Annotated in this window: 456 protein-coding genes, 5 tRNA genes, 9 pseudogenes and 3 riboswitches (1 of these 473 cut by a window edge); of the genes and pseudogenes, 220 read left to right on the plus strand and 250 right to left on the minus strand. The window is 68.2% G+C overall.

The window, feature by feature from the left end; all coding sequences use genetic code 11:
- Nucleotides 1-305: 305 nt before the first annotated feature.
- Nucleotides 306-692, plus strand: a complete 387-nt coding sequence (locus OHA25_RS01425) for a hypothetical protein (RefSeq protein WP_305915021.1) — start codon at nucleotides 306-308, stop codon at nucleotides 690-692.
- Nucleotides 677-1,540, plus strand: coding sequence for a hypothetical protein (locus OHA25_RS01430; RefSeq protein ID WP_327585828.1), 864 nt, complete (start codon nucleotides 677-679; stop codon nucleotides 1,538-1,540). Before OHA25_RS01425 ends, OHA25_RS01430 begins: the two co-directional genes overlap by 16 nt.
- Here the strand turns inward: OHA25_RS01430 and OHA25_RS01435 are convergent.
- The gene (locus tag OHA25_RS01435) at nucleotides 1,436-1,819 is read right to left on the minus strand and encodes a thiol-disulfide oxidoreductase DCC family protein (RefSeq protein ID WP_327585829.1); all 384 of its coding nucleotides are present in this window, start codon (nucleotides 1,817-1,819) and stop codon (nucleotides 1,436-1,438) included. The two genes, OHA25_RS01430 and OHA25_RS01435, sit on opposite strands and share 105 nt — an antisense overlap.
- 736 nt (nucleotides 1,820-2,555) lie before the next feature.
- Here OHA25_RS01435 and OHA25_RS61065 point away from each other — a divergent pair.
- Together OHA25_RS61065 and OHA25_RS01445 are read left to right on the plus strand one after the other, a co-directional pair.
- Nucleotides 2,556-2,924: a hypothetical protein gene (locus OHA25_RS61065; RefSeq protein WP_442942040.1), complete on the plus strand. Its 369-nt coding sequence runs from the start codon at nucleotides 2,556-2,558 to the stop codon at nucleotides 2,922-2,924.
- A 403-nt stretch (nucleotides 2,925-3,327) separates the two neighbouring features.
- Nucleotides 3,328-4,611 carry an MATE family efflux transporter gene (locus OHA25_RS01445; protein ID WP_327591226.1) on the plus strand — a complete coding sequence of 428 codons (1,284 nt, stop codon included), beginning with the start codon at nucleotides 3,328-3,330 and terminating at the stop codon, nucleotides 4,609-4,611.
- A 507-nt stretch (nucleotides 4,612-5,118) separates the two neighbouring features.
- Here OHA25_RS01445 and OHA25_RS01450 read toward each other — a convergent pair.
- From OHA25_RS01450 to OHA25_RS01485, 8 genes are all read right to left on the minus strand, one after another.
- Nucleotides 5,119-6,354 (minus strand): iron-containing alcohol dehydrogenase, encoded by a 1,236-nt coding sequence (locus OHA25_RS01450; protein WP_327585830.1) that lies wholly within the window; start codon nucleotides 6,352-6,354, stop codon nucleotides 5,119-5,121.
- A gap of 51 nt (nucleotides 6,355-6,405) precedes the next feature.
- Nucleotides 6,406-6,846 (minus strand): Ldh family oxidoreductase, encoded by a 441-nt coding sequence (locus tag OHA25_RS01455; protein WP_327585831.1) that lies wholly within the window; start codon nucleotides 6,844-6,846, stop codon nucleotides 6,406-6,408.
- Nucleotides 6,843-8,300, minus strand: a complete 1,458-nt coding sequence (locus tag OHA25_RS01460) for an NAD-dependent succinate-semialdehyde dehydrogenase (protein WP_327591227.1) — start codon at nucleotides 8,298-8,300, stop codon at nucleotides 6,843-6,845. Before OHA25_RS01460 ends, OHA25_RS01455 begins: the two co-directional genes overlap by 4 nt.
- Nucleotides 8,301-8,575: 275 nt before the next feature.
- Nucleotides 8,576-9,652 (minus strand): ABC transporter ATP-binding protein, encoded by a 1,077-nt coding sequence (locus tag OHA25_RS01465; protein WP_327585832.1) that lies wholly within the window; start codon nucleotides 9,650-9,652, stop codon nucleotides 8,576-8,578.
- The gene (locus OHA25_RS01470; RefSeq protein WP_327585833.1) at nucleotides 9,652-10,719 is read right to left on the minus strand and encodes an ABC transporter ATP-binding protein; all 1,068 of its coding nucleotides are present in this window, start codon (nucleotides 10,717-10,719) and stop codon (nucleotides 9,652-9,654) included. The genes OHA25_RS01465 and OHA25_RS01470 overlap by 1 nt, the downstream gene beginning before the upstream one ends.
- The gene (locus tag OHA25_RS01475; protein ID WP_327585834.1) at nucleotides 10,719-11,630 is read right to left on the minus strand and encodes a carbohydrate ABC transporter permease; all 912 of its coding nucleotides are present in this window, start codon (nucleotides 11,628-11,630) and stop codon (nucleotides 10,719-10,721) included. The genes OHA25_RS01470 and OHA25_RS01475 overlap by 1 nt, the downstream gene beginning before the upstream one ends.
- Nucleotides 11,630-12,580: a carbohydrate ABC transporter permease gene (locus OHA25_RS01480; RefSeq protein WP_327585835.1), complete on the minus strand. Its 951-nt coding sequence runs from the start codon at nucleotides 12,578-12,580 to the stop codon at nucleotides 11,630-11,632. The genes OHA25_RS01475 and OHA25_RS01480 overlap by 1 nt, the downstream gene beginning before the upstream one ends.
- A complete protein-coding gene (locus tag OHA25_RS01485) occupies nucleotides 12,577-13,965 on the minus strand; it encodes an extracellular solute-binding protein (RefSeq protein ID WP_327585836.1) in 1,389 nt (462 codons plus the stop codon). Before OHA25_RS01485 ends, OHA25_RS01480 begins: the two co-directional genes overlap by 4 nt.
- Nucleotides 13,966-14,375: 410 nt before the next feature.
- Between OHA25_RS01485 and OHA25_RS01490 the strand changes: the two genes are divergently transcribed.
- From OHA25_RS01490 to OHA25_RS01510, 5 genes are all read left to right on the plus strand, one after another.
- A complete protein-coding gene (locus tag OHA25_RS01490) occupies nucleotides 14,376-15,119 on the plus strand; it encodes a GntR family transcriptional regulator (protein WP_327585837.1) in 744 nt (247 codons plus the stop codon).
- A gap of 87 nt (nucleotides 15,120-15,206) precedes the next feature.
- Complete coding sequence (locus tag OHA25_RS01495) at nucleotides 15,207-15,776, plus strand: DJ-1/PfpI family protein (protein ID WP_138666282.1); 570 nt, start codon at nucleotides 15,207-15,209, stop codon at nucleotides 15,774-15,776.
- 19 nt (nucleotides 15,777-15,795) lie between these two features.
- The gene (locus OHA25_RS01500) at nucleotides 15,796-16,617 is read left to right on the plus strand and encodes an alpha/beta fold hydrolase (RefSeq protein WP_327585838.1); all 822 of its coding nucleotides are present in this window, start codon (nucleotides 15,796-15,798) and stop codon (nucleotides 16,615-16,617) included.
- Between the two features lie 52 nt (nucleotides 16,618-16,669).
- Complete coding sequence (locus OHA25_RS01505; RefSeq protein WP_327585839.1) at nucleotides 16,670-17,356, plus strand: hypothetical protein; 687 nt, start codon at nucleotides 16,670-16,672, stop codon at nucleotides 17,354-17,356.
- Between the two features lie 33 nt (nucleotides 17,357-17,389).
- Nucleotides 17,390-17,719: a hypothetical protein gene (locus OHA25_RS01510; RefSeq protein ID WP_327585840.1), complete on the plus strand. Its 330-nt coding sequence runs from the start codon at nucleotides 17,390-17,392 to the stop codon at nucleotides 17,717-17,719.
- A 93-nt stretch (nucleotides 17,720-17,812) separates the two neighbouring features.
- On the opposite strand, the gene OHA25_RS01515 is transcribed toward OHA25_RS01510, so the two are convergent.
- Together OHA25_RS01515 and rlmB are read right to left on the minus strand one after the other, a co-directional pair.
- Nucleotides 17,813-17,885 (minus strand) — tRNA-Thr (locus OHA25_RS01515).
- 20 nt (nucleotides 17,886-17,905) lie between these two features.
- On the minus strand, nucleotides 17,906-18,868 hold the full coding sequence (gene rlmB, locus OHA25_RS01520; protein ID WP_327585841.1) for a 23S rRNA (guanosine(2251)-2'-O)-methyltransferase RlmB: 963 nt from the start codon (nucleotides 18,866-18,868) through the stop codon (nucleotides 17,906-17,908).
- Between the two features lie 366 nt (nucleotides 18,869-19,234).
- Here rlmB and OHA25_RS01525 point away from each other — a divergent pair, with 366 nt between their 5' ends.
- From OHA25_RS01525 to OHA25_RS01535, 3 genes are all read left to right on the plus strand, one after another.
- A complete protein-coding gene (locus tag OHA25_RS01525) occupies nucleotides 19,235-19,798 on the plus strand; it encodes an RNA polymerase sigma factor (RefSeq protein WP_327585842.1) in 564 nt (187 codons plus the stop codon).
- A 39-nt stretch (nucleotides 19,799-19,837) separates the two neighbouring features.
- On the plus strand, nucleotides 19,838-20,116 hold the full coding sequence (locus tag OHA25_RS01530; protein WP_327585843.1) for a hypothetical protein: 279 nt from the start codon (nucleotides 19,838-19,840) through the stop codon (nucleotides 20,114-20,116).
- 128 nt (nucleotides 20,117-20,244) lie between these two features.
- Nucleotides 20,245-21,153, plus strand: coding sequence for an LLM class flavin-dependent oxidoreductase (locus OHA25_RS01535; RefSeq protein ID WP_327585844.1), 909 nt, complete (start codon nucleotides 20,245-20,247; stop codon nucleotides 21,151-21,153).
- Here OHA25_RS01535 and cysS read toward each other — a convergent pair.
- Nucleotides 21,150-22,541 carry a cysteine--tRNA ligase gene (cysS, locus tag OHA25_RS01540; RefSeq protein ID WP_327585845.1) on the minus strand — a complete coding sequence of 464 codons (1,392 nt, stop codon included), beginning with the start codon at nucleotides 22,539-22,541 and terminating at the stop codon, nucleotides 21,150-21,152. The two genes, OHA25_RS01535 and cysS, sit on opposite strands and share 4 nt — an antisense overlap.
- A gap of 43 nt (nucleotides 22,542-22,584) precedes the next feature.
- Nucleotides 22,585-22,971, minus strand: a complete 387-nt coding sequence (locus tag OHA25_RS01545) for a PPOX class F420-dependent oxidoreductase (RefSeq protein ID WP_327585846.1) — start codon at nucleotides 22,969-22,971, stop codon at nucleotides 22,585-22,587.
- Nucleotides 22,972-23,029: 58 nt separating this feature from the next.
- On the opposite strand from OHA25_RS01545, the gene OHA25_RS01550 reads away from it, so the two are divergent.
- A complete protein-coding gene (locus tag OHA25_RS01550; protein WP_327585847.1) occupies nucleotides 23,030-24,277 on the plus strand; it encodes a hypothetical protein in 1,248 nt (415 codons plus the stop codon).
- A 52-nt stretch (nucleotides 24,278-24,329) separates the two neighbouring features.
- On the opposite strand, the gene OHA25_RS01555 is transcribed toward OHA25_RS01550, so the two are convergent.
- The 4 genes from OHA25_RS01555 to OHA25_RS01570 all read right to left on the minus strand — a co-directional run bounded on the left by OHA25_RS01555 (nucleotide 24,330) and on the right by OHA25_RS01570 (nucleotide 26,141).
- On the minus strand, nucleotides 24,330-24,599 hold the full coding sequence (locus tag OHA25_RS01555) for a GlsB/YeaQ/YmgE family stress response membrane protein (protein ID WP_305915008.1): 270 nt from the start codon (nucleotides 24,597-24,599) through the stop codon (nucleotides 24,330-24,332).
- A 96-nt stretch (nucleotides 24,600-24,695) separates the two neighbouring features.
- A complete protein-coding gene (locus OHA25_RS01560; RefSeq protein WP_305915007.1) occupies nucleotides 24,696-24,983 on the minus strand; it encodes a GlsB/YeaQ/YmgE family stress response membrane protein in 288 nt (95 codons plus the stop codon).
- A gap of 184 nt (nucleotides 24,984-25,167) precedes the next feature.
- Complete coding sequence (gene ispF / locus OHA25_RS01565; RefSeq protein WP_305915006.1) at nucleotides 25,168-25,641, minus strand: 2-C-methyl-D-erythritol 2,4-cyclodiphosphate synthase; 474 nt, start codon at nucleotides 25,639-25,641, stop codon at nucleotides 25,168-25,170.
- A gap of 17 nt (nucleotides 25,642-25,658) precedes the next feature.
- Nucleotides 25,659-26,141, minus strand: a complete 483-nt coding sequence (locus tag OHA25_RS01570) for a CarD family transcriptional regulator (protein WP_043624891.1) — start codon at nucleotides 26,139-26,141, stop codon at nucleotides 25,659-25,661.
- Between the two features lie 240 nt (nucleotides 26,142-26,381).
- Between OHA25_RS01570 and OHA25_RS01575 the strand changes: the two genes are divergently transcribed.
- A complete protein-coding gene (locus tag OHA25_RS01575) occupies nucleotides 26,382-26,960 on the plus strand; it encodes a copper chaperone PCu(A)C (RefSeq protein WP_327585848.1) in 579 nt (192 codons plus the stop codon).
- A 55-nt stretch (nucleotides 26,961-27,015) separates the two neighbouring features.
- Here OHA25_RS01575 and OHA25_RS01580 read toward each other — a convergent pair whose 3' ends face one another.
- Nucleotides 27,016-27,708 (minus strand): response regulator transcription factor, encoded by a 693-nt coding sequence (locus tag OHA25_RS01580; RefSeq protein WP_327585849.1) that lies wholly within the window; start codon nucleotides 27,706-27,708, stop codon nucleotides 27,016-27,018.
- A gap of 63 nt (nucleotides 27,709-27,771) precedes the next feature.
- Nucleotides 27,772-28,956, minus strand: a complete 1,185-nt coding sequence (locus OHA25_RS01585) for a sensor histidine kinase (protein ID WP_327585850.1) — start codon at nucleotides 28,954-28,956, stop codon at nucleotides 27,772-27,774.
- Between the two features lie 125 nt (nucleotides 28,957-29,081).
- On the opposite strand from OHA25_RS01585, the gene phoU reads away from it, so the two are divergent.
- Nucleotides 29,082-29,726, plus strand: coding sequence for a phosphate signaling complex protein PhoU (phoU, locus tag OHA25_RS01590; RefSeq protein ID WP_327585851.1), 645 nt, complete (start codon nucleotides 29,082-29,084; stop codon nucleotides 29,724-29,726).
- Nucleotides 29,727-29,802: 76 nt separating this feature from the next.
- Nucleotides 29,803-30,609, plus strand: a complete 807-nt coding sequence (locus OHA25_RS01595) for an alpha/beta fold hydrolase (protein WP_327585852.1) — start codon at nucleotides 29,803-29,805, stop codon at nucleotides 30,607-30,609.
- A 57-nt stretch (nucleotides 30,610-30,666) separates the two neighbouring features.
- Here OHA25_RS01595 and OHA25_RS01600 read toward each other — a convergent pair whose 3' ends face one another.
- The 3 genes from OHA25_RS01600 to mshA are packed head-to-tail and all read right to left on the minus strand — an operon-like array spanning nucleotide 30,667 to nucleotide 33,163.
- Nucleotides 30,667-31,410 (minus strand): phosphoglyceromutase, encoded by a 744-nt coding sequence (locus OHA25_RS01600; protein WP_327585853.1) that lies wholly within the window; start codon nucleotides 31,408-31,410, stop codon nucleotides 30,667-30,669.
- A 23-nt stretch (nucleotides 31,411-31,433) separates the two neighbouring features.
- Nucleotides 31,434-31,913 carry a YbjN domain-containing protein gene (locus OHA25_RS01605; RefSeq protein WP_327585854.1) on the minus strand — a complete coding sequence of 160 codons (480 nt, stop codon included), beginning with the start codon at nucleotides 31,911-31,913 and terminating at the stop codon, nucleotides 31,434-31,436.
- Between the two features lie 11 nt (nucleotides 31,914-31,924).
- A complete protein-coding gene (gene mshA / locus OHA25_RS01610) occupies nucleotides 31,925-33,163 on the minus strand; it encodes a D-inositol-3-phosphate glycosyltransferase (RefSeq protein ID WP_371825735.1) in 1,239 nt (412 codons plus the stop codon).
- A 173-nt stretch (nucleotides 33,164-33,336) separates the two neighbouring features.
- Between mshA and OHA25_RS01615 the strand changes: the two genes are divergently transcribed.
- Together OHA25_RS01615 and OHA25_RS01620 are read left to right on the plus strand one after the other, a co-directional pair.
- Nucleotides 33,337-34,077: an SDR family NAD(P)-dependent oxidoreductase gene (locus OHA25_RS01615; protein ID WP_327585855.1), complete on the plus strand. Its 741-nt coding sequence runs from the start codon at nucleotides 33,337-33,339 to the stop codon at nucleotides 34,075-34,077.
- Complete coding sequence (locus OHA25_RS01620; protein ID WP_327585856.1) at nucleotides 34,074-34,868, plus strand: class I SAM-dependent methyltransferase; 795 nt, start codon at nucleotides 34,074-34,076, stop codon at nucleotides 34,866-34,868. Before OHA25_RS01615 ends, OHA25_RS01620 begins: the two co-directional genes overlap by 4 nt.
- Here OHA25_RS01620 and OHA25_RS01625 read toward each other — a convergent pair.
- Complete coding sequence (locus tag OHA25_RS01625; protein ID WP_327585857.1) at nucleotides 34,865-35,368, minus strand: O-acetyl-ADP-ribose deacetylase; 504 nt, start codon at nucleotides 35,366-35,368, stop codon at nucleotides 34,865-34,867. The genes OHA25_RS01620 and OHA25_RS01625 overlap by 4 nt on opposite strands.
- Before the next feature lie 54 nt (nucleotides 35,369-35,422).
- Between OHA25_RS01625 and OHA25_RS01630 the strand changes: the two genes are divergently transcribed.
- The 6 genes from OHA25_RS01630 to OHA25_RS01655 all read left to right on the plus strand — a co-directional run bounded on the left by OHA25_RS01630 (nucleotide 35,423) and on the right by OHA25_RS01655 (nucleotide 38,907).
- Nucleotides 35,423-35,779: a BlaI/MecI/CopY family transcriptional regulator gene (locus OHA25_RS01630; RefSeq protein WP_305914994.1), complete on the plus strand. Its 357-nt coding sequence runs from the start codon at nucleotides 35,423-35,425 to the stop codon at nucleotides 35,777-35,779.
- Entirely contained in the window at nucleotides 35,776-36,681 is a 906-nt protein-coding gene (locus OHA25_RS01635) for a M56 family metallopeptidase (protein WP_305914993.1), read from the plus strand. The genes OHA25_RS01630 and OHA25_RS01635 overlap by 4 nt, the downstream gene beginning before the upstream one ends.
- Nucleotides 36,682-36,742: 61 nt before the next feature.
- On the plus strand, nucleotides 36,743-37,237 hold the full coding sequence (locus OHA25_RS01640) for a helix-turn-helix domain-containing protein (protein WP_327585858.1): 495 nt from the start codon (nucleotides 36,743-36,745) through the stop codon (nucleotides 37,235-37,237).
- Nucleotides 37,238-37,240: 3 nt separating this feature from the next.
- On the plus strand, nucleotides 37,241-37,672 hold the full coding sequence (locus tag OHA25_RS01645) for a hypothetical protein (protein ID WP_327585859.1): 432 nt from the start codon (nucleotides 37,241-37,243) through the stop codon (nucleotides 37,670-37,672).
- A gap of 121 nt (nucleotides 37,673-37,793) precedes the next feature.
- Complete coding sequence (locus OHA25_RS01650) at nucleotides 37,794-38,156, plus strand: DUF2516 family protein (protein WP_327585860.1); 363 nt, start codon at nucleotides 37,794-37,796, stop codon at nucleotides 38,154-38,156.
- 16 nt (nucleotides 38,157-38,172) lie between these two features.
- Nucleotides 38,173-38,907, plus strand: coding sequence for an alanyl-tRNA editing protein (locus tag OHA25_RS01655; RefSeq protein WP_327585861.1), 735 nt, complete (start codon nucleotides 38,173-38,175; stop codon nucleotides 38,905-38,907).
- 35 nt (nucleotides 38,908-38,942) lie between these two features.
- On the opposite strand, the gene OHA25_RS01660 is transcribed toward OHA25_RS01655, so the two are convergent.
- Complete coding sequence (locus OHA25_RS01660; RefSeq protein WP_327585862.1) at nucleotides 38,943-39,851, minus strand: GntR family transcriptional regulator; 909 nt, start codon at nucleotides 39,849-39,851, stop codon at nucleotides 38,943-38,945.
- Nucleotides 39,852-39,957: 106 nt separating this feature from the next.
- On the opposite strand from OHA25_RS01660, the gene OHA25_RS01665 reads away from it, so the two are divergent.
- Both OHA25_RS01665 and OHA25_RS01670 read left to right on the plus strand, forming a co-directional pair.
- Nucleotides 39,958-41,046, plus strand: a complete 1,089-nt coding sequence (locus OHA25_RS01665; protein ID WP_327585863.1) for an FAD-dependent monooxygenase — start codon at nucleotides 39,958-39,960, stop codon at nucleotides 41,044-41,046.
- 19 nt (nucleotides 41,047-41,065) lie between these two features.
- The gene (locus OHA25_RS01670; RefSeq protein ID WP_327585864.1) at nucleotides 41,066-42,673 is read left to right on the plus strand and encodes a DUF2207 domain-containing protein; all 1,608 of its coding nucleotides are present in this window, start codon (nucleotides 41,066-41,068) and stop codon (nucleotides 42,671-42,673) included.
- Nucleotides 42,674-42,687: 14 nt separating this feature from the next.
- Here OHA25_RS01670 and OHA25_RS01675 read toward each other — a convergent pair whose 3' ends face one another.
- Entirely contained in the window at nucleotides 42,688-43,596 is a 909-nt protein-coding gene (locus tag OHA25_RS01675) for an asparaginase (protein WP_327585865.1), read from the minus strand.
- 60 nt (nucleotides 43,597-43,656) lie between these two features.
- On the opposite strand from OHA25_RS01675, the gene dtd reads away from it, so the two are divergent.
- Nucleotides 43,657-44,082, plus strand: a complete 426-nt coding sequence (gene dtd, locus OHA25_RS01680; protein ID WP_327585866.1) for a D-aminoacyl-tRNA deacylase — start codon at nucleotides 43,657-43,659, stop codon at nucleotides 44,080-44,082.
- A 26-nt stretch (nucleotides 44,083-44,108) separates the two neighbouring features.
- Here the strand turns inward: dtd and ygfZ are convergent, their stop codons facing one another.
- The 4 genes from ygfZ to OHA25_RS01700 form a co-directional block, all read right to left on the minus strand.
- Nucleotides 44,109-45,047 (minus strand): CAF17-like 4Fe-4S cluster assembly/insertion protein YgfZ, encoded by a 939-nt coding sequence (gene ygfZ / locus OHA25_RS01685; RefSeq protein ID WP_327585867.1) that lies wholly within the window; start codon nucleotides 45,045-45,047, stop codon nucleotides 44,109-44,111.
- A 42-nt stretch (nucleotides 45,048-45,089) separates the two neighbouring features.
- Nucleotides 45,090-45,503, minus strand: coding sequence for a Fur family transcriptional regulator (locus OHA25_RS01690; RefSeq protein ID WP_327585868.1), 414 nt, complete (start codon nucleotides 45,501-45,503; stop codon nucleotides 45,090-45,092).
- Nucleotides 45,504-45,839: 336 nt separating this feature from the next.
- Nucleotides 45,840-46,136, minus strand: a complete 297-nt coding sequence (locus OHA25_RS01695; protein WP_327585869.1) for a DUF2470 domain-containing protein — start codon at nucleotides 46,134-46,136, stop codon at nucleotides 45,840-45,842.
- Entirely contained in the window at nucleotides 46,133-46,621 is a 489-nt protein-coding gene (locus tag OHA25_RS01700) for an FABP family protein (protein WP_327585870.1), read from the minus strand. Before OHA25_RS01700 ends, OHA25_RS01695 begins: the two co-directional genes overlap by 4 nt.
- A 104-nt stretch (nucleotides 46,622-46,725) precedes the next feature.
- Between OHA25_RS01700 and OHA25_RS01705 the strand changes: the two genes are divergently transcribed.
- The gene (locus OHA25_RS01705) at nucleotides 46,726-47,088 is read left to right on the plus strand and encodes a DsrE family protein (protein ID WP_305914979.1); all 363 of its coding nucleotides are present in this window, start codon (nucleotides 46,726-46,728) and stop codon (nucleotides 47,086-47,088) included.
- Nucleotides 47,089-47,097: 9 nt separating this feature from the next.
- Here the strand turns inward: OHA25_RS01705 and OHA25_RS01710 are convergent, their stop codons facing one another.
- The 6 genes from OHA25_RS01710 to OHA25_RS01735 all read right to left on the minus strand — a co-directional run bounded on the left by OHA25_RS01710 (nucleotide 47,098) and on the right by OHA25_RS01735 (nucleotide 56,808).
- Nucleotides 47,098-48,588 (minus strand): amidohydrolase, encoded by a 1,491-nt coding sequence (locus tag OHA25_RS01710; protein WP_327585871.1) that lies wholly within the window; start codon nucleotides 48,586-48,588, stop codon nucleotides 47,098-47,100.
- A 160-nt stretch (nucleotides 48,589-48,748) separates the two neighbouring features.
- Entirely contained in the window at nucleotides 48,749-49,537 is a 789-nt protein-coding gene (locus tag OHA25_RS01715) for an ArsR/SmtB family transcription factor (protein WP_327585872.1), read from the minus strand.
- Between the two features lie 235 nt (nucleotides 49,538-49,772).
- Nucleotides 49,773-50,486, minus strand: a complete 714-nt coding sequence (locus tag OHA25_RS01720; RefSeq protein WP_305914958.1) for a type 1 glutamine amidotransferase — start codon at nucleotides 50,484-50,486, stop codon at nucleotides 49,773-49,775.
- Complete coding sequence (locus OHA25_RS01725) at nucleotides 50,476-51,705, minus strand: Mur ligase family protein (RefSeq protein WP_305914957.1); 1,230 nt, start codon at nucleotides 51,703-51,705, stop codon at nucleotides 50,476-50,478. Before OHA25_RS01725 ends, OHA25_RS01720 begins: the two co-directional genes overlap by 11 nt.
- Before the next feature lie 115 nt (nucleotides 51,706-51,820).
- Entirely contained in the window at nucleotides 51,821-54,790 is a 2,970-nt protein-coding gene (locus tag OHA25_RS01730; protein WP_327585873.1) for an ATP-binding protein, read from the minus strand.
- Nucleotides 54,791-54,867: 77 nt separating this feature from the next.
- Nucleotides 54,868-56,808, minus strand: coding sequence for a hypothetical protein (locus OHA25_RS01735; protein WP_327585874.1), 1,941 nt, complete (start codon nucleotides 56,806-56,808; stop codon nucleotides 54,868-54,870).
- Nucleotides 56,809-56,978: 170 nt separating this feature from the next.
- Here OHA25_RS01735 and OHA25_RS01740 point away from each other — a divergent pair, with 170 nt between their 5' ends.
- Together OHA25_RS01740 and OHA25_RS01745 are read left to right on the plus strand one after the other, a co-directional pair.
- On the plus strand, nucleotides 56,979-57,638 hold the full coding sequence (locus OHA25_RS01740) for a hypothetical protein (RefSeq protein ID WP_327585875.1): 660 nt from the start codon (nucleotides 56,979-56,981) through the stop codon (nucleotides 57,636-57,638).
- Nucleotides 57,638-58,294, plus strand: a complete 657-nt coding sequence (locus OHA25_RS01745) for a hypothetical protein (RefSeq protein WP_327585876.1) — start codon at nucleotides 57,638-57,640, stop codon at nucleotides 58,292-58,294. The genes OHA25_RS01740 and OHA25_RS01745 overlap by 1 nt, the downstream gene beginning before the upstream one ends.
- Before the next feature lie 289 nt (nucleotides 58,295-58,583).
- On the opposite strand, the gene OHA25_RS01750 is transcribed toward OHA25_RS01745, so the two are convergent.
- Complete coding sequence (locus tag OHA25_RS01750) at nucleotides 58,584-58,736, minus strand: hypothetical protein (protein WP_327585877.1); 153 nt, start codon at nucleotides 58,734-58,736, stop codon at nucleotides 58,584-58,586.
- A 585-nt stretch (nucleotides 58,737-59,321) separates the two neighbouring features.
- On the opposite strand from OHA25_RS01750, the gene OHA25_RS01755 reads away from it, so the two are divergent.
- Nucleotides 59,322-59,954, plus strand: a complete 633-nt coding sequence (locus tag OHA25_RS01755; RefSeq protein ID WP_327585878.1) for a hypothetical protein — start codon at nucleotides 59,322-59,324, stop codon at nucleotides 59,952-59,954.
- Here the strand turns inward: OHA25_RS01755 and OHA25_RS01760 are convergent.
- Nucleotides 59,944-61,263, minus strand: coding sequence for a hypothetical protein (locus OHA25_RS01760; protein WP_327585879.1), 1,320 nt, complete (start codon nucleotides 61,261-61,263; stop codon nucleotides 59,944-59,946). The two genes, OHA25_RS01755 and OHA25_RS01760, sit on opposite strands and share 11 nt — an antisense overlap.
- A 148-nt stretch (nucleotides 61,264-61,411) precedes the next feature.
- Between OHA25_RS01760 and OHA25_RS01765 the strand changes: the two genes are divergently transcribed.
- A complete protein-coding gene (locus OHA25_RS01765) occupies nucleotides 61,412-61,960 on the plus strand; it encodes a helix-turn-helix domain-containing protein (protein WP_327585880.1) in 549 nt (182 codons plus the stop codon).
- Here OHA25_RS01765 and OHA25_RS01770 read toward each other — a convergent pair.
- From OHA25_RS01770 to OHA25_RS01815, 10 genes are all read right to left on the minus strand, one after another.
- Nucleotides 61,942-62,784, minus strand: coding sequence for a methylated-DNA--[protein]-cysteine S-methyltransferase (locus tag OHA25_RS01770; RefSeq protein WP_327585881.1), 843 nt, complete (start codon nucleotides 62,782-62,784; stop codon nucleotides 61,942-61,944). The two genes, OHA25_RS01765 and OHA25_RS01770, sit on opposite strands and share 19 nt — an antisense overlap.
- Nucleotides 62,781-63,332: an RNA polymerase sigma factor gene (locus tag OHA25_RS01775; RefSeq protein ID WP_327585882.1), complete on the minus strand. Its 552-nt coding sequence runs from the start codon at nucleotides 63,330-63,332 to the stop codon at nucleotides 62,781-62,783. Before OHA25_RS01775 ends, OHA25_RS01770 begins: the two co-directional genes overlap by 4 nt.
- A gap of 88 nt (nucleotides 63,333-63,420) precedes the next feature.
- The gene (locus OHA25_RS01780; protein ID WP_327585883.1) at nucleotides 63,421-63,720 is read right to left on the minus strand and encodes a DUF1416 domain-containing protein; all 300 of its coding nucleotides are present in this window, start codon (nucleotides 63,718-63,720) and stop codon (nucleotides 63,421-63,423) included.
- A complete protein-coding gene (locus tag OHA25_RS01785; RefSeq protein WP_327585884.1) occupies nucleotides 63,720-64,559 on the minus strand; it encodes a sulfurtransferase in 840 nt (279 codons plus the stop codon). Before OHA25_RS01785 ends, OHA25_RS01780 begins: the two co-directional genes overlap by 1 nt.
- Nucleotides 64,556-64,969, minus strand: a complete 414-nt coding sequence (locus OHA25_RS01790) for a DUF4395 domain-containing protein (RefSeq protein WP_327585885.1) — start codon at nucleotides 64,967-64,969, stop codon at nucleotides 64,556-64,558. The genes OHA25_RS01785 and OHA25_RS01790 overlap by 4 nt, the downstream gene beginning before the upstream one ends.
- A gap of 222 nt (nucleotides 64,970-65,191) precedes the next feature.
- Nucleotides 65,192-65,611 carry a thioredoxin family protein gene (locus OHA25_RS01795; protein WP_327585886.1) on the minus strand — a complete coding sequence of 140 codons (420 nt, stop codon included), beginning with the start codon at nucleotides 65,609-65,611 and terminating at the stop codon, nucleotides 65,192-65,194.
- Nucleotides 65,612-65,638: 27 nt separating this feature from the next.
- The gene (locus OHA25_RS01800; RefSeq protein ID WP_327591228.1) at nucleotides 65,639-66,454 is read right to left on the minus strand and encodes an anti-sigma factor family protein; all 816 of its coding nucleotides are present in this window, start codon (nucleotides 66,452-66,454) and stop codon (nucleotides 65,639-65,641) included.
- A complete protein-coding gene (locus OHA25_RS01805) occupies nucleotides 66,454-66,966 on the minus strand; it encodes a sigma-70 family RNA polymerase sigma factor (protein WP_327585887.1) in 513 nt (170 codons plus the stop codon). The genes OHA25_RS01800 and OHA25_RS01805 overlap by 1 nt, the downstream gene beginning before the upstream one ends.
- 37 nt (nucleotides 66,967-67,003) lie before the next feature.
- Nucleotides 67,004-67,669, minus strand: coding sequence for an LmeA family phospholipid-binding protein (locus OHA25_RS01810; RefSeq protein WP_327585888.1), 666 nt, complete (start codon nucleotides 67,667-67,669; stop codon nucleotides 67,004-67,006).
- Between the two features lie 62 nt (nucleotides 67,670-67,731).
- Nucleotides 67,732-67,983 (minus strand): MoaD/ThiS family protein, encoded by a 252-nt coding sequence (locus OHA25_RS01815; RefSeq protein ID WP_327585889.1) that lies wholly within the window; start codon nucleotides 67,981-67,983, stop codon nucleotides 67,732-67,734.
- 175 nt (nucleotides 67,984-68,158) lie between these two features.
- Between OHA25_RS01815 and OHA25_RS01820 the strand changes: the two genes are divergently transcribed.
- The 3 genes from OHA25_RS01820 (at nucleotide 68,159) to OHA25_RS01830 (ending at nucleotide 72,863) form a co-directional block, all read left to right on the plus strand.
- Nucleotides 68,159-68,851 (plus strand): response regulator transcription factor, encoded by a 693-nt coding sequence (locus OHA25_RS01820; protein WP_305914939.1) that lies wholly within the window; start codon nucleotides 68,159-68,161, stop codon nucleotides 68,849-68,851.
- Nucleotides 68,852-68,956: 105 nt separating this feature from the next.
- Nucleotides 68,957-72,397 carry a tetratricopeptide repeat protein gene (locus OHA25_RS01825; RefSeq protein WP_327585890.1) on the plus strand — a complete coding sequence of 1,147 codons (3,441 nt, stop codon included), beginning with the start codon at nucleotides 68,957-68,959 and terminating at the stop codon, nucleotides 72,395-72,397.
- A 103-nt stretch (nucleotides 72,398-72,500) separates the two neighbouring features.
- Nucleotides 72,501-72,863, plus strand: coding sequence for a hypothetical protein (locus OHA25_RS01830; protein WP_327585891.1), 363 nt, complete (start codon nucleotides 72,501-72,503; stop codon nucleotides 72,861-72,863).
- On the opposite strand, the gene OHA25_RS01835 is transcribed toward OHA25_RS01830, so the two are convergent.
- The gene (locus OHA25_RS01835) at nucleotides 72,841-73,371 is read right to left on the minus strand and encodes an SET domain-containing protein (protein WP_327585892.1); all 531 of its coding nucleotides are present in this window, start codon (nucleotides 73,369-73,371) and stop codon (nucleotides 72,841-72,843) included. The genes OHA25_RS01830 and OHA25_RS01835 overlap by 23 nt on opposite strands.
- Nucleotides 73,372-73,431: 60 nt before the next feature.
- Here OHA25_RS01835 and OHA25_RS01840 point away from each other — a divergent pair, with 60 nt between their 5' ends.
- Nucleotides 73,432-74,040 carry a dienelactone hydrolase family protein gene (locus OHA25_RS01840; protein WP_327585893.1) on the plus strand — a complete coding sequence of 203 codons (609 nt, stop codon included), beginning with the start codon at nucleotides 73,432-73,434 and terminating at the stop codon, nucleotides 74,038-74,040.
- 77 nt (nucleotides 74,041-74,117) lie between these two features.
- On the opposite strand, the gene OHA25_RS01845 is transcribed toward OHA25_RS01840, so the two are convergent.
- The 5 genes from OHA25_RS01845 to OHA25_RS01865 form a co-directional block, all read right to left on the minus strand.
- A complete protein-coding gene (locus OHA25_RS01845; protein WP_327585894.1) occupies nucleotides 74,118-74,978 on the minus strand; it encodes a PHP domain-containing protein in 861 nt (286 codons plus the stop codon).
- Nucleotides 74,979-74,985: 7 nt separating this feature from the next.
- Nucleotides 74,986-75,681, minus strand: a complete 696-nt coding sequence (locus OHA25_RS01850; RefSeq protein ID WP_327585895.1) for an anti-sigma factor family protein — start codon at nucleotides 75,679-75,681, stop codon at nucleotides 74,986-74,988.
- Between the two features lie 40 nt (nucleotides 75,682-75,721).
- The gene (locus OHA25_RS01855) at nucleotides 75,722-76,246 is read right to left on the minus strand and encodes a sigma-70 family RNA polymerase sigma factor (RefSeq protein ID WP_442942042.1); all 525 of its coding nucleotides are present in this window, start codon (nucleotides 76,244-76,246) and stop codon (nucleotides 75,722-75,724) included.
- 198 nt (nucleotides 76,247-76,444) lie between these two features.
- On the minus strand, nucleotides 76,445-78,001 hold the full coding sequence (locus OHA25_RS01860; RefSeq protein WP_327585896.1) for an FAD-dependent monooxygenase: 1,557 nt from the start codon (nucleotides 77,999-78,001) through the stop codon (nucleotides 76,445-76,447).
- 124 nt (nucleotides 78,002-78,125) lie between these two features.
- The gene (locus OHA25_RS01865) at nucleotides 78,126-78,986 is read right to left on the minus strand and encodes an SDR family oxidoreductase (RefSeq protein WP_327585897.1); all 861 of its coding nucleotides are present in this window, start codon (nucleotides 78,984-78,986) and stop codon (nucleotides 78,126-78,128) included.
- Nucleotides 78,987-79,187: 201 nt separating this feature from the next.
- Between OHA25_RS01865 and OHA25_RS01870 the strand changes: the two genes are divergently transcribed.
- Nucleotides 79,188-79,796 carry a hypothetical protein gene (locus OHA25_RS01870; protein WP_327585898.1) on the plus strand — a complete coding sequence of 203 codons (609 nt, stop codon included), beginning with the start codon at nucleotides 79,188-79,190 and terminating at the stop codon, nucleotides 79,794-79,796.
- A gap of 71 nt (nucleotides 79,797-79,867) precedes the next feature.
- Here OHA25_RS01870 and OHA25_RS01875 read toward each other — a convergent pair whose 3' ends face one another.
- Together OHA25_RS01875 and OHA25_RS01880 are read right to left on the minus strand one after the other, a co-directional pair.
- Nucleotides 79,868-81,367, minus strand: a complete 1,500-nt coding sequence (locus tag OHA25_RS01875) for a M20/M25/M40 family metallo-hydrolase (protein ID WP_327585899.1) — start codon at nucleotides 81,365-81,367, stop codon at nucleotides 79,868-79,870.
- A 120-nt stretch (nucleotides 81,368-81,487) separates the two neighbouring features.
- Complete coding sequence (locus OHA25_RS01880; RefSeq protein ID WP_327585900.1) at nucleotides 81,488-82,441, minus strand: DNA polymerase domain-containing protein; 954 nt, start codon at nucleotides 82,439-82,441, stop codon at nucleotides 81,488-81,490.
- Nucleotides 82,442-82,476: 35 nt separating this feature from the next.
- Between OHA25_RS01880 and OHA25_RS01885 the strand changes: the two genes are divergently transcribed.
- Both OHA25_RS01885 and OHA25_RS01890 read left to right on the plus strand, forming a co-directional pair.
- Nucleotides 82,477-83,085 (plus strand): histidine phosphatase family protein, encoded by a 609-nt coding sequence (locus OHA25_RS01885; RefSeq protein ID WP_327585901.1) that lies wholly within the window; start codon nucleotides 82,477-82,479, stop codon nucleotides 83,083-83,085.
- A 17-nt stretch (nucleotides 83,086-83,102) separates the two neighbouring features.
- A riboswitch (TPP riboswitch) is annotated at nucleotides 83,103-83,198 on the plus strand.
- Nucleotides 83,186-83,860 carry a TenA family protein gene (locus tag OHA25_RS01890; RefSeq protein ID WP_327585902.1) on the plus strand — a complete coding sequence of 225 codons (675 nt, stop codon included), beginning with the start codon at nucleotides 83,186-83,188 and terminating at the stop codon, nucleotides 83,858-83,860. (Overlaps the previous riboswitch by 13 nt.)
- A gap of 3 nt (nucleotides 83,861-83,863) precedes the next feature.
- On the opposite strand, the gene OHA25_RS01895 is transcribed toward OHA25_RS01890, so the two are convergent.
- The gene (locus OHA25_RS01895; RefSeq protein ID WP_327585903.1) at nucleotides 83,864-84,496 is read right to left on the minus strand and encodes a maleylpyruvate isomerase family mycothiol-dependent enzyme; all 633 of its coding nucleotides are present in this window, start codon (nucleotides 84,494-84,496) and stop codon (nucleotides 83,864-83,866) included.
- A gap of 63 nt (nucleotides 84,497-84,559) precedes the next feature.
- Here OHA25_RS01895 and OHA25_RS01900 point away from each other — a divergent pair, with 63 nt between their 5' ends.
- Entirely contained in the window at nucleotides 84,560-84,985 is a 426-nt protein-coding gene (locus tag OHA25_RS01900; RefSeq protein ID WP_327585904.1) for a MarR family winged helix-turn-helix transcriptional regulator, read from the plus strand.
- Here the strand turns inward: OHA25_RS01900 and OHA25_RS01905 are convergent.
- From OHA25_RS01905 to OHA25_RS01915, 3 genes are all read right to left on the minus strand, one after another.
- Entirely contained in the window at nucleotides 84,969-87,086 is a 2,118-nt protein-coding gene (locus OHA25_RS01905; RefSeq protein WP_327585905.1) for a carbon starvation CstA family protein, read from the minus strand. The two genes, OHA25_RS01900 and OHA25_RS01905, sit on opposite strands and share 17 nt — an antisense overlap.
- Nucleotides 87,087-87,089: 3 nt before the next feature.
- On the minus strand, nucleotides 87,090-87,428 hold the full coding sequence (locus OHA25_RS01910; protein ID WP_327585906.1) for a hypothetical protein: 339 nt from the start codon (nucleotides 87,426-87,428) through the stop codon (nucleotides 87,090-87,092).
- 146 nt (nucleotides 87,429-87,574) lie between these two features.
- Nucleotides 87,575-91,357 carry a S8 family serine peptidase gene (locus tag OHA25_RS01915; protein ID WP_327585907.1) on the minus strand — a complete coding sequence of 1,261 codons (3,783 nt, stop codon included), beginning with the start codon at nucleotides 91,355-91,357 and terminating at the stop codon, nucleotides 87,575-87,577.
- Between the two features lie 57 nt (nucleotides 91,358-91,414).
- Between OHA25_RS01915 and OHA25_RS01920 the strand changes: the two genes are divergently transcribed.
- Both OHA25_RS01920 and OHA25_RS01925 read left to right on the plus strand, forming a co-directional pair.
- Nucleotides 91,415-94,240 (plus strand): ATP-binding protein, encoded by a 2,826-nt coding sequence (locus OHA25_RS01920; RefSeq protein WP_327585908.1) that lies wholly within the window; start codon nucleotides 91,415-91,417, stop codon nucleotides 94,238-94,240.
- Nucleotides 94,241-94,250: 10 nt separating this feature from the next.
- Nucleotides 94,251-94,379, plus strand: coding sequence for a hypothetical protein (locus OHA25_RS01925; RefSeq protein WP_327585909.1), 129 nt, complete (start codon nucleotides 94,251-94,253; stop codon nucleotides 94,377-94,379).
- 78 nt (nucleotides 94,380-94,457) lie between these two features.
- Here the strand turns inward: OHA25_RS01925 and OHA25_RS01930 are convergent, their stop codons facing one another.
- The 7 genes from OHA25_RS01930 to OHA25_RS01960 all read right to left on the minus strand — a co-directional run bounded on the left by OHA25_RS01930 (nucleotide 94,458) and on the right by OHA25_RS01960 (nucleotide 102,964).
- Nucleotides 94,458-95,006, minus strand: coding sequence for a GNAT family N-acetyltransferase (locus OHA25_RS01930; RefSeq protein WP_327585910.1), 549 nt, complete (start codon nucleotides 95,004-95,006; stop codon nucleotides 94,458-94,460).
- An 87-nt stretch (nucleotides 95,007-95,093) separates the two neighbouring features.
- Nucleotides 95,094-95,549, minus strand: coding sequence for an NUDIX hydrolase (locus OHA25_RS01935; protein ID WP_327585911.1), 456 nt, complete (start codon nucleotides 95,547-95,549; stop codon nucleotides 95,094-95,096).
- Between the two features lie 189 nt (nucleotides 95,550-95,738).
- On the minus strand, nucleotides 95,739-96,272 hold the full coding sequence (locus tag OHA25_RS01940; protein ID WP_327585912.1) for an AAA family ATPase: 534 nt from the start codon (nucleotides 96,270-96,272) through the stop codon (nucleotides 95,739-95,741).
- An 84-nt stretch (nucleotides 96,273-96,356) separates the two neighbouring features.
- Nucleotides 96,357-96,719, minus strand: coding sequence for a VOC family protein (locus OHA25_RS01945; RefSeq protein ID WP_327585913.1), 363 nt, complete (start codon nucleotides 96,717-96,719; stop codon nucleotides 96,357-96,359).
- Nucleotides 96,720-96,806: 87 nt separating this feature from the next.
- On the minus strand, nucleotides 96,807-97,334 hold the full coding sequence (locus tag OHA25_RS01950) for a GNAT family N-acetyltransferase (protein ID WP_327585914.1): 528 nt from the start codon (nucleotides 97,332-97,334) through the stop codon (nucleotides 96,807-96,809).
- A gap of 879 nt (nucleotides 97,335-98,213) precedes the next feature.
- Entirely contained in the window at nucleotides 98,214-99,836 is a 1,623-nt protein-coding gene (locus OHA25_RS01955; RefSeq protein ID WP_327585915.1) for an alginate lyase family protein, read from the minus strand.
- A gap of 317 nt (nucleotides 99,837-100,153) precedes the next feature.
- The gene (locus OHA25_RS01960) at nucleotides 100,154-102,964 is read right to left on the minus strand and encodes an AfsR/SARP family transcriptional regulator (RefSeq protein WP_327585916.1); all 2,811 of its coding nucleotides are present in this window, start codon (nucleotides 102,962-102,964) and stop codon (nucleotides 100,154-100,156) included.
- A 350-nt stretch (nucleotides 102,965-103,314) separates the two neighbouring features.
- Between OHA25_RS01960 and OHA25_RS01965 the strand changes: the two genes are divergently transcribed.
- The gene (locus OHA25_RS01965) at nucleotides 103,315-104,430 is read left to right on the plus strand and encodes a DUF418 domain-containing protein (RefSeq protein WP_327585917.1); all 1,116 of its coding nucleotides are present in this window, start codon (nucleotides 103,315-103,317) and stop codon (nucleotides 104,428-104,430) included.
- 56 nt (nucleotides 104,431-104,486) lie between these two features.
- Here OHA25_RS01965 and OHA25_RS01970 read toward each other — a convergent pair whose 3' ends face one another.
- From OHA25_RS01970 to OHA25_RS01985, 4 genes are all read right to left on the minus strand, one after another.
- Nucleotides 104,487-104,885 (minus strand): DUF5713 family protein, encoded by a 399-nt coding sequence (locus tag OHA25_RS01970; RefSeq protein ID WP_327585918.1) that lies wholly within the window; start codon nucleotides 104,883-104,885, stop codon nucleotides 104,487-104,489.
- A gap of 1,200 nt (nucleotides 104,886-106,085) precedes the next feature.
- Nucleotides 106,086-106,388 (minus strand): inositol monophosphatase family protein, encoded by a 303-nt coding sequence (locus OHA25_RS01975; RefSeq protein ID WP_327585919.1) that lies wholly within the window; start codon nucleotides 106,386-106,388, stop codon nucleotides 106,086-106,088.
- Between the two features lie 13 nt (nucleotides 106,389-106,401).
- A complete protein-coding gene (locus OHA25_RS01980) occupies nucleotides 106,402-106,734 on the minus strand; it encodes a helix-turn-helix domain-containing protein (protein WP_327585920.1) in 333 nt (110 codons plus the stop codon).
- A gap of 4 nt (nucleotides 106,735-106,738) precedes the next feature.
- Nucleotides 106,739-107,113 (minus strand): type II toxin-antitoxin system RelE/ParE family toxin, encoded by a 375-nt coding sequence (locus OHA25_RS01985; protein WP_327585921.1) that lies wholly within the window; start codon nucleotides 107,111-107,113, stop codon nucleotides 106,739-106,741.
- Nucleotides 107,114-108,314: 1,201 nt separating this feature from the next.
- Here OHA25_RS01985 and OHA25_RS01990 point away from each other — a divergent pair.
- The 4 genes from OHA25_RS01990 to OHA25_RS02005 all read left to right on the plus strand — a co-directional run bounded on the left by OHA25_RS01990 (nucleotide 108,315) and on the right by OHA25_RS02005 (nucleotide 109,487).
- On the plus strand, nucleotides 108,315-108,575 hold the full coding sequence (locus tag OHA25_RS01990; RefSeq protein ID WP_327585922.1) for a CopG family transcriptional regulator: 261 nt from the start codon (nucleotides 108,315-108,317) through the stop codon (nucleotides 108,573-108,575).
- Nucleotides 108,572-108,781: a hypothetical protein gene (locus tag OHA25_RS01995; RefSeq protein ID WP_327585923.1), complete on the plus strand. Its 210-nt coding sequence runs from the start codon at nucleotides 108,572-108,574 to the stop codon at nucleotides 108,779-108,781. The genes OHA25_RS01990 and OHA25_RS01995 overlap by 4 nt, the downstream gene beginning before the upstream one ends.
- Before the next feature lie 77 nt (nucleotides 108,782-108,858).
- Nucleotides 108,859-109,146, plus strand: coding sequence for a hypothetical protein (locus OHA25_RS02000; RefSeq protein ID WP_327585924.1), 288 nt, complete (start codon nucleotides 108,859-108,861; stop codon nucleotides 109,144-109,146).
- Nucleotides 109,143-109,487: a type II toxin-antitoxin system PemK/MazF family toxin gene (locus tag OHA25_RS02005; RefSeq protein ID WP_327585925.1), complete on the plus strand. Its 345-nt coding sequence runs from the start codon at nucleotides 109,143-109,145 to the stop codon at nucleotides 109,485-109,487. The genes OHA25_RS02000 and OHA25_RS02005 overlap by 4 nt, the downstream gene beginning before the upstream one ends.
- A 473-nt stretch (nucleotides 109,488-109,960) precedes the next feature.
- Here the strand turns inward: OHA25_RS02005 and OHA25_RS02010 are convergent, their stop codons facing one another.
- Both OHA25_RS02010 and OHA25_RS02015 read right to left on the minus strand, forming a co-directional pair.
- Nucleotides 109,961-110,329 carry a DUF5615 family PIN-like protein gene (locus OHA25_RS02010; RefSeq protein WP_188195486.1) on the minus strand — a complete coding sequence of 123 codons (369 nt, stop codon included), beginning with the start codon at nucleotides 110,327-110,329 and terminating at the stop codon, nucleotides 109,961-109,963.
- Nucleotides 110,326-110,556 (minus strand): DUF433 domain-containing protein, encoded by a 231-nt coding sequence (locus tag OHA25_RS02015; protein WP_103961631.1) that lies wholly within the window; start codon nucleotides 110,554-110,556, stop codon nucleotides 110,326-110,328. The genes OHA25_RS02010 and OHA25_RS02015 overlap by 4 nt, the downstream gene beginning before the upstream one ends.
- 649 nt (nucleotides 110,557-111,205) lie before the next feature.
- On the opposite strand from OHA25_RS02015, the gene OHA25_RS02020 reads away from it, so the two are divergent.
- Nucleotides 111,206-111,544, plus strand: coding sequence for a hypothetical protein (locus tag OHA25_RS02020; protein WP_327585926.1), 339 nt, complete (start codon nucleotides 111,206-111,208; stop codon nucleotides 111,542-111,544).
- Between the two features lie 756 nt (nucleotides 111,545-112,300).
- On the opposite strand, the gene OHA25_RS02030 is transcribed toward OHA25_RS02020, so the two are convergent.
- Together OHA25_RS02030 and OHA25_RS02035 are read right to left on the minus strand one after the other, a co-directional pair.
- Nucleotides 112,301-113,125 carry an inositol monophosphatase family protein gene (locus tag OHA25_RS02030; protein WP_327585927.1) on the minus strand — a complete coding sequence of 275 codons (825 nt, stop codon included), beginning with the start codon at nucleotides 113,123-113,125 and terminating at the stop codon, nucleotides 112,301-112,303.
- Entirely contained in the window at nucleotides 113,122-113,994 is an 873-nt protein-coding gene (locus tag OHA25_RS02035) for a DUF5919 domain-containing protein (protein ID WP_327585928.1), read from the minus strand. Before OHA25_RS02035 ends, OHA25_RS02030 begins: the two co-directional genes overlap by 4 nt.
- A 318-nt stretch (nucleotides 113,995-114,312) precedes the next feature.
- On the opposite strand from OHA25_RS02035, the gene OHA25_RS02040 reads away from it, so the two are divergent.
- From OHA25_RS02040 to OHA25_RS02080, 9 genes are all read left to right on the plus strand, one after another.
- Nucleotides 114,313-114,603: a hypothetical protein gene (locus tag OHA25_RS02040; RefSeq protein WP_305914892.1), complete on the plus strand. Its 291-nt coding sequence runs from the start codon at nucleotides 114,313-114,315 to the stop codon at nucleotides 114,601-114,603.
- Between the two features lie 185 nt (nucleotides 114,604-114,788).
- Entirely contained in the window at nucleotides 114,789-115,520 is a 732-nt protein-coding gene (locus tag OHA25_RS02045) for a GntR family transcriptional regulator (RefSeq protein ID WP_327590907.1), read from the plus strand.
- 506 nt (nucleotides 115,521-116,026) lie between these two features.
- On the plus strand, nucleotides 116,027-116,440 hold the full coding sequence (locus OHA25_RS02050; protein WP_327585929.1) for a plasmid replication, integration and excision activator: 414 nt from the start codon (nucleotides 116,027-116,029) through the stop codon (nucleotides 116,438-116,440).
- Complete coding sequence (locus OHA25_RS02055; RefSeq protein WP_327585930.1) at nucleotides 116,440-116,715, plus strand: hypothetical protein; 276 nt, start codon at nucleotides 116,440-116,442, stop codon at nucleotides 116,713-116,715. The genes OHA25_RS02050 and OHA25_RS02055 overlap by 1 nt, the downstream gene beginning before the upstream one ends.
- Nucleotides 116,712-117,014 (plus strand): hypothetical protein, encoded by a 303-nt coding sequence (locus OHA25_RS02060; protein ID WP_327585931.1) that lies wholly within the window; start codon nucleotides 116,712-116,714, stop codon nucleotides 117,012-117,014. The genes OHA25_RS02055 and OHA25_RS02060 overlap by 4 nt, the downstream gene beginning before the upstream one ends.
- Nucleotides 117,015-117,102: 88 nt before the next feature.
- Nucleotides 117,103-118,512 (plus strand): FtsK/SpoIIIE domain-containing protein, encoded by a 1,410-nt coding sequence (locus tag OHA25_RS02065; RefSeq protein ID WP_327585932.1) that lies wholly within the window; start codon nucleotides 117,103-117,105, stop codon nucleotides 118,510-118,512.
- Nucleotides 118,513-118,690: 178 nt separating this feature from the next.
- Complete coding sequence (locus tag OHA25_RS02070; RefSeq protein ID WP_327590908.1) at nucleotides 118,691-120,220, plus strand: replication initiator; 1,530 nt, start codon at nucleotides 118,691-118,693, stop codon at nucleotides 120,218-120,220.
- Between the two features lie 12 nt (nucleotides 120,221-120,232).
- The gene (locus OHA25_RS02075; protein ID WP_225271124.1) at nucleotides 120,233-120,439 is read left to right on the plus strand and encodes a helix-turn-helix domain-containing protein; all 207 of its coding nucleotides are present in this window, start codon (nucleotides 120,233-120,235) and stop codon (nucleotides 120,437-120,439) included.
- The gene (locus tag OHA25_RS02080; protein ID WP_327585933.1) at nucleotides 120,439-121,782 is read left to right on the plus strand and encodes a tyrosine-type recombinase/integrase; all 1,344 of its coding nucleotides are present in this window, start codon (nucleotides 120,439-120,441) and stop codon (nucleotides 121,780-121,782) included. The genes OHA25_RS02075 and OHA25_RS02080 overlap by 1 nt, the downstream gene beginning before the upstream one ends.
- A 106-nt stretch (nucleotides 121,783-121,888) precedes the next feature.
- Here the strand turns inward: OHA25_RS02080 and OHA25_RS02085 are convergent.
- Nucleotides 121,889-121,959 (minus strand) — tRNA-Gly (locus OHA25_RS02085).
- Between the two features lie 99 nt (nucleotides 121,960-122,058).
- Here OHA25_RS02085 and dcd point away from each other — a divergent pair.
- The 3 genes from dcd (at nucleotide 122,059) to OHA25_RS02100 (ending at nucleotide 124,529) form a co-directional block, all read left to right on the plus strand.
- Nucleotides 122,059-122,634: a dCTP deaminase gene (gene dcd / locus OHA25_RS02090; RefSeq protein WP_327585934.1), complete on the plus strand. Its 576-nt coding sequence runs from the start codon at nucleotides 122,059-122,061 to the stop codon at nucleotides 122,632-122,634.
- 249 nt (nucleotides 122,635-122,883) lie between these two features.
- The gene (locus OHA25_RS02095) at nucleotides 122,884-123,501 is read left to right on the plus strand and encodes a DUF47 domain-containing protein (protein ID WP_127939425.1); all 618 of its coding nucleotides are present in this window, start codon (nucleotides 122,884-122,886) and stop codon (nucleotides 123,499-123,501) included.
- Between the two features lie 5 nt (nucleotides 123,502-123,506).
- Nucleotides 123,507-124,529, plus strand: a complete 1,023-nt coding sequence (locus OHA25_RS02100) for an inorganic phosphate transporter (RefSeq protein WP_327585935.1) — start codon at nucleotides 123,507-123,509, stop codon at nucleotides 124,527-124,529.
- A 3-nt stretch (nucleotides 124,530-124,532) separates the two neighbouring features.
- On the opposite strand, the gene mshD is transcribed toward OHA25_RS02100, so the two are convergent.
- Nucleotides 124,533-125,435 carry a mycothiol synthase gene (mshD, locus tag OHA25_RS02105; protein ID WP_327585936.1) on the minus strand — a complete coding sequence of 301 codons (903 nt, stop codon included), beginning with the start codon at nucleotides 125,433-125,435 and terminating at the stop codon, nucleotides 124,533-124,535.
- A gap of 107 nt (nucleotides 125,436-125,542) precedes the next feature.
- On the opposite strand from mshD, the gene OHA25_RS02110 reads away from it, so the two are divergent.
- The 4 genes from OHA25_RS02110 (at nucleotide 125,543) to OHA25_RS02125 (ending at nucleotide 129,349) form a co-directional block, all read left to right on the plus strand.
- Entirely contained in the window at nucleotides 125,543-127,339 is a 1,797-nt protein-coding gene (locus OHA25_RS02110) for a bifunctional metallophosphatase/5'-nucleotidase (protein ID WP_327585937.1), read from the plus strand.
- A gap of 191 nt (nucleotides 127,340-127,530) precedes the next feature.
- A complete protein-coding gene (locus OHA25_RS02115) occupies nucleotides 127,531-127,923 on the plus strand; it encodes a hypothetical protein (protein ID WP_327585938.1) in 393 nt (130 codons plus the stop codon).
- 30 nt (nucleotides 127,924-127,953) lie between these two features.
- Complete coding sequence (locus OHA25_RS02120; RefSeq protein WP_327585939.1) at nucleotides 127,954-128,151, plus strand: hypothetical protein; 198 nt, start codon at nucleotides 127,954-127,956, stop codon at nucleotides 128,149-128,151.
- Nucleotides 128,152-128,302: 151 nt separating this feature from the next.
- A complete protein-coding gene (locus OHA25_RS02125; RefSeq protein ID WP_327585940.1) occupies nucleotides 128,303-129,349 on the plus strand; it encodes a S66 family peptidase in 1,047 nt (348 codons plus the stop codon).
- Nucleotides 129,350-129,366: 17 nt separating this feature from the next.
- Here the strand turns inward: OHA25_RS02125 and OHA25_RS02130 are convergent, their stop codons facing one another.
- Nucleotides 129,367-130,740 (minus strand): sensor histidine kinase, encoded by a 1,374-nt coding sequence (locus OHA25_RS02130; protein ID WP_327585941.1) that lies wholly within the window; start codon nucleotides 130,738-130,740, stop codon nucleotides 129,367-129,369.
- Between the two features lie 246 nt (nucleotides 130,741-130,986).
- Between OHA25_RS02130 and OHA25_RS02135 the strand changes: the two genes are divergently transcribed.
- Nucleotides 130,987-131,970, plus strand: a complete 984-nt coding sequence (locus OHA25_RS02135; protein WP_327585942.1) for an NAD-dependent epimerase/dehydratase family protein — start codon at nucleotides 130,987-130,989, stop codon at nucleotides 131,968-131,970.
- Between the two features lie 93 nt (nucleotides 131,971-132,063).
- Here OHA25_RS02135 and OHA25_RS02140 read toward each other — a convergent pair whose 3' ends face one another.
- Nucleotides 132,064-133,488 carry an MFS transporter gene (locus OHA25_RS02140; protein WP_327585943.1) on the minus strand — a complete coding sequence of 475 codons (1,425 nt, stop codon included), beginning with the start codon at nucleotides 133,486-133,488 and terminating at the stop codon, nucleotides 132,064-132,066.
- A 144-nt stretch (nucleotides 133,489-133,632) separates the two neighbouring features.
- Here OHA25_RS02140 and OHA25_RS02145 point away from each other — a divergent pair, with 144 nt between their 5' ends.
- A complete protein-coding gene (locus OHA25_RS02145; protein WP_327585944.1) occupies nucleotides 133,633-135,042 on the plus strand; it encodes a purine-cytosine permease family protein in 1,410 nt (469 codons plus the stop codon).
- 45 nt (nucleotides 135,043-135,087) lie between these two features.
- Nucleotides 135,088-135,549: a hypothetical protein gene (locus tag OHA25_RS02150; protein WP_327585945.1), complete on the plus strand. Its 462-nt coding sequence runs from the start codon at nucleotides 135,088-135,090 to the stop codon at nucleotides 135,547-135,549.
- Between the two features lie 49 nt (nucleotides 135,550-135,598).
- On the opposite strand, the gene OHA25_RS02155 is transcribed toward OHA25_RS02150, so the two are convergent.
- A complete protein-coding gene (locus OHA25_RS02155) occupies nucleotides 135,599-137,386 on the minus strand; it encodes an alkyl/aryl-sulfatase (RefSeq protein WP_327585946.1) in 1,788 nt (595 codons plus the stop codon).
- A gap of 84 nt (nucleotides 137,387-137,470) precedes the next feature.
- On the opposite strand from OHA25_RS02155, the gene OHA25_RS02160 reads away from it, so the two are divergent.
- Both OHA25_RS02160 and OHA25_RS02165 read left to right on the plus strand, forming a co-directional pair.
- Nucleotides 137,471-138,145: an HAD family hydrolase gene (locus OHA25_RS02160; protein ID WP_327585947.1), complete on the plus strand. Its 675-nt coding sequence runs from the start codon at nucleotides 137,471-137,473 to the stop codon at nucleotides 138,143-138,145.
- 33 nt (nucleotides 138,146-138,178) lie between these two features.
- Entirely contained in the window at nucleotides 138,179-139,117 is a 939-nt protein-coding gene (locus tag OHA25_RS02165) for a ribose-phosphate diphosphokinase (RefSeq protein WP_327585948.1), read from the plus strand.
- A gap of 56 nt (nucleotides 139,118-139,173) precedes the next feature.
- On the opposite strand, the gene OHA25_RS02170 is transcribed toward OHA25_RS02165, so the two are convergent.
- Entirely contained in the window at nucleotides 139,174-139,950 is a 777-nt protein-coding gene (locus OHA25_RS02170; RefSeq protein ID WP_327590909.1) for an SDR family oxidoreductase, read from the minus strand.
- A 1-nt stretch (nucleotide 139,951) separates the two neighbouring features.
- Here OHA25_RS02170 and OHA25_RS02175 point away from each other — a divergent pair, with 1 nt between their 5' ends.
- Nucleotides 139,952-140,686: a nucleotidyltransferase domain-containing protein gene (locus tag OHA25_RS02175; protein WP_327585949.1), complete on the plus strand. Its 735-nt coding sequence runs from the start codon at nucleotides 139,952-139,954 to the stop codon at nucleotides 140,684-140,686.
- Here the strand turns inward: OHA25_RS02175 and OHA25_RS02180 are convergent.
- Nucleotides 140,661-141,215: a TetR/AcrR family transcriptional regulator gene (locus OHA25_RS02180; RefSeq protein WP_327585950.1), complete on the minus strand. Its 555-nt coding sequence runs from the start codon at nucleotides 141,213-141,215 to the stop codon at nucleotides 140,661-140,663. The two genes, OHA25_RS02175 and OHA25_RS02180, sit on opposite strands and share 26 nt — an antisense overlap.
- Before the next feature lie 72 nt (nucleotides 141,216-141,287).
- Between OHA25_RS02180 and OHA25_RS02185 the strand changes: the two are divergent.
- The 3 genes and pseudogenes from OHA25_RS02185 to OHA25_RS02195 all read left to right on the plus strand — a co-directional run.
- Nucleotides 141,288-141,413: pseudogene (locus tag OHA25_RS02185) on the plus strand (FMN-dependent NADH-azoreductase); the annotation flags it as partial.
- Between the two features lie 85 nt (nucleotides 141,414-141,498).
- Nucleotides 141,499-141,705: a hypothetical protein gene (locus OHA25_RS02190; protein ID WP_327591236.1), complete on the plus strand. Its 207-nt coding sequence runs from the start codon at nucleotides 141,499-141,501 to the stop codon at nucleotides 141,703-141,705.
- A gap of 114 nt (nucleotides 141,706-141,819) precedes the next feature.
- Nucleotides 141,820-142,461 (plus strand): maleylpyruvate isomerase N-terminal domain-containing protein, encoded by a 642-nt coding sequence (locus OHA25_RS02195; protein WP_327585951.1) that lies wholly within the window; start codon nucleotides 141,820-141,822, stop codon nucleotides 142,459-142,461.
- Here OHA25_RS02195 and OHA25_RS02200 read toward each other — a convergent pair.
- Nucleotides 142,458-143,024 (minus strand): TetR/AcrR family transcriptional regulator, encoded by a 567-nt coding sequence (locus tag OHA25_RS02200; RefSeq protein ID WP_327585952.1) that lies wholly within the window; start codon nucleotides 143,022-143,024, stop codon nucleotides 142,458-142,460. The two genes, OHA25_RS02195 and OHA25_RS02200, sit on opposite strands and share 4 nt — an antisense overlap.
- A 60-nt stretch (nucleotides 143,025-143,084) precedes the next feature.
- On the opposite strand from OHA25_RS02200, the gene OHA25_RS02205 reads away from it, so the two are divergent.
- Together OHA25_RS02205 and OHA25_RS02210 are read left to right on the plus strand one after the other, a co-directional pair.
- Complete coding sequence (locus tag OHA25_RS02205; RefSeq protein WP_327585953.1) at nucleotides 143,085-144,260, plus strand: FAD-dependent monooxygenase; 1,176 nt, start codon at nucleotides 143,085-143,087, stop codon at nucleotides 144,258-144,260.
- A gap of 61 nt (nucleotides 144,261-144,321) precedes the next feature.
- On the plus strand, nucleotides 144,322-145,146 hold the full coding sequence (locus tag OHA25_RS02210) for an NAD(P)H-binding protein (protein ID WP_327585954.1): 825 nt from the start codon (nucleotides 144,322-144,324) through the stop codon (nucleotides 145,144-145,146).
- On the opposite strand, the gene OHA25_RS02215 is transcribed toward OHA25_RS02210, so the two are convergent.
- The gene (locus tag OHA25_RS02215; RefSeq protein ID WP_327585955.1) at nucleotides 145,107-146,174 is read right to left on the minus strand and encodes an alpha/beta hydrolase family protein; all 1,068 of its coding nucleotides are present in this window, start codon (nucleotides 146,172-146,174) and stop codon (nucleotides 145,107-145,109) included. The genes OHA25_RS02210 and OHA25_RS02215 overlap by 40 nt on opposite strands.
- 109 nt (nucleotides 146,175-146,283) lie before the next feature.
- Here OHA25_RS02215 and OHA25_RS02220 point away from each other — a divergent pair, with 109 nt between their 5' ends.
- Nucleotides 146,284-147,411, plus strand: a complete 1,128-nt coding sequence (locus tag OHA25_RS02220; protein WP_327585956.1) for a sensor histidine kinase — start codon at nucleotides 146,284-146,286, stop codon at nucleotides 147,409-147,411.
- Entirely contained in the window at nucleotides 147,408-148,055 is a 648-nt protein-coding gene (locus tag OHA25_RS02225) for a response regulator transcription factor (RefSeq protein ID WP_327585957.1), read from the plus strand. The genes OHA25_RS02220 and OHA25_RS02225 overlap by 4 nt, the downstream gene beginning before the upstream one ends.
- Nucleotides 148,056-148,059: 4 nt before the next feature.
- Here OHA25_RS02225 and OHA25_RS02230 read toward each other — a convergent pair whose 3' ends face one another.
- A complete protein-coding gene (locus OHA25_RS02230; protein WP_327585958.1) occupies nucleotides 148,060-149,028 on the minus strand; it encodes an antibiotic biosynthesis monooxygenase in 969 nt (322 codons plus the stop codon).
- 111 nt (nucleotides 149,029-149,139) lie between these two features.
- On the opposite strand from OHA25_RS02230, the gene OHA25_RS02235 reads away from it, so the two are divergent.
- Complete coding sequence (locus OHA25_RS02235) at nucleotides 149,140-149,706, plus strand: nucleoside deaminase (RefSeq protein ID WP_327585959.1); 567 nt, start codon at nucleotides 149,140-149,142, stop codon at nucleotides 149,704-149,706.
- Here OHA25_RS02235 and OHA25_RS02240 read toward each other — a convergent pair.
- Genes OHA25_RS02240 through OHA25_RS02260 form a run of 5 tightly spaced genes read right to left on the minus strand, consistent with a single transcriptional unit; the run spans nucleotide 149,700 to nucleotide 155,374 of the window.
- Nucleotides 149,700-150,707, minus strand: a complete 1,008-nt coding sequence (locus OHA25_RS02240) for an ABC transporter ATP-binding protein (protein WP_327585960.1) — start codon at nucleotides 150,705-150,707, stop codon at nucleotides 149,700-149,702. The two genes, OHA25_RS02235 and OHA25_RS02240, sit on opposite strands and share 7 nt — an antisense overlap.
- Nucleotides 150,704-151,669 carry an ABC transporter ATP-binding protein gene (locus OHA25_RS02245; protein WP_327585961.1) on the minus strand — a complete coding sequence of 322 codons (966 nt, stop codon included), beginning with the start codon at nucleotides 151,667-151,669 and terminating at the stop codon, nucleotides 150,704-150,706. The genes OHA25_RS02240 and OHA25_RS02245 overlap by 4 nt, the downstream gene beginning before the upstream one ends.
- The gene (locus OHA25_RS02250) at nucleotides 151,666-152,547 is read right to left on the minus strand and encodes an ABC transporter permease (RefSeq protein WP_327585962.1); all 882 of its coding nucleotides are present in this window, start codon (nucleotides 152,545-152,547) and stop codon (nucleotides 151,666-151,668) included. The genes OHA25_RS02245 and OHA25_RS02250 overlap by 4 nt, the downstream gene beginning before the upstream one ends.
- Complete coding sequence (locus OHA25_RS02255; RefSeq protein ID WP_327585963.1) at nucleotides 152,544-153,599, minus strand: ABC transporter permease; 1,056 nt, start codon at nucleotides 153,597-153,599, stop codon at nucleotides 152,544-152,546. Before OHA25_RS02255 ends, OHA25_RS02250 begins: the two co-directional genes overlap by 4 nt.
- A complete protein-coding gene (locus OHA25_RS02260) occupies nucleotides 153,596-155,374 on the minus strand; it encodes an ABC transporter substrate-binding protein (protein WP_327585964.1) in 1,779 nt (592 codons plus the stop codon). Before OHA25_RS02260 ends, OHA25_RS02255 begins: the two co-directional genes overlap by 4 nt.
- A gap of 183 nt (nucleotides 155,375-155,557) precedes the next feature.
- On the opposite strand from OHA25_RS02260, the gene OHA25_RS02265 reads away from it, so the two are divergent.
- A complete protein-coding gene (locus tag OHA25_RS02265; protein ID WP_327585965.1) occupies nucleotides 155,558-155,914 on the plus strand; it encodes a ribosomal maturation YjgA family protein in 357 nt (118 codons plus the stop codon).
- On the opposite strand, the gene wrbA is transcribed toward OHA25_RS02265, so the two are convergent.
- The gene (gene wrbA, locus OHA25_RS02270) at nucleotides 155,889-156,491 is read right to left on the minus strand and encodes an NAD(P)H:quinone oxidoreductase (protein ID WP_327585966.1); all 603 of its coding nucleotides are present in this window, start codon (nucleotides 156,489-156,491) and stop codon (nucleotides 155,889-155,891) included. The two genes, OHA25_RS02265 and wrbA, sit on opposite strands and share 26 nt — an antisense overlap.
- Nucleotides 156,492-156,578: 87 nt before the next feature.
- Between wrbA and OHA25_RS02275 the strand changes: the two genes are divergently transcribed.
- The gene (locus tag OHA25_RS02275; RefSeq protein ID WP_327585967.1) at nucleotides 156,579-157,022 is read left to right on the plus strand and encodes a MarR family winged helix-turn-helix transcriptional regulator; all 444 of its coding nucleotides are present in this window, start codon (nucleotides 156,579-156,581) and stop codon (nucleotides 157,020-157,022) included.
- 50 nt (nucleotides 157,023-157,072) lie between these two features.
- On the opposite strand, the gene OHA25_RS02280 is transcribed toward OHA25_RS02275, so the two are convergent.
- Nucleotides 157,073-157,339: a heavy-metal-associated domain-containing protein gene (locus OHA25_RS02280; RefSeq protein ID WP_327585968.1), complete on the minus strand. Its 267-nt coding sequence runs from the start codon at nucleotides 157,337-157,339 to the stop codon at nucleotides 157,073-157,075.
- A gap of 87 nt (nucleotides 157,340-157,426) precedes the next feature.
- Between OHA25_RS02280 and OHA25_RS02285 the strand changes: the two genes are divergently transcribed.
- From OHA25_RS02285 to OHA25_RS02300, 4 genes are all read left to right on the plus strand, one after another.
- A complete protein-coding gene (locus OHA25_RS02285) occupies nucleotides 157,427-157,972 on the plus strand; it encodes a type 1 glutamine amidotransferase domain-containing protein (protein ID WP_327585969.1) in 546 nt (181 codons plus the stop codon).
- A 142-nt stretch (nucleotides 157,973-158,114) separates the two neighbouring features.
- Nucleotides 158,115-159,647 (plus strand): amino acid permease, encoded by a 1,533-nt coding sequence (locus OHA25_RS02290; protein ID WP_327585970.1) that lies wholly within the window; start codon nucleotides 158,115-158,117, stop codon nucleotides 159,645-159,647.
- Nucleotides 159,648-159,704: 57 nt separating this feature from the next.
- On the plus strand, nucleotides 159,705-159,932 hold the full coding sequence (locus OHA25_RS02295; RefSeq protein ID WP_327585971.1) for a FitA-like ribbon-helix-helix domain-containing protein: 228 nt from the start codon (nucleotides 159,705-159,707) through the stop codon (nucleotides 159,930-159,932).
- 105 nt (nucleotides 159,933-160,037) lie between these two features.
- Nucleotides 160,038-160,208, plus strand: coding sequence for a hypothetical protein (locus tag OHA25_RS02300; RefSeq protein ID WP_327585972.1), 171 nt, complete (start codon nucleotides 160,038-160,040; stop codon nucleotides 160,206-160,208).
- 9 nt (nucleotides 160,209-160,217) lie between these two features.
- Here the strand turns inward: OHA25_RS02300 and lipB are convergent, their stop codons facing one another.
- A complete protein-coding gene (gene lipB / locus OHA25_RS02305; RefSeq protein ID WP_327585973.1) occupies nucleotides 160,218-160,853 on the minus strand; it encodes a lipoyl(octanoyl) transferase LipB in 636 nt (211 codons plus the stop codon).
- A 128-nt stretch (nucleotides 160,854-160,981) separates the two neighbouring features.
- On the opposite strand from lipB, the gene OHA25_RS02310 reads away from it, so the two are divergent.
- Together OHA25_RS02310 and OHA25_RS02315 are read left to right on the plus strand one after the other, a co-directional pair.
- Nucleotides 160,982-161,533, plus strand: a complete 552-nt coding sequence (locus tag OHA25_RS02310) for an RNA polymerase sigma factor (protein ID WP_327585974.1) — start codon at nucleotides 160,982-160,984, stop codon at nucleotides 161,531-161,533.
- The gene (locus OHA25_RS02315) at nucleotides 161,530-162,150 is read left to right on the plus strand and encodes a hypothetical protein (RefSeq protein ID WP_327585975.1); all 621 of its coding nucleotides are present in this window, start codon (nucleotides 161,530-161,532) and stop codon (nucleotides 162,148-162,150) included. The genes OHA25_RS02310 and OHA25_RS02315 overlap by 4 nt, the downstream gene beginning before the upstream one ends.
- An 88-nt stretch (nucleotides 162,151-162,238) precedes the next feature.
- Here the strand turns inward: OHA25_RS02315 and OHA25_RS02320 are convergent, their stop codons facing one another.
- The 4 genes from OHA25_RS02320 to OHA25_RS02335 all read right to left on the minus strand — a co-directional run bounded on the left by OHA25_RS02320 (nucleotide 162,239) and on the right by OHA25_RS02335 (nucleotide 164,915).
- Nucleotides 162,239-163,108, minus strand: a complete 870-nt coding sequence (locus OHA25_RS02320; protein ID WP_327585976.1) for an alpha/beta fold hydrolase — start codon at nucleotides 163,106-163,108, stop codon at nucleotides 162,239-162,241.
- Nucleotides 163,109-163,209: 101 nt separating this feature from the next.
- Nucleotides 163,210-163,401: a PspC domain-containing protein gene (locus OHA25_RS02325; RefSeq protein ID WP_327585977.1), complete on the minus strand. Its 192-nt coding sequence runs from the start codon at nucleotides 163,399-163,401 to the stop codon at nucleotides 163,210-163,212.
- A 63-nt stretch (nucleotides 163,402-163,464) separates the two neighbouring features.
- Nucleotides 163,465-163,983 (minus strand): HAD domain-containing protein, encoded by a 519-nt coding sequence (locus tag OHA25_RS02330; RefSeq protein WP_327585978.1) that lies wholly within the window; start codon nucleotides 163,981-163,983, stop codon nucleotides 163,465-163,467.
- Complete coding sequence (locus OHA25_RS02335; RefSeq protein ID WP_327585979.1) at nucleotides 163,980-164,915, minus strand: AraC family transcriptional regulator; 936 nt, start codon at nucleotides 164,913-164,915, stop codon at nucleotides 163,980-163,982. Before OHA25_RS02335 ends, OHA25_RS02330 begins: the two co-directional genes overlap by 4 nt.
- Nucleotides 164,916-164,988: 73 nt before the next feature.
- Here OHA25_RS02335 and OHA25_RS02340 point away from each other — a divergent pair, with 73 nt between their 5' ends.
- Nucleotides 164,989-165,798, plus strand: a complete 810-nt coding sequence (locus OHA25_RS02340) for an NmrA family NAD(P)-binding protein (RefSeq protein WP_327585980.1) — start codon at nucleotides 164,989-164,991, stop codon at nucleotides 165,796-165,798.
- Between the two features lie 80 nt (nucleotides 165,799-165,878).
- Nucleotides 165,879-166,709, plus strand: a complete 831-nt coding sequence (locus tag OHA25_RS02345; protein ID WP_327585981.1) for an undecaprenyl-diphosphate phosphatase — start codon at nucleotides 165,879-165,881, stop codon at nucleotides 166,707-166,709.
- Here OHA25_RS02345 and OHA25_RS02350 read toward each other — a convergent pair.
- Together OHA25_RS02350 and OHA25_RS02355 are read right to left on the minus strand one after the other, a co-directional pair.
- Nucleotides 166,640-167,353: a hypothetical protein gene (locus tag OHA25_RS02350; RefSeq protein ID WP_327585982.1), complete on the minus strand. Its 714-nt coding sequence runs from the start codon at nucleotides 167,351-167,353 to the stop codon at nucleotides 166,640-166,642. The genes OHA25_RS02345 and OHA25_RS02350 overlap by 70 nt on opposite strands.
- Before the next feature lie 146 nt (nucleotides 167,354-167,499).
- Nucleotides 167,500-168,465 (minus strand): hypothetical protein, encoded by a 966-nt coding sequence (locus tag OHA25_RS02355; protein WP_327585983.1) that lies wholly within the window; start codon nucleotides 168,463-168,465, stop codon nucleotides 167,500-167,502.
- Between the two features lie 73 nt (nucleotides 168,466-168,538).
- Between OHA25_RS02355 and OHA25_RS02360 the strand changes: the two genes are divergently transcribed.
- The gene (locus OHA25_RS02360; RefSeq protein WP_327585984.1) at nucleotides 168,539-169,150 is read left to right on the plus strand and encodes a TetR/AcrR family transcriptional regulator; all 612 of its coding nucleotides are present in this window, start codon (nucleotides 168,539-168,541) and stop codon (nucleotides 169,148-169,150) included.
- On the opposite strand, the gene OHA25_RS02365 is transcribed toward OHA25_RS02360, so the two are convergent.
- Nucleotides 169,102-170,250 (minus strand): MFS transporter, encoded by a 1,149-nt coding sequence (locus OHA25_RS02365; protein ID WP_327585985.1) that lies wholly within the window; start codon nucleotides 170,248-170,250, stop codon nucleotides 169,102-169,104. The two genes, OHA25_RS02360 and OHA25_RS02365, sit on opposite strands and share 49 nt — an antisense overlap.
- Nucleotides 170,251-170,336: 86 nt before the next feature.
- On the opposite strand from OHA25_RS02365, the gene OHA25_RS02370 reads away from it, so the two are divergent.
- From OHA25_RS02370 to OHA25_RS02380, 3 genes are read left to right on the plus strand one after another with little or no spacing between them, the layout of a single operon-like run.
- Complete coding sequence (locus OHA25_RS02370) at nucleotides 170,337-170,660, plus strand: ArsR/SmtB family transcription factor (protein ID WP_327585986.1); 324 nt, start codon at nucleotides 170,337-170,339, stop codon at nucleotides 170,658-170,660.
- Complete coding sequence (gene hrpB, locus OHA25_RS02375) at nucleotides 170,647-173,037, plus strand: ATP-dependent helicase HrpB (protein ID WP_327585987.1); 2,391 nt, start codon at nucleotides 170,647-170,649, stop codon at nucleotides 173,035-173,037. The genes OHA25_RS02370 and hrpB overlap by 14 nt, the downstream gene beginning before the upstream one ends.
- A 46-nt stretch (nucleotides 173,038-173,083) precedes the next feature.
- Nucleotides 173,084-174,520 (plus strand): amidase, encoded by a 1,437-nt coding sequence (locus tag OHA25_RS02380; protein ID WP_327585988.1) that lies wholly within the window; start codon nucleotides 173,084-173,086, stop codon nucleotides 174,518-174,520.
- A gap of 19 nt (nucleotides 174,521-174,539) precedes the next feature.
- Here OHA25_RS02380 and OHA25_RS02385 read toward each other — a convergent pair whose 3' ends face one another.
- From OHA25_RS02385 to deoC, 3 genes are all read right to left on the minus strand, one after another.
- Nucleotides 174,540-175,385, minus strand: a complete 846-nt coding sequence (locus tag OHA25_RS02385) for an aldehyde dehydrogenase family protein (RefSeq protein ID WP_327585989.1) — start codon at nucleotides 175,383-175,385, stop codon at nucleotides 174,540-174,542.
- 162 nt (nucleotides 175,386-175,547) lie between these two features.
- A complete protein-coding gene (locus OHA25_RS02390; protein ID WP_442942043.1) occupies nucleotides 175,548-176,975 on the minus strand; it encodes an aldehyde dehydrogenase family protein in 1,428 nt (475 codons plus the stop codon).
- On the minus strand, nucleotides 176,975-177,916 hold the full coding sequence (gene deoC / locus OHA25_RS02395; protein WP_327590911.1) for a deoxyribose-phosphate aldolase: 942 nt from the start codon (nucleotides 177,914-177,916) through the stop codon (nucleotides 176,975-176,977). The genes OHA25_RS02390 and deoC overlap by 1 nt, the downstream gene beginning before the upstream one ends.
- A 179-nt stretch (nucleotides 177,917-178,095) precedes the next feature.
- Between deoC and OHA25_RS02400 the strand changes: the two genes are divergently transcribed.
- Together OHA25_RS02400 and OHA25_RS02405 are read left to right on the plus strand one after the other, a co-directional pair.
- Nucleotides 178,096-178,242, plus strand: a complete 147-nt coding sequence (locus OHA25_RS02400; protein WP_327585990.1) for a hypothetical protein — start codon at nucleotides 178,096-178,098, stop codon at nucleotides 178,240-178,242.
- Nucleotides 178,243-178,353: 111 nt separating this feature from the next.
- A complete protein-coding gene (locus tag OHA25_RS02405) occupies nucleotides 178,354-181,203 on the plus strand; it encodes a helix-turn-helix transcriptional regulator (RefSeq protein ID WP_327585991.1) in 2,850 nt (949 codons plus the stop codon).
- A 6-nt stretch (nucleotides 181,204-181,209) separates the two neighbouring features.
- On the opposite strand, the gene OHA25_RS02410 is transcribed toward OHA25_RS02405, so the two are convergent.
- The 16 genes from OHA25_RS02410 to OHA25_RS02485 all read right to left on the minus strand — a co-directional run bounded on the left by OHA25_RS02410 (nucleotide 181,210) and on the right by OHA25_RS02485 (nucleotide 196,039).
- Nucleotides 181,210-181,776: a TMEM165/GDT1 family protein gene (locus tag OHA25_RS02410; protein WP_327585992.1), complete on the minus strand. Its 567-nt coding sequence runs from the start codon at nucleotides 181,774-181,776 to the stop codon at nucleotides 181,210-181,212.
- A 227-nt stretch (nucleotides 181,777-182,003) separates the two neighbouring features.
- Nucleotides 182,004-183,041 (minus strand): UDP-N-acetylmuramate dehydrogenase, encoded by a 1,038-nt coding sequence (locus tag OHA25_RS02415; protein WP_327585993.1) that lies wholly within the window; start codon nucleotides 183,039-183,041, stop codon nucleotides 182,004-182,006.
- Nucleotides 183,042-183,052: 11 nt separating this feature from the next.
- Nucleotides 183,053-184,096, minus strand: a complete 1,044-nt coding sequence (locus OHA25_RS02420; protein WP_327585994.1) for a hypothetical protein — start codon at nucleotides 184,094-184,096, stop codon at nucleotides 183,053-183,055.
- 43 nt (nucleotides 184,097-184,139) lie between these two features.
- The gene (locus OHA25_RS02425; RefSeq protein WP_305914821.1) at nucleotides 184,140-184,568 is read right to left on the minus strand and encodes a MaoC family dehydratase; all 429 of its coding nucleotides are present in this window, start codon (nucleotides 184,566-184,568) and stop codon (nucleotides 184,140-184,142) included.
- Nucleotides 184,568-185,017, minus strand: a complete 450-nt coding sequence (locus OHA25_RS02430; RefSeq protein WP_327585995.1) for a MaoC family dehydratase N-terminal domain-containing protein — start codon at nucleotides 185,015-185,017, stop codon at nucleotides 184,568-184,570. The genes OHA25_RS02425 and OHA25_RS02430 overlap by 1 nt, the downstream gene beginning before the upstream one ends.
- A gap of 222 nt (nucleotides 185,018-185,239) precedes the next feature.
- The gene (rpmG, locus tag OHA25_RS02435) at nucleotides 185,240-185,404 is read right to left on the minus strand and encodes a 50S ribosomal protein L33 (RefSeq protein WP_101786011.1); all 165 of its coding nucleotides are present in this window, start codon (nucleotides 185,402-185,404) and stop codon (nucleotides 185,240-185,242) included.
- 71 nt (nucleotides 185,405-185,475) lie between these two features.
- Nucleotides 185,476-185,549, minus strand: a tRNA-Met gene (locus tag OHA25_RS02440).
- Nucleotides 185,550-185,722: 173 nt separating this feature from the next.
- Nucleotides 185,723-186,778: a hypothetical protein gene (locus OHA25_RS02445; RefSeq protein WP_327585996.1), complete on the minus strand. Its 1,056-nt coding sequence runs from the start codon at nucleotides 186,776-186,778 to the stop codon at nucleotides 185,723-185,725.
- Nucleotides 186,779-186,964: 186 nt separating this feature from the next.
- Nucleotides 186,965-189,082, minus strand: a complete 2,118-nt coding sequence (locus OHA25_RS02450) for a hypothetical protein (RefSeq protein ID WP_327585997.1) — start codon at nucleotides 189,080-189,082, stop codon at nucleotides 186,965-186,967.
- Between the two features lie 110 nt (nucleotides 189,083-189,192).
- On the minus strand, nucleotides 189,193-189,927 hold the full coding sequence (locus tag OHA25_RS02455) for an SDR family NAD(P)-dependent oxidoreductase (protein ID WP_327585998.1): 735 nt from the start codon (nucleotides 189,925-189,927) through the stop codon (nucleotides 189,193-189,195).
- Nucleotides 189,924-190,880 (minus strand): fumarylacetoacetate hydrolase family protein, encoded by a 957-nt coding sequence (locus tag OHA25_RS02460; protein WP_327585999.1) that lies wholly within the window; start codon nucleotides 190,878-190,880, stop codon nucleotides 189,924-189,926. The genes OHA25_RS02455 and OHA25_RS02460 overlap by 4 nt, the downstream gene beginning before the upstream one ends.
- A 56-nt stretch (nucleotides 190,881-190,936) precedes the next feature.
- Nucleotides 190,937-191,875 carry a VOC family protein gene (locus OHA25_RS02465; protein WP_327586000.1) on the minus strand — a complete coding sequence of 313 codons (939 nt, stop codon included), beginning with the start codon at nucleotides 191,873-191,875 and terminating at the stop codon, nucleotides 190,937-190,939.
- 15 nt (nucleotides 191,876-191,890) lie between these two features.
- Nucleotides 191,891-192,895 carry an amidohydrolase family protein gene (locus OHA25_RS02470; protein ID WP_327586001.1) on the minus strand — a complete coding sequence of 335 codons (1,005 nt, stop codon included), beginning with the start codon at nucleotides 192,893-192,895 and terminating at the stop codon, nucleotides 191,891-191,893.
- Nucleotides 192,892-194,019: an FAD-dependent oxidoreductase gene (locus OHA25_RS02475; RefSeq protein WP_327586002.1), complete on the minus strand. Its 1,128-nt coding sequence runs from the start codon at nucleotides 194,017-194,019 to the stop codon at nucleotides 192,892-192,894. The genes OHA25_RS02470 and OHA25_RS02475 overlap by 4 nt, the downstream gene beginning before the upstream one ends.
- 62 nt (nucleotides 194,020-194,081) lie before the next feature.
- Entirely contained in the window at nucleotides 194,082-195,041 is a 960-nt protein-coding gene (locus tag OHA25_RS02480) for a cyclase family protein (protein WP_327586003.1), read from the minus strand.
- Nucleotides 195,038-196,039, minus strand: a complete 1,002-nt coding sequence (locus tag OHA25_RS02485; RefSeq protein ID WP_327586004.1) for a fumarylacetoacetate hydrolase family protein — start codon at nucleotides 196,037-196,039, stop codon at nucleotides 195,038-195,040. The genes OHA25_RS02480 and OHA25_RS02485 overlap by 4 nt, the downstream gene beginning before the upstream one ends.
- Before the next feature lie 133 nt (nucleotides 196,040-196,172).
- On the opposite strand from OHA25_RS02485, the gene OHA25_RS02490 reads away from it, so the two are divergent.
- Nucleotides 196,173-197,126, plus strand: coding sequence for a LysR family transcriptional regulator (locus tag OHA25_RS02490; RefSeq protein WP_327586005.1), 954 nt, complete (start codon nucleotides 196,173-196,175; stop codon nucleotides 197,124-197,126).
- Between the two features lie 332 nt (nucleotides 197,127-197,458).
- Nucleotides 197,459-198,772, plus strand: coding sequence for an MFS transporter (locus OHA25_RS02495; RefSeq protein ID WP_327586006.1), 1,314 nt, complete (start codon nucleotides 197,459-197,461; stop codon nucleotides 198,770-198,772).
- Nucleotides 198,773-199,074: 302 nt separating this feature from the next.
- Here the strand turns inward: OHA25_RS02495 and OHA25_RS02500 are convergent, their stop codons facing one another.
- The 4 genes from OHA25_RS02500 to OHA25_RS02515 form a co-directional block, all read right to left on the minus strand.
- The gene (locus tag OHA25_RS02500; RefSeq protein WP_327586007.1) at nucleotides 199,075-199,464 is read right to left on the minus strand and encodes a hypothetical protein; all 390 of its coding nucleotides are present in this window, start codon (nucleotides 199,462-199,464) and stop codon (nucleotides 199,075-199,077) included.
- 40 nt (nucleotides 199,465-199,504) lie between these two features.
- On the minus strand, nucleotides 199,505-200,059 hold the full coding sequence (locus OHA25_RS02505; protein WP_327586008.1) for a hypothetical protein: 555 nt from the start codon (nucleotides 200,057-200,059) through the stop codon (nucleotides 199,505-199,507).
- 105 nt (nucleotides 200,060-200,164) lie between these two features.
- Complete coding sequence (locus tag OHA25_RS02510; RefSeq protein ID WP_327586009.1) at nucleotides 200,165-200,305, minus strand: hypothetical protein; 141 nt, start codon at nucleotides 200,303-200,305, stop codon at nucleotides 200,165-200,167.
- Nucleotides 200,306-200,738: 433 nt separating this feature from the next.
- Nucleotides 200,739-201,233: a TolB family protein gene (locus OHA25_RS02515; RefSeq protein ID WP_327586010.1), complete on the minus strand. Its 495-nt coding sequence runs from the start codon at nucleotides 201,231-201,233 to the stop codon at nucleotides 200,739-200,741.
- A gap of 126 nt (nucleotides 201,234-201,359) precedes the next feature.
- Between OHA25_RS02515 and OHA25_RS02520 the strand changes: the two genes are divergently transcribed.
- Together OHA25_RS02520 and OHA25_RS02525 are read left to right on the plus strand one after the other, a co-directional pair.
- On the plus strand, nucleotides 201,360-201,686 hold the full coding sequence (locus OHA25_RS02520) for a DUF6355 family natural product biosynthesis protein (RefSeq protein WP_327586011.1): 327 nt from the start codon (nucleotides 201,360-201,362) through the stop codon (nucleotides 201,684-201,686).
- Between the two features lie 343 nt (nucleotides 201,687-202,029).
- Nucleotides 202,030-202,203 (plus strand): hypothetical protein, encoded by a 174-nt coding sequence (locus OHA25_RS02525; RefSeq protein ID WP_327586012.1) that lies wholly within the window; start codon nucleotides 202,030-202,032, stop codon nucleotides 202,201-202,203.
- A 13-nt stretch (nucleotides 202,204-202,216) separates the two neighbouring features.
- Here OHA25_RS02525 and OHA25_RS02530 read toward each other — a convergent pair whose 3' ends face one another.
- Nucleotides 202,217-204,367 (minus strand): phage tail protein, encoded by a 2,151-nt coding sequence (locus tag OHA25_RS02530; RefSeq protein ID WP_327586013.1) that lies wholly within the window; start codon nucleotides 204,365-204,367, stop codon nucleotides 202,217-202,219.
- 111 nt (nucleotides 204,368-204,478) lie between these two features.
- On the opposite strand from OHA25_RS02530, the gene OHA25_RS02535 reads away from it, so the two are divergent.
- Nucleotides 204,479-204,799, plus strand: a complete 321-nt coding sequence (locus OHA25_RS02535) for a hypothetical protein (protein ID WP_327586014.1) — start codon at nucleotides 204,479-204,481, stop codon at nucleotides 204,797-204,799.
- A gap of 79 nt (nucleotides 204,800-204,878) precedes the next feature.
- On the opposite strand, the gene OHA25_RS02540 is transcribed toward OHA25_RS02535, so the two are convergent.
- The 4 genes from OHA25_RS02540 to OHA25_RS02555 all read right to left on the minus strand — a co-directional run bounded on the left by OHA25_RS02540 (nucleotide 204,879) and on the right by OHA25_RS02555 (nucleotide 208,244).
- Nucleotides 204,879-205,109 carry a hypothetical protein gene (locus tag OHA25_RS02540; RefSeq protein ID WP_327586015.1) on the minus strand — a complete coding sequence of 77 codons (231 nt, stop codon included), beginning with the start codon at nucleotides 205,107-205,109 and terminating at the stop codon, nucleotides 204,879-204,881.
- A 5-nt stretch (nucleotides 205,110-205,114) separates the two neighbouring features.
- Complete coding sequence (locus tag OHA25_RS02545; RefSeq protein ID WP_327586016.1) at nucleotides 205,115-205,552, minus strand: hypothetical protein; 438 nt, start codon at nucleotides 205,550-205,552, stop codon at nucleotides 205,115-205,117.
- A gap of 1,026 nt (nucleotides 205,553-206,578) precedes the next feature.
- A complete protein-coding gene (locus tag OHA25_RS02550) occupies nucleotides 206,579-206,971 on the minus strand; it encodes a nuclear transport factor 2 family protein (RefSeq protein ID WP_327586017.1) in 393 nt (130 codons plus the stop codon).
- Nucleotides 206,972-207,494: 523 nt separating this feature from the next.
- Nucleotides 207,495-208,244: an SDR family oxidoreductase gene (locus OHA25_RS02555; protein ID WP_327586018.1), complete on the minus strand. Its 750-nt coding sequence runs from the start codon at nucleotides 208,242-208,244 to the stop codon at nucleotides 207,495-207,497.
- 146 nt (nucleotides 208,245-208,390) lie between these two features.
- On the opposite strand from OHA25_RS02555, the gene OHA25_RS02560 reads away from it, so the two are divergent.
- Entirely contained in the window at nucleotides 208,391-209,233 is an 843-nt protein-coding gene (locus tag OHA25_RS02560; protein ID WP_327586019.1) for a helix-turn-helix transcriptional regulator, read from the plus strand.
- 1 nt (nucleotide 209,234) lies between these two features.
- Here OHA25_RS02560 and OHA25_RS02565 read toward each other — a convergent pair whose 3' ends face one another.
- Nucleotides 209,235-209,576 carry a hypothetical protein gene (locus tag OHA25_RS02565; protein ID WP_327586020.1) on the minus strand — a complete coding sequence of 114 codons (342 nt, stop codon included), beginning with the start codon at nucleotides 209,574-209,576 and terminating at the stop codon, nucleotides 209,235-209,237.
- Nucleotides 209,573-210,130: a hypothetical protein gene (locus OHA25_RS02570; protein ID WP_327586021.1), complete on the minus strand. Its 558-nt coding sequence runs from the start codon at nucleotides 210,128-210,130 to the stop codon at nucleotides 209,573-209,575. The genes OHA25_RS02565 and OHA25_RS02570 overlap by 4 nt, the downstream gene beginning before the upstream one ends.
- A 20-nt stretch (nucleotides 210,131-210,150) precedes the next feature.
- On the opposite strand from OHA25_RS02570, the gene OHA25_RS02575 reads away from it, so the two are divergent.
- Nucleotides 210,151-211,710 carry a hypothetical protein gene (locus tag OHA25_RS02575; protein ID WP_327586022.1) on the plus strand — a complete coding sequence of 520 codons (1,560 nt, stop codon included), beginning with the start codon at nucleotides 210,151-210,153 and terminating at the stop codon, nucleotides 211,708-211,710.
- Here OHA25_RS02575 and OHA25_RS02580 read toward each other — a convergent pair.
- The 4 genes from OHA25_RS02580 to OHA25_RS02595 all read right to left on the minus strand — a co-directional run bounded on the left by OHA25_RS02580 (nucleotide 211,684) and on the right by OHA25_RS02595 (nucleotide 213,682).
- Nucleotides 211,684-211,756 (minus strand) — tRNA-Thr (locus OHA25_RS02580). The two genes, OHA25_RS02575 and OHA25_RS02580, sit on opposite strands and share 27 nt — an antisense overlap.
- A 39-nt stretch (nucleotides 211,757-211,795) precedes the next feature.
- The gene (locus tag OHA25_RS02585; RefSeq protein WP_305914662.1) at nucleotides 211,796-212,026 is read right to left on the minus strand and encodes a transposase; all 231 of its coding nucleotides are present in this window, start codon (nucleotides 212,024-212,026) and stop codon (nucleotides 211,796-211,798) included.
- A gap of 78 nt (nucleotides 212,027-212,104) precedes the next feature.
- The gene (locus OHA25_RS02590) at nucleotides 212,105-212,629 is read right to left on the minus strand and encodes a C40 family peptidase (protein WP_327586023.1); all 525 of its coding nucleotides are present in this window, start codon (nucleotides 212,627-212,629) and stop codon (nucleotides 212,105-212,107) included.
- A 45-nt stretch (nucleotides 212,630-212,674) separates the two neighbouring features.
- Nucleotides 212,675-213,682: a GH25 family lysozyme gene (locus OHA25_RS02595; protein WP_327586024.1), complete on the minus strand. Its 1,008-nt coding sequence runs from the start codon at nucleotides 213,680-213,682 to the stop codon at nucleotides 212,675-212,677.
- A gap of 283 nt (nucleotides 213,683-213,965) precedes the next feature.
- Here OHA25_RS02595 and OHA25_RS02600 point away from each other — a divergent pair, with 283 nt between their 5' ends.
- On the plus strand, nucleotides 213,966-214,910 hold the full coding sequence (locus OHA25_RS02600) for an ATP-binding cassette domain-containing protein (protein WP_327586025.1): 945 nt from the start codon (nucleotides 213,966-213,968) through the stop codon (nucleotides 214,908-214,910).
- Nucleotides 214,891-215,637, plus strand: coding sequence for an ABC transporter permease (locus tag OHA25_RS02605; RefSeq protein ID WP_327586026.1), 747 nt, complete (start codon nucleotides 214,891-214,893; stop codon nucleotides 215,635-215,637). The genes OHA25_RS02600 and OHA25_RS02605 overlap by 20 nt, the downstream gene beginning before the upstream one ends.
- On the opposite strand, the gene OHA25_RS02610 is transcribed toward OHA25_RS02605, so the two are convergent.
- Both OHA25_RS02610 and OHA25_RS02615 read right to left on the minus strand, forming a co-directional pair.
- Entirely contained in the window at nucleotides 215,638-216,081 is a 444-nt protein-coding gene (locus OHA25_RS02610) for a hypothetical protein (protein ID WP_327590912.1), read from the minus strand. It lies immediately after the preceding gene.
- A complete protein-coding gene (locus OHA25_RS02615; protein WP_327586027.1) occupies nucleotides 216,078-216,512 on the minus strand; it encodes a hypothetical protein in 435 nt (144 codons plus the stop codon). Before OHA25_RS02615 ends, OHA25_RS02610 begins: the two co-directional genes overlap by 4 nt.
- A gap of 48 nt (nucleotides 216,513-216,560) precedes the next feature.
- Between OHA25_RS02615 and OHA25_RS02620 the strand changes: the two genes are divergently transcribed.
- Complete coding sequence (locus tag OHA25_RS02620) at nucleotides 216,561-217,076, plus strand: NUDIX hydrolase (RefSeq protein WP_327586028.1); 516 nt, start codon at nucleotides 216,561-216,563, stop codon at nucleotides 217,074-217,076.
- Here the strand turns inward: OHA25_RS02620 and OHA25_RS02625 are convergent.
- On the minus strand, nucleotides 217,053-217,727 hold the full coding sequence (locus OHA25_RS02625; protein WP_327586029.1) for a flavin reductase family protein: 675 nt from the start codon (nucleotides 217,725-217,727) through the stop codon (nucleotides 217,053-217,055). The two genes, OHA25_RS02620 and OHA25_RS02625, sit on opposite strands and share 24 nt — an antisense overlap.
- 52 nt (nucleotides 217,728-217,779) lie before the next feature.
- Nucleotides 217,780-218,391, minus strand: a complete 612-nt coding sequence (locus OHA25_RS02630; RefSeq protein ID WP_327586030.1) for a GNAT family N-acetyltransferase — start codon at nucleotides 218,389-218,391, stop codon at nucleotides 217,780-217,782.
- 8 nt (nucleotides 218,392-218,399) lie between these two features.
- Nucleotides 218,400-218,490: riboswitch (SAM riboswitch) on the minus strand.
- A gap of 135 nt (nucleotides 218,491-218,625) precedes the next feature.
- On the opposite strand from OHA25_RS02630, the gene OHA25_RS02635 reads away from it, so the two are divergent.
- Complete coding sequence (locus OHA25_RS02635; protein ID WP_327586031.1) at nucleotides 218,626-219,240, plus strand: maleylpyruvate isomerase N-terminal domain-containing protein; 615 nt, start codon at nucleotides 218,626-218,628, stop codon at nucleotides 219,238-219,240.
- A gap of 24 nt (nucleotides 219,241-219,264) precedes the next feature.
- Here the strand turns inward: OHA25_RS02635 and OHA25_RS02640 are convergent, their stop codons facing one another.
- The 7 genes from OHA25_RS02640 to OHA25_RS02670 all read right to left on the minus strand — a co-directional run bounded on the left by OHA25_RS02640 (nucleotide 219,265) and on the right by OHA25_RS02670 (nucleotide 226,438).
- Nucleotides 219,265-219,624 carry a nuclear transport factor 2 family protein gene (locus OHA25_RS02640; protein WP_327586032.1) on the minus strand — a complete coding sequence of 120 codons (360 nt, stop codon included), beginning with the start codon at nucleotides 219,622-219,624 and terminating at the stop codon, nucleotides 219,265-219,267.
- 147 nt (nucleotides 219,625-219,771) lie between these two features.
- Nucleotides 219,772-221,337, minus strand: coding sequence for an alpha/beta fold hydrolase (locus OHA25_RS02645; protein WP_327586033.1), 1,566 nt, complete (start codon nucleotides 221,335-221,337; stop codon nucleotides 219,772-219,774).
- Between the two features lie 185 nt (nucleotides 221,338-221,522).
- A complete protein-coding gene (locus OHA25_RS02650) occupies nucleotides 221,523-223,274 on the minus strand; it encodes an NAD+ synthase (protein WP_327586034.1) in 1,752 nt (583 codons plus the stop codon).
- Between the two features lie 54 nt (nucleotides 223,275-223,328).
- Nucleotides 223,329-223,751, minus strand: coding sequence for a hypothetical protein (locus OHA25_RS02655; RefSeq protein ID WP_327586035.1), 423 nt, complete (start codon nucleotides 223,749-223,751; stop codon nucleotides 223,329-223,331).
- 15 nt (nucleotides 223,752-223,766) lie between these two features.
- A complete protein-coding gene (locus OHA25_RS02660; RefSeq protein ID WP_327586036.1) occupies nucleotides 223,767-224,528 on the minus strand; it encodes an FHA domain-containing protein in 762 nt (253 codons plus the stop codon).
- Between the two features lie 201 nt (nucleotides 224,529-224,729).
- Nucleotides 224,730-225,590 (minus strand): fumarylacetoacetate hydrolase family protein, encoded by an 861-nt coding sequence (locus OHA25_RS02665; RefSeq protein WP_327586037.1) that lies wholly within the window; start codon nucleotides 225,588-225,590, stop codon nucleotides 224,730-224,732.
- On the minus strand, nucleotides 225,587-226,438 hold the full coding sequence (locus tag OHA25_RS02670; protein WP_305914646.1) for a dioxygenase family protein: 852 nt from the start codon (nucleotides 226,436-226,438) through the stop codon (nucleotides 225,587-225,589). Before OHA25_RS02670 ends, OHA25_RS02665 begins: the two co-directional genes overlap by 4 nt.
- Before the next feature lie 189 nt (nucleotides 226,439-226,627).
- On the opposite strand from OHA25_RS02670, the gene OHA25_RS02675 reads away from it, so the two are divergent.
- On the plus strand, nucleotides 226,628-227,308 hold the full coding sequence (locus tag OHA25_RS02675) for a FadR/GntR family transcriptional regulator (protein WP_327586038.1): 681 nt from the start codon (nucleotides 226,628-226,630) through the stop codon (nucleotides 227,306-227,308).
- Between the two features lie 191 nt (nucleotides 227,309-227,499).
- Nucleotides 227,500-227,850 carry an ArsR/SmtB family transcription factor gene (locus OHA25_RS02680; protein WP_327586039.1) on the plus strand — a complete coding sequence of 117 codons (351 nt, stop codon included), beginning with the start codon at nucleotides 227,500-227,502 and terminating at the stop codon, nucleotides 227,848-227,850.
- A gap of 38 nt (nucleotides 227,851-227,888) precedes the next feature.
- Here the strand turns inward: OHA25_RS02680 and crcB are convergent, their stop codons facing one another.
- From crcB to OHA25_RS02700, 4 genes are all read right to left on the minus strand, one after another.
- Nucleotides 227,889-228,251, minus strand: coding sequence for a fluoride efflux transporter CrcB (gene crcB / locus OHA25_RS02685; RefSeq protein WP_327586040.1), 363 nt, complete (start codon nucleotides 228,249-228,251; stop codon nucleotides 227,889-227,891).
- Nucleotides 228,248-228,604: a DUF190 domain-containing protein gene (locus OHA25_RS02690; RefSeq protein WP_327586041.1), complete on the minus strand. Its 357-nt coding sequence runs from the start codon at nucleotides 228,602-228,604 to the stop codon at nucleotides 228,248-228,250. Before OHA25_RS02690 ends, crcB begins: the two co-directional genes overlap by 4 nt.
- Complete coding sequence (locus OHA25_RS02695; protein ID WP_327586042.1) at nucleotides 228,601-229,077, minus strand: FluC/FEX family fluoride channel; 477 nt, start codon at nucleotides 229,075-229,077, stop codon at nucleotides 228,601-228,603. Before OHA25_RS02695 ends, OHA25_RS02690 begins: the two co-directional genes overlap by 4 nt.
- A 224-nt stretch (nucleotides 229,078-229,301) precedes the next feature.
- Nucleotides 229,302-230,456: an RNA-guided endonuclease InsQ/TnpB family protein gene (locus tag OHA25_RS02700; RefSeq protein WP_327586043.1), complete on the minus strand. Its 1,155-nt coding sequence runs from the start codon at nucleotides 230,454-230,456 to the stop codon at nucleotides 229,302-229,304.
- Between the two features lie 181 nt (nucleotides 230,457-230,637).
- Here OHA25_RS02700 and tnpA point away from each other — a divergent pair, with 181 nt between their 5' ends.
- Nucleotides 230,638-231,069, plus strand: a complete 432-nt coding sequence (gene tnpA / locus OHA25_RS02705) for an IS200/IS605 family transposase (protein ID WP_327586044.1) — start codon at nucleotides 230,638-230,640, stop codon at nucleotides 231,067-231,069.
- Between the two features lie 134 nt (nucleotides 231,070-231,203).
- Here tnpA and OHA25_RS02710 read toward each other — a convergent pair whose 3' ends face one another.
- The 4 genes from OHA25_RS02710 to OHA25_RS02725 are packed head-to-tail and all read right to left on the minus strand — an operon-like array spanning nucleotide 231,204 to nucleotide 233,701.
- The gene (locus OHA25_RS02710; RefSeq protein ID WP_327586045.1) at nucleotides 231,204-231,857 is read right to left on the minus strand and encodes an arsenate reductase ArsC; all 654 of its coding nucleotides are present in this window, start codon (nucleotides 231,855-231,857) and stop codon (nucleotides 231,204-231,206) included.
- A 6-nt stretch (nucleotides 231,858-231,863) separates the two neighbouring features.
- On the minus strand, nucleotides 231,864-232,559 hold the full coding sequence (locus tag OHA25_RS02715) for an arsenate reductase/protein-tyrosine-phosphatase family protein (RefSeq protein ID WP_327586046.1): 696 nt from the start codon (nucleotides 232,557-232,559) through the stop codon (nucleotides 231,864-231,866).
- A 33-nt stretch (nucleotides 232,560-232,592) separates the two neighbouring features.
- The gene (locus OHA25_RS02720) at nucleotides 232,593-233,318 is read right to left on the minus strand and encodes an MIP/aquaporin family protein (RefSeq protein WP_327586047.1); all 726 of its coding nucleotides are present in this window, start codon (nucleotides 233,316-233,318) and stop codon (nucleotides 232,593-232,595) included.
- Nucleotides 233,315-233,701: an ArsR/SmtB family transcription factor gene (locus tag OHA25_RS02725; protein ID WP_327586048.1), complete on the minus strand. Its 387-nt coding sequence runs from the start codon at nucleotides 233,699-233,701 to the stop codon at nucleotides 233,315-233,317. Before OHA25_RS02725 ends, OHA25_RS02720 begins: the two co-directional genes overlap by 4 nt.
- 132 nt (nucleotides 233,702-233,833) lie before the next feature.
- On the opposite strand from OHA25_RS02725, the gene OHA25_RS02730 reads away from it, so the two are divergent.
- The 4 genes from OHA25_RS02730 to helR all read left to right on the plus strand — a co-directional run bounded on the left by OHA25_RS02730 (nucleotide 233,834) and on the right by helR (nucleotide 238,979).
- Nucleotides 233,834-234,148, plus strand: coding sequence for an SCO4225 family membrane protein (locus OHA25_RS02730; RefSeq protein ID WP_327586049.1), 315 nt, complete (start codon nucleotides 233,834-233,836; stop codon nucleotides 234,146-234,148).
- Between the two features lie 19 nt (nucleotides 234,149-234,167).
- On the plus strand, nucleotides 234,168-234,962 hold the full coding sequence (locus OHA25_RS02735) for a class I SAM-dependent methyltransferase (RefSeq protein WP_327586050.1): 795 nt from the start codon (nucleotides 234,168-234,170) through the stop codon (nucleotides 234,960-234,962).
- Between the two features lie 376 nt (nucleotides 234,963-235,338).
- Nucleotides 235,339-236,478: an MFS transporter gene (locus tag OHA25_RS02740; RefSeq protein ID WP_327586051.1), complete on the plus strand. Its 1,140-nt coding sequence runs from the start codon at nucleotides 235,339-235,341 to the stop codon at nucleotides 236,476-236,478.
- A 353-nt stretch (nucleotides 236,479-236,831) separates the two neighbouring features.
- Complete coding sequence (helR, locus tag OHA25_RS02745; protein ID WP_327586052.1) at nucleotides 236,832-238,979, plus strand: RNA polymerase recycling motor ATPase HelR; 2,148 nt, start codon at nucleotides 236,832-236,834, stop codon at nucleotides 238,977-238,979.
- Nucleotides 238,980-239,052: 73 nt separating this feature from the next.
- On the opposite strand, the gene OHA25_RS02750 is transcribed toward helR, so the two are convergent.
- Together OHA25_RS02750 and OHA25_RS02755 are read right to left on the minus strand one after the other, a co-directional pair.
- Nucleotides 239,053-239,796 carry an SDR family oxidoreductase gene (locus tag OHA25_RS02750; protein ID WP_327586053.1) on the minus strand — a complete coding sequence of 248 codons (744 nt, stop codon included), beginning with the start codon at nucleotides 239,794-239,796 and terminating at the stop codon, nucleotides 239,053-239,055.
- Nucleotides 239,797-239,961: 165 nt separating this feature from the next.
- Nucleotides 239,962-240,504, minus strand: coding sequence for an aldo/keto reductase (locus OHA25_RS02755; RefSeq protein ID WP_327586054.1), 543 nt, complete (start codon nucleotides 240,502-240,504; stop codon nucleotides 239,962-239,964).
- On the opposite strand from OHA25_RS02755, the gene OHA25_RS02760 reads away from it, so the two are divergent.
- Nucleotides 240,503-241,120 (plus strand): TetR family transcriptional regulator, encoded by a 618-nt coding sequence (locus OHA25_RS02760; RefSeq protein WP_327586055.1) that lies wholly within the window; start codon nucleotides 240,503-240,505, stop codon nucleotides 241,118-241,120. The genes OHA25_RS02755 and OHA25_RS02760 overlap by 2 nt on opposite strands.
- An 80-nt stretch (nucleotides 241,121-241,200) precedes the next feature.
- Here the strand turns inward: OHA25_RS02760 and OHA25_RS02765 are convergent, their stop codons facing one another.
- From OHA25_RS02765 to OHA25_RS02775, 3 genes are read right to left on the minus strand one after another with little or no spacing between them, the layout of a single operon-like run.
- A complete protein-coding gene (locus tag OHA25_RS02765; RefSeq protein ID WP_327586056.1) occupies nucleotides 241,201-242,982 on the minus strand; it encodes an ABC transporter permease in 1,782 nt (593 codons plus the stop codon).
- 14 nt (nucleotides 242,983-242,996) lie between these two features.
- Nucleotides 242,997-243,737 carry an ABC transporter ATP-binding protein gene (locus OHA25_RS02770; protein WP_327586057.1) on the minus strand — a complete coding sequence of 247 codons (741 nt, stop codon included), beginning with the start codon at nucleotides 243,735-243,737 and terminating at the stop codon, nucleotides 242,997-242,999.
- Nucleotides 243,734-244,246: a PadR family transcriptional regulator gene (locus OHA25_RS02775; protein WP_327590913.1), complete on the minus strand. Its 513-nt coding sequence runs from the start codon at nucleotides 244,244-244,246 to the stop codon at nucleotides 243,734-243,736. The genes OHA25_RS02770 and OHA25_RS02775 overlap by 4 nt, the downstream gene beginning before the upstream one ends.
- 275 nt (nucleotides 244,247-244,521) lie before the next feature.
- Between OHA25_RS02775 and OHA25_RS02780 the strand changes: the two genes are divergently transcribed.
- A complete protein-coding gene (locus tag OHA25_RS02780) occupies nucleotides 244,522-245,106 on the plus strand; it encodes a sugar O-acetyltransferase (RefSeq protein WP_327590914.1) in 585 nt (194 codons plus the stop codon).
- Nucleotides 245,103-245,678, plus strand: a complete 576-nt coding sequence (locus OHA25_RS02785) for a TetR/AcrR family transcriptional regulator (protein ID WP_327586058.1) — start codon at nucleotides 245,103-245,105, stop codon at nucleotides 245,676-245,678. The genes OHA25_RS02780 and OHA25_RS02785 overlap by 4 nt, the downstream gene beginning before the upstream one ends.
- Before the next feature lie 96 nt (nucleotides 245,679-245,774).
- Here the strand turns inward: OHA25_RS02785 and OHA25_RS02790 are convergent, their stop codons facing one another.
- Both OHA25_RS02790 and OHA25_RS02795 read right to left on the minus strand, forming a co-directional pair.
- Nucleotides 245,775-246,950 carry a hypothetical protein gene (locus tag OHA25_RS02790; protein WP_327586059.1) on the minus strand — a complete coding sequence of 392 codons (1,176 nt, stop codon included), beginning with the start codon at nucleotides 246,948-246,950 and terminating at the stop codon, nucleotides 245,775-245,777.
- Nucleotides 246,947-247,432 (minus strand): SigE family RNA polymerase sigma factor, encoded by a 486-nt coding sequence (locus tag OHA25_RS02795; protein WP_327586060.1) that lies wholly within the window; start codon nucleotides 247,430-247,432, stop codon nucleotides 246,947-246,949. Before OHA25_RS02795 ends, OHA25_RS02790 begins: the two co-directional genes overlap by 4 nt.
- 226 nt (nucleotides 247,433-247,658) lie before the next feature.
- Here OHA25_RS02795 and OHA25_RS02800 point away from each other — a divergent pair, with 226 nt between their 5' ends.
- Nucleotides 247,659-248,348, plus strand: coding sequence for a DUF899 domain-containing protein (locus OHA25_RS02800; protein WP_327586061.1), 690 nt, complete (start codon nucleotides 247,659-247,661; stop codon nucleotides 248,346-248,348).
- A gap of 81 nt (nucleotides 248,349-248,429) precedes the next feature.
- Here OHA25_RS02800 and OHA25_RS02805 read toward each other — a convergent pair whose 3' ends face one another.
- The 4 genes from OHA25_RS02805 to OHA25_RS02820 form a co-directional block, all read right to left on the minus strand.
- Nucleotides 248,430-250,322 (minus strand): CocE/NonD family hydrolase, encoded by a 1,893-nt coding sequence (locus OHA25_RS02805; RefSeq protein ID WP_327586062.1) that lies wholly within the window; start codon nucleotides 250,320-250,322, stop codon nucleotides 248,430-248,432.
- Between the two features lie 282 nt (nucleotides 250,323-250,604).
- Complete coding sequence (locus OHA25_RS02810) at nucleotides 250,605-251,012, minus strand: hypothetical protein (RefSeq protein ID WP_327586063.1); 408 nt, start codon at nucleotides 251,010-251,012, stop codon at nucleotides 250,605-250,607.
- 79 nt (nucleotides 251,013-251,091) lie between these two features.
- Nucleotides 251,092-252,321 (minus strand): serine hydrolase domain-containing protein, encoded by a 1,230-nt coding sequence (locus OHA25_RS02815; RefSeq protein ID WP_327590915.1) that lies wholly within the window; start codon nucleotides 252,319-252,321, stop codon nucleotides 251,092-251,094.
- A gap of 259 nt (nucleotides 252,322-252,580) precedes the next feature.
- Nucleotides 252,581-255,289, minus strand: coding sequence for a helix-turn-helix transcriptional regulator (locus OHA25_RS02820; RefSeq protein WP_327586064.1), 2,709 nt, complete (start codon nucleotides 255,287-255,289; stop codon nucleotides 252,581-252,583).
- An 80-nt stretch (nucleotides 255,290-255,369) separates the two neighbouring features.
- On the opposite strand from OHA25_RS02820, the gene OHA25_RS02825 reads away from it, so the two are divergent.
- Together OHA25_RS02825 and OHA25_RS02830 are read left to right on the plus strand one after the other, a co-directional pair.
- A complete protein-coding gene (locus tag OHA25_RS02825) occupies nucleotides 255,370-256,170 on the plus strand; it encodes an alpha/beta fold hydrolase (protein WP_327586065.1) in 801 nt (266 codons plus the stop codon).
- Between the two features lie 190 nt (nucleotides 256,171-256,360).
- Entirely contained in the window at nucleotides 256,361-256,858 is a 498-nt protein-coding gene (locus OHA25_RS02830) for an ABC transporter permease (protein WP_442942161.1), read from the plus strand.
- Here OHA25_RS02830 and OHA25_RS02835 read toward each other — a convergent pair.
- Nucleotides 256,833-257,240 carry a hypothetical protein gene (locus tag OHA25_RS02835; RefSeq protein ID WP_327586067.1) on the minus strand — a complete coding sequence of 136 codons (408 nt, stop codon included), beginning with the start codon at nucleotides 257,238-257,240 and terminating at the stop codon, nucleotides 256,833-256,835. The genes OHA25_RS02830 and OHA25_RS02835 overlap by 26 nt on opposite strands.
- A 200-nt stretch (nucleotides 257,241-257,440) precedes the next feature.
- Nucleotides 257,441-257,944, minus strand: a complete 504-nt coding sequence (locus tag OHA25_RS02840; protein WP_327586068.1) for a hypothetical protein — start codon at nucleotides 257,942-257,944, stop codon at nucleotides 257,441-257,443.
- Nucleotides 257,945-257,952: 8 nt separating this feature from the next.
- On the opposite strand from OHA25_RS02840, the gene OHA25_RS02845 reads away from it, so the two are divergent.
- A complete protein-coding gene (locus OHA25_RS02845) occupies nucleotides 257,953-258,078 on the plus strand; it encodes a hypothetical protein (RefSeq protein ID WP_327586069.1) in 126 nt (41 codons plus the stop codon).
- Between the two features lie 109 nt (nucleotides 258,079-258,187).
- Nucleotides 258,188-258,628, plus strand: coding sequence for a hypothetical protein (locus OHA25_RS02850; RefSeq protein ID WP_327586070.1), 441 nt, complete (start codon nucleotides 258,188-258,190; stop codon nucleotides 258,626-258,628).
- A gap of 175 nt (nucleotides 258,629-258,803) precedes the next feature.
- Here the strand turns inward: OHA25_RS02850 and OHA25_RS02855 are convergent, their stop codons facing one another.
- The 3 genes from OHA25_RS02855 to OHA25_RS02865 form a co-directional block, all read right to left on the minus strand.
- Complete coding sequence (locus tag OHA25_RS02855; RefSeq protein WP_327586071.1) at nucleotides 258,804-259,283, minus strand: hypothetical protein; 480 nt, start codon at nucleotides 259,281-259,283, stop codon at nucleotides 258,804-258,806.
- Nucleotides 259,284-259,353: 70 nt separating this feature from the next.
- Nucleotides 259,354-260,670 carry a serine hydrolase domain-containing protein gene (locus OHA25_RS02860; RefSeq protein ID WP_327586072.1) on the minus strand — a complete coding sequence of 439 codons (1,317 nt, stop codon included), beginning with the start codon at nucleotides 260,668-260,670 and terminating at the stop codon, nucleotides 259,354-259,356.
- 76 nt (nucleotides 260,671-260,746) lie between these two features.
- Nucleotides 260,747-261,154 (minus strand): hypothetical protein, encoded by a 408-nt coding sequence (locus OHA25_RS02865; protein WP_327586073.1) that lies wholly within the window; start codon nucleotides 261,152-261,154, stop codon nucleotides 260,747-260,749.
- A 225-nt stretch (nucleotides 261,155-261,379) separates the two neighbouring features.
- Between OHA25_RS02865 and OHA25_RS02870 the strand changes: the two genes are divergently transcribed.
- Nucleotides 261,380-261,535 carry a hypothetical protein gene (locus tag OHA25_RS02870; protein ID WP_327586074.1) on the plus strand — a complete coding sequence of 52 codons (156 nt, stop codon included), beginning with the start codon at nucleotides 261,380-261,382 and terminating at the stop codon, nucleotides 261,533-261,535.
- An 83-nt stretch (nucleotides 261,536-261,618) separates the two neighbouring features.
- Here the strand turns inward: OHA25_RS02870 and OHA25_RS02875 are convergent, their stop codons facing one another.
- Nucleotides 261,619-262,047, minus strand: coding sequence for a hypothetical protein (locus OHA25_RS02875; protein ID WP_327586075.1), 429 nt, complete (start codon nucleotides 262,045-262,047; stop codon nucleotides 261,619-261,621).
- Between the two features lie 98 nt (nucleotides 262,048-262,145).
- Here OHA25_RS02875 and OHA25_RS02880 point away from each other — a divergent pair, with 98 nt between their 5' ends.
- Nucleotides 262,146-262,523: a MerR family transcriptional regulator gene (locus OHA25_RS02880; protein ID WP_327586076.1), complete on the plus strand. Its 378-nt coding sequence runs from the start codon at nucleotides 262,146-262,148 to the stop codon at nucleotides 262,521-262,523.
- Nucleotides 262,524-262,565: 42 nt separating this feature from the next.
- Here the strand turns inward: OHA25_RS02880 and OHA25_RS02885 are convergent, their stop codons facing one another.
- Together OHA25_RS02885 and OHA25_RS02890 are read right to left on the minus strand one after the other, a co-directional pair.
- On the minus strand, nucleotides 262,566-263,270 hold the full coding sequence (locus OHA25_RS02885) for a GNAT family N-acetyltransferase (protein ID WP_327586077.1): 705 nt from the start codon (nucleotides 263,268-263,270) through the stop codon (nucleotides 262,566-262,568).
- A gap of 85 nt (nucleotides 263,271-263,355) precedes the next feature.
- Complete coding sequence (locus OHA25_RS02890; RefSeq protein WP_327590916.1) at nucleotides 263,356-263,973, minus strand: acyl-CoA-like ligand-binding transcription factor; 618 nt, start codon at nucleotides 263,971-263,973, stop codon at nucleotides 263,356-263,358.
- Nucleotides 263,974-264,137: 164 nt separating this feature from the next.
- Between OHA25_RS02890 and OHA25_RS61070 the strand changes: the two genes are divergently transcribed.
- Nucleotides 264,138-264,281 (plus strand): hypothetical protein, encoded by a 144-nt coding sequence (locus tag OHA25_RS61070; RefSeq protein ID WP_442942045.1) that lies wholly within the window; start codon nucleotides 264,138-264,140, stop codon nucleotides 264,279-264,281.
- Nucleotides 264,282-264,326: 45 nt separating this feature from the next.
- Nucleotides 264,327-265,526 carry a cytochrome P450 gene (locus tag OHA25_RS02900; RefSeq protein ID WP_327586078.1) on the plus strand — a complete coding sequence of 400 codons (1,200 nt, stop codon included), beginning with the start codon at nucleotides 264,327-264,329 and terminating at the stop codon, nucleotides 265,524-265,526.
- A gap of 176 nt (nucleotides 265,527-265,702) precedes the next feature.
- Here the strand turns inward: OHA25_RS02900 and OHA25_RS02905 are convergent, their stop codons facing one another.
- Both OHA25_RS02905 and OHA25_RS02910 read right to left on the minus strand, forming a co-directional pair.
- Nucleotides 265,703-267,082, minus strand: coding sequence for a glycoside hydrolase family 6 protein (locus OHA25_RS02905; RefSeq protein WP_327586079.1), 1,380 nt, complete (start codon nucleotides 267,080-267,082; stop codon nucleotides 265,703-265,705).
- Nucleotides 267,083-267,111: 29 nt separating this feature from the next.
- Nucleotides 267,112-269,301, minus strand: a complete 2,190-nt coding sequence (locus OHA25_RS02910) for a glycoside hydrolase family 9 protein (protein ID WP_327586080.1) — start codon at nucleotides 269,299-269,301, stop codon at nucleotides 267,112-267,114.
- Nucleotides 269,302-269,594: 293 nt separating this feature from the next.
- Here OHA25_RS02910 and OHA25_RS02915 point away from each other — a divergent pair, with 293 nt between their 5' ends.
- The 9 genes from OHA25_RS02915 to OHA25_RS02955 all read left to right on the plus strand — a co-directional run bounded on the left by OHA25_RS02915 (nucleotide 269,595) and on the right by OHA25_RS02955 (nucleotide 279,687).
- Nucleotides 269,595-270,878, plus strand: a complete 1,284-nt coding sequence (locus tag OHA25_RS02915; protein ID WP_327586081.1) for an ABC transporter substrate-binding protein — start codon at nucleotides 269,595-269,597, stop codon at nucleotides 270,876-270,878.
- A complete protein-coding gene (locus tag OHA25_RS02920; RefSeq protein WP_327586082.1) occupies nucleotides 270,865-271,803 on the plus strand; it encodes a carbohydrate ABC transporter permease in 939 nt (312 codons plus the stop codon). Before OHA25_RS02915 ends, OHA25_RS02920 begins: the two co-directional genes overlap by 14 nt.
- 2 nt (nucleotides 271,804-271,805) lie before the next feature.
- Complete coding sequence (locus OHA25_RS02925) at nucleotides 271,806-272,627, plus strand: carbohydrate ABC transporter permease (protein ID WP_305914595.1); 822 nt, start codon at nucleotides 271,806-271,808, stop codon at nucleotides 272,625-272,627.
- Nucleotides 272,624-273,958, plus strand: a complete 1,335-nt coding sequence (locus tag OHA25_RS02930; RefSeq protein ID WP_327586083.1) for a GH1 family beta-glucosidase — start codon at nucleotides 272,624-272,626, stop codon at nucleotides 273,956-273,958. The genes OHA25_RS02925 and OHA25_RS02930 overlap by 4 nt, the downstream gene beginning before the upstream one ends.
- A complete protein-coding gene (locus tag OHA25_RS02935; RefSeq protein ID WP_327586084.1) occupies nucleotides 273,955-274,947 on the plus strand; it encodes a LacI family DNA-binding transcriptional regulator in 993 nt (330 codons plus the stop codon). The genes OHA25_RS02930 and OHA25_RS02935 overlap by 4 nt, the downstream gene beginning before the upstream one ends.
- The gene (locus OHA25_RS02940) at nucleotides 274,944-275,906 is read left to right on the plus strand and encodes an aldo/keto reductase family protein (protein ID WP_327586085.1); all 963 of its coding nucleotides are present in this window, start codon (nucleotides 274,944-274,946) and stop codon (nucleotides 275,904-275,906) included. The genes OHA25_RS02935 and OHA25_RS02940 overlap by 4 nt, the downstream gene beginning before the upstream one ends.
- A gap of 82 nt (nucleotides 275,907-275,988) precedes the next feature.
- On the plus strand, nucleotides 275,989-276,990 hold the full coding sequence (locus tag OHA25_RS02945) for a LacI family DNA-binding transcriptional regulator (protein ID WP_305914591.1): 1,002 nt from the start codon (nucleotides 275,989-275,991) through the stop codon (nucleotides 276,988-276,990).
- An 858-nt stretch (nucleotides 276,991-277,848) separates the two neighbouring features.
- Nucleotides 277,849-278,340: a hypothetical protein gene (locus OHA25_RS02950; RefSeq protein ID WP_327586086.1), complete on the plus strand. Its 492-nt coding sequence runs from the start codon at nucleotides 277,849-277,851 to the stop codon at nucleotides 278,338-278,340.
- A gap of 138 nt (nucleotides 278,341-278,478) precedes the next feature.
- Nucleotides 278,479-279,687: a DUF6461 domain-containing protein gene (locus OHA25_RS02955; protein ID WP_327586087.1), complete on the plus strand. Its 1,209-nt coding sequence runs from the start codon at nucleotides 278,479-278,481 to the stop codon at nucleotides 279,685-279,687.
- Between the two features lie 266 nt (nucleotides 279,688-279,953).
- Here the strand turns inward: OHA25_RS02955 and OHA25_RS02960 are convergent, their stop codons facing one another.
- The 5 genes from OHA25_RS02960 to OHA25_RS02980 form a co-directional block, all read right to left on the minus strand.
- On the minus strand, nucleotides 279,954-280,610 hold the full coding sequence (locus OHA25_RS02960; RefSeq protein WP_327586088.1) for a response regulator transcription factor: 657 nt from the start codon (nucleotides 280,608-280,610) through the stop codon (nucleotides 279,954-279,956).
- Nucleotides 280,607-281,731 (minus strand): sensor histidine kinase, encoded by a 1,125-nt coding sequence (locus tag OHA25_RS02965; RefSeq protein ID WP_327586089.1) that lies wholly within the window; start codon nucleotides 281,729-281,731, stop codon nucleotides 280,607-280,609. The genes OHA25_RS02960 and OHA25_RS02965 overlap by 4 nt, the downstream gene beginning before the upstream one ends.
- A gap of 22 nt (nucleotides 281,732-281,753) precedes the next feature.
- Nucleotides 281,754-282,449, minus strand: coding sequence for a hypothetical protein (locus OHA25_RS02970; protein ID WP_327586090.1), 696 nt, complete (start codon nucleotides 282,447-282,449; stop codon nucleotides 281,754-281,756).
- Between the two features lie 219 nt (nucleotides 282,450-282,668).
- The gene (locus tag OHA25_RS02975; protein WP_327586091.1) at nucleotides 282,669-282,989 is read right to left on the minus strand and encodes a DMT family transporter; all 321 of its coding nucleotides are present in this window, start codon (nucleotides 282,987-282,989) and stop codon (nucleotides 282,669-282,671) included.
- Between the two features lie 26 nt (nucleotides 282,990-283,015).
- Nucleotides 283,016-283,360: a DMT family transporter gene (locus OHA25_RS02980; protein ID WP_327586092.1), complete on the minus strand. Its 345-nt coding sequence runs from the start codon at nucleotides 283,358-283,360 to the stop codon at nucleotides 283,016-283,018.
- Between the two features lie 104 nt (nucleotides 283,361-283,464).
- Between OHA25_RS02980 and OHA25_RS02985 the strand changes: the two genes are divergently transcribed.
- Nucleotides 283,465-283,926 carry a MarR family winged helix-turn-helix transcriptional regulator gene (locus OHA25_RS02985; protein ID WP_327586093.1) on the plus strand — a complete coding sequence of 154 codons (462 nt, stop codon included), beginning with the start codon at nucleotides 283,465-283,467 and terminating at the stop codon, nucleotides 283,924-283,926.
- A 93-nt stretch (nucleotides 283,927-284,019) separates the two neighbouring features.
- Here the strand turns inward: OHA25_RS02985 and OHA25_RS02990 are convergent, their stop codons facing one another.
- Nucleotides 284,020-285,795 carry a hypothetical protein gene (locus tag OHA25_RS02990; protein WP_327586094.1) on the minus strand — a complete coding sequence of 592 codons (1,776 nt, stop codon included), beginning with the start codon at nucleotides 285,793-285,795 and terminating at the stop codon, nucleotides 284,020-284,022.
- A 321-nt stretch (nucleotides 285,796-286,116) separates the two neighbouring features.
- Between OHA25_RS02990 and OHA25_RS02995 the strand changes: the two genes are divergently transcribed.
- The 3 genes and pseudogenes from OHA25_RS02995 to OHA25_RS03005 form a co-directional block, all read left to right on the plus strand.
- Entirely contained in the window at nucleotides 286,117-286,650 is a 534-nt protein-coding gene (locus OHA25_RS02995) for a hypothetical protein (protein ID WP_327586095.1), read from the plus strand.
- A gap of 336 nt (nucleotides 286,651-286,986) precedes the next feature.
- Nucleotides 286,987-287,562 carry a GNAT family N-acetyltransferase gene (locus OHA25_RS03000; protein WP_327586096.1) on the plus strand — a complete coding sequence of 192 codons (576 nt, stop codon included), beginning with the start codon at nucleotides 286,987-286,989 and terminating at the stop codon, nucleotides 287,560-287,562.
- 236 nt (nucleotides 287,563-287,798) lie between these two features.
- Nucleotides 287,799-287,975 (plus strand): annotated as a pseudogene (locus tag OHA25_RS03005) (helix-turn-helix domain-containing protein); the annotation flags it as partial.
- A 54-nt stretch (nucleotides 287,976-288,029) separates the two neighbouring features.
- Here OHA25_RS03005 and OHA25_RS03010 read toward each other — a convergent pair.
- Nucleotides 288,030-288,614 carry a TetR/AcrR family transcriptional regulator gene (locus OHA25_RS03010; RefSeq protein WP_327586097.1) on the minus strand — a complete coding sequence of 195 codons (585 nt, stop codon included), beginning with the start codon at nucleotides 288,612-288,614 and terminating at the stop codon, nucleotides 288,030-288,032.
- A gap of 183 nt (nucleotides 288,615-288,797) precedes the next feature.
- On the opposite strand from OHA25_RS03010, the gene OHA25_RS03015 reads away from it, so the two are divergent.
- The 6 genes from OHA25_RS03015 (at nucleotide 288,798) to OHA25_RS03040 (ending at nucleotide 293,878) form a co-directional block, all read left to right on the plus strand.
- Nucleotides 288,798-289,709, plus strand: coding sequence for an alpha/beta hydrolase (locus tag OHA25_RS03015; RefSeq protein ID WP_327586098.1), 912 nt, complete (start codon nucleotides 288,798-288,800; stop codon nucleotides 289,707-289,709).
- Nucleotides 289,710-289,768: 59 nt separating this feature from the next.
- Nucleotides 289,769-290,605 carry an alpha/beta fold hydrolase gene (locus tag OHA25_RS03020; RefSeq protein WP_327586099.1) on the plus strand — a complete coding sequence of 279 codons (837 nt, stop codon included), beginning with the start codon at nucleotides 289,769-289,771 and terminating at the stop codon, nucleotides 290,603-290,605.
- Nucleotides 290,606-290,720: 115 nt separating this feature from the next.
- Nucleotides 290,721-291,722, plus strand: coding sequence for an NADP-dependent oxidoreductase (locus OHA25_RS03025; protein WP_327586100.1), 1,002 nt, complete (start codon nucleotides 290,721-290,723; stop codon nucleotides 291,720-291,722).
- Between the two features lie 65 nt (nucleotides 291,723-291,787).
- Nucleotides 291,788-292,630, plus strand: coding sequence for an alpha/beta fold hydrolase (locus OHA25_RS03030; RefSeq protein ID WP_327586101.1), 843 nt, complete (start codon nucleotides 291,788-291,790; stop codon nucleotides 292,628-292,630).
- 78 nt (nucleotides 292,631-292,708) lie between these two features.
- Nucleotides 292,709-293,407 carry an SDR family oxidoreductase gene (locus OHA25_RS03035; protein ID WP_327586102.1) on the plus strand — a complete coding sequence of 233 codons (699 nt, stop codon included), beginning with the start codon at nucleotides 292,709-292,711 and terminating at the stop codon, nucleotides 293,405-293,407.
- A gap of 144 nt (nucleotides 293,408-293,551) precedes the next feature.
- Nucleotides 293,552-293,878, plus strand: a complete 327-nt coding sequence (locus tag OHA25_RS03040; protein ID WP_327586103.1) for a hypothetical protein — start codon at nucleotides 293,552-293,554, stop codon at nucleotides 293,876-293,878.
- Between the two features lie 17 nt (nucleotides 293,879-293,895).
- On the opposite strand, the gene OHA25_RS03045 is transcribed toward OHA25_RS03040, so the two are convergent.
- From OHA25_RS03045 to OHA25_RS03075, 7 genes are all read right to left on the minus strand, one after another.
- Entirely contained in the window at nucleotides 293,896-294,255 is a 360-nt protein-coding gene (locus tag OHA25_RS03045; RefSeq protein ID WP_327586104.1) for a hypothetical protein, read from the minus strand.
- A gap of 327 nt (nucleotides 294,256-294,582) precedes the next feature.
- Nucleotides 294,583-295,509, minus strand: a complete 927-nt coding sequence (locus OHA25_RS03050; protein ID WP_327586105.1) for a serine hydrolase — start codon at nucleotides 295,507-295,509, stop codon at nucleotides 294,583-294,585.
- Between the two features lie 44 nt (nucleotides 295,510-295,553).
- Nucleotides 295,554-295,859, minus strand: a complete 306-nt coding sequence (locus OHA25_RS03055; RefSeq protein ID WP_138714085.1) for a winged helix-turn-helix domain-containing protein — start codon at nucleotides 295,857-295,859, stop codon at nucleotides 295,554-295,556.
- A complete protein-coding gene (locus tag OHA25_RS03060; RefSeq protein ID WP_327586106.1) occupies nucleotides 295,856-296,299 on the minus strand; it encodes a hypothetical protein in 444 nt (147 codons plus the stop codon). The genes OHA25_RS03055 and OHA25_RS03060 overlap by 4 nt, the downstream gene beginning before the upstream one ends.
- Nucleotides 296,300-296,526: 227 nt before the next feature.
- Complete coding sequence (locus tag OHA25_RS03065) at nucleotides 296,527-297,468, minus strand: recombinase family protein (protein ID WP_327586107.1); 942 nt, start codon at nucleotides 297,466-297,468, stop codon at nucleotides 296,527-296,529.
- A 124-nt stretch (nucleotides 297,469-297,592) separates the two neighbouring features.
- The gene (locus OHA25_RS03070; RefSeq protein ID WP_327590917.1) at nucleotides 297,593-297,820 is read right to left on the minus strand and encodes a VOC family protein; all 228 of its coding nucleotides are present in this window, start codon (nucleotides 297,818-297,820) and stop codon (nucleotides 297,593-297,595) included.
- Nucleotides 297,727-298,008: a VOC family protein gene (locus OHA25_RS03075; RefSeq protein ID WP_327586108.1), complete on the minus strand. Its 282-nt coding sequence runs from the start codon at nucleotides 298,006-298,008 to the stop codon at nucleotides 297,727-297,729. The genes OHA25_RS03070 and OHA25_RS03075 overlap by 94 nt, the downstream gene beginning before the upstream one ends.
- A 216-nt stretch (nucleotides 298,009-298,224) precedes the next feature.
- Here OHA25_RS03075 and OHA25_RS03080 point away from each other — a divergent pair, with 216 nt between their 5' ends.
- Both OHA25_RS03080 and OHA25_RS03085 read left to right on the plus strand, forming a co-directional pair.
- Nucleotides 298,225-299,094 (plus strand): helix-turn-helix transcriptional regulator, encoded by an 870-nt coding sequence (locus tag OHA25_RS03080; RefSeq protein ID WP_327586109.1) that lies wholly within the window; start codon nucleotides 298,225-298,227, stop codon nucleotides 299,092-299,094.
- A 26-nt stretch (nucleotides 299,095-299,120) separates the two neighbouring features.
- Nucleotides 299,121-299,873 (plus strand): SDR family NAD(P)-dependent oxidoreductase, encoded by a 753-nt coding sequence (locus tag OHA25_RS03085; protein ID WP_327586110.1) that lies wholly within the window; start codon nucleotides 299,121-299,123, stop codon nucleotides 299,871-299,873.
- 31 nt (nucleotides 299,874-299,904) lie between these two features.
- On the opposite strand, the gene OHA25_RS03090 is transcribed toward OHA25_RS03085, so the two are convergent.
- A complete protein-coding gene (locus tag OHA25_RS03090) occupies nucleotides 299,905-300,126 on the minus strand; it encodes a Tn3 family transposase (RefSeq protein ID WP_327586111.1) in 222 nt (73 codons plus the stop codon).
- 343 nt (nucleotides 300,127-300,469) lie between these two features.
- The gene (locus tag OHA25_RS03095) at nucleotides 300,470-301,255 is read right to left on the minus strand and encodes a helix-turn-helix domain-containing protein (RefSeq protein ID WP_327586112.1); all 786 of its coding nucleotides are present in this window, start codon (nucleotides 301,253-301,255) and stop codon (nucleotides 300,470-300,472) included.
- An 88-nt stretch (nucleotides 301,256-301,343) separates the two neighbouring features.
- On the opposite strand from OHA25_RS03095, the gene OHA25_RS03100 reads away from it, so the two are divergent.
- The 8 genes from OHA25_RS03100 (at nucleotide 301,344) to OHA25_RS03135 (ending at nucleotide 306,397) form a co-directional block, all read left to right on the plus strand.
- Nucleotides 301,344-301,748, plus strand: a complete 405-nt coding sequence (locus OHA25_RS03100; protein WP_327586113.1) for a nuclear transport factor 2 family protein — start codon at nucleotides 301,344-301,346, stop codon at nucleotides 301,746-301,748.
- Nucleotides 301,749-302,154: 406 nt separating this feature from the next.
- On the plus strand, nucleotides 302,155-302,478 hold the full coding sequence (locus tag OHA25_RS03105) for a hypothetical protein (RefSeq protein WP_327586114.1): 324 nt from the start codon (nucleotides 302,155-302,157) through the stop codon (nucleotides 302,476-302,478).
- Nucleotides 302,479-302,510: 32 nt separating this feature from the next.
- Complete coding sequence (locus OHA25_RS03110) at nucleotides 302,511-302,864, plus strand: cupin domain-containing protein (RefSeq protein ID WP_327586115.1); 354 nt, start codon at nucleotides 302,511-302,513, stop codon at nucleotides 302,862-302,864.
- Complete coding sequence (locus tag OHA25_RS03115; protein WP_327586116.1) at nucleotides 302,861-303,232, plus strand: antibiotic biosynthesis monooxygenase family protein; 372 nt, start codon at nucleotides 302,861-302,863, stop codon at nucleotides 303,230-303,232. Before OHA25_RS03110 ends, OHA25_RS03115 begins: the two co-directional genes overlap by 4 nt.
- A gap of 51 nt (nucleotides 303,233-303,283) precedes the next feature.
- Nucleotides 303,284-304,615 carry a ferredoxin reductase family protein gene (locus tag OHA25_RS03120; protein WP_327586117.1) on the plus strand — a complete coding sequence of 444 codons (1,332 nt, stop codon included), beginning with the start codon at nucleotides 303,284-303,286 and terminating at the stop codon, nucleotides 304,613-304,615.
- A 13-nt stretch (nucleotides 304,616-304,628) separates the two neighbouring features.
- Nucleotides 304,629-305,084 carry a MarR family winged helix-turn-helix transcriptional regulator gene (locus OHA25_RS03125; protein ID WP_327586118.1) on the plus strand — a complete coding sequence of 152 codons (456 nt, stop codon included), beginning with the start codon at nucleotides 304,629-304,631 and terminating at the stop codon, nucleotides 305,082-305,084.
- Between the two features lie 177 nt (nucleotides 305,085-305,261).
- Nucleotides 305,262-305,531, plus strand: coding sequence for a hypothetical protein (locus tag OHA25_RS03130; RefSeq protein WP_442942046.1), 270 nt, complete (start codon nucleotides 305,262-305,264; stop codon nucleotides 305,529-305,531).
- Between the two features lie 266 nt (nucleotides 305,532-305,797).
- Nucleotides 305,798-306,397 carry a GNAT family N-acetyltransferase gene (locus OHA25_RS03135; RefSeq protein WP_327586119.1) on the plus strand — a complete coding sequence of 200 codons (600 nt, stop codon included), beginning with the start codon at nucleotides 305,798-305,800 and terminating at the stop codon, nucleotides 306,395-306,397.
- Nucleotides 306,398-306,791: 394 nt separating this feature from the next.
- Here the strand turns inward: OHA25_RS03135 and OHA25_RS03145 are convergent, their stop codons facing one another.
- A complete protein-coding gene (locus tag OHA25_RS03145; RefSeq protein ID WP_327586120.1) occupies nucleotides 306,792-307,844 on the minus strand; it encodes a helix-turn-helix transcriptional regulator in 1,053 nt (350 codons plus the stop codon).
- Between OHA25_RS03145 and OHA25_RS03150 the strand changes: the two genes are divergently transcribed.
- Nucleotides 307,774-308,712 carry an SDR family NAD(P)-dependent oxidoreductase gene (locus OHA25_RS03150; RefSeq protein ID WP_327586121.1) on the plus strand — a complete coding sequence of 313 codons (939 nt, stop codon included), beginning with the start codon at nucleotides 307,774-307,776 and terminating at the stop codon, nucleotides 308,710-308,712. The genes OHA25_RS03145 and OHA25_RS03150 overlap by 71 nt on opposite strands.
- A 109-nt stretch (nucleotides 308,713-308,821) precedes the next feature.
- Here OHA25_RS03150 and OHA25_RS03155 read toward each other — a convergent pair whose 3' ends face one another.
- Nucleotides 308,822-309,676 (minus strand): helix-turn-helix transcriptional regulator, encoded by an 855-nt coding sequence (locus tag OHA25_RS03155; RefSeq protein ID WP_327586122.1) that lies wholly within the window; start codon nucleotides 309,674-309,676, stop codon nucleotides 308,822-308,824.
- A 177-nt stretch (nucleotides 309,677-309,853) separates the two neighbouring features.
- Here OHA25_RS03155 and OHA25_RS03160 point away from each other — a divergent pair, with 177 nt between their 5' ends.
- Nucleotides 309,854-310,741, plus strand: coding sequence for an NAD-dependent epimerase/dehydratase family protein (locus tag OHA25_RS03160; protein WP_327586123.1), 888 nt, complete (start codon nucleotides 309,854-309,856; stop codon nucleotides 310,739-310,741).
- On the opposite strand, the gene OHA25_RS03165 is transcribed toward OHA25_RS03160, so the two are convergent.
- The gene (locus OHA25_RS03165) at nucleotides 310,718-310,900 is read right to left on the minus strand and encodes a hypothetical protein (RefSeq protein WP_327586124.1); all 183 of its coding nucleotides are present in this window, start codon (nucleotides 310,898-310,900) and stop codon (nucleotides 310,718-310,720) included. The genes OHA25_RS03160 and OHA25_RS03165 overlap by 24 nt on opposite strands.
- Here OHA25_RS03165 and OHA25_RS03170 point away from each other — a divergent pair.
- Genes OHA25_RS03170 through OHA25_RS03180 form a run of 3 tightly spaced genes read left to right on the plus strand, consistent with a single transcriptional unit; the run spans nucleotide 310,899 to nucleotide 312,268 of the window.
- A complete protein-coding gene (locus tag OHA25_RS03170) occupies nucleotides 310,899-311,099 on the plus strand; it encodes an ATP-binding protein (protein WP_327586125.1) in 201 nt (66 codons plus the stop codon). The genes OHA25_RS03165 and OHA25_RS03170 overlap by 2 nt on opposite strands.
- A complete protein-coding gene (locus OHA25_RS03175; RefSeq protein WP_327586126.1) occupies nucleotides 311,096-311,884 on the plus strand; it encodes an XRE family transcriptional regulator in 789 nt (262 codons plus the stop codon). The genes OHA25_RS03170 and OHA25_RS03175 overlap by 4 nt, the downstream gene beginning before the upstream one ends.
- 27 nt (nucleotides 311,885-311,911) lie before the next feature.
- Nucleotides 311,912-312,268, plus strand: a complete 357-nt coding sequence (locus OHA25_RS03180) for a hypothetical protein (RefSeq protein ID WP_327586127.1) — start codon at nucleotides 311,912-311,914, stop codon at nucleotides 312,266-312,268.
- A 213-nt stretch (nucleotides 312,269-312,481) separates the two neighbouring features.
- Here OHA25_RS03180 and OHA25_RS03185 read toward each other — a convergent pair whose 3' ends face one another.
- From OHA25_RS03185 to OHA25_RS03195, 3 genes are all read right to left on the minus strand, one after another.
- The gene (locus tag OHA25_RS03185; RefSeq protein WP_327586128.1) at nucleotides 312,482-312,889 is read right to left on the minus strand and encodes an ATP-binding protein; all 408 of its coding nucleotides are present in this window, start codon (nucleotides 312,887-312,889) and stop codon (nucleotides 312,482-312,484) included.
- Nucleotides 312,890-315,135: 2,246 nt separating this feature from the next.
- Entirely contained in the window at nucleotides 315,136-315,774 is a 639-nt protein-coding gene (locus OHA25_RS03190; RefSeq protein WP_327586129.1) for a DUF6461 domain-containing protein, read from the minus strand.
- A gap of 194 nt (nucleotides 315,775-315,968) precedes the next feature.
- A complete protein-coding gene (locus tag OHA25_RS03195; protein ID WP_327586130.1) occupies nucleotides 315,969-316,580 on the minus strand; it encodes an SMI1/KNR4 family protein in 612 nt (203 codons plus the stop codon).
- A 515-nt stretch (nucleotides 316,581-317,095) separates the two neighbouring features.
- Here OHA25_RS03195 and OHA25_RS03200 point away from each other — a divergent pair.
- Entirely contained in the window at nucleotides 317,096-317,545 is a 450-nt protein-coding gene (locus tag OHA25_RS03200; RefSeq protein WP_327586131.1) for a hypothetical protein, read from the plus strand.
- A gap of 174 nt (nucleotides 317,546-317,719) precedes the next feature.
- Here OHA25_RS03200 and OHA25_RS03205 read toward each other — a convergent pair whose 3' ends face one another.
- Nucleotides 317,720-318,055, minus strand: a complete 336-nt coding sequence (locus OHA25_RS03205; RefSeq protein ID WP_327586132.1) for an SDR family oxidoreductase — start codon at nucleotides 318,053-318,055, stop codon at nucleotides 317,720-317,722.
- Between OHA25_RS03205 and OHA25_RS03210 the strand changes: the two genes are divergently transcribed.
- Together OHA25_RS03210 and OHA25_RS61075 are read left to right on the plus strand one after the other, a co-directional pair.
- Nucleotides 317,973-318,536, plus strand: coding sequence for a CAP domain-containing protein (locus tag OHA25_RS03210; protein ID WP_327586133.1), 564 nt, complete (start codon nucleotides 317,973-317,975; stop codon nucleotides 318,534-318,536). The genes OHA25_RS03205 and OHA25_RS03210 overlap by 83 nt on opposite strands.
- Before the next feature lie 182 nt (nucleotides 318,537-318,718).
- Entirely contained in the window at nucleotides 318,719-319,231 is a 513-nt protein-coding gene (locus tag OHA25_RS61075) for an MFS transporter (RefSeq protein ID WP_442942047.1), read from the plus strand.
- 108 nt (nucleotides 319,232-319,339) lie between these two features.
- On the opposite strand, the gene OHA25_RS03215 is transcribed toward OHA25_RS61075, so the two are convergent.
- Nucleotides 319,340-319,903, minus strand: coding sequence for a C40 family peptidase (locus OHA25_RS03215; RefSeq protein WP_327586134.1), 564 nt, complete (start codon nucleotides 319,901-319,903; stop codon nucleotides 319,340-319,342).
- A 2-nt stretch (nucleotides 319,904-319,905) separates the two neighbouring features.
- Nucleotides 319,906-320,045, minus strand: a riboswitch (cyclic di-AMP (ydaO/yuaA leader).
- 51 nt (nucleotides 320,046-320,096) lie between these two features.
- Between OHA25_RS03215 and OHA25_RS03220 the strand changes: the two genes are divergently transcribed.
- Nucleotides 320,097-320,579 (plus strand): hypothetical protein, encoded by a 483-nt coding sequence (locus tag OHA25_RS03220; RefSeq protein WP_327586135.1) that lies wholly within the window; start codon nucleotides 320,097-320,099, stop codon nucleotides 320,577-320,579.
- Here OHA25_RS03220 and OHA25_RS03225 read toward each other — a convergent pair.
- From OHA25_RS03225 to OHA25_RS03235, 3 genes are all read right to left on the minus strand, one after another.
- A complete protein-coding gene (locus OHA25_RS03225) occupies nucleotides 320,559-321,440 on the minus strand; it encodes a bile acid:sodium symporter family protein (protein WP_327586136.1) in 882 nt (293 codons plus the stop codon). The two genes, OHA25_RS03220 and OHA25_RS03225, sit on opposite strands and share 21 nt — an antisense overlap.
- A gap of 163 nt (nucleotides 321,441-321,603) precedes the next feature.
- On the minus strand, nucleotides 321,604-321,843 hold the full coding sequence (locus OHA25_RS03230) for a hypothetical protein (RefSeq protein ID WP_327586137.1): 240 nt from the start codon (nucleotides 321,841-321,843) through the stop codon (nucleotides 321,604-321,606).
- Nucleotides 321,844-322,025: 182 nt separating this feature from the next.
- Nucleotides 322,026-322,580 carry an ArsR/SmtB family transcription factor gene (locus OHA25_RS03235; protein ID WP_305914551.1) on the minus strand — a complete coding sequence of 185 codons (555 nt, stop codon included), beginning with the start codon at nucleotides 322,578-322,580 and terminating at the stop codon, nucleotides 322,026-322,028.
- A 94-nt stretch (nucleotides 322,581-322,674) separates the two neighbouring features.
- Between OHA25_RS03235 and OHA25_RS03240 the strand changes: the two genes are divergently transcribed.
- Nucleotides 322,675-323,931 carry a hypothetical protein gene (locus OHA25_RS03240; protein ID WP_327586138.1) on the plus strand — a complete coding sequence of 419 codons (1,257 nt, stop codon included), beginning with the start codon at nucleotides 322,675-322,677 and terminating at the stop codon, nucleotides 323,929-323,931.
- Nucleotides 323,932-323,995: 64 nt separating this feature from the next.
- Here OHA25_RS03240 and OHA25_RS61080 read toward each other — a convergent pair whose 3' ends face one another.
- Complete coding sequence (locus OHA25_RS61080) at nucleotides 323,996-324,154, minus strand: hypothetical protein (RefSeq protein WP_442942162.1); 159 nt, start codon at nucleotides 324,152-324,154, stop codon at nucleotides 323,996-323,998.
- A gap of 164 nt (nucleotides 324,155-324,318) precedes the next feature.
- Here OHA25_RS61080 and OHA25_RS03245 point away from each other — a divergent pair, with 164 nt between their 5' ends.
- Genes OHA25_RS03245 through OHA25_RS03255 form a run of 3 tightly spaced genes read left to right on the plus strand, consistent with a single transcriptional unit; the run spans nucleotide 324,319 to nucleotide 325,639 of the window.
- On the plus strand, nucleotides 324,319-324,696 hold the full coding sequence (locus OHA25_RS03245) for a hypothetical protein (protein ID WP_327586139.1): 378 nt from the start codon (nucleotides 324,319-324,321) through the stop codon (nucleotides 324,694-324,696).
- On the plus strand, nucleotides 324,680-325,273 hold the full coding sequence (locus tag OHA25_RS03250; protein WP_327586140.1) for a hypothetical protein: 594 nt from the start codon (nucleotides 324,680-324,682) through the stop codon (nucleotides 325,271-325,273). Before OHA25_RS03245 ends, OHA25_RS03250 begins: the two co-directional genes overlap by 17 nt.
- Complete coding sequence (locus OHA25_RS03255; RefSeq protein WP_327586141.1) at nucleotides 325,274-325,639, plus strand: hypothetical protein; 366 nt, start codon at nucleotides 325,274-325,276, stop codon at nucleotides 325,637-325,639.
- A gap of 854 nt (nucleotides 325,640-326,493) precedes the next feature.
- Here OHA25_RS03255 and OHA25_RS03260 read toward each other — a convergent pair.
- The gene (locus OHA25_RS03260) at nucleotides 326,494-327,105 is read right to left on the minus strand and encodes a TetR/AcrR family transcriptional regulator (protein WP_327586142.1); all 612 of its coding nucleotides are present in this window, start codon (nucleotides 327,103-327,105) and stop codon (nucleotides 326,494-326,496) included.
- 143 nt (nucleotides 327,106-327,248) lie between these two features.
- Here OHA25_RS03260 and OHA25_RS03265 point away from each other — a divergent pair, with 143 nt between their 5' ends.
- The 3 genes from OHA25_RS03265 to OHA25_RS03275 all read left to right on the plus strand — a co-directional run bounded on the left by OHA25_RS03265 (nucleotide 327,249) and on the right by OHA25_RS03275 (nucleotide 329,268).
- On the plus strand, nucleotides 327,249-327,983 hold the full coding sequence (locus OHA25_RS03265; RefSeq protein WP_327586143.1) for an SDR family NAD(P)-dependent oxidoreductase: 735 nt from the start codon (nucleotides 327,249-327,251) through the stop codon (nucleotides 327,981-327,983).
- A 33-nt stretch (nucleotides 327,984-328,016) separates the two neighbouring features.
- Nucleotides 328,017-328,640, plus strand: coding sequence for an NADPH-dependent F420 reductase (locus tag OHA25_RS03270; protein ID WP_327586144.1), 624 nt, complete (start codon nucleotides 328,017-328,019; stop codon nucleotides 328,638-328,640).
- Between the two features lie 136 nt (nucleotides 328,641-328,776).
- Complete coding sequence (locus tag OHA25_RS03275; RefSeq protein WP_327586145.1) at nucleotides 328,777-329,268, plus strand: LLM class flavin-dependent oxidoreductase; 492 nt, start codon at nucleotides 328,777-328,779, stop codon at nucleotides 329,266-329,268.
- 251 nt (nucleotides 329,269-329,519) lie between these two features.
- On the opposite strand, the pseudogene OHA25_RS61085 reads toward OHA25_RS03275, so the two are convergent.
- The 9 genes and pseudogenes from OHA25_RS61085 to OHA25_RS03320 form a co-directional block, all read right to left on the minus strand.
- Nucleotides 329,520-329,780: pseudogene (locus tag OHA25_RS61085) on the minus strand (IS256 family transposase); the annotation flags it as partial.
- A 320-nt stretch (nucleotides 329,781-330,100) separates the two neighbouring features.
- Nucleotides 330,101-333,637: a glycoside hydrolase family 32 protein gene (locus OHA25_RS03285; RefSeq protein WP_327586147.1), complete on the minus strand. Its 3,537-nt coding sequence runs from the start codon at nucleotides 333,635-333,637 to the stop codon at nucleotides 330,101-330,103.
- A gap of 32 nt (nucleotides 333,638-333,669) precedes the next feature.
- Nucleotides 333,670-335,181 carry a glycoside hydrolase family 32 protein gene (locus OHA25_RS03290; protein ID WP_327586148.1) on the minus strand — a complete coding sequence of 504 codons (1,512 nt, stop codon included), beginning with the start codon at nucleotides 335,179-335,181 and terminating at the stop codon, nucleotides 333,670-333,672.
- Nucleotides 335,178-336,221 (minus strand): ATP-binding cassette domain-containing protein, encoded by a 1,044-nt coding sequence (locus tag OHA25_RS03295; RefSeq protein ID WP_327586149.1) that lies wholly within the window; start codon nucleotides 336,219-336,221, stop codon nucleotides 335,178-335,180. The genes OHA25_RS03290 and OHA25_RS03295 overlap by 4 nt, the downstream gene beginning before the upstream one ends.
- Entirely contained in the window at nucleotides 336,218-337,186 is a 969-nt protein-coding gene (locus OHA25_RS03300) for an ABC transporter ATP-binding protein (protein ID WP_327586150.1), read from the minus strand. Before OHA25_RS03300 ends, OHA25_RS03295 begins: the two co-directional genes overlap by 4 nt.
- Nucleotides 337,187-337,189: 3 nt before the next feature.
- Nucleotides 337,190-338,125, minus strand: coding sequence for an ABC transporter permease (locus OHA25_RS03305; protein ID WP_327586151.1), 936 nt, complete (start codon nucleotides 338,123-338,125; stop codon nucleotides 337,190-337,192).
- Between the two features lie 14 nt (nucleotides 338,126-338,139).
- Nucleotides 338,140-339,117, minus strand: coding sequence for an ABC transporter permease (locus OHA25_RS03310; RefSeq protein ID WP_327586152.1), 978 nt, complete (start codon nucleotides 339,115-339,117; stop codon nucleotides 338,140-338,142).
- Between the two features lie 85 nt (nucleotides 339,118-339,202).
- Complete coding sequence (locus tag OHA25_RS03315) at nucleotides 339,203-340,891, minus strand: ABC transporter substrate-binding protein (RefSeq protein ID WP_327586153.1); 1,689 nt, start codon at nucleotides 340,889-340,891, stop codon at nucleotides 339,203-339,205.
- Nucleotides 340,892-340,963: 72 nt separating this feature from the next.
- Nucleotides 340,964-341,986 carry a LacI family DNA-binding transcriptional regulator gene (locus OHA25_RS03320; protein ID WP_327586154.1) on the minus strand — a complete coding sequence of 341 codons (1,023 nt, stop codon included), beginning with the start codon at nucleotides 341,984-341,986 and terminating at the stop codon, nucleotides 340,964-340,966.
- Nucleotides 341,987-342,241: 255 nt separating this feature from the next.
- Here OHA25_RS03320 and OHA25_RS03325 point away from each other — a divergent pair, with 255 nt between their 5' ends.
- The 4 genes from OHA25_RS03325 to OHA25_RS03340 are packed head-to-tail and all read left to right on the plus strand — an operon-like array spanning nucleotide 342,242 to nucleotide 346,221.
- Entirely contained in the window at nucleotides 342,242-343,519 is a 1,278-nt protein-coding gene (locus tag OHA25_RS03325) for an ABC transporter substrate-binding protein (RefSeq protein WP_327586155.1), read from the plus strand.
- Entirely contained in the window at nucleotides 343,516-344,505 is a 990-nt protein-coding gene (locus OHA25_RS03330; RefSeq protein ID WP_327586156.1) for a carbohydrate ABC transporter permease, read from the plus strand. The genes OHA25_RS03325 and OHA25_RS03330 overlap by 4 nt, the downstream gene beginning before the upstream one ends.
- A gap of 5 nt (nucleotides 344,506-344,510) precedes the next feature.
- A complete protein-coding gene (locus OHA25_RS03335; protein WP_327586157.1) occupies nucleotides 344,511-345,329 on the plus strand; it encodes a carbohydrate ABC transporter permease in 819 nt (272 codons plus the stop codon).
- Nucleotides 345,330-345,348: 19 nt separating this feature from the next.
- The gene (locus OHA25_RS03340; RefSeq protein ID WP_327586158.1) at nucleotides 345,349-346,221 is read left to right on the plus strand and encodes a nucleoside hydrolase; all 873 of its coding nucleotides are present in this window, start codon (nucleotides 345,349-345,351) and stop codon (nucleotides 346,219-346,221) included.
- 17 nt (nucleotides 346,222-346,238) lie between these two features.
- Here the strand turns inward: OHA25_RS03340 and OHA25_RS03345 are convergent, their stop codons facing one another.
- The gene (locus OHA25_RS03345) at nucleotides 346,239-347,258 is read right to left on the minus strand and encodes a LacI family DNA-binding transcriptional regulator (RefSeq protein ID WP_327590918.1); all 1,020 of its coding nucleotides are present in this window, start codon (nucleotides 347,256-347,258) and stop codon (nucleotides 346,239-346,241) included.
- Between the two features lie 156 nt (nucleotides 347,259-347,414).
- On the opposite strand from OHA25_RS03345, the gene OHA25_RS03350 reads away from it, so the two are divergent.
- The 4 genes from OHA25_RS03350 to OHA25_RS03370 all read left to right on the plus strand — a co-directional run bounded on the left by OHA25_RS03350 (nucleotide 347,415) and on the right by OHA25_RS03370 (nucleotide 349,540).
- Nucleotides 347,415-347,609 (plus strand): hypothetical protein, encoded by a 195-nt coding sequence (locus tag OHA25_RS03350; RefSeq protein ID WP_327591237.1) that lies wholly within the window; start codon nucleotides 347,415-347,417, stop codon nucleotides 347,607-347,609.
- A 316-nt stretch (nucleotides 347,610-347,925) separates the two neighbouring features.
- On the plus strand, nucleotides 347,926-348,096 hold the full coding sequence (locus tag OHA25_RS03360) for a hypothetical protein (protein ID WP_327586159.1): 171 nt from the start codon (nucleotides 347,926-347,928) through the stop codon (nucleotides 348,094-348,096).
- A 186-nt stretch (nucleotides 348,097-348,282) separates the two neighbouring features.
- The gene (locus OHA25_RS03365; protein WP_327586160.1) at nucleotides 348,283-348,795 is read left to right on the plus strand and encodes a DUF6461 domain-containing protein; all 513 of its coding nucleotides are present in this window, start codon (nucleotides 348,283-348,285) and stop codon (nucleotides 348,793-348,795) included.
- Nucleotides 348,796-349,081: 286 nt separating this feature from the next.
- On the plus strand, nucleotides 349,082-349,540 hold the full coding sequence (locus tag OHA25_RS03370; protein ID WP_327586161.1) for a hypothetical protein: 459 nt from the start codon (nucleotides 349,082-349,084) through the stop codon (nucleotides 349,538-349,540).
- Nucleotides 349,541-350,316: 776 nt separating this feature from the next.
- Here OHA25_RS03370 and OHA25_RS03380 read toward each other — a convergent pair.
- Nucleotides 350,317-354,075 (minus strand): WD40 repeat domain-containing protein, encoded by a 3,759-nt coding sequence (locus OHA25_RS03380; protein ID WP_327586162.1) that lies wholly within the window; start codon nucleotides 354,073-354,075, stop codon nucleotides 350,317-350,319.
- Nucleotides 354,076-354,602: 527 nt separating this feature from the next.
- Between OHA25_RS03380 and OHA25_RS03385 the strand changes: the two genes are divergently transcribed.
- Complete coding sequence (locus OHA25_RS03385; RefSeq protein WP_327586163.1) at nucleotides 354,603-355,640, plus strand: RNA-binding protein; 1,038 nt, start codon at nucleotides 354,603-354,605, stop codon at nucleotides 355,638-355,640.
- Between the two features lie 115 nt (nucleotides 355,641-355,755).
- On the opposite strand, the gene OHA25_RS03390 is transcribed toward OHA25_RS03385, so the two are convergent.
- The 3 genes and pseudogenes from OHA25_RS03390 to OHA25_RS03400 form a co-directional block, all read right to left on the minus strand.
- Nucleotides 355,756-356,658, minus strand: a complete 903-nt coding sequence (locus OHA25_RS03390) for an IS3 family transposase (protein WP_327581748.1) — start codon at nucleotides 356,656-356,658, stop codon at nucleotides 355,756-355,758.
- 5 nt (nucleotides 356,659-356,663) lie between these two features.
- Complete coding sequence (locus OHA25_RS03395) at nucleotides 356,664-357,035, minus strand: transposase (protein WP_327586164.1); 372 nt, start codon at nucleotides 357,033-357,035, stop codon at nucleotides 356,664-356,666.
- A 20-nt stretch (nucleotides 357,036-357,055) separates the two neighbouring features.
- Nucleotides 357,056-357,163 (minus strand): annotated as a pseudogene (locus OHA25_RS03400) (IS5/IS1182 family transposase); the annotation flags it as partial.
- Nucleotides 357,164-357,883: 720 nt separating this feature from the next.
- On the opposite strand from OHA25_RS03400, the gene OHA25_RS03405 reads away from it, so the two are divergent.
- From OHA25_RS03405 to OHA25_RS03415, 3 genes are all read left to right on the plus strand, one after another.
- Nucleotides 357,884-358,900: a hypothetical protein gene (locus OHA25_RS03405; RefSeq protein ID WP_327586165.1), complete on the plus strand. Its 1,017-nt coding sequence runs from the start codon at nucleotides 357,884-357,886 to the stop codon at nucleotides 358,898-358,900.
- A gap of 229 nt (nucleotides 358,901-359,129) precedes the next feature.
- Nucleotides 359,130-359,486 (plus strand): cytochrome P450, encoded by a 357-nt coding sequence (locus tag OHA25_RS61090; RefSeq protein WP_442942163.1) that lies wholly within the window; start codon nucleotides 359,130-359,132, stop codon nucleotides 359,484-359,486.
- Between the two features lie 166 nt (nucleotides 359,487-359,652).
- Nucleotides 359,653-361,422: a hypothetical protein gene (locus OHA25_RS03415; RefSeq protein ID WP_327586167.1), complete on the plus strand. Its 1,770-nt coding sequence runs from the start codon at nucleotides 359,653-359,655 to the stop codon at nucleotides 361,420-361,422.
- Nucleotides 361,423-361,930: 508 nt separating this feature from the next.
- On the opposite strand, the gene OHA25_RS03420 is transcribed toward OHA25_RS03415, so the two are convergent.
- On the minus strand, nucleotides 361,931-362,269 hold the full coding sequence (locus tag OHA25_RS03420) for a hypothetical protein (RefSeq protein WP_327586168.1): 339 nt from the start codon (nucleotides 362,267-362,269) through the stop codon (nucleotides 361,931-361,933).
- Nucleotides 362,270-362,552: 283 nt separating this feature from the next.
- Entirely contained in the window at nucleotides 362,553-363,167 is a 615-nt protein-coding gene (locus OHA25_RS03425; protein ID WP_327586169.1) for a DUF6461 domain-containing protein, read from the minus strand.
- Nucleotides 363,168-363,843: 676 nt separating this feature from the next.
- Between OHA25_RS03425 and OHA25_RS03430 the strand changes: the two genes are divergently transcribed.
- The 6 genes from OHA25_RS03430 (at nucleotide 363,844) to OHA25_RS03455 (ending at nucleotide 369,957) form a co-directional block, all read left to right on the plus strand.
- Nucleotides 363,844-364,047: a helix-turn-helix transcriptional regulator gene (locus OHA25_RS03430; RefSeq protein ID WP_327586170.1), complete on the plus strand. Its 204-nt coding sequence runs from the start codon at nucleotides 363,844-363,846 to the stop codon at nucleotides 364,045-364,047.
- A gap of 264 nt (nucleotides 364,048-364,311) precedes the next feature.
- A complete protein-coding gene (locus OHA25_RS03435; protein WP_327586171.1) occupies nucleotides 364,312-365,409 on the plus strand; it encodes a tyrosine-type recombinase/integrase in 1,098 nt (365 codons plus the stop codon).
- Between the two features lie 873 nt (nucleotides 365,410-366,282).
- Entirely contained in the window at nucleotides 366,283-366,717 is a 435-nt protein-coding gene (locus tag OHA25_RS03440) for a VOC family protein (RefSeq protein WP_138667703.1), read from the plus strand.
- A 957-nt stretch (nucleotides 366,718-367,674) separates the two neighbouring features.
- Entirely contained in the window at nucleotides 367,675-368,547 is an 873-nt protein-coding gene (locus tag OHA25_RS03445) for a WD40 repeat domain-containing protein (protein ID WP_327586172.1), read from the plus strand.
- A 270-nt stretch (nucleotides 368,548-368,817) separates the two neighbouring features.
- On the plus strand, nucleotides 368,818-369,201 hold the full coding sequence (locus OHA25_RS03450) for an NUDIX hydrolase (protein ID WP_327586173.1): 384 nt from the start codon (nucleotides 368,818-368,820) through the stop codon (nucleotides 369,199-369,201).
- Nucleotides 369,202-369,681: 480 nt separating this feature from the next.
- Nucleotides 369,682-369,957, plus strand: coding sequence for a hypothetical protein (locus OHA25_RS03455; protein ID WP_327586174.1), 276 nt, complete (start codon nucleotides 369,682-369,684; stop codon nucleotides 369,955-369,957).
- A 640-nt stretch (nucleotides 369,958-370,597) separates the two neighbouring features.
- On the opposite strand, the gene OHA25_RS03460 is transcribed toward OHA25_RS03455, so the two are convergent.
- From OHA25_RS03460 to OHA25_RS03485, 6 genes are all read right to left on the minus strand, one after another.
- Complete coding sequence (locus OHA25_RS03460) at nucleotides 370,598-371,560, minus strand: hypothetical protein (RefSeq protein ID WP_327586175.1); 963 nt, start codon at nucleotides 371,558-371,560, stop codon at nucleotides 370,598-370,600.
- A 3-nt stretch (nucleotides 371,561-371,563) separates the two neighbouring features.
- A complete protein-coding gene (locus OHA25_RS03465; RefSeq protein ID WP_327586176.1) occupies nucleotides 371,564-372,466 on the minus strand; it encodes a carbohydrate ABC transporter permease in 903 nt (300 codons plus the stop codon).
- Complete coding sequence (locus OHA25_RS03470; RefSeq protein ID WP_327586177.1) at nucleotides 372,463-373,605, minus strand: carbohydrate ABC transporter permease; 1,143 nt, start codon at nucleotides 373,603-373,605, stop codon at nucleotides 372,463-372,465. The genes OHA25_RS03465 and OHA25_RS03470 overlap by 4 nt, the downstream gene beginning before the upstream one ends.
- 63 nt (nucleotides 373,606-373,668) lie before the next feature.
- The gene (locus OHA25_RS03475; protein WP_327586178.1) at nucleotides 373,669-374,979 is read right to left on the minus strand and encodes an ABC transporter substrate-binding protein; all 1,311 of its coding nucleotides are present in this window, start codon (nucleotides 374,977-374,979) and stop codon (nucleotides 373,669-373,671) included.
- A gap of 47 nt (nucleotides 374,980-375,026) precedes the next feature.
- On the minus strand, nucleotides 375,027-376,070 hold the full coding sequence (locus OHA25_RS03480; RefSeq protein WP_327586179.1) for a LacI family DNA-binding transcriptional regulator: 1,044 nt from the start codon (nucleotides 376,068-376,070) through the stop codon (nucleotides 375,027-375,029).
- 398 nt (nucleotides 376,071-376,468) lie between these two features.
- The gene (locus OHA25_RS03485; protein ID WP_327586180.1) at nucleotides 376,469-379,027 is read right to left on the minus strand and encodes a GH32 C-terminal domain-containing protein; all 2,559 of its coding nucleotides are present in this window, start codon (nucleotides 379,025-379,027) and stop codon (nucleotides 376,469-376,471) included.
- A 490-nt stretch (nucleotides 379,028-379,517) separates the two neighbouring features.
- Between OHA25_RS03485 and OHA25_RS03490 the strand changes: the two genes are divergently transcribed.
- The 13 genes and pseudogenes from OHA25_RS03490 (at nucleotide 379,518) to OHA25_RS03550 (ending at nucleotide 396,435) form a co-directional block, all read left to right on the plus strand.
- Nucleotides 379,518-380,525 carry a LacI family DNA-binding transcriptional regulator gene (locus tag OHA25_RS03490; protein ID WP_327586181.1) on the plus strand — a complete coding sequence of 336 codons (1,008 nt, stop codon included), beginning with the start codon at nucleotides 379,518-379,520 and terminating at the stop codon, nucleotides 380,523-380,525.
- Nucleotides 380,526-380,923: 398 nt separating this feature from the next.
- Nucleotides 380,924-382,222 carry an extracellular solute-binding protein gene (locus OHA25_RS03495; protein ID WP_327586182.1) on the plus strand — a complete coding sequence of 433 codons (1,299 nt, stop codon included), beginning with the start codon at nucleotides 380,924-380,926 and terminating at the stop codon, nucleotides 382,220-382,222.
- Nucleotides 382,223-382,264: 42 nt separating this feature from the next.
- Nucleotides 382,265-383,242 carry a carbohydrate ABC transporter permease gene (locus OHA25_RS03500; protein ID WP_327586183.1) on the plus strand — a complete coding sequence of 326 codons (978 nt, stop codon included), beginning with the start codon at nucleotides 382,265-382,267 and terminating at the stop codon, nucleotides 383,240-383,242.
- Between the two features lie 6 nt (nucleotides 383,243-383,248).
- Entirely contained in the window at nucleotides 383,249-384,136 is an 888-nt protein-coding gene (locus OHA25_RS03505; RefSeq protein ID WP_327586184.1) for a carbohydrate ABC transporter permease, read from the plus strand.
- A 211-nt stretch (nucleotides 384,137-384,347) separates the two neighbouring features.
- Nucleotides 384,348-386,597, plus strand: a complete 2,250-nt coding sequence (locus OHA25_RS03510) for a glycoside hydrolase family 3 N-terminal domain-containing protein (protein WP_327586185.1) — start codon at nucleotides 384,348-384,350, stop codon at nucleotides 386,595-386,597.
- A gap of 87 nt (nucleotides 386,598-386,684) precedes the next feature.
- Nucleotides 386,685-386,843, plus strand: a pseudogene (locus OHA25_RS03515) (hypothetical protein); the annotation flags it as partial.
- 29 nt (nucleotides 386,844-386,872) lie between these two features.
- Nucleotides 386,873-388,141 (plus strand): glycoside hydrolase family 32 protein, encoded by a 1,269-nt coding sequence (locus OHA25_RS03520; RefSeq protein WP_327590919.1) that lies wholly within the window; start codon nucleotides 386,873-386,875, stop codon nucleotides 388,139-388,141.
- A 165-nt stretch (nucleotides 388,142-388,306) separates the two neighbouring features.
- On the plus strand, nucleotides 388,307-391,240 hold the full coding sequence (locus tag OHA25_RS03525) for a discoidin domain-containing protein (RefSeq protein WP_327586186.1): 2,934 nt from the start codon (nucleotides 388,307-388,309) through the stop codon (nucleotides 391,238-391,240).
- Nucleotides 391,241-392,293: 1,053 nt separating this feature from the next.
- The gene (locus tag OHA25_RS03530) at nucleotides 392,294-393,505 is read left to right on the plus strand and encodes an ISAs1 family transposase (protein WP_327586187.1); all 1,212 of its coding nucleotides are present in this window, start codon (nucleotides 392,294-392,296) and stop codon (nucleotides 393,503-393,505) included.
- A gap of 150 nt (nucleotides 393,506-393,655) precedes the next feature.
- A complete protein-coding gene (locus OHA25_RS03535; protein ID WP_327586188.1) occupies nucleotides 393,656-393,997 on the plus strand; it encodes a hypothetical protein in 342 nt (113 codons plus the stop codon).
- 54 nt (nucleotides 393,998-394,051) lie between these two features.
- A complete protein-coding gene (locus OHA25_RS03540) occupies nucleotides 394,052-394,423 on the plus strand; it encodes a hypothetical protein (RefSeq protein ID WP_327586189.1) in 372 nt (123 codons plus the stop codon).
- A gap of 891 nt (nucleotides 394,424-395,314) precedes the next feature.
- Nucleotides 395,315-395,734, plus strand: a complete 420-nt coding sequence (locus OHA25_RS03545) for a hypothetical protein (protein WP_327586190.1) — start codon at nucleotides 395,315-395,317, stop codon at nucleotides 395,732-395,734.
- Nucleotides 395,735-395,904: 170 nt separating this feature from the next.
- On the plus strand, nucleotides 395,905-396,435 hold the full coding sequence (locus tag OHA25_RS03550) for an HIT family protein (protein WP_327586191.1): 531 nt from the start codon (nucleotides 395,905-395,907) through the stop codon (nucleotides 396,433-396,435).
- Nucleotides 396,436-397,259: 824 nt separating this feature from the next.
- On the opposite strand, the gene OHA25_RS03555 is transcribed toward OHA25_RS03550, so the two are convergent.
- The 6 genes from OHA25_RS03555 to OHA25_RS03580 form a co-directional block, all read right to left on the minus strand.
- Nucleotides 397,260-398,519 (minus strand): MFS transporter, encoded by a 1,260-nt coding sequence (locus OHA25_RS03555; protein WP_327586192.1) that lies wholly within the window; start codon nucleotides 398,517-398,519, stop codon nucleotides 397,260-397,262.
- 708 nt (nucleotides 398,520-399,227) lie between these two features.
- Entirely contained in the window at nucleotides 399,228-399,392 is a 165-nt protein-coding gene (locus tag OHA25_RS03560; protein ID WP_327586193.1) for an alpha/beta fold hydrolase, read from the minus strand.
- A gap of 312 nt (nucleotides 399,393-399,704) precedes the next feature.
- On the minus strand, nucleotides 399,705-401,339 hold the full coding sequence (locus OHA25_RS03565; RefSeq protein WP_327586194.1) for an amidohydrolase: 1,635 nt from the start codon (nucleotides 401,337-401,339) through the stop codon (nucleotides 399,705-399,707).
- A gap of 271 nt (nucleotides 401,340-401,610) precedes the next feature.
- Nucleotides 401,611-402,768, minus strand: coding sequence for an iron-containing alcohol dehydrogenase (locus OHA25_RS03570; RefSeq protein WP_327586195.1), 1,158 nt, complete (start codon nucleotides 402,766-402,768; stop codon nucleotides 401,611-401,613).
- Between the two features lie 319 nt (nucleotides 402,769-403,087).
- Nucleotides 403,088-403,474 (minus strand): hypothetical protein, encoded by a 387-nt coding sequence (locus OHA25_RS03575; protein WP_327586196.1) that lies wholly within the window; start codon nucleotides 403,472-403,474, stop codon nucleotides 403,088-403,090.
- Nucleotides 403,475-403,590: 116 nt separating this feature from the next.
- Nucleotides 403,591-404,448, minus strand: a complete 858-nt coding sequence (locus OHA25_RS03580) for a hypothetical protein (protein WP_327586197.1) — start codon at nucleotides 404,446-404,448, stop codon at nucleotides 403,591-403,593.
- Nucleotides 404,449-405,124: 676 nt separating this feature from the next.
- Between OHA25_RS03580 and OHA25_RS03585 the strand changes: the two genes are divergently transcribed.
- Together OHA25_RS03585 and OHA25_RS03590 are read left to right on the plus strand one after the other, a co-directional pair.
- Nucleotides 405,125-405,706: a TetR/AcrR family transcriptional regulator C-terminal domain-containing protein gene (locus tag OHA25_RS03585; protein ID WP_327586198.1), complete on the plus strand. Its 582-nt coding sequence runs from the start codon at nucleotides 405,125-405,127 to the stop codon at nucleotides 405,704-405,706.
- A 47-nt stretch (nucleotides 405,707-405,753) separates the two neighbouring features.
- Entirely contained in the window at nucleotides 405,754-407,133 is a 1,380-nt protein-coding gene (locus OHA25_RS03590; RefSeq protein ID WP_327586199.1) for an amidase, read from the plus strand.
- 206 nt (nucleotides 407,134-407,339) lie between these two features.
- Here the strand turns inward: OHA25_RS03590 and OHA25_RS03595 are convergent, their stop codons facing one another.
- Nucleotides 407,340-408,536: an FAD-dependent monooxygenase gene (locus OHA25_RS03595; RefSeq protein ID WP_327586200.1), complete on the minus strand. Its 1,197-nt coding sequence runs from the start codon at nucleotides 408,534-408,536 to the stop codon at nucleotides 407,340-407,342.
- Between the two features lie 224 nt (nucleotides 408,537-408,760).
- On the opposite strand from OHA25_RS03595, the gene OHA25_RS03600 reads away from it, so the two are divergent.
- On the plus strand, nucleotides 408,761-409,525 hold the full coding sequence (locus OHA25_RS03600; RefSeq protein WP_327586201.1) for an IclR family transcriptional regulator: 765 nt from the start codon (nucleotides 408,761-408,763) through the stop codon (nucleotides 409,523-409,525).
- A gap of 418 nt (nucleotides 409,526-409,943) precedes the next feature.
- On the opposite strand, the gene OHA25_RS03605 is transcribed toward OHA25_RS03600, so the two are convergent.
- A complete protein-coding gene (locus OHA25_RS03605) occupies nucleotides 409,944-410,075 on the minus strand; it encodes a transposase (protein WP_327591238.1) in 132 nt (43 codons plus the stop codon).
- A gap of 43 nt (nucleotides 410,076-410,118) precedes the next feature.
- On the opposite strand from OHA25_RS03605, the pseudogene OHA25_RS03610 reads away from it, so the two are divergent.
- Nucleotides 410,119-411,811, plus strand: a pseudogene (locus OHA25_RS03610) (ISAzo13 family transposase); the annotation flags it as partial.
- Here OHA25_RS03610 and OHA25_RS03615 read toward each other — a convergent pair.
- Nucleotides 411,811-411,897, minus strand: a pseudogene (locus OHA25_RS03615) (transposase); the annotation flags it as partial. The pseudogenes OHA25_RS03610 and OHA25_RS03615 sit on opposite strands and share 1 nt — an antisense overlap.
- Here OHA25_RS03615 and OHA25_RS03620 point away from each other — a divergent pair.
- Nucleotides 411,897-412,360: pseudogene (locus tag OHA25_RS03620) on the plus strand (transposase); the annotation flags it as partial. The pseudogenes OHA25_RS03615 and OHA25_RS03620 sit on opposite strands and share 1 nt — an antisense overlap.
- 278 nt (nucleotides 412,361-412,638) lie before the next feature.
- Here the strand turns inward: OHA25_RS03620 and OHA25_RS03625 are convergent.
- Together OHA25_RS03625 and OHA25_RS03630 are read right to left on the minus strand one after the other, a co-directional pair.
- The gene (locus OHA25_RS03625; RefSeq protein WP_327586202.1) at nucleotides 412,639-413,271 is read right to left on the minus strand and encodes a 2'-5' RNA ligase family protein; all 633 of its coding nucleotides are present in this window, start codon (nucleotides 413,269-413,271) and stop codon (nucleotides 412,639-412,641) included.
- Nucleotides 413,268-414,524, minus strand: coding sequence for a helix-turn-helix domain-containing protein (locus OHA25_RS03630; RefSeq protein WP_327586203.1), 1,257 nt, complete (start codon nucleotides 414,522-414,524; stop codon nucleotides 413,268-413,270). Before OHA25_RS03630 ends, OHA25_RS03625 begins: the two co-directional genes overlap by 4 nt.
- A 131-nt stretch (nucleotides 414,525-414,655) precedes the next feature.
- Between OHA25_RS03630 and OHA25_RS03635 the strand changes: the two genes are divergently transcribed.
- From OHA25_RS03635 to OHA25_RS03660, 6 genes are all read left to right on the plus strand, one after another.
- Nucleotides 414,656-414,976 carry a hypothetical protein gene (locus OHA25_RS03635; protein ID WP_327586204.1) on the plus strand — a complete coding sequence of 107 codons (321 nt, stop codon included), beginning with the start codon at nucleotides 414,656-414,658 and terminating at the stop codon, nucleotides 414,974-414,976.
- A 101-nt stretch (nucleotides 414,977-415,077) separates the two neighbouring features.
- On the plus strand, nucleotides 415,078-415,290 hold the full coding sequence (locus OHA25_RS03640) for a hypothetical protein (RefSeq protein ID WP_327586205.1): 213 nt from the start codon (nucleotides 415,078-415,080) through the stop codon (nucleotides 415,288-415,290).
- Between the two features lie 41 nt (nucleotides 415,291-415,331).
- A complete protein-coding gene (locus tag OHA25_RS03645; protein WP_327586206.1) occupies nucleotides 415,332-415,814 on the plus strand; it encodes a glycine-rich domain-containing protein in 483 nt (160 codons plus the stop codon).
- Complete coding sequence (locus tag OHA25_RS03650) at nucleotides 415,811-416,710, plus strand: phosphotransferase family protein (protein WP_327586207.1); 900 nt, start codon at nucleotides 415,811-415,813, stop codon at nucleotides 416,708-416,710. Before OHA25_RS03645 ends, OHA25_RS03650 begins: the two co-directional genes overlap by 4 nt.
- A 189-nt stretch (nucleotides 416,711-416,899) precedes the next feature.
- Nucleotides 416,900-417,172, plus strand: coding sequence for a hypothetical protein (locus OHA25_RS03655; RefSeq protein WP_327586208.1), 273 nt, complete (start codon nucleotides 416,900-416,902; stop codon nucleotides 417,170-417,172).
- A gap of 448 nt (nucleotides 417,173-417,620) precedes the next feature.
- Complete coding sequence (locus OHA25_RS03660) at nucleotides 417,621-418,304, plus strand: GntR family transcriptional regulator (protein ID WP_327586209.1); 684 nt, start codon at nucleotides 417,621-417,623, stop codon at nucleotides 418,302-418,304.
- A 212-nt stretch (nucleotides 418,305-418,516) separates the two neighbouring features.
- Here the strand turns inward: OHA25_RS03660 and OHA25_RS03665 are convergent.
- Nucleotides 418,517-418,598: transfer RNA gene (locus OHA25_RS03665), tRNA-Tyr, on the minus strand.
- A 320-nt stretch (nucleotides 418,599-418,918) separates the two neighbouring features.
- On the opposite strand from OHA25_RS03665, the gene OHA25_RS03670 reads away from it, so the two are divergent.
- Both OHA25_RS03670 and OHA25_RS03675 read left to right on the plus strand, forming a co-directional pair.
- Nucleotides 418,919-419,410, plus strand: coding sequence for a YajQ family cyclic di-GMP-binding protein (locus OHA25_RS03670; protein ID WP_442942053.1), 492 nt, complete (start codon nucleotides 418,919-418,921; stop codon nucleotides 419,408-419,410).
- Nucleotides 419,411-419,615: 205 nt separating this feature from the next.
- Nucleotides 419,616-420,086 carry an NUDIX hydrolase gene (locus OHA25_RS03675; RefSeq protein ID WP_327586211.1) on the plus strand — a complete coding sequence of 157 codons (471 nt, stop codon included), beginning with the start codon at nucleotides 419,616-419,618 and terminating at the stop codon, nucleotides 420,084-420,086.
- Nucleotides 420,087-420,104: 18 nt separating this feature from the next.
- Here OHA25_RS03675 and OHA25_RS03680 read toward each other — a convergent pair whose 3' ends face one another.
- The 8 genes and pseudogenes from OHA25_RS03680 to OHA25_RS03715 form a co-directional block, all read right to left on the minus strand.
- Complete coding sequence (locus OHA25_RS03680; protein WP_327586212.1) at nucleotides 420,105-421,595, minus strand: hypothetical protein; 1,491 nt, start codon at nucleotides 421,593-421,595, stop codon at nucleotides 420,105-420,107.
- A gap of 8 nt (nucleotides 421,596-421,603) precedes the next feature.
- Nucleotides 421,604-422,455: a zinc metalloprotease HtpX gene (gene htpX / locus OHA25_RS03685; protein ID WP_327586213.1), complete on the minus strand. Its 852-nt coding sequence runs from the start codon at nucleotides 422,453-422,455 to the stop codon at nucleotides 421,604-421,606.
- Between the two features lie 104 nt (nucleotides 422,456-422,559).
- Complete coding sequence (locus OHA25_RS03690) at nucleotides 422,560-424,068, minus strand: NADH-quinone oxidoreductase subunit N (RefSeq protein ID WP_327586214.1); 1,509 nt, start codon at nucleotides 424,066-424,068, stop codon at nucleotides 422,560-422,562.
- Nucleotides 424,065-425,690: a complex I subunit 4 family protein gene (locus tag OHA25_RS03695; protein WP_442942164.1), complete on the minus strand. Its 1,626-nt coding sequence runs from the start codon at nucleotides 425,688-425,690 to the stop codon at nucleotides 424,065-424,067. Before OHA25_RS03695 ends, OHA25_RS03690 begins: the two co-directional genes overlap by 4 nt.
- A 124-nt stretch (nucleotides 425,691-425,814) precedes the next feature.
- Nucleotides 425,815-427,797 carry an NADH-quinone oxidoreductase subunit 5 family protein gene (locus tag OHA25_RS03700; RefSeq protein ID WP_327586216.1) on the minus strand — a complete coding sequence of 661 codons (1,983 nt, stop codon included), beginning with the start codon at nucleotides 427,795-427,797 and terminating at the stop codon, nucleotides 425,815-425,817.
- Nucleotides 427,798-428,102: 305 nt separating this feature from the next.
- Nucleotides 428,103-428,405, minus strand: a pseudogene (nuoK, locus tag OHA25_RS03705) (NADH-quinone oxidoreductase subunit NuoK); the annotation flags it as partial.
- Nucleotides 428,405-429,031 carry an NADH-quinone oxidoreductase subunit J family protein gene (locus OHA25_RS03710; protein ID WP_327586217.1) on the minus strand — a complete coding sequence of 209 codons (627 nt, stop codon included), beginning with the start codon at nucleotides 429,029-429,031 and terminating at the stop codon, nucleotides 428,405-428,407. The pseudogene nuoK and the gene OHA25_RS03710, both read right to left, overlap by 1 nt.
- Complete coding sequence (locus OHA25_RS03715) at nucleotides 429,028-430,254, minus strand: 4Fe-4S binding protein (protein ID WP_327586218.1); 1,227 nt, start codon at nucleotides 430,252-430,254, stop codon at nucleotides 429,028-429,030. The genes OHA25_RS03710 and OHA25_RS03715 overlap by 4 nt, the downstream gene beginning before the upstream one ends.
- Nucleotides 430,255-430,463: 209 nt before the next feature.
- Here OHA25_RS03715 and OHA25_RS03720 point away from each other — a divergent pair, with 209 nt between their 5' ends.
- A complete protein-coding gene (locus tag OHA25_RS03720; RefSeq protein WP_327586219.1) occupies nucleotides 430,464-431,687 on the plus strand; it encodes a serine/threonine-protein kinase in 1,224 nt (407 codons plus the stop codon).
- A 31-nt stretch (nucleotides 431,688-431,718) separates the two neighbouring features.
- Here the strand turns inward: OHA25_RS03720 and OHA25_RS03725 are convergent, their stop codons facing one another.
- The 5 genes from OHA25_RS03725 to OHA25_RS03745 form a co-directional block, all read right to left on the minus strand.
- The gene (locus tag OHA25_RS03725; protein WP_327586220.1) at nucleotides 431,719-432,657 is read right to left on the minus strand and encodes a hypothetical protein; all 939 of its coding nucleotides are present in this window, start codon (nucleotides 432,655-432,657) and stop codon (nucleotides 431,719-431,721) included.
- 70 nt (nucleotides 432,658-432,727) lie between these two features.
- The gene (gene nuoH / locus OHA25_RS03730; RefSeq protein WP_327586221.1) at nucleotides 432,728-433,669 is read right to left on the minus strand and encodes an NADH-quinone oxidoreductase subunit NuoH; all 942 of its coding nucleotides are present in this window, start codon (nucleotides 433,667-433,669) and stop codon (nucleotides 432,728-432,730) included.
- 116 nt (nucleotides 433,670-433,785) lie between these two features.
- Nucleotides 433,786-434,331, minus strand: coding sequence for an NADH-quinone oxidoreductase subunit C (locus OHA25_RS03735; RefSeq protein WP_305914520.1), 546 nt, complete (start codon nucleotides 434,329-434,331; stop codon nucleotides 433,786-433,788).
- A complete protein-coding gene (locus OHA25_RS03740) occupies nucleotides 434,328-434,888 on the minus strand; it encodes an NADH-quinone oxidoreductase subunit B (protein WP_327586222.1) in 561 nt (186 codons plus the stop codon). Before OHA25_RS03740 ends, OHA25_RS03735 begins: the two co-directional genes overlap by 4 nt.
- A 45-nt stretch (nucleotides 434,889-434,933) precedes the next feature.
- Nucleotides 434,934-435,305 carry an NADH-quinone oxidoreductase subunit A gene (locus OHA25_RS03745; protein WP_305914519.1) on the minus strand — a complete coding sequence of 124 codons (372 nt, stop codon included), beginning with the start codon at nucleotides 435,303-435,305 and terminating at the stop codon, nucleotides 434,934-434,936.
- 271 nt (nucleotides 435,306-435,576) lie between these two features.
- Between OHA25_RS03745 and OHA25_RS03750 the strand changes: the two genes are divergently transcribed.
- The 6 genes from OHA25_RS03750 to OHA25_RS03770 all read left to right on the plus strand — a co-directional run bounded on the left by OHA25_RS03750 (nucleotide 435,577) and on the right by OHA25_RS03770 (nucleotide 442,161).
- Complete coding sequence (locus OHA25_RS03750; RefSeq protein WP_327586223.1) at nucleotides 435,577-437,022, plus strand: polysaccharide deacetylase family protein; 1,446 nt, start codon at nucleotides 435,577-435,579, stop codon at nucleotides 437,020-437,022.
- Nucleotides 437,023-437,055: 33 nt separating this feature from the next.
- Entirely contained in the window at nucleotides 437,056-437,148 is a 93-nt protein-coding gene (locus OHA25_RS61095; protein ID WP_367804195.1) for a putative leader peptide, read from the plus strand.
- A 121-nt stretch (nucleotides 437,149-437,269) separates the two neighbouring features.
- Nucleotides 437,270-439,114, plus strand: coding sequence for a 2-oxoacid:acceptor oxidoreductase subunit alpha (locus OHA25_RS03755; RefSeq protein ID WP_327586224.1), 1,845 nt, complete (start codon nucleotides 437,270-437,272; stop codon nucleotides 439,112-439,114).
- Entirely contained in the window at nucleotides 439,107-440,153 is a 1,047-nt protein-coding gene (locus OHA25_RS03760) for a 2-oxoacid:ferredoxin oxidoreductase subunit beta (protein ID WP_327586225.1), read from the plus strand. The genes OHA25_RS03755 and OHA25_RS03760 overlap by 8 nt, the downstream gene beginning before the upstream one ends.
- Nucleotides 440,154-440,543: 390 nt before the next feature.
- Nucleotides 440,544-441,446: an NAD-dependent epimerase/dehydratase family protein gene (locus OHA25_RS03765; protein ID WP_327586226.1), complete on the plus strand. Its 903-nt coding sequence runs from the start codon at nucleotides 440,544-440,546 to the stop codon at nucleotides 441,444-441,446.
- 58 nt (nucleotides 441,447-441,504) lie between these two features.
- A complete protein-coding gene (locus OHA25_RS03770; RefSeq protein WP_327586227.1) occupies nucleotides 441,505-442,161 on the plus strand; it encodes a class I SAM-dependent methyltransferase in 657 nt (218 codons plus the stop codon).
- On the opposite strand, the gene OHA25_RS03775 is transcribed toward OHA25_RS03770, so the two are convergent.
- Nucleotides 442,158-442,757, minus strand: partial view of a hypothetical protein gene (locus OHA25_RS03775; RefSeq protein ID WP_327586228.1) — the 3' portion only. 126 nt of this gene lie beyond the right edge of the window; only the last 600 of its 726 coding nucleotides appear in the window; its start codon lies beyond the right edge, outside the window — the gene reads right to left on this strand; the stop codon is at nucleotides 442,158-442,160. The two genes, OHA25_RS03770 and OHA25_RS03775, sit on opposite strands and share 4 nt — an antisense overlap.

The raw sequence follows: 442,757 nt of genomic DNA on the forward strand, positions 1-442,757 counted from the left end.
CCCGTCCGCACCCCGAACGACAAGGGCTGAGTGCCCCAGGGCCGACGCTAGACGGAAAGTACTTTGACGCTCAGCGAAGGGTCGTGTACCGAGCGGCGCCGGCGCAGCCGTGGAATGCGCTTTTTTGGGATTAATGTTCTTTGATTGCGGTTTGTCCGCTTGCGGAGGGGATAGCTCATAGGCCCCTCTATGGCGACATATCCAGATTGGCGGCAATCAGGACTTTCGTTCTGCTAGCTTTACCGCGCATGGGGGCAACACTTTCAAGGGGAAGTAAGACGGGGCGGTTAATCACGGCGGGAACTGTGCTCGTCGCGCTCGGCTACGGAACGGTTGCAGGCGACGACGATCTGTTCCCATTTGGGCCGATGGTCCAATACGCCTTCAGTGTTCCGCCTGATGGGGAGATCAAATCGCTCTTCATGGAGGCGGAGACCGCGGCGGGCGCGAGGTTCGAGATTCCCATCGAGCCGTCATACGTCGGGATCCGCCGCGCCGAACTAGAGGGCCAGCTGACCCGATATATCAACAATCCGGCGCTACTCCAGGAAATGGCCGAGGCGTATGCCCGGCTCCACCCGAAGGCTCCGCGTCTGACGAAACTTCATGTCATCACCAAGGTCATCAAGCTGAGGGACCGGCGCCCGGCGTGGACCCGCAACGTTGTGAGGGTGTCATGGTCGGTGCGCTGACGCGTTGGTGGTTTCCCCCGATCCCCCTACGGCGGATCGGCATCCTCCGGGTCATCGTCTATCTGTTCCTGCCCCTGGACATGCTGTTGTTCACCGGGAGCGTGTGGGGGCACACGCAGGCCACGTCCGTCTATCAGCCGGTCCTCCTGGCACGTCTGCTCCACTTACCGGGGGCGACCGAGGCGCTGGTCTACCCCTTGTTCGCGATCGTCGTCGTCGCGGCACTGATCGCGGCGACCGGCCGGCTGCCCCGCGCGGCGGGGTACGTGGCAGCGCTCGGCTATCTGCAGTGGGCCATGCTCGCCATGTCGTACGGCAAGGTCGACCACGACCACCTCGCCCTGATCGTGGCCCTCTTCGTGCTGCCCACGGTGGGCCGGGCCGGCGAGGAGGCGGCGGGGTGGGCGGTGCGCTGCGTGCAGATCGCGGTCGTGGCCACCTACTTCCTGTCCGCGTACGCGAAGATCCGCCATGGCGGATGGGAGTGGCCGAACGGCGCCACCTTCCAATGGGCGATCGCCCGCCGCGGCACGTTCTTCGGTCACTTCGTGGCGGACATCCCAGGCGCGCTCCTCATCGGCCAGTGGCTCGTCCTGCTTGCCGAGACGGTCTCGCCGGTCGTGTTGTTCGTGCGTGGCCGCGCGCTGTACACGGGTGTGGCCTTCTTCCTCGGCTTCCACCTGATGACGTGGGCGGTGATCACGATTCACTTCCTGCCGCACGTGATCTGCCTGGCCGCGTTCCTACCGCTGGAGCGTCTGCCCATCCCCGGGAAGCGCGCACGCCGGGGTGCCGCCGGGCAGGCGGCTTCGATTGTTCGCGGTGAGCCGGTAGAGCCCGTGCCCTAGCCAGCGCATCGGCGGCAGCCGCAGGACCAGTCCCAGCGGGCTCCACGGCAACCCGGCGTCGATCAGCAGCTTGGCTACTGCCTGGGCTCCGCCGTACACGCCGCTTTCGGAGATCCACAGCAGCTCGTACTGGGCGCGCTCACGCGTCACGCCGAGGCTGGCGAGGTCGGCGAACTGCCAGGCCGTGATCCGCGCCCGGGTCCGCATACGCCGCTGGATGAACCGGACGCACATCGTACAGAATCCACAGTCTCCGTCGAAGACGAGTACGGGTCCCATGGGACAGACTGTACGCGCTACCGCCTCACCGTCATCAACGGCCGAGCGCACGCAGGTGGCGGGCCGTCAGCGAGCCCGGTGCGTGGACGAGATCGCGTGGCCTGCCCTGGAAGACCACCGACCTCGAGGGTCCGCCCGAGCTCATCGCGTACTCGCGGCGGCTGGCCGAACGCATCGCGGCCGTCGCGTTCGGCTTCCTGTCCCTTTGGCATCCTCGCGGTCCGTCTTCGTTCGCCGGAGAGTTCCACGCAATTCGGTGGGCCAGGGCTGAGGAACGAAGCCCTGGCCCACCGGTCGCCCCCGACCATGTATGGCGACCGGCCACGATGTGGCGATCGTAAGGACTGCATCCGTGCGGCGGCGTGGCAACCCGGGTCCGTGCGTTCGGTAAGAGCGGCGTAGCAGGCGTGCGGCGCCCCGCCCGGCGTCCCGCCGCCGTCCGGGACCGGCCCCCAGACTGCGCGCCCGGACGGCGGACGGGCGGAGGGCCGGGGGTACGTCGGCGCGCCGCGCCGCCGCCTTGACACCTAAGAGATCAATTCGGCGATGTAGAGGACCTTGCCGGGTTGGGCCACGCGATGACTCCCAGGGTTGCCGCGTACTCGCGAGCTTCACGGCGGACGCTGATCGGGGCGGTTGCCAGGATGTCACGGACCAGCCGGAGCGCCGCGGGGCGGCCGGTGATCTCCTCGGGTGCGATCTCGCCTGCGGCGCGCAGGATGTGCAGTGCACTTTCGTGCTGGTTCCACATGAGAAAGGCGCGGGAGGTGTCGAGCAGCAGCGTGGCCTTGCGTTCATTGATCGGGAGTTTGTCCAGCTCGATCTGGCGGCCGTAGTCGATGGCGGTGCCCGCGTCTGGTTTCTGGTGACCGAGTATGAGATGGAGGGGATTTCCTACTCGACGGTCTGTGACTACGTGTCTTGGCGGCGACCGGAGATCAAGGTTGAGGCGGGCGGGGCGCCACCACGGGAAGTACCGATCGATCAAGAGCACAAGCCTGGAGTCGAAGCGGAGGCCGACTTCGGGGATGTGGTCATCGACCTGGCCGGGGAGCTGACAGCCTGCTACATGTTCGTGTTCCGTCAGCGTTGGTTCGCCGCGTGAACCGCAAGTACATGACTACACAGAATCACAAATCTTGAGCTCACGTACGTTAAATCTTCGAAGTCGTGCTACTACACTCTCGGTCTTCCGTGACACCCCCCGAGCTCTCTGCAAGCCATCTACCTGCGGATCCTCTCAGCCCAGCCGCCATGTGTGACTACAAACTGCGGAACCCGGGCGAATCTACGCCATCCAACGAGAGTGCGCGACGGGGATGCTCCCGGACCTGGCCTGAACTAGCCAGGCCCCCTCTGGACATTCGTCGATGAATGTCGCTATCGTCCCGCAGGGTCAATTCGTGCCCCGATCCCGTTGCGTTCCGGAGGTCCGCATGTTTTCCTTGGCCGCTCATGAAAGAAGGGGGGTGTGGCGAACCATCTCCGGCCTCGCTGTTCCTCTATTTATGGCTGGGTCCCTCAATTTCGCTGCCCAGCTCGGAATTATCGTGATTCTGGGGCGTATGGGGGGAGAGGCCATTTATGTACGTTCCCTGTATCAGCCTGTGAGCCTCACCGTCCTTGCCCTGAGTGTGGGCTTCGCGGTCTGCAACCAGGTCGCCGCAGCGATCAGCAAGGGGGCCGGGCGCCCCCGGGACGTCATGTCGAACGCCGCCAGCCTGGCCAGGGTTTGGCTCGGGCTCGGCGCGGTCCTCTACCTGGTCCTCGCGGTCGCGGCTCCCTCCCTGACCGGTCTCCTTCATGTGGACGCCGGGCTGCGGGACACGTTTGCCTCCTTCCTGCGCTGGACCAGCGCGGCCAGTCTGCTGGCCGTCGGGGAGGAGATGTGCGCGTCCAGCCTGCGTGGCTATGGGTATGTGCGACAGGCCACCGTCCTGGTCATCTGTACGGCGATCGTGAGGATCGGCCTCGTGGCCGGCCTCGGGCTCGGTGTCGACATCGGGGTCGCGGCGGTGCCCATCGCCGAGGCGACAGCGGGTCTGACCGGCCTGACCATGGGCCTGGTGCTGCTGCGCCGCACCGAGCTGTGGCATCCGTCGGCCGCCCGGATCTGGCGGCGTGAGGTGTTCACCGACCTGCGCCGCATCGGTGTGCCCATCGCCATGTCCTTTCTCGTGCTCTCCGCGTACAACCTCGCGGTCATCGGCGTCCTCGGGAACTACGGGGAGAACGCGGTGGCCGGGTTCACGGTCGCTTCCACCCTGCAGGGCGTCGTGCTGCTGCCGGGCATGGTCCTGGGTACAGCCACAGCGATCACCATCAACCAGCAACGCGGCGCGGGCGAATGGCGGCGAATACGTGAATCGATGCGCGGTGGCATCGAGGTCACCGTCGTGACCTACGTGGTGATCGCGACGCTGGTGTGGTCACTGCATGACCCGCTGGCGCGGCTGATAGGCGGCGACGCCGGGGTGGCCGCAGCCGCGGGCAGTTACCTGGGCGCCGTGGCGCTCACCTACGCCGTCCAGGGACCCGTGCTCGCCTCGCTGACCGTCATGGAGGAGACCGGCGGCGGATTCCGGGCCATCGTGCTCAACGCCATCTACTTCGGCCTAATCGTCGCGGTCGGCGCGGCGGCGGCACACGCCGTCGGCAGCGCGGACGGCTTCTACGCCGCGGTGGCATACTGCAACCTGATCGGCGTGACGGTGCCGCTCATCGCCATACGACACATACGAAAACTGTCGGCCAGGGGCAGCGCCGCTCAATCAGCCGCCGCGACTGGCTGAATCAAACGGGAGCCGGACGAGGACGGGGCACGGGACGGTGTTCCGCCGCAGCCGCGCCGCGTCGACAACCAGGCCACTCCCTGCTCGTGGCCGTCGTCACCGATCATCCCCGAGTCGACCTGGGCTCTTCGTCTGAACCACCCCATGGCACACGTTAACAATCAGTAACTACTGAGTGTGACAGGTGATGCTGATCTGCAGACCAGTCACGCTTCTAACCTCGCGGGTGGGGCCAAACTCATCCGCGATCAAGGTTCCACGATCAACAAGTGGGGCCAAATCCCGTTGATGACCATGCATCAACGATCAACACCTGGTGCCTGATCCCGCACGAGCGGTGGGGCCGCTTCTCGCGCCCCCGGCTTTGATGGAGACCTTGGTCCCCGCAATCGTTGGACAGGTGGTTCCATAGGATCAGTCAGCGTTCTGCACCTTCATGCCGCGTAGCCGACAATTCCGATACCCAGGGTGGGGCAGGAAACTCGTCGTCATGTGAAAGGCCCGTCACTATCTCTGCTCCGGAGTCAGGACGTGTCGGGTCCGGTCCCCGATCCAGGCCGCTTCGAGGATCGCGGTCAGGCTGGCGGTGTCGGTCGGGCCTGGATGGTTCTGGATCAAGCGGGTGACGCCACTGGCCATCTCCGCGAAGCGCGAGAGGTCGGCGCGTGCCACGCCGATGTCCGCCAAGGTAGTAGGGATGCCGATGTCGGCAAGGAGCCCGTCGAGCCAGGTGAGGAACGTATCTGCAGCCTCGGCATCCGAGGCGTCGGTCACGTCGAGCCCGCACACCCCGGCGAGGATGGCCAACCGGTCGCCGATGGCATCCCTGGCCGCGTCCAGCGCGTAGGGCAGCAGCAGCCCGACGCCCAGGCCGTGCGGTGTGTGGGTGGCTGCGCCGATGGGGTACTGGAGAGCGTGCGGAGCCGCGTTGCCTGCGTGGGAAAATGCGAGCCCGGCTAGCATGGACCCATAGGACATGTCCGCGCGCGCGTCCCTGTCGCCTCCGTCCCTGACGACATGGGGCAAGCTGCGGGCGATCCGCTCCGCGGCCAGGAGCGCGTAGTGATCGGTGATCGGGTTGCGGCCGAGGAAGACCTGCTCCACCGGGTCGCGCGGTCCGTGGGCCCGGGGTCGCGCGGTGTAGCTCTCCACCGCGTGACAAAACGCGTCGATGCCGGAGTGGGCAGTGACGGTCGCAGGGCAGGTGTAGGTGAGCTCGGGGTCGACGATGGCGAAGTCGGGCACGATGTGGACGCTGGAGACCCCCACCTTCAGCTCGCGGTCCGGGTCGGTCAACACCGAGACGGGCGTGAGCTCGGAGCCGGTGCCTGACGTCGTCGGGACCGCGACGAGAGGCATCGTCGGCCCCGGCACCTTCGACTCCCCGTAGAAGTCGCGCGGCGTCCCACCGTGGCACCGGATGACGCCGACGATTTTGGCGAGGTCGATCACCGTGCCACCCCCGATGGCGAGGATTACGTCGGCGTCCACCTCTGCGGCGACCGAGACGGCCAGGGCGACATCAGTGAGTGGCACGTCCGGAGTCGCGTCGGCGAACACCCCGACGGCTTCGACCTTCTCCCGCACGGCGGCCACGATCTCGGCCACGCCCGGCTGCCCCAGAAGAACCCGGTCGGTCACGATGAGGACTCGCGAGCCACACTCGGCCACCACTCGTGGGATGTTCTGCGCGACCCCTTCGCCCACTATCAGCTGGCGTGGTCCGCGGACGGTCTCAAGCATGTCAGTGCCTCTCTGGAACGTCGGCGGTGATTTGCTGGGCGGACGTCCAGGTCACCTGCGAGACCGGGACGGCGTCGGCAAGGTTGGCTGCCGGGTGGCGCAGGCGCGCGCGCCGGGCTCCCAGACTCGGTCGTGCCCGGGCGCCCTCGGGTCCATCGCGATGAAGACGTCGCCCTTGGTGGGCTGGTCAGTCGGGTCGAGGGTCCCGCGGACATCGTCGCCAAGGGCGGTACGAGTCAAGGTCGCGACCAGCACCTCGATCATGAGCCCGAGGGCGTAGCCTTTGGGACCGCCGAAAGGGCTGATCGCCCCATCCACCGCCGCGGCCGCGTCTGTGGCGCGCACACCGGCGGAGTCGACGGCGTCCCCTGGTGCCAGCGGATCCGTGCCGACCATGGCCCGGGTCCCGCCCCACGGGTGGAGGCCGGTCAGGTCATGTGCGCACAGGGCGCGGTGATCCTCGGCGGGCACCCGGAGCAGCGGGCCGGTCACGGTAGGTCGATCGCCGCGTAGGTGACGTCGAGGTACTCAAGGATGCCCTCGTGCGACCCCTCCTTGCCGATCCCGGACTGCTTCACGCCTCCGAACGGAGCTGACGGGTCCGAGATCAGACCACGGTTGATGCCGAGCATCCCCGTCTCTAGCCCCTCGGCGAACCGGAGCGCCCGCTGGAGGTCACGGGTGAAGACGTATCCGGCCAGGCCGTGCTCGGTGTCGTTGGCCTTCGCCATCACCTCGTCGTCGGACGTGAACGAGATGATCGGGGCCACCGGGCCGAAGATTTCCGCCTCCAGCATCCGCGCGTCTTCGGGCACGTCGACGAGGACCGTAGGCGGGTAGAAGTGGCCCGGCCCATCCGGACGCTCGCCGCCCACCAAGACACGGGCTCCGCGATTGACCGCGTCGGCGACGAGCTCGTCGATCTTGGTGACCGAGGCCTCGTCGATCAACGCCCCGACGTCCACGCCGTCGTCGAGACCATGGCCCACCGAGAGCGCGCCCATCCGCTTGGCGAAGCGCGCCGTGAACTCCTCGCGCACCGGCTCCTCGACGTAGATTCGGTTGGCCGCGATGCAGGACTCCCCGATGTTGCGCATCTTGGCCACCATGGCACCGTCGAGCGCGACGTCCAGGTCCGCGTCGGCACACACGATCAAGGCCGCGTTGCCGCCCAGTTCCATGGAGGTGCGCAGCACGTTGTCCGCCGCCTGTCGTAGCAGCACGCGCCCGACCTCGGTCGACCCGGTGAACGAAAGCTTGCGGGTCCGACGGTCGGCCAGCAGTGCTGAGACCACCTCGCCGGCACGCTTGGTTGTCACGACGTTGACGACGCCCGGGGGAACGCCGACCTCCTCCATGATGCGGGCCAGGAACAGCATGGTGAGTGGCGTCTGGGCTGCTGGCTTGGTGATCGTCGTGCAGCCCGCCGCCAGCGCAGGAGCGATCTTGCGGGCACCCATGGCCAACGGAAAGTTCCAGGGCGTCACGAAGACGCACGGTCCGACCGGCCTCGGCACGGTGAGGATGCGATATCCACCAGCGGGAGCGGTGTTGTAGCGCCCCTCGACGCGCACCGCCTCCTCGGCGAACCAACGGAAGAACTCGGCGCCGTAGGCCACCTCTCCCCGAGCCTCGGCGAGCGGCTTGCCCATCTCGAGCGTTATCAGCCGGGCGACCTCCTCGGATCGCTCGGTCAGTGCCCGGTACGTCGCGGTCAACAACTCTGACCGTTTTCGCGGCGGGGTCGCCGCCCACTCCGCCATTGCGTTGCTCGCCACGTCCAGAGCGGCGAGCCCGTCAACGACGTCGGCGTCCGCCACCTCGGCGATGGTCTTGCCGGTGGCCGGGTCCTCGACGACAAAAGTGGCTCCGCTGGCGGCGTCGCGCCAGGCGTCGCCAATCCGGAGCCGCCGGTGCTCGGGGGCCAGGACGTTCATCGGACTCATTGCGTCGCCTCCTGTGATGTTCTTGGTGATGTCCAGCGTGACCTCAGCGATCGCGCCACGCGCGTTGACGAACGGGTCACCCGACCTCGTCGGGGTCGAGGTTGCCGAGCGGGTCAATGTGACCTTGGCCCTGGCTGCAGGGCGACGCCCCGCGCCACCGATCGCCTTCTCGGGCCATGGCTGCTTCAGCGTCGTCAGGCCGTGCTCACCAGTGACGGTCCGCCGAGGCTCGATTGCCACGTGCGGGCGCATATTGACGTCGCCGCCCCGCGCGATTACCTCCCGGCCTCGGACAGCGCCAGCCCGGTGCGCGCATCGAACAGGTGCGCACGGTCCAGGTCGACCGTGACAAGCAGCCGCTCGCCCGGCGTACCGGTAACGGTGGTTCGTGCCTTGACCTTGAGGATCTCCGTCCCCACTCGGACGTCGACCACCGTTCGGTCACCGAGCGGCTCAAGGCCGTAGAGCTCACCCGACAACGACGCGTCCCCACGCTGCTCGACGGACAGGTCCTCCGCGCGCAGGCCCAGCAGCAGCGGACGACCGTCCTCAGCCGTGGACCAGCGGGGCCGCGGCAGCGTCCAGCCTTCCGCCCCGACCAGACGATCTCCCTCGGCGTGGCAGGCGAGCAGGCTGATCGGCGGGCTCCCGACGAATCCCGCGACCCACTGGTTGGCTGGACGCTCGTACACCTCGGTCGGCGTTCCGACCTGTTGCACCTTCCCCTCCTTGAGTACCGCGACCTGGTCGGCCATGGACAGGGCCTCGACCTGGTCGTTGGTCACGTAGACGAAAGTTGCTCCGAGGCTCCGGTGGATGCGGGTGAGCTCGGTGCGCATCTCGACGCGGAGCTTGAGGTCGAGGTTCGTCAGCGGCTCGTCCATGAGAAACGCGCGTGGGCGACGGACCAGTGCCCGGGCCAGGGCGACACGCTGCATCTCACCGCCCGACAACTGCGCCGGACGACGCTGCAGCAGACGTTCGATGTGCAGCAGGCTCGACATCTGCTCGACGGCAGCGGCGATCTCGCTCGAAGAACAGCGGCGTGCCCGCAGCGGCGAAGCGATGTTCTCGTACGCCGTGTGTCGCGGGTAGAGGGCGTAGTTCTGGAAGACCATGGCCAGGTCGCGTGCGGCCGGGGCATCACCGGTCGCGTCCCTCCCGTCCAGATGCACCGACCCGGCGTCAAGCTTCTCAAGGCCGGCGATCGCTCGCAGGGTCGTCGTCTTGCCTGCCCCGGAGGGTCCGAGCACGACGAAGAACGATCCGTCCGGTACGTCCAGGGTCACCCCGTCCAGGGCCTGGACTTTACCGAAGGACTTGCACAGCCCGTGCACTGCCACCGTTCCCATCAGGCCACCAGCTCTTCCGTGCTCACGTCGTAGACCGCCGGAGTCCCGCCGGTGTGCCGCAGCCCGACCGGTGCGTCAGCGGCGAAACGGACAGTCGGTGGCATCCGAACCCGTACGTCGCGCTGGCCGCCGTGGTCAACCACGTAGATGATTTCGTCGCCCAGCCACTCCGCCGAGACCACGCGGGCCGGGACCGAACGTTCCGCCCCTGGTTCTGTGACTTCCAGCGCCTCCGGCCGGACGCCTGCGACCAGACGACGGTCGCGCGGCAGGCCTGGCGGTGGCGTGAGGGCCAGTCCGCCCCGACTGCGCAGCTTCCCGTCGGCCACCTCCACCTCAATCAGGTTCATCGGCGGGGAGCCGATGAACGCGGCGCAGAAAAGGCTCGCCGGACGGTCGTAGACTTCCAGCGGCGTGCCGATCTGCTCGACGCGGCCCTTGTTGAGGATGGCGATTCTGTGACCGAGCGACATCGCCTCGACTTGGTCGTGGGTGACGTAGACCATCGTCGTCCCCAGCTCCCCCTGCAGGTGCTTGATCTCCGTGCGCATGTCCGCCCTCAGCTCCGCGTCCAGATTGGTGAGAGGTTCGTCCATGAGGAATGCGCGCGGTCGTCGCACCAGGGCGCGAGCAAGCGCGACGCGCTGCTGCTCCCCGCCGGACAGCCGGCGCGGTCGCCGGTCCAGGAGCGGACCGAGCCGCATCAGCCGGGCGGCCTCGTCGACCCGCTCGCGCACCTCCGCCTTGGGCAGTCCCTCGGCCCGCAGTGGGAACGCCAGGTTGTCGCGGGTTCTCAGATGCGGGTAGAGAGCGTAGAACTGGAACACCATGGCGATGTCGCGCTCGGCGGGCGGCAGGTCGTTGACCAGCGTGTTGCCGATGCGGATGTCGCCCGTCGTCTGCCTCTCCAGGCCGGCCATGGCCCGCAGCGTGGTCGTCTTGCCGCAACCTGAAGGGCCGAGCATCACGAACAGCTCGCCGTCGCCGATGGACAGGTCCACGTGATCAACTGCGACCGTCCCGTCCGGGTAGCGCTTGTGCAGGGCGGTCACCTCGATGCCCGCCATCAGCGTCGCACCGCCCCGAGCGTCACACCGGCGACGAGGTGCTTGCGCACCAGGTAGGCGAAGACGAGCACCGGTAGGGCGAACACTACGGAGGCTGCGGCCACGAGACCCCAGTCCACAGTGGTTCCACCTATGAGGCCGGCGATGGCAGGTGGGGCCGTCCGCACGTTGTCGCTGGAGGTAAGGAAGATGGCGAACACGAACTCGTTCCACGAGAAGATGAGTGCGAAGACCGCCGTCGCGGCGATGCCGGGCAGGAGCAGGGGAAGGGTGAATCGCCAGAACGCCTGCAAGCGGGTGTAGCCGTCGAGCATGGCGGCATCCTCGTACTCTGCGGGCACCTCGTCGACGAACCCCTTCATCATCCAGATCGTGAACGGGACGTTGAACGCGGCGTAGATGAGGATCAGGCCGAGCTTGGTGTCGATGAGTCCGACTTGGCGGTACATGAGGAAGATCGGGATCACGACCACCACGGGCGGCATGAAGCGGGTGGACAGGATGAAGAACAGTTGGTCCTTCTTTGCCTTCACGGCGAAGCGTGAGTAGGCCCAGGCCGCCGGGACCCCCAGCACGGTGGCCAGCGCCGTGGAGACCCCGGCGACCACGACGGAGTTGAGGAACGAGACGGACAAGGTCGAACGACCGCCGCCGGAGGCGACGAACACGTCCTTGAAATGGTCCATAGTGACCTTGAAGTCGAAGAACTTGGCCGGGATGGCGTAGACGTCCCGGTTCTCCTTGATGGACGTCTCGATCATCCACAGCACCGGAAAGAGCATCACGACGGCCAGCACGGTCAGCAGCGCGACCTCCAGCACGGAGCGGCCCCTGCCGCCGAAGCGGCGCGCGGGGGGCGTGTGATCCCGGGCAGGACCTGTGGACACGGCCTCGTCGACGGAGAGGGCCATCAGTCCTCCTTGAGCTTGTTCAAGTAGCGCAGGTAGAGCTGCGTCAGGACGATGACGACGAGGACCATGAGGATCCCGTACGCCGAGGCGGTTCCGGTGTTGAAGCCCAGGAACGCGACCTTGTAGACGTGGAACGACAACGTCTCGGTGGAGACCCCCGGACCTCCGCTGGTGAGGATGTAGACGAGGTCGAACAGCCGGAAGGCCTCGATGGCCCTGAACAACACGGCGATGAGGAGCAGCGGCCACACCAGCGGAAGAGTGATGGTGCGGAACTTGAACCACTCGGACGCCCGATCGATCGAGGCGGCCTCGTACAAGTACTTGGGAACCGCGGTAAGGCCCGCGAGTGCGATGAGCATGATGAACGGCGTCCATTGCCAGGTGTCGACCAGGATCAGGGAAATCAGTGCCGTTCGCTGCCGGGTGAGCCACTCCACCTGCCCCAGGCCGAGCGAGCCGAGCACGCTGTTGATCACGCCGAATTGCGCGTCGAGCATGAATCGCCAGAACAGCCCGACCACGACCGGCGACAACATCATCGGAACCAGGAACAGGGTGGTCAGCAGTCCTCGCCCGTGCGTGCGCCGTGAGATCAGGTAGGCGATGGCGAAACCGAGCACGGTCTGCAGGGTGACCGCGCCGACCACGTAGATCAACGTCGTCAAGGCCCTCAGGTGGACCTGCGGCGAGGTCAGGATGGCGGTGTAGTTCTCGAACCAGACGAACTCGGCGGGCCCCCCGCGAGTGGCCGAGTAGTCGGTGAAAGACAGGTACAACGCCCACAGCAACGGGAACACCGACATTGCGAGCAACAGCAGCAACGCGGGGGAGATGAAGGCCACGGCGAGCCGGCGGTCGCCCAAGCGGCGGGACCGGCCCGGTGCGGGCGGCGTCGCGGACGCCACCTGCCCCGGGTGGTCGGTCGTCAGAGGGGCGGAGTAACTCACAGTCCGCCGCCGCCCTTGCGGCTGCTGGCGTTGAGCACGCCCTGCTGCTCCTTGGCGATGTCGTCGAGCGCATCCTTCGGCGTCTTCGCGCCGTTGAGAGCCGCGTTCACGTTGGTGTTCTCAATGTCGACGAGGCGCGCGTACTCGGGCACGTTCCACATGTCCCGCATCCGCGGAACCGAGTCGGTGTACACCTGGTTGAACGGCTGGGCATTGAGGAACTCGGGCGACTCCAGGGCGTCCGTACGCGATGGCACGCCACCAGCCGCGGCCCACTTCTTCTGGATGTCAGCCTGCTCGAACCACTTCATGAAGTTCAGGGCCTCCGCCTGGTTCGCTTCGGGCGAGTAGGCCGACACGTGCATCCCCATGCCGCCGAGAGGCACCAGGTTCGTCTTCTGGCTCGGCAGGGTGGCAAAACCCAGCTTGTCGAGAATCTGCTCCCGCGTGGTGCCGAGCGTCGACTGCTTCGGGTCGAGCAGGCCGCCGCTCGCGGCGATCCAGTTGAACGCGATGCAGGCCTTGCCCTGGGCGACCGCAGCGTTCACCTCGTCGATGAACCAGTTGCCGGAGCCCTTGGCGGTCAGCGGCTTCATCTTGTTGACCAGGACGTCCATCGCCTCCTGGCCCGCGGTGTCGTTGAGGACGCCGTCGATCTTGCGCGTCTTGGGGTCCCAGAGGTTGCCGCCGTAGACGCCGTTGACCGTGTTGTAGGTTACGGCCGCGGCGTCGGAGCCGTTGGCCTGGTGGAAAGCCAGCCCGCTGACGCCAGGGTGGTCCGCCTGGCACTTCTCGGCGACTGAGATCATCTCGTCCCAGGTCTGCGGTGGCTTGTCGCCGATCAGGTCCTTGCGGTAGATCATCGTCCAGGTGTCGCCGAGCAGCGGCAGTCCGTACAGGCTGGCGTTTTCGTCGCGCTTCCCGGTCTCCGCCTGGGGGAACTGGCCGTAGGCCGCCAGGAGGTACGGGTTGTAGGCCTTGACGTCGATGTTCTTCTTGACGAAGTCGGTGATGTCGAGGATGTTGCCGTTCGTCACGGCCTCGCCGATGTGTTGCGAGTCCAGGATCGGGATGTCGAAGTCGGTCTTGTGCGCGGCGAACTGGGTGAACATCGCGTCGTGCCAGTTCGCGTTCGGCACGGTCTTGACCTTGATGGTCACGTTCGACCGCTCCTTGGTGTACTCCGCGTTCGCGAAGGCTTCCAGCGCGTGGGCGGGGGGCCAGTCGAACCAGATGAAGCTGAGGGTCAGCGGATCCTTGGTGAGCTCCGGGATGGTCGCCGGTGCCTTGGGGGCGCTGTCGTCCTGGCCGCCGCAAGCCGCCACGGTCGTGGCCACTAACATGGCCGCCGTCGCCAGCTGCACCTTTCGACCGGGAACGGACATTCGCTTTGGATACCGCATCTTCTTGCCTGCTTTCTGGGTGGGGACTTCTGGAGCCTTGCTGCGTGCTTCGCCGAGCAGTTGCTGGGTTGTTCAGGCGTGTTGCCGGCAGTCGCAGGGGCTGACCCGCAGACCGGCGTCACGAGTACGCCGCGACGTAATGGGGCTTCAAGCAGTCGAGAAGTCCTTCGGTCCTGGTGCGGCCCGTTGGCGAACCGAGTAGGACGTCGAGCATGCTCATGGGAGCTCCAACTGATCGAAGCGGAGCGATGGCGGGCGGTTCCCCGATGGGTGAAGGATGGCTGGCATCCGTCACCTTTCCTATACGATCCGAGTGGGAGCGTCAACATCCCGCAGTGTTGCGACCGATGTCAACAGGTTCCCGAAGACGCAAGAAAGGACCTCACGTCACGATGGACGACGAAGCGATGATCGCGCGGCGCCGTGGGGCCATGACGGGCGGAATGCCGCCGGGAAGATCTCGCGGCCGGCTTGCCGACGAGGTGTACGACACGCTGCTCGGACAGATGATGTCGCTACGGATCGAGCCTGGCTCCCGCGTCACGATCGACGTCCTGGCGCGAGAGCTGGGGGTCTCACAGACGCCGATCCGAGACGCTCTGAACCGCATGGAGGCCGAGGGCCTGGTCGTGCGTGTGCCCCATGCTGGCTATCGCATTCCCCCCCAAATCACCCGTCACCGATTCGAGGACATGCTTGAGGTCCGCCTGCTCCTCGAGCCGGCAGCGGCGCGCAAATCCGCCGAACGCGCATCTTTGAAGCAGGTGGCCGGTCTGCGACGAATGCTGGAGGAGATGGCGGAGCTGGAGGGGGGCGACGGGCCCATGGCCTATGGCGCCTTCGGGCTACGCGACGCCGCTTTTCACGATCTCGTCGCCCTGAGCGCGGAGAACCAGGTCATCCGCGAAGCGCTCGCTCGCCTGCACACGCACGTGCACCTGTTCCGGCTTCTCCACGACACCCAGGTCACTCACTTGGCCATGGCCGAGCACGAAGAAGTTCTGGCCGCGATCGCCGCGCGTGACCCCGACGCCGCCGCCTACGCCATGCGTCGGCACATCCTGCTGTCCGGCGAGCGGTTCCGACGATTGTTCGACCAGGCCAAGGGCGCGGACGGAATGGCGGTAGAGGCTTGACGGGCGGGCTGGGCCGAGGAATGCTAACTCAATCCGATCGGATCGGATTGGATCCACCTCACCCGCCCTAGATGCGAGGAGAAGCAGGTGCCCAGAGCGCTGCTCCTGACCGGCGACGCCGCCGAGGAGCTCGACACCATGTATCCCTACTATCGCGTGCAGGAGGGCGGCTGGGACGTTGACGTCTCGTCACGGACGATGCGTGACGTTCAGCTGGTCATCCACGAGTTCGACCCCAACTCCGACGCCTACGTGGAGAAGAACGGCCGAAAGTTGCCGGTCGATGTGCCCTGGGCCGAGGTCGACGTCGAGCGCTATGACGCCCTCATCATCCCTGGGGGACGTGCCCCCGAGTGGATCCGGGTCGACGCCGACGTCAGGCGCATCACCGAGCACTTCTTCGCGCGCAACCTCCCGATCGCGCTGGTGTGCCACGGCGCGCAGGTGCCAGCTGTTTACGGGCTACTGAAGGGGCGAAAGACGGCGTGCTTCCCCCCCATCACCGGTGACATGGAGAACGCGGGCGCGACGGTCATCGACGCTCCCGACGTCGTGGACGGCAACCTCGTCTCCTGCCGGGGGTGGCCCGACATGCCGCAATTCGGCAGGGCGATGATGGAGGTCTTCTCGAAGTCCATCAACTCCGCATCGGCATGAGAACACCTGGCCTGTCCCGGTGACGGCACTTCGGACCGTCACAGTCGACGGCTCCCCCGTCCACGTCCTGGAGAGTGGCACCGGGCCCGCGGTGCTGATGCTGCACGGCTCCGGACCCGGTACGACCGGATCCGGCGCCTGGGCAACGACGGCACAGGCGCTGGGCACGTCCTGGCACCTGGTGGCTCCTGACCAGGCAGGGTTCGGCCGTACACCGATCCCGGCCGGCTCCAGGGGTGGGCTCCGGCTGTGGACGGAGCAGGCCGCGGGCCTGATGGATGCTCTCGGTGTCGAGCACTACGCCGTGGTGGGCCACTCCATGGGCGGTGCCGTGGCGCTGGCGTTGGCGGCCGCGCGTCCCCAGCAGGTCACCCGTGTCGTGGCGGTCTCGACGATGGGCGCCCCCGGGGCGCCGCTGTCCGCCGAGCTCGACGCGGTCTGGGCCGCCCCCGCCGACCCGCTCGGGGCACGAGACATGTTGAGTCGCCTCGTCCTCGACCAAGCGCTCGTGACCGAGTCGGCCGTCGCTGCCCGTGCAGCCGCGATGCGAGCGGGGGCGGCCGCATTCGCGTCGTTGTTCCCTCCACCTAGGGCACGTTGGGCCGACGACCTCACCCTCTCGGCGCAAACGCTGGCAGGGGTCCGCGCGCCCGTGCTGCTCGTCCACGGCGCCGAGGACCGAATCACCCCGCTCGGGACGGCAGCCCTGCCCCTGCTCGAACACCTGGCCGATGTCCGTCTGTACGTGCTCGGCCGATGCGGGCACGTGCCGGCGCTCGAACACCCGCACGACTTCAGGCGACTCCTGTCGTGCTTCCTCGGCCGGGAACGAGGTCCCTAATTGCTGCGGCAGGTCCGCAGCCCGTGCTCAAGCAGATCAGCATGAAGCAGGCGTGATCCGACTCGCCTTCACCGCGATGCGACTGGGCGAGGCGCTCGGGCTGCAGCGCAGTTATGTGAAGCTCGGCATGGTCCGCATCGATTGGCAACTGCAGAACGTCGGCAAGCTGTGGTTCATGCTGCCGCCCAAGGACGACTCGAACCGGGACTGCGATATCCCTCCGTTCCTGCAGGATCTCCTGGGCCGGCAGATCAAGGCGCACCCTGACCAGCGCTGCCCCTGCAAGCCGATGCGGATCAAGGACCAGCAGGAGCAGCCATGCCAGGGCGGCGGGTTCGTGTTCCTCGGGCCGAAGGGCGCACACATCCGGGACTCCAACTATGCGCAGCAGTTCTTCAACCCCGCGGCGGACGGCCGGTACACGGGCCCGAAAGGCGAACGTTCCCCTAAGGCCAAACCGGTGCTGGTCGACGTCAGCGGGGTATGGCCGGGTGAACCGGTGCCGGCGTGGCCGCGTGCCGTGCCGGGCGAGCCGTTCGAGCGGCCGGCCTGGCGGGGCTACCAGCGGCGTCCCATCGTGCTAGGGGTGAACGCGGCCTCGTCGAAGGAGAAGCTAGTGGCGTTCGCGGTGGAGCGAGGGCTGAGCCGGGCGGTGGCGGAGGACATGACGCGCAAGGAGATCCTTGATCAGTTCGTGCGACCGCACCGCCAGACCGACTATGGGCCGCTGGCGTCATGACTACCTGTCAAGGAGTGGCTGACACCGCACGGGATGCGGCACGGACACTCGACGTTGCTGGACGGGCTGGGGACACCCGTTCGTCTGAGGGACGACCGGATCGGGCACGCGTCCCCGGGGATGAAGCGGGGCGACATGCGCCGCCGGTACACACACATCGCGAAGGAGTGGCGAACTCAGCTTCGGAGAGACCTTCAGGAGGTGTGGGAGCAGGCGCTCGCCGAGCGGGCCTGGTTCGATCTTCACTCGCCGGTCGCGATGCTCGACGATCTTTTGAAGCCGTTCCGCGAGGCGAAGCGGGACCCGATCCCGCCGTTCTCCGCCGACGCCGACGTGCTCGAGTTGGTGTCGGCGGAGGCCTGAAAATCCAAGATCGATCGCACTCTCATCGCACTCGATCAAGAAAGCCCGGCCCGAGTTGATCTCGGACCGGGCGTTTTCCCTGTTCAAACCTAGAGCCGACGAGGGGAATCGAACCCCTGACCTTCTGTTTACAAGACAGATGCTCTGCCGATTGAGCTACGTCGGCGCGGCCTATCAGTGTAGACGCTAGAGACGCCTGTGACGAGCGACTTCGTACAGTGCCACGCCCGCCGCGACACCCGCGTTGAGTGACTCCGCCGCTGCGCGCATCGGGATGCGGGCCAGGACGTCACACTGCTCGCGGACCAGCCGGGACAGGCCCTTGCCCTCCGAGCCCACGATGATCACCGCCGGCTCGGTCAGTAGCTGGACGTCGCCGATGTCGGTTTCGCCGGCGCCGTCGAGGCCGATGACGAACAGGCCCGCGTCGCGATATTCCCGCAGGGCCGCCGTCAGGTTGGCGGCGCGGGCGACGCGGAGGTTGGCCAGGGTGCCGGCGGAGGTCTTCCATGCGCCTCCCGTTACGCCGGCTGAGCGGCGCGAGGGGATGAGGAGGCCGTGGGCGCCGAAGGCGGTGGCGGAGCGGGCGATGGCGCCCAGGTTGCGGGGGTCGGTGACGGAGTCCAGGGCGACGATCAAGGGGGTCTCGGCTGCGTCTTGCGCGAGCTCCACCAACTCCGACGGGTGCGCGTAGTCGTAGGCCGGAATTTGAAGGGCGATTCCCTGGTGTACGCCACCCTCCGTCAGGCGGTCGAGCTTTTCGCGGGTGGTCTCGAGCAGGGCGATGCCGCGTTCTGTCGCGATCTTGATGGAGTCGCGTACGCGGTCGTCGCCCTCGATGCGCTGGGCGACGTAGAGGGCGTTGGAGGGCACCCCCGCCTGCAGGGCCTCGAGCACGGGGTTGCGGCCGCCGATGTATTCAGGAGCGTCTTCCGAGCGGCGCTGCCTCGTCGGAGCCGCGCGGCGTGCGCCGCCCTGCTCCTCGCGGGCGATGCGCTCGGCGCGGGCCTTGTCCTTGTACCAATGGCGCATTTCGGCAGGCGGGGTCGCACCCTTGCCCTGGAGCCCACGGCGCCCCTGCCCTCCGGTGCCTTTGGACGGGCCCTTTTTCTTTGCGGGCCTGCCCGAAGCCCTACCCCCTGCTGCCATGCAATCAAGGGTACTCGGGCCACCGGGCACCTCATCCCACGCGAGCCGGTCCATATCCCACGCGAGCCGGTCCATATCCCACGCGAGCCGGTCCATACCCCACGCCGACCGGTCCGTGCACCGTCCCGATCAGCCGGGACTCCGCCACCCGGAACACCGCCACCTGGAACACCGCCATCCGGAACTCGGCCGCGGCGAGGTGAATCCTTCCAGGGCTGGAGTTCCTCTCATACTCGTCCCGGCAATCCCGCCGGCGACAACGGACATGGAGGTTGGTTGTCGTGGTCGTAGGTATCGCCGTCGCCGTCGCTGCCGTGCTCATCGGCACGTGTAGTGTCGTCGTGCTCCGCCGGAGGAGGCGTGATCGTGGCTGAGACGACGTGGTCGGACGAGCGGCTGGTCGCCGCCGCGCGCAGAGGAGACGTCGAGTCGATCGAAGCGCTGGTGGCGGGCGCGCACCCGCACGTGCAGCGGTTCGCGCGATCGTTGTGCGCCACGCCCGAGGACGCCGAGGACGCCGCGCAGGAGGCGCTGATCGTCCTGTATCGCAAGATCGGAACCTTGCGGGCTTCTGGAGCGCTTGTTTCGTGGATGTTCAGGATCATTCGCAATGAATGCATTCGGCGGGCCCGGCTCATGATGCGCCCCCCTAAGCCGCCGTTCACCGAAGCCACCGCAGTGCCGTCGGCTGAGGACGAGGTGTTCGAGCGGCTGGAGGCCGCGCGGGTGGCGGCGGCGATCGCTGCGCTGCCCGCCGACCAGCGGCAGGTGCTGATCATGCGGGATGTGCAAGGGCTCAGCGGGCGGATGGTCGCCGAGCGGCTGGGGCTCAGCATCGCGGCGATGAAGTCGCGGTTGCATCGTGCCCGTGCGGCGGTGCAGCGCACGTTGTCCGATCCGGCTCCGGGGGATCTCGATGCCGCCTTCTGATCTCGCTGTCGACGGGTCCGGCGGCTCCTGGAGGTCTCGATGACTGACGGCCGGAGCTTCGCGAGTTCGTCGCTGCCCCGGCATCTGGTGCGCGGTGCGGTCGGCTTCGGGGCGTTGATCGGCTCGGTGGCGCTCATCCCAGTGGTCGGGCCGGTCGGCCTGCTGCTCGCCCCCTTGGGGGTGCTCGCCTTTCGTGGGTGCCCGACCTGCTGGGCGATCGGGCTGGCACAGACGATCTCACGGGGGCGAATACAGCGGTCGTGCTCGGACGGCGGATGCGAGGTGAAAGTGGCCGAACGTCGCCGGCGGAGGGTCTGAAGGTCATCTGGCACGTCGGCCGAGCACCCCTGGCACGCGGCACGCGGCACCGGTGGGGACGAATTGACCTCAAGTCTGCTTGGGGTCCTAGCGTGGAGTCATCCCGGTCCCGCCCACCATCGGAAGGGATGACGATGCGGATCACCACCAGCCTGCCTGAGACCGATTCCGGCCTCCCCGCCATCGCGATGGCTCGCCACCTGGAAACCCTCGGGTACGACGCCGTCGGGATGCCGGATCTGCTCATCGGCGACGGCACGCCAGGATTCGACCCCGCCCTCGTCCTGGCTGCCGTCGCGGCCGCGACCAGCCGGATCAAGCTGGAATTCGGGGTGCTCACCCTGCCGCTCCGCCCCACGGCCTGGGTCGCGGCGCAGATCCAGACACTCCAGCATCTGTCCGGTGGCCGTGTCGTGCTCGGCGTCGGCATCGGCGGCTTCCCCGGCTCGCCGTTCTGGCGCGCGGCCGGCGGGGCGCCACGAGGAGAGCGCGGCCGCCGTACCGATGCCGCGCTGGAGCTCCTGCCGCGCCTCATTCGGGGCGAACCGGCCGAGGTGCTGGCAGGCGAGAAGGTCGTCCTGGCCCCGGCCGCCCCGGTCCCACCCATCCTGGTCGGCGGGAACTCCGAGGCCGCGATGCGCCGCGCCGTGCTGTACGGGGACGGCTGGGCGCCCTCACTCATCGACCCGCGGACCTTGGCGGGGAAGGCGGCGCGGTTGCGGGAAATCGCCGAGGAGCTCGAGCGGCCGGTCCCCTCGATCTCCGTGGGCGGTCACGCCTTCCTCGCGAACGACTCCGCGGCCGCCGTGGAGTCCTTCGTCCGCTCCCTGGTCGACGTGCACCGGATGTCGCCCGATGAGGCGGCGAGCGTCCCGGTGACCGGCGCTCCCGCGCAGGTGGCCGAGCGCCTGGCCGCGTACGCCGACGCTGGAGCCGACGCGGTCGGGCTCGGCCTCGACGGTGGCGATTGGCCCCGGCAGGCCGAACTGCTCGCCGAGGCCAGAGCCCTGGCAGCGCAGGGTGAGAGCGCGGGTTAGCGGGACAGCTCCCAGCGGGCCCCGTGCGGTGTGTCCTCCACCGTGATGCCCGCCGCCGCCAACTGGTCCCTGATCGCGTCCGCCGCCTCGTAGTCCTTGCGCGCGCGGGCCGCCTTCCGCTGCTCCAGCGCCACCGCCACCAGCGCGTCCACCACCGGCGCCAGGTCCGACCCGGCTCCACGCCACTGCGGCGAGCGCGGGTCGAGGCCGAGGACGTCCAGCATGTTCTGTGTCTCGGCCAGCAGCCGGGCCACGGCCTCCTTGTCGCCCCGCGACAGCGCCACGTTGCCCTCGCGCACCACCTCGTGCACGACCGCGAGCGCCTGGGGCGTGCCCAGGTCGTCGTTGAGCGCGTCCACGAACGCCTGCGGCAACGGCGCGTGCGCGTCCACGTCGTGGATCACCTCGGCGGCACGGGTCACGAAACCCTCGATGCGCTGGTATGCGGCCGCGGCCTCCAGCAGCGCCTCCTCCGAGTAATCGATCGAGGAGCGATAATGCGGCGCCGCCAGGTAGTAGCGAAGCTCCACGGGGCGCACTTTCTGCACCATCTCGGGAATCAGCAGCGAATTGCCGAGCGACTTGCTCATCTTCTCGGCGCCGATCTTGAGCATGCCGTTGTGCATCCAGTAGCGCGCGAACCCGTCGCCGGCCGCTTGGGACTGGGCGATCTCGTTTTCGTGGTGCGGGAAGATCAGGTCGATCCCGCCCCCGTGGATGTCGAATGTCGGCCCGAGGTATTTCGTCGCCATGGCCGAGCACTCCAGGTGCCAGCCAGGGCGCCCGGGACCCCAGGGGGTCGGCCAGGTCGGCTCGCCCGGCTTCTCGCCCTTCCACAGGGCGAAGTCGCGCGGGTCGCGCTTGCACGACTCGTCGTCGGTGTCGGCCGCGGCCCGCATGTTGTCCAGTTTCTGGTTGGAGAGCGAGCCGTAGCGGTCGGCGTAGGACTGCACGCCGAAGTAGACGTCACCGCCTGAGGCGTAGGCGTGGCCGCGGTCGATGAGCCGCTGCATCAGCGTGATCATCTCGGGCACGTGTCCCGTGGCGCGCGGCTCGACGGTCGGCGGCAGGCAGCCCAGCGTGTCGTACGCCCACGTGAAGGCCCGCTGGTTGCGCTCGGCCACCACGAACCAGGGCACGCTCTCCTGGGCCGCCACTCTGATGATCTTGTCGTCGATGTCCGTGACGTTCCGGCAGAACGTCACGTCATAGCCGGAACGCGTCATCCAGCGCCGGAGCACGTCGAAATTCACACCTGAGCGGATGTGCCCGATGTGCGGAGGAGCCTGCACGGTCGCACCACACAGGTAAATCGACGCCCGGCCGGCTTCGACCGGAACGAATTCACGGATGGCGCGCGTGCTGGTGTCGTAGATGTGCAGGCTCACGAAGGAAAGGCTAACGCCTCCTCGGCGTTATCACGTCGATAAATCAGCCCCGCACCGTGACCCTGTCCGGCCGGATCCGGACAATCAACCGCTCCGTGCCCGGCTTGTCCTCCCATGACAGTCCCCGGTACTTCTGCGAGAGCTCCTCGATGAGGGCACCCTCGGGGTCGGGAGTCATGGCCACCGGACCGCGCACCTCCACATACCTGTACGGGTCGTCCGGGTCGATGACCAGCAGGCTCGCCCGCGGATCGCGCTCGAAGTTACGCGGCTTCCTGCGTCCCTTGACGGTCGAGAAGATCACGTCGTCCCCGTCCGTCCGCACCCACACGACCGTCGACTGCGGCCCCCCGTCGGGGTTGATGCTCGTCACGGTCGCGTAGTTCGGAGCGTCCAGGAGTTTGCGTGCTTCTTCGGGCAGCGGGGCCATGTCTCTCCCTTGATCGGTCTTGAGCCCATTCTTCTGTAGGCTCGAAGGCGCCATGGACGTGACTCCCCCCTCTACGCTCCGTCGCCTGGGCATCGCCCTGGCGGGGCTCGCAGTCGCCGCCCTGACCGGGGCCGCTTGCGCGCTCTCCTTCGACGACCTGCGCACACTCGCCGTCACCGGCGAGGCCAGGCAGGATCTCGCCTTCCTCTATCCGGCGGCGTTCGACGCGCTCCTCGTGGTCGCGCTGATCGGCGTGTTGCTGCTGCGCTCCGCCCGGCTGCTGGTACGGGTGCAGGCGGCGATCGTGCTGACCCTGCTCATCGTGGCCGCGGCGGCGGCGGACGTCGCCACGGCGGTGAGGTTCGTGTTCGACGTGCGGCAGGCGGCCGTGGGCGTGGCCCTGGCTCCCTGGGTCATGCTGTCCGTCGCCCTGTGGTTGTGGCTGTTGATGATCAAGCACGTGCAGGCGCATCTGGGCGTTGGAGAGGACGAGGAGGACGACGGCACGGGGCAATCGGACATCGTGCCCTTCCACCGCGGCCGACCGGCCGAGACGCCGCCCCCGCTGGTCACCGAGGCCCCTGCGCCCGTGATGGAGCCCACCCCGCTTGTCGGCCCCACCGCAGCCCCGGAAACCCCGCCGGCGCCCGCCCAGGAACGCACGGCGGTCTCGGCTGAGGAGCGGCCGCCGGTCTCGGCGCGGGTGACCGAATGGCCCGCCCAGGAGCAGGTCCACGAGCCGGTCCCTGAGCCCGCCCAGGAGCAGGTCCGCGAGCCCGGCCCTGAGCCCGCCCAGGAGCCCGTCCCTGAGCCCGCTCAGGAGCAGGCCCACGAGCCCGTCCAGGAGCCGGCTCACGTGCCTGTCCAGGGCCAGGAGCCGTCCTGGGCGACCGCCGAGCCCGTCCAGGACGGCGATGAGGAGCCCGCCCCAGAACCCGAGACCCGCCCGGTCCGCTGGGGTGACCGCGTCAAGCCGGCCGATGTCCTCGTCCACCCGCGCCCGGACGACAGGGACGCCGACACGCAGCCGCACCTGGTCTTTGAGGACGGGGAGGTTCCCGACCCGGGGCACGGCCCGGAACTCGCCGAATCCGACGAGCTCCAGACGGCGAGCCAGGTCGGCGAGCTCCAGACGGCGGATCAGGCCGACGATCAGGTCGACGATCAGCAGGCGGTCGACGAAACCGACGCCGGCGAGCGGCGCGAGGACGAGTTAGAGGACACCGCGCGGCATCCGGTGATCCACGACGACACCCCGGCCCCTTCAGGCCGCCTAAGGAGCAGTCCGCGCCCGCCAGAGGACTGACGGAGAAGGCCCGCCCGGAAGCACATCTTCAGGGCGGGCCGATGTATCTCGCCTAGGCGCTGGTCCCCCGTCGGAGCCCGGCGACCAGGCCGACGCCGACCACCGCCAGCACCACCTGCATCACCAGTTCGATCCAGTCGATGCCCGGCGTCGTCTGCACGCCCAGCACCTGTGCGAGCAGCGTGCCCACGAGGGCGGCCACGATGCCGACGACGATGGTGAGGATCCACCCGATGGCCTGCCTGCCGGGAAGCAGCAGGCGACCGATTGCGCCAATCACGGCGCCAATCACAATGGCGCCAAGGATGGACTGGATTGTCATGACATGAAACCTCCCCGTGAGAGTGAGCGGTTCACTCTCACGGGGATGGGCTACCCGATCTACGGCGATTATGCGCCGCCTTTGCGTACGAGCAGGTTAGGTGGGTGTTCCACGGGTTCGTCCGGTGCGCCCCATGCCCATTCGGGTCACGAGGAGCACACCGACGACCGCCAGCGCGAGCTGGAGTATGTGCTCGATCCAGTCGATCCCGCGCGTATCGGCCAAGCCGAACGCGTGCGCTATCAGCGTGCCGATCAGCGCGGCCACGATGCCGACGATCAGAGTCAGGCCGATCGACATGCCTTGCTTGCCGGGCACTATCAGCCGGGCAAGCGCACCGACGATGGCACCGATGACCAGTGCGGAAACTATCGCGCCGATCATGTGTTGCTCCCCCCGAAGACGTTCACATGTCGTGGGAAGACCTACCCGCCCAACAGGACAAACAACCCAAAGGGGAAGGCGGCGGTCCGTACCGCGCCAGTGACGAACCGCCGCCTTCGCATGAGGCGGGCTAGGCGACGACCCGCCAGGACACCCTCACGTATCCCACCAGGAAGACGCCCCGCTAGGCGGAAAGGTTGACCACCAACGCGGTCGCGATGGCCGCGATGCCCTCTCCACGCCCGGTCAGCCCGAGTCCGTCGGTCGTGGTGGCGGAGACGCTCACGGGCGCCCCCACGGCGGCGCTGAGCGCCTTCTCGGCCTCCGCACGGCGCGGCGCCAGCTTGGGCCGGTTGCCGATCACTTGGATGGCCACGTTGCCGATCTCGTAGCCCGCTGCGCGTACGTGGCGGGCGGTCTCCTCGAGCAGCGCAGCGCCCGAGGCGCCGGCCCAGCGCGGGTCGGCGGTGCCGAACAGCAGGCCTAGATCGCCCAGCCCGGCGGCGGACAGCAGCGCATCGCACGCGGCGTGCGCGGCGGCGTCGCCATCAGAATGGCCGGCCAGCCCGATCTCACCGGGCCAGTGCAGGCCGGCAAGGTTGAGCTCTCGCTCCGAAGCGCCTGAACTGAACGGGTGGACGTCGACTCCGACGCCCACCCGTGGAAGTTTCGCGCTCAGGAGTTGAGAACCTCGTCAAGCAGGGCCTCAGCCTTGTCCTCATTGGTCTTCTCGGCCAGGGCAAGCTCACTGACCAGGATCTGCCGCGCCTTGGCGAGCATACGCTTCTCGCCCGCGGAAAGACCGCGCTCGCGATCCCTCCGCCACAGGTCCCGAACCACCTCGGCGACCTTGTTCACATCACCCGACGCGAGCTTCTCCAGATTGGCCTTGTAACGACGAGACCAGTTGGTCGGCTCTTCCGTGTGCGGCATCCTGAGGACGTCGAAAACCCGCTCAAGGCCTTCCTGGCCGACAACATCGCGCACACCGACGAGTTCTGCGTTTTCAGCTGGCACCTGGACGGTAAGGTCGCCCTTGTCGACCTTGAGCACCAAGTAGGTCTTTTCCTCACCCTTGATGGATCGCTTGGTGATTGCTTCGATCCGAGCAGCCCCATGGTGGGGGTAGACGACAGTGTCGCCGACCTGGAAAGTCATGTGACAAGTACCCCTTCCGCTGTACTCCAGAGTACCACGCATCCACAGGCTCCCGGAACAGTGAAATCCTCATAACTGCAGGTCAAGGCCGCATATTAGGGCTTGACAAACGGTCAAGACTATGAATCTCCATTCCGGACATAGCGAATGACCTGCGGGGGCGTGGATATGACCATGGATTCGGGCGGATATGGTGGGCGCTGCCCTACACGCACGCGCAAGACCAAGGAGAACCCGCCCGTGACCAGCCGTCGCTGGATTGCCGTAGCCGCCGCGTTCTTGGCAGCCCCCGTGCTCGCCGGCTGCGGGGCCGGATTCAACGCCACCACTAACGTGCCCTACGCCCCCAACGAGGCACAGGCCTTGATCGAGAAGGGCGCTTACGGCACTCGCGGCATTCAGATCCCGCAGGCGTTCATCCTCGGCCCGGACGCGGGCGCCCAGCTTCCCTGGCGCGGCTCCGCCCCGATCTACCTCAACATCCTCAACACGGCCGGCACCCCCGACACCCTGCAGGCCGTCTCCGCGGGGAGCATGGGCACGGTGAAGGTCACGGCCCCGATCCAGCTGCCGAGCAACCAGCTCGTCAACACCGGCAAGCCGAGCCCGCAGCTCATGCTCGAAGCGATCCCCAGGAGCCTCAGGGGCGGCGAGAGCATCAAGCTGGACCTCCAGTTCGCCAACGCCGGCACGGTGTCCATGAACGTCCCTGTGGTCACGCGTAGCCGCGAATTCGCGGCCTACCCCCCGGCCCCGGGCGCCACCCCGGCCCCCACGCCCAGCCCGACGCCGTCAGCGCACGCCGAAGAATCTCACTAAACATGACAAAACCTTTGTTCCGGTACGGCAAACGCGTACCGGAACAAAGGTTTGATCATTCCTCGATCGCGTCGAACTTGTAGCCCAGGCCGCGCACGGTCAGGATGCAACGCGGGTTGGACGGGTCGGACTCGATCTTGGCGCGCAGCCGCTTGACGTGAACGTCCAGCGTCTTGGTGTCCCCCACATAGTCGGCGCCCCAGACGCGGTCGATGAGCTGGCCGCGGGTGAGCACCCGTCCGGCGTTGCGCAGCAGGACCTCCAGCAGCTCGAACTCCTTCAGCGGCAGCTGCACCTGCTCCCCGCGCACGGCCACGACGTGCCGGTCGACGTCCATGCGGACGGGGCCGACGGCCAGCACCGCGGTCTCCAGCTCCTCCGGCATGTCGCCCTGGCGGCGGAGCACCGCGCGGATACGGGCGACCAGCTCGCGCGAGGAGAACGGCTTGGTGACGTAGTCGTCGGCGCCCAGCTCAAGACCCACGACCTTGTCGATCTCGCTGTCCTTGGCCGTCAGCATGATGACCGGCACCTTGGAGCGCTGCCGGAGGGAACGGCACACCTCCGTGCCGGGCAAACCCGGCAGCATCAGGTCGAGCAGCACCAGATCCGCGCCGTTGCGGTCGAACGTGTCGAGCGCCTCGGGCCCGGTCGCCGCGACCGATACCTCGAAGCCCTCCTTGCGCAGCATGTAGGACAGGGCGTCGGAGAAGGACTCCTCATCTTCGACGACTAGTACTCGGGTCATGATGCCTCCTTCGTCAGCATCAAGACCCAATGGGTGCTGTGTTCATTGGTTCCTTCGCTTCGCTCAGTCACGAGCTGTCTCCAGGGGAATCGAGGGTGGTACGGCCACCGCCGTGCCGCCGAAGGCAGGCAGGCGGAGCGTGAAGGTGGAGCCGGACCCTTCCTTGCTCCATACGGACACCTCGCCGGCATGCGCCGCGGCGACGTGCTTGACGATAGCGAGACCGAGCCCCGTGCCGCCGGTGGCCCGGGATCTGGCCGCGTCGACGCGGAAGAAGCGCTCGAAGATGCGTTCCAGCGCCTCCTCGGGGATGCCGATGCCCTGATCGCTGACGCTGATCTCCACGGACTCGTTCGCCGGCCGGACGCTGACCACGACTCTCGTGTGCTCGGGGCTGTAGGCGACGGCGTTGTCGATGAGGTTGCGCAGCGCGGTGACGAGAAGCTCGTCGTCGCCCCAGATGCGCAGCCCCTCGGTGCCGCCGGAGACGAGCGTGATGTCCTTGGCGACCGCTTTGGTGTTGCAGTGGTCGATGGCGTCGTGAACGGCCTCGTCGATCGAGACCTGACCTGGGGTGGGGATGGGCTCGGCCCCCTGGATCCTGCTGAGCGTGATCAGGTCCTGGACGAGGTAGTTGAGCCGGGCCGCCTCGTGCTGCATGCGCCCGGCGAAGCGGGTGACCGCCTCGGGGTCGTCGGCGGCGTCCTGGATGGTCTCGGCCAGCAGGCTCAGCGCGCCGACCGGGGTCTTGAGCTCGTGGCTGACGTTGGCGACGAAGTCGCGGCGCACCGCCTCGACCCGGCGCCGCTCGGTCTGGTCCTCGGCGAGCACCAGGACCTGGCCGTAGGTGCCGAGTGGCGCCACGCGTACCGCGAAGTTGGTGGTTTCCTGGCCGAATTTGTGCCCTGCGACGTCGATCTCGCTCTCGCGGATCTCGCCGTCCCGGCGTACCTGGCGGGCCAGCGCGAGTAGTTCGGCGGCCATCAACCGATCGCCCTTGACCAGGCCGAACGCCCGCGCCGCCGAGCTGGCGCGCAACACGCGGTCGTGCGCGTCGAGCACCACGGCGGACGAGGGGAGCACCGCGAGCACGGAGGCCACGCCCTGCGGCAGCGCCGCGCCGGTCTCCACGCTCTCGATTTCGGTGGTACGGCTTGGAGCCTCGATCTGGTTTCGATAGAACAAGACCGCCAGGGCGCCCACGACAAACCCGGCCAGGGCTACGAAGCTCATGGCCAACTCACTCATGTCTCCGATGGTAGGTGGCCTTTCCCCAGGGACAGACCCCCTCATCAGGGGATGAACGTCCCTTTCCCGGAAAGTTCATTTACCTGTAGAGGTTCGTTCATCGAGCGACACATACGGTGAACCCCATGCGCGACGTCTATCATGAAGAGCTGGATGGGCTGACGGACAAGCTGGTCGAGATGACCAGGCTCGTCCGCTCGGCCATCTCCCGCGCCACCACGGCCCTCCTCGACCCCGACCTGCCGCTCGCCGAGAGCGTCATTTCGCGGGACGACGAGGTGAACGCGACGTTCGCGGAGATCGAGTCGACGATCTTCGATCTGATGGCTCGCCAGCAACCGGTCGCGGTCGACCTGCGCACCATGATCACCGCGCTGCGCATGGGCACCGACCTGGAGCGCATGGGCGACCTGGCCGTGCACGTCGCCAAGGTGGCCCGGCTGCGCCACCCGGAATCGGCGGTCCCCCTGGAGATGCGCTCCACGATCCTGGAGATGGGCCAGATCGCGGAGAACATCGTCACCAAGGCCGGCAGCTGCGTGGCCTCGCGCGACGTCGAGTCGGCGCTGGAGCTGCCGCAGGACGACGACGCGATGGACCGGCTGCACAGCAAGTTGTTCCGGCTCCTGCTGGCGAAGGACTGGCAGCACGGCGTGGAACCGGCGATCGACATCACGCTGATCGGGCGCTATTACGAGCGCTACGCCGACCACGCGGTACGGGTCGCGCAGGACGTCGTCTACCTGGTGACCGGCACCCGGCCGACCTGATTTCGCGAGTCGCGACGATTTGGGCCGGTGCCGGGAGTCCTACCTTCGACGACCCCGAAGGGAAGGACGACCGGCCATGGCCACCACGCACACCCTCGACGTACCCGGCGCGCATCTCCACTACGAGGTGCGCGGCACGGGCCCGCTGCTCTTCGTCATCGGATCGCCGATGGACGCCGCGGCGTTCACACCGTTCGCCGACGCGCTCGCGGGCGACCACACCGTGGTCACCCTCGACCCGCGGGGCATCTCGGGCAGCACGCTCGACGACCCCGAGCAGGACTCCACACCCGAACTGCGGGCCGACGACGTCGCCGCGATCATGGACGCGCTCGGGGCCGAGACCGCCGACGTGTTCGGCAGCAGCGGCGGCGCGGTGACCGGGCTCGCGCTGGTCCAGCGGCATCCGCGGCGGGTGCGCACGCTGATCGCGCACGAGCCTCCCGTCCTGGAGCTGCTGCCGGATGCCGCCGAGCGGCGGGCCGGGGTGGAGGACATCATCGCGACCTACCAGCGGGAGGGCGTCGGGGCCGCCTGGGTCAAGTTCATGATCTCTGCGGGCTACGACCTGGAGGCAGAGGGCGCGCCCGACGGCCCGCAGGAGCCGACGCCGCAGGACCTGGCCAACAGCGCCCATTTCTTCCTCCACGAGCTGCGCGGCACCACCCGGTACGTGCCGGACGCGGCCGCCTTGACGGCAGGTCCGGCCCGCGTCGTGGTCGGCATCGGGGTGGAGTCCGGCCATCTGGTCACGTACCGGACGTCGGTCGCGCTGGCCGAGCTGCTCGGCACGCCGGCCGTGGAGTTCCCAGGCGAGCACGGCGGGTTCCTGGAGCGGCCCGTGGAGTGCGCGGACGTGCTGCGGAAGGTGCTGGCGGGCTGAGCCACGGCTTCGGCGGCGGCCCGGTCCGCGGGCACGCCGCCGACGCCGTGACTACCGTCAACGGCCCTGGTTGGCCACGGCCTCGATGGCGGCCTTGGCGGCCTCCGGGTCCAGGTATTCGCCACCGCGCCGCAGCGGCCGGAACTCGGCGTCCAGCTCGTAGAGCAGCGGGATCCCCGTCGGGATGTTGAGCCCGGCGATGTCCTCGTCGCTGATGTCGTCCAGGTGCTTGACCAGGGCGCGCAGCGAGTTGCCGTGCGCCGCCACCAGGACGGTCCGCCCGGCCGCCAGGTCCGGCACGATCTCGTCGTACCAGTACGGCAACATGCGGTCGACCACGTCCTTCAGGCACTCCGTCCGCGGCCTGAGCTCCGGCGGCAGGAGGGCGTAGCGGGGGTCTCCGGCCTGGGAGTATTCGTCGTCGTCGGCGATCGGGGGCGGCGGCACGTCATACGAGCGGCGCCACAGCATGAACTGCTCGTCCCCGAACTCCTCGCGGGTCTGCGCCTTGTTCTTGCCCTGCAGCGCACCGTAGTGGCGCTCGTTGAGCCGCCAGCTGCGCTTGACCGGCAGCCAGAGCAGGTCGGCCTCCGCCTGCGCCAGCTGGGCCGTCTGGATCGCCCTGGTCAGGAGGCTGGTGTGGACGATGTCCGGGCGCAGCCCCGCTTCCAGGAGGAGCTTGCCGCCGCGGCGGGCCTCGTCCTCGCCCTTGGCCGAGAGGCTCACGTCCACCCAACCGGTGAACAGCCCCTTAGCGTTCCAGTCACTCTCGCCGTGCCGTAGCAGCACCAAAGTCGCCATGGGCCCAATCCTACGGATTCGGCTCAGCGGTCGGGGTCGGCGAAGCGGGCGAACGCCTGCAGGTTGGCCAGCGACTCGCCCCGCTTGGCCCGCCACGCCCACTCCCGCCTGATGGAGGAGGCGAAACCCAGCTCCAGGGCCCGGTCGAACCAGTCGTCGGAGTACGTCAGCACGCAGCCGAGCAGCCGGTCCACCTCCTCCTCGGTGACGGCCGACAGCGGCACCCGGCCCACGAGGTAGACGTCACCCACGGGGTCGAGCGAGAAGTGCACCCCGTACATGGAGCCGTTCTTCTCCAGCAGCCAGCGGTAGAACTCGGCGTGGTTCTCGTCGGGCTGGCGGCAGAAGAACGCCTCCACGTGGAGCACCCGCTCCCCCACGATCAGCCAGGTCATGGTGGCGAGCTTGTGCTGGCCCGGGAGTTTGACGAGGAACGCCCCCGGCCGCGGCTCGTCATAGGAGACGTCCGCGGCCTTGAGCGCGGCTTCGACGACATCGCGCATAGAAGTGCACGCTACAGATTGACGGCCACAGGCGTCTTGTGCAGGTTCGCGATGGCGCCCGCGTACACCTCCACCAGCCGCGACGCGGTGGCCTGCCAGCCGAAGGCGGCGGCGTGGGTGCGCGCGCCGCGCGAGAGCTGGTCGCGCCAGTGCGGGGCGGTGACGAAGCTGCGGAGCGCCTGAGCCCATTCGGCGGGGTCGTGGCCGTCCACGAGCAGGCCCGAGACGCCGTCCCTGACGGCGGTGCGCAGGCCGCCGACGGCGGCCGCGGCCACGGGTGTGCCGCAGGCCTGGGACTCCAGCGCGACGAGGCCGAACGACTCGCTGTAGGAGGGCACGACGGTGACGGAGGCCGCCCGGTACCAGTCGGCCAGCTCGTGCTGGGCGGCCGGGGGCACGAGGCGTACGACGTCGGAGATGCCCAGCTCGGTGGCCAGCTCGGTGAGGATGGACGGCCGGGCCAGGCCGTTGCCCGACGGGCCGCCCACGCAGGCGATCACCAGGCGCTCCCGCAGCGACGGGTCCTCGATGAGCATCCTGGAGGCGGCGCGCAGCAGCACGTCGGGGGCCTTGAGCGGCTGGATGCGGCCCACGAACAGCAGCACGTGCGCGCCCAGCGGCAGGCCGAGCCGGTCCCTGGCGGCGGCCTGCGAGCCGGGGCGGAAGACGGTGAGGTTGACGCCGGGGTTGACGACGGCGACGCGATCCTCGGCGGCCCCGTACAGGTCGATCAGCTCCTGGGCCTCGTCGGCGGTGTTGGCCACGAGGCGGTCGGCGATCTCCACGACCTGTTCCTCGCCGACCACGCGGGCCTGCGGCTCCGGCTTGTCGTCGGCGGCGAGCAGGAGGTTCTTGACCTTGGCCATGGTGTGCATGGTGTGCACGAGCGGCACGCCCCAGCGTTCCTTGGCCAGCCAGCCGACCTGGCCGGACAGCCAGTAGTGGGAGTGGATGACGTCGTAGCGGCCGGGGTCGTACATGGCCTCGGTGCGCAGCACCTCCGACAGGAAGGCGCACAGCTGCCCGGGCAGGTCGGCGCGGTCCATCTCCTCGTACGGCCCGGCGGTCAGGTGCCTGACGAGGACGCCGGGGGCGAGCTCGGCCACGGGTGGCAGGTCGCGCGCGGTCGCCCGGGTGAAGATCTCCACTTCCACGCCCAGCTGCGCCAGCAGCTTGGCGGATTCGACGATGTACACGTTCATGCCCCCGGCGTCGCCCGTTCCGGGCTGGTCCAGGGGCGATGTGTGCATGCTGATGGTCGCGACCCGGCTGACCCGTCGCCTCACTCGACACCACCTCCAAGAGCGTTATAACCATGGAAATTTTTCCGACATTCCCGACAGACGGTCACAGTGGGGTGGCGAGAGGTGAGAGACGCCCGGCCGCGAGGGCGAGCCGGGCGGGGGCTGGCAGGATGAGGTCCATGCGGAAAACGGCTGTGGTGACCGGGGCGAGCAGTGGAATCGGTGAGGCGACGGCCCGCCGGCTCGCCGCCGAGGGTTATGAGGTGGTGGCGGGCGCGCGGCGGCGCGAGCGGCTGGACAAGCTGGCCGGGGAAGAGCCGCTGATCAGGGCGGTGACGCTCGACGTGACCTCGCAGGAGTCGGTGGACGCGCTGGCGGCCTCGCTCGATCGCTGCGACGTGCTGGTCAACAACGCCGGCGGCGCGCTCGGGCTGGAGCCGGTCGCGGGCGGGCGGCTGGAGGACTGGCAGCAGATGTACGACGTCAACGTGCTCGGCTCGCTGCGCATGGCCAAGGCCTTCGTGCCCAAGCTCATCGAGTCGGGCGACGGCGTGCTGGTGATGCTGACCTCGACGGCGGGTCTGGTGTCGTACGAGGGCGGGGGCGGCTATTGCGCGGCCAAGCACGCCCAGACGTCGATGACCGAGACGCTGCGCCTGGAGCTGGTCGGGCAGCCGGTGCGGATCGTGGAGATCGCGCCGGGCATGGTGAAGAGCGAGGGCTTCGCGGTCACCAGGTTCCGCGGGGACGAGGCGGCCGCGGCGCGCGTCTACCAGGGCGTGCCGGACCCGCTGAGCTCGGACGACGTGGCCGACGCCATCGCGTGGTGCGTGACCAGGCCGTCCCACGTGAACATCGACCGCCTGATCATCCGTCCCCGCGCCCAGGCGGCCCAGCACCGGGTGCACCGCGTCACGTGAGCAAGCCCGTCGGCGCCGTCACCAGGGGGACGACCGCCCACAACCGGCTGCGGCGCTGCGATCGCTGGATCGCGGCGGTGCACGGGCGGCGGCTGCGGGCGGTCGATCGGCCGCTGGTGGTGGACCTGGGCTACGGGGCCTCGCATGCCACGACGCTGGAGCTGTTCACCCGGCTGCGCCGGGTCTCGCCCGGGGTCGAGGTGGTGGGGATCGAGATCGACCCGGCCAGGGTGGCGCTGGCGAAGCCGTACGAGCGGGAGGGGCTGAGCTTCCGGCTCGGCGGCTTCGAGCTGCCCGTGTCCCGGCCACCGGTTCTGGTCCGGGCGTTCAACGTGCTACGCCAGTATTCCGAGGTGGAGGCCTGGCGCTACTGGGACGTGCTGCGCGGCCGGCTGGCCCCGTACGGCGTGCTGGTCGAGGGGACGTCGTCGGAGAACGGGCGGCGGGCGGTGTGGGTGGGACTGTCGTCCCGGGGGCCCGAGACGATCACGTTCTCGGCCCGGTTCGACGCCTTCGAACGGCCCTCCGACCTGGCGGACCGGCTGCCGAAGACGCTCATTCACCGGAACGTCCCCGGTGAGCGGATCCACACGTTCCTGCGCGACTTCGACCGCGCGTGGGCCGTCAGCGCGCCGTATGGCGCGCATGGGGCGCGGCAGCGGTGGCTGGCCGCCGTGCAGGTGCTGGCCGGCTCCTGGCCGGTGCCCGCGCGGCCGCCGCTGGGCGGTGCGGCCAGGTGGCGGCTCGGCGAGCTGACGCTGCCCTGGTCGGCGGTGGACCCTCGCGGCTAGAGCCGCGAGGCGAACACGTCGTACGCCGAGCGATCGAACAGCACGAACCTGACATCCTCGACCGACGTGTCCGCCTGCCGCACCGCGTCCAGCGCGATGCGGGCCGCGTCATCCATGGGCCAGCCATAGAGGCCGGTCGAGATCGCGGGAAAAGCCACCGACCTGGCCCCTAGCTCGTCGGCCACGCGCAGCGACTCGACGTAGCAGGAGGCCAGCAACTCCGACCGGTCCTCCGACTTGGCGTGGACCGGCCCGACCGTGTGGATCACCCACCGTGCCGGGAGCCGCCCAGCCGTGGTCGCCACGGCCCGCCCCGTCGGCAATCCCTTGCCGTAGTGGGAGGCGCGCAGCTTCCTGCACTCCTCAAGGATCTCCGGGCCGCCGCGGCGGTGGATGGCGCCGTCCACGCCCCCGCCGCCCATGAGCGAGGAGTTCGCGGCGTTGACGATGGCGTCCACCCGCTGCTCGGTGATGTCCCCCTGGACCAGCGTGATATCCATCTCACCAGCATCCCGGATGCCAGCTCGACAGGTTGTAGAGCTACCCTGAAGGGCGTGAAGGGTCTTGGCGAACTCGAGCGCAGCATCATGGACATCCTCTGGGCGGAGCACACGGCGTTGACCGCCCGCGAGGTCGGCAGGCTCATTGCCGACCGCGACCTTGCCCCCACGACGGTCATGACCGTGCTCGACCGCCTCACCCGCAAGGGATTCCTGGAGCGGACGCGCGACGGCCGCGCATGGAGATATCAGCCGGCGGAAAGCCGTGACGCATACGTCGCCGAGCTTATGCTGGAAGCCTTGGACCTGACGGGCGACCGCTCGGCCGCCCTCACCCGCTTCGCCCAGGCCGTGTCAGGACCGGAGGCGGAGATCCTGCGCAGAGCCCTCACGGAGCTGGAGGAAGAGTGATCACGGCAGCGGCGCTGGCAGCGCTCGCCACGGCGTGCGCGGTCGGCTCCTGGCGTTTCACGACGGCCCGGTGGACCTCACGCGCGCCCCGGCTGGCCATCATTCTCTGGCAGTCCCTGGGCGTGGCCTGGGGCCTGGCCACGACCGGCGCCATGCTGGCGTACGCGGTCCAGCCCTATGGCCTGGGCGTGTTGCCCGGGCTCATCGCGTTCGCGCGCGGCGAAAGGCCGCTCGCTCCCTGGGACGCGCTGCACGTGCTGGCCATGATCGCGGGCATCACCGCGCTCGCGGTGCTGGTCGCCGTGCTGCTCACGGCCGGGGTGCAGGCGCTGCGGGCGCGGCGGCGGCACCGCATGCTGCTCGCGTTGATCGCCCACGACGACCCCGCCATGCCGGGGGTGCGGGTGCTCGACCACCCGAGCGCGGCGGCCTACTGCGTGCCGGGGCTGCGTTCGCAGGTCGTGGTCAGCGAAGGCGCGCGCAAGCTGCTGTCGCAGGACGAGCTGGCGGCCGTGCTGGCGCACGAGGTCGCGCACGTACGGGAGCGCCACGACCTGGTGCTGCTGCCGTTCGCCGCGCTGCGCAGGGCGCTGCCCTGGTCGAAGGTCGTGGCCGACGCGCAGGCACAGGTGGAGCTGCTCATCGAGATGGCCGCCGACGACCGCGCCCGGCGCTACTGCTCGCCGCGCCGGCTGGCCACGGCGCTGCTCAGGTTCGGCACGGCCGGGGCCATGCCGACCCCGCACGGCATGCTGGGCCTGCACGCCCACAACGTCATGGCGCGAGTGGACCGCCTGGTCAAGCCGGGTCCCGAGCTGGCCGTGTCGGTGCGTTACGGGTACATCACGCTCTCTGTGATATTGGTCACCGCTGCTCCCTTCCTGTGGATTATCCAGCTCTGACTGCTTGCTCCCGTTAACCATTGTGTTTGCAATTGCAAGCACCGCGAGGCAGACTAGAGCCATGGCACTACCCAAAGTCGGCTCGATCGGTGAATACATCCGCGAGCAGCGGCAGCAGGCGAAGATCTCCCTGCGCCAGCTCGCCGAGGCGGCTGGGGTCTCCAATCCCTACCTCAGCCAGATCGAGCGCGGGCTGCGCAAGCCGAGCGCGGAGATCCTCAACCAGATCGCCAAGGGTCTGCGCATCTCCTCGCAGGCGCTCTACGTGCAGGCGGGCCTCATCGAGGACCGCGAACCGCCGAGCGACGTGATCTCTGCCATCAGGGCCGACACCAATCTCACCGAGCGGCAACGCCAGGTGCTGATCGACATTTACGAGTCATTCCGCAAAGAGAAGCGCGCCGAGGATGAGCAAACCTCCCAGAACGCTCACCCTCGGCACGTCTCCGGATCGGACGACGATGAGCCGCTGCCCGAGGAGTTTCTCGCCGCACTTGAGCCCTATGCGGCGACCTCACGCAACGGCAACGCCACCCAGGAAACCAAGGAAGGTTAACCCATGACGCTCGCCACCGAGGTCAAGAAGCTCACCGAGTCCAAGCCGTTCTACGCGGTCGCCGGCGCCGGCGACTACGCCGTGGAGAAGCTGCGCGAGCTGCCCGAGCAGCTGCGCAAGCTCCAGTCCCGCCGCTATGACCTGGTCTCGGAGCTGCCCGAGCGCACCCGCGCGTACGCCGACAAGGCCGAGGGCTTCGCCAGGGACCTGCCCGAGAAGGCCCGCGAATACGCCGACCAGCTGGGCCACAGGGCCACCGAGGTCTACGAGGACTTCGCCACGCGCGGCCGCAAGGTCGTCAGCAAGGCGTCCGGCGAGGCCGCGCTCGAGCTGGAAGAGCTGTCGGAGGCCGCCGAGCCGGCCGTCGCCGAGCCGGCCAAGAAGACGCGCTCGACGACCCGCACCCCTCGCACGACTCGCACGACGAAGGCCTGATATGACGGCAAGGCCCGCATCCCCGGTGGAAGCGGGCCTTTTCGCTTCGGGGTGCCCGGTTGACCGGGCCGCCTATTAGGCTGGGGCCGATTTCATCGCGGCGTTGGGCGGAGCCAACAACATGAATCTGATCAACGGAGTCTTCAACCTTCTCTTCCTGGTGCTCGCCGCCGTCATCTTCGGCATGTCGGTCTATGCACTGGTACACGCGCTGCGGGTGCCGAAGAACGCGTTCATCTCGGCAGGCAAGCTGAAGAAGGAGCTCTGGCTGCTCATCACGGCGCTGGCGACGCTGTTCTCCGGCGCGGGTGCCTGGAGTTACCTCAATGCCTTCCTGATCGTCGGCACCGTCCAGTTCATCGGCATCGGCCTCGGGCTGTTCTCGATCCTGGCCGTCATCGCCGCCACCGTCTACATCGTCGACGTCAAGCCCGCCGTCAAGGGCATGGGCCGGGGCAACAGCGGCCCCTACGGCCCGTGGTGATGGCTAGGCTTTCGGCATGACCTACGACCTCCACGGACGTACGCACCGGCTGGAACTGGCGGACCAGACCCTCCGGGACTTCGAGGCCGTCGTGCTGGATGCCACCCCCGAGGGCATCGTGCTCAACAAGTCGGCGTTCTATCCGGGAGGCGGCGGCCAGCCGGCCGACCACGGCGTGCTGATCTGGCAGGGCGTGGAGACGCGCGTCGTCGGAGTGCGCAAAGGGGACGATCTCTGCCTGATCCCGGCTGAGGGCGACCCGATCCCGCCCGTGGGCACCGTGGTGACGGGGGCGGTGGCCGACGCGCGCCGCTCGGCCCTGATGCGCACGCACTCCGGACTGCACGTGTTGTGCGGGGTGGTGTTCAGGGACTACGGCTGTCTGGTCACGGGCGGCAACATGGACGAGCTCAGCGCCCGGATGGACTTCAACCTGCCCGAGGTGCCTGCGGGCTTCAAGGAGGGCGTGGAGGACGCCTGCAACGCCGAGATCGTCGCCGACCGGCGCATCGACGTGAAGGTGCTGCCCCGCGCGGAGGCGTTCGCCATCCCCGACATCATCCGCACGGCCACCAACCTGGTGCCGGAGACCGTCCAGGACGTGCGCATCGTCGACATCGTCGGCCTCGACACCCAGGCGGATGGCGGCACCCACGTGGCCTCGACCAAGCAGATCGGCCACATCAAGGTGGCCAAGATCGAGAGCAAGGGGCGCGGCTTCCGGCGCTTGCGCATCCAGATCTCCGACTAGCGCCGTCGCTTGCGTTCCTCCGCCACGAACAGCGGCTAACCGATCACCTTGGCGAAGCCGTCGAGGAGCCGGCCGAGGCCGAACTCGAAGAGCCGGTCGAGGTCGAGGTCGAAATCGCCCAGCTCGGCCATGAGCTCGGCGAAGGCGGGGTAGCCGCCTGACTGGCTGATCGCGCGCATCCGGTCGTCCTGCCCGCTCAGCCACTCCTCGTCGGTGAGGCCAGTGGCGGCCCGTGCCCGGCGCTCCAGCTCGAGGTTGGCGCCGATGCCCTGGACGTGGCTGTAGAGCAGGATGTGCAGGTTCATCTTCGTCGTGGCGTCCAGGTGGGTGCCCGCCAGCGCCGCCATGACCCACTCGGTGTGCTTGATCAGACCTGCTGAGGGCAGCGGCCGGAACAGCGAGGTGATCCCGGCCATCCACGGGTGCGCCCGGTAGGCGGCCCACTGCAGGCGCGCGGTCGTCTCGAACGCGGCCCGCCAGCCGGGCGGCCGCTCGGCGGGCAGCGGGAAGTCTTCGATCGCGGCGTCGACCATCAGCAGGATCAGGTCGTCCTTGCTGCCGACATGGCGGTAGAGGGACATGGTGGCCATGCCCAGCCGGTCGGCGATCGCCCGCATGGTCACGTCTGGGAGCCCTTCGGCGTCGGCGAGCTCGATGGCCGCCCGTACGATGCGCTCCCGCATCCCGTCAGATCCAGAAATTTCCGGACGCCGGGCCGCCCGCCCCTCGCGCCGCTCCGCCACGACCGTCCCCACCCGGGGCTCGGCGACCACGACGCCCTCCTGGGCCAGCACCGCCAGCGCCTTGGCGGCGGTGGCCAGCGCGACCCCCCAGTCCCTGGCGAGCTGCCTGGTGGACGGCACCCGGTCCCCGGGCCGGAGCCTGCCATCCGCGACGCGCCGTTTGATGTCGCCCGCGATCCGCGCGTAGGGCGGAGTGTCCATCTGACCTCCTGTACTAGTACAGATCTTCCCAGCATACCGTTGCTAACTGCTGTATGTACGACGTACATTCAGTTCTGCGTACAACGTCAACAAGAGGAGTCAGATCGTGAAGGTGCTCATTTCCGGTGCGAGCGTCGGCGGTCCCGTCCTGGCCTACTGGCTGCGGCGGCAGGGTGCCGAGGTGACGGTCGTCGAGCGTGCCCCGGCGCCGCGCAAGGGCGGCCAGGCCATCGACATCAGGGGCGCCGCGCTCACCGTGGCCGACCGTATGGGCATCCTGGAGCAGGCCAGAGCGCTCCGTACGACCATGCGCGGCATGTCCATGGTGGACGGCGACGGCAACGAGATCATGCGCAGCACCGAGGGGACGATCAGCGGCGGCGCCTTCGACAGCCCCGATATCGAGATCCTGCGCGACGACCTGACCGCCCTCGTCATCTCGGCCGCCGACGCCGGCTACGTGTACGGCGACTCGATCGCCACCCTCGCCCAGGACGCCCACGGCGTGGACGTGACGTTCGAGAGCGGCAGGCAGGCTCGCTACGACTACGTGGTCGGCGCCGACGGACTGCACTCCACCGTGCGGCGGCTGGCGTTCGGCCCGGAGGAGCGGTTCCTGGAGCACCTCGGGATGTACGTCTCGATCTTCACCGCGCCGAACTTCCTCGGCCTGGACCACTGGCAGACCTGGTTCCGCGAGGGCGACGTCGGCGGCGCGGTCTTCAGCGACCGGGACGCCGGCGTGATGCGGGTCAACCTGGGGTTCGGCGCGGGCCCGATCGACTACGACCACCGTGACGTGGAGCAGCAGAAGCGGCTGATCCAGGAGCACTGCTCCGGGATGCGCTGGGAGGTTCCGAAGCTGCTTGCGGCCATGTGGGCGGCCGACGACTTCTACTTCGACGCCATGGCCCAGGTGAAGATGGACCGCTGGTCGGCCGGCCGGGTGACGCTGGTCGGCGACGCGGGCTACTGCGCCACGCCGCTGTCCGGGCAGGGCACGAGTCTGGCCATGGTCGGGGCGTACGTGCTGGCGCAGGAGCTCGGCTCGGACCCGGCCACCGCGTTCGACCGCTACGAGCAGCGGATGCGGCCTTTCGTCGCGCGGAATCAGGCGCTCGCCGTCGAGAACCCCGGCCAGGGGGCCGCGCCGGAGAGCGTTCAACTGGCCGCGAACGGCATCGTCTTGGACTGAACCGATACGATTTGCCGCCATGACGGGTATCAGACTCACGATGGCCGCCCTCGGGGCCACCGCTCTGACGTTGACCGCCGCCCCCGCCATGGCAACGGCGGCCGGGATCACGACCGACGTGACGATGACCCTGGGCAAGGACGGCACGCTGCACGTGGTCGAGAAGATCAGCGGCGGCTCGGGCGGGCTGAAGCGCACGTTCCTCTCCAGGACGCGGTACGACGACAGCTACGACCGCCTCTACCAGATCTCGAACGTCAAGGGCGGCACGCTCGCCGGCGACGTGCTCACCGTGACCGGCCAGACCGTCGAGTACGACGTCAAGGGCGCGGTGACGAGCTCAGGCGGCGTCGAGGAGCTGCGCTGGTTCGCGGTGAACGGCTGGAACCAGCAGGTCGACAAGGCCACGGTCAAGGTCGGCGGCCCGGGCCTGGTCCAGAACCTGTCCTGCTTCGCCGGCGAGCTGACCTCGGCCATCGGGTGCACGGCCGCGTCCATGGACCACGCCGCCACCCAGGCCGACTTCGAGCAGGAGAACATCGCGCCCGGCCAGGCCCTGACCGTCGTCGTGGGATACCCGAAGGGCTCCAGCGGCGGGGCCCCCATCCTGGAGAAACGTTTCTCGCTAGCCGCCGCGTTCACCCTGGACACCGTCACCGGGGGCGCCCTGGCGGGCCTGCTGGTGCTGCTGCTCGGCGGCGTCGGCCTGCTCTACTGGACGCGCGGCCGCGACGCCCGGGTCGTCGGCCACGAGCAGGGCACCGTCAATCCCGTGCAGAACGGGCACTTCTCACCGCCCGACGGAGTGCGTCCCGGCCAGATCGGCACGCTCGTGGACGAGCAGGCCGATGTGGTCGACGTGACCGCCACGATCGTGGACCTCGCCGTCCGCGGTTACCTGCGGATCGACGAGCAGCCCCGCCAGACCTACGACGCGCCCGACTGGTTGCTGGTCAGGCTGCCGACCGCACCCGTCAACGCGCTCCTGCCGTACGAGCGGGCGCTCTACGACGCCATCTTCGACGGCCGGGACATGGTGCTGTTGTCGCAGCTGTCCGGCTCGTTCGCGGCCCATCTGGGCAAGGTCCGCGACGCCCTGTACGCCGACGTGGTCAAGCAGGGCTGGTTCGCCCGCCGCCCGGACACCGAGCGCACCAGGTGGACCACGATCGGCGTGGTGCTGATCGGCGTGGGCCTGCTGGCCACCGTGGCGCTGGCGTGGTTCACCACGTACGGGCTGCTGGGCCTGGCCGTGATCATCGCGGGCGGTGCGCTGGCGGTCGGCGGCCAATACATGCCGGCCAAGACCGCCAAGGGCTCCGCGGCGATGGCGCACACCATGAAGTTCCGTGAATACCTGTTCTCCGGCGAGCTGGGCACCGTGCCCGAGCAGCACCGGGTGGAGCTTTTCTCCCGCTACCTGCCCTATGCGGTGATCTTCGACGGGGTGGAGCACTGGTCGCGCGTGGTGGCCTCGGTCACCGGCAACGGCAGCCAGGCCGACAACCTCTACTGGTATCACGGGCCCGCGGAGTGGGACCTGTCCAAGTTCGCCGGCTCGATGCGGACGTTCACCACGACCACGTCGGGGGCGATCTCCGCGACCCGTCAGTTCCGCACCCTCTAACGGATCCGCACGCTCTAGCGGAGCCGTACCTCGCCGACCGGGTGGCCCCCGCCGAGCACCGGCGGAGCGGCCAGCTCGGCCAGCTCAGGGGCGTCCAGCCCCAGCGAGCGCAGCGCCGCCACCGTGACGGGCACGCGGGCGCGCGCCGAACCGTCCTCGATCTTCACGGTGCCCGCCCGCCCGTCCTCGAACACGAACGCGTCGAACGCCTCCGCCCCGGCCTTCAGCATGAGCCCGGGCAGCGCACGCATGAGCTTGGCCTCGGGGCGGCCGGTGCCGGACGTCCACTCCGGGTAGGCGCGCATGGCGTCGAAGATCTTGCGCTCGTACGAGTCGGGCGACGACATGGGGAACGCCCGGAACGCCTTCGTCACGCCCAGCATCGACACGAAGAACAGCGGCGCCCCGCACCCGTCCACCCCCGAGGCCGCCACCCGCTCCCCGGTCAGATCCTCGACGGTCTCCCTGATCGCCCGCTGCAGCGGGTGCATGGGCTCCAGATAGCTCTCGAGCGGCCAGTCGTTGAGCACGCAGGTGGCGAGCATGGCGGAGTGCTTGCCGGAGCAGTTCATGAAGACGCGGCCGCGTTCGGTGACCGTACGGTCGAACGGGTAGTCCTCGGGGCACCGCAGCGCCGACTCCTCCAGCCCCGCCCCCGCCAGGATCTTCCTGGCGCCGTCCACGTGGAACGGCTCACCCGAGTGCGAGGCGCAGGCCAGCGCGAGCAGCTCGTCCTCCAGCCGCAGCCCGCTGCGGAGCATGCCGAGCGCCTGGAGCGGCTTCATCGACGACCGTGGCGAGGCAGGCACGTGCACCGCACCTCGCGCCTCGACCGGGCGGCCTTCCGCGTCCACGGTCAGCATGCGAGCCTGATGCGTGGACTCCACGAACCCGGACCGGACAACTTCCACGATCAACGACATTTCCCCATCCCTTCCGGCATGAGTCTACGGAGGGTTTCACCTGGGCCAGAATGGGATCCCATGCGAGCAGTGGTGCAGCGAGTGAGTGCAGCGTCCGTCGAGGTCGAAGGCCGGACCGTCGGGGCGATAACCGAGCCCGGCCTGCTCGTCCTGGTGGGCGTCACGCACACGGACACGCGGGCCGAGGCCGCCAAGCTCGCCGCCAAACTCTGGGGTCTGCGCATCCTGCACGGCGAGAAGTCCTGCTCGGACGTGTCCGCGCCGCTCCTGGTGATCAGTCAGTTCACCCTATACGGGGATGCACGCAAGGGCCGGCGGCCCACCTGGCAGGCGGCCGCCCCTGGGCCGGTCGCCGAGCCGCTGGTGGACGCCGTCGTGGACGAGCTGCGCGGCCTGGGCGCGCAGGTGGAGACGGGCGTCTTCGGCGCGGACATGAAGGTGTCCCTCGTCAACGACGGCCCGATCACCCTCGTCGTCGATATTTAGCGGATGCGAACGTCGCAGCGGCGGTTTTAGCGGATGCGACGTCGCAGCGACGGGTCGATGGAGACGTTGCGACCCGCGTCCGGCGGCACGACGACCTCCTGGGCCGCCGCGACCCCGCCGGCCAGCAGCGGCGCGTCCACCGGCACCGTACGCTTGATCACCGCCAGCGCGATGGGCCCGAGCTCGTGGTGCCGGGCGGCCGACCCGACCACGCCGACCTCCTGGCTCTCGAAGATCACCGGTGCGCCGTGCGGGGGCAACGTGTCGACACTGCCGTCGAGGTGCAGGAACACCAGGCGGCGCGGCGGATGCCCCAGATTGTGCACCCGGGCCACCGTCTCCTGGCCCCGGTAGCAGCCCTTGCTGAGGTGCACGGCCGCGCCGATCCAGCCCACCTCGTGCGGGAGGGTCTTGTGGTCGGTCTCGAACCCCATCCGCGGGTGGTGCGCCTCGATCCGCAGCGCCTCGTACGCCCACAGCCCCGCCAGCGGCTTGCCCAGGTGGTCGGCCAGCTCCGCGCGCGGCACCAGGAAGTCCTCCGTGGCCGTGGACAGCACGGCCAGGTCATCGGCCCGCGACACCTCGACGCGGAGCATGAACCGCATCCGGTCGAGATAGTCGATCAGACTCTGCGCGGTGCCCGGCTCGACGTGGGCCAGCACGCTCTCGCCGTCGTCCACCAGCGTCAGGTGGTGTTGCACGCGGCCCTGCAGGTCGAGGTCCAGCGTCTGCGTCCACTCGCCCGGTTTCAGGGTGTCGAGCTTCTGCGAGGTCAGGTCGTTGAGCCATTTCAGCCGGTCGGCGCCCGAGATCCGGACCACCTCGCGGTTGCTGCGGTCGACGACCGCCTCGCCCTTGGCCAGCACGCGCTGCTCGGCGTACAGATCGCCGTAGTGCGCGGCTACGTCGGAATCCGGCGCGTCTGCCGCTACGGCGCCGGGGAGATCGAGCAGAGGGCTACGCATGCACTCCAGGCTATCCGCAGCGGCGGCGGCGCCCGACAACGGCTACCGGCAGTTTCGGCAGCGCCCGAAAACGGTCAGATGATGAACGTCGGCCGCGAACCCCAACTCATCGTCGAGGCCCTGGACCAGCCCTTCGGCCAGTTCCGGCCGCACCTCGAACACCTCGTCGCACCCCCGGCACACCAGGTGCACGTGATCGGCCTCGGCCGCCAGATGGTAGGTCGGCGCCCCGTGGCCGAGATGCGTGTGGGTCACCAGACCCAGCTCTTCCAGCAGCTCCAGCGTGCGGTAGACGGTCGAGATGTTGACCCCGCGCGCCGTCTCCCGGACCTTGACGCAGATCTCCTCGGGCGTGGCGTGCTCCAGCTCCTTGACCGCCTCGAGGACGAGCTGGCGCTGTGGTGTGACCCGGTAGCCCTTCGCGCGAAGTTCCTCGTGCCACTGCGTCTCGGTCATGCCCCCGAGTCTAGGCGCAACGGTCCGCTGCCTGCGGTGGACCGCTGAACGCGGTCCACCGTACGACGCGGGGATATTCACTTGCCCCGTCCGCGGACGACCGCATAGCTTCGTGAGTACGCAGAAAGGAGGTGGTCCGAATAATGGTTTCTCATAGTCGGGCTAGCGAGGTGGTTGTCCGCTAACGTCGCGGACAACTTTGTCTCGTCTCGTTGACGTTGGCGAATTCGAGGCAACCACCGGGGCCCCTGGCAGCCGGAGGGCGGGACTCTGATCCCGACCATGGTCCATCCGGCCCGCCTGCACCGCAGGCGGAGTGATGCCTGGGGCCCTTCTTCAATGTTCACCTCTGACCGGCAGGCCGAGCCTGCCGCATGCCTCGCGATAGAGCATCACCACGGCCTTGCGCACCTGGGCGCGCTCGGTGAGCGTCTCGCCCCAGGGCACCCGGACCCGCTCCCCGCCGTCGATCGTGAACTCGATCGCCTCGGCGTCGACGTCGCTCGTCAGCGCCGTGGTCGCGCCGGGCCGCCCGCCGAGGCCCCGCACGATGATCAGGGAGTCGGCGGCGTGGTCGTCGTTCATGTGGCGCTTGATCGCCTCGACGGCGTCAGCGGTGAAGGGAGTGCTCATGCCACCTTCTTCAACTCGGCCGACATGTGGTCCGTCAGGGGGTGCCCGACGGCGGCCATCTCATAGGCCCACATGAGATTGCCGTTGACCAGCCCGTACAGCCGGTGTCCCGCCGTGTACTCCTTGGCCGTGGCGGTGCGCGCGACGACGTCCGTACGCAGCTCGATCTTGTGGAAGATCACCTCGCCGATGTAGATCTCGACGATCCCGGTCGGGTGCGCCAGCACCACCTCGATCTGCCGGTCCGGCTGCGGCCGCCAGTATCCCGATTCCGTGGCCAGCGGCCTGACTCGGTTGCCGTCCTGGTCGAGCAGCCAGGTGCGGCTCACGTAGGTCAGGAACGGCTTGCCGTTGTGGCCGAACTCGATCTCCTGCCCGAAGTTGAAGCTCTCGATCGTCGGGTAGCCGCCCACACCCGCGCCTTCCCAACGGCCGAGCAGGAAGGCGATCGGCTCCAGATCAGGGTGCACCTCAGGTTCTTCCATGTTCCCCAAGCGTAGTGGCGCTTCGTGCCCGTACGGCAAAGCATCACGGCCTTGAGCTCTGCTTCGATCCGCATGCTCGCTCAGTGCGCGTTAGGGTGACGGATATGGCACGATCACTGGTGATCAAGGTGACCGCCGGGGCGGATGCCCCGGAGCGCTGCAACCAGGCGTTCACGGTCGCCGCCGCCGCACTCGCGAGCGGTGTCCCCGTTTCCCTGTGGCTGACCGGCGAGTCGTCGTGGTTCGCGCTGCCGGGGCGGGCCAAGGAGTTCAGCCTGCCGCACGCAGCTCCGCTCACGGACCTGCTCGACGCCATCCTGGCCGGCGGCCGGGTGACGCTCTGCACGCAGTGCGCGGCCCGCAGGAACATCACGGTGGACGACCTCATCGACGGGGTCCGCATCGCCGGCGCACCGGCGTTCGTGGAGGAAGTGACCGCCGAGGGGGCCCAGGCCCTGGTCTACTGACGGCCCGGGTCAGATCCCCTTCCGCCAGGTCCAGCGGCCGCCGAGCATGGTGCCGGCGACGGGCATCTGGCGGAGGATGGCGGCCGAGGCAGTGTAGGGGTCGGCGTCGACCACGACGAGGTCAGCGGGATCTCCCTCCGCGAGCCTCGCCCTGCCCGTGCGGGTGGAGGCCGCCAGGGCCTGCGCCACCGGGATCTCCTGCTCCGCGTGCCACCGCTCCCGATCGTCCCGGCTCCGGTGTACGGCCGCCGCGAGCGAGATCCACGGGTCCAGCGGAGCGACCGGGGCATCGGAGCCCAGGGCCAGAGCAGCGCCCGCCGCCTGCAAGGCGCCGAACGCGAACGCCCGATCCGTCCGCCCTGCCCACACCTGGTCGGCCACGTCGCGGTCGTCCATCGCGTGCTCCGGCTGGACGCTCGCGACCACACCGAGCGCGGCGAACCGATCCAGGTCCGATCGGTCGAGCAGCTGCGCGTGCTCGATGCTGCCACGCGCGCCGACCTGCTCGAACGCGTCGAGCGCGAGCGTGTTGGCATGGTCACCGATCGCATGCACGGCCGGCCGCAGTCCGTGCGACCAGGCCTTGCTCATCAGCTTCACGAGGTCGTCCGGTGGGACGAGGAGCATGCCGTACGGGTGCTCGCCCTTCTCCAGCCCCGGATAAGGGTGGTGGCAGTAGGCCGTTCGCGTGTTGAGCGACCCGTCCGTGATCACCTTGAACGGCCCCATCTCGACCAGCCCGTCGGTGCCGGGGATCACGTCACCGGTGCGCAGCCCTCGGCTGATCGCCTCATCCAGGCGCCCCGGCCAGACGCCACAGGCCACCCGCAACATCCGGTTACCGTCGCGCACCCGGCGTACCCACGCGTCCAGAGACCAGGGCGCCTCCAGCTCGACGACGCCGACGACGCCACGCGCGGCCGCCGCGGCGGCGGCTTCCCTCGCCCACCCGTCGAGCAGCGGCGCGGGCAGGTCGGCGAGTTCCTCGCCGATCGGTTGCCACTCCGTTTCCCGCAGGATGCCGGTCGGATGATCGGCATGGCTGTACCGCCGGGCTGCGGCGGAGTTCACCCAGCAGCAGTGCAGGTCTCCGCTGACCAGAACCACGGCGATGTCCGCCGGGGTCACGGCGTCCAACAGGTCACGATGGGGCGTGTCCGGCCACAACGCGTCCCGGAACCCGTAGCCCACCAGCGGAAGACCTTCCTCTGGCGGTTTGGCGCGCAGTCGTTCCGCCACCAGCCGGACGGCCTGCGCTGCCGACGACGCTCCGGACAGGTCCAGGCGTTGCCTGGCCAGGGTCCACTGGTCGAAGTGGACGTGGTGATCCCAAAGGCCGGGCAGTATCATCCGGCCGTCGACGTTCACCACCTCCCAGCCCGGCTCGGCGGGGATGCTCTGGCCGATGCGCGCCACCCGCCCGCCCGAGAGCAACACGTCGCCGAACGTGTCGTCCCGGCCGAGCCGGGCCGCGCGGACCAGCGTTGAGCCGTCGTTCATGCACCCTCCTCCGGTGTCCAGACCATGCGCATCGCGCGAGCGAGCGCCGCGTTGCGGCCGTCCAGCGTGTCAACGGCGGAATTGTCCTGGCTGAGCTTTGCCTTGGCCACCCTACGGGTCGCCCGAAGGCGGGACGCCGCCGCCCTCAGGAGCATGCTTCTTACTCTTGCGGCAAGGTCTCTCCTGTCTCCAGCAGCGTCTTGAGGCTGGACAGGATCGCCGGCCAGCCCTCGCTGATCGACTCTCTGACGGCGCTTCCGGGTTCGAAGCCGCCGTGCACGATTGTCAGCTTGACAATCCGGCCCTGCGGTTGGATGTCAAACGTCACCGTGGACCGCGGCTCCGCGGCCCACTTGGCGACATCGTCGGCGTCGAAGCCGAAGACCTTGGCGAAGTCCGGCGTGAAGGAGTGCCAGGTGTAGGCCAGGCGGCGGCCGGGCTCGGCCTCCAGCACGACCTGCTCGGGGTCCTCGATCGTGACGCCGCCCTGCCTATAGGTCACCGTCGAGCCGACCTTCCAGTCGGACTCCAGGACGGCTCCCCAGTAGCGCTCGGTGAAGGCCGGGTCGGTCAGCGCCTGCCAGAGGCGTTCGGGCGTGGTGTTGATGTACGTCGTGTAGACGAAGTCGGTGCCATCCACGTGCGTGCCCTCCAATGCGGTCTTGAGATCGGCCAGCGCGCCGGCCCGCTGGCGGTCGTACTGGTTGATCCAGCGTTCGGCGATGGCGTTGATCGGCACGGCGTTCAGGTAGTGCAGCTTCTCCCGCCCGCGCCACACCGTGGTCACCAGGTTGGCCGCCTCGAGCACGGCCAGATGCTTGCTGACCGACTGCCTGGCCATGTCCAGGCCGGAGCACAGCTCGCGCAGGGTCTGCCCGTTGCGGGCGTTCAGGCTGTCCAGCAACCTGCGGCGACTAGGGTCGGCCAGCGCCTTGAAAACCTCGTCCATCTACCGCCATCCCAACATGCAGCCGTTTGACTGCATAATCACAATAGGCAGCCAAACAGCTGCATGTCAATCATGCACAGCGGAACGTAGGTCGAGGGGTTGGCTTGCTGGACGTGGCGGTGTATCTCGCGGCGATCTTGAGCATGTCCCGCTGAGGAACCTCGGACCGACGGACGATCATGCGCGGTTGGCGGGCTCGGGCCATGGCACATAGGTCATGACCCGAGCGCGAAGGTCAGTCCTGCAGGACGGTTGCCAGGCGTTCCTGGCGGAGGGCCTCGTAGCGGGAGTCGTCGAGCGGGGCCAGCTGCCCGGCCCGCCACGACAGCAGCAGGTCAGCCAGCGCGGGGTTGCGGGCCAGCGCCGGCCCGTGCAGGTATGTGCCGACCACGTGGCCCGCGTAGCAACCCTCGAAGCCGTCACCGTTCCCGACGCCCTTGATCGTCCTGGACAGCGGCCTGACGCCGGGACCCAGGTGGGTGACACCCATGTGGTTTTCGAATCCGGTCAGCGTCGGCAGGTTGAGCGTGGCGTCCACCTCGGCGACCAGCTCGCCCACCGCCCGGGCGGGGCCGCGGGAGCTGGCGATGTCGAGAAGGCTGATCCCGTCCACGGGCTGGCCTTCTTCGCCGCCGAACGTGCTTCCCATGATCTGGTAACCGGCGCACACCGCCAGCAGGGCGGCCCCGGAGGCGACGGCGCGGTGGAGGCCGCCGTCCTTGCGCAGGCGCTGGGCGGCCAGGATCTGGGGCCGGTCCTCGCCGCCGCCGATCAGGTAGATGTCGCCGCTCTCCGGGACCGGGTCCGCCGACCGTACGTGAATCGTCTCCGTCTGGATTCCCCGGCGCTGCGCCCGCTGCTCCAGGACGAGGACGTTGCCCTGGTCCCCGTACGTGCTCAGCAGGTCGGGATAGATCCAGACGATGCGCAGGACGCTGTCAGACGGCACGACCGAACTCCGATCGGATCTGCTGGAAGGCGGTGTAGTTGGCGATCACGTCGACCCGGCCGGGCGGCTGCATGGCCAGCGCCTCCGAGAACGTGTTGCACAGGGTGAACGGCACGTCCGCCACGTCGAGCCGGAGGGCCAGGTCGAGGCGGCGTTGGCCGGTGACGAAGACGGGACGGCCGCGCAGGATGCGGTAGTCGACGTCCCACAACCAGGACGTGTCGCGGCCGTCAGGGCCTTGCGCGTTGACCGAGAGGATGATCGGCAGCTGCGGGTCGGCGACGTCGAACGCCTCCAGCCAGCCTGCCGGGTTTTTCGCCAGCAGCAGCCGGGCGTGGCGCCCTTCGCGCTCGACCGTCGTGTAGCGGCCGGCCACCGAGGTGACCTCGCGCAGCCGGGGCAGCGCTCGCTCCACCGGCACCCCGAACGCCTCCGCGACCGCCAGCGCCATCACCGCGTTGGAGCGGTTGGCCAGGCCGGGAAGCTGGATGTCCAGCTGCCACCGCTGCCCGCGCGGGTCGACGGCCACCTCGTCGTCCAGCGCCCACTGCGGCTCCGGCCGGTGGAACGTGCACTCGCGGCAGGCCCAGAAGGCGTCCTTGCGGTCGAGCGGGCCGCCGCACTCGGGGCAGCACCAGGAGTCTTCCTTCCACCGCTGCCCGCCGGCGACCCAGGTGACCTTGGCGGCCGTGGAGGCGCCCCAGGTGACGAGCGGGTCGTCGCAGTTGGCGATGACGTGGGTGGGCTTGCCCGACAGCGCCCTGCGCCACTTCTGGGCCAGCAGCCAGATCTCGGCTGCGCGGTCCATCTGGTCGCGGCTGAGGTTCATGAGACAGACGACGCCTGCGCCAGTCGTGTCGAGGACCTCGGGCAGGTATTTCTCGTCCACCTCCAGCACGCCGTAGGGGGCGGCCTTGTGCTGGGACAGCGCTGAGACGTGGCCGGCCGGCATGTTGGCGCCGAACGCGTTGGTCGCCACCTCGCCGAGCTCGAGCAGCGCCGAGGTGATCAGCCTGGTGGTGGTGGTCTTGCCGTTGGTGGCGCTGACCAGGGCCAGCTTGCGATCGTGGGCCAGCTTGCGCAGGAGGTCGGGCTCGAGCAACAGGCCGACCCGCCCGCCGATCACCGAGCCGTCGCCGCGCCCGGTCATCCTGGACAGCGTGGCGGCACTGCGTCCCAGGGCGCTGGCGAGCTGAGCCCGCAGAGGAAGCTGGGTCATGCCCATGGATCCTAGTCGGCGTTGGCCACAACTCTGGAGACGCGCGCGTAAACACGGTCTCGTTTGGCAGCCCCGGGTCGAACGCTCGCACCGGTGCGGGCGGGGCACCAACCCGTTACGGCAGCGTCGGGGAGGGCTCAGCGAAGGTGATCTCGGGGACGCCGCCGTGGTCGAACGGCAGGACGAAGCGCCGCGGCCAGGACAGCACGCCTTCCAGCCACCCGGCCCCCATGGTCTGCCCCACGTGCCGGATCCGGGTCGACGACTCGATGCCGATCGCGACGGTCGTGATGTCCCGCTGCACGCTCTCGTTCTCGTCGTCCCCCAAGATGACCCGCCAGGCCAGCGCCCGGTTGCGATCCACCTCCATCGACAGCGGGTGGTGCCGCAGCGCCTTGGCCCGATGGCCGAGCAGCTCCGTGTGCACCCGATCCACAGGGGCGGAGCCGTTGCCGTTGGGCGAGCGGAAGAGCGTGTACTCCATGGGCGGGGCGGGGTCACGCAGGTTCGGGGCGGGCCGGTCGTACGGGAAGAGCCTGTCCACCTCGTGCAGCCACCGCACCTGGGGGATGACCCACGACGCCCCAGGACGTTCGCCCCCGCCGTCGAGGCCCGCGAGCAGGCGTGTGGCCGTCTCCGCGGCCTTCTCGGTGAGCAGTGCGGGGTTGAACCAGGTGCGCAACGACCAGGCGCGGCGCTGCACCGCACGCTCGATCAGGGTGGCCAGGAGGCATTCGCGCCGCCGCGCCGGCAGGTCGGACCAGGCGGCGGACAGGGCGCGGGGCACTCCGGGGAGCGGCCGGTTGCTGACGTAGGCGAGGACGACGGTGTCGCACCAGATGCGCAGCCACGCCCAGTCCGGGGCGTCGGCGAGCACGTCCGCCTCGCGCAGCTCGACGAGCGTGCACGCCTGCCCGGTGTGGCACTGCGCGCCGCACGCCGCCGACCTGCGGCCCCGGATGGGCGGCGGAGGGCCGGGCAGGACCTTCTCCCTGGACTCGCCGAGCGGTACGCGGACCCGCAGGGGCCGGTCCATCCCGTCGGCGAAGACCGCGGCCGAGCCCGGCTGGAGCGAGACCACGTGCCGGGACTGCTCCTCGCTCAGGTTCATGGCGGCGCCGACGAGCTTCCTGTCGTCCTCGGCGGGCAGCCGGTGCACGACCTTGAGCGCGGTGTTCTTGACGACGTCGGAGACGAGCTTGGTGGGGATCTGCTCGGCCACGACGATGCCCTCGCCGTACGCCCTGATCTCGGCGAGCAGCCCGGCCAGCAGCTCCACGGCATGCGTGGAGGCCCGCCCGTGGCCGCGGTCGCGCAGCAGCCGGTGGGCCTCCTCGATCACGATGACGTGGCGCAGCTCGTGGGTCTTCTCCTTACGCGCCCGCATCCGCAGGTGCTCGACGATCCGGATGATCAGCGTGCCCATGAGGAACGCCTTGTCCTCGTCGTTGGCCACGTCCTCGATGGCCAGGACGACGTCGCGTTCGAGCAGGCCGCCGATGTCGGCGGGGTGGCCGCCCTCGAAGAAGCGCCCGGCCGAGCCGACTCTCAAGGACCGCAGCCGGAGCGAGATGAAGCCCTCGACGTCGGCCTGGACCTCGCGGCCGTACCCGATCTCCTTGATCACGTCCATGGCGTGCTGCTGGAGCTGTTCGAGGGTGGGGACGCTGGGCGGGACGTTGGAGCCGGGGATCGCGCCGCCGGTGACGACGTCCCAGCCGGTGGCCTCGTAGACGCGCTGCAGAGCCAGCGACATGATCTGCGGGAACGGCTCCTCGGCGTCGAAGGCGGCCATGAACAATGCCCTCACCATGTCGATGTGGGCCTGGACCGGGTAGCCCGGCTCGGGTTCGAGCGGGTTGATGCTGAACGGCACGCCGTCCGGCGCCGACGGGTTGATCACGGTGACCGGCTCTTCGACGCGGCCGGCCATGGCGGCGTACTCGGACTTGGCCGGCTCGATGGCCAGCCACGGGATGCGTGCCCTGCTGAGCTGCTCCAGCAGGTGCCTGACCGTCTGCGACTTGCCCGAGCCGGTCGCCCCGGTGACGAACGCGTGCCTGTTGAGGGTGGCCAGCGGCACCCGGAACGTCCCGACGCCCCGGTCCTGCCCGTCGAGGATCTCCCCCAGCTCCAGCTCGCCGCCCTCGGCCTCGGAGGTCACGTCGAAGAAGCCCGAGTCGAGGACGCGTACGCCGGGCACCTCCCGCCTGGGCAGCCCGGCCAGCGCCGCGAGCGCTCCCGCGGTGGCGGCGAACGGGGCGGCGGCGCCGTCGGCGGGATCCTGCATGGTGATCGCGAGAGCCTCCGACAGCGAGTAGACCGCGCCGTGCGAGCTCCGCAGCCGGTAGGGGTGGTGGCTCATCTCCACCGAGCCGACCAGCACGGGCGCGATCTGCCGCAGCTCGTCGGCGGTGGCCCCGCCGGCCAGCACCCGTACGTTCCAGAGCCCCGCCTCCCTGAACGCGTCCAGCTCCTGCATGCGCCGCTCGGCCCGCTCGGCGTCGAAACGGGAGCGCTCGGAGGCGTCTCCGTACTGCCTGAGCACGTTGAGCTGGGTACGCAGGTGCGCCACCTCGGCGTCCAGCAGGTCCGTCGGCTCGGCCACCACCAGCCACGCGAACGGCCGGGACATGAGCGTGACCAGCGTCGCCTCGAAGAGCGTCGGTCGCGTCAGCTCGTCGGGGTCGCCCTTCTCCCGGCTGCCCAGCGGCGGCGCCTGGCGCCCCGGGCACGGCGTCCACACCAGGTCGGCGAGGTCGGCCAGGTATTCGTCCGACAGCTGCACGCCCCGGGCCCCACCGGGGAACAGCAGCGGCTGCGGCCCGCTCGGGTTGCCTGGCGTGTCGGTGGCCCGGCGCGGCTGGCGCGGCGGCGACAGCGGGCCCGCGTTGGTGATGAGCTCGAGCGGCGCCCCGGAACCCCGTGACAGCCAGCCGATGACGAACGGCCGGTCGCGCTGTGCCGCCGACAACACGGCGGGCAGCACGGTGACGAAATCCCACTCCGCCGACGAGCTTCGCGAGGGCGCGGCGATGGACTGGATCCGGTACCAGGGCCCGCTCAGCGAGACGCTCGGCTGCATATTTCAATCCCCCACAGACGGTTTCTTTGTCAAACTCCGCCAACCGTCAGCTCGCCACGTCGTCATTGACCATGTCATTACCTGTCCTTTCGCCAGTCCAGGCGTGGCGGTGGTGGCCCGAGGTTCGGCGGTGGCTCCCCGTCGCCGTCCCGCGCGTCGGGGTCGAGCGCCAGCACCGCCTCGCGTACGTCCTCGAGCTCGCCCAGCGTGGTCTTGGGGAAGGTGAGGATGGCGGGGTTGGCGTCGGCGAGGCGTACGCGCCTGCCCTGGGCCGTGGCGTCCGTGACGATCACCGAAGTGGTGGGCAGCTGCTGAAGCTGGTGCGGCTCGACGAGGAACTCGCGCGAGCGCTGCAGCACCCGTTCCTTCTCCGCGATCTTGTCGGCGCTCCTGCCCCACTCGGTGGACGCCGTGATGTCCTCGGCGAGGTCGGCGCTGCCCTCCTCGCGCTCCTCCCTGGCATCGTCCACCTGCGAGATCGTCGAGGTGTAGCCGCCGTCGAGGCCCGGCAGCGAGTCGCTGATCGTCTCGGTGAGCTGGGCCAGCTCCAGCCGGTGCTCGGTCCCGACGTGCTCGCTGGCGACCCGCGCGTCCTCGGCGTTGCCCAGCCGCATGAACGCCACCGCCGCGTGCCCCCGGCCCAGACGCTCCCGGACAGTAGGGGTGAGCGACCGATAGGTCAGGACAAGTCCGGTACGGGAGGTCTCACAGGCATCCATCAGCCGATCGAGCACGTCGCCCCTGAGCTTGTCCGCGCCCGCCACGATGATCGTGTGATACCAGGGCCGGTCGGAGGCCGGCGACTGGCGCAGGATGTGGGTGAGCGCGGTGGCCACGTACGTGCCGAGCACACGGTTGCCGAACACGCCCGCCTGCCGGTCCATGCTTACCACCCGCAGCCGCGCGGGCGGCAGGCGTACGGCCTGCGTACCGAGCGTTTCCAGCTTGCGCAGCTGGGACTCCAGCGCCCAGGCCCGCTCGATCACCACCCGGTCGCTCACCCCGCGCCCGAACAACGTCCCGATGCGCTCGAGCTGCGTCGCGGTGATCAGCCCGAACCGCAGGTCGTCCCGCGGGTCGCCCACCTGCGCCAGCGCCCGCAGCGCGGCCGTGACCTGGCTGATCGTGGCGTTGTCCCCGAGGACCTCCAGGACCCGCTCGAGGATGGCGTTGTCGAAGCTGAGGTCGCGGGTCGTGCGGTGCTCCTCGCTCACGCTCACCACATGCGCCAGCACGTCCGCGAACGCCTCAGGCTTCAGCGTGGCGCCCAGATCGAGCCGGGGTAAGTCGACCGGCAGCACCCAGACCAGCGGATCGTCACCGCCCTTGCGGGCCAGCTCGATCAGGTCCTTGGCGATCGCCCCCTCGGACAGGTCCAGCACGGTCAGGTGCCCGCCGCTGTAGAGCCGCGTGGCGCCGAGCAGGGTGACCAGCGCCGACCAGCCGGGCAACGTGCCGCCGGCCACGTCGATGCGGTCGATCTCGTGCGGTACGGCCACCGCGTACCACGTGAGCTGCTTGTCGTAACGCTCCTTGGACTCCTGCCACTCGCGGTAACGCTTGGCGTGCTCCTCCTGGGCGCGGAACAGCTCTTTGTCACGTTCCTGGCGCTGGCGCTGGTCCCTGGCCTGCTGCTCCAGCACCCGGTATTTGACCGCCCGATCGCCCTGCAGCAGCGCATAACTGCAGATCCCCGCCACCCCACCGGCCGCGGCCAGCGCGACGAGCGCGAACGGCCAGGCGAGGTAGCCGGCGACGGCCACGGCCAGGATGAGCACGCTCAGCGCCAGCATGAACAGCCGGAAGATCCGTACCGGCCGGTTGAGCAGATCCTCCTGGAGCCGCTCGCGGCGCATCAGCTCGATCTCGGCGGGGTCGGGCTCGGCGGTGGCCGGCTCGTCGGCCGGTGAGGGGCGTTTGGGCGGGGGTCCCGGGTCGGCGTGCAGCAAGATGTACTGCCAGCCCAGGTAGATGCGGTCCGCCTGCAGCTGGGCATGATCGGGATGCACGTCTGTCACGTGACCCTCCGGCCGCGATATGTCGTTAGGTGTAGGGGCCAGCCCTTATCCGCTCCGTGACAGCGTATGAGCTTCAAGCCCTGAAGCGGCAGGGTTATCGGCAATTTCGACCAGCCCGATGGGAGCATTGCGGCAGATGGGACAAGCGATACCTACTACCATCCTTTGCCATGACGGAACCCTCCGGCGGCAGCACTGACAAGCCAAGACGCCCGGTAGTGGTGCCCGCACTGGCTCTGGTGGCGTTCACGGCCGTCGGCATCACCGCTCTGCTGGGCGGACTCAACGAACGACCCGATCCCCCACCAAAGGCGCTCAATCCAGGGCAGACGCTCGACCAGGGGCAGTTCGACACCCAGGTCGTAGAGTCGAAGGTCATCGTGGAAAAGGCGGAGAACCAGTTCGCCGAGGACAAGCGCTACCTCGACGTGGTGTTCAAAGTGACGAACAAGACCGACCAGACCGTCAGCGTGGGCGCCGTGCCCCACGACAAGAGCCGCGGCTTCTTTTTCGGCAGCACGTTGCTGAAGATGACCCCGCAGATCAAGACCGAGTTCGGCCCCGACTTGTTCGTCCTGTCCAAGGGCGTCACCTCCCGCCAGCTGCATCCGGGCATTCAGTCCACGGTGGTCGCCCGCTACGAGCTCGACGCGGCCACGCAACCGCCGAAGCAGGTGAGCTATGACATGGGCGCCATGGAGCACCACGAGAACCCGCTCACCGGCGTCAGCAATTGGTTCCTGGTCAGCGAGCCGGAGCTGCTCACCAACAAGCTAGAGAACAAGGTGGTCGCCAAGATCACCCTGTCCGTCGAGCCTCAGGGGGCGTGATGACGGCCACCCAGCAGCGCGCCGCGGCCCCGCGCCGCAACCACAACCGCAGACAGGGCGCTCGTCGCGGCGGCTCGGGCTCCCGCGTCGTGCACATCGTCGCGGGCCTGATCCTGGTCGCCGGGGCGGTGGCCATCCAGTCGCTGGCGCTGTCGGCGGAGGACATGGGCATGCCGCTCACTTACACCGGCGTCAAGGGCCAGGACGTGGACGCGGGGCGGTTCTCCGTGCGCGTGCAGAAGGTCACCTCGGCCAAGGCGCTCAAGGTCGAGAACAAGAACGTCCCGACCGAGCAGATGTTCCTGGTGGTGGAGGCCGCGGCCACGGTGCCCGCCGAACCCGTGCACCTGGGCATGCCGAGCCTGCTCGCGGCCGACGGCAAGGTGTACGCCGCGAGCGACAAGATCGACAAATCCAAGACTCTCGCCAACCCGTGGATCCAGCCGGGCTGGTGGACCACGGGCCGATTCGTGTTCGAGGTGCCGGCCTCGGCTCTGCCGGGCGCGCAGGCCGTGTTCCAGCTCCCGGTCTCCGGCCTCTACAGCGAGCCGCTGCCTCCGGAGGCGCAGATCGACCTCGGCATCGACGACGCCACCGCCAAACAGCTCACGACCGCGCCCGCAGCCGTCTTCGACCTGGACGAGAAGAAGAAGTAAGGCCATGACCAGGAACGACCCGAGCCGCGACTGGTTCGCCCCACCTCCCGGCCAGCCCGACCAACCGCCCGAGCCCGACCAACCGCCGCAGCCCGACCGACCGGCCGACTCCGGCCGGCACCACCAGCAGGCACCGCCGCCGTACGGCCGGTCGGCGCACTCTGGGCAGCAACCGAGCCACGGGCAGCCTCCCCCAGCGGGGCCGCCATCCCAGCACGACGACCATGGGCATTCGCCGCAATACGGCCAGCCCTCGCAGCATGGGCAACACCCGGAGTACGGGCAACCTTCACAGCAGGGGCGGCCACCCCAATACGGCCAGCCACCGCAATACGGGCAACCCGCCCAGCACGGCCAGCCACCGCAGCATGCACGGCCACCGCAGTACGGCCAGCCACCAGAGCATGCACGGGAGCCCCAGTACGGCCAGCCACCGCAGCACGGACAGCCGTCACAGTACGGCCAGCCACCGCAGCACGGGCAGCCGTCACAGTACGGCCAGCCGCCACAGCAAGGGGAGCCTCCGCAGCACGGGCAGCCCCAGTACGGCCAGCCACCGCAGCACGGACAGCCGGCCCAGTACGGCCAGCCACCGCAGCACGGGCAGCCGTCACAGTACGGCCAGCCGCCACAGCAAGGGGAGCCTCCGCAGCACGGGCAGGCCCAGTACGGCCAGCCACCGCAGCACGGACAGCCGGCCCAGTACGGCCAGCCTCCGCAGCACGGACAGCGGCCGCAGGGTGGCAGCCCTTCACACCCTCAGCCGCGCCACGGCCAACACCGGCAGCAGCCGGCTCCCGGCCCCAGGATGCCGCCGCGCCGCGGCCCGGATGCCTTCCCGGACCAGCAGGTGTGGCCCCCGGCGTCGCAGTCCGAGCCCGTCGGCGGCGCCACGCAGCCCTTGCCCGTCGTCCCCGGTGGACCCGGGAATCCGTTCGCCGCCCCCGGCGGGCCCGCGAATCCACCCTCCGCCCCCGGCGGGACGGCGCACCCCTCAGCCGCGCCTGGCGGAGGCGCGCCCCCAACTGTGCCGTCCCCCGCGTTCACGCCGCCGCAGCCGCCGGAAGCCCCCTCTCCGGCCGCGGAGGAGCCCACGCCGCGCAAGCCGCGCACCCTGCTCCTCGGCGTGAGCGCGCTCGTGGCCTTCGTGCTGGCCTTGGGCATACCGACCGGCGACCATTATCTCTTCTTCAAGAGCGGCCAGCCCGACGACATCGTGCACGAGGTCCCCAAGGGTCAGGAGAAGGCCTTCGAGCACGTGTCATGGAAGACCTCGATCGAGCCCATGGTGCCCGCGCCGAGCAACACCACGCCCGACAAGCAGTGGCTCAAGATCACCATCACCAGGAAGGCCCTCGACGACACCGGCAAGGTGCTCACCGCCAAGCCGGAGCTGTTCCTGCGGGACAAGCAGGAGCGCACCTGGCAGGTGGAGGTCATGGAGGACAACACCCCGGTGGGTGAGGACGGTGTGGTCGGCAAGCCGTACTCGTTCACAGCAGGGGCCGTCGTACCCAAAACGGTGGCCGGCGAGGTGGAGCTGCACCTGAGACCGAACACCACCTACCGCTCCGACACCCCCACGGACAAGCTCCTGGAGATCAAGCCGGAGGAAGAGGAGAAGGCCAAGCACAAGGACGTGCTGGTGTTCAAGCGGTGATGTCCTCGCCCTGCAGCCGCGCCCTGGTGGCCGCGATGTCGAACGTCGCGGCCAGCACGGAGTAGGCCAGGACGGTCACCACCAGATCCTTGACGAACTCGACGGGCCGGCTGACCACGAGCCACATGTACGGCACGTCGGAGCCGATGAGCGTGTTGACCACCCGCTCCAGGTAGTCCGCGCCCACGTGCAGCCCGACATACAGCAGGCACATGAGCCCGAACAGCGTGATGCCGCCCTTGACGGTGATCCTGAAGGCGTTGACCACGGGCACCCAGCGCTCCTGGAAACCGCCGATCAGCCGGTCCGTGGCCCGCTGGGTGAGGTCGTGGCTGCCCTCCAGCCGGTCCATGCCCCGCTCCAGCCGGGTGCCGCGCAGCGCCCTGCGGGTGTCGTCAACCGTGCCCCCGAAGACCAGCACCGCGATCGCCAGCCAGGTGAGCGGCACGGCCAACGCCTCGATGACGTGCGGCCAGACCTCGCCCACCCATTTCCAGAAGGCTTCCCAGCCGGGCACGTTCTCCTTGGCGTGCTCCCACGCCTCGCTCGCGCCTCCCACGACCGCCCGATGGGAGGCCCAGTCCTCGCGTGCCTTGGTGACGGTGAAGATGGCGTTCAGGCCGCAGAACACGAACGCGAACTCCGAGAACGCGGCGGCGATGCCGGAGAACCTGCCCTTGCTCTTCTCGACGAGGTGGCCGAAGAGCATGCGCATGCAGAAGGTCACGATCATGGCGCCGAGCGAGACCCGCCAGTCGAGGCCGACCAGACCCATCCCGTACGTGACCTCTTCGTTGGTCCCGTTGGCCAGGTTGTTGAGGATGGGTGTGTAGAAGTTGTCGTCCAGGTTGTGGAACTGGTCCATCGACAGGAAGTCGGAAGCGTCCTTGAGGTAGAGCTCCCAGGCCAGGTAGACGAGCGCGAAGGAAGGGGCGATCCGGTTGAGCGACACCCAGAACGGCTCGTCCTCCTGCCCATCCTGCTGACGCGCCCGCGTCTCCCAGAGCACCCGGCGCAGCGACAGGAACATGCCCGTGATGACGGTCATGGAGATCAGGATCACCACGGTCATCAGCGCCAGGGTCACGATCAGGCGGACTTGCCTGGCGCTCCCGTGCGAGATCTCCGTGGCCGCGTAGAGGAGCGCCCAGCGGGTCAGCTCGCCCGCGGAGAACCACAGGATCAGTGGCAGCGCGCACTTCCCCGCGAGGCGTAGTGCGTGCAGGGGCAGCGAGTACGGCGAGGGCATCCGCTGAGCCGGCGTGGGCCCTGGTTGGGGCGGCGCCATCACACCTGTCGAACCGGACATCTGTGGAATCGTATCGGTCTGTCCCTCGCGTCGCAGCCGCAACCCGAGAAAGCCGTATCGACCATCCACGTCCCTGAGCAGTGACAAAAGAATTATCGGGAGGAGAATGCCCGCGACGCGGCGCGCCGTCTGTTGCACCATGACGGGTATGGAGCCGCTGCCCGCCTTAGACGCCGACCCTCGCGTGGTGGGAGACCGGCTGCGGCGGCTGCGGCAGGAGCGCGGGGTCTCGCTGTCCGAGCTCGCCAAGCGGGCCGGCATCGGCAAGGCCACCCTGTCCGGGGTCGAGACGGGCACGCTCAGCCCGACCCTGGAGACGCTCTGGGCGATCACGGCGCAGCTCGGCGTGCCGATCGGAGCCATTCTCGAACCGCCGCCCGAGCCGCAGATCATGCGGGGCACGGCGATGGAGGCCGAGCTGCTCGAGGTGTTCGAGGACGACCGGGTCACGTACGAGCTCTACCGCGTACGCGTCCCGCCCGGCCTCACGCAGACCTCACCCGCGCACCACGAGGGCGTGACCGAGCACGTGACGGTCTTCAGCGGCACGCTGAGCGCCGGCCCGATCAAGGAGCCGCTGACGGCCGGGCCCGGGGATCACATCTCGTGGCGCTCGGACGTGCCGCACGGCTACCGCGCGCACGGCCCCGACATCGTCCGCGCCACGCTCCTGATGCGTTACCCCGCCAAACCCTGAGACTCCGCCAACCCCTGGGCGGGACGGCAGGTGCGGCAGGGGCGGTAGCCGGCGGCCCTGGCCTGGGCGAGGGTGCGGAAGCCGTGCCGGTGTGCGGGCGTGATGCGCCTGGCGTTGTGGCAGGTCGGGAAGCAGACGACGCCCGTGGTGTCGCTGGCCAGGTAGAACACCCGCTCCCCGGCCAGGCGCCGCAGCCGCTCCAGATCGACGCCCTCGGCCAGCAGCAGCCGCTCCTTGGCCGCCGCACCGAAGACGTAGTCGCCTGCCGCGCCGTCCGACCTGGTGACCCTGTGGCACGGGACCAGCAGCGGCACCGGGTTGGTCGCCAGGGCCGTGCCCACCGCGCGCACGGCCCTGGGCCGGCCGATTCGTGCGGCGATCCACGCATAGGGGCGTACCTCGCCCCGGGGGATCGTGCGCGCCGCCTCCAGCACGTCGCGCTGGAAGTCGCTCACCCCGCGCAGATCCAGCCGCACCCCGGAGGCACGGCCGGTACGCAACGCGGGCAGCAGGCCGGCGGGCGGCCTGGCGCGAGCTCCGGCAGGCAGCAGCGGCCGGGCGGAGCTCGCGAACCGGGCTCTGTATGCCTCCGCGAAGCCAGGGCCCGCGTGCACGTAGGCGACACCCTGATCGGTGAACGCGACGCTCAGCTCGCCCAGGGGACCGGGCACGCGCATCCAGCGGGCGGCGATCCTGCCGAGCAGCCCGTCCGGCGCATCGACGGCCAGCGCCGCCAGCCCGGCCAGCAAGCGGTCCTCGGTCGACGGGCCTGCGGGCAAGGGGTCCTCGGTCGACGGGCCTGCGGGCATGTGGTCCTCGGTCATTGGGCACCTCCCATGGCGCGCAGCCGCCGCAGCCCTCGCGACACGTGCGACTTGACCGTGCCCTGCGGGATCTTGAGCACGGTGGCGATCTCGCTGACGGGCAGGTCGACGACGTGCCTGAGCACTACCGCGGCCCGCTGCTCCTCGGGCAACTGACGCAGCAACTCGGCCAGCTCGTCGCCGGTCTCGCGCCGCACCGCGGCCGCCTCGACGTCCTGGCCGGGATCGACGGCCTCCACCGGCTCGTCGCGCAGGTCGGGCGGCGGCGTACGGGCCTTGGTCCGAGCCCAGTTACGCCAGAGGTTCATCAGCACCGTCATCAGCCACGGCCGCGGCTGCAGCGCGGCGAGGCGGTCGCGGTCGTAACCGGCCAGCGCCCGGTACGCCCGCAGGAACGCCTCCGCCGTCAGGTCCTCGGCGCAGGCCCACCGCCCGCTCAACCGCAATGCGGTCGAGAAGACGAGGGTGCGGTAAGCGGCGTACATCTCGGCGAACCCCTCGTCGAGGTCGTCGAGGAGCGCCTTGCACACCGGATCTATCGAGCTCACGTAACGTACAACACCGCCCGGCCCCGATCGGTTGCACGCGAAAGGGCCCGCGTCCGAAAAACGCGGGCCCTCACGACGCCTGTGGCGGTCAGACGGCGACGGCGAGCTGGGCGACCTCACCCAGCTTGGCCTCCACCTGGATGTCCCTGGTGACGCCGCCGCCCGCGATGATGCGGACGGTCCAGTCGCCGGGAGCGGCGAAGAAGCGGAAGACGCCGTCCTCGGACACGACGACCTCGCCGGTGAACTCGCCCGAGTGGTCGAGCAGCCGCGCGTAGGCGGTGCCCGCGCCGGTCACCACGCCCTGGATCACGGCCTGGTTGGACAGATCGATCCCGGCCGGCAGCGCAATGGTCTGCTCCGGCGCTCCGCAACCCTGTGCAGTCATTAGCGGGCCTCCCCCAGCTCGATCGGCACGCCCACGAGCGAGCCGTATTCGGTCCACGAACCGTCGTAGTTCTTGACGTTGTCCTGCTCGAGCAGCTCGTGCAGCACGAACCACGTGTGCGCCGAGCGCTCGCCGATGCGGCAGTAGGCGATGGTGTCCTTGCCGAAGTCGACCCCGGCCTCCTGGTAGAGGGTGCGCAGGTCGTCGTCGGACTTGAACGTCCCGTCGTCGTTGGCCGCCTTGGACCACGGGATGTTGCGGGCGGTCGGCACGTGGCCCGCGCGCTGCGCCTGCTCCTGCGGCAGGTGAGCGGGGGCGAGCAGCTTGCCGGTGAACTCGTCGGGCGAGCGCACGTCGACCAGGTTGAGCTTGCCGATGGCGCCGACCACGTCGTCGCGGAAGGCGCGGATCGCCGGGTCCTGCTCCTGGGCGGCATACTGCGTCTTGGGCCGCTGCGGCACGTCCTTGACCAGCTCGCGGGAGTCGAGCTCCCACTTCTTGCGGCCGCCGTCGAGCAGCTTCACGTTCTCGTGGCCGTAGAGCTTGAAGTACCAGTACGCATAAGAGGCGAACCAGTTGTTGTTGCCGCCGTAAAGCACGACGGTGTCATCGTTGGAGATGCCGCGGTCCGACAGCAGGGCCTCGAAACCGGTCTTGTCCACGAAATCGCGGCGGACCGGGTCCTGCAGGTCCTGCCGCCAGTCAACCTTCACGGCGCCACGGATGTGGCCCTTGTCGTAGGCGCTGACGTCCTCATCGACCTCGACGAGAACGACGCCGGGCGTGTCGAGGTTGGCCTCGACCCAGTCAGCGTCCACCAGGGCGGCGGAGCGGCTCATTTGGGTACCTCCATGTTGGCAGCGGGCAGTAGTCGGCGAATGAGCAGGTACATCTCGCAGCCAAGGCAGAATCCGAAGGCTGCGTTGAGGAAGGCGGCGAGGAGAGCCGCGGCCGTGGCCACGAGGGCCAGCGGCATGATCCCGGCGACATATCCGGCCAGGCCCGCGACCGCGAAGACCAGCCCCACCCCCTGCGCGAACCGCGGCGGGCGGGCGTCCTCGGTCTCCTTCGGAGCACTCTTGACGAGCGCCTTGAAGAGCATCGTGTACGGCGAGCGCCCCGCGGCTCCGAGCGCGAAGACCGCCACCTGAGCGGCGAGCAGCCAGGCACTCTGGGTCACCAGGACGAAGACGAGGACCACGGTTGTGATGGCCGCGCCGAAGCGCAGCGCTCTAGGATCGGCACGCATCGTGGGATGCTCCTGAAGGGGTCGATTTGGGGCGGATCCAGTCCGCGCGAGATCGTCCTCAGGCAGCGCGACAGAGCGAGGTGGTCACGCGGCAGAAATCAACCGCGCGCCGCTTCGTGAGCAGCTCTGTCGTTGGGTTCATGCGGATGACACTACTCGGCGTCTCGTCATCTGTCACATCTGGTCCGATTGATGAGACAACTCGTGAGACAACCGTTGCCGTCACGAGGCTGGTACGGCCGCCGCGAGCGCCGCCAGCACGTCGGCCTTGCGCGGCTGGCCGGAGGCCCTTTTCACGATATTCCCTGCGGCGTCGAGCACCAGGACGGTCGGCGTGCGCATGACGTCCAGCCGGCGCACCAGGTCCAGCCGCGACTCGGCGTCGATCTCGATGTGACTCACCCCGGGCACGAGCTCACTGACGTCGGCGAGGATCCGCCTGGTCGCCCGGCACGGCTGGCAGAACGCGGTCGAGAACTGCACCAGCGTCGCCCGCTCCCCCAACCCGGCTCCGAGATCGCCCGCGGACAACCGATCCTGCGCGGAGCCCGTGTCACGCACGCGTCCGTTGCGGCGCAGGAACACCACCCCGATCACCGTTCCGAGCGCCAGCGTCACCAGCGCAACCCACAAACCCGTCACGCATGGTGCAACCGCCCGCGGCCGCGGTTACTTCCCGGCGACCTTGACTCTGACGAGCAACGTGCCCGCCTGGTCGACGACGTCGAACCTGGCGATGTTCTTCATGGCCAGCGTGGTCGTGCTCTTGAACGGGGCATTGTCCGCGTAGGCCTCGCGGCTGATGGTCCAGCTGTCCGTGAAGTCCTCGCGCCCGTCCTTGCCCACGACGCGCACGCGGCAGGTGGTGTCGACCGGCACACCGACGACCTGGATGCCGAGCTCCGTGCCGCCGCCGCTGAGCGGCCAGGCCATCACGATGGCGGAGTACGCCTTGGCCTCGTTCTCGCCGGTGAACTCACGGCCGGCGACCGCCCTGCTGGGTGTCGCGGGAGCCTTGCTGGCCGTGGGTCCGGGGCTGGCCTCCCGCCGGGCGTCGGGCGCCTGGTCGCCTTCCGAGGCCATGAAGGAGTCAGCCTTCTCCATCGGCGATGGAGTGACCGAGGGGGCCTCGGCCGCCGACGTCTGCTGCTGGGGGGCAGTCTCCTGAATGACCGTCCAGACCGTGCCGCCGAGCCCGAGCAGCGCAACGGAGGCCGCGGCCACCAGCAGCAGGCGGCCGCGCCTACTCCGCTTGGCACGGTCGTTGAGCAGCCGGTCGAGCACCTGGCGCGGGGGGCTGGCCACCAGCTCGACGTCGCGTTCTGACACTTTTCCCAGGAACGAGGCCACGCCGTCCAGCTCCAGCAGCTCGGCGCCGCACGCCTCACAGGTCGCCAGGTGGGTGTCGATCTCCAGCGCCTCGTCAGGCTCGAGCGCGCCCAGAGCGTGCGCGCCCAGGGCCAGGCGTACCTCCTCACACGTCATCACGGCGCCAGCCCCCGCTCCTCGAGCGCGAGCTTGAGCGCGCGTAGCGCGTAGTAGGTGCGCGACTTGACCGTCCCCGGCGGAATGCCCAGCGTCGCCGACGCCTCCTTCACCGATCTCCCCCGGTAGTAGACCTCCAACAGCACGTCGCGGTGCTCCGGCCGCAGCGCGGCCAGCGCCTCGGCCACCGCCCACGACTCGACCGCGCGCTCCAGATCGTCCTCGGCGGGCAGAACCGCCAGCGCCTCGTCACTGGTCTCCGGCGGCCTGGCCTTCTTGGCGCGAGCCTGGTCGACGACGAGGTTGCGGGCCACCGTGAACAGCCACGCGCGGATCGGCCGGTCGGAGAGCGCGTCGGGGTGTCGCCAGGCCCGGAGCAGCGTCTCCTGGACGACATCCTCCGCCCGTCCCGAGTCGCCGGTCAGTCGCAGCACGTATCCGTAGAGTGGCCCCGCGTGCTCGTCGAAGAGGGTCCTCACGAGTTCCTCGTCGGCGGTGCCCGCTGAGTTCACACCCCCATCACGTACGCCCGGGCGCCCCGGTTCAACCTCATCCACGAATCGGCACGTCAGACGCTTCGGCCGAGAACTCCAATCCTTCGGCCACGCTCTTCACCCCGGTCACCTTCACGTCGAAGGGCAGCTCCCCCTTGAACGGGATCGTGTAGGAAACGAACTGCGCGAGCTGGCTGGGCACGCCCTCGATCTTCTCGGCCTGGAGCCTGATGCCCCCGTTGGCCACCTCGACCCGCATCTCCGCGTTGAACTGCACTTTCCTCACCCCTACCGTCACCTCGCCCGACGCCGTGAGTCTCTGTCCGTTGCCGCCGATCTTGACGCCGCGGGGGGCGTATTTGTCGATCGTGGCCCTGGTGAGGGTCCCGCTGATGGTCACGCGACCGGCCCGGGCGGTGGCTCTGTTCTGGAGGACGTCGGCCAGGGGTGCTGTGACGTCGTAGGCCGCGCCCCGCAGGTTTTTGACCGGCACGCCGCCGTAGGAGAACGTGCCGAGATTGAACCGTACCTCCGGATAGCGCCCCGCGACGGCCTGAGTGAGAAAGGGGATGCCCTCAATGGTCACGGTAGGCGTTCCGGACAGGTCGGCGGCGGCGGCGATCCGGTTGGCCAGGTCGCGTTCCACTCCGGCCGCGGCGACCCTGTCCACGGCGACAAGGAGAATGACCAGCACGATCAGGAAAACGATCAGCTTGCGCATGGAGCTCCCTGTCTAGGAGGGGGTCAAGAGCCTATCGACTCCTTCCCCGGGAAGACGTCCGATCACCCGCCGGCGAACGGCGGGAGCACTTCCACGGTCGCGCCGTCACCGAGGATGATCTCGTCGTGGGGGCGTTTGCCGACCGGGGAACCGTCCACGAGGAACGAGCAGCGCCGCATCACGCGTGCCAGATCTGCACGATTTTGTGTGATTTTGGTCATTAGTTCGCCAAGCGTGACCGCTTCGTACGCTTCCTCCGCGACACCCGCCGCTTCCTTGGCTGCGGCCCAATACCGTATTTTTCCTGTGGCCATGCGATCCTCACCATCTTCCCTGGTCCATTGTGCGTCGCCCTTAACGATGTTGTTTCAGGAGACGCGCTGTTCACCTGCTGGACGCGCAATGGACGCGACGTACTCGTGGGATATCCTCACCTACAGGACCTGGGCGACGTAGCCCCCGGGTCCTTGCGCGTTTGAGGAGGCCGTAATGAGCAACCTGCTCCTGCTGACCAACGCCCTCGAGCCATCAGCCGAGGTGCTGCCGGCGCTCGGGTTGCTGCTCCACTCGGTCCGCGTCGCTCCAGCGGAAGCATCCGCACTGATCGACGCACCCCCCGCCGACGCCGTCCTCGTTGACGCGCGCAAGGAGCTCGTGCAGGCCAAGAGCCTGTGCCGGTTGATCCGCACGACCGGTATCGACTGCCCGCTGCTGGTGATCGTGACCGAGGGCGGGCTGGCCGGGTTGACCGCCGAGTGGGGCGCCGACGACGTGCTGCTCGACAGCGCGGGGCCGGCCGAGGTCGAGGCGCGGCTGCGGATGGCGACCGGCCGCATCTCGCAGGCCGCCGCGGAGGACGTGCCCGACGAGATCCGCAGCGGCGACCTGGCGATCGACGAGGCCACCTACACGGCCAGGCTGCGCGGACGGGTGCTCGACCTGACGTTCAAGGAGTTCGAGCTGCTGAAATACCTCGCCCAGCACCCGGGCAGGGTCTTCACTCGCGCCCAGCTGCTGCAGGAGGTCTGGGGCTACGACTACTTCGGCGGCACCAGGACGGTCGACGTGCACGTGCGGCGCCTGCGCGCCAAGCTCGGCACCGAATACGAGTCCCTGATCGGAACGGTCCGCAACGTCGGCTACCGCTTCGTCCCCGACCGCTCCGACACCGCCAACGTCTGATCTCTGATCTGGCAGGGTCCGAGCCGATGTGACACATTGGGTGTTCGGTTCGTTTGGCATCTGTCAGGTCGAGGACACCGCCGTCCGCAGGGGGATGGTGTCGGGGTGGATTCGTTCAGGTCACTGGTGGATGAGGGCGCCCGCCCGCGCGTTTTCCGGCGTAACGAGACCATTTGCTCCCCATTGCGGCCGGCCAGCCGTGTTTACGTCATCGACTACGGCTACGCCCGCGAGTACACCCCGGCCGGCGAGCGCGAGGCCATCCACGACCTGCGCGGCGACGGCGACCTCATCGGCGAGCTGGCCTTCTGGAGCCCGAGCGATCGGGTCAGGGTGGACGCGCTGACCGAGCTGCGGGCCTGGCCCATCGACCTGCGGCGGCTGCGCGAGCACGCTTCGGCCAGCCCAGCTGTGGCCATGGCCCTGGTGCAGGAGCTGTTCGCCAGAAACATGGCCGCCCGCAGGCACGAGGCGCTCGCCCGCGCTCCCGTCGCCGCCCGCCTGGCCGTGTGGCTGCTGCACCTCGACGAGCGGTACGGACTGGCTGCGGAGTCCGCGCCGCCGCTGTCCATGGAGACCCTGGCCGACCTGGTAGGCAGCTCTCCTGACGTGGTGCAGCGCCAGCTCCAGCAGTGGGTCCAGCGCGGCCTGCTGGTACGCCCCGGCTACCGGCGCCTGCGCATCGAGGACCCGCCCGCGCTGCGTGCCGCCGCGGGCGACTGGGAGCAACTGTCTGCGCCCTGGACGGGCCGGATGACGCCGTTCCTCACCCGCCCCGGCGCGCCGGCGGACCCGCTGCCGATCGGCGAGCTGCCCAAACCCCGCCAGTTGCCTGCGGACGTGCCGGACTTCACCGGGCGGCAGCAGAGCCTCGACCTGCTCACCGCCTGGCTGGACCGCCCCCGCAGGACCAACACCATGGTCGTGCAGGGCTTACCGGGTGTGGGCAAGACCGCGCTGGTGACGCACTGGGGCCATGTGCACGCCGACCGGTTCCCCGACGGCCAGATCGTGATCGACCTGCGGGGCCAATCGCCGAGCCAGCCCCCGATGAACACCGTCGAGGCGCTCGGCCAGATCCTGCGCTCGCTGGGCGTCGGCGAGCCCGCCTCCGACGAGGCCGAGCTGATGCTCCTTTACCGCAGCAGGATCGCCGGGCGCAGGCTGCTGCTCATCCTCGACAACGCCGCCGACCCCGGCCAGGTGCGGCCGCTGCTGCCCGGCAGCAAGGACTGCGTGGTGCTGGTGACCAGCCGGACGCGGATGGCCCCGCTGCGGGCCACCGGCCACGCCGACCTCATGGACGTGCCGGTGCTCGATCCGGGCAACGCGGTGGCGCTGCTGGTGGCGGTGCTCGGGGAGGGCTCGCGGCGAGCCGCCGACCGGGACGCGCTGGCCGAGCTGGCCAGGGTGTGCTCGTACCATCCGTTCGCGTTGCGGATCTCGGCGGCCAAGCTGGCCGAGAACCCCGGGCTCAGCGTGCGGTCGCGGGTTCAGGAGCTGCGCAGGCCCGATCGGCTGCTGGTGGGCGATCCCGAGGAGGCGTTCAGGTCGGCGCTGGACCTGGCGTACGAGTCGCTGAGCCCGGCGCAGCGGCGGGCGTTCCGGCACGTGGGGCTGCTGCCCGGGCGGGACTTCACGCCTGAGGTGCTGGCCGCGGCCCTGGGCGTGCCGGTGAGCGAGGCCGTGGTCGCGGTGGAGGGGCTGCACCGCGCCTACCTGGTCGAGCCGCTGCCTGGGCCGCGTTACCGGGTGCACGACCTGGTCAAGCGGCTGGCCAGGGAGCTGGGCAGGCACGCGGAGGCCGGCGTGCGCGAGGCCAGGGCACGGCTGCTCGACCACTATCTGGCGGTCGCGACCGACGCCGGGACACCGCGGGAGTGGTTCGAGGCCGAGCGGCGCTCGCTGGTGTCGGCGGTGCGGCTGGCCGAGGAGAGCGGCGCGCACGGGATGGCCTGGCGCCTGGCGGAGGCGGTGTTCGAGCCGTTCAGGCGGCTGCGCTTCTACGAGAACAACCTGGAGATCCAGCAGGCCGGGCTGACCTCGGCCATGCAGGTCGGCAACCGGCGGGCGATCGCGCTCATGCGCGGCAACCTGGGCTCCATCCACCGGGACATCGGGCCGTCGACGCTGGCGGCCAGGTTCATCGGCGAGGCGCTGGCGGACTATACCGAACTCGGCGACAGCGTGGGGCGCGCCCGCGCGCTCAACGATCTGGCCGAGGTCCACGGCATCGCCGGCAACAGCGAGGAGGCGCTCAACTGCGCGGGCGAGGCGCTGGAGCTCTACCGGGAGATCGGCGACCTGACCGGAGTGGCCGGCTGCCTGCACACGCTCTCCCGGCTGCACCTGTCCCAGGAACGGTACGAGCTGGCGCTGCACTACGCCGGCCAGGCCCTGGACGTACGCGAGGAGCTCGGCGACCGCAGGGGCACCGCGCAGAGCCTGATCATCCTGGCCCGGGTCCAGCAGAACCTGGGCCAGCCCAACGCGGCCCTGGAGGAGGGCCTGGAGGCGCTGTCGATCTGCCACGAGCTGGGCGACGAGCACGCCGAGGCCGAGACCCTGCTCTGCCTGGCCGAGATCTACGACCTGCTGCGGCTGCAGCACGACGCGCAGCGCGACGCCGAGCGGGCGCTGGCCGGCTACACCGCCACCGGTGACCAGCACGGCTGCGGCCGGGCCCTGTGTGCGCTCGGGCGCATCGCACGCAACGGCTCCCGGTACGACGAGGCCCTCGCCTACTACGAGCAGGCCCTGGCCGTGCAGGTCGAGCTCCACCACGAGCAGGGCAAGGCCGAGACACTCGGCGACATCGGCCTGGTGCACTGGCGGCTGTCGGACTACCTGCGTGCCGACGACTACCTGAACCAGGCGCTGACGATCAGCCGGGTGATCCACGACGAGCCCGTCGAGGCCCGCATGCTCAACAGGCTCGCCAGGGTGCGGCGCCGGCAGGGGATGCTGCAGGTGGCGTTCGTGTACGCGCTGGAGGCCCTCGACATCGTGCAGGGCATGGGCAACCGGCGGGCCGAGGCGGACGTGCAGGAGACGCTGGCGTACACGTACCTGTCGCTCGGGATGCACAAGCCCGCCCTGCGGGCGGCGAAGGCGTCGCTGGCGATCAGAGAGGAGCTGCGCGACAACCGGGCCAGCGCGTTGTTGTCGATCGCGCAGGCGCTGCACACGGCTGGCCGGCCGGCCGCGGCGCTCGCGCCGGCCAGGGAGACGGTCGAGCTGCAGAACGAGACCGGCACCAGGGACCGGTGGGCGGCGGCGCTCACGACGCTGGCCATGGTGCTGCTGGACCTGGACCGTGGCGACGAGGCGCTGGTCTACGCGCGGCAGGCCAGAGACGTGCACCTGGAGTGCGGGACCAGGCGGGACCTCGGGTGCGCGCTGCGGGCGCTCGGGCTGATCTCGGCCAGGATGGGCAACCGGGGCGCGGCCGTCACCTATTTGGCCGAGGCGGTGCGCACGCTCGAAGAGGTGGGCGACATCGTCGAGGTGCAGCGGGCGACGGAAGAGCTGCGGGAATTGGCATGAAACGCCGCTAAAAGTCGTGAATTTTCGGGTGTAAGGTCGCAGATCTTCTCCGGATCCTCCCGTTAGCTGGTGCTACCAGCTCATCCACTCGGAGGTGATCCGGATGCTCAGGAGTCAAGTACGGCGAGATCTGAAGTGGCTCAAGCGACAGGCTCGCAAGGACAGACGGATCACCGTCGCGCTGCTCGTCGGCGTGGTGGCCTTCTGGACCCGGCAACTGCCCCTCGACGAGGCGCCCGGCGACATTCTGCGCGGGCTGTCGTACGGGTTGGTCGCCGCCTCGGCGCTCACCTGGCTGGCGTCCGCGCTCCTCGCGGCCAGGACCGTCCGGACCCCGGAGGAGCCTGTGGCGGGGCTTCGCTGGGTGTCCAGGATCCAGCGGAGCAAGGAGTGGGCGTTCTGGTCGGCCGGCGCCTACGTGGCCTGGCACGTGCTGCAGTTCGTCACGGCTCTGGTGCTCGGCTGACCTCGATGAGTGCGAGCAGGGCCGGCGTCCAGTGCTCGCCATATCGCCGCTGGAGATCGGCGCGCCGCCAGTCGGCACCGGTGATCAGGCCCCGGCAGAGCGCCGTGCCACACCGGCACGCCATGGCGAACTCGGGTGCGGCGGTGCTGGTGGCGTAGTCGTTCGTGACCTCCTCGCCCGGGCGGAGGTCGCGGCGCGCGGCCAGGGTGTACGGGCCGGTCCACCACAGGTTCGGGTCGCAGCTGTGGTTGCTCTTGCCGATCGGCCGGCCCGGCGGCAGGACCAGATGGAGGTCGCCGTGCGCCGCGATGGTGTCGACATACGGGACCGCGGGGTCGGCGAACAGGTCTTGCAGCTCGCGCCACGTGACCAACCGCCCGCCGAGTCGCGACACGACGGTCCCGGCCGGGATCGCGGCGGTGGCGAACAGGCCGTCGCCGGCGATGGGTGAGGACCTGACCTCGAGATGCGGGTGCGCCCAGCAGTCGGGCTCCGGTTCCACGCGCATGAGGCCAGGGTAGATCTGGGCTTACGGGGGTAGCCGCACGGCAGTGGGGAGGTGTGTCACGTGGCCGGCGATCTGATCATTCCTGATGCCGCTCAGGGGGTCGTGGTGTTCGTGCACGGCAGCGGGAGCAGCCGGTTCAGCCCGCGCAACCGTTACGTGGCCGGCGCGCTCAATCAGGCGGGACTGGGCACGCTGCTGTTCGACCTGCTCACGCCGGAGGAGGAGTCCGATCGGGCGAACGTGTTCGACATCGGGCTGCTGGCCGAGCGGTTGCTGGAGCGGACGAGCTGGGTGCGGGAGCAGCCGGAGGCGGCGGGGCTGCCGGTCGGGTATTTCGGCGCGAGCACCGGGGCCGCCGCGGCGCTGTGGGCGGCCGCCGAGCCGGACAATTCGATCGCCGCGATCGTCTCGCGGGGCGGGCGTCCCGACCTGGCCGGGCCGCGGCTGGCCGCCGTACGGGCGCCGACGCTGCTCATCGTGGGCGGCAGGGACCCGGTGGTGGTGGAGCTGAACGAGGAGGCGCAGCGGCGCCTGCGGGCCGAGAGCCGGCTGACCATCGTGCCCGGCGCCACCCACCTGTTCGAGGAGCCGGGGGCACTGGAGGCGGTGGCCGGGCACGCCCGCGACTGGTTCAGCACCCATTTCGCCGCGCCTCAGAAGCCGGAGTGAACCTCAAGCCGGTCTAACCCTCAGAAGCCCAGCTGAGCCTCAGAAGCCCGGCTGAGCCTCAGAAGCCCGGCTGAGCCTCAGAAGCCCGAGTGAGGTGACGTGACGGGCGTCGCGCCCGTCGCCTCGGCCACCAGGCGTTCGTAGACCTCCGGCGCCGTCGTCTCGCAGCCCAGCCGGTGGCCGGTCAGCTCGCCGTGGTCGTCGCTCGACCCGGTCACCGCCAGCCCCAGCTCCCCCGCCAGTCTCCGTACGTGGGCCCGGGCGGGCGCTTCGTGGTCCTGATGATCAGCCTCGATCCCGAACAGCCCGGCCCTCGCCAACTCGGCGATCCACGCGTCGGGCACGACCGTGCCGCGCTTGGCCGCCTTCGGATGGGCCAGCACCGGGACCCCGCCTGCGGCGCGTACCAGGCGAACCGCCCTCTCGGGGTCCAGCGCGTAACGGGAGACGTACGCGCGGCCGCCCGTCCCGATCCATTCCGGCGTGAACGCCAGCTCCGGCGCGGCGATCACGCCGGCGGCGACCATGGCCTGGGCGATGTGCGGCCGCCCCACCGGGCTGCCCGCGGCCAGCGCGGACACCTGCTCCCAGGTGACCGGCGCCCCCAGCTCCACCAGGCGCTCCACTGTCTCCTGCCCGCGCAGCTCGCGGGCCTCCCTGATGCGTACGCACTCGGCCGCCAAGTCCGGATCCAGCGGGTCGAACAGGTATGCGAGCAGGTGGATGCTCTGCCCGGCGCGCCGGCACGACAGCTCCATGCCCGGCACGAACGTCAGCCCGGCAGGCAGCGCCTCGATCGCCGCGCGGTGCCCGGCCACGGTGTCGTGGTCGGTCAGCGCGAGCACGTCGAGGCCCCGCTCGCGGGCCCGGCGCACCACGTCGGCCGGGGGCTGCGTGCCGTCCGAGTCGCTGCTGTGGCTGTGGAGGTCGATGCGCATAGGGGCATTACACCGCGATCGTGGCCAGCGTCCGGCCGTCGAAGGTCTCGATCGTGAAGTGGTTGAGGTCGTCCTGCGGGAGGCTGGTGCCGCCGTGCAACACCAGGGGGTCGGGGGAGCCGGGCACGCCGTACCCCTTGCCGGGGACGCCCCAGCTGGCCACGACCTCGGAGCGGCCGTCGTCGCCGACCGCGAGCAGGCGGCACTGCAGCGGGCCCTTGACGCCCTTGAGCTCCAGCGCGACGTGGGTGCCCCAGCCCTTGTCCTCCAGGCCGACGACGGCGGTGGTGCCGGTGGCTCGGTCAGTGGCGGAGTAGGTGCTGCCGGTCATGAGCAGCTCACGGGCCGGGCCATGGATGCTGTCGGGGTTGGGGCCGCCGACGACCGAGTTGACGGCCAGGAAGACGCCGGCCGCGATCAGGACACACGCGGCGGCGGCCATGATCGTGCGATGGAAGCGGCGGCGCCGGCGTTCCGCGGCGGCGCGGCGTACCAGAAGGGACTCGACTTGCGGATCCGGCGGACTCGGCAGCAGGTCGTCCGGGTGCACGGCCCTGATCAGCTGCCCCATCTCGGCGAACGCCCCCACCTCGCCGGCGCAGGTGGCGCAGCCGGCCAGATGGCGTTCGAACGCGGCCCGCTCGTGCTCGTCGAGCAGGCCGAGCGCGTACGCGGCCACGTCTTCGTGATGCACCTCGCTCACGGTCGCACCACCCCCCTTTCCTCATGGTGACGCGCCTCCGTCACGGCAACATCACCCCCCTTTCCTCCAATGCGACGCGCAAGGCACGCATGGCGTAGTACACGCGGGACTTCACCGTGCCCACGGGCACGCCGATCGCCTCCGCCGCCTCCTGCATCGAGCGGTCGAGCAGGAAAGTCTCCGTGAGGACCTGCCGATGGGCCGGGGACAACGAGAGCATCGCGTCGGTCACGACGATCTCGCGTAACAAGCGCTCGTCCTCGGCGGCCACGGGCTGGACCCGTTCGGGGATCTCTTCGACGGTGTCCAGGGGGCGCGTCCCGGTTCGGCGGCGGTCGTCGATGACGACGCGGCGCGCGACGGTCGCCAGCCAGGGCATGAGCGAGCCCGAGTCGGTACGGAGGTCGTGGAGGTTGCGCCAGGCGCGGACCAGGGTCTCCTGCACGACGTCCTCGGCCCAGCGCCGATCGCCCCCCGTCAGCCGGATGGCGAAGGCCATCAGGGAGGCGCCGTATTCGCGGTAGAGGGCTCGGACCATGGCTTCATCGGTTACGCGGCGATTCACGGCGGGACGGGCTCCTCGCACTGCCGATATCGTGAAATATCGCGCCGATATGGGGATTCTTACTGTAGCCAGCGGCGAGGGCGGCGACCATGTACTTTGCCCCTCTGGTCGCAGAGTTAGATTCAAACGATAAATCGGGCCACGGCGCCTACGGTCGCGGCCACACTGGGCCGCGACCGTACCCGTATGTCGATCGCGCTATTTCCCGCTGGACGTTCCGGCGACCAGCGGCGGCCTGCCGAACCAACCGGAGAGCGCTTCTCGCAGCGCGGGCGCGGCGGTGTCGGCGGGTTCGTCGATGGTCGCGGCCCAGGCGATGTGGGCGTCCGGGCGGATCAGCAGGGCGTCGGCCGGCCGATGATCGGTTTTGGCGGTGTGGATGTCGACGCGGTGCTGCCAGTCTCGGGCGGCCTCGCGGAGGTCGGGGCGGTCGGCGAGGTCGAGGAGGATGGGCCGTGCGCTGTGCAGGAGTTCCGCGACGCTGGTCATGCCCTGGTCGGTGTGCAGGGTGAGGTCGGGGGCGAAGGTACCGGCCAGCGGGTGGTGGGAGCCGGGCATCGGGTAGCGGATGTCGGTGCCGGCGACCAGGGCTCCCATGCGGCGCAGCGGTTGTTCGTCGGCGAGCAGTTCCTGGAAGACCTCCCGCAGCGCTTCGGCGGCCGCATCGTGCCCGCGCCGCAGTGCCACCTGGGCTCGGGTGTGCAGCATGGTGCGGGCGCCGGCGAGGTGGCGTTCGTCGTGGTAGGTGTCCAGCAAGCCGGGCGGCGCCCAGCCGTGGAGGTCGGCGGCCAGCTTCCAGGCCAGGTTGACCGCATCCAGCATGCCGGCGTTGATGGCCACACCGGTGGCGGGAAACAGGTGCGCCGCATCCCCGGCCAGCAGGATCCGCCCGTGGCGGTAGCGTTCGGCCTGCCGGGCCTTGAAGGTGAACCGCGACAGCCGGATCGCCTCTCCCACCGGCAGGTTCACGCCGAGCACGCGGCGCAGGCTGTCCTGGAGTTCGGTCACGGTCATCGGGGTGTCGTCATCGTATTCGGTGCTCTCGTCTTCGATGGTGTAAAGCGAGACCACCTGGGAGTCGGGCGAGGCGCCGACGCCGAAGAGACCCTGATCCGTCCGGGTGAAACCCGCGCGGATCGTGCCGAAGCCGGGGACGTCGAGATCGCCGTTGCCGCTTATGGTCACCGTCTCGGGCAGGCTGACCTGGGCCAGCCGGTTGACCTCCGGATAGGTGGTGCCGGGAAACGCAATGCCGGCCCAGTCACGGACCCGGCTGCGCGCGCCGTCGCAGCCCACGAGGTAGCGGGCGCTGATCCGGTACGGCCCGTCCGGGCCGCGCACGTCCACGCTCACCGCGGCATCGTCCTGGCTCACCCCGACCACCTGGTGGCCGCGGCGGAGGTCAACGCCGAGTTCGCCGGCGCGTTCGTCGAGCAGCTGCTCAAGCCGTGGTTGCGGGAGCGGCAGGGCGTGCAGCGGGGGATCCGCCAGCTGGGTGAAGTCCAGATGCACACCGCCGAACGGGAACCGGGGAGCCGGGGCAGGGCCGGTGCAGGCTGCTTCGAAGCGCTCCAGCAAGCCTCGATAGCGCAGCAGCTCCAGGATCTGCCCGCCGAGACCACCCGCCTTCGGGGTGGCGCGGCGCTGCGGCTGCCGCTCCAGCACCAGCGGCCGCACTCCGGCCAGGCGCAGTTCAGCGGCCAGCATCAGGCCGGCCGGACCGGCACCCACAATGATCACATCGGCGTCCGTCATAATCCGCTCCTCTCGCGGGTTTTCGTCGTGTCCGCGCACGGCCCGGTCGCCGGCAACGTTTGCATGGGTTTGAGCAAGGCCGACTTGGGTGTCGGATGAGGAATGACCGATGCGCATATAAGCGTCAACCGGCGGTGCCGGGGGCGGGGACGGCGTGTTCGGCGGCGCGGCTGACCTGCTCCCAGGCGGCCCAGGTCTCCATCCGCCGACGGGAGATGTCGAAGGCCAGGTCGTAGACCATGCTGCCGAGCAGCAGCCGCAGCGGCGGGTCTTCGCTGTCGACCAGCTTCAGCAGTGCCTCGGCGGCCAGACGCGGCTCACTGTCGATCGAGCCCTCGGCCCACTGCTTCTCCAGTTCGGCGCGCAACGGACCGTACTCCTCCAACGGCGACGTCATCGTCATGCTGGTGTAGAGATCGGTCCAGTAGCCGCCGGGCTGGACGATGCTGAGCTTAACGCCGAACGACGCGGCCTCCATCGCCAGGGCCTCGCTCATGCCCTCCAGTGCGAACTTGCTCGCGCTGTACATGCCGGTGCTCGGGAAGCCGCCCAGGGCGGCGATGCTGGAGACCTGCACGATGTGACCGGATGCCTGGGCACGCAGGTGCGGCAGGACGGCCTGGCAGACCCACATCGCCCCGAAGAGATTGACCTCCAGCTGGGCGCGTGCCTGGGCCTCGGTGAACTCCTCGACCATGCCCGAGGACATGGTCCCGGCATTGTTCACCACGATGTCGAGCCGGCCGAAGTGCTCGACGGCGGTGTTCACGGCGGCGAACACCGCGTCGCGGTCGGTCACGTCCAAGGGAAGGGCAAGGAGCCGATCCCCGTACCGCTCGTCGAAGTCCTGTCGCGTGACGGTGCGGGCGGCGGCGACCACTTGATCGCCGCGCTCCAGCGCGGCGAGAGCGAACGCACGGCCCAGGCCACGGCTGGCTCCCGTGATGAACCAGGTGCGGGAAGGGGCGGTATTCGGGGTGCGCATCTGTAGAACTCCGATCGGTTGCGAACTTAACTTGAGACGATCCGTCTCGTCTCGAGTGGTGACGTTATCGGTTCCTCTTCGCCGCGTCAAGACGGACCGTCTCGTCTAGTTTTTTCGTCCGGCCACCACATCCCGGCTTGACCTTGACGCGACGTCAACGTGTGCAATGGGGAGCGATCGGCGCCATGAGAGAGGAACGGGATGGTCAGAGCCGCGATACGGATCCTGGGATTCGAGCTCAAAGGACTGGTCAGCATAGGCCTGTGGATCGTTCGCCGCCGGCACGGCGTGCCCGCGGGCGCGACCGTCGTGTCGTACGCGAAGGAACAGACGTTCACGTTGTGGCTGATGTTGTTCGCCATGGCGGTCGAGACCGTGGTCATCGACCTGCTGCTGGTCGCGACCGAAGTGCCGGAATGGATCAGGTTCACGGTGCTGATCGCCGACGTGTACGGGCTGCTGTTCGGGGTCATGCTGGCCGCGGGATGCGTCACCCGGCCGCACGTCGTCACGGCCGGCGAGCTGCGCATCCGCTACGCCGCGTACTTCGACGTGCGCGTGCCCCGCGACCTCATCGCCTCGGTGCGCTCGAGCCGCAACGACAACGAGGGCAGCATGGTCTCGGTCAAGAACGGGCACCTGAGGGTGGCGGTCGGGTCCCGGACCAACGTGACGATCGAGCTGACGGAGCCGGTCGCGTTCGTCCGCCCGCTCGGCCGCCGTGCGGAGGCCACCACGATCAGCTTCTTCGCCGACCAGCCGGAGCCGGTGGTGGCCGCCCTGCGATCCGATCGCCCCGTGCGTTCGTAGCCGGCGGGGCCGGGCAGGCGGTGGATGGCCTGCCCGGCGAGGTGTGACGTGCCCTCAGCGGGCGGGTGTGGTCAGCTGGCTGATTCCGCCGACAAAGCGGCGGCCGCGGCGGCCGTCCTCGGTGGGATGGAGCGGAGGTTGAAGGCGTAACGGGCGACGGAGTCGGCGATGGCGTCGGAGTCCACGTCCAGGGCGGTCGCGTTCACGTTGGTGATCGTGTCGCACGCCTGGTGGTAGCACGCGTCGTACGCGACGCCGGCCGTGCCGCCGAACAACGCCGCCTCCTCGGCCGTCTTGAGGCCTTCGGCGCCGGTGAAGATGCCGCCGGCCGGGATGCCGATCTGGATGAACGGCCCGTAGTCGGAGCGGCCGTCGAAGTCGGTGCCGACGGTGGGCAGGTTGCGGGAGCCGTAGAACGCCGCGAGCTGCTTCTCGATCTCGGCCGATCCGGGCGGACCCGCCGGGGAACCCACGTTGTCGGAGTTGTCCCCGTCATACAACTTGTAGGCGTAGTTCGGGGAGGCCACCATGTCGAAGTTGAGGTAGAGCTTGATGCGGTCCCGCTCCGCCTGGGACAGCGACCCGACGTACTGGTCGGAGCCCAGCAGCCCGATCTCCTCGGCTGCCCAGAAGGCGAAACGGACCTTGTTCTTGATCGGGTAGCGCCCCATCTCCTCGGCGACCTCCAGGATCGCCGCGGTGCCCGAGCCGTTGTCGTTGATGCCGGGTCCCTCGGGCACGCTGTCGAGGTGGGCGCCGACCATGACGACGTTGCGCGGGTCGCCGAAGCGGCTCTCGGCGATCACGTTCTCGTCGGTGCCGAGCACGAGGTTGGCGTCGACCTTGAGCCGTACGGTCGCGCCGGCCGTGCTTGCGAGCTCGTTGCCCACGGCGAAGTCGGCGAACACCATAGGAATCCCGGCCCGCCACTCGCCGATGTCCAGCGCGAACGCGTCGGTACGCCCCGGCTGGCCCTCGTTGAACACGATGATGCCGGTCGCGCCGGCCGCGGCCGCGTTCTGGACCTTGTTGACGAACGCGCACGTGCCACGCTGGATGAGCGCGATGCGACCCGCCACGAACCCGGCGAAGTCGGCCGCCTCACAGCCGCTGGTCGAGCTCGGTGTGGGGGTGGGCGGCAGCGTCAGGTCCACACCCTGGACCTGCGCGGTCACGTCACCGGATGGGGAGGGCTGGAAGGAGAAGAAGTCCTCGTTGGGGACGTAGGTCTTGGCGCTGGGCGCGGTCAGGTTCAGCGTGGGCGGCGTGTTCTCGCTCCAGCTCTCGACGAAGTTGATCGGGTTCAGCGTGACCTTGTATCCGGCCTTGCGTAGCTTGTCCGCCACGTAGTCGCGGGAGGCGTCGTAGCCGCTGGTGCCGGCCGCGCGGTTGCCGCCGTTGGCGGTGGCGATGTTCTGCAGGGCCTGGAGATGCTTGTGCACGTTCGTGCCCTTGACCTGCTTGACGAGCAGGCTGGCGAACGCGTCGTCCAGCCCGCCGGCGTTGGCGGGAGCCGCCAGGGCGAGCGGCAAGGCGAGGGCGGTGATGAGTGCGATGACGATTCTGCGCATGCGGGGTGCTCCCTGTGGACAGAAAGGCGAGTAATGTCCCCCCGAGCTTCGCCCGAACGCGAGATTATCCCGGCTTCGCACCGCCGGGAATGCCTACCAATAAACCAAAATCAGGGACTATTACTCCGCATCCCGGCGACGGAGCTCGGCGCGGCGCTTGCCCTCGTGCATCGCCTGCACCCGGGCGATCGGGATCGTGTGCCCCTCCTCGATCAGATCGGCGGGCAGCCGCTGCGGCGCAGGCATGGCCTCCGCCCACGGGTCGGCGTCCTTGAGCAGCCCGGCCGCGGTGTGCACGGTGAAGTCGCCCGGCGCCACCCGGTCGAGGTCCGACCAGGGCACCGGGAAGGACACCGGCACGCCGGGACGCACCCGCGGGCTGTAGGCGGCCACGACGGTGGCGCCGCCCGCCCTGGTGGAGTCGATGAACACCTTGCCCGCGCGATCCTCGCGGATGAACGCCGTCGTGGCCAGCGCCGGATCCACCCGCTCGGCACGGGCCCCCAGTGCGCGGGTGGCCGCGGCCAGGTCGTCCACGGCGGTCCCCGGCACTACGGGCACGAACACGTGCACGCCCTTGGCCCCGCTGGTCTTCACCGCGCCCGCCAGCCCGCAGTCCTCCAGCGCCTGGCGGACCAGGAACGCGGCCCGCACGGCCAGCTGGAAGGACTCGCTGCCCTCGGGCGGGTCGAGGTCGAGCACCATGTGCGTGGGCTGGTCGCCGGCGAACAGCGACGGGTGATACTCGACCGCCCGCTGGTTGGCGAACCACACCAGCGTCCGGCGGTCGTCGCACACGGCATACGTCACCTGCCGGCGCGACGCCTCTGCCCAGACGGAGAACCGCTTCACCCATGCGGGGGCGTATTTGGGCAGGTTCTTCTGCATGAAGGGCTCCTGCCCCGGGCGCACCCGGATGACGGAGAGCGCGCGGTCGCGCAGGACCGGGATGATCCGGTCGGCAACTGCGTCGAGGTAGTCGACCAGGTCACGCTTGGTCGCGCCCGCCCCGTCGAACAGCGGCTGGTCGAGGTTGCTCAGGGCCACCCCGTCACGCGTCTCATCGCTGCTCACCCGCCTCACCATATCGGGGAAGAATGGGCCAGACCATGACCCGTTACCTGTATCTCGCGCGCCATGGCGAAGCCACACCGAACGGCCACGCCCTGACCGACGATGGCCGCCGCCAGGCCGCGCTGCTCGGCTCGCGCCTGCGGGAGGTCCCCTTCGCCGCCATCCACCACGGCCCGCTCCCCCGGACGACACAGACCGCCCGGCTGATCGGCGAGCACCTTCCCGGCGTCCCCCTGCGCGCCTGCGAGGCTGCCGGCGACTACATCCCGTACGTGCCGCGCGAGGAGGAGCTCGCCCCGGAGTACGCCGACCGCCTCCTCGGCTTCCTGGCCCAGTTCCCCGCGGACGAACGCGAGCGCGGCCCGGCCCTCGCCGCCGAGGCCGTGCGTGCGTTCACGGGTCCGGTGACGGAGGGAACCCGGCACGAGCTGGTGGTCACGCACAACTTCCTCATCGGCTGGCTCGTCCGCGCCGCGCTCGACGCACCGGAATGGCGCTGGCTCGGCATCAACCAGTGCAATGCCGCCCTGACCGTCATCAGGTACGCACCCGATCGCCCGTCCTCGGTGCTCGTCTTCAACGACATGCGCCACCTGCCCGCCGAGCTCCGCTGGACCGGCTTCCCGCCCGAGCTGCGCGAGTGACCCCTTGTTACAGTGGGCCCGTTGACGCGGGGTGCCCGGACGTCCGGGCTGAGATCACACCCGTCGAACCTGATCTAGTTCGCACTAGCGGAGGGACGTCATGTTCTGCGATGACATGTGGCTGCGCACGGCCGAGTTGATGAAGGCCATCCACGACCACCCCTTCAACGTCGCACTCGGCGACGGCACGCTCGACCGCGACCGGTTCGCGTTCTACATCGTGCAGGACGGCCGCTATCTGGAGGCGTTCTCCAAGGCGCTGGCCACGGCGTCGGCGCGGGCCACCGACCCGGCGGACGCGGCGTTCTTCGCCCAGAGCGCGCACACCGCGCTGGCGGCCGAGCGCCTGCTGCACGCCGGCTACGTCCAGGAGCTGGACGCCGACGCGGCCGGCATCGCCACGTCGCCGACCTGCCTGGCGTACGCGTCGTTCCTGCAGGCCACGGCGCTCGCCGCGCCGTACCCTGTGCTGGCCGCGGCGGTGCTGCCGTGCTTCTGGATCTACCAGGACGTCGGCACGGCGCTGCTGGGGCGCACCGGTGAGGTGCCGGACCATCCCTACCGGAAGTGGATCGACACCTATTCGGACCCGGGGTTCGCGGCCTCCGTCGAGCAGGCCAAGACCATCGCCGACCGGCTGGCCGCCACCACGGACCAGGCGACCAGACAGGCCATGACCGAGGCCTATTGCACGGCGGCGGCGTACGAGTGGATGTTCTGGGACAGCGCCTGGCGGCGCGAGACCTGGCCGACGGCGGAGTGGCTCGCCCGCTGACCGCTACGGCAAGCGCGCTGTCAGCGCCGCCGTGCCCGCCCCGGTGAGGCCCGGCAGCGCGGCCGTACGCCCGCTCAGCAGCAGGAGCAGCGCCTGGATGGGTCCCTCCACCACCTCGCCGGCCCCGACCGCCCAGTCCACGTCGGTGGCCACGAGCCGGAGCCCGCGCAGCCGCCGCTGCGGGTAGAAGGGGAAGCCGCGCTCCCAGACGTGGGTGGCGCAGGTTCGCGCCGGACCGAGCGGCATGGCGCGCTCGATGCCGAGCGGCACCGTGATGTCCTGGCCGTGGACGAGCGCGTCGAACAGCGGGTCGAGCGGCTTGGTCGAGGGCGCCCGGCGGCGCGAGCCGGCCGACTCGCGCACCTGCGCGACGATCTCGCCGATCGGCAGCCTGGCGTGCCGCACCGCCGAGTCGTGGACCATGCGGTCGAAGTTGCCGCGCGCCCTGACGAACTCGACCAGCGCCGACGCGAGCTTTATCCGAGTGGCGAGCGCCAGGTGGGCGGCCACGTCGCGCACCTGCCACCCAGCACACAGCGACGGCCGCTCCCAGTCCTGCTCCGGCAGCGAGTCGAGCAGGTCGGCCAGGCCGCGCCGCTCGATCTCGAGGGCAGCCCAGATCTCTTCCTGGTTCATCGCACACCCCAATTGCTAAGGTGGCCTTAATATAAGGCACCCTTAGCAGTTTGGAGAAGACCCGTGGCCGCCACTCATCCGCCGCACGTCGTGGCCCTGCTGTACGAGGCGTACCTGCGCCTGCAGAACATCGTGCAGGAGGCCGGCCACGCGTACGACGCGAACATCCGGCCCGCGCACTCGGCGGTGTTCTTCCACATGGAGCACCAGGGCATCCGCTTGAGCAGGCTCGCCGAGAAGGCCCAGATGACCCCTCAGGCCATGGGGGCGCTGGTGGACGACCTGGAGCGGCTGGGCTACCTGCGCCGGATGCCCGACCCGGCCGACCGCCGCGCCAAGCTGATCGTCTTCACCGAGCGGGGCGACCACGCGCTGAAGATCGGCTACGCCGCCATCGACGAGGTGGAGCGCCGGGTGGCGGTGTTGCTCGGCGAGGACGGCCTCGCCGAGCTGCACGCCACGCTGAGCCGCATCATCCAGGAGTTTTAGCCATCAGCTCGCGTTCCTCGCGGGTGGGGATGAGCCCGGACGGCGCCAGGAGCTTCGACTCCTCGAACGGCGCCTCCGTCGTCGGCAGCGGCTCCCGCGTCCTGATCGCCTTCACCCACACGCGGGCCGCGTCCAGGATCACGATGATGATCATGACGGCGAACAACGCGGCCAGGATGCCGTCCACGGTGGAGTTGATCACGATCTGCTGCATCGCGCCCATGGACTTGGCGGGCGCGAGCACCTGTCCCTGGTCGAGCGCCGCCTGATAGCGGTCCCGCTGGGCGAAGAAGCCGAGCCCGGGGTCGGGCGAGAACACCTTCTGGTAGCTGGCCGTCAGCGTCACGGCGACGTCCCAGGCCAGCGGCACCGCCGTCACCCAGGCCCATTTGAGCCGCCCGCTCTTGATCAGCAGGGTCGTGGCCACGGTGAGCGCGACCGCCGCGAGCAACTGGTTGGCGATGCCGAAGAGCGGGAACAGCTGGTTGATACCGCCGAGCGGGTCGTTGACGCCCTGGTAGAGGAAGTAACCCCAGGCCGCCACGACCACCGCGCTGGAGGCCACCAGCCCCGGCCACCAGCTCACCCGCGCCATCGGCTTCCACAGGTTGCCGATCGTGTCCTGCAGCATGAACCGCCCCACCCGGGTGCCGGCGTCCACGGTGGTGAGGATGAACAGCGCCTCGAACATGATCGCGAAGTGGTACCAGAACGCCTGCAGCGCCGCTCCCCCGAGGAACCCGGAGAAGATCTGCGAGATGCCCACGGCCAGCGTGGGCGCGCCGCCCGTCCGGGCGATCAGCGTCTCCTCCTGTACGGCCGCCGCCGCGGCCTGCAGTTCCTCGGGCGTGATCACGAAGCCCATGTTCGTGACCGCCTGGGCGGCGGTCTCCACGGTGGCCCCGACGACGCCGGCCGGGGAGTTCATGGCGAAGTAGAGCCCGGGGGTCAGCACACAGGCCGCGGTGATCGCCATGATGGCGACGAACGACTCCATGAGCATGGAGCCGTACCCGATCATCCGGACCTGGGTCTCCTTCTGGATCATCTTGGGCGTCGTGCCGGAGGAGATCAGCGAGTGGAACCCCGACAACGCCCCACAGGCGATGATGATGAACACGAACGGGAACAACGAACCCGCGAAGACCGGCCCCTTGCCGTTGAAGGCGAAGTCGGTGAACGCGGTGGTCTGCATCGGCGGCATCGTGATGGCGATGCCGATCGCGATCAGCACGATCGTGCCGATCTTCATGAACGTGGACAGGTAGTCACGTGGCGCCAGCAACATCCACACCGGCAGCACGGCGGCGACGAAGCCGTACGCGATCAGCCACAAGGCCAGCGCCGACGGGCTCAGCGTGAAGAACGGCGCCCAGCTGGACTCCTGCACCCAGCCGCCCGCCACGATCGACAGCAGCAGCAGCCCGACCCCGATCACCGTGGTCTCGACGACCCGGCCGGGCCGGATCACCCGCAGGTAGAAGCCCATGAACAGGGCGATGGGGATGGTCATCGCGATGGAGAAGACGCCCCACGGCGACTGCGCGAGCGCGTTGACCACGACCAGCGCCAGCACGGCCAGAAGGATGATCATGATGGCGAAGACCGCGACGAGCGCCGCCGCCCCGCCGACGGGACCGATCTCCTCGCGGGCCATCTGGCCGAGGCTGCGGCCGTTGCGGCGCATGGAGAAGAACAGGATCACCATGTCCTGCACGGCCCCGGCGAAGATCACACCCGCGATGATCCAGATGGTCCCGGGCAGATAACCCATCTGAGCGGCCAGCACGGGCCCGACCAGCGGCCCCGCCCCGGCGATGGCGGCGAAGTGGTGCCCGAACAGGATCCGCCGGTCCGTCGGCTGGTAGTCGATGCCGTTGTCGAGCCGCTCGGCCGGAGTGGCCCTGCGGTCGTCGGCCCGCAGCACCTTGCGGACGATGAAGCGGGCGTAGAACCGGTAGGCGATGGCGTACGAGCCGAGCGCGGCGCAGAGCAGCCACACCGCGTTGACGTTCTCGCCTCTGGACAGGGCGAGCACCGCCCACCCAGTGGCGCCCACGACGGCGACCACCGTCCAGATGATGATCGAGCGCAACTTCACCGGTTACCTCCCGTGCTGAGAGCCATATAGAGGGCGCCCGAGGCAGCTACGCAGCCCGGCGTCCGGCGGCAGATCGGTGGTGAAGCGCCGCCAGTGCCAGAGCGGACGGCAGTCGATCGTGACCGGAAGCTCGGCCAGATGCACCCAGGCGGTCGGATGGGCGTACACCAGATCGGTTTCGAGGCTGCGCGCCCGCTTGGGCAGCCGGGAGCGGCGCAACGGCCTGACGGAGAATTCGCCGGCGTCCGCGCAGCACAGGCCGGTCACGTGCCAGTCGAAGAACACCACTTCGTCGTCGTGCAGCGCTTCACGAGCGGCCAGCGTGAGCGTGATACGGGACATCTGTGGCTCCTGAGTATCAGGCAGCTCAGAATTTTAACGTCGGCCTTACCCGCTGTAGTCGCCTTTGAAACGGGTATTGGGCTGGCTTTGACAGCACGCAGACGCCCCCGGCCCGGACGAGCGGGCCGGGGGCGCCGGTTTTCACGTCAGGGCGTCTTCCAGGGTTCGAAGTACGCCACCGTGCCGAAGTCCATGTCCAGCATGTCCGGCGGGAACCCGCCGGTCGCGGTCGACCCGGTCACAAAGATCCGCACCCCGGCCTCGGCATCCGCGTCCACAGCGAGGGCGGACGGGCTGTCCGCCGCCCCTATCGCGCCGTCGTAGTTTCCCGTCCAGACCGGCGTGCCGGTCGCCGCGTCGTAGGCCATGGTCACGTAGTCGGTGCCCACGGCCATCTCGTTGCCGACGTGGCCGGTGATGACGACCTTGCCACCGTCCGGGGTCACGGCCACGTCCCAGGCGGTGTCCTCGTTGCCGGCCTTGCCGTTGTGGCGCTGCGTCCAGGATCTCTGGCCGGTCGCGGCGTCGTAGGCGATGGTGGTGAAGTCCGATCCCGTGCCCACGCCCTCGGTGTTGCCGGTGACGTACACCTTGCCGGACACCACGGTGATGTCCTGCGCGTTGTCACTGCCGTGTGCCGGGCCGTCGTAGCGGTCGGCCCACACCTCCTTTCCTGTGGCGATGTCGTAGGCGATGGTCGTCATGTCGGTCTGTGTGCCGGGGTCGACGCTGCTCCCCGTGATGAAGACGCTCGTACCGGACACGGCCATGGCGGAGGGGACGTCGCCCCCATGCGCGGGGCCGTCGTGCCGGGCCGTCCAGAGCTGCCGGCCGGTGCTCGCGTCGTAGGCGACGGTGCCCCAGTCGGACAGACCGGTGCTTTCCTCGCCGCTGCTCTGGCCGCTGACGAAGACCTTGGACCCGTCCGGGGTCACCGCGATCACCCCCGCGGTGTCGACGTGCGGACCCGCGGCGTCGTAGTGCGCCAGCCACTGGCGCTGACCGGTGTTCACGTCGTACGCGACCGTGAAGTAGTCCGAATCGGCGGACTCGCCCAGAGTGGTCATGCCGGCCACGTAAATGCTCTTGCCGTCCGGGCTGACCGCGGCCGCGTTGCCGCTGTCGCCGGCGGAGGAGGCGTCGGCGGTGCCGGTGTGCCGGGCGACCCAGACCTCATCGCCCGTCGCAGTGTCGTAGGCGATCGTGACGGCGTCGTTGCCGGTCTCCGTGCCGGTGCTGTCACCGATGACGAAGAGCTTGCCGCCGTCGGGGCTCACCTCCAGCGCGTGCGCCTCCTCCCAGATCCCCGCCGCCGTGTACGTCTTGCTCCACAGCTCTTCGCCGGTGCCCGCGTCGTAGGCGACGGTGGCGATCACCGGCTTGAGCTGACCGGGTGACTGCCCGTAGCTCATCCCGGTCACGTAGACCCGCTTGCCCTTCGGGTCGAGGGCGATGAGCTCGGCGGAGTCCCGGCCCATGGCGACGCCGTACGTGGCCGCCCACGTCTCCGGCACCGGGCGCACCAGGACTGGGACGCGTACGGTGTGGCGATCGTCCTTCCAGGTGAGCTGCCCGCTCTGGTAGGCGCCCATGGGCGCGGCGGCCCGCGTGAACTCGACCGTGAACGACTTGGTCTCGCCCGGCCGCAGGGTGAGCTTGCCCGGCGTGACCTTGGCCGTGATCCCGTCCAGCCCGCTGACGGAGGCGGTGTAGGTGGTGGTTGAGCGGCCGACGTTGGTGACCTCGCGGGTCACCTTTGCCGGGCCGTTCATCCTGCTGACGGTGATCGAGGGGGTGTTCAGGTCGCCCGGGGCGAGCGAGTGCCCCGTGCCGGCGAGCGTGTCGCAGTTCTCCTTCTTGACGCCCTTGGTGGTCCCGCACAGGAAGGCGATCCAGTCGTTGATGTCGCTGTCGTAGACCAGCCCGGGATCGGCGGCGCTGTTCGGAGCGACGTGGCCGGCGCCCTGTGCGAACGGGTGGGCGCCGGCGAGCACGTCCCGCGCGCTCGTCATCAGGGCCGACTTGATGGCCATCGGCGACCAGTCCCGATGCCGGTCCTTCAGCAGCGCGGCCAGCCCGGCGACGTGCGGGGACGCCATCGACGTGCCGCTGGAGAGGCCGAACTCGTGCCCGCCGCGACCGGGCGGCGCCACCGCCGCCAGGATGTCCTGGCCGGGCGCGGTCACGTCGGGCTTCAGCACGGCGCCGTTGCCCGCGGTCAGCGGCCCGCGCGAGGAGAAGGCGGCGACGTACGGCGCCGGGGCGTCAGCGATGATCTTCGCCTGCTCGATCGTCGCCGTCGCGTCGCCGGCGGCCGCGTAGTCCTTCACGGCCTGGCGGTCCTTGACGGCGAGGTGCACGGTGGGCACGAGGTGCAGGTCGGTGTCGACGGTGTTCTCGTCGACGTTCGTCATGATCATGCCGATGCCGCCCGCCTCGGCGACCGCGGCGCTCTTGTTGACCCGGGGCGTCTGGCCACGGTCACAGATGACGATCTTGCCCTTCACCTTGGCGGGGTCGAGCACCGCCTTGCCATTGTTGTCCTTGGCGGCCCAGCACTGCGTCGCCTTCACCGGGTCGGCGCCGGCCACCCCCACGGCGGTGGCGTCCACGAGCGGCGCGGGACCGGCCTTCGTCCCGGTCACCGACGTACCGCTGTACGCGGTGCCGTTGCCGAGCGTGACCGTCCCCTGCGCGACCCGGTTGTGCGTGCCGGCGGCGACCGTGGTGATCCACGGCGACGGGTGCGCCACGGTGGACGCGGTCGGGCCGTCGTTGCCGCCTGCCGCCGCGACGAAGACGCCGGCCTCGGCCGCGGCCAGGAACGCCACCTCCACCGGGTCGAGGAAGTCGCTGCTCGTTCCGGAGACGGAGTAGTTGATGACGTCCACGCCGTCCGCCACGGCCTGGTCGATGGCGGCGACCAGGTCGGAGTTGTTGCCGTACGCGGTGCTCCCGTCCTGCTCGGACCAGAGCGCCTTGTAGGCGGCGATCCTGGCCCGCGGTGCGATGCCGCTGACCGTGCCGAACGCACTGGCCGCCCCGGTCACGGGCACGCCGTGGTTGCCGGCCGCCGTCGCGGCCACATGCGTCCCGTGCCCGTTGTAGTCACGCGGCGACAGGAACTCCCACGGCAGGGCCTCCTTGATGGCCTCGTCCCCGCCGAACCCGGCGTTGTAGTGCCGGGCCGCCACCAGCTTCCCGTTGCATGCGCCGGCACTCCACGAGTCGTCCGCGCCCGACTCACACGTGCCGCGGAAGCCCCGGAGGCGGTGGTACTTCTTGCCGTCGACGTCGGGGTCGGCGAAGCTCTTGCCGCCCGGCCAGATGCCGCTGTCGATGACGCCGATGACCAGGTCCTCGCCTGCGTCCTTGGTGCCGCCGAGCTGGTCCCACAGGCCGCCTCGGGCGTCGAGGCCCAGGAAAGCCGGCGTCGAGTCGGTCGCGGCCGACACCTTCTTGTCCTCGGTCACGGCCACGACGTCGGGCATCGCCCGCAGCCGCACGGCCTGGGACTTGGTCAGCTGGGCCGCGAAGCCCTCGTAGGAGTAGACGTACTCGTAGAGCTTCTTGCCGCCGCCCACCTTCTTCAACGCCGCGTCGTGCCGGCCCTTGACGTGTTCGACGTACTTGCTCACCGCGGCGGACTGGGGATCGATCTTCTCGCCCCGCTTCGGCTTGGTCGCCGTCAGCCCGCCTACCTCGCCGTCGTAGGTCACAACGGGGTCCAGGGCCATTTGAACTATGTAAGTTTTCTGTTCCTCGGCACCGCTCTCCGCGGCTGCCGGGGCTCCTATTCCGGTCGCCATTAGTCCGGTCAGGGCTAACGCCGCCGACCATCGTCTACCAGGAGATTTACCCACAACCATGTCGCCCCTTCGCACATGCCGCGGATCACGCGGTTGATCATCGAGGCTAGGGGGGAGCATTTAGGGCGGCATCCGTACCCCATACGGATTTTTGAGGACATCCGATAACGTGACGACGTGCTCATCGGCCGCCGAACGGAGCTCGCGCTCCTCCATACGGTCATCGCCGCTCCGCCGTCGCTCACCCTGATCGAGGGGGAGGCGGGCATCGGCAAGAGCCGCCTGGTCGAAGAGCTGTTATCGGGCCTGGAGGGAAAGCGCCGGCTCGTCGGCCAGTGCGAGCAGCTCCAGGAGCCGCTGCCGCTGTCGCCGCTGCTCGACTCCTTCCGCCTGGCCGGGGACGAGCTGGCCGGATCCGGTCCGCTCAATCCGGTGACCGGCGCGCTGGCGCCGCTGCTGCCGGAACTCGCCGAGCACCTGCCGCCGCCCCTTCCCGCGCTGCCCGACCAGCGGGCCGAGCGGCACCGGGTGTTCCGTGCGGCCGTGGCCCTGCTGGAGCACCTGAGCCCACTGGTCCTCGTCCTAGAGGACGTGCACTGGGCCGACGGCGGCACCCATGACTTCCTCGCCTTCCTGGCCTCCCACCAGCCGCGCGACCTCTCGGTGATCCTCACTGCCCGTACCGACCACGGCCGGCTCCCGCTTCGCGGGGCGCTCGCCCGGGCCACGTCGCGGTTCGTCAGCCTCAGCCCGCTCGGCCCGCCCGAGGTGGAGCAGCTCGCCGCGAACATCCTGCAGGCCGAGCTCCCCCGTACCTTCGCGGCCTCCCTGTACGAGAAGACCGGCGGCATCCCGTTCGTCGTGGAGGAGGTTCTCCGCACGCTCCTGGAGCGTCTGCCCGCCGGCGAGATCCCCGGCCGCCCCGACATGCTGGCCGACCTGGCGGTCCCCACCGTGCTGCGGGACGTCGTGCTGCAGCGCCTGTCCACCCTCGACGACGCCGCGCAGGAGATCCTCGGGGCCGCCGCCGTCCTCGGCACCACACCAGACGAGCGCATCCTCGCCGACGTCACCGGCCGCGACGCCGCGCGCATCGCACGTTCGCTCGCCGCGGCGCAGGCGGTGGGGCTGCTGCACGAGGAGGACGGGCAATGCCGGTTCCGGCACGCGCTGGCCCGGCAGATCGTGTACGAGAACGTGCCGGTGTCCACCCGGCGCTGGCTGCATCTCAAGACCGCGCGGGCCCTGGAGTCGGGACCGGGTCCACGGCCGGTGGCCAGGCTCGCCCACCATTTCCGGCAGGCCGGCCACACGGCCGAGTTCGTCGACAACGCCGAGGCGGCGGCCGGCACCGCGCTCTCCCACGGAGACGACGCCACCGCCGCACGGTTCCTGCTCCAGGCGCTGGAGGTCGGCGAGCTGTCCCGCGAGGTCCGGGTACGGCTGGCCGTCAAGCTGGGCCGGGCCGCGGTGGACGGGCTGGCGCACGCGGAGGCCGTGCCGATACTCGAACGCCTGCTGACGACTGAGCCGCTGCCGGCCCCCTTGCGCGGGGAGCTGCGTTTCGCCCTCGGCCGCCTGCTGCGCCAGCAGGGCGAGGCCCGGGCGGGTTACCTGCGGATCGAGGAGGCGGTACGCGATCTCGGCGACCGGCCGCGGCTGCTGAGCCGGGCGCTGGCGGTGCTCGCCGCGCCGGAGACCGTCGTGGACCGGCACGTCACCGAGCACGCCGCCCGCTGCGACCAGGCCGAGGAGGCCGCCCGCCGCAGCGGCGACCCCGACGCCGCCATCGCGGTACGCATCGCGCGTGCCTCGCTCCTGCTGGAGCAGGGCGATCCGGCGAGCTGGCGGCTGATCGACGACCTGCTGCATGACGGGCGCCTGCGTGCCGCGCCGCGGGAACACGCCCGCGCCTGCATCAACTGGGCCCAGGCCGCTCTGCACATCGGCCGGCTCCAGCGTGCCGAGGACCTGCTGGCCGAGGGACGCCACGTCGCCGACCAGGCCGGATACCTGCGGGTGGCGGAGGTCGTCGAGCTCGTCACGGCCGCCGTGGACCGCGCCGCCGGACGATGGGACGGCCTGGCCGACCGGCTGCGCCGCCTCGGCGGGGCGACGGCCACCTTCGCCGCCGCCTCCCTGGACTCGCGGCTGCTGCAGGGCGTGCTGCTCGCCGCGACCGGTCCAGCCGAGGAAGCCGTCTCCTGCCTGGGGCAGGTGATCGCGGTCGCCGAGCGGGTGGGTGCGGTGTGGCCGCTCATCCCCGCTCGGACGGCGCTGTCGCGGCTGCTGCTGACGTTGAACGACGCGGCGGGGGCCGCCGCGCAGGCGTCCGCGGCGCTTGTCCAGGTCCGTGCCAAGGGGGCGTGGGTGTGGGGCGCGGAAACCACGTTGTGCCTGGTGGACGCCCTGGAAGCGTTGGGCGGGCTGGGCGGTGCCACTGAGGTCGTGGGTGAGCTGGCCGCCGGGATCGCCGGGGCCGACGCGCCTTCGGCCCAGGCCGCCCTGATGACCGCCCAGGCCGTGCTGGCCCGATCACGCGGGGCGGCGGACGAGGCCGATCGCCTGCTGGACGCGGCGCGTACCACGCTGGAGGACGCCGGGCTGCGGTACGAGGAGGCCCTGGCCGCCGAGCGACAGGGCCGCTGGCGATGCGAGCGCGGGGCATCCGCCGGCGGCCACCTGCTGGAGGACGCGCTGCGCTCGTACGGCTCGATGCGCGCCGACCGGGACATCGCCCGCGTCACCCGGATCATGCGACAGAACGGCGTCTCCATCCCGTACCCGTGGCGAGGCGGCCGTCCCTCCCACGGACGCACGCTCTCGTCCCGCGAACGCGAGGTGGCCCTGCTGGCCGCCGGAGGCAAGACGAACCAGGAGATCGCCACCGAGCTGTTCCTGTCCAGGCGCACCGTAGAGAGCCACATCTCCAGCGCTCTGCGCAAGCTCGGCTACCTGTCACGCAAAGAACTCGCGGCACTACAGCTCACTGCCGACGATTAGGCTGGCCGTCATGGCCGACCCGGCCCACGCGGTGAGCAACCTGATCGCCTTCATGCACATCGACGACCTCATCGCGGCAGGTATCCCGGGCCTGGAGCCCGACAGCGCGTCCGTGCGCGCGAGAGTTGAGAACTCCTAGACGCTTGAGCGCCGGCTACGCGACCGGCACCCTGCGGGTGATCTGCCGGTACGCGTTCGAGGAGATGGCCACTGGGCCTCAGGTGAGAGGGACCTTGGGCTCATCGTCCCAGCCGGGCGGAGTGACGGTCCCGGACAGCCAGTCGCGACGCAGGATCGCATAGCCCACCGCGTCGTGCCGCGTGCCGTCCGGGGCCGGCCAGGCCTCCCGATAGTGCGCCTCCTTCGCGTACCCGCTCTTACGGAAGACCGCCCGCATCGCGTGATTGTCCTGACGAGTCGTGCCCTCGATCCGCAGCACGTCGGGCAGCTCGGTGAACAGGTAGCCGGTCAGCCAGGCCACCGCCGCCGCGCCGAGGCCGCGTCCGCGCCACGCTTGGCGTACCCGTAGGTCGAACATGGGGGTGTCGTCGGCGAGGTCCTGCAGCTTGACCAGCCCCGCCCGCTCGCCGTTCGCGAGCACCCAGAACGTGCGCGTCTCGCCGTCGTCGTAGCGGCCCTCGGCGGCGAACCGCAGCACGGTCTCGCGGTCCTGCCTGCCCGCGTGGTACGGCCACTCCTCACCGGCCAGGAAGTCGGCAAGCGCTTCTCCGTCGCCGGCGGAGATCCTCGAAAAGTCGATATGCATCCGTCGAGGATGATCGTCGGCCTTCGACCCCGTCAATCGGATTTCCCGGTCCCGGCTCGTCCGCCCACCGCCGGTTAGCGGAGAATCTCACGCGTACGACGGTTCATGATCGAAGAGGCGGGAGAGAAGCGTCCCTTGACCCGATTGCAGCACGTGGCCGTGCTCGAGCGGGATCCAGAAGCACTCGAACCGGATTGGCTCCCCCAGTCCGTCGTTCTCTTCCTGGCTGGCCCAGCGGTCGGGGGTTTCCTGGTGGAGGGCCAGCTGGAAGACGTGGCAGCGGTGGATCTCGGGACGGTACGGCGTGATGTCGTACTCGTACGTGCCGAGCTTCCTGACCACGGTGAAGTCACGCAGCCCCGTCTCCTCCCGCGCCTCCCGGAGCGCGGCTTGCTCAGGCTCCTCCCCGGGCTTGACGGTGCCGGCGGGCACCTGGATGCCGACCTCCTCGAAGCCGTAGTCCACGTGCCGGAAGACCAGGAGTCGCCCGTCCCGGACGATGTAGCAGAGCGCCTTGTCGCGAATCGCCTTGCTGATGGGCATGTTCGTCTCCTCGGCGAGAATGCGGCAGACGCGATCATAACGATCCCAGCCATGACGGCACTCGCATGAACCAACCACGGGCACCCTCGTCGTTGGCCCCGCCACGCGTGGTGGGGCCCGGATCGGCATTGACCTCGGCCTTCACCATGGAGGCAGATCGATTCCGGGAACGGAACCCGACATGTCATCTCAGCCCTGCAGAATGGTGAGCTCTCCCTCGTCAACGGGCTCCTCGAATCCAGCAAAATACTTGTTGAGGAGATCCTCGGACACGGTCACCGAGTTGGCCCCGTGCAGCTTGTTGCGCGCGGCGAGCCGCTGGCGCAGCGTTTCAGGGCTCGCCTTGAGATAGATGAGCTCCCACTGACATCCATGGCTCTCGATAAGGGCCTTGTAGCGGTCACGAGTCGACCGGCTCCAAAAGCTGTAGTCCAAGACCACCGGTCGGCCGGCTTCCATGAGCTCCACGAGCTGATTCCTCAAGATTTTCTCAACAGCAGTCTTGTGGCGCTCATATTCAGCCGGTTCGAACTCCGCCGCATCTCGACCGAACCGCATCCAGATCACTTCATCAATCGACAGCCGGACGTAGCCGCGCCGTTCCAGCGCCTGAGCGTAAGTCGACTTGCCTGACCCAGCGATCCCACACATCATCACGACGGACCGCGCCGACGGACCCTTTGAAAATTGTCCGTCTTCAACCCCATCAGCAATATGGCTCACGGCTGCGACCTTATCGCCACACTCGCGATCAAACCCCGCAGGCACGGGCACACCGACACCGGTGAGCGGCCACTAATCGCCCGGTCAGCCCTCGGAGACCGGCTCCTCCCAGTAGACCTCCACCACGTATCCATCCGGGTCGAGGCACTTGAAACTGTCAAGCCCGGGCTCCGACCACCGCTCCACGATCGGAACACCATCACGCTCAAGGAGAGCCAGGCGCCCGGCGACATCGGGCGTCGTGAACCCGAAGTGCGCGAAGTCGGGCAGCTTGCGGGGATCGGGGTCAGGGTGGAGGGCGAGATCGAACCCCTCCCCATCCCGGATGATCAAGGTTCCGTCCTCATACCTGCTCGCCGGGCCCGCATCGAAGCCGAAGTAGGTCTCGTAGAACCTGCGGGAGCGCTCGATGTCGCGTACGGCGAGAGCCAGATGATTCAGCCGCATGGCCCCAGACGGTAACCGGCGAGCGTCCACCACGTCGATGCAATTTCGAACTTGCGGAAGCCGGACCTGTCACGGTGCGGAACGGAGCTAAGGGTGCAGGCCGGAGCGGGCGGGCGATGGTGACGAAGACGACTCCCCCGGCCTGGTCCCTGCCGAGTGATCCCGATCGCCAGGCGAAGAGGCGCGGCGCACCATGAAGACGTCCACCGCGTCCTCGCTCTCGACCGTGAACCCGTGCCGCTCGTACAACCGGCGGGCCGAACTGCCCTGCAGCACGTTCAGCCGAACCACGGCGTCTTCGCGATCACACCGTTCCAACAACCTGCTCAGCACGGCAGAACCGATGCCTCTGCCCTGCGAACCCGGGTCCAGGTAGAAGTGCTCCAGCCAGTAGGCGGTTTTCGTCGGCCGCAGCGCCACACAGCCGGCCGGGGCGCCATCCACCTCGATCATCCACGTGTGCGCCGGCGTGAACCCGTCCCGCAACCGCTGCCGCACACGCTGCTCGTCGTACCGCCCGAGCCGCTCGAGATCCGGCTTCATCACCACGGCCCGCAACTCGGCTACCCCCTCGACGTCCGCCATCAAAGCCGGTCGAAGCTCCCAATCGGTCATGATCGTGATGTTATCGCCCTCGCTTCTGCCAGCCCCGGGAGGCTCCTATCAGGCGAACCGAGCAGTTGATCGTTTGTCAGACAGGGCGCGCCGGTCAGCCCGCGACGGGGCGTCTCCATGGCGAAGGAAGGGAGCTCCACGAGATGAAGAACCGACTCACGGCTTCTCATGCTCCTAGCGGGTGGAACGTGGGATGGAATGTCGGCCGTCCGGCCTCCACAACTCGCCTGCCTGACACCCTCTTGATTCAAGAAAGGGACGAGAGCACCTGTCGCCGGTCAAAGAATCCGATGACCGACGGCGCTTTCTGCGGCGCGCTGAAGGCGATAGCGCACGTTGCTTCGGCGATCGGGGCTTGGGATCACGCTCTAGGCATGCGATCATCAAGCTCGTGACATCTACCAGAACGGGCCATGCCGCGTAGGCGCCCTTCTGAGGTCCGTACGCGACGACCAGCGTGCGGGACCCACAGAGCTTTGATCCATCATGTCCCCGGACTCGGCCGCCGCCCTATGGCGGCGGTGATCGCTCTTGAGCACACCCGGATGTGGCCGGGCGCGGTGACGGCGGCCTTGGCGGCATGGCAGGAGGCGGCCCTTGTTGGGACCGCGGACCGCCTCCTCTGTCGGTGCGAGTGCGATGAGTGCAGCGGAGATGCGCCCCGCTGGCGACTTCACCAGGCTCTCGTCGCCTTACCGGCGTGGGCCAGACCACATCTGTTCGCCTTGGTCCTGCCCGTCGACCGGTATTACCTACGTCGAACCTCACCAGCTCTGCCCGCGTCGCCTGATTCTGATTGGGCGTGGTGGCAGCGACGGCGCCTGTGGAGATCGGAGCCCGGCCCCATCGCGCTCTGGTCCTCGTCCGGGCCGGAATCTCTCAGAAGTGTGGTGCCCAGCCGGGACTGATCGCGGTGCCCGGGCCGAACTGGTTGCCGCCCTTGCCGTTCCAGACGGTCAGGGCTCCGGTCTCGCTGTGCACGGCGCCTATGTCGGTCCTGCCGTCCTGGTTGACGTCGCCCAGCGACATCAACGTGCCCTCGTACGGGCTCCAGCCGCCCCCCAGCTCGATGGCACTGGTGAAGTTGTTGGCGCCCTGGCCGTTCCAGACATGCAACGTGTGGCTGTCCTTCTTGACCGCCGCCAGGTCGCCGATGCCGTCACCGTTGAAGTCGCCCGCGATCGGCCGGGAGAAGGCGGCCCAGCCAGGGCCGATCGCGTCGCCCGGGCCGAACTGGTTGCCGCCCTTACCGTTCCAGACGGTCAGCGTCCCGGTGGCGGCTGAGAAGAGGTCGCCCACGCCGTCGGCGTTGAAGTCCGGGGTGGCCGACGCAGTCATCCCGGCGCCGTGCGGGTTCTGTGCGTGGGTGAGGGTCTCCCAGCCCAGGAAGTGTGACACCCTGGCGGGGCGGTTCTGCTCGACCCACTGCTTGGCGTAGGGCATGTCGTCGTAGCCGAGCCGGTGGTGCAGCGCGTTGTAGCCGACCTCGAAGTGGTCCCCGAGGTCCTTGGTGACCTTGCCGCCGCACAGCCACGACGGCACCGTCCCGCCCAGTTGCAGGCGAGCGTGGAAGTCCATGGCGAATCGCAGCCGGTGCTTGGCCACGGCGTACAGGTCCACGCCCTGGTGGCGGGCCGTCTCGGCGACGTGGGAGATGGCCGCGAGACCCCATCCGGTGTGCCAGAAGTCCCGGCAGGTCTCCTGGGTCAGGCCGTCCACGAACGTGGTCTGCCCCTTCCAGTATTTGATGATCTCGGCTTTGGTGTCGTACTGGCTGTTCGGCGGTGCCTTGGGGTAGGAGCCGTCCGTCTTGAGGTAGATGTAGGCGGGCAGCCTGCCGCGCCAGGTCGTGATCGCCCGGTCGAAGGAGGCGCGGTCGTCCAGGTGCACGGCGATGCCGATGGCGGCATCGGTCATGATCAGTTCCCAGTTGCCGTTGTTGTTGGGCCTTCCGGCGATCAGGGTCGGGAGGTACACGGTGCGTAGCTTGCCGGCGAACCGGCCGGCCTGAGTCCAGCCGGTGTAGGTGTGCTTGATGAGCTCGGCGGCGCGGGAGAAGTTGGCGCCAGCCCAGCCGGTCTGCAGTGGCGCGTTGTCCCCGGTGTGTTTGGTGATCACGGCGGACCAGGCGTCCATGATCTGGATCGCCTTCTTGGCGTAGCGGGAGTCCTTGGTGAGGTACCACTGCAGGGCGTGCGTGTAGGCCGCCATGGCGTCTTTGCGTTCGTCCGAGCAGCCGTTGTCGGGATTCGACGACGGGCCGCAATTCACCTCGGCGCGGGGCTTGACCGTATACGACAGCGAGGCAAAGGAATGGCTTCGCAGGGCGTTCCAGGCGGACTTCCACGGCTCGTTGCCGAGGTTGGCTCTGACGAAGTCGAGCTGAGCGCGGCTGACCAGGACGCCTGGATGCTTGAACACGGCCGCCTGGGCAGGTTGTTGCGGCACGGCTAAGGCGGCGGCCACGAGCATGGTGACCGCAAGAGGACGAGCGAGACGCACGGGCTTCCTTCCAAGATCCGGACGCCCATTTCGCCAGCCGCCGGCTCAGCTGTCAAGGAATTCGTGCCGTGGACATAGGCCGATATACCCGCCGCATACCGCACCTACGGTTGGACCCCATGCATGCCGATCCAAGCGCGTTCGCATGGCGGTTGCGGTGGGAGAGCGGCGAGGTCAGCGTGACGGAGACCAGGAAGATCTCCTGGATCGTACAGACCGCTGTCTCACTGCTCGTGCGCTCCAGCCGCCACGGCGCTGGACAAGATCAAGACGCAGAGGCTCGTGATGGCGTTGCTTCTCACAGGGGGCTTCGGCGCTCACAGCTGGTTCTTGATGGGTTCCGGCGTGTCCGGGACGGGCTGCGCGAGGTAGGCCGCCACCTCGACGGGGGTCAGGAGGCGGGCCTCGCGAAGCAGGTCGAGCGACTCTCGCCAGGAGGTCCACGCCTCCTCCCGTCGTCCCAGGTCGTGCAGGGTGTGGCCGAGCCACCAGCAGGACACGGCGGTGTAGAGCGTCAAGCCGACCTCACGCTGGAGCTTGATGGCGTGGCGGTATTCCTCTACGGCCTCGACGAGCATGCCGTTGGCCCGGTAGGCGTCGGCGAGGGTGTCGCGGGCGATGCCGAGGCTCCCGGTGTCGTCCAGTTCCTCCGTCATGGCCAGGACGTGCCGTGCTTCCTCGACGGCTTCCCCGAATCTCCCCTGACGGTAGTAGACGTGCACCTGGTTGTTGCGGACGTAGGACTCGTGGTCCCTGCGGCCGGTACGCTCGATGATGGCGAGCGCACGCTCCAGCGCGGCCAGGGCGTCGTCATAGCGGCCCATCATGGCGTAGGTGGTCCCGAGGTCGTTGTACATCCCCGCCTTCCGGTCCGGCAGCCCGGCCCGGTCCCAGCAGGCCAGCCCCTCCTCCAGCTGGTTCAGGGACTCCCCGAAGCGTCCGAGTTGCTGGTGGACGGAGCCGAGCCCCTGGTGCAGGCGCGCCTTGGCGGCCCAGTCCTCCAACTCGGCGGCACTTCGCAAGGCCTTCTCGCTCATCTCGACAAGCTCGGAGAACCAACCCCGCCGGTCGAACAGCCACTGGGTGACGTTCGCGAGAACGGCCGCCGTCTGATCGGTGGAGTCGCTGGCCGCCTGGCGGACCGCGGCCAGCAGGTTGTCCCGTTCACGCTCGACCCACTCGTTCGCGGCCTCCGCGGTGGTGATCTCCTCCCCAGGCTGTTCGGCGGGGAAGTGGCCGAAGTCCGCGGCGCGGCCACTCTCCATGCTTTCAGCCTGAATCGCCGTGGCCAGGTAGTGGTGCAGAACGCGGCGGACCGCGCTTGCCCCCTCCTCCGCGGCAACCTCCTGTTCCCGGGCGTAGAGGCGGACCAGGTCGTGGAACTGGTACCGGTCAGGCCCTGCGGGTTCGAGGAGCCGGGCGTCCAGGAGGCGTTCCAGGGCGGCCTCTGCGCGGTGTTCCGGCCAGCCGGCCAGGGCGGCGGTGGCGGCGGGGGTGTGTGTGGGCAGTTCAAGCAGGCCGAGCAGGGCCAGTAGGTGAGCGGCGTCCCGCCAGGCCGGCTCCTCGCGTAGGTGCTGGTGGCTGACCGCGATACCGGCGCGCACGGCCAGGTCGGCGTACTCCAGCAGATCCAGGCGCCGGGTGGCGTCGGCGAGCCGTATCGCCAGATCGGAAATCGCTCGGTCGGGGCGGGCCGCCAGCCGGGCGCCCGCGATCCGGAGCGCGAGCGGGAAGCCGCCGCAGAGCCGTACGATCTCCGCCGTCGCCTCCGGCTCGGCACGTACCCGGTCGGCACCGACGACGCGGGTGAGCAGCGCGGCCGCGTCGGAGTCGTCGAGCGTGCCGAGGTGCAGGTGATGGGCGTTGTCCAGGACGGCGAGCGGGTCGCGGCTGGTGATGAGGACCCGGCAGCCCGCCCCACCTGGGATGAGAGGGCGGACCTGACGTACGTCTCGGGCGTTGTCGAGGATCACCAGCAGGTTGCACGTCGCGGTGAGCGATCGGTAGCGGGCGGCGGCCTCACTGGGGTCGGCGGGTATGGCAGTGCCGTCGAGGCCCAGCGAGCGCAGCAAGTGGCGCAGCGCTTCGATCGACGTCAGTGGGGCAAGCCCGGCGGTGGAGCCGTGCAGGTTGACGTAGACAACGCCGTCGGTGAAGCGGCCGCTGACGGCATGCGCTACGTGTACGGCGAGCGCTGACTTGCCGATGCCGCCGGGACCGTCGATCACCGTGATCACGGAACCGCCGCCCGTGACGAGGGCGGCTCGCAGCCGCTCCATCTCCGTGGCCCGGGCGGTGAACGCCTGCGTGTCTCCGGGAAGCTCGGCGGGCACGACCGGCTCGGCCAGCGTGACGTCCTGCGCCGGGGCACTGAGGTCGAGCACCGGGTCGCGGATGAGGATGGCCTGGTGGAGGCGGCGCAGCTCGTTGCTGGGTTCGATGCCCAACTCCTCCACCATGACCCGGCGGGTGTCCTGGTAGACGGCCAGCGCCTCGGAAGATCGCGCGTCGCGGTACAGGGCGAGCATGAGCTGGGCGGCGGGCCGCTCGCGCAGCGGGTGAGCCTTGACGTGCGCGGCGAGTTCGGCGGCCACGGCGCGGTGGTCCCCGGCGGCTAGCCGTAAATCGACGTGCTCTTCCAGAACGGCGAGCCGTTCCTCCTCCAACCGGCCGGCCTCGATCCTCGCCCATGACGCGTCCACCTCGGCCAGCGCCGGCCCTCGCCACAGCCCGAGCGCCTGGCGGAACAGCGCGTCGGCGGTCGCTGTCGCGTCCTGGGCGCGGGCGGCGCGCGCCCGCAGGGCCAGCTTGGTGAACAGGTGCGCATCGACGCGGTCCCGGTTGAGGGTGAGCCGGTAAGCGCCGGGGACCGTCTCGATGATGTCCTCACCGCCGTGGGGAACAAGCGTCTCTCGGAGCTTGGAGATCACGATGTGGAGCTGCTTCGCCGCGGTCGCCGCCGAACTGCCCGCCCACACGTCGGAGATGATGCGGTCGGCGTGGACGGCCTGGCCTGTGTCCAGAGCGAGCCTGGCGAGCACCCCGATCCGCCGCTGCCCGGCCAGCTTGACCACATGGTCATCCGTCGTGATCTGCCACGGACCGAGGAACCTGATCTCCAGACCCATGCGGAGCGCTCCCATTCGTCACCGGATCTAGAAGCGTAACGATGTCTTGATACGTCGAAGGCATGTTTTCGGGCCATTTTCACCTGGCTCGTCGACGTCTGAAACGTTCACCCGCCGCTTGGCTTCGCGGTGTTCTTGTCCTGAATCGTCCGAAGGGTATGCCTGAACCAGACACCGCTGTACCCGCGCGCCTTCCGAGATCAGGGGCTACCAGCGTGGATCCTCAGCGATCGTTTAGGGCCAGGTGCCCGCCCTCGCCGATGAACCGGCCGAAAGTATGATCTTGGGTGCTGCGGACCCTGCTTTCGACCGGTGCCGTCCCCCTGGGTGGCCCTGCAGGATGGGGCGCCATGCCACGCGAAGATCTCCCCCAGGAATCGCCTCCCAAGGGCCCGGCCAGCCATCCTGGCCACCGTCTCCCGAACGACGGGCCCGCAGCCACCTCACCCGATCGGCCTCAGACCGCCGAGCATGCGTCCAGCCAGCCCCAGACCGCTGCGCTCTCCCCGGGTCGGCACCGGATCATCGCGCTCGACGTGCTGCGCGGGTTCGCGCTGTGCGAGATCCTGCTCGCCAACATCCAGCTCATGGCCACCGGCAGGTCCTCCGTCGTGGCGCAGCCCATGGGCGACTGGGACCCCTGGCTCGGACTGCCGATCTTCTCCCTGCTGTTCGGCATCGGCTTCGCGCTGCTGCTGGACTCCGCCGCGAGCCGCGTCCTCCGCCCACGCCTGGTCCTGCTGCGCAGGCTCGGGGCGCTGCTCGCGATCGGCCTCGTCCACATGCTGCTATGGCCGGGCGAGATCCTGACCAACTACGCCGTCGTCGGCATACTGGTACTGCTGCCCTCCACCTGGCTGCCGCGGTGGGCCCTGGCCGGCCTCGCCGCCGCACTCATCCCGGCGGCGCTGATCTTCGGCGGGGGCGGGCCCCTGCTGATCGCCGGGCTATTCCTGCTGGGCTCGGCACTGGTCCGCTACGGAGTGATCGAGAAGATCGAGCGGTCCACCCGAGGGCCGCTCCTGCTGGGCCTGGTCTTCGCGGCGGGACTGGCCTCTGCCCTGTGGGTACAGGCCAGCATGCGGGCCGTGGGGGCCACGACGTACCTGTCTTCCACGTCCAGCCTTGCCGATCTGCTGCTCGTCGGTGTGTACGTGTGCGGCCTGCTGGTCCTGCTCAGAACGCCGCTGCGACCAGCGCTGCACTTCGTCTTCGCGCCACTGGGCCGGATGGCACTGACCAGTTATCTGACCGCCACACTCCTCGTTCTGGTGGCCAGTCGCATCCTCGGCCTGCCGATCGACCAATCCTTGACTGCGGCGTACTGGACTGCGGGAGCCATCCTGGCGGCCCAGTGGCTGTTCTCCGCCCTCTGGCTGCGTCGCTACCGCCAGGGCCCCATCGAGTGGCTCTGGCGCTGGGCGACCTGGGCGCACCGCTCATCCCTGCGCATCCCCACGAGCTGAGCCCATCACCTTGACAACCGGAGACACAGGAGGCGGGGCCGTGAGCAGTCGGCGCGTCACCAATCGCGGGTCGCGACCAACTCTTCCACGTCCGCGTCGGCGAACCCGTAGGCCGACGCCACAAACCAGAAGTCCTCAGCGATCACCTCGCGCGCCACGGTCTCGATCTCGCTGCCGGCCGCCTCGAACTCGGCCTCCAACTCGTTGAACTTCTCCGTCGCCGCATGAGTGAGGGCGTACAGCGCCGCGAGGTCCGACGGCCGTTCGGCCTCGATGCGCTCGCACAGGCGCAGCAGAATCTCTCTGCCCTTGTCAACAACGTGGTCGGGGTAATAGCCGTCCTCGTACATGCCCTTGAGGAACGCGTGGCCGGCTATCTGCTGGTTGGTGGGCGGCACGCTGATCTCCTGTTCGCCGTGATCCGGTGAGCCGATGCTGCACCACGTCACCGACATCGAAGGCTTGCTCGTCGCTCCGGCGGACGATGGCGGCGTGGAGTGCGCTGGCCGATGGCCACGCGGTTGCCGCACGCCTATCTATTGGGCCATTACAGGGCAGGAGGACGATCCGCCTGGCCTGCTCGTTCCCGCCGGACAATCGCCAATCGAACCCGCGCTGTCAGCTTGGGAACTGCAACGATTACTCGACGTCGCGGCTCTGAGCTGGGAGGGAGATCGGTCTCAAGTGACCGTGATTGACCCCTCGTCATCGGGGTTAACGGCCCGGCAATGGCCCGACAAATAGAGCCCTGACCTTGGAGGCTCGTAATGGGTACGCTGATCGTCATGGGAGACGGTGAGGCATTTCTGCGGCTGGAGGATGTAGCGTCGGCGTTAGAGACGACTCTCACCGCCCTGAGGGGTGTGGGGACCGACCCGATGTACCGCGTGGGTGGCACAGGTGCCGCTCTACTGCAAGGTGTTCATCTTCCTGTCGGGGATGTTGACCTCTTAGTGGCTCGGCGGAAGGACGTGGACGCGTTCGCTGCCGCCCTTTCGTCTTTCCCCTGCCTGTATACGGCATCTTGGCTCCCCGAGAGTTCGCAGTATTTCGCTAGGTACGAGGTGAACGGGGTCCATGTAGAGATCAGCACGGTTGAGCAGGAGACCGACTCCGATGGGATGGAGTGCATTGGCCGTGGCCCGTGGCAACACTACGTCTTGATCAGGTGTGGCTCGCATCGCGTTCCTGTCGTGCGCCTGGAACTGCGGTTGGCCACAGAACTCTTGCGTGATCGGCCCGATCGATACGAACCTCTCCTCGACCACATGGCGGCGCACGGGTTCGATGCAGATCTTCTGCATAGGGCTATGACTGCTCGCGGTCTTTCGATGGAACGCCAGCGCTTGGTCAACGACCGCCTGGCCCATTCCCCTCCCCGCTCCCGATAGCTGCCAGGGACGGGCGACTCGCGCCCGTGATTCTGGTCAAGGGTGGCGCTTGCGCCATCGCGTATCGCTGCCTGCCACCACGGTGCTCGGTGGGGTGGCAATCCCGGTCGGAGCTGTCGGTTGGTACGGCGGGGCCGGCGTGTGGTGCCGGCCCGGTATCCCGTCGCAGTCCGGGACCGGCCCCAGGCCGCATGCCCGGACGGAGGGCCCGGCGTGCGGCGGCAGCGCCGCGCCGCCTCGATACCTACAAGAACAACTCGATACTTACAAGAACATCTCGGCAGAACAAGGCGGAGACAGCTCGCTGTGTCTCGTTGCCTTGCGGGCTTCTGCGATGAGTTCAACGAGGTCGGCCACGCGCTTGGGGCGGGCGGCGATGGTCGCGTGGGCGGTCATGCTGTGCGGGCTGCCGCCGATGTCGACCACGGTGGCTCCGGCCTCGCGGACGACGCCGGCGGCGGTGTCACATGGGTTGTTGCTGAGCATGATGTTGGCGTCGATCCTGCCGTCCGCTACCCAGGCCAGATCAAGTGCGGCTGAGCCGAACATCCGTATGCGTTGCGTCACGGCACCCCCTTCCTCACGCGGCGGTGACGGCCCGAAACTCCACCGGCGCGGAGACGTCACCGTGCATCACCACCTCGATCTCCAACGCCGCCGCCAATCGCACCATCAGTGGAATCGTCGGCATGTGCGCTCCACCCTCCAGGCGGGAGACTTGCGGCTGCGTCATGCCCGCCCGCTCGGCCAGCTCCATCTGGGACAGGCCCAGCTCGATCCGGCGGCGGTAGACAGCCGCGCCGAGTTCCTGCCCCAGGCGTGCCTCCTCCACCATCGCGGCGTACTCGGGACTCACCTCCTCACCGGCAAGCCGCTTGGCCTTGATCGTCTTCCACTTGCTATGCCCGGCCATCCCTTCAGCTCCTTCCCTCGTAGATCCGATGCGCGACGCCGTGCTCCAAGCCACCGGCCATGCACTCGGCCATCGCCTTGCGGGCGCGCTCCACATCGCGCGGCTGCCTGTCCCGCGTCTTGTAGAAGGCGGTCAGCAACACCACCCGGCGACCTTCCGCCAGCCAGTAGGTGAGGCGCACCGAGTGGTGTGCGATATCGAAACGCAACTCCCACAACCCGTCACCCAAGTCGCGAGCATGACCGTACGGCATCCGATCGCCGAACTCAGCGAGCCGTTCGACGGCGGCCTCGACAGCAGCATGATCCCGGTCGGACAGAGTGTCCAGCCAAGCCTCCACCGCTGGCTCCAGCTCGATGTCGAACAACTCTTCACTCATGCAACACAGTATATATGCCAAGCTTTGCATAGCCCGATTTGTGCAAGGCGCGGCAACCATACGAGATGTGGGCAATCTGATGTCGGGGACCAGGTAGACGTCAAGGGCGTGCTCTCGCCGGCGGCTCGTCGACTGCCACGACTGGGAGCGGTCCATCTGCTTGCAAGGTCCCCAAACGATCTCCAGGGTCGTTCACGTGTTCGCCGCGCTGGTTGCCAGACCTTCGGCTATTCAGGCCCCTCATCTCAGTTCCTGGTCGTCCGTTCGGGTGGCTCCCAAGGTGGCTCCCAGAAAGCCTGGTGGATCACTTGCTTGCAAAGACGCACGCCGATCTTGCTCGATCTGTGGAGACGCAGCTCACAGCGCTGATCGCGTTACCCGTGACCCCTCGCTATTCCTCCTCGTTTCCCGCCCCATCGGGCGCGCGACGGGCACGACGGCAGGAACGCGTGGCCGGCTATCTGCTGGTTGGTGGGTGGCACGCTGATCTCCAGTTCGCCATGATCCGGTGTGCCGATACTGCACCACGTCACCGACATCGAAGGCTTGCTCGTCGCTCCGGCGGACGATGGCGGCGTGGAGTGCGCTGGCCGATGGCCACACGGTTGCCGCACGCCTATCTAATGGGCCACTACAGGGCACGAGGACGATCCGCCTGGCCTGCTCGTTCCCGCCGGATAATCGCCAGGCCACGCGCAGATCAACAAGCCTAGACAAGATTAAAGCCCAGGCACCGAATCCCCCGGTCCACCTGGGCTTTCGCACTGAGACCGGGTGACATGAGAGCGGGTGACCGAACCCGGGCTGTCAGCTTGGGAACTGCATCGATCAGGGCCCGATGAATCGCTGCCGGGCAGAGTGCCGACCCTGAGTGACCGTGGTCGACCCCATCGTCACCCGTCGCAATGGCCCGCTAATAGCCCGCGATCGCCCCCCGTAACAGGGTGTTTCTCGCGTGACCTTGGTGCTGGAACTAATCCGCCCACCGGGAGCCCCGTGGCCGTCATGCCACAGAAGCAGCTCCTTCATCCCAGCCCGCGCAGAGGATTCGTACGGTCGCTGTCCCGGAAGCAAAGCCAGTGACCCTCGTTTGTAAGGGGAGCGCTTAGCTCTTGCCGGTGCGCAACCCAACCGACGGAGACCCTAGATGCTAACAAGGCGGTCGCGGCGCGGCGGGTGGATCCGAGGGAGGATAGAGGGCATGAGCGGGCCTACTGGCAAGTATTCGATCACCATGCCGCGCGACATCGCCGAGGCCGCCCGGTCCCGGAGCGGCCCTTCCGGCTTGTCCGCCTACGTCGCCGCCGCTGCCGCGCGCCAGATCGAGCGCGACAACCTTAACGAACTCATCCAGGTCGCCGAGGCTGAGCACGGCCCCCTCACCGACGACGAGGTCCAGGCACTGCGCGACCAACTCCACCAGGCCCGGCGGGGACAGGCCAATGGTGGACCGGCCGCATGACCCGTTCTCCCGCTGCTCCCGGCGGCACCCTTGTCCTCGACGGCGAGGGACTGGCCAAGGCCGTCCTGCGCGACCGGTCGGTCACCGCATGGCTCGCTCTCGCCCGTGCTGACGACCTTCGCGTCGTCACCTCTGCCGCCACCCTCGTCGAGGTGGTTCACCCCCACGTCAACCGGCCGGCCTCGGTTGATAGTCGATCCGGATGATCGGGGCGTGTAGCGATTGCTGAAGGGCGAGTCACTACCCTTCCTCCTCGTTCAACATTTGTTGTACCCTGGGTATCATGGGCACTCCAAGCACGGTGGGCTTCCGACCCACCGACGACGACAGCCGGATCATCGACTCACTTCGCCGCGAAGGCGAGTCCAACTCCGACGTGCTGCGCCGGGGACTGCGCGCACTGGAGCGCGTGGAGTGGGAGCGGCAGGCCCGTGCCGACATGGCGCGCCTGGCCGATGGGGGCGAGGACCTGTCACAGCTCCCCGACGAGTGGGAATACACCGAGGACGGCGACATCCGGATCGTCGACACCGGCATCGTGGTTCCCGCTCGCCGTGAGGCCGGACGGTGATCCGCGGCGGCGTCTATCCAGTTGATCTCGGCGACGCCAAGCGCGGCCACGAGCAGCGCGGCAGACGCCTCGGCATCGTCGTCAGCATCTCGCAGGACCACTGGTCCACCGTGACGATCGTGCCCACGTCGACCAGTGCTCAACCGGCCAGCTTCAGGCCCAGGCTGACCATTCAGGGGCGCGAGACGTGCGCGCTGACCGACCAAATCCGCACCATCGACACCCAGTATGTCCTCGGCGGGCTGTACGACCACCTCGACTCTGTAGCCATGGGACAGGTCGAGTACGCGCTTGTTCGCTATCTCGGCCTGGACGCGAACCTCACCCTGTGGGGCAGTTGAGCACCTTGCCTGTAGTGCCCGACTTCCCGGTGTCGGAAGACGGAGGAAGCGGAAGCCGGACCTGTCACGATGCGAACCGGAGCCGAAGATGCAAGTCCGAGCGGGTGGGCGATGATGACGAGGACGACCCACCCGACTTGGTTCCTGCCGAATGATCCCGAGGAGTCCTCTGCCAGGTGAACCGCACAGTTGATCGTTTTGTCAGACGGACCCAACGGCGGCTAGTGACATGCAGAGATCACGGGCTCCTGGGAAAGATCAAGGCCGAAGCCCGAATCCACCGGTCTACCTGGGCTTTCGTAGTGAGAGCGGGTGACGGGAATCGAACCCGTGCTGTCAGCTTGGGAATTGCAGGGATCTTGGCTTGTGGACGCGCTGACCTGCGACTGAGGCCGGCCGTGAGTGACCGTGGTTGACCCCTCGTCACCGCGCTTAATGGCACGCTAATGGCACGGCGGTCAAATGCTCTTTGTTCAACGGAGCGGGAGCGCTCGCACTCTGATGCCTGCGGGGGCAAAGGCCACGATCGCACCCGTAGACAGGTGAGGGTCGAGGACATCAAGGTGGTTAAGGATGATATTCACCAGCTCAGGCGGTCGAAGCTCAAGGATCTCCCGCACAAGCATGACCGAGGGCTTGGTGGTACGGGCCTGAGCCAAAAGCGCGCCGAAGTCTGTATCCGCCGAGACGATGACCCGGTCGTCCGCCATGGCAAGGGCCATGATCGTGGAGTCCGGCGCACTCGTCGCTTGGAGATCGCGCACGTGCACCGCATCGTGACCGGCCTTCGCCAGCAGTTCAGCGACGCGCGGTGAGAGGTTCTCATCAATCAGGAAGTTCACGCCGGCTCTCGGAGGCGGTAGAAGTGGACGTTCGTGGAGGCCGCTGCGTATTCCAGCCCCTGCTTGATGTCCTCGCGTTCGAGGTCGGGGTAGTCCGACAAGATCTCATCGAAGGTCCATCCAGCCGCGACGAGCCGTACCACCGTCTCCACGGTGATCCGCAGCCCTCGGATGGTCGGTTTGCCTTCGAGCTTGTCGGGCTCGACAGTGATCCGATCGAAGTTCATGGTGTCTCCCCTCCATCTCGATACTGCCAGCTCGCACCTGTGCTAGCGACCGCGATACCACGGCGACATGAAGAGAGATGAGGAAGATCAAGGAAACCGGCCAGTGCCAGAGGCCTGGCTGAGCTTTCTGTGGAGCGGGTGACGGGAATCGAACCCGCGCTGTCAGCTTGGGAACCGGCTACTGATCTTGGTGTCCTGAACGGGGAGAACGGGGGTCCTGGTCAGACCGCGACGAGTGGCCGTGAGTGGCCCTGAATGACCTTGACCTGCCGTTCGTTCTGGCACGCATCTGGCACGAGGATCAGCTCTCCGACCTGGGATTGAAACGCACTGCGCGCACCCCGCCCGCCTCGGCCCCATTAGGACCCGCCGATCTTGAGCACTTCCCCCTCCCTGAGCTGGAGATCCACTCCAGAGGCGATTGTTGACTCGGCACTACAGACCCTCGGGCGACGCGTGCGTGTAGCGGTTGAGCGTGGTCGAGGTCGACGAAGCGGGTATCCGGCCTGGCCTTGCCCGAATCACTGCCATACCCGCGATATACCGCCCCTCGCTAGCGTTGGCCGTGTCAACGACCCGCATGTGGCGGGCGTTTCTTGCTGCCCAACCGGCAGCATCCAAAATCGCCGCGATATCCCCAAGGAGAACGATGGATTCCCGTGCCTTCATCCGAGCCGCAGCTGTGGCGGCAGCTGTGCTCACCATGACTGTCGCCACACCGGCCGCCGCCGCTCCGGCGGCCAACGCCGCGCCCTCCTGCGTCAATGTCCAGCATGGGAGGACCTTCTACGAGGAGACCGCCTTCGGAAAGTACTATCACCACTGGGTGAAGATCACGAACAACTGCGCCAGCAAGAAGAAGCTCAAGGTGGACTGGAGGGGGGCCTTTATGCCCGACTCGAAGTGCACCACGATCAACAAGGGCAAGAGCGCAGAATTCACCAAGAACGGCAAGTGGAACGCCTACGCCGGGTGGTACGGCTGCTGAGCTGACCCGTAGGGCATTCAGCTCCTCACCGGGTTCTGGCGGAGAACGCCAGCCCAGCCCGGTAGAAGACCACACCGAAGCTCCCGGCCGACGGCCTGCCAGCCAGCAGATCGCCGACCGGGAGCTTCGCTGTGTTCCGCGTCCTGGGCTGAAGGCGTGGCACGGCATCGCGAGCCGCTACGACAAGATGCCCGAGAGCGATCTTGCTGGCCTCCACCTGCGAGGAGCAGTGATCTGGATGCGCAGCCTCCAATGATCACGACTCAACACAGGCCCTAGCGGACCTCCTGCGGTGCTGACCCAGGCAGCACTGATGCCCCGCTTTCGATGCATGATCGTTCTTGCTAGGGCACAGAGTATGGGCAGCAGTCAAATCCCGAAAGGGCGCACAGACGATCCGCTGTCTCGCTGTCTACCTACGACGACACGACCGAGTCAGCAGCCACATGCTTGGCTTCGCGACCTGAGGACACCGCTATCCGGTGAGCCGGTGCTGAGGAACGAAGCACCGGATCGTCGATCGCCCCCAGCCACTACCTGAGGCCAGCCCACGCGTGGCGATCGTAGGGCTGCATTCGTGCGGCGGCGTGACGCTGGGGTCGGTGAGCTTGCTCAGTACGGCGGGCGCCACGATCGGCGTGGCGGTCCGTGCTGCTGCCGCCCGGGACCGGCCCCCAGGCCGCATGCCCGGGCGGCGGGCAAGCGACGGGCCGCTGTACGGCGGCGCGGCGCGCCGCCGCTTGATACCTACAAGAACTATTCGGCAATGTTCCGATCGAGCACCACGGCCTTGCGGGCCTCGGCGATGAGTTCCACGAGGTCTGCCACGAGTTTGGGGCTTGCTGCGATGGTCGCGTGAGCGTTCATGCTGTGCGGGCTGCCGTCGAGATCGACCACAGTCGCTCCGGCTTCTCGGGCGATGGCGACTCCTGCTGCGGTGTCCCACGGGTTGTTGCTGAGCATGATGTTGGCATCGATCCTGCCGTCTGCCACCCAGGCGAGATCGATCGCGGCTGAGCCGAACATCCGGATGCGCTGGACACGAGCAGCGAGTTCTTGGGTCAGGGCAAGCCGTGGCCGGTTTCGCTCGTCGGCGTTCTCCCCCACGGCATAGTCACCGATCGCCACGATCGCGGTCTGCAACTCGCGGGCGTCACTTACCTGGATGGCAGATCCGTTGGCGGTAGCGCCAACATTCTCGGCCGCCGAGTAGCGAAGGTTGAGGAACGGCAGGTCGATCACTCCGAGTGCGGGCGTGTCCTTGTCGATCAGCCCGAGGGAGACACCGCAGAGCGGGATGCCGTGCAGGAAGTTGGCCGTTCCGTCCACGGGGTCCAGCGCCCACATCAGGCTGTCGCCCGGGTGGCTAACGCCTTCCTCCTCGCCGAGGAAGCCGATCTCAGGTGTCTCGCGGGCCAGGAACTCCCGTACGGCATGTTCTACGGCGTAGTCCACCTCCGTCGCCATGTCCCGATCGCCTTTGGCGGTGACAACGCCGGGAGCCTTGGTGCGGATGATCTCGCTGGCGATCGACACGGCCCGCTCAGCGATGGGGAGAAGAGTCCTGGCGTCGATGGTCATACGGGTTTGCTCCGCTCCCACATATCCCTGAACACCTGGTCGAAGATGGGGAACAGCCCCTCTGCGGCGGTGTTGTCCTTGATCACAAAGGTTGGTGAATCGACTCCGCGTGCCTGCGGCAAGTACGGCTGGACCACGCACAACGCCCGGTCCACGATGATCAGATTGAATCGGATCGTCTCGTCGTAGACGTGAAGTTCAAGGCGTTGGGCGGACGTGGTGTCGAGCCGAGCGCGCAGCCTGGTCAGCATGCTGATGTTGAGCGCCGTGAGGGTCGTCAGGGTGCTGTCGGTGTAGCCCTCTTCTGCTTCGCGGGCGCGGATGGCCTGTCCCTTCGGGTCGAGGAATAGACAGCGGATGAGCGTACCGGAGTCCAGCAGACGCCTGAGCTGATGATCGGGGTAGCTCTGGCAGAGGATGTTGAGCGACAGGCCTGCTGCGCTGATTTCCTTCGCGTCGTCGAACATCGTGGATGCCGGATATGCGGAGGAGAAGGCCGAGCGGCTGCTGAATACCGCCGTTACGTCGGCCATCTGCGGCATGGAGCAGGTTGCGGCGTCGAGGCCGCCGCTTCTGGCTGGCTCCGGCTCTATCCGCTGCGCCGGAATCGCCGGGGCGGTTGTGGAGAACAATTCGCTCGCCGACCTGCCCGGGAACATCGCTTCCAAGACGCGGCAGTGGCCCGAGTACGGCAAGCCCTTGAGTTCCCCGTTCAGCCATCGGTGGAGCTGTGCCCGGCTCGGCCAACCGCCCTGCAACGACGGGTCCACCTTCTTGGCCGCCTTGTCGTACTCCTTACAGAACGTGCTGTAGGTCTGCCAGTGGCGTTGCGTCAGGAGAGTCTTCAACAGGATCGGCTGGTCAGTCATGATCCGCGCCTCGGACTGGGGTGCCATATGAGCCCAGGTTAGCGACAGAGACGGTCTCGGACGAGACAAAGAGGAGACGAAAAGAGACGAGTCGATTACAGACGGTACTCGGGAGCGATCGAGACGTGGCAGGTCCTCCGGCAATCCTCGTTGCATGACTGCGCCGTGTAACTCCTGCTCAGGGCGAGGCTGGAAGTACGTCAGCCTCCGCCGGGCCGTGGTGGTGGCCGAGAACAACTCAGGCGACGCCGCTCCTGATGACCGACACCGCGATGACTGCTGGCGGTGCAGCGGGACCGGACGGGCGGGTGCGTTGCTGTGAACGTCTACGTCGGCTGCTTTGCGCCTCACGTTGGTCCGCTTCGGCCAGACTGCATGCGCCTGGTCTGGCGGGAGGTGGTCCGCGAGCAGGGTCCGCCGCGCGTGATCGAGTTCACCTGCGAGTGCGAGGACATCATCTACGAACGGTGTCGCGAGGGTGGCCTTGTCTACATCCGTCGGACTACGCGTCTCGATGGAGTGGTGCAGCAGATTCACGAGACGTATCGCTGGCGATCCAAGGAGGCACAGGACGCCTGGATTGCCCTCCTCAATGGCGAGGCTCGATAGGCGGGCGCGGCGGTTGGCGAGTACAGGGGTGCCATTCCGTCGCGTCTTGGTGCTGGTGGAGGGGCTGTCTGTAGCGCAGTCAGATGGTTCCTCCACCAGTTCGTACGCTTCCTGTAGTTGAGGGGGAGACAGGCCGTCCAACTCGAACTAGGCTTTACGACAAGTCGAGTTGTTGGGTGGTCGTCATGTCGTCTGAAGAGTTCGCGCCCCCGAAGTACGCCCAGATCGTGCAGACGATCAGGCAAAAGATCGCGGACGGGACCTATCCGCCCGGCTCTCTGCTGCCCTCCGAGACGCAGCTTGTTCGAGACTTCAAGGTGAGCCGCCCAACGGTCGTCCGCGCACTCCAGGTTCTCCAGCTCCGCGGCGTCATCGAGCGGGAACATGGCAAGGGCTCCTTCGTGAAGGCGGCTCCGCCGGGCGCGTCCAGCCAGAACCCCCGTCCGGGCCGCGCCGTCCTGGACCGTGTGGAAGCCGACGAGAACAGCACGGTCATCGACGCCGGATCATTGGCAGCCAGTGCGGCAATCGCCAAGCTGTTGGACGTGCCGGAGGGGTCCACGGTCGTACGGCGCCGCGTCCTCTTCCGTGATGATGAGCGACCCACGGATCTGTTCACCGTGTGGTGTCCGGTTCAACGGGCCGAGGGGACGCAGCTCGGCGACGCGCAGCCCCTTAGTGCCGGCATCAGGGAACATCTGCGAGCGAGCAAGGGCCTCAAGCTCCAACACGTCGTCGAACGACTGAGCGCAAGGCACCCTTCAACCGACGAGGCCAAGCTCATGGAGATTCGCAAGAGCGCGCCCGTTCTCGGTGTTCTGGCGAGCGTGTTCAATGGCGGAGGACGGCCCGTACTCGTCGTGGATCTGGTGCTCCCCGGGGACCTTCACGAGCTAGAGGACTCTTACTCGCTCTAGTCAGAGCCCATTTCTGCGGCGCTCCTGCTCGCTGCACTCAGCCCGAATAAGGGCGATTCTCCATCTTTGGGATTTTTCTTCCTGATTCGTCAGCCTACGTCTAGCCAGTTGTCGGGCGCGGGCTTTGATCTTGACGATATCTACCCCACGACCGCCAGGCGGCGGCCTCATGGCTTCATCGTCGGGCTCACTCTTGAGCGACATGTCGCGGGCATGATTGAGGTCGTACCGTAATTTCGAGATCTCGCACTCCTTGCACGGTCCCATATCGGTGCGACTGCCACATGGTCCCCGCACGAGCTTTGGAGATCACGTGGAGTTGATCGTCATCTAAACCGATCCATCCGCTATGCCGCAATGGCTTATGGATGGATTTGTCATGGCCCCCTAAAAGATCTTGAAGAAATCCCGCTAACTCGTGTTGTCAAGTCCCTGACCTGCGGGTACTTTCATGACAACTCGACAAGACGAGTTAGCGACAAGACGACAAGCTAGGAGCAAGCCTCATGGCACTGCAAGGTCCCATCGCCGTCACGTTCGACATGGTCTTCCCGCACGGCTGCTACATCGTGGGCGACGTCGAGCCCGTCAAGGACTTCGATGCCTCGACCAACGGGCGCTTCGTCCAGACCCGCGACAAGCAGAGCGGAGAGCTCGTCTGGCAGGTCAGCGTCATGGATGCCGACCCGACGCTCAAGGCGGCTCAGAAGACCGTCTCCGTCAAGCTGCTCAGCCCGACTCAGCCGGTTCCTCCGGCTCCTATGGCCGGGCTGCCGTTCACGCCGGTCGAGTTCGACCAGATGACCGCCACCCCGTACGTCAACCAGGCCGGAAGGCTGGCGTACTCGATCAAGGTTCGCGAGATGCGCGCTCCTCGTCCGGCTGGTAGGGCGACGACCGCTACCAAGGACGCAGCGTGATGGGGCGGCGGAAGGCCCGTCCGGTCAGCACGATCGCGCTCAAGGTCGGTCAGGGCGCTGACGCACGGAACCATCCGCACCCGCAGCGGTCGCCGGTCCTGGGGCTCGTCTTCGGCGGTACGCAGGTGCTCGTCACCACGTCGGCCAACGATCACGTCACCCTCGACGACGTCGAGTTCGCTCGGACTCTGGCGCGAGAGGCCGCCATGTTCGCCAGAGCGGTGGAGCGCATGTTCCACGGCCTCCCGAACGGTCTGGGGGTGGCGGGTCGATGACGCTCAGCCCGTACACCTACGTCACCGTCTCCCTACGTCCCGGTCAGCCGTCGCGGTTCAGCATCGCCTTCTGCTCGGCGGAGCTGCGGGCGCGTGCCTGGCTCGGGGAGAACGGCAAGCCCTGCTTCGACCTCGACACCCAGGACGCCTCGGTGACCGTCTCGACGTCGGGACCGGTGACCGATAACGACCTGACCGTTGCTCGCGAGATCTTCAACGCCGCCGCTCGCTATCTGGCTGACTGCGAGCGGCTGCACTCCGGCGAGTCAGGCAAGGCCACCGACGGCGAGGCGGCCTGATGCTCAGCGGGGCCGCAGGAAGCGGCAACTTCCGGCGGCCCCTCGGTCTTCCGCACACACGCGACATGCATGGAAGGACTTCACCCTAATGTTCAAGAGGATGCCCGGCGACGAGCCGCACCGCATCGTCTCGACCACCCCTGACACAGCGGTGGTCTTCAAACCGGCCGTGGTGCAGACCCCGGCCATCATCACTCTGGTCATCTTCATCGCCCGGTTCGTAGCCGGCCTCTTCCGTCTTGTCTGGCGGCATCCCGTCGTGCTGGCGGCGATCGCCGTTCCTGCTGGGCTCTGCCTCGTGTACGGCTGGCGCGTCGCGCTGCTGCTCGTCGTTCCCGCTCTCGTGGCCATGGGCGCCTGGGCGATCCTCGACAGGCCGACGTTCGCGCGGTGGATCGGCTGGCGGCTGGTCGCCTTCGCACGCTGGTTCTGGATCTATCGGCGGCACTGGCAACCGGTCATGACCGTCTCCGGGCTGGCTCGGCACATACGCGGACGGGAGTACGTTCCGCGGCTGGTCAAGGTCACCTCCGACTCCTGGGCCGATCGGCTCACCGTCCGCATGCTCGACGGCCAAGCGGTCAAGGACTGGTCCGACAGGATCGAGAACCTGTCCCACGGCTTCGGGTCGGAGAGTTGTCGGGTCGCGGTGGCCAGGGCCGGTCAGCTCGTGCTGACCTTCCCACGTCACGATCCGCTGGCCACGCCGATTGCAGCGCTACCGATCCCGGATACCCCGACTGTCGGGGCGGTCGAGATCGGCAGGCAAGAGGACGGCTCGCCGTGGCTCCTCCGACTGCACGGGACTCATGTCCTCGTCGCCGGGGCCACGGGGGCGGGCAAGGGCTCGATCATCTGGTCAGCGATTCGTGGCCTCATACCTGCCATGCATGCGGGCCTGGTCGAGATCTGGGCGCTCCACCCGAAGCTGATGGAGCTGTCGTACGGCAGGGCTCTCTTCGGCGGCCGGTACGCGGCCGATCCCGCTGACTGCGCTGACCTGCTCGACGAGGCCGTGAGCGTCATGCAGAAGCGTGCCGCTCGCTTCGCTGGAGTTCAACGATCACACATACCCACTCTCGACGACCCGTTCGTCCTGGTCGTGGTCGATGAGGTGGCGTTCCTTACCGCCTACCAGTCCGACAGGCAGCTCAGGCAGCGCATCTCGGCTGCTCTGGCCACGCTGACCACTCAGGGACGCGCGGTCGGTGTCGGTGTCCTGGCGGCTCTCCAGGACCCTCGCAAGGAGGTCATGAACATCCGCAACCTCTTCCCGGACAAGATCGCTCTGCGGCTCGATGAGTCGGAGCAGGTGGACATGGTGCTCGGTGACGGGGCAAGGGATCGCGGCGCGCTGGCCGACCGCATCTCCCCTCGTCCAGAACGGGGCGCGGGCGTCGGATACGTCCGGCTGGAGACCAGTCCCGATCCGATCCGCGTACGGGCCGCGTACGTCTCCGACGACGACATCCGCGCGATGGTCGGTGAGGTCCGATGACACGGGCTCACTTCCTCGACGGCCTCCGCTGCGCTTCGTGCCGTGCTTTGAATGTTCTCTGGCTCGACGCGATGCGCGGCCTGGTCGAGTGCTCCGAGTGCGGACAGATCGCGCTCACGTTCCCCGAGGTTGGAGAGGAGGTCCGTTGAACGACCGCAAGACTCCGCGAGCCATCCGCATGGCTCAACCGCTCGCCCGCGACGTGGCCGAGGAGATCGCCAAGCTTCACGGCGTCTGCATCCGTCCCGTGGCGCTCAAGCGGCTCGACATGACGACCGGCAAGTCAGAGATCGTCGATGTCCCGTGCGGCTCACCGCTGGAGAGCAAGTGTCCTCCGTGCGCCGAGCGCAACCGGCGGCTCCGGATGGCGCAGTGCCGGGAGGGATGGCACCTCGATGAGGAGCCGATCATCACGCCCGACGAGGCGACCGATGGGCAGCGCTGGCTTGTCGAGTTCCGGGCCGACATGCAGGCCAAGCGCGACGAGGAGGAAAGGGCCGGCGGCGACACCTCCGACTTGGACGCCGTGCTCACCGGGCTCGACATCGAGATCAACGAGGCCGGGATGCGCGGCAACGTGCTCGGTCGTACAGGGTCCAAGCGCGTCCGCTCCACCAAGCGCCGCCAGGACGCGCCTGACCTGCCGAAGCGGAAGATGGCCAGCACGACTCTGGGGCGGACCTTCGAGGCGTCAGACGGCAGGACCTACCGGCCTTCTCTGTTCGTCACGCTCACCCTGCCGAGCTACGGCAAGGTCATGAACGGCTCCCCCGTCGATCCGGACACGTACGACTACGTTCGGGCGGCCCGTGACGCGCTGCACTTCTCCAAGCTCGTGGATCGGTTCGTGCAGAACCTTCGCCGGGTCGCTGGCTATGACGTGCAGTACTTCGCCACGGTGGAACCTCAGAAGCGGCTCGCTCCGCATCTGCACATGGCCGTCCGGGGCACCCTGCCGCGCGCCGAGATGAAGCAGATCGCGGCGGCGACCTATCACCAGGTCTGGTGGCCTCAGGCGGATGAAGTCCGTTTCGAGGGTGACCACCTGCCCATCTGGAACGACGGCTACGTGGACCCAGAGACGGGCGAGGTCCTACGCACCTGGGACGAAGCACTCGACCAGCTCGACGACGAGCCCATGCACGTGATCCGCTTCGGCGATCAGGTGGACGTCAAGGGCGTGCTCGCCGGGTCGCCGGACGCCGATCAGTGCATCCGGTACCTGTCCAAGTACCTGACGAAGAGCCTCGGCGAGACCCTGGACGATCAGGCTCAGCGGGAGCACGCGGCCGGCTTCGTCGATGCCCTCCGCTACGAGCCGTGCTCACCGACCTGCCCGAACTGGCTCCGGTACGGCGTTCAGCCCAAGAACGCCAAGCCGGGGATGGTTCCCGGCCGCTGCCGGTCCAAGGCTCACAAGCCCGAACACCTCGGCTACGCCGGTCGCCGGGTCCTCGTCTCCCGGAAGTGGAGCAACAAGACGCTCGCCGAACACAAGCAGGACCGCCGCACCTGGGTCCTGGAAGCGCTCGGCCAGGCCGACGAACCCACCGACCCACACCGCTACGTCTGGCAACCGGTCAGGCCGGGCGATCCCGAGGTCGCTCCGATCGGCGTCCGGCTCCTCAGGTCCATCGCCGAACGGCAGCGATGGCGCGCCCACCTGAGACGCCTCGAAGAACTTTCGGCAACTCCGCAGGCAGCCTGAGAGGAGGAGATCTTGGACCAACTGTTCACCGTCCCGGAAGCGGCCGAACTGCTCAGCACCTCGGTTCGCTTCGTCCGCCGACTGATCGCCGAACGCCGGATCGAGTTCGTCAAGGTCGGGCGGCACGTCCGCATCCGAGAGTCCGCACTGATCGCCTTCGTCGTCGCCGGGACCGTCGCGCCCATGACGACCTTCGACGCAACGGGGAGGGCCGCCTGATGGCCAACAAGGACAACCACCGCCGTTTCGGCAACATCCGCAAGCTGCCCTCGGGACGCTTCCAGATCCGCTATCCCGGACCGGACGGGCGGATCAGGACCGGTGAGGACACCTACGAGCGCAAGGGCTACGCCGACCGGGCGCTGACCCTGATCGAGGGAAAGATCCTCGCCGGGACGTGGACCGACCCCGAGCGGGCCAAGGTCAAGCTCGCAGAGTATTCGGCAACCTGGATCGACCAGCGTGCCGGGCTTCGGCCAAGGACGATCGATCTCTATCGGTGGCTGCTCAAGAAGCACATCACGCCGTATCTCGGCAACGTCTCGCTCGGCAAGCTCTCCACGGCGATGATTCGGCAGTGGCGGGCGGATCTGCTCGGCAAGGGCGTCTCCGTCAGCATGGCGGCCAAGGCGTACCGCCTCCTCCGTGCCGTGCTCATGACGGCGGCCGAGGACGACCGGATCATCTCCCGCAACCCGTGCCGGATCCGCGGGGCCGGCGACGAGCACGCCGAAGAGCGACCGGTCCTCTCCGTGGGGCAGGTCTTCGAGCTGGCGGACAAGGTCGGGCGCCGCCCGGTGGGCAGCATTCGAGGACTCAAGAGAGGTGAGGGGCATCGCATCCGATTCCAGCGGCATGGCGAGATGCGGACCTACCCGGAGGTCTTCCCAACGCGAGCCGAAGCCGAGCGGGCGCTGTGGCGGATGATCGACACCGGTCAGGCCGACTGCACGCACGATCGGCGGTACAGGGCCTTCGTGCTCCTGGCCACATTCGCGAGCCTGCGTTGGGGCGAGATCACCGCCCTGACCCGAGCGGACCTCGACCTCAACGCGGGTACGGTCCGCGTGCGTCTGGCCTACGTGGAACGCTCCACTGGCGAGCTGGTCCTTGGTCCGCCCAAGTCCAAGGCCGGGAAGCGTATCGTCGGCATCCCGCAAGCGATCATCCCGGCTCTGCGGGAGCACCTGCGGCTCTACGTGAAGCCCGAAGCCGGATCTCTGGTCTTCACCGGAGTTAAGGGCGGCCCCATGCGCCGGAGCGGGTTCAACAAGCTGTCCGGCTGGATGGAGGCCGTCCGGGTGATCGGCGTCCCGGGGCTGCACTTCCATGATCTCCGTCACACGGGGAACATGATCGCGGCGGACTCGGGCGCTGGACTCAAGGACCTCATGGCGCGGATGGGTCACGACAACGTCCGGGCCGCGATGATCTACCAGCACGCGGCAAGAGGGGCCGACAAACTGATCACCGAAGCCATCGACAAGCACCTGATCGGGCACGAACGGGCACGCGACGACGACAACGACGACCCGCCCAGCCTGCTGGTTCCCGCCGGGTGATCACAAGCCCTAATGGCACGCTAATGGCACGCAGAGATCAACAGCCCTAGGAAACACCAAAGCCCAGGCACCGAATCCATCGGTCTACCTGGGCTTTCTCTATGAGAGCGGGTGACGGGAATCGAACCCGCGCTGTCAGCTTGGGAAGCTGATGTTCTGCCATTGAACTACACCCGCGCACGACCCGAAGTCGCGCCCTCCACTGTAGCGGAAACTTGCCCCACAACAGCAATCCCGAGCCCGCGCAGTTTCCACCCGGACGGTAAGTTGCTCTCCGTGCTGCTATCTGACCGCGACATCCTTGCCGAGATCAACACCGGCCGGCTCATGCTCGACCCCTTCGATCGGGAGATGATCCAGCCCTCCAGCATCGATGTGCGGCTTGACCGGTTCTTTCGGGTGTTCGAGAACCACCGGTACCCGCACATCGACCCGTCGATCGAGCAGCCGGATCTCACGCGTATGGTGGAGCCCCCCGGGGACGAGCCGTTCATCTTGCATCCGGGCGAGTTCGTGCTGGCCTCCACGTACGAGATGATCACGCTGCCCGATGATCTGGCGTCGCGGCTGGAGGGGAAGAGTTCGCTGGGGCGGCTCGGGTTGTTGACGCACTCGACGGCCGGGTTCATTGATCCGGGGTTCAGCGGGCATGTGACGCTGGAGCTGTCGAACGTGGCGACGTTGCCGATCAAGCTGTGGCCGGGGATGAAGATCGGGCAGCTGTGCGTGTTCAAGCTCAGCTCGCCGGCCGAGCATCCTTACGGGTCCGCCAAGTACGGGTCGCGCTACCAGGGCCAGCGGGGGCCGACGCCGTCCCGGTCGTTCCGGAACTTCCACCGCACGAAGATATGAACAAGATGAACGGAAGGTGAACAAAAAGAGAACATTGAGGTGATCGGAGGGCTCGTCTCAAGCCTTCGGCGGGGTCGTACGTACTGGTGGGAAGGCGTGCGAGCAGCAAAAGCCCCTAGAAGTACCCGCAATCCCGGTGTTGCGCAACATACGGCGGGTAGCCATTAGGCGAAGGAGAGATGAAGTTCGCATTTCGCCTGGTAGGCCGTACTCTCTTCACGGACCATCCCCGCACAGCTGGAGAACGACGTGCGCCTGCGTCTCACGCCACGTGAGGACAGCTACTACGACCTGTTCGCCGACTCGGCGAACAACCTGGTCACCGCATCGCGCTTGCTGGTGGAGATCATCAGTGAGGGCTCGGACAGGGAAGCCCTGGCCGAGAAGATGCGCGCTTGCGAGCACGCCGGTGACGAACGCACTCATGCGATCATGAACCGGCTCAATGAGAGTTTCATCACTCCGTTCGACCGCGAGGACATCTACCGCCTCGCATCCAACCTCGACGACGTGATGGACGCCATGGAGGCCGCCTCCGACCTCATCGTCCTCTACCAGCTCGATCATCTGCCCAAAGACGTGGTCAGGCAGGTCGAGGTCCTGGAGCGGGCCGCGGAGCTGACGGCCGAGGCCATGCCGCGGCTGCGGTCGATGAAAAACCTCAACGAATACTGGATCGAGGTCAACCGCCTGGAGAACCAGGGCGACCAGGTCTACAGGAGACTGCTGGCCAAACTGTTCAGCGGCGAGTACGACGCCCTCACGGTCATGAAGATGAAGGAGGTCGTCGACGCCCTCGAGGAGGCGGCCGACGCCTTCGAGCACGTGGCCAACACCGTCGAGTCCATCGCGGTCAAAGAAAGCTAGGCCCAGTGGACCTCTCGCTCGCCCTCGTCATCGGCGTGGTCGTCGTCGCTCTGGTCTTCGACTACACCAACGGGTTCCACGACGCGGCGAACGCCATCGCGACCTCCGTCTCGACCCGCGCACTCACCCCCAGGGCCGCGTTGTTCATGGCCGCGGCCATGAACTTCATCGGCGCCCACCTGGGCACCCAGGTCGCCTCGACGGTCGGCAAGGGCATCATCGACGCGCCGAACGGTTCACATGGTCTGGTCATCGTGGCCGCGGCGCTCATCGGTGCGATCACGTGGAACCTGATCACCTGGTATTTCGGCCTGCCCTCTTCCTCCAGTCATGCGCTCATCGGTGGCCTGGTGGGCTCGGCCCTGGCTTCGGCCAAAATCGCGGACTGGGGCAAGGCCGTGCACTGGGACGGCGTCCTCGAGAAGGTCGTCATCCCGATGATCCTCTCGCCGCTGGTCGGGTTCACCCTCGCCGCCGGAATCATGATCGCCATCTATTGGATCTTCCGCAACAGCCAGCCGGGCAAGACCAACCGCGGCTTCCGCTACTCGCAGACCGTCTCGGCCGCCGCCATGGCGCTCGGGCACGGCCTGCAGGATGCGCAGAAGACCATGGGTGTGATCTTCCTGTCCCTCACCGTCGGCGGCTTCGCCGCGCCGGACGATCCCATCCCGCAGTGGGTCATCCTGGCCGCCGCGGGTGCGATCTCCCTCGGCACGTACGCGGGCGGCTGGCGCATCATGCGCACCCTGGGGCGGCGCATCATCGCGCTCGACCCGCCGCAGGGGTTCGCGGCCGAGTCGGCGGCGGCGACTGTCCTGTACGCGGCCGCCATCGGGTTCGGCGCGCCGATCTCGACCACGCACACGATCACTTCGGCGATCATGGGCGTGGGCGCGACCAAGCGGCTCAGTGCCGTGCGGTGGGGCGTGGCGGGCAACATCATCACCGCCTGGATCCTGACCATTCCGGCCGCCGCCGCGGTGGCCGCCGTCTCCTATTTCCTCCTCCACGCGATCGTGGAATAACCGCTACGCGACCGCGTACATCACGTCCACGTCCCAGCGGGCGAAGCCCAGGGACTCGTACATCCTGATCGCCCAGGTGTTGGCCTCGTCCACGTACAGCATCGCCTGGGCGAGGCCGCGGGCGCGCAGGTGGCTCAGGCCGGCCAAGGTGAGCGCTTTGCCCAGGCCGGTGCCCTGCTGCGAGGGGTCGACCCCGACCACATAGACCTCGCCGAGCGGCTCGTGGCCGTGCTCGGACGAGCCGTGGATCTTCGTCCAGTGGAAGCCGGCCAGCTTGTCGCCGCGGAAGGCCAGGAAGAAGCCCTCCGGGTCGAACCACGGCTCCCGCTCGCGCCGCAGCAGGTCGTCCATCGTCCACGCGCCCTGCTCGGGGTGATGGGCGAAGGCCGCGGCGTTGACCTTGAGCCAGGCCTCCTCGTCCTGTCCGGGGACGAACGTCCGCAGCCGCACCCCCTCCGGGAGCACGAACGCATCCAAAGGGGCGAACAGGGAGCGGCGCATCTGCCAGAGCGAGCGCGCGCGTTCGAGGCCGAATTGCGCCGCCAGCGCGCCGGCGCCCGCGTGGTCGCCGTGTGCCCACAGGCGCACCTGGCCGCCGGTCAGGTCGAGCACGGATCGCAGCAGGAGGGCGCCGTGGCCCTGGTGACGGTGTGCCGGGTGGATGACCAGCTCGGCGCTCGGGCCCTCGACCTCGTCCGTCGGATCGACGTGGGCATAGCCCGCCAAAGCGTCCCCGTACAGCAGGAGCGAGCGCGCCTGGGGGTCGCCGCCGTACCTCAGGTGGAGCATCACGTGCTCGTTGAGCGGGCGGACGCCGTCGGCCTCCGTCGCCGCCTCCACGAGGCCGAGCACCTCGGCGATCTCCGAATCGTCCAGCCGTTCCCTGATCTTCACATGCGCGCTCACACGAGAACTCTAGGCGTACGACTGGCAAATAACGCCATGAGATCTCCCGACAAATCGTTATCTTTGCGACATTGGCCGCATAGCTTCCGGCCCTAACGTCTAAGCACATGACGTCTCGTTCCTTACTCCGGCTGGCGCTCGCCGGAGTCGTCACGTCGGGAGCGGTCCTGCTCGCCACCCTCCCGGCGGACGCAACCAAGGCCCCCCCGAGTACGGTTCCCGTACGGCTGCTCGCGCTCAACGACTTCCACGGTCACCTCGAGCCTCCCACCGGGTCCTCCGGCCGCATGGTGGACGAGCACGGCCAGACCGTCAACGCCGGCGGCGCGGCCTACGTGGCCACGCACATGAAGGCCCTGGCCGACCAGAACACCATCGCCGTGGCCCAGGGTGACCTCATCGGCGCGACGCCGCTGATCTCCGCGGCGTACCACGACGAGCCGTCCATCGAGTTCATGGACAAGCTGGGGCTCAAGGTCGCCGCGGTGGGCAACCACGAGTTCGACGAGGGGTACGCCGAGCTGCGCCGCATCATGGACGGTGGCTGCCACCCGACCGACGGCTGCTCGCCGGTCGGCGAGTGGAAGGGCGCTCAGTTCGATTACGTCGGCGCGAACGTCCTGTTCAAGAACCCCAGCGAGAAAACCGACGCGCTCGCCACGCTCACCGCGCTCGGCGCCAAGCAGCCGGAGGTCAAGCAGTTGCTGGCCGACTGGGGCGTGCCCGCGTTGCCGCCGGTCAGCGTCAAGTGGATGAACGGCGTGCCGATCGGCTTCATCGGACTCGTCACGCAGACCACCCCGAGCATCGTCACAACCGAGGGCATCAAGGACCTCAAGTTCGTGGACGAGGTCAAGGCCGCGAACGTCGCCTCCAAGCTCCTCAAGCTGGTGGGCGTCAAGGCGCAGGTCGTGCTCGTGCACGAGGGCGACCAGGTGACCACCGGCCAGTCGCCGGACGCGTGCAGCGCCATCCCTGGCGCCGGCAACCGCATCGCCACGCAGGTGGACGCCGAGGTCGACCTCGTGCTCAGCGGGCACTCGCACCAGGCGTACCTGTGCAAGGTCAAGGACCCGGCGGGCAACGATCGCGTCTACTCGCAGGGTGGCTCGTTCGGCCGCGTCATCACGCAGGTGGACATGAACGTCAATGTCCGGACCCGTGACATCGTGCGGGCCTCGGTCGTGGCGGACAACCACGTGGTCACGCGGACGGTTGCCCCCGATCCTGAAATTTCCTCTTTCGTGCAGACGTGGAAGAACCGCGTCGCTCCGGTGGCCAACAAGCCGGTCGGCACGATCACCACCGACGTCGCCACCGTGGCCGCCCCCTCCGGCGAGACCCCGCTCGGCGACCTCATCGCCGACGCCCAGCTGGCCGCCACCAAGACCGGCGGCAACGCGCAGATCGCCCTGATGAACCCGGGCGGTGTACGGGAGCCGCTGACGTACGCGACCTCGCCGGCGAACGAGGGCGACGGCGTGGTGACGTACGGTGAGGCGTTCGCCACGCAGCCGTTCAACAATCTCATGCAGGTCGTGACCCTGACGGGTGCCCAGCTGAAGACGCTGCTCGAGCAGCAGTTCACCGGCGGGCCCAACAACCAGGCGTTCACCAAGATCCTCCAGCCCTCGGCCAACTTCACCTACACCTACAGCCGGAGCGCCGCATGGGGCTCCAAGGTGTCGAACATGAAGATCGACGGAGTGCCGGTGACGGACGCGCAGACCATCCGGGTCGCGGCGAACAACTTCCTGGTGGGCGGCGGTGACGCGTTCGTCGCCTTCCGGGACGGTACGGAGCTGTGGAGCGGGCCGCTGGACATCGACGCCTTCGTCGACTACCTCGGCGCCAACAACCCCACCGCGCCGCCCGCCACCAACCGCATCACCGTGGTCGACTGACCCCCTCGCTTCTCGACCTTCGATGGGGCCGCCGCGACGGTGCATGAGCCACCGTCGCGGCGTACAAGGCGGCAGAGGCCCTGATGTGACGGGCCTCGGCCTGGTTGGCGCATTGGCGTTATATGCGTTGCGACCGCTCGCGATGTCTCGGCAGCATCTTGGCTACGTGGTGCCGCAAAGAGGAGCGGATCGTGAATGAGGTCGTGCTCGATGCAATCCGCCACAACAACTGGGCGACAAAACAGCTGGTGAGCTTCTGCCGGGATCAGGATCTGTCTGCGCGACAGCTCGACGTTCGTGGCGTCGGCGCTTTTGGCGGCATCCTTTCCACCCTGCGCCACATCGGCGTGTCGGACGGGAGCTACGTGCGGCGCCTGGCTGAGATCGACCTCGACTGGGTTGACGGCGATGAGGACGCCTACCTTCACAAGCTCTTCGTCTGGGCGTCAGAGGCTGAACAGCTCTGGGAGGAGGTGCTGGTCCAGTCGATCGACGGGGAACGCGTGATCGTCGTGGACAACGGAACTCGTGACGGGCCTGGGCCACCGGGCGGATCTGGGACCGGAACTGACTCCCGGGGGTAAGCCGGCTTCCTCTACCACCATCATCGAGTCATGGGCGTCTGGGTCTACATACGCGGCTGGGTGGAGTTCTACGGACAGCGGGAAAAGGCCGAACGCATCATCCGCCAAGGAGAAACCCAAGGCTGGACCTTCCCTGCGGGGGGGCTGGCTGGACGCCGCCTGCAAGTCCGCGATGGTGAGCTCATCGTCAGCCAAGCTCCGCCGCGCTACGACTATCTCGGCCAATAGTCGTCAGCCCGTGCCGTGCGTCCGGCGACGGCCAGCACGTGTTCCATGGAGGGGTATCGTCCGAGGACGGAAGAGAGCACGTGCGTGGCCGCACGGAACAGTGTGATGCTTGTGTCCGCGCGGGCGCAGGGAATCAGTAAAGATACTTTTCATGCATAGCCCCTCCTACCCCGGCAAGCCGAAGCCCGGTGACCGGGTGGCCGTCGTGTCGCCGTCCGCCGGGCTGCCGGAGATCTTCCCGATGCCGTACGAGCTGGGGTTGCGGCGGCTGCGCGACGACTTCGGCCTGGTCCCCGTGGAGTATCCGACGACCCGCAGGATGGGGTCGTCGGCGGCCGACCGCGCCAGGGACCTCCATGCCGCCTTCGCCGACCCGGACATCGCCGCCGTGCTCAGCAGCATCGGCGGCGACGACCAGATCACCGTGCTGGCCCACCTCGACCGCGACCTGCTGAAGGCCCATCCGAAGCCGTTCTTCGGCTACAGCGACGCCACCAACATGCTGGCCTTCCTCTGGGATCTCGGGATCGTCGGATACCACGGCGGCGCGGTCATGACCGAGTTCGGCCGGGCGGGGGCGATGCATCCGCTCACCGCGGAGTCGCTGCATGCCGCGCTGTTCACCACCGGTCCGTACGAGTTGCGGGCGGCCACTGCCTACACCGACGTGGACCGGCCGTGGGACGAGCCCGAGACGTTCGCGAGCGAGCCGCCGATGACGCCGTGCCCGGACGGCTGGACCTGGCACAACGCGGACCGGGTCGTCGAGGGTGTGAGCTGGGGCGGATGCCTGGAGATCGTGTCGTGGCTGCTGATGGCCGGCCGCGCGATCCGACCGGCTGACGAGCATGAGGGCGGGGTGCTGTTCTTCGAGACCTCGGAGGAGATGCCGAGCGCCACGGAGGTTTACCGGATCCTGCGCTGCATGGGTGAGCGTGGGCTGCTGCGGCGCTTCGGCGGCGTCATGGTCGGGCGTGCCCGGGGCTGGTCGCTCGAGCGCCGCACCACTCCTGAGGAGCGGATCGTGTACGCGCGTGACCAGCGGGAGGCGGTGCTGCGTGCGTTCGCCGAGTACAACGACGACGCGCTGATCGTCTTCGACGTCGACTTCGGGCACACCGACCCGAAGCTGGTGATCCCGTACGGTGGCCGGATCCGCCTCGACGGCCCCGCCCGCGCGATCACGGTCTCCTACTGAGCCGTCGCCTCCGGAATCTACGGCCCGCCCTCGTACAGCGGGAGCACGACCACGAAGCGGGCCCCCGGTTCGTGCTCGGCGATGGTCAGCGTGCCGCCGTGGGCGGTGGCGATTTCGCGGGACAGGGGGAGGCCGAGGCCGCTGCCGCCCTTGTCCTTGACCCGGGCGCTCTCCAGGCGGGTGAATCGTTCGAAGACCCGCTCCCTGTCCTCCGGCGGGATGCCCTCGCCGTCGTCCGTCACCGTGACGATCACCTTGTCGTCCTCGACCGTGACCGAGAGGTCGATTCTGGTGGCGGCGTGCCGGGTGGCGTTGTCGAGGAGGTTCGTCAGGAGGCGGTCGAGCTGCACGGGTGAGCCGTGGACGGGCGCCGGGTGGCAGGGGGCCAGGACGATGGGGACTCTGGGCGGTTCGCGGCGGCGCACTTGCTCGGCTGCCACGTGGCACATGTCCACCACGCGGCGGTGCATGACCGCGCCCGCGTCCAGCTTGGCCAGCATCAGCAGCTCGTCGATGATGGAGGTGAGGCGTTCGGCGGCGGCCAGGGCGCGGGCGCCGGTGGTCGCCCAGTCCGTTTCCTCCGGATAGGCGTTGGCGAACTCGAGCTGGGTGCGCAGGGCCGAGATGGGGCTGCGGAGCTCGTGCGAGGCGTCGGCGACGAAGCGGCGCTGGGTTTCCGCGGAGCGTTCGAGGCGGTCGAGCGTGTGGTTCGTCGTGGCGGCGAGGTTGGTGATCTCGTCACCGGTGTCGGGTACGGGGACGCGCCTACTGAGGTCCAGACCGGTGATCTCCGCCATCTCGGCGCGGATACGCTCGACCGGGCGCAGGGCGAACCCGACCACCGCCCACGTCGTGCCGGCGACCATCAGGAGGACCAGCGGGGTGCCGAGGAAGACCAGAAGGTAGAGCCAGGTCAGGGACCGGTTGACCTCGTTGAGCGAGACGGCGCCGTAAACGGTGAGGAGGCCCTGGGGTGTGCGCACGGGCATGGCCATGACGAGGTATTCCCCCTCCTCCTCGCCCAGGGCCGGTGGCAACGGCTGCTCGGTGACGTAGATCTTTCCGGGTTGGACGGCCCGCGTGGCCCCCAGGATCGGCGGGTCGCTACGGAGGTCGGGAGTGGCGGCCAGCACCTTGCCCTTCTGGGAGACCACCTGCAAGAGGTGCACCTTCGACGCCGGCTCGAGCTGGGCCGGGAGCTGACCGTCGCGAGCGTCGTTGGCGACCCTGCGCACGGCCAACTCCTCCCGGGCATAGACCAGGCCGTGCAGGCTGCTCGGCACGGTGGCGAGGGTGATGGTGGACGTGGCGGTGAAGACCAGCGCCGCGACCAAAGTCGCGATCATGGTCAGGCGCGCCCGGATCGAACGCGGAAAGAGCCTCGTCGCCATCCATCCCCCGTACTCACTGTCTGTGACACTTACCCAGGTGTGGCCCACACAACATCAAGCCACTTGATCTGGTGCTATATAGATCGAGATTGGGTAAACGGAGGACCAAGAGGGGCGATTCGCCACGCTCTGTGCATGCGGTCGGCCCAGAATCGGTCTGAGCACCTCGGGTTTTCGCTTGTGGCGATTCCGCTGATGGCGTGGACCTCTGGTTGCGCGGAGGCGCCTGGGCCAGAGTGAGGTGCCATGAAGGTTCTGGTGCTGGGTGGCACGGAGTTCGTTGGGCGCGCTGTCGTCGAAGAGGCGCTGGGCCTGGGATGGGACGTGACGGTGTTCAACCGGGGCAGCCACGAGCCGCCTGCGGGGGTGACGGCGTTACGCGGTGACCGGACGGCGGCCGGCGGGCTGGCAGCCCTGGAACACGGCGAATGGGACGTCGTGGTCGACACCTGGTCGTGGGCGGCCTCCGCGGTCAGGGACGCCGCGTCGCTGCTGGCCGAGCGCGCGGGTCACTACGTCTACGTGTCCAGCAGGTCGGTCTACGCCGAGCCCTTGCCTTTCGGCGCGGACGAGAGCGCGCCGGTCGTGGCGGCCTCCGCCGACGATGACGACGCCTCCGACTACGCCAGGAACAAGGCGGGGGCGGAGCTGGCGGCGGTCGCGGCGTTTGGAGAGCGGGCACTGCTGGCCAGGGCGGGGCTGATCATCGGGCCTTACGAGAACGTCGGGCGGCTGCCGTGGTGGCTGAGCAGGGTCGCCCGTGGCGGGCCGGTGCTCGCGCCCGGGCCCGCCGACCTCGGTTTGCAATACGTCGACGCGCGTGACCTGGCCGTGTGGTGCCTGCGGGCGGCCGAGCGCGGGATCGGCGGGGCGTTCAACGTGGTGAGCCCTCCGGGGTTCGTGACGATGCGGGAGCTGCTCGAGACCTGCGTGAAGGTGACCGGGGCCGAAGCCGAGCTGCGGTGGGTCGAGGCTGAGGCGATCCTGGCGGCTGGGGTGACGCCGTGGATCCAGCTGCCGATCTGGCTGGTGGGCGAGGACTACGACTACATGCACGGAGGTGACGTGTCCAAGGCCGTGGCGGCGGGGCTGCGCCTGCGGCCCGTGGCGGAGACGGTGGCCGATACGTGGGCGTGGTTGCTGAGCCTCGGCGGTGTGGCTCCGATGCGGCCGGATCGGCCGCTGAAGGGGATCGATCCGGCGGTGGAGGCGAGGCTCCTGGCCGGCTGAACGTGCCGGGCCGGCCCGGCCGAACGAGCCGAACGAGCCGGGCCGGGCGGTGGAGGCGAGCTCCTGTGCTGCTGAACAAGCCGGGCGGGGCGGTCAGCGCTGGTCCCGTGGAGCGGAGCGGTAGGTGCGGATGAGGTCGTAGACGGCGGCGGCGAGGGCGATGGCGACGAAGAGCAGCACCACCAGTAGGCCGTGACGGAAGGCCGTCGGCCAGCCGTCGGCCAGTGAGCCGAAGAACGTCGAGCCCGCCGCCGCGATCCCGATGGCCGACCCCAGCCGCTGACCCGTCTGCAGCACCCCGGCCGCGCTTCCACCGCCTTCGGGTAGCACCTCGGACAGGGCGATCGCCTGGTTGGGCGAGATCACCAGGCCGCTGCCCACCCCCGCGGCCAGGAGCGGCAACGCGGTCGCCAGCCCGACCCCCTGGCCGGGCACCAGCGCGGTCGCGGCCATCGTGGCGCAGAGCCCGACGATCACCGTGGTGAGGCCGACGGCCACCACCCGCCGTCCGGCCCGCGACACGAGCCGCCCGCCGACCACAGACGCCGAGGCCGAGCCGAGGGCGAACGGCGTGATCGACAACCCGGCCATCAGCGGGCTGTAGTGGAGGCCGCTCTGCAGGTACAGCGTGAAGGTGAAGAAGATGCCGGTGAAGCCGGCGAAGTAGAACAGGGCGATGGCCGAGCCCAGGCTGTAGGAGCGCTTGCGGAAGAGGAACAGGTTCACCAGCGGCTCGCGGGGATGGACCCGCTCCCACGCCACGAACCCGGCCAGCACGGTGAACGCGGCGGGGATGAGCAGCCACTTGGTCCCGCCCTCCCATTGATGCCGCTGGATGAACGGCAGCAACAGGCCCGCGATGCCGACGCCGAGCAGCAGCACGCCCACCGGATCCATGCTCTCGCGCCGCCGGCCATCCCGGGACACCGCCGTGGGGCGCGGGGCCGGGAGCACGCGGTAGGCCAGAGGCAGGAGGGCGATGCCGATCGGCAGGTTCACCAGGAACACCCACCGCCATCCGTAATCGGGCCCGAAGGCGCTGACCAGGGCACCGCCGATCAGCGGCCCCGCGGTCGTGGACAGGCCGATGGTGGCGCCGAGCACGCCGAACGCCCGCGCCCGCTCATACCCCTGGAACATCTGCTGGATCAGCCCCGAGACCTGCGGGTTCAGCATGCCGGCCGCCATGCCCTGCACCAGCCTGGCCGTGATCAGCAGCGGCATGTTGCCGGCGAACCCACATGCCGCGCTGGCGAGCGTGAACAACGCCACTCCGAACATGAAGATCGCCCGCCGGCTCCTGGCATCGCCCAGCCTCCCGGCCGGAATCAGCAGCAGCCCGAACGTGAGCGCGTACCCGGACAGCGTCCACTGCAGCCCGTCCTCCGTCGCCCCCAGCCCTTCCCTGATGGATGGCAGCGCCACGTTCACGATGCTCACGTCGAGACCGCTCATGAAGGCCGCCACCAGGCACACGGCCAGAGCGTGCCGGCGCGAGTCGAATCCGGACGCCCCCATGACGGCTCCCTCTCCGCCCGGCAGGAGTCGGTACGGCCGCCGCGGCCCGACGATGATTCCCCGCAAGCTATGAAATATCGCCCCTGGCTACCCATGAATGCCTCAGGGATGGGCTTCTCCGTGGAAGGCAGGTAACGTCCGATCATGGACACGCTGACCGTCGAGCAAAACGGCATCAACGCGGTTCCCGAGGCGGAGCGGCGCGGCCGCCCCAGTGACCTGTTCTGGCCGTGGGCCGGCTCCAACCTGTCCCTGTTCGGCGTCGCGTTCGGCGTGTACATCGTGGGCCTCGGCCTCGGCGTCGTGCCCGCCGTCATCACCGGCGCCCTCGGGTACGCGCTGTCGTTCCTGCTGGTCGGCCTGGTCGCGGTCGGCGGCGCGCGGTCGGGCGTGCCGACGATGACGCTGGGGCGGGCCCCGTTCGGCTACCAGGGCAACAAGCTGCCCACGGTGTTCTCCTACATCTCGAACGTCGGCTGGGAAATCGTCCTGGTCACGCTGGCGGCTCAGAGCGGCGCGGCCATCCTGGCGCGGCTCGCGCCCGGCCTGCCCGGCACGACGGCCACCGCAATCTGCTTCGCCGTCGCTGCCGTGGTGGTGATCGCCGTCGGCGTGTATGGCCACGCCATGATCATGGTGGTGCAGCGGTATCTGACGTACGCGTTCATCGTGCTGACCGTCATCTACATGATCCTCATGATGCCCCGGCTCGGTGCGTCGCTGGAGACCACGGCCGGGCCCGGCGGCTGGGTGGGCGGGATCATCTTCGCGATGACCCTGCTGGGCCTGGGCTGGGTCAACTGCGGCGCCGACTATTCGCGTTACCTGCCCACGAGCTCCCCTCCGAGATCGGTTGCGCTGTGGACGGCGCTCGGGGGCGCGCTGCCGCCGATGGTGCTGCTCGTGTTCGGGGTGCTGCTCGCGGGCGGCGATCCGCAACTGGCCGGGGCGGCGGGCGGCGACCCGGTGGGGGCGCTGGCGGGGGCGCTGCCGACGTGGTTCCTGCTGCCGTACCTGCTGACCGCCATCGGCGGTTTCCTGGCGGGGGCGATCATGGACATTTATTCGTCCGGGCTGTCGATGCTGGCGCTCGGGGTGCCGATCAGGCGGCACTACGCGGTGCTGATCGACGGGCTGCTCATGGTGCTCGGCGGCTACTACCTGCTGTTCGTCTCCAGCAGCTTCCTCGCCACCTTCCAGGCGTTCCTGGCGATCGTCGGCGTGGTGATGGCGGCCTGGGTCGCGATCTTCCTGGTGGACATGTGGCGGCTGCGGGCCGGCGGCCGGGCCTACGACGAGCGGCTGCTACGGGCCGGAGCGCCGGCCGTCAACTGGCCCGGCGTGTTGTCGCTGGTGGTGGCGTCGGCGGTGGGGCTCGGCCTCATCACGTCCGCCGACCAGAACATCGCGAACGTCGTGGGCTTCCTGATGAGTGAGGACCTGGAGAAGAGCACGTTCGGGGCGGCGAACATCGGCGTGGTCATCGCGCTCGTGCTGGCGGGGGTGCTGTACTACCTGATCACCGCTGTCCAGCGACCTCGCCGCACCGCCTGACGCATCTGGCGGTGGCAGTCCACCACCAGTTACGCTTAGTGACTGATGATGGACATTCCGTTGCGAATGCTGCTGTGGACGGTGCATGCCACCGCCTACGGGCTGCTGGTGGTCGCCGTGCTCGGCCTGCTGCGCGAGGATCGCGTGGCCGTGGCCGTCGGCGGCATGCTGCTCGGTCTGGCCTACGCCGCCGGTTTCGCGATCGAGGGCAAGCGGGTGTGGCTGGGCTCGGTGACCGCGGGCTGGGCGGTGCTGGCCGTGGCGGCGCCGCCGTTCGTGTGGCTGGCGTTCCCGTTGCTCTTCTCCTACCTGCATGTGCTGCCCCTGTGGGGGGCGATGTTCGGGGTGGGCGCGCTGACGTCGGCGGCGGTCCTGGCGGCGGCCTGGCACGCGGGCGGGCTGACGGTGCCGCTGGTGCTGGGCCCCGGCGTCGCGGCCATGGTGGTCACCCTATTGGCCCTGGCCTGCCGGGCGCTGGGTGCGGCGGCCGGACGGCGCTCCGACTGAGGCCGCCGCAAGCGCCGCCCGATAGCCCTCCAGCAGCGCCGACGGGCCCTCACGCCGTGACGATGGCGAAGTCGGTCACCGGCCGGTCCAGCACCGCCACCAGCCGCCGCAGCGCCGAGGTGTCGCCCTCCCGTTCCACGCCTTCGACGCCCTTGCCCGACAGCAGGCCGAGCAGCTGCGCCTTCGTCAGCCGCAACGTCAGGTCCGCGGCCTCGTCACGCGGCTCGGCCTGGTGGATCAGCGCCCCGTTGGACAACGTCGTACGGTGCCGCTCCCCCAGATCGGTCAGGTGCCAGTCGATGGCCAGGCGCTCGTGCCAGGCCCGCGGGCCGTCCACGCGGATGGCCAGCGAGTCGAAGATCTGCTCCACGCTCAGCGCGGCGCACAGATCGGCCGGGACGGTGTCGGCGGTGGCAGGCACGATGCCGTCCGCCAGCTCCAGCGCGCCCATGAGGTAGAAGTTGCGCCACGTGGCGTTCTCCGCGCCGCGGCCGAGCCTGGTGTAGACCTCGGCGAGCAGGTCGCGGGCCTCCTTGTTGCCCTCGTCGGCGAAGACGGCGTGGTTGAGCAGCTGGGCGGCGAAGCGCAGGTCGTTCTCGGCCAGGTAACGCCGGGCGAACTCGACCACGGCCGCGCCGCCGCCCAGGCACTCGACGTAGCGGATCGCGCTCTCCCGCGGCGGGTGCTCCCACAGGTGCGCGGGGTTGCCGTCGAACCAGCCCACGTACCGCTGGTAGACGGCCTTGACGTTGTGGCTGGCCGAGCCGTGGTAGCCGTGGGTGTACCAGGAGCGCTCGAGCTCGGGCGGCAGCTGCACGGCCTCGGCGATCTCGGCCGCCGTCAGGCCCTTGTTGAGCAGGCGCAGGGTCTGGTCGTGCAGGTAGGCGTACATGTCGCGCTGCCTGGACAGGAAACGGGCGATGTCGTCGCGGCCCCACGTCGGCCAGTGGTGTGCGGCGAAGGCGACGTCGGCCTGGCCGGCGAACAGGGACAGTGTCTCGTTGAGGCCCCGCGCCCAGGCCCGGGCATCGTGGTACGGGCCGCCGCGCAGGGACAGCAGGTTGTGCTGGTTGTGGGTGGCGTTCTCGGCCAGGCACAACGCGTGGCGGTCGGGCAGGAGGATCGTCATCTCGGCGCCCGAGCCGAGCTGGAAGACCATCCGTACGCCGTCGATCGTCTCTTCCTGTCCGGTGCGGGTGATGCCGACCGTGGGCGGGATGAAGGACAGGCTGCCCGTCGAGACGGTCATGCCGAGGCCGCAGCCGATCTGGCCTTCGGGCGAGCGGGGCAGGGCGGGGCCGTACATGTAGACGGCGCGGCGGGTGAGCGCCGGGCCCGCGTACACGGTGTCCGACACCGCCTGTTCGAGGAACCCGGCAGCGGCCAGGATGGGCACCCCGCCGCGGGTGACGCCGCGGACGCCGCCGAAGTGGTCGGCGTGGGGATGCGTGTAGATCACGGCGGTGACGGGCCGGGGACCGCGGTGGGCCCGGTACAGCTTCAGCGCGGCGGCGGCGCACTCGGTGGAGATCAACGGGTCGACGACGATGACGCCGCTCTCGCCCTCGACCAGCGTCATGTTGGACAGGTCCAGGCCGCGTACCTGGTAGATGCCGTCGGTGACCTCATACAGACCTTGTCTGGCACACAACTGGGCCTGCCGCCACAGGCTGGGATGGGCCGTCCTCGGGCACTCCCCCTGGAGGAAGTCGTAGGAGTCGCCGTCCCAGATGACCCTGCCGTCCACAGTCTTGATCACGGCGGGGCTGAGCTTGGCGATGAATCCCCGGTCCGCGTCCGCAAAGTCGCCCTTGTCGTGAAATGGAAGATCTGCCATGCCTAGCCGCATGCCCGATATTCAGCCCGGGGTAGCTCAATGAACGCCCCTAAGAGGATGAATCTCGGGCAATAAGGACATGCGATGATGTTGGACCTGTCGATCCCCACGGGAGATGCCATGGAAGCGTGCGTGTTCGACCTCGACGGCGTGCTGGTCGATTCCGAGCCGGTATGGGAGGAGGTGCGACGGGCGTTCGTCGCCGAGCACGGCGGCACGTGGCAGCCGGACACCCAGTCCAGGCTCATGGGCATGAGCACCGGCGAGTGGGCCGCGTACCTGGCCGAGCTGGGGGTGCGGATGACGCCGGACGAGATCGCGCGCGGCGTGGTGGATCAGATGGCCGCGCGCTACCGCGACGAGGTGCCGCTGCTGCCCGGTGCGGTGGAGGCGGTGCGGCGCACCTCCGGGCACGTCACGCTGGGGCTGGCCAGCTCGTCGCCGCGCCGGCTGATCGACGTGGTGCTGGCCGCGGCCGAGCTGAAGGAGTGTTTCGCGGCCACGGTGTCCACCGAGGAGGTCGCGCGCGGCAAGCCGGCGCCGGACGGATATCTGGAGGCGGCGCGGCGGATGAAGGTCGACCCGCGCGGGTGCGTGGCGGTCGAGGATTCGAGCAACGGCCTGCGGTCGGCGCACGCCGCCGGGATGCGGGTGATCGCCGTGCCGCACCCGGCGTACCCGCCCGCGCCGGACGCGCTCGCGCTGGCCTGGCGGGTGTTGCCTGGACTCGACGCGCTCACCCCCGACCTGCTCTCGTGAACCTGTACACCTGGTCGCTATGCTCTGGGAACCGTGCGAGACATCACCGTGTTCAGCGGCACCGCCCACCCCGAACTGGCCGAAGAGATCTGTGCCCACCTGGGCACTCCCCTGCACCCCGTCCAGGTCAGTCGCTTCGCCAACGACGTACTGGAAGTGCAGTTGCAGGCCAACTGCCGCGAGCGTGACGTCTTCCTCATCCAGCCCCTGGTGCCGCCCGTCCAGGAGCACCTGGTCGAACTGCTGCTCATGCTGGACGCCGCGCGCGGCGCGTCCGCGGCCAGGACCACCGTCGTGCTCCCGCACTACGCCTATGCCAGATCGGACAAGAAAGACGCGCCACGCATCTCCATCGGCGCGCGGCTGGTCGCCGACCTGATGGTGGCCGCGGGCGCCAACCGGGTGCTGGCGATGACGCTGCACTCGCCGCAGGTGCACGGCTTCTTCAGCGTCCCGGTCGACCACCTGCACGCACTGCGGGAGCTGGCCGCGCACTTCCGTCAGTACGACCTGTCGAACACGGTCGTCGTCTCCCCGGACCTCGGCAACGCCAAGGAGGCCGCCCACTTCGCCCGCCTGCTCGGCACCGGCGTCGCGATGGGCGCCAAACAACGCTTCAGCGACGACCGCGTGGTGATCAGCTCGGTCATCGGCGACGTGGCGGGCAAGGACGTCATCGTCCTGGACGACGAGATCGCCAAGGGCAGCACGGTCATCGAGCTGCTCGACCGGCTGCGCGAGCGCGGCGTGCGCTCGGTGCGCGTGGCCTGCACGCACGGGTTGTTCTCCAGCGGGGCGGTGGAGCGGCTGAGCGCGCTGCCGGAGATCGAGGAGATCGTCTGCACGAACACCGTGCCGCCGCCCAAGCCCAGCGACAAGCTCACGGTCCTGTCGATCGCGCCCGCCCTGGCCGAGGCCATGCGCCGCATCCACGACGGCGAGTCGGTGAGCGCCCTGTTCAGCACCCCCTGACGAGCCGGGCGGTCAGCCGGCGGAGGGGGTGACGGGCATGGGCGTCTGCTCTCCGTTCAGGCCCAGCCGCCGTTGCTCATCAGCAATTGGCCGTTGATCCACTCCCCCTGCGGCGAGCAGAGGAAGTCGACGAGGTGCGCGGTGTCTTCCGGGGTGCCGAGGCGGCCGCGCGCTATGCGTCCGACGAGGGTCTCGCGCAGCTCGTCCGATATCCAACCGGTGTCCACCGGGCCGGGATTGATGACGTTCGCGTTGATGCCGAGGTGAGCGAGCTCAGAGGCGGCCGCCAGGGTGATGCGGTCCAGCGCGCCCTTGCTCGCCCCGTACGGCAGGTTGCCGACCGTGTGGTCGCTGGTGAGGGCGATGATCCGGCCGGACCCCTTGGCGCCCTGGAAACGCCTGCCGAACTCCCGGATCAGCAGCCACGTGGCACGCGCGTTCACGGCGAAGTGCCGGTCGAAGCTCTCCACGGTGGTGTCGAGCAGGCCGGAGTCGACCGATTCGCAGTGGCACATCACCAGGGCGGTGACCTGGCCCAATTGCCGCTCCACCTCGTCGAAGACGCGTGCGGGGGTCTCGACGTCGATGAGATCCGCCTCGATGGCGGCGGTGGCCGCGCCACGCTCGGCGAGATCCTTCGTGATCGCCTCCGTCGCCGTCGGCTCGGGCCCCCAGGTCATGCGTTCGTCGTAGGCATGCCAGTAAGTGAAGGCGATGTCCCAGCCCGAAGCCGCCAGTTGGCGGGCGATTCCCGCGCCGATGCCAATGGTGCGTCCCACACCAGTGATCAACGCGACCTTTTCACCTCGGCGTGTATCGATCATAGTTGCCATCATGCACGCAGCGACCGACCGCCTGCTAAGGCATTTCCTCGAGGCAGTGGAGCCGGCCGTTCCCCTTGTCGCGTTATGGGCGCACGGCTCACTGGCGACCGACGACTACCAGCCTGGCCGCAGCGACCTGGACCTCATCGCCGTCGTCGCCGAGCCCATCACGATGGCGCAGTGGCGGCGGCTCAAGGCCCTGCACCGGGCCATCGACCTGCCGCTGGCGGACAAGCTGCACTGCTCGTACATGGCCAGGCAGGAGCTGGCGGACCTGTCGGCCGAGCACGTGACATGGGCGCACGCGCAGATCTTCCGGCGTCCGGTCACCGCCGTCACCCGGCGCGAACTGCACACCACGCCCCTGGAGCTGCACGGGCCGCCGCCCACCGGCCTGCTGCCGCCGGTCTCGGACGCGGAGCTGGCCGAGTACGTCCGGGCGGACCTGCGGGACTTCTGGCTGGACAGGACGGGGGGACGGCGCCGGTGGCTGCACGACATCTGGGTGGACCTGGGCATGGTCACGGTCGCTAGGGCCGTGGTCACACTGCGGGACGGGCGGCTGATCAGCAAGCGGGAGGCCCTGGAGGTGCTGCACGAGCTGGGCGCGCCCGCGATCGTGGTGGCCGATGTGCGCGCCCGCAGGTACGGCACGACGGCACCGCCGCTGAGCCGGTTCAGGAGGGCCAAGCTGGCCCGCGCGTTCATCAGGTCCACGGTCACGAGGGTTCTAGAATCGCCGTGAGCCTGGTCAGCGCCTCGCTGATCTGGGCGGGGGTCAGACCGAGCACCGAGCGCTGATAGCTGTACACCTCGGGGGCCAGAGGCGCGAGCAGGACGTCGACCAGCGCGTCGGGGCCGGGCGTGCCGGCGGCGACCAGGAGCACCCGCACGTGTGCCCGCCAGAAACCGTACGCGCCGGTCTCGAAGCGCGTGCGGCCCACTTCCGAGCCGAGCACCAGGTGCGCGTGGTCCTCCAGCAGCCGCACCATGGCAGCGTAGAAGGCGGCTAGCCGCTCGGCGGCCGGCGCGCCCGGGCCCAGCGGCGGCTCGCCGCGCAGCAGCCGTTCCTGCAGCTCCCGTTCGTGCTCGTCGAGCAGCGCAACGGCGATCGAGGCCCGGTCCGGGTAGCGGCGATAAAGCGTGCCCCGGCCCACCCCCGCCCTCCTGGCGATGTCGTCCATTGTCACGTCGTGCGGCGCCTTCTCGACGAAGAGCTGGGCTGCCGCTTCGAGGATCCGGGCGCGGTTGCGCGCGGCGTCGGCTCTCTCCATGTCGCCCATTGTAGGTGGACACGTCGTCCGGTTATCGTGAACCGGACATCGTGTCCAGTTATTGGAGAGATCATGTTGCTGCATCTGGACGCCAGCGCACGCCGCGCGGCGTCGTTCTCGCGCAGGTTGTCGAGCGTCTACGCCGAGACCTGGCGAGCCGCCAATCCGCAGGCCGGGTACGTCTACCGCGACCTGGCCGCACAACCCGTGCCGCACATCGGCGAGGCTTGGACGGAGTTGTGCGACTACATCCTTGAGCACGAGATAACCGAAATTTCGCGTTATGAGGAGGCGGTCCGCACCCCCCGCCCACCGGCGGGCGTGGGCCGTCGTGATGTCGCTCGCAGGCCGCTCGTTCGTGGTGACCGGCGCGCGCGGCGGCGCGTACGGCCCGGGCACGCCCCGCGAGCCGTACGACCACCAGGAGCGCTACCTGCGCGGCCGGCACGAGGAGTCCCTGGAGGCGGCGCTGAAGGAGGCGGCCCGATGAACTGGCTGATCCTGATGCCGGCCGTCTCAGTGGGCAGGATGACGGCGCTCGCGCTCATCGTCGGAGGGATAGTGTTGGCCCGAGTTACCACCTGAATCAGCGGAAGGGCGACATATGGGGGAGAGCAGGCAGTCCTATCTGGTCGCCGCAGGGTCGGCCGTGTCGCTCCTGCGCGACCCGGCCGTGGCCGGGGCGTGGGACAAGCCGAGCGCGCTCACAGAATTCAGCGTCGGCGGACTGGCCGGACACCTGGCCCACCAGATCGTGAGGGTTCGCGACGCGCTGGCGGCCGACAACGGAGCCGCCCAGGAGCCGATCGGACTCATCGAGCACTTTTCCAGGTCACCATGGGTGCAGGCGGGCCTCGACCACGAGAGCAACGTCTTCGTCCGGCGGGGCGGGGAGGCGGCCGCCGCCGACGGGCCGGTCGCGCTGGTGGAGCGCACGCAGGCACTGCTCGACCTGCTGACCGCCGCGCTGCCCGCCGAGCCCGCCGACCGGGTCGTGCACCTGCCGTGGGCGAACTGGTCGCTCACGCTGGACGACTTCCTGCTGACCAGGTTGGTCGAGCTGGTCGTGCACTCCGACGACCTGGCCGCCAGCGTGGGCGTCGAGACGCCTGCCCTGCCTGAGTCGGTCATCGATCCGGCGGTCGAGCTGCTGGCCCGGCTGGCCGTGCACCGGCACGGGGCCACGGCCGTCATCCGCACGCTGAGCCGTGCCGAACGCGCGCCGGCCACCATCAGCGCCTTCTAGGAGACGACCATGCGCAGGGCCGCGACGACCTCGCGGCCCGACAGCGCGCTGTCCGGGTCGAGCAGCCACTGGGACAGGAACCCGGTCAGCATGGCCTGGTAGAACGTTCCGGTCAGCCGCTCACGCTCAGGATCGCTCCCTGGCTCGATGCCGTCGAACAACTCGGTCAGCCCAAGCCGCGCCTCCTTGATGCCGCGGACGAGCTGTTCGCGCACCTCTGGTATGTGATCGATCTGCCCCAGCAACTCGAACTGGGTGACCCACAGCGGCCGCAGCCGCGAGAACGACTCCACCACCCGATCCCACGCCGCCTCGAACCGCTCAAGCGGCGTGGCGTCCTGCTTGACGTCGGCCGACAGAGTCGCACCCAGGTCGTCGCCCCACTCCCGCATCACCTCGAACAGCGCCTCGTTCATCAGCGCGTCCTTCGACCTGAAGTGGTAGCCAATGCCCGCCAGGCTCACGCCGGAAGCGTTGGCGATGTCCCGCGCCGTCGTGCGTGAGTAGCCCTTCTCGATGAGGCACCGCTTCGCCCCTGCCAGGAGATCTTCTCTGTTTCCCATACCCAGAGAATAGCACAGTCGTCCTAGACAAGCGTCTGAGACGGATGTAACGTCATCGGCATGACGAACATTCTGATCTCCGGTGCCAGCATCGCCGGCACGACGACGGCCTACTGGCTGCACAGGCACGGCTTCACCGTCACCGTGGTGGAGCGGGCGCCCGCCATCCGCGAAGGCGGCTACAAGATCGACATCCGGGGCGCGGCGCTCCAGGTGATCGAGCGCATGGGGCTCATGGACGCGGTCCGCGCCAGGAGCACGGACATGCGGGTCGCCACCCACTACGACGCCAAGGGCAGGCCGGTCGCGACCATGGACGCCGCCCTGTTCGGCGGCCGCATGGGCGACGACATCGAGATCATGCGCGGCGACCTCAACGAACTGCTGTACGAGCTGACGCGCGACAAGGTGGAGTACGTCTTCGACGACTCGATCACCGGCATCGCCGACGACGGCACGGTGACCTTCGAACGCGCGCAGCCGCGTGCGTTCGACCTGGTCATCGGGGCGGACGGCGCCCATTCCAACGTCAGGAGGCTGGCCTTCGGCGAGGAGGAGCGCTTCGCCCGCCACCTCGGCCACTACATCTCGATCTGCACGGTGCCCAACACGCTGGGCCTGGACCGCGAGGAGGCCGTGCACGCGGCGCCGGGCCGGACCGCGAACGTCTACAGCACCCGCCAGGACACGGGCGCCAAAGCGTTATTCATGTGGTCGTCGCCACCGCTGGCCTACGACCACAGGAGCGTGACCGAGCAGAAGGAGCTGCTGGCGCGAGCCATGGAGGGGACCGGCTGGGAGGTTCCCGGGCTGCTCGAGTCCGTGCGGGACGCCAAGGACTTCTACTTCGACTCGGTCGGCCAGATCCAGATGGACCGCTGGTCGAAGGGCCGGGCCATGCTGGTGGGTGACGCGGCGTACTGCGCCTCGCCGGCCTCGGGGCAGGGCACGAGTCTGGCGCTCGTGGGGGCGTACGTGCTGGCCGGCGAGCTGGCCACAGGCCGCGGCGCGGACGGCTACGAGCGGGAGCTGCGCGGCTTCGTCGCGGCCAACCAGGCGCTCGCCGAGGCCAACCTCAAGGGCATGGTGATCCCGTCACGCCTTGCCCTCTGGATCCAGATCAAGATGATCAAGCTGCTGCCCCACCTGCCGGGACGCGACCGCATGGTCGAGCGGATCGCGGGGCCGATCCACCGGGCCGCGAACGCCATCTCACTCAAGAACTATATGGAATGAAGCGTTCCGTTCTGCTATAGTAAGAGCAGAACGTTCCGTTCCGAACAGAAAGAGGTTCGTCATGACTTTCCTCGTCACCGGAGCCACCGGGACCGTCGGCCGTCTCGTCGTCGAGGAGCTCCTCGCTGCCGGGCAGCAGGTGCGGGCCCTGACCAGGAATCCCGCCAAGGCAGACCTGCCCGAGGGCGTCGAGGTGGTCGCGGGCGACCTGGCCAGGCTCGACACGCTGGCCGGCGTCTTCGACGGGGTCGAGGGCGCGCACTTCATCAACTTCGCGGGTGACGACTACCAGCCGCTGCCGGACGGCGCCGGTTTGGTGAAGCTGGTCGCCGCGGCAGGCGTGCGGCGGGTCACGGTGCTCGGCGGGCGCGCGGACGGCGAGCTGGAGCAGGCGCTGGCCGGCACCGACATCGAGTGGACGTTGCTGCACCCCGTCGAGTTCATGTCCAACACGCTGCGCTGGTGGGCGCACACGATCAGGACGGAAGGCGTCATCAAGGAGCCGTTCGGCGACCGGCTGAGCGCGCTGGTGCACGAGCGCGACATCGCCGCCGTGGCCGCGACGGTGCTGGTCCAGGGGGGACACGACGGCAAGACGTACACGCTGACCGGCCCCGAGGCGATCACCCTCAGGGAGAAGATCGCGATCCTGGGCGCGGCGATCGGCAGAGACGTGCGGTTCGTGGAGCTGACCGTGGACGAGGCGCGGGCCAAGTGGCGCGGTGACGGCATGGGCGAGGAGACCATCGAGTTCCTCGTCAACGCGCTCGGCAACACGCCGGAGGTCGGCTACACCGTGGTCCCGACCGTGCGAGAGGTCACCGGCCGGGACGCGCGCGGCTTCGCTCAGTGGGCCGCGGAGAACGCCGACGCCTTCCGCGTGTGATCGATGACCTCGGGATAGGCCTCGACCGGCGTGTTCTTACCGCGTAGGTGCCGGTCGAGGAAGGCGGCGAGATGGGCGCGGGTGATGCGCAACGCCCGCGCGCCGTCGAGCTCTTGGGCGGGGATGCCGAGCGGCGGTCTGAGCACGGCGTAGTCGACGAAGGCGGAGTGGTCGGTCCCCGCCACCGTGATCCAGCGCTTCGGCCCGGTCATTCCGGCCCAGGACTTCTTCCACGACTGATCGCTCCCGTCCGGCGTGCGCTGCGGCGGGGCCCCGATGAGCAGGAACGGGCGGTCCAGTCGTTCGACGATCGGCTGGAAGGAGCCGTCCAGGTTGGCGCCTGCCTTGATCCGCGGGTCGGCCGCCATGGCATGGGCGGCGCTGTTGCCGCCCATCGAGTGGCCCACCATGGCGATCCTCGACCGGTCGATCGCCTTGCCCCAGCGGCCCTTGGCCAGCTCGTCCAGCACGAACCGCACGTCCACCACCCGGCTCGCGGCCACCTTCGCGCCATCCTGGCCCTTCACGCACGCCAGGCAGGTGGTGGTCCGCCCGTCGGGGAACGTGGTGGCCACCGACTCGTACGTGTGCTCCACGGCCGCGACCAGGTATCCCCTGCTGGCGAGGTCCTCGCCCAGCGAGGTGAGGCTCGCCCGCGGGAAGCTGAACCCGGGCGACATGACGACGAGCGGCAGGCGGCCTCCGCGTACGGGGGCCTCGCGTCTGGCGTGCGTCTCGACCTGGATGAGGGCGCCCGGGGGCACGTTCTCGTAGGGCTTGAGTATGGCGGCCGACTCCTGCGGGGTGACGTAGGGCGCCCGTTCCCCGGTGGCCTTGCGGGCGGGGTACCAGAGCGTGACCAGGAGCTCGCGCTCGCCGGCGTTCGGGTTCCATGGGTCGCGGCGGCTGGAGTCGATCAGGTGCAGGCTCGTCGTGCCGACGGGCTTCGGGCCGGTCGGCTCCGGCAGGGTGAGGTCGGCCGGCAGGGTCGTATGCGCGGCAAGAACGATCAAAGACAGAGCGATCATGGGTTCTACGATCGCGGCGGGAAGGCGCCGGCCGTCCGCCCCGATCGTCGGTCGGCTCTTACTACTTTCGTCGTAAAGCCCTTTCCGGTCGGACCCATACGCTGGGCCCATGCGGTTCGTTCTTCTCGGCGCGGGTGTGTTCGCTCTCTCGCTGCCCGTCCTGCACGGGCAGGCCGGGGTGCCGTCGAGTCTCCCCCTCCCGGTGCTGGCGGCCGTCGCCACGGCGGCGGGGCTGGCCGCCTGGTGGGCGCGGCGGTCCTGGTGGCCGCTGGCCGCCGTGGGCGCCGTCACGTACGCGTGGCTGGTGATGTGGCCGCCGCTGCTGATCGCCTCCTACTACGCCGGCCGCTCGTTGAGCGGGAGGCGCCACATCGCCGCCTACCTCGGCGGCTGCCTCGGGGTGTGCGGGATCTCCGCGCTGGTCGGCGAGTGGCAGGACGGTCTGCGGGAGATCCTGACCGCGGGCTTGGGCAACGCGCTGTTCATGGCGCTGGCCGTGATCGGGCTGCCGTTCGCGCTCGGCCTCTGGGTACGCGCCCGCGTCGAGGTCCAGCGGCGCGCGGAACGCGAGCAGGTCATGCGGGCCGAACAGGCCAGGGCACAGGAGCGGGCCAGGATCGCCAGGGAAATGCACGACGTCGTCGCGCACCGGGTCTCGTTGATCGTGCTGCACGCCGGTGCCCTGGAGGTGCGGGCGGCCGACGAGGAGACCGTGCGGACGGCCGCCATGATCGGTGGGATCGGGCGGGAGGCGCTGGCCAACCTGCGTGACGTGCTCGGCGTGCTGCGCTCGTCCGCGACGGACACCGAGCCGCCGCCCACGCTCGCGGACCTCGACCGGCTGCTCGACCAGTCCAGAGCGCTCGGCATCGCGGTGACCAGGCACGACGAGGGCGAGGAGCGGGCCATGGAGCCGACGGTGGAGCGGACCGCGTACCGGGTGGTCCAGGAGGCGCTCACCAACGTGCACAAGCATGCCGGGGACGCTCGCACGGACGTGCGCATCCGCTACGGCGCCGGCGAGCTGGAGGTGGAGGTGCGCAACCAGGCGTCGCAGTCGCCGCGCCAGGAGCTTCCAGGCGCGGGCTGGGGGCTCGTGGGGCTGCGCGAGCGGGTCGAGCTGCTCGGCGGCACGTTGCGCACCAGCGCCCAGGACGGCGGCGGCTTCCTGGTCAGCGCGAGGATCCCGGCGAGCGGGGCGGCGCTCCCGGTGACCGGCGACCGGCGGCCGGCATGATCAGGGTGCTCGTGGTCGACGACGAGGAGCTCGTACGGTCGGGGCTGCGGCTGATCCTGGAGGCGGCCGGCGATATCGCGGTCGTCGGCGAGGCCCGCGACGGGGCGGAAGCGGTGTCGGCGGCGGACCGGCTGCGGCCCGAGGTCGTGCTGATGGACGTGCGCATGCCGGGCATGGACGGCCTGACCGCCGCCGCGCGCCTGCTGTCCCGCCCCGGCGCGCCCAAGCTGGTGATGCTGACGACGTTCGACCTGGACGAGTACGTGCACGAGGCGCTCCGCCTGGGCGCGGTCGGGTTCCTGCTCAAGGACACCCCGCCGAGGGAACTGGCCGCCGCCGTCCGCACGGTCGCCGGCGGCCAGGCCATGCTCTCCCCCTCGGTCACCAAACGCCTGATCGCCTCGTACGCGGACCGCGCGCCCTCCCGCGCCGAGACCGCCCGCAAACACCTGGCCACGCTCACCGGCCGCGAGGAGGACGTGATCAGGGCGCTGGCCCGAGGCCTGTCCAACGCCGAGATCGGCCGCACGCTGCACCTGACGGAGGCCACGGTGAAGGCGCACGTCAGCCGCGTGCTGGCCAAGCTGGGCCTGGCCAACCGCGTCCAGGCGGCCATCCTGGTCCATGACGCCGACCTGGGCTGACCGTCTACATCGTGATCAGGCCGAAGACGGCGATGCACAGCGCCATGCACGCCACCATCACCAACGCGCCCGCGATGTTCGTGAAGACCGAGCCGCCTCCGCTGGGCGACAGCCAGGACGTGAAGGTTCTGTTGACGAGCGGCATCATCAGCCACGTGAGGATGGAGACGCTCAAGCCGTTGCTGATGAACATGGCGAGGTATCCGGGCAGGCGCACCGCCTCGAACGCGCGGCCCACCGTCAGATTCAGGATCATCACCGTGGGATAGAGGCCCAGCAGCACGGACATGGCCTGCTTCCAGTTGGGCGGGGGTTCTCGCGCCGTCTCGCCGTTGAACCGGAACCAGCCGCTGAACGCCGACTTGACCGTACGCACGTCGAAGTCGGCGAAGTAGTGGCGCCCCTCGTCCAGGAGTTTCCTGCGGGTGTCTGACTCGAGCCAGGCGTCGAGGTGCTCCCGGGTGTCGTAGCGGAACATGACGACCCAGTGCTCCTGGACACCCGGCACGGGTTCGAACGCTTCGAACCCCAGGAATCCGGGGAACTTCTCCTGCGTCTTGCGCACCTTGTCCTGCCAGCGCTGGAAATCACGCTCACGCCCCGGCCGCACGTTGTGGGAGATCACTGCCGTGACCGCCTCCCTCGTCGGCGGCTCCCCTGCCAGGATCTCCAGTTCCGAGGGCTTCTCCAGCAGCGGGCGAACCTCCTCGAGCAGTCTTCTTCGCGTTTCCGAATCCAGCCACCCGGTCAATTCGGCGGTGCTCGAGAAGCGGAACACGACCACCCAGACATCCTGCTCACCAGGAATTGGCGGATAAACGTCCGAGCCCTGACAACCAGGAAAGGAGCGCATGGTGTCATTTATCTTCTGCTGCCAGCGCCGATAGTCCGCCTCGCGGCCTTCGCGGACTTTCGAGGAGATCACCACGGTGGCGACGCCGCCTCCAGGTCCGCGGTGCGCATAAGGCTTCACCTGGGCAAGTGTAGTCCAGGGCGTCCAGGGAAGAAATGCGGCAATGAATCCACCATAACGGTTGATCAGGGTCGAAATTTCAGTTGTATTTTACCTGCCGGAGGTCATCAAATGACACCCAAGGATTTCATGGCCGAAGCCGTACGGCTCGCCACCGAGTCAGTGACTCATGGTTGGGGCGGCCCGTTCGGCGCGGTCATCGTCAGGGACGGCGAAATTGTGGCCCGCGGCCAGAATCGTGTCCTCCTCACCGGCGATCCGACCGCGCACGGCGAAGTCGAGGCGATCCGCAAGGCCATTCAGGTCCTCAATCCGCAGGCACCCTCCGTCCCGGAGGAACACCAGAACGAGTCGACACTCGAGCTCGTGCCACGCCCCGCGGGGTCACCTGACCCGCTGCCCGAGCGGGCCAGGATGCTCATGGGCTGTTCGCTCTACACGAGCGGCTATCCCTGCCCCATGTGCATGAGCGCCATCTACTGGTCAAGGATCGACGCCGTGCACTTCAGCGCGGACCTGGAGGCGACCCGGAAGATCGGCTTCGACGACGCCTTCCAGTACGAAGACTTCACGAAACCCTACGATCAGCGCAAGATCGAGCTGGATCAAATACATCCCGAGCTCGGCGCCCAAGCGTACGCGACCTGGGCGAACAAGCCCGACCATCACCCCTACTGAACGACAGCGTCCGCGTAGTAGCAGGCTGCCTGCGCCTCGGACACCGCGGGCAGGATGGCCAGCGGCTCCGCCCGGCACTTGGCGTCCACCTCAGCCTCGGCCGCTCGCCCGGAGGCGAGCACCTGACAGCGGGCGTGGAAGCGGCAGCCGCCGGGGATCCGCGTCGGGTCCGGCGGCTCGCCGGTCAGCACGACCCGCTCGGGAGACTCGGGCAACACCGACATCAGCGCCTGCGTGTACGGATGCCGCGGCGCGGTCAGCACCTGCTCGACAGGCCCGGATTCGACGATCCTGCCCAGGTACATCACGGCCACCCGGTCCGCGATGTTCCAGGCCAGCCCCAGGTCGTGGGTGACGACCAGCGCCGACAACCCCAGATCCTCCCGCAGCTTGAGCAGCAGGGCCAGGATCTCGCCACGCACAGAGGCGTCGAGCGAGGCCACCGGCTCGTCGGCCACCAGCACCTTCGGGTTCAGCGCCAGCGCGCCCGCGATCACCACGCGTTGCCGCTGCCCGCCGGACAGCTCGTGCGGGTAGCGCAGGAAGAACCGGTCAGGCGGCCGCAGCCCCGCCCTGGACAGCGCCGTGGCCACGACCTCCCGCTCGTCCGGCAGGCCGTGGATGCGCGGGCCCTCGGCGACGGCCTCGTACACCGTGTGACGGGGGTTGAGCGACCCCGTCGGGTCCTGCAGGACGAGTTGCACCTGCCGGCGGTAGGCCTTGAGCGCCTTGGAGGAGTAATCCAGCGCGGCGCCGCCGTAGCGGACCTCGCCGGAGGTAGGGCGTTCGAGGCCGAGCAAGGTGCGCGCCAGCGTGGTCTTGCCGCAGCCGGACTCGCCGACCAGCGCCACGATCTCGCCCTCGCCGATCGCGAGGTTCACGCCGTCCACGGCACGGGCGCGGCGGCCGCGGGAGGCGAAATCGACGTGCAGGTCACGGGCTTCCAGCAAGGTCGGCCGCGTCGTCGAGACCGCCTCGGCGGCGGTCTGCGTCTCTGTCATGAGGCCTCCTGTACGTGCACGCAGGCCGCGGTACGGCCCTTGCCGGCCGCCCAGAGCTCCACGTCCATGGTCGCGCACTCCTCCAGCGCGACCGGGCAGCGCGGGTGGAACGAGCAGCCGGTCGGCAGCTGCATCGGGTCGGGCGGGTCGCCGCCGAGCCCCTTGGGCGCCAGCCGCGACGCCGGGTCCCCGACCGTCGGGAACGCCGCGGCGAGGGCCCGGCTGTAGGGGTGCTTGGCGTCGTGGAAGACCTCGTGCGAGGGGCCGTGTTCGACGACGCGGCCCGCGTACATGACCGCGAGCTGGTCGCACACGTCGGCGAGCACCGACAGGTCGTGCGAGATCATGATCAGTGAGATGTCGTGCTGGGCCACCAGGTCCTTGATCAGCGTGAGGACCTGGGCCTGGACCATCACGTCGAGCGCGGTGGTCGGCTCGTCGGCGATGATCAGCCGGGGCGAGCAGGCCAGCGCCATCGCGATCATCACGCGCTGCCGCTGCCCGCCTGACAGCTCGTGCGGGTAGCTGCGGGCCCGCCAGGCCGGCAGGCCGACCTGTTCGAGCAGCTCGGTGACGCGCTTGCGAGCGGCGTCCGGCTTGGCCAGGTTGTGCACGAGCAGCGGCTCGGCGATCTGGTCGCCGATCCTGCGCACCGGGTTGAGCCCGTGCTGGGCTCCCTGGAACACGATCGAGGCCTCCGCCCAGCGCACCGCCCGCATGCGGCCCCACTTCATGGCGAGGATGTCATCACCGTCGAGCAGGATCCGGCCGCCGACGCGCGCGTCCCGGGGCAGGAGCCGGAGCAGCGCCATGGCCAGCGTCGACTTGCCGGATCCCGACTCGCCGGCGACTCCGAGTGCCGCTCCGGAGTCGAGCGTCAGCGACACACCCCGCACCGCGGGCACCTCGCCCGAGGCGATGCGGTAGGTCACCGACAGGTCGTCGAGTTCAAGAAGACTCATGCCGCCCTCCTGAGCCTGGGGTTGAGCACGGTCTCCAGCGCGCGGCCCACGAGGGTGAACGCCATGACGACGGTGAGGATGGCCAGGCCGGGAATGAGGATGTACCACCACGCGCCCTGGGTGGCCGCGCCGTAGTCGTACGAGCCGCGCAGCATGGTCCCCCAGGAGGTCTTGTTCGCGCTGGCGCCGAGGAAGGCCAGCGTGGACTCGGTGACGATGGCGCTGGCCACCTCCAGCGTCGTGCTGGCCAGCAGCAGCGGCGCCACGTTCGGCAGCACGTGACGGGTGGTGATGTGCCAGTGCCCGGCGCCGAGTGCCTTCGACCGCTCGATGTACGGGCGAGCCTCGACGGCCAGCGTCTGCGCCCGGATCAGGCGGGCCGTCGAGGGCCAGGTCGTGATCCCGATCGCCATGATGATCGTGAACGTGCTGCCGCCCAGAATGGCCGCCAGCACCAGGGCCGTCACCAGCGACGGCAACACCAGGAACCAGTCGGTGACGCGCATGAGCGTACCGCCGAGCCAGCCGCGGAAGTGGCCGGCCGCGACGCCGACGACGAGGCCGATCACGATGCTGAGCAACGCGGCCAGGAAGCCGATCAGCAGCGACGTGCGCGAGCCCCACCAGACCATCAGCAGGATCGAGCGCCCGGACTCGTCGGTGCCGAACGGCTCGCCCAGGCTGGGTGCCGCCCACTTCTCACCGGTGCCCCTGACGACGCTGGTCACGTCCTCGCTGATGAACAGCGGCGCGACCAGCGCGAGCGCCACGGCGGCGACGAGGACGCCCAGGCCGATCATTCCGGCGCGGTGATGGCGGAAATCGGCCCAGAAACGGCTCAACGCGAGCCGTCTGCGGGCTGCGGCGACGCTGGTCATGCTGCCCTCACCCGCGGGTCGAGCATGTGGTAGACCACGTCGGCCAGCGTGTTCATGAGGATCACGGCCACCGTGATCAGCATGAACGTGCCCTGCATGAGCGTGAAGTCAGGCACTCGGACCGCCTCGTAGAACAGTTGCCCCAGACCGGGCCAGGTGTAGATCGTCTCCACGGTGACCGCCCCGCCGACCACGAAGCCGACGCGCATGAACACCAGCGTCACCGTGGGCAGCAGGGCGTTGGGCACCGCGTGCCGGCGGCGTACGTCGTCGTCCTTCAGGCCCTTGGCGCGCGCCACGGTGACGTAGTCCTGGCTGACCTCCTCCAGCAGCGACGAGCGCATGACGAGGAGATACTGCGCGTAGACCACCGCCACCAGCGTCAGGCACGGCAGCACCATGTGGGACGCCACGTCCAGGATGTAGGCGAAGCCGTCGGGCGCGTCCACACTCTCGATGCCGCGGAACGGGAACAGGCCCGGGATCGGCCCGATGCCGACGCCGAACACCATCATCAGCAGCAGCCCGAGCCAGAACGTCGGCACGGACCACAACACCAGCGACGCACCGGTGGAGAACCGGTCGAACCTGCTGCCGTGCCGCCACCCGGCCCGCGTCCCCTGCCAGATGCCGAGGCTGACCGCGATGATCAGGCCCGTCCCGGCCAGCAGCAACGTCGGGCCGAGCCGCTCGCCGATCAGGTCCAGCACGGGCCGTTTGTACTCGTACGACGTGCCCAGGTCGAGCCGGAGCGTGTCGCCCACGAAGTCGACGAACTGCTCGATGAGTGGCTTGTCCAGGCCCAACCGGCGGCGTTCGAGATCCAGCTGGGCCGGGGTCATGTTGCGGCCCTGCGCCAGGTTGCGTACCGGATCGCCGGGCAGCAGCCGGAACAGGAAGAACGTGCCGACGATCACCATGGCGATGCTGAACAACGCCCCACCGGCCTTGGACAGCGCGTACTGCAGCGTGCCGCGGTGGGTGGGGCGCTCGTCACCAGGACCCGCCGCCTGGACGGCGGCGGGCTCTGCTGCTTCGAGAGGAGTCGTCATTCGCGTTCGTCGGCGGTGCTCTTGCGTCGCCTGGTCGCGAGGAAGGCCACGAGGCCCACGGCCACCACGCCGCCGACGATCCCGGCGATGAGGCCGGTGTTGGAGCCGCCGCCGCTCGCGCCGCCGCCCGTCGCCGTGGCCTTGACGTCCACGGTGTAGAACGGCCAGTAGCCGCTGCCGCCGTAGAGCAGGCCCTTGGTCTCGGGGATCGGGGTGATGCTGGTGATCCGGTCCTTGCGGTAGCCCTCGAGGTCGTTCGGGTAGTAGATGGCGATGATCGGCGCCTGGGTGTAGAGCCGCTCTTGCATCTGCTTGAGGATCTCGGCGCGCTTGGGCCGGTCGAGCTCCTTCAGCTGGTCCTGGTAGAGCTTCTCGAAGGTCTCGTCGCAGAAGAACGACTCGGTGCCGCCGCCCTCGCCGCCCGGGGCCGGCCTGCGGCTGCACAGGTGCGTGGCCATGACCTCTTCGGGGTCGGGGTTGACCGACCAGCCGCTGATCGCGATGTCGAAGTTGCCGGTGACGCCGGTCTCCTCGCTGAACTTGCTGGAGTCGAGCTTCACCGTGGTCAGCGTGATGCCGATGTCCTTGAAGAAGCCCGTCAGGTATTCGGCGAGCTTGTCCTCGATCGGGGTGTCGGTGTGGATGGTGAAGCGGAACTCCAGCTTGCGCTTCCCGTCGGGCATCGTGCGGACCCCGTCGGCGCCCTTCTTGTAGCCGGCGTCGTCGAGGATCTGGTTGGCCTTGGCGGCGTCGTAGGCGACCTTGGTGTCGCCGGTGGCCTCCCAGAAGAAGTCCGTGTACATAGGCGGCACGATCGAGCCGTCGGCCGGCTTGGCCAGGCCGTTCTGGACCTCGTCGACCAGCTTCTGCTTGTCGATGGCGTAGTGCAGCGCCTGGCGGACCTTGACATCCTTCAGCGCCGGGTGGCCGTCGCCGACGGGCTTGTCGTCGGTCGTGGTGGCGCCGTGGTTGATCTGGAGGTAGGACGCGCGCCGGCCTTGGGTGTTCCACGCCTCGATGTTCGGGTCGTTCTGGATGGCCTGGAACTCGGGCGGCTGCAGGCGGCCGATCAGGTCGATGTCACCGTTCTTCAGTCCCGCGATGGCGGCCTGCGGGTTGTCGTAGAAGATGACCTGCAGCTCGTTGATCTTGGGTGCGCCGCGCCAGTAGTTCGGGTTGGCCTGCAGCTTGACGTACTGGTCCTTCTTGTGCTCGACGGCGATGTACGGGCCGCTGCTCACGCTCGGGTACTTCTCGGCGTCGTAGTTGGCCATGTCGGTGACCGACTCCCAGACATGCTTCGGCATGATCGGGACCGGGTTCTCCAGCATGGACGCCTGCGGGGCCTTGAGCTTGATGGTCAGGTCCTGGCCGCTGGCCGTGACGCTCTCAAAATTCTCCACCGCCGGGCCGTTGGCGGTCTTGGCGGCCTCGTCCGTCATCATCTTGTTGAACGTCCAGGCCGCGTCGTCGGCCGTGACGGGCTTGCCGTCCGACCACTTGGCGGCGCGGATCTTGAACGTCCAGGTGAGCCCGTCATCGGACGTGGTCCACGACTCGGCCAGGTCGGGGCTGGGCTGCAGGGTCTTGGAGTCGGGGACCGTCAGGTAGCCGTACATCCAGCGGTGGATCGACGTCGAGACCAAGCGGACCGCCAGGAACGGGTTCATCGAGTCCATCGCCTGCGTCGCGCCGACGCGCATGGTCTTCTTCCCCGCCGACGGGTCCTGGGCAAGGGCGGCGGTGGTGCCCTGACCTGCTACTAAAAGCGCCACGCCCAGCGCTGCCAGGCGCGCGAGCCATTTCCTCATAAGTGCCTCACCTTCAGGCGGGGATTCCTGTGTAGAGAAAGGCACACCATACGAAGACCACGTGTCAACGCATCACGGAAAATTGTTTCATCTTCGTTTCCTTCGGCGGTGTAAATTTTCAGTCCCTTTGGGACTACCGTGAGCTGCGTGTCGCGCCTGCCCGTCGCCCTCGCCGCCGCCCTGACGATCGCGGCCGGGCTGGGGGTGCGGCTGGTGTGGGACGGCCCAGTGTCCAAATACGCGGGCGACGCTCTCTACACCGTGTTGATCTACGCGCTCGTCATGCTGATCCGGCCCGCGATCCGCCCATGGGTGGCCGCCCTGATGGCCACGGGGCTGAGCTGGGCGATCGAGTTCGCCCAGCTCACGGAGATTCCTTCCGTCCTGCGTCCAGTGCTGGGCAGCACCTTCAACCCGCCCGACCTCTTCTGGTACGCCGTCGGTGCGGGCGCCGCCTTCGCCGCCCACGTCTTGTGGCTCAGGCGGTCACCCGCGTGCCCTTGACCACCTCGGCGAACTTCACCACTCGCTCGGCCTGAGCGCGGGCGGCCACCCTGGTGGACTCGCCAACCGGGGCGGTGCCGAACGCGTCATGGTGCGAGGTCCCGTACGGGTTGGCATTGGCTTCGTCCGTGTAGCCGGGCGGCACGATGACACCGCCGAAGTGGTGGAACGTGTTGCCCAGCGCGAGCAGCGTCGACTCGTGGCCGCCGTGCGCTGTCGTGGTGGAAGTGAAACCGCTGTAGACCTTGTCCGCCAGCAAACCCTGGGCCTGCAGCCCGCCCAGCGTGTCGATGAACTGCTTCAGCTGCGAGGAGACGTTGCCGAACCGCGTCGGCGTACCGAAGATCACCGCATCGGCCCAGACCATGTCGTCCGGCTCGGCGAGCGGGACGGCGGCGCTCGCGCGGGCGTGCTCGGCCCAGCGCGGGTTGGCGTCGATAGCCTCCTGCGGCGCCAGCTCGGCCACCCGGCGCAGCCGCACCCGCGCGCCGGCCTGCTCGGCGGACCGGGTGATCTCGGCGGCGATCTCGGCGATCGTCCCGGTCGAGGAGTAGTAAATGACGGCGACGTTGACCATCTCACTGTCCCTAGTTCAGCACTGAAAGATTCAGCACGACAGTACAATCAGATATTTCAGCGCGCAACCTTTGATAGGTTGAGGAACATGAAGTGGCTCAGCGAGGAAGAGCAGCGCGCCTGGCGGGCGTTCGGCACGGCGACTCGACTGCTCACCGAGCGTCTCGAGCGCGATCTGCAGGCCGCCGGCATGCCGCTGACCTACTACGAGCTGCTGGTCATGTTGTCGGAGGCGCCGGACCGGACACTGCGGATGGCCGAGCTGGCCAAGTGGACCCGGTCCAAGCCGAGCCGCATCTCTCACGCGGTCAACAAGCTGGAGCAGGCCGGCTGGGTGCGCCGCGAGCACTATGCCGCGGACCGGCGCGGATGGCTGGCCGTGCTCACAGACGAGGGCCTTCAGGCCCTGCAGGGGGCGGCTCCCCTGCACGTCACGAGCGTGCGCGCCAATCTCATCGACGTCCTCAGCCCTGAGCAGCTACGCCACCTCGAGGACATCAGCCGAACCCTCCTCGATCACCTGGGCGAATAGCGAGCCCGCCGCACGGGGCGGCGCGGCGGGCTCAAAGGTGCAGGAACAGGTCAGTGGCAACCACCGGAGCCGCAGCACGAGCCGCCGCTCACCTGGGGCAGCAGCTCCACCTTGCCGCCGAGCTCGTAACCGGCCTCGGTCACGGCCGCCTCGACCAGCCCGCGGTCGAGCGGCTCCGCGCTCGTCACGGTCACGGCCCCGGACGTCAGGTCCACCTGGACCCCGCTCACTCCGGCCACCTTGCCGACCTCGGCGGTCACCGAGCTGACGCAGTGGCCGCAGGTCATGCCCTCAACCTGGTATGTCGTAACAGTCATGGCGGAGAGTATACCCCTAGGGGGTAAATGTGCATACATCTCACCTCGGCGGATAGGTGGAGGGAAAGCCCGTAGGGAGGAGTTCACATGCTGAACGGCAAGACCATCGCGTTCCTGGTCGCTCCCGAGGGAGTGGAGCAGGTGGAGCTCACCGAACCCTGGAAGGCGGTCAAGCAGGCCGGCGGGGCGGCCCGGCTCATCTCCACCGAACCCGGCCACATCCAGGCGTTCCACCACCTGAGCCAGGGCGACATGTTCGCCGTGGACGACACGACGGACGGCGCCCATGCGACCGCCTTTGACGGCCTCGTACTCCCAGGGGGTGTCGCCAACCCCGACTATCTGCGTACGGTGCCGCAGGCCGTGCAGTTCGTCCGCGCCTTCTTCGACGCGGGCAAGCCAGTGGCGGCCATCTGCCACGCGCCCTGGACTCTGATCGAGGCCGACGTGGTGCGCGGACGTACGCTCACGTCCTGGCCCAGCCTCCAGACCGACCTGCGCAACGCCGGCGCGACCTGGGTGGACCAGGAGGTCATGGTGTGCACGGCCGGCCCGAACACGCTGGTCACCAGTCGCAAGCCGGACGACCTCAAGGCCTTCTGCCAGGCCGCGAACGACGCATTCGGCCAGTAACCTACCGCCTGCGGTCCACCGGGCCGCGGGCTTCTTTCTGCCCTGACCGCATCGAAACTCGCCTGTAACGCCTTGTCACCTGAAAGGAAATGGTCTAGATGTAGTCCAATTGGAGCGTCCTCCGCGCCCCCAGGGAGACCTCATGACCATTGACGAGGATTCCAGGCGACTCGCCGAGCTCGGCTATAAGCAGGAGCTGGCCCGTACCTGGAGCGGATTCTCTAACTTCGCCATCTCTTTCTCCATCATCTCGATCCTCGCCGGCTGCTTCACGACCTTCGGACAGGCCTGGAACAACGGCGGCCCCATCGCCATCTCATGGGGCTGGCCGGTGATCTCGTTGTTCATCCTCATCATCGGCTTCTGCATGTCGGAGCTGGTGTCGGCCTATCCGACGGCGGGCGGCATCTACTGGTGGGCCGCCAAGATGGGCAAGCCGATCCACGGCTGGTTCACCGGCTGGCTCAACCTGATCGGCCTCATCGCCGTCACCGCGTCGGTCGACTACGGCTGCGCGACGTTCCTCAACATCACCCTCAACCGGCTGACCGGCGGCGCTTGGGAAGCCACGCTCCCCCGGGCGTTCCTCCTGTTCGTGATCATCCTGGCGCTACACGCCCTGATCAACATCTACAGCCACAAGCTGATCTCGGTGCTGCAGAACGTCTCGGTCTGGTGGCACGTCGCGGGCGCCGTGGTCGTGGTCGCCATCCTGATCTTCGCGCCCAGCCAGCACCAGTCGGCCGACTTCGTCTTCTTCGGCACGAACAACAACTCCGGCTTCGGCGACGGCTCCGACGGTCTGCCCTTCTGGCTGTACGTGCTGCCGCTCGGCTTCCTGCTCACCCAGTACACGATCACCGGCTACGACGCCTGCGCGCACGTGTCGGAGGAAACGCAGGGAGCCGCCAAGAGCGCTGCACGCGGCCTGTGGCAGTCGATCTTCTACTCGGCCATCGGCGGCTGGATCCTGCTGCTGTCGTTCCTGTTCGCCGCGACGAACGTGGAGGCGATCAACAAGGGCGGCGGGTTCGTCGGCGCCATCTTCGAGACCGCGCTCTCCTCTCCGCTGGCCACGGCGATCTTCGCGATCTCCACGATCGGGCAATTCTTCTGCGGGATGAGCTGCGTGACGTCGATGTCGCGGATGACGTACGCATTCTCGCGCGACGGCGCAGTGCCCGGCTGGCGGCTGTGGTCCAAGGTGGACCGCAACCGCACCCCCGTCAACGCGATCCTCGGCGGCTGCGTGGTGGCCGCGCTGATCACGCTGCCCGCCCTGTACGCCCCTCCCGGGCTGCCGGGCACGCCGGTTGCGTTCTACGCCGTCGTGTCGATCGCGGTCATCGGGCTCTACCTGGCGTTCCTCATCCCGATCTGGCTGCGGCTGCGCATGGGCGACTCTTTCGAGCCCGGCCCGTGGACCCTCGGCAAGAAATATCGGGTCCTGTGCTGGATCGCCTGCGCCGAGATCGTGATCGTCTCGATCTACTTCATCATGCCGTTCTCGCCAGCCGGCGTGCCGGGCAACCCCGACTTCACCTGGACGTCGGTCAACTACGCGCCGATCGCGGTGGGGCTCGTGCTCGTCGGCATCGCCCTGTGGTGGGCGTTGTCGGCCAAGCATTGGTTCACAGGTCCTCGCCGCACGGTCGACGAGGTCCCGGCGCCCTGACGCCTCGCGGATGGGTACGGCTGACGCAGGCCGTGCCCATCTGCTTGCATCGTAGATATGCCAACCCTCTATGTTCGCGATGTCCCCGAGCCGGTCGTCGAGTCGTTGAAAAAGCGCGCCGCCGAAGCAGGCATGTCCCTGTCGGCTTACGTTGCCAGCGAACTAGCCGATATCGCCGCCCGTCCGACCAACGCGGAGATAGTCAAGCGGCTGAAGACGCAAGCTCGCTCTCAGGGGCCGTCGACGGCTGACATTCTCGAGGCCGTCGCAGAGGGCAGGCGATGATCGTCATCGATTCCTCGGCAATGGTCGGGGCACTGGTCGGCCGCGAGGCACCACTTGAGCTCCTCGACGCCCTCCAGGCAAGTGTCCATGCCCCGCATCTGCTCAATGTGGAGGTCCTGCCTGCGGGGGCTCGCGTTGGGCGGCAAGCTGACCACCGCCGCAGCCGAGCGGTACCTCGCACTGGCCGAGGCATTGGAAGCTCCCCTCTTCACCTGCGACGGCAAGCTGGCCAGGAGCGCCCACAACGCCGACGTGCAGGTGTTTCCGCGCAGCTGATCCCCGAGGTCAGGACGCCTCGAAGGCAGCGGCCACGGCCGTGCGGACCTCGTCCATGGAAGCCGTGCCCAGCTCGCGCTTGAGCGAGGTCATGTCCACGTCCGGCATCCCGCAGGCGATCGCCCAGTTCCAGGGCGTCAGGTCGCCGTCCACGTTGAGCGCGAATCCGTGGCTGGTGACGCCCCGGCTCTGCCGCATCCCGATCGAGATGATCTTGCGGCCGGTTTCCACGGTCCAGACGCCGGTGAGCAGCTCGGACCCCGGCGGGGTGTCGCGCCGCTCGGCCGGTAGCCCAAGCTTGCCCAGCGCCTCCACCAGCCGCAGCTCCACCTCGCGCACGTAGTCGACGATGCCCTGGTCCTCACCCAGCTTGACGATCAGGTAGCCGACGAGCTGGCCCGGGCCGTGGTAGGTGAGCTGCCCGCCGCGCCCCGTCTCGACCACCGGGATGCCGCGCGTGGGGTCGGGCAGGTGGGTGAGCGGCGTGCGGCGGCCGACGGTGTAGACGGACGGATGGCTGAGCAGCCAGAGCGTGTCCGGCCGCTCGTCCCGCTGGCGCTGCCCGACGAGGTCGGTCATGCGCTCCATCGCCGTGTCGTAGTCGACGAGATCGTCCTGAATGAGTGTCAGCGGCCTTGCCCTCATGCTTCGAGGATAAGGCGCATCCAGGACACCAGCGCATGCCCAGCTCAACGCCGCAATGGTCCAGTCTTGTAACCCTTTCCCCGGTTCTCGCCAAGCAGGGGTGTGAATCGACGAAGGGAGCACGGCCGGTGCCTCGCAAACAGGCGAAGATCGCCACAGATCCTGTGGCCTTCGAGGCCTTCTACCGACGGCACGTCGATGCGGTCACCCGTTTCCTCGCCCGTCGCGTCGACGACCCGCACACGGTCGCAGATCTCGTGGCCGAGGTGTTCGTGGCAGTGCTCGACTCCGCCCACACCTACCGGGCCGAGCTGGGCACCGAGATCGCGTGGCTCTACGGAGTGGCCCGCAAGACGATCTCAGCGGAGCGGCGGCGGGCGTACAAGCAGCACCAGCTGACGGATCGGGTGAGCGGGCGCCGCCCGCTGGACACCGACGACGTCGCCAGGCTCGAAGAGCGCATCGACGCCGAGCGGCATGCCAGGCGGGCCTTCGAGGCCATAGCCGGGTTGCCCGAGGGCGAACGCGCCGTGCTCGAGCTGGTCGTCATCGACCAGCTCACGGTCACGGAGGCGGCGCAGGCCCTCGGCATCCGGCAGGGGGCCGCCAAGGTACGGCTGCACCGCGCCCGCCGCACGCTGCGGAACCTGCCCTTCGTCATGGATGGAGCACCAGGATGAGATTCGAGGAGCACCTGCTGATGGATCTGAAAGCCGAGATCGCGGCCCGCGCCGAACGGCGCCGACGCATCGCCCGCAGGATTTATGCCGGGGGCGCGGTAGCGGGGCTGACCGCCGCGGCGGCGATCGCGGTGCCGCTGTTGACGGGGACCGAAACGCCCGCCTACGCCGTGAGCAAGAGCGCCGATGGCACAGTACGGGTGGAGATCAACGAGTTCCGCGACGCCGACCGGCTGGAGCGGGATCTGAAGGACGCCGGCGTCACGGCCGACGTCACGTACCTCAAGGCCGGCACGGAGTGCGATCCTGACCGGGGCAAACGCGCCGGGGGCCAGGGGCGGCCAGGCACGGAGGAGTTCCGCAAGTCGCCTTCGGCCAACGTCGCCCGGCCGCGAGACCGCGGCCTGGAGATCTATCCGAAGTACATCGGCAAGGACCAGACCTTGCTGCTGGAGTTCGCCGAGAGTGACCCGTCGGCCGGGCAGGAGAAGAAGGGCGTGCTCTGGCGGCTCACGACCGGCCTGATCACCGGCCCGGTCAAGCCGTGCGTCGCCGTCAAGGACCCGACCTGGCACGACGTCGGCGGCTCCGAGGGGCAGCCGCCCGCCGGCGGATGACGATCGGCGGCCGGTCTGCTTGCCGAGGCCGGCCGCGCATCACCCCGCTGTCCTGTCCAGCCCCCAGTGGAGGCGTGTGCACAGAGCCCTACGCCTCCAGCACCTGGCGCAGCGTGACGGCGAAGGCGTCCGGGTCGCCCTTGTAGCCGAACTCGCCGCCGAGAAAGCCGCCGTGGTGGCTGGGGAAGGTCACGGGCTTCGTGCCGAGCCGTTCGGCGACCGCCACACCGGCGCGGTGGGCCATCTCGCCCTCCGATTCGGCTCCGACGCCGACGACGATGCGGGTCGGCGCCGCGCGGAGCGCCTCGAAGTCGTGCTGGTAGTGCGTACAGGTCATGAGGTTCTGCCGGAACAGCACGTCGTCGCGGGAACCGTCGTCTTCCGTCGGCATCCCGAGGCCGGCGGGGTTCGGAACGGGCAGATCGGCGAAATCGGTTGGGATCGGGCCGCGCAGGCTGCTGATCGCGATGAACTTCGCCATCGCCGGTCCGAAGCCGTCCCGGTCGTACGTCTGGCGGATGTCCGCCACCGCCCCCAGTGCCTGCTCCCGGTCCGGCAGGACCTGGGCGGCCGGCGGCTCGTGGGCCACGAGCATGCGGACCTGCTCCGGATGCCGGGCCACCAGCGCCAGTCCGTTGACGGCGCCCCCGCTGCTGGCGAAGATGTCCACCGGCCCGCCGCCGAGCGCGGTGATCAGCCGATGCAGGTCGTCGCCGTGCTGCTCAGGCGTCGACTCCGCGCCGCCGTCGGTCCGCCGGCTCCGGCCGATCCCTCGCGGGTCATAGGTCACCACCGTACGATCCTGGAAGTGCCCGGCCAGGCTGGCGAACCCGCTGGCGTCCATCGGCGATCCGATCATCAACAGCGTCGCGGCGGTGCTCGTTGCGGACTCCCGTACGTCATAGGCGAGAGTCGCACCGGGGACCTCTAGGGTGTGGGACTTGGGCTCGCTCGTCATGTGGTCGCTCCTTCTCGATGCCTGTGATGGAGACCAGCGGGAGCGGCGAAACTCATCGGACCCCGGACGGCGTGTCCGGGGTCTCTGCCGGGCCGCGGGGACTACGCCGTGCGGTAGCCCTTGGGCTCCTCGGGGATGAGGATCCACATGACGACGTAGACGACCCACAGCGGCCCGGGGATGAGGGAAAGAAGCAGCCAGAGGATCCGGACGAGAGTGGGCGGCAGGCCCATCTTGTCGGCGAGGCCCCCGCAGACTCCCGCGATGATCCTGTGCTCTCGTGAGCGGTACATGATTGATTCCTCCGTGAATGACGACCTATCTGGAAAACGGACAGCCAGGCCGCAGAACTCCCGCTAAGAACCCTGAGAAAACCCTGTAAGGGTCAGCCATTCTCGTGCCATGCCCAGATGGCGGCTGGTCAGTCCACGTGTCGGGTCGACGTGGATGAGGAGGAAATCATCCAAACCCCGATGCACCCTGAGATACTCCTCGTCCTCCGCCCAGATCTGGTCGTCGAACCAGACGAACGGGCGTTGGCCGGCGTACGCCGCCACGCACGGGGTTTTGAACAGTTCGCCGTACTCGCTCCTCGGGGGCGGCGGGAAGTCCGGGGTCACGGGGATGACCGGGAGTGAGGGCAGGCCGATCCGGGGAGCGATCCAGTCGTTGGCGTGGTGCCCCCAGGTGGTCGCCCAGACCAACTCCGCCCCGGTGGCCAGCGCCAGGTCGAGGAGGCGGCGCCCGTGCCTGGGGTTGAGGTGGACGATGTAGAGCTCGCCGTCGATCGTGCACCGGTAGCGGCGAAAGTCGGGGGTGGGCCGGCCCATGGGGTTGAGGACCCCGTCCACGTCGAGCAGCAGCAGCGGTTTCACGTCACCGCTCCGGCCGTCGCGTCCCGTACGCGGTACTCCTGCGGGCTGATCCCCCGCACCCGCTTGAAGGCCGCGCTGAGCGCGAACGGGCTGCCGTACCCGACCTTCCTCGCGACGGACCCGATCGTGGCGTCGGGCTCGCGCAGCAGGTCGGCGGCCAGGGCGAGACGCCAGTCGGTGAGGAAGGACATCGGCGGCTCGCCGACCAGCTCGGTGAAGCGCCGGGCCAGCGATGCCCTGGAGACGCCGACCTCGGCGGCCAGGGCGGCGACGGTCCAGGGGTGGGCGGGGTTGTTGTGCAACATCCGCATGGCCTTGCCGACCACCGGGTCGCTCATGGCGCGGTACCAGGCCGGCGCCTCGTGCGCGGCGAACCACGACCGCAGCACCGCGATGAGCAGCAGGTCGAGCAGCCGGTCCAGGACCGCCTCCTGCCCCGGCTCGTCCTTGACGATCTCGGCGCCGAGCAGCGCGGCGATCGGCCCGCCGGGCTGGACGATCACTGGGGGCAGTGCCTCCAGTAGCCGCCTGCTGACCTCGCCTTCCATTGTGTAGGCGCCGGTCAGCATCACGGTGTCGCCGTCGGGGTTGTCGCCCCACGTCCGCACGCCCAGGTCCATGGCCTGCGCGAGCGGCTCGCCGTCGGCTGTGGTGCAGCGCTCGCCTGGGTGGATCACGATCTGCGGCGCGGTGCCGGGATCGTCGGCCACCGTGTACGGCTCCGGCCCTCTGTTGATCACGACCTCGCCCGGCCCGACGCGTACCGGCTCGCCCTTGTCGGGCACCACCCACGCCTGCCCGCGCACCACCGCGGTGGCCGCCAGCGGCGCCTCGTCCTGGATGCGCAGCGACCAGGGCGAATCGAGGATCACGCGGAGCAGGAAGGCGCCACGGGCGCGTGGGCCGTCGAGCAATGCCGCGAGCTGGTCCATGGCCAGACGATCGCATATGGGATTGCGCTTCTCAACCATGGAGAGTCTGCCGCGACGGCGGCTTACTGGACACATGACGATTTTGGTAACCAGCGGCACGGGAAAGACCGGCCGCCGCGTGGCCGACCGGCTCACCGCTCTCGGCCTGCCCGTACGCATCGGGTCCCGCTCCGCCACACCGCCCTTCGACTGGGCCGACCGCTCGACGTGGCCGGCCGCGCTCGACGGCGTCTCGGCCGTCTACCTCGCCTACTACCCCGACGCGGCCTTCCCCGGCGCCTACGACGACATCAAGGCGTTCACCGAGGTCGCGGTACGCAACGGGGTGCGGCGGCTGGTCCTGCTGTCGGGCCGGGGCGAGCCGGAGGCGCAGGCCAGCGAGGTGACCGTCCAGGAGTCGGGAGCGGAGTGGACGATCGTGCGCTGCAGCTGGTTCATGCAGAACTTCAGCGAGGACTTCCTGCTGGAGCCGCTGCGCGAGGGCGTCGTCGCGCTGCCCGCCGCCGACGTGCCCGAGCCGTTCGTGGACGTCGACGACATCGCCGACGTGGCCGCCGCAGCGCTCAGCCAGGACGGCCACATCGGCAAGCTGTATGAGCTGACCGGGCCGCGGCTGCTGACGTTCGCGCACGCCGCCGAGGAGCTGTCCCAGGCCACCGGCAGGAAGATTTCGTTCGTCCGGGTAACGCCGGAGGAGTACGTGGCCACGGCCGTCGCGCACGGCCTGCCCCAGGCGGAGGCTGAGAGCCTGTCCGCGATGTTCACCGAGATCCTCGACGGCCGCAACGCGAGCGTGACCGACGGCGTCCAGCAGGCGCTCGGCCGCCCTGCCCGCGACTTCGCCGACTTCGCCAGGGCCAACGCCCACGTCTGGAAGCTCTAGTCGCGCCTGAGAGCGGCTCCCGGGTCCCCTATTTCCGCTAACCTCACCTCGTCACTCTCGTGTTTTCGAAAGGTGTCGTTGTGATCGGCTGGTTCGAAGCGGTGATTCTGGGGTTGATCCAAGGACTCACGGAGTTCTTGCCGATCTCCTCCAGCGCCCACATCCGGGTGGTCTCCGCTTTCGCCGGCTGGCAGGACCCGGGGGCGGCGTTCACGGCCGTCATCCAGATCGGCACCGAGACGGCCGTGATCATCTACTTCCGCAAGGAAATCTGGGAGATCATCTCCACCTGGACGCGGTCGTTGTGGAACAAGGAGCTGCGCAGCCATTGGGCGGCTCGCATGGGCTGGTATGTCATCGTCGGCACGCTCCCGATCGGCGTGCTCGGCCTGGTGCTGAAGGACCAGATCGAGACCGTCTTCCGCGACCTGCGCCTGGTGGGCACCACGCTGATCGTCTTCGCGCTCATCCTGTGGTTCGCCGACCGCACCGCCCGCAACAAGCTCACGCTGGAGAAGCACCTCAGCTTCACCCACGCCATCGTCTACGGCTTCGCCCAGGCCCTCGCGCTGATCCCCGGCGTGTCCCGCTCCGGCGGCACCACCACCGCCGGCCTGCTGCTCGACTACCGCCGCGAGGACGCGGCCAAATACTCCTTCCTGCTGGCCATCCCGGCCGTCCTGGCGTCGGGCATCTTCGAGCTCAGTGAGATCGGCAATGGACCGGCCCCGGCGTGGGGGCCGACCATCCTCGCCACGATCATCTCGTTCATCGTCGGCTATCTGGCGGTGGCCTGGTTCCTGCGGTACATCAGCACCCACCGCTTCACGGGCTTCGTGATCTACCGGATCGTGCTCGGGGTGTTCGTCATATTCGCGGTCTCCGTCGACTGGATCCCCCCACTGGGGTAATACGCCGCCCACGCCTCGTCGCCCATCCTGAGGATCTTCACCCCGATCCAGCCGAGGGCGACGACGGGGGCGGCCCAGAAGGGCACGGTCGCCGGGCCGTACGGGAAGGCGAAGGAGCCGACGTAGCCGGCGGCCACGACGAGCGGCACCCACCAGCCCACGAACCCGGTCCGCCAAACGAGCACGGTCAGCAGCGGCAGACCGAGGAGCCCGAAGAACATCCACGGCATCTGGAACCCGAAGATCACCCCGGGCAGGTCGATGATCTCGTCCATGAGCTTCTGCGCCTGCTCGGGCGGGTAGCGGCGGCCCAGCCACCACTCCACGGGATCCATCATCAGCAGGGCCGACAGGGAGAGGTAGCCGATGATGGTCAGGCCGCCCAGCACGTGGCTGAGCACCATGAGCCGGCGCCTCGTGAGATGCAGCAAGCCGAGTACGGCCACGGCCATGAGCATCCAGCTCCAGTGGTAGAGGACCGACTGAATCTGGGCGAGCGCGGGGTTGGCGCCGAAGCTGACGGCTTCCCTCTCGTCGCCCCAGGTGCCCGGGTCGACGGCAACGGCGATGGCCTGGAGCAGCGGGGCCACGATCAGCAGGACGCCTGCCGTGACGCGGCGGAAAGTCACCTGGTCGTTCAACATGGCGCCGACGGTAGGCCGGGAGTGTGCCCGCGGGCGTCCGCCTGCTGGAGGACGGCTCGTCCGCTCCCAGGCGGAGAAGATCAGGCGGCGCGGGCCGCCGGAGCACGGCCGGACCCCCGTCGTGGAGAGCCGGCCGCGCCGGTGCGTCACGCCGCGACGGGCGTGCGCGGGACGACGACACTGGGCTGGGGGCGGCGGCCCGGCAGGGCGAGCAGCACCAGGCCCAGCAGGCCCCACAGGGCCAGGACGCCCACTGGCGTCCACAGGGCCGCGCCGTCGAAGAAGACCGTGTTGCGCACCGCCTCGGCGGCCGGTCCGAGCGGGAGGATCTGCCCGACGGCGGCGTACCACTCCGGGATGTATCGCGCCCCGAGCGGCCCGCCGCTGGCCGGCAGCCCGATCGGGATGAACAGCAGCGCCGCGACCCCCACCCCGGGCACGCCGAGGAGCTTGCGCAGGCCCGCGACCACGAGCCCGATCGCCAGTGAGATGCCCCACGACACCACCAGCAGCCAGCCGAACCGGCCCGGCAGCGCCCCGAACACCGTGTCGGCGAGCCACGCGTTGCCCGCGCCCGCGACCAGCGAGCCGGCTGCCAGCACGCCGAGCCGCCCGCCGAGACCGAGCCCGGGCGCGACCTGGAACATCAGCACGGCCAGCGCGATGCCCGGCAGGACCAGCGCGAGCACGTAGAACATGCCGGAGATGCCGCCGGAGTCGCCGGGCGGCAGCGGTGCCGCGTCCTCCACCTGCAACGGGCGCCCCTGGGCCTGGGCCGCCGCCTGGAAGGCGGAGGTGATGATCGTGGCGCCGGTGCGTCCGCCCGCGCTGGCCACGATCAGCTTGCCCTCCTGCGGCACGAGCACCGCGTCCACTTCCCTGTCGAGCAGCGCGGCCCGCGCGACGTCGGCCGTGGTGTATTCGCTCAGCGCGAAGGCCCCCTCCTTGCGCTGGTCGATGGCCGCCTGGAGCTGTGCGACCTGCTCGCCGGGGGCGACGACCGCGACGGGCACGCCGTGCGGCTCCGGCTGGTGGAACGCGCCGAGGAACGATCCCGCGAAGAGCATCCCCAGCAGGGTGACCCCGACCACGAGGCCGATGATCTTTCCCATCTTTTTCACCACCTGATGACTTCATCGATGTTGAATTCTACGGTAGATGAATTCCACATGATTGAATAGGCCCATGGCCGACGAACGGGGCAGACGACCGGGGAACCCGCAGACGAGGGACGAGATCCTGGAGGCCGCGATCGCCGCCTTCCTCGCCAAGGGCTATCGCGACACCACGATCAGGGGCGTCGCACGGGAGGCAGGCGTCGACCCGGCGCTCGTGATGCACTTCTTCGGCACCAAGGACGGGCTGTTCGAAGCGGCGATCAACGGCAGCATGCCGGTCGCGCTGATGATGGAGGCCCTCGACGGCGACGAGGAGCACCTCGCCGAGCGGCTCTCCAGGAGATATGTGGAGCTCTGGGAGGATCCGGCGCACGGGCCGAGGATGTCGGCCGTGTTGCAGGCGGCCACCGCCACCTCGGCGGCGGCCGACCTGCTGAAGCACCTGATGCGCCAGGAGTTGCTCGGCCCCATCGCCCGGCGGCTGTCGAGCGACCACGCCGAGGTCCGGGCACTGCTCGCGGCCTCGCAACTGGTCGGCATCGCGATGCTCCGCTACGTCCTCAAGGTGGAGCCGCTGGCGTCGCTGCCCGCCGGCGTGGTCGCGGCCGCCGTCGCACCGACCCTCCAGCGTTATCTGACGGGTGCGCTCTCCCTGGAGGAGATCGCCGTCTCGCGGTAGGTGGCCATCGTGAACAGCAGCGTCACCAGGCCGAACGCGGTGGCCAGTACGATCACGCCCGTCCTGCCGTACCAGTCGAGCGCCGCGCCGCCGGCGAGCCCGGCCATGAACAGCCCGAGGTACTGCGCGGACGACAGCAGCCCGAGCCCGATCGGCACGTTGTCGGGAACCGCGGCGACGGTCCTGAACTGCTGGGCAGGCGCCACCAGCCAGCCGAGCGCGCCCCACAGGAACGCCCAGCCGAGCGCGATCGGCAGCGCGAGGTTCGCGACGGGGATGAGGGCCATGAACACGGTGGACGCGGCCAGGCCCACCATGATCATCTTACGCGGCCCGTACGCGTCGGTGAGGCGTCCGCCCAGCTGGTTGCCGACGACCCCGCCCAGCCCCCATGCCCACAACACAGCGGGCAGCGGCAGGTCGAACAGCGACCCGATGTAGGTGTACGCGGTGAACGCGGCCGCGAACGCCAGCAACTGCGTGACCAGCACCGCCAGCACCCGCCGGTCCCCCAGCGGCGTGAAACGCTCCTTCAGCCGCCCCGACGCCGGAATCCTGAGCTCGGGCACCACGACCGCCACCCAGACGAGCCCGACCACCCCGAGTCCCACCACGAGCCAGAGCGTGGCCCGCCAGCCGGCGGCCGAGCCCAGCCACGTGCCGAGCGGCACCCCGATCGCCGACGAAACACTCAATCCGCCCATGACCAGCGCGAGTGCGCGCCCGCGGCGCTCCGGCGCGGTCAGCGCGTTGGCCACACCCGACGCGGTCGGCGTGAACATGGCCGCCCCGGCGGCGGCGATCACCCGGGTGACCAGGACCAGCGGGTACGTCGCGGCGAACGCGGTCAGCACATTGCCCAGCACGAAGACGCCCAGGGCCAGGAGCAACAACCGCTTGCGCGGCAGGCGGGCGGTCAGGGCGGCGAGCAGGGGCGACAATACCGCGTACGCCAGCGCGAAGACCGTCATCAATTGCCCCGCCGCCGACGGTGAAACCGCCAAATCCGCCGAGATAGGCGCTAAGAGCCCGGCGGTCACGAATATGCCAGTACCGATCGCGAAATTTCCGACAGCCAGCGGAAAGAGCCGCGCACTCATGGAGCCTCCAGCGAATGTTGGATGCCCATCAAACTGTCTTATAGTTGGATAGTTGTCAAACCATAAGACAGAGGTAGGGTTCACCCATGCGCCTGCTACCGCATCCCGCCACCGAGGACATCGAGCTCACCGAGGTCCTGCGGGCGCTGGCCGACCCGGTCCGGCTGGAGATCGTCGTCCGGTTGTCCGTGGCGGGCGAGTTGACCTGCACCGTCGCCGGCGACGACCTCGGCGTGCACAAGTCGACGGCCTCACACCATTACCGGACCCTGCGCGAGGCGGGCGTGGTGCTCACCAAGCAGGAAGGCAGGCTCAAGTTCATGAGCCTGCGCCGCGACGACCTGGAGTCCCGCTTCCCTGGCCTGCTCGACTCGATCCTGGCCGCGACCACATCCCATGTCCGCTTCTGACCAGCTGCCCATCCACGACGTCCTGCCCGAGCTGCTCGGCGTGCTCGAGCGGCACGGCACCGCCGTGCTGACCGCACCGCCCGGCACGGGCAAGACGACGGTGGTGCCCCTAGCGCTGGCCGAGGCGGGGATGCGGGTGCTGGTGGCCGAGCCGCGGCGGCTGGCCGTACGCGCGGCGGCCCGGCGGATGGGCGTGAGCTACACGATCCGCGGTGAGCGCCACACGGGCGCGAACCCCATGGTGGAGGTGGTCACGACCGGCGTGCTGCTCCAGCGGCTCCAGCGGGACCAGGAACTGGCCGGGGTGGACGCGGTCATGCTGGACGAGTGCCACGAGCGGCACCTGGACGCGGACACGGCACTGGCGTTCCTGCTGGACGTGCGCGACACGCTCCGCCCCGACCTGCGCCTCATCGCCACCTCCGCCACCGCCGACGCCGCGCCCTGGTCCCGCCTGCTCGGCGGCCCCGTCGTGACGGCCACCGGGGCCGCGTATCCGGTCGAGACGGTGTGGGCCCCATCCCCGCGCCAGGTCGCCCCGCCGCACGGCCTGCGCGTGGATCCCGCGTTCCTGTCCCACGTGGCTTCCGTGGTCCGCCGCGCTTGGGCCGAACGCGACGGCGACGTGCTGTGCTTCCTTCCCGGGGTGGGCGAGATCGCCAAGGTGGCGGCGGCACTCTCCGACGTCCCGGAGGTGCTGCAGGTGCACGGCCAGGCCCCGGCCCACGTCCAGGACGCCGTCCTGTCGGCCGGGCGGGCGCGCCGGGTGGTCCTGGCCACCTCCGTCGCCGAGTCGAGCCTGACCGTTCCCGGCGTCCGGGTGGTCGTGGACTCGGGGCTGGCGCGCGAGCCGCGTACGGACCATGCCCGGGGTCTGGGGTCGCTCACCACGGTCAGGGTCTCCAAGGCTGCCGCGGCCCAGCGGGCGGGCCGGGCGGGCCGGGAGGCCCCTGGCACGGTGTATCGATGCTGGACCGCCGCCGACCACGAGCGCCTGGCCGACCATCCGCGCCCTGAGATCGTGCTCGCGGACCTGACCGGGTTCGCGTTGCAGGCGGCCTGCTGGGGTGACGCCGACGCCTCCGGCCTGGCGCTCCTGGACCCGCCACCGGCCGCCGCGATGTCCGCCGCCACCCGCACCCTGGCGGAGCTCGGTGCCCTCGGTCCTGGATCCCGGGTGACGGACCGCGGGCGGCGGATGGCACTCGCGGGTGTGCACCCTCGCCTGGCCAGGGCGCTGCTGGATCTGGGCCCGCGCGCCGCCGAGGTCGTGGCCCTGCTGTCCGAGCAGTTGCCGCGCGACGCGGGGGACGACCTGGTGGAGGTCTGGCGCACGGCTCTCCGTGGCGGATCCGGCTTCGCCGCACGCTGGCGCCGGGAGGCTCAGCGTCTCCGCAGAGCGGCCACCCCATCGGCCGGCGAGGTCGGCGGCGCAACCGCGCAAGACGTGCTGGCCGGGATGGCCGTGGCGCTGGCGTTTCCCGAGCGGGTGGCGCGGCGGCGTGGCGGCGGCTATCTCATGGCGTCCGGCACCCGGGCCGAGCTCCCCGAGGGCTCACGGCTGCAGACCGCGCAGTGGCTGGCCATCGCGGTCGCCGACCGCCCCACCGGATCGGCGTCGGCCCGCATCAGGCAGGCGGTCGCGATCGACGAGGACATCGCCAGGCTGGCGCACCCCACCACGACAGATGACGAGGTCGAGTGGCGGGTCCCGCCGGGCGAGCGTCGCGGCGACGTCTCCGCCCGCAGGGTCGAGCGCATGGGCGCCATCGAGCTGTCCTCGACCCCGCTCAAGGACGCCGACGTCCGCGAGGCCATCCTGTACGGCCTCCGCACCGAGGACGTCCTGACCTGGACGAAACAGGCCAAGGACCTCAGGGACCGCCTGGCCTTCTGCCACCGCGCGATCGGCGCCCCGTGGCCCTCGATGGACACGCTCATCGACCTGGCCGACCAATGGCTGGAACCCGAGCTGTCGAGAGCCCGCCGCCGCGCCGACCTGGAACGCCTCGACGTCGCCCAGGCGCTCAAGCGCCTGATCCCGTGGAGCGAACGCCTGGAAAAGGTCGCCCCCGAGCGCATCGAGGTGCCCAGCGGCTCCCACATCCGTGTGGACTACTCGGGCGAGCAGCCGGTGCTGGCGGTGAAGCTGCAGGAGCTGTTCGGCTGGCAGGAAACGCCGGAGATCGCGGGCGTGCCGGTCCTGGTGCATCTGCTCTCCCCGGCGGGCCGGCCGGTGGCAGTCACCGCGGACCTGGCGTCGTTCTGGCGGGACGCCTACCGTTCCGTACGCGCCGAACTCCGCGGCCGCTACCCCAAGCACCCCTGGCCGGAGGACCCGCTGACGGCCGTCCCCACGAACCGGACCCGCAAATGACCATCCCACTCTCGCCACCAGGTGGGAAAAGCTGCAGACTCTAGACATGTTGTGGGCAGGCAAGACCGCCACCGAGATCGCGACGGCCGTCCGGCGCGGCGAGGTCTCGGCCACGACGGTCGTCGAGGAGCATCTGCACGTCATCTCCGCACGGGACCCCGAGGTGGGAGCCTTCCGGCTGGTCAGGGAGCAGGCCGTGGAGGAGGCGCAGGCCGTGCAGAAACGTCCCGACCTGGCGCAGTTGCCGCTGGCGGGCGTTCCCGTCGCGGTGAAGGACAACCTGGAGGTGGCCGGCGAGGCCACCCGCGGCGGCTCCGCCGGCACCGCGGACGTGCCCGCGCGGGCGGACCACGCGACGGTCGCGCGGCTGCGCGCGGCGGGCGCGGTGGTCGTCGGCCTGACCAACCTGCCCGAGCTGGGGCTCGTGGCGTTCGGCGACAGCGCGTACGGCATCGTGCGCAACCCTTGGGACCGGACCCGCACGACCGGCGGCTCGTCCTCGGGCAGCGCGGCGGCCGTGGCGGCGGGCATGGTGCCGATCGCGCTCGGCAACGACGGCATGGGCTCGCTGCGCATCCCGGCGGCGGCCTGCGGCGTGCTGGCCATCAAGCCGGGCGCCGGTGTCGTGCCCCCGCCGGCCAACGACTGGGATCGGCTGACGGAGAACGGCCCGCTGGCCACGACCGCGTCCGACCTGTCGCTCGCGCTGTCCGTGCTGGCCGCCGACCCGTCGCTGGCCGAGGCATGGCGTGGCGGCCGCCGGGTGGATCCACGCCCGCCCATGCTGCGCTCGGTCTGGGCGGACGACGAGGAGGTGTGGGAGCCGGCGCCGCCGGACAGCCAGGAGCTGTTCGACCTGCGGGTGGCGTACGCGCCTCAGCCACTGCCGGTCGGCCTGCCCATGGACAAGGAGTTCCAGGCGGCGGTGCGCGCGGCGGCGGAGACGTTGCGGGTGGCCGGGCACACGGTGGTCGAGCACGGCCACCGGCTGCCTGCCTGGCTGGGCCCGGCCGCGGTCGCCACCTGGCTCGGCCAGGCCGCGACGGCGGCGGACGACCTGGACAGCCGGAGTGTGGAGCGGCGCACCCGGGCGCTGGCCCGCGCCGGCCGGGTGCTGGGCCGGCTCAAGCTGAACGGCGTACGCGGACGCGAGCGCTGGAGCGCCTATGGGGCCGATCAGTGGTTCGGTGACGCGGACGTGCTGGTCACGCCCGTGCTGGGCACCATCCCGCCCAGGGCGGACCGCTGGGGCGAGCGCGGACTGTTCCGCAACGTGCTGGCGAACCTCAGGTTCGCCCCCGCCACGGGCGCCTGGAACATGTGCGGCTGGCCCGCGATCAGCGTGCCCATCGCCACCCACTCCAGCGGCCTGCCGATCGGCGTGCAGCTCATCGCCCCGCCCGGCGGCGAGCCGCACCTGCTCGGCCTGGCCGCCCAGCTCCAGTCCGCCCACCCCCCGGTGCGGCCACGCGGCTATCACTGACCGCCGGGGGGTGAACGGCTCAGATCCCGACCGGGTGCCAGACGGTCTTGGTCTCCAGGAACCGGGTCATCCGCCCGATCCCCGGGTCGGCCGTCCAGTCCTCCTGGGTGGGCCGCAGGACCCGCTTGAGGTTGTCCGCAGCCGCCTGCTCGCAGCGCAGCGCCAGATCGGCGTCCGCCACCCCGGTCAGGTCGAGCCCGTTGACGTCCATGTGGCCCGCCAGCCAGGGCGCGAGCTCGGCCTGCTTGCCGGTGAGCACGTTGACGACACCGCCGGGCAGGTCGGACGTGGCCATGACCTCGGCCAGGGTGATCGAGGCGAGCGGGGACGGCTCGGAGGCCACGACCACGCAGGTGTTGCCGGTGACGATCACCGGCGCGACCACCGACACCAGCCCGAGCAGCGGGTCGGCGGGCGCGACGATCGCGACCACCCCGGTCGGCTCGGGTGAGGACAGGTTGAAGTAGGGGCCCGCGACCGGGTTGGCCGCCCCGTGCACCGAGGCGATCTTGTCGGACCACCCGGCGTACCAGACGAGCCGGTCCACCGCCGCGTCCACCGCCTCCAGCGCCGCCCTCTTACCGCCGCCCACCTCCTCGGCGAACTGGGCGCGCCGCCCCTCCAGCATCTCGGCGACGCGATAGAGGATCTGCCCCCGGTTGTAGGGGGTCGCGCCCGACCAGCCGGGGAACGCCTTGCGCGCGGCCACCACGGCGTCGCGGGCGTCCTTGCGCGAGGCATGCGAGGCGTTGGCGAGGAATTCGCCCTTGGGCGAGGTCACGGGGTAGGACCTCCCACTCTCAGAGCGCGGGAACGCCCCGCCGATGTACAGCTTGTAGGTCTTTCTGACGGACAGCCGGCTCATCGACCCTCCTGCGAGGTATGGACGGGGACGAAGACCTGGCCGCACCGGCTCACGCCGCAGCGGTGGGCGTACCAGCCGGTGCGTACCGGACGACCGGCCCGCGCGAAAGCGTGGCCCCGGGTGGCCTGCGCACGCCGTTTCCTACGCCCGAAGCGGCGATGCTCACACGTCAAGGTAGGCCTCCAAGCCGAGCAAGCCGCCCTCGCGGCCGTACCCGGACTCCTTGTAGCCGCCGAAGGGAGAGGCGGGGTCGAACTTGTTGAACGTGTTGGCCCAGACCACACCGGCCCTGAGCTTGTCCGCCATCCACAGGATGCGCGAGCCCTTCTCGGTCCAGATGCCCGCGGACAGCCCATAGGGAGTGTTGTTGGCCTTCTCGACGGCCTCGGCGGGGGTGCGGAAGGTCAGTACGGAGAGCACCGGGCCGAAGATCTCGTCCCTGGCGATCGTGTGCGACTGCGCCACGCCGGTGAAGATCGTCGGCGGGAACCAGAACCCCTTGTCCGGCAGCTCGCAGGCGGGCGACCAGCGAAGCGCCCCCTCCGACTCGCCGATCTCGGACAGCTCACGGATCTTGGCGAGCTGGTCGGCGGAGTTGATGGCGCCGACGTCGGTGTTCTTGTCCAGCGGGTCCCCGAGCCGCAGGGTGCCGAGCCTGCGCTTGAGTGCGTCGAGCAGCTCGTCCTGGATCGACTCCTGCACCAGCAGCCGCGAGCCCGCGCAGCACACATGTCCCTGGTTGAAGAAGATGCCGTTGACGATGCCCTCGACCGCCTGGTCGAGGGCGGCGTCCTCGAACACGATGTTCGCGGCCTTGCCGCCCAGCTCCAGCGTCAGCTTCTTGTCGGTGCCCGCCACTGTGCGCGCGATGATCCGGCCGACCTCGGTGGAGCCGGTGAAGGCCACCTTGTTGACGTCGGGGTGCGCGACCACGGCCGCGCCGGTGTCGCCCGCGCCGGTCACGATGTTGACCACGCCCGGCGGCAGGTCGGCCTGCCGGCAGATGTCGGCGAACAGCAACGCGGTCAGCGGCGTGGTCTCGGCCGGCTTGAGCACGACCGTGTTGCCGCAGGCCAGCGCGGGCGCGATCTTCCAGGCCAGCATGAGCAGGGGGAAGTTCCACGGGATGACCTGCCCGGCCACGCCCAGCGGTCTACTCCCGAACCCAGCGTATTCCAGCTTGTCCGCCCAGCCCGCGTAGTAGAAGAAGTGCGCCGCGACCAGCGGCAGGTCCACGTCGCGCGACTCGCGGATCGGCTTGCCGTTGTCCAGCGACTCCAGCACCGCGAGCTCGCGGGCCCGCTCCTGGATGATGCGCGCGATGCGGAACAGGTATTTCGCCCGCTCGGCGCCGGGCAGCGCGCTCCAGACCCCGAACGCCTTACGCGCCGCCTGCACGGCCCGGTCCACGTCGTCGGACGTGGCGGTGGCGATCTCGGCCAGCTTCTCCTCGGTCGCCGGGTTGATCGTCTTGAACGTGGGGCCCGAGCCGTCCACGAACTCACCGTTGATGAACAGTCCGTACGCCGGCTTGATGTCGACGACGTCGCGCGACTCGGGCGCGGGTGCGTACTCGAAGATCGCCATCATCAGTCCAGGGTGAAGTAGTCGGGACCGGCGTATCGCCCGGTGGCCAGCTTTTGGCGCTGCATCAGCAGGTCGTTGAGCAGCGACGAGGCGCCCAGCCTGAACCAGTCGGGCGTCAGCCAGTCGTCGCCGGCCGTCTCGTTGACCAGCACCAGGTTTTTGATCGCGTCCTTGGTGGTGCGGATGCCGCCCGCGGGCTTGACCCCCACCTGGCGGCCCGTCGCGTCGCGGAAGTCGCGCACCGCCTCGAGCATGATCAGCGTGACGGGCGGCGTGGCCGCGGGGGACACCTTGCCCGTGGAGGTCTTGATGAAGTCGGCGCCCGCCAGCATCGCCAGCCACGACGCCCGCCGCACGTTGTCGTAGGTCGCCAGCTCGCCGGTCTCCAGGATCACCTTCAGGTGCGCCGCGCCGCACGCGGCCTTGACCGCGACGATCTCTTCGAAGACCTTCAGGTAGTCGCCGGACAGGAACGCGCCGCGATCGATCACCATGTCGATCTCATCGGCGCCCGCGGCGACGGCCAGCGCCGTGTCGCTCACCTTGACCTCCAGGGACGAGCGCCCGCTGGGGAACGCGGTCGCCACCGAGGCCACCTTCACCCCCGACCCGCGCAGCGTCTCGGCGGCCACGGCGACCAGGTCGGGATAAACGCAGACGGCCGCCACCTTAGGGGCGTCGCCGCCGGGGCGCACGGCCTTGGTGCACATCGCGCGCACCTTGCCTGCCGTGTCCGCGCCCTCGAGGGTGGTCAGGTCGACCATGGAAATGGCCAGGTCAATGGCCTTGGCTTTGGCGGTTGTCTTGATCGATCGGGTGCCGAGCATGGCCGCCCGCTGGTCTGCGCCGACCCGGTCGACGCCGGGCAGGCCGTGCAGGAATGCCCGTAGCGTCGCGCCGGACGCGGCTACGTCCGCGAGCGAAGTCGTCAGAGTTGACACCATCACAGCATCGCCGACCAGGGCCTCCTCCTCCAAACCGGACCACCTTAGGACGCCGTGCGGCCGGTCCTAGGTATGCCGAGCTGCTTCTACGCCCAGAGATAAGGCATCCACCCGATGTGGCGTACCTGGCCTTAGACCGACTCTTAAGGATGTCAGCAGACGAAAGAGGAGACAGAGTGATGAATCCCGAGATCGAATACGAGCTCATGAAGAGCCACATGAGCGAGCTGCGCAAGGCGGCGGCCGAGCACCGGCGCGCACGTGAGGCGGAGCGGGGCAACAAGTCCGAGCGCCGCTCAGTCTTCGGCAAGCGCCGTTCCTCATGAGCACCCCACGAGAGCCCGGCCACTACCTCCCTCGTGGCCGGGCCTCAATGCCTCCGTAGAACCCCCTAAATGCGTCGAAAACCGTCTGTGAGGCATGACATGCTTGATGACATGCGGGGACGTTCTGTCAGTCCCGTCTTCGTCGGACGGGAGGAGGAGCTGGGGGCTCTCTCCGACAGCTTCGACGAGGCCAAAAAGGGCAAGGTGACAGCCGTCCTGCTCGGGGGCGAGGCCGGCGTCGGCAAGACCCGTTTGGTGCAGCGCTTCACCGAGCGCTGCGCCGCCGACGGCGCGCACGTGCTGTTCGGCGGGTGCGTGGAGTTGTCCACCGAGGGCCTGGCCTACGCGCCCTTCACCGCGGCGCTGCGGCAGCTCGTCAGGGAGCAGGGCCCCGCCGCGGTCGCCGGGTTACTCCCGGAGGGCGCCCAGCGCGACCTGGCCCGGCTGTTGCCCGAGTTCGGCGAGCCCAGCGGCGACGGCGAGACCGACACCGGCCGCGCGCGGCTCTTCGAGCAGTTCCTCACACTGCTGGAACGCCTGGCCGACGCCCGCCCGACGGTCCTCGTCATCGAGGACATCCACTGGGCTGACCGCTCCAGCCGCGACCTCATCGCCTTCCTCAGCCGCAACCTGCACATTCCGCAGGTGCTGATCGTCATGACCTATCGCTCGGACGACCTGCACCGCCAGCACCCGCTCCGGCCGGTGCTGGCCGAGCTGGGCCGGGTTAACGGCGTGCACCGGCTCGACCTGCCTCGCCTGTCGCGCGACGAGGTCGCCCAGCAGATGACCGGGATCCTCGGCAAGGTCCCCGAATACAGCAGCGTCGAGAACGTCTACGAGCGCAGCGAGGGCATCCCGCTGTTCGTCGAGGCCATGCTGGAGAGCGGCGAGGACTGCACGTTCCCCGAGTCCATGCAGGATCTGATACTCAACTCCGTCGAGCGGCTGCCCGAAGAGACCCAGCGGGTGCTGCGCATCGCCGCGGCCGGCGGCATCCGGGTCGGCCACGCGCTGCTGGCCGCCGTGAGCGGCCTGTCCGACGTCGAGCTGGAGAGCGCGCTGCGCCCGGCCATCGCGGGCAACGTCCTGCAAGTCGCCGACAACCGCGCCTACGTCTTCAGGCACTCGCTCATCCGCGAGGCCGTGCACGACGAGCTGCTGCCCGGGGAGCACCAGCGCCTGCACGCCAGGTTCGCCGAGGAGATCTCCAAGGACCGCACGCTCGTCCCGATGGGCCGTGCCCCCGTCGAGCTGGCCCATCACTGGTACGGCGCCCGCAACGACCTCTGGGCGCTGATCTCCGCGTGGGAGGCGGCGCAGAAGTCCTTCAAGGCGTTCGCCTACACCGAGGCCGTGCCGCTGCTCGAACGCGTGCTCACGCTCTGGGATCGGGTCCCCGACGCCGCCGAGCGCATCGGCGCCGACCACACCGCCGTGCTGGAGCGGGCTGCCGAGGCCGCGAACGCCGGCGGCGAGGTCGACAAGGGCATGAAGTTCGTCAAGGCCGCCCTGTCCGAGCTGGACGAGACCCGCGAGCCGGGCCGCGTGGCGCAGCTGATCGTGCGGCGGGCCGGGTTCAAGATGAGCAAAGGCCAGATGGGCGTCATCGAGGAGCTCCGGCACGCCCTGCGGCTCGTCCCCGAGGACAGCCTGGACCGGGCCGAGGTCCTCACCCCGCTGAGCCGGCACCTCATGCTGCGCGGGGAGACCGCCGAGGCGAGCGAGGTCATCGCCGACGGCCTGCGCCTGGCCAGGGAGCACGGCGACCGGTGCCTCGAGGCCGACCTGCTGCTCAACCTGGCGCTCGGCCATTCGCTCAACGGCGAGCTCGAGTCCACCATCGCGGTCAACGAGCAGGCGCTGGAGATCGGGCACCAGGAGCGCTCCGGCCGCATCATCACCCGGGCGATCGGCAACAACATCGACGCGCTGATCGACCTTGGCCGCGAGGACGAGGCCGTACACCTGTCCGAGCAGGGCTGGAAGATCGCCAAGGAGTATGGCCGGCTGCGCGGCAGCGGCCTGTTCATCATGAACAACTGGGCCGAGGCGCTGGAGTCGATCGGCCGCTGGGACGAGGCCATCGAGCTCGTCGACGCCGCGCTCAGCCACGGCCCCAACCTGCGCACCCGATACGCCCTGCTGCGGGTGCGCGCCGACATCGCCCTGGCCAGGGGCGAGCTGCAGCTGGTCGAGAGCCTCCTGTCCGAGATCGGTGTGCTCAAGGACCGCGCCGAGGACTTCGTCCAGGACATCACCAGCAACGCACGCCTGCGCATCGGCTGGCATCTGCTGCGGGGTGAGCCCGGCGCCGCGCTGACCGTGGCCGAGCAGGTGATCGCCCTCCCCAAGCAGTCGTCCAAGGCCATGCTGGGCTGGCGGCTGCTCGCCCTGCTCCGCATCGTCTGCGACGCCGTCGAGACCATCGAGCCCGAACGGGCCGCGGCGGTCCGCGCGCACGCCGCCGCCGTGGCGGCCGAGCTGTCGGTGATCGGTCCTGTCGTGGATGCGTACCGGCTGTCCTACATCGGCGACTTCGACGCCGCGGCCGCCGGCTGGGAGCGGCTCAAGCGCCCGCACAACCAGGCCAAGGCCCTGTTCCGGGCTGCCGCGGCCGCCGCGCGGGCCGGCGACCGCGAGGGGGCGGCCGCCCGGCTGAAGGTGGCGCTCCCGCTGGCCCAGGCGCTGCGGGCCAGCCCGCTGGTCGAGGAGATCGAGACGCTGTCGCGGCGGGTGGGCGGCGCGCCTGCCCAGGAATCGTCGGAGTTGCTGACACCGCGCGAGCTGGAGGTCCTGCGGCTGGTCACCCAGGGCAGGACCAACCGGGACATCGCCGCCGAGTTGTTCATCTCGGTCAAGACGGTCAGCGTGCACGTGTCGAACATCCTGGCCAAGCTCGGCGTCACGACCCGCGGAGAGGCGGCCGCCGCCGCCCACCGCCTGTCCTTGATCTCGTAGGGGTTCCTAGAGAAAAGCCTCCACCAGCAGGGCCACGCCGAAGACGGCGAAGGCCGCGGCGGCGCCGTACCGGATGATCTTTTCGGGGAGGTGCTTGCCCAGCAGGCGGCCGACGAGGATGGCCAGGGCGTCGGCCGCGACCATGCCGACGGTTGAGCCGATCCAGGTGCCGACCCAGCCGTGCTGTGTCGCGAGCGTGATCGTGGCCAGCATCGTCTTGTCGCCCAGCTCGCTCAGGAAGAACGCCACGGTCACCGCGATCAGGGCGTTCCTGGTGGTGCGCTGGGCCTTGCGCGACTCGTCCTCGGTCAGCTCGTCACCGCGCAGCGTCCACCCGGCGAAGCCGAGGAAGGCCAGGCCGGCCACCACCGCGATCGCGGTCGTGGGCAACGCGTCCCCGATGAGGCCCCCGACGGCCACGCTCACCAGGTGCACGACGGTCGTGGCGATCGTGATGCCCAGGAGCACGGGCCAGGTCTTGAAACGGGTCGCGAACGTCATCGCCATGAGCTGGCTCTTGTCACCGAGTTCGGCCACGAAAATGACGGCGAGGCTGATCCAGAACGCTTCCAACGGTCCTCTTCCGCGCCACCAGGCCGGAAGCAGGCACCCGGGGAGTTTTCGGGCATGACTTCGGCCCGGCAGCGTCTTCATCCATACGGCTGCCAGGCCGAAGGTCTCGTCCGCCCGTTAAAGGCCCGCGTGACCGGGCGCGCGAACGCGCCAGTGTGTCGATCACACGATTGGGACTACTCCCCCTCGGCAATTCCAGAACACCATAACAGCCCCCGCCGGGACGCCTATTCCCCTAGGGCGCAGCCGACCAGCACCGGCTCGTTGACCAGCGTGACGCCGAACTTCTCCCGCACCCCGTCCCGCACCTCACACGCCAGCGCGAGCAGCTCGGCGGTGGTGGCGGCTCCCGTGGGGTTGGTCAGGGCCAGGGTGTGCTTGGTGGAGATCCGTACGGGCCCGCGCTCATACCCCTTCGGAAAGCCCGCCTGCTCGATCAGCCACGCGGCGGGCACCTTGAGCGACCCGTCGGGCATCTCCCAGCGCGGATGGCCGGGTGCGAGGGTCGCCAGCTCCGCCGCCTGCTCGGCGGTCAGGATCGGGTTGGTGAAGAACGAGCCGGCGCTGCGGGTGTCAGGATCGTCCGGGTCGAGCACCATGCCTTTGCCGCGCCGCAACCCCAGGACGGCCTCACGGGCCTGCGCCAGCGGCACCCGGTCGCCGAGCTCGACCCGCAGCAGCCCGGCCAGCTCCTTATAGGCCACAGGTCCTGACATTTCGGAAACCTTCAGCACGTACGTCACCGCCAGCACCACATATCGCGCCAGATCCCGCTTGAAGGCACTGTCGCGGTAAGAGAACCCGCACTGCCGCGCCTCCAGATCCACCACCTGCCGGGTGCGGCGGTCGTAAGCACGCACGCACCTGACGGTCTGGGAGACCTCCTGCCCGTACGCGCCGACGTTCTGGATGGGCGTGGACCCCACTAGCCCGGGAATGCCGGACATGCACTCAATGCCCGACCAGCCCTCTGCCACCGCGCGGGCCACGAACGGATCCCAGTCCTCGCCTGCTTCGACCGTGACCAGCACCTCATCGCCATCACGTGAGACGGACACCCCGCTGGTCGCGACCTTGATGACGAGCCCGTCGAACCCCTCGTCCGCCACCACGACGTTGCTGCCTCCACCGAGCACCAGCGTGGGCACCGCGGACATGTCGGCCTCGGCGATCAGGGACACGAGCTGCTCCGCCGTCGTGGCCTCGGCGAATTCGCGGGCGGGACCGCCCAGGCGCAGCGTGGTGTACGGCGCGAGCATTTCCATGGGCACCTAGCTTAAGAGGCGCTCAGCATGCGCAGCACCCCGTCATAGTTACGCCGCGACTCGCGCTCCTGGTAGTCGGCCGGGACGTCGTGCGTGCCGAGCCGCTCCACCGGCGGCGGCCCCGCAGGCACGACCAGCTCCCCCCGCAGGCCGAGCGACAGCTCCAGGTCCGCGTGGCGGCCGTAGTGGGCGCCCTCGGGCAGCGCACCGAGCGCGGCCGATCGGCGTACCGCCATGAGCTCGCCGGTCAGCGCCGGCACCCGGCCCGGGCCGGTCTCACGTCCGTCGGACGGGTCCACACCCCGCCACCCGGCGGCCACCGCCCCTCCCGCGACGGCCGCGACCAGCGGGGTCAGCGCGTCGCCACGGAGCACGATCGAGGTCTCCATCAGCACGTGTACGTCCGACTCGTCCAGCCGCAGCAGTTTGGCCCGGCTCTCGCCCCAGGTCGCCGTGCCTCCTCGCCAGTGCGGCCGCTCGGCCACGTGCCAGACGGCGACGCGGTGCGGGTAGCGCTCGGCCAGGTCGTCCAGCACGTCACCGGCGCCGTCGAGGTTGCCCAGGTCGAGCGCGAGCACCTTCACGTCCGTGTGGTCGATCACCGACTGCACGCAGGTACGCACATCAGCGGGCCAGCCGTCGGCGAGCAGGCTCACCGTGGTCGTGATGTCCTTGATCTCCATGCGCTGCCGCTCGGCGTTGACGCCCAGGTCGTCGAGGCGGTTCGTGGCCAGTGTGGCGTCCCAGGTGCGCTGGGCGTGCAGCATCGCGTCGCCAGGGTCGCCCGTGTCGCCGTGCTGGCCCGGGTCGCCGGAGAAGCCCAGCTCGGCAGCGGGATTGGGGCGGGCGTGCGTGCCCGAGCCCGCCCGCGGCCTGGCCCCGGCCGTGCCCACACCGGTCGCGGCGCCGCCCGTGGTGTCCCGTCCGGTTCCCGAACTGCCCGCCACCTGCTCCAGGCGCGCGGGCCGCAGCCGCCCGGGCGGCTTGGCGTCGGTCACGGCGGAGACGGGGATCGACCGGACCGTGGGCCATACCTGTCGCGCAGCTTCACTCATAGGCACACGGGTACCCGAGAGCCACCGGACCTATCATCGCGCGTCAGGACAGCTGGACCACCGCGCGAGCCTTGGACAGCACCTTGGCCTCGGCCGACTTGGCCGTCAGGCCGATGACCACGCGCTTGTCCTGGAGCTTCTCCTCCACGACCCCGCTCACCGAGATCGTCGCACCTTGATCGTCATCGGGCACGACCACCATCGACGAGAACCGCACGCCGAAGTCCAGCACCGCACCGGGATCCCCTACCCAGTCGGTGACGAACCGCCCGGCCTGCGCCATCGTGTACATCCCATGCGCGATCACGTCAGGCAGCCCGACCATCTTGGCGAACCGCTCGTTCCAGTGGATCTGGTTGAAGTCTCCGGAAGCGCCGGCGTACATCACCAGGTCGAGCCTGCGCACGTTGTAGTCCACGGCCGGGATCTCCTGCCCGACCTCGACCTCGTCGTACTTCACCGTGGCGCCCATCAGCCGGCCCCTCCGCGCTCGACGATCGTGTTGTAGGTGATGCAGACCGGCTCGCCCTCGACGGTCGCGACCTCACTGCGCACCGTCAGCAGCTCGTTGCGCCCGGCGGTCCGGATGTCGGTGATCGTGGCGATGCTGACCAGCTGATCGCCGGCGTAGACGGGGCGTACGTACTCGAAACGCTGCTCGCCGTGGACCACCATGGCGAAGTTCAGCCCGAGATCCGGATCCACCAGCGCGTCGCCGCCGCTCTGCAGGCTGAAAACGATGGGGAACGTCGGCGGCGCGATCACGTCGCGGTAACCGGCGGCCTGAGCGGCTTCTTTGTCGCGGTAGATCGGGTTGGCGTCGCCGATCGCGGCCGCGAACTCCCTGATCTTCACCCGGCTGACCTCGTAGGGGGCGCTGGGCGGGTAGGTCCTGCCCACGAAGTCACGGTTCAAGGCCATCAGTGCTCCCTCGCAATGTCCCTCGTCCGAGCGCTGCTGAGGCCGACGGTAACAGAACAAGGTTCGGCTGTCGCCGGTGATGCCTGCTCTTTACGCGATGCCGTGGCCTGGCCGTCGCGCACCCGCGGGGTGAGGCGGGCACCGGAGTGCAGACACGACAAACCGGCGCCCACACCAGGACGCCGGTTGTGCGATATGAACGATGGAGAAGCCCCCGGAGAGCTATCGAGTCTCGCGGTGCGCGCGGTGCGTGCGGCAGTTGGGGCAGTATTTCTTCAGCTCAAGCCGATCCGGGTCGTTACGCCGGTTCTTCCGCGTGATGTAGTTGCGGTGCTTGCACTCCTGGCAGGCCAGCGTGATCTTCGGCCTAACGTCGGTGGCAGCCACTTGGGAGTGCCTTTCTACGTTCGGGACATGGACACGCCCATGCCCAGGCCTGCCGACCTGGGATTGGGCAGTAGCGGAGGCCGGACTTGAACCGGCGACACAACGATTATGAGCCGTTTGCTCTGCCTGACTGAGCTACTCCGCCTTGAGCCGGTATGGACCCGGCCTGTAGAGGATACCCGACGCAGGGAGCAGTTTCGTAACTCGCCCGATCGAGCGGGGTGCTCCCCGCAGTATGCCTCAGCAACCCCGAGAACCGAAATCCGAAAACAAGATACTACCTGCCGCCAATGACCCGGAGCGCCGCCGAGCAGCCGGTCAGACTCGGATGCCCGCCTTCCTCCACACCTTGAGCAGCCTGCGGGCCGAGCCGCCGATGGGGCCGACGGCCTCGTACAGCACGTCGCGCGAGACCGGCTTGGCCTGCGCCACGGCGGTCACCGCGGCGTCCGCGGCGGTGATCGTGTGCGAGCACACGCTCAGCAGGTAGCCGGGGATCTGCAGGCGCGGATCCGTGCAGCCCACCAAGGGGACGCCCACGGCGGCGACGACCGGGAACACCGTGCCCGGGATGCCGATGGCGGCCTCGGCCCGCGCCGACGCCTGGACCGAGGGAACGGAGCTGATCTCGTACCGCTCCCACAACGAGCGGTCCTCGCGCGGGTGCAGCCCCACCAGGATGTGCTTGCCGGCCGCCGCGAGCCGCTCGGCGGCGGCCAGGAGCAGCTCGGTGCCCGGGGCCGAGCCGCCGGTCTGGCTGGACCTGGTCACGCTGGTGAGCACCAGCACGGTGCCGGGTTCGGGGGTGTGCCGGGGCAGGTCGTCGGTCTGCGGCGTGCCCACGACCGTGATCGGGCGGCGCGTGCCCAGGTAGTCGTCGAACACCTTCGCCTCGGCCGGGGAGGACGCCGTGATCGCCCTGAGCCGGGAGCGGAATTCCGCCGCACGGGGCGCCTCGACCGGAAGCTGGTAGGCGAGCGAGCTGGCGATCATCGGCAGTCCGGGCAGCCGCGCGGCGCAGTCCGCGGGCCAGTCTCCCGCGCCCGTCACCACGAGCAGGTCGGCCGGCGGGATCCGGTCCGGGGTCGCCACTGTGACCGGGTCACCAGGCTTGATCCCGGACAGATCGGGCACCAACTGCACGACCTCCCACCCCAGGCGGCGCGCCTCGGGCAGCAGGGGTGCCACGTGGTAGGTGCCCCAGGGCTCGTTGGTGGCGATCAGGACGCGGGGCGGCTTCCCGTTCGGCCGGGCGGCCGCGTGGGCCGCCGTGCCGCCCAGGACGGTGAGGCCCGTCGCGGACAGGGCGCCGGCGATGAGCGTACGCCGGGCGAGGCCGCGCTCCTTGACATCCGTGGTGTCATGAAATTTCACGAGATCGGAATCTAGGGGCCGGCCACGACCCGTCGATGAACACAGGACGTCGCCCGGAAGAACGAGGCAACCGCTGGGTCGTGAGGAAGGCTCGAGAGCTAGCCAAGCCAGGCGCCCTTTCGGGCATTCCTGGTCCGAAAGGTGAGAAGGAAGCCCTCGAATGGCCTCATGACGATCTCAACGGTATCAGGCCGGGATCAGTTCGTGCAGGGTCCCAGGCGTGTACACCCGCGCGCCCGGCGGGAGATCAGCCGGAGCCTCCAGCCCGATGTAGGTGGTGCCCCCGGCCTGCTGCGAGCTCTTCGCCTCCAGCAGGCCGGCCAGATAGCGGACGCGTAGGTAGTCGCGTTCCACGATCGAGCGCACCAGCAGCGAGGCGGTGACCCGGTTGCCCTCCACCTGGTTGAAGCCGGGATGCCCCTTCAGGTAAAGATGCAGCCACTTCACCCGCCAGGCGCCGTCGTCACCGCGCAGGAAGACCAGGGGCAGCGCGATCCGGCCGGAGCCGCGCAGGTCGGACTTCATGCGTACGGTCCGCGGCTCGAACGGCCTGCCCCCCTGCGCGGCGTCCCTGGTCATGTACCCGAAGAACGCCTCGGCGGCCTCGTCGAACCGTTCCCCGGCGTAGATGTTGACCTGCGGGATGATGATCGGCCGGGCCGCTTCGGCGAGACGGATGTTGATGAACTCCGACGCGCCGTCCGGGGCCTCGGTGAGATCACCGGAGTACTCGGCGAAGCCGTTGGAGTAGTTCGTCCACGAGATGTGCGCCGGGTTGCCGTAAGAGGCGTCCAGCAGGAGAGCGGACAGGTCGTAGTCCGTGCGCCGCCGGGCCTGCCGCCAATGGACGAAGAACCTGAGCAATTCGCCGCCCACGGCCGACAGCGAGCCGCGTGGCAGCATGCCCAGCCCGGGCGCGACGGCCTTGCCGGATAACGGCAGTGCCACGTCGAGCACGTCAGGATCGACGATCAGCTCGCCCGGGTCGGGCAGGCGGCCGGCGATCTGCGTGTCCAGGATGTCCAGCGCCCGCGCCAGGACGTCCTCCTCCAGCGTCGATCGGGTGTCGGGGGTCGCCCACGCCCTGCCGTACCGGTTGGTGAAGACGCGGCCCGCGGTGGGGGCGAGCCGGTTCTGCAGGTGCTCGCGCAGGGACAGCAGGACCCGGCCGGAAGCACCGGCCGCGGCTGCCTCCGCCGCGTCCAGCACGGCCGACGCGGACAGGCCGGTCCGCAGCAGGTGGTCGAGGCGGCGCAGCAACGCGCCGGGCGCCCTCTCCAGCAGCCGGACGGCATCCGCGGCACGGCCCGCCGACAGAGCGGCCTCGACCCGGCTGTCGAAGCCGGCGGCCTCGCGTACGCCCCTGGCCACGTCGAAGACGTGGCCGGCCCGCGTCAGATGCGGATAGTCATGGGGATGCAGCCGCTCGCCGAGCCGCTTCCACTGCTCGCGGTGGCGTGGCACGTCGCCGAGCTTGGCCGGAGTGGCGACCGCGTCCAGAGCCCGCAGGAGGGCGCGGCGCTCGGCGCGCCGGAAGGAACGGAACCGGGTGGGCGCGGCCAGCGTGACATCGCCGCCGGAGCAGCCGCAGGCGAGCCGGAGCACGTCGGTGACCGTGTCCACGAGCAGCGGCCGGCCGGTGGCCAGCCGCACTTCGTTGACGATGGCGCGGTTCTCGCGCACGGGGATGCGCTCCGGCTCGTCGGCGCAGTACGACGCCAGCGACCGCAACGCCGCCAGGTCCTCGGCGGCTAACGGCGACGGCGAGCCCGCCAGCGAGAAGTAGAGCTCGCGTGCCTCCGCTTCCAGGCTTCCGCCCAGTTCCAGCACGGTCACCCGGTCGCCTGCCAGCGGGATCAGCTCAGCGTGCGCGGCCAGCAGGTCGGCGTAGGTGTGCTGGTAGCGGCCGTAGCCCGGCAGGGTCAGCAGGTTGAGCGTCGGCGGCTGGAGCCGCTCGGCGGCGACCGGGTCGAGCATGGTCTCACGCAGGAGGCCGGCCCAGAACTCCAGGGTGTCCGGCACGTTCTCGGGGAAGTCGATGAAGTACGCGTTGTGCTGGACATGGTCGCCCACCAGGCCGCGGACCGCCGCCAGGACGCGTACGCCGAGGTCCAGGACGGTCTCGCCGGGCAGCCCCGCCAGGCGTTCGAGCAAGGGCGCCGAGCACTTGAAGCCGACGCTCAGGAGGGCTGCGTCGAGCTGGCGGGCGGCCACCTCTCCCCAGCCGTCGGGCGCGACGTCGGCGGGAGCGTCGATGGGAACTCGTAGCCGCCGGACGATGACGAGGCTTTCCAGAGTGTCCACTGACGCACCATATAGCCGACGTCTTCCCACCTTCTGCGGGTTTTCTGCCCCGCGATCACCAGCCGCGGCCGCGACGGCGCCCTCCCCGCGGAAACGCCTGCGGTCAGGGTCTATGACCGCTCTGGACGCAGCGCGTCGGAGATGGACTTGACGCCGCCGTGCGCGGTGAGGCCGCCGTCCACCGGGATCTCGGCTCCGGTGATGAAGGACGCCTCGTCGGACAGGAGGAAGACGACGAGGGGGACGACCTCGTCGACCGTGCCCGTGCGGCCGAGCGGGGTCTCGCGGACGTTCGCGGCGCGGAAGGCGGGGTGGGCGGAGGCGGTCATCTCGGTCTCGATGAAGCCGGGGTGGATGGTGTTCACGCGGATTCCGCGCGGGCCCAGTTCCGTGGCCGCCGCCTTCGACAGACCGCGCAGCGCCCATTTGCCGGCTGTGTACGCGACCGGATAGTGGCCGGTGAGCGCGGCGGCCGAGCCGACGTTCACGATGGACGAGCCCGGCGGCATCAGCGGGACGAGCTGCTGGATGCCGAGCAGCGGGCCGGTGACGTTCACGGCATGAACGCGGTCGAAGTCCTCCGCCCGCACGTCCGTCAGGCGCGCACGCCAGGTGATCCCCGCGTTGTTGACCAGGCCGTGGACCTGGCCGTACGACTCCCGCAGATCGGCGGCCAGCCGGGCCCAGTCCTGCTCGCTGGTGACGTCCAACCGGCGGCAGTCACCCGTCGCCTCCACATCGGTGGCGAGCACCTGCGCACCCTCACGGGCCAGCGCCGCCGCCTCCGCGGCGCCCTGGCCGCGGGCCGCACCGGTGACGACCACGACCTTGCCCAGCAGCCTCATGGTCGCTCCCGGATCCGGCGGCGGGCCCTGGGGACCGGCACCGGGGCTGCTCCCGGGACCACAGTGTTGGACGTGGTGCCGAGGCCCTCGACGGTGAGGGTGACCGTGTCGCCGGGTTTCAGCGGCGGGCGGGAGTCGCGCCCGCGGACACCCCAGAGCTCCGCCAGACACCCGCCGTTGCCGCACGTGCCCGAGCCGAGCACGTCACCGGGACGCACGTGTGCGCCGCGCGAGGCATAGGCGATCATCTCCTCGAAGGTCCAGCTCATGTTGGACAGCAGGTCCGCGCCGACCACGTCGCCGTTGATCTCGGCAGTGAGCGCCAGGCGCAGGAAGCCTTCGGCGTCGCGGTACTGCTCCAACTCGTCGGCGGTGACCAGGTACGGGCCGAGAGTGGTCGCGGTGTCCTTGCCCTTGCACGGGCCGAGGTTGACCTGCATCTCGCGGGACTGGAGGTCGCGCGCGGACCAGTCGTTGAAGATCGTGTAACCGGCGATGTGGTCCCTGGCCTGCTCAGGGGTGAGGTCACGGCCCTCGCGGCCGATGACGGCGGCGACTTCGAGCTCGAAGTCGAGCACCTGGCTGCCCGGCGGGACGGGCACGTCGTCGTACGGGCCGATGACCGCGTACGGGTTGGTGAAGTAGAAGGTCGGGGCGTCGTACCAGGCGTCGGGCACGCCGGCGGAGCCGTCGATCGAGCGGCGTACGCCCTCGACGTGCTCCTCGAAGGTGACGAAGTCCCGGATCGTCGGAGGCTCCAGCGGCGGCAGGAGACGCACGTCGGTGACGCGCGGGCCGGCAGTCAGGTCGAGCGCGGCGGCCGCCTCGCGCAGACGGCCGGTGCGGAGCAGGTCGAGCAGCGAGTCCTCTCCTGGAACCGGATGGAGTCGGCCGTCATCGTCGAGGACGGCGACGTGCCGGCGTCCGTGCTGTTCATATCGGGCAAAGCGCATGGCGCGGCTCCGTGGAAGGGATCAAGGGTGCGGTCGAGAGGCCGTGCCCAAGGGGATCAGACCGGTGGTGCGACGAAGCAGCCGTGGTCGGCGTCGTTGAAGGACTCCTTGGCGACCAGCTCGTTCATCGGGTTGGCGGTGCCCCACTGGTCGCTGACCTCCGGCTGAGAGAAGTCGTAGACGTGCGGGTGCCAGGTGTCCTCGTCGAGCAGCTCCAGCTCCGTCGTGTACTCGACGGTGTTGCCGTGCGGGTCGAGGAAGTACGTGAACGTGTTGTCGCCCGCCAGATGCCGCCCGGGACCCCAGATCTTGCGGTGACCCGCGCGGATGACGCGGCCGGAGCCGCGCATGTACTCGTCGATGCCGCGCATCTCGAACGAGATGTGGTGCAGGGAGGTGTGCGGTCCCTTGGCGATCGCCATCGAGTGATGCTGGTTGCTGATCCGCATGAAGTGCATCGCCTCACCCATCCTGGGGTGCATGAGGGTGTCGGAGAGGCGGAAGCCGAGGTGCCGCTCGTACCACTCCCGCGTCCGGTCGAGATTCGGGGAGTTGAGGACGACGTGCGACAACTTGACCGGGATCGCCTCCTTCTCCTCGATCTTGCGGTGCCGGCGGACCTCGACGTCCGCGGAGACCTCGATGGTCCGGCCGTCGACGTCGAAGAACCGGAAGCCGTAGCCGCCGCCCGGGGTGTCGGCCTTGCCCGGTTGGGAGATCAGCCGGACCCCGCCCGCGAGCAGCCGCTCGGCGAGGGCATCCACGTCGGCCGGGCTCGCGGCCCCGTACGACACCAGGTCGAGGCGCTTCTCGTCCGCCTGGCGCAGTCGTACGACGTACTGCTCCGGTGAGCCTTCGGCGGCGAGGAACGCGATGCCGGAGTCCTCGGCGACCTTCGTCAGGCCCCAGACGCCGCCGTAGAAGTCGAGCTGCTTGTCGTAGTCAGGCACGGCGAGGTCGACGTGCCGCAGATGGGTGAGCAGGCGTTCAGTCATGGCAGGAGATCCCTCTCAGGTGAGGCGCAGCAGCGTCGTCGCGTTGCCGCCGCGTACAGCGTGGAAGTCGGCATCGGACAGGCCCGCGGCGCGCAGCGCGCCCAGCGGATCGTCGGTGCCCATGTCGAAGGGGAAGTCGGAGCCCAGCAGCACCCGCTGCGGGCCCGCGACGCGCAGCAGCTCCCGCAGGACGTGCGGGTCGTGGACGAGGGAGTCGAACCACAGGCGCGTCAGATAGCTGCTGGGCGGGTGCGCGCAGCCGGCGCGGGCATCGGTGCGCGACCGCCAGGCGTGGTCGGAGCGGCCGATGTGGGTGGGCAGATAGCCACCGCCGTGCGCGGCGACGATCCGCAGCCCCGGGTGGCGGTCCAGCACGCCGGAGAAGATCAGGTGGGAGAGCGCCACCGCGTTCTCGGCCGGCTGGCCGACCGTGTTGGACAGATACCAGCGGTCGAGCCGTTCGTCGAGAGTGCAGCCGAACGGGTGCAGGAAGACGATGGCACCGGTCTCCTCGGCACGGGCCCAGAAGGGTTCGTATGCCGGGTCGGACAGCTCCCTGCCGGGGGCGTGGCTGGAGATCTCGACCCCGCGCAGGCCGAGGCCGAGGGCGTGGTCCAGGGCCGGCACGGCGAGCCCCGGGTGCTGGAGCGGGACCAGGCCGAGGCCGTACAGCCGGCCGGGAGCTGCGGCGGCGTACGCGGCGATCCCGGCGTTGGCCAGCTCCCATACCGAGCGGGCCAGGTCCTCATCGGCCCAGTAGTGGTAGTGCGACGGCGAGGGCGAGATCAACTGGACGTCCACTCCGGCCGTGTCCATCGCGACGAGCCGGGCCGTCACGTCGGTGAGCCGCGGGATGCGTTCGCGGATCATCGCGGCGTTGACGGCCAGCGCGTCGGGTCCGTTGCGGCGCGCGTCCAGCGCGCGGGCGGCGGCCAGTCCCGGCCGGTCGGCGACCGCCTGGTCGACCTCGGGCAGCAGGACGTGCGCGTGCACGTCGACCGTGGGGGCGTCCGCGGTCACGGCAGCTCCTTGAGCGCGGTCATGGTGGCGCCCATGAGCCCGGGCACGTCACCGCGTACCCCGTCGAGCAGCCACTGCCCGAGCTGCACGGAGGCGTCGACGACCATCCTGACCCGGCCGATCCGCCGCTCGCGGTAGCTGCTGAGCAGTTCCTCGTCCCATGCGGCCCCGCTGCTCAGCAGCTGGGCCAGCACCCACGCGTCCTCCAGGGACATGGCCGCGCCCTGAGCCAGGGTGGGCGGACAGCAGTGCGCGGCGTCCCCGATGAGCACGACCCGGCCCCGATGCCAGGATCCCTCGGCCAGCATCCGGGTGAACCGGGTGTAGTTCACCTGGGCCGGGTCGTTGATCGACGCGCGGATCTCGTCCCAGGCGCCGCCGTACCCCTCGGCGAGGCGCCGCATCTCCTTGGCGTAGCAGTCGGGCGGGAGGTCCGCGCGGTCGCGGTCGGGCTCGACCAGATAGGCGTACAGGGTGTCCTTGCTGGTCGGCGTGTAGCCGGCGATGAAGCAGGACCCGCCGTAGGTGAGGTCGCTGCGTTCCACGCCGGCCGGGCGGGGTGCGGGGATACGCCAGATGGACATGCCGGTCGGCTCCGGTTTGTCGCCAATGCCGATGGCGGCGCGGGTTGCGGAGTTGAGCCCGTCGGCGGCCACCACGAGGTCATAGCGGCCCTGCGTGCCGTCGCTGAAGCCGGCGACGACCCCGGTGCCGTCCTGGGTGAGGGTGTCGGCGGTGGTGCCCAGCCGGATGCGCGCACCGGATGCCTGGACGGCGTCGGTGAGGATGTGCTGCAGCTTCGGGCGTTGCATGCCCAAGGTGGCCGGCAGGTCGTCTCCTCCGGTGCGGAGGTCCTCGTGAACGTGGAGCACGGTGCCGTCGGGCGCGGTCAGCCCCAAGGTGTCGAACGCGTAGCCGTGGGCGCGGATCTCGTCCCACACGCCGACCTCGCGCAGCACGCGCAGGGCGTTGCCCTGCAGGGTGATGCCGGAGCCGCGGACGTTCCAGTCCGGCTTGATCTCGACGAGATCCACCGCGATGCCCGCCTGCCGCAGCAGGATGGTCAGGGCGTTGCCGGAGGTGCCTCCTCCGACGACGAGGACAGTGGGTTGCCTGGGCCCCATGGCCGGCTCCTTCGTTGAACTGCTCACTTGAGTGCTTGCGTGCGCAGGCTTGCTTGCGCGGCTTACTTGACGGCGATCGGGTTGACGGGAGAGCCGACGGCTCCAGTGATGGGCAGGGGCGCCGCCGTGAGCCAGAACTCATAGACGCCGTCCGCGGCGCAGTCCGCAGCCAGGGCGTCGGGGTCCCACATCTCCCCGATCAGCAGGCCCATGTTGGGAATGGCGACTTGGTGCAGCGGCTGGAAGGCGACGTCGAACTCGTTGGGCCGCACCTCGAAGCCCCAGGTGTCGGTGGCGATCGCGGCGATCTCGGTGCGATGCAGCCAGCCCGCGGCGGTGAAGGACAGCCCGGGCGCGGGCCCGCCGGCGTAGTCCCCCCAGCCGTCGTGGCGGGCCCGGGTGAGCTGCCCGGTCCGGACGACGACGATGTCGCCCCGGCCGACCGTCATCCCGTGCGCCTCGGCGGTCGCGATCAGATGTTCCTCGGTGACGGCGAAGCCGTCCGGGAGCTCCCCGGCCGTCCCGAAGACCCGCCCGACGTCGAGGAGCACGCCCCGCCCTGCGACGTGCGGAGCCATGTGCTCGATGCCGGTGACCAGGTCGCCGTCGGAGGTGACGACCCGCTCGGCAGGGCGGCCGTTCCAGGCCTTGCCGTGGTCGAAGATGTGGCCCAGCCCGTCCCACTGGGTGGAGCACTGCAGCGGCATGGAGATCACATCGTCGGCGCCGCCGATGCCGTGCGGGAAGCCCTGGTTGCCCAAGGCCGCGTCCGTGCCCGTGTCCAGCATGGTATGGACGGGGTTGGTACGGCGCCGCCAGCCCTTCTGGGGACCGTTCATGTCGAACCGCTGTGCCAGCGAGAAGCTCACGCCCCGCTGGACGAGCGCGGCCCCCTCACGGCGTTTGCCCTCGTCCAGGAAGTTCAGGGTGCCGAGGACGTCGTCAGCACCCCAGCGGCCCCAGTTGGAGTACGCCTTCGCCGCTTCGGCGATCGCGCCCTCGGGGTCGGTGCGGTCGATCATGACGCGTTCTCCGCGACGCATCGGGTGCGCTGAGCCCCGAGGCCGGTGATGGTCCCCTCCATGACGTCGCCGTCGCGCAGCAGCCGCCCCCAGTGCAGGCCGTTGCCTGCCGGGCTGCCGGTCAGGACCAGGTCGCCGGGCAGGAGCCGGGCGGTCTGCGAAATGTACGACACCAGCCGCGCCACGCCGAAGATCATGTCCTTGGTGGACTCGTCCTGCATCACCTCACCGTTGAGCTTCAGCGTCACCTGCAGATCACTGGGGTTCGCGACGAACTCCGCCGGCACGATGAACGGGCCCAGCGGTGTGAACCCGGGGGCGTTCTTGCAGCGCAGCCAGTCGGTGCCGATGGCCGGCATATCGCGCCGGAAGACGGTGGACCGGTCGGTCAGGTCATTGGCGATGGTGTAGCCGGCGACGTGGTCAAGGGCCTGTGCCTGCGGCACCCGGTAGGCGGGCCGGCCGATCAACACGGCCAGCTCCAGCTCCCAGTCGGGCTTCCCGGCCCAGGCCGGCAGGACCACGTCGTCGTACGGGCCGGTGATCGCGGAGGGCAACCCGGTGAAGACGTACGGCAGATCCTCCGCCGCCCGCCGGTCCATGACCGCGGCGATCTCGGCACGGGCTTCGGCCTCGCTGCGCGGGTCGTCCGGCCCGCGGTGGGCGAGCTCGAGGTCGATCACGTGCTGCCGGTAGTTGGCGCCGGACTGGAAGAGCTGCCGGGGCTCGACCGGGGCGTGCACCCGCAGCTCGTCCAGCGGCCGCCGGGCGCCGTCGCGGGCTTCGGCGTACCGGCGAAGGGACGACAGCCGCCCACCGCATCTCTCCAGCATCGTGCGGACCGTCATGGCCGGATCGCCCAGGGCGGCACGCAGGTCGAGCACGTGCCCGTCCGGTGTCACCAAGCCAGGGAAGGCGCCTGGATCGGCGGCGTCGGCCTGGGAAAAGGTGCCGAGCCCGAAGGGGGCGGAGAAGATCGGCATGTCAGGGGGTTTCACGGGTGTTTCCTCCGGGTTGCGGTGGCACTAATCTGACTGACCAGGCCGCAATCAAGGAAATCGATTCTTTGAATGTGGTTCATCAATGCGGTAAATACCACTGCCCCGGGGCGGTCTCCTGAACGGTGGCGTTGTGAATCTGTCCGGTCTCGACCTCAACCTCGTTCTGTCCCTGCGCGCATTGCTGGAGGAGCGCAACGTCACGCGCGCCGGCCAGCGCATCGGGCTGAGCCAGCCCGCGATGAGCGCGGCTCTGGCCCGCCTGCGCCGCCACTTCGACGACGAGCTGCTGTCCCGCGTCGGCGGCCAGTATGAGCTGACCGCCCTCGGCCACGCCCTGCTCGACCGCACCGCCACCGCCTGTGACCTGCTGGAACGGGTCTTCAGCAGCCGGGCCGACTTCGTCCCGGACAAGGAGGAACGCGAGTTCACGCTGCTCGCCTCCGACTACGCCGTCGCCGTGTTCGGCGCCGAGCTCGTCCGCACCGTGCACGCCGAAGCCCCGGGGGTACGGCTGCACTTCCGCCGGCTCCCGACCGATGTCACCGAGGACACCGCGACACTGCTCAGCACGGCCGACGGCCTGCTGTTGCCGCACGGCGTCATCAGCGGCTTCCCCACCGTCGAGCTGTACGCCGACCGCTGGGCCTTCCTGGTCGCCGAGACCAATGACGCGGTCGGCGACCGGCTGACCATGGACGACATGGCACAGCTGCCCTGGGTCATCTACCAGCGCACCTACGACGCTCCGGCCGCCCGGCAGCTGAGCATGCTCGGCATCGAACCCCGCGTGCAGGTCTCCGTCGACAGCTTCCAGACTCTGCCCTACCTGGTCGCGGGCACTCGCCGGATCGCCCTGATACAACGGCGGCTGGCCGGGCTGTTGAGCGGGGTGGCCGCCGTACGTGTCATGGAGCCTCCTTATGAGGCCGTCCCCGTGCAGATGGCGCTGTGGTGGCACCCGGGCCACACCCACGACGCGGCCCACATCTGGCTGCGGGAGACCGCCGCCCGGGTTGGCGCCGAGCTGACGGCAAGCAAGGGGGGCCAGAGGAGTGGGGGTCGGCGGCATCCAGGACAAGGATGATCAGCATCGCGAATCACGATGGGGCGAGGTCTAGGCAGGACCTGCCCAGTGGTTCATAGTCATCTCAACCCGGCCCGGAGCCGTCCCCACTCCAGGTCGGCACAGACATCCGGCACGCCGGCCCGCAGCGGCGGCGCCACAGCCGCATCGGGCATGCCGGCTCGCAGCGGCGCCACAGCCGCCTGAGGACCGGCGTCCGGCATGCCGGCTCGCGGCGGCGCCAACAGCCACATCGGGCCGCACGCTCCGGCGCCGGCTCACCTTCCGCGCGGCCACGCACACGGTGCCGCGTCACCCTGTCCCCACTCGACATGCCACGTGGGAGTTCCCGCATGCCTTCACCCGTGCCCCCGTCCCCTTCCCCGCCCACGGCCGAAGACCCGTCCGAGCAGCTCGTGTCCGGCGCTGGGCACCGGCTTCGGATCACGCTGCTGATGGCCGGCAGCTGCCTGCCCATCCTGGGCGCGGTGCTCATCGCCCCGGTCCTCCCGCAGATGCAGGACCACTTCGCCGCCGTGCCCGGCGCCGAGGCGTTGGTCCCCATGGCTCTGACGATCCCCGCCCTGTTCCTGGCGCTGCTCGCGCCCTTCGCCGGCGTCATCGTCGACCGGCTCGGCCGCAAGCGCCTGCTCGTCACCGCCACCGTGCTGTACGCCCTCGTCGGCACCGCACCGCTGTGGCTGGACTCCCTCGGCGCGATCGTCGCCAGCCGCGCCCTCGTCGGCGTCGTCGAGGCCGCCATCATGACCTGCTGCACCACGTTGATCGGCGACTACTACACCGGCCGGCAACGCGACCGCTACCTCGCCCTCCAGACGATGTGCGCCTCGATCTCGGCGACGGCATTCTTCGTGCTGGGGGGCGCGGCGGGAGCGGCCGGCTGGCGCGCGCCGTTCTGGGCCTATGCCGTGAGCCTGCTGCTCGCCCCCGCCATGGCCGCCTTCCTCCCCACGCCCCGCCCGGCCACCATCGCTAGGAAGCATGCGACCACCGACGCCGCGTCCGCCACGGATGCGGCCGGCGTCGCCGACGCGCCGGAGCCGGCCAAGCGCCCCTTCCCCTGGCGACCGCTGGCTGGGATATGTGCGCTGACCGTCTTCGGCAGCGTCGTCTTCTACACCCTCATGGTGCACATGTCTTATCTCCTGGACGACATCGGCGTGACCGACCCCGGCATGATCGGCCTGGCAACCGCCATCGCCAGCGCTGCGACAGTGGCCGGCGCCGTCACCTTCACCAAGCTGGGTCGCACCCCGGACGTCTGGTTGCCCGCCGTCTTCGCCGTGTGCGCCCTCGGCTTCGCGGTGATCTGGTTCGCCCCCAACGCCGCCGTGCTGATCATCGGCGCCGTGATCAACTGCTTCGGCGGCGGCGTCATGCTGCCGAGCCTGCTCACCCTCGCCATGTCCAAGCTCGAGTACGCCGACCGCGGTCGCGGCACCGGCTTGTGGACGGCCACCTTCTTCATCGGCCAGTTCGTCTGCCCGCTCGTGGTGCTCGCGCTCGCATCCGCCGCCGGGAGCCGGGCCGACGCCGTCGGCCTGCTCGCACTCGCCACGTCGGTCCTCGCCGCCGGACTCGGCCTTTTCGGCTCGCGACGCCGCGTGGTCGACGCCCCACAACCGCAAAATCAGATGGCAGGCTGACCGGCCACCGAGGAAAAGATCGTCACATGCGAAACGCCCGGGCCCCAAGTCATCTTGGTCCGGGCGTCTTTTCTGTTCAGAGCGAGAGCCCCCAAACGGAATCGAACCGTTGACCTTCTCCTTACCATGGAGATCCGGGCCCCGCTCCGACCTGGTGATCTAGGCTTAGCTGCAGGTCAAGAGTCCAACCAGTGCCCCTCAGTGCTTACCCGTGTGCGCCAATCACACGAGTCCGGCGCACTCACGGCGCACTCGATCACGGAGTGCGCCCGGCAAGTGATTACGAGTGGCAGGGCTGATCATCACAGCCGGACCGGCGGATAGTCCGGGTCCGGAAGCTTCTCAGCAACCCGCCAAATCTCAGCGTTCCCGCCCCACGACCGGCGATGCCCGTACACGTACAGGCGGCGCTTGTCGTCCACCCCCGGTGGGTTCTCGATCAACGCCACAAGTTGGCTGATCGCGTGCCGAACGGATAGGCCGGGGCAGGTCAGCGCGCACACCTGGGGACCGTTCTCCCCTGCGACCATGATGCGGACCCGGCGGGCCTCCCTGATCCGCAGGTCCGGGTGAAGTTCCTCCCAGCGACGGATGGGGATGTCGCGATCGTTGAGCGGGATCGCCGTCACCGACACGATGCTGTCCAGCCGCACCAGCCCGTACGGGTCCTCGCACACCAACCAGGCCGCCATGCAACCAGAGTGAGCGACGGGGCTGGGATGGGCAAGGCGCCTATACGGGTTCAGGGTCTCCAGGGCCGTCGAGGTCTTGCGTCAGAACGCGCTCCATGAGCCTCTCGACGGTGTTGAGCGCATAGCCACGTTCCTCCGCGGCGAAGTCGATGAAGTCTGCCAGGAACCAGGCGGCGTATGTCCAGGCCAGGAACTCGCGCTGCGGGATGGGTCCGCGGGCTTCACGCCACGTGCGGCAGGACTGATTCAGGAAGACTGCGGTGAGTCCTCCTGCCACATCCGGCAGCACCTCGTCCGGGACGCCTTCCATGGCTCGAATTTTGCGGATGGCGGCCGGGATGAAGTCGAAGGGGTTGTCGTCGAGGAGGACTCGCAGCATGTCCACGAGATTCATGCACGCCACCCCAACGTCGCGGATGCGCTGGGGGTCGCCCATGCCGGCGACGAGTTGCATGAAAGCCTCTTGGTCACCTTCGGCAACGGGATCGCTTGTCCGCTTCATTGCGCGGATAAGCCCTATAGCCGTCTCGAGGTCACCGAATTCGTCCAGGTAGCCGCGATCTGCTGAGGGATCGCCGTCGATCGGTTCAGGCACGACCTGAGCGTAACCGTGCCAGCATCGGCTGTCTTCGAGACAGCCCAACCGGACCCGACGAGTACTGGGCAACCTACTCCTACTACCAGAGGCCCTGTCCTGCAGTCACATAAAACGGTTGATATTCGCCGCAACCCAGAAGATGATCGCGGCGACAATAGCGACCTTGATAAGGGTTTTAACCGCGTCGAAAGCAGTCCGTTCCGAACCGGAACAGCCGCCACCGTGTCCTTCCACGCCTGCCACATCATGACCATGAACTGGAAGCGTCGCCCAACGATGAACAGGGCAATCCCGACGATGATGAGCACGATAATACGGCCATCAGCGGATTCCATAAAGGCTCCTTCGGGGAGGCCAATACCTTCACCGCACGTACTCGCGCTTGCGCTTATCCCCGATGTCCCTTTGGTGAATGTTATGACACCATATGCCGAACTTGATCGCCAGTGGCCGCCGCCCCTACAAAATCCTGCAGGTGAAGGGCTGGCGCGAATCGACTTAAGTCGGCTCGTCGAACTTGATCGGGGTTTGGGGGGTTCCGCTCGGGCACAGCGGCTTGAGAGGGAGCCGGGGTCCTCTGCTCTCGGGAGGTGGTTGGCCGCCCACCTGCCCGCGACCGCGCGCATGGCCCTGACGGGTGGCCGTCAGCTTGGGGCGCACTGGGGCGCCCAGACGGTTACCCAACCGGGACTCGGCAGCGGCCTCCGTTGCGATCCTGGCATTTGATATGGATCTTCTGGCTCTGGCCCTGATTTTGGCCCTGATTTTGGCCGTGGCTCTGGCTCTGCTTCAGGTTGTGGCTCCGGCTCTGGCTGTGACTGCGGCTCTGGGCGTGGCCGTGAGTCTGGGGCACGCGACTCTTGATCGTGGGGGCGGTAACGGCGATGGCCTGCCAGTCGGGCCGGATGTCGAGCGCGTTGTTGTTGGTGAGGTTGGTCTGGTCGGTGCCGTTGGCGTTCATCGCGTAGATCTCGGCGTTGCCGCCCTGGACTCTGGTGAAGGCGATCTTGGTGCCGTCGGGAGACCACGCCGGGTCGTTGTCGGACGCGGGGTTGTTGGTGAGGCGGGTCTGCTCGGTGCCGTTGGCGTTCATCACGTAGAGCTCGTACAGCGCGCTGTCCGAAACATGCACTCCGGACGACGTTATCTGGATAGCCGCTGTCGCATTCACCGCCTACGTTCATATCCAGGAGTGGCGACGCGGCTGAGCAAGGAAAAGCGAACATGGCCACTGCTCTGGCTTTGCCGGCAAAGCGTTCAGCGCCAACGCATCCACTTTCTATTCCAGGGAGGCACCATGCGTACGAAGATCCTCAAGGTGATTGGCGGGACGTTAACCGCTCTGGCCCTGACCACGGCGCCGGTGTACGCAGGCGATGGAGCCTCCAGCAGCGCAGCCGGGGCAAGCGACAACTACCCATGCGGCTATTACTACGTTGAAGAAAACCTCACCTCCTGGTACAACCATTGCAACTCCAACGTCAACGTCCTCATCCGCGTCGAACGGACTGACACGTACGACTACGACAGGTGCGTTCGGCCGGGCCATACCCTTCTCGGCAAGAGGCCAATCCGTAATATGGAGGGCATTTACTACGCCTGGTACAAGGGCGTTCTGTGCTGATTTAGGACCCTGCGGTGACACGAGGCGCTGGCAAGTGTCTCGTGTCACCGCAACAAACAGTCATCAATGCTGATCACCGATCTCGTCCATGTCTTTGGCTTCGACACTCTGGCCGGAGACCAATTGACAGTATGTTCGGGGACTACCTAGCGATCATCTGGCCATGATCTGAACGAGAGTTTCGGCACCACCTCAGGCGCCGCCGGAGCCGTCGGATCGATCCACTCGTGTTGCGCCCGCCTCGACATGCAGCCCGAGATCCTCATCATCGACCACCACCCACGACACCGACTCATCGGCGGCCACCGCTCGCTCAGGCCGGGTCCTCCGGCTCCACACTGGCTTGCCTGGCGACACCGCATCCGAACTGGAGTACACCATCCTCGGAGCTCTCCGTGACGCTCGCGAGAAGCCGGTACGCGGCCGTGAGTACTTCCACACCCATGTGCTGCCGGTCATCCTGGACCTCGTCGATAACCATCCACTCATCCGCGACGAGACCCTGGCAGCGCTGTAGGGCCAAGCGCTGGTCATAGCCCTCCCGCCGCGAACGCCAGCCTGTTCAGGATGCGTTGGGCAGTGGCCTGACCGTCGCCGACTTCTGTGATCGACCAATGGTTGGTGATGTGGGTGTCACCACCGCTTCGACTGCCTCGGCCAGCATCGCCGTACAGAATGCGATCAAGGTTCACCTGTTCGGCGATCGCTCGCGCCCGCGCGGGCTTCGTCAGCGGCAAGACGACTTCGGGTCGGCGCCCCTCACCGATCATGGCAATCGTGGGGTGGGTGATGATGCCGCCGTCGGCGAACCCGGCGATGGAGGCGATGCCGCCGATGCCGGGGATGTTCCGGATGGACGACAGCGCCTCCCGGGCTTTGGCGAGCAGGCTTTGCAGCCAGCCGATCACGGTCTGGATCGGCCCCGACAGCGACGAGAAGGCGTTGCGCAGCGTGTTGACGGCGTTGACGATGCCGTTCCACGCGGACTTGAACACGCCGGCCAGGAACTGCCCCACGGGCCGCAGGACACTGTTGTAGAGGGTGCGGCCGACGGAGACGATGGCGTTGAACGCGCCGCGGACGGCGCCAGACAGCAGCCCGGACAGGGTCTGCCAGGCTGTGGTCAGCCCGCCGACGATCAAGTTGAGCAGGCCGGTCAGGATGTTGACCAGGAATCGGATCACGCCGGTCACGACGGTGACCGCGACCGACAGGACACCGCCGATCACCTGCGCCAGGAACCCGATCACCGCAGCGAGTGGCGGGACGATCACGTTTAGGAGTTGGGCGAGGAGCTCTACCAGCGGGACGATGGCCGGGACGAGGCCGGCGACGATCTGCGCGGCCAGGTCGGCGATGATCGGGATCAGCGGCAGGAGCGCCTCTACCAGCGGAAGAACCGCGACCAGCACCTGACCGAGGGCGCCGACGAGCTGGGGCAGGGCGGGCCCGGCGGTCTGCAGGACGGTGACGAAGGCTTGGCCGATCACCGCGGCGAGCTGGCCGAGCAGGGCGCTGATCGGGGTGAGGATCGGGGTCAACTGGCCGACCAGCGCGGTGATCACTGGGGCGAGGGCGGCCATCACCGCGGCCAGCGCGGTCGACACCGCGTTCAGGATCGGGGCGAGCAGTTGCAGCAGAGGCGTCAAGATTTGCAGGCCGGACGTGACGAGCTGGCCGATCACCGGCCCGAGCGGGGCGATGGCTGTTAGCACGCCGGAGATCGCCGTCGCAAACGAGGTCAGGGCGCCGCTGTCGGCGATCGTCGATATCGCCTGGCCGATCGCCTGGAACACGCTGATGACGCCGGGCCCGAGCGCCGCGATCGCGGGCCCGAGCGCGCCGATCGCCTCGACCAGGATCGGCCCCAGGATGGCCGCGAGCTCCGCGACCACGGGCGCGATCCCCGCCAGGCCCGTCGCAAGGGCGGCGAAGATCGGCCCAAGCTGGGAGCCGACCTCCCCAAGGGCGCGGAAGATCTCCACCAGCGCCTGCTGGCCCTGCGCCGACTCGACGAAGGCGCGGACGCCTTCCAGCGCGGAACCCAGGACGCCGAGCGCGCTGCCACCGGCGGACTGGACCGCGGAGAAGACGCCGCTGATGATCGCGACGACGTCGGCGATGATCGAGCCGAGCTGCTGGAAGACGGTGACAGCGCCCTGGATCCAGGCCAGCCCGTCCCCCGCGGCCGTGGCCCGCTCCAGGAACGCCGAGAAGCGGTTCAGCACGCCGTCGATGGCCGTGCCGAGCCCGTCGAAGGCCGGCAGCGTGCTGATCGCGAACCCCGAGATGGCCTGCAGGAGCCTGTCGATCGTGTCGGACCGGATCGACGCCAGCGTGTTGCGCAGCGTCGCGAACACGCCGTTCACGAGCTGGACGCCGGCCGCCGACCGAGCGAACCCGCTCACCACGGCGGCCAGCCGCCCGAACTGCGAGGCGACCGCCGACATGCCGGAGTTGAGCGGCCCCCGCAGGGAGGCGACAAGCCGCGTGATCTCGCCCTGCAGCGGGGCGAAGAATGCGCCCTGGACGGACTGGCGCAGCCCGTCGATGGCGGGTTTGGCGGCGCGCAGCTCCCGCGCGACCGATTGAGCAGCGGGCGCCAGCCCTTTGAGGGACTCCTCGAATTTGGCGGCGTCGTCGCCGAGCGCGGCCTCGAACGCGGCCGACATGCCGGCCACGGCCAGCCGTAGCGTGCCAATCGCCGCAGCAGGCAGCGCGGCGAGAATGCCCGCCGCCGGGGCGAGCGCGGCGGCCAGCCGAGCGCGGCATGCGCGGTCGAGGCCAACGTGATGGACAGGGCCGTCAGGGCGGCCGCGCCGGCGACGAGCTTGGACAACCCGCGCAGCGCGCCTGTCAGCGCGCTGGCGATGCTGGCGCCGATGCCGCGGCCGACGCCGAAGGGCGAGGGCTGCGCCCAGCCCTCGCCCTTCGGCGACGAAACGGCCCTTGGCGTCGTGCAGGCGGCCGTTGACATCGCGGACGAGCCTGTCGCCGACGTCTTTGCCGACGGTGCGGGTGCCCTGGTCAAGGGCGCGTTTGATGCGCTGGCCGAGGACACGCGCTTCGGCGACTACGGCGCCGTCGTCGAGCTCGATGCGGATTCTCGCTGATCCGACGATGTCGTCGGCCACCAGGCAACCTCACGACGTGCGTAGGTTGCCCGGCCCAGAACCAGCGGCGATCTCCAGACTACCGGGAGGGGTTTCGGCCACGGGCGTGCTGCGAGTCCTCAGCCGCCAGCTGCGCCATCAACGTCTGCACGTCCGCCATCGCCATACCGCGAGCTGCGGGACGGCCGCCGCGGCCACGCACAGCACCGCCCCCACCCACGGGTGGGGCGTAGAGGCGGGCCCGGTTACGCTCCCGCTCGGCGTCATCGCTCGCCGCCAGGTCCATGGCGGCCTCCGCCGCGGCGAGCATCGTCCTCAGCGGCCACGCGCGCGGGTCGACGCCTTGGAGCGCGAGCTGGCCGAGCCACGACTCCCAAGAGGCGGCGATGGAGTGGCAGAGCCGGAGGACGACCCAGTAGGGCGGCTCCCACCGCCGTAGATCTCGATCACCCACTCCAGCAGCTCCACCGGGATCCGATCCGGCAGCCGCATGCCGGCGAACAGCTCGGCCGACTCCGGCAGCATGAACCCGGCCAGGAACCGTCGTACCGCCGCCACGGCGGGTTTGAGCTGCTCGGCATTCAGCGCGGCCAGGTTGCCCAGGTCTACGCCCAGGTCTCGGTAGGTGGCCTGGAGTTCTTCGAGCATGTCGAGGAACTCATCGCCCATGACCTCGGGTCTCAGCAGCAGCTCGGCGTCGCCGATCTCGGCCACGTGGGGTTCGGTCTGGAGTTGGAAGGTCTTGCGCGCCATGGCATAGCTCCGCCGGTGAAGGGTTGCCCGGCCCATAACCAGCAGCTACGACCGAGAGCCTAGCGGAGCGCCTGTCCGCCCATCCCGATAACAGGCGGGGTCGGCAGTTATGACGGGATTATGACGGCCCCATGGTTGCCTATCAAGACGGGAAGGAAAACGAAAGGACGGGGGTAACATGCTCCTTCGGAGAACATTCGCTGGCGTATCGGCCGCTGCGGTCACCATGGCTGGAGTTATTGCATTAGCGCCTCCAGCAGCTGCTATTCCAAGCGGCTGCAGCGTTGAGGTATCGGGAGTATACGCGCACGGCCGGTGCACATCCGGAACGGGACAACATCGCGTAGGCGCAAGATGTACGGGATGGTTCCCGGGTTTCCCGGGATACTGGGCTGAATATACTCGATACGGATCCTGGACAAGCCCGAGAAGCACGTCGACTGCCAATTGCGGCAGTGCGATGTATATAAGCGAATTCGCGTTTTATGCATGGACCGAACGCCGTTAACGGGCGGCGGGGCCTGGCATGCGCTCGCCGGAGGCCCCTTCGGCGAGCGCCGACCTCGTCAGCTGCGTGCGGGTATCGGGGTGTCTGTAGGAGCCGTGCAATGGAGTACATGGGTTTGATGTTTGTCCAGGTCAGAAGGCTCATGGCGCGAGGGCTACGGCGAACCTTCAGGTAGTCGACGCCGGTATTACAAAGGCTGGTGACCTGCTCGAGCTCGAGCACCTGCCCCTGGTTGCGCCCGTCTTACCGACGCCCGGTGGCCGCCCAACGGCCGAGGCTCCCAGTCGAGAACCAACCCAGCCACTGCCACCACCAGAGGCGCCCTGTACCGCGCCCTTTCATGGGAATGCCCCTCGATCGGCAGGAGTAAGCAGCGTGGCGGGCTGGCGCATCAGACCCGGCCAAGGCCGGTAATAGATCCAGCTTGCCCAGCTCTCGAGTTCACCGGCGCCGACGGTAAGCCGAGAACATGCACGACGCGATCATCCGCGCCCGGCGACCCTGAAACTCGGGCGGCACTAGGGGCGTTGTGGCCACGTGAGATAGATGACCCGCCGGGAAATGCGCCAGCCGTCATCGGTGCGTCGCAGGTCGTCGGCGTAGACGACGCTGGCGACACCGCCGCCCTCCAGCAGGCTCAGACCTTTGGATCGGGCCCGCACCTCGTCGCCCGGGCCTTCCGACACGACGATGTTCGTCGTGTGGTGGGATTTCGCGTGTCCGGGGACGTTCAGGAAGGTCGCGATCGCGTCCAGCCCGACGACCGGGTCGAAGCCGAAGACGCTGCCGTCCCACATCGCGTCTTCGGTGAGGCATTCGCCGAGACGGTCCAGTTCCTGGTCGTCCATGATGTGCGCCCACAGAGCCAGGGCCCTGCTGATTTCGACGGTGTCTTCATTCGTGGGTTTCACGTTCGGCTCTCCATTTTGTGCGTTGCTGGATCAGGCCTTGGCGCCGCTCAGCATGGCCAGCACCTGGTCGTAGGCGCCGTTGGCCTCGGCGATTCTCTTCTTCGCCGCAGGGGCCTGGCGCGCCCGGCAGTCTCGACTATGGGGGTGTATCGGCGAGGCGGGAGAGGATCACATATCCATGGACCGACGATCCTCCCCAGCCGGCCACCATGGAGATCGTGCACAAGAAGGAGCTGCGGACCCTAGCGGGAGTGTCCTGGCTAGCTCGATTTCGCGGACGTTTTCCCAAGCCAGAGCCTGGACGGACGTATGACAGTCGTTCGTTCGTCCGTGGCCCTGCTCACGGCCGCCCATGACGGTGGCCTGTGCGGTGTAGAGCACCCGAGCGGGCGCGACCTCCGCCGTCGGTGCGGCTGGCGGCGGATCGCCTTCTCGAGTTCGCCGAGCAATGGGCGAGAAGTGCCCGGCGATCACAGCGAGCGTTTTCGATCTGCGTGGTGGGGCGTGGCCGTGGGGTGCCGGATCAGGCTTTGAAGCTGCTGAGCATGGTCAGGACCTGGTCGTAGGTGCCGTTGGCCTCGGCGTGTCGGGCGAACTTGGCACTTTCCACGACGATTTCCTTGGCGTCTGGTTGGGCATCCAGCAGTGTCAAAGTCTCGGTCAGGAACTCGTCCAGCGGCATGGCCTGCTCATTGTCCTGCTGGCCCATCAGTCCGGTCCGGACCGATGACGGGACCACCTCGATCACCTGGACGGGGGTGCCGGCCAGTTGGACGCGCAGACTCTCGGAGAAGGAGTGCAGGGCGGCCTTGGTCGCGTTATAGGTGGGGGTGGCCGGCAACGGCACAAAGGCCAGTGCCGAGGTCACGTTCAGGACGACGGCGTCGTCCTTGGTCACCAGGTGCGGCAGGAAGGCATACGTCATCCGGATCGGACCGAGCAGGTTGGTGGTGACATGGTCCTCGGCGGTCGGCAGGCAGGCCGGATCGAGCAGGTTCTCCGGCCGCTGGATGCCGGCGTTGTTGACCAGCACGTTGAGCTGGGGATGGCTCGCCGCCAGGGTGCTTGCGGCGCGGGTGATCGACGCGGGGTCCGCCACGTCCAGGACGAAAGTCTCGATGCCGGGGTGCTCGGTGGCGATCTGGTCGAGCAGGTCCTTACGCCGGCCGGCGACGATCACCTTGTTGCCGGCCTCGTGCAGACGCAGGGCCAGGCCGAGCCCGATGCCCGAGGTGCCGCCGGTAATCAGGACCGTGTTGCCGGTCATCTTCATGGGAGTTCTCTCCTTCGCTGGCTGCGGGCCGGTGAGCGCCCGCAGCCCCGACCGTAGGGGCGCCCGCGCGGAGGCGGGAGGGGAAGGTTTATCCATGGATCGGCGGTCCCTGGCTGGGCCGACGCAAAACGACGACAATGGGAGGCATGGACAGGAAAGAACTGGCGGAGTTCCTGCGTCGGCGGCGCGAGCTGCTGCGCCCCGCCGACGTCGGACTGGTCAAGGGTCCACGTCGGCGCACCCAGGGGCTGCGCCGCGAGGAGGTGGCCCAGCTCGCCGGCATGTCCACCGACTACTACGCCCGCCTGGAGCAGCAGCGCGCTCCGCAGCCGTCCGTCCAGATCACCACCGGCCTCGCCAGGGCCCTGCGCCTGACACTGGACGAACGCGACCACCTCTTCGCTCTCATCGGCCACAACGCCCCGGCTCGCTTCCATCCCTCCGAGCACGTCAGCCCGACCCTCCTGCGGGTCCTGGAACGCCTGAACGCCGACACCCCGGCCCTGGTGCTGACCGACATGGCCGAGACCCTCGCGATGAACCCGATCGCCACCGCCCTGCTCGGCGACCGGACCCGCCATACGGGCCTGGCCCGCAGCTGCTTCTACCGCTGGTTCACCGACCCGGCCGAGCGCCTGTACTACGCCGAAGAAGACCACCCGGACCACACCCGCTCCCAGGCAGCACGCCTGCGGGCCGCGCTGACAGCCGGCAGCGACGTCGACCGAGCCGCCTGTATGGTCGCCGAACTCCAGGAAACCAGCCCCGAGTTCGTCCGCGTGTGGGAACTCGGGGAGGTCGCCCAGCGCTATGAGGAGTCCAAGACCATCCTCCACCCCGACCTCGGCCGTATCGACGTCGACGCCCAGTTCCTGTGCACCCAAGACCGCACGCAGACCCTGGTGGTAATGGCCGCCCGCCCCGGCACCGACAGCCAGGGAAAGCTCGAACTACTCTCCGTCATAGGACAGCAGCAATTCGCCCCCTAGGTCAACCGAACACCTGCAGCAGCGCCTCTAGCAGGAACGGCCGCGGGCCCGCGCTTGCCCGCACGATGCGGCCGGTGCCGCGCCGGTACTCACGCCATCCCTTGTGGACCCACATCGCGTAGGCCACGGGTGCGACCACCTCGAACCGTGCCCCGGTCGGCCCTGGAGTGGGGCCCTGGGTGTGGATCGAGGACCGCAGCCGGCCGGTGTCGACCGGGGCCAGTTGCTTGGCGCGCGTCTCGACCAGGCGCACCTTGCGGTGCAAGGCGGCTACGAGGGGGCTGTCGGGCCGGTATGCCATGCCGCGCAGCGCCGCGGTGTCGATGCTCACCCGTACGCTCACGGCGACTCTCCGTCCGGGCAGCAGATGCCGGGCAGCGCCACGGTGACACGGGCCTCGACGCCCATGCAGCCGCCCTCCGGGGTGAGGATCCGGGTGCGGCCCATCACGTACCGGCGGCCGCGCCGGCCGGCGGTGGTGGGCAGGCAGCATTGCAGCGCGCTCAGGATGGTGACGGCGTCGACGTGCACGATCCGCGCGGCGGCCTCCAGCTCCTCGCATGAGGGCGGGCAGCCGCCCTCATCCTGCATCGGGGCACACCGCAGCAGCGTGATCACGAGTTCGGCGGCGAGGGTCAGTGCCGGGGCGCATCCCTTGACGCCGCGGACGTCACGGTCTTCCTCGGGGAAGGACGACGAGGGCCAGACTCTCTCCACGTTCACGGTGAGCTGCCCGCCGGCCTCGCTCGAGCAGGGGTCTTCGCACTGGTCGAACGCTGGAGCGCCGGCCGCTACGCATGTGCGGCACGGGCAACCGGGCTGGCCGTCCACCTCCGCCGCCGTACGGTCCAGCGCCTCGCACACGCATGCCAGGACGGCGGCGGCGACGTCGTGCAAGCCGAGTGCTCCTATGGCCATTGCTGCGTCCGCGGTCGTCGCAGGTCCGGGCTCAAGACGCGGCTGGGCGAGGCGAGCCCGTAGGGGTTGACGCTCCGGATCCACAAGTCCACTCCGGGGATGCCGGTGCGGCCGTCGGCGTAGATCTCGGCCAGGTCAGCCACGCCGGTTACGAGCGGGACGGCGTCCCCGCAGGCGCCCGCACCCGGCTGGCCACGCTGCTCGGCGACGCCGTCATCGAAGGGCTGATCGGCTCCAATCCGGCGCTTCGTCAACGTCACCGCGGCCGCCGCTCCGGCGTGCGTACCGCCGGCCGCCGAGCTGACAAACCGGTGCTGCAGCCGTTGCAGTGGTTGCAGATGTCGGAGCGGATCGGCGTCCTGTCCGGCCGTGACGACGAGTTCGTGCTGGGGCTGCTGCTGACGTTCGGCGCGCTGCGGTACGGCGAGGCCATCGGGCTGCAACGCCCGTACATGCGGCCCGCTGGGATCCGCGTCGACTGGCAGATGGAGGAGATCGACAGCCGCTGGTATGTGCTGCCGCCGAAGGACGACTCCAACCGCGATGTGGATCTCCCCCCGATGGTGCACAATGCGCTCACCCAGTTGATCGCGGCGCACCCGGAGCGGCGGTGCGCGTGCAGGTCGGCCAAGATTGAGGGGCAGAAGGAGCAGCCCTGCCAAGGTGGCCTGCCATGCATTTTCGTGGGCCCGAAGGGCGGGCATCCCCGCAATGGCAACTTCTCGTCCCGCGTGTGGGCTCCGGCCGCAGACGGCCGCTACCCGACCAGCAGTGGCGAGCGGCGGCCGGACACGCGGGCGGTGGCGGTGGAACTTGACAGCGCATGGCCGGGCGTCCCGGTTCCATCGTGGCCGCGAGCCGTCCCGGGAGTCCCCTACGAGCGGCCGACGCTAAATGGCTACAGCCGCCGGCCGCCCAAGCTAGGGGTGAACGTGGCGTCGTCGCGCGCGCAGTTGGTGGCGTTCGCGGTCGAGCAGGGCGTGCCGGAGGAGGAGGCGCGGGCGATGACCCGGCAGCTGATCATCGACCGGTTCATCCGCTCCCAGTATCTGACCGCGGACACGCCGGTCGCCTCCTGGTTGCCGATCCTGGACGGTCTCACGCCGCACCAGGTGCGCCACGCCCACAGCACCCTGTTGCACGGGCTGGGGACGCCGTTGCGGCTGCGGGACGATCGGATGGGGCATGTGTCACCGGAGATGCGGGGCATGCGGATGACGTACACCGACATCCTGCCGGAGTGGCGCACGCAGCTTCGGGGCGACCTTCAGAGGGTGGCTGAACGGACGTTGGCTGAGCGGGCATGGTTCGGGCTGCATTCGCCGGTGCGGATGCTCGACGCGCTGCTGGAACCGTTCCGGGACGGCCGTAGGAAGCCGGTGTCGCCGATGCCGACGCGGGCGAAGGTGATCCCGCTGGAGGGACGCAGCGGGTGGGCGGGACAGGGAGGTCCGCGCACTCACGGCGCATTCGATCAAAAAAGCCCGGCTCCGGAGATCTTGGAGTCGGGCGTCTTTCCTGTTCAGAGCGAGAGCCCCCAAACGGAATCGAACCGTTGACCTTCTCCTTACCATGGAGACGCTCTGCCGACTGAGCTATAGGGGCCTGTCCGTCGCTGCGGACAGGTGTAACCATACACGGCACTCAGCGATGATGCGAACTGGTGCCGGCCCTTACGATCTTCTCCGCCACCCGCCGCGCGGGAAGCTCGATGATCTCGCACAGATCGGCCAAATCGACGTGTCTGGCCACCTCCGCCACGGAGGAGCAGTCCGCGACGACCCATCCGTGCCGGCGCACCCGCAGCACCTGCCGCCCGGCCCGCACGGCGCCCACGACCTCATAGCCGTCGAGCCCGACCCATCGCCTTTCCATAGCGGCACAGAGTAGCCGCAGGGTCTCTCAATTTTTGCCACGCCACAGGCGTTACAGCCATACCGAGTCGGCAGGTCTTCAGAACCGGTAGAAGCCCGCGAAGTCCTTCACCCGCGAGATGTCGTCGATCCGCACCACGGCTCCGGTCTCGGGCGCGTTCATCATCTTGCCCTGTCCCAGGTAGATGCCGACGTGGTGGGTTTTGACGGTCTTTTTAGTGATTTTTCCGAAGAAGACAAGATCGCCGGGTACGGGCGCCGCGTCGACCCGCCGCATCCTCCGGACGTGATCATTGGTGTTCCCCGGCCCCAGCACGTCCTCCCCGTGCGCCAGCGCGTACACCCACCGGGCGAACCCCGAGCAGTCGAGTCCGCGGGTCTTCGCGGCCGGGCAGGGCTTGATCCGGCCCTTGTAGCCCGTGCAGGTCCCCTTCGACGGCCCCGGCCGCTCCGCGTGGCCGCCGCCCCACGAGTACACGATGTCGCGCCGCTCGATCTCGTACGCGATCTGCACGATCCTCGGCAGCACGCGCGTGGCGAACGGCATGGAAGCCGTGGCGGTCAGCAGGATCAACACCGCCGCCACGGCTAACCGCCGCTTCATCCCGTCCCCCTCCAGCTGCTGTCGGGCTCCGGGATTTATCCTGCATTATCCGGCTTTAAGAGTGAGCTTCACCGAACCAACGGCGACGTTGATGCCGACCGTGCCCTTGGACGTGCGCGGCTTGGTGGTGAACGTGAACGTCACCTTCTTGCCGCGCGGCAGGTCCGCGATCGCGCAGCGCACCGCCGTGCCGCTGTAGGTGCACCCCGGCGCCTTGACCACCCGCTGCCCGCCGAACGCCCGCCCGGACAGCTTGACGTTCGTGACGGGGTGCGGGCCGGTGTTGGCGACGGTGACCGTGTACGTCCTCCTGCTCTTCGCCGCCCCCGTCACCGACACCTCGGCCGGCGGGTTGGCCATGGCCTTGAGCTGGGATTCCGAGCCGTTGAACGCGTTACCGCCACCGACCAGCGGCCCCTTGTCCGCCGACTGCCAGAAGGTGTGCTTCTTCCAGCTCTTCGGCAGCTCCCCGGGATCGCTGCCCCACCGCGCGAGCCAGAGCGGGTTCGACTTGAACTTCGTGGAGTTGCCCGTGCAGGTCTGCCACCAGCTCGTCGTGGTGTAGATGATGGCGTGCCGGCCGGTTCGCGCGCGGTACCGCTTCGTGAAGTCCGTGAGCCAGCCGACCATGTCTTCCGTGGACAGGTCGTAACAGTTGTTCTTGCCGTTCCTGTCCTTGTAAGGGTTGTCCTCGATATCGAGCACCCCTTGCAACGTCTGGCCGTCGGCGATCCAGCTGCCGCCGTTCTGGAGGAAATAATCGGCCTGCGTTACCCCATCGGATTCGTGCGGTTGCGCGAAGTGATATGCCCCGCGGAACAGCCCGGCCGCCGCGGCACCGCTGAACTGGGCGTCGAATCGCGGGTTACGGTAGTTGGTCCCCTCGGTGGCATGGACGAACGCGAACTTGCCACCCCCGGAGGCGACGCCTGCCCAGTCGATGTCGCCGGTCCAATTGCTGACGTCGACCCCGGATACGCCATCGGCCGCCTCGGCAACCCCGCCACCCAACCCAAGCACCGCGATTACCGCGCATAACCAGACACGTTTCACGCCGGAGATCATTGCGGAGCTCGACACAATTCCGCAAGTCCGCTTCCTCCACGCCGGGGAACCGACGTCGAAATTTTTCGCCGCATTCGAAGAAACCGCACTTCAGAACCACAAAACTCGCGGTCGCCGGGATGTCACTCTGACGGCGTTTCCGCAGGTGAGGGCCGTTTATGAACGTCATGTTCGCGTTTGCCAAAGGCGGTTTTGGCTGCACAAACTTGGGTTCGACCCTCAATCGAGCCCCGACCTGGGGTTTCTTCGCCATGCCCGCAGGAGGCCGACCATGATCCATGCCCGGGGCCTGACCCGAGTGTTCAAGCTCAAGAAGAAGGAGACCGTCGAGGCCGTCCGCGGCATCGACCTCGACGTCGAAGCCGGCCAGCTCGTCGCGTTCCTCGGCCCGAACGGCGCGGGCAAGTCGACCACGCTGCGCATGCTCACCACCCTCCTGCCGCCCACCTCGGGCAGCGCCACGGTGGCCGGGCACGACGTGGCCAGGGACCCGGCCGGCGTACGCTCCCGCATCGGCTACGTCGGCCAGCGCAACAGCGCGGGTGAGGACTTCCTCGCCCGCGACGAGCTGGTCACCCAGGGCCGCTGCTACGGCCTGCCCGTCAGGGAGGCGGCGGCCCGCGCCGACGAGCTGCTCGACCTGCTCGACCTGACGCCGCTGGCCAAGCGCAGGCCGGGCACGCTCTCGGGCGGCCAGCGCCGCCGTCTCGACATCGCGCTCGGCCTCGTCCACCGCCCCGACCTGCTCTTCCTCGACGAGCCCTCGACCGGTCTCGATCCGAAGAGCCGCGCCGAGATCTGGCAGCACATCCTGCGACTGCGGGAGACGTACGGGACGACGTTGTTCCTGACCACCCACTACCTGGAGGAGGCCGACAGCATGGCCGAGCGGGTGGTGATCATCGACAACGGCCGGATCATCGCGGACGGCACCTCGGAGCAGCTCAAGAACGACCTCGCCGGCGACCACATCACGCTCACCACCAGCACGGAGGAAGAGGCGCGGCGGGCCGCGGAGATGGGCGGCGGCACGGCGGCGGGCACGACCGTACGCCTGCGGGTCGCCAACGCGGCCGCCGCCCTGCCCGAGTGCCTGCGCACCCTGGACGGAGCCGGCATCAAGGTCACCACGGCCGAGACCACCCGTCCCACCCTCGACGACGTGTTCCTCACTCTCACCGGGAGAAGCCTCACCGATGACGACATTCCTGCGTGACACCACCACCGTCTTCTCGCGCGAGTTCAAGCCCGCGCTGCGCAACCCAGCCGGGCTGCTGTTCGAGATGGGGCAGCCGCTGCTGTTCCTGTTCCTGTTCGGGTCGCTGCTGGACGGGGCGGTCGGCTCGTCGTGGCAGTGGTTCGTGCCGGGGATCCTCGTCATGATGTGCCTGACGGGGCCCATGTCCGCCGGTTACACGTTGCTGGTCGAGCTGATCGGCGGCTCGATGGAGCGCATGCTGGTCACGCCGCTGAACCGGACGGCGATGCTGGTGGGCAAGGCCATGAAGGCCATGATCGTCCTCCTGGTCCAGGCCGTGCTGATCATCCTGCTGGCGCTGCCGCTGGGCTTCGAGCTGCACACGGCGGGGGTGCTGGCCGGCCTGGCCCAGCTGGTGGTCTTCGGGGTCGGGCTGGGCGCGTTCTCGTTCGTCCTGGCCATCAAGTCGGCCCCGGGAGGCACGCTGTTCTGGATCGTCAGCCAGTCGATCATGTTCCCCCTGCTGCTCCTGTCAGGGGTGCTGCTGCCACTGGAGAGCGCCCCGGCGTGGCTGCGCGCGATCGGGCAGGTCAACCCGGTGACGTACATCGTGGACGCCCAGCGAGCCCTGTTCGCGGGAGACCTCGCCGCCCCCTCCATCCTGTACGGCACCGCGTCCGCCTGCCTGATCGCCGCGGCCGGTCTCTACCTGGGCAACCGCGCCATGCGCCAGGGCGTGGTCTGATCAAGGGCTGATCGCCAGGAACACGAACGCCGCGAACAACACCAGGTGCACCCCGCTCTGCATGAGCGTCGCCCGGCCGGGCACCACGGTGAGCGTCGAGACCACGTAGGTCAGGGCCAGCAGCACCATTTGGGTGCCGCCCAGGCCGAGCAGCAGCGGCCCTTCGAGCCAGATCGACGCCACCGCGATGGCCGGGATGGTCAGCCCGATGCTGGCCATCGCCGACCCGAGCGCCAGGTTCAGGCTGATCTGGACCTGGTCGCGCCGGGCCGCGTTGAGTGCGGCGATCGTCTCGGGCAGTAGCACCAGCAGCGCGATCACCACGCCCACGAAGGCCTGGGGCAGTCCGGCCGACGACACCGCCAGCTCGATGACCGGCGACTCGACCTTGGCCAGGCCGACGACCGACACGAGCGCGACCAGCAGCAGCCCGAGGCTGGTCAGCGCGGTGCGCCCGGACGGCCTGGGCGCGCGCTCCTCCGGGTCGAGGGGCGCGCCGTCGCGCTCGTCGTGAACGTGGGCAGCACCAGGCTCAGCGTGCTGAGCGTCGCCACGGTGGCGAGCGCCTTCCCCGTGCCCTCGGCGTTGAACACCGCGATCCGCCGCTTCATCGTGAGGGCGAGCAGGAACACTACCACGATGCCATTGCAGGTGATCATCACGGCCGCGAACACGGTGTCGCGGGCCAGCGACCCGGTCTGCGCGCCGCCGGTCATCATGAGGCTGACGATGAGCGCCACCTCGATCACCGTCATGGCCACCGCCAGCACCAGCGAGCCGAAGGGTTCCCCGACGCGGTGCGCGATGACCTCGGCGTGGTGCACGGCGGCCAGCACCGCCCCGGCCAGCAGAAGGGCCGCGACGAATGGTTTCACCCTGATAATGCCTTGACATCACGTTTTGGCGGGAATGAAAGTGACCTCGTGGCCCATGTGATCGCGACAAATACCGTGCCCTGGATCCCCGTGGCGCACCGCCTCGACGTCATGCTCTCCCGGACCGTTCCGCCCGCGGCGAGCACCACGTCGGCGTTCGCGTTCGTCGCAGACGGGCTCGGCAGGACCCTGATGACCTGCGTCGATCGGGAGGGGCGCGGCTGGGACATCCCGGGCGGCCACCTCGAGCCCGGCGAGAGCGCGATCGACGCGGTGGTCCGCGAGCTGCACGAGGAAACCGGCCTGCGCCTCCCGGCCGCCGCCCTGTCGATCTTCGCCTGGCAGCGTATCGAGCTCTTCGACGCCCCGCCCGCCGATTACCGTTACGCGTCGCTCACGTATATGGCCATGTTCCGCGCCGTCCTGCCGGGCCCGGGTGCCCCGACCCGCCCGCCGGCCGGCTCTGAGAGCACCCGCGCCGAGTGGCTGCCACGCGCGGACATCGAGCGCCTCTGCGGGCCCCGTACGTGGCTGACGCTGCTAGAGCGCGCGGGCTCGCTCTAGGTCTTTGCCGCGGTAGAGATGCTCGGGAATGCTGGCCAATGTGGACGGATGGACCTGCGCGCCCAACCCGTAGAACTTCTGGAAGCTCATGATCAGCGGCCGCCAGGCGTCGGGATCGATCCGGTCAACCGTCCCGGCCATCCTGATCTCTTCGTGCACCCACACCCGCTGGACCCGCACCTCGAACGCCAGCGTCCCGCCGTCGTCCCCCACCGGATGCACCGCCTCGACCACGGCCTCCATGCTGACCGGGCACTCGGCCACCCGCGGCGGCGCCACCGTCTCGGAAGGTGTGGCGGTCAGCCCGGCCCGCTGGAACTTGTCCGGCACGTACCGATATCCCCCCTCCCATTTGCGGTCCGGAACGGGATGGGCGCCGGTGGTGAGCGCCAGCCGGTCAACGGCGGTGGCGAGCGCGTCGGAGGGCAGGTTCAGGACGCATTCCCGCGTCCTGATCAAGTTGTGAGCCGTCTTGGCCCGTGAACCCAGCCCCAGCATCCCCCGCCAGCCGAGCCAGAAGGCCGACGACATGGGGGCCAGGTTGGGGGTGCCGTCCTCGTTCATGGAGGAGAGCAACACCACGGGCGTGCCGAAGTAGAGGATGTTGGGCTCGATCCTGGCATGCGGGTCCGCGTCGACGAAAATGCTCATGCGGATCAGTGTCGTGGCGCGTCAGGGGGGCCGCTGGCGGGTATCGGACCGCTCAGCGGCGGCTCCTGACCCGGGCGTTCAGGGCCGCTTTGACCTCCGGCCACTCATCGGCGATCACGGAGAAGACGGCCGAGTCCCGCACCTTTCCTTCCTCACCCGGCGCCCACGAGGGTGACCAATTCCGCAGCACACCTTCGAAGCTGGCGCCGAGGCGCTCGATCGCCCGCCGCGAGCGCGCGTTCCTGGCATCGGTCTTGAGATCGACCCGCACCACCCCGAGCGCCTCGAACGCGTAGGTGAACAGCAGCAGCTTGGCCTCGGCGTTGATCCCCGTGCCCTGCGCCGAGGCCGCCAGCCATGTCCAGCCCACTTCGATGGCCCGCAGCTCGTCCCGCCCCGGCCAGCTCCGAGGATCCCAGAACCCCGTACATCCGACGGCCCTGCCGTCCGCCACCCGCACCTGCGCGAACGGCGTCAGCCCCGCGCGCTCCCACTGGTCCCGCAGGTACTCCTCGATGTCCGCGCCTCGAGGCACCAGGGTGAACGTGTAGGCGGAGCGATCCTCCTCCGCCGCCCACGCCAGATCCGCCGCATGCCGCCTCGCCAGCGGCTCCAACCTGACCAGCGATCCGCGCAGCACGGGGACATCGAGCGACAGGCTCATCGAAACCCTCCTCATCGTTCCTGGCGTTGGCACCTTGCCGCTTCGGGCAGGTTGCCGGACCGTCACCGGGCCAGGTCCCTCAGATCCTCTGGATGACTATCGGTGCGGAGATGATGCCCGACTCCCGGGAGGGCCGTCAACGCGACGCCCTCTGGCGGAGCCGGGCAGCTCCGCGCCGTTCAGCAGCCGTCGCCCGCGGGAATTCTGTCAGTGCCGTGTGCGATGATCCCCCGCATGGACGGAAGCACGGTTCTGCAGACAGCAGCCGAATGCGAGAGATTCCTGCGTTCAGCAGCCGACAGGAGCTGGGCGGAAACCCCCATTCCCGGGATGGACTGGACCGCCGCACAGGCCGCGGCTCACGTGAGCGACTGCCTGCTGTGGTATGCCACTGATCTTGCCGCTGGAGAGCAGGAGCTCAGCACGACGGAGATCCATGTCCGTCCTGAGTCGAAGCCGGACGACCTCATCACCACGATGACCACATTCGCCACGATCCTGGCGCGGGTCGTCGACGCGACTGCGCCCGGGGCTCGCGGGTGGCATCCCTGGGGTCTCGCCGACGCGTCCGGCTTCGCCGCGATGGCCTGCGACGAGATGCTCGTGCACACCGCCGACGTCGGCGCTGGGGTCGGCCAGAGCTTCCTCCCTGCCGAGAAGCTCGCGGCGGCCACCGTGCGTCGCTTGTTTCCGTGGGCGCCGGCGGACACGGACCCGTGGGAGACGTTGTTGTGGGCCAACGGCCGCGCCGACCTCCCCGGTCAAGAGCGGCAGGTGGGGTGGAGATGGCACTGCGCCCCACTGACCGAATGGAAGGGCACCAACCCCAGCCGCCGAGTGACTCACTAGGCACCCGTCGCCGGTTTCCAGCACCTACATGGGCGTCTGGTGGAGGAGGACGACACGCCAGCCGTCCGGGGTCCGGCGGTAGACCGTCGAGGCGTACCACGAGGACGTCTCGTCGCCGGTCGTGCTCGTCAGTTTGTAGGCGACCACGGCTCCGGCGTCGCCGAGCGGTTTGACCACGACGTCGTGTGCCTGGTTACGCCGGTCCGGGTTTCCGCTTCCTTTGGCATACATGTCGAGAACCTGCTGCTTGGACACGATGCCGTAATTTCCCATGGCGACGAAGTCATCGGCGCAGTATTCCGCGAAAAAGCCCTCGTCGTAGGCCGCGTCGGCGTCCAGCATGCGCTGCTCGATTTCCGCCAGCGTCTTTTCGATGTCGCTCATGCCGTCCCACTCCTTGGTGAAGGTGCGGTCCAGGCTGCCAGGCGTACCTGACACCTCCCGACAGGTACGGCCGACGACAGCTCTCGTTCGGCGAGGTTTGGTGCTGAGCCGGTCCTGGCGACCGGCTCAGCACGGATCATCACCCGGCTATGAGCGGAGCGAGGACGCGAGCGAGCCGCCCCAGGGGAGCCCGTCCGTCGGCCACAACTCGGCCTGCCGCTTGAGCGTGTTCTCGACCCTGCCGCCCACGGGGCAGCGGAAGCCGTGCGGGGGCACGGTCAGCGAGATCAGGTAGTTGTCGATCGGCACCGTGCTGCACTCGTCCTTGCCGTAGATGCGGTGGCCCCAGCCCTCGTAGGTGAGGAGCACCGCCTTGGAGCCGAGCTGGCGGCCCACGTTGGCGGACCAGATCCACGGGGTGGAGGGGTCGTGGATCGAGTTTCCCAGCAGGATCGGAGCACTGCCCGTGTAGCGCAGCGTGTGCTGCGGGTTGGTGGTGGGGTGGTTGAGGCAGACGGGCAGGTCCTCGATCGGCATCGGGTTGAACCGCATGTCGGGTGCCAGGCGACCGGAGTTTCGCATGATCTCGGCGTACTCGTCATAGTTGCGCACCCGGAGGTTGTAGTCCTCGCAGAGAATCACAGTCGGCAGCTGGGCGACTTCTCCCGTCACGGGCTGGCGGCCGGGCAGCGGCGGCATCCACGACGGCGGCTCGCCACCGTCCAGGGCGCGAAGCATCTCGCTCAGCAGCTGCCAGGCGGGCCCCTCGGTGCCCAGCACGCCGTTCCACAGGACCTGCAGCTCGGTCATCGGACGATCCGTGACGCCCGGCCAGTAGAGCTCGCCCTTCTGCGCCTTGTCCAGCAGCCTCTTCCAGACCGCCCGGACGTCCTGCCCGTGCAGGGCGCAGCCGGGCTCCTGGTCGCACCAGCCGACGAACTGGTCGAAGGCGTCCTCGACGGCGAGCGCCTCGGTGTAGAGGAACGCCTTGACGCCGAGGCTGTGGTCCATGTTGCTGTCCAGGGCGAGAGCCCGGATCCGGTTCGGGAACATCTCGGCGTACATCTGCCCGAGCAGGGTGCCGTACGAGACCCCGTAGAAGGTCAGCTTCTCTTCGCCGAGCGCGGCGCGCAGGGCGTCCATGTCACGCGCGACGTTGACCGAGTCGACGTGGTCGTACAGGGGGCCGGTGCGGGCCCGGCAATCGGCGTGCAGCCTCTTGTTGTAGGCGGTCCACTTGTCGAAGTCGGCCTGGCTCTTCATGACGGCGTACGGCATCTCGTTGTACACCGACGCCGAGCAGATCACCGGGTTACTGCGGCCCACGCCCCGGGGATCGAAACCGACGATGTCGAACCGCTTCTGGATCTCCTCGGTGAAGAATCCGGGGGAACTGTAGGCGAACTCCACACCCGATCCGCCCGGGCCACCCGCGCCGAGCACCAGAGACCCGATCCGGGCGGCAGGATCGGTGGCCTTGCGCCGGGCGACGGCCAGGTCGACGGTGGGCCCGTCCGGCTTGGACCAGTCGATCGGGACGGTCAATGTGCCGCACTCGGCGGCAGGCTCCTCTTCGCAGGGCTGCCATGCGATGCCGCCACTCCCGCTGACCGCCGAGACACCGTTCTCAGCGGCCGCCGCGGCCGGCAAGACGGGTAACAGCACCGCCATCGCCATGAAAGCGGTGGCGAGCAGGGAAGATCTTCTTCGCACGTTGCTCCAATCGTTTGGTCGGTCGGCCGGCCCGCTCACGCGGCGCGCGGCCGATCTTCGATCATTCCCGGTCGGCGCCGCGCGCGGAGAAGAAATGGAAATTTCCTTCACAGCGACCGGGATCAGACTGGAAACATGGCGATGAGAACCGCAGGGGGCGGGGCTCGCACCCGGTCAGCCCTGTGTCAGGCGGACTCGCGCCAGCGGTTGGTGATCGGGAGGCGGCGGTCCTTGCCGAAGACCTTTGGTGAGATCTTCGTGCCGGGCGGGTACTGCCGCCGCTTGTACTCCGCCGTGTCCACCATCCGCAGGACCCACGTCACCAGTTCCGCGTCGTAGCCCGCCGCCACGATCGCCTCGCGCCCCTGCTCGCCGTCGATGTAGAGCGACAGGATCTGGTCCAGGACGGCGTAGTCGGGCAGGGAGTCGGTGTCGACCTGGCCCGGCCGCAGCTCGGCGCTGGGCGGCTTGCTGAGGGAGTTGTGCGGGATCGGCGGGGTCTGGCCACGCTCCAGCGCGGCGCGGTTACGCCACCGGGCCAGGGCGAAGACGGACGTCTTGTAGACGTCCTTGATCGGCGCGTAGGCGCCCACCGAGTCGCCGTACAGGGTGGAGTAGCCCACCGCCAGTTCGCTCTTGTTGCCGGGCGCGAGCACGATGTGCCCCTCCTGGTTGGACAGGGTCATGAGCACCATCCCGCGCAGCCGGGACTGCAGGTTCTCCTCGGCGAGACCGGTCAGCCCCAGCGCTCCCATGGAGGCGTCGAACATCGGCACGATCGGTACGGTCCGGAAGTTCAGCCCGGTGAGCCGGGCCAGCTCCGCCGCGTCGGCGACGGAGTGCTCCGAGGAGTATCGGGACGGCATGGCCACCCCGTGAACGTTGGCCGCCCCTACGGCGTCGCAGGCGATGGCGGCGACCAGGGCCGAGTCGATGCCGCCTGACAGCCCGGTCAGCACGCTGCGGAAGCCGTTCTTGGCGACGTACGCTCGCAGGCCCACGACCAGCGCGGTGTAGATCTCCTCCTCGTCCTCGAGGCGTGCGGCCTGCCCGCCGGGCGCCTGGACCTCGTACGGCGGCAGCGGCTCGGCCGAGATCGTACGGTGCTCTACCACCAGCCCGTCAGCGACCACGCCGCTCGGCGGTTCCTCGGCGGCGGCCGGGAGCTCCAGATCGACCAGCATGCAGCCCTCCTCGAACTGCCGCGCCCGGCTGATGACCTCGCCCTGAGCCGACACCACGATGGAGTCGCCGTCGAAGACCAGTTCGTCCTGGCCGCCCGTCATCGTCAAGTAGGCCAGCGTGCAACCAGCCTCCTGGGCGCGCTTGCGGACCACGTCCAGGCGGTCGTCGTGCTTGCTGAGCTCGTACGGCGAACCGTTGATGGACAGCAGCAGACCCGCCCCGGCGGCCCGGGCGGCGGGAGCCCGGCCGCCCTCCTGCCACAGGTCCTCGCAGATCGCGAGCGCGACATCGACGCCGTGCACCCGCACCACGGGGAGCGTGTTTCCCGGCACGAAGTAGCGGACCTCGTCGAAGACGCCATAGTTCTGCAGACGGTGCTTCGCGAACCGCAGGACGACGTCCCCCCGGTGAAGAACAGCGGCGACGTTCTGCGGCGCGCCGGCAGGCTGCCCGTAGCGGGGCCGCGCCTCGCCACGGTCGACGTAGCCGACGACCACCGGCAGTTCCCCGCACCCCTCGGAGACCAGTCGCTCCGCGAGCCCGGCCAGCGCGGCGCGGGTGGCGTCCACGAAGGAGGACCGGAGTGCGAGGTCCTCCAGGGGAAATCCGGTCAACGCCATCTCGGGGAACGCCACCAGGTGAGCTCCCTGCTCAGCCGCATGCCGGGTCCAGCGCACGATCGACTCGGCGTTCCCGGAGAGGTCGCCGACGGTCGAGTCGATCTGATACAGGGCGAGACGAAGTTGGGGCACCGGCCAACTGTAATCGTCACGACTACGGCAGCCTTCCGTCGGCCTCCCGGGCTGTCAGAGGCCGAGGAGTGCGATCACTCCCGCGCCCAGCGGGCCCAGCCACTGGGCGATCCGGCCCAGGGCGTCGACCAATGAGGTGCCCGCGTCGGCGAGCGCTCCGGCGCGCTCCAGTCCCGAGGTGAGCGCCTGGAGGTGGTCGGCCGCCTGCTCCCTGTCGGGCGTCTCTGCTCGCACCGCGTCCTCGACCGCGGACAGTTCGCGCTCGGCGTTCTGGCGTTCGGTCGCGGTCAGCCTCAGCTCGCCGAGAGCGTTCCTGATGGCCTCCAGGTCGGCGTGGAGACCCTGGTTCATGATCTGATTCCCGGCGACGCCGTGGAGGTCTCTCCCGGCGACCTGGTGATGCCCGCCCACGTATTGCGTGCCGCTCCCCGCGTTCACCGGCCCGGTGACATTACCGAAACGGAAGGTCTCCCCCATTACCGCCACCTCTCCCTAACGCCGCGGCCCACGCCGCCGCCGATTGCGCTCCTGCGCGCGCTTACGCGCAGCCTTGGACATGGACGAGCCGATCCCCGCGAGCACCCCACCGGCCACGAAAAGACCGAAACCCGTGGGCGCCATGGGAATCCCGGGCACCAATTCCTTTTCGAACGGATTCGAGAAATCGTTGGTGGTCACGAATCCGAAGATGAAGGACCCCCAGATGCCGAAGCCCGCCAGAGCGATCATCATGCCGAGGATCAGGAGGACGCGCCCGAACCCTCTCCCCTGGAATACCTCGTCAATAGGCTCATAATCGGCATTCACCTGAATGTCGTAATTGTCGCCATAGATGTCTCTGCCGGCCGACTGGTGATACCCGCCGACGTACTGGACGCCACTCCCCGCGTTCACCGGCCCGCGTACGTCCCCGAACCCGTAACTCGCCGGCGGAGCCGCCGCGGCACCCTGCACGAACCGCAGCTCCGCGTACCCTATCCGCAGCCGGTCCCCGTCACACAACACCTGACCACTGACGATCTTATGGCCGTTGACCCACGTCCCGTTCGTCGACCCGAGATCGTTGATGAGCACCTGATCCCCGGTCCGATCGAGCGACGCGTGCCGCCTGCTGACCCCGTCCACCTCTAACCGGATCCCCGACCCGTGCATGCTGCCGATCTCGGTGTGCCCACCGGGAATATCGAACCTGACCCCCGCCATCCCCCTGCTGACGACAAGCAGCTGCGGCTGAGAGTCCGAATATCCACCCATACGCACCACCCCTTGATGCCGGCAGAGTAATATCTTGCATCCTCTCCGTGAATGACGAACAGCGCCTTAACATAAATGATCAGCTCGATCTGATTACATTTCTATATGGAATGCAGAATCTCCATATAAGTCAGGTCCGATATTTCCGCAGTTTCCTATCCGGCACGGTCGCAAAAGTCCCGAAGCCGGGGTGCGGGATGCTCATGCGATGCCCTCGCGTCTCGGGGCGCGGCCGTCCGCTCCCACGATGGGGGTGCGGAGTGTGCCCAGCCGGTCGATCTCGACCTCCACGACGTCGCCCGCCTGCAGCAGCCACGGTGGCGTGCGGACGTAGCCGACGCCGTCGGGGGTTCCGGTGGCGATCACGTCACCGGGGTTGAGCGTTAGGGTACGGCTGATCAAGGAAAGCACCTCGCCGACGCCGAAGATCATGTCTCGCGTGTTGCCGTCCTGAACGACGGCGCCGTTGACCCTGGTCTGAATGCGGAGCCCGTCGCGCAGGTCGCCGACCGCGTCGGCGGTGACGATCGGCCCCATGGGGCCGCTGCGGTCGCCGTTCTTGCCCAGCGTCCACTGGGTGGTGAGCTTCTGGGCGCGGCGGGCGGTCAGGTCGTTGAAGGTGGAGTAGCCGAGCACGGCGGCGAGCGCGGTGCCAGGGTCCACATCGCACAGCGGCTCGGCGACGTACGCGGCGACCTCGCCCTCCCAGTCCAAACCGGGCTCCCCGGCCGGGACCGGCGCGGGCACGTCATCCACGCTGAGCGACGCCGTCCACCGGCCGAACAACGTCGGGTAGTCGGGCACCTCGAACGAGCCCTCCGCAGCGTGGGCGCGGTAGTTGAGCCCGACGCAGATCACCCGCGCGGACGGCGGCACCGGCGGTGCGAAACGCACCGACGCGACCGGCACGGCGTCGCCGGTGAGCCGGGCGGCCTTGGCCGTCCAGCCGCGGGCGTCGGCCCAGAAGCGCGCCACGTCGGTCACGATCTGGACGGTGTCGCCGTCCAGACGCGCGATGTGCACGATGTCGTCTCCGGGGAGCCGGACTCCGGCGAGCTTCACTGCCCTTCCTTCCAGTCGAGAGGCACCAGCTTGAGATCGAACTCGATCTCCTCATACGGACCGTCCATCTCCCAGCCCTCGATGCGCTCGCGGGGGTCGCAGATCAGCTCGTCCTTGACCGCGTACGCGGCGTCGGAGCCGAGGTAGGGGTCGCCGGCCAGGAACACGTGGGTGGTCAGCGTCCGGTATCCCGGGGCGGTGACGCGGTAGTGCAGGTGAGCCGGGCGCATGGGGTGACGGCCGATGGCCTTCAGCAGCCTGCCGCCACTGCCGTCGGTGGGGACCGGATAGCTGCTGGGCCGGATGGTGCGGAACCAGTAGCGGCCCTCGGCGTCGGTGGTGAACAGGCCGCGCAGGTTGCCGGTGTCCTGGGCGTCGTCCTGGGTGTCGTACAGGCCGGTGTCGTTGGCCTGCCACAGATCCACCACCGCGCCGGCCAGCGGGGTGCCGTCGCAGTCCAGCACCCGCCCGTGGACGACCGTGGGGACCGCCCGCTCCCGCTCGGGACCGAAGCTGATCCAGGCGCCGAGCTCACGCTCCGGCGCCGGCGAGTGGAACGGGCCCTCGACCGAGGATGGGGTCATGCTCTCGGGACCCTCGTTGTTGACGTCGTCCACGGCCGAGGTCAGGCCGAGCATGTCGGACAACAGGATGAACTCGTTGCGGACGGGGGTGCACATCTTGCCGGTCTCGATGAGGAAGTCGAGCCCCGCCAGCCACTCCTCGGGAGTGGGGCGCGCCTCCTCGACGAAGGCGTGCAGGTGCGTGACCAGGCCCCGGACGAGCTCGTTGAGCCGCGGGTCCGGTCCGTCGACCTGGCTGAGCACCTGATGCAGAAGGGCGGTCATGCGGCACCTCCGAGGTGGCTGAGCGGGAACACGGCGGTTTTCATCGCAACCCTCCTCGATGCGGGGCAAAATCCCTGGCCAGCAGGCTGATCGACGGGAATAAACACCCGGACGTTTAGGGTGTTATGTTCTCGCCGGAGCGTACCGCCCGACTGCCGGAATGGCTAGGAATCTGGTAGAACTGTTCGGGTGGTTAAGGCTGAACCTCTGACGCGCGCGGAGGCGCTGGCCGCAGACATCGAGTCGATGATCGTCGAACGCGGGCTGGGCGCCGGCGACCTGATCGGCACGATGGAGGAGTTCCGCGACCACTCCGGTTACGGGCGCGCGACCATCAGCGAAGCCGCGCGCCTGCTCAACGACCGCGGCAGCGTCGAGATCCGTCCCGGACGCGGTGGCGGCCTGTTCGTGGCCCAGCCCAACCCGATCGTGCGGCTGCGGCACACCCTGCTGACCGTGCGGAGGATGCCCACCACCGTGGCCGACGCCATCGCCGTACGCGAGGCGCTGGAGCCGCTGATCGCCACCGACGCGGCGCAGCACCGGAGCCGGCAGGACATCTCCGACCTGCGCCGGCACATGACCCATCTCAAACGCGCGACGACCAGCACCGACCGCTTCATGCGCGCCAACTGGGCCCTGCACGAGCGCATCGCCGAGATCAGCCCCAACCACCTGGCCAAAGCCGTCTACCTGAGCATGACCCGGTTCATCACCGAGATGTCAGAGCATGCCGATCCCGACGACAGCCGCAAGGAGGACTATCTCCGCCTGCGGCTGGAGGTGCACGCTGAGCTGGTGGACGCGATCATCGCGGGCGATGTCGCGCGAACCGTGGCGGCCGTCGAGCGCCACCATGCACCCTCGTGACGTTGATTCTCGTCCCCGATCAGGCCGCCGTACGCGCTGATTCGACAGCTCGCCACCATCTCCGCTTCCAGCGGCGGCAGCTGCTGCGGCTGAACCCAGCCCAGGGGGCCGCTGTTCGCGGTAGCCACGTTCGCTCTGGTCGTCTACCGGCGGCTATCATTTAGACAACTGTCGAAGCAGGAGGTGCCGTCGTGACCGCCACCGCAGGAGCGTGCTGCTCCCCGATCGCGCGCGAGCCGCTGTCGGAGACAGACGCCGCCGAGCTCGCCGCGCTCCTGAAGGCTGTCGCCGATCCCGTACGGCTCCGCCTGCTGTCCATGATCGGCTCCCACCCGGGCGGGGAGGCGTGCGTCTGCGATCTGACCGACGCCTTCGACCTCACCGCCCCCACCATCAGCCACCACCTGAAAGTCCTGCGTACAGCCGGGCTGATCGGCAGTGAGCGCCGTGGCACCTGGGTCTACTACTGGATCATCCCGCGGCAGGTCGCCCGGCTCGGCGAGCTGTTCACCCCGCTCGCCGAACCCGCCGTCACCGCTTGAGGCGTCCAGGCGCTATGCCGGCCGGCCCGGCCGCCTGGTCAGGCGGTGATGGCCTGGGCGACAAGCAGGCCGGCCAGGCCGGCCCCGAGCCCGGCCACGATCCCGGCAACGATGTTGGCCAGCGCATAGAAGCGGGTGCCCTCCTGGGCCAGGCGCAACGTCTCGTAGCTGAAGGTGGAGTAGGTGGTCAGTGCGCCACAAAAGCCGGTGCCGAGAGCGGCGGACAAGGCCGGCCCGGCGGGCATGCCCACCAGCAGTCCCAGCGCGAACGAGCCCGCCAGGTTGACCGCGAGGGTGCCCCAGGGAAACACCGAGTCGTGCCGGGATTGCACCAGGCGATCAGCCAGATAGCGCAGCGGAGCCCCGATTGCGGCGCCGAGAGCCACCAGCAGCACCGTCATCGGCGTCCCTCCTGTCCGGCCGGACGGCCCACGTAGCGGATCACCTCAACCTCATCGAGTATGACCAGGCCCTCGCTGATCAGCTCGTCCAACTGGGGGAGGAAGCTGCGGATCTTGTCGGCCGCGTCGACGATGACGACGGCCACCGGCAGGTCCTCCGACAGAGACAGGATGCGGGTGGTGTGGATGTGGTTAGAGGCGCCGTAGCCTTCCATGCCGCGAAACACGCTCGCGCCGGCCAGCCCGGCGGAGTGCGCGCGATGGACGATCTCGTGGTAGAGCGGCTTGTGGTGCCAGGTGTCGGTGTCGCCCACGAAGACGGTCAGCCGTAGTGCGGGTCCATGGAGTTTCACCGCTGCCTCCTTTGTTCGCGCCGACGCCGAGCGATCGCCAAGACTTGAGCAGTCATCGCCGTGCCCGCCCAGACCGCCAGCAGGGCGGCGACCAGCGTGGCGAGCAGGTAGGCCAGGGCCACCCCGGGTGCACCGGCGCGCATCGCCTGATGAATGTCGATGATGTAGGTCGAGAAGGTGGTGTAACCGCCCAGGACGCCCACGCCCCAGAACGGGCGCAGCAGCCGCCCTGTCCGCATCTCATTGACCAGCACCATGAGGACGCCGATCAGCAGGCAGCCCGACACGTTGATCAGGAACGTCGACCATGGGAATCCCGTTGGGGCGTGCGGCAGAGCAAGGGAGACGCCGTAGCGCGCCAGCGCACCCAGCACACCGCCGAGGGAGATGGCCGCCAGCACCGGCCACGCGCTCGGCCGGATCTCGGCTCGCACGGCCACATCGGAATCAATGGGGGCAACAGGCTCTTGCATACGACCTCCCTACCAGAACGACAGACATCACCCCTGGTAGGGACCGTTGGCGGCACGCTGACCGCGGTTTCCCCGGTTGATCCGGGGGCGGCGGGCCCCACCGCCGCGCACCTTGCGTTCACTGTACCGGTGTTGTCGCGGCAGCACGGAGCGCCTTCCCGAGGGCATTGCCGACGACCCTTTGACGTGCTCCTCCCCATGAATGGGGAGGATTCTCATGGCCGCTACGCGGCCACCCCGTGCGGGGCGGTGCGGGTGGGCCCGCCATGAGGTGCTTGACGCTTCAGCGGCCCCAGTGGTGCAGGGCCTCCACGTCCGGTGACCGCCCGTCCGGCGGCTGAGTTGTACCGGTACAACTGGGTGCGGGCGGCGTTGACGTCGGCGTTGCCGATCCACCCGCAGGCTGGGTTCTTGCACACGAACCGGGACTGACTCTCGCGGGAGCCCTCGGTGATCGTGTGGCAGGCGTGGCATTCCTGGCTGGTGCCCGGTGCCGGGATGTAGGCGACCTTGCCGCCTTTGTCGGTGGCCTTGTAGGTGAGGAACTCGGCGGTGCGGCCCCATGCCTGTCCGGCGATGGCGCGGTTGAGGCCGCGTTTTTGGGCGACATTCTTACCCGGCGCCTGGAGAGTGCCGGCGGCGGAGGCCATCATGTTTGTGACCTTGAGGTCTTCGAGCACGATGAGGCTGAACCGGTCGGTGAGTTTGGCGGTGGTCTGGTGCTGCCAGTCGATGGCCCGGCGTTTGGCTTTGGCGCGCAGGCGGGCGATCTGGTCGTAGGTGTGCTTCAGCCGGTTGCTGGCAGGTTGTCCGGGTTTCGCGGCTCGTTTCTGGCGGGCGGCTTTGCGTTCCAGGCGGAGCAGGCGCTCCTGCTCCCCGCCGGTCAGCCACTGGTCACGGTGGAAGATCTTCTCTCCGGTGGCAAGCGCCAAGGGCACGGCGATGCCCCGGTCGATCGCGGTGTGCGGCCCCGGATGCGGGGCCGGCACCGGCTCCTCGCTCTGGATACGGAACACGATGTGCCACCCGCCTGCCTCCTTCACCAGCCGCGCCCCGGTGATCTTCCCGTCCGGGCCGCCCTTCGTGACCCCCGGCAGGTCTTTGGTCCATCGGAAGCGGACACGGCCGAGTTTGGGGATGGTGACCGCGCCCCACCGCCGGTTGATCCGGGTGATGTTCAGATCCCGCGCCTGGGGGACGTCCACCGCCATCCGGGAGCGCAATCGGCTCTTGAACGTGGGGCGCCCGGCCGGGTGGTCGGGGTTGAAGTAGTTCGCCCACGCCTGCCGGTAGGTCTTCAGCACGGCCTGCGCCGCTTGGGCGGGCAGGTCGTTGAGCCAGTCGATCTCTTTGCGGCGGCCCGGATGGCCTCGTCGCACTGGGCGAGGGAGGCGAACCGTCCCTGCCGGAAGGTGAAGAACTCGTGCAGCAGGTTCCACAGCGTGCATTGTGTGCCTGGCCGTCCAAGACGGCGCTCTGCCGCTGGTCCAACTCCAGGCGGGCGACCTGAGCACGATTGCGTTTCTCCTGCTCCACGCGGCGCATTCTATCGTTTGGTGTATGTCACCACGATGGGAACCGAACCCGGACATCAGAACCGGGCGTCACTGCGTCCACGAGCTGTCCACGCATTTGGTGTTTGTCACGAAATATCGGCGGGACGCACTCACCGGCCCCATGCTGGAACGCTGCGAACAGATCATGAAAGAGGTGTGCGAGAAATTCGACTGCGAACTGACCGACTTCAACGGCGCACACGACCACGTCCACCTCCTGGTCCGCTACCCGCCCAAGGTCGCCCTGTCCTCCCTCGTCAACTCCCTCAAAGGCGTCTCAGCCCGCTACCTCCGCCAGGAATACAACACCCACGTCCGCACACACCTGCGGGGCGGGCACTTCTGGTCCCGCTCCTACTACGCAGGCTCGACCGGCGACGCCAGCCTGGCCACCGTCCGCACCTACCTCCAGTCCCAGGACCAGCCTCAGAAATGAGACAAGACCAGACGCGGTCACGACCGGTTCCAAAGCGCGAGTCAGGGCACACTCAGGCCCTTGGAGCCTTCCCGCGCGGGCCTTCACCACCCGCCTGAAGGCGGGAGCACTGGCCCGCACCTCGGTAGGTGTGGTCACCCCCTGGCGGGAACGCTCAGTTCGTCGAGAAGGGCGCGGACGCGGCGTTCGATCTCGTCGCGAATCGGGCGTACGTCCTCGACACTCTGACCCGCAGGATCGTCCAGCGCCCAGTCCAGGTAGCGCTTACCGGGGAAGACCGGACAGGCGTCGCCACAGCCCATGGTGACCACCACATCAGCAGCCCGGACGATCTCCTCCGTCCACGGCTTGGGGAACTCCTTCGAGATGTCGATCCCCCGCTCCGCCATGGACGCGACCGCGGCCGGATTGATCTCAGTGGCGAACTCGGACCCACCCGACCAGGCCAGCGCGCCATCTCCGGCCAGGTGCTGGAAGAACCCCATGGCCATCTGGGAACGACCGGCATTGTGCACGCACAGGAACAGCACGACCGGCCGGCCATCATGGTGACCCTCGACGCGGGCCAGGGCGTGCAGGCGCTGGCGGGCGAACCGCTCGGCCAGCAGCGGCAGGAAGTTGGCGATGGTGCTCTGCACGGCGAACTGGTCGTAGCTGGTGTGCAGGAAGCGTTCAATGGTCTCGGTGCCGACAACGCCGGTGAACTCATCGCGCAGGCGGCGGGCGGCGGTGGCCAGCGCGAGCCGCTGGTCCACGGACAGGTCATCGCGATGATAGGTCTGGGCCATGATCACTCACTTCTTCCGGGGGTGGTGGACGGCCGGAGCCAGCCGGTCGATCCGACCGGCGATATCGGTGTAGGCGTGCTCGAAGGCGGTGCCGGTGCCTGCCCGCACCGGGTCGGGGATCGACCAGTGCAGCCGGTCGACGCCACCGAGCCGATCGCCCAGGTTTTCGTGGGCGTTGTCGCAGACCGCCACGACCAGGTCGTCCGGGCGTAGCACGTCCTCGAGGTGACGGGGGCGGGCGGAGGCGAGCGACAGTCCGTGCCGCCGGGCGATGGCCACCGCGTGGTGATGCACGCGCGCAGCCGGGCTGGTGCCGGCCGAGACGGCGGGCACGCTGCCCGTACGCGCCCACAACGCCGCGGCGAGCTGGGAACGCGCCGAGTTGTGGGTGCAGACGAACACCACCCGGGGCGCATGCCGCAGCGGGGCCGGCAGCAGACCGGCCAGCGCGCCGGGCACCAGGTGCAGGTAGCTGCGTCGCCGGTCGCCCTCCGACTGGCGCCGCCGGATCAGCCCCGCCTGATCGAGGATCTTCAGGTGGTGGGCGAGCAGGTTGGTGGGCAGCCCCAGTCTCTGACCGATCTCTCCGGGCGACGCGTCGCCCAGGGCAAGGTGGTCGACGATCGCCAGGCGGGCGGGCTCGCCGAGCGCAGCATGCACACGCGCCCGGGCCACCAGCGCCCGATTCTCCTCAATGTCCATTGACTCAATAGTCATTGAGCCAATTGCTGGGCGTCAAGAGCCGGGACCTGCCGCATGCGGCACGACAGGCTCTTGCACGATGGTTTCGACACGGCCGAACAGGCCGCGCACCAGCAGGAGACCAACGACGCCGCCGACCATTTGCGCTGCGATGAAGCCAGGCAGCGACTCCGGTGCGATCCCGGCGAAGGTGTCGGAGAACGCCCGGCCGATCGTGACGGCGGGGTTGGCGAAGCTGGTGGAGGAGGTGAACCAGTAGGCCGCGCCGATATAGCTCGCCACCGCGATCGGCGCGACGGCCGCCCGTCCCGCCCGTACCAGGCAGAAGATGACCAGCACCAGCCCCGCGGTGGCGACGACTTCGCCCAGCCACAGATGCGGCGCAGCTCGCTCATGCGTGGACCAGGAGATCGCGGGCTTGTCGAACATCAGGTTGGCCAGGATGGCCCCGCCGATGCCGCCGAGGATCTGCGCGACGGCGTAGGCGGCCAGGTCACCGATGCGCGACCCGGCCCCGCCCTGCCGCAGATACCACCAGTCTGCCGCCGACACCACCGGGTTGAAGTGGGCTCCCGACACCGGGCCGAGCACCACGATCAGCACGCCGAGCCCGAACACGGTCGCGGTGGAGTTTTCCAGCAGTTGCAGGCCCACGTCACCCGGAGACAGCGTCTGGGCCATGATCCCCGAGCCCACCACCACAGTCACCAGCAGCGCCGTGCCCACGAACTCGGCCAGCAGCCGCCGCGGCAGGCTCATCGGCCACCACCCTGACGCGAAACGCCGGCCTCCCGGGACCCGTCCAGCGCTTTGGAGACGTCCAACAGGGCAGACAGTTCAGCCATCATCTCGGGCACGATGCGGTAGTAGACCCACGAGGCGCGCCGCTCGCTGGTCAACAGCCCGACCTGCTTGAGCACCTTGAGGTGGTGACTGATGGTCGGCTGCGACACATCGAAGCTCGCCGTCAGGTCGCACACGCACGCCTCGCCGCCCGCGTGACTGGCCACGATCGACACGATGCGCAGCCGTACCGGATCCCCCAGCGCCTTGAACACCCGAGCCAGCCGAAGCGCCTGCCCGGTGTCGAGCGGTTCGCCGGCCAGTGGCGAACAACATTCCAGCGTCTCAAGCAGCTCCACCGGCACTCCATATTGACATCCATCGATATCGGCGCCTGTGAATATACCCTGGCACGGCACGATCCGGACCCGCTCAGCCGGGCCGCGAGTACACTCAGCGTCCCTCGCAGGACGTCCAAGGAGCGTGACCGGATGAGGCGTTACAGAAATGGCCTGGTCGCGGCAGTTCTCGCCGGTGCGTACGCCGGCCTGGTGGTAATCCTTGGCGTCGTCTCGGTGGTGATCTTGCTGACCGCGCAAGATCCGATCCTGTTGACCGGCGTGGCCCTCATGATCATTACATTCCCTCTTGGGTGGCTGATCTGGTGGGGATGGGATCTGGTCCCACCTCAGCTGGAGGACCCCGTGCTGCTCACAGTGATCCTTTCCGGCGCAGGCTTGCTGCAGGCGTATGTGCTCTGGCGTATCCTGCGGGGCCCTTCGCTCCACGAGGGCGGGACCGCCTGACTGCTGCCAGGATTGGCGTATGTCGCGCGAACGTCTCCGATCCACCTTCGACACCGCCGCTTCTCTCTATCAGCAGGCGCGCCCTGATTACCCTGCCGAGCTGTATTCCGACCTGCTCGCGATCTCGGGTATCGAAGCACCCGCGCACCTGCTCGAAGTCGGATGTGGCCCGGGAAAAGCCACGCTGCCCTTGGCCCGGATGGGCTTTCGGATCACCGCGATCGAGCTCGGCGAGGCCCTGGCGGCGGAGGCACGGCACCACCTCGCCGAATTCGCCGACGTCTCGGTGATCACCTCATCGTTCGAAGACTGGGAGCCGCCCACAGGAGTCCGCTTCGATCTGGTCTACGCGGCCACAGCCTGGAAGTGGGTGGATCCGGACGTCAAGTACGCGAAGGCAGCCACCCTGCTCCCCCAAGGCGGCCACTTGGCCGTGTGGAACGCCGACCACGCATTCCCGGCAGACGTCGACCCGTTCTTCATCGAGATCCAGAAGGTCTATGAGGAAATCGGCGAAGGCCATGACGGCCCGTGGCCACCTCCACTGCCCGAGGACGAGCCCGACCCCATCGCCGCCGAGTTCGACGCCTCCGGGCACTTCGCGGTCGTCGGGACGCGGCGCTACGTCTGGGCCCTGCGCTACACGGCAGACGAATACATCGCGCTACTCGACACGTTCTCCGGCCACATCGCCATGGAGCCGGACAAGAACCAACACCTCTACCGCGAGATACGCCGCCGCCTCGCCGCCTGCCCGGACGGACGGCTCACCCGCCACTGGTCGGCCATCCTCACCGTCGGCCGCCGCCGATGACGTCATCGACAGCAGGGAGGCGTTGATGCGCAGCCGAGTGCGCCTGCGGTCATCCCAGAGCGCCCCTCCGGAAAGCTTCGGATCGTGTTCGTTTCCTGCTCGGCGCAGACGCGGCGCATGGCCTGCTCCAGGCGGCTGAAGGCGTGGCGGTCCCAGTGGAGATCGCAGGATGTCATGGCAGGCACTGCCGCACTGGCGCGACGCACCCCGCGAGGCCATGACCGCGATCACAGCGAAAACGTGGGGCGTACGATGACATCGGCGGTTTTGCCGCCTGCTGCGCAAGGATCCTCGTTGAGGCGTCGCCCATCCGGGGCTTGAGGATCGGGCCGGTGCTCCGGTCGCGTCTCCCCGGTCTGTGGGAGGTGCGTGCCCGATGAGATCTCGTCCTGCTGTCGCCGTGCTGGCGGCGGGTGTTGCGGCCAGTATGGCCTTGGGGGAATTCATCCCGTTTCTCACGGTGGTGCGCGAGGAGTTCGCCTTGTCGCTCACCACCGCGGGATGGCTGTCGTCACTCATCACACTGGTGGCCGGGCTCGCCTGCCTCCCGCTGGGGATCTGGGTGGATCGAAGGCGGCTGCGCGGGCTTTTCGTGGCCGCTCTGGTGGCGCTGGGCGCGGCAGGAGTGGGGGCCGCGTTCCTCGGCAGCACCGAGATGTTGTTCGCCGTGCGGGTGATCCAGGCCGCCGGGTACGCCCTGGTGGTGATCACAGGGCCGAGCTTGCTGGTCCGGCTGCTGGAGGGCAGGGCGCGGCAGACCGCCCTGGCGTTGTGGGGCTTGTGCATCCCGGCCGGGCTGGCGCTGGCGAGTACTGCGGGGTCGCTCGCGGGAGCCGCCGGATGGCGCGCCCAGGTCGCGGGCGTGGGCCTGCTCACCTTGGGAGTGGCGGTATTCGCCGGCACGCTGCCTCCAGACTCCCGTCCCAGCCGGATTGAGAGCCACGATCGGCTCGGCGAACCGGGTGCGGGGTGGGCGGTGGCCGCACTGGCGGCCGGGTTCGCGATGATCGCCCTGGTCGGCGTCAGCGTGGTCACGGTTCTCCCGACCTATCTCATGGGCGAGATGAGGCTGAGCGGCTCCCAAGCGAGCCTGTTGGCAGGGCTGGTGCCGGCGGCCAGCGTACTGGGCAGCCTGGCGGCCAGTGCCGCACTGCGGGCCGGGGCGCGGCCGGGACGGCTGATCGCCGCGGCGCTGCTCATGGCGCCATTGAGCGCCGGAGTCTTCCTAGGGGCGCCGGTGGCGGTGGTGGCGCTGTGCGCTGCGGCGGTGCTGGCGCTCAATGGCCTGGCCGTCTCAGCGGTGTTCGCGGCGTTGCCCGGCGTCGCGAGCGGTCGTGTCGCCTGGGGGGTCGGGGCGGTGACACAGCTGGGTAGCCTGGGCACGCTGCTCGGGCCGCCTCTCTACGGGTGGTGCGTGGAGATGAGCGGGTGGAGCTCGGCCGTCGCGGTAACGGCCGCCATCGCGAGCGGCGGAGTCGGATTCGCCTTGGCGGCGGTGCGGCGACGACTCCCATGAGAATGGCGGCGCTCTCGACGGCGGCGCGCCGCCGCTTGGCGAGAAGGTTGTCCGTCCATAGCGGACGATGAGGGGTAAGGGGAGCATCCACTCCTTACCACTTTCAACCTATAGCGCACCGGGGGGCTTGCGGCAAGACCCGGGTCGTGCCGCAGAATCATCGGCCGAGGCCAGAACCAGCGGAAACGGGGAACGCGGAATGCGGGTGTTGTTGTCGACGTACGGATCGCGCGAGGACGTCGAACCGATGGCGGACTCGCGGTGCGGTTGCGGGAACTCGCCGCCCGTGTCCGCGTGAACCACACGGGATCGGCATGTAACGGTCGCAAGCGACCTCAGATCGGAGCTAATACGTGAACCCGCTGACTACCAGCGCGTTTGACCTTCCTGACCACCTCGCCCCCAAGGCCGACCCGACGCTGATCGCCGACGATGAGCGGCACTTCGCGGCCATCGCGGAGAGCCTCGAGGAGTCGATCGCCGACCTGTCCGACCGCCTCGATGCCGAGCGCAAGGCGCCCGGCGGCAAGGGCCGGGCGGCGATGGACCGGGACATGGAGATCCACCGGCTGACCGCCCGCCTGCGTGCACTGCGTCGCTTCGGATTGGACCTGTGTCTCGGACACATCGTCAGCGCGGACAATCCCGAGCCCGTGTACATCGGGCGACTCGGTCTTACGGACAGCGCAGGTCGTCGACTGCTGCTCGACTGGCGCTCCCCCGCGGCTGAGCCGTTCTTCGGAGCGACCCACGCCAACCCGATGGGTCTGGCAAGCCGCCGCAGGTATCGCTGGACCCGCGGCCGGATCAGCGACTACTGGGACGAGGTGTTCACCTCGGACGGGTTTGACGGGCACGCCGCGCTCGACGACCAGTCCGCCTTCATCGCCAGCCTGGGCGGCAACCGGTCGTCCCGCATGCGCGACGTGCTCGGCACCATCCAGGCCGACCAGGACGCCATCATCCGCGCCGGATCCCGCGGCGCTCTCGTCGTCGACGGCGGTCCTGGTACGGGGAAGACGGTCGTCGCGCTGCACCGCTCCGCCTACCTCCTCTACTCCGACCCTCGCCTCGGTCACCGCCGGGGCGGCGTGCTGTTCGTCGGTCCGCACCAGCCCTACCTGGCCTACGTCGCCGACGTCCTGCCCAGCCTCGGAGAGGAGGGCGTGCAGACCTGCACCCTGCGGGACCTCGTCGCCGAGGGAGCCGCGGCGGCGATCGAACCCGACCCGGACGTGGCCCGCCTGAAGTCGTCCGCGAACCTGGTGCAGGCGATCGAGCCGGCCGTCAGGTTCTACGAGAACCCGCCCACCAAGGGGATGACGGTCACGACGAACTGGTCCGACATCTGGCTGAGCGCGGAGGACTGGGCCGAGGCGTTCGAAGCAGCGGAACCCGGTACCCCGCACAACGAGGCGCGCGACCAGATCTGGCAGGGACTGCTCACGATACTGGTGGACAAGCGTGACGACGACGTCCCGGCTGATCTGCTCCGCAGGTCGCTGCTGCGGAACAGGGAGCTGCTCACGACCTTCAACCGCGCGTGGCCGCTGATCGAAGCGGCTGACCTCGTCGGAGACCTGTGGTCCGTACCCGCCTATCTGCGGATGTGCGCTCCCTGGCTCAGCCGCGACGACGTTCAGAAGCTGCAGCGCGAGGACGCCCAGGCCTGGACGGTGTCCGACCTGCCGCTCCTGGACGCGGCACGGCAGCGGCTCGGCGACCCGGAGGCGGCACGACATAAGCGTCGGCATAATGCCGCCGTCGCCGCCCAACGCGAGCGCATGGCGCGGGTCGTCGACAACCTGATCGAGGCCGATGACGACGGTGAAGGCCTGGTGACGATGCTGCGCGGACAGGACCTACAGAACTCCCTGGTCGACGAGACCGCACTACCCGGCACCGACCCGGACCGGCTCGCCGGCCCGTTCGCGCACATCGTCGTGGACGAGGCTCAGGAACTCACCGATGCGGAGTGGCAGATGCTGCTGCTCCGCTGCCCGTCCCGGAGCTTCACCATCGTCGGGGACCGCGCCCAGGCCAGGCACGGGTTCACCGAGTCGTGGCAGGAACGGCTCAAGCGGGTCGGGCTCGACCAGATCAACCTGGCCTCCCTGAGCATCAACTACCGGACGCCGGAAGAGGTCATGGCGGAAGCCGAGCCGGTCATCCGGACCGTGCTCCCGGACGCCAACGTGCCGACCTCCATCCGCAGCAACGGCGTCCCCGTCGTCCGCGGGTCCGCTGCGGATCTGAGCTCGATCCTCGACACCTGGCTCGCCGCGCATGCCGACGGGATCGCCTGCGTCATCGGCGATCCCACATTCCAGGAGACGTCCCGCGTCCGGTCGCTGACTCCGGAGCTGTCGAAGGGGCTTGAGTTCGACCTGGTCGTCCTCATCGATCCGGAGGCGTTCGGCGAGGGCATCGAAGGAGCGGTCGACCGCTATGTCGCGATGACCCGAGCGACCCAGCAACTCGTCATCCTCACGAGCTCCTGACGGCGGCCGGGCCGCCGCGCCTCGGGCCTCTGCCGGGTCTCCGGAATCGGGCCGCAGGTTGGTTGCGCGGCGGTCACCACGCGACGGGGCCGAGGCGATCGATGAAGATCCCGGTCGGCCCGTCGGCGTCCATCATCGCGAGTTTGACGATCGAGTCGGTGCCCTCGGTGACCGTCAGCTGGCCGGTGTGATTGTTCATGTCGGTGGCGGCGAATTTGCGATTGGCGACTTCTCCGGGAGTGGCGATGTTGAATTTGATCTTCGGGAGCGCCTGGGCGTACCGGACGGTGATCATGTTCAGCGCCGCTTTCGATGAGCTGTAGGCGAGCTCGTGCATTTTCGAGGTGGGCTGCTCCGGATCGGTGATGACCGCGAAGGAGCCGGCACCGCTGGACACCATCACCACCCGCGGATGGTCCGCCGCCTGCAGCAAAGGAAGGAACGCGTGCGTGACCCTGATCGGTCCGTACACGTTGGTGTCGTAGACGGAGTGAATTTCGTCGGCCGTCGCGTCCGCAGGTGCGACGAGCCTTCCCGGCGCGCCGGCGTTGTTGATCAGCACATCCAGCCGATCGGTGTGCTCCCGGACGAGCCGTACAGCGTCGGTCACCGACTCGTCCGAGGTCACGTCCAGCGGGACCATGACCACGTTCGCGCCACCGTCGGACAGCTTGTCGGCAGCCGCCCGTCCTCGACCTTCATCACGCGAGCCGAGAAAGATCGTCCAGCCCTGCTCCCCGAGCCGTCGGGCCGCCTCAAAGCCAAGTCCCTTGTTGCCTCCGGTGATCAACACCGAGGTCTGTTCCGAGTGCGTCATGCCACTAAGACGACCCGCCCCGCTCGGCTGTGACGCGGTGTGAGCGACCTCACAACCGCGGCCAGAGCGGTGAGCCCCCGCGCTAGACCCAGGTGGGGAGGGCATGCTCGACGTAGCGGGCACCGAAGCCGCCGGTCGGCAGGATGTCGGGTGATGGCGTCCAGGTCAGCGCGGGCGAGGCTGAGGTCGGCGGCCGCGGCGTTCTCCTCCATGCGCTGCGGGCTGCGGGTGCCGGGGATCGGCACGCCTCTCGAAGGTGCCCGGCTGCCAGCGCGGGTCGACGTTACGCATATCGGTGGCGTCGTAGGAGCCGGCGGGCTGGGCGGTGCCGGTGATGACGCCGCGGCCCAGCGGGGAGTAGGCGACGAACCCGATGCCCAGCTCCCTCAGGACCGGGAACAGCTGCTCGACGTCCCGCTCGAACAGCGAGAACTCAGTCTGCAGGACGGAAACGGGCTGGATGACATGCGCGCGGCGGATGGTCTGAGGGCCGGCCTCGCTCAGGCCGAAGTATTTCACCTTGCCCGCGTCGATCAGCTCCTTGACGGTTCCTGCCACATCCTCGATCGGCACCTCGGGGTCGACGCGGTGCTGGTAGAGCACATCGATGTGGTCGACGCTGAGGTAGCGCAGGCTGTTGTCGGTGACCTTGCGGATGTTGCCGGGGCGGCTGTTGAGAGCGCTGCCGAGGGGGAACTCGGCGGTCATGTCGAAACCGAGTGACTCCACCCGCGACCGGATCGTCGCCGCGGCCCGGGCCGAGTTCGCCCGGCACGGGATCGCCGGTGCCCGGGTCGACCGGATCGCCAAGGCCGCCCGCACCAGCAAAGAGCGCGTCTACGCCTACTTCCGCAGCAAGGAAGAGCTGTATGAGTTCGTGGCCTCGGCGGAGCTCGCGGCGGCGGCCGACGCCATCCATCTCGACCCCGCCGATCTGCCCGCCTACGCCGGGCAGATGTTCGACTACTTCGCCGCCCATCCCGACCGGCACCGGTTCATCGCCTGGGGACGCCTGGAACTGGCCGTCGACCCCGCCGCCGAACCCCGTGACGATGCCCCGGGCCCCTACCACGCCGCCATCCTTGGCAAGATCGAGAAGATCCGCCGCGCTCAGCAGAACGGCGACCTCGACCCCGCCTGGGACCCCATCGACATCATGGCCCTGGTCACGCAGATCGCTCACACCTGGATCGACCAAACCGAGCTCGCCACTCTCGCCCGCCACATCGCCGCCGACGCCACCCTCCCCGCACGCCGCGCCGCTGTCGTCCGCGCCGTCACAGCTCTCTTCCCACCTGCTGCGCGGCCTGGCACAACCCCGTAAGCACGCACAGCCCGCCTCTCAGAACAGGCTGCTGATGGGGCGCCTTGTCATGCGCCCCGAACCGTACTGGGCTGGGTCGGTCAGGCCGTTTCGGCGCTGAGGGTCTGTGCCACGGGCCGGCGCGCCGCCAGGCGTGCGGGCAGGGCGGTGAGTGCCGCCGTCGCCAGGAGAGTCGCGAGTACGGCGCCGAGCAGCCATGAAGAGGGGGGATCCACCGCATTCCTGGCGGCGAACAGCGAGAGCAGGCCGATGCCCAGAGGGACGCCGATGATGGCGCCGGGCAGCGCGGACAGGAGCTGGGCGGTGGACAGTCCCGCGGTGATCTGTCCGGGGGTGGCGCCGAGCGTACGTGCGATGGCCATGTTCGCCCGCGCCTCTATGGCAGTGGTCCAGGTGAACGTGATGGTGTTCGCGACGGCGAGTGCGATCAGCAGGATGGTGACGGCGAGCATCAGCCGGCGGTCGTGCTCGCCCCGCAGGTTGGGCAGGGCGGAGGAGCCATCCAGGCCGTAGCCCCTCTCCGGCTGGGCGTAGAGGGTCAGCAGGGCGACGATCGCGATCACTGTGGTGGCGGTGGAGCACGCCTGCAGCACGGCGCGGCCCGGCCGGCGGGCGGTCAGCCGCAGCCCGAGCAACAGCGGGGTGGGCAGCAAAGCGGACAGCGCGGTGAGCCAGGGTCGGTGACGGGGCTGGTGCGCGGCGGCGGACAGCGCCGTGACCGTCGCCGTACGCATGGCCCGCAGCGTGGGGCGCAGGGTGGACAGCACCGCCACTGCCACGGCGAGGACGGTCGCCGCCACGACGGTGGCGGCGGTCGGCCCGGCCGCGTCGCCGATCCGGCTGGCGGTAGGGCTGGCGATGGCGGGCACGGTCAGGCGAGCGATCACCAGCCCCAGCGCGTCGCCGACGAGCGCCAGCGCCAGGTACTCGGTGAGCAGGACGGTGGCGATGAGACCCGGGCTGGCGCCGACGGCCTTGAGCAGCCCGGCCCGGCGCGTCTGCTCGACGGCGCGTCCCGCGGCCAGCGCCGCCACTCCGGTGATGGCCAGGAAACTGAGCAGCCAGCTACCGACGACCAGGACCGGCTGACTGTTTCTGAGGATGACCATGTCCTGTTTGGCGTTGAACTGCCAGGAGCGGAAGTTGATCCTGATGGAGGAGACGCGGTGGGCGTCGCGGAAGGCCCCGGTGGCGGCGGGGTCGCGCAGCCTGAGGTCCATGGCCAAGGTCACCGGGAGATCTTGGGACGACGCCAGTCTCCGGGCATCTGATCGGGTCATCCAGGCCAGGCCGCTGTAGTCGCTGGGGCCGCCGCCCGGGCCGATCTGCGCCGCCCAGGGGTAGATGGAGGTGGCCGCGGTGACGGCGATCCCGACGACGGGGTACGACCGGTCGGCGATGGTGACGTGGTCCCCGACGCCGACGCCCAGCGCGGTGGCGAAGCCGCGTTCGAGAACCGTGCCGCCGGAGCGTACCCAATGACCCGAGGTCACCAGCGGCCGGTTGACCGCGCCGGGCGTCTCGCCGAAACCGTGCACCACCACGGGGGACGAGGTGGAACCGCGCGTGGTGAGGTCGGCGTAGACGATGCGATAGGGGCCATGGTGGGCGACCACTTCGGGATCGTCCGCCAGCGAGGCCAGGGCCGAGGTCACGGCGGGCCCCGTGTCGCCGGAGAGTGCCACCACGTCCGGCCCGGCGGTGGCCGCGCGGGTCTGCTCGTACAGCGCGTCGCTCACGCCGCGCAGGGACAGCCCCAGTGCCATCGTGGCGGTGGCCACGGTCACCGCGAGCAGGAGCATCGCGGCCTGGGACTTGTGCCGGCGCACGTCAGCCAGGACGAGGCGCGCGATGAGCACCATGGAGCCCATGACGTTCAGCCCTCCAGCCCGATCAGCCCGCCGAGCCCGCGCGTGGGGAAGCCGGACAGCCGGGTGTCGTCGACGAACATCCCGTCGCGCATGGAGATCAGCCGGTCCGCGGTGGCCGCGACCCGTTCGTCGTGCGTGACGATCACGAGGGTCTGCCCCGCGGAACGCAGGTCCTCGAAGATTCTCAGCACATCGAGGGTCGCCGCGGTGTCGAGGTTGCCGGTCGGCTCGTCGGCCAGGACGACCAGCGGGTCGTTGACCAGTGCGCGAGCGATGGCGACGCGCTGACGCTGCCCACCGGACAGCTGCGACGGCAGATGCCGGGCACGGTCGGCGAGCCCGACCCGTTCCAGCAGCAGGCTCGCGCGCCGCCTGGCCTGGCGGCGCGAGCGCCCGGCCAGCAGCGCGGGCAGCTCCACGTTCTCGGCCGCCGACAACTCCTCGACCAGATGGAAGGCCTGGAAGATGAACCCCACCGACCGGCGCCGCAGCCGCGCCAAGGCCCGCTCACTCAAGGCGTCGATGCGCCGCCCGGCCACCCACACCTCCCCACCGGTGGGCCGCTCCAGGCCACCCAGCAGGTGCAGCAGCGTGGATTTCCCGCAGCCGCTGGGCCCCATCACCGCCAGCGTCTGTCCCTGAGGCATCTCCAGGTTCACCTCGTCCACCGCGCGAACCCGGCTCTGCCCCTGACCATGCGTCTTCACCAGGCCGCAGGCCCGGACCGCGGCACTTGACACGTTCATCCGCCCTCAGCTTCGTCATCGACCTTGGACCAGGCCCGCTCACAGGCATCCAGCCAGCGCAGATCCGCCTGCAACCGGAGCACGACCCCTTCCAGCAGCAGGCCGGCGCCCGACCCCGCCGGCTCGGCCAGCGCCGCCTGCTGCGCCTCACGCAAGCGGCGCAGCAGCTCACGGCGCTGGGCCGCTACCAGCTCGACCGGGTCGGCGAGCCGGGCCGCGGCGGCCGCGACGAGCTTGAGATGAAACTCCACCAGATCCGGTTTCGGCCAGCCCACCTCGGCCAGCCAGGCGGCCACCCGCTGTTGCCCTGCCGGTGTCAGGGCATAGACCTTGCGCTCTGGCCGCTCGGGAAGGCCCTCGGCCCGTTCGCAGACCACGAGCCCGGCTCTTTCGAGCCGAGTCAAGGTCACATAGATCTGACCGGGGTTCATCGACTCGCCTAGTGGGCCAAGACTCTGCTGCAGCCGAGCGCGCAGGTGGTAGCCGTGCGACGGCTCTTTGGCGAGCATCGCCAGCACTGCGTCCTGCACTCCATCCCCCTAACGGTTAGCCAATAGATAGCGGTTATCCGTACGAAGTGTCAAAACTCGTGCTCCCGGCGCGTGGATCGCCGTCGACAGCCCCGACTGCCGCTGCAGGGTCACCCTGTACTGGGGCGCCGACAGCCACCTGTCCCCCACCGACGTCTGCCTGTCCTCGCCGTCTTGCGGGCGCCGACGTCACCCCTGTCACACTCCCATCGATATGTACATACGTACATTCAATGTGTACGCTTGTACGTATGATGCCCGACTTTGATGGCCGCTCGATGCGCGAGCGGATGCTCGCCGGTGACCTGTACATCGCCGATGACCCGGAGCTGGCCGAGCACATGCTGCGCGCGGCGGACCTGATGGAAGCGTTCAACGCGACGTCGGCCCGTAACCCGCGGGAGCGGCGCCGGCTGCTCACCGAGCTGCTCGGGGCCATCGGTGAGGGCACGGAGATCCGGCCGCCGCTGCGGGTGGACTACGGCAGCCACATCCGCATCGGCGCCCGGTCGTTCGCCAACTTCGGTCTCGTGGCGTTGGACGTCGCGCCGATCACCATCGGCGACGACGTGCAGATCGGGTCCTACGTTCAGCTGATGACGCCGACCCACCCGGTGGATCCGGAGCCCCGCAGGGCGAAGTGGGAGGCCGCGAAACCGATCACCATCGGCGACAACGTGTGGCTGGGCAGCGGGGCGATCGTCCTGGCCGGGGTCACGATCGGGGAGAACACGGTCGTCGGCGCCGGCGCGGTGGTCACCAGGGACCTCCCGGCGAACGTCGTCGCCGTGGGCAATCCCGCCCGCGTGATCCGCACCATCGAGCCGGGCACTTCATGAACAGCCCCACCAGCCCGCGGTCACCGGTCCCGCGGCGGCCTCGCCGGCACGACCCCGGGCGGCGGGACCGGCTGATCGACGCCGCGCTCACCGTCATCGCCGAGCGCGGCGTGGCCGGGACGACGCACCGGGAGATCGCCCGGGTCGCGGACGTACCGCTGGGCTCGATGACCTACCACTTCACCTCGCTGGAGGAGGTGCTCGCCGAAGCGTTCACCCGGCACGCCGACTTCGTGGCCCGCGTCTTCGACGAGCGGCTGAGCGCCGCCCCAGACCAGGACGCGGCGATCGAGGCCGTCATCACGCTGGTGGCCGACGACCTGCTCGGCTCGCAGGACGACCTCGTCCTTTCCGTGGAGCTGTACGTGGCCGCGGCACGTCATCCGGCCTTGCGGGCCGTCACCCAGGCCTGGATGGCGCGCAGCCGGCAGGCGCTGGAACGCCACTTCGACGCCACCACCGCCCGGGAACTGGACGCGCTCATCGAAGGGCTCGTGCTGCACAGCGCCCTGTCGACCGACCCGATGACGCCCGAGCAGATCCGCCACGCCATCCACCGGTTCCTGCGCTGATTCCTCCCCTGCACCCACGTGATCGGAAAGCCGATGTCCGCTGACGTCGCCCCTCCCGCCGCGCCCACCCGTGAGGCGTCCGCCGGGCCCGGCCGCTCACCCACTGCGCAGGGAGTAGGCGGTCACACCCTCGGGCAGTTCGGCGACGCGTGACAGCGCGCCGGTGTTGATGTTCCAGCCGAGCAGCCTGTCCTCGCTCTCGATGATCACGCCCTGGCTGATCCAGCCGCGCACAGGGCAGCCGCCCTTCCCGCACCTCGTGTCAGCAGAATGACCCCAGGGCAGGAGCAGCGTCCTGACCACCCGTCCCGTGGCGGCGTCGGCCACGACGACCATGTCGGCTCCTCCCGCCTGGTCGTCTTGGGCGAACGCGGACAGGGCGACGAGACCGTCCCGTTGCCATGCCTGATCGCCCAGGATGCCCGCGGGCCTGCTGCCCCCGTGGGTGATGGCCTGGAGGTCCAGCTCCACCTCCGACCTGCCCTCCTGGATGACCGTCCGGCCGCCTTTGCCGGGCGAGACGATCCTGAGGTCGCGGTAGCCTGCGACACCGGTAAAGCCCTTGTACGGCTGCCGCCGCATCTTCCCCGTGGCCAAGTCGAGCAGGTAGTTCGCCTCCCCCTGCTCGACGAGGAGTTGCTCGCCACGCCAGAGCACCACCTCGTTGAACCCCGGCACCGGGTAGCGCCTGGTCTGGCCGATCACGAGGTCGACGACCACCACCTCGTCCTTCTGCGGGAAGGCGGCCATCGTCCCGTCGGGGGCGAGCGAGTTGGGCTTCAGCGGCGTCCCGCCGTTGCCGTCCGCATCCACGGAATCATCCAGCTTCACCTTGAGAGGGATGCGGCCACCTGATTTCATCACGTAGATCTGCCCGTCGCCGAACTCGGCCAGCGCCAGGACCGGTCCGGAAACCGCGGTCACCACGGGGATGTCGGCCCACCTCTCCGGCAGCGCGGTCGCCGCCGTGGGCAGCGCCGCCTCACCGCTGGGCTGCGGCGCTATGTCCATGGCGGGAGCCGGCGGGATCGTGGGCGTGGGCGTGAGTGCGACGCCGGGATACACGGTGATGCCGCGCTCGACCGGCTCCGGGAACACGGCGATCCCCACCACGACGAACGCGGAGACCGTCGCGGCCGCCGCGGCCACCGTCCACCGGCGGCGGGTACGGCTCCGCGTGCCCTGCCGCCACAGCTCGCCCGCGCGGGACGCCCCCTCGGGCAGAGTCTCGGCGAGATCATTGAAGAGCTCCCGCAGCCTCTGATCCGTCATATCAACACCTTCTCCAGCTCGGGAGCGACCTCGCGTAACCGCTTCAGCGCCGCGTGCGTCTGGCTCTTCACCGTCCCGGGCGAGACCCCGAGGATCGCGGCCACCTCCCCGACGGGCAGATCCTCGTAGAAGCGCAGCACCAGCACCGCCCGCTGCTTCACCGGCAGCCTGGCCAGCGCGCGGGCGAACACCACCTTCAGGTCCGACGCTCCCGAGGTATCGCGATCCGCCTGGTCGGGCGGCTCCCCGTAGGGGAATTCCCGTCGCCTCCGCCACTTGGACGCCACGTCCCTGTACAGGGTGGTACGCAGGTAACTGACCGGGTCGGTGTGCACCTTCGACCAGCGGCGCGCCAGTTTGATCAGGGCATCCTGAAGCACGTCCTCGGCCAGATGCATGTCACCGCTGATGAGGATGGCGGCACGGAGCAGCCGCGGGTGCCAGGCGGCGACGAAGGCCTCGAACGCCTCGGATTCCGTCATGTAAATAAGACGCCCGGGGAGGGGTGAACGGTTGGGGCCTGTACGAAATTCGCCGTTTCCGCGGAATCAGGCGCTCGGTGTACGACGAACGCGTTTCCGGGGCGGGCGTGAGCGCTCTCGTTTCGTGGCTTTGTGGATCGGATCGGCCGACCACCGATGAATCTGACGACCGGGCCAGGTCTACTCCTCAACACGGCAAAGCTGCGCACATGATCAGTGAGGGACCATGAGCACAAACGCACTACCGCCCGTCGTCGACGCCGACACCTGGCAGCGTCAGCTCGAAGCACTGCGTGCCCGGGAGAAGGCTGCGACCCGGGAACTCGACGCCATCGCCGCCCAGCGCCGCCGCCTGCCCATGGTGAGGATGCCGGACTACACCCTCGAGGGCGAGCACGGACCCGTTCGGCTGGCGGACGTCTTCGAAGGCAGGAGGCAGCTGATCGTCTACAACCACATGTGGTTCGCGGGCAAGGAGTGGCAGTGCCCGGGCTGCACGGGGTACACCTCGCAGTTCACCCGGCTGGAGTTCCTGGACAACTACGATGCACGGTTCGTCATCGTCACCCAGGGCCCGATCGACGAGGCACTCGCCTACAAGCGGCGGGTCGGGAACACGATGGCCTGGTATTCCACCGCGAACAGCCCGTTCGGCGCCGACGTCGGCGCACCGCCCGGCGAAGGCTTCGCCGTCAACGTGTTCCTGCGCGATGGCGACACCGTGTATCGCACCTGGCACACCAACGGCCGGGGAACCGAGCAGCTCAGCCACACCTTCGCGCTGATCGACCTGCTGCCGTACGGGCGGCAGGAGGAGTGGCAGGACTCGCCCGAGGGCTGGCCGCAGTCGCCCACCTACAGCCGGTGGGCCACCTCCAAGGACATCGCCGCGCTCTACGGCCCGGACACCGCCTAGCGACTTCCGCCCGGCTCATCGATGTCATGCGTACGGTCGCGACCACGCTGGCCGCGACCGTACGGACGATCGAACTTACTGTTACTTGATCGGCGTGCCGGTGACCAGCGGCAGCGAAATCGACGTGCCGGCCAGGTCGACGGTGACCTTGGCCCCGGTGCCGGGTTCGACGTCGACCCCGGTGCCGTTGCCGGTCTCGTCGAGGTTGAAGTCGTCGTTGGTTCCGGTCAGTACCAGGCCCAGCCGGTGCCCTGCCTTGAACTCGTAGTCCTGTGGCAGCATGTTCCAGGTGATCTGGTACGGCTTGCCCGGTGTCAGCGGCGTCGAGCGGCTGAGCGACTTGTGGTTTTGCGCGTCCATGATTCCGCGGGTGACCACGTTGAAGTCGGAGGTCGCCGTGTTGTCGCCGGCTTTGAGGTAGCAGCCGTCGTCATCGGCCGTGCTCTGGCCGACGCAGGTTTCGCCGCCGATGAACTTGAGGCCTTGCGCGGCCGTCCGGGTGGTCTCGCGGTAGTTGATGCGGGTGTCGGTGCCGTAGTCGACGAGCAGGACGCCCAGGTTGGCGGTCGGCTTGTCGAGCTTGAGGCGCAGGCTCACCGTCGGCGTTCCGGACAGTCGCGTCGCGTTTTTCAGCGGCGGGGTCAGGTATGCCATCCGGTGTGGGTTGGTGGTGGCGGGGTTGTCGGCCATCGCGATCTCGGTCTGGGCGGTGTCGAGGTAGCTGCCGGTGCCGGTCGAGGGCCTCAGCCCCAGGGAGCCGTCTTGCTGCGGGCGCAGGGTCATCGTCCGCGTCGGCGCCGGCCAGTCGGCCTGGGTGATCCAGCGGTCCGGGCCGAGCTGCACGTCGACGCGCGGCTGGCGCATGATGTCGTTGGCCACGCCCATCAGTTCGTGGTCGAACCACTGGTGCAGGGTGTTGACCCATACGTCGCGGCGGGCCCAGAACGGCTCGAGGTGCCCGTACTGCGTCACCCACATCTTGCGCTGCACGTCACGGGGCAGCTTGGGCCACCACTCGGAGAACTGGCTGCCGATCACGTTGCGGTCCTGCATGCCCATCACCGAGAAGACGCTGGCGCGGATGTTGCGCGCCTTGGAGATCGACCCGTCCCGGTAGTTGCGCTCGTGCCAGTAGGCGTTGTAGTTGCCGGTGGCGTCGTCGGAGTCGGCGTCCAGTTGCCGGCGTACCGCCGCGCATTTCTCCGCCGGATCCTTGTCGACCCGCTCGGACTGCCACGCCGCCGCGCCCTTGAACCAGGTGAGGACGCCGTTGAAGCGCGAGTTCTCATACCCGCTGGTGTAGCCGGCGATGTTCACGATCGTCTCCAGCCCCTGCACGCCGGTGCCGGCGACGGCGGCGCCGAGCGCTCCCTCATAGGAGTGGCCGATCATCCCGGTACGGCCGGTGGTCCAGGTGGCTTTGACCGGATCGCCATTGTCGTCGTAGGCGCTCGCCCGGCCGTTCAGCCAGTCGACGACCGCCTTGCCACCCAGCACGTCGGCGGCACCGTAGGAGGTCGGGCAACCCTCGGACAACCTGGTGCCGATCATGTCGACGGACACGAACGCATACCCGCGGGGCACGAAGTAGTTGTCGTACCACATCGGGAACTTCGTCACGTTCCCGTTCGCGTCGTAGGTCTTGTGTTCCACCTCATAGCCAACGCCCGGGTCGTCGTAATACGGGGTTTCCTGCATGATCACCGGGACTTTGAGCCCGGAACCGGACTCCTTCGGCCGGATGATGTCCACCCGGACCAGATCCTTCTTGCCATCGCCGTCACTGTCGACCGGCGACTCAACCCGGACGTGCTCACGGATGGCGTCGGCGTAGGAGAAGACGGGCCGCGTCAGCCCGCCGGCGACTTCAATCGCCGGCTCCGACGACGCGGATGCGGCGGGAGCACCGGCGACCACGAGCGCGGTCGCGAGGGTGACTGCGGCGAGAGACCCTCGCCGTTGCGACGTTGACATGTGCATCCCTTTTGGGTCGGTTACTGGTCATCGGTGAAGCCGTCGGCAGCGCCATGTGGCGTTTCCGCTTGTCATTGCGGGTGTGCCGGCCAGATCAGCGGGATCAGCGCCGGCCGGCGGAGCAGCGGTGGCGGCTGAGTGCGCCACCGGGCAGGTCACGGTGCTGTCAGCGGTGTCGATGGCGAAGTTGTCGAGGTCGAACCCCGCCGGGCACGGCCGGGCACAGCGGCGCGGGTTTGATCACGGTGCGTTGCCCGGCGGTGGGCGTCGGCCGACAGCCTGTCAAGCGGCGTCGAGGGCTTCGGCGATCTTGCGGGTCATCTCGGCCAGGGTGGGGCTGGGCTGGGCCTGGTGGGTGCGGGCGGCTGCTTCGACGGCAACGAGAACGGTGCGGCGGAAGTTGTCGGCCTCTGCCGAATCCTGCTCCTTGAGCAGGGTCATGGCCTCGGTCAGGGCCGGCAGCACGCGGTCGGCGATCTCGGCCACGGACTTTCCGCCCAGGTCCTTGCCCTTGGGGTACTCGGCGAGCACGTGCCCGACCAGCCCGGTGGCGGAGGCCAGAGCGATGGAGCCCTCGGTGGCGGCCTTGTGGGGCTTGCCGGCGGCATCGGCGGCGGACATCAGCGTGACGGCGCCGTAGGCGGCGATCCGCAGAGTGTGCTTGTCCTGGTCGGTAAGGGTGCTGGACATGGTCGTGTGCTCCTTTGAGTCTGTTCTGACGTTCAAATCGATCGGACGGATGGCGGGTCTACCGGGCGTGGGCTCGGTGTCAGTCGTCGATGGCCTGGTAGAGCGTGGTCCAGAAGTCATGCATCAGCCGTATCGAATGCGGGGCGGACGCCCCGACCTGGGTGAGCAGGATTCCGACGACCTGGTTGTCCGGGTCGGCGTAGGTCGAGGTGCCGCTTCCGCCGTCCCAGCCGAACTGGCCGACGGGCGCGTAGTCGCCGCGGTAGGTGCGCACTGCCATCCCGAAGCCCCAGCCGCCGTGCTGGCCTTGGCCGAAGGACACATGGACGTTGTTGATGGCCATGGCGTGCCGGGCGGCCTGCTGCTCGGGCGTGAGGCGGTTGGTGGTCATCAGCTCGACGGCGGGCCGGGACAGGATCCGCTCGCTCCCGTGCATCCCGCCGTTGAGCAGCATGCGGAAGTAGGCGTGGTAGTCGTCGGCGGTGGAGACGAGCCCGCCGCCGCCGCCCTGGAACGCCGGAGGCCGGCTCCACCGTCCCCCGGCGGCCTCGTCCCACACGTGGAATTCTCCGCTCTGCGGGTCAGGAGCGTAGAGGGTCGGCAGCCGGTCTATCTTGTCGGCCGGCACGTGGAAACCGGTGTCCTTCATGCCCAGAGGGCCGAAGATGCGTTCGCGCAGGAACGTCTCGAACGACTGGCCCGTGACCCGAGCGACGAGCACGCTGAGGACATCGTGGCTGATCTGGTACTGCCAACGCTCGCCGGGCTGGTACATCAGCGGCAGCGTGCTCAGGCGGCGCATCCACTCATCCGGCCCGGGCATCGGCTCCGGCAGGTTGGGCGTGAGCCCCTGCTCGAAGACCGCGCCCATGATCGGGGTGCCCAGCGACGTCATATCCATGCCGAGCCCGAACGTGGAGGTCAGCAGGTCCCGTACCGTGATCGGCCGCCGCGCCGGCACGGTGTCGTCCAGCGGGCTGTCGATCCGCTTCAGCACCTGCCGGTCGGCGAGCTCGGGCAGCCACGGATCCACCGGGTCGTCCAGTCGCAGCCGGCACTCATCCAGCAGGACCATCGCCGCCGCCATCGCGACCGGCTTGGACGTGGAGGCCATCCGGAAGATCGTGTCCCGGCTCATCGGCGCGCCACCGTCATGGCGCATCGTCCCGATCGTTTCGACGTGCGTCTCATCGCCCCGGCAGACCAGGGCGACGATCCCGGGAATCTTCCCGGACTCGACATGGCCTGCCAGCACGTCCCGCAGTCTGTCCAGCCCCGTCTTGGAGAAGCCGCTGTTGCTGTGTCTCATCATGAATCTCCTTGCGCACAGTGTTCGATCTGCGAGACCGGCCCCGAGGCCGCAATCGCTGAACCGTTCATGGCATCCACGATCTCCGACCGCTCTGATATCGGGCCGTTGCCGTACTGACGCGGTCGCTGACACGACACCGCATCAGACCTGATCGCCGCCGGGATCCTTCATCTCGATGACGATGCCTGGCACGCCCTCCGTGGTTCGCCATGCCAATGACGCTAGGCAGCGACCCATGTGCGCCGAATCTGTCGCGTTACCGAAGGTCCATGCGGGCGAGTTCGTGGCGGGAGGCGACTCCGAGCTTGGGATAGGCCTTGTACAGGTGGTGGCTGACCGTACGAGGACTGAGGAACATCTGCGCGGCGATGTCGCGGTTGCTCATGCCCGCGGCGGCCAGCCGTACCACCTGGAGTTCTTGCGGGGTGAGGTGCGCCAGCAGGTCGGGGGCTTGCTCGCGGGCCGGCGGGGTCTCGCCGGTGGCCCGCAGCTCGGACGACGCCCGCTCGGCCCAGGGGGCGGCGCCCAGGCGGAGGAAGATGTCCAGTGCGGTGCGAAGGCGGGGGCGGGCCTCGGCGCGGCGGCGGCCGCGCCGCAACCACTCGCCGTAGAGCAACTCTGTTCTGGCATGCTCGAAGGGCACGACGCTGAGCCCATGCAGCTTCACGGCCTGCGCGAACAGCCGCTCCGCCTCCTCGCCCTCGGCGAGGAGCGCCTGGCAGCGCAGGGCGATGGCGGTGACCCACGGCTGCTCCGTCGTCCGCGCCCAGGCGGTCAGGCGCGAACACGGCTGGGCGGCCAGGTCAGGCCGTCCGGCGCGGACGGCCGCCTCGACGTAACTGGCCTGGGGGGCGTAGGTGCGGTTCATGGCGAACAGGCCCCCTAAGGCGTCCCCCACGCTCCACTGCACCCCCTGCAGGATGTCGTCGTAGCGGCCCAGGCTGAGATCGAGGAGATTGCGGGCCTCCAGGCACTCGATCCCGCTCTCGGTGATGCCGTGGCGCAGGATGTCGTCGGTGAGCTCGTGGCATCGCGCCTCGTCGCCCTGGATCGCCGCCAGGCAGGCCAGCAGCCCGGCCAGGTGCCTGGCGTAGTGGGTTTGCCCGGTGTCCTGGGCGATGCGCAGCCCTTCGGACGCGGTGACCGCCACATCCCTGTACCGCCCGAGGAGCACCTGGGCGCGGCCCACATAAAGCAACGCTTTCGGGAGCCCACCGATGGCGCCCTGGGCGCGGCAGTCCCGCACGATGGCGACGGCCTCGTCGTGGGCGGCCTCGACATCGGCCAGCCAAAGCAGCCACGAGTGAAGGATCAGCCGCTCTCGTGGACCGCGCTCTTGGCCGCCCCTTACTGTGTCGATGAGTTCGAGTAAGGGAGCGGTCGCGTCGCCGGCCAGCTGCGTGATCGCGGTCGTGGCGCTGGCCAGAAGGGGATCGCGTGATCGAGCCGAGGCACGCGCGGCCAGGTCCGTGATGGCGGACAGGTCGCCTGCCGACCACGCGGAGGCGACGGCATTGAGGAACAGGAACGCGGCCTCGCCAGGTGCCTCCCCGGCGATATGGTCGGCCACCTGGGCCAACTCGAGGGCCTGCGAGCCGTGTTCCTGCTCCTGTGCGATGGTGACCCGCATCCTGGCCAGGCGCGCCAGGACGTTCGGCCGGCTGGTGCAGGCGACGGTCTGCTCGTCCAAGGCAGCGGCCAGCTGGGTCTGACCGGCGTCCGCCGCGGCCTCGGCGGCGCGGGCCAGCCGCTCTGCCCGCCGCTCCAGGTCGGGGGTGAGCTGCGCGGCGCGCTGGTAGGAGGCCGAGACGGCGGCATGCCCACCGCGTACGGAGGCCTGCTCCGCGATGCGCTCCATATCGGCCGCGAGGTCCTCGTCAGGGCCGATCGCGGCAGCGCTCAGGTGCCAGGTGCGGCGATCCAGATCGCCGCGCGCGCCGTGCACGTTGGCAAGAGCCCGATGTACGGCAAGCCGTCTGGTGACCGTCGCCTCCCGGTAAGTGGCCGATCGCACCAGGGGGTGGCGGAAGGTGAGGCGGCCGTCCACGAATCCCATCAGGCCGCTCACCTCCACCGGCTCCAGGTCGTCGAGGCCAGCCCCGAGGAACTCCCCTGCGGCCAGGACCACGTCCAGCGCGCCGCTCTCCTCCGCGGCGGCGATCAGCACCAGCAGCCGCGACCTGGCAGGCAACGCGCGCACCCGCTGGGCGAACTGCCCCTCCAACCGGCCGGACAGCTGCTGCGTGCCCATCTGGAAGGCCTCGACGGGCAGCTCTCCCGCCCGCTGCGCCGGGGTCAGCGCGCCCGGCAGCTCAAGCAGGGCCAGCGGGTTGCCCTGGGCTTCGTCCAGGATCTGGTCGCGTACGTGTGGCGCCAGGCCTGCCGAGTGCTCGGCCAGCAGGGCGGCACTGGCCGTACTGGAAAGCCCGTGCAGCCGCAGTTCGGGCAGGCCGGGTGCGGTGAACGGCACCCCGTCGCGGACCGCGAAGATCATCGCGATGCCTTCCGCGTCGAGGCGTCTGCTGGCGAACAGCAGCGCGTCTGCGGACGCCTGATCCAGCCAGTGTGCGTCGTCGATCACGCACAGCAGCGGGCGGTCCTCGGCCAGCTCGCTGAGCAGCGACAAGGTGGCCAGCCCGACCATGAACCGTTCAGCGGGCTGGGCGTCGGTCAGCCCGAACACTCCGCGCAGCGCCGCCGCCTGCAAGGGCGGCAGGGCGGTAAGCCGGTCGGCGAACGAGCCGAGCAGCAGGTGCAATCCGGCGAAGGCCAGCCCGACCTCGGTCTCCACGCCCACGCCGCGCAGGATCCGCATGTCCGCGGCGGCGTTCTCCGCGTAGCGCAGCAGCGCGCTCTTACCGATCCCCGCCTCGCCGCGCACCACGACAGCTCCGCTGCGCCCGGCGCCGGCCTCGAGCAGCAAGCGGTCGATGGCCGCCCGCTCGGCCTCGCGTCCGTGGAGCAAGGAATCCCCTTACTTATACGTCAACGCCGGTCTTGTTACTGATTCGGATCAACAGGCACACAGCCTAGCGTCGTGATCGTATGAGCATTTATTACGAGAAGCGCGGCACTGGTCCGATGCTGGTGATCTCCCAGAGCGGTGAGGGCGATGCCGGCCGCAGCGTCGACCTCGTCGACCGGCTCGTCGATGACTACACCGTCGTGACCTACGACCGGCGCGGACTGTCTCGCAGCGCCATGGACCGGCGGGGAGCCGGTGTCACGGTCACGGAACACGCGGACGATCTCCACCGCCTGCTGGCCGACCTCACCGATCAACCTGTCCGCATGCTCGGCTGCGGTTTCGGCGCGGTCATCGGGCTTCACCTGGCAATCGGTCACCCGGCGCAGGTCGGCACGCTCGTCGCCCATGAGCCTTCCACGCCGTTGCTGCTACCCGCCGTACAGCGCCTTCGCTACGAGCGCGAGCTCGCCGAGATCCAGCAGATCCACCGACGTGACGGCGTGGCAGCCGCCTTCAAAGCCGTCGCCAGATCGCTCGGCATCGACCTGTCCGACGCGAACGCGGAACCCGACCTGACGCCGCAGCCGCTCACCCCGCAGTGGGTGGTCAATTTCGGCTTCCTCATCGAGCACGACTTCACCGCGTTCGCCCGTGACACCGTCGACTATTCGGCGCTGAAGGACAGCACGGTCCGCATCGTTCCCGCACACGGCCGGGCGACGCCGCGCACCACCTTCGCCTACCGGTGCGCCGTTGAGCTGGCAGCCCTTCTCGGCATGAAGGTCACCGAGTTCCCCGGGGGTCACAACGGCAACACCACCCACCCCCGCGCATACGCGGCCCACCTGCTTGAGGAACTCAACCGATCGCGGCCATGAGTGCTTGGAACAACGGGGGCCGGCGGCGCGCAGGGTCATGACGCCGCGATCTAGGTACGGTGACCAGATCCACCAGCGTGGTTGCCCAGCGCGCGGACAGCGCCCGTAACCACGGCAGGGCCACCGCGACCGGCCACCCCGTGGCCGCGAACTGTCCGGTGAGGCTGATGGACTCCCGCACGTCCGCGGCCTGCGTGGGCGCTTCCAATCGATGCCGATCGCGCGGTCGTCGGTGCTGTGGGCGCACGTGCTGACCTCGCTGGTCGCCAATGTGATCTCGCTCGTGGTCGTGACGCTCGTGGCCCTGCTCATGGGCTTCCGCTCCTCGGCGGGAGTGCCGGCGTGGCTGTCGGTGGCGGGCATCCTGATCCTGTTCACCCTGGCGTTGACCTGGATCGCCGTTATCCCCGGCCTGTCCGCCAAGACGATGGAAGGCGCGAGCGCGTTCTCCTACCCGCTCATCTTCCTGCCGTTCCTCAGCTCGGCGTTCGTTCCCACCGACACCCTGCCCGGGCCGCTGCGCGTCTTCGCCGAGCACCAGCCCGTGACCTCCATCGTCAACGCCATCCGTGACCTGTTCACGCAGCAGCGTGTGATCGAGTCTGCCTTGATGCAGATCAGCGTGGCGGAGAGACAATCGCGGCGCGCAGGTCGGCATCCCCTCAAGCGGCGTCGAGGGCTTCGGTGATCTTGCGGGCCATGTCGGCCAGGGTGGGACTGGGCCGGCCCTGGTAGGTGCCGGCGGCTGCTTCGATGGCGACGATCACGGTGTTGCGGAAGTTGGCGGCCTCTGCCGGACCCTGCTTCTTGAGCAGGGTCATGGCGGCGGTCAGGGCCGGCAGCACGTGGTCGGCGAGTGCGGCTACGGTCTTGCCATTCAGGTCCTTGCCCTTGGGCGCCTTGGCGAGCACGTGCCCGACCAGACCGGTTGCGGAAGTCAGGGCGATGGAGCCGTGGGTGGCGACCTTGTGGGCCGAGCCGGCAGCGCCGGCGGCGGACATCAGCGACACGGCGCCCCACGCGGCGATCCGTAGGGTGATCTTGTCCTGCTCAGTGAGGGTGATCGACATGATGGTGTGCTCCTTTAGATCTGTTGGTGGTGCCCGGCTATCTGGATTGCTCAGGTCGGGTCGCCCGAGGGGATCTCACCTGACCTTGAGGCCGCAATCCCTGAACCGTTCATGCCTCAACGATCGCCGACCGCTCTGATACCGGGCCGTCGCCGCCCTGACACGGCCGCTGACGCCACACCGCCTCAGCGGCCGGAGCTTTACAGGGGTGGCTGCTCCGCACCTGGTGTGGCTTGGGCGTCGTCTTTCTCCACCCGCACATAACCCGCGGAGTGAACGGCCACACCCAAGATCGTGCCAACCAGGATCGCGATTCCGGCGATCGTCATGATGTGCCAGAAGCCGGCGACCACCCCGACGTACCCGAGCCCGAGCGCAGCCTGCTGCGCCACCAGCACGACAACGGAACTCGTCATGCGCCGACGATAGGTTTCATGCCGGTTCAACACGACAAGAGCAGACAAGAGCGGGATGGCCAAGGAGAAAGCGATCACGCAGATCTTGGCGGACAGATCAAGGGAAGCGGCTTCCTCGGTCAGGAACGGCTGCACGAAGACGATTCCGATGGCTATCAAGCCGCCGTACATGAGGTTGTTCTGCCGGAGGGTCTCCTCCTGGTGTCCTGCCGACCGTTTCTTCCACCAGTCCACTTGTGCGGCGGCTTGCCGCCTCCACCACGCTTCGTTCGCGATGTTCTCGTCCATGGCGACCATTGTGCAGATGGTGCGAACTGCCTCGAGCGGAAGATGGCGAGATCGAGATCGACATCGACGTCGAACTCGCCCAACTCGGCCCGACCGGCTACCGCTCGCTGCGGGTCCGCGACACGCTGTTCTGATCCGCGCCTCGACCCGGACACGGTACTGATCATGGGCGGCCCCCAGGCGTGATGCCGCGCAGTCGCTCCAGCTGTATCTGTGGGCAGGCCCCGGCCGGTCGCCAGGCCGATGGACCGGAACACGGCGCTCGGCGATGCGGAGGGCGTCCGGTTCCCAGGCCGCGGCTGCGGCTACGCCCTTGGTCAAGGCGACGAGCCGGGTGTCTTCGAGGCCGAGCATCCGCTCCAGCAGCGCCACAGCGCGGCCGGGCAGCAGGGCCCGATCTCGGCCGGCGGCACCCCGGTGTTCGACCATCTGCACGGGCTGGCCGCTGCGGCGCTCCTCGGCCGGCTCGGTGAGCACGTCCCGGGCAAGGGTGAGTTCGGTGAGCCGGCGCTGGGACTGCTCGATGCGCTGCCGTACGAGCAGATCGACGGCGGCGGCTGGGGGCACCGCGGTCAGCGTGCCGTCGACCAGGCCGAGAGCGATGAGCTCGGCGTGCACGGCGTGGGCGTCCGGCATGTGCAGGTCGGCGGTCGCGCGGTCCATGTCGGCTCGCGGAGCAGATAGCGGTAGAGCTGCTCCTGTTCGGAGGCCCAAGGAACTCGCCCAGCCGATCGCCGCCGTAGCCGACGACTTCGAGCATCCGGTGGCCGACATCCGCCTGCCGGAGACCAGGCAGGGGTCGACGCCGGTGATCACGATGAGGATCTTCGCGTCCTGCACCGGCTCATGACCCATGCCATCAGTGGTGGTTGAGGACCTCGCGTAGTCGGGCGGCGTAGGCGCGGGGGTGGGTGGTGTTGCCGTTGTGGCCGGCGGGGAACGCGGTGACCTCGCTGCCGAGCAGGGTGGCCAGCGCTGTGGCGCATTTGCGGTCGAAGACGGTGCGCGGGGTGGTTGCGCCGGCGATCGGGACGATGCGGGTCGGCGTGTTCTTCAGGGCTGTCACGTCAAGGGGGTCGTTGATGATGGCGGTGAAGTCCTGCTCGATGAAGAACTCGAAGGTGCGCATCCGCTGAGGGGTCATCGGCTGCGGGGTGAGGCCGGGTTCGGCGTCGGGGTTGGCGGGGTCGATGCCGAGCACTCGGGCGATCGCGGTATAGGTCGCGGTCAGCCCGTCGAGGCGGTGGATCTGCTGAACTTCCCGAAGCTCGGCCTCGTGATGGGCGCGCTGGTCGGCGGGGAGCAGCCGCGGCGTGACGGGCTCGTGCGCGACCAGCACGCTGAGCTGTTCGGGGTGCCGCAGGGCACGCGCGCCGGTGGACCGGCCACGCCGAGGCCGGCTCGACCCGTCAGCCCGCGGTCTGCCCGTCGCAGAACACCTCCTTGACGAGCCTGCCCAGCAGCTTCTCGAATCCCGCTGCCGGGCCCCTTGTGGCCTCGTCCACCCAGGTCACCGAGCCGGTCACAGTCGTCCTGCCGTCGGGCGAGCTGTACATCAGCGCCCCGTAGCCGTGCGGGGGGCTGCCGTTGTGCTGGTAGACGGTGCCGCAGTTCGGGCCCAGGTCCTGCACGTACAGCCCGAAGCCGTAGTTGTACTTCCCGTACGGCTTGCGCATCTCGGCCAGCAGCGGGGCCGGCAGGAGCTTGCCGCCATTGAGGGCGGAGATGAACGTGTGGAGATCCTGGGTGGTCGAGATCAGGTCACCGGCGCCGGCCAGCAGGGAAACGTTCTGGCGGCTGATGTCGACCACCTTCTGCTGGCCGGCGGCGTCCTGGTAGCGATAATAGCCGTGGGCGTGCGGCCCAGGGAGCTGCGTCCGGTTGCCCGCCGGCATGGTGCCGTTCAGCCCGAGCGGCCGCAGGATCCGCCGCTGCATCTCCTCGGCGTAGGAGCGGCCGGTGAGCTTCTCGATCAGCAGCAGGGCCAGCGTGTAGTTGGTGTTGGAGTAGTTCTGGTCCGTGCCCGGCTCGAATCGCGGCGACTTGGACAACGCCAGCCGGATCAGCTCTTCTGGCTGGTAGCTGCGGAACCGGTTGTTCAGCCACTCGTCGCCTGCGGCGGGGATTCCCGGCACGACCGTCCCGTCGTCGTAGTACTCGCCGGTGTAGTTGAACAAGCCGCTGGTGTGCTGCAGCAGCATCCGCACCGTGATCCGCCGGTCCAGCCCGAACTCGGGCAGATAGCCGGCCACCGGGGTATCCAGCCCGATCTTGCCCTCGGCCACCAGCTGTAACACCAAAGTCGCGGTGAAGGTCTTGCTGATGCTGCCCGCCCAGAACCGCCCGTTCGTCGGCGGCTTGACGCTCTGGCCCAGCTTGCGCACCCCGGCGCTGCCGACCCACTCGCCCTGCTCATCGTGCACACGCACCTGCACCCCGGCGAAACCGGCATCGACGAACGCCTGCACGGCCTCCCGCAGCTCTGGACGATCCTGCCCGTCAGCGGCCTTCAGCACAGCCGCGTTGCTGTCGGCAGCGGCCTTCAGCACGGCCGCCCTGCTGTCGGCGGCGGCCACCGCGGGGGTGGCCGTCCCGGCCAGCAGCGCGGCCGCTAGCGCCGTAACCGCCGCTCGCCGGAAGACCTTGCCGCGGATGACGGGGCGCTGGTGCACGCCGTAGATACGCCGCCCGGTCGCCGTGATCACTGGTGGGGATTGGGTTTTCATTGTTCCTCGTTCGTCTCTAGTGGCGCTCACGCGCATAGCTCGTCGAGCAATTCGGGGTCAACAGGGATGGGGTCCCTCAAGCGGCGTCGAGGGCTCCGGTGATCTTGCCGATCATGTCGGCCAGAGTGGGACTGGGCTCACCCTGGTGGGTCCGGGCGGCTGCTTCGACAGCGACGAGGACGGTGTTGCGGAAGTTGTCGGCCTCTGCCGGAGCCTGCTTCTTGAGCAGGCTCATGGCTGCCGTCAGGGCCGGCAGCACATGGTCGGCGAGTTCGGCGACGGACTTGCCGTACAGGTTGATGTCCTTGGTCTTTGCGGCGAGCACGTGCCCGACCAGGCCGGTCGCAGAAGCCAGGGCGATGGAGCCGTGGGTGGCGATCTTGTGGGGCGAGCCGGCGGCTCCGGCGGCGGCCAGCAGCGTGACGGCGCCGTAGGCGGCGGTGCGCAGGGTGGTCTTGTCCTGGTCGGTAAGGGTGACGGACATAGTGGTGTGCTCCTTCAAATCTGTGACGAACCGATGGTGGAATGCGGTCCTGTTGGTGCCCGGCATATCGAGATTGCTCAGGTCGGCGGGCCTGAGTAGATCTCAACCAGCCTTGAGGCCGCCTTCGCTGAACCGTTCATGACATCCACCATCGCCGACCGCTCTGATACGGGGCCGTTGCCGACCTGACGCCGCCGCTGACACGACACCGCATGGTCGGCGGTGATGCCGGTGACGGTGGACGACACGACCAGGTCGGCCAGTCAGGAGTCAGCCCGTGATCGGGGGAACCAGCGAAGCACCCTGGACATCGGCCGGAACACGCGCGCGCACATGGCCTTCGACTACGGCGTCCACGAACTACCGGTCACCTGGGGATAGCCACGACAACACATCCCGGCGCGCAAGCCCTGCCACCGACCTTTGCGCGGGCAGCGGGGCTCGGTCCGCCGGTGTACCGGGGGTCAGCCGACCGTATAGCGGAGGGGGTCGGCCGGGTCGGCGATGAAGTGCAGGCCCTTGGTGGCCAGGCGCTTCTCCACCTCGTCGGGGCTTTGCAGGGCGGCGTCGGGCAGGTGGTAGTACTCCTCCAGGATGGCGCGGGCGGTGTCGTTGTCACTGACCGCGCAGTCCCAGATCACCGTCTCGCCCTCGACGGTGATGTCGAAGGCGAAGAACGCGCAGCAGGCTTGCTCCCGCGTGGCCAGATCCCGCACCCACGCCACCACGCCAGGCTCGGCGCGCAGGCGGAAGCGGATGCCCTGGCTGGTCTTCTCGCGGCTCACGAGATGCCGGCCGAACAGGTGCCGGTATTCGTCCAGGCGCTGCTGGGCGGTGTCGAGGGCAGTGGTCATGTCGCACACGATGGGCGTGGAAGCGGGTGGGATGTCCACGGCGAAGCCTCCTTCTCGGCGGGTTCAGGCACTCTTGCAGCGCCATCACTCAAACCGTAGAGTCTGGACTTAAGTCCAGAGTCAAGAGGTGAGGTGCCGTGAAAATCGGACAGGTCGCGCAGGAGGCCGGGGTCAGCGTGGACACGGTCCGCTTCTACGAGCGGCGCGGCATCCTCCCCGCCGCCGAGCGCCGACCCTCGGGATATCGCATCTTCACCGCCGCCGCGGTGGAACGCATCCAGATGGCCAAGACCCTGCAGGAACTGGGCTTCACCTTGGACGAGGTCGTCGACGCCCTGACCGCCCACGACCAGGGAGGCGCCACCTGCGACAGCGAGCGCTGGCGGCTGGAGGCAGTGGTGGACCGGATCGACGCCAAGATCGCCGAACTGACCAGAGCCCGCCACGCTGCCCTGGAAAGCCTTCAGGACTGCCAGGCCGGCCGGTGCCGGCTCATGTACGGTCGCACTCGTTAATGAGCGCTGCATGGCGCTCGACTGATCGGCGGCCTGAGGCCATCACGGAGTACGGAACCCGCGAAAGGTCACGTGTTTCCGTGCCTCGAAGCCGAGCCGCTCGTAGAGGGCGATCGCGCCGGTGTTCGCCTCAGCGACGTGCAGGAAGGGACGTTCGTTCCGAGCCGCGATGCGCTCGGCGAGCGCACTGACCAGGCGGGCGGCATGGCCTCTTCCACGTGCCTCGGGAGCGGTGCAGACAGCGCTGATCTCGGTCCATCCCGGAGGCCGTAGCCGTTCGCCGGCCATTGCCACCAAGGTGCCGTTGTCGCGTACGCCGAGATAGGTGCCGAGTTCGTGGGTGCGGGACCAGAACGGTCCTGGTTGGGTACGCGCAGCGAGCTCGAGCATCTCAGGCACGTCGTCGACGCCCAGTTCGACCACCCCCGCGTCTGGCTCGGCATCAACGTGACCGGGGTGGCCGCCGGCGGGACCGATCATTTGAAGGCCGTCGAGGGTGAAGATCGGCTCCCAGTCCGCAGGCGGAGTCGCCGGGCAGCTGAACAGATCGGCGAGCTTGCCGTGACCGAGCAAACGAGCGAGATCGGCCCACTCTGCCGCGTCCGGGTCGGTGGATACCGTGGAGAAGGTGGCGACTTCCGGAAGGTAACCGGCCGCCTGGCCGAGCCGGCGGGCCAGATGTGTGTGGTGGCCGCGGAGCGACTCACCGACCGGGTCGTCGAGTGAGACGGCGTCGCGGTTGACCATTGTGCTGGGCCTCTCGTGTCGTGCGCGCGTGGGAGTTGGCGGGTGCCGCCACCGCCTTCTGTCGGCAGGAGCTGGGGTTCGGGGGTCAGTTCGGGTCGGTGGCGAGGTCGAGTGCCGGGGTGATGGTGGTGAAAGCCTCATCGACCAGTTCGTCCATGTCCGCGGTGCCGCCGCCATCTGCCCAGCGACGCAGCGCGGCATTGAACGCGGTGAGTGCGACACCGGCGGCGAGCGTCGGCCGCAGGTCGGTGTTCGGGGCGAGGCCGGTGCGTTCGGCCAGGATCGTCGTCATCTCGTCCTGCCAGTGCGACTGCCGTTCCAGGAACCGGGCCAGCAGGGCCGGAGTGCCGAGGATCAGCCTGGCCACGTGCAGTGTCTTGTCCGGATGGTCGACCATCATGGCGGTGAACACCGACAGCGCGTGACGCAGTGCCGCCGCGGGTGACTCGTCGGCCGGCCGGGCGCGCAGTTGCGCGCACAACTGTGCGCCGGCTCCCGCGAGCATGTGGACGATGACGTCTTCCTTGGACTCGAAGTAGCGGGAGAACGTGCGGCGCGACATCCCCACGGCGGCCACGATCTGGTCGACCGTCGTCTCGTCGAATCCCTGATAGGCCAGCAACTTGACGGCGGCTTCGGTCAGCTCATCGCGCACGAGCCGGCGTTTGCGCTCGGCCATGTTGGCCGGGGCGGCCACGTTCATATCCACCACCGAATGCTATCTCGCGCTATTTCTGTCCTACAAGGAACGTGTTGACACATTGTGCCAACAATGGCAGCCTGGGGCAACATGGCAGCGAGCAACTGGACCGCGGCCGGCATCCCCGACCCTGACCGGCCGGACGGTCGTCGCCACCGGGGCCAACAGTGGTCTCGGTCTGGCCACCACCCGAGAACTCGCCGGGCGCGCACGTCGTGCCGGCGGTGCGCGACGAGGCCAAGGGGCGCAGGGCTGTCGCGACGATCAGCGATGACGACCGGCGTGCCTCTGCCACCGCCATGTCGGCCTAACGACAGGGTGGTCTCACACCAATCGGGGGGAAGGGTGGACAGACAATGACGGAAGCGCCGGAGTTGCCGCTGCAGATGCGGCGCAACGGGTTCGACCCGGTCGAGGAACTGGCCCGCGCACGCGACGGAGCGGGCGTGATGCAGGTGATGACGCCGTTCGGCGTGCCCGCGTATCTCGTTCTTCGCTACGAGGATGTTCGCGAGGTTCTGTCGGACTCGACCCGGTTCAGCAATGTCTTCACCGCGGTCGGCATACCCGGCGTGACGCAGATGAGCGAGGATGACCTGGCCGCGATGCGGGCCGGGAACCTGATCGGGCTCGACCCGCCGGAGCACACGCGGTTGCGCCGGATGCTCACCCCAGAGTTCACGGTGCGTCGGATGCGCCGGCTGGAGCCACGGATCACCGAGATCGTGGACGCGGCGCTGGACGACATGGAACGAGCCGGCAAGCCGGCCGATCTGGTAGCGAACTTCGCGCTGCCTGTGCCGTCCCTGGTGATCAGCGAGTTGCTGGGAGTGCCCTACGCCGACCGCGCCGAGTTCCAGGACCGCTCCGCTCGCCTGCTGGACATCTCCTTGCCGGAAGAGCAGCGGATCGCGGCACGACAGCAGGACCGCGAATACATGGCGAGCCTCGTCGCCCGCGCGCAGGCCGACCCCGGCGAGGACATGCTGGGCATGCTGGTCCGGGAGCACGGCGACGACCTGAACACCAATGAGCTGATCGGAATCGCCGGCCTCCTGCTGCTGGCCGGACACGAGACGACCTCGAACATGCTCGGCCTGGGCACCCTGGCCCTGCTACGGCACCCGGACCAGCTCGCCCTGCTCCGCGACGACCCCGCCCGGGTCGAGCCGGCCGTAGAGGAAATGCTGCGCTGGCTGTCCATCGTGCAGTCGATGCCGCCGCGCACCACCACCACGGAGGTCGAACTGGCCGGGCACACCATCCCCGCAGGGTCGCTCGTGCTCCCGTCGCTACCCGCCGCCAACCGCGACAGCGCCTTCATCGACAAACCCGACACCCTCGACATCACCCGGGGAGCTCCCGGCCACCTCGCCTTCGGCCATGGCGTGCACCACTGCCTCGGGGCACCGCTGGCCCGGATGGAGATGCGCATCGCGTTCCCGGCGCTACTCCAACGCTTCCCCAAGCTCGCGCTGGCGGACCCGGACGACCAGGTCGAGTTCCGCGTCTTCAGTCTCGTGTTCGGACTGAAGTCGTTGCACGTGACCTGGTGACACGCTCCGCCGGGCTCGACGAGGCGCACGAAAGCCCGCGGCCAGGCGTCGGCGGGTGGGCCGGGGAACCCATGGTGAACAAGCACGTGAAAGTGCCCCGGCCCACCCCAGAGCGGCGGGTCTGCCGATGCAGCATGTAATGCTCTGACTCGTCGTTTCTGGACTATGCGGCTTGGTCAGATTCCGTCGATCAGTCGTATGGCGAGGTCCGGGCTGAACGTTCCGGCGGGCACGTTCGGCGCGATGCCGCAGTTGCCGTCCGAGTCGCCGGGGACCTTGACCCAGAGCAGCATCTCGGCGCCGCCGCCGACCTGCGTCGTGGCGCCGAGCTTGCGGCCCGGCGGATTGCACCATTCACCGTTGGAGCCGTTGCCATTGCGGCTGGTGTCGATCACGAACTTGGCGGTGCCGCCGAGCGCCGAATTGATCGCGTTGCCGTACGTGGCCGACTGGCTGGTGGTGTAGTAGTTGGAGACGTTGACGGAGAAGCCGCGCACGTTGGCGACGCCCACGCTCTGCAGCCGGGAGGCCATGGTCGCCGGTGCGGTCCAGCCGGCGTTGCCGGCGTCGAGGTAGGCCCAGGTGTTGGCGGCCTTGCTTCGGAACTGCTCGGTGGCGTAGGTCAGCATGCGGATGCGTTCTTGCCGGGCCGTCTCGCTCATGCAGTCGAAGTCACCAAGCGAGTCGGGCTCGATGACGACGACCGCGGGCCGGTTGCCGATCCCGGAGGCGAACGCGGAGATCCACGTCTTGTAGGCCGCTTCGGTGCCGGCGCCGCCGCCGGAGTGGCCGCCGCACGCGTCGCGGCCGGGGATGTTGTACGCGACCAGGATCGGCAGTTTGTCGGCGCTGTCCGCGGCGCCGACGAAGCTGGAGACGGCGGCGGTGATGTCGCCGCTCCAGTTGCCGAACCACCGGGCCATCGGCTTGGAGGCGATCGAGGACTGGATCCGGGCAGCCCGGGAATCGCCGGAGTTGTTCCTCACCCAGACCGCGGGGTTGGAGTTGGGGTCGACGTAGAAGCCGCTCGTCATGGAGATCGGCCCGGTCGCCGTATCGGTGAGGGAGACGTTGTCGAGGTAGACGGTGTGGGCGACGTTCTTACCGAGCTGGAACGACACCTGTCCGGCCGCCGTGCTCAGGCTGGAGGTGAAGGGGAAGCTGAAGCGCTTGCTCGTCGTGGTGAGCGCGATCGTCTTCGTGAGGGTGTTGGTGTACGGGCTGTTGGCCAGTTGCACGGTGGTGACCGCCGTGACCGAGGTGGAGGCGGAGGCGTCGAAGGACAGCGTGTAGGTCTTGCCGCTGGTCAGGGCGATGTTGTTCTGGGCCACCATGGCGTCCCACGGATTGGCCGTGCCACCGGCCACGTTGACGCGCAGCCGCCCGGTGTCCACCGCCATGGAGGTGTTGGACGAGTTCCACCATGGCGCGGTGCCGGTGGTGAAGGTGCCGTTGACCACCAGCTCGGTCGCGGCGGCGGCGGGTGTGGCGACGGTCACCGACAGCGCGGTCACCGTTGCGGCGGTGATCGCTGCCAAGCGGGTTAAGACTCGCATGTACTGCTTCCTTTCCTAGGGGATCCCTGTCACAGGGAGTCGGCGAAGGCGGCGATCCAGGCAAGGGAGGAGTTCCAGTTGATCGCCACCTCGTTGGTGGACCAGGAGCCGATGTCGTCGATGTAGCACTTGGCCGGCGTACACCCCGCGAGGTTGCGCTGGGCGACCGGGTCCTGGAGACCGGAATTGGGACCCCCGGCGAGGGAACCGGGGGCGGGGGTGGGAAGGCTCGGGTCGATCTGGTGGGCCCAGAATCGGTGGTGCTGATTGTGGCTGGCCCGCTCGCCGTACCCGGTGACGTAGGACTGGTTGAGCGCGTTGCGCCCGAGCAAGTAGTCCATCGACTCCAGGACCGCTTCGCGGTAGCGGCGGTCGCGGGTGAGGTCGTAGGCCGTCGCCATGATCACTGCGCTGTTGGTGGTGGCGCTGGTCGAGCCCCAGACGTACTTGCCGTCGGTCGGCAGATACGGGTTGGCGTAACCCTGGGCGTTCATGTCGCGTACGTAGCCGTCGGCGACGGACAGCACTCGCTTGCGCGCGGCGGTGAACGTGGCAGCCGGGAAGCGGCCGGGCAGCCGGACAACGGTCAGGTCGGCCAGTGCGCCGGTCGACTGCCAGGAGAACCCGTCCGCGGTCAGCTTCGTGGTGACGAAGGGCAGGTAGGAGTGCTTGCCGGTGGTCGCGTACAGCTCGGCGGCGGCCCAGGAGAACTCGTCGGAGACGTCGGTGTCGTCGTAAGCGCCCCCGCCCTCGCCGCCGGGTGGTGCATAGAGGTCGGGATGCGCACGGGCCGCCTGCCAAGCGGTCTCGGCGGCCTCAAGGCAACGCCGGGCGAACGCGCGGTCCCATGCCTTCCAGATCCGGGCACACTGGGCGCCGGCGGCGGCCAGGTTGAGCGTCGCGGCGGTGGAGGGCGGGTGGAGGTAGCGCGGCTGAGCGTCCAGATGGGGGATCGTCGGGTGCCCGGTCCACGCGGCGTCGTGCATCTTGTGGTGGACCAGGCCGCTGCCGGGCACCTGCATGCGGAGCAGGAACTCCAGCTCCCAGCGGGCCTCGTCGAGCACGTCCGGGACGCCGTTGCCGGCCTCGGGGATCCGCAGCAGGCCGTCGCGCGTCCCTTCCCGGTCGTCCTGCCTGTGCGAGCGCTCGTAGAGGTCCATGAGCTGCCAGGCGGCGAGGGCGCCGTTCACGACGTACTTGCCGTGGTCGCCCGCGTCGTACCAGCCTCCGCGCACGTCCAGCGTGTGGTCGCAGGTGCCGGGCAGGCACGGGACGCGGGTGTCGCCCTGGTTGGGCGCGACGCCGAGGTGCCCGGCCGGCCTGGCGTAGGCGTCGCCGACGTATGCGGCCTCGATCGGGATGCCGCTGCGGTTGTGGTAGAAGTACGCCAGCGCGTCCCTGCGCAGCCCGTCGTACAGGTCGTCGCCGATGTCGAACGGCAGGCTGACCTGGTCGCCGACCGCGAGCGTGTAACCGGTGCCCGCCTTGCGGACGGACGAGAAGTCGGCCACGTGGACATGGTCGCCGGACATCGCGTCGGCGCCGTGGACCCGGGTGCGGCCCTGAGCCACGGCGGCGCCGCTCGTGTCGAGCAGGCGCCAGTCCAGCGGCTCCGTCACGGGGTTGACGATCGTGGCGCGCTTGGGCCCTGAGGTCGCGTAGCCGTGCTGGTTGACCCGCACCGGCGAGCCGAGGTCCCGGTCTCCGCCGGGTGGGAGCACGCCGCCGACCAGGGAGATTTCGTCCAGGCAGAGCGTGTACGGCTCCGTGGCGCCGCCCATCTGGAAGGTCACCTGTCCGTGCGGGTCCGAGACGTTCGACGTCGCGGTGTACTCGAACGTGCGCGGCGTGGTTGTCAGCTCGGGCCGCTGGTCCAGAGGGGTCGTGTACGGCGGGCCGGCGAGCTGGACGGTGGTGCGGATGGTGACGTCTCTGCTGGCGGAGGCGGTGAAGCGGAGGGTATACGGCTGGCCGTCCTCCAACGGGACGTCGTTCTGACCGATCATGGAGTCCCACGGGTTCGTGGTCCCCGCGGGGACGTCGGCACACAAGCGGCCCGATTCGACGCGTGACGGGGTGTTCTGGCTGCTCCACCAAGGGTCTTTGCCGCTGTCGAAGCCGCCGTTCAGGAGACGTTCGTAGGAGTCGGCGTGCGCGGGGGTCGCGAGGCCGGCGAGGAGGAGGACACAGGCTGCGGACAGCCTGAGTGTGGCGGACATACCGGGACCTTTCAGGTCGCTGGACAGATCGTCCCCGGCACACCGCGGCGTCGTGCCGGATCTTCCGCCAGAGCACCGCGCGCTGTCAACTGTTTCGCGGAGATTGATCCTTGTTCTCTTCGCCCCCTTCTCAGCTGTGCGACAATCCCTTAACATCGGCTGGGAGCGCTCCCAATAGTGCACGGAATTTGCACAAGAACACCGGCATCCTCCGCGGCGTCAACGCAGGTAGTCGAGTGTATCAAGCGGCTCCGCCCCCACTGGAACCGCTCCCGGAAGCAGGGAGATATGACATGACGACAAGGCTGGCGCGGCCGCTGCTCGCCGCCACCCTCACCGGCCTGCTCGCGGCGTGCGGCGCCGGCGCACAGACGCCGGACACCGCGACGCCGGGAAAGATCACCCTGGTGGTCAAGACCTTCAGCGAGTTCGGCTACGAGGAGCTCTACAAGCAGTACGAGGCCGCTCATCCTGGAATAACGATCAAGCAGGAGAGCATCGCCCAGCTCGGCGACTACCTGCCCAAGCTGCAGCAGTGGATGGCCTCCGGCAGCGGAGCCGGAGACGTGGTCGCGCTGGAGGAGGGCATCCTCATCCAGTTCATGGCCAAGCCCGAGCAGTTCGTGAACCTCCTCGACCACGGAGCCGGGTCGCTGAAGGCCGATTTCCTGGAATGGAAGTGGAAGCAGGCGCTCACGAACGACGGCTCCAAACTCGTCGGGCTCGGCACCGACGTCGGCGCGCAAGGCATGTGCTACCGGACAGACCTGTTCGCCAAGGCCGGGCTGCCCACCGATCGCGAGAAGGTCGGCGAGCTCTGGCCGACCTGGGACGCTTACCTTGCCACTGGGCAGAAGTTCACTCAGGCCAAGACCGGAGCGCACTTCTTCGACTCGGCCGGCGGCATCTATCAGAACATCCTGATGCAGCAGGGCGACCACACCTACTACGACACCTCCAACAACCTGGTGATCGACACCAATCCCGGGGTGAAGGCGGCCTGGGACCAGGCGGTCAAGATGATCCAGGGTGGGCTGTCGGCGAATCTCGCGCAGTGGAGCCCGCAGTGGAACGCCGGGTTCAAGAAGGGCACCTTCGCCACCATCCCCTGCCCGTCCTGGATGCTCGGCGTCATTGAAGAGCAGGCGGGGCCGGAGAACGCCGGCAAGTGGGACGTGGCGCGCGTGCCGGGTGACGGAGCCGTTCGCGGCGGCTCGTTCCTGGCGGTGCCGACGCAGAGCAAGCACCAGAAGGAAGCGGCCGAGCTGATCAAATTCCTCACCAGCCCGAAGGGGCAGATCGCGGCGTTCAAGGCCAAGAGCAATTTCCCCTCATCGCCGCAGGCCATCGATGACCCGGCGGTGCAGGGCTTCGTCAATGACTACTTCAACAACGCTCCTGTCGGGAAGATCTTCGGAGCGAGCGCGAAGGCGCTCAAGCCGGTCTACCTGGGGCCGAACAACAACCCGGTCGGCGACCGGGTCGGCAACGCGCTGATGGCCGTCGAGCAGGGCAAGCTCCAGCCGGATGAGGCGTGGGCCAAGGCTGTCGAGGACGCCAAGCGTGCTGCTAAGTAACAAGGCGCGATCCGCTACGCACGCGAGGTCGCGGGCGGGGCTGCTGTCCCGCCTCGACCTGGTGGGCTCGCCGTACCTTTTCGTGGCGCCGTTCTTCGTGATCTTCGGGGTCTTCGGGCTCTTCCCGTTGCTGTACACCGCGTGGGTCTCGCTGCACGACTGGGACCTGGCAGGGGATGCGGGGTTCGTCGGGCTGGCGAACTACGCGGATCTGTTCGCCGACCCCGACTTCTGGAACGCGGTCGTCAACACCCTCGGCATGTTCGTGCTGGCCACGGTGCCGCAGCTGCTCCTGGCACTGGTCGTGGCCAGCCTGCTCAACCAGCGGCTGCGTGCGCTGACGTTCTTCCGGATGGGGGTGCTCGCGCCGATCGTCACCTCGGTGGCGGCGGTGGGCATCGTGTTCAGCCAGATCTTCGACCGCGACGCCGGCATGGCCAACGGCCTGCTCGCCCTGCTGGGCGTGGACCCGGTGGACTGGCGGGCGGACAAGTGGTCGTCCTGGCTGGCGATCTCGGTCATGGTCGACTGGCGCTGGACCGGTTACAACGCGCTGATCTTCCTGGCCGCGATGCAGTCGGTGCCCCGCGACGTGTACGAGGCGGCGGCCATCGACGGCGCCTCCAAGATCAGGCAGTTCTGGGGCATCACGGTTCCACTGATCCGGCCGGCGATCCTGTTCACGGTGATCATCTCGACCATCGGCGGCATGCAGCTGTTCACCGAGCCACTCATCTTCGGCCAGGGCGGCTACGCCATCTCCGGCGGCAGTCTGCGGCAGTTCCAGACCGTGGCCATGTACATGTTCGAGAAGGCCTTCAGGGACTTCGACTACGGCTATGGCTCGGCGGTCGCCTGGATGATCTTCCTGCTCATCGTGGTCTTCGCTCTGGTCAACTTCCTGGTCACGCGGAGAGCGAGATAGCCATGCGAAACTCCGGACCCCTGGTCTACCTCACGCTGCTGGTGGCAATCGCCCTGTCGGTCTTCCCGCTCTACTGGCTGTTCGTCGTGGCCACCCGGGCCAACGACGTCGTCGGCGACTGGCCGCCGCCGCTCACCCCGGGCGGCAACCTGGGCGAGAACGTCACGCGGCTCTTCGCGGCCGAGGACGCCAACTTCCTGCTGGGAATGGTCAACTCCGCGATCGCCTCCATCACCGTGACCGTGTCGGTGGTGTTCTTCTGCTCGCTGGCCGGCTTCGCGTTCGCCAAGCTGCGCTTCCGCGGCAGGAACGCGCTGTTGCTCGTCATCCTGGCCACGATGATGATCCCGGTCCAGATGGGCATCATCCCGCTTTATATGATCATGGTGGAGCTCGGCTGGCAGAACCGGCTGCAGGCGGTCATCGTGCCGTTCCTGGTCTCGGCGTTCGGTGTCTTCCTGATGCGGCAGTACGCCGAGCGGGCCGTCCCCGACGAGCTGGTCGAGGCGGCGCGGGTGGACGGCTGCTCGACCTTCGGCATCTTCTGGAAGGTCGTGCTACCCGCGCTGCGGCCGGGCGCCGCCGTGCTGGGGCTGTTCACCTTCATGGGCACCTGGAACGAGTTCCTGTGGCCGCTGGCCGTTCTGGAGGCCGACAACCCGACCGTCCAGTTCTCGCTCAGTCAGTTGTCCAGCACGTACTACACCGACTACACGCTCATGTTCTCCGGGACGCTGATCGCCACGCTCCCGCTGCTGGTCGTCTTCATCGCGTTCGGCCGCCAGATCATCGGCGGCATCATGGAAGGAGCCGTCAAGGCGTGAACACGTTCGATCCTGGCTTTCTCTGGGGGGCCGCCACCTCGAGCTACCAGATCGAGGGGGCGTCCGCCGAGGACGGACGCGAGCCTTCGATCTGGGATGTCTTCGCCGCGCAGCCCGGCAACGTGCGCGACGGCGACACCGGCGACGTCGCCTGTGACCACTACCACCGCTACCGCGACGACGTCGCCCTCATGGCCGAGCTCGGCCTGCGCGCCTACCGCTTCTCCGTGGCCTGGCCGCGGGTGCAGCCGCGCGGATCGGGTGCCGTCAACCAGCGCGGCCTGGACTTCTACCGGCGCCTCGTGGATGAGCTGCTGAGCCGCGGGATCGAGCCGTGGCCGACGCTGTACCACTGGGACCTGCCCCAGCCGCTGGAGGACGCCGGTGGCTGGCCCGTGCGGGACACGGCCCTGCGCTTCGCCGACTACGCCGCCGCCGTGCACGACGCGCTGGCCGACAGGGTGACGCACTGGACCACGCTCAACGAGCCCTGGTGCTCGGCCTTCCTCGGGTACGCCACCGGAGAGCACGCGCCGGGCCGGCGTGAGCCTGCCGCCGCCATTCGTGCCGTGCACCACCTGCTGCTCGGTCACGGCATGGCGGCGAGCGCCATGAACGGCTCGCGGGTCGGCATCACGCTGAACCCCACCCAGGTGCGCCCGGCCACCGGCTCGGCCGAGGACCTGGACGCCGCGCGCCGCATCGACGGCGTGGCCAACCGGATCTTCCTGGACCCGCTGTTCCGGGCCGCGTACCCAGCGGACGTTATCCAGGACCTGACCAAGATCACCGGCTTCGAGCACGTCCGTGACGGCGACCTGAAGGTGATCGCCGCGCCGCTGGACTTCCTCGGCGTCAACTACTACACCCCGGCCATCGTCTCCGGCGACGGTCCCGCCCACCCGCCGGGCAAGCCGAGCCCATACGTCGGATCGGAGACGGTGCGGTTCGTAGACGGCGGGCGGCCGCGGACCACCCTGGGATGGGAGGTCGACGAGAGCGGGCTGTCCGACCTGCTCGTGCGGCTCGCCCGCGACTACCCGGTGACCGCCCTCTACGTCACCGAGAACGGCGCGGCCTACGACGAGGAGGTGCACGACGCCGACCGGATCGCCTACTTCGATGGCCACCTGCGCGCCTGCCACGACGCCGTGGGACAGGGGGTGCCGCTGCGCGGCTATTTCGCCTGGTCTCTGCTGGACAACTTCGAGTGGGCGCACGGGTACGCCCAGCGGTTCGGCCTGGTTCACGTCGACTTCGCCACGCAGCGCCGTACCCCCAAGGACAGTGCACGCTGGTACGCCGAGGTGATCAGGAGCGGTGGGCTGTGAGACCCACGATCGAGCAGGTGGCCGCGCACGCGGGAGTCGGCCGGAGCACGGTCTCCCGCGTGCTCAACGGCTCCCCCAAGGTGCGCCCGAAGACCAGGGTCACCGTGCAGAAGGCCATCGAGGAGTTGCGCTACACCCCCAACCGGGCCGCGCGCTCGCTGGTCACCCGGCGCACCGACACAGTCGCGCTGGTCATCTCCGAGTCTCCCGAGCGCGTGTTCAGCGACCCCTTCTTCGCGGGCGTCGTACGCGGCATCGCAGCTCAGCTGACGTCGTCCGGCAAGCAGCTGCTGATGACCATGGCCCGGTCGAGCAGCGAGCGCTCAGCCTTGGAGGCCTATCTCGGGGGCGGCCACGTGGACGGCGTCCTGCTGCTCTCACTGCACCACGAGGATCCGCTCCCGTCCCACCTGGGTGAGCTCGGCGTCCCGGCGGTGCTGGGCGGCAGGCCACTCGATCCCGCTCTCGCCGCTCATGTCGTGGACGTGGACAACCAGGCGGGAGCGTACCTGGCGGTGCGGCACCTGATCGAGCGGGGACGGCGACGGATCGCGACCATCACGGGGCCGATGGACATGCTCGTGAGCGTCCACCGGCTGGGCGGCTACCGTGATGGCCTGACCGCCTCCGGGATCGAGGAGAGTTCCGATCTCGTGGCGGACGGGGACTTCAGCGAGCAGAGCGGCGCCGTAGCCATGCGGGCACTGCTCGCCCGCAGGCCCGACCTTGACGCGATCTTCGCCGCCTCCGACCTGATGGCCCTGGGCGCGCTGCGGGTGCTGCGCGAGGCAGGCCGCGCCGACGTGGCCGTCGTGGGCTTCGACGACTCGCCACTCGCCGAGCAGGCCGGGCTCACCTCGGTCCATCAGCCGGTCGAGGACATGGGCCGGGAGATGGTCCGCCTGCTCCTCGAGCTGATCGGCGGCGGGAGGCCGAGCCGATCCGTCCTCGTCCTCACCCCGCACCTCGTGACAAGGGAGACTTCATGAAATTTCGCCATCTGGGGCACAGCGGGCTCATGGTCAGCGAGATCGCCTACGGCAACTGGCTCACCGAGGACACCGTCGAACCCTGCGTGCACGCCGCCCTCGACGCCGGGATCACCACGTTCGACACCGCCGACGCCTATGCCGAGACCCGGGCCGAGGAGGCGCTCGGCCAGGCGCTGCGGGGCATCCGCCGCGATTCGGTGGAGATCCTCACCAAGATCTACTGGCCCACCGGCCCCGGCCCCAATGACCGCGGCCTGTCCCGCAAGCACATCATGCGCTCGATCGACGGCTCCCTGCGCCGCCTCGGCACCGACTACGTGGATCTCTACCAGGCGCACCGCTACGACTACGCCACCCCTCTGGAGGAGACCCTGCGGGCCTTCGACGACCTGGTGCGAGCCGGCAAGGTCCTGTACGTCGGCGTCTCCGACTGGACGGCGGAGCAGATCGCCGACGCGCTGCGGATCGCCGACGACCTGGGCCTGGATCGGATCGTGTCCAACCAGCCGCAGTACAACATGCTCCGCAGGGTCATCGAGCCGGAGATCCTCCCGCTGTGCGCCAAGGAGGGTGTCGGCCAGCTCGTCTACCAGCCGATGGCCCAGGGCGTGCTGGCTGGGCGCTACTCCCCCGGCCAGGCGCCGCCCGCCGAGGCGCGCAGGGAGTTCGTGGACCGGCTGCTGACCGATGACGTCCTGACGCGTGTGGAGCGGCTCCGCCCGATCGCGGCGGACCTCGGGCTGACCATGGCGCAACTGGCGATCGCCTGGGTGCTGCGCGGTCCCGGGGTCTCGGCTGCGATCGTCGGCGGCTCGCGGCCCGAGCAGGTGCACGACAGTGCGGCGGCATCCGGGGTGACCCTCGGAGACGATGTGCTCGGCGCGATCGACGAGATCTTGGACGACGTGGTGGAACGCGTGGCGGATGGGCCGTTCAGCCCGCTCACCAGGCCCTGATCGCGATTGGGAGCGCTCACAGTGTGAAAGCCTGGTACGCTCCGCATGACCAGCATGTACACGCTTGGGAGCGCTCCTAAAAATGACGGATCGGCAGCCGACGCTGGACGAGGTGGCCCGGCGGGCGGGAGTGTCCAGGGGCACGGTGTCCCGGGTGATCAACAACGCCCCGCATGTCAGCCGGGCCGCGCGGCAGGCCGTGGAGCGGGCCATCAAGGACCTAGGCTATGTGCCCAACGTCGCCGCCCGATCCCTGGCCACCCAGCGCAGTGGCGCGGTCGTGCTGGCGGTCTCCAGCGATGACCAGGCACTGTTCACCAACCCCTTCTTCGCCGAGGTCGTCGTCGGGGTGAACGCCGTCCTGGAGGAAACCGACCTTGAGCTGCTGCTGATCCTGGCCGCCTCAGAGCGCGGCAGGAGCCGGCTGGCCCGTGTCCTGCAGTCACGCAGGGCCGACGGTGTCATGCTGCTGGCCCTGCGGGAAAACGACCCCCTGGCAAAGGTGGCCGCCGAGGGCGGCGTCCCCGTGGTATACGGCGGACGCTCCCTCGGCGGGTCTCACCACTGGTACGTGGACGCCGACAACCGCGACGGCGCGCGCCAGGCGGCCGAATACCTGATCTCCACCGGCCGCACCCGGATCGCGACCATCACCGGGCCGCTCGACATGCACGTCGGCCTTTCCCGCTACCTCGGCTTCCGCGAGGCGCTGGCGCTGGCCGGGCTCGGAGCCGAGCGAGTCGCGCACGGCGACTTCACCGAAGCGAGCGGAGCCGCTGCGATGGCTCGCCTGCTGACCGAGCACCCGGACCTCGACGCCGTGCTGGTCGCCTCCGACGAGATGGCCGTGGGCGCGCTCGGCGTGATAAAGGAGCACGGCCGGGCCGTGCCCGGTGAGATCGCAGTCGTGGGGTTCGACGACGTAGTGACCGCCCGGCACACCCATCCCACCCTGACCACGGTGCGCCAGCCCATCAAGGCCCTCGGCCGCGAGATGACCCGCATGCTGCTCGCCCTGATCCGCGGCGAGCAGCCCACCCCACTCATCCTCCCCACCGAACTGGTCATCCGCGAGTCCGCTTGAACTCGTATCGCGAGGCGGCGCCGCTCGCGAGCGCGCGTCCTGTTCGGCCGCTACTCGTATCCCATGGTCGGGATGACATCTGGTGTCGAGATCGGCGTTCGCCTTCCAGGCGAGCCATCGGTCATAGACCGGCTTGAGCCAAGCGAGCGCACCGTCGACCGTGGACGGCGCCCATGGCTGGTCGACGTGCGACGCAACCACCGCGACCGGGTGGCGCTTGACGTGGACGATGGTCGCTTCAGGGACGAGTTCCCAGAGGAAGATCCATGCACAGAAGGTTGAACGGCGTCTTCTCGCACCAGGTCGGGCTTTCCCGCGTCGGCAGCCCGCTCGCGACGCAGCCGTCCCACCGCGTCCCAGTAGTGCCGCTCACCAATGGCCTCAGGAACGGTATGACCACGATCGATGTGTCTCCTGCCGACCAGTCGCACCGTAAGAGGGTCGCTCAGCCTGCGGAGCGCGTCGTCCCCGACGTAAGGGTCGTACCGAATCGTGAGTGCATCCGCCAAGTCCCTAACGCCGCCCGGGTCGACAATGAACCTGGTCTCGATCGGAATCCTGTGGATCTGCGGGTGTTCGCCGAGAATGTTCGCGAGCTGCGATGTTCCTGACCGACCGGTGCCAGCGACGAAGATCCGCGACGGATAGGCCACGGCGACATACTCAACTCGCGACTGGCCGATGTGTCAGGTGAATAGCCACTGGCCCCTGGGCTGGCTCCCGCGAGGCTCAAGACGCGCCGTTGACGCCATCCATGGTGCCGGCCAATGTGGCCGAAAAGTTGGCCAGCGTGGGGTCGCCGTAGCGACGATTCTGGCACCGTTGTGAGGGGCGAGCCGGCACCGATGGGAGAGGCCGATGATCATTGACCCAACGATCACCCGGATCGGCCAGGGGGTGGAGCTGCACCACCACCGAGGTCAGCGTGAGGCCGCTCGCGACCTGTTCGCGCAGATCTGGGACGACATCGGCGGCGAACAAGGCGACCCGCTGCACGTTTGCGTCCTTGCCCACGCGATGGCGGATGTGCAAGACGACGTGCACCAAGAGCTGCTTTGGGACCTGCGAGCGCTTGCCGCCGCCGACCTGGTCACCGATGAGCAGCTGACGCAAGCCGGAGTAACGCTTCCGGCGGCCGGCTTGTACCCGTCCTTGCACCTCAACTTGAGCGAGTGCTACCGCAAGCTGGGCGATCTCGGCCGCGCCCGTGAGCACCTCCAGCAGGCGCAAACCACGATCGGCACGCTTGGCGACGACGAGTATGCGCAGCTCATCAAGGGTGGCCTGGAGCGGCTGGCCGAACAGCTGAGAGGCGGGCCTCTACCGGAAAAAGGGCCACGGACGCCATAGGAGTCTCGTCCATCGTCCCGGATCCGAGGTGGAGCTCCTGGCCGGACGCGCATCGAGCCGATCTTCCCTGCCGTCGGGGATGTCGGATCCGCCTGCCATACTCACCGTGATCATGAAAGGAAAGAACCGGGGAGACCGATGCGCAAGATCATGCCCGCGGATTACGCGTGGGAGGACAACTGGCCGGAGGAGATCTACACCGCCACCTTCGTCCGCGGCCTGAACGAGCGCGAGACGCTCCGGCGGTTCGGCGTGGTCGACGACAACATCCATCCAGTGGACGACGAGGAGGTCATGGAACGCATCGAGGAGACTGACGGCTGCTGCGACATGGTGCTGGTGACCCGGGCCGGCGACTGGACGATCGCTTTTGAGTACAGCGGCTGGGAGGGGACCCGGCCCGAGACCCTGCGCGAACTGACCCGCAACGGGGGTGAGGCCATCTCCGTCATGCGCCACAACTACGCGGCGTCGCATGACTTCGAACACGCCGCAGACGGCCGGATTCGGACGGCCTTTCGCCCGCAGACGCCCCAGGAGCGCTGGGGCAGCCATCCCGACGCGCTGAATGAGGACATGCGCGAACTAGGCCTGGAACCCGAACCAGATGAAGAGTTCCAATACCTGTCCGGCTCCGTTCCTGCCGCCCTCGCGCTGGCCAGTCGTATCTCCGGCGTGCTGTTCACCCCCGCACTGCTGGACGGGCCGCTGCTGGGCGGGGCCATCACCGACGCGGTTCCCGACGATCCCCGGGAAGGTGACCCACTCGCCCGGCACGCCCTGCGGGTCGTCAACCGGGAGCTCGCCGAGGCCATCGACAATGCCGCCCCTGACCTCCAGCGGCGGGCCGCGGTCGCCGAAGCCCGCCGCCAGTGCGAGCTGGCCGGCGTGGCCGACCACCCGGTGCTCGCCGCGGCGCTGGCTTCGGCCGAGCGGGGCGAGACGTGGCCGGTCGGGCACGACTCCCCGCTCGCCGAGCTCATCCGCGGCTACGAGTCGGAGCTGACCGGCCATCCGATCGACGGGGCCATCGGCGAGTGGATGGCCGGCCCATCTGCGGATCCGCACCGCTCCCCCGAGGGCAGGCGCACCATCTTCTCCATCGATACCGCGACCGGCATGCCGGCCTGCCCGAGCTGCAGGTGGCATCACCGCCCGGGCGAAGCGGAGCGGGAGGCAGTCCGGCCGCGCTGGCAGGCGGTGATATCAGTACGCCACGCCCTGTCACCCGACGCCAGGACGGCCGCCTACAGCACCCACTTCGCCCTGGTCCACGGGGATCAGGTCATGACCGACCCCGACCACGCGGCGGCCGTGGCCGCGACGCTGCGCGCCGCCTCGACATAGCAGACCCCGATCCTGCAGATCAGGAGACAGGAAATGCGTGGCAGACGCCGGCTCCCTCGACCCCACGGCTCGTGAGCCAACCGTAACGGTGAACCCGTCTTTCTCCAGGGCCGCGCGGCGAACGTCTCAGGTGGCCCTGAACCTGATCAGCGTGCTCCCCCGATCGACAACCCCTCCCAGCGCAGCAGCAGCTGAGCGTGCGGGAGTCACAGCGCCGACCGGCCCACAAGATCTGCCACGGCAACCAAGCCGCATGCCCTGGCTGGTCAGACGAGGCCGGTCTCGTAGGCGATGATCACCAGCTGGGCGCGGTCGCGCGCCTGGAGTTTGGCCAGCAGCCGGCCGATGTGCGTCTTGACCGTGGCCATGCTCAGCTGCAGGTGCTCGGCCAGCTCGGTGTTGGACAGGCCGTGGGCGATCAGCGCGAGCACCTCCCGCTCGCGTCCGGTAAGGCCGTCGAGGCTCTTGACCAGCCGATGCCCAGGTTGCGGCCGGCCGGCGAACTCCGCGATGAGCCGCCGGGTGATCGAGGGCCCGAGCAGTGCGTCGCCGTCGGCGACCACGCGGATGGCGTTGAGCACCTCAGCCGGAGGGGTGTCCTTGAGGAGGAAACCCGCGGCTCCTGCTCGAAGGGCCGCGTAGACGTAGTCGTCGAGGTCGAACGTGGTCAGGATGAGCACGCGGACGCCTGCCGTCGCCGGATCGGCACAGATGCGGCGAGTGGCTTCGATGCCGTCCACGTCCGGCATCCGGATGTCCATGAGAACGACATCCGGCGTGTGCTCGCGGGCCAGCTCGACAGCCTCGACACCGGTGGCCGCCTCACCCACGGCCTGGAAGCCGGGTGTGTGGTCGACGAGGACGCGGAAGCTGCCGCGCACCATGGCCTGATCGTCGGCGATCAGAACGCGGACGCCGCTCACGGACTGCCTTCCCCCTGGAGCGGAAGCCGTACTGACACAGCGAAGCCTCCCTCCTCGCGTGGGCCTGCGGTGAAGGTTCCGCCGTACATGAGGGCCCGCTCCCGTATGCCAATCAGGCCGTGCCCGCCTGGGAGCTTGCGGCGTGGGCCGCCGGGCCCGTCGTCGACGACGTCGATGGCGGCGCTACCGCCTCGGGCCGTCACAGTGACAATGCAGCGGGTCGGGGCGGCGTGCTTGACGACGTTCGTGAGTGCTTCCTGCACGATTCGGTAGACCGTCAGCTGCGTGCCCTCGTTGAGGCCCGCCAGCCCACGCACGTTCAAAGCGACCTCGACCCCTGCCCGGCGCGTCTCCTCCGCGAGCCCGTCCAGACCTTCGATGCCGGGCACCGGCCCCATCGGGGCGCCGTCGGTGCGCAGGACGCCGAGTGCGCGGCGCATCTGCGTCAGCGCCGACCTGCTGGTCTCCTCGATGACCTTGAGCGCGGTGCTGGCCTCCTGCGGGTCGTCCGCTGCCACATGCGCCGCGACACCCGCTTTGACGGCGATGAGGCTGAGGTTGTGCGAGACGATGTCGTGCATCTCGCGCGCGATGTGCAGGCGCTCGGCCACCAGCGCGTGCTCGGCCTTCCGACGACTGCCCGCTCGGCGGGAGCGGACGGTGAACCCAGCCGTCCACGCGCCGCCGATCACCATCAGCACCAGGGCGATCAGCCCGGCCGCGTCCTGCGCGCTGCCCGACGGGGTGATCATCGCCTCGCCGAGATAGACCCCTGCCGAAGCCACCGGGAGCGTGATGACCAGAGCAGGCACGGAACGGCGGGCAGGCTCCGCGAGCCCCACCAGGTAGGCGGCCAACCCCGCTGAGATGTACGGCTCGCGCGTCAGGTCGAGGATCGACGCGCTGGTGACGGCGGCGAGCACGACGCCGAGGACCGGCAACGGCCACCGGCGGCGCACCGCGATGGGCAGCCCAGCCGCCGCCGCGACGACCCAGGCCAGCCACGCTGGACCGCTGTAGGCAGGCAAGCCGTCCGTGGCGGGCGTGCGCGCGAAATCCAGGTAGGTCACGGTCACAGCTACGGCTGCCACCAAATCGACGACATACGGGAGCCGTTTCATGCGCCGACCGTATCGTTCCACGTCACCCCGCCTGCCCCAGCACGATCATCAGCCCGAGCGCGGCCAGCGTGATGGGCACCCATCGCAGCACGGCTGCCCTGCTTGGCCGCGGGGGAGCGTTCAGTACGGCCAAGCCGTACGAAACAAACGCGATCGCGAGCCCGGCCAAGGCCACCAGGGACAGCGGTGTGGTGCCCTTCAGCACTCCGAGCGGCAGAGCCGCCGCCGACGCCAGGGCCAACGCACGGATCGGGCCGAGCACTCCGGCGCGCCAGGCACCGAACGCCAAGATCGGCCAACCTGCCAGGATGGCGACATTGAGGAACGACAGCGGCTGGAAGGCGCCGTACGTCTCTGACACCACCTTCGTGGCGGCGTCCGCGCCCACGGCGTCGGTCAGCCGGAACGCCATGTGGTCGGCGCCCGCGTGTAAGACCCGGGCGAACAGCCCTGACATGGTGAAGAGCCCGCCCACCAGCCCCCATCCCGAGCCGATCGTGGCGGCGAGCAGAGCCACGGCCGGCCAGAGCAGGAACGTGCCGACCGCGATCAGGGTGTAGGAGGTGGTCAGCAGCGCGGGCTCACTCTCGTGCGCGGCGAGCTGAGCGGGGAAGAAGAAGTCGTACGGCACGCGCAACAGGGCCCCTGTCAGGAGGAACAGCGGTGCCAGCACCATGGTCACGCCACTGACCCAGCGGCCGGGAAAGGTGGATGTCATGTCCACGACTCTCTCGCGGGGGCTCGCCTGGGGCATCGGACCGTGGCTGGCTCTTTTGCGTCAGACCTGGGTATGACGTGGCCCCGGCCTGGGCGTACCGGCCGCTTTTAGCGCGGCGCGGTACGCGGTGGCGGGCAGCCCGAGCTCGGTGGCCAGGACGACGGCTTGGGTCACGAGCTCGGTGAGCCAGGCGGGTTGTGTGGCGTTCGGCCTCGCGGATCAGATTCCCGCGGCGCTCTTGAGGAGAACGACGCCGCCAATAATGGCGGCGAACGAGCCGAGCTTGGCGAAGGTGATCTTCTCCTTGTAGATGAGGGCGCCGAGAATGACCGTGCCGATAGAGCCGACGCCGGTCCAGATGGTGTAGCCGACGCCGACGTCCAGCGTCTTGAGCGCCAGGCTGAGGGTGAAGATGCCGCCAGCGGCCGACAGCAGCGTGAAGATCGACGGCCAGAGGCGGGTGAAGCCCTTGGTGGCGTTGGTGCCGAGGGCGAAGCCGATCTCGAAGACGATCGCGATGGAGAGGTAGATCCAGGCCATGATGACGTTTCCTCAGTTGGTGATGGTCAGGCGGCGGTCGGCTTGCCCGCGGAGAGGCGGTCGGAGAGCTTGAGGCCCAGCACGCCGCCGATGATCAGGACGAAGGCCAGCGCCTTCCCGATGGTGATCTCCTCACCGAAGATCACGGCACCCAGCACGACCGTGCCGACCGAGCCGATGCCGGTCCAGACGGTGTAGCCGACGCCGACGTCCAGCGTCTTCAGCGCCAGGCTCAGGAAGAAGATCCCGCCGACCGCCGCGGCGGCCGTGAGCAACGACGGCCACAGCTGGGTGAAACCCTCGGTGGCGTTGGTGGCCAGGGCGAAGACGACTTCGAAGACGGCCGCTATGAGCAGGTACATCCAGGCCATCGAGACTCCTATTTGTATGTATGTGCAAATGATTTACCGACGGGAAGGATGTTGCATGTACATGTATGCTTCTGTCAAGCCAGTCTCAAGAACCACGAGGTCCCATGGCCCCCACAGCGCCCGTCCCGGTCCCCGCGCCGCCCGTTTCGGACATCACCGCCACCTGGCAGCGCATTCTTCTGCTGCACGCCCACGTGGAGAGCAAACTCGCCACCGCGCTGCAGCGAAGGCACGGCATCGGCCTGTCAGAGTTCCGTGCGCTCGGCCACCTCGCCGCCTCCCCCACCAGCGAACTGCGCATGCAGGAGTTGGCCGACAAGGTCGGGCTCAACCAGAGTTCGGTGACCCGCCTGGTGGCGCGACTGAACGCGGCGGACTTCGCCTACCGGGATCTGTGCCCGGATGACAAGCGCGGCGTCTACACGGTCATTACCGAGACGGGCCGGGCTAGATACGCCGAGGCGAGCCGCACCTACGAGGAGACCCTGAGAGCCGCTTTGGAGGAAGAGGGACAGGCGGACCCGCAACTCGCCGCCGCCCTTACGGTGCTGGGCGCCGCGCACTGAGGGCCCTCGGCCCGACCGAGCAGGCCCTGTCCTGGTGGCTGTCTCCGCCGCCCATTGAAGAGCGACGGAGGAGAGTGTGCGCCCCGCCACCGCTCACGGCTTCAGCTTGAGCCTCTTCCTCGACGCACCCGGGAACACGACGACCAGGTGCTCCTCCCCTGCATCGCCGACCCGCACGTAGACACGGAGCCGGTAGCGGCCCTTACCCGCGATCGCCAGGTTCGGCATCGGGGCACCCGCGCCCACCTCTCCGCCCTCGCCCATGTACGGCACGGTGAGCCGGCCGCTGCGGCTGACGATCGACACCTCGTTGACCTGATCCCACCCGGCCGTCCGCTGTGGCGGCGCGGTGCGGAAGGCCTTCACCGTAAGGCACAGATCAGAGACGTCTTCGACGTGCCCGATGAGCACCGCGCTGCCGGCCACCCCGACGAGGGTGCTGTCGTCGTAAACCTTGTCCATCGCCTGCTCCGCCGCCTCGTCGGCGGCTTCGTCGTCGGGATCGTGGACCAGATAGCCGGGATCGCCGTCGACGAACAGGAAGTAGTTGGCCGTGGCCTGAACGACACCCTTCGTCCGGGCCCACGGGTCGCGGCACTTCGCGTTCTCCTCGGCGATATAGGCGGCGTTCGCCGCCTCCGTCTCCGTGGTCGACCGCAGCAGCTCGGGATGGGTGGCACCGACGATCTCCGGGCAGACGTAGACGAGGTCCCACGGGTCCACGCCCCAGGCGGGCCGCGTGCTCCCGGCCCGCGTCAGAATCGCCTCCTGCTCCTCGCGGTCCTTTGCACGGCACAGCGCCCGCCCGTACGCGAGGATCCCCTGGTCCGACATGCTGTCCGGGAACATGGGCGGGATTCCGGCCTCTGTGCTCCGCGCCCGGCACAGGAACGCGGCGTTGCGTTCCGCAGGTTTCAGGTCGCCGAAGCTGGGCCGGTCATAGCAGCCCATCGACCGGCCGGTGTAGGTGAGGTGCGCGGCCTGCTCCGGGTGGATCATTGCGATGATCGGCAGTACGGCCACGGCCGCCACCGCGACGCGGATCACGCGCCGCCGCGCCGGCGGAAGGTCCGCCGGGCGGTCCTCAGCGGGCAGTTCACGGGCGGTCGCCGCGATCCACACGATGGGGACGAGCCCCACCGCGTCCATCATGACCACCATCGCCGGATTGCCGCTGAAGATCCTTTCGGAGAGAAGGTTGAGCGGGATCACCAGCGCGTAAAAGCCCGCCGACAACCACCCGGCGACCTGCGTGCCGCGGCTCCACCGGCCGTCGCGCCGCTGCCCGACGACCGTGATGATGGTCGCCGCCACTCCGCTCAGCATCAAGCCCAGCTCGAGAATGCTGCCCGGTCCAAGCTCTGGGAGGTCGAGTTCGCCGAGCAGCGCATTGGCCATCCCGGCCAGCTCGACCGCGAACATCGCTCCGGCCGCCGCGCGCAGCACGCGGGACCGCCAGCGGATAACGAGCAGGTAGAGGACGTCGATCGCGGTCCACAGCGCGAGCTGGAATGCCGCCTCGACCGCGTCGGGGAGCAGCCCGATCGGATACCACAGCACGAGGGCGTACGCCACCGCCAGATACAGCAGTCGGCGCAGCGCCTTCGCCCGGCGGTCCAGCGGCCCCGGAGCGGGGGCACGCAGGATCAGCCACAGGAGCGCGGCCTTCACCAGGGCGGCCACGAGCAGCGCCACAACCGTCGGGGTGTCAAACCCACCGCGCGCGTAGAACTCCGCATAGGTCGGCGGCGTCCATTCGACGGCCACCCAGAGCCAGGTGTCGCCGAGCACCAGGCCCGCGACCGCCGCCGCAAGAACCAGGCCGACTAATCCAATCCTGGTAATCCGCCATAAACTATCCGGAAGCATGGGACGCGATCTTAGCGCGGCATCGCCGGGCAGGCGGGCACAGCGGAACGAGCGGTCCCTCCCCGCCGATCCCGCAAGGCAGAGCCAGCCACGATCATCCCGGAGCCTGCGGATTAAAAGACCGACCTTGGCTTGTTGCGGATGATTCAGTACAGTTCAACGGGCATGCGCGGTCCATCCTGAACGACACTAAACTCTCCAGAACCGCAACTGGAAATGCAACTGGGCGGGCGCTGACTCAGCGTGCCTCCCGGCCTCGATCAATCTCGCTACACTCCGTCTGGCCGAAATTGTCGGTGACGGACTCTATGCTTCCCGCCCATGAGCAGGGACGAGTCTTCTACCGTGCACACGAAACGGATGGACGTGGAGGTGGAGGACTGTGGTCAGGTCTACCTCCTGGATCGGGGCGACTACGAGGTCGCCGACAGGCCAGATGGCTCACCGAGCCTCTCCGTTGGGCTCATCAATGTGGAGGGGAGAGGCGTCGCACGCCTGAACATCGCCACGCAGTGGGGGGTGATTCCCTTCACGGTGACTGTCGCCGACCGGGATCCGGGCGCTGACCTTGACGGCTATGAGGAGATCGTGGAGATCAGTTTCGAGTCCCCGTCGGGCGAGGTCTTCCTGGTGGGGTGGCTCATGGATTGGGACGACGAAAAGGCACACAACCTTTCGCCGCTGCTTTCTGGTCCCGGCACGTACCGCTTGCGGTATCACGTCCGAGGAATGGATGAAGAGCGCTGCTGGGAAGATGACCACTACCTTCAGATATGGCCTGCGTCACAGCACGATTCTGCCGTGCTGAAAATTACGGGTGAAACCTTCCGGTATTTTCTGAAGCCTGAAACCTGACGTCAATCGAACCCGCGCTGTCAGCTTGGGAAATCGCAGGGATCTGGCATCTCCTCCTCAGCCGGATCTCGTAGTCGCCGGATCTCCGCGTAGATCTCCTGATCGCTGAGCACTGTGGCCACAGTCAGCCCCTGCGGCCCCGGTTCCTTGCGGCACTTGCCCCATGTGAAACAGAGTCCGGCCCACAGGTCGTTCAGCTCCTGTTGGATCGCATGGCGTTGCACTCTGCCAGAACCGATCCGGCGCCGTCCGCTTGGAAGTCAGAGAGATCATCAGCCGTTGCTCTGTGCTGCTGCCGTCAGCGTTGCCGTCAGTCCTGAGCTCTAGGCTCTGCTTATGAACGACCTAAGCCCCACAGGCGTAGAGCTGAGGACCGCCCGGCTGTTCCTGCGGCCCCCGACCGAAGCCGATATTGATGCGATCTTCGAGATTCACAAGGACCCCCAAACTAGCCTGCACAATCCCTCCGACGCGCTCGCCCAGCTCGACGAGGCAGAACAGCTCTATCAACGCTGGAACAACCAATGGCAGAGCTGTGGATACGGGTACTGGGTCGTCCAACGCCACGGTAGTGCCCAGCAACTCGGCTTCTGCGGAATTAAGCCCATGGAACTGCACGGCATGAAGGTCCTCAACCTCTTCTACCGCTTCGCCGTCTCCGCATGGGGCCGCGGCTACGCCAGTGAGGCCGCGACCGCGGTCGCCACCTGGGCATCCAAAACCGTCCCCGACCTCCCGCTAATCGCCCGCGTCAGGCCGGCCAACGTCGCCTCCCAACGCGTGGCGGTCCATGCCGGCCTGTCCCGGGCCGAACACCTCGACGAAAGCGGAGAGGACGGCCTCGATTGGATCTACGCGGCGAACCTGCCGGGCCGAACAGACCACCCACGAATCCCGGTGGGCCGGGGCTGAGGAACGAAGCCACGGACCGTCGATCGCCCCAGGCACGTACGGCTGCCAACCGGCTACGCCCCTTCGACCATGCCGGACGCCATTGCATCGCGGTCTGCGACCGAAGCGGACCTGGCCGCCATGACCGAGCTCGTCGGTGCCGCCTACCGGCCATGCCGGGCGTCCCGTAGGCCTGGGGTCGTACGGCGATCGCTAGGACCCGGCGGCCGTCAGAACATCGTGTTGTCGTCAGCGGACGCCTCGCCCGGGCACGGCACCTTCTGGAATCCACCGACCTCGCGGTGGACGAGATAGCCGCGCAGGTCGGCTTCGCCGCGGACACGTCGCTACGCCAGCATCTCCACGCCGCCATCGGCGCCTCACCGCTTGCCTACCGGCGCACCTTCCGGGGCGCTTTGTCATCGAACCGCTGAGCATCACCGTAGGTACCGCTCCTGAAGCGTGTCGCCGTCGGGTGATGCGGCGCGTCAGCTCTGTTGTGTGGCGTCCAGCAGCGTGAGGGCGTTGTGGATGCCTTGCTCGAGGACGGCGTCGGCGAGTTGCCGGTCGGCCAGGGCGCGGGAGAGTTGCAGTGTCCCGACCATTCCTGCGTAGATGGTGAGCGTCTTGACGCGTGCCGACTGCGGATCGTGCGGCGCCAGACGCGCGGTGAAGTCATCGATGATGTCCAGCACACCGTCGGTGTAGGCCTGCCTGGTCACGTCCGTGCAGCGGCCGATCTCGTCGAGCAGGGCGGCCGACGGGCAGCCTTCGCCGGGGTTGTCGCGGTGCTCGGGCGACAGGTACTGACGCACGATTTGCTCGACTCCGGCGCGGCCGGGCGCCACCGCGCTGAGGCTTTCGCGCTGTTCGCGGAGCTGGTCGGCGACGGTGGTGGCGACCAGGTCCTCCTTGGAGGCGAAGTGGGCGTAGAAGGCGCCATTGGTCAGTCCCGCGTCCGCCATGAGCGTGGCGACTCCGGAGCCGTCGATGCCGTCCTTCTTGAGCCGGCGGCCGGCGGTCTCGATGATCCGCTGCCTCGTCGCCTGCTTGTGCTCCTTGCTGTACCGCACCACGCGCTCCTCCTCCCGCCGGGGAGGACCCGACGCGTCCTCCCCACACCCCGTCTTCGTACGATCATAATCTAAATGCGACGGAACCCTTGCGTTCGGACGACGTCTCATCCTATGGTCGTATGGTCATAATCTAAAGGCGGTGCACGAGCAGCGTGCGCAGCACCGAGCAGGAGCGTCACCATGCGAGTAAGCCCCCAGGCACAGCAGTTCGCGCAGTTCCTTGAGAGCGTGAGCGCGAAGTCCTCGACGCCAGGCCTCGACCTGGCCATCGTCCGTGACATCGTCGAGACGAACCATCGGGCGTCGACCGAGCCGGAAGGCGTGACCTACGCCGAAGTGGACGCGAACGGCGTCCCCGCCCTCTGGTGCATCCCCGAGGACGCCGACCCCGACCGAGCGCTGCTCCACTTCCACTTCGGCGGGTCGGTCACCGCCTCGATGCACTCCGACCGCAAGGCCGCCGGCCACATCGCGAAGGCGGCCGGCGCCCGCTCCCTCGTCGTGGACTTCCGCCTGGCGCCCGAACACCCCTACCCGGCGCAGCTCGACGACGCCGAGACGGCCTACCGGTGGCTGCTCTCACAAGGCTACGAGCCGCGGAACATCGGCAGCACGGGCCACTCGATCGGCGGCACCCTCGCGGTCATGCTGCCTCTGCGTCTGCTCGCCAACGGCGAGGCGACCCCAGGCGCGATCGTCAGCGTCTCGCCGTGGGCCGACCTCACCATCCGGAACGCGTCGGTGGACGGGAACGAGAAAACGGACAAGATGCTCAGCAGGCGCACGCTCGAACTCTTCCGAGGAGCCTGGCTGCAGGACCCCGCCCTGGACGTCGCCGACCCGCGGATCAGCCTCATCAACGCCGACCTGACCGGCTTGCCGCCCACGACCGTCCACTACGGCGAGTACGAGACCCTCGCCGACGACGGCGCCCAGCTTGGCCGCCGGCTTGCGGACTTCAAGGTCACCTCCGAGGTCCACCCGTTGCCCGAAGGACAGCATTCGTTCGTCCTGGGCGCGGGACGCGTACCCGAGGTGGATCACGCGATCCAGCAGATGGGTGCATGGCTCCGCCGCCACCTCGGCACCTGAGCAGAAGAACGACTCGTCGCCCGTCGGCGCGGCTCGTTATTGCAGAGCGAGGAGAAACCATGAGCATCACGTACAAGGACGCGCCCACCAGGATGGTCGATGTCGGCGGAACGAGTTTCGCGTACCGGCGACTCGGAACGGGCAACGGCGTGCCAGTGATATTCCTCAACCACTTGACCGGGGTTCTGGACAACTGGGATCCCAGGATCGTCGACGGCATCGCCGCCGGACATCGAGTGGTCACCTTCGACAACCGAGGCGTCGGCGCCTCACAAGGTAAGACACCGAACTCAGTGGCCGCGATGGCGCGTGACGCCATCGCCTTCATTCGGGCGATGGGCTTCGAACAGGTCGATCTCCTGGGCTTCTCCCTCGGCGGCATGGTCGCTCAGGTGATCGTGGAAGAAGAGCCGAAGCTCGTCCGCAAGCTCATCCTCGCCGGCACGGGCCCAGCCGGGGGCCAAGGCATCGACAAGGTCACCTCTGTCACCATCCGCGACACGATAAAAGGCGCGCTGACCTTCAAAGATCCGAAGCAGTATCTCTTCTTCACTCGAACAGCAAACGGCCGGGCGGCGGCCCGGAAATTCTTGGAGCGGCTGAAGGAGCGTACGGACAACCGGGATAAGTCGATTTCGCTAACGGCTTTCCGTTCCCAGCTCAAGGCCATCCACGCCTGGGGATTGCAAGATCCCTATGACTTGTCGGACATTCAGCATCCTGTCCTGGTGGTCAACGGCGACAACGACCGGATGGTGCCCAGCAGCAATTCTGTCGACATGGCTCGACGGCTGCCGGACGCCCAACTCACACTGTATCGTGACGCCGGACACGGCGGCATATTCCAGTATCACGAAGAGTTCGTCAAAAAGGCTCTGGAATTCCTCGCGCCATAATTTCTTGTCGGCACAGGACTGGCATGCGCCCCGGTTGTCCGACGCCGAGTCCCTGACCATGCCTCGAAAACTTCCCTTCATCTCATTTTAGCAAGAAATCGGGAACAGAAATATCATGAAAGCATTCATTCTCGACCGTTATGGAAACAACGATGGCGTGCGTGTGGGCGTAATGCCGGACCCGGAGGTACGGGAGAACGACGTCCTGGTCCAGATCCACGCCGCAGGTGTGAATCTTCTCGATTCCAAAATCAGGGACGGAGAGTTCAAACTCATTCTGCCCTATCACCTGCCGGTCGTTCTGGGCAATGATGTGGCCGGCGTCGTGGTCCGGGTCGGGTCTCGAGTGCGGCGATTCAAACCCGGCGACGAGGTCTACGCACGGCCGAACCAGGATCGAATCGGTGCCTTCGCGGAACTCATCTCGATTAAAGAAGACGACGTGGCGCTGAAGCCGACACACCTCACCATGGAAGAAGCGGCCTCCATCCCACTGGTCGGCTTGACTGCCTGGCAGGCGATGTTCGAAAAAGCGAAGCTGAAGAGAGGACAGAAAGTTCTCATCCAAGCGGGTTCCGGCGGCGTAGGAACATTTGCCATCCAGTTGGCCAAGCATGTCGGCGCGACCGTGGCCACAACAACCAGCACGGCGAACATCGATCTGGTGAAGCGCCTCGGCGCAGATGTCGTGATCGACTACAGGAAAGACGACTTCGAAAAAGTTCTGCATGACTACGATGTGGTCCTGCATAGCCTGGATGACGAGACACTCAAAAAATCTCTACGAGTGCTGAAGCCCGGCGGAAAGCTCATCTCGATCTCGGGCCCACCTGATCCCGATTTCGCGAAACAGGTCGGATCGCCATGGATTTTGCGGCCGGTAATGCGCGTTTTGAGCTATCGGGCCAGGCGGGCGGCAAAACGTCGTCACGTCAGCTATTCGTTTCTGTTCATGAGAGCAAGCGGAGATCAGCTGCGCGAGATCAGCTCTCTCATTGATTCGGGGATCATACGCCCGGTCGTGGATCGGGTCTTTCCATTCGAATCAACCAACGAAGCCATGGCCTACCTCGAAACGGGACGCGCCAAAGGCAAGGTCGTCGTCAAGGTGAGATGAACATCCGGCCACGGCCGCCCCGCAAACACACCGACAAGCAGGAGAAGCACATTATGAGCACGTATATGGCAGACGCAGCCGAGAACCGTTATGTAGAAGGCCCCTCCGCCCGGTTCACCTACCGGCGGATGGGACAACGGCGCGGTGTCCCGCTGGTCCTGCTGCACCGCTTCCGCGGCACCATCGACTGGTGGGACCCGGAGTTCCTGGACTACCTGGCCGCCGAGCACGACGTGATCGTGTTCGACAATGTCGGGATCGGCTACACCACCGGCGAGCCGTGCGACTCCCTGGAGGGATTCGCCGAGGGCGCCATCGAGTTCATCGAGGCACTCGGTCTCGCGCAGGCCGAGCTGCTCGGCTGGTCGCTGGGTGGCATCGTGGCCCAGCACGTGGCCCTGCGACGCCCCGAGTTGGTACGCAAGCTCATCGTGGCGGGCAGCAGCCCGGCCGCCTGGGTGCCCGGGGCGCCACCCATGAGCGAGAAGGTCCTGGGGATCATGTCCAAGCCCGACGGCGGCGACCTGGACGACACAACGTACCTCTTCTATCCCGAAACCGACGCGGGCCGCGCCGCCGCACGCGAGCATTTCGCCCACGTCTCGACCCGGCTTGCCGCCGGCGGCCCCGGCATCTCCGAGGCGGCGGCCAAGGGCCTGCTCACCGCGGTGGCCAAGCTCCTGGAGCGCCCCTTCGACCAGGCGCGAGCAGAACTGGAAGCCATCAAGCACCCCGTCCTTTACGCCAACGGCGTGCACGACGTGATGCTCCCCGCACACGCTTCCTACGTCGCGGTCCAGCACCTCGACTCGGCCACCCTCATCCTCTACAGCGACGCGGGCCACGCCTTCCTGTTCCAGCACGCCAAAACGTTCGCCACCGAGGTGACCAACTTCCTCGCCGCCTGACCCCGCGGCCTGACCCGGAACCCCGACCGCCCACCAGACGCGATCAACACGCCTTTCTCATTTCACCAGGAGCCTTCCATGGATCTGTCCACCAGCACCGTTCTCGTCACCGGAGCCAACCGGGGGTTCGGCCGCGCGCTCGCCGCCGAGCTGCTCGGCCGCGGCGCCTCCGTCTACGCCGGTGCCCGTAACCCCGACCAGGTCGACCTGCCGGGCGTCAAGCCGATCGCGCTCGACGTCACCGACCCCGCCTCCGTGGCGGCCGCCGCCCAAGCCACAGGCGACGTGACGGTCCTGATCAACAACGCCGGCTCAGCCACCGGCAGCGACCTGCTCGCAGGCGACCTGGACGACATCCGCCTGGAGATCGACACCCACTATTTCGGCACCCTCTCGGTAATCCGCGGCTTCGTACCCCAGATCACGGCCAACGGCGGCGGCGCGATCCTGAACATCCTGTCCGGCCTGTCCTGGGTAAGCTTCCCGGAGATCGGCGCCTACTGCGCCGCCAAGTCCGCGCAGTGGTCACTCACCAACGCCCTGCGCGTGCAGCTCGCCGACCAGGGCATCCGAGTGGCCGGACTGCACGTCGGCTACATGGACACCGACATGGCGCGGACGGTCACCTCGGCCAAGTCCGACCCCGCCGACATCGCCCGGATCGCCGTCGACGGCATCGCCGCCGGCGCCTACGAAATCGTCGCCGACGACGTCAGCCGCCAGGCACAGGCCGCGCTGGCCGCAGGCGTCACGGCGCTCTACCCGCAGCTCCCCTGAGGACCAGTCCACGTCGAGCACCGGCATCCACGAACTCCTCACCACCCTCCCCGGGCAGTAGCCGACCAGCTGGTCCTCCACCGGGGCCGGCACCGACATCGCCTCTGACCTGGCATGCAGCGGGTTCGGGACATTCTCGCCATCATGATCATTTCACGCGCCGCACTATCCAAGGGGTTGGGGCGTGGTCGTGGTCTGAAACTTGGCCGCGTATTGGCCGTGAGTAGCCATAGGACACCGGTCACCGCCGTGGACGGCCAGGCTCAAAGCAAGAGGCCCGTCACCGCGTTTCCACTGGTGACGGGCCTCTTGCCGCTGGTGTGGCAGGTGCAAGGTTCGACCTTACGTACGCTGAGCCGACGGTTTTACCAGCGCGTGACCGTTCCGGTCGAGAGACCGCCCTCTCCCTGCGGCATGACGATGTTTCACTGGCGCAAAGTCCATGATCATTGCACGCATATTGCACGATGACCGCTGAGACAGAACCGTCAGACGACGGTGTCCCCCTTCGCTGCGTCTACTGCCGGCGAGCCTGCGGTCTTCCCGAACAGCAGAGCACAGAGCAGGGCCGTGAGCATGAAGCCGGTCGCCGCAGGGACCGCTATGGAGAGGTAGAGCGAGAGATTCCCATCAGGCACCCAGGAGTCATAATCCGGCTGGATGAAGACGACCGTCAGCATGGCGAAGGGCGCCACCAGCCCAACGACCGGCCAGGCAGGCAGGCGGGCCAGCAGCGCGGCCACCATGCTGAGCGGGAACGGCGCCAGCGCGAACGCCATCGCCAGCTTGAGCTCGGAATCCGAATCACGGGTCGGCCAGTGGAGGAGGAGCAGCAGTAAAAACGCCACCACGGCCCCTGCCAAGGCAGACCTCAATAAGAGACGCACAGCGTGATTGTCGAGGATCGGGGGCGGCCAGGTCGATATCCGGGCAGTTGCTCTGCTGAACTTCGACGATCAGTAAGGGCCGGGTACTACAACGGCCTTCCTGATCATGCATTCTGGAGCGTGTGACCACGCCGCAACTCCCCGACCCGCTGCCACACTTCTACGATTGCGGCTGCCCGGACATCTACTTCCGCCCAACGTCCATCCTCCGTGAGTTCGTGAATTCTGAAGGGCCGTTGAGCGCGAACCGAGGGTAAAGACCAACAGAGAGCGCTTCGGGACTTGGGTTCACTTCAATGCTGTGCGGACTTTCGCGAAGAAGGCGGAATCCGTCGCCATTCGTACAAGGAACTGCTGGTGAGCATAGCTACCCATCCCGGAGAGCCAGGTCGTCTCAGGTAGTCGCCGCAGTGCGAGGACGGTCTCGCGCGGCTTCTGACCTGGCCGGACGATGTACATGGCCTCGCTGATGGCGCCGGGCAGCGAGCCGCCCTTGGTGCCGATGAGGAGCGTGTCGGGATCGGCGCCGGGCTGGCGCATCGGCCATTCCAGATGCCGGCTCGCCGTCTTGTCCGTCCTGAGTCCGGCGAGCACTCTGCGCAGAACGCCAGGTTCGATGCGGGTCACGGTTTCGCTCCAGGCAGCCTGCTGGGCAAAGCCGGGAAGCGTGAGCCGCACCGGTTTTCCGGCCTTGACGTAGTTCTTCATGCAGACGTCGGCGGGGAGCGTGCAGCCACCGAAAGCACGGAGCACCTCGCCGTTGATGGTGCTGACGCGAGTTTGCGCGATCTTGCGCAGCGCGCCGGGGCCGAGGCGGTCGCGCAGCAGGTCGGCGGCGGCGTTGTCACTCTCTTCGATCATGGCGGAGACGAGCTGATCGAGCGTGACGCTCGTACCGGGCTTGAGTCGTTGCAGCGCCGCTTCGTGGGCGCCGCCATCGGTGCCGGGCAGGTGGTAGGAGTTCCACAGGGCCACGGAGACGTGTTCGTCCGGCTTGGTCTTTCCCTGGCGGACGGCGTCGGTGTAGGCGGCGAGGTGGATGATCTTGATGGCCGACGCCACGGGGGCGAGGCGGTCGGCATGGTGGCTGATGCCCTGCGTGACCAGCGCGACGTCGTCGGGATGAGCGCGGATGTAGGCGAGTACGGCCTCGGCGTCCGTGAGGTCATCGGGGGCGGCGGGCATCGGGGCTGCCAGCAGGGGAGCCAGGAGCATGGCGAGCAGTCCAACCTTTCGAGATGATCGGTCAGTTACCGCGTTCAGCCGCGAGGGGTGCCCTCGGTGATCTGCCGGAGTATGGACGTGTAGCTCTGGAAGGCGTCGCGCCCTTCGTCGGTCAGCGCCAGCCAGGTTCGAGGGCGTTTGCCGACGAAGCCTTTCGTCACCCGTACGTAGCCCGCCTTCTCCAGCGTTTGGATGTGCTTGGACAGCAGCGAGTCGCTGACCTCGATCGTGTCTCTCAGGAAGCCGAACTCAGCCGTTTCCGCCGCCGCGAGCATGGCCATGATGGACAGCCGCACCGGGGCGTGGATGATCTCGTCGAGCGCGTGCCGGGGATGGCTCACTGGTCATCCGTGGAGCGGAACATGCGCACCGCGCCATACAGCAGGGGGGCGCTTGCGATCAGGGCGATCAGTACACCGGCCACCGCCCACAGAGGGCCTGGCTCCTGCGGGTGCAGGAACATGTTGTAGAGCGCCCCGATCACGGTCGTCCCAACGAACGCCGCGGTGACGGAGAACGAGAGCCGGTAGTGCCGCCGGTCGTAGACGCGCTGGCGGGAGATGTGAATGAACCCGGCCACGGTAAGGGCGCCGATTGCCAGAGTGGCGTAATTCTTGACCGTTGCGGGGCCGAGCAGCGTGACCAGCCAGTAGCCGGTGACTCCGAGCCACATCCCCAGGTAGAAGCGCGCGACCCGTCGGCTGGACTTCCGCACTGCGCCCTGCGCGCGGTCCACTTCGCGAAGGGCGGCTTCCGCTGACAAGTCGTCATGTTCCGGCATGTTTCCTCCAGCTCACATTCTTGACTCAAAAGAGAGTACTCAACTTCTGTTCAAGTATCCAGAGATGAATGGATCACCCCAGATGGGGTGTCAGCCCACATAAGCCCAAAACCCACATTGAGTGGATCTTGAGTGGATCCCTACTGGTGGACAGCCGTTGGCGCTGAGAACGATCTTGCTAGGGGTGCCAGCTGGCAGAACGGGATGCAGGGGTGGCGAACTGCTGGTCAGCGTCGCGCGAGTGCTGCGTACGCGGTGGAGCGGCCGATTTTGAGGGTGCGGGCGGCCTCGGTGACCGAGACGCCGTCGTCGACCAGGCGGCGTAGGGCAGCCAGTTCGGCGGGCCCGATCGCGCGAGGCCGTCCGGTCTTCTTCTTGCCGGGCAGCATCGCGCCGGTGGCTTCGCGGCGTTTGGCGGCGGCGATGCCCTCCGCCTGGCGCTCAGCGCGCAACTCCAGTTCGTATTCGGCGGCTGCGGCCAGGACCGCGAACATGAAGCGGCCCTCCTTGGTGTCCAGGTCGAAGTTCTCGGTGAGGCTGATGACCTTCACGCCGCGCTCGCGCAGCTCGTTGGCGGTGGTGAGGACGTGCGCAGCGGAGCGGCCCCATCGGTCGGACTTCCAGAACTTGACGGTGTCACCGGCCTTGGCGACGGTCAGGATCCGCTGCCACTCTGGCCGGTTGGTGCCACGCTTGCCCGACAGCTTTTCGGTGAACAACCGGTCGTATCCGGATTCCTCGATCGCGTCGAGCTGGAGCTGGGGGTTCTGGTCGCGGGAGGAGACCCGCACGTAGGCGTAGGTTCGGCCGGTCTCGGTGGCTTGGGCGCGGTCAGCCTGAGTGAACAAGGCGGAGCAGCCGGGTCGTCGGCAACGCAGGGCCTCACTGACGTCGGCGGCGTCCCAGACCAGCCCGTCGACGTCCAGAGGGATCCGGGTGGGGTCGCACGCTGCGGCTTCCCATCCGCTGGTTGTCCCAGGGTGCCCGGTCTTCATTTCGTGGGAGACCACGACGACGTGGGCGTACTTGTCCTTGGTCGTGTCGGGCTGCTTGAACCAGGACGCGTCGCGCATCGCGGCACGAAGGCGCCCACAGCCCAGCAGCGGAGTGCCGTGCCGCAGGCCTGCGAGGTCGTCGGGCCACTCGACGGGTTCAGGACGCCGGGCCACGGTTAAATCCACACGAACGGCATGTTGTACGTCGCGCCCGGCCCCTTAAACTGCGAGAGGAACCACAGTCGCAGTTGCGCAAAGGACAAGGGCACCCGCTCGGGACGCTTGTCGATACGGGTTATCACGTCAATTCACCCCCGTGCTGCAGGCCGGAGCCTCCGTGATTGCCGTCGACGACGCAGAAGTCGTTGCCCTCCGGATCCCGCATCCAGGCATGGGCCTCGAACCGCTCCTTGACGGTCGCACCCCGGCCGGTTAGGCGGTTGATCTCCGCCAGCCAGTCCGCGGACAGATGTCGAAATGCACGGGTGTCATCGACCGCGGCTCGAGCTCGACCTTCTGGAAGCAGACCTCGAGGTGGGGTCCGTCGAGGATGACGCCCGGATCGGTTTCTGGCGTGTAGCCGAGCGAGGCGAGGCGGGCGATCTCCTCGTCGTCGTAGGGCCGGATGTCGAACTCGTCCAGCGCGGCCGCCCAGAACCGGGCCAACGCGGACGGCGTCTCGCAATCGAAGACGACCTGCTTGAGACGTGCCATACAGGGCTCCTACCGTGTGCGGTCTCTGAACCGTCAACGGATCAGTCTTGCTCAGCCCCTCCTCGTTGTCCAGAAACGTATACCTTTCCGGACACCTTAGCGACCAGGCGCGACACCGTCCAGAAACCTCTATCCAGCTGGCAGCTCCCCCGGGCAGCGACACGTGTGGGCGCGCCGTACAGACGAGGTCTGTTAGTCACGACATAGCATGACCTGATGGGCATTTCCCGGCTCTCCACAAATGCGCGGCAGCGGCGCAGTTCCGAGATGCGCGCGTTCCTCCAGTCGCGGCGAGCCCGGGTGACGCCCGCTGACGTGGGCATGCCGGCAGGCGAAGGCCGCCGTACACCCGGGCTGCGGCGGGAGGAGGTGGCGGTGCTCGCCGGCGTAGGAGTGTCCTGGTACACCTGGCTCGAACAGGGACGCGACATCAACGTCTCCGCCGACGTCTTGGACGCCATCGCCAGGGTGCTGCGCCTGGAGCCCGCCGAGCGCGAGCACCTGTACCTCCTCGCCGGCCTCAATCCGCCGCAGGCGGCGCCGTCCGAAGGCCGGGTCCCCGATGCCGTGCGGCGACTGCTGGAGGGCTGGCTGCCGCGGCCCGCGTACGTCATCGACCGGCACTGGAACGTTCTCGGGGTCAACCGCGCGGCGGAGATCGTGTTCCAGTGCAACGAGTACGACCACAACTGCCTGGTCAGCTTCTTCACCAACGCCCGCTACCGTGCGGCAGTCGTGGACTGGCACGACGCGGCGCGAGCGATGGTCGGCCTGTTCCGGGCGGACGCCGCCCGCTACCTGGACGATCCCGAATTCGGCCGCCTGGCCGCGGACATGTGTGCCGCGAGCCCCGCCTTCGCCGAGATTTGGGCGGAACTCCCCGTGGGCGGTCCCACCCACGGCACCAAGGCCCTGGAGATTACCGGCCTGGGGACGCTGACCTTCGAGGCCACCACTCTGCCGCTGCCCGAACTGCCCGGCCACCGCCTGTGGCTGCACACCCCCGCACCCGGGACGGGAACGGAGGCCCTGCTGGAGCGCTTGGTGGTGGTGTCAGACCCAGGTTCAGCCAACACTGCCGCGTAAGCTCCCGCCGCTGGAGGATCGTCGGTATGAAGCGATTCACGAACAAAACAGTTCTGATCACCGGCGGCACCAGCGGCATCGGGTTCGCGACCGCGCGCAGGCTTCTCGACGAGGGCGCGTACGTCGTCATCATCGGCCGCGACCAGGCCCGCCTCGACACCGCGGCAGAACGCCTGGGCTCCGAGCGGGTCCTGCCCGTCCGCGCGGACGTCAGCGTTGACGCCGACCTCGACCTCCTCGTGCGACGCATCGAGACCTGGCGCGGCGCCCTCGACGCGGTCTTCGCCAATGCCGGTATTGCGGACTTCAGGCCAGAGTTCACCCCGAAGGACTTCGACCACACCGTCGGAATCAACTTCAAGGGAGTGTTCTTCACGATCCAAAAGGCGCTGCCGCTGATGGGCGACGGAGGCGCCGTCGTCATCAACGCCTCTTGGACCCTGCACCGCGGCCTCCCGGCGGCCTCGATCTACGCCGCCAGCAAGGCTGCCGTGCACAATCTCGCCCGCACGCTCGGCACTGACCTCGCGCCGCGTGGCATCCGCGTCAACTCCGTCAGCCCCGGCTACATCGAGACCGATATGTACCGGTCCGCCATCGACCCCGATGCGGAGGCCCGCATCATGGCGGAGGTGCCGCTCGGCTCGCTCGGCCATCCGGACGATGTCGCCGCTGCCGTCGCCTTCCTGGTTTCGGACGACGCGTCGTACATCACCGGTCAGGACCTCGTTATCGACGGCGGCCTCGTGGCAGCGGCGCCCCTCGGGCTGCGCCTTTGACAGCCATACAACAGCCGTAGCAGGCCCACCGCTACGCCGCCTCGGACAGGGTGGTGAAGTCGATCTCGGGCAGGTCGGGGTCGAAGTCGTCGGGACGCAGACGTAGCACATCGGTCGCGTACAGGCCGAACCGGCTGATGTGCGCGGTCAGGTAGGGCGACAGCTGCGCGACGTCCTCGGCGCCGATCTCCCAGCCCTCCAACAGAAGCTGGCGCATCACCTCCATCATGTCCAGCGCGGTATGGAAGATCACGCAGTTGGCCAGGCAGAACGCCGGTGAAGTGGTTGCGGGTGGTGCGATCCTTGCGCGGCCGCCAGCGTGGATGAGCGGTGCTTCCGTTGCGCATCACGTTGAACCACACACGCAGCTCGGCGCCCATCTGCTCGGGCAGTGTCTCGATGCGCTGTTCGAACCAGCTGACGATGGCGGGGATACGGTCGTCATCCAGCAGTCCGGCCAGGTGCAACACATCGACGACGGGGCCGACGGGCAACGACGTTTCGCGCAAGCTTTTCCCGAACGGGGCCCCAGCCGCCATGCAGCGCTGCCCGCCCGGGAACTCGTCACCGCCCTCAAGTCGGTCAGAGGCAGGTGGCTACGTGTCGGCTCTAGCGTCGGCGTCGGATGTGGTGAAGTAGGCGGCGCTCTCCGCGTCCCCCGGGTAGTACGACTCGATCGCGACCTCGTCCAGGGTGATGTCCATCGGGGTGCCGAACGTCGTGGTGGTCGAGAACAGCCGTAGTTCTCGTTCACCGAAGCGAAAGATCATCGGGGTGGCGACCTCGGACTCGATCGGGTGGCTCGCGTCCTCGGAGTCGGGCGCCAGCAGGTCCTCGTAGAGCGCGGTGAGCTCGGGGTCGGGAGCGGCGGCGAGTTGACGCGCGATGCGGGTACGCAGCAGCGAACGCACCTCAGCCAGATTGACGATGTGAGGGGCGAGCCCGCGCGGGTCCAATCCCAGCCGCACCATGTTGATCGGCGGCCGCAGCAGGTCAGGGGCGACGTCGGCGAGGAACGGGTCGATGGCGCGATTGGTCATCACGATGTTCCATCGGCGATCGATGACCAGCGCCGGGTATGGCTCGTGTGCGCGCAGCACCCTTGCGATCGCATCCCAGGCTGCCGACAGCGCGTCCCCGTCGAGCGGCCGCTCAGCGTAGCGGGGCGCGAAGCCGGCGGCGAGCAACAGCCGGTTGCGCTCACGCAATGGCACGTCGAGCTGATCGGCGAGCCGGAGGATCATGTCGGCGCTCGGGTTGGACTTGCCGGTCTCCACCAGGCTGACGTGACGAGCCGAGACGTCGGCGCCGATCGCGAGATCGAGTTGGCTGAGTCGCCGGCGGTGCCGCCATTGTTGTAACAACTCCCCGACCGTGTGCATGACTGTCGATGCTACTCATCGTGGAGCGGTGCGCCATGAAATGCGATTTCATCGACAACCGTCGCAATCGGCGGAAACACTGCTCCCCATGACTACGCAGAACATGACCGCAGACAACAAGAGCATCGTCCAGCGGGCGCTGACGGCACTGGTCGCGACGAGCGACGTCGATGCGCTAGCGCCGTTGCTGAGCGACGACTTCGTCCATCACAGGCCGGATTCGACCTCGAAGACCAAGGCGGAATGGCTCGCCGCCGTACGCGCCGCGCTCGTCCCACTCGCCGGCATGCAGGTCGAAATTCAGCATGTGCTGGCCGACGGCGATCATGTTGCGATGTACTCGCGGCGCTGGCTTCCCGGTGCGGAGCCGGGGATCGCAGTCGTCGATATCTGGCGGGTCGACGATGGGCTGATCGCCGAGGCATGGGAGATCATCGAGCCGGTGGCCCAGGCAGCCACTAATCTGACGTGGTGGGAATCCGCTGATCGCTGACCCGGCCACAAGCCGAAAGCCGCGGTCGTGAACACCTGGGGCATCGAGGACGGCCCGATGCCCCACCGCCCGGCCCGGCGGCCGAGCAATCGTCGAACAGCAACAGCATGTCCAGCGCCCGGTCGGCGGTGGATTTCCGGCTGCGGTATCCGGAAACCTGAGATTGGACTCCTGACTCTGCGAAAAGGCTACTGGACCGGCTTGTAGGCGGGGCCGCCCTCGATGAGCAGCCGCTCAGCCTCGGCGTAGATCTCCTCCGGGGACTGATCCAGATTGAGCGTCTTGCGGAACGGTTGGCGAACGTCCCGCTTGATGCGCAGATAGACCTCATCATCGGGGTCGTCCCCGGATTGTGGTGCTCGTGGAAAGTCCAGCTCGGCGTCAGCACCCTTCCGCCTTCGCCGTCATGACGATCACGCAGCATCAGTCGGAGACCGGGGACCAGAGCGAGACCCTGCTGGCGCGCTGCCAGAAGTGCAGGGCCGAACTGGCCAGGGTCGACTATGACGCCACCCCGCACGGCGTCGAGGGGCACGATCCGGTCCGGTTCGGCTCGGCGGACGACCGGGTCCCGCAGTTCGCCACCATCGCCGGGTCCCAGGAGTTCGCACGACTGCGCAACAGCGACGAGGGCCGCACCTGCAAGGAGTGCGGACACGTCAACCCCGTCTTCCCCACCGGCCCATGGGGCTGGAAACGCCAGGTCGACCAGACACGGGTCGTCAACTAAGCCTACCACGCACTGATCAAGGAGGGCCAGTCGTGAACCGCCGCCGCATGCTCCACGCGTTCAAGGCCGCCAAGGAGGTCGCCGACTACGAGGACGCCGCCGTCCTGCAGGAGGCCGTCGACCCGCAGCTCTACCTGTCGCGCAACCGGCTACCCCAGCCCTTCCACCTGGTCTGCTCCAAGGACACCGTGATCACCCAGCTCAGCGGCGGCGCGCGCATCGACCTGCGCGACAGCTCCGTCAACACCTTCCGGATGACGGTCGGCGACATCGCCTACATCCCCGCGGGCACCCCGCACCAGATCATCCCCACCGACGAGGGAGTCTCTGAGGGCCGCAGCGACCCGTCGGCATCACACCACATTCTTTTGGAGGAAGAGCCATGATCACTCTTGCGGAACTTGACGCGAGCACGCCGTATGGCAAGCAGTTGCAGAGCGCTGGCGATGGCCCTGTCACGCTGATCAACACCTTTGTCGCGCCAGAGGGCAAGACGGAGGAGGTGCTCGCCGCGTGGCAGGAGGACGCCGCCTACTTCAAGAGCCAGCCCGGCTTCATCTCCGCCCAGCTTCACCAGGGCATCGCCGGGAGCCGCGTCCTGGTGAACATCGCGGTCTGGGAGTCCGGCGCGCACCTGCGGGCCGCATTCTCTGCCCCTGAGTTCGGCGCGGCCCTCGAGCGCTACCCGGACGGCACCATCGCCTACCCGCACCTGTTGGAGAAGGTGGCCGTCCCCGGCATCTGCGTGGCCTGAGCCAGGCGAGCCGGTAGATAGCATGCTATGTATTCAGATAGCATGCTATCTATGTCATGGAAACTGCACTGGGGCACCTTGGCGTTCGTTTGCGCGTACGCCGGATTGGTGGCCGGCGTCCTGCTTCTCGTGGTCCCCGCACTGGGATGGCTGAGCGGCCTGGCCATCCTCGCGGGCACAACCGCCTACGCAATGATGGCCACTAACCTGTTCCTCGCAATCCGCCGTCCGATACTCGAGAAGTTGTTCGGCCCGCTCGATCGCGTGTACAACGCCCATCGCCGGATCGGCACGATCATCCTCGGAGCGATCGGCCTGCATCTGGTCCTCATCCCCATCGCGTCGGCCGTCGACCGCGGCGAAAGCCTCTTGGACACCCTCACCGTGGCCATTCCCCTCGGCGTGCTGGGAACGCTTGTCCTCGTCGGGTCGATCGTGCTGGCCCTCAACACGAAGGTGCCCTACGACAGGTGGCAAAAGGTCCACATGGCCACCGGCTTCGCCTTTCTCGTGCTGACCGCGCACATGGTGAGCGGCGCGAGTCAATGGTTCTCCCTGGTCAGCCCTTTGGGCGGCCTGCTCGGCTGCTTCGCCTTGCTGGGCGCCGGAAGCCTGCTCGTCCGGGTGGCGGACAAGGCTCGCGGAGCGGTGCCCCATGTGGTCGTCGAAACGCTGCAGCGCGAGCGCGGAGTCGAGGTCGCCATGCGGCCGGAAGGATCGCGCAGGATCCCTCCGCACCGACCCGGCCAATTCGTGTTCCTGACGGCAACGGCCGACGGGGCGCGAGAGACGCATCCGTTCACGTTGACGAGCGCGGGAGGGGAAGAGCGCGTCAGCGTCCTGATTCGCTCATCCGGGGATTGGACGGGCCACGTTCAGACAGGTCTTGCGGTCGGCGATCGGGTGCGCGTGGAAGGCCCGTTCGGATCGTTCACGCCGCCGGTGGGCGCAGGCGCGCCTCAGCACCAGGTTTGGGTGGCGGGAGGAGCCGGCATCACGCCGTTCCTGTCGGTTCTGCGGACCGCCGAGCGTGCGCCGGACGTCGCTGAGCCGTCGCGGCGGCAGGTCGAGTTGCTCATTGCGGCACGGGATGCCTCCGACGTTCCTTGCTGGGAGGAACTGTCCACGTTCGCCCGTAACATGCCATGGCTGACGCTCACACCGGCATTCAGCGCAGTGAGCGGAAGACTCGACGGCGACGCCGTCGACCGCCTCATCAAGAGCAAACCCAGGGGCACGGCATGGTACCTCTGCGGCCCGGCGGGGCTTACCGCGATGGTCCAACGCCGACTCGGTCAGGAATCAGGTGCGCAGCGTCAGGTATACCGTGAACTGTACGAGTGGCGGGCGGGTGAGATGAACGCGCCGGTGAAGCACCCCTAGTCGAGAAGAGGCCATGGACTTCAACCGTTTCGACTCTGCTGGATTCGTGATCAACTGGTGTGCGCGCGTGTTCGAGCGCCGTATGGCCGAGGCTCTCCGCCCCCTCGGCATCACTCCGGCGTACCTTCCCCCTCTCTTCACCCTGTCCGCGCTCGGGGGCACCACCCAGGGCGAGCTCGCGAAAGCATCGGCGATCCAGCAGCCCACGATGGCACTCACGCTCCGCCGAATGGAGCGCGACGGACTGATCGTCCGCGTACAGGACGAGACCGACCACCGCCGCGCCATCATTCGCCTCACCCCTCAGGCCGAAGCACTCCTACCGCAAGTGGAAGCGCTCGCGCAGAGCATCAATGAGGCAGCATTCGACGGCCTCTCCGCCGAAGCGCCCGCGCAGCTGATCGAGCTCCTGCGCCAGACCGCAGAAAATCTCGAGAAGCAACAGACGGTCGCGGGGGGCGTCCTGTGATCTCACCGGTAGCCCATCTGCGGTCCCGATTTCCATGGCCCTGACCGGTGCGGAGGCATCCCGATCCACGACTCGTAGTCAGCCGCTGCCGAGCATCGACCCTCGCGACGCGCCGCTCCGAGCGGCGCCGCATACGCGTCCTCGGGCAAATCGGCCGAGGGGTCCGACGTCTGGCCGGTGCAGGCCACGATCCGCCTCCACACCTCCGCAGAGTCGGCACGACAGCGGATGTGGCCCTTGAACGGGCGGCTGGAAGCCGTGGACGAGCACAGCTGTCTCCTGTACCTCGGCGCGGAGACCCCGCGGATGCTCGTCTCCCTGCTGACCATGCTCGACGTGGACTTCACCATCGAGTCGCCCGCCGGATTCGCCGAACACCTCCACACCATCGCGGCACGATACGAACGCGCGGCGATCACCTCTGCGCCAGCAGAGGGATCGGTGTGAGGGACCCGGCCCTCGGGTTCGCAGTAGGGCGCAACTGGTCGTACCCTCTCTCCTCCCAGATGGTCCCTTGATCCATTGGAAACGATCAACCTTAGAGGGCCGGACACAAAGCGAGAGGCCCATCACCGCGTTTCCGCGGGTGACGGGCTTCTTGCCGCTGGTGTGGCAGGCGGGGCTGTGGCCAGCGACTCATGGCACTGTTCGCCTGTATCACCTGGTGCGTAATTGCCTCGCGCACGAGCCGCCCCGCGATCTACCCTCGCGGCATGACGTCACACGATGCGCCTGACGGCTCCCGGATCGCTCCCGATGGTGCCGGGCTGGTGATCCGGCAAGAGACCGCTGACGATCATCGAGATGTGCGCGAGGTTCATACGCGCGCCTTCGGTGACAGCGAGCGGGTTCCCGGGCTCGTGGAGGCACTTCGCGTTGCGGAGGCTGCGTTGGCGCCGATGTCCTTCGTCGCTACCGTTGATGGCCGGGTTGTGGGGCATGTCCTGCTGAGCGCGACGCGGGTGGACGCTCCGCGCCGGATCGTGGACGTCCTGTCCCTGTCACCGCTGGGCGTGGTCCCGGAGTTCCAGCGTCAGGGGATCGGCACTCAGCTCATCGCGTACGCCCTCGAGGCGGCCGACAGCCAGGGTGTGCCGTTGGTATTCCTCGAGGGTTCGCCACGTTACTACGGCACGCGCGGCTTCGAGAGTGCCAGCGCGGTGGGCTTCCGTTCGCCGTCGCTGCGTATCCCTGAAGCCGCGTTCCAGGTCGCCCGGTTGTCCGCTCACGAGCCGTGGATGACCGGCACCTTCGTCTACTCAGAGGCCTTTTGGGCCTTTGACTGCGTCGGCCTGCGCGACCCCGAGGACTGAGGAAAAGCCTTGTTCGACCTGAGGAAACGGCCTCAAGATCATTGCCCGTATATTGCACGATGACCGCCGGGACCGGAACAGCCATGCGACTGAACACCGTGACCGGAGTACAGGTCAAGGCTGGTCGAGTGGCCGTAGTCGTGATTCACCGCTGATCTCCCGCCATTCTGGCACGCCTCTAACACGCGATCGCTGAAGGCGGCCCAGCATTGTGATCGTCTGGGGCAGACGCCGGTGTGCTGGATCTGTCTACCCTGTCAGCGTGGGCACCGACATCTACGCAACGCGCTGCTGTGTGCCCAGGACATGCTCGCGCCGCCTGGACAACCAACTCGATCGAGGCGCACTTCGGATCCTTGCGCCAGTTCGCCCTGGCCTACTCCGACCATCCCCATCACACACCGTCCAGACGCGGCCCCTGCACGCCTACCTGCGATAGCGACTGAGTGCCCAGGACGACGGCGAGGGCCAGGCGGTCGGCGTCCTCGGTGCCGGGCGCGGCGGTGTAGACGGTGATGCGCAGGTCGTCCAGGGCGACGAACAACGTGTCGCAGTCGAGGGTGATCGGGCCGACTTCCGGGTGCTTGATGGTCTTGCGTCTGGACGGGTCGCTCAGGGGCGGTGGGGTCTCGGCGTCCCAGAGTTCGGCGAAGCGCGGGCTGCCGGAGGCCAGGTCGGCGATCAAGCGTCGCAGGGCGCGGTCGGCGGGGTAGCGCGAGGCCGTCAGGCGCAGGTCGGCCACGAGCCGGGCCTCGTGCTCGGCCTGCTCCTGCCGGGTGTGCACGACCCGCGAGGGCAGGCGGGCGACGTTGCGCCAGACGGCGTTGCGTTCCAGGCCGCGCCACGTGGTCGTCTCGCCCATGAGCGCGTCGTAGGGCGCGTTGGCCAGCACGAGCGTCCAGCTGGCGTCGTACACGACAACCGGGGTGTGCGACAGCCGGTCGAGCAGCCGTTGCACGCTCGGGGGGATCCGCGACGGCACGACGTCCGGGCCGGGCGCGGCGTGCCCGGCCAGCCGGTAGAGCAGGTCGCGTTCGGCGTCGGACAGGCGCAGCGCCCGAGCCAGCGACTCCACCACCTGCGCCGACGGCGCGGTCGCGCGCCCCTGCTCGAGGCGGGTCAGGTAGTCGGCCGAGATTCCGGCGAGCGCGGCCAGCTCCTCACGGCGCAACCCGCTGGCCCGGCGTCGGCGGCCCACCGGCACGCCAACGGTCTCAGGTGCCACCCGGTCGCGCCAGCGGCGTACCGTCCGGCCGAACTCCCACGCTTCCATGCGCTCCAGTCTGCGCGAGCCCGCACCGGGTTGTCCTGGCCCTGGCAGTCCTACGAAAACCGAACGACTGCCTGCGGCCCGGCCGAACCCGCAGGCTGGGGCCATGACCGAACCCGGAACTGTTCTGATCACCGGCCCGACCCGCAACCTGGGCCGCCACGCCGTGCTGGCCATGGCCGGCCGCCAGCAGGGGCAGCGACCCGACCTGCTGCTGGTCGGCCGCGCCGGACGGGACCTGACCGCGGTCGCCGACGAGGCCCGCGCGCGCGGCGCCCGCGTCCGCGAGATCGGCTGTGACCTGTCGCGCCTGGCCGACGTACGTGCCGCCGCGGCCACCGTGCGCGACCTGCTCGCGACCGGCACCGTTCGGCCGCTGCGCGCGCTGGTCGCCAACGCCGGCGCCATGTCGGCCGACACCCGGCGGGCCTCGCCCGACGGCTACGAGATGACTTTCGCTGTCAACTACCTCGCCCATGCCCAGCTCATCGGTGACCTGCTTGGCTCGTTCACCGCCCCGGCGCGGGTCGTGCTGCTCGGCTCGAACACCTATCACGCCAACTTATGGCGCAAGCTGCTGGGCGTGGCCGAGGCCAAGTGGGCCGACCCCGTCGAGCTCGCCCGCCCGGCTGTCGGTGAGCAGGCCCCGGGCATGACCGCCTCCGGCGTCGCCTACTCCAACGCCAAGCTGGCGATCCTGTACTACGCCCATGAGCTGCAGCGCCACGCCGGCGCCGGGATCAACGTGTCGGTGTTCGAACCGGGCTGGATGCCCGGCACCGCGCTGGGCCGTGGCGCCCCCAAGGCGGTCCAGGCGATGAGCCGCGCCTTGGGCCGGGTCCCCGGCGTGTCGACGCCGCAACGCTCGGGGCCGCTGCTGGCCGCAATGGCCCTCGACGACAAGTGGGCACACTTGCGCAACGGCGCGTTCGTGGTGAAGACCACGCTGACCGAGGTGCAGCCGGTCGCCCACGACCGCGACCGGGAGCGGCGCCTATGGGAGGCGACCGCCGAGCTGTTGAAACGCGCAGGCGCTTCGCATTAGTACGTACCGCCCGGGCCGTACCGTGGCCGACCCGGGCGGTCGCCGGCTTGTGGGCGGTCAGGTCTACGGGCTCTACGGGCTCCCCGTCGGCCAGGCACCCGCCGGGCGGTCAGCTCTCGACGGTCATGCGCTGGGTGCCGATGACCTTCAGCAACTGCAGGGTCTGGTAGGCGGGGGATTCGGGCTCGGCGGTGAAGATGATCACCTGCTGCTCCTGGTCGGGCACGGTGAGGACGTCGAAGTCCAGCTCGATCACGCCGACCTCGGGATGCCGCACGGTCTGCCGCAGGTGACGGTCGATGCGGAGCTGGTGGGAGTTCCACAGGCGGGCGAAGTCCTCGCTGCCGGCCAGCAGTTCCGCCACCAGGTTCTTCAGCTCCCGGCTGTAGGGGTAGCGGGTGGCCGCCAGGCGCAGGTAGCTGACCGCTGTGACGGCGAACCGATCGGAGCCACCCAAGCCAAGGGGCGGCCGGTCCGGGTCCGAGTGCAGGAAGTAGCACCGGACGAGGTTTCGCTCCTGGCCGGGAGGCAAGGCAGAGAAGTCCACCAGCAGGGCCGCGGCCAGCGGATTCCAGGCTACGACGCGGCAGGTGGAGTCGACGACGATCGCGGCGGCGTCGGTCAGCCGGTTGATCAGGTTCAGCGTGCTCTGCTGCACCTCACGTACCGGTTCGACCGCCTCGTTCTCCTCCCTCTCCCCCGCGAGCTGGAACAGGTGAGCGCGCTCCTGGTCGGTGAGGCGCAGCGCGCGGGCGATGCCGCCGAGGACGCGCCGTGACGGGTACCGGCCGCGCGCCTGCTCCAGTCGCGTGTAGTGGTCGACAGAGATGTAGGCGAGCTGGGCGACCTCCTCGCGCCGCAGGCCCGGGGTACGCCGGCGATGCCCCTGGGGCAGGCCCACGTCCGCCGGGCTGATCCGCGCCCGCTTGTTGCGCAGGAAATCCGCCAACGCATGTCTGTCCATATGCGCCACGGTATGTCCCGCGCCGGCCCTCAGCCATGGACTCCTGGTCCCTGGCTGAGCGGGACTGGCCCGGGCGACGGTGAGGTTGTCGGACGGTGGACACCCGGGCCGCCCCCGGAGACGTCCACCCGTCCACCCGTCCATCGGACGACTCACTGCGGAAAGGCAGCGCGAAGCATGCATATCTTCATCACCGGCGCGAGCGGCTATGTCGGCGGCGTCGTCACCGAACACCTGGTCCGGGCCGGCCACGAGGTGGTCACCCTGGCCCGATCGGACCGGGCCAGCGAGCGGGTCGAGGCGCTGGGCGCCAAGGCGATGCCCGGCGAACTGCAGGACCTCGACGTCCTGCGCGCGGGAGCCGCCGGCGCCGACGCCGTCGTGCACACCGCGGTGGACTACTTCAACGCCGGCATGGGGGACATCGAGCGCGACGCCCTGCGGTCGATGCTGGACGGGCTGAACGAAGGGGCGGCGTTCCTCTACACCAGCACCGGCCTGGTCTACCCCGACACCCAGGGCGCCACGGTGGACGAGGAGCACCCGGTCGACCCGCAGAGCCCGCAGCCCTTCAAGATCCTCGGCGAACGGCAGGTCCTGGACGCCGGCCACGTCGCGGGCACGGTGATCCGGGCGGGGCTCGTCTACGGCCGGGCCGGGTCGGGGCTGTTGCAGGCCATGCTGGCCTCCGCCCGGCAACAGGGCACGGTCGCCTACATCGGCGAGGGGACCAACGAATGGTCGTCGGTCCACGTCGACGACCTCGCCGCGCTGTACGCGGCCGTGCTGGCGCGCCGTTCGCCCGGGACGGTCGTGAACGCCGCCGGGGCCGAGCGGACCCCCATGCGCAGGATCGTCGAGGCCGTCGCCGCGACGGCCGGAGCCCACGCCGTGTCCCTCGCACCTGAGCAGGCGGCCGAGATGATGGGACCGGTCGCCGCCATGCTCACCCGTTCATCGCCGCTGAACTCCGCCAAGGCGCGGCGGCTGTTCGGCTGGAACCCCACATCGCCGAACCTGCTCGACGAGCTGACCTCCGGCTCATACGTCCAGGCCTCCGCCTGACCGGCCCGGGTTCACCCGAACCGCCGGGACGGTGGTCTTCGTCCACCCGGTGAGGGCCTGGTCATAGGGCAGCGCGTCGGGTCGGCGCTGATCATGGTGCGACCCCCAAGCACGTACGGTGGTCAGCCACACCGTGGTGACGGTCCGGATCGTCCGCATGGGCACGACCGTCCAGGTGAAGGTGACCGACGCCGGCTCGTTCACCAGCGCCCCCGCAGTACGCACGCCCTCTCTCGACGACGACACGGGCCGCGGCCTGTGGATGGTGGACATGCTCGCCGATGCATGGGGATTCGAACACGGCGAGAACGGCGCATCGGTTTGGTTCTGGCTGACCGGACGCGAGGATAAGCGATGATCCGCCAGTCAGTTGCGATTTTCGCAACTAGAACCTGGGGTGAAGCCATGTACGGGGAGATCGTGGCACACCGGGTCCGCCAGCTGATCGCAAACAGTGGCCGGAGCCAAGGCGAGTTCGCGGCGCTGGCCGGACTCGACCCGTCCAAGATGTCCAAGTCGCTCTCCGGGGCCCGAAGATTCACCTCGCTCGATCTGGCGCGGATCGCCGAACTCGGCGGCGTGACGGTCGACTGGCTGCTCGGCGCCGATGAGACCCCCGCGCTGGCGGCGCGACTCTCGTCACCGCCGGGCAGCTCCACGGCAAGTGCCGCCCAGGAGGCCGAGCGGCTCGCTCAGCTCCGCGCGGATCTCGCCTTCCTCGGCTACCGGCAGCAGGCCACACTCCCTCAGGCCCCGCTCCAGGGCAGTTGGTGGATCGGGCAGGGGCAGCAACTCGCCGCCTGGGCCCTTGACCGTGCGCACATGGCCGAAGCCGATCCCAGCCAAACCCGCGATCTCGCCGAACTGATCGAGAACGTCTTCGGCATCGACGTGGCAATCAGCGACCTGCCGGACGGTTTCGACGGCCTGGCCTGCGGCGGGGATCAGGCCCGTCTGATCGTCGTCGGCACCTCGACGGTTCCCAGCCGCCAGCGGTTCACCCTCGCCCATGAGCTGGGCCATGTACTGGCCGGCGACGATCAGGGTTTGCTGGTAGATGTCGACATTTACGACAAACGCCACAGCCGACAATCCTCCGAGATCCGAGCGAACGCCTTCGCCACCGCCTTTCTCCTACCCTGAGAGCTCCTGAGATCGGAGACGAGCGGCATGGCGTGGACAGAAGAGTCCTTCGCCAAGTTCGCCTTCCGATGGTGGGTTTCACCCAGCGCGTTGGCCTGGCGGCTGCATAACCTTAATCTGATCCCTAAGGAGCTTTGCGACCGGTTCCGCGGCATGACCACCGAGTCCGCGGCTCTGCTCGCCGGCGAGCTGGGCCCGTTCACCGAGTGGATCGACGCCGCCTCTCACCGCCGCATCCCACAGTTGCTGTTGCGCGACACCTTCCAGGCCTATCTCGACGGCACCTCGACCCTACGCCCCTTCTCCAACCTGATCGGGGTGGAGAGCGAAACCATCCGGCAGGCTCTCGAACAAGCCGGAGAGGAACCTCCCCTGACGTCATGACCTGGTACTGGTTCCCCGACAACACCGTGCTGTGCAACTTCGCCGCAGTCTCACGCCTACGACTCCTGAGGAGGTTCTGCGCGGCCGGGGGCGCTGGGTTGAGTGATCAGGCCGGTGAAATCACTCGACTTTGGCCATTCTCGCGATTGGCCCCGAAACGCAGAAGAGGCCCCGAAGGGCCTCTGAGCTGCACTTACTGGGCTGGTACCTCGGTCAGGCGGCGGCCCGCTCGAGTTCCGGTACATCGGCGCAGGTGCAGCCGATCTCGCACCAGACGCCGGTGTGGTCGGGCAGGTGGCTGATACCCCAGGTACGGGACAGATGGTCGACGAGGAACAGCCCGCGGCCTCGCGTGGCCTCCTCCCCGGCCCGGCCCAGCCGCGGCTCTCCCGCGCCGCCGTGGTCGTGCACCTCGACGCGAACCGCACCGGGCAGGTGGGCGATGCGCACCTCGAAGTTGTCGTCGCGGCCGGCGGCGGAGTGCTCGACGGCGTTGGCGGCCAGTTCGGAGACCGCCAGTACCACGTCGTCCGCGGCTGGGTGGCCGGCCACGACGCCGACCACGAAATGACGCACGTGACCGAGCTCCTCCAGCACGGCCGGGAACTCTCGCATCGTCATCGCAGCCATCCGAATCGCCTCCGCGGTGCAGCGGCTTATACCTTTTGACACCTCTAACCATGCCGATGCCGCTTGCCGGTCCCCTGCCAGCCGCTTTCGGCTGACTATCGGTGGCTTGACAACCAGCCGGGGCCTCGGCCCTGCAGCTCCCTCGGCCGGAGTCATCACCCTCATGATCCATCAAGCCATCACCAACCCGTCATGCGCTGACGCCACCACGCAGCTGCACGCCATGCGCTTTGGGGCGCTGCTCTCGGGTCGGGCAAGGTGCGGTTACGGAACTGGTCGTCCAGCCGCTCCACAACTACGCGTAGCTCAGAGCGAGCAGCGGCGGGAAGGGCTCGCAAGGCCTCTTCCAAGCGATCACGAGCCTCTACCGGATCACAGAAGGGGCAATCCTGGTTCACGTAGATGTACCGGCCGGCAGTTTGGAGAAAGCTCCCGTAGGCATGCAGCGCATCGGCGATGGCGTCCGACCAGAAATGTTGATCTTCAAGGCGGCGTATCGCGCCTTGGGCTTTGGCTGAGAGTCCACGGATGTGCTTACGCGACGTGCGCCCGGGTGATCGACTCCCGCCAGATCGCAGCGCACTGGGGGGCTTACGCGGCATGGTCCTTTCGAGTCAGCATGCACCACATCCTGCCACGTCGCAGACAGCGGGCGAGTTGTTTCGCGCCACGCGTGTGCGGCAAAGACGCGGAGCCACCAGCGGAAACAGCCCCAAGATCATTTCACGTATATTGTACGCGGCCTCTGGGGGATCATCCGTGCCTTAAACCCCGCAGTCAGCTAACGCTAATCGGAGGGTGATCCGGTAGCCCGTCGCCGTGCTCGCATGATCAGTCCCCGCGCCTCGGCGTATGCAACAAAACCAAAGACGGCGAGTGCCAGTACGCGCTGAACCCCCCAAGATATGTCGAATGCCCAATGAAGCCCCATTGGGCCAAGCATCACCGACCAGACCTGTCCGGCGAACAGTGAGAGGCCGACGATAAACAAGACGTAGTTCAGCCAGGCAGGGCTGGAAAGCATGAGTTGGTCGTCACCCCACCTGCGTGGAATCGACCGGATGAATCCGATCTTCGATCGCTGAGACTCCGGTGTCTTTTCACGCACATTGGAAGTGTGACATCTCCGCCGAGAGTGAGGTAGAGCCAGTTTTGTCGGCAGCGCAGTCCGAATCGGCGGAGCCTACCGATGCCCGGTGGGCCGGGGCTGAGGAACGAAGTCCCGGACCGTCGATCGCCCCCAACCACGTCCAGACACTCGCGCGGGGGTGCGCGCGGCCCGCCGCACAGCCGCCGCCGTACGTAACTCCGGCACCCGCCGCCCGATTGTCCGGGGGCAGGGAGGAGTATCGCTGCACGATGGTGTTGAGATCTTCCTCTGTGAGTACGCGAATGCCAAGCTAGTGCTTGTGAGGCAACACAGGTATCTCAGATCGTTGCTCGGCCATGTCCGAGCAAGCAATGCGATGGGGATGGATCAGTGGGGCGCGTGGGCGGGTTGGCTTGGGCTCTTCGTCGCCCTCGGAATCGTCATCACTCGGCTGATTGGCGTCTTGACCGGCAAGCCGGACGGCTGGATCACCGCTGATTGGGGTACGACAGCTCATTGGATAGAGCAGATCATCTTCTTGCTCGTTGGGTGCTTCATGGTGCTTTTCTTCGGGGAAGCTTTGATGTTCAGGTACCGTCGCCGCCCGCCCCTATCGTCGGGCGACGAGGGAGCGGAGCAAGGGGCACTGAAGCCGCCGACGCCCCCGGGTGAAACCTAAAACGATCTCGCTTACGGCCCTGCCCAGCGCTGTGTGTGCGTCCGCACGAAGTAAGACCCGTGATCGCGTGCCAGATGCCACGGGAAACCAGGGGGAATCACAGGAACTCACCGGCGATCAACGCGAGAGGCCCGTCACCGCGTTTCCGCTGGTGACGGACCTATTCCCGCTGGTGTGGCAGGTGCAAGGTTCGAACTTGCGTAGGCTGAGCCGACGGTTTTGCAGCGGGCTGACGTTCCCGACTCCATTAGGTTTCCGACCTCGGGGGCGCGGCTCTCACCCATCCCCTACCAGGGAAGATCATCCCGCATATACTCCGCGAGACAGAGCCAGCCACGATCCCCCGGGAACCGCGGATCTCTCGGGAGAAAGGGCCTTCCACCTGCAGAGGATCGGCGGTTTGAACCTCGGGTGGGCGGTAGACCGGGAAGACCTGATGGCCACCCGCGGCATCAGGTCACGCCACCCTCATGATCGCTGACTGATGGCGCCGACGAGTAGGGGCCCGTCGAGGACGCTCGGAGTGAACACCACGCCAGTGATCTTGGCCGCCAGCAAGAACGCACGCGAGATCCTGTTGGCGTACATGTCATCCCACGTCGCCTCCCATGCCTCTCCATCCAACTTCTCCGGAGGCAAACCGGCTTCACGCATGAGCTCGTTGATCCGGTCCGGGTCGCCGCCCCACCGAGTGCCTGGCAGGTGCGGCGTGAAGCTGGTGACGACCTTGCCATCTACCGCGTACACGAAGCTGTCCTCCGCATAATCGTGCCGTCCCACGGCCGCCGCCTCACATCCCCGGGACAGCCCGATCAACGGCCCGGCCAGCGTCGCCTGGAAACCCTCCAGTTCAACGGCCACGCCCCACTCACCGACCTGGACAACACCAACATAGTCGTCGTCGGTCATCCCTATGGATTCCCAGACCTTCACACAGAGTTCGTGGAAGGTCATCTCCCGCCCTGGGCGTCCGGCCCCGAAGCGGTGCAACACCTCGACAGGTTCGAGCCCGCGAAAAAAGGACACACAGAAAATCTCACCAAGCAGATCGTCGCGGTCTCCTGGCGAGGCTTCCAACCAACGGAACGGGGCGAGGGGATCGGCCACCGCAACCTCCTTTGATAGTTTTAATCCGGATCACGAAGTGAGTGGCCTTACCCTCCCCCAGCCGATCACTCTCGGTACGGACCCGAATCTGGCGTCCCGCTCCATAACCGCTTCGACGCCACGCATCCTGACCCGCCGTCCGCGCTGTTGAGACCGCGATATCCGCCCAAGGAGAGGGCCGCATCAGGTAGGCGCTACGAAGCCTGGCCAGCGCCGCGAAATCGATAGTTGATCAGATCCCAGAAGGAGCGATAGCGCTCGGCGCCGGGTAGCCAATGAGCCAAGTACCACGCCTCCCATTCGCCGTCAGGCGCCTTGATGTGAGGGTTGAGGAGAAAGTGCCCCTCGTCTTCCGCACCGATCAGCAGAGTGTCCACTACGTACTCGGTCCTGAAATGGAGGGAGCAGTCTTGGCCCTCACCGTAGATGAAGTACTCCTCATCGGGCACTGTTGGCAGAGGGCGAGAAAAACGCGGATCGTCGTCGAACCATCCGGTGGCGTAAGTCGACTCGATATCGCGAAACCAGCCGATTCTCACCAAGGGTGAGAGGAAGTCTTGGCTCTCCTCATTCTCTTCCTCCATAAGGATCCAGCCGTTGGAGACCTGGAGGAACTGCCGGTAGCTGGGAGGCAGACGCGTTCCAAGCCGCTCCTCGTGCGCCAGGATTTCGGCCTCGCTCGCTCCTGGCATCCCCAGTTGGAGCTGTCCATCGGCTGAGTCGTCACTGGCACGCTTGGTGTACCTCACGTCCTCAGCACGGAGGACCTCAATCCAGGGATACAGGGGTTTGTCGGCTGGATTCATGGCGGTGACCTTAGCCGCTGCGGCCGACATTTCACCCGATGTATGCAGGCCGGCTCCGGGGATTGACACTCGATCGCGAAGCCGGCCTCACATAGGAACGCGGCCATCGTCGGCGCATCGAGACATCGCAGACTCATACGATCGACGCGCAGGACGGTGCCGTCCTGATCGTCTCTGTGAACGGCTCCCGTCTACGCCGCCACGCTAGGGCGCCCCGCTCCCCATGCCCTCCAGACGCGCCGCCGCCGCAGGACGTCCCGTCTCCCGCGCCAAGGCACTCCACTACGGCCTTCGTCTGAACAACCCAGCTGGCGCACAGGCCTGGCCATGGACGACCAGCCTCCGGAACAATCACCGATCGGTCTAGGTGGCAAAAGGGGTTTGGATGCCGAAATCGGGCAGACAGGCTCCGGAAAGCTCCCGGAAAGATCTCTTCCTGCGGGCGACCATCCCGCTGTGTACCCTTTGCGGCGTTCACATCCGGTCGTTCAGACCCGCAAGAAGTGAGGCCCCCCATGAAGAAGTCCCTCAAATTCGCCGGCACGCTCGGCGCAGCCCTCGCGCTGACGGGCGCCCTGCAGTCCCCGGCCGCCGCCGCCTCGTGGACCTCGACCCAGCCGACCTGGGGCACCGCCAAGTGTTCGAGCGGGGCCAACCTGACCGACTCCAACCACAGGATCTTCACCTGCATCATGTACGGCGGCGGCAAGGTGCAGGCCTACGCCATGGTCATGAACAGCAGCAGCGGTGACCGCTACCTTCCGAAAACCGAAACGATGATAAATTTTGGGGGAGTTGGGATCAACCCCAGCACATGCGCGGCCTCCGGAATGCCCAAGCAAAGCACGCGGTGGTGCCTCGCCGTAAAGATGGACGGCCCTTCCGGCGGCTGCTCCAACCTTAATGCCCATTCGCGCTACTACTGGTACGCCGACAAGACCCAGAACTCGCCGGTCTGCGGCTGACGTTCAGGAACGCTCGAGGCCACGGCACTCCTGGACAGAGGGGCGCCACGGCGCTTGGTGATGGCCCGCACGAGGGCGACATGTCGATCAATGCTGGTCGGGGTCACCCCTGGCCTCGTCAATTGCCGTCCGGCTGGGCGAGCAGCCCTTACGGCCGGCGTGAGCCCATCACCTCTATCCCCGTTGAACCCGAGGTGGTGGTGGAGGCGCTGGCCGACGTCTCGATGGAGCACTCTCGGTCGGCCCCGGGCTCACCCCGTTGACCCGGATGCCCCGGTCCTTCAGCTCATAAGTCAGCCCGCGGGAAAAGGACAGCAGGCCCGCCTTGGCGGCACCGTAGACCGCCAAGACATAAAATGACAAATCGATTAGGGTCGCGCCAGAATGCGGAGCCGTCCAGCGTCTACCGCAACTGGAGGACTTTCCTATGCGCCGACCCCTTGGGTTACTCGCCGCAGCCGCTGCCCTGGCCACGATCGCCGCGCCCGTGAGCACGGCGCAGGCTGTCACGGCGTCCCCGGCTTCCGGAGTCGGCCGGTCCGGCTCGCTCAGCCTGTTCGGGTCGGCCACCACGGCGTCCGTATCCGGCGCCGCCAGAGTGGGAACGGCGCGGGAGAACATGGTCGTGCGGCTGGTCAATGCCCGGCGGGCGAAGAAGGGATGCCGGGCGCTCAAGCACCATCCGCAACTCCACCGGGCCGCCCGCGGGCACTCGGCTGACATGGCGGAGTACAACTACTTCTCGAGCACCTCCCGCGACGGCCGATCCTTCACGGACCGCATCAAGGAGGCCGGCTTTACCGGCGGCACCAGCCTGGCGGAGAACATCGCCAAGGGCCAGCGCACCCCGGCCGCGGTCGTGCAGTCCTGGATGGGCTACTCCGGAACCAAGGCCACCATCATGAACTGCAAGTTCACCTTCATCGGGGTCGGCGCGGTCGAGGGCTCCGATGACGCGATCTACTGGACCCAGGTCTTCGCCGCCAAGTGACCCGCTTCGTGGTGAGCGCCCCGTACGCGCCCCACGCGGCCGGCGCCGCGCCGGGCAGCGGCGAGCACATCAGGTCGGCAGCACGGGCGGTCATATCGTCAACCAGCGGATAGCGAACGTGCCAACCGCGTGGTCATCCAGAGCAGGCTGGTCGTCCTAGTGCGCTGGCGGACCCGCGGATCGTGTTTGCTCCGAAAGCCGGTTCGTACAGCAGCAAGAGTCAGATCTGGAGTAACACTCGCGCCGGTCTGCGGTGGCTGATCAAACATCCTCGCTTGCGAATGATCGTGAGCTTGGGCGCCGTGTTCGCGGCGATGGACAGCGCCTGGTTCGCCGTGCTCATGCTCTACGTGCCTCAGGTCCTCGGTCTACCGGCTTGGGGCTACGGCGTGTTGCTGGGCATCGGCGCCGTTGGGGGGCTCGCCGGAGGGTTCTTCGCGACACGGGTCACGCGAATGGTCGGACCCGCGGCAGCTCTGGCTGGTGCCTCGGTTGCGCCGCGATTAGGCCGCCATGGGCCGTCTGCGGGCAGGCGAGGCCGCGGGTCGTCGCATCCGCTGCTCCGACGTCGCGCTTCTCACCATGGGGGCGCGTCACCGCATCGGACGACAGATCACTCTGTAGGAGCGCCCCCACAACCTGATGTCACTTCTCCGTGCTTCCATGGTCGTGAAAGCACGGAGAAAGTGCCGTGACGACTGTGCAGAAGTGGACCGGCCTTTCGGCCCGCTTCACGTTGAGTTCACGCAAGGCTCAGTGGCCGGAACCTGCAGAACGGGAAGGTGCGGGGGCCACCGTCGTTGTCACAGGGTGGCGGTGAACATCGAGGGCGCGGGGGTCTTGCGCTGCTCGATGGAGAGCCGTACCCCCTTAGGGTCTGGCCGTACGGCGCCCACGAACGACTGCCTGCGCCAGCCGGAGAGGCGTTCCTCCTTGACCACGTCTCCGGTGCGCGGCGCGTGCACCATGTAGCCGGGCCTCGAGATCATCCCCACGTGCCCAAGCCCGTGGAAGAAGACCAGGTCACCTGACTTGAGCTCGTCCCAGGAGATCTTCCTGGAGAACGCGTTGTACTGTTGCGCCGCGGTGCGCGGCAACTCGATGCCAGCGTGCTTGTATGCCCTGAGCATGAGCCCGGAGCAGTCGTAGCCGTTGTCGCTGGCCCCGCCCCAGACGTACGGGATGCCGCGCTTCTTCATGGCGAAGGCGAGGGCGGTCTTCCAGGCGGGAGTCGGCTGGCGCTTCTGCTGGATGCGCTTGACCTGGGGGCCGGTCAGGGTGGTGTGGTCGTCGGTGGCGGCCTGGGCCGGAGCGGCCAGAGTGAGCCCGGCGATGGCTGCCGCCAGGCAGATGGCAATGCGAGACACTGCTGTCCTTCCATGCGGCCTACCGGGTTAGCTGACGGGCTCGGGCCTGGAAGTGGCCCTACGGCGATGCCGATTCGCCCCAGGGGGGAAGGTGGGTCCCCGGCTCCACGCATACGCTGAGTGGATTAGGCGTGACGAACTCTAACGAAACGGTCAAAGAGTTGTAAACCATCTAAAATCGGGCGTGCGGAAAATGAGACAGCTGGACGCGGCGGCGCGGGCCAGGAAGCCGACGCCATCCGCGCGGCCAGGCAGCGCACCCGCCTTCGGCAACCAGGTGTGGAAGGAGGAGTCCGAGCCGCTGCTGCGTCGGCTCGCCACGGAGGTCCACGACGAAGGGGCAGCGGTGATGATCCAGCTGACCCACCTCGGCCATCGCACGAGCAACTACGCCCCTGTCTGCCCGGCGCGCGGCGGAGGGCCGACGGCTTCGGCGACCACGCCGGCCAGAGCGGCTGCGCCTGTTCCTCGAGGCCTACGGCCGGCCCGGCCGCTCCGAGAAGATCATCCGAGAATGCACAGAGGCGCCGACCAGATACGCAGATACGGCCAGGGTCCCGACGAGCTTTACGTCAGGCTGCTCGAACGCGGCATCACCGACGACCTCGACCAGGCCCATTCAGGAGCTGGACGACTCCCCTGCGCCCAGCCCGAGTCAGGCAGTGCTCGCTTCTGACGCGGCATCGGAGGAGGCGCGAGCTCGGACGAGGAAACCGGCGACGGCCGCGGTGAAGAACATCAGGACGCCGTACGTCGCGGCGGGCACCGCCATCTGGGTGTTGTTCAGCAGCGCCGGGCTGAGCGCAACGGTGATCGCGAGGGTCGCGTTGTGAATGCCGATCTCCATGCACGACGCGATGGCCTGGCGGCGGCCCACTCCGGCCAGGCGGGGCGCCCAGTATCCGACGGCCAAGCTGATCACGCTGAACAGGACCGTGATGGCGCCCACGGAGCGGATGTAGCCTGCGATGTTGTCCAGCTCCTGCAACAACGCGCCGAGGATGACCAGGACCAGGATGACGGCAGAAGCGATCTTCACGGGGGATTCCATACGGTCCGCGAACCGAGGCCTGAACGAACGCACCGCCATGCCGACCGCCACGGGGACGAGCACCAGTGCGATCACCTGCACCGTCTTGTCGAGCTGGAGGCCCAGCGTGCCGGCATCGCCGAAGTAGCTCAGGGACAGGTTGGTCACCAGAGGCAGCGTCACGACGGCCAGCACCGAGTTGATCGCGGTGAGCGTCACGTTCAGCGCGACGTCGCCGCCGAACAGGTGGCTGTAGAGGTTAGCGGTCGTGCCGCCAGGCGAGGCGGCCAGGAGCATCATGCCGACGGCGAGTGCGGGTGGCAGGCCGAAAGCGAGGACGAGGCCGAGGCACACGGCGGGTAAGAGGACGACCTGGCAGGTCAGCGCCACGACGGCGGCCTTGGGGTACGCGACCACACGTCGGAAGTCGGCGATCGTCAGGCTCAGGCCGAGCCCCAGCATGATGATCATCAGAGCGAGGGGAAGCAATACGCTGGCAAGGGCCATGGGCCGGAGTCCTTTCCGTGCCGGAAGAGCCCATGACCACCGAGCGCGTGGCCTGCGGCGCCCTCCTTGATCGAAGCCGGATACAGACCCCACAATGTGGGATCACCGGGCCGATGTGAAGGGCCCAGCAGCTTCCGGCCAGGCCGTCACACACTGGCGGAGGTCATGGAACCCGACCGGCGGAAGGATGGCTCACGCCTGCCGGGTCTAACACCGCGGCGCGCGAGCTGACCGCCGAGCTGTGCGGCCGGTACGCGGCCGACGTCGGCAACCTGCCGTCGCCCCGGCCCGCGAGCTCCGCTCGGCAGGCGTCGCGGTCACCCTCGTGGTACACGAACACAAACGGCTCGGCCCCGGCCTCGACCTTGGCCGCCCTGGCCGAGCAGCTGCGCGCCGCCGGCATCGGCCTGGGGTTCCTCACCGGCGAGCTACAGGGCTCCGACGACCCCTCGGGCGTGATGTGGACGTGCGCCGGTCCAGCCGAGGGACGGCCAGAAGCGGCCACCAGTCGGTCATGTTCGTAATCTCGGAGCGGATCTGGACTCAGGGTATCTCCCGCGAACCAAGACGTCGGGGTGGAGGGGATCAGGAGCCGCGGGGGTCGGGGAAACCGATCCAGCGCAGCAGGATCATCCGGGCGTCCGCGGGTGCGGTGTCGCGATCGGTGCCGAAGCGGTGCACCAGTTTGAGGTACTCCTCGTGGAATTCCTTGAGCTGTGCCTTGGTCATGAAGGTGCTGGCGCGGGAGCCCTGCTGCCAGTCGCCGTCCTCGTCCCGGTTGTGGGCGAAGGCCGACAGCAGCCGTAGGTCCTCGGCCAGTTTGGAGTCGCCCAGTCGCTCGGCGAGGTCTTGTTCGGCGTCGGTCAGTTCATCGCGGGTGGGCATCCGCCGGTCGGCTTTGACGACGTCCCACCAGCGTTCCCGCCCTTTGGCGCGGTCGCGCAGCTCGGTCACGAAACCGGTGTCGGACAACATCCGCAGGTGGTAGCTGGTTGTCCCGGTGTTCTGGCCCATGGCTTTGGCCAGCGTGGTAGAGGTGGCCGGGCCGTGATTGGCGAGGTGGCGGAGGATCTCTCGCCGCAGTGGGCTGGCGAGCGCCTTCATCGCCGCCGGGGTGTGCATGACCGGTTCCGTTGACATGTGACCAGCTTAGCCGTGCCGAGATAATTATGCAGAAGGACTCATGCAGAGAAAAACTTGCAGAAAAAATTCTGTAAAGCTAGGGTCGGCGACCATGAACTGGAAACGAATCGCCGGGCTGTCCTTCGTCACCGCTCCACTGTTGGTCCTCGCCGGCTGGGCTTTGATGCGCCTGGGCGGTACCGGTGGCCAGGAACCCGGCTGGACCCTGGCCCACATCGCCTGGGTCTTCAACACCGTCATGTACGCGGTCGTCTGCGTCGAGCTGTATCGACGTACCAAGAACACCACCTCGGGAGGGCGGATACTGGCCACCGGCTCGCTGATCGTCGGTGTCATCGGCGCGGGCTGCCTGCTCATCCAGATGGTGATCGATCTGGTGGTGGGCTTCTCCACCGACAACCGCACCGACATGCGGGCCTTGAGCGGCCAGATCCACGACCTGCCCGGGGTGCAGGTGGCCATCTACGACGTCGGGCCGGTGCTGCTGTTCCTGGCGCTGATCGTGCAGGCGATACACCTCGCGACGCAGGGCAGGGCCACCGCACTGTTCGCGATCCTGGTGACGGTGGCGGTTCTGGTCAACGGCGCCGAGCTGCTGGTGGAGATCCCGTTGCGGCTGGCCCAGGCCGGATCGGCGCTGATCCTGTGGCTGGCCTTCCTGCCGGTAGGACGTGAACTGTTGCGCCGCAGCCCATCCGGCTCGACCCAGGCGGCGACGACGACCTGGCAAACTCTCGCCGGGTGGTCGCTCATCCTGGCACCGGTGGCGCAGATCGGCGGCTGGACCTTAATGAGGCTCGGCGGCAACGAAGGAGTCGAGCCATGGACGACGATCGCGCATTCGGTGTGGCTCATCGGCTTCGTACTTCTGGCCGTCGCTTGCGTCGAACTTTATCGCCGGGTCCGAAGCCGCGGCGCCGGACAGCTCCTCGCCAGGGCGAGTCTGGCGGTGGCACTGATCAGCGTCGCCGCCTCGATCGCCGAGATGCTCGTCGACCTGTACGTCCTCTTCGCCACCGACAATCACGCGCAGTTGAAGGCCCTGGACCAGCAGATCCGAAGCATCCCGGGAGCCGAGTCGATCCTGTATGGATTCGGCACCCAGCTTGTCTACCTTGGGCTCCTGGTCCTGATCATTCACCTGGCCGTCCTGAAGCGAATCAGAGCTACGACCCTGATACTCGTCCTGGCCACCCTGGCCCTGTTCATCAGCTACGAAGTGCTGGACGGACCCGGCCGCCAGGCCCTCATGCCGTTCGCGGTCCTGTGCATGTGGCTGGCCCTGGCGCCCCTGGGATGGCGACTGCTGAAGCCGGCGGCCCAGGCAGCCGACGCGATCACGCCGTAGCGGTTCGCGGCCTGATGGTCCCGATCATGTACCGAAACCCCGGCAGGTCGCTGGGTCGGAACCTTCAGTCGATCGACCCGACGATGGGCTCCGCCGCGTAGTGAGTCGGTGTCAGGGTGACCCCAGTGGCCCGTGTAGCCAGCGCAATGGCGAGAGCGGTGGAAGTCCGCGTGTCGGCCTCTCCGTCCAGCGGCATGTCCAGCTCTCGCATATGGGCCAGCAGGCGGTCAACTCGAGGGCGTCAACGTGGACCGGATTCAACCGCTAATCGGCATTGCACAACGACCACTGGAACAGCCCAGCGACTGATCACGGCGGTCAGGCTTGCGCCATGGATCTCGACTTGATGGCTTGCTACTCAGAGCAGGACCGTGGTGGGCTCTCGCTGTGAGGCACGATCGCTACCCTGGCCAGCTCGCTCTCCCCCTCAGCTTCCCGCATCGCCGCTTCCGGTTATGGAGCTACGTACCCTCGCACAGCGAGCTCGTACTTCGGACGGAGTTCGAACAGGACACGCCCCACATCGAACTGCTCCTCAAATCCGTCCGCCAGATCGACCTTCCGGTGACCATGAACGATGGTCTCGTCGTCGCTATTGACGACTCTCCAAGCGGTGGATCGGAAGCTGTGACCTTCCTGTTCAGCAATGATCATTTCTCCGGCAAGGTCGTCGCCGGCCACCTCTTCCTGCGCCAAGAACAGCGATCACGATACAGTCCCTTCTCGCTCTTCCACGGAAACCTGCGGAGTGAGTTCACGCGTTAATACGCGCACCTCACCCAGCCACCTACGGGCCAGGGGGCTGGAGGGCCACACCACACCGCTCGGCGCCCTGATCGAGCACGGGTCAGGAGCCGTGCTGACGCGCCGCGTGCTGGCCCGCATCAGCCAGACCAAGCAAGGAAACCCCGCGGCCGCGAACACCTCCAACCGCAAGCGCATGGTCCTGAACAACGCCATGGAGTACGCCCAGGAGATCGGCGAACTGTCGTCGAACCCACTCAAGGCGGTGAAGTGGGCCAAGCAGCGCACCCTTACGACGGTGGACCCGCGCGTCGTCATCAACATCAGCCAGGCTCGCCGCTTCCTCAAGGCAGTGGAGAATCACAGCGGGCGAGGCAGGCGCATGAAGGCGTTCTTCGGATGCATGTACTTCGCCGCGCTCAGGCCCGAAGAGGTCGTGGACCTGCGAGAGGAACACCTCGTCAGCCTTCCTGTGGACGACTGGGGAGAGATGCGGCTGACCAACGCCGAGCCGCGCTCAGGCAGTCGTTGGACAAACAGCGGCAAGATCCGGGAACGTCGGGAACTCAAGCACCGAGTCGTAGGCGAGATACGGTGAGTGCCCATCCACCCCGAGCTGTCCAACATGCTGATCGAGAACCTCAAGGAATTCGGAGCCGGCCCCGGCGGACGAGTCTTCATCGGCCCCCACGGCGGCCTGATGACCGACCGCGCCTACCTCAAGGTCTTCCACGAAGCCAGAGCACAAGCGTTCGAACCGCCCGAAGCCCGGTCGCAGCTCATGGAGGTCCCGTACGCCCTACGTCATGCCGCCGTCTCCACATGGCTCAACGCCGGCGTGCCAGCGCCCCAGGTGGCCGAATGGGCAGGACACAGCGTTGACGTTCTTCTACGCGTCTACGCCAAATGCATCTACGGACAGCAGAGCGAGGCCATGCGCCGCATCTGGGATGCCACACGGTGAAGTCCTTGCTCCTGCCGGTCCGGCGGGGGGAACCGGCTGGCGCGGCGCAGGAGATCATCGGGCAGGTGTGGGCCTGCATGCGGAGGTAGTCGTCAGCGCGCACCCCGAGATCGTTTTATCGGGGTGTTTCATCCGTCCACCTGTTCGCACCGACCTATGAAACGACGTTCGCCCTGGACACGTCTCGCCGCGAGCGCCGCTTCATAGGTGAACGTCTAAGAAACAGGCGACCCGGCGAGTTCGCATATCCAAAGCGCGCTTGATCGGTGAAGGACGATCAAGCTTGCCTTTCCGCAAGAAAGTCGATCTGCCTGGCGGTTCTGCGCGTGTCCGGGTGGTCGGGGCCGAGGATCCGCTGCCGGGCGGTGAGGACATCGTGGTACTCGGCCTGCGCCCCGGCATAGTTCCCCCCGCGCCTACATCCGGGCGATTTCGTGCCGGGTGGCCAGTGTGGACGGGTGGTCGGGGACGAGGTCCCGCAGCCGGGCGCTGAAGACCTCGCCGTATTCGGCTGCAGCCGCAGCGTAAGATCCCTGGCTTGCCCGGTACCGGGCCGCCATGTGCGCAGCGTCTGCTGCCGCCCCGATCGTCTCGTCTGAGCTGTCCGGCAGAGCGCTGAGGCTGTTCAGCACTACGGCAGCGTGCGGCGCCAGCAGCTGCCAGGCCGACCACGTCGGCGGGTCCTCGGGGGTCGCCGGTCTCCCCGGCGGCTTCTGCTGCGGCCTTCAGCAGGCGGGCGGCCAGTTCCGTAAAAGCCAGCAGGTCCGGGCCAGGTGCCGGGCGGCTGGTGTCGCGTACCAGCGGGTGCAGCCGCGCGACCGGCAGCGCGTCCAGCCCGGCCGCGGAGTGCCAAGTTAACTTGACCCTTCCTCCCGTCGTCGGTCATCGCGGGCTGCGGCGGGGATGGCGTTGTCGATGAGGACGGCGGCGATGGCGGCGGCGGCGGGGAAGGCGTCGGCGTTGAGGACCCGGGTGCGGGCCGCGGCGCCGTCGATGAGCAGCGCGAGCTGCTCGCCGAGCTGTTCAGGGTCGGCGGCGCCGGCTTCGCGGGCGGTGTCGGCGAGCCGCGCGGCGACGGCTTTCTTGTAGTCGCGTGCGTACTGGGATGCGGGGTGCTGGGGGTCGTGGAGTTCGACGGCGGCGGCGATGTAGGGGCACAGGGGGGTGGTGGGGGGGATGTCGAAGGCGGCGAGGAGCCGTTCGCGGGGCGTGAGGTCGGTGCGGTCGAACACGCCGGACAGAACGGAGGGGTCGAACCGGCGCAGGTACTCGGCGACGAGTTCGTCCTTGCCGGTGAAGTGCTGGTACGCCGTGCGTTTGGACACCTGGGCCGCCGCGCAAAGCTGGTCCATGCCGGTGCGGTTGATGCCCTGCTCGCGAAACAGTTGCTGGGACGCGCTGAGGATGCGCTCGCGGGCGCCCCGGCCGCGGCGGCGGCCCTGGGGGCCCTTCTCCAACTCCGTCACGGGTCCATGGTACCCGAGCTGGGTAACGATCGGTGTACATAGTTTGCGCCCCGGCCGCGCGCCCCGTACCGTAAGCACACAGAGCGGTGTACATAACGCCGTCATCCCAGGTGCGCACGGCACCACCGGCCTAAAGGAGCAACATGGGAAAGCTTGACGGCAAGGTAGCGGTCATCACCGGCGGCACCACCGGCATGGCGCTGGCCGGCGCGAAGCTGTTCGTCGACGAGGGAGCGCACGTCTTCATCACCGGCCGCCGCCAGGACGCCCTGGACGAGGCCGTGAAGCAGATCGGCCGCAACGTCACCGGCGTCCAGGGCGACGCCGCCGACCTGAACGACCTGGACCGCCTGTACGACACCGTCAAGCGGGAGAAGGGCAGCCTCGACGTGCTGTGGGCCAGCGCAGGCGGGGGCGAGCCCGCCCCGCTCGGCGAGATCACCGAGGCCCAGTTCGACACCTGGTTCGGGCTCAATGCCCGCGGCACCCTGTTCACCGTCCAGAAGGCCCTCCCGTTCTTCAACGACGGCGGCTCCATCCTCATGACCGGCTCCAACGCCTCCCTCGGCGCCTTCCCCGGCTGGAGCGTCTACGCCGGCAGCAAGGCCGTCCAGCAGGCCTGGGCCCGCGTCTGGCTCAACGAGCTCAAGGACCGCCGCATCCGCGTCAACGTCCTGACCCCCGGCCAGGTCGCCACCGCCAAGCAGGAAGAACTCTTCGACGAGGCCACCAAGCGCCAGTTCGAGTCCCTCATCCCCCGCGGCCAGATGGGCCGCCCCGACGAAATCGCCACCGCCGCCCTCTTCCTCGCCTCCGACGACTCCAGCTACGTCAACGGCATGGAACTCGTCGCCGACGGCGGCACCACCGCCATCTAAACCGAACAACACTCAACCAGGGCAGGACATCTCATGAGCAACATCAGCATCATCGGCACCGGGAACATGGCCCGCACCATCGGAGCGCGGGCGATAGCGGGCGGCAACACCGTCGAGGTCATGGGCCGCGATCAGTCCAAGGCCGCTGACCTGGCCAAGGCTCTCGGCGGCGGCGCCACGACGGGAGAATGGGGTACCGCCCCGGCCGGGGACATCGTCATCGTGGCCCTGTTGTACGACGGCGTCGTGCCGGTCGTCGCCCAGTACGGAGACGCTCTCGCGGGCAAGGTCATCGTCGACATCAGCAATCCCTTCAACTCCACGTTCGACGGGCTTGCCCACCGCGAGGAGACCTCGATCGCGCAGGAAGTCGCCAAGGCGGCCCCGGCCGGCGCCAGCGTGGTGAAGGCGTTCAACACCATCTTCCGCCATGTCCTGGAGAAGGGCCGGCCCGACGTCTTCATCGCTGGCGATAATGCGCAGGCCAAGGCAAGTGTGGAGGCGTTCATCGAGAGCCTCGGGCTACGCCCGCTGGACGTCGGCGGCCTGAAAATGGCGCACTGGCTGGAAGGAGCGGGCGTGGTCACGGTGGGCCTCGCCAACCACGGGGTGGGGAACTTGGACTTCGCCCTCAGCATCACCGAACTTCCCGTCTGAGCAAACGGTTGACGGATCACCGAAAGGACTCGCCAATGAAGCTTGGTTTCACACTTCCCATAGTCGGGTTACCAGCAGCGCCGCTGGCCTGAGCGCGTTCTGCCGCGGGATCGAGGAGCAGCCGTACCCGCCGCTGATGAAGCGTCACCTCGACCCGGTGCTGCTGTGGACCGTCGCCGCGACGGCGACCAGCCGGGTGCGGCTGAATGCCAGCACGCTCAGCACCTTCTACTACGAGCCGCCGCACCTGGCCCGGATGCTGACCACGCTCGACGTGCTCAGCGACGGCCGTCTCGAGGTCGGCGTGGGACTCGGGTGGACGAAGGACGAGCACGACATCTCCCCCACCGCGGACTGGCGCCGGCGCGGGCGGATGCTCGATGACCTGCTGGCGTTCCTGCACGAGTGGTGCACGGCCAACCCGGCGTCCTGGGACAGCGAGTTCTTCTCGCTGCGGCCGGTCCACGCCGACCTGCGCCCGGCGCAAGCGGGCGGGCCGCCCATCTGGATCGGCGGCGCCAGCGAGGCCGCGACGCGCCGGGTCGGCCGCAGCGCCATGCGAAGCGTCTCCCACCTTTCAACGGAGTCGGCAGTGTATCGAGATGATCCGGCTCGTTCGCGGCGATGACGGAAGGAATGCCGTCTTCGCGCAAATTTCGGCGTCTTAGTTCACATATGCATGTCTAGACGTGCTGACTTACACGTGACTTGCAGCTGACTCACCACGTTGCGGTCACCGGGGACGCCGGCTCTCCCGCCCCGGCGCGGAGGGACGTTCCAGTCGCCATGGGCTGCTCACGTGAAGGGCGGAGAGCACTCCTGCAGCTTGGCGTTAGTTGTGCAGTGGTGTCTTCCCGCAAGCCGTCGAACTGCGAAGTGGGTGGTCGGCCGTAGCCCGGGAGTCCCGGGCCAACCTGAGTGGTCGTGCACAGGAACTTCGGACATCCGTGTGCAGACGGCGCGCTGGTAGCGGGCGCGGCCGAGGAAGGCGTCGACCTCGGCTTCGACGGCGGTCTGGATGATCAGGCGGGCGCCGAGCCGGGCGACGTCCTCGATGACCTCGACCAGGTCACGATCGGCGGCGAACAGGGCATCGATCTCGGCACGGATGGCCTGGATAGGCGATACTCGACGGGTCACGAGCGTGGGGCCTTTCTTCGTGCGAACTTGGCGGTTCAACACGGAACCACGCTCGTGATCCTGGACCGGGCACAGAGCGAGAGGCCCGTCACCGCGTTTCCGCTGGTGACGGGCCTCTTCCCGCTGGTGTGGCAGGTGCAAGGTTCGAACTTGCGTAGGCTGAGCCGACGGTTTTACGGTCCCGTCGCAATCATGCTTTGACCTGGGACTACTCCCGGGACCACCTCAACTTGGCCGCGTATTGGCCGTGATCAAGCTCTGAAGCCCGGGAGCGGGCGTCCGTCCGACGTCAGGAGCTCGTGAGGATGACGAGTTGTTGCTCACAACTCCTTCACGTAGGTGTCCTGATATGCCGCCCGACCGCCGAAGACGTTCAGGCCGACGTGTCCGCGCGTGTACTTCGTGTCCGTCACGTCCATGATTCGGGTGCCGGACAGGAACACCTGGATCCGGTTTCCCTCGGCGAGGACGCGGATCGGGTACGTCGTGCCGCGCCGGACCAGTGCCGAGACCCGGGCCAGGGCGGCCCCGTCGTCGAACACCCCGCCGGCCTTCGCGACCAGGCGGATCACGCGCAGGTTGGGGTCGATGTTGAGGCAGTAGGCGTCGTTGCCGTCGGCCGAGGCACGCCACAGGAGCGAGAGTGCTCCACCGGTCACACCGTCGGGGCTCCCCAGCCGGATCAGGGTGGTGAGGTCCAGGTTCGTGGCCGTGCGGGACGACATCGCGTTGCTGTCCTTGTCGAAGGTTCCGGAACGGCCCGCGCTGTCGGTCGACCAATGGCCGGCGGGGGTGACGGTCAGCTCGCCCAGGTTCGAACGGAATTCCGCGCCGGTGGTCCGTGGAGTCTCTCGCTGCGTCGTACGGTCCACCAAGCGGTACGCGCTCCGCAGCCGGTGTACCTTGAGCGACTCGACGTGCGCGGTGCCCCCCTTCACGTAAAAGGACATGCCTTGAGCGTCAGGGTCGGGGAAGATCAGGCTGGTGATCGTCGCCTGGCCGTCGGCGCCGAAGGCCTCAACTGACGAGGAGTCCACGAAGACGCGCAGTGTCACGCGGCCGTCGACGGGCTTCATCGGTGCGGTGGTGCGGCCCTTGAAATACTGCGTGAAGTCGCTCAGGCCGGAGGCCGTGCGGTCGACGAACAACTGACCCGCCTGCGCGTCATAGCCCACTGTCGTGTGCTGGTCGTCCTTCTCACGCAGCCGGAAGCCGACCTCCACGGCCGTCCCGAGGGTGATCTCGGCTTCGATCTCATAAGCCACCGCTCTGACCCCGTCGATCGGGTCGGTGGAGTCCGGTCCGACGGACAGGTCGGTACGGGTCGTCGTCGTGGCGCGGAGGGCGGCAAGTTCCGGCACCGGGCGCTGCACCAGACGTACACCGTCGTCGGTGTTGGTGAGGGTGAGCTCGCGCGGAATGCTCAACTGGCCGTTCCAGGCACCTGTCGGGGCGCTGAACGGGTAGTCCCAGTTGCTCGTCCAGGCCAGCCACACGCGTCGCCCGCCGGGCAGCCCGTAGAAGGACATGGCGGCGTAGTAGTCGCGCCCGGAGTCGGGGCGCAGCACCGTGCCCGCCGTCTGGTCCGGGGTGAAGGCGGTGCCGTTCCAGTCCCCGGTGAAGTACTGGGCGGCCGAGCCGTCTGTCGCGCGCACGGCCCCCGTGCTCAGGGTGAGGACCCATTTGACGCGCGCCGGGTCACCGTCGACCGGGAGTGGGAACACGTCGGGACACTCCCACACCCCGGCCGTCACCCAGCCGCCGTATCCGAAGGAGCTGGTGTGTGTCCAGGTGAGTAGGTCGGTGGAGGTGAAGAAGCGGATGTGGTCACCGCCGGAGACCACCATCACCCACTGCGCGTGTGCGTCGTCGCGGACGATCTTCGGGTCGCGGAAGGTCCAGCCGGCGTCGGGGCCTCCCGGGTTCTGCACGGCGGGTGCCGGGCCCCCGTGCAACTGCCAGGAGCGGCCCTTGTCCTTGCTGTAGGCGATGCGCACGCTCGCGTTGCCGCCGGGCTTGTCGGGGCGATAGCTGGTGTAGTACGCGAGGAGGCCGGAGCCGCCGTCGAAGAGGCCTGAGGCGTCGTCCTCGTCGACGACTGCCGAACCCGTCCAGCAGTGGCCGTACTCGTTCCAGGGCAGGGCGATCGGCAGGGGCTGCCAGTGGACCAGGTCGGTGCTCACGGCGTGCGCCCAGCGGCCCTGGTCCTGGTGGAAGAGGTGGTATTCGCCGTCGTAGTGGACCAGGCCGTTGGGGTCGCTGGTGGAGCCGGTGAGCTGGGTGTAGTGGTAGGTGGGGCGGTAGGGCTCCGTGAAGTAGCCGGCGGTGCTGCTGGCCTGCACGTTCTGGAAGTACGCTATGCCGTGCGCGGCCGCGATGCCGATGGAGGCACCCGTGGTCCCGGAGACGCTTGTCTTGAGCACGCTTACGCCGTCCACGTACATCTCGATGCGCCTGCCGGTCGCGCGGACCTCTACCCGGTAGGTGCCGCCCGCGGCGATGCGCCGGACCGGCGCGGCGGCGGTCGCGACGCGGGTGCCGGAGGTCCGGTCGATCAGGCTGACCGTGTTGCGGGCGGCGTCGAGGCGGGCCTCGTAGCCGCCGGAGCCGTTCGCGGACGCGCGCAGGACGAGGCCGGCGGAGGCCGACGGGCCGCCCGGCGTGATGTCCGCCCTCGCAACCAGGTCGCCGTGTGCGAACGGGGCCGTGCGCAGGCCGCTGTCGCCTCGGATACCGCGCAGGTCGAGAGTCCAGGTGCCGGACCTGGTGGTCCATCCCTGGACGTCGGTGACGAGGTCGGCGGCGGCGATGTTGTCGAAGGACGCCGCGCCGCCGGACACCAGGACGCCCAGCCTGCCCGACGCGTGCCCGGAGTCCCGAGCCGTGATGGCCGGGGCGTAGCCGTCGGGAGAGAGGAAGTTCGTCTGCCAGTGCACGCGCAGTTCGTCGCCCTCGGCCTCGATCCGCAGCCGGTAGACAGCCCCTGTCCTGATGGTGGCGTTGCAGGTGCCGAGGGTGACGTTCCCGTCGATGCGGCACAGCCTCAACCGGCCCTGTCCGGGGTCGACCTGGACGCCGTAACCCTGGGTGCCCGTGGCGTCGGCCCGCACCAGCAGGGTGGCCACGGTGGAGGTGTCGTGGAGTATGAGGTCGGTCTGGATCGCGGTGTCGTACGCCCGGGTGGCGGCGATGGCGCGGGCGGTGCCGCCGTCGGGTGCTTCGGCTCGCCAGCCGAGCGGGGTCGCCGTCCACGTGCCGCCGCCGGTGGTCCAGCCGGTGAGATTGGTGGTGACCTCGGACAGGGCGGGCGGGCCGAAGACCACGGTGCCGTTGCGGGCGAGCAGGCCCACGGCGCCGGAGTCGTAGCGGTGGTCCTCTACGCGGATGCGCCTCTTGCCGTCGACGGAGACGGTCAGCTCGGCTCCGTCCACGGTGACTTCGAGCTCGTACGTTCCTCCGGTCCGCGCTCCTGCCAGCCGCGCTGTGGCGATGGCTTGGCCGCTCGCCAGGTCGAAGAGCCGTACGCGCTCGTGGTCCAGGGCGGCCGCGTATCCGGCGGAGCCGTCCTCGGCGGCACGGAACACCAGCGCGCCCACTCCGTACGGGGATGCGGGGGTCACCTGGGCGGTGTACGTGGCCTTGGCGGCGATCTGCTGCTCGGAGAGGGCGAGGGCGGCGCCGGTGGCCTTCCAGCCGCCGTCGGCGGTGCGGTTCCACTTGCCGGTGACGGGGAGGGGGTCGGGGATCGGGTTTCGTGCGGGGGTGTTCTTGACAAGGGCGGATGCCGGGACGGCACTCGAGAGGGGCAGCAAGGTGAGACCTCCGGCGAGCAGGAGGGTACGACGGGACACGCGCATGGCGGCTCCTGGGGGGTGGTGGGCTCAGACCGTCACGGCCACAGCGGCCGGGGGCCGTCGGTGAACGCCGGCGCCATCCGCCAAGCGTCGAAACTCTCCACGGTGACGTCGCCGTCGGCACTGATGCCGACGCCGACGGCCTCGTCGGGGCGGGTGGGGTAGATACGGGCGGCGAGCGGCCGGCCGTTGGAGAAGATCTCCAGTGCGGAGTGGTCGACGAGGACACGCAGGTCCACCAGGCCGTCGCCACTCAGCGGCAGTTCCCCGTGACGCGGTTCGGCGTCCAGGGACGGATCGAGGCCGGACGCCTCGCGGTGCAGCCGGAGGACGCCGCCCGTGGGCAGGCGGCTCACCTCGACGACCGTGCGTTCGGCTCCGTCCGGCGTCTCGCGCACGACCAGCCGGGCCGTGGCGCCGGGCGCGAGCCGCAGGGTGATCTCGATGTCGAGCTGGTCTCCCCGCACGGAGTGCAGCCGGGTGTACGTGTTGTCCAGCGGGCCGGCGGGGACCCGTACGTGATCTCGCCGGAGCCGGGCCAGCTCGGGTACGGGGGCCTGGACCAGCTGCCCGTCCGCGCCGAGGGTGACGACGCGTGGCAGCGACATGACACCGCACCACCCCGCCCGCGCCGTCGCCGCATCCGATCGCCCCTCCTGGAGCCAGCCGAACATGATCCGACGGCTGTGGGCGTCACGTGTGGACTGCGGAGCGTAGAAGTAGCGTCCGCCGTAGTCGAGCCGGTGGAGGGCGGTCGGAGTGAAGGTGTCGCCCTGGTAGCGGCCCGTCCAGTACAGAGGATGGTAGGTGGTGCCCTCGTCCCAGGCGGAGAAGATCAGGACGTCGGTGTCGTCGTCTATGCCGAACAGGTCGACGCACTCCCACATCGTGCCGGTCCAGTCGAGTTCGCCCCGGTTTTGCGAGGCGTCGCCGGTCAGCAGGGGGCCGACGTACCGCCACGTGCGCAGGTCGTCGGATTCGTACAGGAAGGCCGTTCCGCCGACGCCCCGAATGCCCGAGCCCACCAGTTGCCGCCACACCTGGCCCTCCCGCCAGACGCAGTGGTCACGGAAGGCGGTGGCGTCGAGGTCGCGGGGCGGGGCGCTGATGACCGGATTGGCCGGGTCCTTGGTCCAGCGCCTCAGGTCGGCGGACCCGGTGGCCACGCACGGCAGTTCGCGGTTCCCGTGGCGGCCGGAGTAGACGAGCGTGGGCACTCCCCCGTCGTCGACGAGGACGCCGGACCAGCAGCCGTCACGGTCGGGGCCGTCGGAGCCCGGGACGAGGGCGATCGGCTCGTCGGTCCAGTGGACAAGGTCCGTGCTGGTGGCGTGGCCCCAGTGGATGCGGTGGTGGGCGGGAGCGAGCGGGTTGTACTGGTAGAAAAGGTGGTAGACGCCGTTCCAGTGGGTCAGCCCGTTGGGATCGTTGAGCCAGCCACCGGGCGAGGTGAAGTGGAAGCGGGGACGGTGGGGGTCGCGTTCGGCGCGCTCGGCCAGCCCCTCGGCGCCGGAGATGTCGGAGGGGAGGGTGAGGTCGTGGGTCATGCGGCGGTGGTCTCGGCTTCCTCGGTGTCGTCGGTGGCCTCGCCGGTCGGTCTGTCGGTGGTCTTGAGCACCCGGCGGGCGATGTCGGAGATAGGTGCGCGCAGGTGGCAGCGCACCCAGTGGGGATGTCCGTCGTCCTCGCCGACGACGTGCCGGACGAGCTCTGTGCGGCTGCACGTGCCGTCGTCGCCGTACGGGCAGGACGTGGGGTTGAGGATCGCCTCGCGCAGTCGAGCGCGCTCGACCGGGTCGTAGCTCCCGGCCCGCTCGGGGTCGGGTACGGCGGACAGCAGCAGGCGGGTGTAGGGGTGGGCGGGGGCGTCCATGACGGCAAGTGCGTCACCGCCCTCGACGAGCTCGCCGGCGAACATCACCATCGTGGTGTCCGCGAGATAGCGAGCGGAGCCCAGGTCGTGGGTGATGTACAGCATGGCGATGTCCCGTTCGTCGCGCAGACGCCGCATCAGATTGAGCACGCCGACGCGTACGGAGACGTCCAGCATCGAGGTCGGTTCGTCGGCGAGGATCAACCGGGGCTCGACGGCGAGGGCGCGGGCGACGGCGACGCGCTGGCGCTGGCCGCCGGAGAGCTCGTGCGGGTAGGACTGCAGCATGTCCTCGGTCAGGCCGACGGTCGTCATCAGCTCCCGCAGCGCCTCCGGTATGGCGGGGCGGCCGTGCACGACGAGGGATCGAGTGAGGAAATGCTCGATGCGGTGAACGGGGTTGAGCGAGCCGAAGGGGTCCTGGAACACCATCTGTACCTTGCGGCGGTACGCCCGAGACGCCCGCCGCCGTTCGGTGCGCAGGACGTCCTCGCCGTCCAGCAGTACTTGTCCGGCGGAGGGCTGTTCAAGGCGGGCCAGGCAGCGGGCGATGGTGGACTTGCCACTGCCGGACTCGCCGACCAGGGCGGTGATCCGGCCGGCCGGCAGGTCGAAGGACACGTCGTTGACGGCACGGACTCGGCGCCGCGAGAAGACGGTGCCGACTTGGAAGTCCTTGCTCAGGCCGCGTACGGACAGCAGGGGCTGGGTCATCGCGGGACTCCCTGAGTGCTCTGGGCCACCCACCGGCCGGGGGCGACCTCGCGCAGGTCGGGGATGTTCATGGAGCAGTCCGAGCGGTCCTTGGGACAACGGACGTGGAAGCCGCAGCTGCCGGCGGTACGAGGGGCGTCGAAGAGGCCGGTGAGCTCCCGGCGCGGGCCGGTCAGCGGCGGAAAGGCGTTCATCAGCGCCTCGGTGTACGGGTGGAGCGGCTGGGTGAACAGATCCTTGGCGTCGGCGAGTTCGACGATTCGTCCGCCGTACATCACGCCCATGCGGTCGGACAGCTCGACCATCAGGGACATGTCGTGGGTGATGAAGAGGATGGAGAAGCCCAGCTCGTGCTGGAGGTCGCGGATCTGCGCCATGATCTCCTGCTGGACGACGACGTCGAGTGCGGTGGTCGGCTCGTCCATGATCAGCAGCCGGGGCCGGAGCGCGACGGCCATGGCGATGACCACGCGCTGGCGCATACCGCCGGAGAGCTGGTGCGGGTAGGCCCTGAGTCGGCCGGGGTCGATGCCCACCAGGTGGAGCAGCTCGCCCGCTCTCTCCCGCGCCAGTCGCTTCTTCAGCTTCTCGTGAGTGGTGAAGATGTCGCCGATCTGCTCGCCGATGGTGAGGACGGGGTTGAGCGAGTTCATCGCCGATTGGAAGACCATGGCGATCTCCCGCCACCGGAATGCGCGCAGCTCCCGCTCGTCCAGGGCCAGGACGTCCCGGCCCTGGAAGTGGACACTGCCCGCGGTGATCTCCGCCGGGGGCTTCAGCAGCCGCATCACCGCGTTGGCGATGGTCGACTTGCCGCAGCCCGACTCCCCGGCCAGCCCGAAGACCTCTCCGGGGCCGATGGAGAAGGAGACGTCGTCGGCGCCCAGGACGGTGCGTGCGTCACTGCGGTATTCGACGCGGAGGCCGCGGACGTCGAGGACGGGTGCGTCGTGTACGGAATCCATGGCTCAGCCCTTCCTCTCGGCGGAGCGCCGCTTGGCGGACCGGGCCCGCAGCCTCGGGTTGGTGATCTCGTCGACCGCGTAGTTGACCAACGCCAGCGCGAAGGCGACGAGCGCGATGCACAGCCCGGAGGGGACGAAGGCCCACCACGCGCCGGTCATCAAGGCGCCGTCGGTGCCGGCCCAGTACAGGTTCGTGCCCCAGCTGACGACGCTGCTGTCCCCGAGACCCAAGAACTCCAGACCCGCCTGACCGCCGATGCCGAAGATCACGCAGCCGAGCAGCGTGGTCATCACCACGGACGCCATGTTGGGCAGGATCTCGCGGAACATGATGCGCAGCGGACGCTCTCCCGTGACGACGGCCGCGGCCACGAAGTCCTTGCCGCGGATCGACTTGGCCTGAGCGCGCAGCACCCGGGCCGATCCCGCCCAGCCGGTGACGACGAGTACCAGGATCACGGTGGAGGTCCCGGGGGGCAGGAACGCGGCCAGGATGATGAGCAGCGGCAGGCCGGGGAGCAGCAGGAAGATGTTGGTGATCAGAGTGAGCACGTCGTCCGCGATTCGGCCGAAGTACGCGGAGGCCAGGCCGATGACGGTGGCGACTGCGCATGCGGCAAGCCCGACCGCGAACCCGACGAAGAGCGAACTGCGGGCACCCCACAACGTGAGGGCGAGGACGTCCTGTCCCTTCGCCGTCGTACCGAGCCAGTGAGCGGCCGAGGGGGGCTGACTTCCCGTCGCGTTGATGAGCGACGGGTCGCCGGGAGCGATGACGGGAGCGAGCAGGGCGAGGAGCGCGAACAGAGCCAGCAGGGCCAGTCCGATCAGCGCTTTCTTGACGCCGGCGAGTTGGCGCAGCAGTCCGCGTCGGCGGCCGGGCGGTGCCTGTGCCTTTGCCGCGGAGGTCTCCGCGATGTCGATGTCTACGGCGGTCATGTCGGCGGCTCCCCTCAGCGGACGCGGACGCGCGGGTCGAGGCGGACATAGACGAGGTCGACGAGGAAGTTCGCGAGCAGCACCGCCGCCGTGATGGTCAGGAAGATGCCCTGCATCAGGGGGTAGTCCAGGCCCTGGACGGCCATCAGGAGCTGGTAGCCGATGCCAGGGTAGGCGAACACGACCTCGGTGAGCAGGGCGCCGCCGACCACGAAGCCGAGCGCCATGCCGAAGTTGGTGACGGACGGGAGCATCGCGTTGCGGGCGGCGTAGCGGAACATGATCCGGGCCGGACTCAAGCCCTTGGCCTCGGCCATCGTGATGTAATCCTCCGCCGCCGTGGCGATCATGGTGTTGCGCATGCCGAGCATCCAGCCGCCGATGGAGACCAGCACGATGGTCAGCGCGGGCAGAACCAGGTGGGTGGCGACGTTCGAGACGAACTCGCCGGTGAAGCCGGGGGTCAGGCCGACGTCGTAGGCGTGCCGCAGCGGGAACCAGCCCAGGCTCACTCCGAACAGGTACAGCGCCCCCATGGCCAGCCAGAAGTATGGGAACGAGCCGACGAAGATCAGCAGGGGTGGGAAGGCAGAGTCGAGGACGCCGCCGCGCCGCCAGGCGGCGACGATGCCGAGCAGGTTGCCGACGACGGCGGCGATGACGAGCGCGATGCCGCCGAGCAGCAGGGTCCAGCCGATCTGCGAGCCGATCACCTCGGTGACCGGGGTCGGGAAGCGGGTGATGGAGATGCCGAGGTCGCCGGTGAAGACGCTCTTGACGTAGGTGACGTACTGCTCCCAGAGGGGGCGGTTGTCCAGGCCGAGGAGTTTCCGCAGCTGGGCTATCTGGTCGGGCTGCATCGTGCCCTGGGCCTGCGCGAACATCCGGGAGACCGGGTCGCCCGGCATGAAGCGCGGGAGTACGAAGTTCAGGGTGATGGAGGCCCAGAAGGCGAGCAGATAGAACCCCAGGTTGCGCAGGATCAGACGCACGGGTCGTGCTCCCTGTCAGTGGCGGTGGGGGCGGGGCGCGGGGGCGGCCGTCCGGGGGGAGGACGGCCGCCGGTCCGCTCGGGCGTCAGCCCTTGACGGGCTGCAGTGAGGTGAGCACGAGGATCGTGCTGGAGTTGCGGTTGCCGAGGGTGGCGAACGGGTTCTCCTCGGTGGGCCAGCCGGTGAAGCGGGCGTCGGTGTACGAGCCCCATTCGGGGCCGGTGAACAGCGGGACCAGGGGCGCCTGCTCGTCGTACAGCTTCTGCAGGCCGTTCATCTGTTCGCGTTGCTTGGTCTCGTCCGTGGCGGCGGCGAAGGCGTCGATGAGCTCGTCGGCCTTCTTGTCGCCGAAGCGGTGGTAGTTCTCGGTGGCCTGCTTGTCGACGGGCTTGAGCATCTTGGTCGACATCACGCCGCGGTAGTACTCGTACGGGGTGGCGCCGTTGTTGCTCCAGACGATGCCGGTGTCGAACGTGCCCATGTCGTACGACGACTGGACGGCTGACCAGTCGGGCGTCTTCACGGTGGCGGTGATGCCGACCTTCGCGAGATCCTGCTTGATGATGTTGGCGACCGAGATCCAGTCGGAGGAGGCGGAGCCGACGGAGATGTCCAGCGTGAACGGCTTGCCGTCCTTGAGCAGCCGCTTGCCGCCGCTGTCCCGGTAGCCGGCCGCGTCCAGGGCCTGCGCCGCCGCGCCGGTGTCGTGCTTCGTCCAGGTGCACGAGGCAGCCAGGGACGTGTCGCGCCACTTGTCGTACGTCCGGGCCAGGCCCGTGCAGTCGGCGGGTTCGGCGTAGCCGTTCATCGCGACCTTGGTGACCTTGTCGCGGTCGACGGCCATGCTGAGCGCCTTGCGGACGGCCGGGTCGTCGAAGGGGGCCTTGGTCGTGTTCAGTTGCCAGTTGATCATGGCGCCGACGGGTGGGAACCAGTAGTGGTTGTGCTGCTTGTCCTTGGCGACGAAGGACTTCTCGATGTCCGGGATGTAGGACTGCGTCCAGTCCACCTCGCCGTTGACGAAGGCGATGTTGGCGCTGTCGTTGCCGGAGAAGGCGACCATCCTGATGCCGGCGATCTGCTGCTTGTCCGGCTGCCAGTAGTTCGGGTTCTTGCGCAGTTCGTACGACTGGCTCTGGAAGTTCTCGACCTTGGTGTACGGGCCGGTGCCGACCGGGTCCGGATTGGTGTGCTTCGCCGGGTCTTTCACCTGGGACCAGATGTGCTTCGGCAGGATGTAGTGGCCGCTGATCTCGAAGAAGGCGGGCGAGAAGGGCTTGTTGAAGGAGAACTTCACCGTTTGGGCGTCGACCGCGGTGACCTTGTCGAGGTAGTCGAAGCCGCCCAGCACGTCCTTCTGAAGCTGGAAGGTGTAGACGACGTCGTCGGCTGTGAGCGGCTGACCGTCCGACCACTTGACGCCCTCGCGCAGCGTGAACGTGAGCGAGCGGGCGTCCTCGGCCTGCTCCCACTTGGTGGCGAGCCACGGCGTGTCCTTGGCGTCCGCCATGCTGTGCACCACCAGCGGCTCGTAGACCGCCTGATGGGTCATGGGAGCGGCCTGCATGCCCGCGAGCGGGTTGAAGTTGCGCGTGAACGTCGCCAGGTCCTCGCGGGGGATCGTGAGCAGTTGGTCACCGGAGGCGCCACCGGCCGCGGCGGCGCCTCCGGTGCCGCCGGTGCAGCCCGATAGCACCAGAGCCGCCGCGGCGGAGACGGAGAGCGCCGTCAGGACGGGGCGCAGCCGCCGCCGTGAAGGCGTGGGGGGTGTCATAATGAAGACTCCTTTCCTCTTCAACACACAGGACGAAGACGGGATGGGATTCCTCGGCGGGCTGATTCGCAGTCAGACCGACGAGCGTTCGAGCAGCGGGCAGTCGAGCGTCACCCGGTGGGTGTCGAGCGGCTGCCCCGCTGCGAGGGCGGCCAGCATGTCGACGCCCGCGGTGCCCATGGCTTCGAAGGGCAGGGCGAGCGTCGTCAGCTTCGGCCGCAGATAAGCGGCGATGAGTTCCTGGTTGTCGAACCCCACCACGGCCACGTCGCGCGGGATGCGCAGTCCGCGTTCCTTGATCGCGTCGTACGCGCCCATCGCCATCCGGTCGTTGCCGCAGAACAGCGCGGTCGGCCGGTCGGCGCCCGTACGGTCGAGCAGTTCGCAGGCGGCGGTGTAGGCGCCGTCGGCGGTGGCGTAGCCCGGTATGACGAGGGAGGGGTCGGGGGTGATCCCGGCCTCGCGCAGGGCACGCTCATACCCCTCGCGCCTCCCGATGGCGGCCGGTATCACAGGATCGAGATTGATGAACCCGATGCGGGTGTGCCCGGCGTCGAGGAGCCGACGGGTCGCACGGTAGCCGCCCGTCACCTCGTCGGGCACGACGCACGGTAGATCCGCTTCGTCGTCATAGCAGTTGACGAGCACCGTCGGCACCTCGAGGGCGGCCTTGGGGAGCGTGACGGCCCGATGCCAGGTCGTGGCATACAGAAGCCCCTCCACACGGTGCTCCAGCATCTGGTCGATCGCTGCGGCCTCCTGAGCGGGGTCGCTCTCACTCGCGGCGATCAACAGGAACTTCCGGTCACGCCAGGCGCGGTTCTGCGCGCCTTTGATGACGTCAGCGGCGAAGGGCGCGGTGACGATCTCGGTGATCAGCCCGTACCAATCACTGCGCTTCGCGGCGAGCGCCCGCGCTCCGGCGTTGGGCCGGTAGCCGAGCTCGTCGATCGCCGCGAGGATCCGCTGACGGGTCTCGTCGGGGATCGTGGAGCCGGGCCGTCCGTTCAGCACGAAGGAGACAGTGGTCTGCGAAACGCCCGCGTGACGCGCCACGTCTTTCATGGTCACGCGACGCGGCTTGTTCGTGGCCACTTCCAGTCTCCTTCGATCGGCGCAGAGCAGACCAGCCCCTGATCGCTTCTCGTTAATGCGCTTTAGTAAAGCGTATTACTTCTGCGTTGCACGGAAGTTACGCCAGTTTCGCGCGGTATGTCAACACCCAGCATGGGTTGCATCAGGCCACAGGCTTGTCCCTTCGGATGGGTTCGTGGCATGCTGGCGGCCAATCGTAGTTGACACGTGTAGACTCGATGATCAACCTGGTCAGCGGCCAGAAGGAGCAAAGCCGTGAAGAAGAGCCTGGCCCTCGTGAGTCTCCTGGCCGTGCTGGCGGCCGGCTGCGGATCTGGCGGCAGCGGCGGAGGTTCCGCCTCGAACACCCTGCGCTTCGTCGGCCCGGAGGACCCCAAGACGTTCCAGCCGGTCATCGACGGCTTTCAGGCGAAGAACCCCGGCGTCAAAATCGCCTATACGCAAGTCCCCTTCGACCAGCTCAACAGCACACTTCAGCAGCGGCTGGCCGCCAAGGACGACACGATCGACGTCTACACGGTCGACCAGCCGCGCGTGGCGGCGCTGGCCACCCGCGGCTTCCTGGTCGACCTGAGCGACTGGAAGGACCGGGTCGAGCAGGCGGCCCTGCCCGCCCAGTACGACGTCAACGTGCACAACGGCAAGCTCTGGTCCGTCCCCATCTGGACCTCCGGCCAGTTCCTCTTCTACAACAGGACGCTGCTGAAGCATGCCGGTGTGACTTCACCGCCCAGCGACCCGGCCAAGCGCTGGACGTGGGAGCAGACGGTCGAGGCGGGCAAGAAGGCCCAGGCGAAGGCCGGCGCGCAGTGGGCGCTCATCCCCGAGCAGATCGAGCAGTACTACCAGCTGCAGAGCCTGGCCGAGTCGCTCGGCGGCGGCTCGGGGATCACCGGGCCCAGCATGCTCACACCCGCGCTGACCACCGACGGCTGGATCAAGGCGATGACTTGGTACCGCGGCCTGTTCGCGGACAAGCTCGCGCCCCGCGGAGTCGGCTCCTTCCAGACCTCGCCGCTGTTCGCCGAGGGTAAGGTGGCGTTCTTCGCCGGCGGGCCGTGGGATGTGGGCATCTTCTCCGCGGCCAAGGACCTCGACTGGGGCGTCGCTCCGTACCCCTACTTCGCGGACGGCAAGCAGGTCACCCCGACCGGCTCCTGGTCCTGGGGCATCAACCCGGCCTCGGAGAACCAGGAACTCGCACGCAAGTTTCTCGAGTACGCCTCCCTCGACCCGGACGGCAACCTGCTGACGACGAAGGCCACCACGATCATCCCGTCGAACCGGGCCGCCTTCCAGAAGTACGTGCCGGTCCTCGATGCGCTCGGCGGCGACAAGAGCAAGGGCGTCGGCGCCATCCTGACCTACGACGCCGACCACACGGCCGTCGCCAGGCCCACGTCGGTCGGGTACATCCAGTTCGAGCACATCATGACCAAGACGTTCGCCGACATCCGCAACGGCGCCGACGCCAAGACCCGCCTCGACCAGGCCACCCAGGAGCTCAAGACCGCCTGGGCCCAGCTCCGATGACGAGCCGCCAGCAGCACGCCGAGGACCGGACCGCTGCCTTGGCCGGGCATGACACGGCCGGGCCTCGGGTGCGGCGGCGGACCGCCGCGGGGCGGGTCCAGGAGGCGCATCGGCACCGCCGGACGCAGGTGGGCCGGCCGGTGCTGGTGTCGCTGGCCTTCCTGGCGCCGGCGCTGGCCGCGCTGCTGGTGCTGCGGCTGGTCCCGGCCGCCATGGCGTTCGCGAGCAGCCTGAGCCACACCAGCCTGGTCACCGGCGAGACCTCGTTCGTCGGCCTCGGCAACTATGCCACGCTCTTCGCCGACCCCACGTTCCTGCAGAGCGTCCGGGTCACCCTACTGTTCAGCCTGATCGTCAACCCGCTGCAGATCGCCGCCGCCCTGGCCCTCGCCGTGCTGTTCACCCGCCGCTTCGCGGGCGTGCGGTTCCTGCGGGTGCTGGTGATCCTGCCCATCGCGGTGCCCCCGGCGGTGTCCGCGGCGATCTGGAGCGTGGCCTACCGGCCCGACGGCCTGCTCAACTCGGTGCTGAGCGTGCTCGGCATCCCGCCGCAACCCTTCCTGACCTCGCCCGGCCAGGCCATGTGGTCGCTCATCGTGCTGCTGTCGTGGATCGGCGTCGGCTACTGGATGATGTTCCTCATCGCCGGGTTGCAGGACATCCCCACGTCCCTGTACGAGGCCGCCGCCATCGACGGGGCCTCGGCGTGGTCCCGGTTCTGGCACGTCACGCTGCCTCTGCTACGCCGGCCGCTGGCGTTCGTGCTGGTGGCGAACACGGTCTCGAACTTCCTCGTCTTCGCCCCCGTACAGATGCTGACCAACGGCGGCCCGCAGGGCTCGACCAACGTCACCATGTTCGACATCTTCACCCGCGCCTACACCGTGGGCGACCTGAGCCTGGCGCAGGCCGAGGTGATGCTGCTGGTGCTGCTCGTCCTGGCCGTGGTGATCGTGCAGTTCCGGCTCCTGCGCGGGAGGGACTGACCCCGATGTCACGACGTCTGTACGCCCTGCTCGCCACGTTCATCGGCCTGGCCTTCGCGCTGCCGCTGCTGTGGGCCCTGTCCAGCTCGCTGCGCGGCGGCTCGGAGATCTTCCAGCACATCTCGCGGCTGTCGTGGGAGACGCTCGTCCCCGCCGAGCCCACCCTCGGCAACTACGCCCGCCTGGTCACCGGCGACTTCGGCCGGGCCATACTCAACTCCCTGATCGTGGCGCTCGTCACCGTCGCCGCCGGTCTGCTGATCTCCTCGGCGGCCGCGTTCGGGCTGTCGGCCGTGCGCTTCAAGGGCCAGGGTGCGCTGTTCGCGATCGTCGTGCTCAGCTTCCTCATCCCGTTCGACGCGATCGCGATCCCGCTGGCCACGCTGTTCCGCGACTGGGACCTGACCAACACGTACACCGGACTCATCCTGCCGGGGCTCGGCCATGGCCTGGCCATCTTCCTGCTGCGGCAGTTCTTCCTGGCCATTCCCGGCGACCTGGTGGAGGCGGCGCGCATCGACGGGCTGGGCTGGTTCGGCGTGTTCGCCAGGATCTACCTGCCGCTGTCGCGTCCCGCCCTGGTGAGCGCCGGTCTCACGCTGTTCATCTTCCAGTGGCAGTCCTACGTCTGGCCGCTGCTCATCGGCACCGACGCCGCCCACCAGCTCGGTCCGATCGCGCTGGCGAACATGCGCGGCCAGTTCACCATCGACTACGGCGAGCTGTTCGCCGGCTCCATCGTGCTGACCGCCATCCCCCTGCTGATCATCCTGCGCTTCCAGCGCCACTTCACGCAGTCGATCGCGACTACAGGACTCAAATAACCCCGACAGAAAGGTCACCATGACTCATCCGGCCATGCGCGTCATCCTCGACACCGACATCGGCTCCGACGTGGACGACGCGCTGGCGCTCGCCGTCCTGCTCGGCTCGCCGGAGGTGGACCTGGTCGGATGCACAACCGTTTACGGTGACACGTTGCTGCGGGCGCGCCTGGCCAAGCGGCTGGCCCGGCTGGCCGGCCGGTCCCTCACCTGCATCCCGGGTGCCGCGAAGCCGCTGACCGACCGGCCCGTCTGGTGGGCTGGGCACGAGGGCAAGCTGTTCAGCGACCTGGACACCGAGCCGGTGGATCCGGGGGACGCGGCGGCGTACCTCGTCGAGCAGGTGAGCCGGGCGCCCGGGCAGATCGACGTGATGGCGATCGGGCCGCTCACCAACATCGCGGGCGCTCTCGCCGCCACGCCGTCGTTCGCGCGTGACGTGCGGCATCTGTGGATCATGGGCGGGCGGTTCGGCGATCCCAGGCCCGAGCACAACCTGGCCAGCGATCCGGAGGCGGCGGCCATCGTCTTCGGCTCTGGCGCACCGATCACGGTGACCGGGCTGGAGATCACCACCACGGTGCAGCTCGACGCCGGCGACGTCGCCACGATCGCGGGGGCGGGGGCGCTTGGGAAAGCGCTCAAGGCGGAGATCGAGCAGTGGTGGCGGTTCTGGAACGCGGAGTGGAACAGCCCGCACGATCCGATCACGGTGCTGAGCATGCTGGTCCCCGAGCTGTTCGCGTTCAGCCCGGAAGGGCGGGTGGTCGTGGGGGAGGACGGGGCCAGCACGTTCGAGGCCGGTGAGGGTCGCACACGGATCACCACCTCTGTCCCGCCGGAGCCGGTGGCCCGGGAGATCGTCCGCCGCATCGTCCGCGCCGCCCCCTGACGGTCTGCCGGCGGGCCTCAGCGGTGGAGCCGGGGCTCGGGGCAGCCGCAGGAGCCCCGGGTCACCAAGGCGGCGGGGAAGATCTTGGTAACGGGCTCGGCGTCCGCCGACTCGATCGCCCCCACCAGGGTTCCCGTCGCGTGCCTGGCCATCTCACCGATCGGCTGGCTGATCGTTGTCAGGCCCGGAACCGTGTACGCGGCCTCCCGCGCCCCGTCGAACCCCACGACCGCCACGTCCCCGGGCACCCCCAGCCCGAGGTCGGCAGCGGCGCGCATCGCACCGATGGCCTGGTCGTCGATGGAGCAGAACAGCGCGGTGGGCCGCGAGCCGGACGACAGGAGCCGGAAGGCCGCGTCGTACCCACCCTCCAGGCTCAGCGAGCTCTCGGCGACCAGGCCTGCCCTGGCCTCGACCCCCGCCTCCACGAGGGCGCGACGCCACCCAGCCGCCCGCAGCTCCACCGGCGTGATGTCCAACCGCCCGCCGACGAAGCCGATGCGCCGGTGGCCGTGTTCCAGAAGGTGGCGGGTGGCCTGGTAGCCGCCCTCCTCGTCGTCGACCGCGAGCCGGGAAAAGAACGGCGGCGCCTGGTGGTCGATGGTGACCACCGGGATGTGCCCGCGCATCTCCTCTGCCCGCTCGGGCGAGACCGGCACGCGCATGAGCACCAGCCCGTCCACCTGCCGCTCCAGGAACGCCCTGATATAGCCCTCGGCCCGATCCGGGTCCTCGGCGGAGTTGCCGAACAGCACGGAGTAGCCCCGCTGCCAGGCGACCTCCTCACAGGCCCGGGTGAACTGGCCGAAGAACGGGCTGGTCCCCCCGGCGCTGTCGGAGGCGATCACGCCGATGGTCCAGGTGCGCCGCGAGCGAAGCGACCTGGCCACCGCGTTGGGCCGGTAGCCGAGCTGCTCGACGGCGGCCAGCACCCGCCGCCTGGCCGACTCGGAGACTGGGCGCGGCCCGTTGTTGATCACGTAACTGACCACGGCGGGTGAGGTGCCCGCCAGCCGCGCCACATCGTTGCGCGTCACCACTCGCATCTCACCCCGGCAGTCACGAAAACAGCTTACGAGATCGCCTCGTCGAGCCTCCATCTCACCGTCCGGTTTCCCACCTGTGCGGCTCGAGGTCTGGGGGCCGGCATGGACGGACACCGGCCGCATCTTCACGCGGGAGGACGGCAGCGAATGACGCCCGACTGGGTCAGCGAGCCTTTCGAGTGGTTGACGTTCGCGGCCAGCCTGCCGCCGATCCGGCTGCACGACCTTCGCCATGGTGCGGCCACGCTGTCCTTGGCGGCCGGCGACGACATGAAGACGACGTCGGCGATGCTGCGACACTCGAGCGTGTTGGGCGAGGTTGGTCGCGCCGGTCAGGCGTAGCGCGCCGATGCCGAGGTTGCGTACAGCGGCCATGTTGCGGGGTGCGTTGCCGGTGCGGGCTTGGGAATGGTCTTCGCCGTAGGTGACGTCGCGGACGCAGTGGAGCCGGTTTTCGATGCTCCAGTGGCCGCGGATCCAAGTGGCCAGGTCGGCGGTGCCAGCCTGCCAGGTGGGCAGGCTAGTGATGGCGTTAAGAGGGAAGCCCAGTGGCGCGAGCTGACCAAATCGCGTGTCGAATCGAGCGAGGCTCCGCCGGATACCCGCCCGATCTTCATCTTCTACCACGCATTCCCCGAAGACCCCTGAGGTGCCTTCCATGCATCACATGCATGAAGAGCTCGTCCGCGCGGACCTGGCTGAGCGACGAGCCGAGGCCGCACGGTTACACATGATCCCGCCGCGCTCGCGCCGGCCTGTTCTTCTGCGCCTCCGCGGCCGGTTCGCGATCACCCTCCGCCCCCTCGCCGACCACCTCGAACCTGCCTGATAATCCGTACGGGTATCTGTCGATGTAGATCTCCAGAGCACCTCCCGCACGACCCACACGTTACGGACCCGCATGTCGTCGCTGAGCAGGGAGCCCGGTACCGCCTCTCAAGGTCGAGCCAACTTCTCGTCGGACTCGCATGCCATCATCTCCATGATCTGTCCCGAGAGAACAGGATCCCCACCCATGGGCAGCTACGACTGGCTCGATGACGACGCGTTCTGTGCAACCTTCGTCCGCGGTCTCACCCCGCGCGAGGCGCTGGCCCGCCTTGGCATTGACGTGTTCGACGGGGATGACGAGGAAGGCGATTTCGAGGAAGGGCTCATCTGCGCCCGGCCGGCCGAGGGCGGGACCATTCTGAGCGAGTCGAACGGCTTCGCCGGCACGCTGCCCGAGGTGCTGCGGCCCTTGTCGGCCGGGACGGTCACGGCGAGTGTCTTCGTCAACGTGAACAGGGTCGCGTCCTTCGACCATTACGCCGACGGTCGCAACATCCTCACCTTCGATCCGCTGTTCGGCGGCGACGAGGACGGCATCCCGGAGGACTACCTGGCCGACCGGATCGAGCTCGGGCTGGCCGACGACAAGTCTGAGGGCGGGCTCGCCGCTGCGCTACTGCTGGCCGAGCGCATCACCGAGGTGCGGCCGAACACGTCAAGTGACGTGGTGGCCGCCCATGGCGTTCTCGAGTACTGAGGCACCTCGCTGTCGGCCCCATCGCAAACACAGCAGGCCGACGACGCAACCCAACCGCATTAACAGCTCGGGTCTCGGCCGTCCCGATCAGTTCTTCCTGGACCAACACGGCCCGGCGGTCCAGGATGAACGGGCTGGTACGGCGGTGAACATCGCCTACCGCGATGCCCAAGCCGCCGCTCGTGGAGCCTCCTCCCCCGGTGGACCCGTACGATCATGAGGACCCGTTCTGGCAAGAGGTTCGCGCCACCATGAGACGGCACAGATTGCCGCAGGTGCGCCGGACATGAGCACGCTGAGCCGCGAGGAATACGAACGAGCGTGCGCCGAGCTGGACTTGTCGCCGATGACCGACGACGAGTGCTTCAGCCCGGAGATCCGCGAGCGCCTGCACGCTTCCCCCGATCAGAGCTTCGTCGAAACGATCTTCAGACGCCTCGCCCACGCGCGTGGCTGGGGCATCATGCATCAGCTCCGCGAGAAGCGGAAGCAACTTCGCTGGGAGTTGGGCCGCCGCTTCGCCCGTGGGATGTCACGCCGGCAGTACGAGGAGTTCTGCACCGAAGCCAGCATCCAACCGGCCCCCGACGACGCTATACGCGCCATGGCCGCCGACTACCTCGCCCGCGAAGAGACTGAAGACCTTCCCGACTTCAACCTGTTCGTCGCCAACTTCCGCGATCAAGGGATCTGGAGAGAAAGCGGCAGTAACCGTCCCGAACAGGGGGCGATCGTTAGTCGGTAACAACTGCCAATGGCTTTACAGCTCGTGGCCGTTCGGGCCAAAAGACGGCTTCCGATCTGGGACGGGACCACATCTCGCCGCCATCAGACCCGTGATCATTGCACGTATATGGCACAGCCGTTGATGCACCACAGCTTCGTCCGCGGTCGGCTTCGGGCGGGCTGAGCACCGTCAGATAGCGATTGGAACGTCTTCGATCCAGCAGTCGACAACATGGGGACCGATCTGCACGACGGCGTCCTCAGTGTCCTCGCGGGTAAGGAAGACGCCGGCTCCAGAGACGTCAGGAACTTTTGAGGGCCACGGCCAACTCTGGTCATGATGACGAAAACCCAACGGTGCCGATCACGTCGCGGGCGCCGCGACGGAAGCCAGGTCGCCTCCGATGGTCGTCCCCTACGACCTACGCCACGCTTGCGTGTCCACGTGGCTCAACGCGGGCGTCCCCGCACCCGAGGTTGCCGAATGAGCAGGCCACAGCGTCAACGTCCTGCTACGCGTCTACGCCAAGTGCATCCACGGCCAGCAGGGTGAGGCAATGCGGCACATCTGGGATGCGACCAAGTCCTGAAACCAGCTGTGTCAGGGGCGTAGCTGATCGTGGAGCAGGGCCGCGGCGCTTGGTCCTGTTGCCGTCAGGACCTCCCGCCGGTGACCACAGTGGCGCTAGTTAGGATTCAGCCTCGGCTCACGGCCAGGAAGCAGAAGCGGCATCTCCCGGTCGCCGAGCCGGTGCCCGGGGGAACCGGGCCTGGGCGCTCGGGACAGCGCCGGGGTCATGGTTGGGCCGGACGTTCCAGCCGCAGGTCGACCCGGAGTTCGGGACGGTCGAAGTAGTCGTCGGCGAGGTCGATGGCCATCATCCCCATCAGGCCCGACACGATGATCCGCGACTCGCTGGCCGGCACGATCCACCAGATCGGACTGCCGACCTCGATGATCCGCGCGATTGAGCCGTCAGGAGTCCAGATCGCGAGCGCCCCCGCGTAGCCGCCGGACAGCACGCAGTCCCGGCCAACCAATCGGGCGACGCGGACGCGTCCCAGCGCCATGGCGTGACCATCGTGGAGCGCCCCGGAGACGTCGAGGCGGCCGGTTTCCACATTCCACACGTCGACGTGCGAGAATCCCCCGGTCAGCACGATCACGGGGCGGCCGTCGATGCTGCCCAGGCAGTAGCCAGAGTGGACAGGGTCATGGCGATCGTGGCGGCAGGCCTCCAGTTCCGTCGCGCGCGAGGCGTCCTCCAGGTTCCACAGAAGAGGAGCAGCCTCGCCGTCCGCCCAGGTGACGGCGTGGGCCACACCGCCGACCGAGCCGTACGTGAAGTAGAACGGGCCCGTGTGACAGCGGAGGGGAGATCGCCACCAACGCTCGTCGGCGACGTCCCACAGGTGCAGAGTTCCGTCGGACCAGGCAATGGCGAGCGCCGGCCGGCCGCGGATCTCCACCAGCTCCAGGTCGGTCCATTCCCCGGTGTCGGAGACCTGCGGGGAGCCGAGTGGGCTGCCCGTATCGAGGTCCATAACCCCAAGGCCCTCCTTGGGCAGCCCAACGGCCAGGCGGGGGAGCGGCGCCAGGTGGACCACGCGAGTAGCCTCGCCGAGCGGCCAGTCCATGACGTGCTCGCCGGTGGCCAGGTCCCAGGAACGCAGCACCCCAAGGTCGGAATCCCGCCCGATGACCAGACGTAACCCGGCTACCTCGGCGGCGGCCAGGTCGAGCACATGCGGTCCGGTTTGACCGGCGGCGAAGAGGTCAGAGGCGAACGGCCACCACCTGACCAGCCCGTCGCGCCCGCCGGAGACGATGGCGGGCCTGCCGTCGAGCTCGGCGAACAGCACGTGGTCAACGGCCCCGTCGTGGGCGTGCAGCGGCTGGCCGGCCAGGCCGCCAGCCGGCCACTCGAAGCACCGGATCGTGCCGTCGCCGCCACCGGTGCAGAAAAGGCGGCCCCGCTTCCACGGGATGACGTCCACGGTCCAGGAACCGATCTCATGCCCCTCGAACGGCTCTCCGAGCGGCACATTTCGCTCCGGATCCCAGAGCAGGCAGGGGTACCAGTTCCTGCCGGAGAGGAACACGACGGGACGATCGTCCATCTCGATGATCAGCGCATGCCCCGTGGCTTCCCTCCCCTCCTCCACGTCGGTGCGGTGAGGGGCGAAGGCGGGTCCGACAGGCTGATGCGAACGCAGGTCCCAGACCTGGACGTGGGCGAGGTCGGACATAAGCACCGCGGCCAGCGCCCGGCCGCCTGCCGACCCGCCGCCCAGGAGGCTGTGGGCCTGCTCTACCCGGAACGGTTCGGCGATGAGGTCGCCGGTGGCGAGGTCACGCACGCGGATGGCCCCGTCAGTGTCCATGCTCGCCATGACCTGGACGCCGCCGCCGAGCGGGAAGATCTTCAGCGAATCGTCGTCGCCGCCCGGATCGGTGGCGAACCCGAGGCCGGACTGCGCCTGCGTGCCCAGGTCCCAGTGGAGCACCGATCCGTCCTCGTGGACGGTGGCGACCCGGCCGCCGCCAGTGAGCGCGGCCAGGCGAATGATCGGGGAGGGCCAGGTGCCCGGCAGGTCCGCGACGAGTTCCCCCGATTGCACGTCGTGCGCGTGGACCGCTCGCGCCGACGCGGAGACGATTACCTGTCGGCCCCGCAGTCGGGTGATCGTCAGCCCCTGGACGTAGCCGTCGTGGCGGGCCAGCACCCGGCCGTCCGCGATCCGCCGCCAGTGCGCCCACGCGACCGACCAGGGCCGGTCGGCGGGCAGGGCGCGGATGCCGTCGGCCAGCTCCGTCAGACCGCTCTTACGCGCGGCCATCTCCAGGTACGACGCGCGCTCGGTCGCGGGCCTGGCCAGCAGCTGAGCGCTCACCCGCTGGAGCGCGAGCAGCACGGCCCGGTTCTCCGGCGACCGCGCCGCGTCGAGAGCCTGGAGCAGGCGGCCGGGGTCGGAGGCGACGAGGAAACCCGGATCCCTCAGGAGGGGATCGAGCACCGCTCCTCTTGCCGCATGGGTGACAAGATAGTGGCGGGTGTAATGGTCGGCCTCCTGCCAGTCGGACGGAGCCAGCTCGATCAAGGTGCCCGCCACACTCGCGTGGACGTCGCAAGGGTCTCGCTCGTCCTCGATCAGCGAGCGCAGGTGCTCGTCCAGGGCGGCGTGGAAGAGACGGTGGTGTGCCGAGCCCGCCAGAGCGGTACGACGCAGCAGGTCGGTGGCGAGGGTGTCGCGGAGCAGCCAGGAGACGTCGGCCTCGGTGTAGAAGGCGGTTCCCAGCGCGGTGGCCATTCTGGCCCACGCCGTACGATCAGCCAAACCCGGGCCCTCCGCCCACGCCAGCGGCATCAGCAGGTCCCGAGCCCGTCGGTGGTCGGCGCCGAAGCGGTCAAGATATTGGTCCATCGCGGAGCTGACCGTGGCGGGGAACCGATCGCTCCAGCCGGGCGACTCCACATCGACGGCCCGCTCGGCGCCCGCCAGTGACAAGCTGGTCAGCTGGGCGACCAGGAAACTCTGCCCCGCCCGCGAGGCGACCGCGGCCGCCACCGTCGCGGCGAGGTCCGGCCGGTCGCGGTAGGGGCTGGGCACCTCCGGGTCGTCCGCGGCCATCAGACAGCGCCGTACATAGGTGACGAGGTCGCCGAGTTCCGAGTAGTCCGGATTGTTAAGGTCCAACTCGATCGCCGCGTTGCCGAACCTGCGCACGAGGTGCCGGTCGGTTCCGGGGCGGGTCCCGACAAGCAGCCGGACACCCGTGCGGGCAGCGCCGGTGGCCAGCGGTTCCAGGAGCTCGTAGACCAGTTTGGCCGGTTCGAGCGCCTCGTCGACCGCGTCGACCACGATGCCCGCGGGCTCCGGTTCGCGCTCGGCGAGTGCCGCGGCCAGCTCGGCCGGGGTGCCGGCGCTCAGCCCCAGAGCAGCCGCGATCTCGGCGGCGACCTGGGCGGGCGTCTTGCCCTGCGCGTTGACGGCGGCGCGGACGCAGCCGACCGGCGGCAGCGTGCCGGGCGGCGCCTCGGCCAGCACCTGCTCGGGCACCGCGTGTCGCAGGGCGGGGTCGGAGAGCGTCACGATCCTGCCGAGCACCGCCGACTTACCAGAGCCGGGATCCCCGACGACGAGCCTGGCCCGATGGTCGGCGCCCGGCGCAGCCACCAACCACCCGGTCAACTCGCGGAGGACGCGTTCCCGCCCGGTGAAGTACCAACCCCGCCTCGGCCACGAGGGCAGGACACCCTGCCCGCGCGGCTGGAAGTGGGTCCGCAGCTCGGCGAGTCGGCGGCTGTCTTCCGCCGACCGGCCCGTGAGCTCCAGGCGGCGCTCCCTTGCCCCCTTGACCAGCTCGAACAGTCCCATCGAGACAGCTGTCACCATCACCGCGCCCCAGAGGGCGACCGTCGCGGGTCCGGGCGCGTCGATGCCGGACAGTTCGGCAGCGGCCGTGAGCACTCCCAGCAGGACGGGGAGGATCACCAGCCATCTGAGCCCTGCCCAGCGACGCGGGACCTTGTCCTTCGGGAGATCTGGCATGGGTTCCGCGTTCCTGCTGCCGGGGAAGGGTCTCGCCAGAAAGATGCTCGTCCAGCACGGCAGGCGTCAAGTCCTCCTTCCAACGGATGCGGCCGCGGAGCGCTTGCCTGACGCCGCCTGCGTGCGTACGCGACTCCAGCCGCCCAGAAGCCGACGGCGAGCAGCAGCTGGCCGGGACCGTTGATGATCGTCGAGAAGGCTCCGCCGGCCACCGCCTGACGGATGGATTCATCGCTATGCCAGGCGGTCTGGTCACCTCACCACCCACCTGCGCCAGCAGTTGTCCCACGCAACGCCAGCGGCGCTGTACTGAACAGCCCCGGCTTCGATAGAGAGCTCAGGGGTTCCAGTCGACCCATTCGGCGTGCCAATTCCACCTCGGTCAGGCTGCGCCAGGGCCGCGGGGTTTGATCAGCTCGGCCTTGTAGAGGGCCGATCTGCGATTCCATTAGTGCGTTGTCCAGCGCTTATCCCGACTGATGTTTGAGCGTCATGGAAAGTGCAGACCTTCCGCCAAAATGGGGACCGTGAACGTTCCCATGGCCGGTCCTGGCTCACGAGCATCATCACCGCAGGTCCATCCCGCCGATGACCGGACTGACATAAGACTCCACGTCTACCGCGTAACGAAGTACGACCCGGCCGACCGCAATGAAAAGGGCTACTACATCGGTGCCGAGAACGAGTACAGCGACCACGGCCCGGTGGAAGCGGCCTACCTGGCGTCTGTGGCCGCTTTCGCCGAAGAAACCGGCATCACCCACCTCACCATCCGAGACCCGGGGGTGACCGGCTTCGTCAACTTCGGTGCAGCCTCTCCGATCGACGGTCACGGCCTGGCCGGGCTGTTCCCACCCGACCTGACGGGTTACCACGACGGCGCGCGGGCGCCAATGTCCGTCGCCCTGGAGCTGGTCCGGGCGATGCTGCGCGACAACGGTGCCTGGTGTCGCTTGGAGGCCGGGGACCAGTTCTTCGTCCACGTCGGTTACGACCAGTACGTCTATGTCGGCAGCGCGCTACCGTGCCCGCGCGCGGTGGCACTCACCCACCAGCGTGGACTCTTTGCCGAACCGATCAACCAGTCACCGTACGACCCGCAACTCGATGAAGACGATCCTGCGCGGCGACGCCCCGCCGACGACGCATTCTGGGCCGAGCTGGATGCTCTCATCAGCAAGCAAGGCGCGGTGGTGCTTGAGGAGGGCTATCTCTCCAACGCCTCGCGCTGGCACCGCATCACCCTCGACGAGGTTGCCCCGACACGGACCCGGCTCGCCCCGCGGGCCAGGCTGCTTGTCTGGCCCGACGACTTATCGACAGACGTGGACGCAGTCCTTGCCGGCCTTCCCGACGATGGCCTCGTTGAGATCGTCTGGCAGAACTCTCAGGGGCACATCACCAGCCTGACAGTCGACGACGCCGACTATCCAGCACTGCCCGCCATGCTGGCCGATGCCCACGCCGTGATGATTCTTTCCGGCTACGCCGACGAACGAACCCCGCTGATGGCCGCCGTGATACCCGACCCCGATGGCGTGCTCCGCGCACGTTGGATGCCCTAACGCTCACCGCCCATAGAGGAGTTGTCAGCTTAGGCAGATCGGATGTCTGGGGCCAGCTCCGGAGAGGGCTGCGGTGGCCAGGCGGTGTCAATCCCCTCAAACCGTGGAGACGGTTCTATGCCACAGCGGCCCTCAGCAGGCCCGTTGACGCTTGCCGCTTCTCGATCATCTGATGCTCGAATGTGACAGGCGGCAGCCCGTCGTTGGCACTGTGCCTGCGCTTGACGTTGTAGAAGTCTGCGATCCAGGTCGCAATCTTCAGCCGGGCCTCCGCCCGGGTGCGGAAGCGGTGCCGGTATACGAACTCGACCTTCAGCGTGCTGTTGAGCGACTCGGCGGCTCCGTTGTCGAGCGCGCACCCGACCCGGCCCATGGACTGCACCACTCTGTGCTTCCGGCATTCGGCCTGGTAGCGGGCAGCGGTGTACTCCGATCCACGATCCGAGTGGAAGATCACCCCGTCCACGTCACCACCGCGCGTGACCACGGCCATCTGCAGTGAGGCGACCGTCAGCGCCGCGTCATGGTGCTCGGACATGGCGTAGCCGAGCAGCCGGCGGGAGAACAGGTCCTCAACCGAGGCCAAGTACAGCGGCCCCTCATCGGTGCGGATCATCGTGACGTCGCCGACCCACAGCACGTCCGCAGCGACCGCGGTGAACTTCCGCCGCACCAGATCCGGCGCGGCCGGCCGCTTGCCCTGACGGGTCAGCGAGCGCGGCTTCTTCGGCCTCCGCCCGGCCAAGCCGAGTTCGGCCATCCGCTTGGCCACGGTGTTCTCCGACAGCTTCCAGCCCTCGGACCTCAGGTCCTGGGTGATGCGCGGCGACCCGTAGGTGCCACCGGAGGCGGCGAAGTGCCGGTTGATCTCCTCGTCCAGATGGACGCGCCGCTCTTCCCGAGCTGTTGGCCTCCGGTTCTTCCATTTGTAGAACCACGAGGGCGATACTCCCAGCGCACGGAAACAGATCGTGTGGGGGACACCAAACTCGGCCCTTTGGGACTCGATGAACTCCACCACAGTTATCGGTTCAGCGAGTCCTTGACCCATAGGACCACGGATCGTTTGAGGACATCACGCTCGTCCTCCAACTCGGCGCGCTCCCTCTCCCAGGCGGCCTTGTCCTTGGCGTGCTGCTTGACCAGCTCGGCTTTCTCCCGCCGCAGTCGCGCCAGTTCCTCCTGCTCGGACTCCTTCAGCTTGCCGCCTCCATTGCCGTCGCGCCCGACCTGCCCTGTTGAGTGCCGGTCCATCTGCACCCAGTTGTACAGCGTGTACTCGTTGATACCCAGATCCCGCGCTATGTGCGCGACGGGTTTGCCGGTCTCCTTGACGATCCTCACCGCCCCAGCCCGGAACTCCGGATCAAAGCGACGCCTCGTGGTTCCTGCCACGACCAAACCTCTCTTGGTTCGGTCTCCACGCTACGAGGGGAAGCCCAGCGGGCGGAAGTGTCGCCGTTGCGCAGGTGCGCCAGCACCAGTAATGCCTGCTGGCCAAGGGTCGGCTTGCACCATCGTGAGCCGCTGGCGGTGCGGTGGCCCCTTCCCCGAGCCATGGCTCGTCATCCCCTCCGATGGTCACCAATCCATCAGCGAGACAGTCTCCCGCCCTACCTACGATCGGCTTAGGCCTCCTCCACCGGCCCACCCTCCTCCAGGCTCCGTTGCCGACCGGCGAGCATGCATCAAGTACATCCGCTACACCTGTTGCCTCCGCCGTCCCAGCAGACAAGGCAGATCAGCGTTCCGGGGATGCGACCTGGCCCTCAAACTTGGCCGCGCATTAGCCGCGGACGGCTGTAGCCCACCGTTGATCGCCGTAGACGGCCGGGCACAAAGCGAGAGGCCCGCCACCGCGTTTCCACTGGTCACGGACCTCTTCCCGCTGGTGTGGCAGGTGCAAGGTTCAAACGTGCGTAGACTGAGCCGGCAATTTTACAGCTCGTGATCATTGCACAGATATTGCACGGATCGTGAGAGCGAGACATGCATTCGCCGCCATTGCCGTTAGCGTCTCGTACCCCCGGCCTCTCCAGCCCGCGAGCCTGCCAAGATCTTTTGAAGTACACAGATGCAGGCATTGCGGACCGCCCCCTCGCCCTAGCCTTCGTAGCCCTTTCGTACAGGTTCACGATGCCCAGGCCTACTTCACCGAGACGATCGCACCCCTCTTTAGAGGTCGGCAGGATCTTGTCAGTGACATCTGGCACCATGTGTCTCCGCGCAGCAGGGAGGGAAGCGTGGCGAGAAAAAAGCGCAAGGTTCTTCAACTTCAAGGCACAGATCGCAAGGGGATCGCCCTTCTGCACGACATGGCGGTATACGAGAACTTCGAGCGATGCGCCCATCGAATCTTTGCAGTCGTACAAAAGGCAGAACAGACTAAGCCTGGCGCACCACGCTTCCTTTACCTAAGGATTCAAGGCCACAGAAACGACGCAGGAGGCTACGATCACGACTCGTTCGAAATAATGCAGAACTTCCTGCTCGATTTTCTTCTTCCATATCTAACGGAAGTTACTACGCCGCTATATAAAGTCCGAAATAGTCAAAGACAACTAAACGATCTACCGGATAAGGTAATCATCGCCTATCCAGATGGCGAGGACGACTTCTGGTACGACGTGGATCTTCTAACAATACGATCGAGAGAAGCCGACACCAGTGACCGTAAAACCCCTCCTTCCAAGAAGGCGATAGCAGATTACCTAGGGATGAGTGAGGCATGTTGCCTGGTGTGCTGGCGAACCCCCGCAGAGCGCGCCCATGTAGTTCCCACCGCTTTGGGGGGTTCGATGAACGTCCGGAATTTTGCATTGTCATGCCAGGAACATCATGGCCAGGCTCCGGATATTGCAGATGCAGAGGCATTTTGGGCATGGGCAGACTATGCGGAAATGAGGGACTCCGGTAGCAAGTGGGAGAGCGCCCCAGAAGATGTAAAAGAATGGATGCGTGCCCTTGGCTCGCGAACCGAAAAGCAGGATCGGTCAGACATGGCCTTCATTGCTGCAGTTAAGTTCGAGCTGCGAAACCTATACGGCTGGACCGATCTCGACTTCTCCGGATCCTCCTGGGAACTGCAAGAGGAATATCATCGCGTGCTAGAAGTGGCGACAGGGAAGCACTTCGGAATAGAAAAGAAAGTAGCAACCCATGCCTGGTCCTATAACGTGGCCAAACAGCGTCTCGCCAAGAACCGGGGAATTCGAACAGATCGACCTCGGAGTGTGCTGCTCTTCGATGACTTTCAGTGAGACGGCGGCGTGTGGTCGCACGCAGGTTTGACTTGGAGGAAGAGCTGCGTCGCGACCTTGACGAGTGTGGTCACCGCCGGGCGATCACGGCGTATCGGCGTACTGCTGCTGTGCGCCGGCCACGACACCACCGCCGCCATGATGGGCCCTTTCCACCCTCACCCACGACGCGCAGCGCCGAGAAATCATGGAGCACCCGGAGAAGCTCGGGCCCGATGTCGAAGAGCTGATGCGCTACCTGACGACCGTCCAGTTCGGCCTCCGCCGGGTCGCCAAGGAAGACCTCGAAATCGCCGGCGCCCAGATCAAGAAGGGAGACCTGGTCGTGGTCGTCATGAACGCCGCCAACCGCGACCTCCGCGCCTTCGACAACCCCGATGCCATGGACATCGACCGTAAAATCGTCCGCCACCTGGGCTTTGGCTATGGCGTCCATGCCGCCTCGGCCAGAACGTCGCCCGCGCCGAACGGAAGACCGTCCTGCCCAAGCTCTTCCAGCGCTTCCCCTACCTGCGCCTGGCCACCGCCCAGGAAGAAGTGCCCATGGACTTCACCGGCACCAACTACGGCGTCCGCAAGCTCATGATCACGCGCTAGACGCTACGATGATCAGACGCCAAGTGCGGCACGGGCAGCAAGGCGCCGGCGCTGGATCGCCTGACCGAACCGCGCCAGACCAACGGCTCGTGATGTCAAACATGAGTTCCTGTCATGCTTGACTGGTTTGATCGTGTATGGCTAGATCCTTCTCTGTGATCAATGACTTACGCGAAGCATTTTCCGGCAATCGACATCTGATCGCCTCTGCAGGAGACACCCATTCCCTTTCACCGCGACGACCGCACCGCGATAGATCGAACCAAACCTTGATCATCCGGCTGACTCGCCGGCTGGTCGCACTCGGCAGTGCCTTGATCGTGATGGCCGGCCTCGGCGTCGCCATGGCACCTGCCGCCTCGGCCGCCGATTTCACCACATATCTTGGCGATCGCCCGGGCGGCGGCGGTGATCTGGCCGCAGGCGGTGGCAAGCTCTTCATCTCTGCGAGCGACCGGATCATCGTCACGGATTCCCATGGCACGGTCACCGGCGCCATCACCGGCTTTCCCAGTGTCTCGCGCGTGGTCACCACCCCCGACGGCACCCGTTTGTACGCGACCTTGCCCGGTTCGAATCAGCTGGCTGAATACGACACCGCGGATCTCACCGCCATCAGGCAGATCGATCTGTCCTCATACCCGTGCGCAACGAACATGTCGCTCTCCGGCACCCGGCTCTGGGTCGCGTACGGCTGCTCCGACTTGAACAGAGGGGTCTTCAGCCTGGACATGTCGCAGGCGTCGCCGGAGCCGGTCCCGATCGAGACGGATGGCATGCTCGACCCCCCGTTGCTGGTAGCCGCCGGGAATACGCTGGTGATCGGCGACCCGGGGAGGAGCGTGCCCGACCTGTACGTGTACGACTTGAGCGGCGCCACCGCCACCCTGCGAGGCGTCATCTCCGGCCAGACGAACGGGCTGTCCAGGCTGAGAGATCTCGCCATCACCTCGGACGGCTCGATGGTCTTCCCGACGCTCGGCGGTCTATACCGGTTCGATGGCTGGGATACCACCAGCCTGACCAGGGTCCGCACTTACGGCGAGGTGCCGACGCACACGCGGGCTGTCGCGATCAGTCCGGACGGCGCCTACTTCGTGGGCGGAGTGGCGAACACCAGCGGCCCTGAGGACATCGCGGTCTACGCCATGGACAAGACGGCTGAGCCGCTCTACACCTACGCGAACCCGGCCGGTGAGCTCGTGGCAGGGAGTCTCGCCTTCTCGGGCACCGACATCTACGGGCTGCTGTGGGATGGCTACACCAGCCGCTGGCACCTCTGGAGAGTGCACGGCGGCATGCTCCCGGCGTCCGCGATGACCCTGACGGCACCTTCCACGGGGACCGCCTACAAACCAGTCACCTTGACCGGCCGCCTGACGCTGCCTGGCGGGTCGGCTCCTGGAGCGCAGACGCTCGTGGTGACCCGGCGCCTGCCCGATGGCGCCAGAACGACGCTCGCCGGTACGACGACCGGCGAGAACGGTACATTCACCTTCACCGACAGCCCACCCGTCAGCGGGGCGGTCACCTACGACGTGCTCTGGGACGGCAGCGCGGACTTCCGGTGGAGCAGGGCATCGGCGACCGTCACCGTGACCAAGCACCAGTCGTCGCTCACCCTGTCTGGGCCGGAGACCGGAGTCGCGGGCAAACAGCTCCAGTTCAGCGGCACTCTGAACACCGGCGCACAGGCAACCCCAGCGGGCACCTCCCTAACGATAGAACGCACCTTCACCAACCGCGCAGGAACCTTTACCGCCGTTTTGCCGGCAATAGCACCTGTTGCTGATGGATCATTCACCTTCGCCGACACGCCCCCCGCGGGCGGCCAGTACACCTACACCGTCCGATGGGACGGAGACGCCGCCTCCCTTCCGGCGCAAGCAGACCAAGGGGTCACGGTTCGAGGCCAGCTCGGGTAACCGCAGGCTCTGTACGGTCAACCGCAGTTGACCGTACAGAGCCGCACCTGGAAAGCTGGGCATTTACCAGCCACCACCTGCGCGAGATCATCACCGCCGATGTCCAGCGGCACTTGATCTGTCGAGCGGTTCGCAGGGTGCGGTTTCCGCGCAGCTGCGTAGCGTGCCAGGTCACGTCCGTGGACGTGACCCGGAGCATGGGCGTCCACCTGCGGAAACGCCTCGTGATCCATCCCGCGTGTATCCCGTGACCAGCGACAAACGGCCGCTCAGGGCTGCATCTGGCTGCACACCCCTGAAATGCAGAAGAGGCCCCGTAGGGCCTCTGAGCTGCACTTACTGCTGGTGGCAGGTGCAAGGTTCGAACTTGCGTAGGCTGAGCCGACGGTTTTACAGCGCGTGACCGTTGCGGCCGAGAGTTGGCCTTCCACCTGCGGCATGACCATGTCTCGCTGCCATGAGGCCCATGATCATTGCACGCATATTGCACTGCGACCGGCGTCACGCCTCATCCTCTCTCGACGGACTTGTAGACCCTTCCGACGATCAGCGCGCAAAGCATGGCCGTGAGCATGAAGCCGGCCACAACCGGGACCGCCACGGGGATGTAGCGCGCGAGGCGCTCATCGGGCAGCCAGGAGTCGTACGTCGGCTGAACGAAGAAGACCGCCAGCATGGCGAAGGGTGCCACCAGCCCAACGATTGGCCAGCCTGGCAGTCGGGCCAGCAGCGCGGCCAGCAGGCTGAGCGGGAAGGGCGCCAACACCAGCGCCAACACCAGCGCGACCTCGCCATCCGAGTCGTATGTAGGCCAGTAGCGGAAGAGGAGCAGTAATGAGACCGCCACCGCGGAGCCCGCTAAGGCCGACCTGAATAAGACACCCACACAGGGATTGTCGCGGATCAAGGGCGAACAGGTCGATGTTCGGGAACCGCTCTGCTGATACTCATCCTGGTTGAGCCTCTACACGCACGCGAGTAGCAGGGCCTACCGGACCCGCACTGTCAGCTTGGGAATCGCAGGGATCTTGGCATGTAGGGGCCGATTACCTGCGGCTGAGGCCGGTCGTGAATGACCGTGGTTGACCCCTCGTCACCGGGGTAATGGCACGGCGATCAAGGCTCTGACCTCACCAGGAAGGGTATAAATGGTCGGTCGAACCGGTCAGTGTGGGCCTGGCGTACTGGCTGTGTGAGAGACGTACACCGGTGGCCCGTGAAGCCAAGGCGAGGGCGCTGGAGATGGGACCTTCGGCGTATCCGTCGTCGTCTGGGTACAGCCCGAGCTCACGCACGTCGGTGAGGAATCTGTCAGGATCGTTGCCCTCGCGGAACCGGTAGCTGTACAGGCTGAACGTGGTGATCAGTTGCTCGTTGGCCTCGTAGGTGAAATCCGCGCTCTTGAGGTCAGCAAAAACCGTGGCCACTGCTGTGCCTAAGGACAATGGCTCCGCCACGTTGGTGACGTACTTGGTTGCCCACCCACTCTCGGCCAGGACGGTCCCACCCTCAGCCGAGTAGGCTTCGACTCCGTACTCTCCGGAGGTGCCCGGAGTAACCTTGATTCGCCGCAGCGCATCCGCAGGGGACAACCTCCGTACGAAGTTGATGCACAGAATCGTGGTGCCGACGCCATCCGTCCATGCATCGCGAAGCCAGACGTAATCCGCGGCTGATGCACTGCTCATCGCATTCCCTCCCACTTCATAGCTGCGGGAATCCTTGCAGACGGCTCCGACAGCCACGGCGGCACGATCATTCTTACCTACACCTCCGCCTGCCTGCCTGATCATCCCGTCTGCCGTCGACCCACCTGAAGGGGCAGCGGGCAGGGCCACGGGGTCAAGGTGGAGCGCCCTGCCGGACGAACGACCTTGGCCCCGTGGCCCTGGTCTGCTCGGCTTGTCCCGGGTCGATGGTGGGCGGGATGATCAGGTTTCCACCTCAGCCACTCACGGCCTGGCACACGGCACGGCCATCATCCCGGAGCCGGAGCGCCCCGCCAGAGGCATGAAAGGGGTTCGCTGTGCGCTTGTTGAGGCTACTTGCGGACTGGTTCTGGCGAGTAGATGCGTCATCTGGTGGCGGTACTGAACCGCATCGTGGTCGGCGGTTCTCTGCGGCCCATCCTGTGCGCCTGGGATTACTCGCCAGCGCTGCCGTCGGTGGCCTCTTCGGCGTCCTTTTGTTGGTCGGTGCCACGACGGGATGGAAGTACGCCTTCGCTCTGTCTACCTTGCTCTTCTGCCTCTGCATTGCGGCCTTCGCGGGAGTGAGCATGATGGGCATCGGCTACTTCGAGCGTTGGCGTCAACGGCACTACGGGCACTACCCGCATGAGGTTCAGGACGAGCCCGGTCGCCATGCGTAGCGGCCCGCGCGCGTCGCGCGCGAGAACGGCCCCCAGGCCGCACGCGCAGCATGCGGGCGGGCGCGGGCAGCGCGGCGGCGCGGCGGCGCGTGCGCCGCCGCCTTGACGCACTCGGCGGCATCTCGCGCCGGACCTTCTATCGCTGGCGAGAGATCGGCAAGGCACCCCAGGGCTTCAAGCTGCCCAACGGGGAGATCCGCATCTACCGCAACGAACTCACAGCCTGGTTGGAAAGCCTCCGGGAGGCTGCGTGATCATCTCCTACAACGTGAAGTTCTGGACGATCACCCGGAACGAGTCGAGCAAGACGCCCTCCTTCGTCGTTCGCTGGAAGGTCGGCGGTCGGCAGAAGTCGAAGACTCTCAGGACCAAAGCACTCGCGGAGAGCCTCTTGTCCGACCTCCGGCAGGCGGCCAAGCGTGGCGAGCTGTGCGACATGGAGACGGGACTCCCCCTGTCCATGTTGCAGGCCAAGAGCGCCCGGACGATCTTTGACTTTCGTCCGGGCGTACATAGAGATGAAGTGGCCTCATGCGGCGGCCAAGACCCGCGACAGCATCTCGGATGCCCTCGCGACAGCACTCCCCGCCCTCGTGAAGGATCGCCCAGGACGCCCTGACGTCGGGTCGCTGCGGCCGGCCCTGCGCAAGTACGCGCTCTTTCCTGAGAGCAAGCGCCCTGCTGCTCCCCCGGACGTGGCACGGGCGATTCGCTGGCTCGAAGGTGCCTCGCTCGATCTGGCCGCCCTCGGAGAGGCCAAGACCGTCCGGCTGGCGCTCGACGCGATCGCGCTCCGGCTCGACGGCAAGGCCGCCAGCGCCAACACAATTAGGCGCAAGCGGGCTGTCCTGCACGCGCTCTTGGAGTACGCCGTAGAGCTGGAAGAGCTTTCGGCAAATCCGCTGCACCGGATCAAGTGGAAACCCGCCAAGACAACCGAGACGGTAGAGCGTCGGATCGTGGTGAACCCTCGGCAGGCCCAGGAGCTGCTGACCGCGGTGACCTACGTGGGCAGGCGGGGCCGCGGCCGGCGACTCATGGCCCTGTTCGCCTGTATGTACTACGCGGCTCTGCGCCCCGCTGAGGCCATCGCCCTCCGCAGGGAGGACTGCGACCTTCCGGCAACCGGCTGGGGACGCCTGCTCATCGACGTGTCCCGGCCCGAAGTCAACAGGCAGTGGACGGACACCGGGGATGCCCACGAGGAGCGCGGGCTGAAGCATCGCGGACGTGACGACGTGCGTCCTGTCCCCATCCCGCCGACTCTGGTGAAGATCCTTCGGCAACACATCGACGAGTTCGGCCTTGGCCCGGACAGGCGGCTCTTTCAGAGCGAACGCGGCGGCGTCGTCGCCTCGACGGCTTACACCGAGGTCTGGCAGGAAGCCCGCAAGCTGGCCCTCACGCCCGCCCAGGTCGCCTCTCCGCTCGCCAAACGGCCGTACGACCTCCGGCACGCGGCCGTCTCGCTCCGGCTCAACGCGGGAGTTCCGGCCCCAGAGGTGGCCGAACGTGCGGGGCACAGCGTCGATGTCCTCCTCCGGGTCTACGCCAAGTGCATCGATGGCCATCAAGAGATCGCGAATCGACGGATAGACGACGCATTGGCGGCATGACATGCCACTCCTAGAAATCGAGCCCCGGATGATCTCCGGGGCTCGTTCACGTCTCAGGAACCCCTCCGCCCGCGGAAAGCCTTGCTCGACCTGGGGAAACGCCCTCAAGATCATTGCACGTAAATGGCGCGACCAGCGACAAACGGCCGCTCAGAGCGGCTCCCGGTTGCATACCCCCGAAATGCAGAAAAGGCCCCGTAGGGCCTCTGAGCTGCGCTTACTGTTTGTGGCAGGTGCAAGGTTCGAACTTGCGTAGGCTGAGCCGACGGTTTTACAGCGGGCAGACGTTACTGACTGCACCAGGCCTCTCACCTCGGGGTACAGTTCTCGCCCTTCCTCTACTAGGGAAGATCATCCCGCGTATATCCCGCGAGGCGGAACGATGCACGATCATCCCCGGAGCCTGCGGATTAAAAGTGGAAGGTCCATCTTCGGGCCGCTGCGGCTATGACCTTGGGTTTCGTGCCGTCGTCCTGGTCGACTGCTGGTCACAATCCGCACATGTTCCAGATCTTGCTTACCTGGACGACCGCCTTCAGCGCGCACCCAACCCTGATGGAACCGCCCATACGTCCTCGTCCTTGACGGGCACCCCCCTGGGCGCGGAGATGTTCGGGACCCGGCGCGGGGGCATCCCCATCAATCCTCGTCGTCGGAGTCGTCGGCGTCAGGATCGCGCAAGGCGAGGGATGATTCCCTGCTCACCATGGCCATTCGATCTTGGTCTTGCCAGATAACGAAGGTTATCTCGCAACCCTTCGACGGGCGAGGCGTTCAGACTGGCGCTGTGGATCTTTTCAGGACTTCGCCAATCTGGCCGGGTGCACGGTGGGCGATTACGGCATGCATAGTGATCTATGGAAGGATTTTTCCATGGTATCCGTTAAGCAGATTCAAGTCGCCTTCGATTGCGCTTCACCTGAGCGTGTCGGTCGCTTCTGGTGCGAGGTGTTGGGGTACGTCGCGCCGGCACCGCCTGAGGGGTTCGCCAGTTGGGACGACTTCAATCGCACGCTGCCGCCCGAGCAGCGGGACTCATGGTTCGCATGCAGCGACCCCTCGGGTGTCGGTCCGCGGCTGTACTTCCAGCGCGTCCCCGAAGGCAAGGTCGTCAAGAATCGGCTGCACCTTGACGTGCGGGTCGGCACCGGACTCGTCGGTGCAGAGCGCCTGGCAACCCTCGAGGCCGAATGCGCACGATTGATCCCTCTCGGCGCGAAACGCGTGCGGCTCCTGCCCGCCGATGAAGAAAACGAGTCGTGCCTCGTGATGCAGGACATCGAGGGCAACGAGTTCTGCCTGAGCTGACGAACGTCTACCTCGTTGAACGCGACACAGACCTGACTCGCTGATCGGCTCCCACGGGGAAGGCTGTCCGTCAGCTCTCCCTTCGCACCGCGCCGCTGTTGATCTCGGGAAGATCGGGGATCTCGCCGAGTTCGCGCAGCCCATCGGAAGGCCCGGACGAAGCGATGGCATAGCGGCCCAGGAAATTCACGTGGGCGTGGCCCAGCGGGCTGAGCCGGGCGACTGCACGCGGTGATCAGCCACGTTCCTCGGTGAGCCAGGGTGAGGAACGAACCCCGGATCGTCGATCGCCCCCAACCATGTGCGGCGTCCAGCCATGCAGTGGCGATCGTAGGGCTGCATCTGTGCGGCGGCGCGGCAACCCCGGTCGGCGCGTTCGGGAAGTGCGGCGGGGCCGGCGTGCGGTGCCCGGCCCGGTGTCCCGCCACCGTCCGGGACCGGCCCCCAGGCCGCACGCCCGGACGGCGGGCGGGCGGAGGGCCGGAGGTACGGCGGCGCGCCGCGCCGCCGCTTGATCCCTACAAGAGCTATTCGGCAGTGTACGACTGCACAACCGGAACCCTCCGATCAGCCATGGACCGGACAGCATCGGCGACATGTCCTCTCGCGCTCACGAATCCGGACCGCTATCGTACTCATCACTAAACGATGGGATTTGGGGCTCCTATGTGGATGACTCGACGAGCGATGGCTTCCCGGCCAGCATTAAGCGCTTTTAGCCTTATTCTCTTATACACATTCAGCCTTCCCGCCACTTCGTCGTTTGATCACACCCGAAGCACGTCACTCGCTGCCCATGTCGACACTGTTTCACATTTACTGAATCCTCGGTCCCATTTTAATTGCGGACTAGAGGAAAGAATTTCAGGAAAGCCCTGGAGGGACGTTAAGGTCAGGGCCACTTCGATCGCAATTACCCAACATGGCGACGGCAGGAACGTCGCCATATCTGGAAGCATGGACGATTATGAGGACCGTATTTACCTGTGGGATCTGGATACGGGTAAGCGAATAGGGGCTCCGCTTCGCGTGGATGCCCAAGTCGACACCCTAGCCGTGGGGCATCGAAGAGATGGTACGCCCATTTTCGTCGCTGGCGATTGGGACGGTGCGGTCCAGATATGGGATCCAAATACAGGAGAACCGGTCGGCAAAGCGATTGATACAGGCGCCGAGTATGTTGAAGCGGTGGCAGTTGGGAAGCGTAGCGACGGACGTGGAGTCATTGTTTCCGGCGACAGCAACAACATGGTGCACATCTGGGATATGGAGACACAACGAGAACTGAGCAAGCCTCTTAAAGGTCATGCTGACTACGTGGAAGCACTAGCAACCGGGCAGCGCAGCAACGGCACCAAGGTTATCGTTTCGGGAAGCTATGACCATACTCTCCGAATATGGAATCTGGACACCGGCAGGCAGCTAGGTCGCCCATTGCGAGGTCACACTGCCGAGGTGCTTGCAGTTCGCATCGGAAAACAAAGTGACGGAACGCGAGTGATCGTGTCGGGAAGTAGCGATGGAACTGTACGTGTATGGGATCTCGACTCTGGCACGCTGATTGGAAAGCCGCTAAGAGGTCACAACGATCTCGTTATGTCGGTAGCGCTTGGACGGAGCTGTGACGGCACACGCGTGATTGTGTCGTCGAGCGGAGACAAAACCATACGCGTTTGGAATTTGGACACTGGCAAGCTTCTACGCGTTCTGCGTGGTCACACTGATCCGGTTTGGACGGTAGCCATCGGTCAACGCCGTGACGGAGCTAGAGTTATTCTTTCTAGCGGCTACGACGCTTCCATGAGGTTGTGGGGGCTCGGCCCATACTAAGATCTGTCATTTTTGACTTAGTCGAGTGAGAGCAAGTCCGAAGAGGACTGCTAGTGTGCCGAGGGCGGCAACGGGGTCCCGGACTTCGTTGAGTGCTATCCAGCCGAGGAGAAAAGCGACTACTGGGCGGAGATATGTCACCGTAGAAGCAATGACGGGTTCTTGATAAGGCAGAAAGAGGATCTAATCACTAGAGGTCTGGCACATGGTGACGTGCTATCTCGGCTGGAAGCCATGTACCGGGGGCCAGTAAGACGATAGCTTCGCGGTGTGGCTGATGACGCTGAGCTGACGCGCTGGGTCGTGCATGGGGAGCGGCTGGTCTATGACAACCGATGGATTCGGTTGGGGCTGGCCGATGTGGAGATCCCCGGCGGGGAGCGGTTCGAGCATCACGTGGTGCATCTGGACCGGGCAGCGATCGCCGTCGTGCTGGATGAGCAAGACCGCGTCCTCCTGATGTGGCGGCATCGGTTCGTGTTCGACCGGTGGGGGTGGGAGCTTCCTGGCGGGCTCGTCGAGGCCGGTGAGGATCCGATGGTGACCGCTATCCGGGAGGTGGAAGAGGAGACCCGCTGCGTCTCGACGGCAAGAAGGCCAACACGATCAAGCGGAAGCGTGCCGTCCTGCACCACGTCTTCGAGTACGCGGTAGAGCTGGAAGAGCTGCCTTCCAACCCGCTGCACCGCATCAAGTGGAAGCTTCCGAAGACCACCGAAACAGTGGACCCACGAGTCGTGGTCAACCCGCGCCAGGCCCGGGAGCTGCTCGTGGCGCTCACCTACGTCGGCAAGCGCCAGCGTGGCGGAAAGGGGCGGGGACAGCGGTTGATGGCCATGTTCGCCTGCATGTACTTCGCGGCCCTCCGGCCTGGCGAGGCGGTCGGTCTTCGTGAGCAGGACTGCTACCTCCCGGCACAAGGCTGGGGACGGCTCACGCTCGACGGCTCGCGTCCTGAGGTGAACCGTCCGTGGACTGACACGGGAGATGCTCACGAGCTGCGCGGTCTCAAGCATCGGGGCGAGGATGATGTCCGCCGGATTCCGATCCCGCCGGAACTGGTCAAGATCCTTCGGCAACACATCGAAGAGTTCGGCATCGCCCCGGATGGGCGTTTGTTCTGCAGCGAACGGGGTGGGGTGGTCGCCTCGACGGGCTTACACCGAGGTCTGGCAGGAGGCCCGCACCCTGGCTCTCAGCCCCGCCCAGGTCGCCTCACCGCTCGCTCGGCGACCGTACGACCTCCGGCACGCGGCCGTCTCGCTCTGGCTCAACGGCGGCGTACCGGCTCCAGAGGTGGCAACCCGTGCTGGCCACGGGGTGGATGTCCTGCTGCGCGTCTATGCCAAGTGCATCGACGGTCAGGAGGAGATCGTCAACCAGCGGATAGCGGACGTGCTGACCGCATGAGATCACGAGCAGCACACCTCGAAGGGCTCCGGCTTCCCCCCGGGGCCTTTCGGCGTTGCAGGACCGCACCATCCCGCGCATACTCCGGATCATGGGCGTCGACCTGGGAAAACGTCTCATGATCCATCCCGCGTATATCCCGTGACCAGTGACAAACGGCCGCTCAGGGCTGCATACCCCTGAAATGCAGAAGAGGCCCCGTAGGGCCTCTGAGCTGCGCTTACTGCGTGTGCAAGGTTCGAACTTGCGTAGGCTGAGCCGACGGTTTTACAGTCCTGTCGCGATCATGCGCTGACCAGGGCATTCTCCCCTGAGCACCTCAACTTGGCCGCGTATTGGCCGTGATCAAGCTCCAGACGCCTGCAGCAGTGGCCATCGCCGGGCGCATGAATGGGAACCGGCGTCGCGGACGCCCTCCGCCGCAGGACTCCCATCCGCGGGCAGGCACGCGAGGAACAACGGAACTGGTTGGCCTCTTCTGTTCTCTTACTCGGTGAGCGCCGAAGCAAGAGACCAACGGCCCTTCACGTACGCCAGCCAACCCTCCTCTCCACGGACCACGACGAATAGCAATCCCAAAATCACGTCACCAAACGATCCAAGGCACGCCCGGCCGGTCTGCGCGGGAGCGGTGGAAGGCCTACTGGTAGGCCGCGCTGCGGTCGACGGCGGGCATCAGGCCCACATCCGGCGTACTGGTGACGGGGACTGGGTCGGCGAGCTCGCCGACGAAGCGGCCGTCGACGAGGTCTCGGAAGGCCATCAGGTGCCACCGGCCGTCGTGCCGGACCAGGCGACCGGCGTAGAGCGAGGTGTCGGGGAACAGCCGGGCGGTGGAGATGTCGAAGGGGCCGTGGAGACTGGGCCCGGTGACGCTGAAGATGCCCCCGGTGCCGTAACGACGGAGAGCGTCGTCGTCGAGTTGGGCGCTCGCACACGAGAAGATCAGCGTGGGAGTGCCGTCGACGACTTCGGCCTGGATGACCTCGATGTGGCCGAGCCCGGCGCCGGGCTCGGTCAGCGGCGGCTGGACGTGCCACTGCTCCAGATCGGTGGAGGTGCAGTGCCCGACGACACCGCGGCTTCGCCAATCGCCGTGGCCGGCGCGGGCGGTGACGTACATGTGCCACCGGCCGTCCTCGCCCCGGAAGACGAAAGGGTCGCGCCAGGCTTCTTCGCCCCAGTCGGACTGGCCGTGCTTCTCATACCAGCGCGGGTCGGCCTCCAGGACGGTGTGTGCCGGGTGCTTGTGCCACAGGAGGAGGTCCGTAGAGGTGGCGACGCCGACGCGCTGGACGCCGCCACCGTCCTGCCGGGTGGTGCCGGTGTAGAACATCCACCACAACCCGGCGTCGTCGCGTACGACGCTGCCGGTCCAGGTGGTCCAGTCGTCGAACGCCGGGAAGTCCGAGACCGCCAGCGCGTCGGGCAGGACCGTCCAGTCCTGAAGGTCGGCGGACACGGCGTGGCCGACGCTCGGGTGGCGGTGGCGGCGGTCGGGATCCCCGAGGCCGCGGGAGGCCCGGAGGTAGAACGCGTGGTGGAGCTCGCCGTCGTAGGCGTACCACGAGTCCCAGATCCAGCTGTCCGCCAGTCGCAACATTGATTACCCCTTGATTCCACTATTGGCCACGCTGGCCACGAAACTGCGTTGGAAAACGATGAAAAGCACCATGATCGGCAGGGTGACCAGGGTGGTGTACCCCATGATCTGGCCCCATGGCACGCCCTCGGCGGTGTTGGACTGGAAGAAGTAGTCCAGGCCGACGGGGAGCGGCCGAAGGCCCTCCTCCTGGACGACCATCGTCGGCCACAGGTAGGAGTTCCAGATGGGCAGGAAGGTGAGGATGGCGCTGGTGGCGAAGGCGGGCCCGCTCAGCGGGACGACGATGCGCCGGTAGACGGTCAGGAAACCCGCGCCGTCGATGAAGGCGGCCTCGTCGATCTCGCGCGGGATGGACTTGAAGAACTGCACGAACAGGAAGATCGAGAACGCGTTGGCGATGAACGGGACGATCTGCACGGCGTAGGTGTTGATCCAGCCGGTGGTCAGCTCCGGCGTCCCGGTGGCGAAGGAGACATAGGGCAGATTGTTCACCCAGTACAGCAGCGGGAGCGCAAGCGTCTCGAACGGCACGATGAGGGTCGCGATGAGCACCCCCATGACGATCCCCTGCCCGCGCCAGCGCATCCGGGCGATGCCGAACGCGGCCAGGCTGTTGATCACCAGCCCGAGCCCGACGACGAGGAATGAGACGAGCAGGGAGTTGACGTAGAAGCGGGCGAGCGGCACCCGGCTGAACAGTCCTTGGTAGTTGTCGAGTCCGACGTCGCCCACCGGCAGGAACGCCCGGACGGATTCGAGGTCTTCGAAGATCTGCAGCTTGCCTTTGAAGCTGGAGACGATCATGAAGACCATGGGCAGCAGGAAGGCAAGCGACAACAGCGCCCCGGCCGCGTAGAAGGCGGTGCGGGCGAGGGTCCGGCGGGCCTTGACGGTGGTGGTCATGCGTCCTTCTCCCTGGTCAGCCGGCGCTGGATGAGCGCGACGCACAGCACGAGCACGAAGAACACGAAGGAGATGGCCGAGGCGTACCCGATGCGCTGTTTGCCGTAGCCCTCGGCGAAGGCCTGGTAGACGAGCGTGGAGGTGGAGTCCAGAGGCCCGCCCTTGGTCATGACGTTGACCTGCGTGAACATTCCCAGCGCGGCGATGGTGATGGTGACCAGGACGAACACGAAGGTGTGCCGCAGGCCCGGCCAGGTGACGGAGGTGAAGGTGCGCCAAGGGCCCGCGCCGTCCATCTTGGCGGCCTCATACAGCTCGGCCGGGATGGTCTGCAGCCCCGCCAGCCAGATGATCATGTGGAAGCCGACGGCCTGCCAGATCGACATGGCGATGATGGCGGGCAGTGCGGTGGACGGGTCGGCGAGGAACGCGATCGGGTCCCATGACGGGTAGACCGCCTTGATCGCGTTGTTGACCAGTCCGTCCTTCTCATACAGGAAGGCCCACAGGATCGACACCACGACCATCGACATCACGACGGGCAGGAAGAACACCGTACGGAAGAACACCCGTCCCCGGAATCTGCTGTTGACCAGCAGCGCCAGCAGCAGGCCCAGCCCTCCTTGGACGGGGACGACGACGAGGGCGAACACGGCGGTGTTGCGCAGCGACTTCCAGAACAGCGGGTCGCCGGCGAGCCAGAAGCTGCCGCTCTTGCCGTCGGCGGCGACGGAGTCCGACAGCACCGACATGCCCTCGTAGGGGGTTCCGCTGCCGTTCTTGGTCAGGCTGCGCAGGGCGGTGCGGACGGTGCCCTCAGGTCCGGCGAGCTCGCGGACGCGGGCCTCGTCGAGGGTGAGGGGCTTGATGCTCAGGAGGTCTTCGAAGTTGGACAGGCCGACCCAGCGGGTGGGTTGCGGCGAGGAGAGCTTGGCGTCGGTGAAGCCGAGGCTGAAGGCCAGGGCTATCGGGATGATGAGGAAGATCAGCAGCAGGCACATCGCCGGGGCGGTGAACAGCCGTCCCGTCCTGGCCTCGGCCTTGTGGCGGTCGGCGGGCCGGTTCGGCCATCGCCTGGGCCGGTCCCGCATGTAGGTGACGGATCGCTTGGGTCTGCCGCGGGCATGCGTCAGGGACACGTGGACCTCACAGGTGGGGGTGGGTCCGGGGTGGGGTGGCGGCACACCCCGGACCAGGGCCGGCTACTGGTAGTTGTTGTTCTCGGCCAGGTTCTTGTCGATGGCGTCGACGGCCGTGTTCAGCGCGTCCTGCACGTTGGCGCCGGAGATGATGTCGGCCGCCGCCTTCTCGAAGGTCTTGGCGATGAAGGGGTAGGCGGGTGTCGGCGGGCGGATGAGCGCGTACTTGCGGGCGAGCTCGATGTAGGTGCTCTCCTTGGTGCCTTCCCTGAACTTCTTGCCCAGCGCCTGCACACTGGCGGAGGCGGGCAGGTTGCCGAGCTGCTCGCTGAAGGCCGACAGGTACTTGTCCTGCAGCCCGAAGCTGATCCAGCCGTTGACCGCCTCAGGGGTCTGGCAGGTCGCGGACATCCCCCACTGCCAGGAGCCCGCGCCGATGTAGGGCTGCTTGCCCAGGTTCGGCGGCGGCAGGACGAGGATGTCGTCGCCGAACTTCTTCGCCGCGTCGCCGATGGCCCAGGAGCCGTTCCACTGCATCGCGACTTTGCCCTGCAGGAAGTCCGTTCGGTCTTCGGACTCCTTGGGGTTGGCCAGCTTGTTCTTGAACAGGCCCTGGAACCACTCGCCCCACTTGACCGCCTGGGGACCGTTCAGCACACCCTCGGCGGTGGAGAAGTCGGCGCGGTTGATGAGGTCGCCGCCGAAGGACTGCAGGAGCGGGGAGTAGGCGTAGGGGTACCACTCACCGGTCCAGCCGGTGCCGGCGTCCAGAGGGTAGTCGTACTTGCCCGACGCCTTGATCTTGGCGAGGGCCGCGTCGAACTCCTCCAACGTCCACGGCTGGTCGATGGTGGGGATCCGGATGTCGTTGTCGGTGAGGATTGACTTGCGCGTCACGATGCCGAGGGCGGCGTCGTAGAAGCCGAGCGAGTACAGCTTGTCGTTGTAGGCGCCCTTGATTCCCGGCAGCAGCGGGTCGGTGAGCTTGGCGTCGATGGTCAGCGGCTGGAGGTAGTTGGCGTGCGCCCAGCTGGGCATGACCGGAGCGTCGACGTCGAGGAGGCAGGGCAGGCTCTTGGACGCCGCGGCCGACACGATGGCGTCGTTGTAGGACTCCTGCGGGAACGCCTGGATGGTGATCTCGTACTTGTCCTGCGAGGCGTTGTAGTCGTTGGTGACCTGCTGGACCAGCTTGAGCTCGACCTCGTTGCCGGCGTTGTGCGTCCACATGGTGACCTTGGTTTTGCCACCGGAGGCGGCCGGGGCGGAACCGGCCGGCCCCGCGCTCGTCCCGCCGCCACCGCAGGCGGCGAGCGCCAGCGCACCGGCGACGCCCAGGGCGGCCATGGGGAGGTTCCGGGCTAGTATTGACATGATGCCCTCCAAGCGAGGCAACGGCTATGCCGTTGCATGGGTATTGCTCACCTCCGCGTACTGGCCCTGACCCGACCAGTGCGCGGAGCGGCGACCGAGTCTCGGACGACCAGGCCGCCATTGATTCGGACCTGGCTGACCCCCAGGTCCTCCGCCGACTCGATGCGCTCGATGAGCCGGCCCACCGCCCACTTGCCCATCTGGCGATGGGGCAGTGCCACGGTGGTCAGTCCAGGACGGAGCGCTTCCGACACCAGGACCTGGTCGTCGAATCCGACGATCGACATGTCCTGGGGCACGCGGATGCCCCGCTCGAAACAGGCCATGTAGACGCCCATGGCCATGCGATCGGTGAAGGCGGCGACCGCCGTCACCTTGGGGAATTGCTCGAGCAGCCGCTGCATGGCCGCGTAGCCGTCGGCGGCGTCGGCGTGCTCGGTCAGGACGACGCGCCGCGGGTCGTCGTCCCATCCGTGGCGCGCGGCGACGTCCTCGAACGCCTTGGTCCGCAGTATGGTCGCGGGGTACCTCGGGATATCACAGATCCAGCCGACGTGGTGGTGGCCGGCACGGGCGAGCTCCTCCAGAACCTCGGTCTCGCCAACGTACTCGTCGGGCACCACCCAGTCGATGTCGCGGTCCCGGCACAGGGCGTCGACGAGAACGGTGGGCGCGGGCAGCTGCGCGGGCAAGACCAGCTCCCGGTGGAAGTAGGAGGCGATCAGGACACCCGCGACCTGATGCTCCTCCAGCAGTCGCAGGTTCTCGGCGATGGCTTCCTGGGTGCCGACCTCGATGAACAACAGGTCGTAGTCATGCTCGCGCGCGGCTGACTGGGCGGCTTCGAGCATCGCTCCGGCGTAGGGCTGGGTGGCCACGCCCAAGCTGAGCAGGCCCAGCAGCGGAGCCGACTGCGTACGCAGGCTGCGGGCGGCGCGGTTGCCGCGGTAGCCCAGCTCCGCCGCCGCCGTCCGGACCCGCTCGGCGGTCGCCTCGGCGACCCGGCCTTCGGCCTTGCCGGACAAGACCAGCGACGCAGCCGCGACCGATACCTCGGCGCGAAGGGCGACGTCCTTCAGAGTGGCTGCCATGGCTCCTCGTTAATCGATTGACGTAAATCGATTAACGGCACAGTACGTCCACGTATCGGTCGCGTCAACAGTTGTTACCGGTACGTGACGGGACCCGCATCCTCCACCACCTGAACAGGTGCTCCTTGGCCGACGGTACGGCGAAAAGGAGGATGAGTGGCGCCGCTCTCGTAGGTCGTCGGTGCCGGCGGGCGCCGAGCTGCCGAGTTGGAGGCCCCGCCCGTCATTGCCCGAGATGACGTTCGCCCTGCCCGCGACGTCCTCGCCGGCCTGGTTGGCTTCGCCACCGGTCAGGAGCACGCCCCCACCGCCGTTCGCGATGGCGGCGGCGCCTGCCTCGCCGAGAGCCGCACGCCGGAAGCCGCTCCTGGCCGTCCGGCGCGCGGGCTCGAGGCAGGTCACGGCCATATGGACTTCAGCTGCCATGCCTGCATGTGGTCGAGGGTGGCGGTGCCGCCTTCGGCGAAGACGTCGACGCCGGTGCTGGCGGGGTCGGGGAAGATCTGATCGGTGATCACGGTCTCGCCGCTGCCGCCGAAGACCTCGACGGACGACCAGTCGACGAGGATCCGCAGCTTGACCTTGCCGTTCTCGGCCTTCAGGGGCGCGGTCTGGACGCCGGGGAAGGTGCTGTTGAAGTCCACGGCGCCGGAGCGGGTGCGGTCGACGTACAGCTCCTGTGTCGTGGTGTCGTAGCCGATGACGGTCTCCTCGCCGCCTGCGCCGGTACGCACCTTCAGGCCGAAGCGTTCGGCGTCCTGGAGGGAGAAGGTCGCCTCGATGTCGAGTGCCTTGCCCTGTACCGCACGGCCGATCAGAGGCTTGGAGGTGCTTTTGACGGTGACGTCGGACGCCGTCGCCGGGTGCTTGTCCCGGAGGGACTCCAGGTTGTTGACCGGCTTGCTGGTCAGCCGGATCCGGCCGTCGATGGTGCGCAGGCCCATCTCTCGGGGAACGCTCTGCGCCCCGCGCCAGGGAGAGGTGGGCGCGGAGAGGCCGTAGTCCCAGTTGTTCATCCAGCCGATCATGTACCGCTTGCCGCCCGGCACGTTCTCCCAGGACACCGCCGCGTAGTAGTCCTTGCCGTAGTCGGCCCAGTCAGCGCGCTGCACGACGGAGAGGGCGGGCTTGTCAGCGATGGTGAACTGGTCGGCGAGGATGTGGCCCCAGCCGGCGGTGTTCATGTCGAGGATCTGGATCTGCGCCTTCTTGCCGGCGTAGGGACGCAGGTCGAAGGAGGCCCAGTCCAGGGTCTCGCTGTTGGCGCCGGTGGCGCTGCGGACGACCTGGCCATCGACGACCAGGTTGACGGACGTCTCCTGGGAAACGGGCTTGGCCTGCGTGTCGGAAAGCACGATGTGGTCCACGTTGATGTGGCCCCAGCCGCCGGTGTTGTCGTCGACGATCTTTATCTGCGCCTTCTTGCCGGCGAGGTCGGCGACGTCCCAGGAGACCCAGTTGAGTGCCTCGGCATCCTTTCCGGTGGCGCTACGGACGACTTGGCCGTCCACGAGGAGCTCGACGGCGGTGGGGTTGTCGGAACCGGACGGGTGGTGGCCGCCGCCGATGAGGAAGTTGATGTGCTTCTTGTCGATGGTGAATTCGGGCGACGTGAGGGTGCCGATGGTGGAGTCGCCGTTCAGGAAGGTATTGACCAGCCCGTCTCCCAGCCAGCCGGAGACCTGTCCCTGACCGGGAAGGGTACCCGTGGCGGGTGCGCTGCCGAAGGCGTCCCCGGTCTTCGTCCAGCTGCCGTAGGTTCCGCCTTCGAAGTCGGCGAGGACCGTCCCCTCAGGCGGTGGCTGCTTCAGGACGGTCCCGGCCTCGTGCGGGTGCCGGCCCCCACCGATCTTGAAGTTCAAGTAGGGGCTCTCGACGGTGAATTCGGGCGAGTTGAGGGTGCCGGTGGTCCCGTCGCCGCCGTGGAAGCTGTTGGCGAGGCCCTTGCCGTCGAAGCCCGTGACGGTTCCCTGACCGTCCACGGCGCCGGTTGCCGGTGCCTGGCCGAACGCGGCGCCGGTAGCCGTCCACGTACCGAAGTCGGCGCCCTCGAAGTCCTGCGTCACCGTGCCGGTGGGCGGTGTGTAGGTGCCCTTGTCCTCGGCGGTGAACTTCTTGCCGTCGAAGTCGCCGATGAAGTACTGGGCGCCCGAACCGCCCGCGATGCCCCCGGGGTTGATGTTGACGACCAGGACCCACTTGATGTTGTTCTTGTCCCCGTCGACGGCGAGGGGGAACAGGTCGGGGCACTCCCACACGCCGCCCGTCGCGCCGGCCGGCCCGAACTCGCTGAGCAGCTCCCAATCCTTGAGGTTCTTGGACGAGTAGAACCGCACCTTGTGCTCGGCGGACAGTGACACCGTCATCAGCCAGCTCTTGGTCGGCGCGTACCACTGGACCTTGGGGTCGCGGAAGTTGGTGGAGCCGATGTCGATGACGGGATTTCCTTGGTACTTGGTCCAGGTGCGGCCGCGGTCGGTGCTGTAGGCGAGTGACTGGGCCTGCTTGCCGCCGTTCTTGTAGGCGCTGGTGTAGATCGCCACCATGGGCGGGTTCTTCTCCGTGCCGAACCCGGTGGTGTTGTTCCAGTCGACGACCGCGCTGCCGGAGAACACCATCTCCTCGTCGTCGTGCGACAGGGCGAGCGGCAACTCCTTCCAGTGCACGAGGTCCGTGCTCACCGCGTGCCCCCAGGAGATGTCGCCCCAGGAGTTGCCGTTCGGGTTGTGCTGGTAGAAGAGGTGGTACTCGCCCTTGTAGTAGACGAGGCCGTTGGGGTCGTTCATCCAGTTCTTCTCCGGAGTGAAGTGGAACTGGGGTCTGTAGGTCTCGGTGTACGGCGGGATGTCGGCCGCGGCGGCCTGGGGGGCGAGTGGAGCTGCGGACAGGGCGCAGACCGTCGCCACCGCCGCCAGTAACCGCACGCGGGCATGCCGGGGTACGCGTACAGAGCTCATGGTGTCTCCTTGTCCCGCGGTCGTCCGTGCAGCGGTGACTGCGGCCTCGGCGCGGACGGACCGGAAAGTGACGCCCCAGGCCGGCGTCGGCGTCCACGCCGCCGCCCGGGGGTGTCATCGTTGACATATGTCATCGTTGACATCGAGTGCCTGATTATGAAGCGCACTCCGGCCAGTGCGTCAATGGTTCGGGCGCGATTGGTCCGGTGCGTGCCGACCGGCCGACAGGCGTCACTGCGGCAACCGCCCAGGTCAGGGTGGCCGCGACATGGCTGGCGAACCTGGCAGGCGTCCCGCAACATGGTCGGGATTTGTGAACGAGTTGTTTCCGGCGTGTTGACCGGTCGGACCTCTCGGTGCTTCACTTCTGGGAACCGGAGCCGAAACCGGTTCCGGCACCGCTCCCGGTACCGGTTCCAGGACTCTCTGCGTGATCGGTCCTCGGTGCGGGAGAACGTCTTCCGCCTCTGCATGGAGGGAGGGAGGTGGCATGGGAGTCACCATCTCTGACGTGGCCGCGCGGGCCGGGGTCAGCAAGACGACGGTCTCGCGGGTGCTGAACGGCAAGGGCGAGATCCGCGAGAACACCATCTTGAAGGTGCGCGAGGCGATCTCGGAGCTCGGCTATGTGCCGAGCGCCGGGGCAGTGGGGCTCGCACGCGGCACCACACAGATGATCGGCATGCTGGTCCCTGATATGGCCTGGGCCTGGGCCGGCATCGTGCAGGCGGTCGTCGAAACGCTGGAGACCGAAGGCTTCGGACTGCGCATGCTGACCTGGAACCGCGGTGAGGAGTCACTGCGCAGGCTGGGCCTGCAGGTCGCTGCCAAGTCGTTCGACGGTCTGCTGGTGATAGAGCCCGAGGGGGCCCTGGGGTACATCACGGAGCTGCACGAAGCGGGGCTGCCGGTGGTGCTGATCGACGACCGCTTCCACCGGCCGGGATTCCCCTACGTGGCCACCACCAACCGGGAGGGGGGTGAGCAGGCGGCGCGCCACCTGCTGGACATCGGCCGCCGTCGCCCTCTGGTGGTGACCGGTCCCGAGGCGTTCGGCTGTACTCGGGAACGGCTGGGCGGCTTCGTCGACGTCTATGCGAACGCCGGGATCGAGCTCGACCAACGCCGCATCATCTGCGGCGATTTCCTCTTCGACCGCGGTCGGAGCGCGGTCGCGCAAGCTCTCGCAGACGGCGTGGAATTCGACGCGGTCTTCGGGCACAACGACCCTACGGCGGCCGGCGTGCTGGCCGCCTTGCACGAGGCGGGCCTTCGGATTCCGCAGGATGTCTCCGTGGTGGGGTTCGATGACATCGAACTGGCGTCGTACACCTATCCGGCACTGACCACCATCCGCCAACCGATGCGCGAGATGGGTGCGGCGGCGGCGCGTCTGCTGCTGGACCACGTGCGCCGATCCCCGGAGGCCGCCCCCTCGTGCATCATTCCCACCAACCTCGTGGTTCGTGGCTCGACGTTGAAGCCGAGCTCGAACTGACGCGACATCACCGCGATGCGCAAGGTGTCGACGCCTCGCAGTCGGGCGGTGTGTTGCCGATGAGTGGCACACCGCACCTGTCTCCTTGAGACCTCGGCGAACCTCTTCGCCGAGCCTTCCACGCAAGCCATAGCCGCTGCACCTGCGTTCACACGTGACGCAGAGGTGCGCGTTTCCGCCCGCACGTTCCCGATCTGGGACACCGAACGGTACGCCTGGCACACCCAGCCCGGCCACAACCGGCTCCGCGTCTTTCCAGCCGCGACCTGTGGCTGGACGTCGATGCCGCTGTCACCGCAGACGGTCTCCACTCGTGGGCCGACCTATCCGGGCGCCTGCCCGCTCCCACCCTTCGCTGCCCCCCGCGCCTGTATCGCTCAACGGCAAGGAGCCGCACAATGCGTACCACTACCCGTCACACCGTCAGAACCGTCCAGATCATGTGCGTCACCGTCACGGCAGCCCTGGTGGCCACCGGCTGCGGCCGGAGCGCCGACGCCGGGCCAGGCACGGTCGCACCTGCGGAGATCAGCAGCGGCAAGGCCACAGGCAAGGTCGTCATGTGGTCCATGGGCGACACCGACAAGGACCTTGAGAGCCTGGCCAAGAAGTTCGAACAGCAAAACCCCGGCGTCGACATTCAGATCACGGCGGTGCCCTGGGACTCCGCCCACGACAAGCTGACCACCGCGATCGCCGGCGGCAACACACCGGACATGTCCCTGGTCGGCACCACCTGGATGGCGGAGATGGCGGCCATGAACGCCTTCCAGGCCACCCCGACGTCGATCAAGTCCTCGGACTTCTACCCCGGCCAGTGGGACACCACCAAATACAAGGACACCTCCTACGGCGTGCCGTTCATCGCCGACACCTCGGTGGTCTACTACCGGACCGACATCACCACGAAGGCCGGCATCAAGGACGCCCTGGCCGGCGACCGGGACGGATACCTGAAGGACCTCAAGGCCATCCAGGCCACTGTCGGCGAGCAGAACCCCAAGCTGCGCCATGCCACCGGTCTGGTGATGGGCTTCAACTCCTGGATTTTCTGGCTGCCGCTGGTCTGGCAGCAGGGCGGTGACATCTACGACGCCAAGAACGGGAAGTTCACCTTCGACTCGCCCGAGGTCGCCAAGGCGCTGGAGTACTACGCAAGCATCCCCAAGCAGGGCCTGGCGCCCACCGACAGGGCGGACAACGTGCAGGCTTTCCGGGACGGGCTCATCGCCACCTACCAGGAGGCCGCCTGGGCCGGCGGCAGCTTCCGTAAGGACGCGCCAGAGCTGAACGGCAAGTGGAAGACCATGCCGGTGCCGTACACCAAGCAGCCCGCAGGGTTCGCCGGCGGCAGCGACCTGGCGGTGTTCAAGGACGCCAAGAACTCCGACGGGGCATGGAAGTTCGCCCGGTTCTTGACCGAGCCCGCCAACCTCGCGGCCTATGCCAAGGCCACCGGCAGCCTGCCCCCTTCGCCCCAAGCGTGGTCGGAGGGGAAGCTGACCGAGGACGAGAACATGAAGGCGTTCGCCGAGCAGCTCGAGGTCAGCAAGGCGCCGCCCGCCATCACAACCTGGCAGCAGATCGCCGACGCCATCGACTCTGAATTGGAGAAGCTGACCCTCGGCAAGGCCACCGTCGCCCAGGTGCAGCAGGCGCTGCAGTCCAAGGCGACCAGCATCGGCACCGGCCGCTGAGCGCCGCCGCGTGAGCAGCCCTCGTACGGACGGATGACATCCATGTCCACGAAAACGCTCCCCGGGCGGGGCGACAGCCAGGAGCAGAGCACCTCACGGCCGGCCAGGAGTGCCGATCGGCGGCGCTTTGCGCTCCAGGGCCCGGCACGCGGCAGGCAGGCCCGGGCCGCCTGGATCCTCGCCACGCCCTTCCTCGCGTTGTTTGCGGCCTTCATGCTGCTGCCGGTTGTCTGGTCGGTGCTGATGAGCCTGACCGACACCAAGAGCGCCGACCTACGCACACCCCTGAACGTAGGGTTCATCGGCTTCGACAATTACCTACGGCTCTTCCAGGACGATCAGTTCTTCACAGCCCTGCGCAACACCGCCGTGTTCGTCCTGGTGGCCCTGCCCTTGACGCTGGCCGCTGGGCTCGCCGCGGCGGTCGCTCTCAACAGGGGTATCCTCCGCTTCCGGGCCGTCTTCCGGATCGGCTTCTACCTCCCGGTGATCACCAGCATCGTGGCCATCGCCGTGGTCTGGAAGACGCTCCTGGAACCGCGCGCGGGCCTGGTGAACGCCGTCCTGGGCTGGTTCGGGATTGACGGGCCCGCATGGCTGGCGGACACCCGCTTCGCCCTGCCCGTCATGATCGTGATGGCCGTGTGGCGGAACCTCGGCACCGTCATGATCATCATGCTGGCTGGGCTCCAGTCCGTGCCCCAGTCCCTGATGGAGGCGGCCGAACTCGATGGTGCCGGGGCCTGGCAGCGCTTCTGGCGCGTCACCTTCCCTCTGCTGCGCCCCGCCCTGTTGATCACCGCCGTCACCACTGGCATCGGCTACCTGCAGTTCTTCGACGAGCCGTTCGTGATGACCGGCGGCGGGCCGCTGGACTCCACCCTGTCGGCCACCTTGTACGCCTACAACCAGTTCGGCAACGGCAACTACGACATGGCGTCGGCCGCCAGCTACGTCATCTTCGTCCTCATCGTCGCGCTGACCGTTCTGCAGTTCCGGATGCTGCGAGACAAGGACTGACGCCCCATGAGCACCGTCTCCACTCTTCGGCCGGCACAGCCGGGAACGGACCGCGCCCTGAGGCGCCGACGCATCCAGCAGACCTGGGGCCACCCTTGGCTGTATGTGCCGCTCGCCGGTGCCCTGCTGCTGATGATCGCGCCGTTCCTGTGGATGCTGTCCGGCTCCTTCAAGCCTGAGGCCGACATCCGCAGAGTTCCACCCGTCCTGATACCCACGGCGCCCACGGCCGCCAACTACGGCGAGCTGTTCAGCAGGCTCGACTTCACGAGCATGTTCGCCAACTCCGTGATCGTGGCCCTCGCCGTCACCGCGGGCAATCTGGTTTTCTGCTCGATGCTCGGTTACGCCCTGGCCAAGCTGGAGTTCCGCGGACAGCGCGCCGTGTTCACCCTGGTCATAGGGACCCTCATGGTCCCCGGCCTGGTCACCTTCGTACCGCTGTACGTGCTGGTGGCCAACATGCAGCTGACCGGCTCCCTGCTCGGGCTGATCCTGCCGTTCCTGGCCGCCCCGTTCGGGGTTTTCCTGATGCGGCAGTTCATCTCCACGTTGCCCGACGAACTCATCGACGCGGCCCGCGTCGACGGCTGCCGCGAACTGGCAATCTTCTGGAAGATCATCCTGCCGCTGACCAGACCGGCCCTCGCCACCCTGGGGATCATCACCTTCCTCGGCTCCTGGAACAACTTCCTGTGGCCGCTAGTGGTGGCCCAGAACGAGGACCAGTACACGCTGCCTGTCGGGCTCGCTCTGGCCAGCAGCGGACAGTCCTTCACCGTCTTCGGCATCCTGCTCGCCGGCACCGTCGTCGTTCTGCTACCGGTGATGATCGTCTTCCTTCTCTTCCAACGTCACTTCGTCGCCGGCATCGCCACCGCTGGCCTGAAGTGACGCTCCGACACCCGCCCCGCCGCCCTTTGCGGCACCGATCCCGTCCGGGGCGGCAGGCGGACGGCGCGCGAGCCCCCGCGGCGAAGCGCCGTCGACCGCGGCGACCACCCGCCGTCGGCAACCAACTCTCTGACCTGTGACGACTGATGACTTGGAGAACATAGTGGGACAGCCGGGCCGCTCTGACACGTACCTGGATCCGGAAGCGTCTATGGAAGCAAGGGTCGAGGACCTGCTGTCCCGCATCACCCTGCCGGAAAAGGTCGGGCAGTTGCTGATGCTCGACGCACAACACGGGGACCTGGTGGACATCGTGTCGGCCAAGCTGGCCGGGTCGGTCCTGCATGTGCATCCCGCGCGGATGCCGGAGGCCATGGAACTGGCCCGGCAGACACGGCTCGGCATTCCGCTGCTGACAGCCGACGACGGCATCCACGGCCACTCGTTCTGGCCGGGCGCGACCATCTTCCCGACACAGTTGGCCATGGCCTGTACCTGGGATCCCTCTTTGCTTCAACGGGTCGCCCGTGCGGCCGCGACCGAAATCGCGGCGACCGGAATCCATGGGACGTTCTCCCCCGTGCTGTGCATCACCCGGGACCTGCGCTGGGGCCGGGTCAACGAGACGTTCGGCGAGGACCCGTTCCTGATCGGTGAACTCGGGGCGGCGATGGTCCGTGGCTATCAGGGTGAGGGCCTCAACGACCCGACAGCCCTGCTGGCGTACGCCAAGCACTTCGCGGGCTACTCCGAAACCCTGGGCGGGCGCGACGCGAGCGAAGCCGATCTCAGCCCACGCAAGCTGCGCTCGTGGTTCCTGCCCCCGTTCGAGCAAGCGGCTCGTGCCGGCTGCCGCGCCTTCATGCTCGGCTACCAGTCGATCGACGGGGTGCCCATTACCGCGCATCAGTGGCTGCTCAACGATGTGCTCAAGGGCGAGTGGGGCTTCACCGGCACGCTGGTGACCGACTGGGACAACGTCGGCCGGATGGTCTACGACCAGCGGGTCTGCGCCGACTACGTCGAGGCGGCGGCGGTCGCCGTCAACGCCGGGAACGATCTCATCATGGCCACGCCGGCGTTCTTCGAGGCCGCGCAGGAGGCGGTCGCCCGCGGCCTGATCGACGAGAAACAGATCGACGACGCGGTACGCCGGGTTCTCCGGCTGAAGTTCGAACTCGGGCTCTTCGAGGACCCCCGCGCCCCCGACCCCGAGCGGCAAGCCCAGGTGATCGGCTGCCGTGAACACACCGACCTCAACCTCGAGACCGCCCGTCGTTCCCTGGTGCTGCTGCGCAACGACGGCATCCTGCCCCTCGAAGGCGGGCTGACCTCGGACGGAACGGGCCGCGCCGCAGGCCAGGGCACGCCGCGCACGATCGCGGTCATCGGCCCCAACGCCGACAGCCCGGAAGCCATGCTCGGCGACTGGGCGGGGGCCTCCGGCCAGGTCCCGTGGATGCCCGAAGGACATCCACGGGAGTCGGTGGAGACGGTGCTCGACGGCCTTCGCGCCGTCGTGCCTGCCGACTGGACCATCACGCACACCCGCGGAGCTGACATCGCAAGCCCCAGCCAGGACAGCGAGTCGTCCACCGGGCCCGACGGCCAACCGCAGCCGCCCGTTTTCACCCCGGCCCCGGTCGACCAGGCACAGCTTCGGGAGGCCACCGCCGCGGCAAAGGCCGCCGACTACGCCGTCGTGGTCGTGGGTGACACCATCGCCCTCACGGGCGAAGTGCGCTCGACGGCCACGCTCGACCTCCAAGGAGGCCAGATCGCTCTGCTGGACGCGGTCGCCGCCACCGGCACGCCCATGATCGTGGTGCTGGCCCAGTCCAAGCCGAGCACCCTCCCGGACTCGGCACTGAACGCGGCAGCACTCATCGAGGCGTTCAACCCGGGTATGCGCGGTGGCCGCGCCGTCGCCGAACTCCTCCTCGGACTCATCGAACCCAGCGGCCGACTCCCGGTCTCCTTCGCACGCCACGTCGGACAGCAACCCGTCTTCTACAACCAGGTGCGAGGCCAACACGGGCATCGCTACGCGGATCTCACCCAGGACCCCCTGTTCGCGTTCGGCGAGGGCCTCACCTACACCACTGTCACCTACTCCGACCTTGTCGTGCAGGACGAGGACGTCCCCGCCAACGGCACCGTCCACGCCATGGTGCGGGTCGCCAACAGCGGAAGCCGTCCCGCCCTGGAAACGGTCCAGGCATACGTCAGCGACCTGACTACCAGCGTCACTTGGGCCGAGCAGGAGCTGAAGGCTTTCACGCAGGTCGAGATCCCTCCCGGCGAAACCCTGGACGTCGGCATCAGCATCCCTGCCTCGCAGTGCTCACTCGTCACAGCCGACAACCGCCGAGTGGTCGAACCAGGCGAGTTCATGCTCCGTGTCGGCCCCAGCTCATGGCGGGAGCAACAGCTGAGCGCAGGATTCCGCATCCGCGCCTGAAGGCCGCATACGGGCTTGAAGGCCACCGCCCAGCTGCCCCTCGGGCCAACTGGGCGGGCCCTGTCTGACATACCGAAAGGCACGCGTGTGTCCACCCCACCCCTCGATCCGCACTATCCCGTCGCGCACCTGCGCCCGCCTGCCAACTGGATCAACGACCCCAACGGGCTGGTCTTCCATGACGGCCACTACCACGTCTGCTACCAGTACAACCCCTACGGCGCGACCCATGCGAACCTGCACTGGGGCCACTTCCGCAGCACCGACCTGCTGACCTGGGAGCCGCTGCCGATCGCCCTGTCCCCGACCCCCAGTGGCGTGGACGCGACGGTTGCTTCTCCGGCAACGCCGTCTCCGACGACGATCGGCTCGTCGCCTTCTACTCCGCGCACCGCGAGGACCGCTCGTCCCAGCATCAGCCGGTCACCTGTGCCACCTCCGACGACGGCGGCCAAACCTTCCGCCCGCGCGGGGAACTGCTCATCCCCGAGCTGCCCGAAGGCTGCACCATGTACCGCGACCCGTACGTCTGGCGGGACGGCGACGGCTGGCGGATGCTGGTCGGCGCCGCCCTCGCGGACGGCCGCGGCGCCGCCCTTCTCTACGACTCGCCCGACTTGGAGACCTGGACCTACCGGGGGCCCTTCGACGCCCGCACCAAGGAGCCCGTCGGCGGAACCGGCCTGCACACCGGCGAGGGCTGGGAATGCCCCCAGTACCTCCCGGGGGTCGACCGGCGTGGTGCTCTCATCTTCAGCGGGTGGAACCTAGCCGACAGCGCCAGGTGCGTCGCGGCCCTGATCGGTAAAGACCACGGCGACGTCTTCGAGGCCGGCCCGCCTATCCTCGCCGACCACGGCCCCGACTGCTACGCACCCGCACTGCTGCGCGCACCGGGCGAGAGGTGGCTGCTGTGGGGCTGGTCCGCAGAAGCCCGCGATGAAGCCTGGGCCGTCGCAGGCGCATGGGCCGGCGTACTCACCCTGCCCCGCGAGATCCATGTCGCCGGCGACGGCACGCTGCGCCAGCACCCCGCCGCCGAACTGCTCGCTCTGCGTGGCGAGCACACCATCCACTCCGCAGGCGAGACGCACGGCCCGCAGCTGGTGGACCTCGGCAGCGTGGGCCGCGCCTTCGACCTGACGGCCCACCTGGAGTCCTCCGGAAACGCCGGGCTGCGGCTGCTCACCACCCCGGACGGCTCCGAGTACCTCGACATCCGCCTCGATGCCGACATGGGCGAGCTGGTCGTCGACCGCGACCACGCCTCACTCGACACCCGGGCCCGCGGCGGCTCCTACCGCATGCCCTGCCCAACGGACCGGCCCGTCGACCTGCGCGTGGTCGTCGACCACTCCATCGCCGAAATCTTCCTGACCACCACGGGCCAGGTCCTCACCCTGCGCTTCTACCCAACAGGGCAGGGCATGTGGCGACTTCAGGCCCGCACCGCACCGGGTACGCGCCTTGGCTACGCGATCGACGCGTGGGAGCTGCACCCACTCGTGATCAAAGAGCCGAGCACCGGCACCGACGTCGCGTAGAGCCGACCCTCGATATCCCTACCCCAGCCTTGAAAAACGGCTCCGTGACGTCCGGCCCTCAAGATCACACTCTACGGCCGGCGAGTGCCTGTCTTGGGCACGAGCCTCGGTTTCCCACCCGCCTTTTCAAAGCACTGAACAAGCAGGTCCGAAGGAGGATCTTCGATGAGCTCGTACGGTCTCGGACGACGCCAGTTCCTATTCACCGTTGGCGTCGCCGCCGCCTGGACCCAGGTTTCCGGGAACGCCGTCGCCGCCACGCAGCCGAAGCAGGTCTCACCTGGCAATTCCGTGCGTGTTTGGCTGACAGACGTATCGACCGAGAAGTGGGTTGTCAGCCAAAGCGATGTGCTGTTCCGAACGAAGCAAACGGTCAACCCGCTTACGATCAAGATCGACGATAGCGTCAAGTATCAAAGAGTCCAAGGTTTTGGGGCGGCTATGACCGACTCTTCCGCTTGGCTCATCAATAAGCTGTCCACTGCCAATCGAACCGAGCTGATGAAAAAGCTGTTCGACCCTTCGCAGGGCATCGGTCTCAGCCTGCTCCGCTCTCCGATGGGCGCCACGGATTTCAATGCATCCGGGAATTACTCCTATGACGACATGCCAGCGGGACAAACGGATCCGACGCTGTCCAACTTCTCTGTCCAGCATGATGTGGCGTACATCATTCCGGCATTGCGGCAGGCTCTCTCGCTCAACCCATCCATCAAAATCATGGCTAATCCATGGAGCCCGCCAGGCTGGATGAAGACCTCCGGTTCCATGATAGGAGGTACTCTCAAGAGCGAGTACACTTCTGTGCTGGCCAACTATTTTGTGAAGTTCATACAAGCCTACGGCGAAGCCGGTGTGCCGATTTCCTATATTTCGCCGCAAAATGAACCCATGGGCACTCCCAGCTGGCCCGGCATGTTCCTGTCCGCTTACCAGGAATCCCAGCTGGTTCAGGAGATCGGCCGGGCATTCGAGGCCAACCAAATTTCCACGAAGATTCTGGTCTGGGACCACAACTGGGATGTGCCCTCGTATCCCGAGACGATTTTCAGCGATCCCGCCGCCTCAAAGTACGCCGCTGGAACCGGATGGCACATCTATAGCGGCAATCAGAATTACCAAACTCTGGTCCACAACGACTACCCGAGCAAAGAAACGTACATCACGGAAGCCACTGGAGGCGTTTGGCAGGACAGCAACCAGACAGCGTTCAATGACGCACTTGGCACTTGGATCATCAATGGCATGCGCAACTGGGCGAACGGAGTGATGCTGTGGAACATTGCACTCGACCCCGATAGGGGTCCGCTCAACAGCGACACCAATGGTATCCCCATGTGTCGGGGATTGGTCACGATCGATCCGGCCACCGGACTGGTGTCCTACAACGTGGACTACTACGCACTCGCTCACGCCACCAGGTTCGTAAAGCCTGGAGCGCATCGAATCTACTCGAATACCTTTGGGGAAGGGAGCATAGAGAATGTTGCGTTCCAGAACCCGGATGGATCGAAGGTCCTGATCGCGTACAACTCGGGGAGCGCTGCGAAAACCTTCAGCGTTGCAGACGGAACGCAATCTTTCGACTACACCTTGAACGCCGGCGATGCCGTCACATTCACGTATTCGGGGCCTACGCAGAGAGGCAGGATCCCTGCAGCGACCAATGTCTCGGACCCGACACATGACTTTACGTTCAAGTCGACGTCTGATCCGGTTACCGTCACATACGATCCGGCACTACTGCCCTACCAGAATGCCGTCCGTACCGGAAACAAGCTGATCACGTATTCCATGCCGATCGGATCATCTATCGAGACGGCAGGAACGGTGCTGAGCCGCAGCCAGTGGACCGTCACGGCTTCGTCGGCTCCGGATTGGGGTGTGGCCGCGAACGCGATCGACGGTGATATCAACACACGGTGGAGTCTCGGGCACGGGACGAGGAGCGGCGACTGGTTCCAGATCGATATGGGCAGTCCTACGAGCTTCAATCAAATCGTCCTCGATACCGGCGTGAACAGTTCGTTCGACTACATCAATAAATATCAGGTCCATGTTTCGAACGATGGCGCCGACTGGGGCAGCGCGATCGCAAGCGGCAGCGGTGGCATTGGAAAGGTAGCCGTCACGATGCCAACCCAGACGGCACGATACATTCGCATCGTCAGTACCGCAGCATCCGGTTTCTGGTGGGCCATTGGTGACATCAATGTGCACGGGCCTTCGAGGGAAACCGGTTCGATCGCAGTTCCGACAGCGGTATCAAACGGGCTCCAGCTGAAGACCTGGTCCAGCTCAGAAGGGTCGCAGGTTACCGTAGTATTCAATGGAACCGCCAGCAGTCAGAGTTTCCCGATATCCGCCGACGGCTCGTATACCTATACGCTCCCGAGCGGGACTTCGGCGATGTTCACAACCAAGAAGCTGTCAAGCTTCCCGGCACCGGCCTTCGGCAGTTTGACGCCGAATCAAGGCATACCGCGCTCCAAGTTCACGATTAGCGGTAATGATTTCGGTGACGCGCAGGGGCTGGGTGCGGTGTATTTCGGATCAATCCATGCGAGCATAGACAGCTGGTCGGACACGAGCATCAGCGCCTACGTCCCGGAAGGACTCCCGGCAGGGAGGTTCACGGTTTCTGTGAATGGAACCAGCGGAGTAGAGGCAGGCAGATCTTCGTTCGACGTCATGGATCTAGGTACTGCGCTGACGCGGACAGGTTGGATCGCAACGGCTTCGGATGCAAGTCCTGGCGATGCGCCCGGAAACATGCTGGACGGTAATTCCGATACTCGGTACAGCTCCGGAACAGGGCAGTACGATGGTATTTGGATTCAAGTGGACATGGGACAAACGCAGACTTTCAGCAAGATCGTGCTGGATGCCGGCAGCAGTATCAGCGACTATGCGCGAAGCGCAGACGTATACGTATCTACGGATGGAACCAACTGGACCACGGTTTCTTCCGTAGCAGATGGCCAACGAGTCCAACTGGCATCGTTCCCAACGCAGACAGCTCGCTACATCAAGGTCGTCAATACCGGCAGCGTTGCGAGTAACTGGTGGTCAATCGCAGAATTCAACGTATACAACTGACCTCGAGCTTTCATGTGGGGTGATCGTTGACCTTGCCCAAGACGCAGAGAAAGTGCCCCCTGACCAGCGAGAATAGGGGATTGTTGATGTCCTTGTTTCCGCAGTGATTGGAGGCACTTTCCAGGCTCCCTGCAGTTGAGCGTGGTCGTGTCGTAACGCAAGGTGGCTCGTGGCCTTGCTGAGGATGGGTGTGTCGAGCATCCAACCCAAGAAAGGACACGAGCCGTGGACGAGCCTACGTGCTCGCGGCGTGACGCTGCGAGCGTTGTCTTCAACCTGCCCGGATACTCGCCGAGGCTCTGGCGGGCAAGGGCGTCACCCCGTTGACCTGACCACCCATCAGGACCACCCTGGCCATCAGCATGGATTTCTGGTGGCCACCAGCCGAGAGAACCCAAGTCCACCTACCTGGGGATCTTCATGACCGTTTGACACCACCGACCACCGGCACCCCGCCACCAGATCGCTCCGGCCATCGGCCCCTACTGCTACGCGGTCCCTTAGGGTCCTCCAGATTGGCGTCGGCCGCTCCCCTCCCGCTATTGAGTAGCAGGTTCACTGCCCACGTACTCATAAACCCAGCCTGAGGCGACTTCTTCGGCCACGACTCGCTCATAGACCTGCCAGCAACCTCCACCACGTCGCCCCCGGACACGAAGGGGAGGGCGCCCCTCGCTATCAAGCCGCACGATGCGAGTCCGACCATCGAAGAGACCACCACGAAGCTTGATCCCCACTTCGCCGTCAACAATCTCACCCGCTAACACGCGGCCGAGCCAGAGCATGTGGGGGTTATCGTCGATCGCCATGCCATGAGGCAACCAAGTGCGGGAACCAGAGACAAGCGCAACGCTTTGCCTGATGGTTCCGGCACCGGGTTTCACCCCAGGGCTTGAGGAGTTCTCGAATGCTGAGACGGTCGGGCGAGGAGTTGCAGGTCACAGGTTGATCGCGTACGGCGTGGCATGGGTGTGACATGCAACAAGGCCCCATAGAACGGCGGTTCCTACACCAAACCGATCGACCGGGGCCTCGTTGTCTGTGCAGTCTGCCATGCCATCCGTCCTGTCCGCCATCACGACCGTGGCGGGTGACGCCGGCCCGCGGGAACAGAGCGGTCTGCCCGGTAAGGTCGTGGACATGGCCGATCTTCGCCAGGTATGGGCGCAGATCCCCGATCCCCGAGACCGGCGCGGTCGACGGCACCCATTAGTCGTGATGCTCGCGCTGGTCCAGGCGGCGCTCGTGTCCGGAGCGGTGTCCTATGCGGCGATTCGGCACTGGATCGCCGCGGCCCCGCAAGAGGTCCTGGAGCAGCTCGGCGGCCGCTATGACCGGCGGACCGGCCGATACCAGGCCCCGCACCCCGACACGGTGTGCCGCACGATCGCGCTGGTCGACGCCGCCCACGTCGACGCCGCCTACGCAGCCCACCGGGCCGCCCAGATCCCCGATCTGTACGACGACCCGCAGGAATTGATCCCCGTGACCGTCGACGGCAAGACCCAGCGCGGCACCGCCACCACCGACCAGACCGCCCAGCACCGACTCGGTGCCCAACTCGCCGCCGACGCCATCGTGATCGCCCAGCTCGATGTCGACTCCAAGACCAACGAGATCAAGGCCTTCCAGCCGCTGCTGGACCAGATCGGCTCGCTGAAGAACGTCGTGATCAGCGCCGACATGCTCCACACCCAACGTGGTCACGCCCGCTACCTGCACAAACGCGAGGCCTTCTACGTCTTCCCCGTCGGCGGTAACCAGAAGGGCCTGTTCGACCAACTCAACGCCCTGGCCTGGAACCAAGCTCCGATCGAGTGGACCACCTACGACAACGGCCACGGCCGCAACGAGATCCGCACCATCCAGGTCCTGCCCGCCCCCGCCGGTACCCGCTTCCCCCACGTCAAGCAGGTCTTCCTGATCGAACGACACGTCTACGACCTGGCCTGGAAGCCGCTGTCCACGGTCGCGGTGCTGGGCGTCACCAGCCTGAGCGAGAAACTGGCCGGCCCCCGGCGCCTGGCAGAATTCGTTCGCGGCGAGTGGGCCATCGAGAACAAAGATCATTACGTCAGAGACGTCACCTTCGGCGAGGACCGCTGCCGCGTTCGCACCGCCTCGGCACCATCCATCTTGACCACCATGCGCAGCTACGCGATCGGCGCTTTACGCCTGCTCAACCACACCAACATCGCCGAAGGCACCCGTTGGGCCCGCGATGATTTCCGCAACCCGCTGATCGCCCTTGGTCTCACAATGTGAGAACTGTCTTCGCCGCGCAGCGCAGGGCGTGGTTGCGTTCGAGGTCTTGCCGACTTCAAGATCTTGATCTAGAGCTGCCGTGACTGATGGGCTCCCGGCCTATTGCTGCTCGTTGCAAGGGGTATCCATGAGGTCCCATACTGAATGATCATGGCTTCCCCGCACGATTCGCAAGCGATAAGCGCCCGCTGGCGCGTGGTCCCCGTCGGCGTGGCGGTCGTGAGCGCCCTTGCGCTGCTCCTCGCAGCAATCTTCGGTTTTATTGAGGGTGCGCAGGTCGGACTCGATGACAGCCTCAAGGACACCACGCTGTGGATGTTCCTTTGGGCCACGGCCACGATCGTTCCCCTTTCAGCAGCCATAGCAATCATCGGCTGCGCCGCCGCCACAAAGTGGCACCTGGGTAAGCGACTCGCCCCGCAGCTTCTGATACTCGCCGCTGCGGGGCTCATCTGGTCCACAACGACCGGTATCCTCGCCGAATTGCCCTAGCCGCGCCGAGGATTCGCCCCGCTGCTGGACCAGATCGGCTGCCTGAAGAACGTCGTGATCAGCGCCGACATGCTCCACACCCAGCGCGAGCACACCCGCTATCTACACCAGCGCGAGGCGTTCTACGTCTTCCCCGTCGGCGGCAACCAGCCCGGCCTGTTCGACCAACTCAACGCCCTGGCCTGGAAGGACGTCCCGATCGAGGGGACCACCTACGACCGCGGCCACGGCCACGGCCGTAACGAGATCCTAACCATCCAGGTGCTGCCCGCTCCGGCCGGAACCCGCTTCCCGCACGTCAAGCAGGTCTTCCTCGTCGAACGTCATGTCTATGACCTGGCTTGGAAACCGCTGTCGAGCATCGCGGTGCTGGCGTCACCAGCCTGCCCGCGACGCTGGTCGGGCCATGTCGCCTGGCCGAGTTGATCAGGCGCGTGGTCGATCGAAATAAAGATCATTACGTCAGAGACGTCACCTTCGGGAAAGCCGACGCAAGATTCGCACCCCCTCCCGTCAATCCTGTCCACCATACGCAGCTACGCGATCGGCGCGTTGCGCTTGCCCAACTTCACCAACATCGCTGACGGCACCCGCTGGGCTCGCGACGACTTCCGCAACCCCTTGATCGCCCTCGGTCTCACGATGTGAGAACTCCTTCAGCCCTGGGGTTTCACCCGTCTCGCTGGCTACGGCCCCATTAGGTATGCTTGAAACAGAGCCTGCTGTTGGTGGATGGGTGTCCGTCGCGAGACTATGCAGCATGCGTATGTGGAAGTTCGTCGCCTACCTCCCTGTCACTCTTCTCGGAGCGGCTGCTCCCTTCTTCGGGATCAGGATGCCGTGGGTAGGCGGAAGCTTCGTCCTGCTCGCAGTTATCGCTGGGCTCGGTGTCGCATTCCGGGGATTCCATAATGCGAACGTGGCTCGGGACATTCGGGAACGTACAGAGGGCACGGTTTCTCCTCCGGCGCGAAGTGCGTGGGTCGCGATGGGCCGCTGGTTGGCCAGAAACTGAAGGCACGCGCTGCGACGGCGTGGTGCTAAGTCGGCGGGTTCGTTGGGTACGGCGGGCGCGTTGGTCGGCGGTGCGGCCCGCGTTGCCCCCGTCCGGGACCGGCCCCCAGGCCGTATGCCCGGACGGGGGGCGAGCGGCGGCGACATCAACCAGCCAAGCAGTTTCGGCGAAGTTCGCTGCGGTTGGCCCCCTGAAGGGGTGTGGGGAACTTCGCGGGTGACCGGCCACGATCCGCAGCCGACGGCCCGCGATACCTCCGCGAACCTTGGTCGGACGTCGCGCGAAGTGCTTAGGGTCAGGGCATGGATCATGAGCCGATGCGACGAGTTGCTGAGTTCCGCGAGCTGTTCGACGGTGAGGCCAAGGCCGAACGCCCCGAACTGGCGGAACACCGCCGGACGTTGCTGGTCGAAGAAGCGCGCGAAGCCGCCGAGGCCCTCACCAACCTCGCGAAGGCGCTGCAAACCGGCGACGACCCGCTCACCGCATACAAGGCGGTAGCCAAGGAGCTGGCCGACGTCCTCTACGTCACATACGGCGCCGCAGATGCGCTGGGGATCGACCTGCCGGCCGTCTTCGTCGAGGTCCATCGGTCCAACATGAGCAAGCTTGACGCGGACGGCCGAGTCCTCCGCCGAGCCGACGGCAAGGTACTCAAAGGCCCCAGCTACCAACCACCGATCCTCGATGACCTCGTCGAGTGGCCGTCGACCGGTTCCTAAGCGCTTCGCGCGACGTCCGACCAAGGTTCGCGGAGGTGCCGCGGGTCGTCGGCTGCGGGTCGTGGCCGGTCACCCGCGAAGTTCCCCACATCCCTTCAGGGCGCAAACCGTAGCGAGCCTCGCCGAAACTAGACTCCACGGACGCCGACAACCAGCCAGGGAGGCGCCCCGTGCACAACCATGAACCCGCCGACTACCACTGCCCGTTCTGCCACCTGACCCCGGACCGGGAAGCCGACGTGGTCTACCGCGACGAGCGCGTCTTCGCGATGATCTGCCCCCGCTGGTGGCCGCGGAACGCGGGACATCTGCTGATCATCCCCGTCGCCCATCACGAGAACCTCTACGACCTCCCCGCCGCCGACGGCCACGCGATCTTCGACGCCACCCGAATGCTCGCCCGCGCCATGCGCACCGCCTACGACTGCGCGGGCGTCTCCACCCGCCAGCACAACGAGCCCGCCGGCAACCAAGATGTCTGGCACTTCCACCAGCACCTCTTCCCCCGCTACCCCGGCGACGACCTCTACGGCACGCCCCCGCAGCCCGACTGGCTCCCCGCCGACCGCCGCCGCGCCTACGCGGAGCGGCTGCGCGCCGCGCCAGGCGGTCGTGAGCTTCCTGGACGATGGCTCGCGCGTCCGGATCATCCCCTAACAGGACATGCCAATAGAGCTGGCCTTGGCCCGGCCGCAGCATGAGCGCTCGCCGTCTCTCCCAGCGGTTGGCCATGCGCGTCGGTAGCGGGCTCACGCATTCTCCCCGGTAGTAGCGTGTAAGTTCCGGTGGTCAATGGCCGGGAAGTTCCGGCGTTATCTGGCCGCCGGGCCTACGGTGTCCCGTGAGCTTGGCCGGGCACGCGTGCCAGCGGCCTGGCTGTGGCCAACGAGTTCCGCACTGTCACCGGCCAGAACGTCCCCGCCTGGATGAAGGAATCATCTTCTGCCACCGAGGGCTGACGAGAACGGCGTCGGTTGCTTACATGATCCGGTGTTCGACTGTCCGGAAAGGTAAAAACCCCAACACCACACCCCCGGCCTCCTCGAACGGCGCCAAGATGGAGTCCGCACTCGAGTTTCTTGACGCCTGTCGGCTGGACTCTCAGAGTTCAGTCTGACGTTCCTGGCTGATCAAGACGACCACCATCCCGGCCAGATAGCTCCGTGGTTTCTCGGCCATTTATCGCCGGATCTTACAGCCGAAGGCTTCCCGATCGCCACGGGGATCTGCCAAGAGCATGCCGACACCTCGTCAGCGAGCGGTCGACAGCACCGGCGCACGCTGGGGGCTGGCCGGCGCCGAAGCGATACCGAAGCTCCATGCCCTGCCCAGCAGGCGTCGAAGTCGCCTGCTGGGCAGGGCACCAGAAGCAGGAGTACGCACACGAGCATCGCACCCCTACCAGGACGAGCCGCACCGCCACAGCCTGATCAAGCAGCACCTGCGAAGGGAGCGCCCTTCGCGGACGGCGGCAGGACAGCCACGCACTCACCGACGAGCGTGACCTGCCGTCAGACACCACGTCTCAAGACGTCTCGGAGGCCGCAGAGGTCTCATCGGCATGCCGGCTGCTCCCGGAGTCGCCCTCCGACGGTGTGGCCGGCGCCCCGTTCTTCCGACGACCGGAGAGGATGAGCGCCAGGATGGCTGCGATGATTGCGGGCAATGCGACCGCGGCGATGAAACCGCGGGGCGAAATTCCGCCGGCGAGCACGGCACCGCCGAGCAGCGGGCCCAGGACGGAACCGATGCGCCCGACGGCGGCCGCCCAGCCGACGCCGGTGGTGCGCAGCTTCATGGGATATCTGCTGAGTGCGAGCCCGGTCTGACCCGTCGCCCCGGCGATGAGGCCGACTCCGGCCAGGCTGGCCAGCCCCAGCAGAAGTCCGCCGGCGAGGGGAAGGAGTCCGGCGATGGCGAGGGCGATCACTGCCACCACCGAGGTTAGGAACAGCACGGGTGGGGTACCGAAGCGAGGCGCCAGCAGCACGACGACCAGGCTGCCGACGATCCCGCCCAGCCCGATGAGTGCGCTGCCCGCGGGCGCCTCGGTCGGCGCGAAGCCCAGCTCGACCAGCACGGTGGGGAACCAGGCCGTCAGAGCGTAGGTGGACAGGAAGATGAGGAACGCGAATCCCCACACCAAGATCGTGCCGGCGCGCAACGGTGCAGCGAACAGGGCTCGTACGGACGGCTCTTCACGCTCGCCGGCCGGGTCAGTGCTCGCGGCCGGCGTGTTCTTCGCGCGATGGTCCGCTGGAAGAACCGCGAGCAGGACGGGGACCAGCGCCAGGGCGACGAGACCGGGAATCCAGAACAGACCGTGCCATCCGAGGTTCTTCAACAGACCTCCGCCTGTGGCGCCGGCGAGAGCTGCACCCAGACCCACACCGAGGGCCAGTGCGACACCGGCGGAGCTGCGTCGCCGCTCGGAGACACATCCAGCGGCAATCGAGACGGCCGCAGGCAGGACCATTCCGAATCCCAGCCCGGTGACGAAGCGCAGCGCGGTGAGACCGGGGGTGGAATCGACGGCCACGGTCGCGATGGAGCCGACGGAGAACAGAGCCACGGACCCGGCCACCACCAGGCGCGAGCCCCACCGGCGCACCAGGCGTCCGGCGGCGACGTAGCCGATGACCGCTCCGGCGTTGGCCGCGGTCAGGGCCAGGGCGAGATCGGTCGGGGCGACGGACCATTCCTTGGCGATGGTCGGTACGACCAGGCTCAGTGCGATGGAGTCATAGCCGTCGGCGACCAGCGCGAGGAACAGAATTAGGAGCACCAGGGCTCGGCGTCGAGGGGGAGCGGGGAACACGCTAGCGGACACAGTTGCCCTGCCTTTCGGGGAAGCGAGCGGTGTGCGGGGAAGGGGAGTCGTCGTGCAGATGTTGGCTCTGGGACAGCACGCCGAGTGGGCCTGGCTGCGATACGTCCTCTGGGACGGGCCTTCTTGGCCCAAGGGCGGCTGACCACCTGGTTGCGCAGAACATGCGGCGCGCCGACTGCAGTCAGGTTCTCCACGTTTCCGGTTCGAAGATCCGCCGTCGATGGCGCGGATCCCGTTAAAGCGATTGGGGAGCGTGTGAACCCGACAGGGAGGAATGGCCCGGGTGCCCGCGGGCCACGAAACCGAGGTCCGAGGACCCTGTCGGAGAGTGGACCCGACCGTGCGACCGCTCCCGGCGAGAACGTCGCGCCGGGCGCGGGCGGCGAGCGGTGGGTGAGGGGACGCCGGTCAAGGCCGGGCGGGAGTGGCACGGAAAGTAGCCACTCACGGCTCAACGTGTCAAGGTGCGCCGAAGATGAAGGGCTCATCGTCACTCCGGAGGATCTGTGTCGTCCGGGGTCGGCAAACCCGGCTCGGGGTGCGGATCAGGGAATGAAGGCGTTCGTCTCGGAGGACCCAGCCTTTGGTGCCGCCTGCTGAGGTGGGAAGGCTGCGATGGACGGCTACGCTCTCGCCGCAGGTGCAGGTCTGCTGGAGGAGCCTTCAGGCGGCGTTCGCCTGTGGCCCTGCCAAGCTGGACCGACCGTGGCCACGCATGTCCATGCTCACGATGCGGTATCTGTCGCGGAGCAGCGGCGTCAGCCAGTTCCAGTCGTTCGAGTCGGAGACCAGGCCGTGTATCACCGTGTCCCACCCGAGCATCGTCACCCTGTCTCCCGCACCGACAGCCCGGCAGCTGCAGGAGGGTGACAGGCCCGGATCCCTCGTCGGTGAAGAAGATGCGAGCATCGGGGCGCTCCAGGTATGGCATGGGTGCACTCCTCGTGTCGTGGTGTCGTAGGTCCCTGCGGTGGGCAAGTCGTCGTGAGGCTCTTGGCGCGGAGCTGAAGAGTGAAGAGAACCAGGACAGGTGCCGCGGCCGGGGCCAGCGGGTCCGGGATCGCTCCCGAGGCGTTCGACCAGCACGGCAGCAAGGGCGACGTACATTCTCGCCGTTCGCCGTTCGCCGTTCGCGGTCGGTCAGGCGGTGCGGTGGACGATCCGGCCGCCGACCGCGGTCAGGGTGGGGACGAGGGTGAGCAGCTGGTCCGCGGGGCAGGTGAGGGGGTCTGCCGGGTAGGCCACGAGGTCGGCCGGTGCCCCGGGCACAAGGGCGCCGTTGAGCGGACTACCCAGCAGCCGGGCGCCGGCGGTGGTGTACAGGCGGAGCGCTTCGGCGCGGGTGACGGCGTGCTCGGGGCCGAGTACTCCCGCGGGGGTAGAGCGGGTGGTCATGTCGTGCAGGCTCCGGAGGGGGTTGAGCGGTCCGATGGGGTGGTCGGTGCCCGCGCTGATCCAGGCCCCGGCGTTGACCAGTTCTCGCAGGGGGAACAGCTCGGCGGTCCGCTGTGTGCCCCAGGCGGCGATCAGGGGGTGGGCGAGTGAGCTGAGCAGGGCCTGCTGGACGGTGATGTGGACGCCCAGCGCGGTGGCATCGGCGATCCGGTCTGGGGTGATCAGGCCGCCGTGTTCCACGACCAGCATGCCCGGTGGTACGGGCCCTACCCGGTCCATCACCTCGCGGACTGCGTCCAGGAGCACGCCGACGGCGCGGTCGCCGAAGGCGTGGGTGCCCACGGGCCAGCCGCGTTGCACGCAGACGGTCAGGGCCTCGGCCAGCTCGGCTCGTTCCCAGAGCAGTTCGCCGTCGAAGCCGGGCCGGTCGGCGTACGGCTCGGACAGCGCGGCGGCTTCGACACCACCGTCGAGGATGAACTTCAGCCCCCACAGCCGCAGCCGTCCCTGTCCGGCCCCTGGCTTGATGCCCTGGGCCTCGAGGGCGTCGAGGTGGGCGGTGATCGATCCGGCGGCGGCGATGACGGACCGGGTCGAGAGGATCATGGCGTGGCTACGCACGGACAGCTGCCCGGCCGCCTCGGCCTGGAGGTAGGTGTGCCACTCCTGCGGTGTGACGGCGGGGTCGCGCACGGTTCCGGCCCCGCAGGCCGCGAAGGCGGAGGACGCCTGGGCCAGGCCATGGGCGAGGATCTCGGCAGGCATCGGCGGCAGGACCTTCAGGGCCATGTCCAGGGCGGCGTCCTGCAGCCAGCCGGTCGGGTGGCCTGTCGCGTCGCGGGAGATGAAGCCGCCCGGAATATGCGGCGTGTCGGGACTGATGCCGGCCAGGCGCAGCCCGGCGGAGTTGAGTACCCCGTTGTGCCCGCCTCGCGGGGCCAGGACCGGGTGATCGGTGGTGGCCCGGTCCAGTTCCCGGGCGGTCGGCATCCGGCGCTCGGCCAGCTGCAGTTCGTGCCAGTCGGCGCCGGTGACGATCCACTGCCCGGCGGGAGTGTGCGCGGCTCGCTCACGGACCAGGTCCACGAAGCCGTGAATGTCCCTCGCCCGGGACACGGGCGCACCCAGCACGTTACGCCCTGCCAGCATCAGATGATTGTGGGTGTCGACGAATGCCGGCAACACCACGAGCCCGGGGTCATCGACCACCACGGTGTCACGCCCCGTCCACTCCCGCAGCAGTCCCTTCTCCTGCCCGGGACCGGCCACGGCCACGATCTGTCCGTCGCGCGCTGCCAGTGCCGTCGTGGGGGCTGCCGCCGCGTCGAGGGTGTGCACGGTGCCCGCGCGCACCACCAGATCCGCTGTCCCACCGTTCATCAGATCACTCCCGTCCATCCAGGCATCACGGGCCGACATCCCGGCCGTGCACAGCGTTGGTAATCTTGCGAAGAGCAGACTGCGGGCGCCTGCAGGATGCGGCCACTCGCAGGGAATGCGACAGCGGAACCACCGATAATGGCGATCAGGCGCCACGGTCTCGATGACACCGATGGACAGACCGCCCTCGCTCCAGGGCCCGTCCGAGGGGTCATGTGACGGGTCCTCCACCGGGCCGTGGGGCCTGGTCCCGGATCTTCGAGGCCCTTCATCACCAAGCCTCTTCCAGGAGGCGACGCAGGCTTGCGGTGCTGTCGGTACCAAGTCGGGCGGTTGCTTCAGGGTAGAGCTGCTGGACACGGAGAGCGATCGCGGGAAGCTCGTTTCGGTCGATGCCGATCTCCCGCATCCTGGTCGGCAGGCCGACGCTCGTGACGAGGGAGGACAGCCGGACCGCGGCCTCGGCGGGTTCGTCGGTTGCCATCGCCGGCAGATCGAGTGGACCGCCGGTGTCGAGTGCGCGTGCCACCAGCTTCAGACGCAGGGGGGACGTTTGAGTCATGGCCCGGACGACTGCCGGCAGCGTGATCCCCGACGTCAGTGAGTGCGGGACCCCGTAGGTGCCGCCCAGCACGTGGCCGATGCGGTGGCTCAGCCCCAACGTGAGGCTGGCCGGGGCGAAGTAGCAGTACCAGGCCGCGAGCTGGCACGCCTGTCGTATTGTCGGCTCGCCCGGATCCATGGACTGTCGCAGGACTCCGGCGAGCTCTCGGATTCCCAACTGGGCCAGGTCGTCCAGCACCGGCCGGGGAGGGTTGCAGATCAGTCCTTCGACCGCGTGGTCCAGTGCCTTGGCGCCCGATCCTGCCCACAGGGGGCCGGGCGTGGCCGCGGTGAGCGCGCCGTCGAGGACGACCGCCACGGGCGTGACGTCCTCACGGGTATGCGTACGCTTCGTCGCCGCCCCGTCGTGGAATTCGGTCACGCCATAGTGATCGGCGAATTCCGCACCGGACAGCGTGGTCGGCACCGCGAAGTGCGGCAGTTGCCGACCGTCGTCGTCCGCCAGGCGGGCGGCGACGGCCTTGGTGGCGTCGATGACCGAGCCGCCGCCGAAGCTGACGAGCGCGTCGGCGCCCAGCTCACGCGCGGTGGCCGCAGCGCGTTCGACCGCGTCGCTGGGAACGTGTGCCGGCAGGTGTTCCACCCGGCCTGCACAGCGGCCGCCGCAGTTGCCCTCTACTGTTCGGAGCAGGGAGCCTTGCTCCGACAGCGATCTCGTGGTCATGAGAAGGACCCGGGAGACGGAGTACGAGTCCAGTAGATCGCCCAGACGGCCGATCGAACCGAGACCCCATTCAACGCGGCGGGTCGGCAGGAAGTCCAGGGCGCCCGCCGTCGGTGTGCGGAGAGATGAGGCGCTGTCCACAGGATGCTCCGGTCGAGAAGCAGGGCCACACCTGGCACGGTGGCGCAGACGCGGGCCTGGAACGTATGAGGGTAGGGCGACTGGCTGAGCCGGTCCGCCCGGTCGTCGGGCGGTGGCCCCGCATGGCGAGACCGAGGTGAACTACTGCGCAGGCACCCCGGCACGCTGAGGCACTCTCCAACGGCTTCCGGCGGGAAGTGCTTCGGCTGCCACCGCTGGGCGGTTGCCACCGCCGGACGATCTCGTGACCGCGAGTAATAGGCCGACCCCGATCTGGGACTGTTCGCCGGTCCGGCCTGGAGCGTTCCCCGCGCCTGGGTCAGGTATGGATCTCGGCCAGTCTCGGCAGAAGCGCCACCGCGTTGTTCTGCTCCACGTCGACGAGATCGGAGCCGTCGAAGAAGTCGCCGATCCCCGCGATCGTCTCAGCAGTCGTCGACTCCGGCATGAACGGGTGGTCGGTGCCGAACAGGATGCGGTCCGTGCCTCGTACAGGGAGGGCGGCAGCCCGAAGACCGGCTGGCCGGTGGGGACGGGCGCCGCCGGGTAACGTCGATGAGCGCGTCGTGCTATCCCACGCCGGGGCGGTGATGGACACCACCGTGGTCCGAATGCCGTGGCGATCCATCAGGTCGAGATCGGCCTCCACGTCCCAGCGCGGGTATGCCACGCCGGGAATGGGATCACCTACGCCGGCCCGGGCCATGGCGCTGAGGTAGGCGTCGGGATGACATGGTGGTGGATGTCGATGCGGTGGGGCGTCATGCCATGGCTCCCTGTCAGGGATTCGATCAGCCCCCGGCGGGCGGATCGCTGCGGGGGTCAGTCGAGCGGCTGGGTACGCGCGAGTTCGGCAAGCATCTCGTCCTGCTTCTCCTCGAGCCAGCTCGGCAGCTGCAGGCAGCTGCCCAGACTGTCCAGGGTCTCGTCCTTGAGGAAACCCTGCGGGTGGCTGCGGGTGGCCTCGAACATGGCTCCTGCGGGGGTGCGGAAGTACACCGAGTAGAAGTAGTTGCGATCCCGCGGCTCAGTCACGTCGATGAAGCCCATGGTCTCAAGACGATCCTTGAACTGGAGCTGGGCGTCGGCCTCACGCACATCGAAGGCGACGTGATCGATGGTGTTCCGCATGTAGCCCCATGTGCCCTGAGGAATGTCCGGCTGGTGATCGACTTCCACCACCTGCCCGGCGCTCCCGCGAGCCATCGTGTAAGCCTTGACGGCACCATCCGCGTCACGTGAGCGCAGCCCCATGCCCTCGTGCAGGAACATGTCGAGCTCATCCACCTCGCGGGTGCAGACAGTCACACTGTGCACTCCGCGGATCGCGGCTGCGGCCGGTACATCCGCGCCGGTCCAAGGCAGCCGTTCGTCGACGTCCACCTCCACCAGTTGGTGCTCGATCCCGTCCGGGTGGGCGAACCGGATCCGCTGGTCTCCCAACAGCTCGAACCTGGTTGCCGGCAGACCGTGCGAGTTGAGACGGTCCAACCAGAAGTTCAGGCTCCCGCGGGGAACCGAGAGGGAGATGGAACTCACCTGGCCCGACCCCCGCCGACCTTCGGGCCGGTCCGGGCCGAAGGCGAACGAGGTCAGCAGCGTGCCGGGTTCGCCGTACTCGTTGCCGTAGTACAGGTGGTAGAAGGGGCGGTCACCGTCCAGCAGCACGGTGCGCTTCACGTTCCGCAGACCGAGCACGCCCGCGTGGAATCGCATGTCCTCGCGTGCACTCGTGACGATGGAAGTGATGTGGTGATAGCCGTGGAATGTCACTGTGAACCCTCCGAAACGAGAGCCTGACGGTCCCGCCGATGCCTCCGCCAGACCGGACTTCCGTATTCATATACTATACGGTCCAGTATAGCAAGAGGTCTTGGCGCTCTCCACCGTTTCGCGGGGGCACCCTCCCCCAGGGGCATGCCCCGCGCAGCGTTCACGATGCCCCAGCCTGCACCGATACGCAGGGCCGGTGCGGGTTGCGGGTACTGGATACCTGCTGGGAGGCCCTACAGGAGCGGGCGCGGCAGCCGCCGACAGAGTTTCGCCGCCCCCTACTTCATCCTGATTTATCCCGATGTTGTGCCACCCGAGCCAGGACCACCCAGGAGCGACGTCCGGTTCCGCACCCGCTTTGATATACTGGCAAGTATAGTTTCTTGTCCCCGTCACTGGTTCGATCACCCTCGATCCTCCGCAGTCCGGTCCCGACTCGCGGATGCCATAGTGAGCGCGCCAGTAGTCCGATGCGGCCTATGCGGGCCCACCACTATCAGCGAGGAATCTGATGTCCAGCCCAGTCGACAATGCCATGAAAAGGCCCCTTCGACCCAAAGCACAGGCACTGAGGCTGCGGATCGTGGACGCGGCCCGGGCCGCGTTCCTCGCCGAGGGGTTCGACGTCAGCGTGGACGTCGTCGCAGCAGCCGCAGGCACCACCAAGGCCACCGTTTACAAGTACTTCGGGAACAAGCAAACGCTGTTCATTGCCGTGATCACTGAAGAACTCGACCGTGTTCACGAGGAACCGCTCCGCCTGGTCGCCTCCCGGCTTGCCCATTCCACTCATGTCCGGGAGGACCTCGTCGACGCATGCAAGGCGTGGGCGACGGGACTTGCCGCACCGGAGACGATCGCCTTGAGGAACCTGGTCGCCGGTGAACTCAGGAGGTTCCCCGAACTCGGCGAGGCATGGAAGCAACACGGTCCCGAGCGGATCCATCCGGTGATCGCCAAGACGCTGCGGCAGCTGGTGGAGCTGGGTCGGCTCAGCATCAAGGACATCGACCTGGCCGTGCTCCAACTCGCCGGATTGGCGGTGTCTCCAGCTGTGGTGTACAGCGCCTTCGGAAGTCCCCTCGACAGCGAACTGAGGGAACGGCTGATCGAATCGGGTGTGGACATGTTCCTCAACCAGTACCAGTATCGGATCAACGCCTAGGCGTATGGCCAGGCGTTTTGTCCATTGGAAGCGAAAAACTGAGCAGCGTGGCTACGGACAGCGAACTTGCCTACATGTCAGCCGTCGGCCTGGCCGCGCGTTTCGGCCGGGGCGAGCTTTCGCCCGTCGAGGTCCTGCGCGCCCTGTCCGAACGAGCCGACGAACATCAGGGTCTCAACGCCCTTGTGGCTGCCGACGCCAGGCGGAACCACCTTGAGGCGCAGGAGGCGGTGCGACGCTACCGCGAGGGCCGGGCGAGGCCGCTCGAAGGCATCCCCGTGATCGTCAAGGACCTCATCGACACCGAAGGACTGCGCACCTCCTACGGCTCAAGGATGTTCTCCGGGCACGTTCCGCCGCGCGACGCGGCTGTGGTGGAGCGTGTCCGTGCGGCCGGCGGCATCGTTGTGGCCAAGAGCGCGACGCACGAGTTCGCATGGGGTATCACCACCGACGGCAGCGCGGTGGGGCCCACCCGCAATCCGTGGGATCCGACGGTGGTACCAGGAGGCTCGAGCGGGGGTTCCGCCGCGGCACTCGCCGCCGGCCTGGCACCTTTGGCCATCGGCACGGACACCGCGGGGTCCATACGGATTCCGGCCGCCTTCTGCGGCGTCATGGGCCTCAAGCCCACATTCGGTCTCATCGACACAACGGGCGTCTTCCCCTTGGCTCCCTCGCTGGACCAAGTCGGGCCGATGGCACGAACTGTCGAGGACCTGCGGCTGTTGCTCTCGGTCCTCGCACCGGACGGCGCGCAGGCTCCGGACCCGGCAGCCGACGCAGAGGTCGTCGTCGGGATCTGGTCCGAGCTCGAACAAGCCGAGTCGGCCCCCGACATCGCCCATGTGTTCCACGAGACGGTCCGTGCGCTGGAGAATGCCGGAGTGCGGGTCGTACGCCTGTCAGCACCCGGACTGCCTCCTCTGTACCCGGCTCTGGGCACGACGGTCGCTGTCGAGGGGGCCGCCGGGCACCGCGGTGCGGGACTGTGGCCCGCACGGCGGTCCGAGTACGGCGGCCAGGTCCGCGCCAGGCTGGAGAAGGCATCCCGGGTCACCGTGGAGCAATACGCCCGGACGCAGCGGGACCGAGCGCTGATCACGGCGATGACCGCTCGGGTACTGCACGATGTGGACATCGTGCTCTCCCCTGTGTCCGGGGTCTCACCCGCGCGCATCGGCCATGACGAGGTCCCCGGCGCGCCACAGGCACTGAGCTTCCGGGAACGGGTGATGGCCTTCACCGCGCTGCAGAGTCTGACAGGGGTGCCGACCTGCGTGGTACGCGCCGGATTCGACTCCGAGGGTCTTCCCGTGGGAGTGCAACTCACCGCGTCATGGGGCCGGGAACACACCCTGCTCGCGACCGCTCAACGCCTGGTCGAGACGACTTCCGAGCTGCAGCATTCCTGGCCCACTGCCTGACGTCCGCTCCCGCCTCGTCGCCCGTTCTCCGTTTCCGGCCCATGCCCACCGACCCTCGCCGGGGGCCGCCCTCGGCGCACCCCCGGCTCGTCGCATGCTCATCGGCTGCTTCCGCAGCTCGTAGTCGTGATGGCCGCCTGGGACGCACATACCCGCAGGCCAGGCCACCGCCCAGCGCACCGCGGACGCATGGTTGGGTCCTCTGCTCAGAGTGCGGCCTCGTAGGCGTAGATCCAGCCGTTGGCAGTCAGGGGGTCGGAGTCGGCCAGCGCGATGTCGCGGGCCTGCTGTTCGGGGCCGTCCGGCAGGTGGTTGACATGAGCGCGACCATGACTCACCGTCTGCAGCCGGGTGGCGCGTTCGATCCGCGCCCCCTCGTAGCGTTGGAGGGCGCCTGCGATGTCGTCCGCACCGTCGGCGAGGGCCGCGGCGAGGACGGCGCCGTCCTCCATGGCCTGAGCGGCTCCCTGGCCGAAGAAGGGGAACATCGGGTGGGCCGCATCACCGAGGAGAGTGGTCCTCGGCGTACTCCACCGCCGCAGTGGCGCCCGGTCCAGCAGCGCCCACTTGCCGGGGGTTCCCCCTGACCTGATCAGGTCGGTCACACGCGGGTCCCAGCCCGTGAACTCGGCCAGGAACTCCTCCATCGAGGCGGTCGTGCTCCAGGACTCCTCGGTAAAGTCCCCTGCCGGGGCGAAGGCCACGACGTTGACGGCCCTCCCCCCGTTGACGGGGTAGTGCACCAGGTGCCGGCCGGGGCCGAGCCACAGCGTGTGCGCCCGGCGGAGGGCGAAGGCAGGCGCCCGCTCGGCGGGCACGAGGGTGCGGAAGGCGCAGAGGCCGGAGTACTCCGGCGTGGACGGCTCGGCGACCGTCGCGCGCACCACCGAATGCACCCCGTCGGCACCGATCACGACATCGGCCTCGGCCTTGCTGCCGTCGGCGAAGTGCAGCAGCACACCATCCGGCTGTTCCTCCACCGCCGTACAGCGCGTGCCGAGACGTACCCATTCCTCGGGCACCGCGGCCTTCACCGTGTCAAGGAGGTCCGCGCGATGGACGGTGTAGGTGCGCTCACCGTAGAGCCGCTCGCAGACTCCGTCGAGGCGCTCCACCGAGAGCACCCTCCCGTTCTCCCAGCGGCGGAACTCCCACGCCAGCTCCACCGGTACGGCGTCGCGCAGGAACCGGTCCATCACACCCAGCTGCCGCAGCAACCGGACGGCATTGGGTGACACCAGGATTCCCGCGCCGATCTCCTTGAGCGCGGGGGCCTGCTCGTAGACCGTCGCCATGACCCCGGCACGGCGCAGGAAAGCGGCGGCGGCGAGCCCACCGATACCGCCACCGACGACGGCGATCCGGGGCCGGCCTGGGGATGGACGCGGTGCCTCTGTGTGCATCTGCGGACTCCTCCTTCTGAGCAACGCGTTCGCGGACGCGACGTGAGGTTCTGTGATGGCTCCGATGCTCGTCATGTCCCTGAGCCAGGGAAACGGCTATGTTCATTGGACGAACATCGACGTGGAGCGCCATCGACTGGATCCGAGAGTGACGCCGCCCGGTCGCAGGTGACGCGGGGACCGAGGAGGACTGCATGGCCCGGACGAGCCAACCTGGTCGCAGCGTGAGTTCACGCCTGCTCGAAGTACTCTTCGCCTTCCGCCCCGGCCGGTCCCGGCTGTCTCTTGCCAGCCTCACCCGTGCAACCGGGCTCCCACACGCCACCGTGCGCAGGCTGGCCCTGGAACTCGTCGAGGCCGGAGCGCTCGACCGGGCGCCGGACGGCAGCTTCAGCATCGGCATCCGGATGTGGCAGCTGGGCACGCTCGCCCCGCTCAGCGTGCCCTTGCGCACCGCCGTCCTGCCCTTCATGGACGATCTGCACACCGCCCTGCGCCAGCACGTGCAGCTCGCCGTGCTCGAAGGCACGGAGGCCGTCCTCGTGGAACGCATCTCAGCCGCAGGCGCGGTCGATCTGATCTCCCACGTCGGTGGTCGGCTGCCGCTGCACAGTTCCGGTGTCGGCAAGGTACTGCTCGCACATGCCGGCCCAGGCCTCCAGGACCAGGTGATCGCACAGGGCCTCACGGCACACACCCCACGCACCATCACCGATCCGGTCCGGCTGCGGCACGCTCTCGACGAGTGCCGTCGCACCGGTGTGGCGATGGTCCGTGAGGAAATGACGCTCGGCACGGACTCCGTGGCCACCCGCGTCATCGACGCCGACGGTCACGTGGTCGCGGCCCTGTCCGTGATCGTCAGCACGGGCTCCGTCGGCCTGCACACGGTGCGGCCCGCCGTCATCGCCGCCGGACTCGCGGGGTCCCGAAGACTCGGCTGGACCCCCGCGGTCGGCATCCAGCACACCAACGGTGCCCATGCATGAGGCCCGCGGCACATGATGCCGCGGGACATGCCGCTGGGCAGCGGAACGCGGGCGTCGTCTCCCGCTCCACCCGGCTTTGGCTGGGGGCATCACCCGCCGAGGGCCCGGGGTAGCCGGGTCGGCTGGTCTCGCCGAGGCCTACCGCGTGGTCGGGCCTTCACGCGATCGAAGGCGCCGATCCCGCCGACCTCGCGACGGTGAGACTGCCGTCCGGAGATGATCCCCGCCGCTCCCAGTCCGGGGCGCGCGCCTCGCGCAGCGTGTCAGCGGGTTTCCCAACGCCCGTGGAACTGCTCCATGTGCTCGTCGCTCACGACACACATGTCCTTGTCGAGTGCCGTCCAGCCAGCAAGGTGATGGATGTTCCCGCCCAACGGGCCCGCGCGAGAAGCCGCTGATGCGGGCAGGGAAGCCGGGTTCACGGGGCCGTGTCCTGGGTCCAGGAGCGCGGAACATACAGTTCCCGGTCGATCGCCGCGTGGCCGCGCGGGGTGGAGTAGGCGAGGTAGACGGCGACCTGGCTGTTCTCGATGCGGCCGGGGAGCTGCATTTCAATTAGTGCTCGGTGGTGAGTGCCGGTGCGAGGCTGGAGTATGAGTGTCCCTCCATCTCTCAGCGCTCCCGCTGCTGGCTTACAGGCCAAGTTCGATCAGATCCTGCCGCACTTGGATGAGCGCCGCCGTCGGTTCTACCTGGCCAGCGAGGCCAACGCGCTTGGCCACGGGGGGATCGCCCTGGTGTCCTCCGTGTCCGGAACCAGCGCCGCCACCATCACGCGCGGCATCGCCGAACTGGCCGGAAGCCCTGCGCCGTCCCGGCGGATTCGGGCTCCTGGAGCCGGACGAAAGCCGCTGACGGCCACCGACCCCGGTCTGCTGCCGGCGCTGGAGGCACTGATCGAGCCGCACACCCGCGGTGATCCTGTCTCCCCGTTGCGCTGGACCACGTTGTCTCTGCGCACCCTGGCCTCGACGCTGACCGCGCAGGGCCACCCGGTCAGCGCCGCAACCGTCGGGCACCTGCTGCACGCTCTGGGCTTCAGCCTGCAGGGCACGGCCAAGACCATCGAAGGCGCCCGCCATCCAGACCGCGATGCCCAGTTCGCCCACCTGAATGCCACCGCCACCACCTACCTCGCCGCCGACCAGCCGGTGATCAGCGTCGACACCAAGGCCAAGGAGTGGCTCGGCAACCGCGACCGGCCCGGGCGAACCTGGCGGCCTGCCAAGAGCCCGATCCGGGTGGACTGCCACACCTTCATCACCAGCGACCAGCCGATCGTCATCCCTTACGGGGTCTACGACCTCGCCACTAACGTCGGCTGGGTCAATGTCGGAACCGATCACGACACCGCCGAGTTCGCGGTGGAGTCCATCCGTCGCTGGTGGCAGCACCGTGGCCGAGCCGACCATCCGGACGCCACCCGGCTGCTGATCACTGCGGACGCCGGCGGCTCCAACGATCCCCGCCACTGGACGTGGAAGAAACACCTGCACTCTTTCGCGATGGAGAGCGGGCTGGAGATCACGGTCTGTCACTTCCCGCCCGGAACGTCGAAGTGGAACAAGATCGAGCACCGGATGTTCTGCCACATCACGCAAACTGGCGGGGCCAGCCGTTGACCAGCTACCAGGTCGTCATCGACACCATCGCCGCGACGACCACCGGGGGCGGGCTGAGCATCGGCGCCGAGCTCGACACGGGCAGCTACCTCCTGGGCGCCACCGTCACGCCCGCCGAGTTCCATGCCCTGCCGATCACACCCAGCGCGTTCCACGGCGACTGGAACTACACCCTGGCCCCCACCCCGCCCAGCCCTCCCGAGGCACCATCGACCAAGCGGCGCATCGATCCGAGCTTGACCACGATGCTCACCGACCCGGTCCTGACCGGCATGTCGCGGTCCGCCTTCGAACACCTGGTGGCGGTCTCGGAACCATACTGGGATGCCCTGGCCGAGGCGGCCTTCCGACGGCGCTTCCACCGCCCCCGCAGCTACCTCCACCCGCAAACCAGCAGCTTGGACCACTACCATCGGCTGCTGACAGCCCTGCTGCGCCGGCGTAACGCAGCAACCAGCACACTCCTGGCCCAGTTGCTGGAGGTCGGCCGCACCAACTTATCCAACCAGTTCCAAGACGGCCACCGGCTCCTGGATCTACACCAAATCGCTGTCACACCGCTACCCGGATCGCCGGCCCGCACCCTGGAGCAGTTGCAGGCCCGCCTGACACCCACAGAAGACCGTTCCCAAGATCAAGTCTGACAATTATTCATTTACGAGCCCCGGCGGTGCCGGTGTACTGGCGCTGGACCTCGACCGTGGCGGTGCCCTTCTTGAGATCGCCGGTCTCATCGACGACCAATACCGCGCTGCCAGGCCGCCGGGATACCCGAGACCGTGCACTTCGCCACGAAACCCGCACTCGCCGCCCGCATGATCAGCCGCGCCCTGGACGCCGGCGTCCTCGTGTCCTGGGTGGCCGGCGATGAGGTGTACGGGAGCAACCCACACCTGCGGGCCGCGCTGGAGCACCGGCAGCTCGGTTACGTCCTCGCCGTCGCCTGCGACCACCAGATCACCACCCGCGCGGGCAAAATCCGCGCCGACACCCTGGTCAAGAGGCTCCCGAAACGGGCCTGGCAGAAGCTTTCCGCCGGGCCGGAGCGAAGGGGCATCGCTCCTACGACTGGGCCCTGGCCGACATCGCCGACGAGGGGTCGGGCCACCGACACCTGCTCGTCCGCCGCAACCGCAGCACCGGCGAACTCTCCTTCTATCGTTGCTACTCGGCAACCCGAGTGCCGCTGTCCACTCTCGTGAAGGTGGCCGGGATCTTCTTGTCCGCTCACAACCACCCAAAATGACATCTCGTGTCAGGCTCGCGGGACGTCTGCAGGGACTAAGTTCAGGCGCTGCCTCCAGTCGCCATCCGCAGAATCCGCAGAATGGATTGCTACGAGGCGTCTAGACTGCGGACCTCAGGTCAACCGTGGAATCGGGTCGCACCGCTACCACAGGCATCCTGATCCGCAGAGCGCCGCAGAATTCCGCAGAATGCGACTCTTGATCCTTCCGGTCACAGCACTCACTGTGTCAACGCCTCCTCCACTCAGGACCCACCGAGTCGAACCTCTGCCAGAAGGCGCCAGTCCCAGACCGTCTCTGGGCCGTCCTGGTTGACGATGTGGAGGCTGCGGATTGTCACCTCGCGATCCGGAAGCCGCTTCCCCAGCGCGTTGATAATAGGAGCCGCCGGGCCATCCGCGTTGCTGTAGGCCACCGTGACATGCGGTATCCACACATCATGGGCAAGAACGCCATCACGGCCTGTGGCTGCCCGCGTGGCGGACTTCGCTGCCTCCAGCAACGGCCGGAGCCGTTCGGCCGGCCGAGCCTCCAACACCACCGCCTCGGGGTGGTAAAGCACACGCCCCAACGTGACGGTGATGGGCTCCACCCGCTCGAGCTGGACTGCCGCCTCCTCGGCCATCACGTTTACCTGATGGCCGGTGATCTCATGCGAATACCCGGCGATGAACGTGGTGAGGTGGATGAACGAGTGCGGCACCAGATCGAGTCCAGGTAGGCCGGCCAGGCGGTCGTGAGCTTCCTGGACGATGGCTCGCGCGTCCGGATCATCCCCTAACAGGACATGCCAATAGAGCTGGCCTTGGCCCGGCGGCAGCATGAGCGCTCGCCGTCTCTCCCAGCGGTTGGCCATGCGCGTCGGTAGCGGGCTCACCCATTCTCCCCGGCAGTAGCGGGCAGGGCCCGGGCCGAGTTGAACATACTGATCTGCTCGCGCAGCGTGGTCACGATATCCGAGCCTCGGAACCGGGGCGCCGCCAATTGGGCGTCCATCCGCACCAGGTAGTTGGTGATCGTGGACAGGCGATGTTCGGGCGGCAGCGACATGGCGGGCGTTACCTGCTCGGCGGCAGCGTCCAGGTCACCCATCATCACGTATGCGATCCCCGCACCGAATCGAACCTGTGCCCACGTGCCGGCCACCCACGGGGCACCGTTGGCCCAGGCGTCGTCAGCCGCAGTTGCGGCCTGCAGCGCTGCGACCGGGTCGCGCGCCTGGAGCGCCACCGACAAGGCGTACAGCGCCCGTCTGGACGGGGGACACGACCAGGGCGTCACCCCCGAATCGTCAGCGACGGACTCGGCGGTCTCCTCCGCTCTCTGGAGCGCTTCTCGGGCTCGGGTGAAGTCGCCGAGCAGGCTCGCCGCGTTCGCCTCCTGGCTGGCCAGGAGCACCCGCAAGGGCGTGGCCGGGCTGCACTGATACCCGCGCCTGGCAGCGTCGGCGGATGCCGCGTACCGGCGCCGCCACCGCTCGGTTCTCGCTTGGGCGCTCAACGCGGCTGCCTCGCTGGCGCCGGCCTCTTGAGCGGACAGGACGGCGGTTCTGCCGTGGACGACCGCCGATTCGTCGTCGTACAAGTCGCCCAGCAGGATGCAGGTGTGAGCGAGGAGATCGGCGTCGATCCGGAACAGCTCGCGCGTCTGGCGAAGCCTCTGCTTGCCACCTCGTAGAAGGGCCGTCACCTGCCGATGCAAGCGCAGTACCTCGGCGAGCATCGGCTCGGGAGGGGTCAGTGTGTGGCGCTCGGCCAGGTGGTAACGCGTCTCGTCGATCATGGCGACGGTGCTGTCGCCGACGTTGCTCTGTTCGATCCATGCGGCGTGCTCGATGGCGTCGCGGCTCATCGACGGCGACGCCGCGGGACTGTCGTCGGCGTCGAACAGGACGGCCTCGTCCATGCCGAACACGCGGCAATACAGCAGGGGGTAGGGGTCCTTCGGGCGACTGTTACCCGCTTCGTGATCCTTGATCCTGCGAACCACCGACTCGAACTCCGGCAGCGCGATCTCCTCGCCGGCGGCCTTGAACAACTGGCTGGCCAGTTGCTTCTGCGACCAGCCTCGCTGACGTCGCCCATCACGAATGCGTTCGGCCCAAGCAGGAGATCCGCTCTTTTCCATCATGCCGTCGCACCTCACCACCGAGTCGGGGGATACGGTCGCCGCCCCCAGTCTCCCTCAACCGCACCTGTCCGCGCGTGGTTACGCAGCGTTGTGATGGATCCGTGCACTGGGACACGAACCACAGCGACGCCATGACGGACACCGAGCTGCGCGAACTCGTGTCCGTCACCGATCGCGGCGTCCATGAAGTCGTTGCACAGGCCGCGCTCAAGCAGGACTTGCGGGGTCGGCAGCTCTCCGTACTACGTAACACCTACCCGGCTTGGGACATCTCCTATGCGCGCGATGCCTCTGGGCGCCGGTGGTGGACCGCAGCGCTGCGTCAGCCTCTCACGGTGGAGCTGGTGGCGGCCGGCGTCATGAGCCCCGTTCGGCGTGAGGACGCGATCGCCCTCGCATCCACCTTGGCCTGGCAATCGGCCCTGCTCCACAGCGTTCGGGGGTCGACTTGAACCACATGGACGCCTCGAGCCCGCAGGTTGCGGGTGCGGCAGACCAACCGCGCGACTCTGACCTGTATCAATGGGGTCCATACATCCAGCGCAGTCCGCGTATGCGGGTCGTTGCCACGTCCTGCTGCGGCGAGTTCGAGCTGTGCTCCGAGGGCGGCCAGTACTTCGTCCTGCGCCCGGCCGGGGACGGCCACGAGGAGACCGCCAGGGGCCGTTTCGCCCGTGCCGCCCGGGTGTGGGAGGTCCTGGCCTCACAGCATTCATGCGCCGAGTACGAGCCTCCGCGCCGGAGGAGGTGGTGTCCCACCCGCTGACAGCGTCCGTCACACATCACCGATCCCTGAGGGGAGTGACCATGAGTCCTACGACAGCTGCGGGCCAGCGCTCCGCAGCCGACGTCATCGAACCCCGTAGCCTGGTCGACCACGCCCTGTTCGACCAGCTCACCACCCGCGTCGCCCGCACTCACAACATCACCTGCGAGCACGCCGGCCGCATCATGGAGCAGGCGCTCGCGTTCCTGTACACGTGCGCCCACAACCCCGGCGCGGCCCTCACGCCGTCGCCCGAGGTGGACCTGGGATGGCACACGTTCATCCTCGACACCCACGCCTACAGCGAGTTCTGCCAGCGCATCGCGGACCGTTTCCTCCACCACAATCCCGAGGAACCCGGCGGCGACAAGGCGGCATTCGCGGCCAGACTGGGTGACACCATCCAGGCGATGCGCGCCCTGGGCATGACAGTGGACAGCGCGCTGTGGCTGACCAACGCCGAATGCAGCCAGTGCTACGCCGGCTGCGTCGACGACCCGAGCCCCGAAGGGATCCAGCCGTGACCCGACCAACCTGGGAAGAGCTTCCCGACGTCGTCATCAACGCCGTGCAAGCGCAGTGCGGCCAGGTGCTCAAGGCCGAGACCGCCACCCACGGCATCATGCCCGGCATCGCGACCCGCCTCGATCTCGAGGACGGCGGACACGTGTTCTTCAAAGCCATTGAGCGGACCCACGAGGCCGCACGGCTGCACCTGCGGGAGCGGTGGGCGGGCCGGAGCCTGCCGACGGAGGTTCCCGCTCCGCGCATGCTGTGGGCTGACACCGTCGGCGACTGGCACGCCATGGTGTGGGAGTACGTCAACGACAAGGCCCACCACGCCGATCTCTCGCCCGGGTCGGAGGACCTGCCCGCTGTCCTCGACACGATGGCGCTCCTCGGCGCGCTGTTCACACCATGCCCGAACGGCGCCATGCCGGTGTCGGAGAACGTCAACGCGCTGATGGCCAAGGCCCGGCACATGCTCGACAAGCCCCCGGGCGAACTGGCTGAGCGCGCCCCGTACGAGGCCGCGGTCAACGGGTTCGACCTGTCCGCCCTGCGTGGCAACACGCTGCTGCACTACGACCTGAGCGCCGGCAACCTGCTCGTCACGGGTGGGCGCGTCCGCGTCGTCGACTGGTCGTTCGCGGCCCGGGGCGCGGCCTGGCTGGACGCCGCTCTCTTCGCGCCGCGGCTGATCGATGCGGGGCATACGCCGGAGAAGACCGACCAACTCCTGTCCACGCTGCCGCACTGGCGCGACGCACCCCGCAAGGCCGTGGCCGGGATCGCTGCGGCGTGGACGCTGTTCCGCCTCTACAAGGCCCAGTACGGGCCGGAGCAGGTTCGCGAGGCCCGCGCCCGCGCCGCTGACGCGGGCCGGTCCTGGCTGGCCTATCAGCAAGCGAACGCCTGATCGGGCGCCCTGTGCCTTCTCGACAACGCCAGGCCGCACTGTAATCCACGAACTGACCACCGCCCGCGCGTGACCAGCAGCAAAGAGGCGCGGCCCTCCCCCACCCCAGATGTGGCAGAGGGCCGCGCCGTCCTGATCCCGGACTAAAGCCTCACAGCCCAACACACAAGGACGGAAGATCAATCGCACATGTCTTCCACGCTTGAGCTTGCGTCTGACATCGACCTGCGCGGCGCGTTCAGACGGTTCTACGTCTGGCGCGACCTCGCAGGCCTCTGGCACGCCAAGCCGCTGCCCAAGCTAACCCCCGGCGAGATCGCCTATGGCGTCCAGCCGGAACTGGTAGCCGATTCCCTCCTCCAACTGGCCTACGAATGCACGTGGCAGCGGAGCCGCCGCAACGTCTACCGCTATTTGACGAAGTACGCCGCTGGAGGAACGTGCCCTTGCTCGGCATCCTGACGTGGCCGTACCTCTGTGGAAGCCCGAACACACGTCCCCCAGGGAGATCGCACTCGAATCACAGAGACCTCGTACTGCGGAGCCTGCGGGTGAGCTTGCGGCGCCTGATCGAAACCGCGGCTTTCTGCGGCATTCCGCAGGATGCGGGATGGCCCCGGTGACCGACACGCAAACGTGCTCCCCCAGGTGTAGTGCAGGGTTCTGCGGATTACGCGGTGCCACCTCTCGGCCGCCATCTTGTGGCGCCTCCGTCCCGCCGCCCCGAAGCTGCACCGTATCCAGCAGGGCAGCACCTGACGACAAACAACGCAGTGAGCAACCTGGCGTCACTCCGCGTCCGCCAGCTCCATTGGGGGAAGGTTAGAAGGAGACGTTGAGCTGCGATGTTCCGCGGGGCCGCTCGTCTCCGCCCTACCCTGGAGACACTGTGCCTCGGCGAGGGAGCGCGATGAGCAAGGCGAAGGATGACCCCACCTACGTTCGGATAGCTGAGGACATCCGTAACCGCATTCGCCAAGGCGATCCTCCTGCCGGCGACATGCTGCCCTCCGAGGCCGCTCTTGCCCGAACGTACGGTGTGGCGAGAGGCACCGTTCGTCAAGCCGTCGCCGAGCTGGAGCGCTCGGGGCTAGTGGTCAGCGAGGCCGGCCGCGGACGCCGCGTGGTCGGCGAAGGACCCACCCGCCATGCGGCCTCGACACAGTACGAGACGATCGCCGAGGCCCTCCGCAAGCGCATCGAGAGCGGCGAGCTTGTTCCTGGCCAGCAACTTCCAGGCGAGGCCGCCACAGCGGACGAGTTCGGCGTATCAAAGGGAACCGTCCGCCAGGCGTTCCTCATGCTGGCAGCCGAACATCTGATTGCTGCCGTGCACGGCAAGGGATGGTTCGTGGGGGGTCGCGAGCACGCGCAGACGCGAGCCGACGAGGTCGCCAATCACCTCCGGCAGGAAGTTGGTACGGGAAAGCTCGCCGTAGGGTCCGTGCTTCCTGGGGAGAATGTGCTGGCGCAAGAGCAAGGCGTTGGCCGCATCACCATTAGGCGGGCCCTTGCACTACTGGAAGCAGAAGGGATAGTCGAAAAGAGGCCCGGAAGGGGTCGTGTTGTCAGGTCGCAACCAAAGGGTCCTTAGGTGATCTCCGATACGTCCATAGCTCCCTTCAGCTCTCAAGAAGCACTCGCAACCCTGCGAGAGGTGAGCGCGGGTGATGATCAGGGTCGAAACTTGGCCGCGTATTGGCCGTGGAGAGCCGTACCGCGTCGTTGACCACCGTAGATAGTCGGATACAACGCGAGAGGCCCGTCACCGCGTTTCCGCTGGTGACGGGCCTCTTCTAGCTGGTGTGGCAGGTGCAAGGTTCGAACTTGCGTAGGCTGAGCCGACGGTTTTACAGACCGCTCCCTTTGGCCACTCGGGCAACCTGCCTTGTCTTCCGCTCTCGCGGCGACACACAGAAGGATAGCGGACTTCAGAGGTGTACGTGACACCGGTTTGTCCCGTGCCGGATTGTGGCGTCATGCACGACCGGAACCAGCCCAGGCGCCCCATCCACCTACCTGACCAAGCGGTGCGGTCTGGGCAAGGGATCATGAAGGGTGATCATCGGTGTACGGGGGGCGGTGTCCTGCACGGCGGGCCGATGCTGGCTAGGCTCGTTCGCTGGGTCCACTCGTTCGCTATTCGCGTTCGCGACGCCGGTGCAGGCGGGATCCGCGTAGTGCTTCGCAGCTGAGAGGGTGGGTGTTTTGGCCGATTCGTCTTTCGACATCGTTAGCAAGATCGACCGGCAGGAGGTCGACAACGCTCTGAACCAGACGGTCAAGGAGATCGGGCATCGGTTCGACTTCAAGGGCACCGGGGCGAGCATCAGCTGGTCCGGGCAGAACAACATCGAGATCAAGGCCAACAGCGAGGAGCGGGCCGATGCCGCGCTCGACGTGTTCAAGGAGAAGGTGGTCAAGCGAGGGCTCTCGCTGAAGATCCTCGACGCCGGTGAGGCCAAGCTGTCCGGTAAGGAATACCGCATGCTGGTCAGCCTCAAGGAGGGCATCGACCAGGAGCACGCCAAGAAGATCTCCAAGCTGATTCGCGACGAGGGTCCCAAGGGGATCAAGGCGCAGATTCAGGGCGAGGAGCTTCGGGTGAGCTCGAAGAAGAAGGACGAGCTGCAGGAGGTCATCTCGCTGCTCAAGGGCAAGGATCTGGATATCGCGTTGCAGTTCGTCAACTACCGATAGCTGTTGTGGACATCTCCGGGGTGGCGCGCGGTCGTGGGGGTCGCGGCGTGGAGGGGCACGTGGGAGGTGGGTTCAGGCGGCTTCTTGCATGGCATGGCATGGCCGGGCGCGTCGTTCAGGATGCGCCCGGTCATGGGCTCTTCCTGGCGCTGTGCGGGGCCGCCTAGCGCCGTGCGTGCGGTCCTGGGTCGTAGGGTCGGGGGATGTGACGAAGATTCCCCTGCGGCGCATCGCGGCGCGTGCTCTGCCCATCGATGATCAGGACCGGGTGCTCCTGCTGTACGGATTCGATCCCGAGCGCCCCGAGCGGCCGTACTGGTTCACAGTCGGCGGGGCCTTGGAGGACGGTGAGACGCCGGCTGAGGCCGCCGCGCGTGAGCTGTATGAGGAGGCCGGGATTCGGGTTGGCGTCGAGGAGTTCGGCGCGCCGTTCGGGGCCCGCACGATCGAGTTCTCCTGGGCGGGCTACGCCATCACGCAGGACCAGGTCTTTCTCACGGTACGGGTGGGTGACGCGGTCGTGTCGTTCGAGCACATGGAGCAGATCGAGAAGGACACGACGATCGGCTATCGGTGGTGGAGTGTCGAGGAGCTCGAAAGTGCCGAGGAGGTCTTCCATCCCGAGGATCTTGCGGCCCTCCTGCGGAAGGTCATTGCGGGTGGAGGAGTCGCGTAGCGGTCCCGCGTCGGCTGCTCACTGGGGACGGAGGATTCGGGTGGCGCCTGCGATCAGTGCCGTTGCCAGGATCCAGCCTGAGACGATGAGCGCGTACGCCAGCCATTGCGTCCACCCGCCCGGGTCGAAAAACTCTCGTTGCCCGAATGTGGGCAGAGGGAGCAGCAGGTCGAAGGTGTAGGCGAACGAGTTGAAATCTGGGCTTTCGGCTGGCTTGAGGGCTCTGGGTGGGTTGAGGGCGAAGACGATCGTGCCGATCGCCAGCAGCAGCGTGAACCACATGCCCGCCAGCCAAGGTCGGTAGCCGTACCCGACCGCTACGTCGAGCAGCCGGCCCCATATCCGGCCCCCGAGTCCCTGGGTCTGGCGCCTGGCGCGGAGCTTGGCCAGCTGGGTGCGGCGGGCCAGGGCGTCGTTGCCGTCGCTGAGGTACCAAGCGGCCAGTTGCTCGTACGGCTGCGGGCGGAAGCCCTCGGGGTCGCGCGTGACCCATTCGACCCTCCTGGTGACGCCGGAGCCGCGCAGGCGGTCGTATGTCAGGCCGTTCAGGCGAAGTTTCTCCGGCCACGTGTCGGGGTCGTCGTGCAGGGTGCCTAACCTCGAGTTCGTGAGGGTGACGACGCCGTCGACGGGCTCGGCGGGCTTGAGGTAGAGCTCGCGGACCTCCATATGGCTCATGTGGAGGGCGTAGCGGGTGTCGGGGCTGCTCACGGTACCGCTGAGGGAGAACGTTCCGTTGATGCGGGCGCCGCGGAGCCGTACGCAGCCTTCTGCGTGGAATCCGTCGGTGCAGCGCATGATGTCCTCGACGACCATGCTGTCGGCCGTGAGGGCTTCCTTGCCGGGATTGCGGAGTGTGGCGCCCTCCAGGAAGAGTCCGCCGTTCAGACGGGCGCCTACCAGGCCGACGCCGCCGGTGAGATCGGCGTTGCGCAGGTACATGCCGGAGTCCACGACGGCGGCGTTAGCGTACAGGGCCCATTCGCCGTCGTCGCTCACGATCTTGGTGCCGCCGAGCCACAGACCGCTCTCGAACTGGGCTCGGGCGACGCGGACGCCGCCGGTGATGTTGGACCCGGAGAGGCTGAGGTGGCCGGCGACCCGCATGCCGCCCCCGCTGAGGCCGGGGAACGTGCAGTCGGTCAGGCGGATGGTACGGGTGGTGGCGTTGGTGAGCCGGAGGGGTTCGTCCAGATGGCAGCCGCTCAGCACCAGTTCGTGCTGGAGGGCGCCGCCCAGGACCGTGAGCTGGCCGGTGATCCGCGCACCGCGCACCCGTACCGCGGGGACGTGGCCGGCGCCGCCGTCGCGAGCGCCGAGTAGCAGAGAGGAGATCACCTTGGCCCGGATCGTGCGCTCGGGGCCCCAGGTGTCGCCGTCCTTGGGCGCGTTCTCTCCGGCGGGACAGCCGGTGCCGGACGTGAGCGGGGCGAAGTCGACGTAATCGCCTGTGGGGAACGCGTTCCACAGCTTGCGCTCGGCCTCGGTCAGCCGGGGGGTTCGGCCCATCTGATCGATCAGCGACGGTAGCCGGCCATGCGCTCGAGGCGGGCGACGCGCTCGGACGTAGGCGGGTGGGTCGAGAAGAGGCGGCCGAAGCCGGAGCCGCTGAACGGGTTCGCGATCATCATGTGGGAGGCCGAGGTGAGGCGGCTGTTCTCGGGGAGCGGATGCCGGCGCGCGCCCATCTCGATCTTGCGGAGGGCGGAGGCCAGGGCGAGCGGGTCACCTGTGAGCCTGGCGCCCGACTCGTCGGCCTGGAACTCTCTCGTACGGGAGATCGCCATCTGCACCATCCCTGCCGCCACCGGACCCAGGACCATCATCAGCAGCGCGCCTACGAAGCCCGGGCCCTCGTCGTCGTCGGAGCCGCCGAAGAACACGGCCACATAGCTGAGCCAGGTGATCATCGTAGCAAGCGCGCCGGCCACGGACGAGACGAGAATGTCCCGGTTGTAGACGTGCGACAGCTCGTGCCCGATCACGCCGCGCAGCTCGGCCTCATCGAGCAGCTGGGTCAGCCCGTATGTGACGCACACCGCGGCCTTACGCGGGCTTCGGCCTGTCGCGAACGCGTTCGGCTGTGCCGTCGGCGAGATATAGAGCCGTGGCATGGGCTGCCGGGCCTCGGTGGACAGCTCGCGCACGATCCGGAAGAGCGTGGGCTGCTCGACCTCGCTGACCGGCCTGGCCCGCATGGCCGACAGCGCGATCCGGTCGGAGAAGAGGTAGGCCGCGCCGTTGCTCGCCAGGGCCAGCACGAGCGCGATCTGCACACCGGTTCCGCCGCCCAACCACGCACCCGCCGCGACAATCAGCGCCGACAGGCTGCCGAGTAGCACGGCTGTGCGCAGACCGTTGTGGTGCAAGGTTCCCCCCTTCGTGGTCGAGGCCCACCACGTCCAACGACGATGACCCGGCTCTTCGTTCCCCGGCGTGCTCAGTTGAGGGCGGAGTGCGACTTTCTCGTTTCTCACCTGATGGACAGCGTGGTCATGTCCAGGACCAGTTGGGGTGCGATCGAGAACAGGATCGCCGCTGCCACGGCCAGGCCCATCGCGGGCCAGATCGCCGGTGACGGGCGGTGCGCGGCGGGCGCCGTGGCCTCTGCCGGGGTGAACAGGCGTGCCGTCCAGACGGCGTAGTAGTAGAGGCCGATCACCGTGTTGACGGCCATGACCAGCGCGAGCCAGCCGGTGCCGCTCTCGATGATCTCGCGGAAGACGAAGACCTTGGCGAAGAGCCCGGCCAGGCCCGGCGGCAGACCGGCCAGGCAGACCAGGCAGAACGCGAGCGCGATGCCCGCCGCCCGGTTGCGGTAGACCAGGCCGCGGTAGTCGTCGAGCTCGTTGCGGGCGGCTGTTCTGGAGACGAGCATGACGACCGCGAACGCGCCGAGGTTCATGGCCGCGTAGATGACGAGGTAGGCGGTGGACGCGCCGATCGCGCCCGCCGTGCCGACCGCCAACGGGGCCAGGATGTAGCCGGACTGAGCCACCGAGGACCAGGCCAGCAGGCGTACGGCCGAACGCTGGCGCAGGGCGAGCAGGTTGCCCACCGTCATGGTCAGCGCGGAGATGATCGCGATGATCGGGGCCCAGGTGGCGGCCTGCCCGGACAACGCCGCGACCAGGATGAGGATCAGCCCGGCGAACCCCGTCGCCTTCGAAATGACCGACAGCAGAGCGGCCACCGGGATGGGAGCGCCCTGGTAGACGTCGGCCGCCCAGGAGTGGAACGGCACGGCGGCGATCTTGAATGCGAACCCGGCCACGACGAGGACGACACCGACCGTGACCACGGCGGGCAGGCCCTGGTCGGCGGGCAGCGCCGCGCCCGGCGCGGGGATCTGGCCGCTGAAGACGGCGGCCAGGCGGGACAGGTAGACCGTCCCGGCGATGCCGTACAGGAGGGAGACGCCGAACAGCATGATCGCCGTGGAGACGACGGACACGACGAACAGCTTCACGGCCGCCTCGGAGGAGCGCCCGTCGTAGCGCTTCAGCGCGGTCAGGGCGAACACCGGGAGCGAGACGAGCTCCAGTGCCACCACCAGCATGATCAGGTCCCGGGAGGCAGGCAGGCTCACCGCGCCCACGAGGGTGCAGAGCAGGAGGAAATACCACTCACCGACCGGGATGCCGCCGCCTGCCAGCTCGGTCATCGACATCAGGACGACGACCACGGCCGCCACCAGCACCAGGCCCGCGAAGACGAGCGTGAAGCCGTCCGCGACGAAGGAACAGAGCGTCCCCTCGGTGGTGAGATGGGGAGGGACGCAGAAGGTCTGGCCGCCGCCGGTCGCCGTCTGGGCGATGACGAAGCCCAGGGAGGTCAGGACGCCGGCGAGCGTGGTCAGGCCCAGCGTGGTCTTCGTACGCAGGCGGGCTGGGAGGAAGGCGTCGAGCAGCAGCACCAGGCCGGCCACGACGGCCAGCACCAGCGGGGGCGCGATGACGAAGTAGTCGATCTGCTGGATCATGAGATGGCTCCCAGCAGGGTCTGCACGGCCGGCGTGGTGAGGGAGAGCAGGAGGCCTGGCCAGAGGCCGAGCAGGAGGATCAGGGCGACGAGCGGCGTCCAGGCCAGCAGTTCGTAGGTCCTGATGTCGGCTGCCGCCGCCGGCGCCAGGACGGCGATCTGTTGCGGCGGCGAGTCGAGGGGGACGACGGGGCGTTCGTCCGGGGTTTCGCGGACCAGGCGGTCGTCCGCGGCTTCTGGCGGGAGGTCCGCGATCAGTAGGGGGCGGCCGTGGGTGACGCGGGAGAGCATCACCAGGAAGTACGCGGCCGTCAGGACCGCGCCCAGGCCGCCGATCGCCATGTAGGTGAGGAACAGGCCGCGCGGCAGGCCGGTCGCCGGCTGATAGGAGCCGTAGAGCGCCAGCATCTCGCCCCAGAACCCGGCCAGCCCGGGCAACCCGAGCGAGGCGATCGACGCGTAGGTCAGCAACGATCCGAGCCGCGGCAACGTTGTCAGCATGCCGCCGCCCAGCGACGGCATGTCGGCGGTGTGGTAGCGCTCCTTGATCGCGCCGGCCAGGAAGAAGAGCAGACCCGTGATCAGACCGTGGGCGACGTTGGCGAAGAGCGCGCCATTGATGCCGACCGGAGTCAGCGTGGCGAAGCCGAGCAGGACGAAGCCCATGTGGCCGACCGAGGAGTAGGCGATCATACGTTTGAGGTCGTGCTGGGCGAGGCACGCCAGGGCCCCGTACACGATGCCGACCACCGCGAACGCGCCCAGCCACGGCGCCACCGCCGCCGCCCCCTCGGGGAGGATGGGGATGGCGATCCTGGCGAAGCCGTACGTGCCCATCTTCAGCAGCACCCCGGCCAGCAGCACCGAGCCCACGGTGGGTGCCTCCGTATGGGCGTCGGGCAGCCAGGTGTGCAGCGGCCACATGGGGGTCTTGACCGCCAGGCCGATGCCGATCGCCACGAACGCCAGGATCTGCACCGATCTCGCCATGCCGCTGCCCTGGGCCGCGCTCAGCGCCTCGATGTCGAGCGTGCCGGTCTGGGCCCAGACGAGCAGCAGGCCGAGCAGCATCACCACCGAGCCGAGCAGCGTGTAGAGGATGAACTTGATCGACGCCGCCCGCCGGCCCTCGCCGCCCCAGATGCCGATCAGGAAGTACATCGGGATCAGCACGATCTCGAAGAACACGAAGAAGAGCAGCAGGTCGAGGGCGAGGAACGTGCCGATCATGCCGACTTCGAGCACGAGCAGCGTGAACACCAGCGCCCTCGGCCTGGTGCTCATCAGCTGGCCGGGGGCTCGGGCGCTGCCCCAGGAGAGATAGACGAAGCACAGGAAGGTCAGCAGGGCCGTCAGCGCGATCAGCGGCAGCGAGATCCCGTCGAGGCCGAGGTGGAAGCGGAGCCCGAGTCCCGGGATCCAAGGGATGTCCACCTCGAACTGCTGCCGCGCGGCCTGGCCATAGTCGAACATCGCCACCAGCAGGGCTGCCAGGGCCAGGGTGATGCCCGAAAGGATCAGTCCGTACGTGCGCAGCGCCGGGCGGAGGGCCTGCGGGGCCAGGACGAGGGCGAGTGCGCCCAGCAGCGGCACGGCCAGCAGCGAGACGGGAATCCAGCCCATCATGCGGACACCACCGCCCAAACGCTCACGGGCCGTTCGGTCATGCGAACACCACCGCCCAAGCGCTTCACGGGCCGTTCGGTCATGCGAACACCACCGCCCAAGCGCTTCACGGGCCGTCCGGTCATGCGAACATCACCGCCCCTACCGCGATCAGGAGGACACCGGCCAGGATGCCGCTGATGTAGAGCTGGACGTTGCCGTTCTGGGCCAGGCGCAGCACCCCGGCCAATCCGCGGGCCGACCTGCCGGAGCCGCGGACCGCGCCGTCCACGACCACGTCGTCCGTCCTGACGACGAGCCTGGCCAGGGCCAGGACCGGGCGGACGAACAACGCGGCGTACAGCTGGTCCACATGGAACGCCTGCTCACATGGCGCCCGCAACGGGCCCAGCAGGCGTGCGGGGTCGGCGATGGGGTCGATGCGCCAGAAGGCGTAGACCACCCCCGCGCCGAGCAGCGCGAGCACGACGCTGATGGCGGCCACGCCCAGATCCACGTGGAGTTCGCCGGCGAAGCCGAGCAGGAGCGCGGGGACGGAGAGGAGGATGAGGGGCACCAGCATCGTCCGCGGGGCTTCCGTGACGTCCACGACGTGGGCCGTGCCGGGTTCGGGCTCGGGCAACGCAACCGCCCTCGCCTCGCCGAAGAACGTGCGGAGCCAGGCTCGGGTGGCGTACGCGCCGGTGACGGCCACGGTGGCGAGGCCGCAGCCGTAAAGCAGGAGCGCTGCCGCGTCCGTCAGCGTGCCGGTCGCCAGGGCGTCGTCCATAGCCGCCAAGATCGCGTCCTTGCTGAAGAAACCGCTGGCCGGAGGGATGCCCATGAGGGCGGCGAAGCCGATCGTCATCGTCACGAACGTGATCGGCAGTTCCCTGCGCAGGCCACCCATCTGCGTCATCAGGTTGGAGCCGACGTGGTGGATCACCGCTCCGGCGCAGAGGAACAGCAGCGCCTTGAACGCGCCATGTGTCAGCAGGTGGAAGATGGCCGACGTGTCGGAGCCCGCGGCCAGGCCGCCGGCCATGTAGGCGAGCTGGCTGACCGTGGAGTAGGCGAGCACCCGTTTCAAGTCATCCTGCGCCAGCGCGGCCAGGGCGGCGCCGAGCATGCCCAGTGCCGCCACGACGGCCAGCACGTCCATCGTGGGCGGGGCTTCGCGGAAGACGTCGAAGAGCCTGGCGACGATGAAGATCCCGGCGGCGACCATGGTGGCGGCGTGGATCAGCGCGCTGATCGGCGTCGGGCCCGCCATGGCGTCGGGGAGCCAGGTGTGCAGCGGGACCTGGGCGCTCTTACCGGCCACACCGGCCAGGAGGAGCATGGTGGCGGTTACGGTGGTGGCCGTGGACATCTCCGGCACCTTGGCCAGGACGTCGGCGATGCGGAAACTGCCCGCCGCCTGGCCCAGCACGAAGATCCCGAAGAGGAAGCCGACGTCACCGAGGCGGGTCACGAGGAACGCCTTCACCGCGGCGCGCGAATTGCCCCGGTCCTCCCACCAGTGGCCGATGAGCAGGTAGGAGCAGAGGCCCATGATCTCCCAGCCGACGTAGAGGACCAGGAGGTCCCCTGCGTAGACGACCAGGAGCATCGCGCTGGTGAACAGGCTGATGAAAGCGCTGTAGGAGGGGTAGCGCGGGTCGTCTTTGAGGTATCCGACCGAATAGACCTGAACGGCCAGGGCTACGAGCGTGACCAGGACGCCGAGGAGGCTGGACAGAGGATCGGCCTGGAGGGTGAGCGAGATCGGGATGGCGCCGGTGGTCACCGTGCCGTAGGTCTGGCCTGTGGGCTGTGGTGCCGTGGTGGTGCCCGCCAGGAACGCGAAGCCCGGGTCCCAGGCCAGCCAGGCTGCCAGCACTGCCGAGGCGGCGGTGGGCAGGATGGCCAGCCAAGCCGCCCGGGCATTCGCACGCTGCCCGTCGGTTGCCGCGGTCTGGGGGGCAGTGTCGCTTCCGCTGCCATGGGGCGGCGGGTGAATGGCGGCTGGGCGCGGCGGGTGAATGGCGGCGGCTGGGCGTCGGCGGGGCCAGCGTGAAAGCAGCAGGCCCGCGAAGGCGGCCAGGAAGGGCAGGAGGACGGCCAGCAGGGGGAAGGTCGTCATCGCCGGCCACCTCGCTTCACCGGCTGCTCGCTTCCGTGGCCGTCCTGGGCGTCTCCCTGAGGGCCTCGGTGCTCCCGGGGCTCCGGCGCGTCGGCTGTGCTGTCGCCATCGGAGTCAGGGGCGCCGTGGGACGGCTGTGCTGTGGGAGTGAGCGTGGGGTCGGGCCTATCCCCCGGGAGGCTCGCCTGAGCGCGTGCCGGTGCCGTCAGGCCGTCTGTCGTGGCTTCGGTGGGTGGAGAGGCTGGCGCGGCTTCCGTGGGCAAAGAGGCAGACGTGGTGATGAGGGCCGGAGGGTCGTCGGGGGGCTCGGCGAGGTCGCGGAGGTGGTCGATGTCGACCGTGCGGCGGTTGCGGTAGAGGGCGAGGACGATCGCGAGGCCCAAGCCCACTTCGGCGGCCGCGATGACGATGACGAAGAGGGTGAGCACCTGGCCGCTGTGCAGGCGGTCACGGAGCCATACGTCGAACGCCACCAGGTTGAGGTTGACGGCGTTGAGCATCAACTCGACCGACATCAGCACGAGGATCGTGTTGCGGCGGGCGAGCACGCCGTAGACGCCGATGGAGAAGAGGAGAGCGGAGACGACTGCCGGGTAGACGATATGCACTAATGACCCCCGGTTTGATCGGGTGCCGAGCTACCGCCGGTCTGACGGCGTCCCGAATTTCCCGCGGAATCGCCTGTTTGGTCTGGTGGTGAGCCGCCGGGGATGTCCGTACGGGACAGCACGATGGCGCCGATCAGCGCGGCGAGCAGCAGCACGGACAGGGCCTCGAAGGGCAGCACCCAGGTCGCGAATATGCTTGCGCCCAATTCCTTGGCGGCGCCCGGGCCGGGTGTCAGCGGTGTGTACGCCGTGCGGAATCCGTCGATCACCACCGTGACCAGGATCGCGGCCGTCGCCAGCGCCACAAGGGCAGAGACGAGCCGGTTGCCGCTGTCGAGGTCCGCGGAGCGGCCGATGGGGGCTCGGGTGAGCATGATGCCGAACAACAGCAGCACGACCACCGCGCCCACGTAGATCAGCACCTGGACCCAGGCCACGAACTCGGCCGTCAGCACCAGGTAACAACCCGCCAGGGCCCCGAAGCACACCACGAGCCAGAGGGCCGCGTGGACCAGTTGCCTGGTCGTGACGACAAGCAGCGCCGATCCAACCGCTACCGCACCCAGCAGCAAGAACACTATTTCTTGCCCGGTGGGTGACAGGTAGGAGGGCACCGCTTCGGTCACGACTCCTCCTCGGACTCCCTTGTTTCGTCAGGGCCGAGCCGTCCGGGCGGGCGGATGGACCGTGGGTCGGCCATCTTGCGCCTGCGGGGGCTCGCGGCAGAAGTCTGCTCCTCCGGCTCGGGCCGTGGTTGCGGATCGGCCGAGGCTGTGGACAACTTTTCTGCGGTTGCATCGCCTGTGGATGAAGCCGGTCCCTGGGACTGCTCTTCAGCCTCGCCCGTGACGTGCTCTCCAGCCTCGCCCGTGACGTGCCCTCCAGCCTCGCCCGTGACGGCCTCGCCCTCGGAGCGGTCGGGGAGAGCGCCGGGTGGTCTGATTCCGCGTACGTTCGACATCGGCCGGCGTTCGCGCTGAGGCCTGCCTGTGGGGCCTGCTGGCGTTTGCGGGCCCTCGCCGGGCGCGTTCGTCGTCGGTTTCGCCTCTTGCGCGTGGGCCGTGGGGCCCGTCCTCGCGGCGTCGTCGGCCGCTTCCGCGCCTGTGGGGGTGGTTGTCGCGCCTGCGCTGGTCTGTTCCGACGTGGCGTCGCGGGCAGGCGTACGGTCCGTTGGCTCGGCGCCGGTGCCAGCGGGCTCGGTGCCGGCGGGCTCGGCCGACGTGGGCTGTTCGGCACTCGGGCTAGCGGGCTGTTCGGTGGCGGGGCCCGACACGCCTTGGGTGGCCGGACGGGACGGACGGTCGGCGGACGGGCCGGTGCCGCGGTCAGAGGCCGGGCGTGAGGGGCGGTCGGCGGACGGGCCGGTGCCGCGATCCGCAGGTGGGCGGGGGGAGCGGTCCGGGGCCGGGCGGCGGGGGGCGGCGGTGAGTTCCTTAGGGGGCTCGGCGCCGGGGTCGTGGGCCGGAGGCGGGGGAACGGTCTGGGTCCACGCCACCAACTGGTCCTTCTCATGCACGAGGTTGCGGATGTCACCCTCGGCGTACTCGAACTCCGGCGACCAGAAGAGCGCGTCGAACGGGCACACCTCGATGCAGATGCCGCAGTACATGCAGAGGGAGAAGTCGATGGCGAAGCGGTCGAGAACGTTGCGCTGGCGGGCCCGGCCGCCCTCGGGAGCCGGGATGGTCTCCTTGTGGGAATCGATGTAGATGCACCAGTCGGGGCACTCCCTGGCGCAGAGCATGCAGGAGGTGCAGTTTTCCTCGACCAGGGCGATGACGCCGCGGCTGCGGGGCGGGAGGTCGGGCTTGACCTCGGGATACTGCTGCGTCACCGATCTACGCAGCATGTGGCGAAGGGTGATAGACAACCCCTTTGCCAGTCCGACTCCCGGCATCCTCCCCATATCAACATCATGTCGCACTTAGCGGCGCAGGTGAACTGAGCCAGAGCGTTGTCCCCAGTTTTTTCCACAGTCATCCACAGGCTGGCGGGAGGTTATCCACAAGCTGATGACATGCCCGGTATGAACCGCGACAGGACGATAGTCTCTCGGCCATGCAGCACAGCCATCAGGTCCGTCCCAGTGGCGGGGCGTGGGCGGCCGCGGTCGCGTGGGCCTGCCTGCCCCTGTTCACGTGCGGACTGGCGACCCCGTTCACGATCGGGTTCGCGGCGTTCTGGCTGCGCAGCGCGCTCCAGGCCGCTGCCGCCTCTGTTTACCTGGTCTGCATCGGCTCCTTCGTGATCTCGGCGCTCGCGTACGCCGAATTCGAGGACATCCCCGAGCCGCTGGGCCTGCTGGTGTCCCTGGGGCTCATTGTCAGCTGGGGCGGCGGTGTCATCCATTCCGGGATCCTGGTGCCGGCGATGGTGCGGGCGCGGCTCAGAGCGCCTGTGCACACTCCGTACCGGCCGTACCAACAGCCCCGCCAGCACCAGCAGCCGCCGCCCATGCAGCACGTGGATCTGCACCAGCGGACCACCGCGCCCAGCCACCAGCGGACGCCGGGTGAGCCCGAGTGGGTCGGGCACTATCGGGTGCTCAAGTCACTCGGACGTGGCGGGCAGGGGGCCGTTTATCTGGCCGCGGCGCCCAACGGAGTGCGGGTCGCCGTGAAGGTGCTGCACGATCTGGTCGACGAGACGGCGCGGGCGAGGTTCGCGCGGGAGGTGGAAGCGGCCCGGCGGGTGGCGACGTTTTCCACAGCCCGGGTGCTGGACGTGAACATCACCGGGCAATACCCCTACATCGTCAGCGAATACGTGGAGGGGCCGTCGCTGGAGCAGCTCGTCAGGAAGCACGGGCCGCGCGACGAGGACAGCCTGACTCGGCTGGCGTTGTCCACAGCGGGGGCGTTGGCGGCCATCCACAAGGCGGGGATCGTTCATCGCGACTTCAAGCCGAGCAACGTGCTGATCGGGCATGACGGGCCACGAGTGATCGACTTCGGGATCGCTCGGGCGCTCGATCAGATGACCATGACGTCCGGGAAAATGGTGGGGACGCCGCCTTACATGTCGCCTGAGCAGTTGTCCGGGGAGACGGTGGGGCCGGCGTCCGACGTGTTCAGCTGGGCCGTGACGATCGTGTTCGCGGCCACGGGGCGGCCGGCGTTCGGGGAGGACTCCGTACCTGCGGTGTTCAACCGGGTGCTCACCGTTCATCCCGACTTATCGCCGTTGCCGCCAGCGTTACGCGGGGTTGTGGGGGGTTGTCTGAGCAAGCGGCCTGAGGAGCGGCCGTCGGCCTCCGATGTGATGTTGGCGATCATCAACTGATCCCGCATGCCGCGGCCGTCGTCACCGGCGTTTACGGGGTTGCCGTTCTTGCCCGCTTGACCAAGTCGAGATACTCCTCGCGCGACAGCCGTTCCACCACCAGAAGCAGTTCCTGGCGCTTGGCAAAGCGGTCCACGTCGTTCGCGGGCCAGCGGCCGGGGAGGTGATGGAGAACATGATCCATCCTGTCCAGGACGACCAGGCCCGTCAGGTCCTCGTAGCTGTAGAGGAGCAGGCTGAACGCCTCGTTGATGTCCACACCCACGGAGAAGTCGGCGATGACGGCGTTCCGCTGGATGATCTGGAGCTTCCACCTGCCCTTTCCGGCCAGGTACGGGCCTTGGGGCGGGCCCACGATCGAGCCCTTGTCGACGCGTCGGCGGTGGATTCTCGCCCTGACGGGGCGAATGACCATCAATGCCGGGCTGAGGGCCACGAGCAGCCATTTCGCATCGACGAGGTCCAGGATCAGCCGGCCGATCCAAGAAATGCCACGCCAGGCGGCCCACAGCCCCGCGTAGGCCAGATACGCCATGACGCACAAGCCGATGACTCCCGCGCATATGAATGCGGTTTTGCGCCATTTGGTGAATGAGGGGCGGGAGAGGCCATGTAAGCGCACCCAGCCGGGGGCGCGGCTCGCGAGCACCTTGTGCACCCCCCGCGAGGGCCTGCCACGGGCGTCCACCAGCGGGATTCCGGCCCGTGCAGCGAAGGACCGCAGGTGAGGCGTGTGCCATTCGCCGGGCAGGTCGAGCATGACCAGGCCGTCGGAATCCAACGCGGCCAGACCCTGCACAGAGCTGTCCCCGTGCTCATAGCCGTACTGGTAAAGCTGGGCCGGCGTCAGACGTACCGAATGGCCTGAGGTGTTGTCGGTGACCGTCAGCGAATCCCCGTCGGCGGTCAGGATGGTTTCGGGGCAGCGACTGCCCTTCGTGGCGCCTGCTACCGGAAGAAGCTCGTTCATGCGTCATCCCCCATAGGCCCCTTGTCCGGGTACGACGAATAAGGCGGGCGTAAAGTTTCCGCCTCGAAATTCACATGAGGACCTTGATGACGCCGGTGAGGGCCAGCTGGAGGAGCGCCAAGGGGACGAGGCCGGCCCAGGCGAGCTTCTGCAGCTGGTCCTCGCGCAGCCGCGGATACGTCACCCGCAGCCAGATCACGACGAACGCCAGCAGGAACACCTTGACCAGCGTCCACAGCCAGCCGGGCAGGAACGGGCCGTGCCAGCCGCCCAGGAACAAGACGGTGGTCAGGAAGGACAGGACCACGATCCCGGCGTACTCGGAGAGCATGAACAGGGCGAAGCGCATGCCGGTGTATTCCGTCATCGGGCCCATGATGATCTCGGACTCGGCGATCGGCATGTCGAACGGCGGCCGCCGCAGCTCGGCCAGCCCTGCCATGAAGAAGACCACGCCGCCGATCGCCTGCCACGGCAGCCACCACCACTGCCACGCCTCGACGATTCCCGGGATCGACAGCGTGCCCGCGGCCATCGCCACCGAGGAGGCCGCCAGCACCAGCGGCAGCTCGTACGACATGAGCTGAGCGGCGGAGCGCATGCCCCCGAGCACCGAGTATTTGTTGGCCGAGGCCCAGCCGGCCATGATCGAGCCGAGCACGCCGATGCCCATGACGGCGAGGACGAAGAAGAGGCCCAGGTCGAGGTCCACGGCCACGCGGCCGCGGTCGATGGGGATGGCGATCAGCACGACCAGATAAGGGACCAGCGCCACGCCGGGAGCGATCATGAAGATGCGGCGGTCGGCCGCGGCCGGGATGACGTCCTCCTTCTGCATGAACTTCACCCCGTCGGCGATGAGCTGCGCCCAGCCGTGGAAGCCGCCGGCGTACATGGGGCCGAGCCGTGACTGCATGTGGGCCATGACCTTGTGCTCGGTCTGACCGATGATCAGAGGCAGCACCAGGAACACGACGAGGATGACGGCGAAGCTCAGCACCACATCAAGCATTGGACGGCTCTCCATCGGAGTCGGCGGGCGCTCTTCGATGATCGGGCCGTGGCCGGCGGCCCAGGGCGATCAGCGACAGCGGGCATGGACGAGACGTCGGTGGTGCCTGGGGCGGGTCAGGCATCCGGGGCTCCCCAATCTGCGGGTACGCCCGGTGGAAGGGTTTTGCGGCGGCTCGGGGCACCATGTCCGGACTCCCCCGGCTCCTTGGCGCCCGGCCAGGGCTTGGCCACGCGGGCGGCCAGAATGAAGTCCTTACGTAGCGGGTGGCCTTCGAAGCCGTCGGGCAGCAGCAGCGGCACCAGGTAAGGGTGACCGTCGAAGATCACGCCGAACATCTCGTACGTCTCCCGCTCATGCCAGTTGGCACCCCTGTAGACGCCGACGGCGGTCGGCAGGTGCGGGTCGGCGCGCGGCACACGCGTGCGGAGCAGCAACCGCTCGCCGGCGACCAGGTTGTAGACATGGGCCACGACGAGGAAGGCGTCCGGCGGGTCGTCGACGCCGGTCAGCCAGTCGAAGAACGCGTAGCCGAGGTCGTCGCGGACGAACGTCAGCAGCTCGATCCAGTCAGCGGGCGCGACGTCGATCGTCGTGTCACCGTAGGACTCGGAGACCTCGGCCCGGTCGCCGAAACGTGCGGAGAGCTCGGCGGCTCTCATGCCTCCTCCGATCCCGACGACGACCCCGACGGCGAGGACCCGTGCGAGCGGGACCACACGTAGCGGTCGCTGAGCTTCTCCTCGGCGATCTTCTCCTGGAGCTTCATGATCCCGTACAGGAGGGCCTCGGGCCTGGGCGGGCAGCCGGGCACGTAGACGTCCACGGGGATGATCTGATCCACGCCGTTGGTCACGCAGTAGGAGTCCCAGTAGGGGCCGCCCGTGTTGGAGCAGGCGCCGAACGAAATCACGTATTTCGGGTCGGGCATCTGCTCGTACAGCCGCTTGACGGCCGGGGCCATCTTGTCGGTGACCGTGCCTGAGACGATCATGAGGTCGGCCTGGCGGGGGCCGTTCGCGAACGGGATCACTCCGAACCGGATGAAGTCATGCCTGCTCATCGACGTCGCGATGAACTCGATCGCGCAGCACGCCAGCCCGAAGTTGAACACCCACAGGGAATAACGGCGACCCCAGTTGAGCACGAAGCGCATCGGCTTGGGCGCCAACCGGGAGATCGGCCCCACTGTGGGCATCGGGAGATCCGTTGCTGCCATGATTCCATTGTTGCGCGGATCGCGGGCCAGGCAAAGAAGGCCGAGCTAGGTCCAGGTGAGCACGCGCTTGCGCCAGGCGTAAACGATCCCGAGCGCGATGAACCCCAGGAACACGAACATCTCCACCAGCGTCGTCAGCCCGTAGCCCGGCGCGTCGAAGACGGTGGCCCAGGGGAACAGGAAGACGGCGTCCACCGCGAACACGACATAGAGGTAGGTGAAGACGTAGTAGCGGACCTGCGACTGCGCCCAGCCCTCACCGACCGGGTCAACCCCGCACTCGTACGTGGTCAGCTTCTCGGGCGTGGGACGGCTCGGGCGGAGGAGGCGGTTGGCCGTCAAGGCCCCGGCCACGATGGCGATGCCGATGGCGAGCAGCGCGGCGACCAGCACGTAGGACCCGAAGTAGCCGTCCATGACGTCGATCGTAACCCGCCGACCCCCCATAGCCCCAGCCGCGGCAATCCAACGACCCCGCAAACCCGACTGCCTGGAACCCCAGGGAGCCGGGTCTTGAACAAAAGGCCGCTGAGCCGGGTCTTAAAACCAAGGATCGGTCAAGACCTCTTACCCCCTCACCCAAGACCGGGGTAAACAGGAAGATCAACCCCATAACCTGACGCACATGCACAAATCGCGATTCTTTTCCGGAATCGCTCTGCTAGCCCTCTCAGCCGGCGGATGCGGTGTGACCACCTCCCCCCACGGGCGGGATGTCGTGGTCCCGGCAGAGCCGACACTGATCGACTTCGTCGACCCGGCGACCGTCGCCGGCCTGTCCATCAGGACGATGACCGAGGGCAATTCCTCCAGTGCGCCGCGATATGCGCACATCAACTACCCCGAGCTCCCCTCCGCACCCCCGCTCAACCGGGCGCTACGAGCGCAGGCCCAGCGGCAACTGCAGGACTTCCGCAAACGCACCCCCGGCGGTGTCTACCCGCGTCCCGAGCTGAACGTCGGCTGGCAGCTCGCCGCCGCCTCCGCCCAGGCGATCGGCGTACGGCTGCGTACCGGCGAATTCCTCGGCGCGAGCTGGGGCAATTCCACACAGACCCTCTGGTACGACCCGCGCAAGGACAAGGCCGTCGGCTCCACCGGGCTGCTGGCCGGGCAGGACGCGCTGCGGCGGCTCGCGGTGCTGGTCAAGGAGCGGCTCAAGGGGCGCGGGGAGCAGACCGAACGGAACGCGGTCACGGCCGGCGAGGAGCAGTTCGACTCGATGGCGTTCAACAGGGGCGGGGATCTGGTGGTCGAGTTCGACGACTGCCAGATCGGACCGTGCTCGCTGGGGCGCCTGGCCGTGGCGGTCCCGGCGGAGGAGGCGGCGCCGCTGCTGTCCGATCTGGGGCGGCGTGCGCAGGAAAGCGTCCGCGGGGCGACGGGTCCGGGCGTCAGGGACGACGAGAGCGGCCTGCCCTCCTACGTGAGCGCCTCGCCGCAGGACGCCTCCGCGAGCAGCCCCCCGGCCGTCAGCAGCCGGGCCGGCACCGTGGACTGCGCCGAGGCCAAGTGTGTCGCGCTGACGTTCGACGACGGGCCGGGGCCGTTCACCGGCAGGCTGCTGGGCCTGCTGAGGGAGGCGCAGGCGCGGGCCACGTTCTTCACGGTCGGCAGCAGCGCGGCCGCGCAACCGGAGCTGCTGCGCAGGATGAGCTCGGAAGGTCATCTGGTCGGAAACCACAGCTGGGCGCACAGGGACCTGTCGAAGCAGGCCAGCAGCAAGATCGCCGACTCGCTCGGGCGCACCGAGGACACGATCGCGGCGGCCATCGGGCAGGCGCCGACGCTGGTACGGCCGCCGTACGGGGCGGTGAGCGGGGACCTGCGCGACATCGCGCGCCAACACGGCTTCTCACTGGTCACCTGGAACGTGGACACCGGCGACGAACAGGGCGCAAAGGCGGCCGACATCGCTAACCGGGCCGTGCGCGAGGCGCATCCAGGTGCGATCATTCTGATGCACGACACTTATCAGGAAACCGTTGACGCGGTTCCGGACATCCTCAAAAGGTTGCGCGGGAAGGGTTACAGCTTCGTCACCGTTCCAGAGTTGTACGGCTCTGCAGGAATGCAGGCCGGACGGCTGTACAGGTCAGGGAGCGAGCCGTCTCGTAAGCAGCCCCTGACGTAGCGCACGTGTTGGGGGGACGTATAGTTGGCGCTCGTGACCCGAACCGTCCTGTTCGCCCGCCTGCATGTAGACCTCTGCAGGCTCGCGTCCGGACTGTGTCGTCGTTGTTCTCCGACCTCACCCTGAGACCGACCGCGTTTACCCGCTTTACGCGGGCCGCAAACGCGCGACCTTCCGAGGATCTAGCATGGATATAGAGAACGCGCCTAATGCAACCGCGCCTTGGCGCGTCGAGGAGGACTGAGCTGTGACGAAGCAGGTCCAGCAACTCGACCGCGTGATCATCCGGTTCGCTGGGGACTCCGGCGACGGCATGCAGCTCACCGGCGACCGCTTCACGGCGGGCACGGCGGAGTTCGGCAACGACCTTTCCACGTTGCCCAACTTCCCGGCTGAGATCCGCGCGCCGGCAGGCACCCTGCCCGGCGTGTCGAGCTTCCAGCTCCACTTCGCCGACCACGACATTCTCACGCCCGGCGACGCGCCGAACGTGCTCGTGGCCATGAACCCGGCGGCACTCAAGGCCAACCTGGGCGACCTGCCCCGGGGCTCCGACATCATCGTGAACACGGACGAGTTCACCAAGCGCAACCTGCAGAAGGTCGGCTACGCCGCCAACCCGCTGGAGGACGACTCGCTCAACGAGTGGCGGGTCCACGCGGTGCCGCTGACCTCGCTCACCGTCAAGGCGCTCGAGGGCTTCGACCTGTCCAAGAAGGACGCCGAGCGGTCGAAGAACATGTTCGCCCTCGGCCTGCTCAGCTGGCTCTACCACCGGCCGACCGACCACACCATCAAGTTCCTCGAGCAAAAGTTCGCAAAGAAGCCGGAGATCGCCAAGGCCAACATCGCGGCCTTCCAGGCGGGCTGGAACTACGGGGAGACCACCGAGTCGTTCTCGGTGTCCTACGAGGTCAAGCCGGCGCAGCTGGCGCCGGGCGTCTACCGCAACATCTCCGGCAACCAGGCGCTCGCCTACGGCCTGATCGCCGCCAGCGTGCAGTCCAAGCTGCCGCTGTTCCTGGGCTCCTACCCGATCACCCCGGCCAGCGACATCCTGCACGAGCTCAGCAAGCACAAGAAGTTCGGCATCCGCACCTTCCAGGCAGAGGATGAGATCGCGGGCGTCGGCGCGGCGCTCGGGGCCGCCTTCGGCGGCGCGCTGGGCGTGACCACCACGTCGGGTCCGGGTGTGGCGCTGAAGGCCGAGACGGTCGGCCTGGCGGTCACCACCGAGCTGCCGCTGATCATCGTGGACGTGCAGCGGGCCGGGCCGAGCACCGGCATGCCGACCAAGACCGAGCAGACCGACCTGCTGATGGCCATGTACGGCCGCAACGGCGAGTCCCCGGTGCCGATCGTGGCGCCGATGTCGCCGAGCGACTGCTTCGACGCGGCCATCGAGGCGACCAGGATCGCGGTCAAATACCGCACCCCGGTCATGCTGCTCTCGGACGGCTACCTGGCCAACGGCTCGGAGCCGTGGCGCCTGCCCGAAATTTCCGACTTGCCTGATATTTCACAAGAATTTACGACGACTCCGAATGGTGGCGACGGCGAGTTCCTGCCGTACAAGCGGGACACTGAGACCCTCGCCCGCCCGTGGGCCATCCCCGGCACCGCCGGGCTGGAGCACCGCATCGGCGGCATCGAGAAGGCCGACGGCACCGGCAACATCTCCTACGACCCGGACAACCACGACCTGATGGTCCGCAGCCGGGCCGCCAAGATCGCCGGCATCGACGTGCCTGACCTCGAGGTCGACGACCCCGACGGCGACGCGAAGGTGCTGGTCATCGGCTGGGGCTCGACCTACGGCCCAATCGCCGCGGCCATGCGGCGGATCAGGAGGAACGGCGGCAAGGTCGCCCAGGCACACTTCCGCCACCTCAACCCGCTGCCGGCCAACACCGGCGAGGTGCTCAAGCGCTACGACAAGGTGCTGCTCCCCGAGATCAACCTGGGCCAGCTGGCCCTGCTGCTGCGGGGCCGCTACCTCGTCGACGTGATCAGCTACAACCGTGTGCGCGGGCTCCCGTTCAAGGCCGAGGAGCTGGCCGGAGTCATCCAGGACGTGATCGACAGTGACTGAGCTGGTTAACGGGAAGGGCTTGTCGCTCGTTCCCAAGACGGATGTGAAGCAGGGCCTGAAGGACTTCAAGTCCGACCAGGAGGTCCGCTGGTGCCCCGGCTGCGGTGACTACGCGATCCTGGCCGCGGTGCAGAGCTTCCTGCCGGAGCTCGGGCTCAAGCGCGAGAACATCGTGTTCGTGTCGGGCATCGGCTGCTCGTCGCGGTTCCCTTACTACCTCAACACCTACGGGTTCCACTCGATCCACGGCCGCGCGCCGGCGATCGCGACCGGGCTGTCCGCCTCCAGGCCCGACCTGTCGGTGTGGGTGATCACGGGTGACGGTGACGCGCTGTCCATCGGCGGCAACCACCTGATCCACGCGCTGCGCCGCAACGTCAACCTCAACATCCTGCTGTTCAACAACAGGATCTACGGTCTGACCAAGGGCCAATACTCCCCCACGTCCGAGGTCGGCAAGATCACCAAGTCGACGCCGATGGGGTCGCTGGACAAGCCGTTCAACCCGATCTCGCTGGCCATCGGCGCGGAGGCGTCGTTCGTGGCCCGCACCCTCGACTCCGACCGCAAGCACCTGCAGTCGGTGCTGCGCGAGGCCACCGCGCACCGCGGCGCGTCGCTGGTGGAGATCTACCAAAACTGCAACATCTTCAACGACAACGCCTTCGAGCCGCTCAAGGACCCGGAGGTCCGCGACGACATCACGCTGCGGCTGGAGCACGGGCAGCCGATCGTGAGCGCCACCAAGGCGGTCGTCCGGGCCGCTTCCGGCAGTCTTGAAGTCGTGGCCCGCGACGGCGTGAACGAGGACGAGATCCTCGTGCACGACGCGCACAATCCCGACCCGTCGGTCGCCTTCGCGCTGAGCAGGCTGGACGACCCGGCGTTCGAGCACGTGCCGATCGGCGTCTTCCGCAGCGTGGACCGGCCGTCGTACGAGGTGGCCATGGCCGAGCAGATGGAGGAGGCCGCGCAGCAGAAGGGTCCAGGGGACCTGAGCGAGCTGCTGCTGGGCGGAGACACCTGGCGCATCGGCTAGTTGATGATGAGAATGGAGCCGTCGGCCGGGCGGCTCCATCTCCCACGGAGCGGCGAACGTTTAGGCCCGAGAGCGGTAGCCTGCGTGACCAGCGAGGGCCAAGTGAGCGCGACCATTCAACACAGAGCGGCGAACGTTTAGGCCCGAGAGCGGTAGCCTGCGTGACCAGCGAGGGCCAAGTGAGCGCGACCATTCAACACAGAGCGGCGAACGTTTAGGCCCGAGAGCGGTAGCCTGCGTGACCAGCGAGGGCCAAGTGAGCGCGACCATTCAACACAGAGCGGCGAACGTTTAGGCCCGAGAGCGGTAGCCTGCGTGACCAGCGAGGGCCAAGTGAGCGCGACCATTCAACACGGAGGTCAATCCACGATGTCGAATTGGCCTGGGACCGTGGTGCTGGTGACGGGGGCCGCCGGATTCATCGGCTCGCATCTGGTGACGCGCTTACGAGCCCTCGGCGCTGAGGTGCACGCGGTCAGCCGCCGCCCTCAGCAGGCTCGCCATGGAGAGATCTGGCACGCGGCACACCTGAACGACGCCGGTGAGACGACCCGGCTCGTCCAGTCGGTACGACCAAGCGTCCTGTTCCACGTCGCCGGCGAAGTCACTGGTTCGAGGAGTGACGAGGTCGTCCGTGCCACCCTGGAGAGCAATGTCATCGGCGGGGTCAACGTGCTGGCCGCCGCGCATGAAAGTGGCGTCAAGACCGTCCTCACCGGCTCCATCGAGGAGCCGCGCCCGGGCAACGACCAGGCGCCGCCGTCATCGGCGTACGCGATGTCCAAGTGGGCCGCCACCGGCTACGCCCAGCTCTACCACCGGCTCTGGGATCTGCCCGTCACCGTGCTGCGCCCCAGCATGGTCTACGGGCCGGCCCAGCCCGACACCACCAAGCTCGTGCCCTATGTGACTCTCTGCCTCCTCCGAGGGCAGCGTCCCCGCCTTACCAGGGCCACCAAGCTCGCCGACTGGATCTATGTCGACGATGTCGTCGACGCGTTCGTCCTGGCAGGCGAATCGGACAAGGCGATCGGACACACTCTTGATATCGGGACCGGTCTCAAGACCCCGGCCCATGAGATCGTCGAGAGACTTTATCGAATCGTCGACCCCAGCTCGAAGCCTGAATTCGGCACGACCCCCGATCGCCCGCACGATATTACGCAGGTCGGCGACATCACGCCGACCGCGGACCTGCTCGGCTGGCATCCTGTCACAGAATTGGACGAGGGGTTGCGCCGAACAGTCGATTGGTACGCGTCGCAAGAAAGTCACAAAGAATCACGCTCTTAGCCGCGCGGGCAGAATTCTGGGAGCATAGGGGTACTTATCTGGCCGGAGGAGCCCCTTGATGAGCCGTCTGAATGCCCTACGCAGTCGTTTCGTGGATGCTCCGGACTCGCTGGGAGCCAAGGCACGGGCGCGAAGGTGGCAGTGGTTCGCCGACCGGTTCCCGGACCTCGACCAGATGAACGTCCTCGACCTCGGCGGTACTGCCGGAGCCTGGATGCGCGCTCCGGTCAGGCCTGCGCACGTACACATCGTCAACCTCGAGCAACCGCCCGCCGACCTGCCGGCGTGGCTGCGCGCCGACGTCGCCGACGCTTGCGACCTGCCGGCCTCGATCCGTGGTACGCGGTATGACCTGGTGTTCTCCAACGCGGTGATCGAACATGTCGGCGGGCACCAGCGTCGACAGCAGTTCGCCGACACCGTGCACGAGATGGCCGAGCGACACTGGGTGCAGACGCCCTACCGCTATTTCCCGGTCGAGCCGCACTTTCTGTTCCCTGGATTCCAGTTCCTGCCACTCGCCGCACGGACGACGATCCTGCGCCGCTGGCCACTCGTCCACACCCCGACCTCCGACCGGGACGCCGCCCGCATGATCGCCATGGAGGTCGAGTTGCTCAGCGTGACCGAGATGCGACACTACTTCCCCAAGTCCCAGATCCGCTTCGAACGGCTGGCAGGGCTGGTGAAATCGGTCATCGCGATCCGCAGCTAGCCTGCGGCCGACACGCTCGCGCCGTTGCTCTCCCAGGTGTTGCCGCGCCAGACGTTGCCCGGCCCGTTGGCGTCCCAGTACGACACCGGGCCCGCGTAGCCGCCCTTCGGCCACACCCTGCGGCTGAAGACGTTGTCGATCACCTTGATGTTCGAGGACAGTCCCTTCCTGCCTGCGCCCGCGTAGAGCGACCAGCCACCCCCGGCCAGCAGGTTGCCTTCCACGGTGACGTTGCGGGTCACGCCGAAGTCCTGGAAGAGCGCGATCGCACCCGTCTGGTCGAGCGTGTTGATCACGGTGTTGTGCCGGATGATCAGCTCGGTGCCGGGGGCGGCGGTACCGGTCGACATGATCATGTCGGTGTGGTCCTCGGAGTAGTACTTCGGGTCGTGCACGTAGGAGTCCTCGACCAATCCTTGGTCGGTGAGGATGCCGTTGGAGATCGTATGGATGTCCACGCGGCGCACGGTGATCATCTTGCCCTGGTTGAGTATGCCGAACTGGGTGCGTTGCTTGCCGTTGCCGAAGATCTCGCTGTCCTCGACCTTGAGGCCCGAGAAGCCCGCGCGCTGGAGGATGCCCCAATAGTCGTCCTG

The sequence above is a fragment of the Nonomuraea sp. NBC_00507 genome, from assembly GCF_036013525.1.
Lineage (GTDB): Bacteria > Actinomycetota > Actinomycetes > Streptosporangiales > Streptosporangiaceae > Nonomuraea.

Bases quoted from the DNA above. Each gene is read 5' to 3' on its own strand.
- OHA25_RS01430 (WP_327585828.1), top strand. From the start codon at position 677: ATGGTCGGTGCGCTGACGCGTTGGTGGTTTCCCCCGATCCCCCTACGG.
- OHA25_RS01435 (WP_327585829.1), bottom strand. From the start codon at position 1,819: ATGGGACCCGTACTCGTCTTCGACGGAGACTGTGGATTCTGTACGATG.
- OHA25_RS01445 (WP_327591226.1), top strand. From the start codon at position 3,328: ATGGCTGGGTCCCTCAATTTCGCTGCCCAGCTCGGAATTATCGTGATT.
- OHA25_RS01450 (WP_327585830.1), bottom strand. From the start codon at position 6,354: ATGCTTGAGACCGTCCGCGGACCACGCCAGCTGATAGTGGGCGAAGGG.
- OHA25_RS01460 (WP_327591227.1), bottom strand. From the start codon at position 8,300: ATGAGTCCGATGAACGTCCTGGCCCCCGAGCACCGGCGGCTCCGGATT.
- OHA25_RS01465 (WP_327585832.1), bottom strand. From the start codon at position 9,652: ATGGGAACGGTGGCAGTGCACGGGCTGTGCAAGTCCTTCGGTAAAGTC.
- OHA25_RS01470 (WP_327585833.1), bottom strand. From the start codon at position 10,719: ATGGCGGGCATCGAGGTGACCGCCCTGCACAAGCGCTACCCGGACGGG.
- OHA25_RS01475 (WP_327585834.1), bottom strand. From the start codon at position 11,630: ATGGCCCTCTCCGTCGACGAGGCCGTGTCCACAGGTCCTGCCCGGGAT.
- OHA25_RS01485 (WP_327585836.1), bottom strand. From the start codon at position 13,965: ATGTCCGTTCCCGGTCGAAAGGTGCAGCTGGCGACGGCGGCCATGTTA.
- OHA25_RS01490 (WP_327585837.1), top strand. From the start codon at position 14,376: ATGGACGACGAAGCGATGATCGCGCGGCGCCGTGGGGCCATGACGGGC.
- OHA25_RS01510 (WP_327585840.1), top strand. From the start codon at position 17,390: ATGCGGCACGGACACTCGACGTTGCTGGACGGGCTGGGGACACCCGTT.
- rlmB (WP_327585841.1), bottom strand. From the start codon at position 18,868: ATGGCAGCAGGGGGTAGGGCTTCGGGCAGGCCCGCAAAGAAAAAGGGC.
- OHA25_RS01530 (WP_327585843.1), top strand. From the start codon at position 19,838: ATGACTGACGGCCGGAGCTTCGCGAGTTCGTCGCTGCCCCGGCATCTG.
- OHA25_RS01535 (WP_327585844.1), top strand. From the start codon at position 20,245: ATGACGATGCGGATCACCACCAGCCTGCCTGAGACCGATTCCGGCCTC.
- OHA25_RS01545 (WP_327585846.1), bottom strand. From the start codon at position 22,971: ATGGCCCCGCTGCCCGAAGAAGCACGCAAACTCCTGGACGCTCCGAAC.
- OHA25_RS01555 (WP_305915008.1), bottom strand. From the start codon at position 24,599: ATGACAATCCAGTCCATCCTTGGCGCCATTGTGATTGGCGCCGTGATT.
- OHA25_RS01560 (WP_305915007.1), bottom strand. From the start codon at position 24,983: ATGATCGGCGCGATAGTTTCCGCACTGGTCATCGGTGCCATCGTCGGT.
- OHA25_RS01570 (WP_043624891.1), bottom strand. From the start codon at position 26,141: ATGACTTTCCAGGTCGGCGACACTGTCGTCTACCCCCACCATGGGGCT.
- OHA25_RS01580 (WP_327585849.1), bottom strand. From the start codon at position 27,708: ATGACCCGAGTACTAGTCGTCGAAGATGAGGAGTCCTTCTCCGACGCC.
- OHA25_RS01585 (WP_327585850.1), bottom strand. From the start codon at position 28,956: ATGAGTGAGTTGGCCATGAGCTTCGTAGCCCTGGCCGGGTTTGTCGTG.
- phoU (WP_327585851.1), top strand. From the start codon at position 29,082: ATGCGCGACGTCTATCATGAAGAGCTGGATGGGCTGACGGACAAGCTG.
- OHA25_RS01595 (WP_327585852.1), top strand. From the start codon at position 29,803: ATGGCCACCACGCACACCCTCGACGTACCCGGCGCGCATCTCCACTAC.
- OHA25_RS01600 (WP_327585853.1), bottom strand. From the start codon at position 31,410: ATGGCGACTTTGGTGCTGCTACGGCACGGCGAGAGTGACTGGAACGCT.
- OHA25_RS01605 (WP_327585854.1), bottom strand. From the start codon at position 31,913: ATGCGCGATGTCGTCGAAGCCGCGCTCAAGGCCGCGGACGTCTCCTAT.
- mshA (WP_371825735.1), bottom strand. From the start codon at position 33,163: ATGCACACATCGCCCCTGGACCAGCCCGGAACGGGCGACGCCGGGGGC.
- OHA25_RS01615 (WP_327585855.1), top strand. From the start codon at position 33,337: ATGCGGAAAACGGCTGTGGTGACCGGGGCGAGCAGTGGAATCGGTGAG.
- OHA25_RS01625 (WP_327585857.1), bottom strand. From the start codon at position 35,368: ATGGATATCACGCTGGTCCAGGGGGACATCACCGAGCAGCGGGTGGAC.
- OHA25_RS01640 (WP_327585858.1), top strand. From the start codon at position 36,743: ATGGCACTACCCAAAGTCGGCTCGATCGGTGAATACATCCGCGAGCAG.
- OHA25_RS01645 (WP_327585859.1), top strand. From the start codon at position 37,241: ATGACGCTCGCCACCGAGGTCAAGAAGCTCACCGAGTCCAAGCCGTTC.
- OHA25_RS01650 (WP_327585860.1), top strand. From the start codon at position 37,794: ATGAATCTGATCAACGGAGTCTTCAACCTTCTCTTCCTGGTGCTCGCC.
- OHA25_RS01655 (WP_327585861.1), top strand. From the start codon at position 38,173: ATGACCTACGACCTCCACGGACGTACGCACCGGCTGGAACTGGCGGAC.
- OHA25_RS01660 (WP_327585862.1), bottom strand. From the start codon at position 39,851: ATGGACACTCCGCCCTACGCGCGGATCGCGGGCGACATCAAACGGCGC.
- OHA25_RS01670 (WP_327585864.1), top strand. From the start codon at position 41,066: ATGACGGGTATCAGACTCACGATGGCCGCCCTCGGGGCCACCGCTCTG.
- OHA25_RS01675 (WP_327585865.1), bottom strand. From the start codon at position 43,596: ATGTCGTTGATCGTGGAAGTTGTCCGGTCCGGGTTCGTGGAGTCCACG.
- dtd (WP_327585866.1), top strand. From the start codon at position 43,657: ATGCGAGCAGTGGTGCAGCGAGTGAGTGCAGCGTCCGTCGAGGTCGAA.
- ygfZ (WP_327585867.1), bottom strand. From the start codon at position 45,047: ATGCGTAGCCCTCTGCTCGATCTCCCCGGCGCCGTAGCGGCAGACGCG.
- OHA25_RS01690 (WP_327585868.1), bottom strand. From the start codon at position 45,503: ATGACCGAGACGCAGTGGCACGAGGAACTTCGCGCGAAGGGCTACCGG.
- OHA25_RS01695 (WP_327585869.1), bottom strand. From the start codon at position 46,136: ATGAGCACTCCCTTCACCGCTGACGCCGTCGAGGCGATCAAGCGCCAC.
- OHA25_RS01700 (WP_327585870.1), bottom strand. From the start codon at position 46,621: ATGGAAGAACCTGAGGTGCACCCTGATCTGGAGCCGATCGCCTTCCTG.
- OHA25_RS01705 (WP_305914979.1), top strand. From the start codon at position 46,726: ATGGCACGATCACTGGTGATCAAGGTGACCGCCGGGGCGGATGCCCCG.
- OHA25_RS01710 (WP_327585871.1), bottom strand. From the start codon at position 48,588: ATGAACGACGGCTCAACGCTGGTCCGCGCGGCCCGGCTCGGCCGGGAC.
- OHA25_RS01715 (WP_327585872.1), bottom strand. From the start codon at position 49,537: ATGGACGAGGTTTTCAAGGCGCTGGCCGACCCTAGTCGCCGCAGGTTG.
- OHA25_RS01725 (WP_305914957.1), bottom strand. From the start codon at position 51,705: ATGACCCAGCTTCCTCTGCGGGCTCAGCTCGCCAGCGCCCTGGGACGC.
- OHA25_RS01730 (WP_327585873.1), bottom strand. From the start codon at position 54,790: ATGCAGCCGAGCGTCTCGCTGAGCGGGCCCTGGTACCGGATCCAGTCC.
- OHA25_RS01740 (WP_327585875.1), top strand. From the start codon at position 56,979: ATGACGGAACCCTCCGGCGGCAGCACTGACAAGCCAAGACGCCCGGTA.
- OHA25_RS01745 (WP_327585876.1), top strand. From the start codon at position 57,638: ATGACGGCCACCCAGCAGCGCGCCGCGGCCCCGCGCCGCAACCACAAC.
- OHA25_RS01760 (WP_327585879.1), bottom strand. From the start codon at position 61,263: ATGTCCGGTTCGACAGGTGTGATGGCGCCGCCCCAACCAGGGCCCACG.
- OHA25_RS01765 (WP_327585880.1), top strand. From the start codon at position 61,412: ATGGAGCCGCTGCCCGCCTTAGACGCCGACCCTCGCGTGGTGGGAGAC.
- OHA25_RS01770 (WP_327585881.1), bottom strand. From the start codon at position 62,784: ATGACCGAGGACCACATGCCCGCAGGCCCGTCGACCGAGGACCCCTTG.
- OHA25_RS01780 (WP_327585883.1), bottom strand. From the start codon at position 63,720: ATGACTGCACAGGGTTGCGGAGCGCCGGAGCAGACCATTGCGCTGCCG.
- OHA25_RS01785 (WP_327585884.1), bottom strand. From the start codon at position 64,559: ATGAGCCGCTCCGCCGCCCTGGTGGACGCTGACTGGGTCGAGGCCAAC.
- OHA25_RS01790 (WP_327585885.1), bottom strand. From the start codon at position 64,969: ATGCGTGCCGATCCTAGAGCGCTGCGCTTCGGCGCGGCCATCACAACC.
- OHA25_RS01800 (WP_327591228.1), bottom strand. From the start codon at position 66,454: ATGACGTGTGAGGAGGTACGCCTGGCCCTGGGCGCGCACGCTCTGGGC.
- OHA25_RS01810 (WP_327585888.1), bottom strand. From the start codon at position 67,669: ATGCGCAAGCTGATCGTTTTCCTGATCGTGCTGGTCATTCTCCTTGTC.
- OHA25_RS01815 (WP_327585889.1), bottom strand. From the start codon at position 67,983: ATGGCCACAGGAAAAATACGGTATTGGGCCGCAGCCAAGGAAGCGGCG.
- OHA25_RS01820 (WP_305914939.1), top strand. From the start codon at position 68,159: ATGAGCAACCTGCTCCTGCTGACCAACGCCCTCGAGCCATCAGCCGAG.
- OHA25_RS01830 (WP_327585891.1), top strand. From the start codon at position 72,501: ATGCTCAGGAGTCAAGTACGGCGAGATCTGAAGTGGCTCAAGCGACAG.
- OHA25_RS01835 (WP_327585892.1), bottom strand. From the start codon at position 73,371: ATGCGCGTGGAACCGGAGCCCGACTGCTGGGCGCACCCGCATCTCGAG.
- OHA25_RS01845 (WP_327585894.1), bottom strand. From the start codon at position 74,978: ATGCGCATCGACCTCCACAGCCACAGCAGCGACTCGGACGGCACGCAG.
- OHA25_RS01860 (WP_327585896.1), bottom strand. From the start codon at position 78,001: ATGACGGACGCCGATGTGATCATTGTGGGTGCCGGTCCGGCCGGCCTG.
- OHA25_RS01865 (WP_327585897.1), bottom strand. From the start codon at position 78,986: ATGCGCACCCCGAATACCGCCCCTTCCCGCACCTGGTTCATCACGGGA.
- OHA25_RS01870 (WP_327585898.1), top strand. From the start codon at position 79,188: ATGGTCAGAGCCGCGATACGGATCCTGGGATTCGAGCTCAAAGGACTG.
- OHA25_RS01875 (WP_327585899.1), bottom strand. From the start codon at position 81,367: ATGCGCAGAATCGTCATCGCACTCATCACCGCCCTCGCCTTGCCGCTC.
- OHA25_RS01885 (WP_327585901.1), top strand. From the start codon at position 82,477: ATGACCCGTTACCTGTATCTCGCGCGCCATGGCGAAGCCACACCGAAC.
- OHA25_RS01890 (WP_327585902.1), top strand. From the start codon at position 83,186: ATGTTCTGCGATGACATGTGGCTGCGCACGGCCGAGTTGATGAAGGCC.
- OHA25_RS01895 (WP_327585903.1), bottom strand. From the start codon at position 84,496: ATGAACCAGGAAGAGATCTGGGCTGCCCTCGAGATCGAGCGGCGCGGC.
- OHA25_RS01910 (WP_327585906.1), bottom strand. From the start codon at position 87,428: ATGTCCCGTATCACGCTCACGCTGGCCGCTCGTGAAGCGCTGCACGAC.
- OHA25_RS01915 (WP_327585907.1), bottom strand. From the start codon at position 91,357: ATGCTCCCCCCTAGCCTCGATGATCAACCGCGTGATCCGCGGCATGTG.
- OHA25_RS01925 (WP_327585909.1), top strand. From the start codon at position 94,251: ATGGCCGACCCGGCCCACGCGGTGAGCAACCTGATCGCCTTCATGCAC.
- OHA25_RS01930 (WP_327585910.1), bottom strand. From the start codon at position 95,006: ATGCATATCGACTTTTCGAGGATCTCCGCCGGCGACGGAGAAGCGCTT.
- OHA25_RS01935 (WP_327585911.1), bottom strand. From the start codon at position 95,549: ATGCCCATCAGCAAGGCGATTCGCGACAAGGCGCTCTGCTACATCGTC.
- OHA25_RS01945 (WP_327585913.1), bottom strand. From the start codon at position 96,719: ATGCGGCTGAATCATCTGGCTCTCGCCGTACGCGACATCGAGCGCTCC.
- OHA25_RS01950 (WP_327585914.1), bottom strand. From the start codon at position 97,334: ATGACCGATTGGGAGCTTCGACCGGCTTTGATGGCGGACGTCGAGGGG.
- OHA25_RS01960 (WP_327585916.1), bottom strand. From the start codon at position 102,964: ATGGGTCTGGAGATCAGGTTCCTCGGTCCGTGGCAGATCACGACGGAT.
- OHA25_RS01965 (WP_327585917.1), top strand. From the start codon at position 103,315: ATGCCACGCGAAGATCTCCCCCAGGAATCGCCTCCCAAGGGCCCGGCC.
- OHA25_RS01970 (WP_327585918.1), bottom strand. From the start codon at position 104,885: ATGTCGGTGACGTGGTGCAGCATCGGCTCACCGGATCACGGCGAACAG.
- OHA25_RS01980 (WP_327585920.1), bottom strand. From the start codon at position 106,734: ATGGCCGGGCATAGCAAGTGGAAGACGATCAAGGCCAAGCGGCTTGCC.
- OHA25_RS01985 (WP_327585921.1), bottom strand. From the start codon at position 107,113: ATGAGTGAAGAGTTGTTCGACATCGAGCTGGAGCCAGCGGTGGAGGCT.
- OHA25_RS01990 (WP_327585922.1), top strand. From the start codon at position 108,315: ATGAGCGGGCCTACTGGCAAGTATTCGATCACCATGCCGCGCGACATC.
- OHA25_RS01995 (WP_327585923.1), top strand. From the start codon at position 108,572: ATGACCCGTTCTCCCGCTGCTCCCGGCGGCACCCTTGTCCTCGACGGC.
- OHA25_RS02000 (WP_327585924.1), top strand. From the start codon at position 108,859: ATGGGCACTCCAAGCACGGTGGGCTTCCGACCCACCGACGACGACAGC.
- OHA25_RS02015 (WP_103961631.1), bottom strand. From the start codon at position 110,556: ATGAACTTCGATCGGATCACTGTCGAGCCCGACAAGCTCGAAGGCAAA.
- OHA25_RS02020 (WP_327585926.1), top strand. From the start codon at position 111,206: ATGGATTCCCGTGCCTTCATCCGAGCCGCAGCTGTGGCGGCAGCTGTG.
- OHA25_RS02030 (WP_327585927.1), bottom strand. From the start codon at position 113,125: ATGACCATCGACGCCAGGACTCTTCTCCCCATCGCTGAGCGGGCCGTG.
- OHA25_RS02035 (WP_327585928.1), bottom strand. From the start codon at position 113,994: ATGACTGACCAGCCGATCCTGTTGAAGACTCTCCTGACGCAACGCCAC.
- OHA25_RS02045 (WP_327590907.1), top strand. From the start codon at position 114,789: ATGTCGTCTGAAGAGTTCGCGCCCCCGAAGTACGCCCAGATCGTGCAG.
- OHA25_RS02050 (WP_327585929.1), top strand. From the start codon at position 116,027: ATGGCACTGCAAGGTCCCATCGCCGTCACGTTCGACATGGTCTTCCCG.
- OHA25_RS02055 (WP_327585930.1), top strand. From the start codon at position 116,440: ATGGGGCGGCGGAAGGCCCGTCCGGTCAGCACGATCGCGCTCAAGGTC.
- OHA25_RS02060 (WP_327585931.1), top strand. From the start codon at position 116,712: ATGACGCTCAGCCCGTACACCTACGTCACCGTCTCCCTACGTCCCGGT.
- OHA25_RS02065 (WP_327585932.1), top strand. From the start codon at position 117,103: ATGTTCAAGAGGATGCCCGGCGACGAGCCGCACCGCATCGTCTCGACC.
- OHA25_RS02070 (WP_327590908.1), top strand. From the start codon at position 118,691: ATGGCTCAACCGCTCGCCCGCGACGTGGCCGAGGAGATCGCCAAGCTT.
- OHA25_RS02080 (WP_327585933.1), top strand. From the start codon at position 120,439: ATGGCCAACAAGGACAACCACCGCCGTTTCGGCAACATCCGCAAGCTG.
- OHA25_RS02110 (WP_327585937.1), top strand. From the start codon at position 125,543: ATGACGTCTCGTTCCTTACTCCGGCTGGCGCTCGCCGGAGTCGTCACG.
- OHA25_RS02120 (WP_327585939.1), top strand. From the start codon at position 127,954: ATGGGCGTCTGGGTCTACATACGCGGCTGGGTGGAGTTCTACGGACAG.
- OHA25_RS02125 (WP_327585940.1), top strand. From the start codon at position 128,303: ATGCATAGCCCCTCCTACCCCGGCAAGCCGAAGCCCGGTGACCGGGTG.
- OHA25_RS02130 (WP_327585941.1), bottom strand. From the start codon at position 130,740: ATGGCGACGAGGCTCTTTCCGCGTTCGATCCGGGCGCGCCTGACCATG.
- OHA25_RS02135 (WP_327585942.1), top strand. From the start codon at position 130,987: ATGAAGGTTCTGGTGCTGGGTGGCACGGAGTTCGTTGGGCGCGCTGTC.
- OHA25_RS02140 (WP_327585943.1), bottom strand. From the start codon at position 133,488: ATGGGGGCGTCCGGATTCGACTCGCGCCGGCACGCTCTGGCCGTGTGC.
- OHA25_RS02145 (WP_327585944.1), top strand. From the start codon at position 133,633: ATGGACACGCTGACCGTCGAGCAAAACGGCATCAACGCGGTTCCCGAG.
- OHA25_RS02150 (WP_327585945.1), top strand. From the start codon at position 135,088: ATGATGGACATTCCGTTGCGAATGCTGCTGTGGACGGTGCATGCCACC.
- OHA25_RS02155 (WP_327585946.1), bottom strand. From the start codon at position 137,386: ATGGCAGATCTTCCATTTCACGACAAGGGCGACTTTGCGGACGCGGAC.
- OHA25_RS02160 (WP_327585947.1), top strand. From the start codon at position 137,471: ATGATGTTGGACCTGTCGATCCCCACGGGAGATGCCATGGAAGCGTGC.
- OHA25_RS02170 (WP_327590909.1), bottom strand. From the start codon at position 139,950: ATGGCAACTATGATCGATACACGCCGAGGTGAAAAGGTCGCGTTGATC.
- OHA25_RS02175 (WP_327585949.1), top strand. From the start codon at position 139,952: ATGCACGCAGCGACCGACCGCCTGCTAAGGCATTTCCTCGAGGCAGTG.
- OHA25_RS02180 (WP_327585950.1), bottom strand. From the start codon at position 141,215: ATGGAGAGAGCCGACGCCGCGCGCAACCGCGCCCGGATCCTCGAAGCG.
- OHA25_RS02190 (WP_327591236.1), top strand. From the start codon at position 141,499: ATGAGGAGGCGGTCCGCACCCCCCGCCCACCGGCGGGCGTGGGCCGTC.
- OHA25_RS02195 (WP_327585951.1), top strand. From the start codon at position 141,820: ATGGGGGAGAGCAGGCAGTCCTATCTGGTCGCCGCAGGGTCGGCCGTG.
- OHA25_RS02200 (WP_327585952.1), bottom strand. From the start codon at position 143,024: ATGGGAAACAGAGAAGATCTCCTGGCAGGGGCGAAGCGGTGCCTCATC.
- OHA25_RS02205 (WP_327585953.1), top strand. From the start codon at position 143,085: ATGACGAACATTCTGATCTCCGGTGCCAGCATCGCCGGCACGACGACG.
- OHA25_RS02210 (WP_327585954.1), top strand. From the start codon at position 144,322: ATGACTTTCCTCGTCACCGGAGCCACCGGGACCGTCGGCCGTCTCGTC.
- OHA25_RS02215 (WP_327585955.1), bottom strand. From the start codon at position 146,174: ATGATCGCTCTGTCTTTGATCGTTCTTGCCGCGCATACGACCCTGCCG.
- OHA25_RS02220 (WP_327585956.1), top strand. From the start codon at position 146,284: ATGCGGTTCGTTCTTCTCGGCGCGGGTGTGTTCGCTCTCTCGCTGCCC.
- OHA25_RS02225 (WP_327585957.1), top strand. From the start codon at position 147,408: ATGATCAGGGTGCTCGTGGTCGACGACGAGGAGCTCGTACGGTCGGGG.
- OHA25_RS02235 (WP_327585959.1), top strand. From the start codon at position 149,140: ATGACACCCAAGGATTTCATGGCCGAAGCCGTACGGCTCGCCACCGAG.
- OHA25_RS02240 (WP_327585960.1), bottom strand. From the start codon at position 150,707: ATGACAGAGACGCAGACCGCCGCCGAGGCGGTCTCGACGACGCGGCCG.
- OHA25_RS02245 (WP_327585961.1), bottom strand. From the start codon at position 151,669: ATGAGTCTTCTTGAACTCGACGACCTGTCGGTGACCTACCGCATCGCC.
- OHA25_RS02250 (WP_327585962.1), bottom strand. From the start codon at position 152,547: ATGACCAGCGTCGCCGCAGCCCGCAGACGGCTCGCGTTGAGCCGTTTC.
- OHA25_RS02255 (WP_327585963.1), bottom strand. From the start codon at position 153,599: ATGACGACTCCTCTCGAAGCAGCAGAGCCCGCCGCCGTCCAGGCGGCG.
- wrbA (WP_327585966.1), bottom strand. From the start codon at position 156,491: ATGGTCAACGTCGCCGTCATTTACTACTCCTCGACCGGGACGATCGCC.
- OHA25_RS02275 (WP_327585967.1), top strand. From the start codon at position 156,579: ATGAAGTGGCTCAGCGAGGAAGAGCAGCGCGCCTGGCGGGCGTTCGGC.
- OHA25_RS02280 (WP_327585968.1), bottom strand. From the start codon at position 157,339: ATGACTGTTACGACATACCAGGTTGAGGGCATGACCTGCGGCCACTGC.
- OHA25_RS02285 (WP_327585969.1), top strand. From the start codon at position 157,427: ATGCTGAACGGCAAGACCATCGCGTTCCTGGTCGCTCCCGAGGGAGTG.
- OHA25_RS02290 (WP_327585970.1), top strand. From the start codon at position 158,115: ATGACCATTGACGAGGATTCCAGGCGACTCGCCGAGCTCGGCTATAAG.
- OHA25_RS02295 (WP_327585971.1), top strand. From the start codon at position 159,705: ATGCCAACCCTCTATGTTCGCGATGTCCCCGAGCCGGTCGTCGAGTCG.
- OHA25_RS02300 (WP_327585972.1), top strand. From the start codon at position 160,038: ATGTGGAGGTCCTGCCTGCGGGGGCTCGCGTTGGGCGGCAAGCTGACC.
- lipB (WP_327585973.1), bottom strand. From the start codon at position 160,853: ATGAGGGCAAGGCCGCTGACACTCATTCAGGACGATCTCGTCGACTAC.
- OHA25_RS02315 (WP_327585975.1), top strand. From the start codon at position 161,530: ATGAGATTCGAGGAGCACCTGCTGATGGATCTGAAAGCCGAGATCGCG.
- OHA25_RS02320 (WP_327585976.1), bottom strand. From the start codon at position 163,108: ATGACGAGCGAGCCCAAGTCCCACACCCTAGAGGTCCCCGGTGCGACT.
- OHA25_RS02325 (WP_327585977.1), bottom strand. From the start codon at position 163,401: ATGTACCGCTCACGAGAGCACAGGATCATCGCGGGAGTCTGCGGGGGC.
- OHA25_RS02335 (WP_327585979.1), bottom strand. From the start codon at position 164,915: ATGGACCAGCTCGCGGCATTGCTCGACGGCCCACGCGCCCGTGGCGCC.
- OHA25_RS02340 (WP_327585980.1), top strand. From the start codon at position 164,989: ATGACGATTTTGGTAACCAGCGGCACGGGAAAGACCGGCCGCCGCGTG.
- OHA25_RS02350 (WP_327585982.1), bottom strand. From the start codon at position 167,353: ATGTTGAACGACCAGGTGACTTTCCGCCGCGTCACGGCAGGCGTCCTG.
- OHA25_RS02355 (WP_327585983.1), bottom strand. From the start codon at position 168,465: ATGGGAAAGATCATCGGCCTCGTGGTCGGGGTCACCCTGCTGGGGATG.
- OHA25_RS02360 (WP_327585984.1), top strand. From the start codon at position 168,539: ATGGCCGACGAACGGGGCAGACGACCGGGGAACCCGCAGACGAGGGAC.
- OHA25_RS02365 (WP_327585985.1), bottom strand. From the start codon at position 170,250: ATGAGTGCGCGGCTCTTTCCGCTGGCTGTCGGAAATTTCGCGATCGGT.
- OHA25_RS02370 (WP_327585986.1), top strand. From the start codon at position 170,337: ATGCGCCTGCTACCGCATCCCGCCACCGAGGACATCGAGCTCACCGAG.
- hrpB (WP_327585987.1), top strand. From the start codon at position 170,647: ATGTCCGCTTCTGACCAGCTGCCCATCCACGACGTCCTGCCCGAGCTG.
- OHA25_RS02380 (WP_327585988.1), top strand. From the start codon at position 173,084: ATGTTGTGGGCAGGCAAGACCGCCACCGAGATCGCGACGGCCGTCCGG.
- OHA25_RS02385 (WP_327585989.1), bottom strand. From the start codon at position 175,385: ATGAGCCGGCTGTCCGTCAGAAAGACCTACAAGCTGTACATCGGCGGG.
- OHA25_RS02390 (WP_442942043.1), bottom strand. From the start codon at position 176,975: ATGATGGCGATCTTCGAGTACGCACCCGCGCCCGAGTCGCGCGACGTC.
- deoC (WP_327590911.1), bottom strand. From the start codon at position 177,916: ATGGTGTCAACTCTGACGACTTCGCTCGCGGACGTAGCCGCGTCCGGC.
- OHA25_RS02400 (WP_327585990.1), top strand. From the start codon at position 178,096: ATGAATCCCGAGATCGAATACGAGCTCATGAAGAGCCACATGAGCGAG.
- OHA25_RS02405 (WP_327585991.1), top strand. From the start codon at position 178,354: ATGCGGGGACGTTCTGTCAGTCCCGTCTTCGTCGGACGGGAGGAGGAG.
- OHA25_RS02415 (WP_327585993.1), bottom strand. From the start codon at position 183,041: ATGGAAATGCTCGCGCCGTACACCACGCTGCGCCTGGGCGGTCCCGCC.
- OHA25_RS02420 (WP_327585994.1), bottom strand. From the start codon at position 184,096: ATGAGTGAAGCTGCGCGACAGGTATGGCCCACGGTCCGGTCGATCCCC.
- OHA25_RS02425 (WP_305914821.1), bottom strand. From the start codon at position 184,568: ATGGGCGCCACGGTGAAGTACGACGAGGTCGAGGTCGGGCAGGAGATC.
- OHA25_RS02430 (WP_327585995.1), bottom strand. From the start codon at position 185,017: ATGGCCTTGAACCGTGACTTCGTGGGCAGGACCTACCCGCCCAGCGCC.
- OHA25_RS02455 (WP_327585998.1), bottom strand. From the start codon at position 189,927: ATGAGGCTGCTGGGCAAGGTCGTGGTCGTCACCGGTGCGGCCCGCGGC.
- OHA25_RS02460 (WP_327585999.1), bottom strand. From the start codon at position 190,880: ATGCGCTTTGCCCGATATGAACAGCACGGACGCCGGCACGTCGCCGTC.
- OHA25_RS02465 (WP_327586000.1), bottom strand. From the start codon at position 191,875: ATGACTGAACGCCTGCTCACCCATCTGCGGCACGTCGACCTCGCCGTG.
- OHA25_RS02475 (WP_327586002.1), bottom strand. From the start codon at position 194,019: ATGGGGCCCAGGCAACCCACTGTCCTCGTCGTCGGAGGAGGCACCTCC.
- OHA25_RS02480 (WP_327586003.1), bottom strand. From the start codon at position 195,041: ATGATCGACCGCACCGACCCCGAGGGCGCGATCGCCGAAGCGGCGAAG.
- OHA25_RS02495 (WP_327586006.1), top strand. From the start codon at position 197,459: ATGCCTTCACCCGTGCCCCCGTCCCCTTCCCCGCCCACGGCCGAAGAC.
- OHA25_RS02500 (WP_327586007.1), bottom strand. From the start codon at position 199,464: ATGGCGGCCTGGTTGGTGTGCGAGGACCCGTACGGGCTGGTGCGGCTG.
- OHA25_RS02520 (WP_327586011.1), top strand. From the start codon at position 201,360: ATGCGTACGAAGATCCTCAAGGTGATTGGCGGGACGTTAACCGCTCTG.
- OHA25_RS02535 (WP_327586014.1), top strand. From the start codon at position 204,479: ATGGACAGGGCCGTCAGGGCGGCCGCGCCGGCGACGAGCTTGGACAAC.
- OHA25_RS02540 (WP_327586015.1), bottom strand. From the start codon at position 205,109: ATGCTCGCCGCGGCGGAGGCCGCCATGGACCTGGCGGCGAGCGATGAC.
- OHA25_RS02545 (WP_327586016.1), bottom strand. From the start codon at position 205,552: ATGGCGCGCAAGACCTTCCAACTCCAGACCGAACCCCACGTGGCCGAG.
- OHA25_RS02555 (WP_327586018.1), bottom strand. From the start codon at position 208,244: ATGAAGATGACCGGCAACACGGTCCTGATTACCGGCGGCACCTCGGGC.
- OHA25_RS02560 (WP_327586019.1), top strand. From the start codon at position 208,391: ATGGACAGGAAAGAACTGGCGGAGTTCCTGCGTCGGCGGCGCGAGCTG.
- OHA25_RS02585 (WP_305914662.1), bottom strand. From the start codon at position 212,026: ATGGAAAGGCGATGGGTCGGGCTCGACGGCTATGAGGTCGTGGGCGCC.
- OHA25_RS02590 (WP_327586023.1), bottom strand. From the start codon at position 212,629: ATGAAGCGGCGGTTAGCCGTGGCGGCGGTGTTGATCCTGCTGACCGCC.
- OHA25_RS02600 (WP_327586025.1), top strand. From the start codon at position 213,966: ATGATCCATGCCCGGGGCCTGACCCGAGTGTTCAAGCTCAAGAAGAAG.
- OHA25_RS02605 (WP_327586026.1), top strand. From the start codon at position 214,891: ATGACGACATTCCTGCGTGACACCACCACCGTCTTCTCGCGCGAGTTC.
- OHA25_RS02625 (WP_327586029.1), bottom strand. From the start codon at position 217,727: ATGAGCATTTTCGTCGACGCGGACCCGCATGCCAGGATCGAGCCCAAC.
- OHA25_RS02630 (WP_327586030.1), bottom strand. From the start codon at position 218,391: ATGAGCCTGTCGCTCGATGTCCCCGTGCTGCGCGGATCGCTGGTCAGG.
- OHA25_RS02635 (WP_327586031.1), top strand. From the start codon at position 218,626: ATGGACGGAAGCACGGTTCTGCAGACAGCAGCCGAATGCGAGAGATTC.
- OHA25_RS02640 (WP_327586032.1), bottom strand. From the start codon at position 219,624: ATGAGCGACATCGAAAAGACGCTGGCGGAAATCGAGCAGCGCATGCTG.
- OHA25_RS02655 (WP_327586035.1), bottom strand. From the start codon at position 223,751: ATGGGGGAGACCTTCCGTTTCGGTAATGTCACCGGGCCGGTGAACGCG.
- OHA25_RS02660 (WP_327586036.1), bottom strand. From the start codon at position 224,528: ATGGGTGGATATTCGGACTCTCAGCCGCAGCTGCTTGTCGTCAGCAGG.
- OHA25_RS02670 (WP_305914646.1), bottom strand. From the start codon at position 226,438: ATGACCGCCCTTCTGCATCAGGTGCTCAGCCAGGTCGACGGACCGGAC.
- crcB (WP_327586040.1), bottom strand. From the start codon at position 228,251: ATGACGGTGCTGCTGGTGGCTCTCGGCGCCGCAATCGGGGCTCCGCTG.
- OHA25_RS02695 (WP_327586042.1), bottom strand. From the start codon at position 229,077: ATGCAAGAGCCTGTTGCCCCCATTGATTCCGATGTGGCCGTGCGAGCC.
- tnpA (WP_327586044.1), top strand. From the start codon at position 230,638: ATGTCACCACGATGGGAACCGAACCCGGACATCAGAACCGGGCGTCAC.
- OHA25_RS02710 (WP_327586045.1), bottom strand. From the start codon at position 231,857: ATGGCCCAGACCTATCATCGCGATGACCTGTCCGTGGACCAGCGGCTC.
- OHA25_RS02715 (WP_327586046.1), bottom strand. From the start codon at position 232,559: ATGGACATTGAGGAGAATCGGGCGCTGGTGGCCCGGGCGCGTGTGCAT.
- OHA25_RS02720 (WP_327586047.1), bottom strand. From the start codon at position 233,318: ATGAGCCTGCCGCGGCGGCTGCTGGCCGAGTTCGTGGGCACGGCGCTG.
- OHA25_RS02730 (WP_327586049.1), top strand. From the start codon at position 233,834: ATGAGGCGTTACAGAAATGGCCTGGTCGCGGCAGTTCTCGCCGGTGCG.
- OHA25_RS02735 (WP_327586050.1), top strand. From the start codon at position 234,168: ATGTCGCGCGAACGTCTCCGATCCACCTTCGACACCGCCGCTTCTCTC.
- OHA25_RS02740 (WP_327586051.1), top strand. From the start codon at position 235,339: ATGAGATCTCGTCCTGCTGTCGCCGTGCTGGCGGCGGGTGTTGCGGCC.
- OHA25_RS02750 (WP_327586053.1), bottom strand. From the start codon at position 239,796: ATGACGCACTCGGAACAGACCTCGGTGTTGATCACCGGAGGCAACAAG.
- OHA25_RS02760 (WP_327586055.1), top strand. From the start codon at position 240,503: ATGTCGAAACCGAGTGACTCCACCCGCGACCGGATCGTCGCCGCGGCC.
- OHA25_RS02755 (WP_327586054.1), bottom strand. From the start codon at position 240,504: ATGACCGCCGAGTTCCCCCTCGGCAGCGCTCTCAACAGCCGCCCCGGC.
- OHA25_RS02765 (WP_327586056.1), bottom strand. From the start codon at position 242,982: ATGGTGCTCATCGCGCGCCTCGTCCTGGCTGACGTGCGCCGGCACAAG.
- OHA25_RS02770 (WP_327586057.1), bottom strand. From the start codon at position 243,737: ATGAACGTGTCAAGTGCCGCGGTCCGGGCCTGCGGCCTGGTGAAGACG.
- OHA25_RS02775 (WP_327590913.1), bottom strand. From the start codon at position 244,246: ATGCTCGCCAAAGAGCCGTCGCACGGCTACCACCTGCGCGCTCGGCTG.
- OHA25_RS02780 (WP_327590914.1), top strand. From the start codon at position 244,522: ATGCCCGACTTTGATGGCCGCTCGATGCGCGAGCGGATGCTCGCCGGT.
- OHA25_RS02785 (WP_327586058.1), top strand. From the start codon at position 245,103: ATGAACAGCCCCACCAGCCCGCGGTCACCGGTCCCGCGGCGGCCTCGC.
- OHA25_RS02790 (WP_327586059.1), bottom strand. From the start codon at position 246,950: ATGACGGATCAGAGGCTGCGGGAGCTCTTCAATGATCTCGCCGAGACT.
- OHA25_RS02795 (WP_327586060.1), bottom strand. From the start codon at position 247,432: ATGACGGAATCCGAGGCGTTCGAGGCCTTCGTCGCCGCCTGGCACCCG.
- OHA25_RS02800 (WP_327586061.1), top strand. From the start codon at position 247,659: ATGAGCACAAACGCACTACCGCCCGTCGTCGACGCCGACACCTGGCAG.
- OHA25_RS02805 (WP_327586062.1), bottom strand. From the start codon at position 250,322: ATGTCAACGTCGCAACGGCGAGGGTCTCTCGCCGCAGTCACCCTCGCG.
- OHA25_RS02810 (WP_327586063.1), bottom strand. From the start codon at position 251,012: ATGTCCAGCACCCTTACCGACCAGGACAAGCACACTCTGCGGATCGCC.
- OHA25_RS02815 (WP_327590915.1), bottom strand. From the start codon at position 252,321: ATGAGACACAGCAACAGCGGCTTCTCCAAGACGGGGCTGGACAGACTG.
- OHA25_RS02825 (WP_327586065.1), top strand. From the start codon at position 255,370: ATGAGCATTTATTACGAGAAGCGCGGCACTGGTCCGATGCTGGTGATC.
- OHA25_RS02835 (WP_327586067.1), bottom strand. From the start codon at position 257,240: ATGTCGATCACCCTCACTGAGCAGGACAAGATCACCCTACGGATCGCC.
- OHA25_RS02840 (WP_327586068.1), bottom strand. From the start codon at position 257,944: ATGGACGAGAACATCGCGAACGAAGCGTGGTGGAGGCGGCAAGCCGCC.
- OHA25_RS02850 (WP_327586070.1), top strand. From the start codon at position 258,188: ATGGACCGGAACACGGCGCTCGGCGATGCGGAGGGCGTCCGGTTCCCA.
- OHA25_RS02860 (WP_327586072.1), bottom strand. From the start codon at position 260,670: ATGAAAACCCAATCCCCACCAGTGATCACGGCGACCGGGCGGCGTATC.
- OHA25_RS02865 (WP_327586073.1), bottom strand. From the start codon at position 261,154: ATGTCCGTCACCCTTACCGACCAGGACAAGACCACCCTGCGCACCGCC.
- OHA25_RS02870 (WP_327586074.1), top strand. From the start codon at position 261,380: ATGCCGGTGACGGTGGACGACACGACCAGGTCGGCCAGTCAGGAGTCA.
- OHA25_RS02885 (WP_327586077.1), bottom strand. From the start codon at position 263,270: ATGGTCAACCGCGACGCCGTCTCACTCGACGACCCGGTCGGTGAGTCG.
- OHA25_RS02890 (WP_327590916.1), bottom strand. From the start codon at position 263,973: ATGAACGTGGCCGCCCCGGCCAACATGGCCGAGCGCAAACGCCGGCTC.
- OHA25_RS02900 (WP_327586078.1), top strand. From the start codon at position 264,327: ATGACGGAAGCGCCGGAGTTGCCGCTGCAGATGCGGCGCAACGGGTTC.
- OHA25_RS02905 (WP_327586079.1), bottom strand. From the start codon at position 267,082: ATGCGAGTCTTAACCCGCTTGGCAGCGATCACCGCCGCAACGGTGACC.
- OHA25_RS02910 (WP_327586080.1), bottom strand. From the start codon at position 269,301: ATGTCCGCCACACTCAGGCTGTCCGCAGCCTGTGTCCTCCTCCTCGCC.
- OHA25_RS02915 (WP_327586081.1), top strand. From the start codon at position 269,595: ATGACGACAAGGCTGGCGCGGCCGCTGCTCGCCGCCACCCTCACCGGC.
- OHA25_RS02925 (WP_305914595.1), top strand. From the start codon at position 271,806: ATGCGAAACTCCGGACCCCTGGTCTACCTCACGCTGCTGGTGGCAATC.
- OHA25_RS02940 (WP_327586085.1), top strand. From the start codon at position 274,944: ATGAAATTTCGCCATCTGGGGCACAGCGGGCTCATGGTCAGCGAGATC.
- OHA25_RS02945 (WP_305914591.1), top strand. From the start codon at position 275,989: ATGACGGATCGGCAGCCGACGCTGGACGAGGTGGCCCGGCGGGCGGGA.
- OHA25_RS02950 (WP_327586086.1), top strand. From the start codon at position 277,849: ATGATCATTGACCCAACGATCACCCGGATCGGCCAGGGGGTGGAGCTG.
- OHA25_RS02955 (WP_327586087.1), top strand. From the start codon at position 278,479: ATGCGCAAGATCATGCCCGCGGATTACGCGTGGGAGGACAACTGGCCG.
- OHA25_RS02965 (WP_327586089.1), bottom strand. From the start codon at position 281,731: ATGAAACGGCTCCCGTATGTCGTCGATTTGGTGGCAGCCGTAGCTGTG.
- OHA25_RS02970 (WP_327586090.1), bottom strand. From the start codon at position 282,449: ATGACATCCACCTTTCCCGGCCGCTGGGTCAGTGGCGTGACCATGGTG.
- OHA25_RS02975 (WP_327586091.1), bottom strand. From the start codon at position 282,989: ATGGCCTGGATCTACCTCTCCATCGCGATCGTCTTCGAGATCGGCTTC.
- OHA25_RS02980 (WP_327586092.1), bottom strand. From the start codon at position 283,360: ATGGCCTGGATGTACCTGCTCATAGCGGCCGTCTTCGAAGTCGTCTTC.
- OHA25_RS02985 (WP_327586093.1), top strand. From the start codon at position 283,465: ATGGCCCCCACAGCGCCCGTCCCGGTCCCCGCGCCGCCCGTTTCGGAC.
- OHA25_RS02990 (WP_327586094.1), bottom strand. From the start codon at position 285,795: ATGCTTCCGGATAGTTTATGGCGGATTACCAGGATTGGATTAGTCGGC.
- OHA25_RS02995 (WP_327586095.1), top strand. From the start codon at position 286,117: ATGAGCAGGGACGAGTCTTCTACCGTGCACACGAAACGGATGGACGTG.
- OHA25_RS03000 (WP_327586096.1), top strand. From the start codon at position 286,987: ATGAACGACCTAAGCCCCACAGGCGTAGAGCTGAGGACCGCCCGGCTG.
- OHA25_RS03015 (WP_327586098.1), top strand. From the start codon at position 288,798: ATGCGAGTAAGCCCCCAGGCACAGCAGTTCGCGCAGTTCCTTGAGAGC.
- OHA25_RS03020 (WP_327586099.1), top strand. From the start codon at position 289,769: ATGAGCATCACGTACAAGGACGCGCCCACCAGGATGGTCGATGTCGGC.
- OHA25_RS03025 (WP_327586100.1), top strand. From the start codon at position 290,721: ATGAAAGCATTCATTCTCGACCGTTATGGAAACAACGATGGCGTGCGT.
- OHA25_RS03030 (WP_327586101.1), top strand. From the start codon at position 291,788: ATGGCAGACGCAGCCGAGAACCGTTATGTAGAAGGCCCCTCCGCCCGG.
- OHA25_RS03035 (WP_327586102.1), top strand. From the start codon at position 292,709: ATGGATCTGTCCACCAGCACCGTTCTCGTCACCGGAGCCAACCGGGGG.
- OHA25_RS03040 (WP_327586103.1), top strand. From the start codon at position 293,552: ATGATCATTTCACGCGCCGCACTATCCAAGGGGTTGGGGCGTGGTCGT.
- OHA25_RS03050 (WP_327586105.1), bottom strand. From the start codon at position 295,509: ATGCTCCTGGCTCCCCTGCTGGCAGCCCCGATGCCCGCCGCCCCCGAT.
- OHA25_RS03060 (WP_327586106.1), bottom strand. From the start codon at position 296,299: ATGCCGGAACATGACGACTTGTCAGCGGAAGCCGCCCTTCGCGAAGTG.
- OHA25_RS03075 (WP_327586108.1), bottom strand. From the start codon at position 298,008: ATGGCACGTCTCAAGCAGGTCGTCTTCGATTGCGAGACGCCGTCCGCG.
- OHA25_RS03080 (WP_327586109.1), top strand. From the start codon at position 298,225: ATGGGCATTTCCCGGCTCTCCACAAATGCGCGGCAGCGGCGCAGTTCC.
- OHA25_RS03085 (WP_327586110.1), top strand. From the start codon at position 299,121: ATGAAGCGATTCACGAACAAAACAGTTCTGATCACCGGCGGCACCAGC.
- OHA25_RS03095 (WP_327586112.1), bottom strand. From the start codon at position 301,255: ATGCACACGGTCGGGGAGTTGTTACAACAATGGCGGCACCGCCGGCGA.
- OHA25_RS03100 (WP_327586113.1), top strand. From the start codon at position 301,344: ATGACTACGCAGAACATGACCGCAGACAACAAGAGCATCGTCCAGCGG.
- OHA25_RS03105 (WP_327586114.1), top strand. From the start codon at position 302,155: ATGACGATCACGCAGCATCAGTCGGAGACCGGGGACCAGAGCGAGACC.
- OHA25_RS03115 (WP_327586116.1), top strand. From the start codon at position 302,861: ATGATCACTCTTGCGGAACTTGACGCGAGCACGCCGTATGGCAAGCAG.
- OHA25_RS03120 (WP_327586117.1), top strand. From the start codon at position 303,284: ATGTCATGGAAACTGCACTGGGGCACCTTGGCGTTCGTTTGCGCGTAC.
- OHA25_RS03125 (WP_327586118.1), top strand. From the start codon at position 304,629: ATGGACTTCAACCGTTTCGACTCTGCTGGATTCGTGATCAACTGGTGT.
- OHA25_RS03135 (WP_327586119.1), top strand. From the start codon at position 305,798: ATGACGTCACACGATGCGCCTGACGGCTCCCGGATCGCTCCCGATGGT.
- OHA25_RS03150 (WP_327586121.1), top strand. From the start codon at position 307,774: ATGACCGAACCCGGAACTGTTCTGATCACCGGCCCGACCCGCAACCTG.
- OHA25_RS03145 (WP_327586120.1), bottom strand. From the start codon at position 307,844: ATGGCCAGCACGGCGTGGCGGCCCAGGTTGCGGGTCGGGCCGGTGATC.
- OHA25_RS03155 (WP_327586122.1), bottom strand. From the start codon at position 309,676: ATGGACAGACATGCGTTGGCGGATTTCCTGCGCAACAAGCGGGCGCGG.
- OHA25_RS03160 (WP_327586123.1), top strand. From the start codon at position 309,854: ATGCATATCTTCATCACCGGCGCGAGCGGCTATGTCGGCGGCGTCGTC.
- OHA25_RS03170 (WP_327586125.1), top strand. From the start codon at position 310,899: ATGGGCACGACCGTCCAGGTGAAGGTGACCGACGCCGGCTCGTTCACC.
- OHA25_RS03165 (WP_327586124.1), bottom strand. From the start codon at position 310,900: ATGCGGACGATCCGGACCGTCACCACGGTGTGGCTGACCACCGTACGT.
- OHA25_RS03175 (WP_327586126.1), top strand. From the start codon at position 311,096: ATGATCCGCCAGTCAGTTGCGATTTTCGCAACTAGAACCTGGGGTGAA.
- OHA25_RS03180 (WP_327586127.1), top strand. From the start codon at position 311,912: ATGGCGTGGACAGAAGAGTCCTTCGCCAAGTTCGCCTTCCGATGGTGG.
- OHA25_RS03185 (WP_327586128.1), bottom strand. From the start codon at position 312,889: ATGACGATGCGAGAGTTCCCGGCCGTGCTGGAGGAGCTCGGTCACGTG.
- OHA25_RS03195 (WP_327586130.1), bottom strand. From the start codon at position 316,580: ATGAATCCAGCCGACAAACCCCTGTATCCCTGGATTGAGGTCCTCCGT.
- OHA25_RS03200 (WP_327586131.1), top strand. From the start codon at position 317,096: ATGAAGAAGTCCCTCAAATTCGCCGGCACGCTCGGCGCAGCCCTCGCG.
- OHA25_RS03210 (WP_327586133.1), top strand. From the start codon at position 317,973: ATGCGCCGACCCCTTGGGTTACTCGCCGCAGCCGCTGCCCTGGCCACG.
- OHA25_RS03220 (WP_327586135.1), top strand. From the start codon at position 320,097: ATGAGACAGCTGGACGCGGCGGCGCGGGCCAGGAAGCCGACGCCATCC.
- OHA25_RS03225 (WP_327586136.1), bottom strand. From the start codon at position 321,440: ATGGCCCTTGCCAGCGTATTGCTTCCCCTCGCTCTGATGATCATCATG.
- OHA25_RS03230 (WP_327586137.1), bottom strand. From the start codon at position 321,843: ATGCCGGCGGCGCGCAGCTGCTCGGCCAGGGCGGCCAAGGTCGAGGCC.
- OHA25_RS03235 (WP_305914551.1), bottom strand. From the start codon at position 322,580: ATGTCAACGGAACCGGTCATGCACACCCCGGCGGCGATGAAGGCGCTC.
- OHA25_RS03240 (WP_327586138.1), top strand. From the start codon at position 322,675: ATGAACTGGAAACGAATCGCCGGGCTGTCCTTCGTCACCGCTCCACTG.
- OHA25_RS03265 (WP_327586143.1), top strand. From the start codon at position 327,249: ATGGGAAAGCTTGACGGCAAGGTAGCGGTCATCACCGGCGGCACCACC.
- OHA25_RS03270 (WP_327586144.1), top strand. From the start codon at position 328,017: ATGAGCAACATCAGCATCATCGGCACCGGGAACATGGCCCGCACCATC.
- OHA25_RS03275 (WP_327586145.1), top strand. From the start codon at position 328,777: ATGAAGCGTCACCTCGACCCGGTGCTGCTGTGGACCGTCGCCGCGACG.
- OHA25_RS03285 (WP_327586147.1), bottom strand. From the start codon at position 333,637: ATGCGCGTGTCCCGTCGTACCCTCCTGCTCGCCGGAGGTCTCACCTTG.
- OHA25_RS03290 (WP_327586148.1), bottom strand. From the start codon at position 335,181: ATGACCCACGACCTCACCCTCCCCTCCGACATCTCCGGCGCCGAGGGG.
- OHA25_RS03295 (WP_327586149.1), bottom strand. From the start codon at position 336,221: ATGACCCAGCCCCTGCTGTCCGTACGCGGCCTGAGCAAGGACTTCCAA.
- OHA25_RS03300 (WP_327586150.1), bottom strand. From the start codon at position 337,186: ATGGATTCCGTACACGACGCACCCGTCCTCGACGTCCGCGGCCTCCGC.
- OHA25_RS03305 (WP_327586151.1), bottom strand. From the start codon at position 338,125: ATGACCGCCGTAGACATCGACATCGCGGAGACCTCCGCGGCAAAGGCA.
- OHA25_RS03315 (WP_327586153.1), bottom strand. From the start codon at position 340,891: ATGACACCCCCCACGCCTTCACGGCGGCGGCTGCGCCCCGTCCTGACG.
- OHA25_RS03330 (WP_327586156.1), top strand. From the start codon at position 343,516: ATGACGAGCCGCCAGCAGCACGCCGAGGACCGGACCGCTGCCTTGGCC.
- OHA25_RS03335 (WP_327586157.1), top strand. From the start codon at position 344,511: ATGTCACGACGTCTGTACGCCCTGCTCGCCACGTTCATCGGCCTGGCC.
- OHA25_RS03340 (WP_327586158.1), top strand. From the start codon at position 345,349: ATGACTCATCCGGCCATGCGCGTCATCCTCGACACCGACATCGGCTCC.
- OHA25_RS03350 (WP_327591237.1), top strand. From the start codon at position 347,415: ATGACGCCCGACTGGGTCAGCGAGCCTTTCGAGTGGTTGACGTTCGCG.
- OHA25_RS03360 (WP_327586159.1), top strand. From the start codon at position 347,926: ATGCATCACATGCATGAAGAGCTCGTCCGCGCGGACCTGGCTGAGCGA.
- OHA25_RS03365 (WP_327586160.1), top strand. From the start codon at position 348,283: ATGGGCAGCTACGACTGGCTCGATGACGACGCGTTCTGTGCAACCTTC.
- OHA25_RS03370 (WP_327586161.1), top strand. From the start codon at position 349,082: ATGAGCACGCTGAGCCGCGAGGAATACGAACGAGCGTGCGCCGAGCTG.
- OHA25_RS03380 (WP_327586162.1), bottom strand. From the start codon at position 354,075: ATGCCAGATCTCCCGAAGGACAAGGTCCCGCGTCGCTGGGCAGGGCTC.
- OHA25_RS61090 (WP_442942163.1), top strand. From the start codon at position 359,130: ATGCGCTACCTGACGACCGTCCAGTTCGGCCTCCGCCGGGTCGCCAAG.
- OHA25_RS03430 (WP_327586170.1), top strand. From the start codon at position 363,844: ATGCGGGCGGGCGCGGGCAGCGCGGCGGCGCGGCGGCGCGTGCGCCGC.
- OHA25_RS03435 (WP_327586171.1), top strand. From the start codon at position 364,312: ATGAAGTGGCCTCATGCGGCGGCCAAGACCCGCGACAGCATCTCGGAT.
- OHA25_RS03440 (WP_138667703.1), top strand. From the start codon at position 366,283: ATGGTATCCGTTAAGCAGATTCAAGTCGCCTTCGATTGCGCTTCACCT.
- OHA25_RS03445 (WP_327586172.1), top strand. From the start codon at position 367,675: ATGGACGATTATGAGGACCGTATTTACCTGTGGGATCTGGATACGGGT.
- OHA25_RS03460 (WP_327586175.1), bottom strand. From the start codon at position 371,560: ATGTTGCGACTGGCGGACAGCTGGATCTGGGACTCGTGGTACGCCTAC.
- OHA25_RS03465 (WP_327586176.1), bottom strand. From the start codon at position 372,466: ATGACCACCACCGTCAAGGCCCGCCGGACCCTCGCCCGCACCGCCTTC.
- OHA25_RS03475 (WP_327586178.1), bottom strand. From the start codon at position 374,979: ATGTCAATACTAGCCCGGAACCTCCCCATGGCCGCCCTGGGCGTCGCC.
- OHA25_RS03480 (WP_327586179.1), bottom strand. From the start codon at position 376,070: ATGGCAGCCACTCTGAAGGACGTCGCCCTTCGCGCCGAGGTATCGGTC.
- OHA25_RS03485 (WP_327586180.1), bottom strand. From the start codon at position 379,027: ATGAGCTCTGTACGCGTACCCCGGCATGCCCGCGTGCGGTTACTGGCG.
- OHA25_RS03490 (WP_327586181.1), top strand. From the start codon at position 379,518: ATGGGAGTCACCATCTCTGACGTGGCCGCGCGGGCCGGGGTCAGCAAG.
- OHA25_RS03495 (WP_327586182.1), top strand. From the start codon at position 380,924: ATGCGTACCACTACCCGTCACACCGTCAGAACCGTCCAGATCATGTGC.
- OHA25_RS03500 (WP_327586183.1), top strand. From the start codon at position 382,265: ATGTCCACGAAAACGCTCCCCGGGCGGGGCGACAGCCAGGAGCAGAGC.
- OHA25_RS03505 (WP_327586184.1), top strand. From the start codon at position 383,249: ATGAGCACCGTCTCCACTCTTCGGCCGGCACAGCCGGGAACGGACCGC.
- OHA25_RS03510 (WP_327586185.1), top strand. From the start codon at position 384,348: ATGGAAGCAAGGGTCGAGGACCTGCTGTCCCGCATCACCCTGCCGGAA.
- OHA25_RS03525 (WP_327586186.1), top strand. From the start codon at position 388,307: ATGAGCTCGTACGGTCTCGGACGACGCCAGTTCCTATTCACCGTTGGC.
- OHA25_RS03530 (WP_327586187.1), top strand. From the start codon at position 392,294: ATGCCATCCGTCCTGTCCGCCATCACGACCGTGGCGGGTGACGCCGGC.
- OHA25_RS03535 (WP_327586188.1), top strand. From the start codon at position 393,656: ATGGCTTCCCCGCACGATTCGCAAGCGATAAGCGCCCGCTGGCGCGTG.
- OHA25_RS03545 (WP_327586190.1), top strand. From the start codon at position 395,315: ATGGATCATGAGCCGATGCGACGAGTTGCTGAGTTCCGCGAGCTGTTC.
- OHA25_RS03565 (WP_327586194.1), bottom strand. From the start codon at position 401,339: ATGAACGGTGGGACAGCGGATCTGGTGGTGCGCGCGGGCACCGTGCAC.
- OHA25_RS03575 (WP_327586196.1), bottom strand. From the start codon at position 403,474: ATGGCCCGGGCCGGCGTAGGTGATCCCATTCCCGGCGTGGCATACCCG.
- OHA25_RS03595 (WP_327586200.1), bottom strand. From the start codon at position 408,536: ATGCACACAGAGGCACCGCGTCCATCCCCAGGCCGGCCCCGGATCGCC.
- OHA25_RS03605 (WP_327591238.1), bottom strand. From the start codon at position 410,075: ATGCAGCTCCCCGGCCGCATCGAGAACAGCCAGGTCGCCGTCTACCTC.
- OHA25_RS03630 (WP_327586203.1), bottom strand. From the start codon at position 414,524: ATGATGGAAAAGAGCGGATCTCCTGCTTGGGCCGAACGCATTCGTGAT.
- OHA25_RS03635 (WP_327586204.1), top strand. From the start codon at position 414,656: ATGACGGACACCGAGCTGCGCGAACTCGTGTCCGTCACCGATCGCGGC.
- OHA25_RS03640 (WP_327586205.1), top strand. From the start codon at position 415,078: ATGCGGGTCGTTGCCACGTCCTGCTGCGGCGAGTTCGAGCTGTGCTCC.
- OHA25_RS03645 (WP_327586206.1), top strand. From the start codon at position 415,332: ATGAGTCCTACGACAGCTGCGGGCCAGCGCTCCGCAGCCGACGTCATC.
- OHA25_RS03655 (WP_327586208.1), top strand. From the start codon at position 416,900: ATGTCTTCCACGCTTGAGCTTGCGTCTGACATCGACCTGCGCGGCGCG.
- OHA25_RS03660 (WP_327586209.1), top strand. From the start codon at position 417,621: ATGAGCAAGGCGAAGGATGACCCCACCTACGTTCGGATAGCTGAGGAC.
- OHA25_RS03680 (WP_327586212.1), bottom strand. From the start codon at position 421,595: ATGGGCCGAACCCCCCGGCTGACCGAGGCCGAGCGCAAGCTGTGGAAC.
- OHA25_RS03690 (WP_327586214.1), bottom strand. From the start codon at position 424,068: ATGATCCAGCAGATCGACTACTTCGTCATCGCGCCCCCGCTGGTGCTG.
- OHA25_RS03695 (WP_442942164.1), bottom strand. From the start codon at position 425,690: ATGGGCTGGATTCCCGTCTCGCTGCTGGCCGTGCCGCTGCTGGGCGCA.
- OHA25_RS03700 (WP_327586216.1), bottom strand. From the start codon at position 427,797: ATGACGACCTTCCCCCTGCTGGCCGTCCTCCTGCCCTTCCTGGCCGCC.
- OHA25_RS03715 (WP_327586218.1), bottom strand. From the start codon at position 430,254: ATGCTGCGTAGATCGGTGACGCAGCAGTATCCCGAGGTCAAGCCCGAC.
- OHA25_RS03720 (WP_327586219.1), top strand. From the start codon at position 430,464: ATGCAGCACAGCCATCAGGTCCGTCCCAGTGGCGGGGCGTGGGCGGCC.
- OHA25_RS03725 (WP_327586220.1), bottom strand. From the start codon at position 432,657: ATGAACGAGCTTCTTCCGGTAGCAGGCGCCACGAAGGGCAGTCGCTGC.
- nuoH (WP_327586221.1), bottom strand. From the start codon at position 433,669: ATGCTTGATGTGGTGCTGAGCTTCGCCGTCATCCTCGTCGTGTTCCTG.
- OHA25_RS03735 (WP_305914520.1), bottom strand. From the start codon at position 434,331: ATGAGAGCCGCCGAGCTCTCCGCACGTTTCGGCGACCGGGCCGAGGTC.
- OHA25_RS03740 (WP_327586222.1), bottom strand. From the start codon at position 434,888: ATGGCAGCAACGGATCTCCCGATGCCCACAGTGGGGCCGATCTCCCGG.
- OHA25_RS03745 (WP_305914519.1), bottom strand. From the start codon at position 435,305: ATGGACGGCTACTTCGGGTCCTACGTGCTGGTCGCCGCGCTGCTCGCC.
- OHA25_RS03770 (WP_327586227.1), top strand. From the start codon at position 441,505: ATGAGCCGTCTGAATGCCCTACGCAGTCGTTTCGTGGATGCTCCGGAC.